At 45.0% G+C, this 323,684-nt stretch carries 332 protein-coding genes, 3 tRNA genes and 27 pseudogenes; 208 read left to right on the forward strand and 154 right to left on the reverse strand.

Features of this window, described 5'->3' with window-relative positions; genetic code table 11:
• Positions 1–97 precede the first annotated feature (97 nt).
• Together ONZ52_RS17710 and ONZ52_RS17715 are read left to right on the forward strand one after the other, a co-directional pair.
• On the forward strand, positions 98–451 hold the full coding sequence (locus tag ONZ52_RS17710) for a DUF805 domain-containing protein (RefSeq protein ID WP_265220010.1): 354 nt from the start codon (positions 98–100) through the stop codon (positions 449–451).
• Between the two features lie 13 nt (positions 452–464).
• Positions 465–1,025 (forward strand): hypothetical protein, encoded by a 561-nt coding sequence (locus ONZ52_RS17715; RefSeq protein ID WP_265220011.1) that lies wholly within the window; start codon positions 465–467, stop codon positions 1,023–1,025.
• Positions 1,026–1,064: 39 nt separating this feature from the next.
• On the opposite strand, the gene ONZ52_RS17720 is transcribed toward ONZ52_RS17715, so the two are convergent.
• Genes ONZ52_RS17720 through ONZ52_RS17730 form a run of 3 tightly spaced genes read right to left on the reverse strand, consistent with a single transcriptional unit; the run spans position 1,065 to position 3,945 of the window.
• On the reverse strand, positions 1,065–2,375 hold the full coding sequence (locus ONZ52_RS17720; RefSeq protein WP_265220012.1) for a putative bifunctional diguanylate cyclase/phosphodiesterase: 1,311 nt from the start codon (positions 2,373–2,375) through the stop codon (positions 1,065–1,067).
• On the reverse strand, positions 2,330–3,007 hold the full coding sequence (locus ONZ52_RS17725; RefSeq protein WP_265220013.1) for a GAF domain-containing protein: 678 nt from the start codon (positions 3,005–3,007) through the stop codon (positions 2,330–2,332). Before ONZ52_RS17725 ends, ONZ52_RS17720 begins: the two co-directional genes overlap by 46 nt.
• A complete protein-coding gene (locus ONZ52_RS17730; protein WP_265220014.1) occupies positions 2,977–3,945 on the reverse strand; it encodes a phytochrome family protein in 969 nt (322 codons plus the stop codon). The genes ONZ52_RS17725 and ONZ52_RS17730 overlap by 31 nt, the downstream gene beginning before the upstream one ends.
• A gap of 471 nt (positions 3,946–4,416) precedes the next feature.
• Between ONZ52_RS17730 and ONZ52_RS17735 the strand changes: the two genes are divergently transcribed.
• The 5 genes from ONZ52_RS17735 (at position 4,417) to ONZ52_RS17750 (ending at position 6,800) form a co-directional block, all read left to right on the forward strand.
• A complete protein-coding gene (locus ONZ52_RS17735; RefSeq protein ID WP_265220015.1) occupies positions 4,417–4,812 on the forward strand; it encodes a VOC family protein in 396 nt (131 codons plus the stop codon).
• Between the two features lie 42 nt (positions 4,813–4,854).
• Positions 4,855–5,007 carry a hypothetical protein gene (locus ONZ52_RS25075; RefSeq protein ID WP_346433245.1) on the forward strand — a complete coding sequence of 51 codons (153 nt, stop codon included), beginning with the start codon at positions 4,855–4,857 and terminating at the stop codon, positions 5,005–5,007.
• A 44-nt stretch (positions 5,008–5,051) separates the two neighbouring features.
• Complete coding sequence (locus ONZ52_RS25080) at positions 5,052–5,333, forward strand: GNAT family N-acetyltransferase (protein WP_346433246.1); 282 nt, start codon at positions 5,052–5,054, stop codon at positions 5,331–5,333.
• Between the two features lie 33 nt (positions 5,334–5,366).
• Positions 5,367–5,903: a hypothetical protein gene (locus ONZ52_RS17745; protein WP_265220016.1), complete on the forward strand. Its 537-nt coding sequence runs from the start codon at positions 5,367–5,369 to the stop codon at positions 5,901–5,903.
• A gap of 282 nt (positions 5,904–6,185) precedes the next feature.
• The gene (locus ONZ52_RS17750; RefSeq protein WP_265220017.1) at positions 6,186–6,800 is read left to right on the forward strand and encodes a hypothetical protein; all 615 of its coding nucleotides are present in this window, start codon (positions 6,186–6,188) and stop codon (positions 6,798–6,800) included.
• 114 nt (positions 6,801–6,914) lie between these two features.
• On the opposite strand, the gene ONZ52_RS17755 is transcribed toward ONZ52_RS17750, so the two are convergent.
• The 3 genes from ONZ52_RS17755 to ONZ52_RS17765 are packed head-to-tail and all read right to left on the reverse strand — an operon-like array spanning position 6,915 to position 8,775.
• Positions 6,915–7,643 (reverse strand): amino acid ABC transporter ATP-binding protein, encoded by a 729-nt coding sequence (locus ONZ52_RS17755; protein ID WP_111609155.1) that lies wholly within the window; start codon positions 7,641–7,643, stop codon positions 6,915–6,917.
• Positions 7,630–8,280 (reverse strand): amino acid ABC transporter permease, encoded by a 651-nt coding sequence (locus ONZ52_RS17760; RefSeq protein WP_265220018.1) that lies wholly within the window; start codon positions 8,278–8,280, stop codon positions 7,630–7,632. Before ONZ52_RS17760 ends, ONZ52_RS17755 begins: the two co-directional genes overlap by 14 nt.
• A gap of 33 nt (positions 8,281–8,313) precedes the next feature.
• Positions 8,314–8,775, reverse strand: coding sequence for an amino acid ABC transporter permease (locus ONZ52_RS17765; RefSeq protein ID WP_265220019.1), 462 nt, complete (start codon positions 8,773–8,775; stop codon positions 8,314–8,316).
• A gap of 19 nt (positions 8,776–8,794) precedes the next feature.
• Between ONZ52_RS17765 and ONZ52_RS17770 the strand changes: the two genes are divergently transcribed.
• Positions 8,795–8,935, forward strand: a complete 141-nt coding sequence (locus ONZ52_RS17770) for a hypothetical protein (protein ID WP_265220020.1) — start codon at positions 8,795–8,797, stop codon at positions 8,933–8,935.
• 53 nt (positions 8,936–8,988) lie between these two features.
• On the opposite strand, the gene ONZ52_RS17775 is transcribed toward ONZ52_RS17770, so the two are convergent.
• Positions 8,989–9,780, reverse strand: coding sequence for a transporter substrate-binding domain-containing protein (locus ONZ52_RS17775; protein ID WP_265220021.1), 792 nt, complete (start codon positions 9,778–9,780; stop codon positions 8,989–8,991).
• 322 nt (positions 9,781–10,102) lie between these two features.
• Here ONZ52_RS17775 and ONZ52_RS17780 point away from each other — a divergent pair, with 322 nt between their 5' ends.
• The 5 genes from ONZ52_RS17780 (at position 10,103) to ONZ52_RS17800 (ending at position 17,262) form a co-directional block, all read left to right on the forward strand.
• On the forward strand, positions 10,103–10,921 hold the full coding sequence (locus ONZ52_RS17780; protein ID WP_265220022.1) for a MurR/RpiR family transcriptional regulator: 819 nt from the start codon (positions 10,103–10,105) through the stop codon (positions 10,919–10,921).
• A gap of 176 nt (positions 10,922–11,097) precedes the next feature.
• A complete protein-coding gene (locus tag ONZ52_RS17785; RefSeq protein WP_265220023.1) occupies positions 11,098–12,270 on the forward strand; it encodes an amidase in 1,173 nt (390 codons plus the stop codon).
• 29 nt (positions 12,271–12,299) lie between these two features.
• The gene (locus tag ONZ52_RS17790; protein ID WP_265220024.1) at positions 12,300–13,895 is read left to right on the forward strand and encodes a gamma-glutamyltransferase family protein; all 1,596 of its coding nucleotides are present in this window, start codon (positions 12,300–12,302) and stop codon (positions 13,893–13,895) included.
• 61 nt (positions 13,896–13,956) lie between these two features.
• The gene (locus tag ONZ52_RS17795; protein ID WP_265220025.1) at positions 13,957–14,775 is read left to right on the forward strand and encodes a sulfite exporter TauE/SafE family protein; all 819 of its coding nucleotides are present in this window, start codon (positions 13,957–13,959) and stop codon (positions 14,773–14,775) included.
• 87 nt (positions 14,776–14,862) lie between these two features.
• Complete coding sequence (locus tag ONZ52_RS17800; protein ID WP_265220026.1) at positions 14,863–17,262, forward strand: allantoate amidohydrolase; 2,400 nt, start codon at positions 14,863–14,865, stop codon at positions 17,260–17,262.
• Positions 17,263–17,329: 67 nt separating this feature from the next.
• Here ONZ52_RS17800 and ONZ52_RS17805 read toward each other — a convergent pair whose 3' ends face one another.
• The gene (locus ONZ52_RS17805) at positions 17,330–17,497 is read right to left on the reverse strand and encodes a hypothetical protein (protein ID WP_265220027.1); all 168 of its coding nucleotides are present in this window, start codon (positions 17,495–17,497) and stop codon (positions 17,330–17,332) included.
• A 214-nt stretch (positions 17,498–17,711) separates the two neighbouring features.
• Here ONZ52_RS17805 and ONZ52_RS17810 point away from each other — a divergent pair, with 214 nt between their 5' ends.
• Complete coding sequence (locus ONZ52_RS17810) at positions 17,712–18,077, forward strand: cupin domain-containing protein (RefSeq protein ID WP_265220028.1); 366 nt, start codon at positions 17,712–17,714, stop codon at positions 18,075–18,077.
• Positions 18,078–18,132: 55 nt separating this feature from the next.
• Here ONZ52_RS17810 and ONZ52_RS17815 read toward each other — a convergent pair whose 3' ends face one another.
• From ONZ52_RS17815 to ONZ52_RS17835, 5 genes are all read right to left on the reverse strand, one after another.
• Positions 18,133–19,212: a methyl-accepting chemotaxis protein gene (locus tag ONZ52_RS17815; RefSeq protein ID WP_321160362.1), complete on the reverse strand. Its 1,080-nt coding sequence runs from the start codon at positions 19,210–19,212 to the stop codon at positions 18,133–18,135.
• A 148-nt stretch (positions 19,213–19,360) separates the two neighbouring features.
• Positions 19,361–20,761, reverse strand: coding sequence for an APC family permease (locus ONZ52_RS17820; RefSeq protein ID WP_265220029.1), 1,401 nt, complete (start codon positions 20,759–20,761; stop codon positions 19,361–19,363).
• Between the two features lie 41 nt (positions 20,762–20,802).
• Positions 20,803–22,095, reverse strand: a complete 1,293-nt coding sequence (locus ONZ52_RS17825; protein ID WP_265220030.1) for an NAD(P)/FAD-dependent oxidoreductase — start codon at positions 22,093–22,095, stop codon at positions 20,803–20,805.
• A gap of 34 nt (positions 22,096–22,129) precedes the next feature.
• On the reverse strand, positions 22,130–22,552 hold the full coding sequence (locus ONZ52_RS17830; RefSeq protein ID WP_265220031.1) for a Rid family hydrolase: 423 nt from the start codon (positions 22,550–22,552) through the stop codon (positions 22,130–22,132).
• Positions 22,553–22,598: 46 nt separating this feature from the next.
• The gene (locus ONZ52_RS17835; RefSeq protein WP_265220033.1) at positions 22,599–23,738 is read right to left on the reverse strand and encodes an ornithine cyclodeaminase family protein; all 1,140 of its coding nucleotides are present in this window, start codon (positions 23,736–23,738) and stop codon (positions 22,599–22,601) included.
• Between the two features lie 147 nt (positions 23,739–23,885).
• On the opposite strand from ONZ52_RS17835, the gene ONZ52_RS17840 reads away from it, so the two are divergent.
• The 7 genes from ONZ52_RS17840 (at position 23,886) to ONZ52_RS17870 (ending at position 29,892) form a co-directional block, all read left to right on the forward strand.
• Positions 23,886–24,833, forward strand: a complete 948-nt coding sequence (locus ONZ52_RS17840) for a helix-turn-helix domain-containing protein (protein WP_265220034.1) — start codon at positions 23,886–23,888, stop codon at positions 24,831–24,833.
• Positions 24,834–25,094: 261 nt separating this feature from the next.
• Positions 25,095–26,066 (forward strand): ABC transporter substrate-binding protein, encoded by a 972-nt coding sequence (locus ONZ52_RS17845; protein ID WP_265220035.1) that lies wholly within the window; start codon positions 25,095–25,097, stop codon positions 26,064–26,066.
• A 7-nt stretch (positions 26,067–26,073) separates the two neighbouring features.
• The gene (locus tag ONZ52_RS17850) at positions 26,074–27,084 is read left to right on the forward strand and encodes a FecCD family ABC transporter permease (RefSeq protein ID WP_265220036.1); all 1,011 of its coding nucleotides are present in this window, start codon (positions 26,074–26,076) and stop codon (positions 27,082–27,084) included.
• Positions 27,077–28,108, forward strand: a complete 1,032-nt coding sequence (locus tag ONZ52_RS17855) for a FecCD family ABC transporter permease (RefSeq protein ID WP_265220037.1) — start codon at positions 27,077–27,079, stop codon at positions 28,106–28,108. The genes ONZ52_RS17850 and ONZ52_RS17855 overlap by 8 nt, the downstream gene beginning before the upstream one ends.
• Positions 28,109–28,138: 30 nt before the next feature.
• Positions 28,139–28,999, forward strand: coding sequence for an ABC transporter ATP-binding protein (locus ONZ52_RS17860; RefSeq protein ID WP_265220038.1), 861 nt, complete (start codon positions 28,139–28,141; stop codon positions 28,997–28,999).
• Positions 28,992–29,177 carry a hypothetical protein gene (locus ONZ52_RS17865; protein ID WP_265220039.1) on the forward strand — a complete coding sequence of 62 codons (186 nt, stop codon included), beginning with the start codon at positions 28,992–28,994 and terminating at the stop codon, positions 29,175–29,177. Before ONZ52_RS17860 ends, ONZ52_RS17865 begins: the two co-directional genes overlap by 8 nt.
• Before the next feature lies 1 nt (position 29,178).
• Positions 29,179–29,892 carry an IucA/IucC family C-terminal-domain containing protein gene (locus ONZ52_RS17870; protein ID WP_265220040.1) on the forward strand — a complete coding sequence of 238 codons (714 nt, stop codon included), beginning with the start codon at positions 29,179–29,181 and terminating at the stop codon, positions 29,890–29,892.
• Here the strand turns inward: ONZ52_RS17870 and ONZ52_RS17875 are convergent.
• The 6 genes from ONZ52_RS17875 to ONZ52_RS17900 all read right to left on the reverse strand — a co-directional run bounded on the left by ONZ52_RS17875 (position 29,843) and on the right by ONZ52_RS17900 (position 36,416).
• Entirely contained in the window at positions 29,843–32,269 is a 2,427-nt protein-coding gene (locus ONZ52_RS17875; protein WP_265220041.1) for a TonB-dependent receptor, read from the reverse strand. The genes ONZ52_RS17870 and ONZ52_RS17875 overlap by 50 nt on opposite strands.
• Before the next feature lie 127 nt (positions 32,270–32,396).
• Entirely contained in the window at positions 32,397–33,356 is a 960-nt protein-coding gene (locus ONZ52_RS17880) for a FecR domain-containing protein (protein WP_265220042.1), read from the reverse strand.
• On the reverse strand, positions 33,349–33,876 hold the full coding sequence (locus tag ONZ52_RS17885) for a sigma-70 family RNA polymerase sigma factor (RefSeq protein WP_265220043.1): 528 nt from the start codon (positions 33,874–33,876) through the stop codon (positions 33,349–33,351). The genes ONZ52_RS17880 and ONZ52_RS17885 overlap by 8 nt, the downstream gene beginning before the upstream one ends.
• Positions 33,877–34,048: 172 nt before the next feature.
• Positions 34,049–34,972, reverse strand: coding sequence for an allantoinase PuuE (gene puuE, locus ONZ52_RS17890; protein WP_265220044.1), 924 nt, complete (start codon positions 34,970–34,972; stop codon positions 34,049–34,051).
• A gap of 39 nt (positions 34,973–35,011) precedes the next feature.
• Positions 35,012–35,743: an aspartate/glutamate racemase family protein gene (locus ONZ52_RS17895; protein WP_265220045.1), complete on the reverse strand. Its 732-nt coding sequence runs from the start codon at positions 35,741–35,743 to the stop codon at positions 35,012–35,014.
• 7 nt (positions 35,744–35,750) lie between these two features.
• A complete protein-coding gene (locus ONZ52_RS17900) occupies positions 35,751–36,416 on the reverse strand; it encodes a GntR family transcriptional regulator (protein ID WP_265220046.1) in 666 nt (221 codons plus the stop codon).
• Between the two features lie 267 nt (positions 36,417–36,683).
• On the opposite strand from ONZ52_RS17900, the gene ONZ52_RS17905 reads away from it, so the two are divergent.
• Positions 36,684–38,120, forward strand: coding sequence for an NCS1 family nucleobase:cation symporter-1 (locus ONZ52_RS17905; RefSeq protein WP_265220047.1), 1,437 nt, complete (start codon positions 36,684–36,686; stop codon positions 38,118–38,120).
• A gap of 80 nt (positions 38,121–38,200) precedes the next feature.
• Here the strand turns inward: ONZ52_RS17905 and eat are convergent, their stop codons facing one another.
• The 4 genes and pseudogenes from eat to ONZ52_RS17920 all read right to left on the reverse strand — a co-directional run bounded on the left by eat (position 38,201) and on the right by ONZ52_RS17920 (position 42,096).
• Positions 38,201–39,607, reverse strand: coding sequence for an ethanolamine permease (eat, locus tag ONZ52_RS17910; protein WP_265220048.1), 1,407 nt, complete (start codon positions 39,605–39,607; stop codon positions 38,201–38,203).
• Between the two features lie 155 nt (positions 39,608–39,762).
• Positions 39,763–40,371: pseudogene (gene eutC, locus ONZ52_RS17915) on the reverse strand (ethanolamine ammonia-lyase subunit EutC).
• Entirely contained in the window at positions 40,257–40,664 is a 408-nt protein-coding gene (locus tag ONZ52_RS24855; RefSeq protein ID WP_321160363.1) for an ethanolamine ammonia-lyase light chain EutC, read from the reverse strand. The pseudogene eutC and the gene ONZ52_RS24855 overlap by 115 nt, the downstream one beginning before the upstream one ends.
• Positions 40,661–42,096, reverse strand: a pseudogene (locus ONZ52_RS17920) (ethanolamine ammonia-lyase subunit EutB). The gene ONZ52_RS24855 and the pseudogene ONZ52_RS17920 overlap by 4 nt, the downstream one beginning before the upstream one ends.
• A 253-nt stretch (positions 42,097–42,349) precedes the next feature.
• On the opposite strand from ONZ52_RS17920, the gene ONZ52_RS24860 reads away from it, so the two are divergent.
• Together ONZ52_RS24860 and ONZ52_RS24865 are read left to right on the forward strand one after the other, a co-directional pair.
• On the forward strand, positions 42,350–42,826 hold the full coding sequence (locus ONZ52_RS24860; protein ID WP_321160364.1) for an AraC family transcriptional regulator: 477 nt from the start codon (positions 42,350–42,352) through the stop codon (positions 42,824–42,826).
• A 22-nt stretch (positions 42,827–42,848) separates the two neighbouring features.
• Positions 42,849–43,313 (forward strand): helix-turn-helix domain-containing protein, encoded by a 465-nt coding sequence (locus ONZ52_RS24865; RefSeq protein WP_321160365.1) that lies wholly within the window; start codon positions 42,849–42,851, stop codon positions 43,311–43,313.
• 407 nt (positions 43,314–43,720) lie between these two features.
• On the opposite strand, the pseudogene ONZ52_RS17930 reads toward ONZ52_RS24865, so the two are convergent.
• A pseudogene (locus ONZ52_RS17930) lies at positions 43,721–44,318 on the reverse strand (IS5 family transposase); the annotation flags it as partial.
• 139 nt (positions 44,319–44,457) lie between these two features.
• Here ONZ52_RS17930 and ONZ52_RS17935 point away from each other — a divergent pair.
• Together ONZ52_RS17935 and ONZ52_RS17940 are read left to right on the forward strand one after the other, a co-directional pair.
• Positions 44,458–45,813 (forward strand): IS5 family transposase, encoded by a 1,356-nt coding sequence (locus tag ONZ52_RS17935; protein ID WP_265220049.1) that lies wholly within the window; start codon positions 44,458–44,460, stop codon positions 45,811–45,813.
• A 106-nt stretch (positions 45,814–45,919) separates the two neighbouring features.
• Positions 45,920–46,024: pseudogene (locus tag ONZ52_RS17940) on the forward strand (VOC family protein); the annotation flags it as partial.
• Positions 46,025–46,137: 113 nt separating this feature from the next.
• Here ONZ52_RS17940 and ONZ52_RS17945 read toward each other — a convergent pair.
• Genes ONZ52_RS17945 through ONZ52_RS17960 form a run of 4 tightly spaced genes read right to left on the reverse strand, consistent with a single transcriptional unit; the run spans position 46,138 to position 50,578 of the window.
• On the reverse strand, positions 46,138–47,481 hold the full coding sequence (locus ONZ52_RS17945) for a class-II fumarase/aspartase family protein (RefSeq protein WP_265220050.1): 1,344 nt from the start codon (positions 47,479–47,481) through the stop codon (positions 46,138–46,140).
• Positions 47,482–47,483: 2 nt separating this feature from the next.
• Complete coding sequence (locus ONZ52_RS17950; protein ID WP_265220051.1) at positions 47,484–48,929, reverse strand: TRAP transporter permease; 1,446 nt, start codon at positions 48,927–48,929, stop codon at positions 47,484–47,486.
• Complete coding sequence (locus tag ONZ52_RS17955) at positions 48,862–49,584, reverse strand: hypothetical protein (RefSeq protein ID WP_265220052.1); 723 nt, start codon at positions 49,582–49,584, stop codon at positions 48,862–48,864. Before ONZ52_RS17955 ends, ONZ52_RS17950 begins: the two co-directional genes overlap by 68 nt.
• 13 nt (positions 49,585–49,597) lie before the next feature.
• Positions 49,598–50,578, reverse strand: a complete 981-nt coding sequence (locus tag ONZ52_RS17960; RefSeq protein WP_265220053.1) for a TAXI family TRAP transporter solute-binding subunit — start codon at positions 50,576–50,578, stop codon at positions 49,598–49,600.
• A 345-nt stretch (positions 50,579–50,923) separates the two neighbouring features.
• Between ONZ52_RS17960 and ONZ52_RS17965 the strand changes: the two genes are divergently transcribed.
• From ONZ52_RS17965 to ONZ52_RS18015, 11 genes are all read left to right on the forward strand, one after another.
• Positions 50,924–51,487: a GntR family transcriptional regulator gene (locus ONZ52_RS17965; protein ID WP_321160366.1), complete on the forward strand. Its 564-nt coding sequence runs from the start codon at positions 50,924–50,926 to the stop codon at positions 51,485–51,487.
• A gap of 193 nt (positions 51,488–51,680) precedes the next feature.
• A complete protein-coding gene (locus ONZ52_RS17970; protein WP_265220054.1) occupies positions 51,681–52,553 on the forward strand; it encodes a DUF4394 domain-containing protein in 873 nt (290 codons plus the stop codon).
• Positions 52,554–52,767: 214 nt separating this feature from the next.
• Complete coding sequence (gene zigA / locus ONZ52_RS17975; RefSeq protein ID WP_265220055.1) at positions 52,768–53,985, forward strand: zinc metallochaperone GTPase ZigA; 1,218 nt, start codon at positions 52,768–52,770, stop codon at positions 53,983–53,985.
• A gap of 126 nt (positions 53,986–54,111) precedes the next feature.
• Entirely contained in the window at positions 54,112–54,885 is a 774-nt protein-coding gene (locus ONZ52_RS17980; RefSeq protein ID WP_265220056.1) for a polysaccharide lyase family 20 protein, read from the forward strand.
• Positions 54,886–54,907: 22 nt separating this feature from the next.
• The gene (locus tag ONZ52_RS17985; protein WP_265220057.1) at positions 54,908–55,414 is read left to right on the forward strand and encodes a GNAT family N-acetyltransferase; all 507 of its coding nucleotides are present in this window, start codon (positions 54,908–54,910) and stop codon (positions 55,412–55,414) included.
• A 99-nt stretch (positions 55,415–55,513) separates the two neighbouring features.
• Complete coding sequence (locus tag ONZ52_RS17990; RefSeq protein WP_265220058.1) at positions 55,514–56,137, forward strand: arylamine N-acetyltransferase family protein; 624 nt, start codon at positions 55,514–55,516, stop codon at positions 56,135–56,137.
• A gap of 2 nt (positions 56,138–56,139) precedes the next feature.
• Positions 56,140–56,358, forward strand: a complete 219-nt coding sequence (locus ONZ52_RS17995) for a hypothetical protein (protein WP_265220059.1) — start codon at positions 56,140–56,142, stop codon at positions 56,356–56,358.
• On the forward strand, positions 56,355–57,344 hold the full coding sequence (locus tag ONZ52_RS18000; RefSeq protein ID WP_265220060.1) for a DMT family transporter: 990 nt from the start codon (positions 56,355–56,357) through the stop codon (positions 57,342–57,344). Before ONZ52_RS17995 ends, ONZ52_RS18000 begins: the two co-directional genes overlap by 4 nt.
• Entirely contained in the window at positions 57,319–57,681 is a 363-nt protein-coding gene (locus ONZ52_RS18005) for a Crp/Fnr family transcriptional regulator (protein WP_265220061.1), read from the forward strand. Before ONZ52_RS18000 ends, ONZ52_RS18005 begins: the two co-directional genes overlap by 26 nt.
• A complete protein-coding gene (locus ONZ52_RS18010; protein ID WP_265220062.1) occupies positions 57,632–57,913 on the forward strand; it encodes a Crp/Fnr family transcriptional regulator in 282 nt (93 codons plus the stop codon). The genes ONZ52_RS18005 and ONZ52_RS18010 overlap by 50 nt, the downstream gene beginning before the upstream one ends.
• A 333-nt stretch (positions 57,914–58,246) precedes the next feature.
• A complete protein-coding gene (locus ONZ52_RS18015; protein ID WP_265220063.1) occupies positions 58,247–59,014 on the forward strand; it encodes a coniferyl-alcohol dehydrogenase in 768 nt (255 codons plus the stop codon).
• Between the two features lie 88 nt (positions 59,015–59,102).
• Here the strand turns inward: ONZ52_RS18015 and ONZ52_RS18020 are convergent, their stop codons facing one another.
• Entirely contained in the window at positions 59,103–60,875 is a 1,773-nt protein-coding gene (locus tag ONZ52_RS18020; protein ID WP_265220064.1) for a sigma-54-dependent Fis family transcriptional regulator, read from the reverse strand.
• 309 nt (positions 60,876–61,184) lie between these two features.
• Between ONZ52_RS18020 and ONZ52_RS18025 the strand changes: the two genes are divergently transcribed.
• Positions 61,185–62,645, forward strand: coding sequence for a benzaldehyde dehydrogenase (locus ONZ52_RS18025; protein WP_265220065.1), 1,461 nt, complete (start codon positions 61,185–61,187; stop codon positions 62,643–62,645).
• A gap of 28 nt (positions 62,646–62,673) precedes the next feature.
• On the opposite strand, the gene ONZ52_RS18030 is transcribed toward ONZ52_RS18025, so the two are convergent.
• On the reverse strand, positions 62,674–63,747 hold the full coding sequence (locus ONZ52_RS18030) for a LysR family transcriptional regulator (protein WP_265220066.1): 1,074 nt from the start codon (positions 63,745–63,747) through the stop codon (positions 62,674–62,676).
• 350 nt (positions 63,748–64,097) lie between these two features.
• Between ONZ52_RS18030 and ligA the strand changes: the two genes are divergently transcribed.
• The 8 genes from ligA to ONZ52_RS18070 all read left to right on the forward strand — a co-directional run bounded on the left by ligA (position 64,098) and on the right by ONZ52_RS18070 (position 69,542).
• Entirely contained in the window at positions 64,098–64,529 is a 432-nt protein-coding gene (gene ligA, locus ONZ52_RS18035) for a protocatechuate 4,5-dioxygenase subunit alpha (protein ID WP_265220067.1), read from the forward strand.
• 5 nt (positions 64,530–64,534) lie between these two features.
• Positions 64,535–65,389 (forward strand): class III extradiol dioxygenase subunit beta, encoded by an 855-nt coding sequence (locus tag ONZ52_RS18040; protein ID WP_265220068.1) that lies wholly within the window; start codon positions 64,535–64,537, stop codon positions 65,387–65,389.
• A 6-nt stretch (positions 65,390–65,395) separates the two neighbouring features.
• Positions 65,396–65,977: an alpha/beta fold hydrolase gene (locus ONZ52_RS18045; RefSeq protein WP_265220069.1), complete on the forward strand. Its 582-nt coding sequence runs from the start codon at positions 65,396–65,398 to the stop codon at positions 65,975–65,977.
• 13 nt (positions 65,978–65,990) lie between these two features.
• Positions 65,991–66,572 (forward strand): nuclear transport factor 2 family protein, encoded by a 582-nt coding sequence (locus ONZ52_RS18050; protein ID WP_265220070.1) that lies wholly within the window; start codon positions 65,991–65,993, stop codon positions 66,570–66,572.
• Between the two features lie 162 nt (positions 66,573–66,734).
• On the forward strand, positions 66,735–67,715 hold the full coding sequence (locus ONZ52_RS18055) for a TRAP transporter substrate-binding protein (protein ID WP_265220071.1): 981 nt from the start codon (positions 66,735–66,737) through the stop codon (positions 67,713–67,715).
• Positions 67,716–67,718: 3 nt separating this feature from the next.
• Positions 67,719–68,240: a TRAP transporter small permease gene (locus tag ONZ52_RS18060; RefSeq protein WP_265220072.1), complete on the forward strand. Its 522-nt coding sequence runs from the start codon at positions 67,719–67,721 to the stop codon at positions 68,238–68,240.
• Positions 68,237–68,977, forward strand: a complete 741-nt coding sequence (locus ONZ52_RS18065) for a TRAP transporter large permease (RefSeq protein WP_265220073.1) — start codon at positions 68,237–68,239, stop codon at positions 68,975–68,977. Before ONZ52_RS18060 ends, ONZ52_RS18065 begins: the two co-directional genes overlap by 4 nt.
• Entirely contained in the window at positions 68,955–69,542 is a 588-nt protein-coding gene (locus ONZ52_RS18070; RefSeq protein ID WP_265220074.1) for a TRAP transporter large permease subunit, read from the forward strand. Before ONZ52_RS18065 ends, ONZ52_RS18070 begins: the two co-directional genes overlap by 23 nt.
• Before the next feature lie 69 nt (positions 69,543–69,611).
• On the opposite strand, the gene ONZ52_RS18075 is transcribed toward ONZ52_RS18070, so the two are convergent.
• The 3 genes from ONZ52_RS18075 to ONZ52_RS18085 form a co-directional block, all read right to left on the reverse strand.
• The gene (locus ONZ52_RS18075) at positions 69,612–70,280 is read right to left on the reverse strand and encodes a DsbA family oxidoreductase (RefSeq protein WP_265220075.1); all 669 of its coding nucleotides are present in this window, start codon (positions 70,278–70,280) and stop codon (positions 69,612–69,614) included.
• A gap of 213 nt (positions 70,281–70,493) precedes the next feature.
• Positions 70,494–71,258: an SDR family NAD(P)-dependent oxidoreductase gene (locus ONZ52_RS18080; RefSeq protein WP_265220076.1), complete on the reverse strand. Its 765-nt coding sequence runs from the start codon at positions 71,256–71,258 to the stop codon at positions 70,494–70,496.
• An 87-nt stretch (positions 71,259–71,345) separates the two neighbouring features.
• A complete protein-coding gene (locus tag ONZ52_RS18085) occupies positions 71,346–72,806 on the reverse strand; it encodes an NAD-dependent succinate-semialdehyde dehydrogenase (RefSeq protein WP_265220077.1) in 1,461 nt (486 codons plus the stop codon).
• Positions 72,807–73,067: 261 nt separating this feature from the next.
• Here ONZ52_RS18085 and ONZ52_RS18090 point away from each other — a divergent pair, with 261 nt between their 5' ends.
• Genes ONZ52_RS18090 through ONZ52_RS18115 form a run of 6 tightly spaced genes read left to right on the forward strand, consistent with a single transcriptional unit; the run spans position 73,068 to position 78,220 of the window.
• Positions 73,068–73,403: a hypothetical protein gene (locus ONZ52_RS18090; protein WP_265220330.1), complete on the forward strand. Its 336-nt coding sequence runs from the start codon at positions 73,068–73,070 to the stop codon at positions 73,401–73,403.
• Positions 73,309–74,790: a dihydroxy-acid dehydratase gene (locus tag ONZ52_RS18095; RefSeq protein ID WP_265220322.1), complete on the forward strand. Its 1,482-nt coding sequence runs from the start codon at positions 73,309–73,311 to the stop codon at positions 74,788–74,790. Before ONZ52_RS18090 ends, ONZ52_RS18095 begins: the two co-directional genes overlap by 95 nt.
• Positions 74,791–75,558: an HpcH/HpaI aldolase family protein gene (locus ONZ52_RS18100; protein WP_265220078.1), complete on the forward strand. Its 768-nt coding sequence runs from the start codon at positions 74,791–74,793 to the stop codon at positions 75,556–75,558.
• Positions 75,559–75,568: 10 nt separating this feature from the next.
• A complete protein-coding gene (locus ONZ52_RS18105; protein WP_265220079.1) occupies positions 75,569–76,117 on the forward strand; it encodes a TRAP transporter small permease in 549 nt (182 codons plus the stop codon).
• A 3-nt stretch (positions 76,118–76,120) separates the two neighbouring features.
• On the forward strand, positions 76,121–77,407 hold the full coding sequence (locus ONZ52_RS18110; RefSeq protein WP_111608301.1) for a TRAP transporter large permease: 1,287 nt from the start codon (positions 76,121–76,123) through the stop codon (positions 77,405–77,407).
• A gap of 60 nt (positions 77,408–77,467) precedes the next feature.
• A complete protein-coding gene (locus tag ONZ52_RS18115) occupies positions 77,468–78,220 on the forward strand; it encodes a TSUP family transporter (protein WP_265220081.1) in 753 nt (250 codons plus the stop codon).
• A 168-nt stretch (positions 78,221–78,388) separates the two neighbouring features.
• Here the strand turns inward: ONZ52_RS18115 and ONZ52_RS18120 are convergent, their stop codons facing one another.
• On the reverse strand, positions 78,389–79,027 hold the full coding sequence (locus tag ONZ52_RS18120; RefSeq protein ID WP_265220082.1) for a GntR family transcriptional regulator: 639 nt from the start codon (positions 79,025–79,027) through the stop codon (positions 78,389–78,391).
• A gap of 240 nt (positions 79,028–79,267) precedes the next feature.
• Between ONZ52_RS18120 and ONZ52_RS18125 the strand changes: the two genes are divergently transcribed.
• On the forward strand, positions 79,268–80,338 hold the full coding sequence (locus ONZ52_RS18125) for a TRAP transporter substrate-binding protein (RefSeq protein WP_265220083.1): 1,071 nt from the start codon (positions 79,268–79,270) through the stop codon (positions 80,336–80,338).
• Positions 80,339–80,460: 122 nt separating this feature from the next.
• Here ONZ52_RS18125 and ONZ52_RS18130 read toward each other — a convergent pair whose 3' ends face one another.
• Entirely contained in the window at positions 80,461–81,351 is an 891-nt protein-coding gene (locus ONZ52_RS18130) for a LysR substrate-binding domain-containing protein (RefSeq protein ID WP_265220084.1), read from the reverse strand.
• Positions 81,352–81,454: 103 nt separating this feature from the next.
• Here ONZ52_RS18130 and ONZ52_RS18135 point away from each other — a divergent pair, with 103 nt between their 5' ends.
• From ONZ52_RS18135 to ONZ52_RS18180, 10 genes and pseudogenes are all read left to right on the forward strand, one after another.
• On the forward strand, positions 81,455–82,666 hold the full coding sequence (locus tag ONZ52_RS18135; RefSeq protein ID WP_265220085.1) for a Gfo/Idh/MocA family protein: 1,212 nt from the start codon (positions 81,455–81,457) through the stop codon (positions 82,664–82,666).
• Between the two features lie 260 nt (positions 82,667–82,926).
• The gene (locus ONZ52_RS18140; RefSeq protein WP_265220086.1) at positions 82,927–83,940 is read left to right on the forward strand and encodes an ABC transporter substrate-binding protein; all 1,014 of its coding nucleotides are present in this window, start codon (positions 82,927–82,929) and stop codon (positions 83,938–83,940) included.
• Between the two features lie 69 nt (positions 83,941–84,009).
• On the forward strand, positions 84,010–84,447 hold the full coding sequence (locus tag ONZ52_RS18145) for a tripartite tricarboxylate transporter TctB family protein (RefSeq protein WP_265220087.1): 438 nt from the start codon (positions 84,010–84,012) through the stop codon (positions 84,445–84,447).
• 108 nt (positions 84,448–84,555) lie between these two features.
• A pseudogene (locus ONZ52_RS18150) lies at positions 84,556–85,967 on the forward strand (tripartite tricarboxylate transporter permease).
• Positions 85,964–87,535 carry a galactarate dehydratase gene (garD, locus tag ONZ52_RS18155; protein ID WP_265220088.1) on the forward strand — a complete coding sequence of 524 codons (1,572 nt, stop codon included), beginning with the start codon at positions 85,964–85,966 and terminating at the stop codon, positions 87,533–87,535. Before ONZ52_RS18150 ends, garD begins: the two are co-directional and overlap by 4 nt.
• Positions 87,536–87,663: 128 nt before the next feature.
• Positions 87,664–88,575, forward strand: a complete 912-nt coding sequence (locus tag ONZ52_RS18160) for a 5-dehydro-4-deoxyglucarate dehydratase (protein WP_265220089.1) — start codon at positions 87,664–87,666, stop codon at positions 88,573–88,575.
• Positions 88,576–88,643: 68 nt separating this feature from the next.
• A complete protein-coding gene (locus tag ONZ52_RS18165; protein ID WP_346433247.1) occupies positions 88,644–89,969 on the forward strand; it encodes an enolase C-terminal domain-like protein in 1,326 nt (441 codons plus the stop codon).
• 68 nt (positions 89,970–90,037) lie between these two features.
• Positions 90,038–90,784 (forward strand): FadR/GntR family transcriptional regulator, encoded by a 747-nt coding sequence (locus ONZ52_RS18170; protein ID WP_265220091.1) that lies wholly within the window; start codon positions 90,038–90,040, stop codon positions 90,782–90,784.
• 57 nt (positions 90,785–90,841) lie between these two features.
• A pseudogene (locus ONZ52_RS18175) lies at positions 90,842–92,429 on the forward strand (aldehyde dehydrogenase (NADP(+))).
• A gap of 76 nt (positions 92,430–92,505) precedes the next feature.
• Entirely contained in the window at positions 92,506–93,444 is a 939-nt protein-coding gene (locus ONZ52_RS18180; protein WP_265220092.1) for an AEC family transporter, read from the forward strand.
• Positions 93,445–93,544: 100 nt separating this feature from the next.
• On the opposite strand, the gene ONZ52_RS18185 is transcribed toward ONZ52_RS18180, so the two are convergent.
• On the reverse strand, positions 93,545–94,390 hold the full coding sequence (locus tag ONZ52_RS18185) for a 2OG-Fe(II) oxygenase family protein (RefSeq protein ID WP_265220093.1): 846 nt from the start codon (positions 94,388–94,390) through the stop codon (positions 93,545–93,547).
• Positions 94,391–94,956: 566 nt separating this feature from the next.
• On the opposite strand from ONZ52_RS18185, the gene ONZ52_RS18190 reads away from it, so the two are divergent.
• The 14 genes and pseudogenes from ONZ52_RS18190 (at position 94,957) to ONZ52_RS18255 (ending at position 105,406) form a co-directional block, all read left to right on the forward strand.
• On the forward strand, positions 94,957–95,529 hold the full coding sequence (locus ONZ52_RS18190; protein ID WP_265220094.1) for a YqgE/AlgH family protein: 573 nt from the start codon (positions 94,957–94,959) through the stop codon (positions 95,527–95,529).
• The gene (ruvX, locus tag ONZ52_RS18195) at positions 95,529–95,987 is read left to right on the forward strand and encodes a Holliday junction resolvase RuvX (RefSeq protein WP_265220095.1); all 459 of its coding nucleotides are present in this window, start codon (positions 95,529–95,531) and stop codon (positions 95,985–95,987) included. Before ONZ52_RS18190 ends, ruvX begins: the two co-directional genes overlap by 1 nt.
• 75 nt (positions 95,988–96,062) lie before the next feature.
• Positions 96,063–96,560, forward strand: a complete 498-nt coding sequence (pyrR, locus tag ONZ52_RS18200) for a bifunctional pyr operon transcriptional regulator/uracil phosphoribosyltransferase PyrR (RefSeq protein ID WP_265220096.1) — start codon at positions 96,063–96,065, stop codon at positions 96,558–96,560.
• Positions 96,561–96,802: 242 nt separating this feature from the next.
• Positions 96,803–97,807: an aspartate carbamoyltransferase catalytic subunit gene (locus tag ONZ52_RS18205; protein ID WP_265220097.1), complete on the forward strand. Its 1,005-nt coding sequence runs from the start codon at positions 96,803–96,805 to the stop codon at positions 97,805–97,807.
• 1 nt (position 97,808) lies between these two features.
• Positions 97,809–98,396: an amidohydrolase family protein gene (locus tag ONZ52_RS24870; RefSeq protein ID WP_321160367.1), complete on the forward strand. Its 588-nt coding sequence runs from the start codon at positions 97,809–97,811 to the stop codon at positions 98,394–98,396.
• The gene (locus tag ONZ52_RS24875) at positions 98,396–99,085 is read left to right on the forward strand and encodes an amidohydrolase family protein (protein ID WP_321160368.1); all 690 of its coding nucleotides are present in this window, start codon (positions 98,396–98,398) and stop codon (positions 99,083–99,085) included. Before ONZ52_RS24870 ends, ONZ52_RS24875 begins: the two co-directional genes overlap by 1 nt.
• A gap of 116 nt (positions 99,086–99,201) precedes the next feature.
• Positions 99,202–99,558: a hypothetical protein gene (locus tag ONZ52_RS18215; protein ID WP_265220098.1), complete on the forward strand. Its 357-nt coding sequence runs from the start codon at positions 99,202–99,204 to the stop codon at positions 99,556–99,558.
• A complete protein-coding gene (locus tag ONZ52_RS18220; protein ID WP_265220099.1) occupies positions 99,533–100,309 on the forward strand; it encodes a GGDEF domain-containing protein in 777 nt (258 codons plus the stop codon). The genes ONZ52_RS18215 and ONZ52_RS18220 overlap by 26 nt, the downstream gene beginning before the upstream one ends.
• A gap of 156 nt (positions 100,310–100,465) precedes the next feature.
• Positions 100,466–101,194 carry a YggS family pyridoxal phosphate-dependent enzyme gene (locus ONZ52_RS18225; RefSeq protein ID WP_321160369.1) on the forward strand — a complete coding sequence of 243 codons (729 nt, stop codon included), beginning with the start codon at positions 100,466–100,468 and terminating at the stop codon, positions 101,192–101,194.
• A 93-nt stretch (positions 101,195–101,287) separates the two neighbouring features.
• Positions 101,288–102,115 carry a pyrroline-5-carboxylate reductase gene (gene proC, locus ONZ52_RS18230; RefSeq protein WP_265220100.1) on the forward strand — a complete coding sequence of 276 codons (828 nt, stop codon included), beginning with the start codon at positions 101,288–101,290 and terminating at the stop codon, positions 102,113–102,115.
• 107 nt (positions 102,116–102,222) lie between these two features.
• The gene (locus ONZ52_RS18240; protein WP_265220101.1) at positions 102,223–102,675 is read left to right on the forward strand and encodes a YggT family protein; all 453 of its coding nucleotides are present in this window, start codon (positions 102,223–102,225) and stop codon (positions 102,673–102,675) included.
• Between the two features lie 170 nt (positions 102,676–102,845).
• Positions 102,846–103,331 (forward strand): annotated as a pseudogene (coaD, locus tag ONZ52_RS18245) (pantetheine-phosphate adenylyltransferase).
• Positions 103,332–103,398: 67 nt separating this feature from the next.
• Positions 103,399–103,650 carry a YfhL family 4Fe-4S dicluster ferredoxin gene (locus ONZ52_RS18250; protein WP_111608331.1) on the forward strand — a complete coding sequence of 84 codons (252 nt, stop codon included), beginning with the start codon at positions 103,399–103,401 and terminating at the stop codon, positions 103,648–103,650.
• Between the two features lie 19 nt (positions 103,651–103,669).
• Positions 103,670–105,406 carry a potassium/proton antiporter gene (locus ONZ52_RS18255; RefSeq protein WP_265220324.1) on the forward strand — a complete coding sequence of 579 codons (1,737 nt, stop codon included), beginning with the start codon at positions 103,670–103,672 and terminating at the stop codon, positions 105,404–105,406.
• Positions 105,407–105,420: 14 nt separating this feature from the next.
• Here ONZ52_RS18255 and ONZ52_RS18260 read toward each other — a convergent pair whose 3' ends face one another.
• Positions 105,421–106,524, reverse strand: coding sequence for an ion channel (locus ONZ52_RS18260; RefSeq protein ID WP_265220102.1), 1,104 nt, complete (start codon positions 106,522–106,524; stop codon positions 105,421–105,423).
• A 12-nt stretch (positions 106,525–106,536) separates the two neighbouring features.
• A complete protein-coding gene (trmL, locus tag ONZ52_RS18265; RefSeq protein ID WP_111608334.1) occupies positions 106,537–107,010 on the reverse strand; it encodes a tRNA (uridine(34)/cytosine(34)/5-carboxymethylaminomethyluridine(34)-2'-O)-methyltransferase TrmL in 474 nt (157 codons plus the stop codon).
• Between the two features lie 118 nt (positions 107,011–107,128).
• On the opposite strand from trmL, the gene ONZ52_RS18270 reads away from it, so the two are divergent.
• From ONZ52_RS18270 to ONZ52_RS18330, 13 genes and pseudogenes are all read left to right on the forward strand, one after another.
• A tRNA-Phe gene (locus ONZ52_RS18270) sits at positions 107,129–107,204 on the forward strand.
• A gap of 85 nt (positions 107,205–107,289) precedes the next feature.
• Positions 107,290–107,365 (forward strand) — tRNA-Phe (locus ONZ52_RS18275).
• 131 nt (positions 107,366–107,496) lie between these two features.
• Positions 107,497–108,771, forward strand: coding sequence for a CHASE domain-containing protein (locus tag ONZ52_RS18280; protein ID WP_265220103.1), 1,275 nt, complete (start codon positions 107,497–107,499; stop codon positions 108,769–108,771).
• On the forward strand, positions 108,758–110,671 hold the full coding sequence (locus ONZ52_RS18285) for an ATP-binding protein (RefSeq protein ID WP_265220104.1): 1,914 nt from the start codon (positions 108,758–108,760) through the stop codon (positions 110,669–110,671). The genes ONZ52_RS18280 and ONZ52_RS18285 overlap by 14 nt, the downstream gene beginning before the upstream one ends.
• A gap of 30 nt (positions 110,672–110,701) precedes the next feature.
• Positions 110,702–111,004 (forward strand): Hpt domain-containing protein, encoded by a 303-nt coding sequence (locus ONZ52_RS18290; protein WP_265220105.1) that lies wholly within the window; start codon positions 110,702–110,704, stop codon positions 111,002–111,004.
• A 223-nt stretch (positions 111,005–111,227) separates the two neighbouring features.
• The gene (gene ugpB, locus ONZ52_RS18295; RefSeq protein ID WP_265220106.1) at positions 111,228–112,529 is read left to right on the forward strand and encodes a sn-glycerol-3-phosphate ABC transporter substrate-binding protein UgpB; all 1,302 of its coding nucleotides are present in this window, start codon (positions 111,228–111,230) and stop codon (positions 112,527–112,529) included.
• A 98-nt stretch (positions 112,530–112,627) separates the two neighbouring features.
• Positions 112,628–113,506, forward strand: coding sequence for a sn-glycerol-3-phosphate ABC transporter permease UgpA (gene ugpA / locus ONZ52_RS18300; protein ID WP_111608340.1), 879 nt, complete (start codon positions 112,628–112,630; stop codon positions 113,504–113,506).
• Positions 113,503–114,351 (forward strand): sn-glycerol-3-phosphate ABC transporter permease UgpE, encoded by an 849-nt coding sequence (gene ugpE, locus ONZ52_RS18305; RefSeq protein ID WP_265220108.1) that lies wholly within the window; start codon positions 113,503–113,505, stop codon positions 114,349–114,351. Before ugpA ends, ugpE begins: the two co-directional genes overlap by 4 nt.
• Positions 114,352–114,353: 2 nt before the next feature.
• Positions 114,354–115,420: pseudogene (gene ugpC, locus ONZ52_RS18310) on the forward strand (sn-glycerol-3-phosphate ABC transporter ATP-binding protein UgpC).
• Positions 115,421–115,427: 7 nt separating this feature from the next.
• Complete coding sequence (locus ONZ52_RS18315; protein WP_265220109.1) at positions 115,428–116,186, forward strand: glycerophosphoryl diester phosphodiesterase; 759 nt, start codon at positions 115,428–115,430, stop codon at positions 116,184–116,186.
• A 28-nt stretch (positions 116,187–116,214) separates the two neighbouring features.
• Positions 116,215–116,433 (forward strand): DeoR family transcriptional regulator, encoded by a 219-nt coding sequence (locus ONZ52_RS18320; protein ID WP_265220110.1) that lies wholly within the window; start codon positions 116,215–116,217, stop codon positions 116,431–116,433.
• The gene (locus tag ONZ52_RS18325; protein ID WP_265220111.1) at positions 116,430–116,972 is read left to right on the forward strand and encodes a DeoR/GlpR family DNA-binding transcription regulator; all 543 of its coding nucleotides are present in this window, start codon (positions 116,430–116,432) and stop codon (positions 116,970–116,972) included. The genes ONZ52_RS18320 and ONZ52_RS18325 overlap by 4 nt, the downstream gene beginning before the upstream one ends.
• A gap of 7 nt (positions 116,973–116,979) precedes the next feature.
• Positions 116,980–117,798 carry an HAD family hydrolase gene (locus ONZ52_RS18330; protein ID WP_265220112.1) on the forward strand — a complete coding sequence of 273 codons (819 nt, stop codon included), beginning with the start codon at positions 116,980–116,982 and terminating at the stop codon, positions 117,796–117,798.
• Between the two features lie 6 nt (positions 117,799–117,804).
• Here the strand turns inward: ONZ52_RS18330 and ONZ52_RS18335 are convergent, their stop codons facing one another.
• Both ONZ52_RS18335 and ONZ52_RS18340 read right to left on the reverse strand, forming a co-directional pair.
• Positions 117,805–118,710, reverse strand: coding sequence for a DUF808 domain-containing protein (locus ONZ52_RS18335; protein ID WP_265220113.1), 906 nt, complete (start codon positions 118,708–118,710; stop codon positions 117,805–117,807).
• 24 nt (positions 118,711–118,734) lie between these two features.
• Positions 118,735–119,502 (reverse strand): IclR family transcriptional regulator, encoded by a 768-nt coding sequence (locus ONZ52_RS18340; protein ID WP_265220114.1) that lies wholly within the window; start codon positions 119,500–119,502, stop codon positions 118,735–118,737.
• Positions 119,503–119,655: 153 nt separating this feature from the next.
• Between ONZ52_RS18340 and ONZ52_RS18345 the strand changes: the two genes are divergently transcribed.
• The 8 genes from ONZ52_RS18345 (at position 119,656) to ONZ52_RS18380 (ending at position 124,562) form a co-directional block, all read left to right on the forward strand.
• Positions 119,656–120,549 (forward strand): GAK system CofD-like protein, encoded by an 894-nt coding sequence (locus ONZ52_RS18345; protein ID WP_265220115.1) that lies wholly within the window; start codon positions 119,656–119,658, stop codon positions 120,547–120,549.
• Positions 120,500–120,838 (forward strand): CofD/YvcK family protein, encoded by a 339-nt coding sequence (locus ONZ52_RS18350; protein ID WP_265220116.1) that lies wholly within the window; start codon positions 120,500–120,502, stop codon positions 120,836–120,838. Before ONZ52_RS18345 ends, ONZ52_RS18350 begins: the two co-directional genes overlap by 50 nt.
• A 163-nt stretch (positions 120,839–121,001) precedes the next feature.
• Positions 121,002–122,021 (forward strand): response regulator, encoded by a 1,020-nt coding sequence (locus ONZ52_RS18355; protein WP_265220117.1) that lies wholly within the window; start codon positions 121,002–121,004, stop codon positions 122,019–122,021.
• A 329-nt stretch (positions 122,022–122,350) separates the two neighbouring features.
• Positions 122,351–122,791: a GGDEF domain-containing protein gene (locus ONZ52_RS18360; RefSeq protein ID WP_265220118.1), complete on the forward strand. Its 441-nt coding sequence runs from the start codon at positions 122,351–122,353 to the stop codon at positions 122,789–122,791.
• Complete coding sequence (locus ONZ52_RS18365) at positions 122,727–122,987, forward strand: GGDEF domain-containing protein (RefSeq protein WP_265220119.1); 261 nt, start codon at positions 122,727–122,729, stop codon at positions 122,985–122,987. The genes ONZ52_RS18360 and ONZ52_RS18365 overlap by 65 nt, the downstream gene beginning before the upstream one ends.
• A gap of 30 nt (positions 122,988–123,017) precedes the next feature.
• Entirely contained in the window at positions 123,018–123,908 is an 891-nt protein-coding gene (locus tag ONZ52_RS18370; protein WP_265220120.1) for a DUF4394 domain-containing protein, read from the forward strand.
• A complete protein-coding gene (locus ONZ52_RS18375; RefSeq protein ID WP_265220121.1) occupies positions 123,898–124,287 on the forward strand; it encodes a hypothetical protein in 390 nt (129 codons plus the stop codon). Before ONZ52_RS18370 ends, ONZ52_RS18375 begins: the two co-directional genes overlap by 11 nt.
• Entirely contained in the window at positions 124,257–124,562 is a 306-nt protein-coding gene (locus tag ONZ52_RS18380; RefSeq protein WP_265220122.1) for a cupredoxin domain-containing protein, read from the forward strand. Before ONZ52_RS18375 ends, ONZ52_RS18380 begins: the two co-directional genes overlap by 31 nt.
• Before the next feature lie 91 nt (positions 124,563–124,653).
• Here ONZ52_RS18380 and ONZ52_RS18385 read toward each other — a convergent pair whose 3' ends face one another.
• Positions 124,654–125,142: an ATP-dependent zinc protease family protein gene (locus ONZ52_RS18385; RefSeq protein WP_265220123.1), complete on the reverse strand. Its 489-nt coding sequence runs from the start codon at positions 125,140–125,142 to the stop codon at positions 124,654–124,656.
• Between the two features lie 206 nt (positions 125,143–125,348).
• Here ONZ52_RS18385 and ONZ52_RS18390 point away from each other — a divergent pair, with 206 nt between their 5' ends.
• Positions 125,349–126,269, forward strand: coding sequence for a D-hexose-6-phosphate mutarotase (locus ONZ52_RS18390; RefSeq protein WP_265220124.1), 921 nt, complete (start codon positions 125,349–125,351; stop codon positions 126,267–126,269).
• Between the two features lie 101 nt (positions 126,270–126,370).
• Here ONZ52_RS18390 and ONZ52_RS18395 read toward each other — a convergent pair whose 3' ends face one another.
• A complete protein-coding gene (locus ONZ52_RS18395; protein ID WP_111608355.1) occupies positions 126,371–127,147 on the reverse strand; it encodes an exodeoxyribonuclease III in 777 nt (258 codons plus the stop codon).
• A gap of 117 nt (positions 127,148–127,264) precedes the next feature.
• Between ONZ52_RS18395 and pyrE the strand changes: the two genes are divergently transcribed.
• On the forward strand, positions 127,265–127,912 hold the full coding sequence (gene pyrE / locus ONZ52_RS18400) for an orotate phosphoribosyltransferase (RefSeq protein WP_265220125.1): 648 nt from the start codon (positions 127,265–127,267) through the stop codon (positions 127,910–127,912).
• Between the two features lie 43 nt (positions 127,913–127,955).
• Here the strand turns inward: pyrE and slmA are convergent, their stop codons facing one another.
• The 3 genes from slmA to dut form a co-directional block, all read right to left on the reverse strand.
• On the reverse strand, positions 127,956–128,549 hold the full coding sequence (gene slmA, locus ONZ52_RS18405) for a nucleoid occlusion factor SlmA (protein WP_265220126.1): 594 nt from the start codon (positions 128,547–128,549) through the stop codon (positions 127,956–127,958).
• Positions 128,550–128,625: 76 nt separating this feature from the next.
• Positions 128,626–129,534 carry an acetylglutamate kinase gene (gene argB / locus ONZ52_RS18410; protein WP_265220127.1) on the reverse strand — a complete coding sequence of 303 codons (909 nt, stop codon included), beginning with the start codon at positions 129,532–129,534 and terminating at the stop codon, positions 128,626–128,628.
• A 320-nt stretch (positions 129,535–129,854) separates the two neighbouring features.
• Positions 129,855–130,310 (reverse strand): dUTP diphosphatase, encoded by a 456-nt coding sequence (gene dut, locus ONZ52_RS18415; RefSeq protein WP_265220128.1) that lies wholly within the window; start codon positions 130,308–130,310, stop codon positions 129,855–129,857.
• 153 nt (positions 130,311–130,463) lie between these two features.
• Here dut and ONZ52_RS18420 point away from each other — a divergent pair, with 153 nt between their 5' ends.
• Genes ONZ52_RS18420 through ONZ52_RS18430 form a run of 4 tightly spaced genes read left to right on the forward strand, consistent with a single transcriptional unit; the run spans position 130,464 to position 131,542 of the window.
• A complete protein-coding gene (locus ONZ52_RS18420; protein ID WP_265220129.1) occupies positions 130,464–131,024 on the forward strand; it encodes a dCTP deaminase in 561 nt (186 codons plus the stop codon).
• Complete coding sequence (locus ONZ52_RS18425; protein WP_265220130.1) at positions 131,024–131,278, forward strand: hypothetical protein; 255 nt, start codon at positions 131,024–131,026, stop codon at positions 131,276–131,278. The genes ONZ52_RS18420 and ONZ52_RS18425 overlap by 1 nt, the downstream gene beginning before the upstream one ends.
• Positions 131,279–131,280: 2 nt before the next feature.
• Entirely contained in the window at positions 131,281–131,472 is a 192-nt protein-coding gene (locus ONZ52_RS25465) for a dCTP deaminase domain-containing protein (RefSeq protein ID WP_428981187.1), read from the forward strand.
• Positions 131,411–131,542: a dCTP deaminase/dUTPase family protein gene (locus ONZ52_RS18430; protein ID WP_265220131.1), complete on the forward strand. Its 132-nt coding sequence runs from the start codon at positions 131,411–131,413 to the stop codon at positions 131,540–131,542. Before ONZ52_RS25465 ends, ONZ52_RS18430 begins: the two co-directional genes overlap by 62 nt.
• Here the strand turns inward: ONZ52_RS18430 and coaBC are convergent.
• Positions 131,532–132,762: pseudogene (gene coaBC, locus ONZ52_RS18435) on the reverse strand (bifunctional phosphopantothenoylcysteine decarboxylase/phosphopantothenate--cysteine ligase CoaBC). The gene ONZ52_RS18430 and the pseudogene coaBC overlap by 11 nt on opposite strands.
• A 103-nt stretch (positions 132,763–132,865) precedes the next feature.
• On the opposite strand from coaBC, the gene radC reads away from it, so the two are divergent.
• From radC to cdd, 10 genes and pseudogenes are all read left to right on the forward strand, one after another.
• Positions 132,866–133,540, forward strand: a complete 675-nt coding sequence (gene radC, locus ONZ52_RS18445) for a RadC family protein (protein ID WP_265220133.1) — start codon at positions 132,866–132,868, stop codon at positions 133,538–133,540.
• A 24-nt stretch (positions 133,541–133,564) separates the two neighbouring features.
• Positions 133,565–134,719: an AAA family ATPase gene (locus ONZ52_RS18450; protein ID WP_137169062.1), complete on the forward strand. Its 1,155-nt coding sequence runs from the start codon at positions 133,565–133,567 to the stop codon at positions 134,717–134,719.
• 228 nt (positions 134,720–134,947) lie between these two features.
• A complete protein-coding gene (rpmB, locus tag ONZ52_RS18455; RefSeq protein WP_063332439.1) occupies positions 134,948–135,184 on the forward strand; it encodes a 50S ribosomal protein L28 in 237 nt (78 codons plus the stop codon).
• An 11-nt stretch (positions 135,185–135,195) separates the two neighbouring features.
• Positions 135,196–135,366, forward strand: a complete 171-nt coding sequence (gene rpmG, locus ONZ52_RS18460) for a 50S ribosomal protein L33 (RefSeq protein WP_011978459.1) — start codon at positions 135,196–135,198, stop codon at positions 135,364–135,366.
• Positions 135,367–135,541: 175 nt separating this feature from the next.
• Positions 135,542–136,361 (forward strand): annotated as a pseudogene (gene mutM, locus ONZ52_RS18465) (bifunctional DNA-formamidopyrimidine glycosylase/DNA-(apurinic or apyrimidinic site) lyase).
• Positions 136,362–136,604: 243 nt separating this feature from the next.
• Positions 136,605–137,495 carry a BMP family ABC transporter substrate-binding protein gene (locus ONZ52_RS18470; RefSeq protein WP_321160371.1) on the forward strand — a complete coding sequence of 297 codons (891 nt, stop codon included), beginning with the start codon at positions 136,605–136,607 and terminating at the stop codon, positions 137,493–137,495.
• Between the two features lie 196 nt (positions 137,496–137,691).
• A pseudogene (locus ONZ52_RS18475) lies at positions 137,692–139,264 on the forward strand (ABC transporter ATP-binding protein).
• Positions 139,261–140,358 carry an ABC transporter permease gene (locus ONZ52_RS18480; protein WP_265220134.1) on the forward strand — a complete coding sequence of 366 codons (1,098 nt, stop codon included), beginning with the start codon at positions 139,261–139,263 and terminating at the stop codon, positions 140,356–140,358. Before ONZ52_RS18475 ends, ONZ52_RS18480 begins: the two are co-directional and overlap by 4 nt.
• A gap of 9 nt (positions 140,359–140,367) precedes the next feature.
• A pseudogene (locus tag ONZ52_RS18485) lies at positions 140,368–141,336 on the forward strand (ABC transporter permease).
• Between the two features lies 1 nt (position 141,337).
• On the forward strand, positions 141,338–141,754 hold the full coding sequence (cdd, locus tag ONZ52_RS18490; RefSeq protein WP_265220135.1) for a cytidine deaminase: 417 nt from the start codon (positions 141,338–141,340) through the stop codon (positions 141,752–141,754).
• Between the two features lie 46 nt (positions 141,755–141,800).
• Here the strand turns inward: cdd and ONZ52_RS25470 are convergent, their stop codons facing one another.
• From ONZ52_RS25470 to ONZ52_RS18500, 3 genes and pseudogenes are all read right to left on the reverse strand, one after another.
• Positions 141,801–141,887, reverse strand: coding sequence for a hypothetical protein (locus ONZ52_RS25470; protein ID WP_428981189.1), 87 nt, complete (start codon positions 141,885–141,887; stop codon positions 141,801–141,803).
• A gap of 121 nt (positions 141,888–142,008) precedes the next feature.
• Positions 142,009–142,455 (reverse strand): annotated as a pseudogene (locus ONZ52_RS18495) (AbrB family transcriptional regulator); the annotation flags it as partial.
• Complete coding sequence (locus ONZ52_RS18500) at positions 142,343–142,882, reverse strand: AbrB family transcriptional regulator (RefSeq protein WP_265220137.1); 540 nt, start codon at positions 142,880–142,882, stop codon at positions 142,343–142,345. The pseudogene ONZ52_RS18495 and the gene ONZ52_RS18500, both read right to left, overlap by 113 nt.
• A gap of 253 nt (positions 142,883–143,135) precedes the next feature.
• Between ONZ52_RS18500 and ONZ52_RS18505 the strand changes: the two genes are divergently transcribed.
• Positions 143,136–143,519, forward strand: coding sequence for a septal ring lytic transglycosylase RlpA family protein (locus ONZ52_RS18505; RefSeq protein WP_265220138.1), 384 nt, complete (start codon positions 143,136–143,138; stop codon positions 143,517–143,519).
• Here the strand turns inward: ONZ52_RS18505 and ONZ52_RS18510 are convergent.
• Genes ONZ52_RS18510 through ONZ52_RS18520 form a run of 3 tightly spaced genes read right to left on the reverse strand, consistent with a single transcriptional unit; the run spans position 143,516 to position 145,911 of the window.
• Positions 143,516–144,169 carry a GNAT family N-acetyltransferase gene (locus tag ONZ52_RS18510; RefSeq protein ID WP_265220139.1) on the reverse strand — a complete coding sequence of 218 codons (654 nt, stop codon included), beginning with the start codon at positions 144,167–144,169 and terminating at the stop codon, positions 143,516–143,518. The genes ONZ52_RS18505 and ONZ52_RS18510 overlap by 4 nt on opposite strands.
• A complete protein-coding gene (locus ONZ52_RS18515; protein WP_265220140.1) occupies positions 144,135–144,935 on the reverse strand; it encodes an acetate--CoA ligase family protein in 801 nt (266 codons plus the stop codon). Before ONZ52_RS18515 ends, ONZ52_RS18510 begins: the two co-directional genes overlap by 35 nt.
• Positions 144,850–145,911 carry a hypothetical protein gene (locus ONZ52_RS18520; protein WP_265220141.1) on the reverse strand — a complete coding sequence of 354 codons (1,062 nt, stop codon included), beginning with the start codon at positions 145,909–145,911 and terminating at the stop codon, positions 144,850–144,852. Before ONZ52_RS18520 ends, ONZ52_RS18515 begins: the two co-directional genes overlap by 86 nt.
• 165 nt (positions 145,912–146,076) lie before the next feature.
• Between ONZ52_RS18520 and ONZ52_RS18525 the strand changes: the two genes are divergently transcribed.
• Complete coding sequence (locus tag ONZ52_RS18525; protein WP_265220142.1) at positions 146,077–147,000, forward strand: histone deacetylase family protein; 924 nt, start codon at positions 146,077–146,079, stop codon at positions 146,998–147,000.
• Here the strand turns inward: ONZ52_RS18525 and hxpB are convergent.
• The 9 genes from hxpB to ONZ52_RS18570 form a co-directional block, all read right to left on the reverse strand.
• The gene (gene hxpB, locus ONZ52_RS18530; RefSeq protein ID WP_265220143.1) at positions 146,997–147,662 is read right to left on the reverse strand and encodes a hexitol phosphatase HxpB; all 666 of its coding nucleotides are present in this window, start codon (positions 147,660–147,662) and stop codon (positions 146,997–146,999) included. The genes ONZ52_RS18525 and hxpB overlap by 4 nt on opposite strands.
• Positions 147,663–147,690: 28 nt before the next feature.
• Entirely contained in the window at positions 147,691–148,812 is a 1,122-nt protein-coding gene (locus ONZ52_RS18535) for a sulfate/molybdate ABC transporter ATP-binding protein (RefSeq protein WP_265220144.1), read from the reverse strand.
• Positions 148,809–149,690: a sulfate ABC transporter permease subunit CysW gene (cysW, locus tag ONZ52_RS18540; RefSeq protein WP_111608541.1), complete on the reverse strand. Its 882-nt coding sequence runs from the start codon at positions 149,688–149,690 to the stop codon at positions 148,809–148,811. The genes ONZ52_RS18535 and cysW overlap by 4 nt, the downstream gene beginning before the upstream one ends.
• Positions 149,691–149,699: 9 nt before the next feature.
• The gene (gene cysT, locus ONZ52_RS18545; RefSeq protein ID WP_265220145.1) at positions 149,700–150,560 is read right to left on the reverse strand and encodes a sulfate/thiosulfate ABC transporter permease CysT; all 861 of its coding nucleotides are present in this window, start codon (positions 150,558–150,560) and stop codon (positions 149,700–149,702) included.
• A 106-nt stretch (positions 150,561–150,666) separates the two neighbouring features.
• Entirely contained in the window at positions 150,667–151,680 is a 1,014-nt protein-coding gene (gene cysP / locus ONZ52_RS18550; RefSeq protein ID WP_265220146.1) for a thiosulfate ABC transporter substrate-binding protein CysP, read from the reverse strand.
• A 114-nt stretch (positions 151,681–151,794) separates the two neighbouring features.
• The gene (locus ONZ52_RS18555; RefSeq protein WP_265220147.1) at positions 151,795–152,106 is read right to left on the reverse strand and encodes a cupin domain-containing protein; all 312 of its coding nucleotides are present in this window, start codon (positions 152,104–152,106) and stop codon (positions 151,795–151,797) included.
• A gap of 616 nt (positions 152,107–152,722) precedes the next feature.
• Positions 152,723–152,905: a hypothetical protein gene (locus ONZ52_RS18560; RefSeq protein WP_265220149.1), complete on the reverse strand. Its 183-nt coding sequence runs from the start codon at positions 152,903–152,905 to the stop codon at positions 152,723–152,725.
• A gap of 1 nt (position 152,906) precedes the next feature.
• Complete coding sequence (gene nadS / locus ONZ52_RS18565) at positions 152,907–153,191, reverse strand: NadS family protein (protein WP_265220151.1); 285 nt, start codon at positions 153,189–153,191, stop codon at positions 152,907–152,909.
• 22 nt (positions 153,192–153,213) lie between these two features.
• A complete protein-coding gene (locus tag ONZ52_RS18570; RefSeq protein ID WP_265220152.1) occupies positions 153,214–153,699 on the reverse strand; it encodes a hypothetical protein in 486 nt (161 codons plus the stop codon).
• 352 nt (positions 153,700–154,051) lie between these two features.
• Here ONZ52_RS18570 and ONZ52_RS18575 point away from each other — a divergent pair, with 352 nt between their 5' ends.
• The 5 genes and pseudogenes from ONZ52_RS18575 (at position 154,052) to ONZ52_RS18595 (ending at position 157,156) form a co-directional block, all read left to right on the forward strand.
• On the forward strand, positions 154,052–154,282 hold the full coding sequence (locus ONZ52_RS18575; RefSeq protein ID WP_111637504.1) for a Trp family transcriptional regulator: 231 nt from the start codon (positions 154,052–154,054) through the stop codon (positions 154,280–154,282).
• Positions 154,279–155,690 (forward strand): annotated as a pseudogene (locus ONZ52_RS18580) (anthranilate synthase component I family protein). The gene ONZ52_RS18575 and the pseudogene ONZ52_RS18580 overlap by 4 nt, the downstream one beginning before the upstream one ends.
• Before the next feature lie 11 nt (positions 155,691–155,701).
• Positions 155,702–156,364, forward strand: a complete 663-nt coding sequence (locus ONZ52_RS18585; protein WP_111608549.1) for an anthranilate synthase component II — start codon at positions 155,702–155,704, stop codon at positions 156,362–156,364.
• Positions 156,365–156,497: 133 nt separating this feature from the next.
• Positions 156,498–156,854, forward strand: coding sequence for a type II toxin-antitoxin system RelE/ParE family toxin (locus ONZ52_RS18590; protein ID WP_265220153.1), 357 nt, complete (start codon positions 156,498–156,500; stop codon positions 156,852–156,854).
• The gene (locus ONZ52_RS18595; RefSeq protein WP_265220154.1) at positions 156,854–157,156 is read left to right on the forward strand and encodes a helix-turn-helix domain-containing protein; all 303 of its coding nucleotides are present in this window, start codon (positions 156,854–156,856) and stop codon (positions 157,154–157,156) included. Before ONZ52_RS18590 ends, ONZ52_RS18595 begins: the two co-directional genes overlap by 1 nt.
• Positions 157,157–157,166: 10 nt before the next feature.
• Here ONZ52_RS18595 and ONZ52_RS18600 read toward each other — a convergent pair whose 3' ends face one another.
• Both ONZ52_RS18600 and ONZ52_RS18605 read right to left on the reverse strand, forming a co-directional pair.
• Complete coding sequence (locus tag ONZ52_RS18600) at positions 157,167–157,361, reverse strand: hypothetical protein (RefSeq protein WP_265220155.1); 195 nt, start codon at positions 157,359–157,361, stop codon at positions 157,167–157,169.
• Positions 157,362–157,364: 3 nt separating this feature from the next.
• The gene (locus ONZ52_RS18605; RefSeq protein WP_265220156.1) at positions 157,365–157,931 is read right to left on the reverse strand and encodes an ElyC/SanA/YdcF family protein; all 567 of its coding nucleotides are present in this window, start codon (positions 157,929–157,931) and stop codon (positions 157,365–157,367) included.
• Positions 157,932–158,252: 321 nt separating this feature from the next.
• On the opposite strand from ONZ52_RS18605, the gene ONZ52_RS18610 reads away from it, so the two are divergent.
• The 9 genes from ONZ52_RS18610 to ONZ52_RS18650 all read left to right on the forward strand — a co-directional run bounded on the left by ONZ52_RS18610 (position 158,253) and on the right by ONZ52_RS18650 (position 166,532).
• Positions 158,253–158,717, forward strand: coding sequence for a GNAT family N-acetyltransferase (locus ONZ52_RS18610; RefSeq protein WP_265220157.1), 465 nt, complete (start codon positions 158,253–158,255; stop codon positions 158,715–158,717).
• Positions 158,717–159,445, forward strand: a complete 729-nt coding sequence (locus ONZ52_RS18615) for a GDSL-type esterase/lipase family protein (protein ID WP_265220325.1) — start codon at positions 158,717–158,719, stop codon at positions 159,443–159,445. Before ONZ52_RS18610 ends, ONZ52_RS18615 begins: the two co-directional genes overlap by 1 nt.
• A gap of 112 nt (positions 159,446–159,557) precedes the next feature.
• Positions 159,558–160,643 (forward strand): TRAP transporter substrate-binding protein, encoded by a 1,086-nt coding sequence (locus tag ONZ52_RS18620; RefSeq protein ID WP_265220158.1) that lies wholly within the window; start codon positions 159,558–159,560, stop codon positions 160,641–160,643.
• 109 nt (positions 160,644–160,752) lie between these two features.
• On the forward strand, positions 160,753–161,175 hold the full coding sequence (locus tag ONZ52_RS18625) for a TRAP transporter small permease subunit (protein ID WP_321160372.1): 423 nt from the start codon (positions 160,753–160,755) through the stop codon (positions 161,173–161,175).
• Between the two features lie 149 nt (positions 161,176–161,324).
• Positions 161,325–162,614, forward strand: coding sequence for a TRAP transporter large permease (locus tag ONZ52_RS18630; protein ID WP_265220159.1), 1,290 nt, complete (start codon positions 161,325–161,327; stop codon positions 162,612–162,614).
• A 103-nt stretch (positions 162,615–162,717) separates the two neighbouring features.
• Entirely contained in the window at positions 162,718–164,073 is a 1,356-nt protein-coding gene (locus ONZ52_RS18635) for a cache domain-containing protein (protein ID WP_265220160.1), read from the forward strand.
• A 23-nt stretch (positions 164,074–164,096) separates the two neighbouring features.
• On the forward strand, positions 164,097–164,729 hold the full coding sequence (locus tag ONZ52_RS18640; RefSeq protein ID WP_265220162.1) for a response regulator transcription factor: 633 nt from the start codon (positions 164,097–164,099) through the stop codon (positions 164,727–164,729).
• 172 nt (positions 164,730–164,901) lie between these two features.
• A complete protein-coding gene (locus ONZ52_RS18645; RefSeq protein ID WP_265220163.1) occupies positions 164,902–165,675 on the forward strand; it encodes an endo alpha-1,4 polygalactosaminidase in 774 nt (257 codons plus the stop codon).
• Positions 165,676–165,698: 23 nt separating this feature from the next.
• The gene (locus ONZ52_RS18650; protein WP_265220164.1) at positions 165,699–166,532 is read left to right on the forward strand and encodes an AraC family transcriptional regulator; all 834 of its coding nucleotides are present in this window, start codon (positions 165,699–165,701) and stop codon (positions 166,530–166,532) included.
• 12 nt (positions 166,533–166,544) lie between these two features.
• On the opposite strand, the gene ONZ52_RS18655 is transcribed toward ONZ52_RS18650, so the two are convergent.
• A complete protein-coding gene (locus tag ONZ52_RS18655) occupies positions 166,545–167,135 on the reverse strand; it encodes a LysE family translocator (protein ID WP_265220165.1) in 591 nt (196 codons plus the stop codon).
• Between the two features lie 167 nt (positions 167,136–167,302).
• Between ONZ52_RS18655 and ONZ52_RS18660 the strand changes: the two genes are divergently transcribed.
• Entirely contained in the window at positions 167,303–167,599 is a 297-nt protein-coding gene (locus ONZ52_RS18660) for a Dabb family protein (protein WP_265220166.1), read from the forward strand.
• 68 nt (positions 167,600–167,667) lie between these two features.
• On the opposite strand, the gene ONZ52_RS18665 is transcribed toward ONZ52_RS18660, so the two are convergent.
• Positions 167,668–168,357 carry a type 1 glutamine amidotransferase domain-containing protein gene (locus tag ONZ52_RS18665; protein ID WP_265220167.1) on the reverse strand — a complete coding sequence of 230 codons (690 nt, stop codon included), beginning with the start codon at positions 168,355–168,357 and terminating at the stop codon, positions 167,668–167,670.
• A 154-nt stretch (positions 168,358–168,511) separates the two neighbouring features.
• Here ONZ52_RS18665 and ONZ52_RS18670 point away from each other — a divergent pair, with 154 nt between their 5' ends.
• The 4 genes from ONZ52_RS18670 to ONZ52_RS18685 all read left to right on the forward strand — a co-directional run bounded on the left by ONZ52_RS18670 (position 168,512) and on the right by ONZ52_RS18685 (position 171,440).
• The gene (locus tag ONZ52_RS18670; RefSeq protein WP_265220168.1) at positions 168,512–168,826 is read left to right on the forward strand and encodes a LysR family transcriptional regulator; all 315 of its coding nucleotides are present in this window, start codon (positions 168,512–168,514) and stop codon (positions 168,824–168,826) included.
• A complete protein-coding gene (locus tag ONZ52_RS18675) occupies positions 168,804–169,406 on the forward strand; it encodes a substrate binding domain-containing protein (protein WP_265220169.1) in 603 nt (200 codons plus the stop codon). The genes ONZ52_RS18670 and ONZ52_RS18675 overlap by 23 nt, the downstream gene beginning before the upstream one ends.
• Positions 169,407–169,576: 170 nt before the next feature.
• Positions 169,577–170,890: a HAMP domain-containing protein gene (locus ONZ52_RS18680; RefSeq protein ID WP_265220170.1), complete on the forward strand. Its 1,314-nt coding sequence runs from the start codon at positions 169,577–169,579 to the stop codon at positions 170,888–170,890.
• Positions 170,891–170,924: 34 nt separating this feature from the next.
• On the forward strand, positions 170,925–171,440 hold the full coding sequence (locus tag ONZ52_RS18685; protein WP_321160378.1) for a methyl-accepting chemotaxis protein: 516 nt from the start codon (positions 170,925–170,927) through the stop codon (positions 171,438–171,440).
• A gap of 105 nt (positions 171,441–171,545) precedes the next feature.
• On the opposite strand, the gene ONZ52_RS18690 is transcribed toward ONZ52_RS18685, so the two are convergent.
• Positions 171,546–173,201 carry a methyl-accepting chemotaxis protein gene (locus ONZ52_RS18690; RefSeq protein ID WP_265220171.1) on the reverse strand — a complete coding sequence of 552 codons (1,656 nt, stop codon included), beginning with the start codon at positions 173,199–173,201 and terminating at the stop codon, positions 171,546–171,548.
• A gap of 214 nt (positions 173,202–173,415) precedes the next feature.
• Between ONZ52_RS18690 and ONZ52_RS18695 the strand changes: the two genes are divergently transcribed.
• Both ONZ52_RS18695 and ONZ52_RS18700 read left to right on the forward strand, forming a co-directional pair.
• On the forward strand, positions 173,416–173,778 hold the full coding sequence (locus ONZ52_RS18695) for a hypothetical protein (RefSeq protein WP_265220172.1): 363 nt from the start codon (positions 173,416–173,418) through the stop codon (positions 173,776–173,778).
• A 24-nt stretch (positions 173,779–173,802) separates the two neighbouring features.
• On the forward strand, positions 173,803–174,357 hold the full coding sequence (locus ONZ52_RS18700; RefSeq protein WP_265220173.1) for a cysteine hydrolase family protein: 555 nt from the start codon (positions 173,803–173,805) through the stop codon (positions 174,355–174,357).
• Positions 174,358–174,403: 46 nt separating this feature from the next.
• Here the strand turns inward: ONZ52_RS18700 and fecE are convergent, their stop codons facing one another.
• The 10 genes and pseudogenes from fecE to ONZ52_RS18750 all read right to left on the reverse strand — a co-directional run bounded on the left by fecE (position 174,404) and on the right by ONZ52_RS18750 (position 182,938).
• The gene (gene fecE / locus ONZ52_RS18705) at positions 174,404–175,171 is read right to left on the reverse strand and encodes a Fe(3+) dicitrate ABC transporter ATP-binding protein FecE (RefSeq protein WP_265220174.1); all 768 of its coding nucleotides are present in this window, start codon (positions 175,169–175,171) and stop codon (positions 174,404–174,406) included.
• Between the two features lie 3 nt (positions 175,172–175,174).
• On the reverse strand, positions 175,175–176,134 hold the full coding sequence (gene fecD / locus ONZ52_RS18710; protein ID WP_265220175.1) for a Fe(3+) dicitrate ABC transporter permease subunit FecD: 960 nt from the start codon (positions 176,132–176,134) through the stop codon (positions 175,175–175,177).
• Positions 176,131–177,131, reverse strand: a pseudogene (locus tag ONZ52_RS18720) (iron chelate uptake ABC transporter family permease subunit). The gene fecD and the pseudogene ONZ52_RS18720 overlap by 4 nt, the downstream one beginning before the upstream one ends.
• Entirely contained in the window at positions 177,128–178,048 is a 921-nt protein-coding gene (locus tag ONZ52_RS18725; protein ID WP_265220178.1) for a Fe(3+) dicitrate ABC transporter substrate-binding protein, read from the reverse strand. Before ONZ52_RS18725 ends, ONZ52_RS18720 begins: the two are co-directional and overlap by 4 nt.
• 149 nt (positions 178,049–178,197) lie before the next feature.
• Entirely contained in the window at positions 178,198–178,977 is a 780-nt protein-coding gene (locus tag ONZ52_RS18730; RefSeq protein WP_346433248.1) for a substrate-binding domain-containing protein, read from the reverse strand.
• A gap of 49 nt (positions 178,978–179,026) precedes the next feature.
• The gene (locus ONZ52_RS25090; RefSeq protein ID WP_346433249.1) at positions 179,027–179,209 is read right to left on the reverse strand and encodes a LacI family DNA-binding transcriptional regulator; all 183 of its coding nucleotides are present in this window, start codon (positions 179,207–179,209) and stop codon (positions 179,027–179,029) included.
• 186 nt (positions 179,210–179,395) lie between these two features.
• Entirely contained in the window at positions 179,396–179,887 is a 492-nt protein-coding gene (locus ONZ52_RS18735) for a gluconokinase (protein WP_265220179.1), read from the reverse strand.
• A gap of 83 nt (positions 179,888–179,970) precedes the next feature.
• Positions 179,971–181,287, reverse strand: a complete 1,317-nt coding sequence (locus ONZ52_RS18740; RefSeq protein WP_265220180.1) for a TRAP transporter large permease — start codon at positions 181,285–181,287, stop codon at positions 179,971–179,973.
• Positions 181,280–181,837 carry a TRAP transporter small permease subunit gene (locus ONZ52_RS18745; protein WP_265220181.1) on the reverse strand — a complete coding sequence of 186 codons (558 nt, stop codon included), beginning with the start codon at positions 181,835–181,837 and terminating at the stop codon, positions 181,280–181,282. Before ONZ52_RS18745 ends, ONZ52_RS18740 begins: the two co-directional genes overlap by 8 nt.
• 84 nt (positions 181,838–181,921) lie before the next feature.
• The gene (locus ONZ52_RS18750; RefSeq protein WP_265220182.1) at positions 181,922–182,938 is read right to left on the reverse strand and encodes a TRAP transporter substrate-binding protein; all 1,017 of its coding nucleotides are present in this window, start codon (positions 182,936–182,938) and stop codon (positions 181,922–181,924) included.
• Between the two features lie 322 nt (positions 182,939–183,260).
• On the opposite strand from ONZ52_RS18750, the gene siaA reads away from it, so the two are divergent.
• From siaA to ONZ52_RS18795, 9 genes and pseudogenes are all read left to right on the forward strand, one after another.
• On the forward strand, positions 183,261–185,261 hold the full coding sequence (gene siaA / locus ONZ52_RS18755; protein ID WP_265220183.1) for a biofilm regulation protein phosphatase SiaA: 2,001 nt from the start codon (positions 183,261–183,263) through the stop codon (positions 185,259–185,261).
• A gap of 11 nt (positions 185,262–185,272) precedes the next feature.
• Positions 185,273–185,809, forward strand: coding sequence for a biofilm regulation protein kinase SiaB (gene siaB / locus ONZ52_RS18760; protein WP_265220184.1), 537 nt, complete (start codon positions 185,273–185,275; stop codon positions 185,807–185,809).
• 10 nt (positions 185,810–185,819) lie between these two features.
• Positions 185,820–186,194 (forward strand): biofilm regulation phosphoprotein SiaC, encoded by a 375-nt coding sequence (gene siaC / locus ONZ52_RS18765; RefSeq protein ID WP_265220185.1) that lies wholly within the window; start codon positions 185,820–185,822, stop codon positions 186,192–186,194.
• Positions 186,195–187,001, forward strand: coding sequence for a GGDEF domain-containing protein (locus ONZ52_RS18770; protein ID WP_265220186.1), 807 nt, complete (start codon positions 186,195–186,197; stop codon positions 186,999–187,001).
• A 140-nt stretch (positions 187,002–187,141) separates the two neighbouring features.
• Entirely contained in the window at positions 187,142–187,621 is a 480-nt protein-coding gene (locus ONZ52_RS18775) for a cyclic nucleotide-binding domain-containing protein (RefSeq protein WP_265220187.1), read from the forward strand.
• Entirely contained in the window at positions 187,618–187,989 is a 372-nt protein-coding gene (locus tag ONZ52_RS18780) for a CBS domain-containing protein (protein WP_265220188.1), read from the forward strand. The genes ONZ52_RS18775 and ONZ52_RS18780 overlap by 4 nt, the downstream gene beginning before the upstream one ends.
• 88 nt (positions 187,990–188,077) lie before the next feature.
• Positions 188,078–188,385, forward strand: a pseudogene (locus tag ONZ52_RS18785) (DUF294 nucleotidyltransferase-like domain-containing protein); the annotation flags it as partial.
• Between the two features lie 201 nt (positions 188,386–188,586).
• On the forward strand, positions 188,587–189,006 hold the full coding sequence (locus tag ONZ52_RS18790) for a putative nucleotidyltransferase substrate binding domain-containing protein (RefSeq protein WP_265220326.1): 420 nt from the start codon (positions 188,587–188,589) through the stop codon (positions 189,004–189,006).
• Positions 189,007–189,669, forward strand: a complete 663-nt coding sequence (locus tag ONZ52_RS18795; RefSeq protein ID WP_265220189.1) for a 3'-5' exonuclease — start codon at positions 189,007–189,009, stop codon at positions 189,667–189,669. It abuts the gene before it with no gap.
• 46 nt (positions 189,670–189,715) lie between these two features.
• Here the strand turns inward: ONZ52_RS18795 and ONZ52_RS18800 are convergent, their stop codons facing one another.
• The 4 genes from ONZ52_RS18800 to ONZ52_RS18815 form a co-directional block, all read right to left on the reverse strand.
• Complete coding sequence (locus tag ONZ52_RS18800; protein WP_265220190.1) at positions 189,716–190,519, reverse strand: UDP-2,3-diacylglucosamine diphosphatase; 804 nt, start codon at positions 190,517–190,519, stop codon at positions 189,716–189,718.
• 81 nt (positions 190,520–190,600) lie between these two features.
• Positions 190,601–192,367, reverse strand: a complete 1,767-nt coding sequence (locus ONZ52_RS18805; protein WP_265220192.1) for a GGDEF domain-containing protein — start codon at positions 192,365–192,367, stop codon at positions 190,601–190,603.
• Positions 192,368–192,652: 285 nt separating this feature from the next.
• Positions 192,653–192,841 (reverse strand): RSP_7527 family protein, encoded by a 189-nt coding sequence (locus tag ONZ52_RS18810; RefSeq protein ID WP_265220193.1) that lies wholly within the window; start codon positions 192,839–192,841, stop codon positions 192,653–192,655.
• 107 nt (positions 192,842–192,948) lie between these two features.
• Entirely contained in the window at positions 192,949–193,842 is an 894-nt protein-coding gene (locus ONZ52_RS18815) for a helix-turn-helix domain-containing protein (protein WP_265220194.1), read from the reverse strand.
• Between the two features lie 255 nt (positions 193,843–194,097).
• Between ONZ52_RS18815 and pobA the strand changes: the two genes are divergently transcribed.
• Positions 194,098–195,300, forward strand: coding sequence for a 4-hydroxybenzoate 3-monooxygenase (pobA, locus tag ONZ52_RS18820; RefSeq protein WP_265220327.1), 1,203 nt, complete (start codon positions 194,098–194,100; stop codon positions 195,298–195,300).
• An 88-nt stretch (positions 195,301–195,388) separates the two neighbouring features.
• On the opposite strand, the gene ONZ52_RS18825 is transcribed toward pobA, so the two are convergent.
• The 11 genes from ONZ52_RS18825 to ONZ52_RS18875 all read right to left on the reverse strand — a co-directional run bounded on the left by ONZ52_RS18825 (position 195,389) and on the right by ONZ52_RS18875 (position 202,753).
• Positions 195,389–195,721: a PBPRA1643 family SWIM/SEC-C metal-binding motif protein gene (locus ONZ52_RS18825; protein ID WP_265220195.1), complete on the reverse strand. Its 333-nt coding sequence runs from the start codon at positions 195,719–195,721 to the stop codon at positions 195,389–195,391.
• Positions 195,722–195,935: 214 nt separating this feature from the next.
• Entirely contained in the window at positions 195,936–196,964 is a 1,029-nt protein-coding gene (locus ONZ52_RS18830) for an LPP20 family lipoprotein (protein ID WP_265220196.1), read from the reverse strand.
• A gap of 2 nt (positions 196,965–196,966) precedes the next feature.
• Positions 196,967–197,593 (reverse strand): penicillin-binding protein activator LpoB, encoded by a 627-nt coding sequence (locus tag ONZ52_RS18835; protein ID WP_265220197.1) that lies wholly within the window; start codon positions 197,591–197,593, stop codon positions 196,967–196,969.
• Positions 197,594–197,743: 150 nt separating this feature from the next.
• A complete protein-coding gene (locus ONZ52_RS18840; protein ID WP_265220198.1) occupies positions 197,744–199,084 on the reverse strand; it encodes a COG3014 family protein in 1,341 nt (446 codons plus the stop codon).
• On the reverse strand, positions 199,023–199,331 hold the full coding sequence (locus ONZ52_RS18845; RefSeq protein WP_265220199.1) for a hypothetical protein: 309 nt from the start codon (positions 199,329–199,331) through the stop codon (positions 199,023–199,025). The genes ONZ52_RS18840 and ONZ52_RS18845 overlap by 62 nt, the downstream gene beginning before the upstream one ends.
• A 230-nt stretch (positions 199,332–199,561) precedes the next feature.
• Entirely contained in the window at positions 199,562–200,035 is a 474-nt protein-coding gene (gene secB, locus ONZ52_RS18850) for a protein-export chaperone SecB (protein WP_111606719.1), read from the reverse strand.
• A gap of 64 nt (positions 200,036–200,099) precedes the next feature.
• Complete coding sequence (gene grxC, locus ONZ52_RS18855) at positions 200,100–200,354, reverse strand: glutaredoxin 3 (RefSeq protein WP_111606720.1); 255 nt, start codon at positions 200,352–200,354, stop codon at positions 200,100–200,102.
• An 11-nt stretch (positions 200,355–200,365) separates the two neighbouring features.
• Positions 200,366–200,785, reverse strand: a complete 420-nt coding sequence (locus ONZ52_RS18860; protein WP_265220200.1) for a rhodanese-like domain-containing protein — start codon at positions 200,783–200,785, stop codon at positions 200,366–200,368.
• A 195-nt stretch (positions 200,786–200,980) separates the two neighbouring features.
• A complete protein-coding gene (locus ONZ52_RS18865; protein WP_265220201.1) occupies positions 200,981–201,385 on the reverse strand; it encodes a 2-oxoadipate dioxygenase/decarboxylase family protein in 405 nt (134 codons plus the stop codon).
• 1 nt (position 201,386) lies between these two features.
• Positions 201,387–201,785: a VOC family protein gene (locus ONZ52_RS18870; RefSeq protein WP_265220202.1), complete on the reverse strand. Its 399-nt coding sequence runs from the start codon at positions 201,783–201,785 to the stop codon at positions 201,387–201,389.
• 98 nt (positions 201,786–201,883) lie between these two features.
• Positions 201,884–202,753, reverse strand: a complete 870-nt coding sequence (locus ONZ52_RS18875) for a LysR family transcriptional regulator (RefSeq protein ID WP_265220203.1) — start codon at positions 202,751–202,753, stop codon at positions 201,884–201,886.
• 192 nt (positions 202,754–202,945) lie between these two features.
• Here ONZ52_RS18875 and amaB point away from each other — a divergent pair, with 192 nt between their 5' ends.
• The 14 genes from amaB to ONZ52_RS18940 all read left to right on the forward strand — a co-directional run bounded on the left by amaB (position 202,946) and on the right by ONZ52_RS18940 (position 217,857).
• A complete protein-coding gene (gene amaB / locus ONZ52_RS18880) occupies positions 202,946–204,490 on the forward strand; it encodes an L-piperidine-6-carboxylate dehydrogenase (protein WP_265220204.1) in 1,545 nt (514 codons plus the stop codon).
• Positions 204,491–204,570: 80 nt separating this feature from the next.
• Complete coding sequence (locus ONZ52_RS18885; protein ID WP_265220205.1) at positions 204,571–205,842, forward strand: NAD(P)/FAD-dependent oxidoreductase; 1,272 nt, start codon at positions 204,571–204,573, stop codon at positions 205,840–205,842.
• A gap of 269 nt (positions 205,843–206,111) precedes the next feature.
• Positions 206,112–207,014 (forward strand): LysR substrate-binding domain-containing protein, encoded by a 903-nt coding sequence (locus ONZ52_RS18890; protein ID WP_265220206.1) that lies wholly within the window; start codon positions 206,112–206,114, stop codon positions 207,012–207,014.
• A gap of 111 nt (positions 207,015–207,125) precedes the next feature.
• The gene (gene gpmI, locus ONZ52_RS18895; protein ID WP_265220207.1) at positions 207,126–208,655 is read left to right on the forward strand and encodes a 2,3-bisphosphoglycerate-independent phosphoglycerate mutase; all 1,530 of its coding nucleotides are present in this window, start codon (positions 207,126–207,128) and stop codon (positions 208,653–208,655) included.
• 7 nt (positions 208,656–208,662) lie between these two features.
• Positions 208,663–209,232: a murein hydrolase activator EnvC family protein gene (locus tag ONZ52_RS18900; protein WP_265220208.1), complete on the forward strand. Its 570-nt coding sequence runs from the start codon at positions 208,663–208,665 to the stop codon at positions 209,230–209,232.
• Complete coding sequence (locus ONZ52_RS18905) at positions 209,174–209,803, forward strand: murein hydrolase activator EnvC family protein (protein WP_265220209.1); 630 nt, start codon at positions 209,174–209,176, stop codon at positions 209,801–209,803. The genes ONZ52_RS18900 and ONZ52_RS18905 overlap by 59 nt, the downstream gene beginning before the upstream one ends.
• 52 nt (positions 209,804–209,855) lie before the next feature.
• Entirely contained in the window at positions 209,856–211,130 is a 1,275-nt protein-coding gene (locus tag ONZ52_RS18910; protein WP_111606728.1) for a S41 family peptidase, read from the forward strand.
• A 66-nt stretch (positions 211,131–211,196) separates the two neighbouring features.
• Positions 211,197–212,372, forward strand: a complete 1,176-nt coding sequence (locus ONZ52_RS18915) for a divergent polysaccharide deacetylase family protein (protein ID WP_265220210.1) — start codon at positions 211,197–211,199, stop codon at positions 212,370–212,372.
• 476 nt (positions 212,373–212,848) lie between these two features.
• Positions 212,849–213,961 carry a branched-chain amino acid ABC transporter substrate-binding protein gene (locus ONZ52_RS18920; RefSeq protein ID WP_265220211.1) on the forward strand — a complete coding sequence of 371 codons (1,113 nt, stop codon included), beginning with the start codon at positions 212,849–212,851 and terminating at the stop codon, positions 213,959–213,961.
• Between the two features lie 110 nt (positions 213,962–214,071).
• Positions 214,072–214,995, forward strand: coding sequence for an ABC transporter permease subunit (locus tag ONZ52_RS18925; RefSeq protein WP_265220212.1), 924 nt, complete (start codon positions 214,072–214,074; stop codon positions 214,993–214,995).
• On the forward strand, positions 214,996–216,270 hold the full coding sequence (gene livM / locus ONZ52_RS18930; RefSeq protein ID WP_265220213.1) for a high-affinity branched-chain amino acid ABC transporter permease LivM: 1,275 nt from the start codon (positions 214,996–214,998) through the stop codon (positions 216,268–216,270).
• Complete coding sequence (locus ONZ52_RS25475; protein WP_418138571.1) at positions 216,267–216,590, forward strand: ATP-binding cassette domain-containing protein; 324 nt, start codon at positions 216,267–216,269, stop codon at positions 216,588–216,590. Before livM ends, ONZ52_RS25475 begins: the two co-directional genes overlap by 4 nt.
• Entirely contained in the window at positions 216,584–217,147 is a 564-nt protein-coding gene (locus tag ONZ52_RS25480) for an ATP-binding cassette domain-containing protein (RefSeq protein WP_418138572.1), read from the forward strand. Before ONZ52_RS25475 ends, ONZ52_RS25480 begins: the two co-directional genes overlap by 7 nt.
• Positions 217,144–217,857: an ABC transporter ATP-binding protein gene (locus ONZ52_RS18940; protein WP_111637561.1), complete on the forward strand. Its 714-nt coding sequence runs from the start codon at positions 217,144–217,146 to the stop codon at positions 217,855–217,857. The genes ONZ52_RS25480 and ONZ52_RS18940 overlap by 4 nt, the downstream gene beginning before the upstream one ends.
• 167 nt (positions 217,858–218,024) lie before the next feature.
• Here ONZ52_RS18940 and tsaC read toward each other — a convergent pair whose 3' ends face one another.
• The 5 genes and pseudogenes from tsaC to glnA form a co-directional block, all read right to left on the reverse strand.
• On the reverse strand, positions 218,025–218,582 hold the full coding sequence (tsaC, locus tag ONZ52_RS18945) for an L-threonylcarbamoyladenylate synthase type 1 TsaC (protein WP_265220214.1): 558 nt from the start codon (positions 218,580–218,582) through the stop codon (positions 218,025–218,027).
• A 200-nt stretch (positions 218,583–218,782) separates the two neighbouring features.
• Positions 218,783–219,163 carry a DUF3461 family protein gene (locus tag ONZ52_RS18950; RefSeq protein WP_111606735.1) on the reverse strand — a complete coding sequence of 127 codons (381 nt, stop codon included), beginning with the start codon at positions 219,161–219,163 and terminating at the stop codon, positions 218,783–218,785.
• A gap of 151 nt (positions 219,164–219,314) precedes the next feature.
• Positions 219,315–220,746: pseudogene (ntrC, locus tag ONZ52_RS18955) on the reverse strand (nitrogen regulation protein NR(I)).
• A 40-nt stretch (positions 220,747–220,786) separates the two neighbouring features.
• Positions 220,787–221,857, reverse strand: a complete 1,071-nt coding sequence (gene glnL / locus ONZ52_RS18960; protein ID WP_321160373.1) for a nitrogen regulation protein NR(II) — start codon at positions 221,855–221,857, stop codon at positions 220,787–220,789.
• A 240-nt stretch (positions 221,858–222,097) separates the two neighbouring features.
• Positions 222,098–223,504: a glutamate--ammonia ligase gene (gene glnA / locus ONZ52_RS18965; RefSeq protein ID WP_265220215.1), complete on the reverse strand. Its 1,407-nt coding sequence runs from the start codon at positions 223,502–223,504 to the stop codon at positions 222,098–222,100.
• Positions 223,505–223,836: 332 nt separating this feature from the next.
• Here glnA and thiI point away from each other — a divergent pair.
• From thiI to dtd, 4 genes and pseudogenes are all read left to right on the forward strand, one after another.
• A pseudogene (thiI, locus tag ONZ52_RS18970) lies at positions 223,837–225,289 on the forward strand (tRNA uracil 4-sulfurtransferase ThiI).
• Between the two features lie 218 nt (positions 225,290–225,507).
• Positions 225,508–227,115: a methyl-accepting chemotaxis protein gene (locus ONZ52_RS18975; protein ID WP_265220216.1), complete on the forward strand. Its 1,608-nt coding sequence runs from the start codon at positions 225,508–225,510 to the stop codon at positions 227,113–227,115.
• Between the two features lie 174 nt (positions 227,116–227,289).
• The gene (gene typA / locus ONZ52_RS18980) at positions 227,290–229,110 is read left to right on the forward strand and encodes a translational GTPase TypA (protein WP_265220217.1); all 1,821 of its coding nucleotides are present in this window, start codon (positions 227,290–227,292) and stop codon (positions 229,108–229,110) included.
• A 178-nt stretch (positions 229,111–229,288) separates the two neighbouring features.
• A complete protein-coding gene (dtd, locus tag ONZ52_RS18985) occupies positions 229,289–229,723 on the forward strand; it encodes a D-aminoacyl-tRNA deacylase (RefSeq protein ID WP_265220218.1) in 435 nt (144 codons plus the stop codon).
• Between the two features lie 18 nt (positions 229,724–229,741).
• Here dtd and lhpI read toward each other — a convergent pair whose 3' ends face one another.
• The 10 genes and pseudogenes from lhpI to ONZ52_RS19035 form a co-directional block, all read right to left on the reverse strand.
• Positions 229,742–230,692: a bifunctional Delta(1)-pyrroline-2-carboxylate/Delta(1)-piperideine-2-carboxylate reductase gene (gene lhpI / locus ONZ52_RS18990; protein WP_265220219.1), complete on the reverse strand. Its 951-nt coding sequence runs from the start codon at positions 230,690–230,692 to the stop codon at positions 229,742–229,744.
• 160 nt (positions 230,693–230,852) lie between these two features.
• Positions 230,853–231,623: a twin-arginine translocase subunit TatC gene (tatC, locus tag ONZ52_RS18995; RefSeq protein ID WP_265220220.1), complete on the reverse strand. Its 771-nt coding sequence runs from the start codon at positions 231,621–231,623 to the stop codon at positions 230,853–230,855.
• A 43-nt stretch (positions 231,624–231,666) separates the two neighbouring features.
• Entirely contained in the window at positions 231,667–232,077 is a 411-nt protein-coding gene (gene tatB, locus ONZ52_RS19000) for a Sec-independent protein translocase protein TatB (RefSeq protein WP_265220221.1), read from the reverse strand.
• A gap of 3 nt (positions 232,078–232,080) precedes the next feature.
• Positions 232,081–232,299: a Sec-independent protein translocase subunit TatA gene (tatA, locus tag ONZ52_RS19005; RefSeq protein ID WP_111606744.1), complete on the reverse strand. Its 219-nt coding sequence runs from the start codon at positions 232,297–232,299 to the stop codon at positions 232,081–232,083.
• A 15-nt stretch (positions 232,300–232,314) separates the two neighbouring features.
• Entirely contained in the window at positions 232,315–232,647 is a 333-nt protein-coding gene (locus ONZ52_RS19010) for a phosphoribosyl-ATP diphosphatase (protein WP_111606745.1), read from the reverse strand.
• A gap of 16 nt (positions 232,648–232,663) precedes the next feature.
• Positions 232,664–234,309: pseudogene (gene ubiB, locus ONZ52_RS19015) on the reverse strand (ubiquinone biosynthesis regulatory protein kinase UbiB).
• A 2-nt stretch (positions 234,310–234,311) separates the two neighbouring features.
• A complete protein-coding gene (gene ubiE, locus ONZ52_RS19020) occupies positions 234,312–235,067 on the reverse strand; it encodes a bifunctional demethylmenaquinone methyltransferase/2-methoxy-6-polyprenyl-1,4-benzoquinol methylase UbiE (RefSeq protein WP_111606747.1) in 756 nt (251 codons plus the stop codon).
• Between the two features lie 98 nt (positions 235,068–235,165).
• On the reverse strand, positions 235,166–236,695 hold the full coding sequence (locus tag ONZ52_RS19025) for a GGDEF domain-containing protein (protein ID WP_265220222.1): 1,530 nt from the start codon (positions 236,693–236,695) through the stop codon (positions 235,166–235,168).
• A gap of 16 nt (positions 236,696–236,711) precedes the next feature.
• Entirely contained in the window at positions 236,712–237,122 is a 411-nt protein-coding gene (locus ONZ52_RS19030) for a thiol:disulfide interchange protein DsbA/DsbL (RefSeq protein WP_265220223.1), read from the reverse strand.
• Positions 237,065–237,331 (reverse strand): thioredoxin domain-containing protein, encoded by a 267-nt coding sequence (locus tag ONZ52_RS19035; RefSeq protein ID WP_265220224.1) that lies wholly within the window; start codon positions 237,329–237,331, stop codon positions 237,065–237,067. Before ONZ52_RS19035 ends, ONZ52_RS19030 begins: the two co-directional genes overlap by 58 nt.
• A gap of 236 nt (positions 237,332–237,567) precedes the next feature.
• On the opposite strand from ONZ52_RS19035, the pseudogene yihA reads away from it, so the two are divergent.
• Positions 237,568–238,213 (forward strand): annotated as a pseudogene (gene yihA, locus ONZ52_RS19040) (ribosome biogenesis GTP-binding protein YihA/YsxC).
• Between the two features lie 80 nt (positions 238,214–238,293).
• Here yihA and gshA read toward each other — a convergent pair.
• The 6 genes and pseudogenes from gshA to ONZ52_RS19065 all read right to left on the reverse strand — a co-directional run bounded on the left by gshA (position 238,294) and on the right by ONZ52_RS19065 (position 245,072).
• Positions 238,294–239,886 carry a glutamate--cysteine ligase gene (gene gshA / locus ONZ52_RS19045; protein WP_265220225.1) on the reverse strand — a complete coding sequence of 531 codons (1,593 nt, stop codon included), beginning with the start codon at positions 239,884–239,886 and terminating at the stop codon, positions 238,294–238,296.
• A 162-nt stretch (positions 239,887–240,048) separates the two neighbouring features.
• Positions 240,049–241,396 (reverse strand): annotated as a pseudogene (astB, locus tag ONZ52_RS19050) (N-succinylarginine dihydrolase).
• 43 nt (positions 241,397–241,439) lie between these two features.
• Positions 241,440–242,911: pseudogene (gene astD, locus ONZ52_RS19055) on the reverse strand (succinylglutamate-semialdehyde dehydrogenase).
• A gap of 26 nt (positions 242,912–242,937) precedes the next feature.
• On the reverse strand, positions 242,938–243,873 hold the full coding sequence (gene astA / locus ONZ52_RS19060) for an arginine N-succinyltransferase (RefSeq protein WP_321160379.1): 936 nt from the start codon (positions 243,871–243,873) through the stop codon (positions 242,938–242,940).
• Positions 243,874–243,878: 5 nt separating this feature from the next.
• Positions 243,879–243,989 (reverse strand): annotated as a pseudogene (locus tag ONZ52_RS24880) (arginine N-succinyltransferase); the annotation flags it as partial.
• Between the two features lie 69 nt (positions 243,990–244,058).
• Positions 244,059–245,072 (reverse strand): arginine N-succinyltransferase, encoded by a 1,014-nt coding sequence (locus tag ONZ52_RS19065; RefSeq protein WP_265220226.1) that lies wholly within the window; start codon positions 245,070–245,072, stop codon positions 244,059–244,061.
• Between the two features lie 182 nt (positions 245,073–245,254).
• Here ONZ52_RS19065 and ONZ52_RS19070 point away from each other — a divergent pair, with 182 nt between their 5' ends.
• Positions 245,255–245,476 (forward strand): DUF1653 domain-containing protein, encoded by a 222-nt coding sequence (locus ONZ52_RS19070; RefSeq protein ID WP_265220227.1) that lies wholly within the window; start codon positions 245,255–245,257, stop codon positions 245,474–245,476.
• Between the two features lie 26 nt (positions 245,477–245,502).
• On the opposite strand, the gene ONZ52_RS19075 is transcribed toward ONZ52_RS19070, so the two are convergent.
• From ONZ52_RS19075 to ONZ52_RS19100, 6 genes and pseudogenes are all read right to left on the reverse strand, one after another.
• On the reverse strand, positions 245,503–245,961 hold the full coding sequence (locus ONZ52_RS19075) for a LysR substrate-binding domain-containing protein (protein WP_265220228.1): 459 nt from the start codon (positions 245,959–245,961) through the stop codon (positions 245,503–245,505).
• A 23-nt stretch (positions 245,962–245,984) separates the two neighbouring features.
• Complete coding sequence (locus ONZ52_RS19080) at positions 245,985–246,341, reverse strand: hypothetical protein (RefSeq protein ID WP_265220230.1); 357 nt, start codon at positions 246,339–246,341, stop codon at positions 245,985–245,987.
• The gene (locus tag ONZ52_RS19085) at positions 246,328–246,540 is read right to left on the reverse strand and encodes a LysR family transcriptional regulator (protein WP_265220231.1); all 213 of its coding nucleotides are present in this window, start codon (positions 246,538–246,540) and stop codon (positions 246,328–246,330) included. Before ONZ52_RS19085 ends, ONZ52_RS19080 begins: the two co-directional genes overlap by 14 nt.
• 26 nt (positions 246,541–246,566) lie before the next feature.
• Positions 246,567–249,655 (reverse strand): annotated as a pseudogene (locus ONZ52_RS19090) (efflux RND transporter permease subunit).
• Positions 249,655–250,770, reverse strand: coding sequence for an efflux RND transporter periplasmic adaptor subunit (locus ONZ52_RS19095; RefSeq protein WP_265220232.1), 1,116 nt, complete (start codon positions 250,768–250,770; stop codon positions 249,655–249,657). The pseudogene ONZ52_RS19090 and the gene ONZ52_RS19095 overlap by 1 nt, the downstream one beginning before the upstream one ends.
• Before the next feature lie 116 nt (positions 250,771–250,886).
• A pseudogene (locus ONZ52_RS19100) lies at positions 250,887–251,805 on the reverse strand (LysR family transcriptional regulator).
• A gap of 186 nt (positions 251,806–251,991) precedes the next feature.
• Between ONZ52_RS19100 and ONZ52_RS19105 the strand changes: the two are divergent.
• From ONZ52_RS19105 to ONZ52_RS19115, 3 genes are all read left to right on the forward strand, one after another.
• Positions 251,992–253,482 carry a CoA-acylating methylmalonate-semialdehyde dehydrogenase gene (locus ONZ52_RS19105; protein ID WP_265220233.1) on the forward strand — a complete coding sequence of 497 codons (1,491 nt, stop codon included), beginning with the start codon at positions 251,992–251,994 and terminating at the stop codon, positions 253,480–253,482.
• A gap of 183 nt (positions 253,483–253,665) precedes the next feature.
• Entirely contained in the window at positions 253,666–254,280 is a 615-nt protein-coding gene (locus tag ONZ52_RS19110) for a COG3904 family protein (protein WP_265220234.1), read from the forward strand.
• 19 nt (positions 254,281–254,299) lie between these two features.
• Positions 254,300–254,575, forward strand: a complete 276-nt coding sequence (locus ONZ52_RS19115; RefSeq protein WP_265220235.1) for a DUF1289 domain-containing protein — start codon at positions 254,300–254,302, stop codon at positions 254,573–254,575.
• A gap of 17 nt (positions 254,576–254,592) precedes the next feature.
• Here ONZ52_RS19115 and radA read toward each other — a convergent pair whose 3' ends face one another.
• The 4 genes from radA to glnK all read right to left on the reverse strand — a co-directional run bounded on the left by radA (position 254,593) and on the right by glnK (position 259,396).
• The gene (radA, locus tag ONZ52_RS19120; RefSeq protein WP_265220236.1) at positions 254,593–255,981 is read right to left on the reverse strand and encodes a DNA repair protein RadA; all 1,389 of its coding nucleotides are present in this window, start codon (positions 255,979–255,981) and stop codon (positions 254,593–254,595) included.
• 63 nt (positions 255,982–256,044) lie between these two features.
• On the reverse strand, positions 256,045–257,577 hold the full coding sequence (locus tag ONZ52_RS19125; RefSeq protein WP_265220237.1) for a carbon-nitrogen hydrolase family protein: 1,533 nt from the start codon (positions 257,575–257,577) through the stop codon (positions 256,045–256,047).
• 176 nt (positions 257,578–257,753) lie between these two features.
• Positions 257,754–259,019, reverse strand: coding sequence for an ammonium transporter (locus tag ONZ52_RS19130; protein ID WP_111606765.1), 1,266 nt, complete (start codon positions 259,017–259,019; stop codon positions 257,754–257,756).
• A gap of 38 nt (positions 259,020–259,057) precedes the next feature.
• Positions 259,058–259,396, reverse strand: coding sequence for a P-II family nitrogen regulator (gene glnK / locus ONZ52_RS19135; protein ID WP_012071322.1), 339 nt, complete (start codon positions 259,394–259,396; stop codon positions 259,058–259,060).
• Between the two features lie 491 nt (positions 259,397–259,887).
• On the opposite strand from glnK, the gene ONZ52_RS19140 reads away from it, so the two are divergent.
• The gene (locus tag ONZ52_RS19140; RefSeq protein ID WP_265220238.1) at positions 259,888–260,133 is read left to right on the forward strand and encodes an accessory factor UbiK family protein; all 246 of its coding nucleotides are present in this window, start codon (positions 259,888–259,890) and stop codon (positions 260,131–260,133) included.
• Between the two features lie 55 nt (positions 260,134–260,188).
• Here ONZ52_RS19140 and ONZ52_RS19145 read toward each other — a convergent pair whose 3' ends face one another.
• Positions 260,189–260,410, reverse strand: coding sequence for a TIGR02450 family Trp-rich protein (locus ONZ52_RS19145; RefSeq protein ID WP_265220239.1), 222 nt, complete (start codon positions 260,408–260,410; stop codon positions 260,189–260,191).
• A 94-nt stretch (positions 260,411–260,504) separates the two neighbouring features.
• Here ONZ52_RS19145 and ONZ52_RS19150 point away from each other — a divergent pair.
• The 3 genes and pseudogenes from ONZ52_RS19150 (at position 260,505) to rep (ending at position 265,367) form a co-directional block, all read left to right on the forward strand.
• Positions 260,505–262,017: pseudogene (locus ONZ52_RS19150) on the forward strand (YifB family Mg chelatase-like AAA ATPase).
• 228 nt (positions 262,018–262,245) lie between these two features.
• Positions 262,246–263,175 (forward strand): bile acid:sodium symporter family protein, encoded by a 930-nt coding sequence (locus ONZ52_RS19155; protein ID WP_265220240.1) that lies wholly within the window; start codon positions 262,246–262,248, stop codon positions 263,173–263,175.
• A gap of 140 nt (positions 263,176–263,315) precedes the next feature.
• A complete protein-coding gene (gene rep / locus ONZ52_RS19160; RefSeq protein WP_265220241.1) occupies positions 263,316–265,367 on the forward strand; it encodes a DNA helicase Rep in 2,052 nt (683 codons plus the stop codon).
• Here the strand turns inward: rep and ONZ52_RS19165 are convergent.
• A complete protein-coding gene (locus ONZ52_RS19165) occupies positions 265,364–265,741 on the reverse strand; it encodes a c-type cytochrome (protein ID WP_265220242.1) in 378 nt (125 codons plus the stop codon). The genes rep and ONZ52_RS19165 overlap by 4 nt on opposite strands.
• Before the next feature lie 257 nt (positions 265,742–265,998).
• On the opposite strand from ONZ52_RS19165, the gene ONZ52_RS19170 reads away from it, so the two are divergent.
• The 4 genes from ONZ52_RS19170 to ONZ52_RS19185 all read left to right on the forward strand — a co-directional run bounded on the left by ONZ52_RS19170 (position 265,999) and on the right by ONZ52_RS19185 (position 267,711).
• Positions 265,999–266,178 carry a putative quinol monooxygenase gene (locus tag ONZ52_RS19170; RefSeq protein ID WP_265220243.1) on the forward strand — a complete coding sequence of 60 codons (180 nt, stop codon included), beginning with the start codon at positions 265,999–266,001 and terminating at the stop codon, positions 266,176–266,178.
• A 203-nt stretch (positions 266,179–266,381) separates the two neighbouring features.
• Positions 266,382–266,458: transfer RNA gene (locus tag ONZ52_RS19175), tRNA-Arg, on the forward strand.
• A 96-nt stretch (positions 266,459–266,554) separates the two neighbouring features.
• Positions 266,555–267,493: a hypothetical protein gene (locus ONZ52_RS19180; RefSeq protein ID WP_265220244.1), complete on the forward strand. Its 939-nt coding sequence runs from the start codon at positions 266,555–266,557 to the stop codon at positions 267,491–267,493.
• On the forward strand, positions 267,490–267,711 hold the full coding sequence (locus tag ONZ52_RS19185; RefSeq protein WP_265220245.1) for a hypothetical protein: 222 nt from the start codon (positions 267,490–267,492) through the stop codon (positions 267,709–267,711). Before ONZ52_RS19180 ends, ONZ52_RS19185 begins: the two co-directional genes overlap by 4 nt.
• Positions 267,712–267,746: 35 nt before the next feature.
• Here the strand turns inward: ONZ52_RS19185 and nhaR are convergent, their stop codons facing one another.
• On the reverse strand, positions 267,747–268,643 hold the full coding sequence (gene nhaR / locus ONZ52_RS19190) for a transcriptional activator NhaR (RefSeq protein ID WP_265220246.1): 897 nt from the start codon (positions 268,641–268,643) through the stop codon (positions 267,747–267,749).
• Between the two features lie 125 nt (positions 268,644–268,768).
• Between nhaR and ONZ52_RS19195 the strand changes: the two genes are divergently transcribed.
• The 4 genes from ONZ52_RS19195 (at position 268,769) to ONZ52_RS19210 (ending at position 270,583) form a co-directional block, all read left to right on the forward strand.
• Positions 268,769–269,182: an HPF/RaiA family ribosome-associated protein gene (locus ONZ52_RS19195; RefSeq protein WP_111607117.1), complete on the forward strand. Its 414-nt coding sequence runs from the start codon at positions 268,769–268,771 to the stop codon at positions 269,180–269,182.
• Between the two features lie 244 nt (positions 269,183–269,426).
• Positions 269,427–269,717, forward strand: a complete 291-nt coding sequence (locus tag ONZ52_RS19200) for a hypothetical protein (RefSeq protein WP_265220247.1) — start codon at positions 269,427–269,429, stop codon at positions 269,715–269,717.
• On the forward strand, positions 269,606–270,364 hold the full coding sequence (locus tag ONZ52_RS19205) for a DUF6933 domain-containing protein (protein WP_265220248.1): 759 nt from the start codon (positions 269,606–269,608) through the stop codon (positions 270,362–270,364). Before ONZ52_RS19200 ends, ONZ52_RS19205 begins: the two co-directional genes overlap by 112 nt.
• A 36-nt stretch (positions 270,365–270,400) precedes the next feature.
• Positions 270,401–270,583: a helix-turn-helix domain-containing protein gene (locus ONZ52_RS19210; RefSeq protein ID WP_265220249.1), complete on the forward strand. Its 183-nt coding sequence runs from the start codon at positions 270,401–270,403 to the stop codon at positions 270,581–270,583.
• A gap of 144 nt (positions 270,584–270,727) precedes the next feature.
• Here ONZ52_RS19210 and ONZ52_RS19215 read toward each other — a convergent pair whose 3' ends face one another.
• The 10 genes and pseudogenes from ONZ52_RS19215 to ONZ52_RS19260 form a co-directional block, all read right to left on the reverse strand.
• Positions 270,728–271,762, reverse strand: a complete 1,035-nt coding sequence (locus tag ONZ52_RS19215) for a LacI family DNA-binding transcriptional regulator (RefSeq protein WP_265220250.1) — start codon at positions 271,760–271,762, stop codon at positions 270,728–270,730.
• Between the two features lie 74 nt (positions 271,763–271,836).
• Entirely contained in the window at positions 271,837–273,246 is a 1,410-nt protein-coding gene (gene melA / locus ONZ52_RS19220) for an alpha-glucosidase/alpha-galactosidase (RefSeq protein WP_265220251.1), read from the reverse strand.
• Positions 273,247–273,307: 61 nt separating this feature from the next.
• Entirely contained in the window at positions 273,308–274,612 is a 1,305-nt protein-coding gene (locus ONZ52_RS19225) for an ABC transporter substrate-binding protein (protein WP_265220252.1), read from the reverse strand.
• Positions 274,613–274,633: 21 nt separating this feature from the next.
• Positions 274,634–274,885 carry an ABC transporter permease family protein gene (locus ONZ52_RS19230; RefSeq protein ID WP_265220253.1) on the reverse strand — a complete coding sequence of 84 codons (252 nt, stop codon included), beginning with the start codon at positions 274,883–274,885 and terminating at the stop codon, positions 274,634–274,636.
• Positions 274,857–275,522 (reverse strand): carbohydrate ABC transporter permease, encoded by a 666-nt coding sequence (locus ONZ52_RS19235; protein WP_265220254.1) that lies wholly within the window; start codon positions 275,520–275,522, stop codon positions 274,857–274,859. Before ONZ52_RS19235 ends, ONZ52_RS19230 begins: the two co-directional genes overlap by 29 nt.
• Positions 275,509–276,393, reverse strand: a complete 885-nt coding sequence (locus ONZ52_RS19240; protein WP_265220255.1) for a carbohydrate ABC transporter permease — start codon at positions 276,391–276,393, stop codon at positions 275,509–275,511. Before ONZ52_RS19240 ends, ONZ52_RS19235 begins: the two co-directional genes overlap by 14 nt.
• Before the next feature lie 127 nt (positions 276,394–276,520).
• Positions 276,521–277,624, reverse strand: a complete 1,104-nt coding sequence (locus tag ONZ52_RS19245) for an ABC transporter ATP-binding protein (protein WP_265220256.1) — start codon at positions 277,622–277,624, stop codon at positions 276,521–276,523.
• 180 nt (positions 277,625–277,804) lie between these two features.
• Positions 277,805–279,040: an organoarsenical effux MFS transporter ArsJ gene (gene arsJ, locus ONZ52_RS19250; RefSeq protein WP_265220257.1), complete on the reverse strand. Its 1,236-nt coding sequence runs from the start codon at positions 279,038–279,040 to the stop codon at positions 277,805–277,807.
• Between the two features lie 6 nt (positions 279,041–279,046).
• A pseudogene (locus ONZ52_RS19255) lies at positions 279,047–280,056 on the reverse strand (ArsJ-associated glyceraldehyde-3-phosphate dehydrogenase).
• Between the two features lie 107 nt (positions 280,057–280,163).
• The gene (locus tag ONZ52_RS19260; RefSeq protein ID WP_265220258.1) at positions 280,164–280,511 is read right to left on the reverse strand and encodes a metalloregulator ArsR/SmtB family transcription factor; all 348 of its coding nucleotides are present in this window, start codon (positions 280,509–280,511) and stop codon (positions 280,164–280,166) included.
• 203 nt (positions 280,512–280,714) lie between these two features.
• On the opposite strand from ONZ52_RS19260, the gene ONZ52_RS19265 reads away from it, so the two are divergent.
• Positions 280,715–281,011, forward strand: a complete 297-nt coding sequence (locus tag ONZ52_RS19265) for a hypothetical protein (RefSeq protein ID WP_265220259.1) — start codon at positions 280,715–280,717, stop codon at positions 281,009–281,011.
• A 134-nt stretch (positions 281,012–281,145) separates the two neighbouring features.
• Here ONZ52_RS19265 and ONZ52_RS19270 read toward each other — a convergent pair whose 3' ends face one another.
• Positions 281,146–281,721, reverse strand: a complete 576-nt coding sequence (locus tag ONZ52_RS19270) for a transposase (RefSeq protein ID WP_265220260.1) — start codon at positions 281,719–281,721, stop codon at positions 281,146–281,148.
• Positions 281,722–281,820: 99 nt separating this feature from the next.
• Positions 281,821–282,168 carry an IS110 family transposase gene (locus ONZ52_RS19275; protein ID WP_265220261.1) on the reverse strand — a complete coding sequence of 116 codons (348 nt, stop codon included), beginning with the start codon at positions 282,166–282,168 and terminating at the stop codon, positions 281,821–281,823.
• Between the two features lie 548 nt (positions 282,169–282,716).
• On the opposite strand from ONZ52_RS19275, the gene glmU reads away from it, so the two are divergent.
• The 4 genes from glmU (at position 282,717) to ONZ52_RS19295 (ending at position 289,660) form a co-directional block, all read left to right on the forward strand.
• Entirely contained in the window at positions 282,717–284,078 is a 1,362-nt protein-coding gene (gene glmU, locus ONZ52_RS19280; protein WP_265220262.1) for a bifunctional UDP-N-acetylglucosamine diphosphorylase/glucosamine-1-phosphate N-acetyltransferase GlmU, read from the forward strand.
• A 114-nt stretch (positions 284,079–284,192) separates the two neighbouring features.
• A complete protein-coding gene (glmS, locus tag ONZ52_RS19285; RefSeq protein ID WP_265220263.1) occupies positions 284,193–286,019 on the forward strand; it encodes a glutamine--fructose-6-phosphate transaminase (isomerizing) in 1,827 nt (608 codons plus the stop codon).
• A gap of 290 nt (positions 286,020–286,309) precedes the next feature.
• Positions 286,310–287,695 carry a diguanylate cyclase domain-containing protein gene (locus ONZ52_RS19290; protein ID WP_265220264.1) on the forward strand — a complete coding sequence of 462 codons (1,386 nt, stop codon included), beginning with the start codon at positions 286,310–286,312 and terminating at the stop codon, positions 287,693–287,695.
• Positions 287,696–288,037: 342 nt separating this feature from the next.
• Entirely contained in the window at positions 288,038–289,660 is a 1,623-nt protein-coding gene (locus ONZ52_RS19295) for a methyl-accepting chemotaxis protein (protein ID WP_265220265.1), read from the forward strand.
• 97 nt (positions 289,661–289,757) lie between these two features.
• On the opposite strand, the gene ONZ52_RS19300 is transcribed toward ONZ52_RS19295, so the two are convergent.
• Together ONZ52_RS19300 and ONZ52_RS19305 are read right to left on the reverse strand one after the other, a co-directional pair.
• The gene (locus ONZ52_RS19300) at positions 289,758–291,623 is read right to left on the reverse strand and encodes a putative bifunctional diguanylate cyclase/phosphodiesterase (RefSeq protein ID WP_265220266.1); all 1,866 of its coding nucleotides are present in this window, start codon (positions 291,621–291,623) and stop codon (positions 289,758–289,760) included.
• Between the two features lie 361 nt (positions 291,624–291,984).
• On the reverse strand, positions 291,985–293,133 hold the full coding sequence (locus ONZ52_RS19305) for an oligogalacturonate lyase family protein (RefSeq protein WP_265220267.1): 1,149 nt from the start codon (positions 293,131–293,133) through the stop codon (positions 291,985–291,987).
• Between the two features lie 246 nt (positions 293,134–293,379).
• On the opposite strand from ONZ52_RS19305, the gene ONZ52_RS19310 reads away from it, so the two are divergent.
• The 11 genes from ONZ52_RS19310 to ONZ52_RS19360 all read left to right on the forward strand — a co-directional run bounded on the left by ONZ52_RS19310 (position 293,380) and on the right by ONZ52_RS19360 (position 303,365).
• Complete coding sequence (locus ONZ52_RS19310) at positions 293,380–294,270, forward strand: carbohydrate ABC transporter permease (protein ID WP_265220268.1); 891 nt, start codon at positions 293,380–293,382, stop codon at positions 294,268–294,270.
• Positions 294,263–295,174 (forward strand): carbohydrate ABC transporter permease, encoded by a 912-nt coding sequence (locus ONZ52_RS19315; RefSeq protein WP_265220269.1) that lies wholly within the window; start codon positions 294,263–294,265, stop codon positions 295,172–295,174. The genes ONZ52_RS19310 and ONZ52_RS19315 overlap by 8 nt, the downstream gene beginning before the upstream one ends.
• Before the next feature lie 9 nt (positions 295,175–295,183).
• Positions 295,184–296,317 carry an ABC transporter ATP-binding protein gene (locus ONZ52_RS19320; protein WP_265220270.1) on the forward strand — a complete coding sequence of 378 codons (1,134 nt, stop codon included), beginning with the start codon at positions 295,184–295,186 and terminating at the stop codon, positions 296,315–296,317.
• An 82-nt stretch (positions 296,318–296,399) separates the two neighbouring features.
• A complete protein-coding gene (locus ONZ52_RS19325) occupies positions 296,400–296,945 on the forward strand; it encodes an ABC transporter substrate-binding protein (RefSeq protein WP_265220271.1) in 546 nt (181 codons plus the stop codon).
• A 26-nt stretch (positions 296,946–296,971) separates the two neighbouring features.
• Positions 296,972–297,685 (forward strand): type 2 periplasmic-binding domain-containing protein, encoded by a 714-nt coding sequence (locus tag ONZ52_RS19330; RefSeq protein ID WP_265220272.1) that lies wholly within the window; start codon positions 296,972–296,974, stop codon positions 297,683–297,685.
• 159 nt (positions 297,686–297,844) lie between these two features.
• The gene (gene kduD / locus ONZ52_RS19335; protein WP_265220273.1) at positions 297,845–298,594 is read left to right on the forward strand and encodes a 2-dehydro-3-deoxy-D-gluconate 5-dehydrogenase KduD; all 750 of its coding nucleotides are present in this window, start codon (positions 297,845–297,847) and stop codon (positions 298,592–298,594) included.
• A gap of 197 nt (positions 298,595–298,791) precedes the next feature.
• Positions 298,792–299,574, forward strand: coding sequence for a DNA-binding transcriptional regulator KdgR (gene kdgR, locus ONZ52_RS19340; RefSeq protein ID WP_265220274.1), 783 nt, complete (start codon positions 298,792–298,794; stop codon positions 299,572–299,574).
• A 207-nt stretch (positions 299,575–299,781) separates the two neighbouring features.
• Positions 299,782–300,102 carry a cupin domain-containing protein gene (locus tag ONZ52_RS19345; RefSeq protein ID WP_265220275.1) on the forward strand — a complete coding sequence of 107 codons (321 nt, stop codon included), beginning with the start codon at positions 299,782–299,784 and terminating at the stop codon, positions 300,100–300,102.
• 47 nt (positions 300,103–300,149) lie between these two features.
• Positions 300,150–300,785, forward strand: coding sequence for an RpiB/LacA/LacB family sugar-phosphate isomerase (locus tag ONZ52_RS19350; protein ID WP_265220276.1), 636 nt, complete (start codon positions 300,150–300,152; stop codon positions 300,783–300,785).
• Positions 300,786–300,932: 147 nt separating this feature from the next.
• Complete coding sequence (locus ONZ52_RS19355) at positions 300,933–302,102, forward strand: IS4 family transposase (protein ID WP_261599300.1); 1,170 nt, start codon at positions 300,933–300,935, stop codon at positions 302,100–302,102.
• Between the two features lie 276 nt (positions 302,103–302,378).
• Entirely contained in the window at positions 302,379–303,365 is a 987-nt protein-coding gene (locus ONZ52_RS19360) for an IS110 family RNA-guided transposase (RefSeq protein WP_100188761.1), read from the forward strand.
• 107 nt (positions 303,366–303,472) lie between these two features.
• Here the strand turns inward: ONZ52_RS19360 and ONZ52_RS19365 are convergent, their stop codons facing one another.
• The 7 genes from ONZ52_RS19365 to ONZ52_RS19390 form a co-directional block, all read right to left on the reverse strand.
• Positions 303,473–303,925 (reverse strand): REP-associated tyrosine transposase, encoded by a 453-nt coding sequence (locus ONZ52_RS19365; protein WP_265220277.1) that lies wholly within the window; start codon positions 303,923–303,925, stop codon positions 303,473–303,475.
• Between the two features lie 81 nt (positions 303,926–304,006).
• Positions 304,007–305,515 carry a YjbH domain-containing protein gene (locus ONZ52_RS19370; protein WP_265220278.1) on the reverse strand — a complete coding sequence of 503 codons (1,509 nt, stop codon included), beginning with the start codon at positions 305,513–305,515 and terminating at the stop codon, positions 304,007–304,009.
• Positions 305,403–306,230: a YjbH domain-containing protein gene (locus ONZ52_RS19375; RefSeq protein WP_265220279.1), complete on the reverse strand. Its 828-nt coding sequence runs from the start codon at positions 306,228–306,230 to the stop codon at positions 305,403–305,405. Before ONZ52_RS19375 ends, ONZ52_RS19370 begins: the two co-directional genes overlap by 113 nt.
• Positions 306,230–306,985 carry a capsule biosynthesis GfcC D2 domain-containing protein gene (locus ONZ52_RS19380; protein WP_265220280.1) on the reverse strand — a complete coding sequence of 252 codons (756 nt, stop codon included), beginning with the start codon at positions 306,983–306,985 and terminating at the stop codon, positions 306,230–306,232. Before ONZ52_RS19380 ends, ONZ52_RS19375 begins: the two co-directional genes overlap by 1 nt.
• Positions 306,982–307,251, reverse strand: coding sequence for a YjbF family lipoprotein (locus ONZ52_RS25485; protein WP_428981188.1), 270 nt, complete (start codon positions 307,249–307,251; stop codon positions 306,982–306,984). The genes ONZ52_RS19380 and ONZ52_RS25485 overlap by 4 nt, the downstream gene beginning before the upstream one ends.
• Positions 307,211–307,795, reverse strand: a complete 585-nt coding sequence (locus tag ONZ52_RS19385; RefSeq protein ID WP_265220281.1) for a YjbF family lipoprotein — start codon at positions 307,793–307,795, stop codon at positions 307,211–307,213. The genes ONZ52_RS25485 and ONZ52_RS19385 overlap by 41 nt, the downstream gene beginning before the upstream one ends.
• 62 nt (positions 307,796–307,857) lie before the next feature.
• The gene (locus ONZ52_RS19390) at positions 307,858–308,250 is read right to left on the reverse strand and encodes a hypothetical protein (protein WP_265220282.1); all 393 of its coding nucleotides are present in this window, start codon (positions 308,248–308,250) and stop codon (positions 307,858–307,860) included.
• A 375-nt stretch (positions 308,251–308,625) separates the two neighbouring features.
• On the opposite strand from ONZ52_RS19390, the gene ONZ52_RS19395 reads away from it, so the two are divergent.
• From ONZ52_RS19395 to ONZ52_RS19415, 5 genes are all read left to right on the forward strand, one after another.
• Complete coding sequence (locus ONZ52_RS19395) at positions 308,626–309,486, forward strand: capsule assembly Wzi family protein (RefSeq protein ID WP_265220283.1); 861 nt, start codon at positions 308,626–308,628, stop codon at positions 309,484–309,486.
• The gene (locus tag ONZ52_RS19400) at positions 309,428–309,994 is read left to right on the forward strand and encodes a hypothetical protein (protein WP_265220284.1); all 567 of its coding nucleotides are present in this window, start codon (positions 309,428–309,430) and stop codon (positions 309,992–309,994) included. Before ONZ52_RS19395 ends, ONZ52_RS19400 begins: the two co-directional genes overlap by 59 nt.
• A gap of 104 nt (positions 309,995–310,098) precedes the next feature.
• Positions 310,099–312,591 carry an SLBB domain-containing protein gene (locus ONZ52_RS19405; RefSeq protein ID WP_265220285.1) on the forward strand — a complete coding sequence of 831 codons (2,493 nt, stop codon included), beginning with the start codon at positions 310,099–310,101 and terminating at the stop codon, positions 312,589–312,591.
• A gap of 253 nt (positions 312,592–312,844) precedes the next feature.
• Positions 312,845–313,375: a Wzz/FepE/Etk N-terminal domain-containing protein gene (locus tag ONZ52_RS19410; RefSeq protein WP_265220286.1), complete on the forward strand. Its 531-nt coding sequence runs from the start codon at positions 312,845–312,847 to the stop codon at positions 313,373–313,375.
• Between the two features lie 32 nt (positions 313,376–313,407).
• The gene (locus ONZ52_RS19415; RefSeq protein WP_265220287.1) at positions 313,408–313,794 is read left to right on the forward strand and encodes a GNVR domain-containing protein; all 387 of its coding nucleotides are present in this window, start codon (positions 313,408–313,410) and stop codon (positions 313,792–313,794) included.
• Between the two features lie 157 nt (positions 313,795–313,951).
• Here ONZ52_RS19415 and ONZ52_RS19420 read toward each other — a convergent pair whose 3' ends face one another.
• Both ONZ52_RS19420 and ONZ52_RS19425 read right to left on the reverse strand, forming a co-directional pair.
• The gene (locus tag ONZ52_RS19420; protein ID WP_265220288.1) at positions 313,952–314,449 is read right to left on the reverse strand and encodes a type II toxin-antitoxin system HicB family antitoxin; all 498 of its coding nucleotides are present in this window, start codon (positions 314,447–314,449) and stop codon (positions 313,952–313,954) included.
• Between the two features lie 91 nt (positions 314,450–314,540).
• Positions 314,541–315,197 carry an MBL fold metallo-hydrolase RNA specificity domain-containing protein gene (locus ONZ52_RS19425; RefSeq protein WP_265220289.1) on the reverse strand — a complete coding sequence of 219 codons (657 nt, stop codon included), beginning with the start codon at positions 315,195–315,197 and terminating at the stop codon, positions 314,541–314,543.
• Between the two features lie 29 nt (positions 315,198–315,226).
• On the opposite strand from ONZ52_RS19425, the gene ONZ52_RS19430 reads away from it, so the two are divergent.
• Both ONZ52_RS19430 and ONZ52_RS19435 read left to right on the forward strand, forming a co-directional pair.
• Complete coding sequence (locus ONZ52_RS19430) at positions 315,227–315,829, forward strand: MBL fold metallo-hydrolase RNA specificity domain-containing protein (protein ID WP_321160374.1); 603 nt, start codon at positions 315,227–315,229, stop codon at positions 315,827–315,829.
• 78 nt (positions 315,830–315,907) lie between these two features.
• The gene (locus tag ONZ52_RS19435; RefSeq protein WP_265220290.1) at positions 315,908–316,309 is read left to right on the forward strand and encodes a type II toxin-antitoxin system HicB family antitoxin; all 402 of its coding nucleotides are present in this window, start codon (positions 315,908–315,910) and stop codon (positions 316,307–316,309) included.
• 252 nt (positions 316,310–316,561) lie between these two features.
• On the opposite strand, the gene ONZ52_RS19440 is transcribed toward ONZ52_RS19435, so the two are convergent.
• From ONZ52_RS19440 to ONZ52_RS19465, 6 genes are all read right to left on the reverse strand, one after another.
• Positions 316,562–316,735, reverse strand: a complete 174-nt coding sequence (locus ONZ52_RS19440; RefSeq protein WP_265220291.1) for a GNVR domain-containing protein — start codon at positions 316,733–316,735, stop codon at positions 316,562–316,564.
• A complete protein-coding gene (locus ONZ52_RS19445; RefSeq protein ID WP_265220292.1) occupies positions 316,701–317,192 on the reverse strand; it encodes a hypothetical protein in 492 nt (163 codons plus the stop codon). The genes ONZ52_RS19440 and ONZ52_RS19445 overlap by 35 nt, the downstream gene beginning before the upstream one ends.
• Positions 317,170–317,511 (reverse strand): Wzz/FepE/Etk N-terminal domain-containing protein, encoded by a 342-nt coding sequence (locus tag ONZ52_RS19450; RefSeq protein ID WP_265220293.1) that lies wholly within the window; start codon positions 317,509–317,511, stop codon positions 317,170–317,172. The genes ONZ52_RS19445 and ONZ52_RS19450 overlap by 23 nt, the downstream gene beginning before the upstream one ends.
• 135 nt (positions 317,512–317,646) lie before the next feature.
• Positions 317,647–318,762, reverse strand: coding sequence for an SLBB domain-containing protein (locus tag ONZ52_RS19455; RefSeq protein ID WP_265220294.1), 1,116 nt, complete (start codon positions 318,760–318,762; stop codon positions 317,647–317,649).
• A complete protein-coding gene (locus ONZ52_RS19460; RefSeq protein ID WP_265220295.1) occupies positions 318,719–320,152 on the reverse strand; it encodes an SLBB domain-containing protein in 1,434 nt (477 codons plus the stop codon). The genes ONZ52_RS19455 and ONZ52_RS19460 overlap by 44 nt, the downstream gene beginning before the upstream one ends.
• Positions 320,153–320,357: 205 nt before the next feature.
• Entirely contained in the window at positions 320,358–321,725 is a 1,368-nt protein-coding gene (locus ONZ52_RS19465; protein WP_265220296.1) for a capsule assembly Wzi family protein, read from the reverse strand.
• Positions 321,726–322,100: 375 nt separating this feature from the next.
• Between ONZ52_RS19465 and ONZ52_RS19470 the strand changes: the two genes are divergently transcribed.
• The 3 genes from ONZ52_RS19470 to ONZ52_RS19480 all read left to right on the forward strand — a co-directional run.
• Complete coding sequence (locus tag ONZ52_RS19470; protein WP_265220282.1) at positions 322,101–322,493, forward strand: hypothetical protein; 393 nt, start codon at positions 322,101–322,103, stop codon at positions 322,491–322,493.
• A 62-nt stretch (positions 322,494–322,555) separates the two neighbouring features.
• On the forward strand, positions 322,556–323,260 hold the full coding sequence (locus ONZ52_RS19475) for a YjbF family lipoprotein (protein ID WP_265220297.1): 705 nt from the start codon (positions 322,556–322,558) through the stop codon (positions 323,258–323,260).
• A gap of 106 nt (positions 323,261–323,366) precedes the next feature.
• Positions 323,367–323,684 (forward strand): capsule biosynthesis GfcC family protein (locus ONZ52_RS19480; RefSeq protein WP_265220298.1); only part of this gene is annotated, 318 nt, incomplete at its 3' end.

Raw genomic sequence — 323,684 nt, forward strand, 5'->3', positions numbered from 1 at the left:
CAAGAACGTCCTCAAACCTGATTTAGGACGCGAATTTTTTATTCGCAACGTACTTTAAGCCTTCAGTATCACTTTGGGTTAATAAAAGGAGAAAAGTATGAACGGGTATCTGGATGCGTGGAAACGTTATGCACAATTTTCAGGAAGAGCATCACTGGAAGCATTTTGGATGTTCTTTTTGGTGAATGGTGTGATCTCGCTAGTGTTTGTCTTGTTGGAAATCTTTTTTCAAGCCACGTGGCAAATAGAAGCGCTTTATAGCGTGTTAGTTTTTTTACCCATGCTGTCTCTGACTGTACGTAGATTACATGACACTAACCGCTCCGCTTGGTGGTTGCTGGTGGTTTTGATTCCCGCGATAGGCATGCTTGTTTTGCTGGTGTTATTGGCTTTACCAAGTGAGCTAGACAGCGATTTTGGACATTATCGACAAAACAATCTGATGCTATAAACAGGAGCCAAACATGAAAGATGTTAATAACTTACCCCACTTATCCACCATGTTATGCTCAATCTTGCTACTTTTATCGGTTTCTGCCTGCAGCCGTGAAGCAAAAAACGTGGATCAGAGTAATTTGACATTTTCAGATGGCAAAAAAGCCGTGGTTTACATTGAGTCGCCGAAAGTTGGTACATTAATGTCACTTCGAGGTATCGCAGGGAAAGGTGAGCTTATTGTGAAAAGAAATACAGCCCAAACAGATAATTACCGCTGTGTTTCTGCTCCGATTCGATTCGCTGCGGGAGACTTCGGGGGCGACAGTATTGGCATTCAATCTATTGAACCCATTCGACTGTTTATTTACTCAGACAAGGTGGTAGAAAAACTGATTGGCGGCGATGAAGTGGTCAGTGAAGACTATGTCATCACTGATCAAAGCGATGCTAAATTGGGGGACATCAAAATTGAATCCGGCTTAACACTCAATTATGGCTTTGTGCTTAATCCTGGGGAGTGGTCTTGGTCGTCTGTATTTGGGTTGGATCATGAAGATATTGGGTGTGAACGATTGAGTTCACTTTAAAAAAGCCTCTGGAAACATGTTGTTTCCAGAGGCACGTCTTTATTTATCCAGGAATGTTTTCTCAAACAGGTCTGCAGGTAGCGGTTTACTGAATAGGTAACCTTGATAAATATTGCAGTCTAAGCCTTTTAAAATATTGAACTCGATACTGTGTTCAACACCTTCCGCGACCACTTCTAAGTTAAGTTTTTTACAGAGGGAGATAACGCTCTCTACCATGGTGAATAAGCTATCGTCTTTACTCATACTAGAAACAAAGGATTTATCTATTTTGACTTCATCAATGGGGAGCTTCCATAGTGAATTGAGAGAGGAAAACCCTGTACCAAAATCATCAAGAGAAATAGTAATACCATGTTCCCTTAAATTGTTTAAAGCAGTAATAGCTGTTTGATAGTTTTTCATGAAAACAGACTCGGTGATTTCTAAACAAATCATTTCTGCCGGAATATTATGTTTTTCTAGGAGATTCAGTAGGTCTTTTTCAAATTTTGGCTCAATTAATTGAATAGGACTGATATTTAAAGACAGTGTCTTGAAATCAACGGATGGTTTTCTTTTAAACCATTTGGCAAGTTGAAAACAAGCTTTGTCTATTATTTGCAAACCAAGTGGATAAATAAGGTTATTTTTTTCCGCGATTTCAATAAAGACGTCTGGACTGACAAAACCAAATTTTTCATGCTTCCAGCGTGCCAATACTTCTACACCAACGACGTGTTGTTGAGCATTCATTTGCGGTTGAAAATGAATGTCTAAACTGTTCTCGGCAATGCAATCACGTAAGTCCATTGTTAAGATGGTTTTTTTATTGAATAGGTCTTGGTCTTTGTGATCGAAAATATGGAAACGATTCTTGCCTTTGTTTTTTGCGGAGTACATCGCAATATCGGCTTGTTTGAGCGTTTCGTTAAAATCAAGCATTTTGACGTCTTCCGATATGATGCCCATGCTCGGTGTAATCACTAAGGTGTGTGCATTATCCAAAATTGGCTCACCAATACGCTGAATAATTTTATCGGCAATCAGTTCGGCTAAGGTTGGGTCTGGCAGTACTTGATGTGTTAGAACCACTACGAATTCATCGCCACCTAAACGTGCCACTAAATCGTTGGCGGTTGCACATTCGTTTAGTCTTTGCGCGATGGTGATGAGTAGCCTGTCTCCTGTTTCATGGCCCATGAAATCATTAACGTCTTTAAAATTATCCAGATCGATAAAAAGAACAGAAACATGAGTAATGTGTTTTTGTTCCTTCAATCCTTCGATAAAAGACCGTAGATGTTCTCGATTTGCCAATCCCGTTAGGGAGTCAAAATAGACACTTTGCTCGAGTTGGTTGATGCGCATTTGACTGTGTTTGGTACTAAAAAATCCTTCCCTGCGTTAAAAATGATTTCTAATAAGTGTCGGTCTTGTTCTTGCCAAGGGGAGCTTTCACCAGCGATATTTTGGCGCCATAACGCAAATGAACTTCTAGGCTCTAAGTGTCTTTCATTGTTTTCGATCACAATGTTGACGGTTTGTGGTGCGCCTCCCCATTGAATGCTCTTAGCGACTTCCTCTTTGCCAATAAAGACATAAAAATCATTGGGCACTTTTGCCCTTATCATGGCAATCCCGACCATGCTATGCAGACCTGGGATTTCGCCTTTTTCTTGATGGAGTTTTTCGGACTGAAAGTAAATGGCATCTTGTGTTGAGAACAGATTTTTTAATGCCTCGATAGTTTGATCGCCAAGACGTAAAAAAGAACTTCCTTCTAGGATATAAGACTGTTCTCTGTAGATAATACCAATAAAATGATAATGAGTGATGGTTTGTATTTTAAGTAAAACAGACTCAAATAGAGCGGCCGAGATATTGGCCATTTTTGCCTGATTGAATGATGCTTCAATATAAGATTGCGCGTTCATTAGGTAGGTCAGGCGTTTGATTTTTTCAGCAGGGATTAGATACGAGGTGATGATTTCACTGAACAATTCCCCTGAAATACGAAGTTGTGACACGACGTCATTGGTTGGCACTTTGGAGCATCATTATGGTGACAAACGACCATGCCCCACAGTGTGTCGCCTTTTTTATCGAAAGCGATAATGAAGCACTTACCTGCATATTTTTGAGATAGTGGCGATGTACCGGTGACATACTTCTCAAAATAGACAAGCTTTGATTGAGAGGTTGCCCATTTGGTAAGAGCGCTGGCTCTAGTGGGCATGGCTTGGCATCTATATCGGCAAAAAGGCGAATAGGGCTGAGTGTATAGAGCCTCCCGTGCTTGTTTGGGTATGTCCTCCGCAGGGAAACGCAGCCCTTTGTATTTTATCTCTTCACGTTCAGAGACCGCTTCGGCGACCACTTCTCCAGACCAATCGGGTAAAAAGCGGTACATCATCACTCGGTCGTATTGTGTATATTTTTGTAATTGACCGACTAATGTTTGGAACAGAGCTGTTTCATCATGGGACGATTTGAGCAAGGCCACCATATTATCAATTTGTGATAATAAGACACGGCTATCGTACTCAGACCCCGTATTGGGTGAAAACTCTAAACTGATCCAACCGTCAGCTCGGTGGGCAAAACAGCCCCAATCGGATGATTTAACAAGGCCTGATTCTTTGATTTCAAGCACCACCGATTTTTTAGACGACAAATGTGCGATAGATTTGATATCGGAGAATTCAACCCATTGAGTAATGTGACTACCGATCAGCTCAGGATAGCGGCTAGCTGACGAAGCCGCTGTTAAAATATCCAAGGTGTTACTGGAATGTTGGACAATCTGTAAAGTGTCCGCATCAAGGACTAACTGAAACCCGTGTGGTTGGATGGAACCTATGATTTGAATCGCTTCCGACGCGCATTGTGCTGCCTCGTCACTCGTAATTTTGCGTGTTTCAATGATCTCTTTTGTCATATTCCATGTCTCGTCCCGTTAAAATGGCCGATGCTAAAAATGATAGCGTATCCTAGTTGAATTAAGAGTGCCGTTACGAAATAAGCACATTTTGACTTGTTTAGACACACTATGACCTTATCTGAAAAGCCTATAAAATTCACTGATAAAATTATGAGAAAGGATTCTGTATTTGTCGTTTCGTGTCAAAATACGAGTCCAGTATGAATAAAAGCAAACGATACTTGTGTCTTTCATCCACTCCAATAAATTTAATTTATACGCTGTCGATTCAAATTAAGATCACTTTTGTGAGCACATCTACAAGGCAGTAAGAGAAAACGCGAAAGATCGACATAAAAGTCTTTTATCCAAATTTCCGAAGTAGGATCTTAGGATATAAAGATTGCTCATTTTAAAGAGCAAATTTAGGATTCGATGGCTGTTATGATTCAATTCCTAGACAGTCTATCTAATGTAAAAAGGAATAACATGTTTTCGCATATTTATTACGGTGTAAGTGATTTCGAACGAGCTTATGGTTTTTACAGTAAGCTAATGGCTTGTTTGGCCATACAAGAGCGTTTTTGTGATCGAGACAAACCTTGGGCTGGTTGGAATAGCGATAGCTCAAACGGTCGACCTTTATTCGTTATCAGCAAACCCTTTAATGGTGAAGCACACGATGCTGGCAATGGACAAATGATTGCCTTCAGTGCGAAAGATAGAGCCACCGTCACGGCAGCCTACGATTTAGCTATTGAAAACGGTGCCACATGTGAAGGCCGTCCCGGACTGCGCAGCGAATACCATGAAAGTTATTTTGGTGCTTATTTTAGAGACTTAGATGGCAATAAGGTTTGTGTTGTTTGTCATGGGGCTGAGTAACAATTTATTTATTCTTGAATCCGATGTTTGAAAAGGAGTTTTATGACAGTGTTAATACGTGACGCCAATCGAGGTGATTCAAGCATCATTCTTAGATTTGTTAAAGAGTTGGCCGCTTATGAAAAAGCGGAACATGAAGTCCTGGCCACCGAGCAGACAATTGCATCTTTTATTTTTCCGAATATTTCACAATAAAAGCCATAATCTGTGAGGAATAAGGGCATCCAATTGGCTTTGCGGTGTATTTTTTCAATTATTCCACATGGATAGGAAAACATGGCCTATATCTTGAAAATTTGTATGTTGCACCGTCGGAGCGAGATAGTGGCGCAGGCAAAGCCTTGCTAAAACATTTGGCAGGAATTGCTATTGTGAATGGCTGCGAAAGGTTTGAATGGAACGTTTTGGATTGCAATAAACCCGCTATCGACTTCTATGAATCACTAGGCGCAAAGCCTAAGAGTGAATGGCTGGGGTATCAGCTAACGGATGAACATCTCACTGTGCTGGCCGCTTTTTAAGCGATAACATATTTATTTTAAAAAGGAATTGATTTGAAAAAGACAATAGCTGTGATGATTTGCCTCCTGCTTTTTGGCTGCTCTCATGTTCCATTAGGAAGCATGCTTAGACTGAGTGCCTTTGATGAAAATAGTTTTTTAAGCTTAAACCCACATGAATTGAGAAGTCGAATTCAGATCGATAAACCGGTTGAAATAGACATATCCAAAACAGCGTTATCATTGAATTTAGAAACATCGACTGGATGGCTAGTTTTTGATTATCCATTGAAGGTTCTCTCTATTAAAAATATTCATAAAGATGACAACAACTGGTTTACATCGGCGACGGAACTTACGGAATATGAGTTTGTTCTATCAGATGAGGCTGTTCATAACTTTCAAGCTTTGCAAGAGAAAATGCAGTTGGAAAAGCCTAAAAGCTACCGTTTGAATATTGATGCCGAACTTGAAAAACTACCTAATGATCAAGACGAGATTACGCTATCTATCTTTGTAAGGCTGTTTGCAGAAAGTGATTATATTACCTTGTTTGATAGAGAATCTTTTGATGTTGACGAGCATAACTAAAGCAAGTGAAAGCCAAGTCATTAATTCTGAGTCAGAGCTGGATACCCTGTTCTCCAAAATTAAAGGACATGCTGCGTAGTTAATAGATTCGTATTAGACATATCAACAGTCACTCAATAGGGTTTGGATCATGCCTGATGGAGGGTATCTAGATGGATATTAGATTTGAGCCTATTGCTATCGATACACACTTTTTTCAATGTGTAGGATGAGATATTTATTAGTTTTAGGTTAAAAAAAGAGAATGCTCATAAAGATATGAATATATTAAAGGAATAGAAGATGGCCGATGCAAGTGTTGCGTTCGATGATGCAATTAAACATATAATGAAAAATTCAGAACAGTATCTTTACCAGTTTAATTTCTCAGCATGCGAGCTTTGGCTATGCAATGAATTATGTAAAATTTTGAATTTCGAAGCTGGCACTGGTGTATTTAGTGAAAAGAATGAGTTTATTTATAACGAAGATAAGAAAAGAGACTTGTCTATTTATCAATGGGATAAGAATGGCACTGAGAAATTGCTTGAGCATATAGAAGTGAAAGTAGTTTATCCTAAATATTTGTTAAGCCATAAAGTAAATTGGCTTGACTTATTAGTGAATAAACTTCATGGATCACAGCTAAATTTCAATGAATATGTTGGTTATCATGGCTGGGTGTTTTTTGTTTGGACATCTGATAGAAAATATTCAAAAAAATACCCCAATCCAACCGATTTTTTTAATAGAGATACTCAAGAGATTAAAACTAAATTGTCTCATTGTTATAATTCAAAAACAGACTTCCAATGTGTTGATATCATTGATGGAAGCTTTTTATGGAGAGGTGTTACTAAACGTATTGTTGTTAAAGGCATGCAATTTACTAAGGCAGCAAAACAGATTTCTGTTTGAATACTAATCTGATCTTCTATTACTAATTTGAACTACCCAAGTGAAAAAGCCAGTTTTTCTCTTACATTAAGAGAAAAAACTGGCTTTTTTGGAATTATGTTAAGAGGTCGAAAACTAAAGCACAGCCCCCATAAACTGTTTCAGTTCGTCGGTCTGTGGGTTGGATAAGACGGTTTTTGGGTCGCCTTGTTCCCAGACTTTGCCTTGGTGCATGAAGACAACTCGGCTGCCGACGTCGCGGGCGAAGTTCATTTCATGAGTAACCAGTACTAAGGTGATGCCTTCTTTTGCTAGTTGCTCGAGTACTTTTAATACTTCACCAACCAATTCAGGATCGAGGGCCGAGGTGATTTCGTCGCACAGCAATACCTTGGGAGACATCGCTAAGGCGCGGGCGATGGCGACACGTTGTTGCTGACCGCCAGAAAGCTTTTCTGGGTAGCTGTCGAATTTCTCTGCCAGTCCTACTTTCTCTAACATGGCGCGAGCGGTGGCTTCGGCTTCGGCTTTGCTTTTCTTCAACACAATCGTCGGTGCAAGCATGACGTTTTCGCCCACCGTCATATGTGGGAATAGGTTGAAGTTTTGGAAAATCATACCCACGCTTAGGGCAAGACGACGCACCTGAATGTCTTCTGTGGTGACTTCTTTGCCATCAACGGTAATACCGCCTTCTTGGTATTGTTCTAAGCCATTAATACAGCGCAATAGAGTGCTTTTGCCAGAGCCACTTTTGCCGATAATAGACACCACTTCGCCAGCTTTGATGACTAGATCGATGCCTTTGAGCACATGGTGATCGCCATAGTATTTATGGACTTGATGTAAGTTAACGAGAGACATTGAATTTTTTCTCCAGATGCTTGCTGTACAAAGACAGTGGATAACAGAGCATGAAATAAATCAGCGCGACCAGTGTGAATATTTTGAATGGCTCAAAAGTTGCGTTGTTTAGCATGGTGCCGACTTTAGTCAGTTCGACAAAACCAATCACCGATGCCAATGCTGTGCCTTTAATGACTTGCACTGAAAAGCCGACCGTTGGTGCTGTCGCCACACGAATCGCTTGTGGCAAGATAATAAAGCGCAAGGTTTGTAAGAAGCTCAAACCCAAACAACGACTGGCTTCCCATTGGCCTTTTGGTAATGTGTCGATACAGCCACGCCAGATTTCCACTAGAAAAGCACTGGTAAAAAACGTCAGCGACAAAATCGCCGCACTCCAAGCGGAAATTTCATAACCCAGCATGGATAAACCAAAGAAGCACAAGAACATCTGCATCAGTAGCGGTGTGCCTTGAAACAGTTCCACATAGATTTTTACAATACGTTGCATAACTGGATTACGCGTCAAACGCATGGCGGTTAATGTCAGTGCGACAGTGGTACCGCCGATAAACGCGGCGAGTGATAATAAAATGGTCCATTGTGTCGCAAAGAGTAGATTGCGCAGAATGTCGTAGTTAGAAAATTCGATCATTGAGTTTCCCTCATTTTACTTATTGAATGCTTGTTAATTTGACGTTCGATAAGCAAATAGGCGTTTTCCTAGTGCGTTGAAAGCAAACCTCAACAGAATAGACAAACCAAGGTACAACAAGGCTGTTACCAAGTAGCTTTCAAATGCGCGGAAGTTACGTGATTGCACCAAGTTGGCAGCGTAGGTTAAGTCTTGCACCGAGATCTGAGAGATCACCGCAGAACCCAGCATAACGATAATGCATTGGCTGGTGAGTGCTGGGTAAATTTTTTCAAATGCCGGAATGAAGATCACTCGAGTCAGGGTTTGGCGAAAGTTCAAACCCAATACCTTTGCGGCTTCCACTTGACCTTTTGAAATGCTGGCAAGGCCTGCGCGGATGATTTCAGTGCTGTACGCGCCAAGGTTAATCGTGAGAGCGATCATGCTGGCTTGCCATGGCGATAACATCATGCCAATGGCGGGAAGGCCGAAAAAGATAAAGAATAATTGCACTATGAACGGCGTGTTACGGATGAGCTCTCACATACACACTGACAACGCGTTGACTGGCTCGGTTGCCGTATTGGCGTACGGTCGCGCAGACCGTACCCAATGCCACTCCCAAGATCGTCGTCAGTACAGTGAGGCTCAACAGTGGTTTTTAAACCACTGAAGAACACGTCGCTGTATTGCAATAGATCAGAGAAATACAACATAACGAAACCCTTATGCGCCGAAGCCTTCAGGTAATGGTGCTTTTAACCATTTCATGGAAATGTTATTAAGTTCACCAGATGCTAACGCCGCTTGAATTAACTCGTTTACTTTGGCCTGTAAAGCCGTTTCACCTTTGGCCATGCCGATGTAGCAAGGCGAGTTTTTCAGCATAAATTTGTTTTCAGGGGCACGTTGTGGCTGACGATTCGCAATCTCAGCTGCCACTAAATTACCCGTAGCGATTAAGTTTACTTGACCAGATAAATAAGCGGTTAGCGTGGTATTGTTGTCTTCAAAGCGACGGATGTTCACCGACTTTGGCGCGTTCTTTTCCAACTCTAAATCTTCCACTGAACCGCGAGTGACGCCCACTGTTTTATCGGCCAGGTCGTCTACTTTGGTGACGGCCACATCTTTAGAACCAAACACGCCTAAAAAGAAAGGCGCATAAGGCGTCGAAAAATCGATGGCTTTTTCGCGCTCTGGGTTTTTACCAAGGCTAGAAATCACCAAATCGACTTTTTGGGTTTGTAGGTAAGGAATACGGTTGGCACTGGTGACGGGAACGATTTCGATTTTTACGCCCATTTCCTTCGCGATGTAATTGGCCATGTCCACATCAATACCTTGCGGTTTTAGGTCTGTACCAATTGAACCAAATGGCGGGAAGTCTTGCGGCACGGCAATACGAATCAAGTTGCGGTCTTTTATATCCTGCAGTACGTCAGCATTGGCACTGAGTGCGCTAAAGCTCGCTGCGATGATTAGGGTTTTGCTGAGTAGTTTGCTCAATCTTTTCATAGAGGGGTTCCTATTTGTGTTTGTGAATGCCTGAAACACAATTTGCAACACCCATGCCAACATGAAACAAAAGTTTCTTAACTATTGATTTATGTAACAAATAACAGCAAATAAGACGGAAAGTGCCTCGTTATCAAGCTCGATTACGACAAGGCTAAGCAATGAAATAGGGCGTTCTGTTTTTATATTGTGCGCCAATATAGGGCGAAGTTGATTTTTTGGTGCAACAATCTCTAAGGCGCCTAAAGTCGATAATCTAAGTTGGCAGAAGAATGATAATCCATTACCGTAGAGCAAAATATTTCCGAATTGAGGTTAATACGTGGCGACAAAGCAGGATGTGCTATCCCTGATCGAGCAGACTTACCCAACACTGTCTCCATCAGCGCGGTCCATAGCAAACTATTTACAACAAAATCCTTTGGCGATTGTGAGTCAAACATCCGCAGAGATTGCGGAAAATACCAATACGTCAAAAGCGACCGTAAGTCGTTTTTTTCGTCAACTGGGTTATGATTCCCAACAAGGTGCGAAGCAGGCGCAATTGGCATTGCGCGAAAGTGGTGTGCCGATTTTTACTCAAGGTTCGTCCTTGGATCAAACGGCGCAAGAGCTTAAAAATTTGTCTTTAACCTTTGAAGGCTTGCGACCAGATACCCTCAATGAGATCAGCGAGCGCTTGGCCAATGCGAAACGCGTCACCTTGATTGGTTTTCGTAATGCGTATCCGTTGGCGTTGCATTTTCGTCAGCAGCTGCAACAAGTGCGTCATTCCGTTCGTTTGCTGCCGCAACCGGGTCAAACATTAGGGGAAGATCTACACGATATTCTCGATGATGAAGTGATTGTCTTATTAGGTTTTAGGCGCCGTACTCGTCAATTCAAAAAAATCGTTGAAGCCTTGCAAGGCCGAACCACGGTGTTGATTACTGATCCAACAGGACAGATTTATAATCAACAAGTCTCTCATGTACTCGTCTGCCATCTTGGTAATGAAAGCCCGTTCGATAGTTATGCCGCGCCAATGAGTCTAATCTCAATGTTGTGCAATCGCGTGTTTGGTTTTCGAGGCGATGCGGCGGGCCGTCAGACGCAGGCGATTTCAGCATTGTATGAAGATTTGGACGAGCTCGAACCTTAATTTCTTAGGGGGAAATCCTCTTCAGCTTACTGCACAAACGTCGCGATGTTTTTTGTAGGGCACCATTCGGAGTGGTTTTGCGACAGGGCGATAGGAAAAATAGATTTATTTTTTTTGTTTCAGTTGACAGATTGGTGAAACGATTGTTTCATATGTATTAATCAAGCGGAGGACATATGAAACATTTCATGGTAGACAATCCTTTTTTGACACTCTCCAACGCCGTCTGGAGTGAGTCTGCGGTCACTGATAATGCTTTATCGTTAAGCGGTTTACGTTTGGCGGTGAAAGACTTGTTTCATATGGCGGGGCTGCCGACTTCTGCGGGAAATCCTACTTGGCTTGCGACTCATCCGATTCCGACAAAAACCGCGTCAAGTGTCACTGCTTTGCTTAATGCTGGGGCCAATTTTTGCGGTAAAACCATGACGGACGAGTTGGCGTACAGCCTCAACGGTCAGAATATTCATTACGGAACACCCTCAAATCCGATGACACCAGATCGTCTCCCAGGTGGCTCGTCATCGGGTTCGGCGGTGGCGGTGGCGTCAGGCCTTGCTGATATTGGTTTAGGAACAGACACCGGTGGTTCGATTCGTGTGCCAGCAAGCTACAACGGATTATTCGGATTGCGTCCGACGCATGGGGTGATTCCATCGGATAACATGGTGGCGCTGGCACCGTCATTTGATACGGTGGGTTGGCTTACCAAGGACTTAACCACGCTGGCCAAAACCGCCAGTATTCTGTTGAAAAGTAAGCCACCAAGAGAATTTACTAACGTCTTGATTGCAAAGAATTTAATGGATCAAGTGGCGCATGTAAAAGAACTAAAAGCTCAGCTGCAAACATGGCGTGAACACGGTTGTTTTCCCAAAGAAGCGTCTATCCTCATTGACACAAAAGCATGGAAAACCAGTGAGACATTCCGCACCTTGCAAGGCGCCGAGATTTGGCACGAACATGGCAAGTGGGTAAATGATGTCTCCGGTTTGGATAAAGATCGCGCGGTTTTTGCCCCTGATATTCAATTACGCTTTGATTGGTGCAAACACCTTTCTGAGGCGGATATTGCGGTAGCGCAACAACAAAGACAGCGTTTCACAGATTGGCTTGAAAGCGAAATAGAAGGGTCGGTGCTTATTATCCCGACCACACCAGGCTTAGCGCCTTTGTTTACAGCCGCTGATGAGGAACTTGCGGCCTATCGTAATCAGTTGATGGACATTACTGCCATTGCTGGGTTAGCGGGTCTTCCACAGTTACATTTACCTGTTTGTACTTTAGATGGTGCGCCCTGTGGCTTGTCTTTAGTGGAGCTCAAAAGGCACAGATTTGGCGCTGATTGAATTCGCAAAAACCTTAATGGAGTAGCGTCATGAAAAAGAACGAGATAGCGTTTACGGCGCCGCACTTTAAAGCTACGGAAGCGGGGCAAAAAATCCTTGAGCAAGGCGGTACCGCGATAGAGGCCATGGTGGCTGCTGCGGCGACGATTGCCGTGGTGTATCCGCATATGAATGGCTTGGGTGGCGACGGTTTTTGGTTGATCAGTGAACCAGGCAAAGCGCCGCTTGGCATAGATGCGTCTGGTAAAGCAGCGGAGTTAGCGACACTGGAATTTTACTGCGGTCACGACAGTATTCCCGCTCGTGGTGGGAAGGCCGCTTTGACTATGGCTGGCGCTGTAGCGGGTTGGCAAGAAGCCTTGGCGGTGAGCCAAGCTTGGCAAGCCGTCTCCAACGCACAAAACATGCCTTTATCGACCTTGCTGGATGATGCCATTCAATTAGCGAAAAACGGCAGTGAGGTGACGAAAACCTACGTTGACGCCAGTAAGAAAACCTTTGCTGATTTGGTCAGTGTGCAGGGTTTTGCTTCGTCGTTTTTGAAAGGCGGCAGCCTTTACCGTGAAGGCGATACATTGACCTTGCCGGTGTTGGCAAACACGCTGGAACAGCTTGCTGAAAAAGGTTTAGACGATTTTTATCATGGCGATATTGCTGCACGTTTGGCAAAAGATTTGGCGACCGCAGGCTCGCCGATTCGTTTGGCGGACTTTCATTCTTATCAGGCAAAACGTGTAGAACCTTTGCAGGTCAAAACCAGCGTTGGCACTCTGTATAACTTGCCTGCACCGACGCAAGGCATCGCGTCGTTATTGATCTTGGCTTTGTATGACAAGCTTTATACACAGGGCAAAACCGCCACAGACATGGCGCATTTGTTGATTGAATGCACCAAGCAAGCCTTTATTGCCCGTAATCAATTTGTCACTGACGAATCGCGTTTAGCAATGGATTTGGCGTCCTTGCTGGATGATGAGCAACTGGAAAAAATGTGTCACGAGATTGCCTTAGAGCGTGCGCAACCTTGGCCGCATCAAGCCAAACAGGGCGACACCATTTGGATGGGCGCCTGTGACAGTGAAGGTCGCATGGTCAGCTACATTCAGAGTTTGTATTGGGAATTCGGCAGTGGCGTGGTGAGTCCTGCCACTGGCATTGTATGGAACAACCGTGGCTCGTCGTTTTCACTGGAAAAAGGCTCATTGCAAGAGCTTGGTCCAAACCTCAAACCTTTTCATACGTTAAATCCGGCGTTTGCCGAGTTAAACGACGGTCGTCGCCTGAGTTACGGCACCATGGGGGGCGAAGGTCAGCCACAGACGCAAGCGGCCCTGTTTAGTCGTTATGTGTATCACAATCTGCCGTTGGATCAAGCCATCAGCGAAGGTCGTTGGTTGCTTGGTCGAACCTGGGGTGATGTCAGTCATAATTTAAAGATCGAACGAGACTTTGCTGATATCGCCGCCGAAGAATTGGTCGCACGTGGACACGATTTGGTGATCGTCGATGCGTGTAATGAATTAATGGGTCACGCCGGTGCGGTTGTGCTGCATCAAGATGGTCATACCGATGCGGCGACAGATCCACGCAGTGATGGTTCTGCCATTAGTGGTGCTTTGCGTTAATAGCACGGTTCGTTAGTCATACTTTTTTACGTAACAATCTCACTTAGGAGCAAACAGAAAGATGTCATTCATAATGGAAAACTATTCCATGATTCTCGCCATGATGGCCACCGGTGTGGTGGGCGGGATTTTAGCCGGTTTGTTAGGCGTTGGCGGTGGTATTGTTATCGTGCCGGTATTGTTTTTCTTGTATCAAGGGTTAGGTGTTAGTGCGGATACGGCTATGTTGGTGGCGACGGCCACGTCATTGGCCACCATAGTTCCCACGTCGATCAGCTCTATTCGTTCGCATAAAGCCAAAGGTAATGTGGATTTCGACTTATTGAAGCGTTGGGGCTTTTTTGTCTTCTTAGGCGTGATGATTGGCAGCTTTGTTGTGACACGCGTTGATGGCGAATGGCTGACGTTACTATTCGGTATTATTGCTACCTTGTCTGCGTTAAATATGCTGTTAGGTAAAAAAGACAGTCTGTTCAAATCCTTACCGGGTAATGCAGGCCAGGGTGTGATGGCCACCTGTGTGGGCTTTTTTAGCTCTATGGTGGGCATTGGTGGTGGTACGTTAACCGTTCCTTTGCTGACTTTCTGTAATTATCCAGCACACCGTGCGGTTGGAACAGCGGCTGCGGTGGGTTTGATCATTTCCTTGCCTGCGGCTTTGACCATGTTGATTTTCGGACAAAGCCCAGAAGATTCTCCTTACGGAACCGTGGGGTTAGTGAATCTTATTGGCGCCGCCTGCATTATTCCGCTGACGGTATTGTTTGCACCAGTTGGCGCGGGATTAGCCCAACGTTTAGACGCCGCTAAATTGAAGAAGGTCTTCGCAGTGGTGTTGATTTTCACTGGCGTAAAAATGCTTTATCAAGTGTTAGGTTAGGAGATTATTCATGCAGCCGCTTTCTTTTCCACCCAGACTATTAATGGGCCAGGCCCGATTAACTGCTATCCACGTGTGTTGTCTGCTATGTCGACTCAGTTGGTAGGGCAATACGATCCCACCATGACCAGTTACATGAATGAAGTCATGGAGTTGTATCGTCGCGTGTTTAATACCAAGAACCAACAAACCTTTTTGATCGATGGTACGTCTCGTGCTGGCATCGAAGCCGCTTTGGTGTCTTGTTTAGAACCGGGCGATAAAGTGTTGATTCCTATTTTTGGTCGCTTTGGTCATTTGTTGGCGGAAATTGCTGAACGCGCCGATGCCGAGGTTCACACCATCGAAGTGCCCTGGGGCGAAGTATTTGATCCGCAGCAAATTGAAGACGCGATCAAAAAAGTACGACCAAAATTGTTGGCGATTGTACAAGGCGATACGTCGACCACCATGTTTCAGCCATTAGAAGAGTTGGGTGATATTTGTCGTGCCCATGACGTGTTGTTTTACACCGATGCCACCGCTTCTATCGGCGGTAATCCATTGGAAGTCGACGCGTGGAAAATCGACGCGGTGACGGTGGGATTGCAAAAATGTCTTGGCGGTCCATCAGGCAGCGCTCCGATTACGCTAAGTGATCGTTTTGTGTCTTGTGTACGCAAACGTGCTCATGTGGAAGCGGGAATTCGTGACGCGCATCACCAAGGTTCGTCTGGTATGCGTATTCGCTCGAACTATTTTGATCTACCCATGATCATGGATTATTGGGGCGAAGAGCGTCTGAACCATCATACTGAAGCTGCGACCATGTTGTTTGGTTCCCGCGAATGTGCCATTCAATTGCTGAGTGAAGGCCAAGACGCGGTCATCCAGCGTCATCGGTTAGCGGGTGAAGCCATGTTAAAAGGCGTGCAGGCGATGGGCTTACAACCATTTGGTAATTTGAAGCATAAAATGAGCAATGTGGTGGGAATTCATATCCCAGCTAATGTTGATGGTGAAAAAATTCGTCATGACTTATTGACCATCTTTAACATCGAAATTGGTACCAGCTTTGGTCCATTAAAAGGCAAGGTTTGGCGTATCGGCACCATGGGCTATAACGCTCGCCAAGATGCGGTATTGCACACCTTGCAGTCGCTTGAAACCGTGCTGCGCCGTGCAGGATTTGCTTTACCAGCAGGTGCTGCTGTGGATGCAGCGATGGCTGTTTACAGTGGAGAAAAAGTGATGAATGGTGGTCTAGGAATTGACAGTCTAAAGATTGATTATAACAATCTCGCTCAGTTGGTCATGGACCGCTGTGACGAACTTGGCAAAATCAGTCAAAGCGATGATTGCCTAGATCGTCGTTATCTCACCAAAGAACACAAACAAGCCAATGGATTGGTAGGCGGCTGGATGCAAGACGCAGGCATGCAAACATGGCAAGACGAAGCGGGGAATCTCTGGGGGCGCTGGCAAGCGGCTAACCTAGACGCGCCGCGTTTTATCATGGGCAGCCATTTGGATACCGTACCAAACGGCGGTCAATATGACGGCATGTTAGGGGTGATTACGCCTGTTACCTTGATTGCAGCGATGAACCAAGCAGGTATTCGTCTGCCTTTTCACCTTGATGTGGTGGGATTTGGTGACGAAGAAGGCACGCGTTTTAGTTCGACCTTGTTAGGCAGTCGTGCGCTGACAGGTCAATGGCCAAGCAGTTGGGCGGATTTAAAAGACAGCGACGGTATTAGTTTAGCACAAGCGCTTAAAGATTTCGGTTCGGACTTTGCGAGCATTCCCAATGCCGCTATTTCAACGGATAACTTGCTTGGATACCTTGAACTGCACATTGAGCAAGGGCCAGTACTAGAAGATTTGGATTTGCCCGTTGGTGTGGTTAGTGCTATCGCAGGGGCAAAACGCTTTGAATTTAATATCACGGGCATGGCAGGCCACGCGGGCACTGTGCCGATGAATCTGCGTCAAGATGCCCTTTGTGCCAGTAGTGAAATGATTCTTGCAGTAGAAAGAGTTGCACAAAATCATGGCATTGTTGCCACTGTGGGACGTATTCAAAATCGACCCAATGGCGTGAATGTGATTTCTGGTAATACTGGATTTTCTCTCGATATTCGTAGTGAATTTGATGACAAACGCGACGTAGCACTAGACGAAATCTTGCTGGAGTTAGACGCTATTGCGGCTCGTCGTAATGTGCGCATTGAGCGTAAAGCGACCCACGCCGCCAACGCCGTGCATTGTGACGCAAAATTGCAAAGCGTGCTACGCAATGCTATCGAAACACAAAATATTCCCGTACATACCTTGTTCTCTGGCGCGGGACATGACGCTATGGCGATGGCCGATATTTGCCCCGTGGCCATGTTGTTTATGCGTTGCGATAAAGGCATTAGTCATCACCCAGCGGAAGCCATTGATACGCCAGATGTGGCGGTAACCTTGGCCGTGTTGAGCCGCACATTACAGAATTTAACCTAAAGGTTTGTTTGTGGCTACTCCGCATAACGCCTCGCTCCCCGAGCAGGCTCGAAGAATCGCTCTGGCGTTATGCTGAATAGCTGGTTGTGTGCGGTGTAACGCCTCGCTCCTGTTGTACTTTACCCAGTATCACGCCTCGCTCCTGTTGTACTTTACCCAGTATCACGCCTCGCTCCCCGAGCAGGCTCGAAGAATCGCTCTGGCGTAATTCTGGGTTAAGTGAGTAGGTTTGCATTCGATGTATACGCGACTAAAAGCTTCCATGCGTTTAATTGGCGTTGACGTGTCGAGGAACGAGACAATACGCAAGCCAATCGAATCGCATGGACGCTTATGATGGCGGTAAACGAGCAGGCTCGTGGCGTTGTCTTCGATAGAAAAAATATGAAAACGCAAGTGAATTAAATTGCGTGGACGCTGATGATTTACGGTAAATAGAGGAATATTCGATGCAATTTACACGCATTTTTAACGACGATCAGGGCAAGAGCCATTTCGGTGATTTGAATGTTGATGTTCGTGATGGTGGCCCAATTGGTTTTTTGTCATCGCGTTTTCCAGTGGGGGAAATGATGTTTCGTGAAACCCCAAGTGACTATGATTTTAAATGGCACCCAGCACCGCAGCGTCAATTATTGTTCATCATCAAAGGTCGTTGTGAATTTACCGTATCGTCTGGTGAAACCCGTCAATTTGGTGCAGGTGACGTTGTCTTGTTGGAGGATACAGAAGGCGAAGGCCATTGCAGTAAAGCTCTGTTTAACGAAGTCAGACACTCGATTTTTGTTACTGTGCCGCAAGATGTGGTGTTTTAAGTGAGGCTCGCTTGTTTACTAGGAATAAAGAGTCAAAGGGCTAAAAGCCCTTTGACTAGAGGTGCGAGAATAGGAATTTTTGAGACTCTTTTAAGCCTTGGTGAATGGCTTTGATGTGTTTGACTACGCAGTTCTCTAATTCGGCTAAGTTATCTATCTTTTCTGTGCTTGTCTGAGTCATCTTTTGGGTGAGTTGATTGATTTGCTCTAACTCGTGACCAATACGAATAAAATCCGGTGTTTTTCTAAAATCGAATTCGTTATCTGTGCCGTTGAAATACCAATCCCCAAAAGCTGTTTCTTTTATGTTGACTGGTTGTGTCTGAATATTGCCTTTTAATGCAGAGATTAGGTAGTTTGACTTCCAACAGTTTAGTTCAAGAAGCGCTGATGATGTGTGTGCAAACGCCATGGATTTATAGCCAACTTCCATTAATGTTTGAGAGCTTTCAGCGGTTTTTTGAAAAGATGTATCTAGGTCGTTACAAGATCGACTGACATCCAATGTAGCGCGGTGTAGTGACTCTATTTGTTGACTGACTTTTAGTGTTCGGTTATCGATACGATGAACAAGGGCAGAAATCTGCTCGCTGGAATCTTTAGCTTTGGTTGCCAAGGTTCTCACTTCGTCTGCGACCACTGCAAAACCACGACCATGCTCACCTGCTCGTGCGGCTTCAATGGCAGCATTTAATGCCAATAGATTAGTTTGTTCAGAGATACTTTGAATCGTATCGGTGAAGCCTTTGATTTCATTGGCTATGTCTTTTAGTCCATTGACATCTTCTAGGCTGAGGTGAGTTTGGGATGCAATCTCAGCGAGTGCTTTGGTTAATTTGTTGATTACTTCTTTGTTTTGCTCAATATCTTGATTGCTGCCTTCTGACGCGCTCATTGGTTCAAACAATAATTCAGATATTTGGTTGAGCGCAGACAAGGCACTTTCAATGATGTCTTGTTGAGGCGCTAAAAATCGCTCATCGATTTTCGTTAGGGGAGTCGATAGCGCTTTTGCCTCGTGTGAGGCAATATCCGTTGTTAATTTGGTGATTTCCTTTTCTAAAACTCGCTTTTCAGCGTGGATTATAGCCAGTTCATTTTCTAGTATTTGAATGCGCTTTTTGCCAAACCACATAGGCACTGTCCTTTATGTGTGAAAACGGTTGGTGTTTGCCAATGGCAGAACATTGTTAAAAAAAGCGCCAGTGTCTTTGTTGGGAGGCGGTGACACTGGCACTTTTAAAGTGGACAAATTAAGCCATGAACAGGAGGACCATTAGAGGTTACTGGTTATCAGGCTCAAACAAGCCTCGTTTCATGAAAAATTTCACCCATATCGCACCGATAATACACAGCACCAGTAATATACCGCCGGTAATGCTGTATACCATCTCGGTCATTTCAGGCGACGGTGAGTTGTTTAAGGCAACATATAACATGGCCGCAATGCCCAATATTTGTGGTAAAGGATAGAAGGGTGTGCGGTATGGGCGAGGGTGATTTGGCATACGTTTACGTAATACGATGACATTGATGTGGGCGACGATGTAAGCCAATAGCCAGCTGGTGGTGGCGGCAATGACTAGGGTGATTAACGAATCAATCCCCAAGGCGAAGTAGGGAATAGTCGTTAAACCTGTGATCATGAGTATGCCAACCCAAGGGGCATCGAAGCGGTTTTTGGCTTTTAACTGGGGGAAAGCTTGGCCCTGTTCGGCCATACCTTGTAGCATTCTTGGCACAGCTGCGAGCACGGTATTCATGGTGCAGCAGGTTGCTGCTAAGCCCATGACCGTCGCAATGATCAGTCCACCTTTGCCAAATACTGCATTGGCGTAATCTAAGAAAGGTAGAGGTGCACCGACGAGTTGATCGACGTTTAAGTAAAGGCTTGCTCCATAGACAAAGACAGTGAAGATGAAGAAAATCATAAATAAAGATAAGTGCATAGCGCGAGGAATACTTTTATGAGGATCTTTGACTTCTTTAATCATAGGGCAAATAAACTCTACCCCGACCATCATCCATAATGCTAAGCCGACCAAGCCGATAAAACTGCCATCCATTACGCCGCCAAATTCCCAGTCTACCGTCGTTCCAGTGAGAACAGGGTGAGGTTCGTTGGAACCCGTTATGGCAACAATGCCAGTAAGAATAAGCGCGCTAACCAAGATAAAAGCGAGGATGTTTTGAATACGTGCAAAAACATCTGTCCCAATTAAGTTAGTCAGGGTGAACACAAATAGGATAACTAAAGGGATTGTATTTTCAGGTAATACGCTTGGTAGAAGCTGACTTAGCATGGCATCGACTAAGAACATTTCTACTGGGATGGCAAGTACAGCCACCACAACATAGCCTGCGAACACAGATACAATAGCGGGAAAGTGGCCTATCGCCTTTTGAGTATAAGTTGCTAAGGTTCCTTCTTGCGGGAACATTAACGAGAGTTCAGAAAAACTCATGGCGTTGAATTGAGCTAGAATGAGCGCTACGACCATCGCGGCAATAAACCCCATACCGCCGATTCCTATGCCTTGTAACGCTGAGATCATTGAACCTTGTACAATGACCAAACCGATACAAATCGCCATCATAGTTGGCAATCTCATTTTTGATTTACTTGGATTTGTCGCTGATAAGTCAGCTGTCATTATCGTTCCTGAACTTGTGATATTGCTCATTTTTTTGTTCCTTTTGTTAATAGGGAACCATCATGTAGACGTTAGAACCGATCAAACCGATAGGGACTTGGGTCAACGATGGGGGGGACATCCGAAACAATATCTGCAGCCAGTTGTCCAGCTGCAGGGCCAGTACCAAAACCATGACCGGAAAAGCCGGTTGCTACCGTCAGCCCAGGCAATGTTTTGATACGGTCAATCATCGGCGTTGAATCCGGTGTAACATCAATTAAGCCTGCCCATGATTCTTCTATTTTTGTATTTTTAAACATGGGCCAAGCACTGATGGTGTTATTCATAGCGTCGTTAAGGAGGCCATGATTAACCTTCGGCTCGCACACGCGAACGTGTTCGAACGGAGTTTTTTGAGATGCGCGCCATGATCTAGGCATGGCTAAATCACGAAAGAAGGTACCGTTAAAGGCAATATTCAGAGAGTCCTTTCCATGCTTGAGTTGGTCTCTGAACTTTACGCCGATTTTTAGATGGTCTAAGGTAATTGGTGCATCCACTTTGCCGCGCTGCATGATGATAAAACCACCATCTTTGTGTTTGCGGAACGAAAAATCTGGACCGCCGACAGCAATCTGCGTAGGACCTTCCATAGGCGTTGTTCTTAATACGGATGCAATGACGGGAAGCGTCGGCAAGGACACACCATGATTACCAAGGAAACGGCGTGACCATGCACCTCCCGCGAGCAAGACTTGTTCACAGCGAATCTCGCCTTTTTCTGTGACCACTCCGCTGATTTTTCCCGCTGTGGTTGATAGCGTTCGCACGGCGCATTGTTGAACGATAATCGCGCCTTTTTTCACGGCAGCTTTGGCCATAGCAGGAACCGCAATAGAGGGTTCCGCACGACCGTCTGACGCTGTGTAGATCCCGCCTTGCCAGTGGCCTTTTCCGCCTGGAACATGCTGGTTAATTTCTCTTAAACTGAGCATTTTCGAGTCCAGCGACAGAGAATCGACGGACTTCAACCATGCTTCATGCATCGCCATTTGATCTTCTGTTTTGGCTAAAAACATAATGCCTGATTGTTTGTAGCCAACGGATTGACCAATACGTTCAGGCATTTCCGCCCACAGTTTATCCGCCGCCAAAGCCAAAGGAACATCTTCAAAATGACGACTGGTTTTACGTATCCAGCCCAAGTTGCGAGATGATTGCTCACCCGCAATGTGGCCTTTTTCGAGCAATACAACGGGAATATTTCGTTCTGCTAGCGTTAATGCGGCCGTCACACCAATAATGCCGCCGCCGATGATTACCACGGTTGTGGACTCGGGTAATTGGTCTGTGGTATGAACTGCATCAAGTGTTTTTGTCATGACTCAAATCCTGAAAATTGGACGCAATATGCTGTTAGGTGGCGGTATTAATGACTTCAACTTCTGCGCTGGCGGCGCCACGGAAAGCCGTTACTTCCAACTCCATTTTGTAGATGGTTGAGCCAAGTGGCGGACAGGTCACTGTGGTCGCGGGATCGACACCGCGGAATTTGTCACCGATTAGCGTCATTACGGCTTGTGTGTCAGCCAGGTTTTGGATAAAAACACGCGACATCACTACGTCCGCAAGGCTGGAACCAACGGCTTTTAGTGCGGCTTCGACATTGCTAAATACCTGGTGTGTTTGTTCTAGTACGTCGTCTGGAATTTCTTTGGTGTCAGGATTTCGACCTGCGGTATTGGACACAAATATCCAATTGTCTACGCACACTAGGCGTGAGTAGCTGCTGAGTTCTTCTAGTTTTGAACCGGTTTTTACTTTTACTATCTTTGTCATGTGAGTCTTCCAAAAAATTAAATAACAGAAATAAAGGACTATGTGGTTATCTCAAAACCGGTGTTTCCCAAAGATTTAATTTCACGCCAATGTTCTGTTTGATGGCGTTGCGATACACCATGGTTGCCCAAGCAACATCTTCTACTGGCATGCCGCCAACGGACATAATGATGATCTCCTCATCGTTATTACGCCCCGGTGCTTCACCCGCGGTAATTTTGCCAATGTCTTCTAGGTCATCTAGGGTGATTTTGCCTTCAGCGATCATGTCCATGAATCGAACGCCTGGCAGCGGGATATGGTTGTGAGCGGGTTTTGGTACTTCTTCGTACCAAGCTTGGTACAAGCCTGTGTTATCAAGTACTTTACGAACGTCGTTTTGTTCCATGCCATCGTCTAGGCTGCAATAGGCTGGCATTACGAGGAAGGCACCTGGTTTTACCCATTCTCGTTTCACGATCGGATACGTTGATGGATCACCAGTCACACCTGAGTTGCAATAGGTGATGATGTCAGAACCGCGTACCACGTCTTCTAAACTATCGACGATGTGAACATGGGTGATTTGCGGGAAGGATTCGTTTACCCATTCGATAAAGACATCGAGACTTTTTTGTCCGCGGCCTTTGATTTTGATGGTATCTATTTCAGGGCATACCGCCATAAAGGCCGCGACTGCTGTTTTGCCCATGACGCCTGGTCCAAGCAAACCAATGACTTTGGAATCTTTACGTGCAAGGTAACGTGCACCGACACCCGGAACAGCGCCTGTGCGGTAAGCAGAAAGTAGGTTGGCTGACATATACGCCATTGGCGCGCCAGTGTCCGTATCGCTTAATGTGAACATCAAGATCGAGCGTGGTAAGCCTTTTTCTCGGTTGGCTATGTTCGACCCATACCATTTTACGCCGGATGTTTGAAAGCTTCCGCCAAGGTAGGCCGGCATCGCCATTAAGCGACGGTCGGCTGTTGGTTTGGGCATGGTTGGAAAGGGCGACTCATCAGGGAAAGTGATCATGGCGCCGTGGGAATCGCTGTTAGGTCCAGCCATTCTGTAGTCGCCTTTGTAGAGCAGGGTAAACATCTCGTCCATAGTGTCTACGCACTGAGGCATATCCATCACACCAGCTTTAATCATGTCTTGTTCTGACAGGTAAATAAAATCGATTTTTGTGTTCTCTGACATAGCGTATTCCTTCATACAGAGGGGAGAAATTATGTGTTTCCGTGTTTAGCTCGTGTCGGTGTTAGTTGCCTAATAGGACGACATTGCTTCTCGATGAAGCGCTTCAGCTCACAGCGGATAATTTCTGATCCTAGACGGTCAGATTTTTTGAGTATTGAACTTTTGCGACATGGCGTAATAGAAATTGATCGCCATAGAGTTGGCATCGGGCTTGCAAAAATGAAAGATCATTTTGGGTATTTTAGTAAGCAGGTGCGAGTCATGTTAAAAGACTCTGTATACGATCGAGTTTCAGGAATTCACTCCAAACAGCCTTGGTTTGTACTGGGTGCGGCTCAGGAGTTTCTACTTTATCATTCTGATATTCCTAGCATTTCTCACTTTTATAGCTTTGAAGCTGACCCTGCCACAGAGCAAGTTTTAGCGATTCCAGATGGTTGTGTGGACATCTTGTTTGATTGTGATGAACAAAGGCCAACGGCAAAAGTATGTGGCACGACGTTAGAAGCGACAAACGCAGAGTTTATTCATAATCATAGATATTTTGGCGTACGGTTTGTTCCTGGTGTTATCCCTGACTTTTTAAAGGCATCCGCGCAAGAATTGATTGAACATCAGCTTAACTTGCTAGATATCATGCCCAATGCGGATCGAGTTTTTGAACAAATTGTCAGTAGCTCAGTGTTTGCGAACCAGGTTGGTTTTTTTGAAAAATTTTATAAAAATCAGCTTTCTAGGAAGCTATCAATATTAACAAAACAGACAATACACGAAGTTTTTATCAAAAAAGGCAATATACAAATACAGGACTTAGAAGCGTCGACGGGCTATTGTACTCGAACGTTACAACGTCAATTTCGTGCCGACATGGGAATGTCCCCGAAGGCGTTTAGCCGCATTATTCGATGTCAGTCTGCCGTTTATGACCTTAATCACAACAAGGGCGTTACTTTCTCTGATTTGGCTTGTGACCTCGGTTTCAGTGATCAATCACACTTTCTCAGGGAATTTAAAAAGCTGGTCAGTGCAACACCTTTGGATTATTTGAACCGAGTTAAACACGAAACCTATGTTGGAAGACTGCGATATTTTTGAGCTAAAACAGCTCGTTTATTAAATCCGTCGCACCAGGTTAGTGCGACGGATTGTGCTTTATGAAGCAAGTATTTCTATTCTTCTCAATCATCTTTTTTTAGAACCCTGACCTTCACTGTTCATTTTTAATTTTCATTGTGAGGTTTTCCCAATACTGTTAATGATTGTGAGGATGATAATTGTTACTATAACGATTTTGGCTGTTCGTATCTTTTAACGCCGTTATTCGTTAGTAAGAACAATAGAAGGAAACACTTCAACATGATGGTAAAGCAAGTAAGAAAACGGGTATTTCTACTGATAGCATTTTTGTTGATGTTAGCGCCTGTTAATCAGGTGATGGCGTCTGACAGTAACACTGTCCATAAAAGCGATGCTTATAAAGAGATTATCCATGCGATGGGCAGTGCTGAGGTTCCTGAAAAAGTCTTACGTGTGGTGACCTTGTTTCAAGGAGCAACCGATTCTGTGGTGGCGCTGGGTGTGACGCCAGTTGGTGTGGTGGATTCGTGGGCGCAGCCGCCAACCTATGAGTATTTGCGAGATGCTTTGAAAGGTGTTGCTCATGTGGGGTTGGAAACTCAACCGAACCTTGAGGCGATTGTGGCGTTAAAGCCAGATTTGATTATTGGCACCAAGTCTCGTCATGAAAAGATCTATGGTCAGCTGTCACAGATCGCGCCCACTGTGATGGCAGAAAATGTCTATGACTTTAAAACCACCTTGGATCTAACCGCTGAAGCATTAGGCAAGCAAGAGGAAGGCCGACAAGTTTGGGGGGCTTTTCAACAACGTATTACCCACTTTCATCATGTTATCAAAAAGCGTGTGCCAAACTGGCCTTTAACGGCGGCAGTATTAAATATTCGTGCCGATCATTTGCGTCTGTACTTGAATCAAAGTTTTTCTGGTGTGGTGTTGAAAGAAATAGGCTTTAAATTTCCATTGCCGAATGAAAATGGTTGGGGCGTTAAACTGAAGACTAAGGAAGCCTTGCCGAGTGTTAACGCGGATGTGTTTTTTATTATTTTGCAGTCTGATGATGCAGCTGTGAAGCAAAATTACGACGCGTGGCGTGCTCATCCGCTATGGAAAATGCTAACGGCGCCTAAAAATCAGCAAGTATTTGAAGTGGATAATGTCGCTTGGTTGTTGTCTGGTGGGATTCTAGGAGCTGAAAAAATCCTCGATCAGTTGTACCAAATCTATCAACTCCCTCAGGCTAATCACTAGAGCATTTATGCACTTATACAGCAGTCGCACTTTTAAATGGAGCCTTCTTGCTCTGTCTATTGTATGCCTGATGCTCTCTTTGTTGGGGAGCATTGCTTATGGGCAATACGTTATTTCAAGCAAATCCGTCTGGACAGCGTTTTGGGCGTTTGATCCCCAGTCTATTGATCACGTTATTATCCGTACCACGCGTTTATCCCGTGCACTTGTTGCTTGTCTAGTTGGTTCGGCGTTGGCGGTTGCTGGTGTTTTGATGCAAGCCTTAACACGGAACCCGCTGGCTTCACCGTCTATCTTTGGTGTTAACGCGGGCGCTCTATTTTCTATCGTTTTATTCTCGACTTTCTTTTCCGTTACTTCCTTGAATACGTTTTTATGGTTGGCTTTTTTGGGCGCGAGCGTCGCTGGTGCGCTGGTTTATGGGCTGGGTAGTTTAGGAAAAGACGGATTGTCTCCAGTACGCATTGTCTTGTCTGGGGCAGCGATTTCGGCGCTATTCATGGCCTTTACTCAAGGCATATTGGTGATTGGTCAAGAAGGCTTAGACAGTGTGTTGTTTTGGGTAGCGGGTTCTGTATCGGGCCGTGATTTGTCTATGGTGATGCCATTAGTGCCCGCTTTTGTTGTTGGCATCGTGTTGGCGATGCTGGCAGCACCACAGATCAATATTTTGTTGTCCGGCGACGACATTGCGAAAGGATTAGGGCAGAACACTGTGCTGATTAAGGTGGTGCTGAGTTTGCTGATTATTGGTTTGGCGGGTGGCTCGGTCGCGCTGGGTGGCAGCATTGGTTTTATCGGTTTGATGGTGCCGCATATGGTGCGTTCCTTGGTGGGTTATGATCATAAGTGGCTAATACCGTTGAGCGCACTGTGGGGGGCAATTTTGTTGTTGTGCGCGGATGTGATCAGTCGTTTTGTGATTATGCCAGAAGAAGTGCCAATTGGTGTGACGACAGCGATTCTAGGGGCGCCTTTCTTTATTTATTTAGCGCGAAAAGGAGGCAAGCGTGAGTAAGTTTTTCAGCGTTCGCCATCGTTTATTTTCTTTTTCGACGCCAGTTCGTTCTTTATGGTCGATGCTCATTCTCTTTGCCTTTTTTCTTTCGATTATTCTATTTTCCCTGTGTTTAGGCGAAGAGTTCATAGCTTTGCCGCAAGTACTTCAGGTGCTGCTTGGCAAAGGGGATCAGGCTTTGCAGTTTGTTGTGGAAACTTTGCGTTTGCCTAGGGTGTTGATGGCGGCCATGGTGGGCGCTGCGTTGGCGTCGTCTGGGTTGGTGTTGCAATCCATGATACGCAATCCGTTAGCGTCTCCGGATATTATTGGCATTACGGGCGGTGCTTCCGCTGCAGCGGTGTGCTTCCTATCATTTTTTGCGACGGCAATGGGAATGATCTGGTTGCCTGTGTTTGCTATTGCAGGCGCTTTGTTAGCGGCTTTGTTGATCTACGCGCTTGCTTGGAACAGTGGCGTGACGCCGATGCGGTTGGTGTTTGTTGGCATTGGTATATCCTCGGCGATGGGCGCGGTGACGACCTTTGTTATTGCAGCGGTTCCACTGTCGACCAGTATTACCGCGTATATCTGGCTAACGGGCAGTGTGTATGGCGCGAGTTGGGTTGAAGTAAAAGCCTTGTTGCCGTGGCTGTTGATTTCTTGGCCCTTGGCGTTTTATTTAGCGCGCCGAGTGAATACCCAAGAATTAGGTGATCAACTGGCAACTGGATTGGGTATATCTGTTCAGCGCTTGCGTTTAGCTCTGTTGTTTTTGAGTGTGATGATGGCAGCCCCCGCGATTGCCTATGCGGGGGCGGTGGGTTTTGTGGGGTTGATCGCGCCCCATATTGCTCGTCGTCTTGTGGTGCGGAGTTTCGCACTTTTATTGCCTACGTCGGCCTTGGTTGGCGCATGTTTAGTGATGTTAGCGGATTTATGCGGTCGTTTGTTATTCCAGCCTTTGGATATTCCGGCTGGTGTTTTTGTATCCGCTATTGGCGCACCATTCTTTATTTATTTACTTTATCGACAGCGTTTCTAAGTCGGTTGGTTATATTGGGATTTTTTAACGATGAGTATGTCCGAACATTCTTTAGCAGACAGTAATATATTCGCTCATAGCCCATTGGAGAGCGTGGCGCTGTCTTTAGGCTACGAGAAAAAGACCATTATCAAATCGTTGGATTTGGCCATTAAACCTAATCAAATTACCGTGCTGGTGGGCGGCAATGGTTGTGGTAAATCTACCTTGTTGAAGTCGTTTGCTCGCTTGTTGAAACCTTCGACTGGTCAGATTCTCCTTAATGGCGCAGATATTCATTCCTTATCTGGTAAAGACGTGGCTCGCAAGTTGGCTATCCTGCCTCAAGGACCTGTTGCACCAGAAGGATTGACGGTTGAGCAGTTGGTTCGCCAAGGTCGTTACCCTCACCAAAATTGGTTACAAAGCTGGACGGAAGACGACGAGCGGTTAGTGCATAAAGCCTTGCAAGACACCAACATGACCGAGTTTGCTAATCGTTCCATTGATGCTTTATCTGGTGGTCAGAGACAGCGAGCTTGGATTGCCATGGCGCTGGCGCAAAATACCAATATTTTGTTATTGGATGAACCGACAACCTATTTGGATTTAACCCATCAAATAGAGATTCTTGATCTGTTGTTCGAGCTCAATGCGACGCAGAAAACGACCATCTTGATGGTGTTGCATGATCTGAATCTTGCCGCCCGTTATGCCCATAACATGATCGCCATTAAAGACGGCTCGGTATTTTGCCAAGGTCCACCAGAAGCGATTTTAGACCATGATATGGTGAAAGCGGTGTTTGATATGGAATGCCATATCAGCGCCGACCCCTTGTTTGGTACGCCAATGTGCATTCCTTATGGAAAAGGTCGTAAGGTCGATTTTCAGGCGGCTAAGCATGTTTGAGCGAGATAACAAGCATGAGCTTCTTGCTGAAGAGTGGGAGGTGTTGGCGGCATTTGGGCTTAAGTCCTATCAACAAGACGAGCCACTTGCTATCGATTCTACCAAACTATTGGATGATGCGTTGTGTTTGGAAACCCTACAAAAAATTCTGCCAGAGACTCGGTGCGCCGAATATTAAAGTGACCGCGTCACTGGTGATAAAACGTGTGGCCTTTCTCACACTTGCCCCTGTTTTATACGCCATGTCGAGTTTTGATAAGGGCCTTGATGGCTCGCTCGAAAATAGCGTCTTTGAATACCCGTTAGATAACAGAATTTGGCAATCCAAGATGCCATTAAAAGACACATCGGTGTCGGTTTGGAATAGTTCGAATAAAGAAAGTCGAGACACTTGGCGAGATGGCATTTTGACGAAGGTGTTTGCTGGGCATCTAACTTTATTGGTCGAACACTTCTATCGTTTAACTAAAGTGTCGCGACGAGTGCTTTGGGAAAATGTGGCTGTAAGAGTATTTAGTATTTACGAACAGCGTATTTTAACGAGTGTTTCAAAAGAAAAGAGAGAAACGGCAGAAGCGGATTACGCATGTTTATTAGATAAAAGTATGTCGAAATTATTCGGTTTAAACGAAAATCCTTTGACGATGTTTTATCGAGACAAGCAGTTAACGGCACTGTCAGAAAATCCTGTTCGGGTTCGACGTACCTGTTGTTTTTACTACCAAGCCACTGAACCGCCAGTGTATTGCGGTTCGTGTCCTTTGCCGTTGAAAAAGAAAACAACCCCCCTTAATCCTCCCCTTGAAGATAAGGGGAGGAGATTGTTCTCGTCGTTTTTGGGGGTTAAAAGTCTAAACCGTAAGCCAATGTCAGAGTACGACCGCGGCCTTTGAAGTAAAAACTGTCATTAGCATAGGCCGCTTGTGAATAGTAAGTGAAATAATCTTCGTTAAATAGGTTGGCCACTGCGACACTCATTTTACCAACTGGCAGCTTATAACCGACAGATGCGTCGACCAGTGTATATCCGTCAAAGTTTAAATCTTCATCATCAAAGCTGCGGCTAAAAGCATGGCTTACTTGCAATAAAGAAGACAGTTTTTCGTCCCAACGAGCATTCCATGATGTTACTAAGCGATTAGGCGGAATATCCGCGCCAGTCAGTTTGGTATCTACTTTACCATCACCATCCGTATCAGACTTGCCTTGGATGTAAGAGTAGCTAGCTTGTAACTTGTGGTCTTTGTTGAGCTGGAACCCTAAAGACGCTTCTGCACCGTGAATTTCTTTCTTTTCACGTTTGACGACGTAAAGTCCATTCTGGTTCTCAATTCGGCTACCTAAATCAGAATTGGATTGGTAGGCACTCAGTTCGAAGTCGAATGCATTGCGATGGATACGAAAGCCCGCCTCATAGTTGTCTGTCAGAATGGGAGACAGATCAATAAGTGTATCAACGTCTTGATCGGCGGTTGATACCCCTCTGAGTATACGCCCGACATCAGGCATACCAAAGCCTTGCGAGTAGTTGGCAAACACACTAATAGAAGGTGTTAGCTTGAACACGGCGCCAGCGTTGTAAACCGTATCGCTAAAGCTTGGTGAGCCTCCATCTACTAAAACCGATGTATTTTTATTCGTTGCGACAGTTCTATAAGTATCTACATCTAATTTAGCGTGTTCATTACGGACTCCTGCTTGCAGAACTAAGCGGTCCGTTGGTTTGTATTCAAATTGAATGAATGGCGCGTAGTTGGTGTATTCCGTCTCAGGAACATAAGTACGATTGGTCAATACTAATGTCTGACTGGTTTTGTCTTGCAGTAAATCTAACCCAGTAGTGATACTTAAATTACTATTTAACAGGTCATCTTTGGTCAGACTGAATTTAGCACCAACTTTCTCAGATTGGTTCTGGCTTTGATCATAGAGCGTACCAACGGGGGCAATACTGACGTCCTGAAAGCTGTTTGAGTTTGACGCGCCATAACGTCCCTCGAAGTCTTGATGGAAAACTTGCGCTTTAAATTCCATACCATCAAGGTCACTGTCGGTATAGAAAAGGCTGGTGGTTTGCACATCGTTGTAAGGTGCTACACCGTTTGGCGGGGTGCCTTTTATGGAGCTGGTTGCGACACCATTTTCTCTGTCACCATCAACGCCAGTAAAATTCATGCGACTTTTTAAGCGGTATTTGTTGGCTTCCAGTTCTAGTCTTTTGTCGTCAGTCAGCCAGTAACCCAGTTTAACAAAGACGTCGTGGCTGTTAGAGTCCATGATGTCACCACGAACCGTTGCTGCGCCAACATAATTGCCGTCAGCATCAAGGTAGATGCCCTGTACTTCGTTGGTTAATCCTACAAGATAATCAAAATCGCCTGCAGAACCCTCTACTTGGTAGCCAATTTTATAGCCTAGAGAATCGCTGCTAATCTCATCTGTTGGTGTTGTGAGTTGCACGTCGACATGTTGCTTCACCTCGTTTGAGCGGTTGGACTTGGTGATGAAGTTTATAATACCACCCGTAGCTCCTAGACCGTGTACGGCGCTGGCGCCATGAATGACTTCGATACGATCAACCATAGCTAGGTCGATTGTATGGGCAGATCGGCTACCCTCTCGAATCGGATTTGATTGCGGTACACCATCCACCATGTACAACACTGAACGGCCACGAAAGGTTTGGCTACTATTATTTAGTTTTTGCGTATTCGGCGAGTAAGCGGGTAAGAGGCTGGCGAGCGCCTGAGAGCTATCGGAGCTGATGGAAAGCTGATCCTCAATTTGCTGTCGAGTGATTACCGTAACGACTTGAGGGCTGTTTTCTTTTTTGGTATTTGATCGACTGGTTTGGATAATCAAGGTATTTAGATTAATCGCTTGATTGTCTGCTGTCAGGTTTTGGGTGCGCTCTGTTAGGCTGTAGGTACCGTCCTGATTAGCGATCACCACCAAATCAGTATTAGAGAGTAATTGCTCAATTAATTCTATCGGACTGCTGTTGCCAGAAATACCCTCACTATTAAGGTGTCGTGTTAATGCTGGGTTAAACGAGAGTGCTATGTTGTGACGAGCGGCAAACTCAGTAAGGACTTTTCCAAGGTTGCCGGCTTCGATGCGCAATGGCTCGCTAATAGTTTGATCCGTGGTATCTTGCGCGACGGTAAATGGGCTAAGACCAGACGCGATGATTAGCCCACTGCACGTTAATGTGGTGCTGATTACCTTCTGAAATTGTGTTTTTAAATGTGTTTTTTTACGGGTAGACACAGCCACCTCCTTCTTTAACATTATGGTACTTATGAGTTGTTTAACTACTAAGCCACCTGAAAAGAAAAAAAGTGTCAGCAGAAATAGGAATTATGTCGTTTTTTTTGATTAAGTGTTTTTACTGTCATTAAACAGCCTCTATCGTGACCCAATAATTCCCTAAATGACTGTTTATTTGGATAGGATAAGTGTGCGACAGCATGCTGAAAATAATGTTGATATCTTTAATAGGAAAAGCCCCCGATATATCAATATTGGCAATCTCAGGGGCAACTCGTAATAAGCCGCTATGATAGCGGGAGACTTCTTGGATAAACTGATTTAATGGCATATTGTGAACGGCAATCATTTTGTCTAGCCAAGACGTCGTGTTGGATTCGAGTGCCTGACGAGATAAAAATGCATGGCTTGATAGCTCGATTTGATAACCGGCTTTAATGATATTGTCTTGTGTATTTTCTGCAAATTTAGGTGACGCTTTCACGCGGCCTTGAATGACTCCTACTCGTGTTAAGTCACTATACTGACGTACGGTGAAGTTCGCCTCCAAGGGCGATAAAATCGCGTCCCGTGTCTTAACGATAAAGGGATTCCGCTTTTGCGAAGGCGTCGATGTAGTATGAACTTGGATTTCTCCCTCTCTCAATGATAATAAGCGCGCCTTGTCATCAAAAGAAATATCAAATGCCGTTGCCGTATTAAGCTTAACCGTGGTTCCGTCTGGTAAAGTGACCTGTTTTTGCTGCCCTTTCGCTGTGCGGTAATCGGCGTTCCATTGTTGATTGTCGACCACTTTGTAGCTTCCCCAGATGAATGGTCCAGAGGCGAGAAGTAATGCTAGTTTGCCAAGATGTAATCGGCGGGTTTCATCATCAGGTCGATTGAGTACAGCATAAGCGATACCTTTTGGCAGCGTGTCGACTTGATTTATAAAATGTTGGGCGCGTTGCCATGCACACTGATTGTCTTTGTTTAACGCTAGCCATTGTTGCAGTTGCTTTTGCTCGTCATCGCTTAGTGGTTGCTCTTGTTGTCTGATCAACCAATCAGCGGCTTCGTGCAGGCTTTTTTTTGATATTTTATTCAAACAAATCGTCTCCCATCAAAATGAAGCACTTTACATAAGCTTGTTTCATGTAGCGCTTCACCGTGGCAAGAGAAAGATGCATTTCATCGGCTATTTGTTGATATTTTTTACCTTCAATTTGCGACAGCAAAAATACCTGTTTTACCTGACTTGGAAGCGCATTCAGCAAAGCATCTATTTCCTCCAAGGTCTGCAAAATAATGAATTCATTTTCAGGTGATATAACGAAGGATTCAGGTTGTTTCGCTAAAAGCTCTAGGTACGCTTGCTCTAAGGATTTCCGTCTATAAAAATGGCACACAAGACCTTTGGCGATGGTTGCTAAATAGGCTTTTGGTTCTTTTATGGTTGTCGCATTTTGCTTTGCGTGAATGCGCAAAAAAGTATCTTGAGTTAAATCAGCGGCATCGTATTGGCTGTCTAAACGTTTACGAATCCATGTGTACAGCCAATTGTGATGATTGACATAGAGCGAGTGCATTACGTCATGTTGCACACTGGGAGTCACATTGTGCGGCATGAAACTGGGCCTTATTTAATATAAATGATAATTACTATCATTAAAAATCTTTATGGTTTCCTTGTCAAGAGAGGGTGCTGGAATGTAGGGGGTTTTTGCTTTGCAAAGACAAAGAAAAGCGCCAGGACAAGACTGACTGGCGCTTCGATTTTTGAGTTAGACCAATGACGTATTATTTTGGCGGATGATTTTCTATCCAATGATCGGCGATGTCCTCGCGGCGGGCAATCCAGACTTGGTCGTGGGATTGTACATAGTCTAGGAATTTCTTTAATGCCATAAAGCGGCTGGGTTTGCCTAGCGTTCGACAATGCATACCGATGGACATCATTTTCGGTGCGGTGGCGCCTTCTTCATACAAACAATCAAAATTGTCTTTCAGGTATTGGAAAAACTCTTCCCCGTGATTAAAGCCGTATGGCGAAGAAAACTTCATGTCGTTGCAGTCAAGCGTGTAAGGCACGATCAGATGCGGTTTGCTGCCACCATCTGGCGTATCGACTTTTACCCAATAGGGTAGGTCGTCGCCGTAGTTGTCTGAGTCGTATTTAAGTTGCGCTTGCTCTGCGACCAAGGCACGAGTGTTTGGTGAGTCGCGTCCGGTGTACCAGCCAACGGGTTTAACCCCAGTGACTTCTTCGATTAGGGCGAGGGCCTGTTGCATGTGCTCGCGCTCTTGCTCAATCGGCATTTCCTGATAATGAATCCATTTTAAACCGTGGCAGACAATCTCGTGTTTGCCTTCCACAAAGGCTTTTGCTACCTCTGGGTTGCGTTGTAATGCGGTGGCAATGGCAAAAACAGTCAGTGGTAAACCGCGTTTTTCGAACTCGTTAAGAATGCGCCAAACACCAGTACGAGAACCGTATTCGTAGAGCGATTCCATGCTCATATGACGATCTTTAAAAGGCTGCGCACCGAATATTTCAGATAGAAAGGTTTCTGCGTGTTCATCGCCATGCAAAACGCAGTTTTCACCGCCTTCTTCGAAGTTCAATACAAACTGTAAGGCGACTCGGGCGTTGTTGGGCCATTTTACGTTTGGCAGCCCTTGGCGGCCATAACCCGCGTAATCTCGTTCTAAATAGTGTTTCATGGTGTGTGTTCCATTCTTTGTTATGCATTGTGGGAACGGTTATAGGCTCCAGTGAGCATAGCGCCCAGTGAAGTTTTTACTAACACGTTGACCGTATTGACCTATTTTGGAAGTCTGTAAGCCAAGTTGATGCAATGATTCTGCCAATTTTACCGCCGCGACGACGCCATCAATGATGGGCACAGGCAGTTCTGCAGACAACTTTTCAACCAAACTCGACATGCCAGCACAGCCCAAGACGATGGCTTCCGCGCCGTCTTGTTCTATGGCAGCAAGGCATTCTTGTTTAAGTAACTGATAGGCCGCAGGATCAATATTTTCCAGAGCCAAAACGGGAATGTCGGTGGCTCTGACGCCGCTGCATTTATGTTGATGACCGTATTTTTGCAGTAAGTGTTCACTCGCTGGTAAGGTTCTAGATAACGTGGTGACGACGCCAAAGCGGTGGGCAATTAAACTGGCCATTTGAAACCCCGCCTCGGCAATGCCAATCACAGGGGCGTCAGCTAATTCACGGGCCGCGTCTAACGCGGGGTCACCAAAACAGGCAATGATGTGGGCGTCGACACCTTGCTGTTTACCTTGTTCGATAAGATCGAGCAGGGCGGCGCTGGCAATGACTTCATCAAAAGCGCATTCGATGCTTTTAGGACCGTGCTCTGGCGTACAGGCGATGATTTGCGTGGTAGAGAGTGCAATAGATTGTGCACTCAGCGCCATGGCATGAGTCATATCGGCGCTGGTGTTTGGGTTAATGAGCTGAATTCGCATGGTGCTCCTAGCGGCCAAAAAGTCGTTGAAAATCGATGTTTTCATCTGCTTTGCTTTCAAGAATAAGTGAAGATTTGATGTGTTTAAGGTGATGAGTCATCCAGTTTTGTGCCTCGTCTGCGTGGCCTTTATCAAACAGCTCAAGCAACTCTGAATGGTCGCCGCATTCGCAACCGACACTGCCGCGTGTGCCGTAGGCAGCGAGAATGAGCGAGGAGCGATAGCAGAGTTGTTGGACAAAACTCGCCAGTACTTTATTGCCTGCCAGCGTGGCCAATTCATAATGGAAACGGGCGGTTAGCTGGATAGAATCGGCTAATTGATTGCTGTCTTCTGCGTGTTTTTCTTCAGTGACCATGATACGAAAACGCTCAGAATGTTCCGCATTCCAATGAGTAAGCAGATCAGGAATGAGTTGCGGCTCAATTAATATACGGCTGTCCAGTACTTCTAATGCTTCCGCTTTGCTTGGATGGTTTACTTGCGCCCCTTTGTTTTTTTCTATCACCACAAAGTGCTCTAGGGCGAGTCGTTGCAAGACTTTGCGTATGCCCGTTCGGCTCACACCAAACGCCTCTGATAAGCGGTCTTCTGGCAGACGCGCTCCGGGCGGTAATTGATGCTCGACAATGGCGTTTAGCATTTGTCGGTAAATGATCTCATCATTCGACATAGGTTGTTCCTAATTATTGTATACGATGTCTTTCTATAATTCGTCAATAAGACAATATAACACGGCCGTTTGTTTCATACATCTTAAACAAAAAAAGTATTTTTTGTGCACAATTTTGGTGAGTTTTTGTATTTATTGAGTAGGTTTGGTGCAGCTTAACCTCATTTTTACGGCTGTTTTTCGGCTTTTACTCTTAAATGTCTAGGGTTGGGTTTCTGGCACATTAATTGTATTAATCATTGTATACAATTAAAAAGGAACGCAATCATGAAACAAGTATTTGAACAAAGCCCTAGGCTGGCAAACAGCGATCTTCTTCCTGAGAAAGATCAAAAATGGGGCTGGTATAGTATTTTCGCGTTTTGGATGTCGGACGTGCACAGTGTGGGTGGCTATGTGTTTGCTGCCAGTTTGTTTGCTCTGGGTCTAAATGGTATTCAGGTCTTTATTAGTCTGTTGTTGGGCATTTCCATTGTGCTAGTTTTTGCCAATTTGATGGGCAAACCAGGACAAAAAGCCGGTGTGCCTTTTCCTGTGGTAGCGCGTATGTCATTTGGTGTATTCGGTGCCAATATCCCGGCTATTATTCGAGGATTGATCGCGGTGGTTTGGTACGGTATTCAAACCTTTCTCGCGTCCAGTTCCTTTATTATTTTGCTGCTGTATTTCTTTCCTGACATGGCGTCTTTGGCGGATAAGTCGTTTATCGGGCTGTCTTACTTAGGTTGGATCGGCTTTACAGCCATGTGGGTGGTACAAGGTGTCGTGTTCATGTTTGGTATGGACATGATTCGCAAAGTCATTGATTGGTCTGGTCCTGCTATCTATGTCGCCATGTTTGCTTTGTGTATCTATATGGTAGATCGTGCTGGCTGGGAAAATATTAGTTTCAGTTTGAGTTCCAACAATCTGACTGGCATGGATGTGTATGTGCAGATGTTCATCGCGATTGCCTTGGTAGCAGGCTATTTTGCTGGACCAACCCTGAACTTTAGTGATTTTTCTCGTTATTGCGGCAGCTATAAAAAACTCAAGCTAGGCAATTTATTGGGCTTACCTGTTAACTTTGTGCTGTTTTCTTTGTTCAGTGTGGTGATTGTATCGGCTTCTATTCCGGTATTTGGTGAGATGATTACCGACCCTGTGGAAACGGTAAAACGTCTGGATTCTGGTTTTATTACCGTGCTTGGCGCTCTGACCTTTATCTTTGCGACCGTAGGCATCAATATTGTGGCGAACTTTGTCGCACCTGCGTTTGATTTCTCTAACGTGTCGCCACAGAAAATCAGCTTTAAGGCAGGTGGTTTTATTGCCGCGTTTGGTTCTGTGTTGCTAACGCCTTGGAATTTATTCAATAACCCAGAAGTGATTCACTACACGGTGGACGTATTGGGGGCGATGATTGGGCCTTTGTATGGCATTCTTATCGTTGATTACTTCTTTATCAAAAAAGGCCACATTGACGTCGCTGCTTTGTATACAGAGTCTCCGAAAGGCGCGTATTGGTATGAGAATGGCGTGAACAAGAAAAGCGTCTATGCTCTTATCATCGCGGGCGTGGTGTCTATTTTGGCGACCTTCGTATTCAATGCCTTGGCAAACTACGCCATCTTTATTGGCGGTATCGTAGCGGCCTTGTCTTATCGTTACATGATGGAGCCAGAGCGTGTGGCGTTGCAAAATATCGTGTTAGCCAAGTCCTAAGAGTGGATCATTAGACACTTAAATAAAGAAGCCCCGCATAGCAATGCGGGGCTTCTTTATTTACTCAGTGAAAAGGCTTGTTAAGCCGTTGCAGCAAGATCGGCTTCCGCTGCCGCCAGCATGTCGAACTCTTCTTCTGGTGTTTTCGCCACAAGGCAGTTTTTGCTATACAAGAAGTAGTAAGCGGCGCCGATGGCGAATAAGACTAGCGTGTAGAAAAACGCACGTGGATCGTAAGCGTAAACGCCAGTCAGCGCTAACAGTGACAAAACAAAGGCGATGGATGAGGTAACGATACCGCCAGGTGTTTTATAAGGACGTTCCATGTTTGGCTGTCTGATGCGAAGCAAAATGTGGCTTAGTGCCATCAAAGCATAAGACACCGTCGCGCCAACCACAGCCATGGCAAGCATAAGATCGCCTTCGCCAGTCAAAGAAGCTAGGAAGCCCAAAATACCCGGTACGATCAAAGCACGTGCAGGGACTTTACGTTTATCGGTAACAGACAAGCTTTGTGGAATGTAACCTGCACGAGACAAGGCAAAGACCAAGCGGCTGTAACCGTAGATGATAGAGAAGAAAGACGCGATCAAACCAGCAAGGCCTAGAACGTTTACTGCCGTTGCTAAAGAGCTGTGTCCTGCAAAGTTTAAGGCATCAACCAAAGGCACCGCGCTCTTACCCATCGCATCTGCACCAGCGGCACCGGCTAATAAAAACACCACCAAAAGTGCCGTGAAAAGTAAAAAGATCATCGCGCCGATAATGCCTTTAGGCACGTCCTTCGCTGGATCTTTGGCTTCTTCTGCTGCCAGAGGTACACCTTCAACCGCCAAGAATAACCACATGCCGAATGGCAACGCTGCCCAAATACCATACCAACCCATTGGCATAAACTCAGACGCGCCAGCCGCATCAGTTACGGCCACATCAAATAAACGGCTACTATCAAAATCGCCAATCAGTGCAACCGCTGTCGCTAGGATCGCAATCACAGCCAAACCACTGATCACCATCATGACTTTGAGCGCTTCGCCCGCACCGGCTAGGTGAATGCCGATAAAGACCAGATAAAACGCGGCGTAGACCCAAGGTCCATTAAAGCCCAACAAGGCTTCTACCGCAGAACCGATAAAAATCACAATGGCGGCAGGCGCCAAAGCGTATTCAATTAACACCGCTAGGCCAGTTAAATAACCGCCCGTTGGTCCCATGGCTTGACGCGCAAAACTATAACCGCCACCCGCCGCAGGGATCGCCGCGGACATTTCTGCCAAGGATAAAACCAAGGTGAAATACATCACCGCCATAAGCGCCGCCGCGATAGCAAAACCGCCCCAGCCCGCTTCGGCAATACCAAAGTTCCAGCCCGCGAAGTCACCGGATATGACATAAGATACGCCCAAGCCCGCGAGTAGAATCCAGCCCGCGGAGCCTCGTTTTAGCTGGCGTTTTGCCAGATATTCTTTGTTAATTTGATCAGACATTTTAGTTTCCTTTTGTTCCAGTTGTGCTCTATAGGTTGAGTTTTTAACCGTCATTTTTTGCCCAGTGGGCTTATAGTTTTCTTGCTTTTCTGTTTGTGCGTCTTCGTGCGTTTTGTTTTTTCACTTATCTTTTTTCACTTATCTTTTTCCTCGTATTAGGAGATGAGGAAGTTTTTTGACTCCTTGGAGGTGTCTACAATTAAATCATCGTCGGATCTGTCTTTGAGTTTGACGCCAGACAGTTTCAGGGTTCGTGCTTCGTTTAATAAATAAAAGGCTTTGCGCGCCGCTTCTTGGTAGACCAAGCCGGCCGGACGCACGTTGGAAATACAGTTGCGATAAGCATCGGTATACCCCACTTTACCGCCCCAAGTCAGATACAAGCCTAAGCTATCGGGGGAGTCTCAACCCGGACGTTCGCCGATTAATACCAAGACGCATTTGGCGTTGAGGCGTTCACACACATCGTCGCCAATGGCAACGCGGCCTTGTTTCACAAAACAGATAGGGGCGAGGTTCCAGCCGTTGATATGGTCAGAAAGCGCTTGTAAAAACGGCAAGGTATTTTGTTCAACTGCCAGCGATGACAAACCATCGACCACCACAATGGCGAGGTCGTAATGTTGTGAAGTGGAATCTCGGTGTTCGTCTAGTTGGTGGGCGGATTCGTCATCCAATCTGCGACCATAATCTGGACGCTGTAAATAGGTTGCGCGGTCCGTCGCGCGACTGTGCAAGAGTAGGGGGCACAGTTTTTTGTCCAATTTTTTGCCCAGTCTTGTTCCATCAGAGCCTTCGACAAAGCATCGGTGTCGAGTTGCGTGTGCACCGCATCAATAGCCTGAGCATGGGCGAGCTGAAATGCGAGTAAATGTTTGGTGGGTACACTGACACCGGCCCGCCCCAAGCCAACGCGCGCGTCCGTAAAGGCATTGAGTTTTCTCCACGCGTTTTCCGTAACGGGTTCTTCCTTTTCCGTTATAAGAGGCGTGTGTGGGTGTGTTGGGAAAGACTTATCAGGTTTAGGTATGTCGGATTTAGGGATGTCTTGGCTCATGAGCGACCTCCAATCATACGATTGAGTGATTTATGGAACGCATCAGGTAGCTTGTGGTTGAGGGTGAATTGCTCGTTATTTTTGAAGATTTCCATCTTCGCAAGCCAAGCATCAAACTCCGGCGCAGGTTTTAACCCTAACACTCTGCGAGCATATAACGCATCGTGAAAAGACGTTGTCTGGTAGTTCAGCATGATGTCGTCGGAACCTGGGATGCCCATCACAAAGGTACAACCCGCGACACCTAACAGTGTCAGTAAATTATCCATGTCGTTCTGGTCTGCTTCGGCGTGATTGGTGTAACAGACGTCGCAGCCCATAGGTAAACCAAGTAGCTTGCCGCAGAAGTGATCTTCCAACCCTGCACGGGTAATTTCTTTGCCATCGTACAAATATTCTGGGCCGATAAAACCGACCACGGTGTTAACCAATAGCGGATTGAATTTACGTGCTACCGCATAAGCGCGTGCCTCGCAGGTTTGCTGGTCTAATCCATGGTTGGCATTCGCCGACAGCGCACTGCCTTGGCCCGTTTCAAAGTACATGACGTTGTTGCCCACTGTGCCACGATTGAGTGACAAAGCGGCCGCTTGGGCTTCGGCCAGTGTGGCGAGGTTAAAACCAAAGCTATCGTTGGTCGCTTGAGTGCCACCAATGGACTGGAACACCAAATCCACGGGTGCGCCTTGTTCAATGCATTCGATGGTGTTGGTCACGTGCGTGAGCACACAAGACTGAGTGGGAATCTCATAATGCTGGATCACTTCGTCCATCATCTTGATCAAGCGTGTGGCTTGCTGCACGTTGTCTGTAGCAGGGTTGATGCCTATAACGGCATCACCGCAAGCGTACAGCAAACCGTCTAATATACTGGCGGCGATACCCGTTAAATCGTCCGTTGGATGATTTGGTTGTAAGCGCGTCGACAAATGCCCCGGCAAGCCAATGGTGTTGCGAAACGCGGTTTTTACATGGCATTTTTTTGCGACCAAGATCAAATCCTGGTTGCGCATAATCTTACTAACCGCCGCCGCCATTTCCGGTGTCACACCTGGGCGAATGGTCGTCAGTACCTCGCTGGTGGCTAAATCGCTCAGTAACCAATCACGAAAGCCCCCACGGTCAGGTGTGAAATCAAAGAAAAGGCGTTTTTGTCATGATCGTCTAATATTAGTCGGGTAATTTCGTCTTCTTCGTAGGGAACGAGAGCTTGTTCAAGGAAAACTTTTAGTGGTACATCGGCCAGTGTCATCTGCGCGATGGCGCGTTCTTCAGCGCTTTCAGCGGCAACGCCTGCTAAGCGATCACCGGAACGAGCCAGGGTGGCTTTGGCCATTAAGTCGGCAAGATCGTCAAAGCCAAAGGTGCGCCCGCCAACTGTGTTTGTAAACTGAAAGTGGCGAGATTGAAAAGCGGAATGTGGATTATTCATTATGTTTGCTCACGCTTTTGGTCCGGTATTGGTTAAAAAGACAGAGTCAGGCTAAAAGGCATACATTTTGCAGTCTTTATCTGAGTCTATGTTTCGAGTCCATGGTTTGATAAATCACATGAGTTAACAGTACGGAAATCCATAAACTGACGTTATCGAATAATGGCAAAAATAATAAATTCTATATTTTTCAATGGTTTGTGTTTTATATCTTGCGTATTTTGTGAGAAAAAAGACAACAGTGGGTGTGAATATGTTGAATTTGGCGATGAATGCACCAAAAAAGAGCAATTCTGTCTGTGTGTCAGAAGCTTATGATGCGGATTTGCATGCCAGCAACCTGACAGGCTGGCAACAAGAGTACGATCAAACTAGCCGAGGTGTTTTTTATGGGCGGATCGTCGAATTGCCGTTTGATGGTTTGCAGGTGTTTTGTGAGCACACTAGCCAAGCCTTGCAACAAAAATGCGTAGTGTGGCCGAACTCGGTCTGGCTCGGTATTCCCCTCGCAGGACAAGAAGAGAGTCGCATTAATGGCTTAACCATTAAAGGCAATACCATCATGTGTCGGCCCGGCAGCTGTGATTTTCAACTTTCTACGCCACAGGATTACGATTTATACGGCTTGGTCGTGGATCGTCTGAAGCTGATCAAAATGGCATCGATTCATGGTGTCGACCTAAATTGGAAAGAGTCTCACCGAATATGGTCGCCTTGGTGTACCCGATAAAACCTTGGAGGAAGTGCGCTTTGTGCTCGCGCGTTTGCTCTCTATGAAAAACAAAACAACACCGCCGCGCTTGCAGCAAGACATCGTGATGATGGCACTGCTGGAAGTACTCAAAGAAGAAACGCCGCAGCCTGCCAAAACACAAAGCTATTATCACCGTAAAAAAGTCGTCGACTGTGCTCGTCAGTTTTTAGACCACCACCTTGATGAACCGGTCACCGTGACACAACTGTGTGAAGTGACCAACGTCAGCCGTCGAACCTTACAATACAGCTTTGAAAGCATCCTCGGAATCAGCCCGATTCAATACCTGCGCATCAGTCGATTAAACGGCGTGCGTCGTTCACTAGTTCAAGCCGAAAAAGGGCAATCGGTCAGCGACATCGCCGCCCAATGGGGATTTTGGCACTTAAGCCAGTTTGCTAAAGACTACAAACAATTGTTTGGTGAAACGCCCTCAAAAACACTCACGGGGTTGAGTGGTTGAGAGAAACAATAAATTTAGTTTTTTAAAAGTGGTATAGGGAGGGCATTCGTAGAAAAATGCTTTTTGAGCGAAGGTTGTTTTTATATGATGAGGATGCTCGTGCGCATTATCAAAATGTTCAGCTACATTTATATCACTGCAAATATAAAGGTGGCGAAATGAATACAAAGCAACTAATCGAAGAGGCAGTATCACTGCCGGTAGAAGAGCGTGCCATTGTTTTGGACTCACTGCTTCGCAGTTTAAATCAGCCAGAGTCAGAGATAGACAAACAATAGGCAAATGAGGCGAAACGTCGTCTTTCTGAACTCAGATTGGGCCAAGTTGAAGAAATTCTAGGAAATGATGTGTTTAGCAAGGTGTGGGATAGGTTAACAATTAGGGGAAGATGAAAATTAAACTTTCTTTTCATCTGGCCCTAATACCTTAAAGCTGTGCACCAGACCGCGTTTCGCGTCCACGCTAATATGTGCTTTGATCCCGAAGAATCGTTGATTGCCTTTCTTAGTCTGATGCATTTCAGGGTCTCGTGACTTGGCTTTATTTTTGGTTGAGGCTCGCGGCTTCGATAATCGTCGCATCAACAATGGTGCCTTCCTTAAAGTAAATCCCTGAGTCAGACAGTCATTTGTTCACTTCTTTAAAGAGCTTGCGCCCAAGCTTGTGCTTCTCAAGCAAATGGCGGAAATTCATTATGGTTGTATGGTCTGGGATCGTGCCGTTTAGAGACAGGCCAGAAAACAATTGCATTGAGGTAATCTCGTAGAATGTATCTTCCATCGCTGGATCACTTGTGCTGTACCAGTTCTGCATAAAATGAATGCGTAGCATGGTAGCGAGAGGGTATGGACGCCGACCATTGCCAGTTTTTGGATAGAACAGTTCAATTTGAGCTTCAAGCTACTGCCATGGGATCAGCTCATTCATCCGACCAAGGAAAAGCTCTTTGCGGGCTTTACTACATTTGCTCGTTAATTTGGTATCGGCGAAGGAAAGCTGGCTCATAAAAGAAGCAAAGTTAGCTTGTCGCCCCTGAAAAACTCTCAACCTATTGAATCTAATAGGTTTTTATAAGATAGTTAATGCTTAAACCTTACGATAAATACGCCTTTAGACCTAAAAAGTTGCAGAATGGGTGAGTTTTATGAAGCCTCGTCAGAGAAAGACCATGCCGCAAAAAGATTTGTTCCAACCTCAGCTCGTAGACATCATTAATCCCAATCATCCTTTAGTTCGACTGGCTAAGATCATTGATTGGAACCTGTTGGATAACGAATTGGGGGCACACTTCTCAACGGTTGGTGCAGCCGCGTTGCCAACGCGCCTTATGACGGGGTTACTGTATTTGCAACACTTGCATAACTTGTCTGACGAAATGGTATTAGAGCAATGGCTTGAATCGCCTTATTACCAATATTTTTGTGGCGAAACCTTTTTCCAACACGACTTCCCGTGCCATCCAACGAGTCTTGTTAAATGGCGAAAACGGTTAGGAGAAGAAGGCTGCGAATGGCTGCTTACCCAGACGATACAAGCAGGGCTAAAACTAAAAGTTATCAAACCAGCGAGCTTAAAACGAGTCGTAGTAGACACCACGGTACAAGAAAAAAACATCACCTTCCCAACAGATGCCAAGCTCTACAACAAGGCTCGACAACAGCTCACGCAGGTAGCCAAAGAACAAAATATCACGTTAAGACAAACCTACGACAAAGTCTGCCATGAGTTAATGCCAAAAATTGGACGCTATGGCCACGCCAAACAATATAAGCGGATGAGAAAAGCGATTAAGCAAGTCAAAGGCTTCTTAGGGCGAGTATTGCGTGACATAGATCGGCAAGTAAAGCGACAAGGATTAACGCTCACCCAAAAACAGGAAGATATACTCAACCAAGCTTATCGATTACTAAAACAAACTCGCCAGAGCAAGAATAAACTGTACAGCCTACATGAACCCAATGTGGACTGTATATCTAAAGGCAAAGCGCATAAACGCTACGAATTTGGCGTAAAAGCCAGTGTAGCCGTTACCGCGAAAGAATCCTTCATCGTGGGCGCAAGAAGCTATCCTGGCAATCCGTATGATGGCCATACGTTAAAAGATCAACTGCAACAAGTAGAAACCCTGACAGGCACGAAACCGGACAGCTGTTTTGTTGACAGAGGGTATAAAGGGTCTGGCGTGGAAGACATTAGCGTCTTGATTGCAGGTCAAAAACGCGGAGTCCCCAAGAAAGAGAAGCGCTGGATGGGAAGACGAAACAGCGTAGAACCCATCATAGGGCATCTCAAATCCGATGGAAAACTCAGACTATGCTTCTTAAAAGGTGTGCTAGGCGATGCGATCAACGTGATCTTAAGTGCCTGTGGTCAGAACCTACGTAAGCTACTGAAGTGGCTTTGTTGTGCCCCATATTTTGGAGCATTTTTAAGACGATTATGGCTGAAAATAACTTTTCCACTTGAAAGACCCAAAAATAGAATGGCGCTTCTTGCTTGAAACGCCATTATTCAGGGACGACTAGCTTGAGTCGGTCAGATTGCCTCTTGCCGATAACTTAATCTCATGCACCTTAGCAGAGTGCTTACAACCATTCGATACGAAATGTATGATCGAGCCTTACATCCGTTTTAAAGGCCAAGTCGGTGAACAAGCGACCATGTTCTTGCTCGACCCATGTGGCAACGCATTAGAGTTCAAAGCCTTTTAAGATATGGGCCAACTGTTTGCTAAGTAAGGTTCTGCCATAAAAAAGCGCAATCTTAGACTGCGCTCAATAAGCCACACTGGCTTCCAGTGTGGCTTTGCTGCTCGATAAGTTGCTTATTTGAAACGGCTTAAGATTTGCTCCACATAGTAGGTGGCTAATCCTAAGTAGTTCTCCGGTTTGAGGGCTTCAATCACAGCGGTTTCTGTTAAATGTTGCGTCACTCTTGGGTCATTAGCTAATACTTGCGCTAAGTCTTGTGACCCTTGTTCTGCAATACGACAGGCATCATAGACAACGTCGTGTGCTTCTTGTCGGCCTAAATATGGAGCCAACGTCATCATGGCGGACTCTGCCATGATTAAGCCATTGGTTGAGTAAAGATTGTCCAGCATTCGCTGAGGGTGAACTTCCAAGCCTTCTAATAGGAACGAGGCTTGCGAGAGCGCGCAGTGTGTTAACACAAATACTTGCGGCAAGGCGATCCATTCAGCATGCCAAGGTCCCGTTGCACGTTCCAAATCAGACTCTTGAGCGCCAAGTAACAAGCTCGTATTTCCCACGATAGCTTTATGACAACCTCGGATGACCTCACAGGAAATAGGGTTGCGTTTCTGTGGCATGGTCGAGGAAGCGCCGCGGTCTTTCACGAATGGTTCACTTACTTCTCCTAACTCAGTCATCGACATGATCATGATATCAAAGGCAACTTTAGCCAAAGAGCCAGACAGTATTGCCAATGTCGTTGCGATTTCAGCAAAGTTATCTCGGGTGGCATGCCAAGGTGCCGTTGGACACTGCAAATCAAGTTCTTTTGCTAATTGCTCGGTCACTTTTTCCGCGCCTTTGCCCATGGATGCTAGTGTGCCCGATGCGCCGCCAAGCTGCGCAACCAACACTCTCGCTTTCATTTCCTGTAAACGAGCTTGGCAGCGTATTAAAGAATCAAGCCAAATGGCTGCTTTATAGCCAAAGGTGATCGGCAGCGCATGTTGCATATGGGTTCGTCCAGCCATCACCGTGTTTTTGTAGGTCTCGGCTAGCTTGCTTAAAGCCTTTAGGGTTCGTGTGAGCTCTTGCTCAATCAGTTGAATACCGTTACGGATTTGCAAAACGGAGCCGGTATCCATGATGTCTTGAGTGGTGGCTCCCCAGTGCACAAAACGCCCAGCGTCACCTGCTGCGCCGCTTAATTGTCTTACCAAACCTAAGATGGGGTAGCCGACATTGCCGGTATCAATGGCAAGTTGCACCATATCTAATGATACGGTCTCAGCTGTACGGTTGATGGCATCTGCGGCGGCTTGGGGAATCATCCCCACGGAAGCCTGTGCCCGAGCGAGGGCGGCTTCCACATCAACATAGCTTTGCACACGCGCTTTATCAGAAAACACGGCGTTCATGGCATCAGACAAGAACAGTGGCGCGAACAGTTTTGAGTCAATAATTGAAGAAGACATTTTTATTGTACCTTTGCTTTAAGCTCGTTTTTACGAGACTGATACTTTTGAAAAAAGATGAGTAGGGTGAAAAGGGCAATCCCCGCTAGGTCTGTTTGCCAGCCACCGGCAATACTGAGTAATGCCGCCAGCATGAGTAGTGCTCTAACAGGCAGCCCCACCTTGCTAATAAACCAGCCTTGCACCGCCGCACTGAGTAGATAAATGCCAAACACAGCGGTTACCGTTGCCATGGCAATTTCAAGGACACTGCCTTGCATCAGAAGCGCTGGGTTAAAGCAGAAAATAAACGGCACAATAAAAGCGGAAATACCGATTTTGAAAGATTGCACGCCCGTCTGCATGGAGTTAGAACCTGCGATCGCGGCACCAGCAAACGCGGCCAAGGCAACCGGAGGGGTAATGGCCGACATCACCGCGAAGAAGAACACAAAGAAATGCGCTACTAACGGCTCAAGCCCCAACTGAACAAGTCCAGGTGCGACCACGGCTGCTGCCACGGCATAAGCCGCCGTAGTGGGCATGCCCATGCCGAGTACCACAGAAATCAACATGGCAAAGATCAATGCCAAAATCGTACTGTTATCGGCTACCGCTAACAAAATAGTAGAGAAGCGTAAGCCCACGCCAGTAAGGCTAATAATGCCAACTATGATGCCGGCGGTTGCACACACGGACAAAAGTGGTATCGCCATTTTGCCAGCCAATGCCAATGCATGAAAAATACGTCCAAGGCCCATTTTATTAGTCCCCAGCCAACTCACAACGATGACGGAGATACCTGAGAGGGTTCCGGCACGTATGACTGAGTAACCCAGTACTAAACAGACGATCAAGATGATAATGGGCGAAAATAAGTAAAGTTGGCGCAGCAGTAGCGCTTTATTGGGGAGTTCATCCTTACTTAAGCCCTTCATGCCTAATTTTGAGGCTTCAAAATCGACCATAAAAAAGACCGATAAGAAATATAGAATGCCAGGGATGGTCGCAGCTAGCACAATGTCGGTATAAGGAATCCCTGTCACATCGGCCATGATAAAAGCACCAGCCCCCATAATAGGAGGAAGAATTTGCCCACCAGAAGACGCCGCCGCTTCGATTGCTCCTGCTACTTTGGGTTGGTAGCCCACTTTTTTCATTAGCGGAATAGTAAAGGCGCCAGTCGAGACAACGTTACCCGCTGAGGAGCCATTGATGGTGCCCATTAAACCTGATGCAATCACCGCTACTTTCGCCGGGCCACCTTTCTTATGGCCGGCTACGGCAAAGGCGAGTTTGACAAAGTAGTCACCGGCCCCAGAGGCTTGCAAAAAGGCGGCAAAAACAATGAAAAGAATCAAATAGGTCGCTGACACACCTAAGGTTGGCCCTAGGATACCGTTATCGGTCATCAAGTAGGTGGTAAGGCGAGCCAAGTCGTAACCATCGTGATGCAATATGCCTGGCATCCAAGGTACCCACGAAGGCATACAAGACAAATACCGCTGCAATAATAACCATCGCCAGACCGGTGGTACGGCGCGTCATTTCAAGTAACAGCGCCATAGCACCGATAGAAATGACCGCATCCGACGTAGTTGGAAAGGCACCAGCTCGGAATTGCAACAGATCCAAGAACTCCACTAAGTAGCTTGCGGTGACACCCGCTAAGACGGCGAAGCTAAAGGCATTGGCAAGGTCTGTGTTGGAATGAGTGCTGCGCCAGCCAGACACCAGCGTGCAGATCAGCGCGGCTAAGTAAAACCCAGTAAATAGGTTCAACTCTGATGCATTAAACAGGTTTCGATCTAAAACGAGGTAGCTGGCCAGTGCGCAGCCAGACAGAGCTAGGCTGAGCAGAGCAAGCCATTTACGTAAACGGCTGGCAGGTGCCTGTGTTTCGCTATGAAATAAAAATGCACCGATACCAAGGCCAGCTAACAGGTGCAGTATTCTTTGGATCCAAGCATCCACAGGATAAAAATTGAGTACCAGTAGCTGAATAAATACATAGCCAGCGCAGGCGGCGATCACCCAAATGGGCGCACTAACGCGCTCATCTGAAGTGCTAGCAGAATCCAGGTTGACAGATTCTGCTGCTTGATTTGAAAGTGGTTGAGACATGATGACTTACTCGCTACTCAACTTCACAACATACATCGACGCCGATTTCTCGGTAGTACTTAGCTGCGCCTGGGTGAATTGGCAGCACGCCGTTAAACAGCATATTTTTAGCCAGTGATTCTGCGGCGGCTCTGTGAACCTGCATCATCTCGTCATTACTTTCTAAAATAGTCTTGGTGATGGCATAAGCTAGGTCATTTGACATCTGCTTGTTGGCCACAACAAAGTTCCACATTGAAACCGTTTGGATATCTTGGCCCTGTCCTTTATAAGTACCGGCTTTGATGGTCATGGGTGATAAGGAAGGAAAGGCGTCCGTAAGTGATTTTACTTGTGCGTCGCTAAAACCTAACGGTGTGATGGCATTTTGAGCTTCAACCTGTGTGAAGGCTGTGACAGGAATACCCGCCGCCAGGCCTAACGAATCAATCATGCCATCTTGAAGTTGCCCAGCCTGATCGCCCGCGCCACCAAAGCGTGGTGTGACGTTAATGCCTACCTCTTGCAAAATGGAGGGTAAGTAGGTGGCAGTGGTGCCTGCTTTGGGTCCAACGCCCATGGTTCGGCCGTTTAGCTGTTCTAAAGTTGATATGCCTGAAGAGGTGAGTGATGCCATTTGAAATGCAGACTGATACATCGGGAAAAGCACCCTTAAGTTGGGAAGCTGACTGCCAGGCATTAGTGGGTTTTTACCTTCAACACTCTGTTGTGCAGGCCCTGTACTAGTGAGTCCTAGGTCTATTTGTCCAGCTTCCACTAGTGCTAGGTTTTGAATGGGGCCACCAGAAACTTCTGCACTGGTAGAAATATTCAGCTTCTCTTGAATGAGCTTGGCAACGCCGCTGCCGTAGATGAAATACGTGCCGCCTTGGGAGGCCGTGCCTAATTTCATGCTGGATGGGAAGTCACTTGCTGTGGCAGATGTTGCTAAAAGAATGCTGGTAAGGGATGCGATAATGCCAATTTTCTTAGTCATACGTAAACGGTCTTTCATGGATAGGCTCCAGTTACATTTATTGTTATTGAAAGAGAGCGACAACACCTATTTGTCCGTACAAATTTGTGTTGTATGGACAATATAGAGTGCTTTTATTGGATTGTCCATACAAATTTCTTTTCGGAATGCAGTGGATCCGCTAGCATTGTTTTGAGAACAGTTGCCAAAGGTGATAAATGAGCAAGATTGCAAGGTACGTCGAAGTAGCCAATATTCTCGAGCAGAGGATTCAGATGGGGCTTTATCAAGTAGGGAATTTATTACCTACGGAAGCTGCTTTAGTGTGAAGAATTTAGTATTAGCCGATTTACGGCGAGAAACGCCCTCAAGCAACTTGAGGAAGTGGGTAAGATTGAGCGCCAACAAGGTAAAGGCAGTGTGGTGTTGGCGGACCGACCGGTAAGATTTAACAGTACCTGGTCTACTATCGATGAGCTGATCGAACATGCGAACCAAGTTCGAGTGAGTTTTACTTCTGTAAAAACAGTGTTTGTAGATGCAGAGTTATCAGCAAAAACGGGTTTTAATGTGGGATCCAAATTAAGTGAATTCAAGGGTGTCCGTTTTGGAAAATCAGCCAATGCCGAGATTCCTCTGTGCTCTATCGTTGTTTGGATCGATGCTAAATACGCCTCAAGCTTAGATCAGCTGGATAACTTGGGGAGCACCATCATTTCTTGGTTGAAAACAACCCATCAACTAGAGCCAGTGGAAGTTCGGCAAAAGATCTCTGCACAGATTATCGGTGATGATCTTGCTAAAGTATTAAAAACAGACTCAGGTATAGCTGGTTTGAATATAAAACGTACATATTTAGACAAAAGAGGTGTTACGATCGAGGCAACTACTACGGTATTTCCATCGTACTTGTTTGAATATGAAACGACAATATCGAGCCGTAATTAACAGAGATTACAAGCAATGTAAGCCGATTCGTTACGAGTGGACGTCGTTAATCCTTGCCTTTCCATCATCCAAAAAATTATTTTTCAAAAAAATATCGTTTATCTGAAACCTTTTTTTACAAGATGAGTATCTCTGTATGAGCCGCCCAATTGGGTGACACCTAGTTTACTAATACAACTCATATAGGATGATTATGATGAAAAAGACGATTATTGCTGCCACGACTGCTTTCGCTGTTTCTGCTTGTTCAACTGGCTTTTACGGAACACCGGACCAAGATAGCCATATTGCTGGATACGCGCTTGCTAACAACGGAACGACCTTGATCACAATGGAATCTATCGCGTCTCCCGCTAAAATGGACTCCTTTATGTTAAGCAATAAGCTGGACGCCGTGGCTTATCGCCCCGTCACTGGTGAGCTGTTGGGCTATTCCAACGGCGCGGTTTATGCTGTGGATACTAAGACGGGCAAGCTAACCGATCTTGGTGCGGCCTTCACAAATGGCGCCATGATATCCAAGAATGCGTCAGCCACCGCGATGGACTTTAATAACGCCATTGATGCTGTTCGTATGGTGGGTTCTGACGGTACAAATTTGGTGTATTTCCCAATCGGTTTTGGTAATGAAGATAAGCGTGCTAATTCCGTATTAAAATTTACCTCCACATTCTATGTACAAGGCGACAGCAACGAAGGCATGACGCCTGAAATTTTTGCGAACGCGTACACTAACGCCATTGTCGGTGCAAAAGCGTCGAGCACTTTTCAGTTTGCGTTAGACAGTAAAACAGACTCATTGGTCAGCCTTGCGAATAATACAGGCGAACTAAAAACCGTGGCTAAGATCAACATCAATGGTAAGGCCGTTGACCTCTCATCCATGGGTGGCTTCGATATTGTTTCTGCCGAAGAAGGTTCTGACGCCGCTTATGCCATATTACAGCTTGAAGGGGCATCAAAAGCTGGGCTTTATGCTATAGATCTGACGACAGGCGCGGCAACCTTAATGGCCGACTTACCAATGGGTGGCTTTAGCGGCTTTGCCGTCTCAGGCGGTCAATAATTGCGAAGGGTGTTTTTACACTCACAGTAAGAAAAAACCAAAGGCAGTCTAGCAATAGATTGCCTTTTTCTTGTGAGCTAGTTTACCAAATTATCGAGATATTTGTTTTAGATTGTATTGTTATGTTATAACATATTTTATCTGTTGTAATGAACGCTTTGAAATAGCGTTAGTGTCAGACCAGTCAACGACTCCTCATCATGTAGGGCATTATATGAATGAACAGCTAATGAATAATCCACCGAGCAAAAAGCTTCCCGTCACTGTGTTATCAGGTTTTCTGGGGGCAGGTAAAACCACCTTGTTAAACCATATTTTGAATAATCGCGAAGGTCGACGTGTTGCGGTGATTGTGAATGATATGAGTGAGGTCAATATCGATGCGGCGTTGATCCGAGAGGGCGGGGCAGAGCTTTCTCGTACGGATGAAAAAATGGTCGAAATGAGCAACGGCTGTATTTGCTGCACGTTACGAGAAGACTTGCTGATTGAAGTGGAACGCTTAGCTAAAGAGAGAAAATTTGATCAGCTAGTGATCGAATCGACAGGTATTTCAGAGCCATTGCCTGTTGCGGAAACCTTTACCTTTGAAGGCGAAGATGGCCGCTGCCTTAATGAAGTGGCGCAACTCGATACCATGGTCACTGTGGTCGACGCGTTTAATTTCTTGCGTGATTACAGTTCGCACGACGATTTGCAAACGCGCGGCGAGTCGTTAGGCGAAGAAGACGACCGCACCGTGGTGGATCTATTGATTGAGCAAATTGAGTTTTGCGATGTGATGGTCATTAACAAAGTGGACTTGGTGACGGAAGAAGATCGAGATCGATTGATTGCCATGCTGCGTAGCTTGAATCCAAGGGCGAAAATTGAGATGGCTCAATTTGGTAAGGTGCCATTAGATCGTGTTTTAAATACAGGTTTGTTTGATTTTGAACAAGCGTCTTTAGCGCCCGCTTGGCTGCAAGAAATTCGCGGAACCCATGTGCCAGAAACCGAGGAATATGGCATCAGTAGTTTTGTCTACAGCGCTCGTAGACCCTTTCATCCGAGTCGTTTTTACCAGCTTGTGAATCAGGATTGGCCCGGTGTGGTGCGTTCCAAAGGCTATTTTTGGTTAGCATGTGATCCCACGAAAGCGGGTAATTGGTCGCAAGCAGGCGCGGCGGCAAGGCACGGCCCTGCCGGATATTGGTGGGTGTCTATTCCCAAAGCCCAGTGGCCACAAGATGAAGAGTCGGTCGAGTGGATCCATGAAAAATGGCATGACAAGGTGGGCGATGCGCGCCAAGAGCTGGTTTTAATCGGTATGGACATGGACGAATCCGCCCTGCGAGCCAACCTAGATGCCTGCTTATTAACTGATGACGAAATGGCACTAGGTGCCAGCGTTTGGAAGACTTGGACAAACCCTTTTCCTGAATGGATTTGATCCTGTTACACGCTTTACTGGTTGTAAGGCGTGTTTTTCGAGGGGATTGATGCAGAGTGCAATAACGCCGAATACATCATTTTGATGTATGATCAGTTGAGTGAAACGTCATAATTGGAGCGAACGGTGACTCGATACTGGGTGTTGTTATTGTCTGCTCTGTTCAGTTTTTGCGTTCAAGCCGATGCTGTACAGAACACAATGGATCATGGGGATTTTGGTCCTTTTATGCGTTCGTTAAATAATACGAGCTATGGTTATCAAGTTATTGAGGACGTTACTCGGACTGCCATCATTAACAGTGCACCAACCAAACTAATCGAGAAATTCGAGGTGCATCCAGGAGACTGCTACTGGAATAAAGGCTGGAACGATTGCGAGCAAGATCGCGAACGCAGTGAGTTATCCGAGCAAAAGAAAACAACACCTGCAGGCAGTGACGCTTGGTACGGTTGGTCGATTTACTTTCCAGAAGACTTTCCTAATGTGTATCCCACCAAAACAGCTTTAGGGCAATTTCATCAAGCCAATTCTCATCCTATCTGGATGTTTCAAAATGGCCGTGGCGGTTATCACCTAGACGATCATATTTCTGGAACTAAGAAAAACTACGAGCTGATTAATGAGGCTGACCTTCGAGGTCGGTGGCATAAAATCGAAGTGCATGCTCGTTGGGAAAAAGACGATTCTGGTGTGTTCCAAGTTTGGGTAAACGGCGAGCAAAAAGTCGACTACCAAGGCCCGACGATGGACGCAGACATTGTGTATTTTAAATACGGTGTGTATCGATCTTTTTTATCACGATATAAACAAGCTAGGCAGTTAAACGCTGTACCACCACAAATTGTCTATTACAGCAATGTGAAGCGTGGTAAAAATAGGGCATCGCTTCAGCCTTAGATTATTGCCATTGGGAGATAAAATGAGCGTTCAAATTCGTCCAGCCGTGATTGGCGACTTACCCGCATTAACGGATCTTTATAACCACTACATAGTAAACACGCCAGCAACGTTTGATATAGAGCCTTACACATTAGAAGGTCGAGCGGTTTGGTTCGCACAATTTGCGACCACAGGCCGACATCGTTTATTGGTAGCGGAACAAGACGGCAACATTCTTGGTTACGCTTGTAGTGGACCGTTCAAACCCAAACGCGCTTATGAAACCTCGGTGGAAGTCAGTATTTATCTAAAACCCGAGACAAAAGGCCGAGGCTTGGGAACCGCCTTGTACCTTGAATTGTTTGAGCAACTGGAAACTGAAGACGTGCACCGCGCCTATGCTGGCATCACCTTACCCAATGAGGCCTCCCGTATTATCTACGAAAAGTTCGGCTTTGAATCCGTCGGTGTTTACCTAGAAGTAGGCCGAAAATTTGGACAATACTGGGATGTGGAATGGTTCGAGAAAGAGGTGGGGAGCGATTAGAAAATAACAATGACTTATTAACCTAGGTTAATTCCTTCTCTTCTGCACTCCTGTAAGCTTAACGGTATTCCGTATTGATTGAGCATTAGGGAGCGCAGTATGTCGTTATCATCCAGTCTACAAAATTATCTATCTGACCTAGGTTTGGTCGTACCTGAGCCATTGAATATTGAGTTTGTTCAGACGTTGCAGTCGGCCCATGTGGCGCGTTATAGCTTTAATAGTTTGGCGGTGGTGTTGGGTGAAGAGATTTCGTTGGAGCTTGAAGCGATCAGTCAGAAAATAGTGACTCGTGGTCTCGGAGGCTATTGCTTTGAGCATAACAAGTTAACGTTTGAGCTTTTAAAAGCCTTGGGTTATGACGTGCAGCTTAAGTTGGCAAGAGTACTGAATAATAACTTCGAGCGTGAAGCGGGCCGAACCCATCGAGTGACTTTGTTAACTTTAGAAGGCGTCAGTTATTTAGTCGATACTGGTTTTGGTGGTAATGGACCGATTGCGCCATTGCGGTTAGATAGCAATACGAAGCAAATGGCTGGTTTAGATGGCTATCGTTTGTTGGCAAAAGGCAAGGGTGAATACGATTTGCAGGTTATGAAAGGGGAAGATTATTTTACCCTTTATCGTTTTGATAATGCGGCTTACACGGATGCGGATTGTGCGCTTGGGCATTTTTATTCTCATAAACATCCGCAGGCGGTGTTTTCAAAAATCTTATGGTGACCTTGAAAAAGAAAGATCAGACGGTTGCCTTGGTGAATGCTGAGTTTACTAGGAGAGACCGACAAGGCGAGCATAAGCAGTTGATTGAAAGCCCTGAATTACTCGGAAATATTTTGAACTCTGAATTTGGTATTGCCCTTGAAGCTGCTGTGGTTGAGCATCTCTTTATCCGTTTTGTGGCGCCTATGTTGACAATGGATGAAGTCGGGGCGAGGTCATGAGTTCGTTTTTTACTTTGTTATTATGGGCTTGGTTGATGGCGTCTTCTTTTATCGTCTCGGGTCATATGGTGGCATACGCTAGCCCGATTGCTACGTCGGCGTTTCGTTTCTTATTGGCGATGCTCATTATGTTGCCAGCGCTATTGTTCAGTTGGCAGCGAGCTAAGCTGAATAAAACCGAGCAGTTTAAGGCGTTATTCGCTTCCCGTCGTCGGCTTTGTCATTATGTGGTGATAAGTGGTGCCCTGGTGGGGTTTTTTATCGGATTGTTTGTCGCCTTGCAGTCGACAACGCCGTTGAATACCTCTGTTTTGTACACCTTGGTTCCCTTAATTGGTGTGATGATAACGAGGGTGTGGCTTAAAGAAGTCGCGCCTTTATGGCGAGTGGTTGGCTTTGTTCTTGGCTCTGTCGGGGCGATGACGGTGCTGTTTTCAACACAAGGCTTTTCTACTCAAGGCTTTTCTACACAAGACTTTCCTATTCAGGGCAACGACGGATTTCAGTGGCATTCGGGGGATTATATTTTTCTTGGATCGTGCTTTTTATTGGCCTTGCACGTGGTGTCGGTACAGAAATGGGGGCGTTCGTTAGGTGCCTTGTCTGGGGCTTTTATGATTATGCTGTTTGGAACACTTTGGCTGCTGCCTATCGCGTTGATTTGGGGAGAGCTGGATCAAGTGCAATGGGCGTTGCAAGGTTTTTGGGTGAATATCTTGTATCTGACGGTATTTACCACCTTATTTACCTTTGTATTGCAGCAACGTTTGGTGATGACGGTGGGGGCAAGTCGCTTGCTGGCGATATCTTATACCATACCGGTTTGGGTTGCGTTATTTACCGGGTTAACGCAATCACGGTTGTTAAGCTTGGTCGATTGGCCTTTTGCTTCTGGCATTGTATTGTTAGGCATCGCATTGTTTCTTATTGATGGTAATGTAAGTAAGGTAAAAATCGTCCATGGATCGAACTCAACTGCAAAATAGTTTCGAAGCGTATTTTAACGAATTTGGCTACGATATTGATTGGCAAAGACTGACGGTGCCAATGGATGTGCATGTGATTCGCAAAGGTGATTACCTTTTTAAACAAGGCGATACCGCAAATCGTTTGTACTTTTTGCATTCTGGACTAGTGCGTTATGTGAGTGTTTCCGATGAGGGGAAGGAGTTCACACAAACTTTTGCGAAGAGTCTCGAGGATCATTGGCTCGACCAAGGCGATGGTGACCGAAACACGTGTTTTGTTTGGTATTCAAGCCTTGGAGGATTGCATGATGTCTTCTTATCCTTGGCAGGCTTTTTATGCCCAAATGCGTCATGATATTGGCTTTTTAGAGTGTTACGCTAAGTTTTTAGAGCGTATTTTTATGACGAAAGAAGAGCGCGAGAATGCTTTTGTAAAGCACTCCGCAGAGCGGCGTTATCTAGATTTTTGTACCGCGTATCCTGAGTTAAAGGATTCTATTCCACAGCAACAGATCGCCTCTTACATTGGTATTACACCGGTGGCGTTGAGCCGGATTCGACAAAAACTGAAGTTAGGTCATCGTTGATTGTTGGTGTCTGAAATAATCAATTCTTAGCCATTATCTATTTCGTCATTTCATCATTTGGTAAAGTGAATACATGTGTTTGTGTATGGCTATACTCCTCCTTATATTTTCTAAAACATAAAAATAATCTATAGATCAATGTCTTGAATATACTTTAACTCTTTATTTTAGTGCTTTTTCATTTTGGGCATGCTCCATGCAATTCTCCTTGTTGTGAGAAATAACCTATTTAGCACACTTTACCTATCTGACTAGGCTCCCCTCCTAGTCAAATAGACGTGGTGTCTACTTAGTGACGGCTTACCGTTTCATAAAAAAATAAGGAGAAACACTATGATGTTAGCGAATAAAACGATCGTCATTACCGGCGTATCATCTGGTATCGGTGCAGACGTTGCGCGTCTTGCACGCTTTCATGGAGCTAAGGTTATTGGCATTGATCGCCATGAATCCAGTATGACGCTGGATGGTTTTGTTCAAATTGATCTTGGTAATCCAACGGCGATTGATGCCGCTTTGGTTGCCTTACCTGAAAAAATCGACGCTTTGTGTAACATTGCCGGTGTGCCTGGCACGGCGGATGTTGAACTGGTCGGGCGGGTAAATTATTTAGGATTGCGCCATTTAACCGAAGCACTAATACCGAGATTCAACACGAATGCTAGCATCGTGAATGTGGCTTCTGTGTTGGGCATTGAATGGCCTCAGCGTTTAGAAAAACACAAAGCACTGGCTGACACTTCGTATTTTGAAGAAGGTGTGGCTTGGTTAAAGAAAAATCCCGTCCCTCAAGAAACCTGTTACCAATATTTCAAAGAAGCCTTGATTGTTTGGTCTACTCAGCAAGCTTTTACCTGGTTCCGTGATCATGGTGTGCGTATGAATTGCGTGGCTCCGGGTCCTGTTTTTACGCCCATTTTAGGCGATTTTGTGTCCATGTTGGGTGAGGAAAGAGTTCAAAAAGACGCCGAGCGTATGCTGCGTCCTGCTTATTCCGATGAGGTGGCAGAAGTCATCGCTTTTCTTTGTTCTGATGCTTCCCGTTGGGTGTGCGGTGTCAATATTCCGGTCGATGGTGGTTTGGCGTCTACCTATCTTTAAAAAGTCAGAATATGGTAGATCGACGAAAGCTAATAAGCCTGTGATTATGCTATATCGCAGGCTTATGTGTTTTTTAAATGATCACTTTTCAGTTTTGTTTATTCTTCTTTAGGCGATAAGCCAATTGTGGTCTGCTTAGGCCAACTCGTCTTGCGGCTTCAGATAAGTTTCCTTGCGCATTGTCTACGGCTTCTTTCAAAAGATTATGTTCTAGCATTTCAATATCGATAGAATCCTTGCCGCCTACGAATTGAGAAATGTGTTCTAGCAACGAGCTTGTAGGCTCTGTCTGTGTCTTTGAATGGCTCAAATTTCCTTGGTTATTGACCGAATAAATAATTTCGTCAGGAATGGGCTTCATTTCTAAACAAATGCGGAAGGTCAATGGGACTTCACCTTCTTCTGATGCGATCACGCCGCGTTCCATTAGGTTTTGTAGCTCACGAATGTTACCTGGAAAACCATAATTTAATAGCGCTCGTCGCGCTGTTTGTGTCATGCCAGATGGCGCTTTTTGATGCAATTGGCAAAAGTGATGATAGAAGTGATTAATGAGCAGTGGGATATCGGCTTTTCGCTCTCTTAATGGTGGTAAATGAATAGGGAATACGTTTAAACGGAAAAACAAGTCTTCACGAAATTCGCCCTTTTCAACGGCTTTGCGCAAGTCCACATTGGTTGCAGCGATGACTCGTACATTGACTTTGATAGGAGTGATGCCTCCGACTCGCTCTACTTCTCTTTCTTGCAAAACGCGCAGTAATTTGCTTTGCCCTGCTAAGTTCAGGTTACCAATTTCATCAAGAAAAAGCGTGCCGCCATTGGCTCGTTCAAAACGTCCCGGACGGCTAATAGTGGCTCCAGTGAAGGCGCCTTTTTCGACGCCAAATAACTCGGATTCCATGAGATTTTCAGGAATGGCGGCACAGTTAAATGCGACAAAAGGACCCGATTGGCGACTGAATTTATGCAGCATACTGGCAAAAAGTTCTTTACCCACACCAGACTCTCCTGTGAATAACACGGTGGCGCTGGTTGGTGCGACTTTCTGTAGAGAATGGTTTGCGGCTGTGAAGGCGGCGGAAACACCAATCATTTTTGGTTGGTCGTCTAGCGGTGCTGGCTCCATTTTATCGAGCTGTGGGTCTGGTCTGACGCTGATGTTGGCATCGTTGGTGGTGACATTGAGAAAACGAATGTCGTCTTCAATATTATCCCAAAGCTCTGACGATTTACCGATGACTCGGCAGATTGAATGCCCCATGGACTGGCATTCCACTTCGCGGAAAATAACCAAAGAACCGACTAAACCCGAGACATAGCCGATGGCGTAGCCTAATTCCATCCAGCAAGCGGGTGAACTGCCAATGCCATAAGCGGCAATATGCTCTTCATCTTCACTGCTGTGATGCCAAAGAAATTCACCATCATACAAGCCTTTTTCGGTATCAAATTCAAAGTGAATAGTTTCCACTTTGACGACGCCTTCTAGCCCATGAAGATGCGTACCAGCAGTGAAAATGGACGCAGGGTCAGAATCTGGCCAACGTTTTTGAATCAGTTCAGCATCTCTTAGACCCGATAAATAACCCGTTCGAGTAAGAATATCGCGCGATTTATCGAGGCCAAGTGAATCAATCATTTCTCGACGTAACAATCCAAATGACGAGCTATGGATCAGCAGCATGCGTTGATCGTCTAACCAAATACGGCCATCGCCGGGCGAGAAAAATAGGCACTCGGTGAGTTCTTCTACGGTGGGCGCGTGCTGACCGTCTAGTTCACGGGAGCTGCCTTTAAGGAGGATTTTTTGGTTGCTCTTGGCCATATCTGCCAATGAGATGCGCTGCAAGTTTGTCATTATTATTTTCCTCTTTCACCTAATTGATGAAATGGTGAACTGCTTTTCCTTTAGTTTTGATTGAATTTAACGATATCGTCAAGTCTATTGATTCAGTTGTATCCTTCAACGTCCTGTAATATTTTTGGTTTATTAGAATTAATTGTTTATATATCAATAGTTTGAGGTTTTTTTATTTTGATAAAAAAATAGACACAATATATCGGCATAGGTATTGCTCTGGTTTTGTTATCTACTAAGTCGTTCTCTTGAACAGGTGGGATGAGTGATTGATGTGGAAACCTAATAAAAATAAACAGGAGAATACACATGACGATATCTGTACTTGAATCCAAAAAATGGTCGGGTAAGTTTTTCACGGGCGACTGGGTTGCTGCTTCAAACAAGCAAGACGTTATGGAGCCAGCAACCGGGAAAGTATTGAGCGAAGTGGGGATTGCTACGGCAGACGACGTGCATTTGGCGTGTCAGCAGGCGACGAAGGCGCAAAAAGAGTGGCTCAATGTCCCTCCTAGAGACAAAGCGGCGTTATTCCACAAAGCCGCGGCTTTCATGCAAGACAATTTTGATGAGTTGGCCCTGTATGTGGCGCGAGAAACGGGCGGGATCATCCCCAAAGGTCAGCACGAAATAAAAGAAGCCATTGTCATTTTGCAATTGGCAGCCAATATGACCTTGGAACCAAATGGTTTAACTTTGCCTTCTGTACCAGAAAGAATGTCTTATGCAACACGCAAACCTATCGGCGTCATTGGTGTTATTTCTCCGTTTAACTTTCCATTAATTCTGTCTATTCGTTCCATTGCCCCCGCGTTGGCGACCGGTAATGCGGTGGTCACCAAACCCGATCCACAAACGCCAGTCACTGGTGGTTTTATTCTTGCTCTGGCGTTAGAAGCCGCAGGCTTTCCAAAAGGCTTATATCAGGTTCTACCGGGTACCGTTGAAGCAGGCGAAGCGCTTTGTAATGCGCCAGAAATTGGTATGGTGGCCTTTACTGGCTCGACAGCAGCGGGTCGAAAGGTGGGCGAGGCTTGCGGACGTAACTTGAAAAAAGTCTCTCTTGAATTAGGTGGTAAGAGTTCGCTGATTGTCTTGGAAGACGCCGATTTAGATGTGGCAGCCAGTAATATCGCGTGGGGCGCGTATTTCCACCAAGGTCAAATTTGCATGGCATCAGGCCGTATTCTCGTTCAAGAAAGTATTGCGGAAGCATTGACGGCAAAAATAGTCGAAAAAGCCCTACACCTACCTGTAGGTGATCCAGTCTCTGGGACAGTAGCCTTGGGGCCGTTGATTAATTCTCGTCAACTTGAAAAAGTGCATTCTATCGTTCAAGACTCTGTAGCGGCTGGCGCTAAGTTAGAAGCGGGTGGGACGTATGAAGGTCCTTTCTATGCTCCAACGGTATTGAGTAATGTCAAACCCGGTATGCGTTCTTTTGATGAAGAGATCTTTGGTCCAGTAGTGAATATTGTCACCTTTGAAAGCGATGCCGAAGCCGTTGAAATGGCGAATAACACCCAATATGGCCTAGCGGGCGCAGTGATCTCGAATGATCTTTCTCGCGCACAAGGCATTGGTGCTCAGCTACATGTTGGCTTATTGCACATCAATGATCAGACCGTGAACGACGAATGCATCAACCCATTTGGTGGTTGTGGCGCTTCGGGCAATGGCAGTGCGGTGTGTGGGTCCGCAGATTGGGATCTATACACCCATTGGCAATGGGTGACAGTAAAGCAATCTGCTACGCCTTATCCTTTTTAATCAAACAAATAGTAAAGCCTCACATTCATCATGCGGGGCTATTTTTTTTACTTGTTAGCTTGTTGTTAATAGTCAGTTGTAATTCTTCAATAAACATTTGAATGAGTGTTGATTGGCGTTCTCTGTGTAGTGTGATGCCTAATGTGCATTCTGGGTTGGGTAAGCGAATGGGGATTTGCTTTAAGCGTGGATTGAGTTGCTTGATGTTCCAGTCATCGTAGAAAAGGAGCGCTATGGCATCGCTGTGAATGACGAGCTCTTCTGATGAGGCAAAGGTGAGCATTTCAAGGGCTTGGATCGGTGGTTTGTTATCGATACTGTAAAATAAGCTTTCGAAATAATCCCGAATTGGGGTGCCATGGCGTGCGACAATCCAGCGTTCGTTGGTTAAATCATTGAGGGTTTTGGCGTAGTCATGTACGGGGTGATCAGCCCGTGCGATTAAGGCATATTGAATGTCTAACAAGGGCAGTTCGATTAATTCTGGATGAATCGGGCCTTTTCTCATGAGACCGAGAAAACAGTCTATTTCTCCTTGACGCAGGGCATTTGCCAGCATGTGATAAGGGCCTTGCATGGCTTGTAAACGAATCCCCGAGTGTTTTTTAAAGATAGCAGCAAACGCGATGGGAACGATATCTTGGCAGGAAAAGGACAGCATGCCGACAGACAACCTTCCTGTCAGTTCGTTGGGTAAGGATTGCAATGTTTGCTGAAAGGATTGGGCGATAGGAGAGATTCTTAGCCATAACGAAGCGAGTTGTTTCGCTGCTGTGTTCGGTATCAGCCCATGGCGTGCACGTGAGAAAAGCGGCTGTTGTACCATGTTTTCGATTTCTTTTAGCGTTTTGCTGACCGCTGGTTGTGTCATGCCCAAGGTTTGCGCGGCCAGCGAGGCACTACCGACTCTCACCACGGTTTCAATCGTCACCAGATGACGCCATTCCACGTAGGCTCTTAGTTTGAGCAATGCTGTGGTATTTTCTTGTAAATGGCGCTCTGTATCGGCAATGGCTTGTAAGAGATTGTTGCACGATGAGATCACTACTTCTCCTTTAGCGGTTGGCTCTGCGCCACTCCAACCACGAGTGAATACACTCATTTGTAAGGCTTGTTCTGCTTGAGACAGAGCCTCGAGACACGCTGGACTGGCTCAGGTTAAGCGAAACGCTAGCGTCTTTTTCTGTGCCTTTTTTCATGATCTCAGTGATTACACGGCATTGTTTGAGCGACAGTGGAAAGCTGGCAATAGGGTTGTTCATTTGGGGCCTTTATATAAGCGTTTTGTCCGTCTTATCAAGATAATGTTTTCAAACTCATAACGTAAGATATAACTAAAATTAAAGCTATGTTTTTAATTGTGCATATGATGGTCGGTTTTTTTCTGTGTATCTTTGAATAAAACACAGTCTACGCAGTTCATTTCACACATTCAGTTTAGGCGAGATGAGAATGAATAATAACAATAAACCTTACAGCAATATTCCCGGTACAACCGTATTTGACGGGGATATGGCCAGAGTCGGTTTTCACCTTAATCAATTTTGTATGTCGCTCATGCAAGCCTCCAACCGTGACGCGTTTAAGCAAAATGAGCGTGCCTATTTAGATCAATGGCCAATGACTCAAGCGCAGAAAAACGCCGTGCTCGCGCGGGATTTCACTCAGTTAATCGCTCTTGGTGGCAATATCTATTACCTCGTTAAACTCAGTTCAAGTGACGGGCTTAGTGTCGCTGCCGCCGTTTCCACTATGACCGACTTATCTCCTGAAGATTACATGGAAATGATGCGTAATGGCGGTCGTTCACCAGAAGGCAATCGCTTTACTCATAATAAAGAGTTTGACGAAAAAGAATCTGACAAAAAATCGTCCAAGGAGTAGCAGTAATGGCCAAAATAATTGCAGGATTGGGGACGTCTCACATTCCCTTGCTTGGACACATTATTGATAAAGGTGAGAGCAGCGCTGAAAAATGGGCACCAATATTCGATGGCTTCCAGTTCACCAAACGTTGGATTAAAGAGCAAAAACCGGACGTGGTGATCTTGGTGTACAACGATCATGCAACAGCGTTTGATATGAAAATTATTCCGACCTTTGCCATTGGTTGTGGAGAAGAATATCGCCCTGCGGATGAGGGTTACGGTGCTCGTCCAGTGCCCATCGTGAAAGGTGCTCCTAAATTAGCATGGCACATTACTGAGTCGCTGATTAAGCAAGGGTTTGACATGACCATCGTGAATGAGATGGACGTGGATCATGGCCTTACGGTGCCACTGTCTATGGTGTTTGGTGAGGTAGAGGAATGGCCTTGCCAAGTGATTCCTTTGGCGGTGAATACCGTCGTGTATCCCGCACCAACGGGAGAGCGTTGCCTTGCTTTAGGGAAAGCGATTCGAGCGGCGGTTGAACAATTTCCAGAAGATCTAAATGTTCAAGTCTGGGGAACGGGCGGCATGAGTCACCAGTTATTGGGCGAACGTGCTGGCCTAATCAATCGGGAATGGGATCTGGCGTTTATGGACGACTTACAGAGCCACTATGAGGCGTTAGCTAAGATCTCTCAAGTGGAATATATCCGCGAGTCCGGTACAGAAGGGAGCGAAATGGTAATGTGGTTGATCATGCGCGGTGCCCTAAATCACGATGTGAGAGAAATTCATCGCCACTACCATGTGCCGGTATCCAACACGGCGTTGGGTCATCTGATATACGAAAATGTTAATGAAAAGGGAGAATAAATCACAATGAATGTGCGCGTAACTAGACCCAAACTGGTTTGTTTAGCTGGTTTGCTATGTGATCAACGGATGTGGGCAAGCATTGCTGCTCAATTAGAAAAAGAGGCCGACGTTAAGGTTGTAAGCTTCGCAGGCTTTGATGATTTGACCGCCATGGCGCAGCATGTGTTGGCCAATGTGGAGGGGAATTTCGCCTTGGCTGGCCACTCTATGGGCGGGCGTGTGGCATTAGAAATTCATCGTCTTGCGCCGCAACGTATCACGCACTTAGCCCTATTGAATACGGGGGTGCACCCAAAGTCAGACAAGGAAATTCCAGGGCGCATGCGCTTGCTTGAAGAGGCAAAAAACCAGGGGATGTCAGCCTTGGCTGAGCAATGGTTGGTTCCCATGATGTCACCTAAAGGGCGTTGTAATGCAGAACTGATGACGACGTTAACGCACATGGTGGAATCCTATTCGCTTGAGGATTTCGAAAAGCAGATTCATGCCTTACTTAATCGACCGAATGCGGAAGAACAGCTTGCGCAGATATCTGTGCCTACTTTGCTTTTGTCTGGTACAGAAGACACGTGGAAGCCCTGTTGAGCAGCATCAAAAAATGCAACAAAAGATCCATGGCAGCGAACTGGTGGTGATTGACGGTGCTGGGCACATGGCCCCAGTGGAAGAGCCGGTAGAAGTTGCTAATGCCTTGAAACATTGGCTACAAAAAAACCGCCAAGCCCGAAGCGATCAAACAATAGAAGACATGCTGATTGAGTGGCAATGTCAAAAACGCGTTACGCATTCGATTAACCTGTTGGATCAAGGGCGTTGGCAAGCGTTAGCCAATTGTTATACCGAGGATGGTGTCTTGTTTCGTCCCAGTGCACCGACTGTCAAAATCGAAGGGCGTGAGGCGATTTTAGCGTCTTTTACATCGCGTCCGGCCAAAGAAACCTGCCATGTTTTGGCCAATCAAGAAACTCAAATTATTAATGCAAAACACGCTGTTGTGACATCGAGAGTGGTGTTGTTTGCCGCGAATAAAAAAGTGGATCACATTGAGAGCATGGTGCAAGCCAATGCGGATGTGTTCATTGGTCGTTTTGTCGATGAACTAAAAATGATTGAAGGTGAATGGCTGATTGCCAAAAGACAAGGTTCGATTGAACTACACTACAAAGGCACTGCATGTTGAATAAGGGGGCATTGAAAGGTTAGGTAATGGGCGGAAAGCTCATGCTTGAGAACAGTGGATACAGCATTTTCTATGGAATCAGGGCGCTCCGTTGATTCGGTCTGTCCGTTACAAAAATAACAAAGCCTTCAGAGGCACTAAAGTAGCATTGGGAGAAACGACATGACATTCAATAAATTGGTTATTGCGGCTTCAGCAGCGATCACGCTATCCAGCCAAGTATTTGCAGAGGAGTTGAAATTTGCCAGCTTTACTCCGCCATTTCATACCATTAATGCGTCCGTCATTGAGAAACTAAATACGGATCTTTCTGCGGCCACAAATGGCAATTTAACCGTGCGTGGTTATCATGGCGGGGAACTCGGAGCCGGCCCTGCGGAACAATACGTTCGTGTGTTACAAGGCGCTGCAGATATGTCTTGGGGCTTACCGGGTTATACCTCGTCACAATTTGGTAAAACCATGATCGCTGAGCTGCCTGGGGCAATTCCTGAAGATATGCCCGGATATGAAGCGTTATGGCGTGCCTACGATAAACACCTAAGCCAAGAGTTTCCAGGTACCAAACCATTGGCACTGTGGACTTCTGAACCCAATATTTTCATCATGCGCAACAAGGTAATTCGCACGCCTGCTGATCTTGCTGGGCTTAAAATTCGTGTAGCGGGAACAACCGCTGCTGAGGTGGCAAAGGCATTAGGCGCAACGCCTGTGCAAATGCCAGCAAGCCAAATATATAACGCCATGCAAACTGGTTTGATTGATGGCGTTATCACGGGCGCGTCGACATTGACAGATTTTAAGCTTGATGAGGTGGCGGATGCGCTAACGCTAGGAGCACCATTAGGTCGTTTGGCTTTTTATACGGTATTAAACCGTAGTGTTTATGATGGGTTAACTAAGGAAGAAAAAGCCGCAGTGGATGCTGCCAGTGGAGCCGGATTATCCAAGAGTGCCGAAGACGCTTGGATGAGTACGGCAAACGCTGCGCTTGAAACGGCGAGAGCGGATGGTGCCAACACCATCACAGAACTAACGGATGCCGAAAAAGTGGCGTTTGCGCAGGCGGTTTCTGGTGTTATTCAGTCCTATGTGAAAAGTGTCGGTGGTGCTGCCACGCTTGACGCCATGCAAGGCAAGTAATTTATGCTGAACGCAACACGTAAACTGGCGGACAGGCTCATTGCCCTGTCCGCTGCAGTGGGGGCTTTAGGGCTGATCGTTGAGGTCATCATCTTGCTAGCCGATGTCATTGGTCGTGCCTTTGGCGCGCCAATCTACGGCTCGCAAGACATGATTACTATGACTATGGTGATCGTTGTTTTTGGCGCAATGGCGTTGTGTGATCGCCAAGGGGGGCATATTTCCGTTGATCTTTTTGAACGCAGTTATCCCGCATGGCTTAATCGTATGATTGATATTTTTTCGGCGCTGTTGGGCGCGGTTATTTTTTTCGGTATTGCTTACGCCGTTAATGAAAGCGCTAAAATCTCAATGATGCTGAATTTATCAACTAACCTTTTGCGTCTGCCTAAAGCGTGGTTTCAAAATGGCTTGTCTATCTTGGCCTTATTGACGGCGGCAGGAATGGCACTACGTGCCATTGAGCTGATCCTCTCAGGTCGTGACATTCGTAAAGTAGACACGGATAAAGGAGGCATGGCATGAGCGCGGCAATGATAGGATTTATTGGCATCTTGGTTATGTTTGCTTTGTTGGTGCTGCGGGTGCCGGTGGCGTTTGCCATGTTTTCGGTGGGTTTTGTCGGCATTACTATATTGGACAGTAGTCGATCTGCACTGAGCTTGTTGGCATCGGAAACCTTTACTTTGGCATCTTCGCCTGAGCTGGTGGTTATTCCGCTGTTTATACTGATGGGGAATGTCGCCTCAGAAACGGGCATGAGTCGAAAACTGTACGATGCGGCTTATGCCATTATTGGTCAATTCCGTGGCGGATTGGCATCGGCGACCGTGATTGGTTGTGGTGGTTTTGCCGCGTTGTCTGGCTCATCTGTGGCATCGGCTTTGACCATGGGGAAAGTAGCGCTAGGGCAGATGGACCGCTTTAAATACAACACGCGCTTATCTACTGGCGTGGTGGCGGCAGGCGGTACTTTGGGCATCTTGATTCCGCCCTCAACCGGCTTCGTTATTTATGCGATTCTCACTGAGCAGAGTATCGGACGCTTGTTTTTGGCGGGTGTTTTGCCGGGCATCATGATGTTGCTTCTCTTTATCTTTGTCATCATGGTGATTTGTTGGTTTCGTCCCGAATTTGGTCCAGCAGGGCCTGCCACGAGCTGGCGCAATAAAGGCAAGGCGCTATTAGGGGCGGGGCCAATTATTGCAGTGATACTACTGACCATCGGTGGCATTTACAGTGGGGCTCTTTTCGCCCGTTGAAGCGTCCGCTGTCGGTGCTGGCGTGGTAATACTGGTGGGCTTATTCACACGCGTTTTATCTCTACAGGCACTGTGGCGGGCCGCTCGCGATGCGGTAGTGACAACAGCGACAGTCATGTTGATCTTGATTGCCGCGCATTTGATCAACCCATTTATGGCGCTCAGTCATATTCCTACTGCGGTCGGAGAGGTATTGTCTGGGTTAGGATTGGGTGTCACGGGAACACTGATTCTGATTCTGGCGATTTATCTAATTTTAGGCTGTTTTTTGGAAGGCTTTGCCATGTTGGTACTGACCTTGCCAATCTTCTTTCCCATTATTATGGCCCTTGGCATTGATCCAATTTGGTTTGGTGTACTGACGGTTCTGACGCTCGAAATGGGGCTAATTTCACCGCCTGTGGGCATCAATGTGTTTATTGTTAAATCGGTCGCACCGAATGTGGAATTAGGTGATATTTTCCGTGGTGTGCTGCCTTTTTGGTTAATGATGATACTGGCGGTTGCCTTGTTGATTCTTTTTCCACAGATTGTACTCTTCCTTCCAAATACCATGTTTGGCTGAGTATTGTGCATAAAAAATGCCCATGTTATGACAACATGGGCATTTTTATTTGAACTGAAACAACCAATGCTAAGCTGGTGCTTGCTCTGTTTTTAGTTTCTCTAGAACTTCTTCAATCGCGCTTTTAAAGACTTCTGCAGGTTGTCCACCTGAAATCGCGTAGGCATTGTTGATGATGACGGTTGGTACCGATGTGATGCCGTTTTGTTGCCAGATCTTTTCTTGTTGGCGCACGTCATCAGCAAAGTGGTTGTTCTCTAAAATGCCTTTTGCCGCAGCAGGGTCTAGGTTCACACTGGCCGCTAAGTTGGCGAGAATGGTGTGATCACTGATGTCTTGATTGTGGGTAAAGTGCGCTTTGAATAACGCGCTTTTGAGTTCCGCCTGCTTGCCTTCTAACTGTGCCCAATGCAACAAACGATGCGCGTCAAATGAATTGCGCATGCGGCTTTCCGTTGTAAAGTTAAAATCAAAGTCGATCTCTTTGCCGCGCGCTTGAATCATGGCGCGGTTTTGTTCAGATTGAGCTTTGTTGATGCCATATTTTTCGGTGATATGTTCGTCTAAATTTTGACCTTCAAGAGGCATCTTGGGGTTCAGTTCAAACGGCTGAAAAGTTACGGTCGCATCGACTGTGTCATTCAGCTGCTCAAGTGCTTTATTGAGATTGCCTAGACCAACCACGCACCAAGGGCACATGACGTCAGAGACAAATTGAATATCCAATGGTTCTTTCATGGCTATGTCCTCGATGTTTAATAATGACTATTCTTATGGGCAGAGTCGGAAATTAAAAGCGTTTGACGAGAGAAAACAAGGCAGATGCTTTTTGTTTACAGAATCTAAGCGATTTATAAGGTATCTAGACAGGGTGTCAAACAATACAAAAGAAAAGCGGCTCATAATGATTTACGTGCCGCTGCTTTGGGGATCGGGAGAATCACCTGTTTGCTAGACAATCCCAGCATCAACGATAAAGTTTTGTCCCGCACAAGCACGGCTGTCCTGAGAAGCAAGGAATAACGCCATGGCGACAATATCGTCCGGTTGAATGCGGAATTTAAGCGACTGCACATCGATAAACTCCTGATCCAATTCAGGGGTTAACCAAAGTGCTTTTTGACGTTCTGTCACCACCGCTCCTGGGACAATCGAATTAACACGAATACCGCGTGGGCCAAGCTCTCGTGCCATGGTTCGCGTCATGGTGTGAATCGCCCCTTTTGATGTGGTGTAACCCACCATACCAGCACGGCCACGCATCCAACTGATCGATCCCATATTGATAATACTGGCGCCTTCTTTCATCCATTTAGCGGCCGCTTGCATGCCAAAGAAATGCGGGCGCATGTTGATGTTTAGGCAGTTATCCCAGTATTCCGGTGTGACGTCTTCGATTTTATGACGGTCGTCTTTGCCCGCGTTATTGATTAAGACATCTAAGCGGCCCAGTTCTTGAGCAGCGTCGTCTATTGCAGATTGTAAGGAGGCAATGTCACGGACGTCGACTTGTCTAAACCAAGGGGTAACGTTGAATTCGTCGCTGAGTTTCTGATTTAAGGCAGCGGAGCTGGCCTCATCGATATCGATGTAAGCAACTCGTGCGCCTTGCTTTATAAAGTGATGAACAAGGTATTCGCCAATCCCTGAGCCACCGCCAGTGATAAACACGACTTTGTCTTTTAAGGAAGGGTATTGGTTGGTTAATGTCGGCATGTATTATTCTCCGATCGACAAACAATGGGTGTGCTCATATCTAAATGAACACACCCTACAAGTTTTGATTTATCCGTTATTTATCTGCTATTTATCTAAACCGGCAACACAAACGTATTTGGTGTTGATGTAGTCTTCAATGCCATATTTAGAACCTTCACGACCCAGACCTGATTCTTTGTAGCCACCAAATGGCGCGACTTCTGTGGCGATGATACCTGCGTTAACACCAACCAAACCTGTTTCTAACGCTTCCGCTACACGGAAAATACGACCGATATCACGGGAGTAAAAGTAAGACGCTAAGCCGTACTCTGTGTCGTTCGCCATCGCGATCACATCGTCCTCTGTTTCGAATTTGAAGATAGGTGCTAAAGGACCAAAGGTTTCTTCTTTGGCAAACAGCATGTCTTGTGTAGCGTTAGCGATAACGGTTGGATGATAGAAGTTGTCGCCCAGTTCATGGCGTTTGCCACCAGTGACGACTTTACCGCCTTTTTTGATGGCGTCTTGTACGTGTTCGTCCACTTTGTCGACGGCGGCGCGGTTAATCAGCGGGCCTTGTTCGACACCGCTTTCAGTACCGTGACCGATTTTCATGGCGGCAACTTGCTCCGCGAATTTTTCAACAAAGGTATCGTATACGCCAGCTTGAACATAGATGCGGTTGGCACAAACACAAGTTTGTCCGGCATTGCGGTATTTTGACATCATGGCACCTTTAACGGCTTCATCGATGTCGGCATCATCAAACACAACAAAAGGCGCGTTGCCACCCAGTTCAAGAGAGACCTTTTTTATGGTGTCGGCACAGTCTTTCATCAGCAATTTGCCAATAGGCGTAGAGCCTGTGAACGTGAGCTTACGAACAACGGAAGAGTCCGTGAGAGTTTTGGCGATTTGGCTCGCTTTACCCACAACAATATTAATCACGCCTGCTGGGATGCCGGCTTCAATGGCAAGAACCCCCATGGCTAAGGCGCTTAATGGTGTTTCGGAAGCAGGCTTGATGATCATGGTACAGCCCGCAGCAAGGGCTGGACCGGCTTTACGAGTGATCATGGCCGCAGGGAAGTTCCACGGCGTAATCGCCGCACACACGCCAACCGGTTCTTTCATCACAAGAATACGACGATCTGGTGCGTAAGTTGGAATCATGTCGCCATAAATGCGTTTGCCTTCCTCGGCGAACCATTCAATAAAAGAGGCGGCATAGCCAATCTCGCCGCGAGATTCTGCTAAGGGTTTGCCTTGTTCAGCGGTCATCAATGTCGCAAGATCTTCTTGGTTGGCCATTAATAGGTCATGCCAGCGACGCAATAATGTCGCGCGCTCTTTGGCGGTTTTCTTTTTCCAAGTTTTTTGCGCGACTTCAGCAGCAGCAATCGCTTGTTGTGTTTCAGCAGGACCAACACTGGCAATGGTTGCGACTAATTCACCCGTTGCTGGGTTGAACACATCCAATGTGTTGCCTTCAGAAGACTCAACCCACTCTCCATTGATTAAACATTTTGTTTGCAGGAGTGATTTGTTCTTTAGTTCAAGCATTGCGGTACCTCTCGTTATTGAATACGTCTTATTTTTAGGTTGTTACGATTTTGTCTGTTTCAAGTGATTATTTTTTTGTCGCTGTTTTTGCTCACTATGTTTCATGGGTAAGGGGATAGTTCTTGACTTTTTTTATGTCCTATATATTCTCTTATGTCTTATATAAGAGTTATATCACAAGTTTTAAGAAGCCGTAAACAAGCTGCAATCGTTAATACGGCAAATGATAAAAATAAACAGAGAAAAGAACAGGACTACATCATGGCAAAACGTATCGAAGACCTGCGCAGTCAGCGTTGGTTTGCGCCTGACAATATGCGCGCGTTTGCGCACAGACAGCGAACCCAGCAAACGGGTTATAAGCGCAGCGATTTCATGAATCGCCCCGTTATTGGCATTATTAATACTTGGAGCGATATCAGTACGTGTCATACCCATCTTAGAGAACGAGTCCCAGTTTGTCAAAGAAGGCATCATTCGCGCTGGCGGTTATCCATTGGAAATGCCAGCTATGTCACTTGGCGAAGTGATGGTGAAGCCAACCACCATGATGTACCGAAATTTCCTTGCGATGGAAACCGAAGAACTGCTTCGTAGTCATCCTATTGACGGTGCGATTTTAATGGGCGGTTGTGACAAAACCACACCGGGCCTATTAATGGGCGCCATCAGTATGAATATTCCTGCTATTTATATTCCAGCAGGTGCGAGCCTAAACGGTAATTTCAAAGGCGAAAAAATTGGTACGGGCACTCATACCCGAAAATATTGGGATGAAAAACGCGCGGGTAATTTGAGTGATGAAGATTGGCTTGAATTGGAAGCCAAAATGACGCGCTCGGTGGGAACGTGCAACACCATGGGCACCGCGTCTTCGTTAACTTCTATGGCGGAAGTCTTGGGCTTTTGTTTACCCGGCTCTGCGACCATTCCGGCGGCCGATTCGGCTCACCAACGTCTTTGCTCTCTTGCGGGCGAACGCATTACCAAAATGGTGTTTGAAGACCTGACACCTAAAACCCTCGCCACCAAAGAAGCTTTTGAAAACGCCATTGTCACTTATGTTGCGCTGGGTGGTTCCACCAACGGCATTATTCATTTGATCGCCATGGCGGGGCGTGCGGGCATTGATTTGCCTATGTCCTTGTTTGATGAATGGGCGCGTAAAGTGCCTGTTATTGCTAATTTAATGCCTGCTGGCGAATACCTAATGGAAGACCTGTTTTACGCGGGTGGATTGCCGGCGTTATTAACGCGTTTAAAAGATTTTCTGCACCTGGATCAAGGCAATGTGAATGGTCGTACCTTGGGTGAGAACTTGGAAGGCGTGGAAATTTACAACGAAGACGTGATTCGTTCTCTAGATAACCCGGTTAATGACCGCGGCACGATTGGCGTGATCACTGGAAACCTCTGTCCAGATGGCGCGGTGTGTAAACCGTCTGCGGCGTCTCCGCATTTATTGAATCATCGTGGCAAAGCTTTGGTGTTTGAAAACCACGCGCAAATGAACGCACAGATCGACGATCCGGATCTGGATGTGGATGAAAACACCGTTTTAGTGCTGAAAAATGCGGGGCCAATTGGTGGTCCGGGCATGCCTGAGTGGGGCGGTTTACCGATTCCGAAAAAGCTTTTGCAAAAAGGTGTGCGTGACATGGTGCGCATTTCGGATGCCCGCATGAGCGGCACCCACTATGGCACCTGTATTTTACACGTCGCGCCTGAATCTTATGTTGGCGGGCCGTTGGCCTTTGTTCAAACCGGCGATTGGATCGTGTTGGATGTAGAAAAACGCACGCTGAATTTAGAGATTAGTGATGAAGAAATGGCCGCAAGAAAAGCGGCTTGGGCACCGCCACCGCCAAAGTTTGCCCGTGGTTATGGCGCTATGTTTTCAACTCATGTCACCCAAGCCAATGAAGGGTGCGATTTTGACTTTTTACAAGGTGACGCTGTCATCGATGAACCGGAGATATTCTAAATGAGCAAGACGATTAACCCATTTAAACAGCGTTTACTGGACGGTCAGAAGTTGATTGGTGGTTGGACGCTGTCTGGTAGTCCGACGGTGGCAGAAGCGATGGCGTTTTTGAATTATGACTACTTGGTGGTGGATTTAGAACACAGCCCAGCCAGTGTACATGACACGACGCCCATTTTACGTGCGATTGAGCAAACACCAACAGCCGCCGTGGTTCGTATGCCCAGCCATGATCCGATTGCCATTAAACAGGTATTAGATCAAGGCGGTATGACCTTGTATTTCCCATTTGTGGAATCGGTGGAAGAGGCGAAGGCCATTGTTCAGGCCAGCATGTATCCGCCATTGGGCAAACGTGGCTTTGCCAAAATGCATCGTGCGGCGCGTTATACCACTCGTGAAGATTACCCTGCGGCAGCCAATGAGCAAGTGTGTTTGATTCCCCAATTGGAAACTGTTGAAGCGTTAGCGTTGGCGGTCGAGATAGGTCAGCTTGATGGCGTCAGTGCGGTATTTATTGGCCCAGGAGATTTGTCGATGACCATGGGGTTGCCAGGACAAGTTAATCATCCTGATGTGCGTGCCAAAATCGTGGCCTGTGTGACCGCCTGTAACCAAGCTGGAATTCCCGTAGGAACCGTGATGCCAACCCCTGACGATGCAAAGTGGGCGTTAGAAATTGGCTTTAGTTTTGTGTCGATTGCCAATGATCTCGCCAATATGTTGGGACAGTGTAAGGCGCATTTAGCGCAAATGAAAAACTCATAAAGGTGTCTCTATGCTTTTATTAATAAGAATAATAACGCTATTAGGGCGGCTGAATTCGGCCTTGATATTTGTATTTAAGTATTTGGCGATCGGTGCCGTGGCCATTATGACAACGACCATTTTAGTACAGGTTTTTTGTCGTTATGTGCTGAATGATTCTTTGCCTTGGTCGGAAGAGCTTGCCCGCTATTTGATGGTGTGGATGACGTTTCTGATGTTGCCTGTGGTGTCCCGTACGAAACAACATGCGGCCCTCGATATTATTTTGGGGTCTTTGCCCAAACGATTGAGCTTGTTACTTGAGCTGGTGTTGTATGTGTTGGTCGGAATCGTTTTGTATTACGCCTTTAATAAAAGCTTAGATTTCGCCCTAAAGGGAACGCGTATGTTAGCCACGGCGCTGCCGATTACCAAAGCTTGGTCTTATATGGCGATGCCGGTTGGTTTTGGCGTCATGATGTTGGTGTATACCGAGCTTTTCTTGATTGGTATTACGCGTCTTTTTAATGAATCTAATGGCGACAAGTTTGTGTTGTCTGATAGCGAAAGCGAGGCATAACCCATGGGCATTTCATTTTTCTGGATTTTGCTTTCTGTCATGTTTTTGGGCATGCCTGTCGCGTTTGCCTTATTGTTTGCGCCGGGTCTGAGTCTATTTCTGGAAGGCAAAGAGATGTTCTATCTCTTGCTCACGCAGCGTTTATATAACGGTATCGATAGCTTTCCTCTAATGGCAATTCCGTTTTTCATGTTGGCGGGTGAGGTGATGAACCGCAGTGGTATTACTTTGTCGCTGGTACAGGTAAGCCAAGCCTTTATCGGTCATTTGCGCGGTGGTCTGGCGCAAATCAATATTTTGTCTTCCATGTTGTTTGCAGGTCTTAGTGGTTCAGCCGTGGCGGATTGTTCGGCTTTAGGGAAAATGCTAATCCCTGCAATGGAAAAAAACGGTTATTCGCGACGTTTTGCGGCGGCCGTAACGGCGGCCTCTTCGGTGATTGGTCCGATTATTCCACCCAGCGGCATCATGATTTTGTACGCCTTTGTGATGAACGTATCGGTGGGTGGTTTGTTTGCGGCAGGCATTATTCCAGGTATTTTGGTTGGCGTAAGCTTAATGATCATGACCTGGTTTTTGGCTCGTCGCCGCGGATACAAAGTGGCCTCTGAAAAAGCCACATGGAAAGAGCGTGGTACGGCGGTTAAGCAGGCTTTTTGGCCTCTGCTGACACCTGTTATCTTGCTCGGTGGGATTTTGTCTGGGGTGTTTACACCAACCGAAGCCGCTGCAGTTGCGGCGGCGTATGCTTTGTTAGTCAGCCTTTTGTCACGAACCATGACAATGAGCAGTTTGCCGAGTTTATTCTATGCAACAGCGAAATCGTCTGCGGTGATCTTGTTCCTAGTCGGCAGTGCTGTGGCATTTTCGGCGGTAATTAGTTTGTCCGGTGCGCCACAGAAAATAGCCAGTATCATGGTGACATTAACGGAAAATCCGTTGTTGCTTCTATTGATTATTAACATTTTGTTGTTATTTGTTGGCATGTTTTTAGATGCAGGCCCAGCGATTCTTATATTGGGGCCGATTCTTGGTCCTATCGTGACACAATTTGGTATTGATCCATTGCACTTTGCCATCGTGATGTGTGTGAACTTAACCATAGGTTTGACGACGCCACCAATGGGCTTGGTGCTGTTTGTCGCGTCCAGTGTGAGTGGTGAGCGAGTTGAGACGATCAGCCGTGAAATGCTGCCGTATTTGGCCGTGCATATTCTGGTTATTCTGCTGATTACGTATATCCCAGCATTGACCATGACCTTGCCTCGTTTGCTTGGCTTTGCCTCCTAATGGGACGTAAGCAATTAGTTCTCGGAGTATTTAAGAAGGTAACAAATGAGGGAGGCTTTTATGCTTATGGATAGTTCGAGCCTGCTTCTATTACTGTTTTTTGCGCTCGGCAGTTACATTCAAGCGACGACTGGTTTTGCCTTTGGGCTGATTGTTGTTAGTAGTGTGTCTGCCTTGGGTTTAGCACCCATTGAAGTGACGGCGTTTGCAGTGAGTGTGTTAAGCCTTATTAATGCTGGCATTGGGCTTTATGGCGGGGGGTGGAAAAAGATAAATCGCCGTGCTTTTTGGGGTTTTATTTTGCCTTGTCTGCCAGCTATTTTTCTTGGCGTATGGTTGCTTGACTATCTTGGTGAAAATGCACTGGGATGGCTGAAATTTAGCTTAGGTTTGTGCATTGTCGTTAGCAGTTTGGTGATGATGCTTCAAGCTCATAAAGTGAGAAAAGCGTCTTCTGCAGGGGCTTTTGCTGTCAGTGGCGTGATAGGTGGTGTGATGGGCGGCATGTTTGCGACTTTTGGCCCGCCAATTACCTTTATGATGTATCGCCAGCCAGACGATCAGGCCAGAATACGTGCGACCTTGTTAGGGATCTTTTGTTGTACGGCGGCATTACGTGTGGGGTCTGTCAGCATGACACAAGGCGTTGATACCGAGACTTGGTTGTTGTGCGCGCTTGGCTTTCCTGTGGTCGTTATAGCGACGTTGGTCGCTAGGACGTTTCCATTACCTATTTCCGGTCGAGCGATGCGTTTTGTGGCGTTTAGCTTGTTGCTGCTGTCTGGTGTTAGCTTGATGTGGCAAGGACTTTAGTAAGCTTAAAAAAGAGCGCTGGCTTTCGGCTCAGCGCGCTCTTTATAGTGTTTTCAGAAGCTGTGTATTAATTCAGTTCAACAAGATAATGCAGATCTTGGCTATTGGCTCGGCTGATTCGGTATTCGACAGTACGTCCGTCTAATGCACGAGCCGTTCGTGTCACTTCTAACAAGGGGCTTCTCCTGCAGCCACGTTTAGGATGCTTTGGTCTTGCTCATCGGCCAACACCGCTTTAAGTCTGTCTGTGGCTTTGTGGACAGTAATATTAAAGTGCTGTTGATAGTAGTGATACAGGGAATGCGGCAGTTTTTCTTCTTTGTCTAAATCCATAAAGTAACGATGTGGCAGATAGATCAGTTCACGAATGGAGGCCGTATTTTTAATGGATCGAACACGATGAATTTCGATGACTTTTTCGTCTGCTGCGATATTAAAAACGCTTCGTAGACTGTCGTCCGGTGTGATCAAGCGTGTTTCGAGCAACTGTGCGTACGGTAATTCGGGAATATCGCCACTATCACTTTTAAAATGAAAAAAGTGGAACATCATTTTTTGTAAGGTGTGTTCCGACACAAAGGTACCAACGCCTTGGCGACGAAATAATACGTTGTCTTCGGTGAGTGCATTGAGTGCCTTTCGAACCGTTCCTTGACTGACACCCAGTAGGTCCGCCAGTTGAAACTCACTGGGTAAAATTTCACCAGGTTTCCAAACGCCTTCAATAATCCTCTCTGTGATCAGCTCTTGGACTTGTTTGTACAGAGGTTTGAAGATAGGTGATGGCTGCGGTGCTTTGTCTGTCATGTTTGGTCCTGCCGTATTTCGAATCAATTTAGAATACCAGACGAGGTAAAAAAACGGTTATTTTCTTGTAATTCATGTCTTATATAAGATATAAAACAAGTTATAACAAGATAAGCGTTCATTTACTATCAATAATCGTATGACAATTCGTTAATAAATGTTCTGTTGGCTTGTTTACCACTTACGTGACTTAAGAATAAAAATACGTGATCCAAGAATAAAAAATACGGAGCCTTCGAAATGAAAAACACCGATTTACTCAAAAAGACCACAGCTGCTTTTGTTCCAACGCTTATGGCGGCGAGTTTGTCTCTTGCTGCTATACCTGCGCTTGCGGCGGATTATGAATTCAATATTGTGCACCTTTCAAATACCAGTGATGAAGATTATGACGGTGCGGTGGTATTGAAAGATTACGTTGAGGCGCAATCTAACGGTCGTATTCAGGTGAATATCTATTCTGGCGGTCAGTTATGTGGTAACCCAACAGAATGTATTGAAGCGCTACAAGCGAACTTAATCCAAGTATTTAATACCACGACTGGTGGTTTGTCTAATGTCTTTCCAGAGATTCAAGCGCTTGATATTCCTTACATATTCCCAACAGATCGTGTTGCGGAATGTGCCTTAAACAATGAAATGCTAGTTGGGCCAATTCGTAAAGAACTATTGGATCGCACTGGTACCATGCGTTTAATGACGATTGGTAATACGGGCGGTTGGCGTAACTTTGCGACAACCAATAAACAGATTAAAACACCAGCTGACGTGAAAGGTTTGAAGATCCGTACGATCAACTCACCAATCCAAATGCAGCTTGTGAAAGCAATGGGTGGCAGCCCAACGGCTGTGCCTTGGCCAGAAGTGTATACCTCATTGGCAACTGGCTTGGTGGAAGGTACGAAAAACGGCATTACCGACATCATGGGCATGAAATTTAACGAACATATTAAATACATGACGCTAGATGGCCATGGTTATATGGCGTCTATGTGGTGGATGAATAATGATTCTTTGAAAGATATGCCTGAAGATCTTCAGCACATCATGATGGACGGCTTTGATGCTTTGCGTGAAGTGACAACCGTCATGCCAAAACGTCGTCAAATAGAAGCGTATAACGAGTTTAAAGCGTCTGGCGGTACCGTTTATGCGCCAACGGCTGAAGAAAAAGCTCAGTTCCAAGAAGCAGCGAAACCAGTTCGTGCTTGGTTCGTTAACGAATATGGCGCTAAGTGGGTAGAAACCACAGAGAATGCGGTTAAATCATGTGAAGCATCTATTGATGAAGCTTACATGGCGCAGAACTAATCTTAATAAATCTTTCTGAACGGTGATTTTCCGTTGGGCCAGTGCTTGCACTGGCTTTTTTTTGTCTTTTTTTGCGTGGATTTGGGTCTGAGTGTTTTTTTTCAGAAATGTGTTGGGCTAGATTAGCTCGGCACTTGCGCTTGAAGATGAGTGATTAATCTTTCCATCAAGGGCGTTAGGCTGTTTTTACGCCATACAAAGTGGATATCGAGTTCTGGTAAAACGCCATCAATCGGGCGGTAGGTTAAGCCTTCTCGTTGATCGAATTGGGTGGATTCAGGCACAAGTGCCACACCGACACCAGCGGCGACTAGCGTACGAGTGGTTTGGGTCAGTCGAGCAATTTGTACAATGTTGGGTTCTACTCCGGCTGCATGAAGAGAGTGCATAATTTGATCGTATAACGATGGGTGAGCTTGTCGAACAAAGGAGATAAACGGCAACTGGTGTAAGTCACTCAGTGGCACACTGTCTTTTTGCGCGAGAGGGTGGTTATCAGGCAAAGCGAGAAGGTGTTTTTGTGTTTCATAGTCTTGGTGTTCTAGGTCGGTGATGTCCATCAAGGGGTTGAGGAAGATCATCGCCAAATCGATTTTTTCTGTTCTTAGCGCATCCAAGGCATGGGTCGTGGTCATTTCTTCTAGATTCAAAGTGACGCCATGATTGTCTTGTTTGAACTGAGCAATGCCTTTGGAAAAATGCGGTGTGCCAGCCGCCCAAACAAACCCAAGCGATAGGTTACCAGCTGTGCCGTTGGCAACACTGCGAACTTGTTCTTGTATCTTTTCCCAGTTCTGCAACAGTGCTCTTGCTTGAGGTAGCAAAGCTTCTCCTGCAGGCGTCAGAGAGACTTTTTGGCTGCTGCGCTCAAACAGTACGGCGCCGAGTTCATCTTCAATGGCTTTGATTTGTTGCGACAGCGGTGGCTGGGCAATATGCAATCGAGCCGCAGCGCGTCCAAAATGCAGCTCTTCCGCCACGGTAATAAAATAATTCAGTTTTCTAAAGCGCATGATATCTTTTTCATATTAAGCATGTGATTAACATATATTAGACATAATGATGTGCTTTTCCTATCTTAGCCTTACAAAATAATTCTAAGTTAGGTGAGACCCCATGAGCAGAGAAAAAATCGACGGACAGCTATTCAGTTACACTGGCCCAGCTTTTCATTACATCAACGAAGAAGAACGTCACTTCTTCGCCAAAGAGCCAGCGCAGTTTCGTGTGAACCTGATTGGTTGCGGCATGATTGGTATGGAACACATGCGTGTGGCGACTCGCGTTGGTCGTTCTGCTATTCATGGTGTGTTCGATCTAAACGAGCGCAGCGTCAAAGTAGCCAAAGAAGAGTTCGCTAAAATCACTGATGAAGATTTCAAAGTCTACGACAGCCTAGAAGCAGCCTGTAATGACCCAGAAGTTGACGGTATTTTAATTTGTACGCCTAATTTTACTCACCTTGATGTTCTAAAAGTAGCGATCAAATCGGGCAAACACATCTTCATGGAAAAGCCGATGGCGACCAAGTTAGAAGATGCCTACGAAATCACCAAAATGGCGAAAGAATACGGCGCTGTTTTGCAGATCGGTTTGCAGTACCGTTATAAATCTATCTATTCCGAAGCCATTCACGAAGTACTAGAGCGCAAAGCTGTGGGTGAAGTGAAGATGATCAACATCATGGAACACCGTATTCCCTTCCTTGATAAAGTAAACCAGTGGAACAAGTTCTCTAAATTCTCTGGTGGTACGCTGGTGGAAAAATGCTGCCACTACTTTGATTTAATGAATTTGTTCGCACAGTCTCGTCCTGTTCGTGTTTATGCCAATGGTTCCCAGTCTACCAACTTCCGTGACTTTGAATTCAAAGGCGAAAAATCCGACATTCTTGATAGCGCGTTTGTTACCGTAGAATATGAAAATGGCGTTCGCGCAGGTTTCAACCTTTGCATGTTTGCCCCTATGTTCCATGAAGAGCTATTGGTGTGCGGTGATGAAGGTCGTGTGAAAGCGGCTGAGATCGAAGACTTCAGTGAAAACGCACGTTTGCGTACCGAAATGGAAGTTTTCTGTGGTCAGAATCGTCCGTCTAAAACATCACAGCCAAGCTACCCTAAATTGATCGAAGCGTCTGGTCATAACGGTGCGACGTGGTTTGAACACATTGCTTTTGCTGATCAAATGGCTGGCAAAAAAACCAACAGCGCGACAGTCGAAGAAGGCTTCTGGTCTGTTGTAGTTGGGTGTGCCGCGGAGGAATCGGTAAAAACAGGCAAGATTATCGATGTGGCTGAACTGCTTAAATCAAAAGGGATTGAGCTGTAATAAATGACATAAGGCCAAAACTAGAGCCTCAAGTTTGTTTAGCAAACTTGAGCTTTTTTTTGCTTTGTGCCAAATGAAACTAAATACTGGATGTTTACAGGAGGACAAAAAAAATCCAATTCTGAGTTGAAATGTTAGTTGTATGATGTATGATGTTTTTTAGCTCCTTTATGGGGTCATAAAAATACGTCCTAACTACAAAAACAACGATAGGAATACGGTTATGAAAAAATTGTTTCAGAGCCTCTAGCCTTGTATTGATGGCAGCTTGTGCCTTAGCTCCTGCAGTAACCTATGCTGCTGAGAACCCAATTCGAGGCAATATTCGTGTGGTGATTGGCTCTACATCCACGGGTGGTGATACTTATCAGGCAGCGGCTATTATTACTGAAGCGTTAGCCAAGAAAATCGATACAAACATTAAGGTCGATGCGGTTGGTTTTTCAGCTGGTTATCAGGCGCTTGAGCGAGTGCCAAGCGGCAATACCTTGATGATTTTTCATGACCAAGCCTATCTTGGTTATTTATATGGACAAAAAGGTTACGAAGATCCGTTTGAAAAGTGGAATATTGGACCGTCTTTTGCCATCAATCCAGGCAACGGTTATTTAGTGTCAAAAAACTCACCCTACAAAAATATGGATGAGATCTTAAACGCAGCGGGCAATGGCAAAACAGTTCGTGTTGCTATTCAGCCTGGTGGTGTGTCCGAAATTGGTTATACCGCGATGAAAAATGCTGTTCGTTTGGCATACCCAGGTCAAGAAGACAATCTAGTGGCATTGAATACGGACTCTCAGTCAGACAAAAACCAAGCGTTGTTTGATGGTTTGGCTGATGTTATCAATGGTAGTGTACAAGCTAACGAGCAATATACACGCTTGCCAGCGGATGATCAGAAGGCAATGAACTTTGTCTGGTTAACGGCAAAAGCGTCGACGATTGGTCAAGCCAATCCTAATGGCATGGGGGAAACTTCTCGTGATCAGTTAATGCAATATGCGTCAGGTCTTGGGGTGAATATTCCCATGGATGCCGATAATGACTTTACTTTCGATAAGGAGTTTTTCTTCTTATATAACAAACGTATGTCGCCTGAAGCTATCAAGTTTTTAGATAATGCCTTGGCTGAAGTGTTTGCCGATGGTGAAGTGCAAGAAACCCTCAAAAAGTCTTTTTTCATCCCAAACTTCCGAACTTCTGCTGAAGCTCAGCAGCACTTAAAAGCGAAAAGTGACAGCTACGCGAAGATTATTAATAGTTTGCACAAATAATCTTCTTAGATTGGCGTCGTAGGTATTGCGTGCCTGCGACGCCATGGTATCTCGCGTGTGAGGGTCAATATGTTTGATTGGTTTATATCGTTGAATTCGGTGACGATCGATTTTGATACGTCTCATCAGTTCTTTCCTCGAATTATCATTACGCTGTTGCTGGTGTTAGGGAGCTTGATTCTTCTTGCTAACATTCGTCCTGTCTGGCGAGCAATGCGTTCTGGCCGTTATCAGTTTTTTGTGCGTAACGCGGATTTCTTCCGCTTGTTGGTAACCCTAGTGCTGATTCCTGTGTATTTCTGGTCGATGGATGCGATAGGTGAAGTGCTGCCCAATATGGGATTGGGCTTTTTGCTGGCGTCGATTCCTTTTGTGTTTCTGATGTCGATGCTTTATTGCCATGAAAGAACTCGCCGGAATGTCACCATCATTACTGCCAATGCTGTGATTGCGCCTACTGTCGTATGGGGCGTGCTTTACCATCTTTTCCTTGTGTCTATGCCTTAGCTATCAGGAGTAAATGTTATGGAGTTTTTAGAATTACTCTCGCCGGCTTTTTTCTTGCTAGCCGCCGCTGGGGCAATTATTGGTATTGTTTTTGGGGCTATCCCTGGAATGACTGCAACAATGGCGGTCGCAGTTTGTTTACCGCTGACCTATACATTGGGTTTGCAAGAAGGCTTAGCTTTATTATTGGGTCTATATGTGGGGGGGATTTCAGGTGGTTTGGTGCCTGCCATATTGCTCAATATCCCAGGAACCCCTTCGTCTATCACGACGACCTTTGATGGCTACCCAATGGCGCAGCGAGGAGAAGCTGAACGCGCCTTAAAAATATGCATTGTGGCGTCTTTGGTTGGCGGTGTTTTTAGTGCCTTGGTGTTGTTTTTCTTTGCGCCAGTGTTGGCGGATTTTGCCATTAAGTTTTCTTATGTTGAAAAATTCTTAATGATTTTCTTTGCTCTGACGGTGATTGCTTCTTTATCGAAGAATATTGTCATGGGGGTGTTTAGTGGTTTATTGGGGGTCTTGCTCAGTTTAATTGGCTCCTACGATGTGTCAGATGGTGGTAATGGTGAGTATCGATTGATGCTGCCGTTTATGGAGCCTTACCTTGCCTTCGGATTTTCCTTGTTGCCTGTCCTGATCGGCTTGTTTGGAATATCGACCATCATAGAAGAAGCAGAAAAGGGGGCAAAAGAGTCGTCCCAGGAAGATAAAGTGAACTTAACAAAAGGTAAGCCATTTCGCTTCTCTGTTTTCAAAGGGCAAGTGGGTAATTTATTGCGCTCCTCTTCGATTGGTACCTTTATTGGGATGTTGCCGGGAATAGGGGGCAGTGCGGCATCGATTTTGGCCTATACCCAACAAAAAACCTTTCCAAACAGCCTCACAAAATGGGCACCGGTGAGCCTGAAGGGTTGGTGGCGTCTGAGTCTGCCAATAACGGTTTGACAGGTGGCGCTTTAATACCGCTATTGTCTCTAGGGATTCCGGGAGACAGTACCACGGCTGTATTGATCGGTGCGTTTACTTTGCAAGGTTTGCAAGTCGGTCCATTGTTTATCGGGGAAAACATCGAGACATGGTATTCCATGATAACGGCCTTGATGTTTGCCAATGTGGTGATGTTTGTGGTGATGTTTTATGCCATTCGCTACATCGCTAAGGTGGTGTTGATCCCTAAGTTTATCCTTTATCCCATTATAGTCATGATGTGTACCGTCGGAGCGTATGCCATTAATTACGGCATTATGTTCGATGTCTGGACCTTGTTTATTTTTGGTGTGGCGGGTTGGATTTTTACCAAGATTGGCATTGAAGTGGCACCGTTGGTGATTGGTTTTATTTTGGGTGGCAGTGCGGAAGTGTACTTTGTGAAGAGTTTAGAGTCCTACGGAGAATACACCGTGTTGTTTACTAAAAGCCCGATTGCCATGGTGCTTTGGGGATTGATTGTCTTGTCTATTGTTGTCTCATTCATGATACATAAAAAAAGCAAGCAGCATTCAGGGGAGAGTAAATGAGTTCATCCTATGTGTTAATCAAAATTCATGATAATGACAATGTTGCGATCATCTTGAATCACGGCGGCGCGCCAGCGGATGCTAAGCTAGATAATGGTTTGGTGCTAAAAGAGGCGGTACCACAAGGTCATAAAGTGTCTTTGCAGCCAATAAAAGCAGGTGAGAAGATCATTCGTTATAACGAAGTGATTGGTTATGCGGATAAAGATCTGGATGCTGGATGTTGGGTCTCTGAGCAAGTGGTGCGGATGCCGACGCCGCCAAATCTTGACGAGTTACCACTGGCGACCCGAGAAAAACCTAAATTTGAACCATTAGAGGGTTATACCTTTGAAGGTTATAAAAATGCTGATGGTTCTGCTGGTACAAAAAACCTTTTGGGTATCAGTACCAGTGTGCAGTGTGTTGCCGGTATCACAGACTATGTAGTTAAGCTGATCAAGCAGACTTTGTTGCCAAAATACCCGAACGTGGATGGTGTGGTGGCACTGAATCATTCCTATGGTTGTGGTGTGGCGATTAACGCACCGAGCGCGATCGTGCCAATACGAACTTTGCAAAATATGGCGAAGAACCCCAATTTTGGTGGTGAAATCATGGTGATTGGTTTGGGTTGTGAAAAACTACAACCTCATCGATTGTTAGAGATCGATGATTCGCAAGCGGTCAATATTTTGCCTAATTCGGCAACGGCGAAACGACTTGAAGACAGCGTGGTGAGTTTGCAAGACGAATCACATCACGGCTTTCAAGATATGGTTGACCATATTATGGTGATGGCCGAAGAACATCTTAAACGCTTAAATTTACGCCGTCGTGAGCCTTGTCCTATTTCTGAACTGGTTGTTGGTATGCAATGTGGTGGCAGTGATGCGTTTTCTGGCATTACTGCAAACCCTGCTGTGGGTTATGCCTCGGATCTGATTGTGCGTGCAGGTGGATCGGTGATGTTTTCAGAAGTCACTGAAGTGCGCGATGCGATTCATTTGTTAACACCAAGAGCTGAAACCGTCGAAGTAGGCAAAGCCTTGCTGCGCGAAATGCAGTGGTACGACGATTATTTAAATCAGGGGCAAGCGGACCGTAGTGCGAACACGACCCCAGGCAATAAAAAAGGCGGGTTGAATAACATTGTAGAGAAGTCATTGGGGTCGATCACCAAGTCTGGTAATAGCCCAATCGTGGATGTGTTAAGTCCAGGGGAGCGCATTCGCAAGCGCGGTTTGAACTTCGCCGCGACCCCTGCCAGTGACTTTATATGCGGTACGCTTCAGTTTGCCTCTGGTATGAATGTGCAAGTTTTTACTACAGGGCGAGGTACGCCTTACGGTTTAGAAGTGGCACCTGTGATTAAAGTGTCGACCAATAGTTCATTAGGAAACCGCTGGCATGATTTAATCGACATGGATGCTGGACGTATGGCAACCAAGGAAATCACGTTAGAAGAAGCGGGTTGGGAGTTGTTCCATCTGATATTAGATGTGGCAAGCGGACGCAAACAGGTGGCAGCAGATCGACTGGGGCTACATAACGACCTAGTGTTGTTTAACCCAGCCCCAGTGACCTGAGTCCAGAGAATGATAAACGTAAATTGGGCTTGTTATTCGTCTGTTTAGTTGTATGATGTATTACATGTTGTGTAGAAAATCTTCCGAACAAGGAAGGTGTTATTAATATAATAAAGAGGAAAAAAAGCATGGCTTTTTCGGTTGAGCAAATGAGATCGGCATTGAGTGATGGACTGTTGTCCTTTCCTGTAACGGATTTTGATGCAAATGGTAAATTTAATGCAGAGACATTCCGTCAGCGTCTTGAGTCTTTTATTGAACATGGTGTTTCTTCTATTTTTGTTGCTGGTGGAACGGGTGAATTTTTCTCCTTAGACGAAGATGATTATCGTCAGATCGTCGAATTATCGGTTGCGACCGTAAAAGGCCGTGTTCCGGTTATTGCCTCGGCGGGTCGCAGTGTTTCTGATGCGAAGAAATTTGTGGCGATTGCCGATGAAGCTGGCTGTGACGGCATTCTTTTGATGCCTCCTTTCCTAACAGAATGTCCTGAAGACGGTATTGTTGAATACGCTAGCCAAATCATGGCCTCTAGTAAGACACATTTTATTTATTACAACCGTGGAAATGGCATTTTGACTGCTGAAAATGTAAAAGCGTTGGCGGTTGCAAATCCAAACATGGTGGCGTTAAAAGACGGCGTTGGTAATATTGCAGCATTGAACGACACAATTAAAACTGTCGGCGATCGTTTGGTGTACATTGGTGGCGTGCCAACGGCGGAAATTTTCGCTGAAGCCTATTTGTCGATAGGCGTGAATACCTACTCTTCTGCTGTATTTAACTTTATGCCGGAAATGGCTAACAAGTTCTACAAAGCATTACGTGCCGGCGATCAAGCGGTTGTCACGGCGATTATCAAAGATTTCTTTATTCCATTCTGTCGTTTGCGCGATCGTAAAAAAGGCTACGCAGTGAGCTTAATTAAAGCTGGCGCTACCTTGATGGGGCACAGTGCTGGTGATGTTCGTGCTCCACTAACGATGCCAACGCCAAGTGAAGTGGCTGAGTTAGACGCTATTATCAAGAAAAATTCTTAATATCGTAGAGAAGGCTGGGCTGGACTGTCCAACCTTCTTGTTCTTTTTACAACGCTGAGATTCGCATTATGTTTACAACAATAAAAAAGATGCAGGTGATACCTGTGGCTGGATACGATAGTTTTTTATTAAATTTAAGCGGTGGACATGCGCCTTGGTTTATTCGCACCGTTGTCGTATTGGAAGATAATGACGGCAATATCGGCTTAGGTGAAGTGCCGGCGACGGATAAAATTATTTCTACACTTGAAGAGTGCCGCGTGCTGGTTGAAGGCAAAAACGTTGGAAAATGGAAAAGTATTGTCAGTGATGTGCGGCAAGCTACATCTGGCAAATCGGATGATGTGCGTGGTAATCAAACATTTGATCTAAGAACAGCGGTTCATGTTATTACCGCGATTGAATCTGCATTATTAGATTTAGCCGGTCAGAATATGGGCTTGCCTGTGGTTGATTTGCTTGGTCAATATGGAAAACAGCGGGATGAAGTCGAAGCATTAGGTTATTTGTTCTTTCTTGGGGACCGCACCAAAACAAATTTGCCTTACCCAACCTATGATAACCCAGTAGATGAGTGGGATCGGGTTCGCGGTCTGGAAGCCGTCACTCCTGAATCCATTGCGACATTAGCGAAAGCGGCTTATGCCCGTTACGGCTTCAAAGATTTCAAATTAAAAGGTGGCGTGTTGGATGGTCATCAAGAGGCGGAGTGTATTGCTGCTTTATACGAGGCTTTTCCTGATGCGCGTTTAACGCTGGATCCAAATGGCGCGTGGACGCTGGATCAAGCGGTTGAATACCTTACGCCAGTGAAGCACATGCTGAGTTACGCAGAAGATCCTTGCGGCCAAGAAGGAGCGTGGTCTGGCCGTGAAACCATGTCCGAATTCAAACGCAGAACCGGCCTAAAAACCGCGACAAATATGATTGCGACGGATTGGAAACAGCTGAAAAACGCCGTGCGTCTTGATTCGGTTGATATTCCGCTCGCCGACTGTCATTTCTGGACCATGCAAGGCGCGGTTGCTGTGGGCGAGCTTTGCAATGAGTGGGGAATGACATGGGACTCTCACAGCAATAACCATTTTGATATTTCGTTAGCGATGATGACGCATGTTGCCGCCGCGTGTCCAGGAGAGGTTACAGCGATAGATACTCATTGGATATGGCAAGATGGGCAACGAGTAACCAAAGCACCCTTAAAAATTCGTGGCGGTAAAATTACAGTGCCAACGAAACCGGGTTTAGGTATTGAACTGGATCGTGAAAAACTAATGGAAGCCCATGCACTGTATAAAACGCTCACCTTAGGTCAGCGTGATGACAGTTTGGCAATGCAGTTTCTTATTCCCGGTTGGACGTTTGATCCTAAGAAACCAGCGCTTGTTAGATAAGTAGCGCTGGGGTAATGTTCAGGGTTTTAGAATATACGGCGCAATCAGATATGGATAGGGTGAAAACAGTGGCAAAATCACTACAAATAGAACGAGTAGGCAAAGGCGATAGCTTGGCAAGCAATGTTGCAAAACAGCTTGAAAAGCAGATTTCGGCTGGGCACATTTCTGTGGGAGATAAATTGCCGACAGAAAATGCGTTATGCGATCTATTTGGCGTGAGTCGAACTGTTATTCGAGAAGCCATCACCCAGTTGAAATCGTTAGGCTTGGTGGAGACAAAACGTGGCGTGGGGACGAGTGTTATTCGTGCTCAATCAAGCGAAACCTTGTTTGCTTATCGAATCGATCCTACGGCGATTGCCGATATTCTACATATCTTAGAAATGCGCTTGAGTGTGGAAACAACGGCTTGTGAATTGGCGGCATTGCGTCGTTCAGACGAAGACGTTGCCATACTTGAGAAGCACTTCAATGAGTTTGACGAGGCATTAAGCCAGGGCGAATTGGCGAGAAAAGAAGATTATGCTTTCCATTTAGCGATTTGCACTGCTACTCGTAACCCTTTCCTTAAACAGTTTTATGAGCAGTTTAATAAGAACGTTATCCCCAGAGCAAAATTAATAAACACAAACTTGAAGCAGGTCGCTACAGACGAATATTTGCGCCGCATTCGATCAGAGCATCTTGAAATACTCAATTGTATCAAAAACCAAGATGCAGAAGGCGCAAAACAGGCCATGCATAATCACTTATATCGTGCCTACCATCTGTATGAACGCTACCAGAGCGATAATAAGTTTGATCTAGAATAACGTAATAAAAGTGAGTTTGGCTCACTTTTATTTTTCGATAAAACTGAGGGGGGAAACATGGATACGAAAGGGCTTCTTAAAGGCACTTTATTGGTAGCCGGTAACGATATTACTGGGACTCAACAAGCTATTCACGCAATCAATCCTGCCACCAACGAAATGCTAGAACCCGCTTATCATGGCGGTACAAAAGCCGATGTCGATCAAGCGGCTAGCGCTGCTTGGCAAGCTTTTGATATGTATCGAGCCATCAGTACAGAAAAACGTGCAGCTTTTCTTGAATGTATTGCCGATGAGATTTTAGCGCTCGGTGATGTGCTATTAGAGCGTGCTATGGCGGAGTCTGGTTTGCCCAAAGCGCGTATAGAAGGTGAACGTGGTCGTACTATGGGGCAGTTACGTTTGTTCGCAGGCGTGGTTCGTTTGGGCAAAGCAACCGATGCGCGTATTGATCCTGCTATGCCAGATCGCGCGCCATTGCCTCGTGCAGACTTACGTTTTCAAAAAGTCGCCCTTGGCCCAGTAGCGGTGTTTGGCGCGAGTAACTTTCCATTAGCCTTCTCTGTTGCGGGTGGGGATACAGCGTCGGCCTTAGCGGCAGGTTGCCCTGTTGTTGTAAAAGCACATTCTGCTCATCCTGGTACGTCTGAGCTGGTGGGGCGTGCGATTACTGCTGCGGTGAAAAAATGCGCTCTTCCTGCTGGCGTATTTTCTCTCTTGTATGGCTCTGGTCGTGAAATCGGTAGTGCTCTGGTGGCACATCCTTCGATTAAAGCCGTTGGTTTTACAGGATCTCGTAGTGGTGGCGTAGCGCTGATGAACATCGCCGCAAATCGTCCTGGTTCCCATTCCTGTTTATGCCGAAATGAGCAGTATTAACCCTGTCTTTATCATGCCGAATAAATTGGCGAATGATGCTCCAACGGTCGCAAAAGGTTTTGTTGGTTCTCTTACCATGGGCGCAGGTCAATTCTGTACAAACCCAGGCATGGTTGTGCTGTTGAAAGGTGAAGCGGCGGATCGCTTTAAAGCGACGGTTGCTAGCGAAGTACAAGCATTGGGTACGCAAACCATGCTAACACCAGGTATTTACCAAGCGTATTGTGAAGGTATTGAGAAGTTGAGCAACAACTCAGCCGCGGCACTTTTGGCGAAAGGCAATGACAGTGATCAACCAAACCAGTGTTGCCCACATGTGTTTGCTACTAGTGCACAAGCGTTCTTAGCGGATGCCTCAATGGAAGATGAAGTGTTTGGTTCAATGTCTTTGATCATCGAATGCGATACCTTGGATGAATACAAAGTAGTCGCTGAGCATTTAGAAGGTCAATTGACCGCGACGGTACAAATGTCTGATGCAGATGTGGACGCTGTTCGAGTCTTGCTACCAACCCTAGAACGTAAAGTCGGTCGCATTCTATGCAACGGCTATCCAACTGGCGTAGAAGTGTGCCATTCCATGGTACATGGCGGTCCTTTCCCTGCGACATCCGATAGTCGCTCAACGTCTGTTGGTAGCGCTGCTATTGATCGCTTCTTGCGACCAGTGTGTTATCAAGATTTTCCTAGCTCATTGATTCCAGACGCCATTCAAGATCAAAATCCCCTAAACATTCCTCAATTGGTGAATGGGAAATTGGTATAAATAAGTCTTTTCAATTGATAAAAAACACTCTATTGGCCAAACTGGCTTGTAGAGTGTTTGTTTTAGGGAGTTCAATTTGCTAGAAACACAAAGCGTGATTTTGGATGTGGCTGCGCCAGTTCTATTAATGATTGCGATGGGCGCTTTGCTGCGACGAATTCAGCTGATCAATGATGGTTTTATTTTGGTGAGTTCGCGTTTCGTTTTTCAAGTCTCGATGCCCGCTTTGTTCTTCTTCGGCATGATGGGTAATAATTTAAGTGGCTTGATAAGTCTTAATTTGGCGGCCTATTTTTTGGCTGCGATAGGACTTACTTTTTTACTGTCTTGGTGGTTAGCGGTCAAGCTTAATGTACCAGAACGGCAGCGTGGAGTGTTTGTTCAGATTGCTTTTCGAGGCAATTGTGGGATTTTCAGTGTTGCGCTAGTGGTCAATATGTTTGGTCAGGAAGGCGTGGCGCTGGGTGGCGTGATGTCTGGCTTGAGTGTGTTGCTGTTTAATATTTTGGCCGAAGTGATATTAACACGTTATAGCCACGGTCAATTGCGTTTGGTTCCAGTGCTGAAAAGCCTTCTGAAGAACCCGCTTATTGTCAGCATAGTGCTTGGTGTCGGGGCCAATATGATAGGACTGACGTTGCCTGCTTTTGTGATGAAAACCGGCTCTTTAATTGGTGGTTTGTCTTTGCCCTTGGCATTGGTTTGTATTGGGGGATCATTAGCGACCAGTGGATTTACCTTGCCAAAACACTTTTCCATGGCGATGTTATGTAAAGTCCTATTGAGTCCTCTTGTGTTTACGGCGATTGGGTATGGATTGGGCTTTAGTCAAAAAGAATTGTTGTTTTTGTTTATCTTTTTAGCGGCTCCTACGGCGGCCTCCGCCTATGTAACGGCGGTGGCGAAAGGCGATGATGGTAAATCAACGGCAAACGCGATTGCCAGTACGACGTTGGTGTCCTCTGTGGTGATTGTGGTGGGTATTCCTTTGATTATTTGGGTAACGGGCAGCTAGCTAAATGTCACAATAAAAAAACGCGCTACACATGGAGACAGTGAAGCGCGTTTTTATGTAGGGCGTTTTCTTAGGCACGGTTATGACCGTGTTTTTTCTACTAGGCTGGCAATACGCCTAGCTCAACAAGGCGTTCATGCAAATAACTTTTTGCCGTGTGGCGTTCTGACAACACCACTTCCGGTTTAGGGTGAAGGAACAGCGGTAGAGAGATGCGCGACTTAGTTTTGTCTGCGCCTTCTGGGTTGATTACACGGTGGGAAGTGGATGGAAAATAACCACCGGATGCTTCTTGTAGCATGTCGCCAATATTGATGATAAGCGTGCCAAAATCACAAGGTACGTCCATCCAGGTGCCGTCTTTGGCTTTAACCTGTAAACCAGGCTCATTGGCGGAAGGCAGGATAGTGAGCAAATTGATGTCTTCATGGGCACCTGCGCGGATCGCCCCTAGCTCTTCATCGCCCTTGAGTGGTGGGTAGTGTAAGACGCGCAGCAAGGTTTGTTGGCTACCATCTACCATGCTGGAGAGCGATTGTGAATAATGTTTTGCTACGTCTGCTGGAGAGTGCTTTTCTACCCAAGCGAGCAACTCTTTTGCCAAAGCAGAGGCTTCGCCATAGTATTGTTCTAACAAGGGCTTTTGTTTTTCAGGGCACTGACCCCAAGGGTAGTAATGAAAGTACTCTTTAATGTCACGTTTGGTATGACCTTTGGCGGTTTCCGCTACCTTAGGTGAAAAATAACCATCTTGTGGACCGACGTTATAGCGGTAGTCGTATTTACTGTCATCCGCGAAGAATTCCTGCCAATCTTGGTAGATAGCGCTAACCAATTCTTTTTTGATGGGATGATTTTTTAGTACACCAAATCCTGTTTCGCGTAGGGACTTAACGAAATCTTCTTGTGCAGTGCTGCTGGTGTAATCAATGGCTTGTAGTTGCATGTTTTTTCCTGTTGCCAGTTATTGGCAGTCTTGTCTTCATCGAATAGTGCAAAAAAATTTTCATATGTTTTCAATCAGTCTCATGGGGCCGGATTCTGAAAACAATGGATTCTTTAGAGCAAGATACGTAAGACTAAGAGGACCAACCGCTGTGGAAAAAATAGCGTAAGTCGACGGTTTCTGCTTGATAATGTTCTAGCCATTGCGCCAGGCTCATCGTGCGAACGCAATCAAATGACTTGGTCTGAACCGAGCTTTGATGAGCGTTGTATGATGAAGTCATGGACATGTTAGCTATCTCAAATGTGAAAACATCGTTAGTTTACTGCTTGAAATGTGTGTTTTGAAGGGATTTAGTAATAATTTGTGTATTAGGGGTGGGTTAATTTTCATCTTCCTCTATACTGCATAAGTCGGTTGTGTAAATTTACCGTCTTCTTTTTGATCTTCTTTACAGCTCTACCGTCTATATCAGCCTTTTGGCATGTTGTTTTTTTAGCTCCAAGTACTTCTTAAGTGTAAATAATCAACGCGCTTACTGCGTTGTCATCAATTAAAGAGGCTTCATGACTATGAATGCATATTTCGATTCGTTTAAAAATCACTTTTTGATTTCTATGCCACATCTAGACGATCCCCACCTTGAACACACGGTTATTTATCTTTGTGAGCACACACCAGAAGGGGCCATGGGGATTGTAATTAATCGTCCCTCTAATATTTATTTCACCGAGTTAGCCGATCACCTCGGCATCCAAATTCACGGTTCGCGTTTAGCGGCTGCCCCTATTTATACTGGTGGGCCGGTGGAGGCAGAACGAGGTTTTATTTTACATACCACGGACAAATCCTGGGATAGAACCTTGCATGTCACTGAGGAAGTGTCGTTATCGGCTTCCCTAGAAGCACTTGAAGACATTGCTCAAGGTAATGGACCACACGCTTTCCGAATTACTCTGGGATGCGCTGGTTGGGATGCGGGGCAGCTTGAAACCGAGATTGCGAATAACGATTGGCTGGTATGTGAAGCGGATTTAGACGTATTATTTCATACACCAAGTGACATGCAGTTCACGGCCGCGACACGAGTGCTGGGAATTGATATGACAAGACTATCACCGGATATAGGACATGGTTAATGACGGCAACATCGTCTTTGAATGCTAACCAAAAACCCAATGCTGCCTGCGCAGTATTGGGTTTTGATTTTGGTACGACACGTATTGGCGTGGCTATTGGGCAAAGTATTACGGGGACGGCGCAGCCGCTCGATCCTCTTAAAGCAAAAGAAGGCATCCCGAATTGGGATGAAATCACGCGTATTGTGGAAGAATGGAAACCGGACGCTTTTGTGGTCGGTTTGCCACTGGATATGGATGGTTCAGAAAATGAGATGTGTCAACGGGCGCGTAAGTTTGCCAAACGACTGCATGGACGTTTCAACCTTCCTTACCATATGATGGACGAGCGACTGTCCTCTTATGAGGCAAAAGGGCAGGTTATTGCACGTGGTGGTAACCGTAACTTTAAAGAGAATTCTGTGGATGGTTTGGCGGCCCAAATGATTGTAGAAACTTGGTTTGCAGAATCTTTCTAGGGACTTTATCGCTAATAGAAGACAGAGATTACGTCCTGTTTTATGATGAATTTAACAACAAGGTATGAGGAAATAATGAAGTTAGATTTAGAGCGCTCGCTGGCGTCTATGAGGGAACAATTAGCGTCTTACTGCGAAAAGAAAAAGATTGAAGATGCCATTGTTGTAGGAATTCATACCGGTGGTGTTTGGGTGGCGGAGCATTTGATGTCTGCTGTGCCAACAAACGAGCCACTCGCCACCTTAGATATTACCTTTTACCGTGATGACTTTACCAAAGCGGGTTTAAACCCTAAGGTAAACCAAACCCTGTTACCAGCGATTGAAGATCGGCACGTTATTTTGGTTGATGATGTATTAATGTCTGGTCGAACGATCCGAGCCGCCATGAACGAAATATTTGATTTTGGCCGACCTGCCAGTATCACCTTAGCGATTCTTTATGATCTTGGGCAACATGAGTTACCGATTGCGGCGGACATTGTTGGTGAGCGGTTGACGCTTAATCCTGACCAAAGAGTTAAGCTGACTGGACCACAACCGCTTGGTTTTTCGGTGATTAATACCGATTAATTATACACAACAAGACTTTATTTTTTCGCGTACACATACGACAATTAACGCATGGATAAAATTGACTCTACAGTGGTGATAAGAACGATATCTTACCGAGGGAATGAGGTGAGACAGCTGTTTACTGTCATGAATGCCCGGTTGCAGTACGCCTGCACCGGGCATTTTCCTATCTAGACGTTTTATTTTTTAAGCAAAAAGAGAAAGACGATACCGTCTTTGCAGTTTGAGGAAAGCAAACCATGATGCGATCCGAACCTCGGGCATTACAGTTAAACGAACACGGGCAGCTTAAACATTTCTTAACGTTGGATGGCTTGGATAAAACCATTTTGACTGAGATTCTTGATCGGGCGGAATCTTTTCTTTCGATGGGAGAGCAATCGGTTAAAAAAGTCCCTTTGCTACGCGGCAAAACCGTGGTGAATTTATTCTTCGAAAATTCCACACGAACTCGCACAACTTTTGAATTGGCTGCGAAGCGTTTATCGGCTGACGTCATCAACCTTAATATCGAAACGTCCGCCACATCCAAAGGTGAATCCTTGCTGGATACCTTAAAAAATTTAGAAGCTATGCAAAGCGATATGTTTATTGTGCGCCATTCAGACAGTGGTGCGGCACATTTTATTGCCGAGCATTGTACGCCTAACGTGGCCATTATTAATGCAGGGGATGGACGTCACGCCCATCCAACGCAAGCCATGCTAGACATGTTGACTATTCGACGTCACAAGGGGGGCTTTGAAGGCTTAAAAATCGCCATTGTGGGCGATATTTTGCACTCTCGTGTGGCGCGTTCGCAATTGCAGGCTCTGACGACATTGGGTGTCAGTGATGTACGTTTGGTCGGACCAAAGACTCTTGTGCCCAGTTTCTTTGCGGAAATGGGCGCTACGATTTGCCATGATTTAGAAGCGGGTCTAAAAGACGTAGATGTCGTGGTGATGTTGCGTCTGCAGAAAGAGCGCATGAAGGGTGGATTGTTGCCCAGTGAAAGTGAATTTTATCGTTTGTACGGCTTAACGGAAGAAACGCTCTCTTGGGCCAAGCCGGATGCTATCGTGATGCACCCAGGCCCAATTAACCGAGGCGTGGAAATTTCCTCTGAAGTTGCTGATGGCAAACATTCGGTTATTTTGAACCAAGTAACTAACGGCATTGCGGTGCGTATGGCGGTGATGTCTATGGCGATGAGTGGGCAGTTGCAAAGTGCCGAATCGTCAGCAGCGGGGGATGATAAATAGCATGAAATTACGTATTCAAAATGGTCGTGTGATCGATCCTAGTCAAGGTCTCGATGCCGTCACAGAATTGTTTATTGATAATCAAAAAATTGTCGCGATTGGCGAGGCGCCTGAAGAGTTTGATGATGCCGAAGTCGTAGATGCATCGGGCCATTGGATATTGCCTGGTTTAGTGGATCTGGCAGTGTCTCTACGTGAGCCTGGATTGACTCAAAAAGGTAACATTGCCACGGAAGGTCGTGCGGCGGTTGCCGGTGGTGTGACTACCTTAGTATGTGCACCAGATACTCGCCCTATTGTGGATACACCGGCGGTAGCGGCTTTGATCCAAGACAAGGCTGACGATGCAGGAATGGCAAACGTATTTCCTCTTGGCGCGTTAACACAGGGGTTAGAAGGTGCTCAACTTAGTAATATGGTGGCGCTGACTGATGCAGGTTGCGTGGCGCTATCGAACCATCGCCATCCTATGGCGAATACTAAGGTATTGGTTCGTGCGCTTGAGTATGCGGCAACGCATGATTTGTTGGTGGTATTTCATCCTGACGAGACCAGTCTTTCGGAAGGGGGTGTGCCCATGAAGGTTTAATGTCGACCATGCATGGCTTGCCAGGTATTCCAGAAGAAGCAGAAACCATTGCATTGATGCGCGACTTATTGCTAGTGCAAAAAACAGGGGTTCGTGCACACTTTGCTCGTTTGTCTTGTGCAAAATCGGTTGAAATGATTGCCGATGCTAAAGCATCAGGTTTGGATGTTACCGCAGACGTGGCAGTACACAATTTGTTGCTTACTGATCAGGTGTTGAATCGTTTTGACGGTCATTATCATGTATTGCCACCACTGCGTAGTGATGAAGATCGATTGACCTTGATCGAGGGTATCAAAGCGGGGGTTATTTCCGCCATTTGTTCTGATCATCAGCCACATGAAAAAATGGCCAAGATCGCACCATTTGCTGCAACTGAACCAGGTATGGCGAACGTAGAAATCTTGTTGCCTTTGGCGATGCAATTGATCGATGAAGGCGACTTAGACTTCTTGACGCTGTTAACTTGCCTAACTTCAGGGCCTGCAGCCTGTTTTGGTCTCGAGGCGGGTTCCTTATCCGTGGGCAGTTTCGCAGATTTTATTTTGTTTGATAGTACGGCGCGTTGGACATGGTCTTCTGAGAACCGCAAGACAAAAGGCCACAATTCTCCTTACCTCGGTGAGGAATTTGTCGGTCGGGTTATGGCGACTTATATCTCAGGCCAGCGTGTTTATCAGGTCGTTTGAGTCAATAAGTAAGGCTAAGTAGGGTTTTTCGCTTACTTGGCCTTACTATTCCTTTACTTTTAATATTAGGCCGTTAATCTAGTTTGTATTACGGATTATTTTGGCTTTAGTATTTTATGTCTATCGATTCTTCAAACTCATTATTCAAGGAACAACAGGCATTACTGTCGCGTGTGGTCTTTCTTGAAAAAGAGCGAGATTTTGTTAAAAAGCTATACGGTGACATGCCTCAGATGTTGCAGCTACTTGCAAAAGGAGCGCTTTTAAGTACTTTACTGAATTGTTCTAAACAGAAGTTGCAATCTCTATTGCCCAATGCATATTGCCTTTTTATTGTTTGTGACAAGGAGTGTTTGCAGTGGCGTATACAGTTCACAGACTCGATCAATGAAGGTCTGCCCAATCGTAATGGCCAGTTGATCAGCGTTCCTCAAGCCTTGGTGACTTTTGCCGCGAGTACCTTCGTGTCCTAAGCGCCATGATGTTGATATTCAAACCATGTCCAGCTGGAAACATTGGCAACCTTTTTTGCATGATCACGAATTTACCCATGTATCCATGGTCAGTGTGTCGGACGACCAAGGTTCTATATATCTCATGTTGGCGTTTCAGCGAGAAAGAAATCGCTTAGAAAATGAGCTGATGATGCTTGCACTCAATGCGTATGAAGCTTGGCTATGTGCTATTTTTGAACGTGAAAAAGCCGATCAATTGTTGCTAGAAGACAGTCATCGAGATCCTTCCACTGGATTATTACGTCGTTACAGTTTTGAAAACAGTTTTGGTATTGTACTAAAAGACTCTCGTCGCCACTTTCAGCGAGCGGCTTTGCTTTCAATTTTGTTGCACTCTAGTTCAAAAGTGAATGATGCTGATCTAAAAGTACTGGCCGACGTCATGAGAGATACTGTTCGGGATAATGATCTTATTGCCCATTACGATGAGCATGAGCTGGTGATGGGAATACGTATTCAACATTTAGAGGATGCAGAAGTGGTAGCGGCAAAATTATTAAAATCGCTCAGTGCTCCCGCATTTTCAAAAAATCGATTAATACGAAGTGGCTTGTCTATCGGTATTGCTTTCTACCCAGAGCATTCATCCTTGGAGTCGCTTTATCAGGCGGCTTCGTTTGCCGCGCACTCGCTGAAAAATGTCACCGGATATCGCCTCGAATTTCATGGAGAATGCTATGAGTCAAGTGCCGGTTTTTATACCTTGTAAAGCTCAATAAGTCGTCACGTCACTTTTATTTGTCCCTTAAAATAATGATATCATGCCTCCTATAAAGGGCTTTTAAGCTTGTTTAGTATATTTGGGCTGATAAATGCAGACAAAAAATGAGCCTATGGTGGGTGAATATAAGGAGCATAATGCGATATGTCGATGAAAATCGAAAGCCTTGAAGTGGCCGATATCAAAGCCAATTTAGCCCAGGTTACAGGGCAGATTGACCAGCTCGTTCAACAATGTCATAGAGCCGCAGGCTGCGTACGTTTATTGGCGGTCAGTAAGACTAAGCCCGTGTCAGCGTTGTGTGCGGCCTATGAAGCAGGGCAAAGAGCGTTCGGTGAAAACTATGTGCAGGAAGCGGTCGATAAATACCACGCTTTAGCGCATTTAACCGACATAGAGTGGCACTTTATTGGCCCTATTCAGTCTAACAAGTCACGCCTGATTGCGGAAACAATGCACTGGGTACATTCGCTTGATCGAGAGAAAATTGCGCGTCGTTTGAGTGAGCAGCGTTTAGAAGGATTACCGCCATTAAATGTCTGTATTCAAGTGAACATTAGTGGTGAAGAGAGCAAAGCGGGTATCGCCTTGTCGGAGTTGGGTTATATGGTGGCTTTGATAAAATCGTTGCCGAATTTACAACTTAGAGGCCTGATGGCTATCCCTGCACCACAGGAAAGCCATGCTGCGCAATGCACCGTTTACGCGCCACTGGTGAAGGCTTTTGTTGATTTATCGACATCCGATAGCATGATAGACACGCTGTCGATTGGCATGTCTGGCGACTTAGCAGCAGCGATTGAATCCGGCAGCACCATGGTGCGAGTCGGAACCGCTATTTTTGGCGAGCGTGATTACTCTGCGAAAGCGTGAGAGAGGCTCAGCGAAAGCGTGAGAGATAACGACAGCGTATTTTAAATAGGTAGACGAATGTCTGCTTAAATAACGAACAGAATAGGGTATAACATGACACCAAATATCGCCTTTATTGGCGTGGGTAATATGGCAAGATCGATTTTTAGTGGCATGCTTGCGAGTGGCTATCCAGCTAAAAACATTATCGGTACTTCTAGAACACCTGAAAAACGTGATTATTATCAGCAGCAGTACGGAATTACCATGCTGGCCGATAATGACTCAGCAGTGAGTCAAGCCGATGTGGTAGTGCTGTGCGTTAAACCGGCACAAATGCAAGACGTAATTGAAGCCTTCTCGGCCTCTGTACGAGAAGATCAGCTGTTCATTTCAGTTGCCGCGGGTGTTGAGCTTGACGCGATGGCCCATTGGTTAGGTAAGCCTGTTGCTTTGGTTCGCAGTATGCCAAACACACCCTCGCAGCTAGGCGTGGGGATGACAGGATTAATTGCTAATCAGTATACCAATGATGAGCAAAAAACATGGGTCAGTGAACTATTCTCTAGTATTGGCCATTCTGTTTGGGTAGACAATGAAGAGTATATGCACACAGTGACTAGCTTGTCTGGCAGTGCGCCAGCGTATTTTTTTCGTTTCCTTGAAGCCATGATTAAACATGCACAGCAACAAGGCATGGATGAAACTACCAGCCGTGAATTGGCCAGTCGAACTATGTTAGGCGCAGCCCGTATGGTAATCGAGCTGGATGAGCCTATTGCCCAATTGCGTAAGAACATCACCTCACCTAAGGGGACAACGGAACAGGCGTTGTTATCTTTGGAGGCATCCGATATTGATAAAATGGTAGCCGATGCAATGACGGCTTGTATCAACCGATCTAAAGAAATGGCGCAAAGCTTTTCTGTGAAAAAACCTTAATTAAGGACTATTGAACATGTACTCGGATCCATTTGTCATGCTAGTAAAGGTTGTTTGTAACCTTTATCTATTTATTGTGTTGTTACGTTTGGTGCTTCAACTGACTCGTGCGGATTTTTACAATCCGATTAGCCAAGGCATCGTTAAAGCAACGAAGCCCGATTGTCTTGCCTTTGCGCAAGGTGATTCCAGCGATTGGTCGTTTGGATACCGCATCCCTAGTGCTAGCATTAGGTGTGCAGTTACTGACGGTCTTCTTGGTGGTATTGATTAATGGCGTGGGGATTTCTCCGGTCAGTTATGCTATTTTTACCGTGGCAGGCACGTTATACCATTTGTTGGATTTGTATTTTTGGGCCATGCTTATTTCGGTCATTCTGAGCTGGGTCGCTCCTACGGCGAGTCACCCAGGTGCCTTGCTAGTAGGGCAAATTACGGCACCTCTATATCGTGCTTGTCAGCGAGTAATTCCGACCTTGGGCGGATTGGACTTATCCCCCATTTTTATCTTTTTGGCGATTTCGTTTTTGAAGCAAGTGTTAGCACCGTATAGTATTTAGTGCAGTTATCTGCATTGTGCATAAGGCAATAAAAATACTGGATATTATTCGGTGAATTGAGAACAGGGGCGTATTCCTATATGATGCGACCCCTAAACGGGAATTTGAGCGGACAAAAAAACGTCAGCTGCCCGCTTCCTTCTCCCTTATTAATTTTTTGGATGAAAGCTATGAGTACGATTGCGGTTTATCCGGGGACATTTGACCCTATTACAAACGGCCATACGGATTTGGTTGAACGCGCATCAAAGCTATTTAACAAGGTTATCGTAGCGGTGGCTGCGAGTACCTAAAAGCGCCCAGCACTGTCCCATGAAATGCGTATTTCATTGGCGAAAAAAGTATTGGGTCATTTGCCTAATGTGGAAGTGGTCGGTTTTGATAACCTATTGACCGAGTTTACTCGTTCCGTCAATGGCAAGGTCGTGATCCGTGGTTTGCGTGCTGTGTCAGATTTTGAATACGAGTTTCAATTAGCCAATATGAATCGTGCGATTGCTCCGGATGTTGAAAGCATATTTTTGACGCCTTCTGAAAAACATTCTTATATTTCGTCGACCTTAGTGCGAGAAATTGCGTCTCTAAACGGCGATTTTGGTCAGTTTGTAAATCCAGAAGTAAAACGTGTTCTACAAGAACACTACCAAACGATTTAATGTCTGTTTTATTTAGTTCTGCTGCTTAGCGCCTGTGCCAATATCGCAGCGGTCTTAGGAGAGAAAAATGTCTCTTATCATTACCGATGAATGCATCAACTGTGATGTATGTGAACCTGAGTGCCCGAACGAAGCGATTTCTCAGGGAGATGAGATTTATGTGATCGACCCATCCAAATGTACAGAGTGCGTAGGTCATTTTGATGAGCCTCAATGCCAGCAAGTGTGTCCTGTTGACTGTATTCCTTTGGATCCGAATCACAAAGAAACGGAAGAGCAGCTAATGGAAAAATACTTAGTGCTCACAGGTCAGCTATAACCAATAGGGTGTTGCCGCTATCGACACAAATAGTTTTATATTTTTAGCCGGAATATTGTTGTTAGTCAGTATTCTGGCTAGCTCTTTTACGGTACGTGTTGGCTTACCTTTGTTACTTGTTTTCCTCGGAATGGGGATGTTGGCAGGTGAAGAGGGAATTGGCCAACTGGATTTTGACAACCCAAGCCTCGCCTTTTTTGTCGGTAACCTCGCTCTCGCCGTTATCCTTCTGGATGGCGGTATGCAAACCAAAACTAGTACTTTCCGTGTGGCTTTATGGCCATCTTTGTCTTTGGCTACGTTGGGTGTGGTTTTTACTACCGGGGCCGTCGGCATGTTTGCGGCTTGGTTGCTCGATGTACAGTTGATCTATGGCTTGCTACTGGGGGCGACGGTCGGTTCAACCGATGCTGCAGCCGTCTTTAGTTTGTTGCGTAACAGTGGCGTAAAGCTTAATGAGCGTGTTGGCGGCACATTGGAAATAGAGTCCGGTGCCAACGATCCTATGGCAATTTTGCTGGTGGCCATGTTAACGGGCTTGCTGCAAAGTGCGGATCATTTGAGTATTTTGTCTTTCTTAGGGCAAATGCTGCAGCAATTTGCTGTGGGCGGTGTGCTTGGTTTGCTAGGTGGTAAACTGCTATTAATGATCCTGCGTCGTGTGCCTTTGATTGAAGGTTTATACGCACTTCTCATTATTTCTTTTGGTCTGGCTATTTTTTCTGGTGTCAATATGATTGGCGGCAGTGGTTTTCTGGCCGTCTACTTAGTGGGTTTGACCGTTGGGAATGGGCGCATTAAACAGCTTGATGCTATCTCCCAGGTGATGGACGGTTTGGCCTGGTTGGCACAAGCTGGCATGTTCTTGTTGCTTGGTCTATTGGTTACGCCATCCAGTTTGTTAACCCATGGTTGGCAGGCGATTGCGATTGCCGCATTTTTGATTTTTGTTGCACGTCCTTTGGCGGTAATGGTCTGTTTGCTGCCATTTGATTTCCGTTGGCCCGAACGCTTTTACATTAGCTGGGTTGGCTTGCGAGGTGCGGTTCCCATTGTATTGGCGCTCTATCCGATTATTGCTGGCCTGTCTAATTCGGAATTATTGTTTGAAATTACCTTTACCGTGGTGCTGATTTCTTTGTTGCTACAAGGGTCGACAGTGCCAGTTGTCGCGCGCTGGTTGAAAGTGGTGGTGCCGCCTGCGCCTGCGCCAACGACGCGCTTTTCTTTGATTGATGATGCCGATTCGCACCACTCATTAGAATTGTATGAGTTTCTTGTACAGACTGAAAAAGTGCGTATTCCCGCTTCGATTGTGCAAAATGTACCCAGTGCAACCGTGTCTACACCGCAGTTGGTATCGCTTGTTCGTGATCAAAAACCCATCGTAGTGAACGCGGATACTGTATTGCAGCTAGGGGATAGAATTTGGATGCTGTTGCACCCGGAGGATGTCAATGATGTCGCGCAGATTTTTTCTCAGCAAGCGTCTGGCTCTTTCCTATTGCAGAATTTCTTTGGTGAATTTGCTATTCGTGGTGATGCGCCTTTGATTGATCTAGCGAAAGTATATGGTGTGCCGCTAGAGGGCATCGCGCCTGAAGACACGGCCGCTGAGCTGCTACAGCGTCAGCTTGGTAAGCACTTGGTGGTAGGGGATCGAGTGCGCTTTGGTAACATTCGCCTAACCATTCGCCAAATGGACGGTAACCAAATTGAGATCATTGGGCTTAAGCTTCAAGACAAACAAGCGTAAGCCCAACCTTTACCTTAAGACGTAAAATACTGGCCTATTTCTTCTAGTGAAGGGATCACCTGATCGTCGTTTATCAGAATGATCAACCCTTCGGCTTCTATGGAAGAGAAGGTTTGTGGGTGGGTGACAATCTCACCATTTTTACGCACATAACCCAACGCGGTGCCAATGTCCTTTTGAATTAGGGTGGTGACCACCTCAGCCCAAGTCACTCCCGTTAAACGCACATTCAAACGAATTGTGTGGTCTCCTTGGTGTCGGAATAAATCTTCTAACACTTGCTCTGTTCCTGGAGCGATTAACGAGCGTACAAGCATTTCTGGATAGGCACGAACGGGTCTGATAATAGCGTTTGCCCCGGCGGCTTTAAATCTCGGGCGATTCGTGTCGTTAATCGCTTCCGCTATAATAAATGCTGGCGATTGTAGTGCGTGAATGCGATGCAGAATATCAAAGGTCAAACTGTCTGAGTGGCTATCTTGTAAGTCTTGGCAAAGCACAATAATGTATTTAGCCTTGTGTGCACCTGCGGATTCGAGCATGCCATCTTCTAAGGCGTCGCCTGTGTGATGTACCACACCATGTGATCTTAAATCCAGAGGTAAACCCTCAGGAAAGGCCGTGGTTAAGATCTGGACCGGGATATCGGTCAACTCTGGTGTGACACTAATTTGATTGATCAGTAAGCGTAAGTAGCGTTCTGCATCGTATTTGGGGGTATTAACAATAAGTATGTGATCTTGCATATCGTCCCACTTCATTCGGCCTTTAATACGCATCTCTTTGCGTATTAGCCTGATTTCGACATAGTCACTGGCGATTTGGGCGAGCAGAGTGATCCCCATTCCATAAATTAACAGAATGGTTGAAAATTGTCCCCAAAAAGTGATGGCTGAGATATCTCCATAACCCGTTGTACTGGCCGATGTCATGGTCAGCCAGAAGGCTTGCCACCAATCCAAATCTTCGAAAAAAACCATCGCCAAGCTGTGCAAGGCGATGACACAAGCAATCAATACGAGGCGCTTTTTTAAATCACTCGTCTCATGCAGGTGAACTTTTTTGCGGAATTGATGACGATTTTTATTTCGCCTTAGCATCATTGCGAGAGAGTTCATTGGACCTCTGTGTTACTCATTATCGATTGGCATGGCGTAATTTAATTGACGCCAAGACTCATATACCATCACCGCGACAGTATTCGATAGATTTAAGCTGCGAGAATTGGCTTGCATGGGCAAACGCAGTCTTTGGGCTGGTGGCAGCGCCTCAATAAACTCAGCAGGCAGGCCGCGTGTCTCAGGGCCAAAAACCAGCACATCGTTTTCAACAAAGCGCGCTTCGCTGTGCGTACGACTGCCTTTAGTGGTTAGAGCGTAAATCGTGGCGATCTCGTTCTGATCAACAAAGGATTGAAAGTCTGGATAGCGTTTTAAACGAGTGAACTCATGATAATCTAAACCTGCCCGACGTAGCTTTTTGTCGTCTAGATCAAAGCCGAGAGGCTCAATCAGATGCAAATGAAAGCCAGTATTGGCGCATAAACGAATAACATTGCCCGTATTGGGTGGAATCTCAGGTTGGTAAAGCACAACATGCAGCATAGGTTTATCTCCTTGATATAGGAAGATAATACCAGAGGAACAGAAGAAACTAAGTTTTTAATTTTTTTCAAAAAAACTGTTGACCAGAAAAAAGGTTTCTCTATAATACGCCCCACTTGCCCAGATAGCTCAGTCGGTAGAGCAGAGGATTGAAAATCCTCGTGTCGGCGGTTCGATTCCGTCTCTGGGCACCATGATTAAGAGAAAGCCTGCTATTTTTAGCAGGCTTTTTTTGGTTAAATCGGTTTTTTATTCAAAATGACCGGTCATGTCTTATTTGCCCAGATAGCTCAGTCGGTAGAGCAGAGGATTGAAAATCCTCGTGTCGGCGGTTCGATTCCGTCTCTGGGCACCATATATTCCTCATCTTTCTCTATAATAAACTCTCCATAAAATAGCTTTTTATTACATAACGTAACCAATATTAAATCTTAAACACTCGTTGTTTTAGTTATGCTTTAACTATCTTTGATGGAGCAAGTGATTATGATGAGAGTGATGACGATAGTCGCCTTAACTGCGTTGGGGTATTTTATCCTTGGCGTTGTGGGGTTGGCTGTTGCGATTTCACCGGGCTATTCGACGATTATTTGGCCAGCTTCTGGTTTGGCGGTGGCGGCGTCTATCTTTTTTCCTAAGCAAGCGCCGTTCGGTATTTTCCTAGGGTCTATGTTGCTAAACATGGGTGCGACTTGGGTTAATCATCATGTTTTTGCTTGGTCTCTTCCTGTTCTTATTGCCCTTGGTTCAACGTTACAATCTTTTGTTGGTGGCTATTTAGTTCGCCGTTTTGTAGGTGTGCCTTTTCAATTTCATCGTACTGGTTTAGTGGTTAGGTTTGTCTTTTTAGCCGGTGTCTTGTCCACCTTGATTAGTGCCAGTGTTGGTTCAACGTCGTTACTTTCTTTTGGAATCATTAATAAGGCGGAGTTTCTAACCAATTGGCTGGTTTGGTGGGGCGGTGACATGATCGGGGTGTTGGTCATGGTGCCTTGGTTGGCAGTGTGTTTCCCTCAGTACTTTGGTAATAAATTCGAACATCCGCTGCGTTTAGTGGGTGGTTTTATATTTGTCTTGGTGCTTACGATTGTTTTGTCTTGGGGAAGCAGTTATTCGGAATGGAATAAACAATCGAAAGAGTTTCGTTCCAACGCCGAATTGCTAGAAGTGCTGCTTAATAATCGTATTAAAAACAGCGTGGATATGTTGCACAGCTTTGTCGGCTTGATAAACGGCAGTGAGCAAATTGAAGCGAATGAGTTTGAGCTTTTTGCAGATAGTGTGATGCGTCGAGATGATTCTATTTTGGGGGTGTCATTAAACTTTGTCGTGGCTGGAAAAGATATTGCTAGCTTTGAACAGATGATTCAAAAAAATTACCCAGACGATATTTTTCGTGTGAAGGAAAGGGACAGCGAGGGCAAACTTAAGACCGTTACGCCAAGAGATAGGCACATTGTGGTGACTTTTATTAGCCCCTTACAGAGCAATAAAGCGGCATTAGGTTACGACGTTTATTCGCAAGCCGATCGACGTTTTGCCTTAGATCAGGCTATTTCGTCACGTCAAGTTTACCCCACGGCTCCACTCAAGCTAGTTCAAAATTCGAATGCTGTATTATTGTTTTTGCCATTTTTTGATCGAGACACCGATGTTTTTTTAGGTGTTGCGACAGCGGTCATCGAGATTGATACGTTAACCGATACCATTGTTAAGCAAGGGCTTCTCCCCAATACTGAGGCTCTACTTGGTCGATACTGATAACGCGACATCCAAGCCGATTATCGTGACAAAAAATACGGCAGCTCATTTGTCTGCAGAAGACTTGGTTACTCGTTACCTGGCCGGTGAATTTCATCATGCGGTTAATTTCGTTATTAATGTGGGTGGCAAAAACTGGCAGTTGTATCAAGTTAGTGACAACTACTTTTTCAAACAGCCTTGGATCGTGAAGTTTGTTCTAGCTTGTGGTTTTTTATTCACTGGTTTATTTGGTTGGTTTTTATTGATTGTGAGTAGCCATACGGCGGAAGTTGAAAATCGAGTGAGATTAAGGACGCGAGATTTGCAGTTGGCAAACGAGCATTTAAAAGCGTCTGAACTGGAACAAAGCAAAGCCAAAGAAGAGGCGCAAGAAGCCAACCGCGCTAAAAGTGAATTCTTGGCAAATATGAGTCACGAAATTCGTACGCCATTAAATGGCGTTATTGGTTGTTTGTCTTTGTTGATGAATACGAAATTGCAGCCTGAACAGTCGAATTTAGCAAAAATGTCTCAGCAGAGTGCGGAATCCTTGTTGGATATTATTAATGATATTTTAGATTTGTCTAAGATTGAGATGGGAACCTTAGCGTTATACAAGCAAGACTTTGAGTTACGGGCGTTAATTGAAGAAGTAACCAATATCTTTGTTTTAAAATCCGAAGAGAAGGGCATCGTACTGAATTCACCAACCACTCCAGTTCCTAATATATTACTCTTTGGCGACAGATTGCGCCTCAAACAAGTGTTGGTTAATTTGATGGGGAATGCGGTTAAATTTACCCAAGAAGGTGAAGTGGCGTTGCGATTTACGCTTGAGCCGCTAGCGGATGACAGTGTTGTTTTGAGTGTTGGTATTAAAGACTCAGGAATTGGTGTGTCTGAAACTAATCAACGGCATTTGTTCCAGCGTTTTAAACAAGCGGATGGGTCGACAACACGCAAATTTGGTGGCACAGGATTGGGTTTGGCAATCAGTAAGGAAATTATCCAAGCCATGGATGGAGAGATCGGTTTAAACTCAGTGGAAGGTCAGGGGTCTGATTTTTGGTTTCGTATACCACTCACTGTGGTTTCAACTGCAGAGCATATCCCCGTGGTGACTGATGGCACAGAACAAGCTATTAGAGTGACGTTAATTTATGCGAATAAAATTGGTCGTGAGTATGTTAGCGCATTGCTGGATTCGTTAGGGGTCATTTGCAATGCTTACGATAGTATTGCCAGCGCGCTTGCTGACAGTGAATGGATCGGAAATTGTATACTACTGGACTCTGATGTCGTTTCGGCTACTTCTGATGTGACTGAGTTGGATTCATTTTGCCGGAAGAATGCGGTTAAGCGAATATTGCTACAAGGACGTTCAAGTATGGATTTTGATAAAGAAGTGTATGTTGCTTCTTTAACGAAACCTGTTTTTCATCAACCATTGGTGGACGTGCTTGAAAATCTAAAACCATTAGTGGGAGGAGAGCCAGTGATGGCGGCGAGCGAAGTAGAGAAAGCCTCTGAGGGTCGGCCAATATTTAAGGCCAAAGTATTGCTAGCAGAAGACAATTTAACCAACCAGATTGTTGCTCGTGGTCTGTTGAATTTATATGGCGTAGAGGTTGTGGTAGCGGAGAACGGTCAAAAAGCGGTCGAGCAAGCCCAATCCACTCAATTCGATCTGATCTTCATGGATTGCCAGATGCCAATCATGGATGGTTATGAAGCGACGCGAACGATTCGTCAGTTTACCGATGGACAAACGCCTTCTGATTTAGTGATTGTTGCACTTAGTGCCAATGCCATGAAAGGTGATGAAGATGAATGTTTTGCGGCAGGGATGAATGACCATATCGCTAAACCAATTTCACAAGATAAATTAGTAGTGATACTCACAAAATGGCTTTCTTAGTGGATAAGATTGAAATGGAGATTCTTTGTCATGCTTGAGCCTAAGGTATTTGATAATACAGCTCTACGAGAGTCTCGTCTGACCTATAACCATGAACTAATGACTTTGGTTGCCAGTGAGTCTATTAAAGAAGCTACTGTCTTTCTAGACATGCTACAAGCTCACATGATGGATGAGGGCTGGGAAAATTTTGCTTTGGTCGCACACCGTTTAAAAGGCGCTGCTTTGGAAGTGTCTGGTTATCGTTTTTGTCAACTAATCACTGAAATGGAACGTGTAGCGATACAAGGTAAGGGCGATCAATTACCTATTCGTTATACTGCTTTGAGATAGGCCTTTGAGGCTTTGAGGCTTGTTTTCAAACAAGAAATTTTGCGTTAAATCTTCTCTAAGAGATCTTTATTTCCTTTCATATCTTGCCCTTTCGACGCAAGGAAGGTTTCATTTGAATTGCAATTGTATTTCAAATGAAACCTAACTATCATCAAAGTGAAACATTTTCTTTCTATAGTGGTTCTTTCTTTTCAAATAAAAACTCATTGTGAGGAACACGGAAATGCATAATTTGAAGTTAGCGTCGGTGGTTGTTGGGTTGGCTATGGCAAGTTCGGGCTTTGCGGCAACACAAATAGAGTGGTGGCACGCTATGGGTGGTGCCAATGGTGAGAAGGTTGATGAAATGGCGAAGGCCTTCAATGATTCTCAGAGTGATTACGAAGTTAAGCCCGTTTATAAAGGCAACTATACGGAAACCATGACGTCGGCGATTGCGGCGTTCCGCGCTAAGCAACAACCAGCTATCGTACAAGTATTTGAAGTGGGTACAGCCAGTATGATGGCGGCCAAAGGCGCGATCTATCCTGTGTATCAGTTGATGAAAGACTCAGGTCAGCCGTTCGATGAAAGTGCGTATTTAAGCGCTGTTACCGGTTATTACTCTAACAGCGAAGGGCATATGCTCTCCATGCCTTTCAATAGTTCAACACCCGTTTTGTATTACAACAAAGATTTGTTCAAAAAAGCGGGCATTGATCAAGCGCCTAAAACCTGGCAAGAAGTCGAAAGTGTGTCTAAAAAGCTGCTAGCGTCTGGCGTGAGCTGTGGCTTTACGACTGCTTGGCAGTCTTGGGTTCAGTTAGAAAACTTAAGTGCTCGCCATAATGTGCCGTTTGCGACGTTGGAAAACGGTTTTGCGGGTGTGAAAACCGAGCTTACATTCAATGGCCCATTGCAAGTGGCTCACATTGAGAAAATGGGCGAATGGCAAAAGAACGGTATTTTTAGTTATTCTGGTCGTACCAACGATGGTGCGGCGAAGTTCTACAGCCAAGAGTGTGCCATGTTTACCGAATCGTCAGCAGGTTACGCTGGTATCAAGCGTAATGCGACTTTTGATTTCGGTGTGTCCGAGTTGCCTTATTGGGAAGGTAAGGTGCAGCAGCCTTCTAACACCATTATCGGTGGTGCGTCTTTGTGGGTATTGCAAGGCCATTCCAAAGAAGAATACAAAGGTGTGGCGTCTTTCTTGAGCTACTTGTCTAAAGCGTCTGTACAAGCGGATTGGCACCAGTTTTCAGGCTACTTGCCAATTACTAAGGCGGCGTATGATTTGACCAAAGAACAAGGTTTCTACGCAGCAAATCCAGGTACAGAAACGGGTGTCATGCAAATGACAACGGGCACGCCTACGGCAAACACTAAGGGGTTGCGTTTGGGTAACTTTGTGCAGATTCGCGGCATCATTGATGAAGCATTAGAGTCTGTATGGAGCGGAGATGTGGATGCTCAAACGGCTCTTAATACGGCGGTTGAGCGTGGTAATGCGCAACTTCGCCGTTTTGAAAAAGCGAATGATTAAATAAAAGCAGTGCCCTCATGTGTCATGCGTGAGGGCACTTTTTATTGCTGCGATGGTGTGTTTTTTTATTTGTCTTTTTCTTTTGTTTGGATTGTCCGATGACAGTTACCTTTCCCCAAAAGGGCTTACCTTGGTTATTGCTTTTGCCCCAGTTGCTGATAACCGCCATTTTCTTTCTTTGGCCTGCTGAGCAAGCCTTAGAGCAAGCGTTTTATCAAGAAGACGCGTTTGGTCTGAGTCGTGAATTTATTGGTTTGGAAAACTTTGCTGATTTATTTTCAAACCCCTTATATTACCAATCTATTTTAACCACCTTGGTGTTTAGTTTTTCTGTGGCCATTGTGGGCATGTCGGTGGCCTTGTTGTTGGCGGTGATGGCGGATCGGGTGATTCGCGGCAAGTTGGCGTATCAAACCTTATTGATTTGGCCGTACGCGGTGGCACCGGCATTAGCGGGTGTGTTGTGGTGGATTTTATTTGATCCGAGCATGGGGCCGATTGCCTTGTGGTTGAAGTCTGCGGGTGTCGATTGGAACCATTATCTTGATGGTAGCCAAGCGATGATATTGGTGGTGATAGCCTCCACTTGGAAGCAAATCAGTTACAACTTCTTATTTTTCCTAGCGGGTTTGCAAGCCGTGCCGCGTTCGCTGATTGAAGCGGCAGCGATTGACGGTGCCAGTCCGTTTAAACGCTTTTGGACCATTGTCTTTCCGTTGTTGTCTCCGACGACGTTTTTCTTGTTGGTTGTTAACCTTGTGTACGCTTTCTTCGAAACCTTCGGGGTGATTGATGCGACCACCAAAGGTGGCCCGGGGCAAAGTACGACGACCTTAGTTTATAAGGTATTTGATGACGGTTTTGTTGGCTTGGATCTTGGTGGATCGGCGGCGCAGTCTGTGGTGTTGATGGGCATTGTTGGCCTGATGACGGTCATTCAGTTTCGCTTTATTGAGCGTAAGGTGCAGTACTCATGATCGAGAATCGACCTTGGTTAACCTTTGTAAGCCACGCGACGTTATTGACGGGGATTGCTTTGGTGGCATTGCCTGTGTGGATGGCCTTGGTGGCCTCGACTCATCCTGCGTCGGCGTTTGGCGTTGGGCATATTCCTCTGTGGTTTGGCAATGCTGGTGCAGAAACATGGGGCGCTGTGCTATTCGACAAAGCCGGTAACGGTGTCGACGTGCCAGTGTGGTTTATGATGCTGAACTCCCTGATTATGGCGTTGGGCATTACCTTTGGCAAAATTGCTATTTCGTTGTTGTCGGCGTACGCCATTGTGTTCTTCCGCTTTCCGTTTCGTAACTTGTGCTTTTGGATCATTTTCATGACCTTGATGTTGCCTGTTGAAGTACGGATTGTGCCCACTTACGAGGTGGTGGCGAATCTGGATCTGCTTAACAGTTACACTGGATTAACCTTGCCTTTAATTGCCAGTGCGACGGCGACTTTCTTGTTTCGTCAGTGTTTCTTGAGTATTCCAGGAGAGTTAGTCGAAGCGGCTCGGATGGATGGCGCCGGGCCATGGCGGTTCTTTTTTGACATATTGTTGCCTTTGTCTCGAACCAATATCGCCGCGTTGTTTGTTATTTTGTTTATTTACGGTTGGAATCAATACCTCTGGCCTTTGTTGATCACCACAGACGATGCCTATTACACCTTGGTAATGAGTATTAAGCGCATGTTGTCAGTAACAGACGGTGATATTGCGTGGAACCAAATTATGGCCACCACCTTATTAGCGATGTTGCCACCGGTTGCAGTAGTGATTGGTATGCAGAAGCTGTTTGTAAAAGGCTTAGTGGATTCGGAGAAGTAGTCATGACGGACGTTATTTTAGAAAAAGTGGGCAAGACCTACCCTAATGGTTATCACGCGATTCCAAGCGTCGATTTATCGATTGAAGAAGGTGAGTTTATTGTGTTGGTTGGCCCTTCTGGCTGTGGTAAATCTACTCTGCTGCGTATGGTGGCGGGTTGGAAAGTATTTCCACAGGCGAGCTGCGCATTCGTGGCGAGCGTATGAATGAAAAAGAGCCTGCGGACCGTGACATTGCGATGGTGTTTCAGAACTATGCCTTATACCCACACATGACGGTCTATGACAACATGGCTTATGGTTTGAAAAATCGAGGCATGGCAAAAGACCTGATTGCGGAAAAAGTCAGTGATGTGGCGGCTATGTTGGGGTTAACGGAGTTGCTGCAGCGTAAACCACGTCAGTTATCCGGCGGTCAACGTCAGCGTGTTGCCATGGGACGTGCCATGGTTCGAGATCCGAAAGTGTTCTTGTTTGATGAGCCTTTGTCTAATCTAGATGCAAAGTTGCGTGTGCAGATGCGTGTTGAGATTCGTCAATTGCAGCGTAAATTAGGCACCACGACCTTGTACGTGACCCACGATCAGGTAGAAGCCATGACCTTGGCGGATCGCTTGGTGGTGTTGAATAAAGGCAAAGCTGAACAGATCGGTACACCAATGGATTTGTACAATAAACCGGCTACGCCATTTGTGGCGGCGTTTATTGGTTCGCCTTCGATGAATTTGCTTGATGCTCATTTGACTGAGCAAGGCATCACGGTATCCGATGAATTAACCTTACCATTGTCTCATCCGCATCGAGGGGCGATTGTCTGGGGGATTCGTCCTGAACATTTAGACGTCAGTGACGAGCATAATGCCGATTTCGCTTTGCGTATTCAGGCAGTAGAATCGTTAGGAGCCGAGACGTTAATTCACGGTAAGGTGGAAACGCCGTCTGGTCAAGGCGATGCTATGGTGGTACGTCTTTCTGGGCCGCATTTACCGGATATTAATAGCCTTATGTGGCTCAAGGCGCCAGCTCAATACTGGCATTTATTCGACGCAGTAACTCAACAGAGATTGTGAGATTGGTATGCAAAATGACACGCTTGTGAAGCAGGATATTTTGAAGACAAAAGTAATGGGTCATCGAGGGGCGGCATTATTGGCGCCAGAAAACACCTTGGCGTCGATTCGTGCCGCGGCCGATGTGGGTGCGACGTGGGTGGAAATTGATGTGTATTTGATCGCCGAAGGTGGGTTAATCATTTTCCACGATGACAGCCTTGATCGTTGCACGAATGGATCGGGTGTGACACGTGAAGCACGTCCAACCGAGGTGGCGGAATTGGATGCAGGATCTTGGTTCTCTGATGCGTTTGCGGGCGAGAAAGTGCCAACCTTGTTGGAAGCATTGGAATGCATTCAGTCGTTGAATCTGGGTTTGAATCTTGAGATTAAACACGACAGCGCCGATGTGGAAAATATCGTACCGGCGGTGATGGCGATGTTGCGTGATCACTGGGAAGACAACAACAAGTTGATGATTTCCAGTTTTAATCTGGCGGCGTTAGAGCTGTGTTACGAGATTGATCCTCAGCGTTATCTTGCGCCCTTGTATGAAGAGATTCCAGACGACTGGCAAGAGCAGCTTGCAGGTATTGAAGCATACAGTCTGAATTGTGATTACTCCCGTTTGACCGAAGCGCAAGCGCGTGCGGTTAAAGCCGCGGGGTATAAATTGCTGTGTTATACCGCTAATGATCCCCAAAAAGTGGAAGCACATTGGGAGTGGGGCATGGATGCCGTTATTACCGACGATCCGACGAAATTCGCGTTCTTGTCGGAATAACCATGCTTTGTGGCATTAAGGTTGTTTTGTGAGTTTAAACGAGCGACAAAATCAGATTTTAAACTGGGTACAGCAGGAAGACGCTTTGCTAGTGGAGGAGATGGTGGCACGTTTCAATGTGTCATCACAAACCATTCGTAAAGACATAAATCAGCTGGCTGAGCGTCATCTAGTTCGTCGTACCCATGGCGGTATTGCCCGGTTTCTAGTACCGAAAATCTGCCGTTTGATCATCGCCAGTTTTTGAACAGTGATGCGAAACAGGCCATTGCGGCGAAAGTAGCGCAGATGATTCCGAGTGGTGCGTCGGTTTTTTTGGGCATTGGTACAACGGTGGAGTACGTGGCAAAAGCCTTGGTTTCTCACCATGATTTGCAGGTGTTCACGAATAATCTGACGGTCGCGAGTATTTTGGGGAATTATCCGCATATTCGTGTGCGGGTATTAGCCGGTAAATTGCGTCATCAACACCATGATTTGGTCGGCGAAGAGACCTTGTATGGGTTGCGTCAATATTATTTTGATTATGGCGTATTGGGCTGTGGTGGCATGGATGAAGAGCAAGGGATATTAGATTTTGACCCAGAAGAGGCGGCGGTAAGTCGCGTTCTGGTGGAGCAAAGTCGCTATAGCTTGTTGGTGGCGGATCAACACAAGTGGGGGCGTAAAGCAATGGCGCGAGTGCAGCCCTTTTCATCGATTGATTGGTTTTTTAGTGATGCACTCACCGAGTCGCAAACCCAATTACTCACCTCTCATGGTGTTCATATTAAACTTTGCTCGTAGGACGAATATGTCGATATCCGCTTTTTCTGCGCAGCCTTTGTCTGCTTTAGAGGACAACGCCTGTCAAAACTTACGATTTATTTTAACGGACTTTGATGACACGCTGACCTGGGAAGGTCAATTGCCTGTCGATACTTTGCAGGCTTTGGCACGGTTACAGGCCAATGGCATTAAGGTGATTCCCGTCACCGGTGGCTGTGCTGGTTGGTCAGACATGATTGCTAGGGCCTTGCCTGTGGATGGCGTGATTACTGAAGGTGGTGCCTGCTTTATTGGTAGAACGGCAGACCGTCACTTGACCTATTCTTTCTGGCGAGAAGAGTCAGCGATGCGAGCGGAACAGGCGCTTTTACTGGCTCAGGTGAATCAGGTGTTAAGGCAGTTTCCGCGTTTGCGTTTGGCGCGAGATCAGGCCTATCGTCTTACCGATGTGGCGATCGATTATGCGCAAGATGTGAAGCCAGCTGCGATAGCAGACAAAGACGCGTGTTTGGCGGCGCTCATTGCTCTGGGTTTAAATGCGAAGGCAAGTTCGATCCATATTAACGTGTGCTCTCAAGGTTACGATAAATTTTCTATGGCGCAGCGTGTGTTAGTCGATGTGTATGGATTAAGTGACGCGCAGCAGCAAGAGCAAGTGCTTTACGTTGGTGATGCACCTAACGATGAAAGCATGTTTGCGCGTTTTCCGCTGAGTGTCGGGGTGGCGAATATTGCCGAGCACTTGTCGATTATGCGTCACCATCCTCGTTATCAGACGACGCAACCCGGCGGCTTGGGTTTTGCCGAACTCGCCGAGTTTATTTTGTCTGCACGACAAGCCTAAGTGTTCTTAGGCTTTCTTTTTATTGAAAAGAGACGCAATAGCAACAGCAACACCACCCAGAATTAAGCCAACTGAGAAGCTAATGCCTGTGTTTATTAAGCTTGTAACAAGTGGAATTTGGGCAATTTCACCAGACACGGCCATATCAGCAAGGTGATGCAAGGTGGGTAAGCCGTGAACAAAAATACCGCCGCCCACTAAAAACATGGCAATGGTACCGACAATGGACAGCAGTCGGATCAACGTGGGAGCGCCTTTTAATATGACTAAACCAAGTTGTTTGATGCATGAGTTTTTTGATTGATGTAGGTGTAAGCCAATATCGTCAAGACGCACGATTAAGCCAACCAATAAATACACACCAACCGTGACAATAAAGGCTATCAGGCTAACGACAATGGCTTGGGTTAATAAGCTTTGTCCCGCTACGGTGCCAAGGGAAATAACGATAATCTCGGCTGACAACACAAAGTCGGTACGAATCGCGCCTTTCACTTTGCTTTTTTCCAATGCAACTATCTCTGCAGCTGAGTTCGCCTGTTTGACGTTTTTTCTTAGGTTTTCTTTTTCTTCATGGTTGTCTTTAAATGTGTGAAGGACTTTTTCCACCCCCTCAAAACACAGATACAGACCACCAGCCATTAATAAGGGCTGGATTAGCCAAGGGATAAAGGCGCTGATGGCTAATGCCAGCGGCACGAGAATCAATTTGTTTAAAAAAGAACCTTTAGCGACGGCCCAGACCACGGGCAATTCACGGTCTGCTTTTACACCAGATACCTGTTCTGCGTTTAACGCAAGGTCGTCTCCCAAGACGCCAGCGGTTTTTTTCGCCGCGACTTTAGAAAAAACCGCTACATCGTCCAGCAGTGTGGTGATGTCATCAAGTAGTGCTAATAGACCGGTGGCCATGGTTTTCTCTCTTGCAATGATAGGTTAATCACACGCCCCAAGGCGTTTTGATATGGTATTGGCAGCGTCTTTTACTTGGATTTTCATGTCCTCATAGACATCATCGCTAGTTCGGAAAGCCGGAGCGGTAACACTGATGGCTGCCACGGCTTCATGGCGTGAGTTGAAAATGGGTGCCGCTGCGCACTTTATGCCCATCTCGTGCTCTTCTAAATCGAGGGAGATTCCCTTTTCTCTAATTTGTGCCAAGTTGGCTTTTAGGGCTTCTGGCGTGGTTAGAGTATGTTCTGTGTGGCGGAAAAAGGCTTGATGATCGATGATGTCTTTTTGTTTATCATCGGGTAAAAACGCCAACATGGCTTTACCAACGCCGGTGCAATAGACAGGGCCTTTTTTTCCCACTGCTGAATAAAGCCGTAAGCTTTTAGGGCTTTCCAGTTTGTCGATATAAATCACGTCTGCGCCATCTAAGACCGCGAGGTGGATGGTTTCTTGTGTGCTTGACCATAACTCTCGCATCGGGGCGGCTGCCACGTCACGAATGTCCAAATTAGCCCAGGTACGGTGAGCGAGAGCCAGTAACCCATAACCCGGATAATAGGCTTGCTTGTGCTCATCAAAGCGTACTAGGCCATGCTCAAGTAATGTGTTTAATTGACGATGAGCGGTGGCTTTGGGCAACTCGGAAAGCTCGACCAGTTCCGCAAACCTTAGTGGTACGGGGGAAGTGCAAACGTGGTTCAGCATATTGAGTGCTTTGCTAAGAGATGACCCAGAATTTTTGGTTTCCATGGCGCTTCCTGAAAGTAATACGTGCTATTGTTTTAATGATTTTTTGCATGGCGAGCATTTTAGCATTGTGTATCATGGGAAGGTAATATTAAGCCAATTTTACGTGTTTCCTAACGCTTCTGGTGGCGATTTTTTTATTTGTATGAGGTTTTTATGACAAGCTCTTTGCGTGTTTGGCGTCGTATGGTCATGCCAGATCCTGTTCGCGTTCATCGTTACCAGAGCTTACCTGAACAAGGGCCAAAAGTGCTGTTTTTTAGCGGTGGTTCGGCGTTAAATAAAGTCAGTCGAGTGTTTAAAGAATACACCCATCACTCTATTCATCTGGTGACACCGTTTGATTCTGGTGGTAGCTCCGCACGGTTACGGGCCGAGTTTGATATTCCGGCCGTGGGCGATTTACGTAGCCGCTTGATGGCGTTGGCGGATGAAACAGTTATGGGGCAGCCGGAGGTGTATAATCTTTTTACTCATCGCCTTCCACAGCAAGCAGAGTTGTCAGTGTTAAGGGCGCAGTTACAACAATTAGTTGCGGGAGAGCATCCACTTATTGCGTGTATTCCTAATCCTATGAAAGCATTAATTCAAATGCATTTGGCCGTGACTCAAGCACGCATTCATGACAATTTTGATTTGCGTGGTGCCAGTATTGGCAATCTGATTATGGCCGGTGGGTATTTGAATAATCAACAACAGTTAGACCCGATTGTTTTTTTATTTTCCCGTTTAGTAAAAGCGTTAGGAGAGGTAAAAACCACACTGGATGCCAGTTTGCATTTGGGGGTTGAACTTGAGAACGGAGAGACTGTCTTAGGACAGCACAACATTACCGGTAAAGAAACTCAGGTGTTGCCGAGTCCGATAAAGCGAATTTGGTTAAATAAGGGCTTGCGTCATATTGTGCCGACGAATTGTTATATTGCCGACGACCGCAAAGATGCCATTGAAGGCGCTGATTTGATTTGCTATCCGCCTGGTAGTTTTTACAGCAGCTTGCTTGCGAATCTTTTGCCAGGGGGTTGGCCGTTCCATTCGTCAGAATGCTAATCCAAAAGTATATTTACCCAATTTGGGGGAGGATCCAGAGCAGCAAGGCTTGTCTTTAATGGAAAGGGTTAAGCGCTTAATAGAGACAGTATGTGCTGATGATAAATCCGTTGAATGTTTCTCTGCTTTGGATTATTTATTGCTTGATGATAAATATGATTATGGTGATATTGATGTTTCTGCGTTGACGGCGCTTAAGGTGACCGTGATTAAAACCCCGTTAATAACCGACAAACAGCACAAGTATGATGAACGTTTAGTGGCTAAAGCATTGTTATCGTTCGTTTAGTTTACGACATTATTTAATACAAAGGCTTGAAGACGAGTAACGCAAGGGGGGTATCTGTATTTATGTTGATTTAGTTACGTGAAATAACATTTTTTTGGTTTTAGAAACGCTGCCTTAAGTGTCATAGTATACACCTGTGGCACTTATCAAAAAGAGAAGGGTAATGAGTACACGAGTACTGATTTGTGATGATTCAAAAATTGCACGTAAGCAATTAACACGAGTGTTACCGGCGGATTGGGATATTGATGTTGAATACGCCGAGCATGGAGAGGAAGCACTAGAGAAATTATCGGCTTCTGCTTTTGATATTTTATTTCTAGATCTCAATATGCCAGTTAAAGACGGCTATGAGACACTTGAAGCGCTTCAATCTTTTGATTTATCTCCGGCTGTTATTGTCGTTTCTGGCGATGTTCAGCCTAAGGCGATACAACGCGTAAAAGAAATGGGTGCCGTGGCTTTCCATAAAAAGCCAGCCTCTGCGGAAGAGTTAAGAAGGTTATTGATATCCTTAGGGCTTTTCTCTGTTCAGGGCACCGAAGATCAGCAGCCTTTTATTATTGAACAAACAACAGCGGCTGAGCAATTTACTCTCAATGAGTGTTTGCAAGAAATTTCTAATATTGCCATGGGGCGTGCTGCTAGCGTTTTAGCGGATATGCTCAATGTGTTTATAAAATTGCCTGTTCCTCGAGTCAATATTTTGGAAGTCAGTGAGCTACAAATGGCGCTTGATTACAGTGTCAAGGATGACAGCTGTTCTGCTGTCTCGCAGGGCTTTGTTGGCTCCGGGATTGCATTTGAGACCTTGCTTATTTTTAGTGATTCGAGCTTTCCGGATATGGCAAAACTGCTCGGTATGACAGAAACTATTGATTCTGTCGTTGAAGTTGAGCTGTTGATGGATGTGTCATCTGTATTGGTTGGTCCATTTATTGATGCGTTTGGTAAGCAATTGAATATCGATTTTAGCCATAGCCACCCTGCATTATTTGCACAACACGCTAAGGTGGCGGACTTAGTAAATATCAAAAAAGCGAAGTGGAAACGTACACTGGTGGTTGAGATTGTTTATGAAGTAGAAAATTATCAAATTAGCTGTGACTTGATGATGCTGTTCACTGAGGATTCTGTATCGGAGCTAGAAAATTTACTGTCCTATTTGGTTGAGGAAGATTAAATAAATGAGCAGCAACCCAGAAGATATCATGGAACTGCATTGGCTATTCGATATGCTTCAGCATATTGATGTAGGTTTAGTGGTTTTAAATGATAAATATGAAGTCAAGCTCTGGAATAGTTTCATAGAAAATCACAGTGGCGTGAGACTCGTCTATTGCTAAAGGGCAGTCTTTATTTAACATTTTCCCGACGATTAATAGTAATTGGCTACAGCAAAAATTAGATAATGTTATTGCATTAAGAACGCCCATTTTTATTTCCTGGGAACAACGCCCACATTTATTTCCTTTTAAAAGCTATCGCCCTATAACGGGGATGGCTGAAAAGATGTACCAGAATGTTGCTTTACGACCCATTACTAATGCTGATGGAACGGTTAAGTATGTTTGTATGGTGGTTTACGATGTGACTGATGTCGCTACCAATAAAGAATCATTGTCTAATGCAAATCGTAAATTGGATTATTTAAGTAAAACTGACCCTCTAACCTCTCTGCATAATCGAGGCAGTTTGGATAAGGTGTTAAATAATGCTTTCGAGGTGTTTAAACAGAGTAATGCTTCGTATTCTTTGGTGATGGCTGACATTGATCACTTTAAACAAGTGAACGATCGATATGGTCATCCTGTAGGTGATCAGGTATTGCAAGCGGTCGCTAAAGTGTTGTCTTCTGGTGCCAGAAAAACGGATTTTGTGGGGCGTTATGGTGGCGAAGAGTTCGTTATTGTTTTGCCCAATACAGACTCGGCTGGTGCGTTTTTTCTGTGAAACAGTACGTAAGAAAATCGCAGAGATCAAAATAAAAGCTGCTGACACTGTCGTTTCCGTGACGATAAGTTTTGGTGTATCAGAAGCCTGTAGTTCAGATGAAGATGTACATGATTGGTTAAGTCGCTCTGATGAGGCTCTATATAAGGCAAAAGAGGGCGGTCGAAATCGATCCGTAGTTGTGAGCGGTGTCTGATTGCTTCAATAAATTAAAAGAGAATACATAATGCGTCAAATTCGTTCCCTATGTTTTGCCATGCTAATGTTGTCCGGTTCTCTGCAGGCACAATCGATACAAGAGATAGCACCTGATGCTGAACTACCAGAAAATATGCTGGCTCTGTTGTCTAATAATCGATTGATCAAATTTAACGTGGCGCATCCAGATTCGATCATCAGTCGCGTAACGTTACAGGGGGTTAAGCAACAAGATGAGCGCATTGTCGGCATTGACTATCGCGTCGCATACGGTGTCTTGTATGCCGTTTCCAATACAGGACAGGTGTACACTGTTAATACAGACTCAGGTCAGATGACTCCGATTGGTGAGCCAACACAGCAAGTTGTCTTAGAGGGCGCTCTTTATGGGGTAGACTTTAATCCAGCTGCCGATCGTATTCGTGTCGTAACTGATGCGGGTGTAAACAGTCGAATGCACCCTGAAATGGGTCTTTATGTGGATAATAACTCAGATTTGGCGGGTGTGCAGCTTGATGGTTCATTGCAGTACAACCTTGATGATGTGTCCCATGGTTTAGCGCCGCACTTGGTCGCTGCCGCTTATACTTATAACGCAAAAAACAGCAAATTGACGACCAATTTTGCCATTGATGCAGTGCAAGGGGCTTTGGTTACTCAAGGGACACGTGAAACAGATAAGGAGCAAGTGTCACCTAATACTGGTCGGCTTTATACGGTTGGTAAATTGGCAACTGGGCCAGTAGCTGATGCGCATTTTGATATTGCTGATGTGACCAATGCGGCTTATGTGGCGCTCAGTGCAGAAAAGAATCAGTCTTATATTCTGTATAAGATCAGCTTGGAAGACGCGCAGCTGATAAAAATTGGTGAGATCGCTTCAGGCCAGCCTATTGTGGGGATTGCAATTGAGCCTTAAGCGTGTTTTTTTATGTTTCTGGGTGACTCTTGGTGGATCGTGGTTGCCCTATGCTGGCGCGCATACGGTATCGGTCACGCTAACATCGCCAGATGGAACGCCGCTGGATTATAGCGCTGTTTTTTTTGAGCCGCTTTCATTTAAGCCAAAAGCGGTGAGCAAAGATTTGCCTGCTGTAGTGATCTCTCAAAAAAAACAAATGTTTTTACCGGCTATTACCATGTTGCAAACCGGGACGCGTGTTGAATTCCCTAATCTTGATACGGTTCGTCATCATGTCTATTCGTTTTCAGAAGCAAAGACATTCGATATCAAGTTGTATCTTGGACGAGGCTTCCTTCCAGTGAATTGTTTGATCAATCTGGTGTGGTGGCACTAGGGTGTAACATTCATGACACTATGATCGCTTGGGTTGTGGTGGTTGATACCCCTTATTTTGCTTTAACCGACAAATTAGGGAATGCCACGGTTGATCTTCCTGCTGGAGACTACCAGCTCAAGGTATGGGATAGAAGGCAAATAGATATTCCTAATGATGGGCAACGCATCGCTGTGACACAAAATCAGTCATTTACTGTGTCCACAGACGTGCTGGATTTTGATCCATATACTGACGTTACAGGTGAGTCTGTCGATCATATACAAACCCCGTAGTGATCGCACTTAGATTCGCCGATGCTCTGCCAAAAAGACATCGGCCTTTCAATGACTCTGAGGTATTAGGGAGCCATTTAATCTCTACCTATCATGATGCTTTTGTTGTGCTATAGAGCGATTGCAACGAGCTTTTTGTTTTATCTCCTAATAAGCACATTTTCTCTGGATCAATTAAGATTCGACCGTTCATTGCTTCTCGTCCCAACAGCATTCTGTAACCCATGCTGTCACGATTGGTTAGTGTAACTTCTGCTTCCCATGTGGTACCGCCAAGAGAAAGAGGGACGCGGATAACAGGGCGTTTTTCCTTATCACCGCTCGAGCTTTTGATGACTCGCTGGTCAATAAGGGGCGCCTCACAATGCACTGTCACCTTACGATTTTTTTGTAATGGATGTACGTCAAATTTCACCCAATGCTCATCATCACGAGTGAAGCGAACAATATTGATTGCGTGCATAGAAGAGGTTTTCGCACCGGAGTCTACTCGTGCTTTGATGGCTGGAATGTCAAGGGAGGGAAATGCGCACCACTCGTCACAACCAATGATCATTTTTGGTTCGTTTTGTTGATTCATAAAGAAGAGAGTACCTTTTAAAATGAAAACAGAAGTCGGTTAACAAAGTGTTCGTTATTGCTGTGTTTTATAACGTAAAACCAAGGTCAGGTTAAGTGTTTATTCGGTTATCTGCTTTGTTGAATTGTCGATATAAACTCAAGCTATTGTAATCATGCTATCTGTAGCTAATATGGGGGGACGAAATTACTTTGACGGAGTTGTAGATGAATGGCCGATTGATGAGAGAGCTTGAAGAGTTGGGGGGAGAAATCCGTCCCGCGAGCTTAAAAAAATGTGATGAAATTATCATTGATCAACCAGGCTTTAGTGCGACGATTGCATTATGGGGTGGGCATTTAGAAAGTTTTGTTCCAGTGGGTCAAGAAGATCTATTGTTTCAGTCTAGCAACCCTGGTGGGGAAGGGCGTTTTGGTCGCCGACATTTTGGCGTGCCGGTATGTTGGCCTTGGTTTGGTGCTCACGAGACGCAAAATGATTATCCTGCTCATGGCTTAGCGCGCTATTTTCGCTGGGAGTTCATTGAGGCGGGTCGTTTCAAAAATGGCGATGTAAAAATTGTGATTCGTTTGGCTTCAGAGGACCACCCTTTAATTGAAGAGATGTGGCCTTTGGCTTTTGAGTTACGTCAGGTCTTTCGTTTTTCGAGTAAAGGCTTTCGGATAAATTTTTCGGCGGCGAATCTATCGGATAAACCCATGCCAGTGAGTGAGGCACTTCATACTTATTTCAATGTATCGGACAACCAAACTGCCGCTGTACAGGGTTTGGACCAGATTAGTTATGTTGATAAGTTTGATAATGGCAGCCGTCAATTACAACAAGGTATAGTATCCCCCTGCGATCATATGGATCGAGTCTATTTATCGGCACCAGATACCTGCGAAATACTAGATGCGGGTTTACGAAGAAAGCTGATTATTCATACCGAAGGCAGTAATAGTACTGTGCTCTGGAACCCAGGTGCTGACATTGCCAAGCAGCGAACAGATATGGAAGATGAGGATTACCGTCGTTTTGTTTGTGTGGAAGCGGCTAATGCGCTCAGTGATGCGTACGAGATTCCACCTGGTGGCATTCATCAATTGAAGCTAAAAGTGAAGCATAAGCCTCTAGTGAACGCATAAGCGTATCCGTTGAGTTGATAGACGTAAATAGTAAAAAGGCCCGCCAGTGATAAAACGAGCGGGCCTTTTAGGTAATGACTTTATGAGAGTCTGGATAACGCTTAGTCGATATTGTATTCCATGATCAAAGGTGCGTGATCAGAGAAGCGCTGTCCTTTATAAATAGTGCCACCTTGGATCAGGTTTTTAATACCAGGTGTGGTAATTTGGTAATCCAAACGACCACCTTCGTCTAATTTCCAAGCGCGCTCATAGTCAGGCCACCAAGTATATTGCTTGTCTTGTTTGTTTACCTGACGGAATGCATCAACGTATTCCATTTCATTGAAAATTTCGTTTATCCATTTGCGCTCTTCTGGCAAAAAGCCAGAGTTGCGTTGATTTACAAACCAGCTGCTCACATCAATAGGAGAGCGTGCCACATTTGCTGTGCCGCAAAAAATAAATTCACGACGCTTACGGCGGGTTTTTATCAAATGGTTTTTAAAGCCTTCCATAAAGCGATATTTGTGCTCTTGTAGTGACTCTTCGTGATTTGAGCCATGAGGTGTTAAAAAAGCACCAATACTGACTTTATCGAAGTCAGCTTGGATGAAGCGTCCTTCGAAGTCACATTCAGGGAACCCCATACCTGTCATAATCGCTTTAGGCATGGTTTTACAATAGATAGCTACGCCTGCTTGTTCAGGATTTTCCATCGAGTCAAAGAAATACGTATTGAACTCTGGAGGAAAAAAAACACTGTCATTTAGACTGCGCTCATCTGCCTGTATATCTTGCAGACATACAACATCTGGGTTCTGACGAACCATCCATTCAAAAAAGCCGCGATCCGCTGCTTGTCTTATACCGTTTACATTAAGGCTGATGACCTTCATTTCTGGTCCCTACAATTCCTAGCCGTGTGTTATATTAGCGCCTATCCAATGTTGGCATGGCTTCGCTCGTTCTTGGCGGCGCTTTGTTGTGTACTATTTTATCTTTCTGGAGTTGGCATGAAACCTTACCAAAGAGACTTTATTGAATTCGCTATTGAACAAAACGTGTTGCGCTTTGGCGAATTTACGCTTAAATCAGGCCGTGTGGCTCCATACTTTTTTAATGCCGGCTTGTTTAGTTCAGGCCAAGCATTAGCGAAGTTAGGGCGCTTTTACGCAACCTCATTAATGGAAGCAAATGTTCCATTTGATGTTCTGTTCGGCCCTGCCTATAAAGGCATTCCATTGGCAACCACTACCGCCGTTGCCCTTTATGATCATCATAATGTAGACACACCATACGTTTTCAACCGTAAAGAAGCAAAAACTCACGGTGAGGGCGGCTCTCTTGTTGGTGCTCCTTTAGCGGGTAACGTCATGATCATTGACGACGTTATTACTGCGGGAACAGCCATTCGAGAGGTGATGGCTATTATTCAGCAAGCCAATGCCCTTCCTGCTGGTGTTCTGATTGCCTTGGATCGTCAGGAACGGGGACAAGGCGCATTATCGGCTATCCAAGAAGTCGAACGTGACTTTGGTATGCCCGTCATAAGTATCGTATCGTTAAATGACATCATGACGTATTTGGCAGAACAGGATTCTCCTGAATTTGCAAAACATCTTGATGCGGTTAAAGCGTATCGTCTTCAGTATGGTATTTAACTCAGTGTTAAAAAAGCTAAGGTTTGAGGGTTAGTCTCAAGCCTTAGCGATTTAACATCAAGTTTTGTGCCAAGATAGTCCATTGTTCTTGCCAAATGTCGATTGGCTTCACTTTAAATTCACTGCGCACATAATGGCGTATTTTGCCTTCGATCACAGCGATCAGGAAATTTGCACAAGGTGCAACGCCCATTGCTGGTCTTAATCCTTGTTTCAAATCGGCTTCACGCATTACTTGTTTCAGTTGGGTTTCAATACGATCAAATACCTGCGCAATACGGACGCGCAATCGTTCGGTCTCACCAGCCAGAGCATCTGCCGTTAATAAACGACACATACCTGGATTTTGCTCGGCAAACCCCAAAACCAATGTCATGATCATTTCGATCCGAGTCACTACATTGCTTTCGTCTTGTACAATACGGTTGATACGTGTGAAAAGCGTTTCTTCTATAAACTCAATCAAGCCTTCGAACATCTTCGCTTTACTGGGAAAATGGCGGTACAAAGCCGCTTCCGATACACCGACTTGCTTCGCTAGAGCGGAAGTTGTGATGCGCGCTCCAGGGCTACTTTCTAGCATTTGAGCCAGTGCCTGCAATATTTCTGTGCGACGGTCGTGTTTCTTGTTGCTCATTTGTCGTACCCAGTTACTAACCAGTATTGTTAATTGCCAGTATCGTTAAGTGATAATATCAATAACAGCGCAGTGTTTATTCGCCCACTTTCGTGTTGGATATGAGTGTGCCTACACCCGTATCGGTAAAGATTTCTAATAAAGTCGCATGCGGTACACGGCCATCGATAATATGCGCGCTTGTTACGCCAGCATTAACGGCAGACAGAGCGCAGCTAATCTTAGGCAACATACCGCCATAAATAGTACCGTCCGCAATTAAGGCATCGACTTGGGCCGTGCTCAATCCAGTTAACACATTGCCTTGCTTATCTTGTACGCCAGAAATATTGGTCAGCAGCATCAATTTTTCTGCGCCAACCGCTTCTGCCACTTTGCCTGCCACAAGGTCGGCATTGATGTTGTAGGAGTTGCCTTCATCGTCTACACCAATTGGTGCAATAACAGGAATCAGATCACTGTTTTCAAAGAACTTTAGGAAGCCGGTGTCGACGCTGGCGACTTCGCCAACGTGGCCAATATCCACTTGTTCTGGTGCTGTCATGCCTTCCGCTTGGTGTTTTACAAATAGCTTCTTCGCTTTAATAAAACGGCTATCCTTGCCTGTGATGCCGATGGCTTTGCCGCCCGCTTCACAAATTAAATTAACGATTTCTTTGTTTACTTGGCCACCGAGTACCATCTCAACCACATCCATGGTTGCAGTGTCAGTGACACGCATACCATTGATGAATTTTGATTCAATGTTCAGTTTAGCTAGCATTTCACCAATTTGTGGGCCACCACCGTGAACAACAATTGGGTTAATACCAATGGCTTTCATTAAAACGATGTCTCTTGCAAAACCCGCTTGTAGAGTTTCATCTGTCATGGCATTGCCGCCGTATTTAATAACCAGCGTTTTACCAGCAAAGCGTTGAATGTAAGGAAGCGATTCGCTTAAAACCTTAGCAACATCTAAAGCAGACTCACGAGAAAAAGCCACGTTTTACGTACTCCTGTAAACAAAAATGGGTCGCATAAAAAAACAGACTGTATAAATAGAAAACACTTCTATTCTTTACTAGATTATCTGGTTGCTGTGGCAAAACGATGACAGTCAAGGCTAACAACGAGTGTAAGCAACCACTTATGGTTAAAATAATAACGTGATCTTTGCGGATTAACTATAGAAATTTGTATGAAAATTACGAAGTTTGTACTTATGAAAGTAAATTTCTGTTTCACGGGAAAAGATGGGTGAGTGAATGTGGTAACGAAGGCTAAAAAGATGAAATATTCTCACCTTTTTAGCCGATTTTCTGCTTATTTGGTGCCTGTATGACCAAAGCCGCCTTCGCCGCGTTCGGTGTTGTTAGAAAACGAATCTACATAATCCAAATCAACTTTTACAATTGGCTGAAACAGTAATTGTGCGATTCTGTCTCCCGGATTTACGGTGAAAGGTTCTTGCCCATCATTGTGTATAAGAATGCCAAGTTCTCCATGATAATCTGAGTCAATGACTCCTGGATGCGCTCTTACGCCATGCTTTAGTGCTAACCCTGATCGAGAGGCGATGATTGCCACAATGTTAGGGTCTTTCATATTAAACGCTAAGCCAGAGGGAAAAAGATGACGTCCACCGCTTGGAATTGTCACTGAATCAGTAATACACGCTCTTAAGTCTAGAGCTGCTGACCCCGATGTTGCGTATTTTGGAAGTTCAATTGAGCTACCTAGTAGCGGATTAACAATTTTGGTTTCGATCTGTCTATGCATTAAAATAGCCTCACTAGCGGTTGTAGCATATCAACGCTTGTAATATATCATGTTTGAACTTAATGGCGCCAAGTCTGTTGTGAGTACCTGACATGAAAGAAGGCCCTACTTTTCATTTGCTTTGAAGGGATTTTTATTTTAAGGAGTGATGTTTTGATTTTGAATAGTAATTTAGGGGCTAGTAAAGTCCGTATAACCCCCCTAGTTGAACAAGGTAAAGAAAAGGTGTCTGTTGACCTTTCTGTTGGTTCTTTATACCGAAGAAGTGAAGACACAGACTGGCTTACAATAAATGGCTCTATTGTTCTGCAGCCGAATAGCTGTGTGATTATCCAGACTAAAGAAACCATTAATATGCCAAATGATGTATTTGGTTTTCTTTCAACTAAAGGCAGTATTGGAGCTAAAGGCATCATTACCGCTAATACTAAGTTAGATCCTCTATTTAACGGAGAACTAAATATCCCTGTCTTCAATGTGAGTGGTCGAAAAGTTGAGTTAAAAAAAGGTCAAGCATTTTGCTCTATGTCATTTTGGCGTACTGAGGCGCCGATTGTTGGTGAGGCTCGGCATGCTATTAACATACAGCCTGTAACAGAGGGGCGAGCCAGTAGCTTTTGGAATAGGTATTCTGTTCAAATAGTAGCTTCTGTCTTGACCTTTGTTGTGTCTGTAGCAGCATCGTTAACTACCTTTTTCATTTTGGGGGAATAATGCTTTTAACAAAAAATGCGTTGCAGACTTTGGTGACAGCGGGTTTAGTCGTTAATAAAAATAATGCTGTGCAAGTTGACGTGTCTTCTATTTGTCTGCGGTTAGACAATCAATTTACCGTGTATGATCCTTACGAAGGAGAACCTTTTACCCCTCCAAAGGCAATGCCCAGCACAATGAAAACCATTGCTCAAAATGATTTTTTTGTCTTACCTCCGGGGGCAGTGTGCTGGCTTGTACTGAGGAGTACATAACGATGCCAAATAATAAGTTTGGTTTAGTTCAAACGAAAGGTTCTATTGCTAGAGGGTTTATCTCGGTCCATATGAGTGATGGGCAAGTGGATCCCGGTTACAAAGGAAAAGTAACGTTAGAAGCTCGTAAACATGAGTTCGTTTTATTACAAACTTGTACCGGGAATGCCAATTGCGTCTTTATTTATCATTAATACTGACGAAAGTGTAGAGCCTTATGATGGTCGTTATCAGTCTTCCAGTGGCCCTACTGCTATGAAATAGAAGTTTGTAGGGCATACTCGTTGATAAATTCAACGAGTTGTCCTGCAAGCGCATTTTTTGTGGTTTTGTCAGGTGACCACGTCTTGTCTTTGGTGATCACGGTGACTTGGTTGTCGTCTTGGTTAAAACCAATATCCGCGCGTGACACGTCGTTCGCGATGATGATGTCCAAGCCTTTTCGTTCAAGTTTGCTTTTTGCGTATTCGATCACGTTTTGCGTTTCTGCCGCAAAGCCAACCAGGGTTTTGGCGCGTTTTTGTTGGGCCAGGGTGGCGATGATATCTGGGTTTTTAACGAGGGTCAGGGTGATCTCATCGGTGTCGGATTGCTTTTTCATTTTTTGATCACAGGCGGCCTTCATTTTGAAGTCGGCCACGGCAGCAGCGCCAATGAATACATCCGCTTGTGTGATCATGCTCTGTTGGCAGGCTGCTAGCATTTCATCAGCGCTTTTTACGGCAATGATTTTCGCGCCAGCCGGTGCGGTGATTTGCACCGGGCCACTAATTAAAGTGACTGTCGCACCACGGGCTATGGCTGCGGTAGCGAGAGCGTAACCCATTTTTCCAGAGCTGTGATTGCTAATAAAACGAACAGGGTCGATGGCTTCCATGGTTGGACCGGCGGTGATGACCCAATGTTGGCCAGTCAAATCTTGTGTAACCTGAGCCTTATCGAAGTGCGTCATTATGGTGTTGAAAATGTCGCTCGGTTCGCTCATGCGCCCAGGACCAATGTCGCCACAGGCCTGAGCGCCATCGGCTGGGCCAATGTTGAGTACACCACGTTCGGTGAGTAGCTTGGCATTGGCTTGTGTAGCGGGGTGTTTCCACATGGCTTGGTTCATTGCAGGAGCAAGTAAAACCTGTGGACTCTGTAGCCAAACACAAGGTGCTTAATAAGTCGTTTGCCATGCCTTGAGCATAACGTGCCATGAAATCCGCTGAGGCGGGCGCGATGACAATCAAATCTGCCCATTTCGCTAATTCTATGTGTCCCATTCCTGCTTCGGCATTCGGGTCTAATAAGGTGCTGCGAACTGGGTGACCAGAAATCGCTTGTAGGGTCATCTCAGTGACAAAGGCTTTTGCACCCTCGGTTAACACGACCTGAACGTCAGCGCCCGCCTTGGTTAACAAACGAATCAGCTCGATGCTTTTATAAGCAGCAATGCCACCAGTAATGCCTAATAGAATGCGTTTTTGAGCGAGATTTGACATAAAAACTTCTCAATTCGTGCTGTGGTCGATAAAGTGAGCAATAGGCAGGACGCCCTTCTCATTGAAATTGAATGCAAGATTAACATGGATCAAGGAGTAGATCATGAGTATTAAACATTGGCCAGAGCAAGAAAGACCTCGAGAAAAACTCATTCATCAGGGGGCGAGTGCACTGAGTGACTCGGAATTATTGGCGATTTTTCTTCGTACTGGTACACAAGGTATCAGTGCCGTTGAGCTGGCTCGACAGGTATTGTCCCAATTCGGCGGTTTGCGTGCGTTAATGTCAGCCAGCCGCGAGGAGTTTTGTCAAGGCTTTGGTCTTGGTGATGCAAAATACACGCAATTACAAGCCGTGTTAGAAATGTCCAAACGACATTTACAAGAACAACTGATGCGCGAAACCGTGTTTACCAGCGCAGAACACGTCCGAACTTACCTTTCTTCCCAATTGCGTCATTCCCAACGAGAAATATTCGCAGTGCTTTTCTTAGACACCCAGCACAGATTAATCCGCTATCAAGAACTTTTTATGGGCACCATCGATGCCGCAGCTGTGTATCCACGTGAAGTCGTTAAAGCGGCCTTGCATTATAATGCCGCCGCGGTGATTCTCGCCCACAACCATCCAAGCGGCGTGGCGGAGCCTAGTCAGGCCGATATCAGCATTACCGAAAGAATTAAGCGGATCTCTGATCTCGTCGATGTGCGATTGCTTGATCACTTTGTGGTCGGCGATGGTTCGCCTGTTTCCTTGGCGGAGAGAGGCTTGGTATAAATACAAATTTTAGATGGATTGTTTATGATTGAAACCATTGCCATTGAAAACTACCGTTCTATTTTGAAGTTGATCATTCCACTTGATCGGCTCAATGTCGTTACTGGTCCCAATGGCAGCGGTAAATCTAATTTATATAAAGCACTGAGTTTGTTGGCAAGAGCTGGGCGAGGGAGTGTTGTAGAGTCCTTGGCTATAGATGGCGGTTTGGATTCGGCGTTTTGGGCGGGACAATCTAAGCCAAATGATAAAATGCCTATTGTCGGTGAACAGAAACCGTCTAATAATCAGCTAAGACTAGGTTTTTCCTCGGACTCTTATAGTTATTCAGTGGCATTTGGGCGGCCAGAATACGAACCCCGCTCTACTTCCATGTTCCTTTTGGATCCAGGTATTGTTAGAGAATCTATTTGGCCAGCAGGCAGCTACCGTCCTCAAAATGCCTTAGTTGAACGTAAAAATAATGTGATTACTCTTCGAGAGGGCAGACATTGGAAAGTTATTTCGAATCATATATCTACATTCGACTCTTTGTTTGAGCAAGTGTCTAATATTGAGTCCGTTCCAGAAATATATTTAATGAAAGAGCGTATGCGCCAGTGGCGGTTTTATGATCATTTCCGTACTGATAGAAATGCACCCGCAAGACAGTCACAGCTAGGTTCTCGTAGCCCTGTACTTTATCATGATGGTCGAAACCTCGCGGCCGCCATTCAAACCATTCTCGAAACAGGTGATCCTGATGCATTAGTTCAAGCGATTGATCATGCTTTCCCTGGCGCTTATCTTACTATTCGGCGTTCGGATGAGGGGATATTCTCGTTAGAGTTCCATCAGAAAGGATTATTAAGGCCCTTATCTGTCGCTGAATTATCGGATGGTACCTTGCGCTATATTCTTTGGGTCGCTGCATTACTTACACCGCGCCCGCCAGAACTGATGGTTTTAAACGAGCCTGAAACTAGCTTGCATCCAGATCTTATACCTTCATTAGCTAGGTTAATTCTGTATGCTGCAGAGCGTAGCCAAGTGTGGGTTGTTTCCCACTCTGATATATTAACCCAATGGCTAGAAGATCATGGGCAATGCAATTCAATTCGTTTGGAAAAGTACCTAGGCCAGACTCAGATACCTTCGTTAGAGCGCTTCGATATTCCTGTGTGGCATTGGCCAAGTTAACGATGTTGTATTGACTATTATGATCGGCTGAATGGCTGCTATTCATCTCTAGTGGCAGTTAGTTGGTCATTTTTTTAACAAAAGAATTGCTCAATGGGTTAGCTTATGGGAAAATGCGCGCCGCTATATCCTCGGTATGGGATTTTTTTGATTCATAAGGAATCATGCTCCGCCTGAGGAAGTGAAACACTTCCAATAATCTTTCTGGATAGCAAAAGGTATTTAATTATGTCTCGCGTATGTCAAGTTACTGGGAAGCGCCCTGTTACAGGTAACAACGTTTCTCACTCAAAACGCCGTACTAAGCGTCGTTTTCTTCCTAACCTTCACTGGCACCGTTTTTGGGTCGAAGGTGAAAACCGCTACATCCGTTTACGTGTGTCTTCTAAAGGTATGCGTATTATCGATAAAAAAGGTATTGAATCAGTTCTTGCTGAAATTCGTGCCAACGGCGAAAAAGTATAAGGATCTGAATCATGGCTTCTAAAGGCGCTCGCGATCTAATTCGCATGGTATCTTCTGCTGGTACTGGTCACTTTTACACAACTGACAAGAACAAGCGAAATACTCCTGACAAACTTGAAATGAAAAAGTTTGATCCAGTTGTACGTAAGCACGTTATGTACAAAGAAGCGAAAATTAAATAATTTTCGATCTTTGTCAAAAGGAACCGACTCATTGAGTCGGTTTTTTTATATCTAGTAAAAGATAGTAATAGAAACATTTTGTTCGTTTGGTCAATATGACTTGTGTGTTTACATGATACAGAACCCCATGAAATGGTGAGGTGATCTTTTTTTTGAGGTTTGCTGGAGAGTATTTATGCCTGAACTACCAGAAGTTGAAACCACGTTGCGTGGTATAGAGCTCCAAGTTAATAGGGCGCACGCTTGCAAAAGTCGATATTCGTCAGCCGAAACTACGCTGGTTGATCACATCTGAACTAAGCTCTGAGATGGTAGGAGAAGAAATCACTCATCTTTCTCGACGTGGTAAATACATTGGTATTCATACCTCAAAAGGTACTTTGATCGTTCATCTTGGTATGTCTGGTAGTTTGTATTTTGTGCCAGCTGAAACGCCGCCATTATTTCACGATCATGTGGACTTTCAGTTTGCTGATGGGGGGCTGTGGCTACGATACACGGATCCGCGTCGATTTGGGGCGATCTTGTGGACAACAGAAGACTGGCAACAACACGAACTAATCAAACATTTAGGTCCAGAGCCGCTATCAGACGCGTTTAATGTTGATATGTTATTTGCTCGGGCAAAGGGCCGAAAGGTGCCGATTAAAACCTTTATTATGGACAGCAAGGTCGTGGTAGGGGTAGGTAATATTTATGCCAATGAGGCGCTTTTTAAAGCGGGTATTCGCCCTGATCGTCTGGCGGGTGGTATCAGTAAAGCACGTTTAGCGCGTTTGGTTGAATGCATCAAAGTGGTGCTGGCGGCTGCCATTAAACAGGGCGGTACCACGTTAAAAGACTTTGTTGGTGGTGATGGCAAACCTGGCTATTTTAAGCAGGAATTGGCCGTTTATGGCCGAGCAGAAAAGCCTTGTTTAGTTTGTGGTATGGCTTTGAAAGAAATTCGCCAAGCGCAACGCAGTACGGTATTTTGTACCAATTGCCAATCTTGACCATTTGTTTATAGTAGCGGCACGAGAATTGCTACAGGCTAGTGTTAAATATATGCCTTTCAAAAACTGACATGATGATGGGCTATATACGTAAAAATGTTGCTTAAATTGTGCAGATTACATTGCGGTATTCTGTTAATCGGTTTATTTTTGACCAGTTAGGCAAGGTTTATATTATCTAGGGTAAATTGCACCTAGGTTAAATTGTGCCTAGATTAAATTACATACATAAGAGGAATTGGAATGAAAGCTGTCTTTCTTGCATCAGTGACGGCGCTAGCCATCTCATCAAGCATGGCTCATGCGGCAACAGAACCTGCGGTGGTTTATGATCAAGCAGGTAAATACGATAAATCTTTTAACGAAGGCGTTTATAACGGCGTTAAAAAATATACAGCCGATACCGGTATTCAAGTGCGAGAATTTGAACCGAAAAACGAAGCTCAAGTAGAGCAAGGTTTGCGTCGTCTTGCCAAGCGTGGTTACTCTCCAATCGTAACGGTTGGTTTTAACATGACGTCTGCGGTTGAGAAAGTAGCGAAAGATTTCCCTGAAATTAATTTTACGATTATCGATGGTGTGATTGATCTGCCAAACGTTCAGTCTGTTGTTTTTAAAGAGCATGAAGGGTCGTTCTTGGTAGGAGCGCTTGCTTCTATGGCGTCTAAAACCAATACGGTAGGCTTTGTTGGTGGTATGGACATTCCTCTAATTCGTAAATTTGGTTGTGGTTATGAGCAAGGTGTTAAGTATGCCTCTCCTAGCGCAACGGTTTTACAGAATATGACAGGCTCAACTGGCGCCGCGTTCAATGACCCAACGAAAGGTTCTGAACTTGCTAAGAGCCAGTTCTCTCAAGGCGCTGATGTTGTGTTTGCAGCAGCTGGTGGTACTGGTATCGGTGTTTACCAAGCCGCGAAAGACGAGGGCAAGTTAGCGATTGGTGTTGACTCAAACCAAAACCACATACAACCTGGTACCATGTTGACTTCCATGGTAAAACGCGTAGATGAAGCCGCGTACAAGACTTATCAAGACGCGGCCGCAGGTACTTGGAAGCCAGGTATGGTGGTATTAGGCTTGGCTGACGGCGGTGTTGACTGGGACTTCAAGATGAAAATAATGCCAGCTTGATCACTGCTGACATGAAAACCAAGATGAATGATATTCGCGCTAAGATTATCAGCGGTGACATTAAGGTTCACGATTACATGTCTGATAATACTTGTAACTACTAAGTTGCATGAAAAAACAGTTGCCTGCTTTGAGTGGGCAACTGTTTTTTTTACCTTAGCATTTTTACTCATAAGCAGATGAATTCCTTTTAGATATGACGAATAAAACCATGCCATACGCAATTGAATTGCGAGACATTAGTAAACGTTTTGGCGCCGTTCAGGCCAATAAAGACATTTGCTTACAAGTTCCAGCAGGCACGATTCACGGCATTATTGGTGAAAACGGTGCTGGTAAATCCACTTTGATGAGTATCATTTATGGCTTTTATGAAGCTGATACGGGTCATATTGAAGTAGATGGCAAGCGTGTTGATATTCGCAGTTCTCAAGATGCCATCAATGCTGGCATAGGTATGGTGCATCAACATTTTATGTTGGTAGAGAACTTTAGTGTTCTTGAGAATGTGATGTTAGGAGCCGAAGGTGGTGCGCTATTAAAAGGCGGCGTAGCGGCAGCAAGAGTCGAGTTGCAACGGCTAGCAAAAGAATACAGTTTGGACATTGATGTTGATGCCATTGTTGAAGAACTGCCTGTTGGTCTTCAGCAGCGAGTTGAAATTTTAAAGGCTCTTTATCGTGGTGCGCGCATTCTTATTTTAGATGAACTCCACAGGGGTGTTAACGCCTCAAGAAGCGGACCATTTGTTCCGTATTCTAAAAGCCCTAAAAGATCAGGGCGTTACCGTATTGTTAATCACCCACAAATTACGTGAAATAATGGCTTCCACCGACAATGTGTCGGTGATGCGCCAAGGTGAAATGGTGGCTCACCGTGAAACGCTTCATACTAGCAAGGAAGAGCTTGCTGAGCTTATGGTCGGTAAAAAAGTACGTTTAACGGTTAATAAAGACGAAGCAAACCCCAGTGATGTTTTGTTGTCCGCTCACCATTTGTCTCAGTTGGACAGTCAGGGCGTGAAGCGTTTAAAAAATGTCAGTTTAGAGCTGCGTGCCGGTGAGATTCTCGGAATTGCTGGTGTGTCGGGAAATGGACAGAGTGAATTGTTAAATGTCCTTTCTGGTATTACGCCTATGGACGAAGGGGAAATTCATTTCGCCGGTCAGGTTATCAGTGCAAAAGCACCTAAAAATGCAGCACAGATGCGTGATTTGAAAATGGCTCATGTTCCTGAAGATCGCCATAAAATGGGCTTGGTGACGGGTTTTGAAGCGTATGAAGCGGCTGTTTTAGGATACCACAATTCGCCTGTGTATAACGGCAAGGTATTGATGAATCGCAAAGCCATGTTAGATGAATGCAATGAGCGCATGGCCGCTTGGGACGTGCGTCCGCCTAACCCGCATTTGAAAACGGCGAATTTTTCGGGGGGGAATCAGCAAAAAATTGTTATCGCTCGAGAAGTTGAGCAAAACCCTGATGTGTTGTTGATTGGTCAGCCGACACGTGGTGTTGACATCGGGGCGATAGAAAATATTCACGAACAAATTGTTAAACTACGTGATGCTGGCAAAGCCATTTTGCTGGTATCTGTTGAATTGGATGAAATTATGGCACTAAGTGATCGCATCATTGTGATGTTTGATGGTGCGGTTGTTGGCGAGCTTGATGCAAAAGACGCCGATGAGCGAACCCTCGGCTTAATGATGGCCAATGCCCACTACAAAGAACAAGACGGTGAAGCGCAAGAAGGGGTGTCCGCATGAGTCAGGCAAAAGTTCCGGCTTGGGTAAATATAGCCCTTATTCCTATCTTAAATATTTTGTTGGCGTTTCTGGTTTCAGGTTTGGTGATTCTCGCCATTGGTGAGAACCCTATCGAAGCCGCAGGCTACCTCATTTATGGTGCGTTGGGTTATAACGAAGGGATTGGCTATACCTTGTACTACGCAACGAATCTTATCTTTACCGGCTTGGCTGTATCGGTGGCTTTTAAAGGTGGATTGTTCAATATCGGTGGGGAAGGTCAAGCTTATATTGGTGGTTTGGGTGTTGGCTTAATTTGTTTGTCGCTGGATCACACCATGCCCTTTTATGTGATTGCCCCTTTGGCTGTTATTGGTGCAGCCGCGTTTGGCGCTGCGTGGGGTTATATTCCAGCTTACTTACAAGCACGTCGCGGTAGTCATATTGTCATCACGACCATTATGTTTAACTTTATTGCGTCTTCTTTGATGGTTTACTTGATTGTCAATTGGCTGAAAGAAGATGGTCGTATGGCTCCCAATAGTAGAACGTTTGAAGAAAGTGCTTGGTTGCCTTACTTGCATGAGGTTTTTTCGCCGTTAGGTATTGATATTGGTGACTCGCCATTGAACCTTGCTTTCATTTGGGCGCTTTTGTGCTGTGTGTTTGTATGGGGATTGATTTGGCATACGCGTTGGGGTTATCAACTGCGTACACTAGGAACGAATCCAACCGCAGCTCGTTATGCGGGTATTGATACGGCAAAAGTCACCATTTGGGCGATGTTGATTTCGGGCGGTTTGGCTGGTTTCGTGGGTCTCAACGAAATTATGGGGGTCAACCATAACCTATTGCTTAATTTTACGGCAGGTTATGGTTTTGCTGGTATCGCAGTGGCCTTGATGGGGCGAAATCATCCAATTGGTATTATCTTGGCAGCGATTCTATTTGGTGCCTTGTATCAAGGTGGTGCTGAGCTTGCTTTTGAAATCCCAACGATCACACCTGAAATCGTTGTGGTGATTCAAGGTTTGGTGATTTTGTTCTCTGGTGCGCTTGAACATATGTTTAAAGATCGTATTGAAGGCTTTTTTATTCGCAGAGCGGTCGCGTAGGGGAAGATTATGTTTGAAACATTGATACTCATGTTAGACGCGACGATGCGTGTCTCTACACCGCTGATTTTGGCAGCGTTAGCGGGATTGTATTCAGAGCGTGCGGGCATTGTAGACATTGGCTTGGAAGGTAAAATTCTTGGCAGTGCGTTTGCTGCCGCTGCAGGCGCTGCGGTGTTTGGCTCTGCATGGATTGGTTTGTGCTTTGGTATATTGGCATCGGTTTCCTTGGCAATGATTCATGGCTTTGCTTGTATTACACATCGTGGTGATCACATTGTGTCGGGTGTGGCAATTAATACCATTGTGGCAGGTCTAACGGTGACCTTGTCTATGTATTGGTTTGGTATGGGGGGCAAACTCCCGCCTTGGCTGGGGATGCGCGTTTCTTGGATATTACTTTCCCATTCGCCGAGGTTTTGCAAGATGTGCCTGTGATTGGGGCGATTTATTCGAATCTGCTCAGTGGTCATAACATCTTAGTTTACTTGGCCTTTGTTATGGTGCCTGTGACTTATTGGGTGATTTATAAGACCCGTTTCGGTTTGAGATTGCGAGCCGTGGGAGAAAACCCACATGCGGTGGATACAGCGGGCATTTCCGTGGCCTTCATTCGCTATCGTGCGTTGATTGTATGCGGCATTTTATGTGGCCTTGCTGGGGCTTATTTGTCGACGGCCCATAACGCAGGTTTCTTGAAAGACATGAGTGCGGGTAAAGGTTATATGGCCTTAGCTGCGCTGATTTTCGGTAAATGGCGTCCCGTCCCAGTATTGCTTGCGTGTTTATTGTTTGGTTTCTTAGACGCGGTTGCTGTGCGTATGCAAGGTGTTGAGATTCCAGGTATTGGTCAAGTGCCAGTCCAAGCCATTGAAGTCTTGCCTTATGTGTTAACTGTCTTGTTGCTTGCTGGTTTCATTGGCAAAGCCATAGAGTCTCAAGGCAATTGGTCGACCTTATGTGAAAGAGCGGGCTTGATATGTCGACTGTAAAATACAACGAAACCTTGTTGGAGTTGGCGAAAAATGCCATGAGTAAGGCGTATGTGCCTTATTCATGCTTTCCAGTTGGTGCGGCGATTTTAACCAAGACAGGTAAGTTTTATTCTGGTTGTAATGTTGAGAATGCGGCTTACCCAGAAGGCACTTGCGCAGAAGCGGGCGCGATTGCGGCCATGGTGCTTGATGGCGAAACACACATTCAAGATATTTACGTCATTGGCAAAGGCGATGGTTTGGTGACTCCCTGTGGTGGCTGTCGCCAAAAGATTCGTGAGTTCTCTTCTGTGGATACTAAAATCCATATTTGTGGTGCAGAAGGCGTGAGGAAATCACTCACTATGAATGAATTATTGCCTTTTTCATTTGGCCCAGAAAATCTGGAACAGGCCAGTTAGTGTTCAATCGTTATTTTAAAAACCACCTGCGGGTGGTTTTTTCGTTTTAGGCGGTTTTATGGCTTGAAAGCCAGCGGGCGAGCATAGGACCAGCAATGAGTACCAATAAAAAACGCGCTACTTGCATGGCCATAACAGAAGAAACATCCGCATTGGTGGAGGCGGCAATAATGGCAACAGAGTCGGCCCCGCACTGGACTGGTGGCTAAAAACGCGGTGAGAGGATCGATATCTGCAAAAGTAATCAACAGCATGGCCAAGCAAGCATTGATCGCAATGAGCGCAATGATGGCGCCTAATACATGTGGAAACACATGCCATGCGTGTTGCAAGGCTTGTCGAGTAAAGCGAAAGCCGATTGACCAGCCTAACACCGCAAAACTGATGGCCAAGCACCAATTAGGCAACACAATGGGCATAATGCCAGTAAACTTAATGACTAAGCCAACCGTTAACGCAATCAACATGGGACCACTGGGTAAGCGTAATATCACACCAGCCATGCAGGCTGCTAGAATAATAGCTAAGGTGGTGCCAAAGGCCGGCCATGATGACACGCCTAGCCAATCTACGGGTTCGATAGCCAAATTATCCACATGAAACACGCTGGCGACGACCGTGGCAGCAATGGCGCAACAGGCCACGCGCAAATACTGCATAAAGGCGACCAGTCGCATATCTGCGCCATAGGATTCCGACATGATGGTCATTGCCGATGCGGCACCAGGAGACGAGCACCCAAATGGCTGTGGTACCAGGCAACAAACCAGTTCTACTCAACAGCCAGCCTAAAAAGCTAGACGCGACAATCGTCGAAACCGTACCGATGAGAAACAGTGGCCATTCTTGAGCAATTTTTGCGAAGACAGTTAATGGTAAACTGTTTGCAATCATCATCCCTAAAACGCCTTGCGCCATTAAAAACATGGGTTTCGGTAGTTTCATCCCTGCACCGCTGGTGGCTAAAATAATGGCGGTAATCATGGGGCCAAGCAGTAATGCAGCCGGTAGCCGAAAGAGTTCGAATATCACCACCAACACAAACGAGGCAACGAGCAATACCGTGAGTCGCCACGGTGTCGTCCAGCGAGAAGGGGTGGTGATAAGTGATAAAAAAGATGAAGCCATGTGTATAAATCAAAAAAATCGTGGTTTTTAATGGCGCAAAGCATACCTTAAATATGCTGGCATTATTGGTATCTCTGGTGATGTTAACCATACTCTGAATTTATGTTGGTGCATCAAAAGGATGAAAAGAAACATAGCGCAAAAATCTGACAAGACGCTGACCAAGGTTTTATCCAGTTTGAGTTTGTTGGGGAGAGCTATCTGTTATCATGGTGTGTAAACATCAAAGTGGCTTAAAGGAAACGATAAAACGATGCGAATAATCAGTACCTTGTGTTGGGTAATCTTGTCTCTTGTGTTGACCGCGTGTGCAAGTGGCCCAATCAGTCGTTCCGATTCAGTAGGATTCGAAGAAAGCGGTAAAGCCAGTTATTACGCTATGAAGTACCAAGGGCGTAAAACCGCAAGCGGAGAGCCATTTGATCAAAAAGCCATGACGGCCGCCCATAAGCGTTTGCCGTTTGGTTCTAAAGTCAAAGTGACGAATGTTGATAATGGTAAAAGTGTTGTGGTGCGAGTCAATGACCGTGGGCCCTTTGTCCGTGGCCGGATTATTGATCTGAGCAAATCGGCTTTTCAGCGTATTGCTAATACGAACCTAGGTGTGATTGAGGTGGAGATTGAAGTATTACCTTAAGACGACGCCTGACATTTTTCTAGTAGGGCGGGCGTCAGTTTAATGCTGGCAATGATTTGACCGAAATCGTCTGGGTCGCGTTGGATTGTAAAGCCTAAGTGCTTGCAAAAGTCGATCATGCGTTTGTTTTCGGCAAGGACGATGCCCTTCATCACTCGAATCCCCTTATCCGCGGCGACTTGCATGAGTCGTCGCATGAGATACGACGCCAAGCCTAAGCCTTGGAATGCGTCCCCTAATACCACTGCAAACTCGCAACTTTGATCATCAAAGTTATCTATATATCGTGCTGTGCCAATGAGTAAATCTTGTCCGTCCCGTTGAATCACTGCGAGCAAAGCCATTTCTCGGTCATAGTCGATGTGGGAAAGGCTGGCGAGCATGCGAGGAGTCAATTCCTCGATGTTGGAGATAAAACGAAAATAGCGTGTTTCATGGGACATGCTGCGGACAAAATCGGCCAAGATACCAGAATCTCTGGGTAAAACTGGCCTAACAGTAGCGATCTCATCGTTTTTCAATACTCGCTCCGATACCCATTGTCTTGGGTAAGGGTGAATCGCAAGATGTTCATATCGACGCCAATTTTTACAAAGACGAAGGTTGGCCGTCACGTCAGCGTAAACACTGCCACTGTCGTGAAGTCGCACATCGGCGAGCCTCTAAGCTTTCGATTTCGGGCAATTCACACACCATGGTGGATAAGTTGCGCAGTAGGCTTTCTAGCTCAAAGGATTCTTCGCCAGGAAAGGCGCGCTGTATTAAGTCTTTTGCCAAAATGGTATTAAGCGGCGGCAAGGCGACAGCTTCGGCTTGTTTGTGTTGTTGGGCGCCTTCTAACGACAAACCAATGGCGGGGCCAAATACGTTATCTTGAAAAACGCGTAAATGAATAGGGGCAGACAACTGATTCGACGCTTGACGACGAGTAATTAGGCGAATATGAAACAGTTCAAAAATGTCTCGTAATGCGTCCGCATGAGGTGTTTTTTCCCCTTTTTTAAACAAGTGGTTGAGAGTTTTTGTTGCCTCGGAGACGTCGATTTTAAAGCGAAACGCATGGCTATCGGGGGACTGTTTTGCGAGCAATTGGTTGCGCTGGAACTGTACTAAGAACTGAAAGCCTTCAATGGCGGTTTCGGGGGTTCTAAACGTTGGAATGCCTGCTTCATTAATGCGTGTGCGCATGTTGGTCATCCCGCCACCGCCAAGCAAACAGACCATGACGAGTTTTTTCTGTGTTCGATGCAATTTAATGATGAGGTCGTAGAGGGAATCAATGTCGATCAGTGCGGTTGGGCTGAGTGTCAGTAATACCGCACCACACTCATCACTTTGTAAGGCATTCGCAGCAAGATCGATAAACAGATCCGTTGCACAACTTGCCCAAACCGTAGTCACCAGGGCCAATGCCACCACGACCCGCCATAGTGGCTTCTAATGTGTCGTGTAGTTCGTCTGCTGGCGTCAGTAGATCAATGCCCAATTCCATTGCTCGTTGGGCGGCAAGTTCACCCGGTCCTGCGCCGTTACCGATAATTAATAGCGAACCTTCTTTGATTCGGCGGGCATTGGTCATCACCGACGCGGCGGCGATTAAATCATTCAAACGTCGACCCCGTACTGCCCCTGTCCGACTGAGCGCGGCGTCGAGTACTCGCTCATCGGCACCGACGGAATGTTCAGTGACAACGGCAACGGGTTTGCTTCGCCCAGTGGCGTGTAAACTACTGAGAAAGCGTGTTGGGCGACCAATTTTTTGCAGATACATCAAGATTGCCTGACTGTCGAAATCGTTGGATAAATAATCCAACACTTGTGATGGCATCACATCAACTGGGGTACCCATGGACACCACTTGGGAAAAGCCAATACCTTGCCACGTGGCCCAATCCACTAAGGCACTGGCAACCGTACCTGATTGTGACATCAGTGCTAACTTGCCGGTGAGGGGTTGTGTTAAGCCAAGCCAAGCGAACACGCCTTGTTTGGGGCGACAAATGCCAAAGCTATTCGGGCCAAGCAAGCGTACATTGTGTTGACGCAACGCGGGTATCAGCTTGTCTGCATTTTCTTCTGTCCAAGACAGCATTAAGAGTGAGTGAATGCCTGCTGCACCGCAATCCGCAATGATATTTTCCATCGCTGTGTTCGGATAAGTGCCTGCTAATACGGCGAGATCTGGACAGGTATTTAATGCGCTAAGCGCCGTAAAATGATCAAAGCTGAATGGGAAGTCTGGCTTGACACCGACTAGGCTAACAGGACAAGTTTTGTGTGTGTTCTCAAGAGATTGTAATAGCGCCAGCATGAGCGGATCGTGTCCATTCTCGCCCGTGAGCACGACCATGGATCTTGGGGCGAGTAGGGATTGCAAAGCATGTTGGCTCACTTGGTCTTCTCCAGAAACTCAATAAACGTATTATGACAGTAGCACAGTCTTCATCTGTATGAATGGTAGACCATGGTAGGATAGACTGTTTTGATGTTTTTGTGGCTTGATATAAGGCACAGTGAGAGCAAATAATCGCAAAAAATAATAATCCAGAGACTTCCAATGACAACGGCTTACATCACACACACTTATTGCGATCGGCACGATATGGGAGAAGATCACCCAGAGTCGCCTCTGCGGCTTGGTGCGATTCAAAATCGCTTGATCATGGGGCAGTTGATGGACTTTATCCGTCGTATAGAAGCGGATCCGGCGACCCGCGATCAACTGATTGCCACGCATGATACTGCGTACGTGGATTCTATTTTTGCGCGCGCGCCAGCAGAAGGCCATGTCGAATTAGAGCCTGAAACCATCATGATGCCTCATACTTTGGATGCGGCCCTGTTTGCGGCAGGGTCTGTTGTGAAAGCGGTTGATTTGGTCATGACTGGAGAAATGGACAATGCGTTTTGTGCCATTCGTCCACCAGGGCACCACGCAGAATACGATAAAGCCATGGGTTTTTGTTTGTTTAACAATATTGCTGTTGGTGCTCGCCATGCCATTAATCGCTATGGTTTGGCGCGTGTGGCGATTATTGATTTTGATGTACATCACGGCAATGGTACAGAGGATATTTTTAAAGCCGATCCGACAGTACTTTATGCGTCCAGCTATCAACACCCGTTTTATCCCTACAGCGATCCGGGGGCTTCTTACGATAATATTCTCCATATGCCTTTGGCGGCTGGGTCTGGTAGTGAGGCTTTTCAAACCATCATTAGTGAGCAATTACTGCCCGCACTTGAAGCATTTAAACCTCAGCTCATTATGATTTCAGCGGGGTTTGACGCTCATAAAGAAGACCCGATGGGACAACTAAGATTAAGCGAGTCAGACTTTACTTGGATTACCGATCGTTTGATGGAAGTAGCAGATCGTCACTGTGGTGGGAAAGTGGTGTCGGTATTAGAAGGCGGTTACAACATAGACGCCCTAGGCCGCGCTGCGTTTTGTCATATAAAAAGCTTAATGAGGCTTTAGGGCTGACTCAAAAGCGCATTGCCTATGTGATGATTGAACTCGGATAAGCTTCTGAGTTTGTGCGGTGCGAGATCAAACTTGTCATGATCAAATTCGTTTGCATGCGGTACGGCAATGGCTTTAATACCAGCGGCCAAGGCGGCTTTTATACCGCCAAGTGAATCCTCAAACGCAATGCACTGATGAGCTTCAGTGCCAAGCTTTTTCAGTGTTAGTTGGTAAACATCAGGAGCAGGTTTGCCTCGATTTACTTTGTCAGCTGAGCTGTAAGCCATAAAATAGTCAGCAATATTAAGACGGTGTAATACGCTAGGAATGATGTCTTTTGGAGAATTGGTGGCAAGGCCAATTTTTACCTTGGCTTGTTGTAGTGAGTTGAGTACATCATGAACGCCCTGCATAGCTTTCCCTTGCGTTTCGATCAAGTATTTGACTCGCTCGACGACACGATTTTCGACGTCCTCAAGAGACGCACCAAGCCAAGGCTGTTTCGCGTACCAAAATTCGGTTACTTCCCTCGTTGTCATGGCCGCTGTCACCTTGGTCAAATCCGTCGTCACTTCAACCCCAACCGACGAAAATACATCGTATTCCGCTTGCTTCCAAAAAGGCTCGGAATCAATCAGTAATCCATCCATGTCAAAAATCACGGCTTGTATCATCGTCTGCTGCTCTTGTGGTTACGGCGAATTAAGCTTTGCTTGCTTCCCAATTCAATAGCACTGGTTGTTGCGCGTCATGGGCGAAAAAGTAAGCGGCTTTTGGGGAGACGTATAAGGTTTGGCCTTTTTCGAAGCAGTTTTTGTCAAACGCTTTGTGAGGTAGGTCGATTTCCCAAACGTCGTTGCTTTGCCAATCAATCGGAGTGAGTTCGAGGCGAACTTCGGCACCAATTGGGTTGATGGCAATCAAGCGTAATGGCAAGTTGGCTTGCGCTGTGGGTTCTTTTGAGACAAAGAACTCATGGGAGCGAATATACAGTTGACCGTCTTTCTGTTCTGCGCTTTCTTGTTCAATAACAGAGTGTGGCAAGACAATACTGGCTTGTTGGTTATGCCATTTGCCGTTTGCGACTTTGCCTTCAAAGACATTGGCGTTACCAAGGAAGTCGAAGACGAATCGGCTGTTTGGTGAGGCGTAGAGGGCGCCCGGTTGGTCGATTTGTTCAATGTGTCCGTTGCTCATCACCACAACGCGGTCTGATAATTCTAACGCTTCCTCTTGGTCATGGGTCACAAATACGCTGGTGAATCCAAGCTCATCATGTAAGCCGCGCAACCAACGACGCAGTTCTTTGCGTACTTTGGCATCTAAGGCACCAAAAGGTTCGTCTAGCAGCAAGACTTCTGGTTGCGTCGCTAAAGCACGTGCCAAGGCAATACGTTGTTTTTGACCACCAGAAAGCTGTGACGGAAAACGGCTTGCAAGGTGCTCAAGCTGAACCATTTCCAACAAATGTTGGACGCGTTTTTGGATTTCAGTTGCACTTGGTCGCTCTTTACGGGGTAAGACTTCTAAGCCAAATGCTACGTTGTCAGCCACTGTCATGTGGCGGAACAAGGCGTAGTTTTGAAACACAAATCCCACACGGCGGTCACGCACGTGCAAGTCGGTCACATCTCGATCACCAAATTGAATGCGACCCGTGTCGGCACCTTCGAGTCCAGCGATAATGCGTAAAAGCGTGGTTTTTCCAGAACCAGATGGCCCTAGCAAACCGATCATTTCACCTTCGTTGATATCCAATGACAAAGGGGACAAGGCTTGAAAGTGGCCAAATTTTTTGGAGATGTTTTCAATAAGGATGCTCATGCTGTTGTCTTTTTCTCTTTATCGGATTCAAGTTTCATACTGCGTTCCAGACGCCATTCGATGAAGGCTTTAAGCAGCAAGGTGAGTAAAGCAAGTAAGGCCAGTAGGGACGCGCTGGCAAAGGCCGCGGCGGCTTGATAGTCCTCGTACTGTGCTTGCACTAATAAAGGTAAGGTATTGGTTTCGCCACGAATATTACCTGATACGACGGATACCGCGCCAAATTCACCCACGGCACGAGCATTGGTCAGGATAACGCCATAAATCAGCGCCCATTTAATATTCGGTAACGTGACGCGGCGGAATAACTGCCAGCCAGAAGCGCCCAGAATCACTGCCGCTTCTTCGTCTTCTCGACCTTGTTGTTGCATTAAAGGGATCAATTCGCGGGCCACAAAAGGACAGGTGACAAAAATAGTCACCATAACAATACCTGGCCACGCAAACATCAGCTGAATATCATGGTCGTAAAGCCAAGAACCAATCCAGCCGTTGTTGCCATACAACAAAAGATAAAGCAGACCCGCGACCACAGGGGACACCGCAAAGGGAATATCCATCAAGGTCATGAGCAGTTTACGACCAGGGAATTCAAAACGGGTCACAGCCCATGCCAGCATGACACCAAAGACTAAGTTAATGGGAACCGTAAGAGCGGCAACCAGTAGTGTTAAACCGATGGCGTGTAAGGTATCGGCTTCAAGCAAGCTGCTAAAATAATGCGCAGCACCTTCCATAAAGGCTTGTTGAAAAATACTGATTAACGGCACCACCAATAATATGGCGGTTAGCAACAGCGTTAAACCAATCAACAACCATTTTACCCAAGGATTATCGCCGACTCTCAGTTGGCTAGAGGTGTTTTTTGTAGATGACATAATTTTTTCCTAACTGCGTCCATGAAGGCGACGTAAATAACGCGCCTGCCAGATATTAATGGCGAACAAGAGAATCAACGACGCCATCAGTACAACAGATGCAATGGCGCTGGCTGCTGGGAAGTCGAACTCTTGTAAACTGACGAAAATCATTAAAGACGTAATTTCACTGACATACGGCATGTTACCAGCAATAAAAATGACCGCACCGAATTCGCCTAAGCTGCGCGTAAAAGACAGGGCGATCCCCGTCATTAAAGCCGGCCATAAAGCAGGGAAAATCACACGACGAAACACCGACCAATCGGACGCGCCTAACGTCATTCCTGCTTCTTCCTCTTCTGGGGATAATTCTTCTAGAACTGGCTGAACGGTTCGAACCACAAAAGGAATACTGGTAAAGGCCATGGCAAGCACAATACCCCAAGGTGTGTAGGCGATCTTGATGCCGATACCTTCAAGTATGTCGCCGTACCAGCCATTTTGAGAGTACAAGGTGGCTAATGTGATACCCGCCACCGCGGTTGGTAACGCAAAAGGTAGGTCAACTAGAGCATCCAAAATACGGCGTCCTGGGAAGTCATAACGGACTAACACCCAAGCGAGTAAGAGGCCAAAAAAACCATTAAAAATAGACGCTAAGGCGGCGGCCCACAGGGTCACTTTATAACTGGCTACCACGCGTTCGTCAGTGATGACTTGCCAATATCGATCCCAGCCCATATCGACAGACTGCATTACAAGCCCTGCCATTGGCAAGAGAAGAATCAAACTAATGAACAGCAGAGAAGTGCCTAAACTTAAACTCAGTCCGGGTAAGACGCGTTTGTGACGAGGTCGCGTGTCGGCCGCGCTTAAATGTGTTGCCATGTCTTATGGTCTCATTAACAATGTGGTAATGAAGGCGCTAGTAGATCCAGAGACAGAAAAGCCGGACACGCGAGCGTATCCGGCTAGTTTGTTATCTCTTCTGATATTAGCGACGCTGAAGTTGGTCTAGTTTACCACCATTTGCAAAGATGTCTTTAGTTGCTTTAGGCCAGCCACCGGCAATATTTTCGACGGTTAGCAAATCCACTTCAGGAAAGGTGTCGGCGAACTCTTTTTTCACGACATCATTGTGTACACGGTAGTTAAAACCCGCTAACAAACGCTGAGATGCTTCGCTGTATAAGTAGCTTAGGTACTCACGAGAAACCTCTTCAGTACCATTCTTTTTCACGTTTTTCTCAACGACCGCTACTGGGAATTCCGCCAAGATAGACGTTTTTGGTACAACCACTTCGTAGTTGTCTGCGCCGTACTGGTTGCGAATATTGTTTACTTCAGATTCGAATGTAATCAACACATCACCAATGCCTCGCTCAACGAAAGTGGTGGTTGCGCCGCGGCCGCCAGTGTCAAACACGGAGACGTTTTTCAGGAAAGTGCTGAGGAAATCGTCTATTTTCGCTTCGTTTTCTTTGCCGAAGGTTTTTTGAGCATAACCCTGAGCCGCTAGAAAGGTATAACGACCATTGCCAGAAGTTTTAGGGTTTGGGAACACTAACGCCACATCTTTTGCCGCTAAATCCCCCCAGTTTTGAATGTTTTTAGGGTTACCTTTGCGCACAAGAAAAGCAATCGTTGAGTAGTAAGGCGAACTTGCGTTAGGGAATTGCTCTTTCCAATCTGCAGGAATCAAGTTTCCTTTGTCATGTAAAATTTGTACATCAGTGACTTGGTTAAAAGTCGCCACATCGGCAGACAAACCGTTCATGATGGCGTTGGCTTGTTTTGAAGAGCCTGCATGAGACTGTTTTATCTCAATCGTTTTACCGGTTTTCTCTAACCAATGTTGCTCAAAGGTTGGGTTGTAAGCAGCGAACAATTCACGAGCGATGTCGTAAGACGTGTTCAGAATGGTCTGATCTGCCGCTGACGCTTGTACGGCGCCACTCAGCAATAATGTACCAATGATAGATTTTAAAAAGCGTGGCTTAGATTTCATAGTGACCTCATCTGGGAAGCTTAATATTTCATTAAGAGTGAGGTTACTTAAAAGATTTAGTTATTACAATGTCTTTAAATAAACTTTTTTGGAATATAGATAAAGCGTTTTTCATTACACACTGCCTTCTTTCTCAATCACCAATATGCGCGCCTCACTAATAGGATGCGCAACGTGTTCTGTGCCAATGGCCGCGTAGAAAATATCACCTACCGTCATCAACTGAATATGTTCTTTGCCATCGACTCGATAATGCATATGCACCTCGCCATCTAATACCACAAACACTTCTTCACCATCATTGATGTGCCATTTATAAGGCTTATCCGTCCAATGCAAACGCGTTGTGACCCCGTTCATATTGGCAATGTCCAACGCGCCCCAAGCACGATCGGCAGTGAAGTCTTTGGCTCTGATGAATGTCATTGTTTTATTCCTGAATGAGAGATACAACACGACGTTAGAATGTCATGGCAATGAAGGCAAGATAGTATTTTCGCTTAGGTTAAAACGGCGGCGATAAAAGTCAAAATGCAGGCTGGATACGGCAAAGTGTTGATTGGAGCACGTTTTAAAACGATCTACTTGCTATTTTTTTGATGCGGAATACTTTTCTAAGATTTCTTATTTCTTTGCTTTTCTTTCTTTGCTTTTCTTTCTGATGCACTGAAAGACAGTAAGGACTTATCGACTGAACAACCCTCTAAACGCATGCTTTCGACAAAGTTATCGCCTTTTTTGCTTGTTTAAGCTTGCTGTTTAGAAGTCAATGATAGCGTTGGTTTGTGTCTCATGTTGATTCTCTTAGCCAGTATGCAGATCCCAAATAACCTAGTTTATTAGAGGCTTCTATTATTAATCTTGGTTAAAAAGGGCGCACATTTTTTGTCATGTTTAGAAGCCTAAACTGCGGAAAAATAATACCGTGAGACCTTTTTAGATCTCATAATGATGCACAGAATATTGCTTGGCGTAATGTTCCATGCAATCTGGGATAAATGCTTTATGCCAGCCTTCTCCTAAGAACTCGATCAGCTTGCCTTTACTCTGCCACACTGGAAATCATTGAGCACTCATTGGGATTTGACTCAACAGGAAAACCAATTTCGATAGACTCACAACCTTCTTGAGTCTCAAGGGCACCGACAGATAAGCTGCGGAATTTAGCTTCAGATTCTTCTCGATATTCAGGATAAATTTCAACGCGGAAAAATTTTGTGATCATTTTAATGAACCGATAGCTCTTTATAAAAATTTGGATTGTCTTGAATGGTTGCTAGCACTTTAGTCACCAAACCTGTTGGGTTACGGCGTCTGCTTTCCCAGCTTTTTATTGTATCCACGCTGGTGCCAAGGGCTTTGGCAAATTCAGCCTGAGATACTTGCAGACTATCACGAATAGACTTTACATCAGCGATCTCAAAGCGAGTAATACGAGAGGCTGCTTTACGGCCTTGGTGGATTTCTACCGCTTCTTCTAGAGAAGATTTGAATTCTTTGAAAAGGGTCATAACCACTATGCAGTAATGATTTTTACTTAGATGTATCGGTTGGTATTATTGTTACATCGAACATTTGTTCTATCACCATTTTGGGTGATGTTGATAAAGACCATACCGCAAAGTAAAGAACTCCCGTTAGCATCACAAACAATAGTGATCCAGAAGCCCCAATTAAAATATCAAGATACCACTTTCTAGGCTGAACGTTTGCAAGTTCAGTATGAACTTTTGCCGAAAAAAGGGCTTCACGCTCCTCAAGGTCTGCTATTAAGACATTCTCAAGAAAGTTTTGTGTTAGGACTGTCGCTTCACTACGATAAAATTCTAGCTGAGCAGTGGAAGTAGATATATTGTTAAATGGTCTGAGATCTTCTTCAGTTGGATCATTGTTGTTATGAGAGCTTTTAAAGTCCCTAATAAACTGAATTTTCTGTCGTTTGTATACCGAATATGCAATTATTCCATGTATATCATCTTCAGTTTCTACAAGCTGGTCGTAAATATAGTTGTAAGCCAAATCCCTATGCCTTTATGTCTCTTGTGCTTGATGATGCAGATTTCCATGCTTCTTTGAGGCTCTGCGCCTGTTTTGTTTAATGCGTGGTTACTAAGCCCATAAAACGAAATAGCTCGGTTGTATGTGCCTCTCTTACTGCTAGTAATCTCTCCTGAGGCTGCCCTCTTTACTGCGAGAGTTGTTATGCTTGAAAAGCGTTTACTCATAAGAATCCCCCAATGACGCTATCTGTCTAACTAAAGAATATACAATTATTTGATGAAAATCGCATGTTTATTTTCTTGCTTCTCTTCTTTGAAATCTATATCGTACTAGTACATGAATACAAACCTTCTTATGAGAGTTGAATCCTATGAAGGACTTAATCCAGTTTTTAACCGAAGTAGACGATGAATTGGTGTTGGAGAAGCGTTTAAAAGTGCTGCTGACACCGAATGAAATCAGTGAAATGGTCAGTCGTTTGAAAATCATTGCCTTGTTAGACGAAGGCGTGCCGCAGCGAGACATTGCGAAACAATTAGGTGTGGGTATTGCCACTGTGACCCGTGGTTCCCGAGCATTGAAGGAATTAAAAGAGATATGAGTTCATACAATAAAAAACCGCAGCGCATCACGCTGCCGCGTAAGCCTAAGTACGTCACTATCAGTTCCGATTGCGATTTTTTTGACTTGTTTAAAAAGGTCGAGAAGCGTTTCGATCACTGTTTTATGTTGGAATCCCTTGGTGAAGAGAGCTTTATTTCCCGCCATTCGATCATTGGTTTTGACCCCGAAAAATTGATCTGGGCCGAAGGCAAGCAGTTGTTTATCCAAGAGCGTGACGGCAGCACTGAGTCTTATGAATCCGACAATCCGTATTATTTGCTGCGTGACATCGTGCCGCAGAATATTTTGTCGCGTGGTTTTGCGGGTGGTTTAACGGGTTATATCGGTTACGACAGCATGAACTATTTTGAGCCAACCTTGGATTTGCAATCGAGCGAGATGTTCGATGCCTTCCGTTTTGGTTTGTACAAAGACGGTCTGATTCTGGACAAGATGACAGGTGAAGTTTTCTACTTCTACTACGACGACAATCGCGTTGATCTGGTACAAGAAATGATGTCTGCGCCAACGCCAGAAAACGGCCCATTTGTGGTCACGCCGACAGGTGAGTCTATGAGCAAGGCGGATCACGCGAATGCCGTGGCTAAGGTGAAGCAAGATATCATTGAAGGTAAGATCTTCCAGTGCGAAGTGGGCTTTAAAAAATGGTTCGATATGGAAGGTGACACCATTAATTTGTATGAGCAGTTGCGTGAAGTGAACCCATCGCCGCAAATGTATTACATCAAGTTTGGTGAGCAAAAGGTGATCGGCGCGAAGCCTCAGAATTGTTGTTCCGAGTGCGCCAAGGGGAAATGGAAACCTTCCCATTAGCAGGGACGGCGAAGCGTGGTAAAGACGCGGTGGAAGACACGGCACTGGCCCGTGCTTTGTTGAACGATCCGAAAGAAATTGCTGAGCACAATATGATTGTCGATCTGCATCGTAACGATATTGGCCGTGTGGCGCGCTTCGGTACAGTAAAAGTACGTAGCTTGATGGACATTAAGCGTTTTAGTCATGTTCAGCACATTTCTAGCGAAATCGTCGGCATTATGGCGGAAGATCACGACATGTTTTCGGCATTGGCGAGTAACTTTCCAGCGGGAACCTTGACTGGCGCACCGAAGATCGAAGCGATGAAGATCATCGATGATTTGGAAAACGATGGCCGTGGCCCTTACGGTGGCGCGGTGGGTCAGTTCTCTTTTAATGGCGATTGTATGTTTGCGATTCCGATTCGTACTGTGTTTGCCAAGGGCAACAAAGCCTATGTGCAAACCTGTGGCGGTAACGTATATGACTCAAACGCCGAAGACGAATACGAAGAGATCCAACGTAAATTTGCTGGCACCAAGCGGGTGTTAGACAGTTTTGCGCCAGCCAACACACAAGACAAAGCGTAAGGGAAGCCGACATGAAAGTGTATATTATCGACAACTACGATTCCTTCACGTACAACCTGTATCAGTTTATTGGTGAAGTATTAGAAACCGAAAAAAGCCGTGGCGAAATCGACGCGTTTGAAGTGATCGTAAAACGTAACGATGAAGTGACATTAGATGACATTCGTGCCGCCGCACCGGATCGCATTATTATCTCCCCAGGGCCAGGTTCCCCAGACGACAAGGCGTACTTTGGCGTGTGTGCAGACGTAATCTTGGAATTTGGCAAAACCATTCCATTGTTGGGTGTTTGCTTGGGAATGCAGGGTATTTGTCACGTATTTGGTGGTAGAGTGGTTAAAGCACCCTTGCCAATGCATGGTAAAACCAGCCCGATCACTCACAATAGCGAAGGTATTTTTCATGACATTCCTGACCAGCTGGAAGTGATGCGCTATCACTCGCTTATTGCCGAAGCAGAAAGCTTCCCTGATGTGCTAGAGGTCACCGCGTCCGTTGGTGAGTTAAAACAAGCTGACTTCAAGGACCTCGCGACGATCCACAAAGGCGGCAAGTTTGAGCTGATGGGCGTGCGTCACAAAGAATACCCGATCCAAGGCATTCAATTTCACCCAGAATCCTTCGCAACAGAAGGCGGAAAAGACCTGATCAAAAACTTCTTATTTCAGGTTTGATGAGTTCGAAAAGACTCGACTCTTGAAGTAATCGAAAAGCAGTGCTCATTGATGGGTGCTGTTTTTTTGAATTGAAAATACAGCTTTAAGGCTATATAGTTTATAAGCTATTATTTTGTATGAAAGGGAATTTATGTGGAGTATAGAAACAACGGATGTGTTTGATGAATGGTTTGAAGCCTTAGATGATATTGATAAAGAAAACGTGTTAGCAACACTACTTTTGCTACAGCAAAAAGGGCCGCAATTATCTAGGCCTTATGCTGATGCCGTGCATGGCTCGAAGTTCAGTAATATGAAAGAGCTAAGAACGCAAAGTAAGGGGAATCCTATTCGCTCGTTCTATGCCTTCAATCCAAGCAGAACGGGTATTTTATTGTGTGCTGGTGAGAAAACAGGGAAAGATAAGCGATTTTATGAGCAGATGATTCCAGTTGCAGATAAAGAATTTGAAAAACATCTACTAGACCTAAAAAGTCGAGGTGAGTAATGGCTAGAACACTTGATAAATTAATTTCAGATCAGAAGCCTGAAATAGTAAAAAATGCCCGTAAAAAAGCAGAGGATATGGTACTTGGCATTCATCTGTCCCAGTTACGTGAACGCATGCAAATCACTCAAGAAGATATGGCAAAAACGCTGGGCGTGAAGCAACCGACGATTGCGGGAATGGAACGCAAAGGCCGAGATGTAAAGCTATCTACTTTAAAGCGTTATGTAGAAGGCGCTGGTGGCAAACTAACCGTGGATGTCGAATTGCCAGATGGCAGCCATTATGGGTTTAATTTATAAGGCAGTGTAACTATAAGTTCTTATTCCTAGCACGAACTTTTGCCTTAAAATCTTCCATCTGAGCATTGGCTTCTTCGTTCGACACAAATACAGCAAGGCCGTTTTCCATACGATCGAAAGCGGTGTTAACTTGTTGTGTTAACCAAGTATCGTGAGATATTGGGTCATCTATTTTATCCGCTTCAAATGTCACTTTAGATGTCATTGCTTACTCCTTAATCCATTGCCAGCCACGTCCAAGCCATTCGTAAAAGGCGCGTTGGCTTTTGTAGGCGGCATTGGCGTCGATTTGCCAGTCACTTTTTTCTGAGCCTAAGTACAGGGCGGGCGCAGGAATGATGTTGATGCCGGCTTTTTCGAAGAAGATAGACGCACGTTTCAGGTGTGACGCTTCGGTAACCAGCGCGGCTTGTTTTCCATCTAGATAGGGTTTCATGCTCTTGGCTTCCTCTTCGGTGTCTTTGGCGAGAGGGAAGGCTTTAATTCGGTTGGGTTGTACGCCTAATTCTATGGCTGCTCGGCGCATGATTTCTGCGTGAGGTTCGGTCATTTCTCCGGAGTAACCAGACACGAATAATTGCGCGTTGGGGTTGGCTTTTAAAATGCGCAGACCTTCTTCGAGGCGAAATAGGGCGCTGTTGCCTAGCTGCATAATTTCAGGCGTGTTGCTGAGGTCTTTATGGCCGCTGCCTAGGACGATAACAACATCCACGGGTTGTTGAATATCAAACACAGGGAAGTCATGTTCTACCGTAGCGATGAGTTTATCCGCCACCGGGCCCAGCTGGTCAAGCCTAATAAAAGTATGGCGCAGAATAGAAGTAGCTTGGCGAACTTCGGGCATTTCTTCATCAAGAAAAACGCTAGTAACATCGCCAGTAAAGTGAGGGGAATAGGCATCAGCATCATGCCGATGATTTTCTTGAGGTAAAAAAGTGCCATGCCCACGGTTTGATATCCCTTAAATCAGGTCATTTTAGCATGCAGGGATCATAAAGGAGTATGCTGCTCGCTTAAAGGATTGTATTAAGCTTTGTTTTCTATTGTGTTTTGTCGGTATTATTTTGCCTATCCAGTTTCAACGTAAGGACACAAGATGTTTACCATTCGCCCTGCCGATTTTCCACAAGACAATGACAATGTATTGGCTATCTTTCGTGAGTATATTACGTCGGCGCCAGTTAGCTTGGACTATCAGCAAAATGAACAAGAGTTTGCTGTTTTAGATGAAAAATACTCACATCCTAAGGGGATGGTTTTACTGATCTGGAAAGATAATGAGGTCGTCGGCTGCGGGGCTTTTCGTCGAGTAGACGAGAAGGTATGTGAAATGAAACGTGTTTATGTTCGTCCTAGCGAGCGCGGCCATCAATTAGGTGAGAGGCTGGTGACTAGGTTAATGGAATGCGCCAAGCAACATGGTTATCAGCGTATGTGTCTTGATGTTTTGGCGGATTTTGACACTGCACGACGTTTGTATGTCCGCTTGGGTTTTGAACCTTGTGATCCGGTGAGTTACAACCCCATTCCAGGAACGCATTTTTTAGGGTGTGATTTGTGATGAAAGCAGCAAAGCAATTACCGACGGAGCCTTTATCTATCAAGGCCATGCCACAAGAAACCCTTTGGTGGTTACCTCGCCATGAGGAAAAGCTCGCAGAAAAAGATGCCATGGAGCGAGTGGATTTAGTGTTCCTTGGGGATTCCATCACGCAAGCTTGGGAGAAAGAAGGGGCGGATGCGTGGGATGTCTATTATCGCCCAAGGAATGCGCTAAATCTGGGTTTTAACGGGGATAAAACAGAGAATGTATTATGGCGACTTGCCCATGGGGAGCTTGATAATATTGCGCCTAAGCTGTTGGTATTGTTGATCGGTACAAACAACTCTGGTCATCGCATGGACAAGGCCGAAGACACGGCGTTAGGTATTAAGCAGATCCTGTCTGTATTGGCAGAAAAGCTACCACAGACTAAAGTATTGCTTTTGGGCATTTTCCCTCGTAGCGCGAAACCAACGCAAAAGCTTCGTAAGTTGAATGACGAAGTGAATCAGATTATTTGCACTTATGCGGATGATAAAAGAGTGTTTTTTCGTGATATAAATTCTGTTTTTTTAGATGAAGACGGTCATCTAATCAGTGATGTAATGAATGACTTTTTGCATCCCAACTCGAGTCAATATCAGGTTTTTGCAGAGGCGATAGAACCTTATGTTGCTCAATTGATGACGTCAGATTTGTCGAATGCTTTAAACCATCTAAGTAGTAATACGGAGTCTTCTACGTAGTTTCCGCTTTCTTATTCGGTATTCTTACGAATTGTTTACACTTTTCATTCGCGTGATTATTTGTCCTGCTCGATCTTAAAAAAAACAATAAGACCACAGGACGATAAAACTGATGAAATCTTTAAAACTCACCACGCTGGTTGCGGCGACGGCCGTAACACTTAGTGCTTTTTCTTTGCCTGCATTGGCAGCGGAAAAAGTATACAAACTGACCATGGCTGAAACTTGGGCCTCTAATTTCCCTATCTTTGGTGATGCACCAAGAAACATGGCGCGTATTGCGGATGAAATGTCTGGCGGCCGTTTAAAAATCACCATTGATTCTGCCAACAAACACAAAGCTCCTTTGGGTGTGTTTGACATGGTGCGTTCTGGTCAGTACGACATGGGCCATTCTGCGTCTTACTATTGGAAAGGCAAGGTGCCAAATACCCTGTATTTTACTACCATGCCATTTGGCATGATCACGCCTGAGCAGTACGGTTGGTTCTATTATGGCGGCGGTATGGATCTGATGCAGAAGGTGTATCAACCGTTTGGCTTGCTGTCTTTCCCTGGTGGTAATACAGGCAACCAAATGGGCGGCTGGTTCCAAAAAGAGATCAACAGCGTTGACGACCTTAAAGGTTTAAAAATGCGTATCCCAGGCTTCGCGGGTGAAGTCATGGCGAAGTTGGGTGCTAGTCCGACCAATATTGCGGTTGGAGAGCTTTATACCGCTTTGGAGCGTCGCACCATCGATGCCCTAGAGTGGGTAGGACCGTCATTGGACATGGATCTTGGCTTCCATAAAATCGCGCCTTATTACTACACTGGTTGGCATGAGCCAGCAACAGAACTGCAATTTTTGGTTAACGAACGTTCTTGGAAAAAATTACCCGACGATCTTCGTGAAATCTTGCGTACTTCTATGAAGCTCGCGTCTTACGACATGTACATTCAGTCTTATCATGAAAGTGCTGAGAACTGGTCTAAGATGTCAACAGAATACCCAGATGTGCAAATCAAAACTTTTCCAAAAGAAGTATTACAGGCAATGAAAAATGCCAACCAAGAGTTGCTTGAAGAAGCGGCAGCTAAAGACCCGTTGGCTAAGGAAATTTTGGATTCTCAAGCGGCTTATCTTAAAAAGGTTCGCGTTTGGACCAATATCTCTGACCGTGCCTACCTAGACAGTATTGACAGTTTAGCGGACTAAAACCTCCCAGCATGGCGAATAAGAACCCTTCGCCATGCTTTTTTCTAGAAGCAACTTTTGCAACATGCCACAAGCATACACATTCTGCAGAACTTGCTAGGAGTTTGTTATGTTTTTGATCGGTCTAGAACGAGGCATTACTCGTTTCTCTAACTTCCTTGGCGTGCTATCAACCCTGTTGTTTATCGCCTTACTTTTTAATGTTTTTTATGACGTTTTGATGCGCTATGCCTTCAATAATGTATCGATCGGGATGCAAGAGTTGGAGTGGCATTTGTATGCAGCGATTTTTTTGTTGGGTATTCCCTATGGAATTCAGCATGGCGGCCATGTTCGTGTGGATTTGATTTATGAAAACTTGTCAATCCGTGGCAAAGCATGGATTGATTTATTTGGTTGTGTGTTTTTTCTTATCCCTTTTGCGTTGCTGGTTGGTTATTACGGCGTAGGCTTTGCTCATGAAGCTTATGCGCTTGGTGAAACCAGTGGTGATCCGGTGGGTTACCTTATCGCTGGATTATTAAAGCGGTGATTCCGTTTGCCTTTTTTTCTATGGCGATCAGTGGTTTGGGGATGATTATTCGCTGCATTAATGTGCTGCGTGGCGTCAGTGAAGAAGGCTTTTCACATCCGCCGATTCAACATTGATTCTTGTCACCATTTTAAGCTTGTAGGTTATTTATGATTGGAATAATCATGTTTTTTGTTGCCCTAGTCATGCTGTTACTAGGCTTTCCTGTCGCCTTTACCTTTGGTGGTATCGCTTTAATCTTCGGTGTTTTTGCGGAAGGTTTTGATATGTTTGCCTTTATGCCGTTTCGCATTCAGAGCTACATGGAAAATACCGTAATGATGGCGGTGCCTTTGTTTGTTTTCATGGGCATCGTGCTGCAAAAAACCAAATTGGCAGAACAGCTGCTAGAAGCCATGGGCAAACTGTTTGGTGGCGTTCGTGGTGGTTTGGCGATATCTACCGTGTTAGTGGGGGCTTTGTTAGCGGCGTCTACCGGTGTGGTGGGGGCCAGTGTGGTGGCCATGGGATTGATCTCTCTACCTGTGATGCTGAAGTATAACTACAGTAAATCTTTAGCATGTGGGACGATTTGCGCATCAGGGACGCTGGGGCAAATTATTCCTCCTTCGATTATTTTGATCATCCTAGGCGATGTTATTCGTATTCCAGTAGGGGATTTGTTTCAAGCGGCGTTGCTGCCAGGTATGGTGCTGATCGGCTGCTATATTGTGTACATTTTGATTTTGACTTTTTTGAAGCCTGAATTAGCGCCTGCTATGCCACAAGAGCTAGATGGTGAGACTCGCGCCCAACAAATTCGCAGTGCTTTAAAAGCGATTATTCCGCCATTGGCTTTGGTATTAATCGTTTTGGGATCTATTTTTACGGGTATTGCGACGCCAACAGAGTCATCTGCGTTGGGGGGAGTGGGTGCTATTATTTTGGCGCTTTTTTACCGTCAATTTAGCTGGAAAATGCTTTATGACAGTGGTTTAGAAACGGTCAAAGTAACGGCCATGGTGTTCGCTATCCTGATGGGGGCAACGGCCTTCTCGATGGCCTTCAGTTATACCGGTGGTGATGCAATAGTTGAAGAAGTGTTGCTTAATCTACCCGGCGAAAAATGGGGCTTTATTATCTTAGCGATGGTTGCCATTTTAGTGTTGGGTTTTTTTATCGACTTTGTTGAGATTGCCTTCATTATTGTGCCAATCTTGGTGCCTGTGGCGGAAGCATTAGGGATTAACATGGTGTGGTTCGCGATCTTGATTGCGATGAATTTGCAGACCTCTTTTTTAACGCCTCCTTTCGGGTTCAGCTTATTTTATTTAAAAGGCGTCGCTCCTAAGTCGGTGCGTACAATGCATATTTATAAAGGCGTAACGCCGTTTATTTTGATCCAGATCTTAGTTTTAGTCAGTATTATGATCTTTCCTGAATGGTATGGGATGCACTAATTCTGTTTTTATTATGTAATAGAGAAAAGCGGACAAGAGTCCGCTTTTCTCGTATGCGCCGTTTTATTCGGTGACCTTATAATAATAAAAAAGGTCTTTCTCCATGAGATTAAAAAGTAAGATTATCTTGCTTGCTGTCGCGCCATTAATTGTCGCCACGACAATTATTACCTATTTGGGCTTTCAGTCCGCCCGTGATTTGGCTGAGCAAGAGCTGGCTATTTACGAGTTCAATTTAGTCGATGCTAAAAAACAAGCCTTAAAAAATCATGTCAATATTGCTATGTCGGCCATTCGTCCCATCTTAGAAGACGATCAATTAGAGGATGCGGAAGCGCAATATCAGGTAAAAAAAATTCTGGCCGGATTAAGTTATGAGGACGATGGTTATTTTTTTGCTTATGAAATGTCCGGCGTGAATCTAGTCCACCCAACACAGCCAGATTTTGTGGGCAAAAACCTATGGAACTTTCAGGATCGCACCGAGAATTATTTGATTCAGGGCTTAATTCGTGCGGCTCAAGCGGGTGGTGGATATCACCGATATATCTGGGAGAAGCCGCCACTAATGAAACAAGAAGACAAATTAGGTTATGTGGTCGCCATTGATCGTTGGGATTGGATGATGGGCACAGGCTTGTATTTAGATGATATTTACGCCGAGCTTGCTAAAACAAAAAGCATTATGAATGACAATATTCAGCGCAGCTTTTTTGCCGTGATTGAAGTGGTTGTTGTTACGGTTGTGCTGGTCATATTGCTGGGTCTTGCGATTAATCTTCATGAACATAAATTAGCCGATTCTAGATTAAAAGAGTTAGCGCAGCGCTTTATGCGTTTGCAAGTCAATGAAAGGCGAGGTTTTTCTCGAGAGTTGCATGACGGTATTAATCAGCTATTGGTAAGTTGTAAGTTTCGTATTGAATTAGCAGAAAATAAATTAAAACGTGATCATGAAAAAGAAGTGATTCATCAGGAACTGGCCAAAGCGGGGGATTTGATTAATCAAACCATCAGCGAAGTGCGTCAAATTTCGCATAATTTACGACCGACTCTATTAGATGATCTAGGCTTAGATACAGCCCTGAGAACCCTAGTTGATCAATTTATGGAGCGTACCAGAATAAAAGTAGCTTATCGTTTTGAGGTGGTATCAAACATACCGGATGAAATTGAAATTACTATCTATCGTTTGACCCAAGAAGCGTTAACTAATATTGAAAAACATGCCCAAGCCAAAAATATTACCTTACATGTCTGGCAGTCTTATCGACACATTGGGTTCGAGTGCTTGGATGATGGCTGCGGTTTTTCTCAGAAGAGTGTGTTGTCTTCCGGTATTGGCTTGATCAATATGCGAGAACGGCTCGAACTAATTGGCGGCGATTTTACATTAGAGTCCCAGCGTGGCAAAGGCACAAAGGTGCAGGCATTATTACCCTTGGAGCAAGGATTTTAACCGCCTAGAGAAGAGTGATAATAATGATAAAAAAGATTCGAGTGCTGTTGGTAGATGATCATATGTTGGTGTTGGATGGTCTTCAAGCGCGTTTGGAGTTAGAAGGCAATATTGACATCATTGCGACGGCGTCAAATGGTTTGGAAGCGCTTGAAAAAGCCAAAGACACAGAGCCAGATTTGGTTTTAATGGATGTTTCTATGCCTGTTTTAAATGGTTTAGAGGCCACTAAGCGTTTTAAAGCAGAACAACCCCATGTCAAAATACTGATGCTCAGTATGCACAATGATAAAGAATATATTTTGTCTTTAATTCAGTCTGGTGCGAATGGGTATGTGTTAAAAGATGTGTCTTCGGAAGAGCTAGTACAAGCGATTAATACTGTGTATCAGGGAGGAACGTATTTTAGTTCTGGTGCGTCTGATTCTCTTTTTTCTCAGGTAGTTCCTAACTTATCTTGTGAAGAATTGAGTAAACGGGAAATGGCAGTTTTAAAAGCACTTGCGATGGGTTTGTCTAATAAAGAAATTGCCTTATCGTTAAACATCAGTGTGAGGACCGTTGAAACCCATCGGCAAAATCTTAAAAACAAACTGAATATTCACACGTCCGCTGGTTTGGTGAAATATGCACTCGCTCACCAGTTAATTGATTAACGGTGCTTGCCTTGTAAGCAAGAGCAAATGGAATGTTTTCTTAGATTGTAAGCCTTTCTTTGCATAACAAGGTAGAGTAGGACTACGGCAACCGTGTCGTGGGCTTTTTAGTAAGCTTTTTCTGACAAATGGAGTCCACTATGCGTGTTTTACTTTTTCCATTCATTGTAATGTGTTTGCTTTTTTCGTCTTTTTTTCGACTGTGTACGCCGCTGATGATTGGTATCGTCCGCCTGTTGGTGTAACTTGGCAATGGCAATTAGATGGTGTCGTTAATGAAGATTACGATGTGGATTTATATGACATCGATTTATTTGATTCGTCTGTTGAACTGATTCAACGTCTACAAGCATCCGGTAAAAAAGTCATTTGTTATTTTTCCGCGGACTCATACGAAGATTGGCGACCGGATGCCGCAGATTTTTCCGCGCAAGACTTAGGCAAAACTTTGAAAGGTTGGGACGATGAGCGCTGGTTAGATATTCGCTCCAGTCAAGTGCGTGATGTGATGGTTCGCCGGCTTCGTTTGGCTACTGAAAAAGGGTGTGATGGTGTGGTGCCCGACAACGTGGACAGTTACCGCACTAATACAGGTTTTTCTTTTCGAGCTAATGATCAGCTGGATTATAATCGATTTTTGGCGACGCAAGCCCATCAATTAGGCTTAGGGATTGGTTTGAAGAACAATCCAGACCAGGCCCGAACCTTGAGTAGTGACTTTGATTTTGCCGTGACAGAGCAATGTTTTGAATATTCTGAGTGTCGTTCTTACTTGGGCTTTATTCAAGCTGGGAAGCCAGTTTTAAACGCTGAATATCGTAGAATTTATGTGGACGATGAGTCAGAGCGTAACAGTATGTGTCAGCAATCTCAGCGCTTAGCGTTCAGCACTTTGGTTTTGCCCAAAATGTTAGATGATCAATTTCGCCTAAGCTGTGTGCCGTAATTTTATATTGATAGGATGACGAAATGACGCCTTCTACACATCCGCTTTTCTGGCGAGATCCAGCTTTGCCTTTTGTGGAGCTTCGCCAAGTATTAGATGGCCGAAAAGTGAGCTACGCACCGCATTCCCACCAAGAATGGTCTATTGGTGCTATTCTGAAAGGTCAAAGTGAATTTCTGTGTGCAGATCGATTGTACAGCGTTGAGCGTGGTGCTTTGGTGATGATGAATCCAGATGTGGTGCATGCGTGTAATCCTCGCCAAGATTCCCCTTGGGCCTATTACATGATGCATCTTGATAAAAACTGGTTGGCTTCTTTGTTATTTTTTCATGGTATCAGGAAAACGCAATGTTGGCAGAATAGCGTCGCCGATACCTTGTTATCCGCTCAGATATATCAAAGTTTTGTGGCAGTGTGTGAATGTTTAATGGCAACGGATCTTGCCTCTGCTGAAAAGAGGCAAAGGTTGGAAGCCGTGCTGGTGGATGTATTTACTCAGTTAGCATCTGACAATAGCGAATCGGCTACCACTTTGCCGGCCAATAACTTGTATCAAGTCGCACATTATTTGCATCAACACTGTCTACAAGATACCTCTATTGAGCAGATAAGTGCCGAATTTGGTTTCAGCACTGGCTACTTGGTGCGTGCATTTAAGCGTCATTTTAATATGACGCCTCATGCTTATCGTTTGAATCGTCGTATTCAACTTGGTCAGCAAGCGTTGAAGCAAGGGCAAGCCATCGCAGACGTGGCTCAGGCTATTGGCTTTAGCGATCAAGCCCATTTTCAGCGTGTGTTTAAACAGCGAGTAGCCGCTACCCCTGATCAATATCGTCGTTCGCTTTCTTCTTAGAGCTATTACCTCTTAGATCAGTATTAGCGCACAACTTCCTGCCAGTAATATTGCTAAGGTTTTATTTAGCAAGCGCATCTTGGCTGGGCTTTGGAAATACTGCCCGAGTATTTTTCCTACCCACACCCAAACGCCTAAAGACAGCCAACAGATAGGTAGATATAAGCTCGCAAAAATCATCACTTGCGTTGTTTCGGCGTTGGGAATATACGCGGCAATGCCAGACAGTGATGCCAGCCAAGCTTTTGGATTGAGCCATTGCATAATGGCACCTGTCATAAAGTTGGGGATTTTGTTGTGTTTGTCTGAATTGAGTTCACCGTGATCGGTGAAGAGTTGAAAACTGAGATACACCAGAAAGGCAATACCTAGCCATTGCAGTACTTTGGTAATCCAACTTAATTGGTCAATTAGATAATGCAGACCAAAGCCAATCAGCAAAAACAGCACAATAAAACCGAGTGTCGCCCCTGTGACAAAAACAAGCCCAGTTTTGATGCCGTAACGAGCACTGCTGCTCAGTGAAAGCAGGTTAACCGGTCCAGGTGATAAAGACGCTGCTAAAGCAAATAAAGACATGGAAGCAAGAAGTGAAAGAGTCATTAGGTGTTCCTAAAAAGATAATAAACAGGTGTTTACTATCGTTTTTTTAGAAGTCTTGCGTATTGAACAAAATTGACCTTTTAAGGATTGTTTCGCATATGGCATATTTTTAGCGACAAAGGCGGAGTATGATTTTGCGAAATCATCTTATTTCATCAGGAGTTCTCATGATTCGTCATGTACTGTTTATAAAGTTCAAGGCAGATGCGACCGCAGAAGCCATCTCAAGGTGTTTCAATCATTTTGATTCGATTAAAAGCAAGATTGCCGGTATTGAAGCGGTTGAATGGGGCGTAAACATGAGTAAAGAGGGGCTTAATAAAGACTACTCCCACTGCGTATTTATGACCTTTGTTGATGATGCGGCTCTGGATCATTATATCCCGCATCCAGATCACGACGCTTTAAAAGCACAGCTTGTGCCGATTTTAGAAGACATTATCGTCTTCGATTACGCCTTATAAGAATAAAGCCCGCCTTAAGTTTCCTTGAGGCGGGCTTTTTATCGCTTATCTTAATTGACTAAGGAGGTTTATTTAGCCAGTTGAGCCAATAGTTTCTCAGCGACTAGTTCAGAACTTGCAGGATTTTGACCTGTGATCATCAAGCCATCTTGGACCGCGAAAGGTGTCCAATCTGCTGTGTTTTTGTAATCCGCGCCACGTTTCTTCATTTCATCTTCTAACAAGAAAGGCACAACCTCTGTTAATTGCACAGCCGCTTCTTCGCTGTTAGTAAAACCTGTCACGGTTTTACCCTTGATGAAGTACTCGCCGTCAGCGTCTTTGATGTTTAAGAAAGCGCTTGGTGCGTGACACACAGAAGAGATTGGCTTGTTCGCTGCGATGAAGCTTTCGATCAAGGCAATGGATTCTTCGTTTTCAGTCAAATCCCAAAGTGGGCCATGGCCGCCTGGATAGAAGATGGCATCGAAGTCTTCTTGTTTCATATCGCTAAGTTTTACCGTGTTAGCGATCACGTCTTGCGCGGCCTGGTCTTTGTAAAAGCGTTCCGTTGCTTTGGTTTGCGCATCTGGCGCTGTGCTGTTTGGGTCAATAGGTGCTTGGCCGCCTTTTGGCGTAGCAACCGTGACTTCTGCGCCAGCATCAAGAAACGCATAATAAGGAGCGGCAAACTCTTCTACCCAAAAGCCTGTCTTGTGACCTGTATCACCCAAATCTGAATGTGATGTTAGAACGACTAGAATTTTCTTCGTACTCATATTTACCTCCTGAATGCGTCAGTGGTTGATTAATTAACTTGCGATTAGTCTATCTAATTTATCTAATGGATATAATGGGAGGATTTTTGACTTAATTGGTTTAATAATTGATACAATTAAACGTATTCCTTAGTGACAAATAAGAGGCATTACTATGGATGTGTCCTTTGAACAGTTAAAAAGCATGGTGGTGTTTGCCCAAGTGGTGGAGCAAGGCAGTTTAACCGCGGCGGCCAAGTTTATGGGGATTTCCCGAGGTGTGGTGAGCTATCACCTGAAAAAATTAGAAGAACAACTGGGTGTCAAACTGCTGAATCGTACCACTCGCTCTTTATCATTGACTGAAACGGGCGAGGCTTATTATCAGCGTTGCCGTGCGATTGCGTTTCAGGCCCATGAAGCGAATTTACAGATAGAGAAAGCCAAACAAGAGGTCCGAAGGCAAATTGAAAATTACTTGTCCGGTTAATTTAGGATTGCAGGTGATTGTGCCAGCGCTGAATAAATTTCGAAGGCTTTACCCTTTAATCGAATTGAATGTTTCCTTAAGTGATGAAGTGGTCAATATCATTAAAGATGGTGTCGATCTGGCAATTCGCGGTGCACCGTTACTAGACTCGGGGCTGCAAGCCAGCAAATTAAAAACTTTTGAAACTTGTCTGTGTGGTTCGCCAGAGTATTTTCGACGTCGTGGTCGTCCAATACAGCCTGAAGAGCTTTATGACCATGATTGGGTGGTTTATACACCAGCGGCGAATACAGTACACCTTAGCCAAGGGAATAAATCGTTCAGCTTGTCTGTCCATGGTGCCGTCAGCACGAACAATGCGGCAGCGAGAACCATCTTTTTGGAAGGCGGTAATGGCATAGGGCGCATTCCCATGTACGACGCGCTACCGCGTATCGCTAATGGCAGTTTAGAGCGAATTTTGCCCGATTATAAATGTACGGGAATTGATGTCTATGCGGTTTTTCCACCAGGAACCGCAGAGTCTAAAAAACTTCGCTTGCTGTTAGATTTTATGAAAACGTCGTTTGCTCGGTTTTGATCGAAGAATGTGTTTTGTAATAAGTTTCGCAAAGCATTGTTACAAGCTGTGATGTTTTTTAGGGAATTGTGTGTGAACAGGATCTTCTGTTTTATTTTGATTATCATGGTACGACTACGGATGAAATTTTATATGAGAAGGAATGATTATTTAAATGATAGGAACCTCTTGTGCTGATTAAACACAAATTAATTTTGAATACGGCCTTGCTGATTGTTGCACTGGTTGCCATGTTAGGACTTTTTTACAACACCCAGAGCAATCTTGAAAAACTAACATATGCCAAGAGCTTAGTCTTGCAGCAGAAAGTGGATATGTTGACGTTGCGTCGTAATGAAAAAGATTTCCTTGCCCGTCTTGATCTTTCCTACGAGACAAAATTCAACGAGACTATGACGTCTCTTCTTGAAGATCAGTCCTTACTTGAAAGTATGATGAATGAGTTTTCCATCGAGACAAATAGTTTAAAGGAACTCATGGTGTATTTTAAAGAATATCAAACGAGTTTTACGTCGGTCGTGACGGCTTCTGAAACGCTAGGCTTAACACCAGAGACAGGCTTGCAAGGACAATTACGCAGAGCGGTACACAATATAGAAAGTGAATTGTCTGCGCTAAACCAGGATGCGTTATTAGTAACCATGTTACAGCTGCGTCGCCATGAAAAGGATTTTATGTTGCGCCAAGATCCTAAGTACATAGCTTCTTTTAATCAAACCTTAGACCGATTAGAAAGTAACGTGCAAACAGCTTCATTGCCTGAGGACAAAGTGTCGTTACTGGTTTCCCTTGCTGAACAATATAGTCAGAGTTTTAATCAATACGCAGATGGGAAAAAAGCATTAGGTTTGAATAGCCAAGAAGGTAAGCTATTAGCGATGCGCGAGTCTATTCATAGAACGGAGACTGCGCTCGATAGTTTAGAGTCACAATTAAACGCAGTTATTCAGGCAAAAGCCTCTTTTGCTATGATGATCACGACCATTCTGTGCGGTGTTATTATTGTGCTTGGGGTGTTTGTGGCTTGGATAATAAATCGTACGATCAGTTCAGCCTTGAATACAATTCAAACGACGATGCGAGACATTCAAACTACGCATAATCTGCGTCTGCGTGTTGATCTGCCTGCAAAAGATGAGATTGGTTTTGTTGCGGCTAGTATTAATGAAATGCTGGTGGACTTTAGTCGTGTTATAGCAAACGCCGATCAAACGGTTAAAAATATGAATACGACTACTATTGAGTTGTCAAAAAATGCCGCGCGTACGTCGGACGATGCCCAGAAACAAAGAGCGGAAACTGATATGGTTGCTGTGTCGGTCACGGAAATGGTCGGCACTGTGGAGGATATATCTCGAAATATGGAAATGGCCGCGTCGAAAGCCTTATCCACTCAAGAAAACGCTCGTGAAGGTCAGTTGAAAGTGAGGCTCAGCCATTGGTCGTATACGCCAGCTTTCGGAACGATTAGAAGGTTCTGTTGAAACGGTCAGCGAATTAGCTAAAGAAAGTGAGAGCATTGGCACGGTATTAAATGTGATTCAGGGCATTGCTGAGCAGACTAATTTGTTGGCATTAAATGCGGCAATCGAAGCGGCGAGAGCCGGTGAACAGGGGCGTGGCTTTGCGGTGGTCGCTGATGAGGTACGTGCGTTAGCCAGCCGCACACATTCTGCAACAGAAGAAATTTCTGATATCATTCTTACTTTGCAAGAGCGCACAAAAAGCATTGTCGTGTTAATGGAAGATTGCCGCCAAGATGGTGTCTTAAGCCGTGATGAAGCCGCCATTACAGGCGTGGTGCTTGATCAGATCGTGTTGGATGTAGAGGAAATCTCGACCATGGCAGGGGCGGTATCAACAGCCATTGAACAGCAGACCATTGCCGCCAACGAAATTAGTAAAAACGTCGATACTATTCGTGAAATTACGGAAGATACCACTGAGTCTGTGGCCCTAAATTCGAAAGCAAGCCAAGCGATTGCCGCTCAGGCGGACTCTTTGAATCGCAGTATTTCAATTTTTAAAGTGTGAAAACTTCCAGTGTATTAGTGTACGAGCCTCTAGTGTAAAACTTGGAGCTTCTGGAGTCAGCTAGCCTACGGATGATAGATGACTCGCTGTCTGATAAGCTGTGAATTAAATCGAAAACCGTTGCACGCTTATTATTAAGCTTTGAGCGATGTCTTTGAGATGATGGGCGGCGTTAGACACTTCATGAACGGCCTCGCTGTTCGACCTGTTGAGTTGAGCGCTCTCTTCGACGCTTTGTGCGACATCATTACTCGCCTTACTTTGCTCGGCTAGAATCAGTGTAATCTGATCCAGTGAGGTTAGGACTTGTCTGGTGCTGTCTTCTATTTCACGCATAGCAACGCCTGTTGCGTCAACACCGTCTATAACGGGCTGCATTTGACTGGCACTGCTTTCCATTACGGCTATCGCTAGCTTAGTGTCTCTTTGAATCGTGTTGATGGTATTGGATATTTCTGCGGTTGATTGGCCTGTTTTTTCAGCAAGAGTGCGAACTTCATCGGCCACCACAGCGAACCCTCTTCCAGTCTCTCCCGCTCTGGCGGCTTCTATTGCGGCATTGAGTGCCAATAAATTGGTTTGGTCTGCAATTTCTTGGATGACGCCAATCACGCTGTATATTTTTTCAGATTGAGACCCTAATTTATGAATAGATTGAGTTGCTTCTTGAATTGATTTGGCAATTTTTTTGATATCGATAATGTTTTGTTGCAGCTGTTTTGCGCCATTAGAGGAGGCATCACGAGCATTACTGGAGAGCTGATGAGCCTCATCTGCACTACCTGATACTTGGCTAATGCCATAGGTTAGTTCTTCTACAGAGGCTGAAATAGTGGTTGAGGTATCGCTTTGTTGAGTACTACTGACTGCGACTTGATGCGATGAGGCAGCCAATTGTTGAGAAGACGTCACTAGGGAGTGGCTGGCATCGCGAATTTGCTCTATGACTTGTCGAAGTGCGACCTGCATTTTATACATCTGGGCGAGCAAGCTGGTCTGATCGTCGGATTTTAGCTGTATAGCTGTGGTTAAGTTTCCCTCTGAAATACTTTTGACAATGTTTGCCGCATAGGCAGGATCGCCGCCAAGCTGGCTCATGACATGACGATTGATCCAAAGTGCTAAAATAACAATCAGCAATACAATGACAGAGCAGATGAGGATAGATCGGTTTAAAGCCGTATGGCTGGTCTCATCCAGAAAGCTTAATTGTTCTGTAATCAAGGTGCTGTATTGTTTTTCTGAGGTTTCGACGAGCGTATCCATGGCGGCTAAGGCTGGACGATCTATGCCTTTAACCATTTTATCTATTTTTTGTCCTGCGGCACTGTCTTTGGGATCAAAGGTGTCTAATGCTATTTGATACTGGTCACTGAGTTGTGTGTGCAATACCGCTAATTCATCTAGATTTCTGGTATTGACATTTAGTGTTTGCATAAGCGTTTTGGCGACGACAAAGTCATGAATAACGTCAGCTCGATGCTGTTTGAATTCCGCTTTGTATTTTTCATAGCTTTGAGGGTCATTGCCTCGGATTAAAGTGTCCTTAAAGGCTTTTACTTGCAGGAGTAAATTCATTTTTGCGTTTTCAATGGCGAGAAGGGTGTTGCTTTGTCGTTGGATGGTTTCGAGATTATTGTGAGTCGTTTGACCGCTGGAAGAAATAGTGAATACACCGCTTATTCCAATTAAGGCTGAACCTAGGATAGCGATAACGGCAAATAACCAAAGTCTGGTCGCAGTTGTAAAGTTTACTATCATGACAAACATCCTTATATCTCGTGGGTGGGATTTTTTATTTAGATAAGGTAAAAGTGTAGTTCAAGGATTTATTTTGTTTTGTCATTTGCTTGGTTGGAAATAGATATTTTATTTATGACAGTGGGCAGCATTAGACTAAAAAAGCAGATAAAGTGCGTATATCAAATGGTTTGTTGATGATTGAAATTTGTATGGGTGATACTGAGGAGGTGTTATGTTGTATCGATTAGTGCTGTGTGTGTTTCTTAGCTTTTTGGCCTCGTTTTCGATGGCTGAGCAAATGTCAGCAGAGGATGAGAAAAAACTCGCAAAAACCGTTGTTGAATTAGAGCGCAGCGTGGCCGTTTTGCAGTTATCCACTGCCTCTTTGGGAGATTACCAGTCTCTTGCTACTAAGATTGCTCACGTTAACGCATTGGAATACCGAGTGAATTTTCTTGGTAACCTGACGTTCTTATTGTTCATGAGTTTAGTGGTTTTCTTTTTTAAATTGCGTCATCAGCAAAAACGACTATTAGCACTTGAACAACGAGAGATTGAAAAGAGCAACCAACAAGAAAGCAAAGACGTGAAATAAGCGTGTTTTTACAAGGATTGAACCATGTCTAACCCCATTGTGTTGATTATTATAGATATGCAGCAAGGCATGTCTTGGCCACAAGCGGGTGAGCGAAATAACCCTGATGCTGAGCATCAAATAGCGGAACTGCTTGCTCACTGGCGCGCCAGTCATGCACCGATTGTCCATGTTCGACATTTATCTACAGAACCTGAGTCGTTGTTTTGGCCTGAGCAAGAAGGAGTCTTGTTTCAGGATGCTTTTCAGCCGTTAGCCTATGAAAAAGTCATTGATAAATCGGTCCCCGATGCTTTTACCTATTCTGATTTGAATATGTGGCTACGCGAGCAAGAAGCGCAAGCTTTGGTGGTAGTCGGTGTTAGTACGAATAATTCAGTGGAATCGACCGTGCGAAGTGCTGGCAATTTAGGTTTTAAGACGTATGTGGTTGGTAGTGCCTGTTTTGCTTTTGAAAAAGATGACTTTTTTGGTCAATTCCGTAGTGCCGATGAGGTTCATGCTATGTCATTGGCAAATTTGCATGGCGAATACGCTACCGTCATTGGCCAAGATGAAGCCTTTGCATTACTGCATTAAATAGCGGCCCAAAGAATCGACATCGCTTGTCAATTAGGCTGGTGAATTACTCCACGACACACATAGGCGTTTTGGCAATTGGGTCTTGATGGATTTGGGCATTCAATGAAAAAACGTCTTTCAGCAGTGTTTGTGTGAGAACCGATTCAGGTGAGCCTTGGGTGATGATGCTGCCTTGTTTCATCACGATGAGGTGGTCACAGTATCGAGCGGCTTGGTTAATATCATGCAGTACAGTAATGATGGTTTTGCCCTGCCTATTGAGCTTACGCAATAAGTGCATCAATTCGACTTGATGACTTAAATCCATGTATGTGGTGGGCTCATCGAGCAGTAAGTAGGGCGTATCCTGAGCCAACGTCATCGCTAACCAAACGCGTTGGCGCTGACCACCAGAGAGTTCGCTGACCAATTGATCTGCAAGCTCGGTAATGCCTGTTTCATGCATGACGCTATCTATTATTAGCTGATCTTGCTTGTTAAGTCGTCCCCAAAAACCGGTATATGGACTACGCCCATAGGCGACCAAATCTTTTACTTTTATCCCTTCCGGAATAGGTTGAGTTTGCGGCAATAATGCCAATTGCTGAGCCAATTTTTTGGACGCTATGCTATGAAGATTTTTCCCCTGCCACTGAACGTACCCTTCCATCGGGGAAAGAATGCGCGCCATGGCTTTTAGCAAGGTGGATTTCCCGCAGCCATTTGGACCAAGCAGAGCGATGATTTTCCCTTCAGGAATACTCAAATTAACCTGCTTTACGATGGCTTTATCATGGTAGCCAATGGATAAATTGTGAGTGCTAATAGACATCAATTATTTTGTCCTAAAGAGTAACCAAAGAAAATACGGTGCGCCGATAATGGCGGTCATAATACCAGCGGGTAATTCAATCGGTGGATCAATGGTACGAGCCGCGAGATCGGCCAGCAGCAGCAAAATGGCGCCAACCAACATGGTGGAAGGTAAGAGCAATTGATGGCGTCCACCAACCAGTTTACGAGTTAAATGAGGGGCTACTAAGCCTAGGAAGCCGATTGGACCACAAATCGCGACACATGAGGCAGTGAGTCCAACGGCAATAGCTAGCGAGACTAAGCGCAACGTGCTTGCTTTAACGCCAAGACTAATAGCGCTGTCGTCGCCAAGATGAATAAGATTGAGTGGCTTAGCGAGCCAAAGCGCACAAGGAATAAGCAGTAGCCAAGGCAATAACATAGCAAGTTGATTCCAACCGCGTCCCCATAAACTCCCAGTCAGCCATAATAATGCGTTGTTTATTTCTAAGGGTTTAACCAGCATCAAAAAATCGACACAGCTGGCGTAGAGCGCGGCTAATGCGACACCGGTGATGGCCAGTTTAATCGTGCTACTGTGTCGACCGCATAGCCACCAGAGCATCAGCGCGGCAATCAAGCTGCCGATTAACGCGACAGCAGGCAACCAACCGATATCTGCACTGGGAAAAAACGTCATATAAAAGACAGCGGCTAGCCCCGCCCCATGACTGACACCAAGCACATCCGGTGATGCCAAGGGATTACGAATCACCCCTTGAACCAAGGCGCCAGCAAGGGCCATCATGGCGCCCACTAACATAGCCAAAATAGTACGAGGAAAACGGTATTCATGAACGGTAAAGTAGTTCGCGTTACCGACTTGAAATCCTTCTATAATATGTTTAAAGGGAAGTGATACCGCACCAAACATTAGGTTTGCGAGCAGCAAGCCTAACAAGATAAGCAACAATAGTGGCAGTGAGCGCGAGCCTATCATAAGGTCCTCTTGCGGACGAGATAGATGAAAAACGGTGCGCCGATGAGCGCCAAAATTGCCCCAGCGGGCGTTTCTGCGGGATAAATAATGGCACGACTGACGGTATCCGATAAAACCACTAGGCAAGCACCGAGTATCATGGCAATGGGCAAAAATTTGCGATGGTCTTGCCCCGCCAGCATTCTAGCCATATGAGGAATAAGTAGCCCAACAAAGCCAATGGCGCCTACGCTGCTGATGGCGCTGCCCACTAGCAGCAAGACCAGAAAGCTACTGCCCAATTTCACCCACATAAGCGATACGCCAAGGTTGCGAGCATTATCGTCGCCAAGCTGTAATAGATTGAGCGAGGGGCAATAAAAAGAGCGCCTAATAATCCGATAATACAGACAGGCCATAAGGCGTCAAAGGTGTGCCATCGGGCATCGGTCAAGCTACCTGCAAGCCAAGTCAGCACCCCAGCGGCTTGGTCCTCTGCGATAATTATCACCGCTTTGGTTAAAGCCGCACACAATGCGGAGATAGCGACACCTGCTAGCACCAATCGGCCATGTTCATTGCCACCACGCCACGCGCTACCCAGTAGCATAACAAAAGCCCATGCAATACCTCCGCCAATGATGGCAGCGGCTGACGTGCCGAGTAAACCAAACCAAGGAGCAATGGTAGAAACCGTTGCCATGCCCAGTGCTGCGCCAGCATTGATGCCCAAAACAGAAGGAGAGGCGAGAGGGTTTTGTGTTAAACCTTGCATAATCACGCCCGCTGCTGCGAGATTGGCTCCCACCATAATACCGATAAGGACTCTGGGCAGTCTTAAATCGTGGACGATATGCTGAGCGATGCTTTCTGCGTTCATATCGTATAAAGCGTGCAGAGCATCCATCGGCGTAATAGTTATTACCGACCAGCTAAATAAGCTGATCCATGAACAAATTAATAAAAGCAGCAACAATGCTAGGCATTGGCCGACAAAAGGCAGGCGTATTGAGATCATTTATTCGTGTTAAAGACCTTAATAAGATCTTGCCCCATGGTTTCGGCTGAAATAATGCCGCGACAACGAGACCAAGTATTAGGGTTAACAGAATAAATATGCTTGTTTTTGGTCGCTTTTAACACAGACCACAGTGGTTCATTTTTCCATTTATCGATGATGCTTGGAGTGACATAATTGCCGACGATAAAGTAGTCAGGATTTACTGCAAGGAATTGCTCTAGGCTGGTTTGGCGATAAGCGTCGTCGCTTCTGCCTGTGTTGGCATTTTTTAAGCCTAAGGCTCGAATCACACCGCCAGCGTAAGAATCGGCGGTATGCAAAAACAGTGCGTCATCACGCGCTACTCCAAATTGCACTTCTTTTCCTTCTGGTAATTGTTTTGCAAAATCGGCCATTCTTTGAGCATGCAGCTTTAAGCGCGCTTGCATTTCGTTGTCTTTGCCAATGGCTTTGCCGATGATAGCGGTGGCGTGAAGGTTCTCTTCATAGTTAGCTCGACGTGACGGCAAAATTAAGGTCGGTGCTATTTTCTGCAGATCCGCATACACCCCTTCATGGCGAGAAATGTCTGCAATGATGAGGTCCGGTTTAAGCGATGCGATGGTTTCAAGGCTGGGCTGAGAGCGTGTACCGACGGATGTCCAATCGCCAATTACATCACGAATTTCTTTTAAAATACGCTCAGGATCTTTGTCGTCGGCAATGCCCACAGGACTGACACCAACAGCCGCCAATGCGTCTACAAAGGAAAGCTCTAATACGACAATGCGTTTTGGAATGTAATCTAGGCTAAATGTGCCCTTACTGTCTTCTACACTATTGTGAATACCGTTTTGTGTAGAAGCAAAGGCGGGGACAGAGAAAGAGAGACACAGTATAAGGGTAGAGAGGGTAATAGCGAAAAAACGCTTCATGAGATAGCCTTTGAGTATGAAGAAAAAACACAATAATGATAACACTTATCAATTATATTTGAAGTGTTTTTCGCGCCAGTCTGGGAGGCTCGTTTTCACTGTTAGATCTGTGTTTAAACATATGCTGTAGCCTAGCAATGAACATGGCATCATATGCTCTCGCCGGCTTCTATTTGGAAGGGCAAATCAATAATGCGTTGTGAAACGGGGTTTCCTTGTAAGCGCGACAGTAAGTGCTCGGCGGCAAGGCGTCCCATTTCTTCGCGGGGTGTGATAACGGTCGCGAGTAAAGGTACCATAGCACGGGAAATATCATGACCATGAAAGCCTGCGATGCCAATGTCTTGTGGCACGTTAATTCCCGCTTTTTGACAAGCATAGAGTGCGCCGATAGCCAAATCGTCATTGGTACAAAAAATACCATCAGTATCAGGTTGTTGCTGTAGGGCATCTTTTAAAAACTTCGCCCCTAATGTGAAGGAGGAAGCGCTGTTGGTTTTTAAGCACAAAGGCACTAAGCCGTTGTCGTGCATGGCGGTTTCATAGCCTTTAATTTTAAATAAGGTGCGTTGGTCCATGCGGGCCGCAAAATAAACAATTTTTTGTCGTCCTTTTTGAATCATGAACTCCGTCATAGCGTAAGCGGCGGCTTGATTATCTATGCCGATGGCTTGTTCTATAGGAGGGGAAACCGAATCCATGATTTCAATCACTGGAATACCAGCGACAGAAAGCATTTTTCTAACACGTTCAGTATGGTAACTTTCAGAAATAATCAGGCCATCGACACCATAGGAGAGCAGGGTAGCGATACGGGATTCCTCTGCTTCTTTGCTATAACCATAGTGAGCCAACATCGTCTGATAGCCAGCAGGTTCAAGTATCGATTCAATTCCACGGATAACTTCAGCGAAAACCTGGTTTGTCAAAGAGGGCAGTAACACACCAATCGCGTGACTTTTTGATTTGGATAAAATATCAGGAGCCTCGGTTTGGTATGTAGCCTAAGTCTTCTAATGCTTCCGCTATTTTGGTTTGTAATGGTACAGAGACTTGCTCTGGGTTTCTAAGAAAACGACTCACGGTCATCTTAGTGACACCAACCAAATCAGCCACGTCTTGTAAAGTAGGGCGCTTATTTTTTGTATTTGAGATTTTCATACCAGTGACGTATCCATGTTTTGTTACACGTAACATTATCATAAGCCATTCATGGCTAGAAACAAAAAATAGCCGTTATTGAGTTGTTTTTTTAATAAAAATAAGATTCATATCGAGAGTAAGTGTTTACTTATTTTATGAAAAGAAGCACAACATATGATTGTGCCTCTTGTTTTAAGGGATCTCTTATTTTTTCGCCAAAAGTGTTAGCGCTTCATTTAACACCACGTCTGCTTCTTGAGAAATGTCGATTACGAAGGCTTCGTCTTCAGTTGGCTCGATCAGGGTGGCGAACTGGCTTTCAAGCATGTTGCGGCCATTAAAATAGTGACCATCACGTTTTTGATGGCGTTGCCAAATGGTATCTATATCACCTTTTAGGTAGATCATGGTGACGTCGTCTAAGCCATTTCGCAGCATGGCGCGATATTCTGGTTTTAATCCAGAGCAGGCGATTACCGCTGTAGGGTTGTCGATCAAGATGGTGTTGAGTGTTGCCAACCAATCCTTGCGATCTTCATCAGTGAGCGGCGTGCCTTGGCGCATTTTGTCTACATTGGCTTGGCTGTGAAAGTCGTCGCCATCAAAAAATGGATAGCCAAGTTTGTCAGCGATGCTTTTGCCTATCAAAGATTTTCCTGAGCCTGATACGCCTAGCACTACAATTCTTTTTGTCATTTTCTGGTTTCCTCATCACCTTGCTGTTACCAGCAAGGTTGTGTCGTTCAAAAAGCCGTATTGAACGGCATGGTCGCAATGGGTTATTTCCACCAAAGGGCCAGCTCAGGGAAGAATATGACCAAGGCGAGTACAAAAACTTGCAGGCCAATAAACGGCAGCAGGGAGCTGAAAATTTCGCCAAGACTAATATCTTTTGGTGCCACAGACTTAAGATAAAACGCTGCAGGACCAAAAGGTGGTGATAGGAAAGATACCTGCATGTTCAAACAGAACACCACACCAAACCAAATAGGGTCTAAGCCAAGTCCGGTGATGATTGGGACAAAGATCGGCATGGTTAATAGTGCAACACCGACCCAATCTAGGAACATACCTAGAACAAACAAGATCAGCATCATGATCATGACAGTGCCCATGACGCTGCCACCACTTAATGACAGGATGATTTCTTCAACGAAATCGATACCGCCCATGAGGTTATAAACACCAACCAGCGCCGTGGCACCAATACCGATCCAGATGATCATGCCGCAAGTACTCATGGTCGCTTTGGCGCTGTCTTTTAGCATGGCAAAATTCAATTCGCCGCGAATCGCCGCGCTAATGAGGATACCAACAACGCCCAGGGCAGAGGCTTCAGTGACCGATGCGATACCTGTATAAATACTGCCCAATACCATCATCACGGTAAGCAATGGAAACAGTAGCGCTTTGAAATAATTAATATCTTCGTCTGCTGCGAGTTCTTCTGCACTAGGAAGTGGTGCGTATTCTGGATGAATACGACACAAGATCAGTACATAAGCCATGTAGGCAAATGCTAGAATAAAAGCAGGCAAAAAGGCGGCTTTAAACAAATCGCCAATGGAAACGCTGGCTGTCAAACCGTAAATAATCAAAACGATACTAGGCGGTAACATGGTGCCCAGTGCGCCACCGGCGCAGGTCGTACCAATTGCCAATTTACGGTTATAACCAAGGCGTAGCATCTGCGGTAACGCCAAAATACCTAGCAGGACGGTTTCACCACCAATCACGCCAGACATTGACGCCAAAACAACGGCAACCAATAAAGTTTGTATTGCTACGCCACCGCGGAGTTTACGACCAAACACTTTCATGGCGTCGAATAAGTCGCGAGCAATGCCTGATCGGTCTAATAACGCGGCCATTAATACAAACATGGGCACGGCAAGGAAAACATAGTCACCAACAAAACTGTATAGACGGCTGGTGATCAAAGGTAAGGCGCCAACACCAAACCAACCAATCGCAAAAATAAGGGCAACCAAAGCGGTAACAAAGGCCAATTGCATGCCAGTTAGCAACAATAAAATCATCGAACCAAGCATGAGTAGGCTGCCGTAGCCTATTCCAATCGCGGACAAATCAAACATCTTTACGTTTCCTTAAGCCATTTAATTCTTGTATTAAGTGCAAGGAAAACTGCACAAACATGATGCACAAAGTGGCAAACACCATACCTTTTACCAAGGCAGGGAACATCGGATCCCAAGCTGACCCAGACGTTTCTAAACGCAAATCTCCTAATGGTGTAAACCAAGAGTCTTGTACCATTTGATAGGCCGCCCAACTAAGCAGACCAGAAAATAATAGCCCCATAATGTGATGAAAAACATTCAGCCAACGGCGTGTTGTATCAGAAACGAGGTCGTATATGAGTACGACGCGAACATGTTTATTAATAGATAGGGCGTAAATACCGCCATAAATAAATAACATACCGCCAAGAAAAGAAGCTGTTTCATGTACCCACATGGTGGGAGCATTAAACACATAGCGCATCAATACTTCATAAAAAGAAATGGCTACGGTAAAAAGAAACAATAGACTGATGGTGTTGCCAAAAGTATAAATCACCTTATCTAACGCATTTCTAGGGCGCTCTGAACTATCAGGCGTCTCTGGATGAATTTCGTTTTTCATGATCATAATCCAATGAAAATCAGGCGCCGATGCAATGTGTCATTGCAGGACGCCTGTTTGCAGGTTTAAAAGGTTTGTCTCAGATTAGAGGAGATCGTTTTCTTCTAGGTATTTGGTAATTGAGTCATACACTTTTTGTGCGTTAGCCGAACCTTTGGCGAATTCAGCCCATTGAGTGCGAGCAATTTCACGGAACTTCTTACGTTCTTCAGCAGACCAATCATGGATAGTGATGTTTGGGTCCGCTTTGGCTGCTTTTACCGCGGCTTGGTCAGCAATACGTAATTGCGTTGTCATGTCTTCGGAGAAGTCACGTACTGAAACCGTTAAGATTGCTTGAATATCGGCTGGTAATGCGTCCCACTTTTTCTTATTCATTGATATATCGATCAATGGTAAAGAGTGGAAACCAGGCTGAACAGGGTGTGTTGCAATGTCGTTCATGCCCGCTTTTTGATTGGTTGAGAAAACCGTGTAGTCAGCGGCGTCGATAACGCCTTTGCTTAGGCCTGTGAATACTTCAGAACCTGGCAGGTTTACTGGAGCGGCACCCGCAGCAGCGAATACACGTTGAACAAGTCCTTCAGGCGCACGCAGTTTTAGGCCTTTTAAGTCCGCGACACTGTCTAGCGGAACACGAGACACTAAAGATTCAACTCCAGTTGTAGAGCCACCGATGAATTTCACACCATAAGGCGCATAAAGTTCATTCATTAGCTCGTAACCACCACCGTAGTTAACGTACTGAAGTAGTTGCTGGGTGTTTGACCATGCGCCCACTGTGTTACCAATTAGGCCAAAGGCTGGATCTTTACCAGAGAAGAATTCAGTAGCCGTAATATGGCCATCTAAAATGCCCATTTTAATACCGTCTAAGGTTTCTGTGTGCTTAAAAATACTGCCTACTGGAAGTAAATCAATTTGTACACGTCCCCCTGTCATCTCCTCGACACGTTGTGTCCATTCTTTTTGAACTTGGAAATTTTTATCACCCGCTGGGTCAGAGGACTGAAATTTAAACTTGTAATCCGCTGCAATCGCTGAGGTAGAAAGGATGCCAGCCATAGTCGCTGTTAGTAAGGTGGTGCTGAATTTATTCATGGTGTTGCTTCCTATTGTTTTTTTTCTATGAACCGTTTGTAGGAAAGTGCCTGATTTTGCGGTATATGTTACCGGTAACTAAGATACGATGTTACCGATAACATTTCTATGTCGTCAAGTGTTTGTGCAGGTAATTTTGTTCTTAATTTTTAGATTATTGATTTTGAAAGATATTTTTCATCATGTTGAAAGTGATGAATAGAGCATGTGTTTTGAATGCACGATAAAACCTAGTGTCGATTTACAAAATATTACGCCTTTTTTGTCGAGATCAGGTTAATGTTGGGAGTATTTTTATTTAGTAAATGAAGGATGTTTTGGAATGGCCCGTTGGGGATTGCGTGGTAAGTCGTTGTTTGCTTTGGCGAGTACGTGTCTTTTTGCATTATTAATAATTACGGTTATTGGTTGGTCTTTTGTGCAAAAAGGGCAAGAGTTGTCGGCAGCAAATTATGCCAACAGTTTTACGCAATTAAACTACCAGCGAATATTGACGCCTGTATCAAGAGAAGTGGCATTAGCAGAACGCTTTGCCAATTCAATGGTGGTAAAGGCGTGGTTGAAGCGCCCTGATGATCCAGTATTGGCAAATGCTTGGTTGGAAGAGACTCAAGGCTATCTAGATGCGTTTCAAAATCATGCCATGTTTATCGTGAATGATGCGACAGAGCAATACTACTTTGCCGATCAAGATAACCGCTTATCTCTTACGCCAACGTATAGACTAAATGCTCAAAAGACGGCAGACACTTGGTATTTTTCTGCGCGCCAAGCCAAGGCACCTTTTGATATTAATGTGAACTACGATGAAGTATTAAAGGTTATGAAAGTGTGGATCAACGTTCCTGTTCGTGAGCAAGAGCAATTTATTGGCTTGGCAGGAACAGGATTCTCACTGGACCTTTTTGTCGCACAATTTTTGGAAAACCAAGCACAAGGTGTAACGCCTTTTATCATCAACGCTAATGGTGATATCGAAATTCATCCTAATGAAAAGCTCACTTCTTATAACGTGCGCAGAGATCGATCTATGGAAGGCTCTGTTTATGGCCTGTTAGATGATGTGCCATCCCAACATAGGGTGAAAGCGGCCTTAGCAAGCGCACGTAATATCGATGGCAATGTGGTGACAGTGAGAGTGCAGCAAGATGGGCATAAGCAACTCATGTCTTTTGTGTATTTTCCATTACTGGATTGGTTTGTGGTAACCAATGTGGATTTGGAGAATGTGAGCATTTTTGATTCCAGTCTCGTGTTACCTGCGGTGAGCGTGTTTGTATTGCTGTTAATCTTGTTGTTGATCGTGTTTGGTTTTGCGGTAGAGCGTTTGTTAATTATGCCTATTCGTCAATTACAACAATCAGCAAAAACCATTGCTAATGGCTCTTATGACGTGTCTTTTCATGTGGGTGGTAATGATGAAATAGGTGATTTGAGTCAAACCTTTAATAAAATGGCTCAACAAGTTAGAAATCACACAAAGGAATTAGAAGAACGCGTCCAAGAAAGAACCGCTAAGCTAGAAGAAAGCCACGAAAAAATACTGGAAGCCCAGCGTAAAATCGGTGCATCGATTGACTATGCAAGCTTGATTCAGAAATCCATTTTGCCAGACCGTCAGATGCGTCATTTCTTAGGGGATGATCACAGTGTTATTTGGCGGCCTAGAGATGTAGTAGGCGGTGATTTTTATGTTTTTCACTCTACCGATGATGGGTTTTTATTAGGCATAGTGGACTGTGCGGGTCATGGTGTCCCTGGCGCTTTGATGACCATGTTAGTCAGAGCCGCGATAGATTACTCTATTGTCCGAATAGGAATTTCAGACCCCGCCGCTTTACTGAAGCTTATTGATGAAACCTTGCGCTCCATGTTGAATGAAGAGGTCAGTGCCAACAAAGTGGCGACTAATGCCGATGTTGGTTTGGTCTTTGTTCCTAAAAGCGGTAACCTAATGCGTTTTTCAGGCGCTAAAATTGCTTTGTATGGCAGTAACGGTGAGGACTTTGTGAAGTATCATGCTGGCCGCCGTGCTCTTGGAGATCGTCGTCTAGGTGAATACGATAACACTGATTTGCCAATGTCTGGTTGGACTTACTATATGGCAACAGATGGTTTTTTGGATCAATCAGGCGGAGAGAAAAATTTTGGTTTTGGTAATCAACGCTTTGAAACCTTGATTAAAGATAATGCGGCTTTGTCGTTAAAAGAACAAGCTGAGTCTTTTGAGTCTGCTCTAGACCAATACATGGGAGGGCAGCCACAACGAGACGATATCACGTTGTTGTTATTTCGATTTGACGTTAACAATACGCACTTATAAGGGGAGGTGAAATGAGTTCGCCGGATTTATACGGGTTAAGAGAGCGTTTCGAAAAAGACAATATTTTATTGTGTTTCAATGGACCCATTTCTCGAAGTTTGATAGAAGAAATAGGCAATGCGCTAAAGAATTACTTGAAGTCTGAGCAATTGTCGCCAGCGTCTGCATTAGATGTGTTTGCAGCGTATATCGAGCTGACGCAGAATATTCGTCATTATGCAGTGTCATCGCAATTACCTGGCGCGGATACCGCGACGGTGATTGTCAGTCATTATGAGGGATGTTACCGAGTTGCTGCTGGAAACATTGTTCGTGCACAGGATGGTTACGCATTAGTGGAACGAATTGAATCTCTTGCTAAAATGGATAAGTCAGAGTTGAAAGCGGCTTATAAGACCCAGCTTCGTCAGCCTCGCGATGAAGCGGCTGTGACTGGCGCTGGATTGGGGTTGATTGATATGGCGCGAAAATCATCAAAGCCTATGGAAGCATCACTGAAAAATATAGACGATGAAACAGCGTATTTTAGTCTAAGTATACAAATTTGAGACAATCACAATGAATGATTTAGTTATAGAAGGAACCGTGTCTTCTCCAAGCATAAAAGGCGATTGGCAAAACGGCATACTTTACATGGAAGGAGACTCTTACCCAGAGAATTCTTATGAGCTATACAGCTCTATGATGGCTTGGGTGATGAGCTATTTAAAAGAAACCTCTGCACCGTTGACTCTAGAGTTGACCTTACTCTATCTCAACACAAGCAGTATTAAAGTGATGATGGATATATTTGATGAAATGGAAGAGGCCTTTCAGGAAGGTCGTCAAGTGGCGGTTAATTGGTATTTTGATGCAGAAAACGAACGTGTTGCTGAGTTGGCTGAAGAGTTCAAAGAAGACTGTACTTTTCCTTTTAATATCATAGGCAAATAAATGAAAACCGATTTCACTGAGCTTGAAAAAACCATTCATGGCATCTTATCTGTGCCTGAATATCAGGATCACCCTGCTAGTAAAGCGTTAAAACAGTTATGGGAAATCAATCAAGACCAATGGGATCGTATGGAGCGTTTAACTCGGTTGTCTGATTCGTATCAAGATATGATGATTCAACGGGAAAGAAGTCTCAGTGAGCGTTTTGATAAACACTTACGTCAATTGGAAAAAATGACCCGAATATCGGATCGTTATCAACGCAGTTTAAGACAGCTTAATATTGAATTAGAAAAAACCTCACTGATTGACCCGCTAACTGAATTGCCGAATCGACGAATGATGATGAAGCGTTTATCTCAAGCCTTTGATGACCAGCTGGAAGACGAATCGCAACAAGGTGTGTGCATTGAGAATCTGACGGTGGCGATGATTGATATTGATTATTTTAAAAAGGTTAACGACGAATTTGGCCATCAAGTAGGGGATGATGTGCTGATCGCTCTAGGTAAGCTAATGGAAAAATCGGTGGATGGTCATGGTATTATTGGGCGTTGGGGAGGCGAAGAATTTTTAGTGATTTTACCCTGCCATAACATCAAGGACGCCTCTATTCTAATGGAGTCTCTGCGTGCCAAAGTGAATGCCTATTCTTTTAAGGCGGACGATAAAACTGTCTTAACCAGTGTCAGTATTGGCATCGCGAGTTATCAAGACAAAGACACCATGGATGCATTATTATCGAGAGCAGACAACGCGTTATATTTGGCCAAATCACATGGCCGCAACAGTGTGATACTTGGTTAGCTCATAATCGTCCACCTTCATTCATTGCTTGCCTAGGGCAAGTTCTTATTCGTCTTTCTAGACATTGGTCTAAGAAGGGTTTTGTTGTCTATGATAAAAGCGCACACTCTTTTATATGTCGATAAAACGAGAATAATAAAATGGCTGCTATAGACATCCCTGAAGTACATAAATTTATCGAATCCATACCACCTTTCTCAAGTCTAACCTTGCTCGAACGTAAGCACTTACTGACGGGGGTGACAATGTTATATGTGCGTCAGGGGCAGACGCTTACCTTAAAAGGTGATGCGGCAACCGTGCATTTGATTCGTCGTGGCGCGTGTGAAATCCGTACCCCAAAAGGCGGGTTGGTGGATCAAATAGCCGATGGTGAATGCTTTGGTGTGTCCAGTGTGATGGCACAAAACCCTGATGGTTTACAAGTGGTCGCCATGGAAGATAGCCTCGTTTATCGTTTCGACAAAGCGCACTTTATGGAGACGCTGGAGAAGAGTGACGCCTTTGGGCTTTTTTTGAGCACACGCGGCATAACCGGCTACGCAAACTTTCCCGCAGTCAACGTAACGAACTGGCGTCGCCCGCATTACAGTTATCTACCCCAGTTACCCACATTATGACCCGCCAGCTGATTTTAGCTACGCCAGAAGAGACGGTGCAAACCATTGCCATGCGTATGACCGACGCTCGGGTTAGTTCGATTTTAGTGGTTGAAGAGGAACGCTTGCTGGGCATAGTGACAGATCGAGATTTGCGTTCACGTATTTTGGCATTAGGCGGCTCTTCAGATACCTTGGTCAGAGATATTATGACCCTAAATCCCGTTAGTTTGACGCCAGATGCTTTAGTGATGCAGGCGCAGACTCTGATGAGTGAGAGTAATATACATCACCTGCCCATTGTCGATGAACAACAAAGAGCGGTGGGAATGCTCACCGCGGCAGACTTACTGCGGCATCAAGAGGCTCAGTCCATTGCTATTGATTAACCAAATTCATCGTCAACATGCTTTAGACAGCCTTGCCAATGTTTGCAAACAATGGCCGACCTTGATCATTAACCTGATTGTGACCGATATGAAACCGGCCGACGTAGGGAAGGTCATAGCGACGGTCAGTGATAACTTGACGCGTCGAGTGATTGAACTGGCGCTGGAAAAATTTGGTCCGGCGCCCATGGCGTTCCAGTTTTTAGTCTTTGGTTCACAAGCACGCCGTGACCAGTCATTGGGGAGCGATCAAGATAATGGCTTAATGTTAGAGCGTGAACCAACGGCAGCAGAAAGTCAGTACTTTGCTGATTTAGCGGAGTTTATCTGCCAAGGGCTTGCCTTGTGTGGCATTCGCTTGTGTCCGGCAATATCATGGCCAGTAACCCTGAGTGGCGCAAGACAGAAGCTGGTTGGCGGCAGGTGTTTTCGGCTTGGATTAAAAGTGGTGCCCCAAGTGCTTTGCTTCATGCCAGCATCTTTTTTGATATTCGTTGTGTCTATGGAAGTGAAGCGCCTGTTGACGCGCTTATCGCATCGATGCAACGGGACATTCAGAAAAATAGTGTTTTCCTGGCGACCCTAACACGCACCGCGTTGGCGACTAAGCCTCCATTAGGTTTTTTCCGACATTTTTTGCTGGAATCGTCTGGTGAACACAAGCATCAATTGGATCTGAAACACCAAGGTTTAGCACTGATTAATGATTTAGCTCGTTTGTATGGTTTATCTTGTCAAACATACCGAGCGGCGACATTAGATCGTATCGAACAGGCGATTCGAGAAAAATTGATCAGCACCGATACGGCCCGTAATTTGATCGACGCGTGGGATAAACTAAACGGTTTGCGCTTGGAGGTACAAAGCCAACACTGGCAATCGACCGGTAAAGCCAGCGCTTATTTGGATCCGAAAAATCTCAGCTCCTTGGAGCGTAAGCACCTGAAAACCACATTCGGTATCATCAGTGATGTGCAAGATGTGGCTCAACAACGCTTTCTAAGAGGCTACAGTTAGATGCTATTACGCTGCCTACAAAAAGTAAAAGCGTGGCACATATCGCGTCAAGCGATGCAGCGTGCTTGGACTGAGTGGAATTATTTAGTGTTGGATATTGAAACCTCTGGCTTGGATCCAAAAAACGATCATATTGTTAGCTTTGGCTGGGTGTGCATCTATAAGGGGGTAATCGAATTAGATACGGCGCGACATATTGTGTTGGATAGCGCGCCAATTGGTGACAGCGTTGGCATTCATATGATCACCGATTCGGACGTGCAGCAACAGGGGAAACGCCAAGAAAGTGTGCTGCGTTATCTAAGGCATCTACTGCGCGAGCGCGTTTTGGTTATGCACCACGCCCCTATGGAACTGGGCTTTTTAAAGCACGCATGGCAAACCGAAGCCTTACCAGCATTTTCAGTGAGCTGGCTAGACACTTTAGCCATAGAAAGGGCAAAGGCACACAGATCCCAGCAACCGATACAAGATGGTGGCTTTCGCCTCGGCGCCTGCCGTGAACGTTACGGCTTGCCTGAATATCAAGGTCATGATGCGCTTACCGATGCCTTAGCCACCGCTGAATTACTACTCGCACAAATCGCCTACCAAGGCAAAGACTGTCGATTGCACGACCTAAACCAAATGGGCGGCGGGCGTGTGAAGTTTACGACGCGTTAGTTGTTTGCAGAATAAAAGTGACTGATATTTTCGATGTCCTGCGTCACTAACTCCGAGTAGGCATTGGCGACAATCCCCAATTCTCTTCTTTGGGTTCCGTGGCTAAGATTTTTGGGTTTTCTGACCAGTGTATTAGGCTCATTTCCCCTGCGGCAGATTCTGTTAGCGCTGTGCAATGTTCGACCCAGTCTCCATCGTTGCAATAAAGAATGTCGTCTTTGATACGAAAGGAAGCAAAGTGAATATGACCACATATGTAGCCGTCGACTTTGTGGTTCTTGGCCGATTTTAACGCGGCGGTTTCAAAGCGTTCGATAAACTCTTTTGCTTTGCTAATGTGGCTTTTTACATAGCCAGCCAAAGACCAATAAGGCAGGCCAAGGAAGCGTCTGACGCCGTTTATCCATTGATTTAGTGACAACATTAGTCCGTGGGCTTTGTCGCCAATGGCGAGCATCAGTGGGCTAATTTTAACCATTTGATCGAATTCGTCACCATGACTGACATAAAAGGTGCGGCCATTGACAGTTTTGTGGCGAGCGTTGAGTTTTATCTCAACTCCAGAAAGCGTCTGACCGGCAAATTGACGAAAAAACGCATCATGATTACCTGGAATATAAATGACCTTGGTGCCTGATTTTGCCATAGCAAGAATACGTTCGACTACTTGATGATGTGTGTCGATAAAGTAGGCTTTATGACGCATTTCCTGTAGATCGATAATGTCACCGACCAAATACAAGGTGTCAGTCTTGATGCTTTGCAAAAAATCCAATAAATGTGCGGCTTGGCAGGCTTTGGTACCTAAATGCACATCAGAAATAAACACGGATCGAAATGTGGTCTGCATAAACGCCTCCTCTATGGTCTACCCCAAGACTAAAGTGCTTTTGTGACAGAGTTATGAGGTCTTTGTGACAGTTAGGTCACATTATCCTGTTGCGGTTATTTGTGTGAGATAAGGCTGTAGGTAAATGTGATTGCCACCTTGTTGTTTGGCCGATTTTTTGGCTTGTGCTGCCAGTTCTGCTACCTGATGATGGTTACTGCATTGTTGTGGGTCTGGGTGCACAACGCCTATGGCTAAGCTTAAAATAGGGTGGAAAAGCACTTCGCCATGACGGTTTTTTGTCCAAACTCCCCCTTCTTGGAGCGTATCAGCAGAATAAAATTCACGTACTTTTTGATCAAAAGCAAGGAGAATCGCTTCACACTGAGGGCGCCAATCGTGATCACCAAAAATCACCACAAAATCGTCACCACCAATATGGCCGATAAAATTGTTGTCTGGGGTAACCCACTCTTTAATCAACGAACCGACCAATTGGATGACCGCGTCGCCTTTTGAGTAACCAAAGAAGTCATTAAAAGGTTTGAAATCGTTCAGGTCAAAATACGCCACATAAAAGTTTTCATTCGCAGCCAAGCGTCGACTCACTTCTCTGTGTATGGGAACGTTGCCAGGTAATAACGTGAGCGGATTCGAGTACGTGGCGTTTTGGATTTTTAATTCGGTAATGCGTTTAAGCAAGTCTCTCAGGTGTCCTGTGCCAATAAACTTACCTTCTTTAACGACGATGATCTCGTTGTTGAGTCGGTCGGCTTCTTGGTCCGTTATTAAGGCTGACACACTCGACAAACTGACGTTGCTTTCTACGATAAGCGCATCGTTACTGAGTAAATTGGTGACGGATTTATGTTCATATAGAGCGCGTCCGTAGGGCGTGGAAAACAGTTCATGCAATTGATTGCGGTGTACGACACCAAGCGGTTCTTGTTTATCGTTTAAAATAGGGATAGCTACAAGATCTGGTTGTTTTTTAAAGCATTGTGACGCGTCATCTAAGAGGCAATCTTCGTGCAAGGTTGGTGTTGGTCGACATAAGGTTTGTACCGTCTCAGTATGATCAATGTGGAATTGAGAGCGTCTTTGGGCTTGTTTCACTAAATACGGATGTGTTGAAAAAGCGGGGTTTTCTGTAGGTCGGCCGAGAAAATAGCCTTGTCCTAGTGTGACGCCAATTTCAATCAGTTGATCGAGTTCCTGTTGGTTTTCTATGCCTTCAGCGATGAGGATACAGTTTAGTCGTTGAGCGATCGTCAGTATGGACCGCACAAATTCGCGTTTGATCTCGTCTTTGTCGATGCCTTTAATAAAATGTTTATCGACTTTGACGATATCTGGTTGCAATTCAGACCAAAGTTGTAGACCTGAATAGCCAACGCCTAGGTCATCAATTGCAACTTGGAAGCCCATTTCACGATAATGGTCAACGCTGCTGCGTGGTAACCCATTATGATCGTATGGGTGTTGTTCGGATAACTCAATAACGATGTCTTTTTGATCCAAACCTAAGTCTTTTAAAATGGCTAAGGTCATGCCTGACTGATGATTAGGTGAAGCCAGTAGGGAGGCGCTGACATTCAAAAACAGACGTCCTTTTAGGGCTAATTTCGCGAATTTTGAGAGCGCTTTTTCACGACAAAGTAACTCTAATTTATGCAGTTTTCCTTGCTGCTGAGCCAAGGTAAATAAGGGGTCTGGGGAGAACAGTGTAGAATTCATTGGCCCACGAGAAAGGGCTTCATGACCATATATCTCACCATTTGTTAAATCGTAAATAGGCTGGAAGTATGGCGTGATTAATCCATTTGAAAGGATTTTCTCAAGTAGAGCATGGTCGTCAATTTGGCTCATTTCGTCTCAAAACTATCTTAGTGAAAGAAGTATCTAGAAAAGAATTTTATGTCATATTTATGACGTTTTGATGACTGAAAAAATAGGCTCTGGAGGGACTTTAAGGAAAAGGTTGTAAAGTGAGAGCCCTGTTACCGGATCGATTTTTTATTCTTGCCGTTCGATCATCGGAAACATGGGGTACTGTCTGTCACTCGGCTATTTGTTTCGGCAGCGGCTGTTGACTGTTTATTTTAGTGCAATTAACAACGGCGATGAAAAAGCAAATAACGTTGACGTAGCGAGTTAGTGCTGTGGTTGTGCGGAGGTTTTTACTGAGCGATTTGCCGTCATTTTAACAAACAATGCTTTGATACTAGCGCTGGCTTTTTTGATGGCTGCTGCATAGTAAGCACGACGTAATTCATAGGCTTTTTCTACATAGTAATCTGTATCAAGGTTGCCGAATGTGTCGAATTTCATATCGTTTTTCATGGTCATTCTCCTAAAAAAATGCAGTTATATTTGACACTTGTTATTTTAGGTTTTGACCAATCATTCAGCAAACGATCAATTTTCAGCTAATAGGTTAGAAAAATTCATCATATCGATGGTTGGTTACTTAATGTTCTGAATTTCCCAGGGGGAAGGCCGGTCGAGCGTTTAAAAAAACGTGAAAAGTAGCCTGGGTCTTTAAAACCCAAGTCGTAGCTTATTTCTTCCACCGAACGTACGGTATAAATCAGACTGCGCTTGGCCTCTACCAGAATGCGGTCATGAATCAGGTCTAGAACACTTTGATTAAAAGTAGTTTTGCAGAGTCTATTTAAACGGCTGGTGGAGGTGCCTAAAGCTTGGGCATATTGATCACTGGTCCAGTGTTCGCGATAGTGTTTTTCGATTAATTCTTTTAACCATTGTGCATGACTACTTTCGGTTTTATTTGCACTTCCAACCTTGCCGTTGGCATGTTGACGATAGAGTAACAGTAAGATGGCTTTAATGAGGTATTCGCTCATCAAACCTCTCCCTTCGCGAATGAGCGCTGATTCATTTTCGAGTTGCTGAATCAGTGGCCAAAGCTCAGAAAAGACATTGCGATGATCATTAAAGTCAATGTAACACGCTTGGCTGAGCAGCGGTTGGATAAATTTGGCCGCTTTCTCTTTGTAAGCGTCTTCAAGTAAAGGTTCCGCGATGCTAATTACCCGTCCATCGGTGTCGGGGGCGAAACGAAAACCGTGCACTACCCCAGCAGGTACAATAATAGCCCATGCTCCTTGTAGTTTGTATTGCTGCTCGTCTAGCTGAACTTTGGCTTCACCGGATTTCAAAATAAGAATCTGGAAAAGCTGTGCGTGTCGATGTGGATTTATTTTCCAGCCAAGGTGACTACTGCGCGACTCTATGTCCTCAATGTGAAAAAACTCCGGATCATTAATCCAGCTGGATTCACCATAAAGTCCAAAGTGTGGGATGTTGGAGGCGCGTGACATGATGGAATAATCTCTTTCTAATGGTGTAAAAAAACACAAAATAATTGGATATATAGCGACTTTTATAAGCCAAAATCATGATGAAGTCATTTTTTATTGAAACATAAGTGCTGCGTTTAAAAATGAAAAATGATCAAAAAGTACAATTTTTTGATCATAAATCACCTAACGAAATCGCGCTGAATCTTTCATGATGGATAGCACTAGATAAGGACTAATCCCTTGTCGAAAAATAACAATAAATTGGAGAGCATGATGAAAACACAAGTGGCGATTATTGGCGCAGGTCCATCGGGGTTGTTGCTAGGTCAATTGTTAGCAAAACAAGGCATTGATAACGTTATTATTGAGCGCGTTTCCGGAGAGTACATTTTGGGACGAATCCGTGCTGGTGTGCTTGAGCAGGGTATGACGGACTTACTTCGTGAAGCTGGTGTCGGTGAGCGAATGGATCGGGAAGGTCAAATTCATACTGGTGTTGAGTTAGCGTTTAATAATAAACGCGTACAGATTGAGTTAGAAAAACTCACCGGCGGCAGTACTGTCATGGTTTATGGTCAAACGGAAGTGACTCGTGATTTGATGGATGCGCGTCAGAAAGCTGGCCTCACGACCTACTATGAATCCAGCAATGTGGTGTTACACGATGTAAAAACCGATACTCCTTATGTGACGTTTGAGCAAAATGGTGAACAACATAGACTCGACTGTGACTATATAGCGGGTTGTGATGGCTTCCATGGTGTCTCACGTCAAACCATCCCTGAGTCGTCTCGTAAAGAGTTTGAGCGTGTTTATCCATTTGGTTGGCTGGGCGTACTTTCCGATACGCCTCCTGTTAATCATGAATTGATTTACTGTAAAACAGACCGTGGTTTTGCCATGACCAGCATGCGTTCGGCAACGCGCTCGCGTTATTACCTTCAAGTCCCTCTTACAGACAAAGTGGAAGATTGGAGCGATGATGATTTCTGGACAGAGCTAAAACGTCGTCTTCCTGATGACGTGGCCGCGAAGCTAGTAACGAGTCCAAGTATCGAGAAAAGTATTGCCCCATTGCGTTCTTTTGTTTGCGAACCAATGCAATACGGAAATTTGTTTTTGGTCGGTGACGCGGCCCACATCGTGCCACCAACCGGCGCTAAAGGGCTGAACTTAGCGGCATCCGACGTAGCGACATTGAATAAAGTGATGAAGCGAGTGTACAAAGACGGTGACAAAGATTGTATCTCTCAATACTCAGACATATGTTTGCGTCGTGTTTGGCACGGAGAACGTTTCTCTTGGTGGATGACGAGCATGTTGCATGATTTTGGTCAGGGTGATGTGCATGACACGGATGCGGCTACCTATGAGAAGTTTATGAGTTCTGAGTTGAACTTTTACACGGACACAGAAGCGGGCCGCCGTATTATTGCGATGCAATATGTTGGTTTGCCTTATGAAGACTTGTCCTGAGCGTTAATATTGACAGATAGCTAAAATTTAGCGGCCCTATAATAGCTATAGCGGTCGCTAATTTTTATAAGAAAATTGTTTCGTGTGTTTAACCACAGCATTTTTTGTATTTTTTGCTACTCCCACATGGGCATGGGTCGTTGCGCTGAGGCGTTTTCTCAACAATTTGAGGGGCGGGTTTGTTAAGCGCTACATCTAAAGCTGTAATGTCCTCTGCGGCTTCACTGTCGATGCGAATCTCTGCAAATAAATGGTTAGCGATCAGTATGGCGCTTATTTCTTGTTCACGCTCGGCGCTTTGCACTTGTAAAACCAGCGGATTTTCTTCGCTACCATATTTTACTTTCGGCTTAGGTTGATAATTGCCTAAATTATGTTTTCCCATAATATCGGGTTTGCCGCGATAAAAGAATTTTGACACTGGTGTTCCTAATGATGTGTAAAGCCACTCACAGTGAGCAACTAAAGGCCACGCAGTTTAACAGAGTTTAGAGTGCTTAGCGCGTATTCGATGTGGCTTTGCATAAAGGAGACTCGGCTGTTATCCACTAGGGCAGAAATGTCTAGCATGCCGATGATCAACAACATACAAGATAGTAGGTATTGTGCTGGGCTGTTCTGTTTAAATCAGTCAATTAATTCAAGCGTGTCAACCAAGTAAACATGGCTTCTATGGCTTGATTTGACCAAGCTATGGTGGCTTGCTCTTGAGCTTTGTCTAGATTCTTAGCAATGCCTCTTGCACTTACTGTCCAAGATGCTAGTCGTGTGCCAGCAGGATCTATTAGCTCCAATGTGCCATCTTCAAACACATAAAAACGTCCATCTTGTTCTTCGTGATGCTGCGCTGTTCGACTATTAAGTTGGAACAAAGAGCCGCTTTTTGGCGTTAGTCCAAATTTGGAAAGTGCACTGGCAAGATGATCGGCTTGTTTTGTGGTGGATACATCAAAACCATAATGGGTCAGTGCTTGGTTGAGTCGTTGTTCTATGTCTTGTATCTCTGTATCGGCTTTGCCAGATGGAAGCCGCTCGGTTGAATACAGACTGAGTTCATCTTTATAGAATTTGCGCTGGGCAAAGTAGGGAATGAGCTGCATAAAGGTTTGCCAGTCCTGCGGTGCAGGATATTGGTCTTCTGTTTGCGTCAATGACGTCGCCAGTTTGCGAATCATGTCGTCTGTGTCGTTAATGGCGATTTTTAGCTTGGCAACAATACGGCTACGATCAATCGATTGTAGTGCGTATACATAGTTCTTATCAGCAAAACGTTGCTCATTAACCGTTTGCTCTAGCTCTATGGGGGAAGTGGTGATTTGCGTGTAGGCCGTTTGAGTTTTTGAAACCTGCTCAACACCTTGTCCGGATCTAACTTGGGTATCTTGTGTATTTACTTGGCTGACTTGAGTACGAAGTTGCTGTGCAATCTGTAAGTTACCATTTTGCTCGGCTTGAGTGAAAGCCAAGGCTATATTCTCAATGCGCGTTGCGCTGCCGACGCCATACAAATGTGTGCTGTTTTGAGGAGGAGACATGACCCAGCTGGGTAGACTATCCTCATTTTGAGCCGATTGTGTATTGAAGCTCGAACAGCCTGTTAAGCAGAGCACTAGCCCTGCTAATAACAGGCAGTATCGTTGAGTAGGAAGCGCAACGCGTTGCATAATTAGAAAAAGCCTTTATCTGCCAATTTTTTGATCTTTTTCTGACCGTTCCAGACTTCACGGTTGGTGGTCATATCAATCAATTTCAAATCGACTTGATAGAAACTAACACGCTGATCGCCATTGGAATCAACAATTGAGTTGATGGTGCCGGATAATGCGAACCCTGCGCCTTGCTCAAGGCCAAACTTCGCGACAGTATCCGGTGCGGCATTAAGTTCTTGCTCTTCACGTTCCGCGCGAATGTCATCTCGCTCTGCGCCAGACACAACAAAGTCGACTTTGCCGGCACGCAATAAACTGCGTTTGATGTCGTTAATAAAGGTCTCGACAGGAATATGCTCAGAGGTTTTATTACGAATGCTTTGTACTATGACTGTTGGATTCCCTTTATTACTAAAATTGTAATCACGGAACCATGGGAAAGTGAGCATGTCGCCCATCATTTCTTCTGCTACAAGACGGGAATCTGTGTCATTCCAGCGATCCGATAGCATAACGTCTTCGTTCGTATCCAGACGTTTAACACTACCAGAGCAGGCGGTTAACAACATTGCCATAAAGAGAGTAAATAGACCCTTGAATGACAGGACTGTCCATTTGGAATGTCTGTGTGTCGCGATGAACATGAGTATTTTCCTTACGTGCGTTTTGGCTTGTGGTTATGAGTGTAACCAATAACCTCTGAGTTTAACGAATTTAGTTAGGGTTGCGTAGATTCCACACTTTAATTTTGTTTGCTTCTAGTTGTACCTTACCAAGAGAAAAGGTCTTCTGATTTACCTGATAATCTGGGGTGTATTCACCGGAGGTAATGGTGCTCTTGTTAATCTAACTTGCGCGGGTAACGTCAACCAATTTCTAGTGTCCGCAGCGGAAGACGCAAAGACAGCGACTTGTCCAATCAGATTTAAAATCAACGCTGCATTTTGATCCTGCACATTGGATGATACCTGATACGCTAACCAGCTGCGCAATAGTTCTCTCACTAAGCCCTCATAAATGTCTCGTTGTGCTTGTGCCAACTGCTCTTGAAAGGCGATGTCCGCAAGAGAGGTCATGCGGATACTGTTTTTAAAGGGGGCGACCGTTTCTGTGCTCACTTGCAATGTGGGTTGGTGTTGATCCAATGTGAAACGACCATAATAAGGCACAGTAACACGTATGGTTTGTTCGGTAAGTAGTTTATCGACATGGGTGGCGCTGAGTTGCTGCCAAACAGGTTGACCAAGAATCACACGCTTAGTAAAGATACCTGAAAAGGTTCCCCAAGCGCCACCAGCTTTGTAATTCGCAATGAGATTAAGCGGGTTTATGTCTGCATAGACCATGGTAAACCAACGGAACGAATCATTCGCTTGAGTGCTTCCACCGCCATGTAGCGGTTCTAAAACCAAAGAGTAAGCGCGAGGATCGGCATACAATAATAAGGTCATTTCGCTTTTGTCTGGGACAAATCCCTGATGTTCTAAAATCACCAGCTCAGACGCTCCATCATGGTACTGTTTGAGTGTTTCCTGCATGGCTGGAGAGAGCTTACTGTTAATTTGCTGTTGGATCTCATCTTGGCTGTAACCGCCTTTCTGCATCATACGAATCGTATCCAGCCAAGCGCGTTCCGCTGTTATAACGGGTAAATCGTATTGTTTTGCGTAGCCATCTTGGTAGAGGTTGGCGGCTTTTTGATAGCTAATTCGAGCGTCGTCGTATTCACCGCTTATTTCATACTGTAAACCTTCCATGTAGCGCGCCCAAGCATCATCACGATAGATAAATTTATCCGTATCGCGTCCGCCGGTGTAAAAGTTGCCTAACCAGCTAAGTGCTTTCATATAAAAGGCTTGGTTTTCTTTCGCGTTAAGATCTTGGTAGCTTGGATTTTGTGCGCGAATTTCATTCAGTTTGATGTCGATGCGACGTACTTCAACCAAAGCCGCATCCTGCAGCTGACGTTTCTGACGTGTGTCTGTTTCTTGTTCCGCTAGCGCAAGGTAATTGAGGGATTTAAGGTAGCTAATGTAAACACCTTCTATGCCACTGCCACGATAATCACTTTGTCTAGGGTTGGTTAATAGAATCCCAAGAGCGGTTGGAAAAATTTTCTGGGAAAAACGTGTCACTTAATTTTTCAGCCTGTTCTAACAAGGTATTACTACGCTCAAAATCGCCTTGGTTTTGGGCAAGAGCGCCAGCTTCCATATAGTACAGCAGTTTATCTTGTGGGTTATTTAATACGCCTTCAAGTTTATTCTCTGCGGCTTTCCATTCGCCTTCTTTGGCTAAGCTTAGACCCGCATCGATATCTTGTTTGTAGGTGGCGCAGCCAGCTAAAAAGCAAACGCTTGCCCAAAGGAATAGCCACTTCACGTCACATTCCTTTTTCTAAGAATTGATTGGCAAAAAGAAGGGTAAGCAAGGCAAAACACCCCAAATAGAGTATAAGCCAGCGGAGTCTTAGACAATTCGGACAAGGTTTTTTTCTTTTTCATCACAGCTTCCGTTGTGTTGGATGATCTCAAGATACTTATTATGCAACAAAAAAAAGAGGCTGTAGCCTCTTTTTCTTAACGTCTATTTGCTTTCGCCATTCAATTGTATTATTGCTTGGTTTCCGCTTGTTGCTTTTGTAGGCTTTCGATATAGAGCGCATCAAAATTGATAGGCGCAAGCATAATCGCAGGGAAACTGCCTTTTACCACAACAGCATCAATGTTTTCACGCGCATAAGGGAACAGTGTCGCAGGGCAGAATGCCCCCAAAGCGTGATGTAATTGTTGGTCGTTAAGTCCAGAAATAACGAACAGACCGCCTTGTTGAACTTGTACCAAATAACCTGTATTGCCATTATTTTTTACAGTGACGGTAATTTCTAGAACGATTTCGTAGACGCTTTCACCTACTTGACGGCTTTTTGTGTTCAACTCTAAGCCGACTTCTGGTTTCCATTCTTCTTGGAAAATCATGGGTGAACGAGGAGATTCAAAAGAAATGTCTTTTAAAAACACGCGCTGCATGGAAAGTTGTGGCGTTTGCGCTTCTTGTGCTTCTGGTGTTTCAGCTGTATCGGACATCTTAGTTCCTTTTTGTTAATGGTTTCGTTTTATTATTGGGTGAATGAAGTCATATTTTCAGGCATTACTGTGCTAGTAAAGCGTCGAGTTTTTGCTCACGCTCAAGGGCATAAAGATCATCACAGCCGCCGACATGTCGTTCACCGATCCAAATTTGTGGAACAGTATGGCGACCGCTTTTTTCCATCATTTCTTGTCGTAATTCACGTTCTCCGTCTACACGGATTTCATTAAAGGCAACATTTTTGGCCGTTAATAATTGCTTAGCTCTGACGCAAAACGGACAGTAATCGCTCGAATAGATAGTGACAGTGGCCATAATATTCTCTCTTATCCTTTCACTAGTGGTAGGTTAGATGATTGCCATTCTACAATACCACCTTGAAGTTTGTATATTTTGCTAAAGCCCGCTTTTTTGAGGTCTTTTGCGCTGGCGCCAGACGTGATGCCCGACTTACAAACGATAATGATTGGAGTGTCTTTGTGTTTTTCAAGACGCTTTAAGTTGTCCTGCATTTTAGTGGCAGGAATATTCAGCGCACCCGTAATGTGACCGGTGTTGAACTCTTTTTCTGGACGAATATCAACAACAACGGCGTCTTCATTATTCATCAGATTGGTTGCTGCCGAAGGGGTTAGTCCCTGCGCACCGCCTTTGCTCTCAACAAACAGTAATGTAGCAAGGATCGCTAAAAAGACAGCGACCATTTCCCAGTGGTTGATAGAAAATTCAATAAGTTGGTTCATCATAATCGTAAGGCCCATATTTAAACTGCGAGCATTATACACGGACAGCCGAATCGGTACAGACTCTCAGGCGACTACTTTTTCACGTCGCATCACAAAGCATTTTTATCGCAGGAAGGTGACAAAGATAGGATGGGACTAGGCTGAAAAGCAAAAACGAGCCACTTGGAACCGTTTAAATTCCAATTTTCTGACTTGTTATTTAGTGCTGGTTGAATCAAAAATTTTATCGGCGTTGCCTTCGATGAAGCTGTCGAACAGTTTGCCATTAGGCATAACATGACGACGGGCAAATTCATAAAAACAGCTTGGAATGGTTTTTTGTTTGCCATCGGCAAAAGTGAAATCGATTTTGTCAGCCATGGTGGACGACTGCTCAAGAAAGAGTTCAGGCGACCCTTTTACCAAACCGCCGACTTGGTTGAGTGCGTAGCCTTCGCTTTGAACGAGTGTATTCACATCCTCAATGGTTGGGAATGTCTTCAAATGGTTAATGCTGACGGTGAAATGGTTGGCTTGCAATCCCATTGTAGACAACCAAGCGGCGTATTCACTGTGCTCGGCAAGTGTTAGGTATTCGGCCTCTGTGGGTGTTTGCCACAATTTACCCGCCCAAAAAATAGCCGGTGTCTGTACGGCATCGGCCGGGATTTGTGCGATGAACTGACCAATAATCTCTTGGCAGTTCGCTGGCAGCTCTTCTACTAAGAAGCTCAGACAAAAAAATCTTGGGTGAATCCACATCCGTTTGGTGTTGGTAACAACGGGCTTTCAGGTGTTTGTTTTCGAAACGAAACGCCCCATAAGCTTTATAACCAATGGCTTCTAGCTGAGGTTCTAATTTTTCTAACGAGATCGGTGAGTTATTAAACGTCCGAAAGGCCACGTGATCGTTTAGTACGTTTTCACCATGGCTTTTGAATAATGCTTGGATGCGTTGAGCCTGTGGGGTAACAGCTGTGTAATGATCCCACAAGGATGCGAAAAAATCGGTTGGAGTCATAAGGTTTCCTGCCATAAATGTTAAATCGATTCAGCTACTTTAGTGTAATGGTCAGGGGTAATGCAAAAGGTAAAAACGCACCTTGTGATGCGTAAAAGTTATGCGAGCCGAATATCAGTCGGATTTTTATTGATTAATAATTGCTGCTTGGCGGTCAAAATCGTGTTGATTAGGTGTGCCGGAAAGCTGCGTTCTTTTTTGTGCGCTAGGCCCACCACACGCTTTAATTTCACATCGTTCAGCGGTCGTAAGCACAGGTCGTTGCGGCCTCGTGAGGAGTGTTCTGGGATTAACGATATACCCAGTCCCGCCGCGACCAAATCTAGCGCGTATTCTTCTGTTTTTACTTGAGCACGAACATCTGTAGTGAGTTCTTGTTTTTGCATCAAGTAGTTCCATGATTCCAAAATATCGCACGGTGTGCGTGAAATAAAAGGCTGTTTATCGATTTGTTTAATGGATAGCGAAGGGAAGTCTGCTAGCCAATGATCCAGCGGCATGGCGATAACATAGTCGTCTTCCCATAACGGATAAAACACGTCTTCTTCGCTGGTATAGCGTTGGCAGGTAAAACGCAAGTCGGCACTTTCCGATTCATCGACAAGCTTTAAGGTCAGCCCATGGACTTCATCCAGCATGGTTTTGATGACTTGGCTGATCAGCACACCCGATAAAAAGGGCGTTAATGAAATAGACAGAGCCAACGGTGTGGGTGTTTCGATAAATAGGCTGCGCATGGCGCTAAGGTCACTGACCATCTTGCAAGCATGGGGATAAAGTTGTGAACCGCTGTCAGTGGGCGATACGCCTTTGGAATGGCGAACAAAAAGCTTGGTGCCTAGATCATCTTCTAATTGGGCCACCGTGGTGGAAATCGACGGTTGCGCAACGAAGCAACGTTTGGCGGCGGCGCTTAAACTGCGCTCTTCGTAAACAGCAATAAAGTAACGTAATGATCGAATGTCCATTTGTGTACTCTTTATGAAGGTGGTTCTTGCAAAAATAGCGTTCTAGACCTTTCTAATATACCTATAGGGAAATTGTCTGGCTATAGGTAAAAACTAGACCACTAGCAGGAAAACGGTATTTCTCATTCTGCTCTAGGCTGGTTAAGGTGGAGGAAGTTGAGTTCTTTTTATACATAAATCTTAGAGGTTCCTATGTCACTTACTTGCTTAGAAACGTTGGGCGTCAATAGCCTGAAACAAGGCGATACTTTTTACAGTGTATTAACGGGTAATTCGGTTGCTTTGGGTGAAGGCAGCACTTTTTCCGCTCACAGTCCAATCGATGGTAAAGTATTGTCTACCTTTAACAACGCGACACCGGCACAACTAGACAAGGTAAATGCTGAACTAAAAGACGCCTTTAAAGCACTACGTGTGATTCCAGCGCCACGTCGAGGCGAATTAGTCCGCCGTATTGGCGAAGAAGCGCGTAAGTACAAAACCGAATTGGCGCAAGTCATCTCCTTAGAAGCGGGCAAAATTGCTCCTGAAGCCTTGGGTGAAGTACAAGAGTGGATCGACGTGTGTGACTTTGCTGTTGGTCAATCTCGGATGTTGCATGGTTTGTCTATCGTATCTGAACGTCCAGGCCATCGTATGATGGAGCAATGGCATCCACTGGGTCCTGTTGCGGTGATCACAGCGTTTAACTTCCCAATGGCGGTCTGGGCTTGGAATGCGATGTTGGGTCTTGTCTGTGGTGATCCAATCTTGCTAAAACCTTCTGAAAAAGCCCCCTTGTGTGCTTTGGCGATGTACCAAATCGCGCAGAATGTCATTGCTGATATGCCTGATATTCCAAAAGCGGCGGTGTCTGTGATGATTGGTGGTCGTGATTTGGGTGAAGCGATTGCGGCAAGCGAGATCTTCCCTCTTGTTTCCGCGACAGGTTCGACGGCAATGGGCCGTGCGGTGGCAAAAACCGTTGCAGGTCGCTTAGGTCGTTCTTTGTTAGAGCTTGGTGGTAACAACGCGATGATTGTGTCTGATACCGCGGATTTGGATCTTGCGCTGCGTGCGATTGTTTTCTCGGCGGCTGGTACGGCTGGTCAGCGTTGCACAACATTGCGTCGTCTGATCACCCATGAATCTATTGTGGATGGTTTGGTTGAGCGTTTGGTGAAATCTTATGGTTCGCTTCGTGTTGGTAGCCCAATCGTTGAAGGCAATTTGGTTGGGCCACTAATTGACGAAGGCAGCTTTAATCGTATGCAAGCGGCCCTAGAAACTGCGAAACAACAAGGCGGCGACATTGTCTGCGGTGGCGAACGTGTTACTGAAGGCGTTCCGGCTGGTGGTTTCTACGTGCGTCCAGCGATTGTTCGTATTGCTCATGATGCGCCAATTGTTCACGAAGAAACTTTTGCGCCTATTCTGTATGTATTGACGTATAACACCTTTGAAGAGGCCATCGAGATTCAAAACGAAGTACCACAAGGTTTATCGTCTGCTGTCTTCACTGAAAGCATGCGTGAAGCCGAAATGTTCATGTCTCCAGCAGGGTCTGACTGTGGTATTGCCAACGTTAACATTGGTACGTCTGGTGCCGAGATTGGCGGTGCGTTTGGTGGCGAAAAAGAAACCGGTGGTGGTCGTGAATCGGGTTCTGATGCGTGGAGAAACTACATGCGTCGTACCACGAATACCGTCAACTACGGTGGTGATTTGCCGTTAGCTCAGGGAATCATTTTTGAGTAATACACAGTATTAGGTAACTCAATAGGCGAGATGTTTCTCGCCTATTTACGTTCTGGCCAATGTCCTGATGAGGTCATTTTATGTCTGATAAAATCTGCAATTCTTTGTGGCGCGCTAGTTCTCCAGCGGCGCCTGTGTTGGCGCCTCTTGAAGGGCGTGTTGAGGTCGAAGTAGTGATCGTCGGCGCGGGTTTTACGGGGCTGTCAGCTGCTTTACATCTAGCTAAATTTGGTGTCTCTGTTGCGGTTGTAGAAGCGCAAGAAGTGGGTTTTGGTGGTTCTGGACGCAATGTTGGTTTGGCGAATGCAGGTGTTTGGCTAGAACCCGACCAGTTAGATAAAGCCATTGGTGCTGAAGCGGGCAGTGTCATGTACAAGGCTTTGGCGGCAGCGCCTGATTTTGTTTATAGTTTAATTAAAGAATACGACATTCAGTGCGAGCCAGTGCGTAATGGCACCTTGCATGCTGGGGTTGGCAAAACAGGCTTAGCGCAATTGCTGCGCCGTTATGAGCAAATGAAAAAACGCGGTGCACCTGTTCAATTACTAGATGCTGCAGAAGCGCAAGCGCGTATTGGCTCTAATAAGTTCAACTCTGCCTTGTTTGATCCAAGAGCGGGTACTATTCAGCCTTTGGCTTATGCTCGTGGATTGGCTCACGCAGCGCTAAAAGAAGGTGCTAAACTTTTTGATCAGTCACCAGTGAGTAAAATAGAGCCAGCCGATAACGGTTGGGTTTTATACACCGAAAAGGGGCAGGTGCACGCTGAAAAAGTGATTCTTGCGACCAATGCCTACAGTGGATTTGGGCTAAAAGAGCAGGCGCGTAAGTTTGTACCAATTTTTTATTCTCAATTGGCGACCAAACCGTTAAGCGATGTGCAGCTTGCCAGCGTTTTGCCAAACAAAGAAGGCGTTTGGGATACTTGTACCGTGATGAGTTCTTTTCGCTTGGATCAACAAGGTCGCTTAGTCTTTGGCGGCATGGGCGGCGAGGGCAGTGTGTTATCAAATTGGGCAACTCAGCGCGTCACCGAATTGTTTCCGATCCTAAGTAAAGTAGAGTGGGATTATTGCTGGACTGGCAAAATTGCCTACAGTGAGGATCATTTGCCCCATTGCCAGCAGCTAGAAAAAGGTCTATTCAGTGTCGCCGGCTACAGCGGTCGCGGTATTGGACCAGGAACTGTGGTTGGTGCCGAGTTGGCGCAATGGTTATCAGGTCAAAGAGAAAGCTTATCCATACCGACCACGATACTCAGAGATATTTCGTTTCGAGAGTTAAAGCGTTTGTTTTATGAAGTAGGGGCGCATACTTACCATTTGGGACAGCAGGCGCACGCTTTGGATTAGAATAATTACAGAGCCTCGCCAATACTCTGTTAAAAACAGATTCGTCTTGGTTTCGCTCGCTTCATCATGCAAAGTGTCGATTAGTTTGACCATCACATAAGCTTACAGCGAATAATGCTGACAATAAAACGCATCTTTATGGTGCGTTTTTTTATTTTGCTGGTTGGGAATAAATCTGATATAGGGTAGAGTTATTGTCTTCTTGTGTTTACTTTCGTTTTTGTCTTTTTATTTATGTCTTTTTATTTATGTGAATGAGTAACGCCTACATGCGCCGTTATATCCCATCGTCAACTGCACTAAAATGTTTTGAAGCGTCTGTACGACATTTAAGTTTTACTAAAGCCGCGGAAGAGTTACATCTCACTCAAAGTGCCGTCAGCCGTCAAATTCGTAACCTTGAAGAATTCTTGTCACGAGATTTGTTTATTCGTCTTAATAAACGCTTGGTGTTAACTGGAACGGGAGCGGCTTATTACAAAGAAGTGGTGCCTTTATTAGATGGGATGGAAAATGCGTGTTTGCGGATGTTACACCGCGAAGATGAAAAAACTACCTTGACGATATCTGCATTACCTACCTTGGCATCGTATTGGTTGATGCCTTTGTTGGCTGAGTTCCAACTAGACCATCCGCAGTTTCAAATCAAAGTGCGTTCGTTAGACGATGCAGCCAAGATAGACCCAGAAAGCATCGATATTATTTTGCATTATGGTGGAGATCATTGGCCTCGCGCGATTTCTCATCAATTGATGAAAGAAAAAGTGGTCGCGGTGGTAGCACCTGAATTATTGAAACGGGTTGCCGATAAATTAGCCACTGAGTGGCGAGCCGAAGACGTTACTTTATTTCCTTTCCTGCATTTATCATCACGTATTAATGCGTGGCCCGATTGGATGGTTGCACAAGGGCTAGAGAGTGGCTCTTTTGCAGGGGCGTCTTTCGCGCATTTTCATATGTTGCTAGAAGCCGCTAAAAACAGTATGGGAATTGCCATTATGCCGACCATACTAGCCGAACGGAGTCTGCATAATGGTGAGTTGGTGGCGCCTTTTGGTAAAGCGGTGTCGACACCACATGAGTACCTTTTGTCTTATCCGGCCGATAAAGCCGATCTTGAGCAAGTGGTGATTTTTCGAGACTGGCTATTGTCAAAGCGAAATGAGTCATAGCCTGTTATTAGTGAAATTAATAGTCCGAATAGGCACGCTAGTCTGTAACTAAATTACAGGCCTGTGATAGTATCAAGCCATACTCATGATCAATTTACGGGATAGATTAACATGAACAAAAAAACCACAGCTCTCTTCATCCTTGATGGATGGGGGTACAGTGAAACCTCTACTTCTAATGCCATTGCCGCCGCAAATACGCCGAACTGGGACGCGTTGTGGAATGGTCATCCGCATACACTCATCAAAACGTCTGGCTTAGCGGTCGGTTTACCAGAAGGCCAAATGGGTAATTCCGAAGTGGGGCACATGAACTTAGGTGCGGGTCGAGTGGTTTATCAAAACTTTACTCGCATTGGCAAAGCCATTGAAGACGGTTCGTTCTTTGAAAACGAAGCCCTTGTTAATGCGGTTGATAAAGCCGTCGGCGCTAACAAAGCGGTGCATATTTTGGGATTGTTGTCTGATGGTGGTGTTCATAGTCATCATGAGCAAATTATGGCAATGTGCGAATTAGCAGCAAAGCGTGGTGCCAAAGCTGTGTATGTGCATGGTTTCACTGATGGTCGTGATACGCCACCTCGCTCTGCTAAAACGCCTGTGGCTGAATTAGAGTCCAAACTTGCGGAACTCGGTGTAGGCAAAATCGCTACTCTGACTGGTCGTTATTATGCAATGGACCGTGATAATCGTTGGGATCGTGTTCAAACTGCTTACGATGCGATTGTGTTAGGTAAAGGTGAGTTCCAAGCGGATACCGCTGAAGGTGCAATTCAAGCGGCTTATGATCGTGACGAAAATGATGAATTTGTTAAAGCCACTATCGTTGGTGAATCGGCACCTGTTCAAGATGGTGATGCGATTATTTTTGCTAACTTCCGTCCGGATCGTGCGCGTCAATTAACGCGTGCTTTTACCGATGCCGACTTTGATGGCTTCACTCGTGCCGTTTATCCAAAACTGGCAGCGTTTGTGACTTTTACTGAGTTTTCATCTGATATTCAAGTGGATGTGGCGTTTCCTCCAGTGGCGTTAACCAATACCTTGGGTGAAGTGCTAGCCAAGCATGGCAAAAAACAATTACGTATTGCCGAAACCGAAAAATACGCTCATGTGACGTTCTTTTTTAATGGTGGTGAAGAGGCCCTGTTTGATGGTGAAGAACGTGAGTTGATCCCCTCACCTAATGTGGCGACTTACGACCTGAAGCCTGAAATGAGTGCACCAGAAGTGACAGACAAACTGGTTGAAGTCATCAAAGCGGGCAAATATGACACTATTATTTGTAACTTTGCTAACGGTGACATGGTTGGACACAGTGGTATTTTTGAAGCCGCCGTTAAAGCCGTAGAAGCGGTAGATGCTTGCTTGGGTCGGATCATTGAGGCGTTGAAAGTGAATGGTGGTCAATGTTTGATTACTGCCGATCACGGTAACGTAGAGCAAATGTTAAGTGATGATGGTTCTCAGCCGTTGACGTCTCATACGATTGGTCCTGTGCCTCTTGTTCTGTTTTCTCCTACACAAGGTTTGGGTATAAAAGAAGGCGCATTGTGTGACCTTGCTCCGACGTTACTCGATATGATGGGAATGGACAAGCCAGCAGAAATGACAGGTGTGAGCTTGCTCACACGGGCATGAGGCGGTAATGGTCTTACTATTTCGTAGTTTGCTTTTGTGTTTGTGCTTGCTGCCTAGTTTAGGTTGGACAGCAGGTGAACCGCAAACGCCTGAAGAAGCTAAGCAACAAATTCAAGCATTGCAAAAGGATTTGCAAAAGCTTAATAGTTGGTTAAAGGACTTGAAGTCTGAGCGATCGGATGTAGAGAAGCAACTTGAAGGCAAAGAAAAAGACATTCAGGCATTGCTTAAGAAGATCCAAGAAATTCAGGAAAGCTTAAAAAAAGGTGACGAGCAGCTGGGCGAATTGAGAGTTCAGCAGCGTTCTCTTCAGCTTAGTATCCAACAGCAAAATGAACAAATAGCCGCCCAATTAAGGGCGGTTTATCGTTCCGGTAATGAAGAAAGCATTAAGTTATTGTTAAATGGTAATACCTCAGAAGAAGCGCAGCGTTTAGTGCAATATAATCGCTACTTTTCTACGGCAAGGCAGTCCTTGATCAACGGTTTTGTGAATGAAGTGAATGATCTGAGTTTGGTTGAAAACAGCATTCGCAGTCATCGAGTCTCAACAAGCCAAAGAAGAAATTCAGCTTAAAGAAGAACGCAGTCGTCTGTTAAGTCAACAAGCTGAACGTCGTAATTTATTGGTAAAACTTGATCAGGATCTAGCACAAGGTGATAAACGTTCTAAGCAATTATTGCAGGATCAACAAAATTTACAGGATATGTTGCAACGCCTAGAAGAAGCCTTGGCTGATGTGAAAATCCCAGATCAAGATGTCCCTTTTTCATCCCAACGAGGCAAGTTAGTGAGGCCGTTAAAGACATTGGCGACGCTGCCTGCAACGGGCAGTATAAATTTGGGTGGGGTGACGCTTAGAGCCAAAGAAGGCGAGTCCGTTCACGCTATATTTTCAGGGCGTGTCGTATTTTCTGACTGGATGCGTGGTTTCGGCTTTTTACTTATCTTAGATCATGGTGACGGCTACATGTCACTGTATGGGTATAACCAAAGTTTATTGAAAGAAGTGGGAGAATGGGTGAGGGCCAATGATACTGTCGCAATGGCTGGTAGTACTGGTGGTCGTCCTGATGCTGCTTTATTTTTTGCAATTCGCCATAATGGTACGCCATTAAAACCACTTTCTTGGATAGATGCTGGGTAACGTTCATGACAGTCCCAGTACCGCTGCTAGTAAAAAAGTCATAGGAAGAAATATGATCAATATTTTGCGTCAACGAATCCCCGTTTTGTTTATGGTGCTATTGGTTCAGCCGGCTTTTTCTGCGGATACTAAACAAGCATCTAAATTGCCTACTGCCGAGATTCAATCGTTTGTTGAAACCTTCGAAACTATTCGTGAGGGTTACGTTGAAACACTGTCTGATGAAGACATTCTTCATAAAGCACTAAAAGGTATGGTTTCTGGACTCGATCCGCATTCTGAGTATTTTACGAAAACAGAATTAGCTGATTTTAATGAGCTGACCTCTGGTAATTATGCGGGCATTGGTGTTGAAGTCGAGATGAAAGACAAGCGATTGACCATAGTCACGCCTGTGGATGGCTCCGCTGCTGCCGAGGCAGGGATTTTGCCTGGTGATGTTATTATCAAAATTGATAATACGTTAATTACTGACTTGGGTATGCAAGATATTGTGACGCTCATGCGTGGTGAAGTGGGTTCTACCGTCTCGCTGGATATCGAGCGAGACGGTGAAATTAAACATTACGAGTTAACACGTCGATTGGTTGAAGACGCCAGTGTTACCGCGAAATGGCTGGATACAGGAATCGCTTATTTTCGCATCAGTCAATTTCAAGGTGATAGCGACATAGAGTTTTATGAAGCCATCGATAAACTCGCTGCACAAAGTAAAATTCAAGGGGTTGTCTTAGATTTGCGTAATAATCCCGGTGGTGTTTTGCAAAGTGCTGTTGGGGTGGTAGACGCTTTTATTGATAAAGGTATGATCGTTTATACCAGTGGGCGTCATGAGATGTCGAAAAGTCAGTTTAAGGCCACTGCGAAAAATACAAAATTTAAGCAAATTCCTGTTGTTGTTATGGTAAACGATGGCTCTGCGTCGGCGTCAGAAATTGTTGCTGGCGCGTTACAGGATCATCAGCGTGCGGTGGTGTTAGGCACGGAAACGTTTGGTAAAGGCTCTGTTCAAACAGTGGTTCCCTTATCCAATGGTGATGCGGTAAAATTAACCACCGCCTTATATTACACGCCAAATGGTCGTTCTATCCAAGCTCAGGGTATTACGCCCGATCTGATTGTGCCACAAGCGACATTAACCTTTGATAAAGACCCGTTTTTGGTTAAAGAGTCTGAACTAAAAGGGCATTTAGGAAATGGTACGGGCGGTAAAGAACGAACCAGTGCGGATGTTTTGTCCGATATTGGTGAATTGGCAAAAACAGATTTTCAATTGTTTCAAGCGGTTACGATTCTGAAAACCTTGCCTAAATTAGTGCAGAAATAGCGATCTGTTTTTCACAAATGTATTGTTGGGGTAACTGCTCCTTTGTTTTATTTTAAGAAAGTGTGTTTGCTTGTAGGGTTTTTGCTCGCTTTGCCAGGGGGGAACGCATCGGATGCAGGTTCTGAATATTTGGATGACTCTTTGGCGGGCGAGTTGGTTGTCGAGCAACATGCTATGGCATCGTCGGATGACGTGAGTGCGTCAGAAGAGGGCATGATGGCGTCACAGGAAGGTGTCATGGTGGCGTCAGACAAGACGCCTTCCGAGAAAGAGCCGATCATTTTGCCAGAGCATTTGGGGCCGGTGTTGTTAGAACCAGAAAACACAACTGAGACTCGTCTGCCATCTGATTCTTACCCTTCCATTTTACAAGATCCGCAAGAGGCGCCATGGAAACCTTCTATTGCGCCTTTGTTAGATGTCCCCGTTCTGCTGGATGTCGTGCCTAATGAGAGCCTGCTTTCAGTCCCTAAGCCTGCTTCCACTGATTCTCCGAAAAAAATAGTCACGCCGGCAAAAATATTAGCGGTTGACGTGCACCCAAAAATGCCACAAATAGCGATTTTGATTGATGATCTTGGTTACAGTCGAGATGGCATGGAATCGTCTTTATTGCTGCCTACGGAGGTGGCATTGGCGATTTTGCCAAGTACGCCTTTTGCTTTGCAAACCGCTCTAACCTCCCAAAAGCAGAGTCGTATTACGCTTTTGCATGCGCCTATGGAAAATCAGCGAGAGCTAAAACTTGGTCCTGGTGGTTTGTATGCGAGCATGACGGAACAGGAATTAAAAAGCACGTTAAGCAAGGATTTGGATAGTTTGCCTGGTATTCAAGGGGTAAATAATCATATGGGCAGTTTGTTAACCACTAAGGTTCATTCGATGGAATGGGTCATGGAAACGTTAAAAGACCGATCCTTGTTTTTTATTGATAGTTTAACCAGTGCTCAAAGTGTGGCCAAAAAAACCGCACAAGAATATGGTTTAAAAACGGTAGGAAGAGACGTGTTTTTAGACAATATCCGCACGGAAGAGGCGATAGACAAGCAATTTTCTCGTTTAGTAAAACTAGCTAAACGTCATGGAAGTGCTTTGGCCATAGGACATCCTTATCCAGAAACCACGGCATATCTTAAAAAGCGTTTGAAGAATTTAGAGCAAGATGGTGTTCGTTTAGTGAGGATCTCTGAATTGCTGATCGCTTCTCCTCCTTCTAAACCGACCATGTCTGAAACAAAATAGACGTAAAACTCCGGTATTTAATTAAATCGGAGTTTTTTGATAAAAAAACCGAGCTTTTATCAATTTCTTATTGGTTTTTTATACTAAATTATAAGAAGTACGGTTTTTTTCAGAATCGCACTAGTGATACCTCTATATGCCCCTTTATTTTTGCCAGCCCTTATTTCGCTCTTGTTTAGTGCACATCCTTTCGTCTGTAAGTTGAAAAAACCATAAACTCAAATAATTCTAGTGATTTATTTTGTGTTTTTTTTGTATCACAGGATTTCTCTTAGGTTATTTGCAATATTTATCTGCACTACTATTGACCAAACTTTAGACTGATATTAATGTGTAGCTTCATTCCAGTGCACATTTTTTGGATAGTTGCTGTGAAAGTTCCATTTTTTATGCTTTTTCTTTGGGCTTAAACTATTGGAACGCTTCTTGCTTTTGAATAATAACGATAAAACACAAAACGAATAGAGGCTTTTCTTATGTCAAATGCGGTTGTTAGAAAAACATTAATTTCTCTTGCTGTTGCTGGTGCGGCGACACTGGCTCAAGCAGACGTCGTGATCGGTGTGGCAGGTCCTCATACTGGTGCTTATGCGGCTTTTGGTGAGCAGTTATGGAAAGGGGCTGAAAAAGCCGCTCAAGATATCAATGCCGCAGGTGGCATCAATGGTGAAATGATAACATTGGTGAAAGCGGACGATGCCTGTGAGCCAAAACAAGCGGTGTCTGTGGCTAACCGTCTGGTTGACTCTGACGGTGCTTTAGCTGTAGTGGGGCATTTCTGTTCCTCTTCTTCTATTCCAGCGTCTAAAATTTATGAAGAAGCAGGCGTTATCATGGTAACACCTGCGTCAACGAACCCAACATTAACAGACCAAGGTTTACCAAACGTTTTCCGTGTGTGTGGTCGTGATGATCAGCAAGGGGATGTGGCTGCTAGCTATATCGTCGATAAGCTAGGCGCTAAACGCGTGGCTGTCATCCATGATAAAGATACTTACGGTAAAGGCTTGGCGGATGCCATGAAGTCCACTCTGAATGCTTATGGCGTAAACGAAGTCATGTACGAAGGTTTGACTCGTGGTGAAAAAGACTTTAACGCCTTGATTACTAAGATTCGTTCAGTTGATGCAGATGTTGTGTATTTTGGTGGGCTTCACTCTGAAGCTGGCCCATTGGTTCGTCAGTTACGTGAGCAAGGCTCTAAAGCCATTTTCATTTCAGGTGATGGTATCGTATCCGATGAGTTTGTATCTGTTGCCGGTTCTCCTGAATATGTCGATGGTGTATTAATGACATTTGGTGCGCCACCAACGTCTTACCCTTCTGGTGCTAAAGTAATCAAAGAGTTTCGCGATGCGGGTTATGAGCCAGAGGGTTACACTCTTTACTCTTACACCGCTATGCAAGTCGCTGTTGCCGCATTGGCCAATAATAATCTAGATCCTATTAAAGGTGCTGAGTGGTTGAAATCTCACTCTGTGGATACCGTAATGGGTAAAAAAGACTTTGATGAAAAAGGCGATTTGACCGTTTCCGACTACGTTATGTACGAGTGGGATGCTCAAGGTAAATATAGCGTAGTAGATTGATTTTTACGTTAGTTGTTATTTTTTAGGCATAACTAATACATGTTTACTGACACAAGGATTGTGTTGGTAAACATGTTCTTCCTGTTCAAAAATCCCCACGAGGTCTTACGATGGATATCGTTCTCCAGCAGTTGGTAAACGGTCTTACCCTTGGCTCTGTTTATGGACTCATTGCGATCGGTTACACCATGGTGTATGGCATTATCGGCATGATTAACTTCGCCCATGGCGATGTCTACATGGTGTCTTCTTATATTACTGCGATCGCTATTGCACTGATTAGTGCCTTGTTAACCTTTTTAGGTTTTGAATCTTTTCTTATTGTCATAATCGGCACGCTCTTTCTAACGATTGTGGTAACGGGTGCTTATGGATGGGTGATTGAACGAGTGGCTTATCGTCCATTGCGTAATTCCAGTCGTCTAGCAGTATTAATTTCGGCGATCGGTATGTCGCTGATTTTGCAAAACTATGTACAGCTAAGCCAAGGTGCAAATCAACAGGGTGTCCCAACCATGTTGACTGGCGCATTGCGTTTTCACGTCGGTGACGGCTTTGTACAAATTACCTACATGAAAGTCTTTATTCTTATTGCCGCTTTTGCTGGCATGGGGATTTTGACTTACGTTATTCAAAAAACAAAATTAGGTCGCATGTGTCGTGCGACTCAACAAGATCGAAAAATGGCGTCTATCTTAGGTATAGACACCGATAAAATTATTTCAACTGTGTTCGTTATTGGCGCGACAATGGCGGCGTTAGCGGGTGTTTTGATTACGTTAGATTATGGCGCGTTCGATTTTTATATTGGTTTCATTATCGGCATTAAGGCCTTTACCGCGGCGGTTTTGGGTGGCATAGGTTCTTTGCCTGGCGCCATGTTAGGCGGTCTGATTTTAGGTCTATCTGAAGCCTTGTTTGCTGGATTAATTAGTTCTGATTACAAAGATGTTTTCTCGTTTTCTTTGTTAGTTCTCATTTTGATTATTCGCCCAAGTGGCCTTCTCGGCAAACCTGAAGTGGAGAAAGTATAAATGAGCCAATCTGTCGGAATTAATTTTAAAAAAAGCAGTATCGATGCCTTAATCGCTGGTTTTATGGCCTTGATTTTATTCGGTCCGATTGTCGGTGTGGTGTTGGATGGCTATAGCTTCAATGCTGAGTTCGGCAAAGTAGCTTGGATGGTGTTGGTTGTTATTATTGGGCGCTTTGCCATGTCTAGCTTTTTTCAAACAGAAAAAGGCATCGCCATGGCTTTTCGTTATGCCAATAGCAATGATGGCGCGACTGTGTTGCCACCAGGGCATAAATCCAAAATGGTGTGGATTATTCCTTTGGTGATAGCGATTGGTTTGCTTGTGCCATTCATCGCTTCAAAATATGTTTTAACGGTCGTTATTCTAGGTTTGATTTATGTTTTGCTTGGCTTGGGTCTAAACATAGTCGTTGGGCTTGCTGGCTTATTGGACCTAGGTTTTGTGGGCTTTTATGCTATCGGCGCTTATGGTCTGGCATTGGGCTATGAAAATCTAGGGCTGGGTTTTTGGTCTATGTTGCCAATAGCCGCCCTGATGGCGGCAGTTGCAGGCGCGATATTGGGTTTCCCTGTGTTGCGTATGCACGGCGATTATTTGGCGATTGTGACTTTGGGTTTTGGTGAAATTATTCGCTTGGTGTTAACAAACTGGGCTTCATTTACCCACGGTCCAAATGGTGTATCTGCACCGATGCCAACTTTTTTTGGGCTAGAGTTTACGCGCCGATCACGAGATGGCAGTACGTTTCATGAGTTCTTTAATATCCCCTATGATTCTGCGTATCGATATATGTTTATTTATATCGTCTTGTTTGCCGTCGTATGGGCTGTGCTCTTCATCAAACACCGCCTGGTGAAAATGCCAATAGGCCGTGCGTGGGAAGCGCTTCGCGAAGACGAAATAGCATGTCGTTCACTAGGGTTGAACCATGTATTAGTGAAACTTTCTGCTTTTATGCTAGGCGCTTCCACAGGTGGCTTAGCGGGTGTGTTCTTTGCAACTTATCAAGGTTTCGTTAACCCTTCTTCTTTTACTTTTTTCGAATCGGCACTTATTTTGGCGATTGTCGTGTTAGGGGGAATGGGACCGACATTGGGTGTGGTCATTGCCGCCTTTTGTTTGACTGTATTGCCTGAGATGTTGAGGGAATTCGCAGAATACCGTGTCTTAATGTTTGGTATTTTGATGGTAGTCATGATGATTTGGAAACCTCGAGGTATTGTTCGTGTCACGCGAACTGGTTTTGCAGCGAGAAAAGGGGTAGTGAAATGAGCCAAGAAAATATTTTAGCCGTTGAAAACTTGGTGATGCATTTTGGTGGTATTAAGGCGCTGAATGATGTGACTTTTGACATTAAGCGTGGATCGGTTTCAGCTCTTATTGGTCCGAATGGTGCAGGCAAAACTACTGTGTTTAACTGTCTGACCGGCTTCTACAAAGCAACGGGTGGCAAGATCATTTTGTCTGCGGGTGGTAAAGAGACCAGTATTATTAAAGTGCTGGGCGAGCCTTTCCAACTGACAGATTTTTTTCTCCGGTTGCCTTTTTTTCTCGTCTTAAATACAAGATGTTTGGCGGCTCGCATTTGGTAAACCGTGCTGGACTGTCGCGGACTTTTCAAAACATTCGTTTGTTTAAAGAAATGTCGGTGGTTGAGAACTTGCTGGTTGCTCAGCATATGCGCGTCAATCGAAGCTTGATTGCGGGTATTCTGAATACGAAAGGCTACCGGAAATCTGAAGAAGAAGCGCTTGAGCGTGCTTTTTATTGGCTGGGTGTGGTTGATTTAGTGGGGGCTGCTAATCGTTTGGCGGGAGAGCTTTCCTATGGTCAACAGCGTCGTTTAGAGATTGCCCGTGCTATGTGTACGAACCCCGAGATTGTTTGTTTAGATGAACCCGCAGCAGGTCTGAACCCGTCTGAAACCGAAGCTTTGACAAAAATGATTCGTGTATTACGTGATCAACACAACACGACGGTACTGCTTATAGAGCATGATATGGGCATGGTAATGGATATTTCTGATTATATTGTTGTATTGGATCATGGTGAAGTGATTGCCAAAGGGGGTCCTGACGATATCAAAAATAACCCGAAAGTGATTGCGGCGTATCTTGGTGCAGAAGAAGGTGAAGAGGTGACACTATGACTACTTTAATGCAGTTTAAAGATGTCGATGTGCATTATGGTCCAATTCAAGCACTAAAGAAGGTGTCTTTGACGATCGATGAAGGTGAAATAGTCACCTTGATTGGGGCAAACGGTGCTGGTAAATCGACACTTTTGATGTCTATTTTTGGGCAACCGCGTATTTCTTCTGGTGAAATTATTTATCGTGGTGAGGATATTTCGCAAAAATCGGCTCACTATGTTGCGTCCAATGGTTTGGCTCAGTCTCCTGAAGGACGTCGTATTTTTCCTAGTATGTCGGTAGAAGAAAACTTGTTGATGGGAACCATACCGATAGGTATGGAGCATGCGGAAAAAGACATGCAGCGTATGTTTGAGATGTTTCCACGTTTGTTGGAGCGTCGTAATCAGAGAGCCTCGACCATGTCGGGTGGCGAGCAGCAAATGCTGGCAATCGCTCGTGCATTAATGAGCCGACCTAAATTACTGCTATTGGATGAGCCTAGTTTAGGACTCGCACCGATTATCGTGAAGCAGATTTTTCAGATTCTGAAAGACGTGGCCAGTACTGGTATGACGATCTTTTTGGTTGAACAAAATGCGAACCATGCCCTAAAACTGGCCAATCGTGGTTACGTTATGGTGAATGGTGAAATTAAGCTAACAGGCACAGGGGCCGAGCTTTTGGTGAACCCTGAAGTGCGAGAAGCGTATCTGGGTGGTCACTAGACTATCATGAAAGCCTAGGAGCTTAGTTTGAGTAAATGCAAAGCCACACAACATTTCATAAAAAATGTTGTGTGGCTTTTTTGTTGGTTGATATGAGTTGTGGATAAAAAGACGCTTTTACACAGAAACTGTCATTATACGTCACCGCAAGTGGGCTTTTTAAATGGCTAAACGCGAAACAGTTTGTCTGTTAGAATATCTCTCACTTGAGAGGGCTTTGATGCGCCGCCTAAAGGGGCATGATAAATGGCGTCTATTTTGTCCCCAAAATAGGCGTGTACTTCTTCCGCGCTAAGAGCTGGTTCTAGCCCGGCAGGGTTCGCTGAAGTCGACACTATTACCCCTTGAAAAGCCTGACAAAGACGCTGCACTGGTAGGTGTTGAGAAAGACGAATAGCAACGCTCTGATGCTCTCCTCTTACCCAGCTGGGTGTGATATGTGTATCAGGCACAACCCAAGATGTTGGCGTGTCGTTCACACTGATAAGGCGCTGTGCGGCATGAGTGTCTAGGGTCTCGAGCCAAGGTCTTAAATCTTCCTGTGCACCAGCAATCAAGATTAGCCCTTTTTCTTCAGGGCGCGATTTTAACGTGAGAATACGTCTTACCGCTGCTTCGTTAAAAGGATCGCAACCCAATCCCCAGACAGCTTCTGTTGGGTAAGCAATGACACCGCCATTGCGGATGATGTCAGCAAGCTCAGTGGTAGAGGTAACAAGATGCATAAATTCAGACTCAAATAACTTATATAAGGGATTTTTAGGGGGACTAAAATACGCGAAATATCACACAATGATCTTTTGCAGAACGTAGGATTGTAGCGGGATTTTTATTGTCAAGTTAGCAAGCACTTTTCTCTTAACGCTGGATTGAGTAAGTAATCCAGCGTTAAGAGAAAGTGCTTGCCGCAGACGTTAGCAGGACATTATTCCATAGCTTGTATTTTTGTCTTTATTTCTTCTATCTTGCTGTTCACCACTTTTTCTAAATGTTCCAATTCTTTGATCAAATCTTCTTTAGTGGCTTTGCTTTCATGTTGTTTGCCAACAATTTTTTCTAGCTCTTCCATCGCACGTAAAACAATGAGCGACGGTTCTTGTACTTGTCGATAAGTTTGTTGACCGCCATCTGCTAGAACGGTTTTGGTTGAGCGACCAAATTTAAACTTTTTGCTCTTAGGTAATAGAGATCCTTTTTCACGACGGTAATAAATTTTCAGTACGTCGTGCCCGCCTTCGTAACGCAAAGTAAATTTTTCAATGTCCTGTATGCTGGTGATACCCATGGACTGAAGTGTTGGATACATAACCATTTTCCCGTTTATTAGTGATCATTTAATAGTCTTTAATTAGTAGGGGATTGTGTCAGTAAAAGCAAGTCCAAAATAGTGGAAAACTGAGATAATGCAGGCAATTTATGAATAGATTGACCTGCATTACTTTTTTCACAGCGATGTTTTAATCTTCGTCGTGTTCAGCGTGATCAATGTTTAGCTCCTTAATTTTTCGAGTCAAGGTGTTGCGTCCCCAACCCAATAAAAGCGAGGCGTCTCGTCTACGTCCACCAGTATGGGCAAGAGCGGTTTCGATCATAATTCGTTCAAACTTAGGTACAGCTTGATCTAGAATGCCTTTTTGTCCTGTGGCTAGGGTGTTGTCTACCCAGTTTTTAAGCGCTTCTTCCCATGAAGCAAAAGGTTGTTCATGAGGAACGGCGGCAAGTAGTTCAGGGGGTAAATCTTCTACCAAAACTTCACGGCCAGACGCCATAACGATTAACCAGCGGCAGGTGTTTTCTAATTGACGAACGTTACCAGGCCAATCAAGTTGGGTCAGATAGTTTTCTGTTTCTTTGGTCAGTTGCTTTGGTTCAACGGCTAACTCTTCTGCGGCTCGACTTAAAAAATGACGGGCTAATTTGGGAATATCCTCGCGTCTTTCTGCGAGTTTAGGCAAATGAATACGAATAACATTCAAGCGGTGAAACAAATCTTCACGGAACGATCCTTTTTGTACTAGATTCTCTAGGTTTTGATGCGTGGCGGCGATAATCCGAACGTCTACTTTAACGGGAGTGTGACCACCTACTCGATAAAATTCACCGTCAGCGAGAACACGTAATAGGCGTGTTTGTGTCTCTGCTGGCATGTCACCAATTTCATCCAAAAAGAGAGTGCCACCGTTGGCTTGTTCGAAACGACCGCGTCGTTGTGTATTGGCCTAGTAAAGGCGCCCTTTTCATGGCCAAACAATTCCGATTCAATTAAGTCGTGCGGAATGGCCGCCATATTAAGGGCGATAAAAGGGTTGGCAGAGCGAGGACTGTGAGTATGCAAAGCCTGTGCGACGAGCTCTTACCTGTTCCTGATTCACCGTTAATTAATACGGTAATATTCGATTTTGCGAGTCGGCCGATAGCTCGAAACACTTCCTGCATAGCGGGAGCTTCACCGATAATTTCTTTGTCTACCTGCGGCTCAGCTTCGATTTCCATATTGTCCGTGCTAGGTCTGGCATTACGGTGGTGCAGCATGGCGCGTTTCACCAAACTGACCGCTTCCTCAACATCAAAAGGCTTTGGCAAGTATTCAAATGCGCCACCTTGATAGGAGGCGACAGCACTTTCGAGGTCAGAGTGTGCTGTCATGATAATAACCGGCAAGTAGGGATGATCTTTTTGCAGTTTTTCTAATAGTTTTAAACCATCCATGCCCGGCATACGGATGTCACTAATAATGGCGCTTGGCTGTTCCTTATCAATCATATTGACAAGATTCTCAGCTGAATCAAACAGGCGACATTGAATCCCTTCTTGTTCTAACGTTTTCTCTAGTACCCAGCGAATAGAGCGATCGTCGTCAACAATCCATACGGTTTCTTCTGGTGTCATGAGTGTTTCTCCTGGTCTTGGACTGTCATCTCAATGGGAATTAATATATTAAATTCGGTTTTTTCGGGTAACTGTTGCATTCAATAATGCCATGGTGCTGATGAATAACGGATTGCGCGATAGACAGCCCTAAGCCTGTTCCATCGGCTCGTCCGCTGACCATGGGATAAAAGAGGGTTTTGAGAATGGCTTCAGGAATACCTGGGCCATTATCAATAATGCTGATTTTGCATACCAAACGATGACGTTTAGAGCCGATGGTGAATTGGCGTAATGCACGTGTCACCATATGAATGGTTTTATGGCGATTATCAGCATCATCCATTAGTGCCTGCATGGCGTTTCTGGTGATGTTGAGCAAAGCTTGTATAAGTTGAGACTCATCACCAATTAAGTCTGGAATACTAGGGTCATAATCTCGAATCAATTCAACCTGGTTGTCGGTTTCAACTGAAATGAGTTGTCTTACGCGTTCAATAACTTTGTGAATATTGAGAGGTTTGTTTTTTGGCAGTTGTCTCGGCCCCAGGAGTCGGTCAACAAGGTCACGTAAACGATCTGATTCTTCAATGATGACCTGTGTGTAATCGTTCAATGCTTCGTCAGTGAAAGCACGGCTGATTAACTGTGCCGCCCCGCGGATGCCGCCAAGTGGGTTTTTGATCTCATGAGCGAGTCCACGGACCAGTTCTTTACTGGTTTCATGGTTGGCAATGATTTCGTCTTCCTGCGAAATACGTTTCATCCTGTCCCTCGGATACAGTTCTATGATGATACTTTCTGTATCGTTAGAGGTCCCCATAATCGGTGTGACGGTGTAGTCACAAAAAAGCTTTTTATTGTTATTACACTCTATTTCCGCTTCACGTTTTGTGAATGGATGACCTGACTTGATGGCAGCATACAGTGCTTGAATACTGTCCTCGTCTTCCCGAAAAGCGGCACCCAGATCATGGCCATAAATTCGACGTCGACTGACGGCGAGCAACATTTCGGCAGCAGGGTTTAAATACTCGATCTCTAGTTTGTCACTCAGCTGAATAACGGCGGTAGATAAATGGTCGATTAATAAGCTATACACAGTATGTGCCTCATCTGTTGACTCCTGCATTTTTGTTGCTATTTAAAGTCTGCTCTTCTCTATATGCTAGATTAATTGCAAAAAACGAACCAACATTGGGCATGGTGAAGTGGCTTGTTTAGTAAGGTTTTTGTGTAAAGAAAAAAATCTATTGCACTATTATAGTGCGAATGAGCGACTGTGTTTATTTTGGGGCAAAAAAAGCTGAGATGTGCTCAAAAAAAGCCTCGAACAAGGTCGAGGCTTTTTGGTATTTAGTTGCTTTTGAGCTTATGCGCTGTAGTACAGTTCAAACTCAAGTGGGTGAGTTGTCATAGACACACGGCGAGCTTCTGCTGATTTCATAGCAATGTAAGCATCAATCATGTCATCAGAGAATACACCACCTTGTGTTAGGAATGCGCGGTCTTCATCTAGACATTTTAGCGCTTCTTCCAAGCTGCTAGCCACAGTAGGGATAGCCAATGCTTCTTCTGCTGGTAGGTCATACAAGTCTTTGTCTGCTGCATCGCCAGGGTGAATCTTGTTTTTGATACCATCAATACCCGCCATCAACATAGCAGAGAATGCTAGGTATGGGTTAGCGGTTGGATCAGGGAAACGCGCTTCGATACGTTTGCCTTTAGGGCTTGAAACGTATGGGATACGAATAGACGCTGAACGGTTACGAGCTGAATAAGCTAGCATAACAGGTGCTTCGAAGTGAGGCACAAGACGCTTGTAAGAGTTCGTTGAAGCGTTAGTGAACGCGTTCAATGCTTTAGCGTGCTTGATGATACCGCCGATGTAATAAAGCGCCATTTCAGATAGACCAGCGTATTGATCGCCAGCAAATTGGTTTTGGCCATCTTTCCAGAAAGATTGGTGAACGTGCATACCAGAACCGTTGTCGCCAACGATTGGTTTTGGCATGAAAGTCGCTGTTTTGCCGTACGCATGAGCAACGTTGTGCACACAGTACTTAAGAATTTGAACTTCATCTGCTTTCTTAACGAGAGTGTTAAATTTAACACCGATTTCGTTCTGGCCAGCTGTTGCTACTTCGTGGTGGTGAACTTCAATAACTAAGCCCATGGTTTCCATAGCGCCACACATAGCGCCACGAAGGTCGTGGTGAGAGTCAACTGGTGGCACTGGGAAATAGCCGCCTTTTACGAAAGGACGGTGACCCATGTTGCCGCCTTCAAACTTCTTGTTAGAAGACCAAGCTGCTTCTTCAGAGTTGATCTCTACAGAACAACCTGACATGTCAGTTTTCCACTTAACATCATCAAAAATAAAGAATTCTGGTTCTGGACCAAAGAATGCTGTATCGCCAAGACCAGTTGATTTAAGGAATTCTTCGGCACGTAGCGCAACAGAGCGTGGGTCGCGGTCATAGCCTTGCATTGTAGAAGGCTCAATGACGTTACAACGAACAATTACTGTAGACTCTTCGGTGAAAGGATCGATAATCGCAGTATCATCCTGTGGCATCATGATCATGTCGGATTCGTTAATGCCTTTCCAGCCAGTAATGGAAGAACCATCAAACATCTGACCGTTTTCAAAAAACTCTTCATCTACCGTAATAGCTGGAATAGTTACGTGTTGTTCTTTACCTTTAAAATCGGTAAAGCGAAGGTCAACCCACTTCGCGTCATGCTCAGCAATCAAGGCAAGGGTCTTGTTTGACATAGTTGTTCTCCAGTCGTAGTGAAAGCGAAATTACTTTTCGTTTATAGAGTGCTTCAATATAAAGCGCCATTTGTCGAATATAAAGCATAACTTGTGCCAGAATTTTGTGCGGTCTAATAAAGTCTTATATTACAATAAGATAGAATTTTTTAATTTTACAGTGCACTTATTGGTTGCCAAAAAAGGTCTATAAAAAAGTCTTAATGATTCATTTTGGTGCGCAATGTTGTGCTTTTGTTCTTTTTTGGTGCAGTTTTGGTGTTTTCGTATTGAGACGCTTTTCTTTATAATATTTGTCTTCTTTTTAATCTCCGGAATGAATCGCATCTCCTATGAAGTTTATTGTTAAGTTCTTTGCAGAAATCACTATTAAAAGTCGTCCAGTACGAAAAGCGTTTATTAAGCAGCTTAAGCACAACATTAAGTTGGTGCTTAAAAAATATGACTCTGATGTGATTGTTTCGGGTAATTGGGATTTCATTGAGGTGTTTTCAGATAGGGATGAGCGACGAGAGGATTTCATACAGGCTCTTTCCAATATAGCTGGCATCGCGCATTTTCAGTATGTTCGCGAATTCCCGCTGACAGGCTTGGATGATATTGTCGAGCAAGCGGCAGCTTCTTATGGGGATGTCATTAAAGGGGCTGTGTTTGCGGTTCGAGTAAAGCGTGTTGGTCAACATGATTTTACTTCCATTGATGCAGAACGATACATTGGCGGCTGTTTAAGAGCCCCGTTGTGGTGCTTTGGCTGTACGCTTGAAAGACCCCGAAGTGTTAGTGCCTATTGATATTCGAGACAATCGAGTTTGGATGATTGAGCAACGAGTTAAAGGTCTCGGAGGATACCCACTTGGGTCCCAAGACCCTGTGTTGTCATTGATGTCAGGTGGTTATGACTCAACCGTTAGTTCTTATTTGACCATGAGCCGTGGTTTGAAGACGCATTTTTGTTTTTTTAATCTCGGTGGTGATGCTCATGAAATAGGTGTTAAGCAAGTATCCAACTTTATTTGGGAAAAATACGGTTCGGCATTAAATGTGAAATTCATTACCGTGCCTTTTGAAGCGGTTGTTGGTGAAATTTTAACCAAAGTCGACAATTCCGAAATGGGCGTTATTTTAAAACGCATGATGTTGCGTGCTGCTTCTCAGCTAATGAAAGAGGTGGGTGCGAAAGCCCTAGTCACGGGGGAAAGTGTGGCTCAGGTATCTAGCCAAACGTTAATGAACTTAAAAGTGATTGATCAAGTGACGGAAGAACTGGTGTTACGTCCTTTGATTACCACGAATAAGCAGGAAATAATTGATAAAGCGATTGAGATTGGTACGGCCCCTTTTGCGGCCAGTATGCCTGAATTTTGTGGTGTTATTTCTGTGAAACCAACAACACGAGCAAAAATGCATCGTGTTGAAAAGCAAGAAGCCAATTTTAACTTTGAGGTTTTGGAACAGGCCATAGCGAATGCAAGCATTGTATCCATCCAGAATGTAATGGACGATGTGGCAAAACAATATCAAGGTGATGTGCCTGTGGTCCGCATGCCGGTTGGTGACGAAGTTATTATTGATATTCGCCACCCAGACGAAGTAAGTAATCGTCCACTAAAAGTCAGTGGTCGGCCTGTTAAAGCCATCCCCTTCTTTGCTTTAGAGTCCAGCTGGAGCGATTTAGAGCGAGAGGTGACGCATTTATTGTATTGTGGCAAAGGTGTTATGAGTCGAATGCAAGCGTCTTATTTATTAGGCAAAGGGCACGAAAATGTAGGAGTCTATTTGCCCTAAAAACACACAACATATTAAATTGTCATTCTAATTTCTTGGCTGCATTTTAATGTACTTTTAAACACTTACATTAGGTAACAGTCGTTATTTTTTGGTTTACAAACTATTACTTAATACAGAAAGGCTCTTGATTCATATCAAGAGCCTTTTTTTTATGCTGCCTATGCTTGTTGCCCTTTAAGTCTATTGGTTTTTGTTCATTTTAAAGAGGGCGAGGAATGCCACATACAGCGATTAGAAAAGAGCGTGTTGTGAATCTTGATGCGAATATTTTGTCGATCACCGATCTCAATAGTGCCATAAAGTACGTGAATCCTGAGTTTGAAAAGGTGAGTGGTTATCAGTCAGATGAGTTAATTGGGCAGCCTCATAATATTATACGTCACTCAGATATGCCCGCATTAGCCTTTAAAGATCTTTGGGGGCATTTACAGTGTGGACAATCTTGGATGGGGATTGTAAAAAATCAGTGTAAAAATGGCGATTATTATTGGGTTGACGCCTATGTTAGCCCCATTTGCTGTAATGGGGTGATTACAGAATATCAATCTGTTCGACGCAGCCCTGAAAAAAATGTTCGCGACAGAGCGGAACAGCTCTACCAGAACAGCTTATTAGATGAAAAAAAGGCTTTTAGAAAATTACGAAGGCCGAAGTTGTCATTGTTCCAGAAATTGCCACTAATTATTTCGTTGTGTTTTGGCTTGTCTTTTGTTGGTGCTGCTTTTCAATTAATTTGGTTAAAAAGTGTATTTGAATGGGGGGCTTTGTTTGCCTGTTTAATCAGTGTAGAGAGAGTGTTAAGACCACTTAAAAGCGTTCTTGAAGAAGCAAAAATCATCTCAGATTCATCGTTGGCTATGTATCTTTACACTGGCCGGACGGATGAAGTAGGTCAGCTGCGCCTTGCCATGATCCGGTTACGTGGTGAGACCGCAGCGATTATGGGGCGCATAAGTGATTTTGCTAAAAATGTGAGGGCAAGGCAGTCAACAATATGTGCCAGTATTGATAGTAAGCAGAGAGCTTTTAATACTTTATCGGATGATTTTTGCCTAATTGAGCAGTCGTCACAAAATATGGTCTTGGTAACGGAAGCGGCGTCTTTGTCCGTTCAGAAAAGTGAGGCTAATGCTAACATGGCAAAAAGTTACATGGCGGAAGGACGAGAGGGAATGCAGTCCTCTCGATCGGCAATGAATCGTGTCTGTCAGCAGGTTGAAGAAGCACGTGACGGGTTATTGAATTTAAACGCCGATAGTAACGCAATTTCTTCTGTTGTGGCTGTTATTCGAGAGGTTGCTGAGCAAACAAACTTATTGGCGCTTAATGCCGCAATTGAAGCCGCAAGAGCGGGTGATCAAGGACGAGGTTTTGCCGTTGTGGCCGATGAGGTCAGAGGGCTGGCAAATCGTACATATCATTCAACCGAAGATATTGTTGCTGTTATGGAGCGTCTGCAAAAAGGGTCTATGTTAGCATTATCTAAAATGGAGCAAGCCTATCTTGTTGCTCAAGAAAGCCAAGTGAGAGTGAATGCAGCAGAACTTAAATTGATTGAAGCTCAGGCAGAAATCGAATCGGTGCATCAACAAATGCAAGAAACGGCGAATGCGATGCTAAAACAAAATGTCTGCGCAGGTGACATCAGTAATCGAATGGTTAATGCGGTAAAAGTAGTCAATGGATTGGTTTTACACGGTGAGCAAGACGCAAAAGAGTGTGATAAGGTAAATGTGCAGGTTCAACAGATGGAAGAGCTTGCCGCGCAATTTTGGTCACAAACACTAGACCAGCCTGTTCGTGAAAAAGGCATCAAAAAATGAATATTTGAATATTTTATTGACTTTTTTAGCCACTTTAATGGGATATTCACAAATATCAGGGTACAATTGCGCGAATTTTACCCCGCACCAAGATTCGAGACGCTTGAAGAGCATACTTGTTCGTATCAAGCGGCGTTACATCTTTTTGCTCACGCTAAACGCAGAGAACTATAAATGTCTAATGATATCAATAAGTTACGTAACGTAGCTATTATTGCCCACGTTGACCACGGTAAAACAACCTTGGTTGATCAGCTATTAAGCCAATCTGGCACATTGGATCGTAAAGATCAAGGTTCTGAACGAATCATGGATTCTAACGACCAAGAAAAAGAACGTGGCATCACGATTTTGGCGAAAAACACGTCAATCATGTGGAACGACTACCGTATTAATATCGTGGATACACCTGGACACGCCGATTTTGGTGGTGAGGTTGAGCGTGTATTGTCTATGGTTGATTCTGTACTTTTGTTGGTTGACGCTGTGGATGGTCCAATGCCGCAAACGCGTTTTGTAACCTCAAAAGCATTTGAGCGTGGCCTACGTCCTATCGTTGTTATCAACAAAATTGACCGTCCAGGTGCTCGTCCTGATTGGGTTATGGATCAAGTGTTTGATTTGTTCGACAGTCTTGGTGCAACAGAAGAGCAGTTAGATTTCCCTGTTATTTACGCGTCTGCTATCAACGGTATTTCTGGTAATGATCCAGAGAACATGGCGGAAGACATGACGCCGCTGTACCAAATGATTGTAGACAGTGTGCCAGTGCCAGATGTTGACCCAGATGGCATGTTCCAAATGCAGATTTCTGCATTGGATTATGATGCTTATGTCGGTGTTATCGGTATCGGCCGTATCACACGCGGTAGTTTGTCTCCAAACCAGCAGGTTGTTGTTAAGTCTGCTGATGGCAAAGAGCGTAAAGGTAAAGTGTTAAACGTGAAGGGCTATCATGGTCTGGCGCGTGTTGATACCGATAAAGCCGGTGCTGGTGATATCGTGTGCATTACGGGTATTGATGGCTTGAGTATCTCTGATACCTTATGTAATCCTGATTGTGTTGAAGCATTGCCAGCATTGTCAGTGGATGAGCCGACGGTAAGTATGACCTTTATGGTCAACGATTCTCCTTTTGCCGGTAAAGAAGGTAAATTTATTACCACTCGTAATATTTCAGACCGTCTTGATCGAGAGCTTATCCATAACGTGGCATTGCGTGTTCGCCAAGGTGAAACACCGGATAAATTTATTGTATCTGGCCGTGGTGAGCTACATCTTTCTGTATTGATTGAAAACATGCGCCGCGAAGGCTTTGAGATGGGGGTTTCCCGTCCTGAAGTGGTCCAAAAAGAAGTCGATGGCAAAATCCACGAACCTTTTGAGCGTGTCGTTATCGACGTTGAAGAGCAACATCAAGGTTCTATCATGGAAGAGCTTGGTTTGCGTAAAGCGGAATTGACCAACATGGAACCCGATGGAAAAGGTCGTGTGCGTCTTGAATTCATGGCGCCTTCTCGTGGTCTAATCGGTTTCCGTGGTTTGTTCCTAACGCTCACTTCTGGCTCTGGTATTATGACCAGCGTATTTGATCATTACGGTCCTGTAAAAGACGGTGATGTAGGTGGTCGTCAGAACGGTGTGTTGGTCAGCATGGTGACAGGTAAAACAGCGGCGTTTGCTTTGTTTAACCTACAAAGCCGTGGTCGTTTGTTCTTGGGTCACGCGGTTGAAGTATATGAAGGTCAGGTCATCGGTCTTCATTCACGCGATAATGACTTAACGGTTAACCCAGTTAAAGGTAAGCAGTTAACGAACATGCGAGCCTCTGGTACGGATGAAGCTTTGACCTTGACGCCACCGATTCGTCACACGCTTGAACAAGCACTTGAGTTTATCGAAGACGACGAGTTGGTAGAAGTGACGCCAGTCAGTATTCGTATTCGTAAAAAACTATTGACTGAAAACGAGCGTAAACGCGCTGGTCGTAAGTAATAGCGATTTTTGAAAAGGTATGAAAGTACCCTTTACAAAGAGCAGCAGCAAATGAATTCATGCAAATGAATTCGTGAGCGACAGAAGCGCCTTCGGGCGCTTTTGTTTTTTCTAAACTTTGTTAAAGTCAGGTGTTTTATTTAGCTGAGTGAGTATTGGTAAGTAAAAGGAGATAGGGATGAAAGTCTTGGTGCAGCGAGCGTTAAATGCGAGCGTTGTTGTTGATGGTGACATCATCGGCGCAATTGATCATGGTCAGCTAGTATTGGTCGGTATTGAGAAAGGTGATACCGAGACGGACACTCAAAGGCTGGCTGATAAATTGTTGAAGTACCGTATGTTTAGTGATGAAGAGGGCAAAATGAACTTAAATGTTCAGCAGGTTTCTGGTGGTGTCTTATTGGTGTCGCAATTTACCTTGGCTGCTGAAACTAAGAAAGGTTTGCGTCCTGGCTTTTCTACAGCCGCAATTCCAGAAGAGGGAGAGCGTCTGTTTAATGACTTTGTGAATAAAGTGCGTGCTCAATACAGTAAGGTTGAAACAGGGCGTTTTGGAGCCGACATGAAAGTCTCTTTTACCAATGATGGCCCTGTTACCTTTATGCTTGATTAAGTCTTATATTTGGTTGATTTACGGACGGTTCAGCAATTGGTAAACATGATAGGCACTGGCTACATCGGCAAGAGCAGTGCCAACCGATTTAAATAAAGTGGTTTGGCTGTTGTTGAGTCGACCTTTTATTGTCCCATTACACAGCTGCGCAAGTTCACCTTGTAGGTGATCCTCCTTGATGCAGGCCTCCTCCAGTGGGATTAAAATATCGCCCGCTTCGTTTAATACATTCAAGAGGCTATCGACAATGACATGCGACATTTTAACGGTAGCGGAGTCGCATTCTCGACAGTGTCTGTGGTGATTACCCACCAGATCTATATGAGTGCCAGCAGCAAGAGAGGCGCTTTTAAATAAGGGGGTTGGGCTGCCAGTGGCGCAACTGATGATATCGACGCCAGTAATCACTTCTTCATAATGTGCACATACCTCTACGTTAAGGTCGGGGCGAATATGTTTGATTTTTTGTTGTACCTTGCGCATTTTTTCTTCTGAGCGACCATGAACATAAATGGTATGAAGTGGTCTAACGCTGGCGTGGGCGAGTGCCATATAAGGCGCTAATTCCCCTGTGCCAAACAAGAGAAGTGTGCAGGCATCTTCCTTTGCCATATAGTTAGCAGCCAGAGCTGATACAGCTGCGGTTCGCCAATACGTTAGACTGGTGCCATCGACCAGAGCGAGCGGCGCGCCAGTTGGTCGAGAAAAAAGTAACACTTGGGCGGCGACAGTGAGGCGTCCTTTTTCTGGGTTTTCCGGATAATGAGTGAAGGATTTCACGCCTAATACTTCTTCTGTCCATGCGGGAAGAACCGCAAACGTATCATGCTTATCCAACGAGCCGCTGGGTAAAGGGTATATTTGTCTTTGTGGCATTCCAAAACTCTGTTGGAACGTTTTCTCAATCGCTGGAATCAGTGTTTCAAAGCTCAATACTTGGTTGACAGCATTCGCATTTATTATCTGCATAGCGGGAAAGCCTCTCAATATACGTTAGGTTGTTCAGCACAATAGCACTCTGGCATAAATCGATGAAGAGTCGTTTTGTTGAGAGAGGGCGGTGATATAAAAAAAAAAGCACTTGAATTAGGTTCAAGTGCTCTAAAAAATGATGGTTAAGTTTGAGGTTTTACTGAGCCGACTGAGTGCTTTCACTCCGCTCTTCGCTACCATCGACAACCACTTTAACAGTGCGTCCCGCCAAAAGGCCCAATTCAAACAGCAACCACATAGGTATGGCTAGCAAAGTTTGCGAGAAAATATCAGGCGGTGTGATCAACATGCCAACGACAAAGCAACCTAGAAAAATATAAGGGCGCTTTTTTGCTAAAGCCGCAACGGTTGTCACACCGGCTTTGATCAGCAAGTAGGTAGCGACAGGAATTTCAAAGGTGACGCCAAACGCAAAGAAGAGTTTGAGTACAAAGTTTAAATAATTATTAATATCAGTCATGACCGTGACTTCGCCAGGTCCTACTGTCGTGAAAAAGCCAAAAATCAATGGCAGAACAATGTAATAGGCAAACAAGATGCCAGCATAAAAAAGGAAAATACTGGACACCAATAAGGGTATCGCAATTTGTTTTTCATTTTTGTACAAGGCTGGGGCAATGAAGGACCATGCTTGATACAGGGTATAAGGAACAGAGATTAAAACAGAAACAAAAAATGTCAGCTTTAGGGGGGCTAAAAAAGGCGAAGCGACTTCTGTTGCTATTAATGAGCTGCCAGGAGGTAGCAAAAGTCGTAATGGTTCAGACACAATAAGGTATAAGTCGTTGGCAAACGCATATAGGCCAACAAATAAAATCAGTATCGCTAAAACCGACTTTAGTAAACGATTTCTAAGCTCGAGAAGATGAGCAACCAATGGTGCTTGATTTGAAGAATCTGTACTCATAATGCGTCACATGTCCGCGTATAGTTTGTCAAAGTTCGTTCCGTTAAGGACGAGATGTGGCTTCAGGCGTTTTCTCTGTATGGTTTGCCGGTTGGTCGATCTCTATCGCTGTGTCTGCTTTTAGTTTATCGGATAACGGTGCTTGTTCTGCTTCAATGTTCGCTTGAGCGTCTTTATGCTCAGCAACTGGTTCTTGAGTTGCCACGGGTAAAATCGTGTTTTGAATAGCACGTTCCTCTTTTAAAAGGCGTTGATTCGTTTCACTGATTTTTTGCTGAAGTTCCTCTTGATCAAGCTGAGCATTAATTTCTCTTTGTACGGAATTAATACTGCGTTTTATTTTACGCACCCACAACCCAGCCATTTTAGCAGCATGAGGCAAACGTTCAGGGCCGAGCACTAACAGGCCAACAACGAAAACAACAAGCAGTTCAGAAAAGCCAATATCGAACACAGCTTAGGCGCTCTTATCGTCTTTTTTGACATCAGCATCAATCACTTTGTGCTGGGCGACTTTGTCATCTTCTGCTTTGTCGTCTTTATCAACGGCTTCTTTAAAGCCTTTTACGGCTCCGCCTAGGTCCGACCCGAGATTTTTAAGTTTTTTGGTGCCAAAGATAAGAATTAGGATGGCTAATACGATCAAAAGTTGCCAAATACTGATTCCACCGAACATATTTTTCTCCCATTTTTATTTGTTACGATTGGCTTTTTCGTCTAAGCCAGACAAGTTGAATCGACGTGCTAATTCATCCAATATCGCCTCTGGGCCAATATCTAAATGAGATAACATGACAAGTGTGTGAAACCAGAGATCTGCTGTTTCATAAATCAAATCAGACTTATCGCCAGAGATGACAGCATCTTTCGCAGCAATGATGGTTTCAATGCTTTCTTCGCCTACTTTCTCTAGGATCTTATTTAATCCCTTTGCGTGTAGACTAGCAACATAAGAAGAATCAGCGGCGGCGGTTTTACGTTGTTCTAGAGTGGCTGCTAACTCAGCCAATACATCGGATCTCATTATAATCTCTCGAATGTTACGGTTTTAAGACAAGTAGGTAAAGGCCCACAAGAAATAAGCCTAGGCTAGCTATATCAGCGGTTTGTAAGTGTTCTAGTGACTCAGGGTCTGTCACCATCCAAGCGCTTGCCAAACTCAATATGCCCAACAAACGAAAGGGGGTGTTTTTACGTCCTTTTTGTAATTCCTTACTAAGTTGCTCAATGGCTTGGGTTTGTGCTTGCATACGTTCTTCTTGATGGGACATTTGAGACAATGCCGTATAAATCAAGTTAGGAATTTGTGGTAATTGGCCAGCCCACTGTGGTGCTTGTTTGCGCACTTCTTCCATGACACGTTTTGGTCCCATTTGTTCACTCATCCATTTTTCTAAGAAGGGCTTTGCCGTTACCCATAGATCCAAATCTGGATACAGTTGACGTCCTAACCCCTCAATGTTCAATAATGTTTTTTCCAATAAAACCAACTGGGGTTGTACTTCCATGTTAAAGCGACGTGCCGTTTGGAATAATCCAATGAGTACTTGACCAAAAGAAATGTCTTTCAGTGGTTTTGCAAACATGGGTTCGCAGACACTGCGGATAGCCGATTCAAAAGCGTGTACAGGAGTGCCTTTTGGTACCCAGCCACTTTCCACATGCAGTTCGGCGACTAAACGGTAATCGCGTTGAAAAAATGCCAGAAGATTTCGAGCTAAGTAGCTCTTATCAGCATCGTCTAAGCTGCCCATGATCGCGCAATCAATGGCAATATATTTAGGTTTTTTGGGGTTACTTACATCAACAAAAATGTTGCCTGGGTGCATATCCGCATGGAAGAAACTATGTGAGAAAACTTGAGTGAAGAAAATTTCAACACCACGTTCTGCCAAGCATTTCATGTCCACGTTAGCTTTGTTCAGGGCTGCAATATCGGCAACAGGAATACCTGAAATACGTTCCATCACCATGACATTGCGATGACTGAAATCCCAGTACACTTGCGGTACATAAAGCAGATCAGAGTGAGTAAAGTTGCGCTGCAATAAACCGGTATTGCCAGCTTCTTTGGCAAGGTCTAGTTCATCTAAAATAGTGTATTCGTAGTCGGTTACTACCTCTACTGGTCTTAAACGACGACCATCGGCGCTCATATTCGCAACAAGATGGGCCAAGGTGTAAAGCAAGCTGATGTCTTTGCTGATGGTTTTTTCTATATGAGGGCGGATCACTTTCACTACTACTTCTTCGCCAGAGTGCAGTGTTGCAGTGTGAACTTGGGCAATGGAGGCGGAAGCTAATGGAGTAGCTGAAAATTTAGCAAAGAGCCTCGGAAACTGGGGCTTTTAAATCTCTTTCAATAATAGCTTGAGCGACATGGCCTGGAAATGCCGGCACCTTGTCCTGAAGCTTTGCTAGCTCATCAGCAATGTCATCATCCAGTAAATCGCGCCTCGTGGATAATATTTGTCCAAATTTAACAAAAATAGAGTTCCAAAGACTCTAGTGCTAGCCTCAGTCGCTCGCCTCTATTTTGTTGTGCACGTTTACGCCCAATAGCGCACACAGCGCCAAGCGTATAACGAATGTACCAAGGCAGTAGACCAAAAGGAATAAAGACATCAAGGCGAAATCGAACGACGGTAAATACAATACGCAATAAGCGAAAAACACTGGTTAGCATAACTAGAATTTAAACCCTTTATGAAGCGCAACAATGCCGCCGGTTAAGTTTTGGTAACTGGTACGCTCAAATCCAACATCATCCATCATGCTTTTTAGTGTTTCTTGGTCTGGATGCATGCGAATGGACTCAGCAAGATAGCGGTAACTGTCGGCGTCATTAGCGATCAACTTGCCCATGGCTGGTAGTAAACGGAAAGAATATTGATCGTAGACTTGTGATAAGAGTTCGGACTCAGGCTTAGAAAATTCAAGCACCAATAAACGTCCACCTGGTTTTAATACACGGTACATAGAGGCGAGTGCTTTGGATTTATCCGTCACATTGCGCAAACCAAAAGCAATGGTAATGCAGTCAAACGTATCGTCGGGAAATGGCAGTGCTTCTGCATTGGCTTGGACAAATTTAACATTACCGACCACACCTTGGTTAGCAAGCTTATCACGACCGACTTTTAGCATAGAATCGTTAATGTCAGCGAGAATAACCTGACCTTGTGTACCTACAAGACGAGAAAATTTAAGGGTTAAATCTCCTGTGCCACCAGCGATATCAAGAACGCAATGCCCAGCGCGGACACCAGATTGACTAATAGTATGACGTTTCCAAAGGCGATGGATACCACCGGACATCAGGTCATTCATGATGTCGTATTTTGCGGCTACGGAGTGAAAAACTTGTGCGACCGCTTTTACTTTTTCGTCGGTTGGGATTTCTTTAAAGCCAAAGTCAGTGGTTTTTTTCTGATCGTCTTGCATAAACTACTTCATCCTACTGGCGGTATCATGCGCCATATTCTTTATTTAAGCGGTTATTGTAACCGTGTCGGCAAGGCACGGGTACTGCTTTATCAGTACTATTTGTGTGCCATGACCTTATTTCGTCCTGCTTCTTTCGCTAAATAGAGCTGCTTGTCGGCGCGAGAGAACAAGGATTCCGGTTCTTCTTGAGTATGCAATTCCGCGACTCCCATTGAGACGGAGATAGAAACGGGTTCGCCTTGCATATTAAAAGGGGTTTTGATAACAGCAAGGCGAATGGCCTCTGCACGTTCTATGGCCTGAGCGAGCGTGGTGTTGGGGAAAATAATGACGAACTCTTCACCGCCATATCGGAAAATCAGATCCGTTTTATCCAGAACACTACGAATTTGTTTTGGCACCAGTCTAAGGACCTTATCGCCAGCCAGATGCCCCCATGTGTCATTAACTTTTTTAAAATGGTCTATGTCGCAAACGGCTAAGCAAAGTGATTTTTGGTTTTTCTGTGTGACTTTACACAAGGGCAAAATGGTGTCTTGATAGGCTGTACGGTTAGGCAAATCTGTTAGCGTATCTGTCATTGCTTGGGCAAGTTTCTCTTGTAATAACGAGCGCAAGGATACCGTATCTTTTTCCATTCGAGTGACCTTGTTTTTTAGCAAGGTAATGGACTGTGTAGCATGCTTTTCTTGTTCGACCATTTTGGTCTTGTATTCTGTCATGGTAGTGGAAATAGTCGACAACCTATCGTTGATAATGGCTTTAAGGCTGTCTAGGTCATCGGCGCTGTTAACGGCTTTTGAGGTATCACTCACTTGTTTTTGTAGTTTTGTATTAAATCCTTCGCGGCTTTCAGATAAAGATTTTTGTGAAAAGTAGCTGCTGGAAATAGATTCGTTGATGCTGGCCAGTTGCTTATTTAGTTGATTGAGATAATTGGTCAGGCTTTCTTGATTTTTGCCGATCGCAATCATAATCAAGCTGATAACTTCATCCAGCAAACTGGGCAGTTGCTGTAAATTATTATTGCCGAGTAGTGCTTTCTTTAAGTCAACAACGTCTTCGTCGTAATGACTAGGCAAGGACAAATTATTCATGAGGCCTGCCAGAGTATGGCTAATTTGCATCATGATGTCTTGATCATTTCTTTGTGAATCGCTTGTGCTACGGTTTCGATTGAATAAGCGTTTAAAAAACGAACTGCGTGCGGGATCGACTTCTGCTTGGCTGAGAGTGTTTTCTGCCAGCGTTAGAAAGCCTTTTAACAGTTGAGGCCATTGTGAGGCAGACTGCCAGTGTAAGCGTATTTGTGCTTCAAGTTGTTTCTTTTCGTTTTGAGGGACACGTTTACTTTCTTGCTTTTCAAGAAGGTTGATAAGCTCTTCTAAAACGCTTCGAACTTGCCTAGCTCGGCTTGCTTGTGCCTCGTCGCTTTGAATTAATAGAGGTTCCGCATTGTTAAGAACCTCTTGTATTTCTTCAGCATTGGCACCTTTGGTAATGGCTTGCCGTATTTGGCGTACGACGGAATCAAGTTTTGGGTCGTTTCCTTCAGCCAGCATGCTGGTTCTAGAAACCGCTTTACGTAACACTTCAATCAGTTTGTCACTGGATGATTCCGTCATATTTCACTAAGTCCTACTATTTTTGACGTTCTTTCTCGATTAAGAAGTCAACCACTTTAAAAATGTTTTCATTGCCATTGGCGCTTTCCGCACTGACTAAATACTTACCATTGACAATAATGCCAGGAACGCCACGTGCACCGTAGGCACGTATTTTTGCATCGGCTTGGCTTAGGCGACTGTTGACGGCAAAAGAATCATACTGTTTACGGAAGTCATCTTCGTTAACACCGTAGTCGGCAAAAAAGCGTGCCAACGCATCTTCTGAGTTTAGATTACGGCGCTCAACATGGATAGCATTAAACAGATCAGCACGAATTTTATCTTCCATACCAAGGAGATCAGCGACATAAAAGGCTTTTGCATGCGCTAACCAGCCACGTCCAAATACAGCTGGCAAGAATTTGAAGTCAACATCACTCGGCAAGTCTTTTTCCATGCTTGGACAAGAGGTTCTAGGCTGTAGCAATGTGGGCAACCATACCAAAAGATTTCGGTGACTTCGATTTTATTTGGATCACTGGTTCTCACAGGGGTTTTGATTGTCGTATAACCATTACCATCACTGTATTCCGCGGCAACCGCAGAGAGAGGAATCAGTAAAGAAAAGATCAGTGCTGACAAAAACTTTATCATGGAGTGCTCCTAGTTATATCTGTTTATAAGGTATTCATACATGATGCACAGAATTTCAGTAGAATACGATTCTATCAGAGCTCTAGCGCGCTGATTTTCCAGTAAGTTTACATGAAATTTACACGCATCTCCTTTTGCTGTGAACAACATGGCATATCATCGAGTTTGCTGGCATTATATACAGCAAATGAAATAAACCTAAATGCCAATTCGAATCTACTGATGAATACCAACTTATGACCCCTTTTGACTCTACTTTCCAATCTGCACATTTTATCAAAAGTGCCGAAAAACTTTCTCAATGTCCTTTAGACCAAGGTGTCGAAGTGGCATTCGCAGGACGCTCGAATGCGGGTAAGTCTACCGCCTTAAATACCTTGACGAATCAACGTAAGTTGGCACGTACGTCTAAGACACCAGGTCGAACACAGTTGATTAACTGTTTTGGGACTCAATGTCGATGATCGTCGTCTTATTGACCTTCCTGGTTATGGTTTTGCGAAAGTGCCGATCGCCATGAAAAAAGTGTGGCAAGCGCACATGCAAGACTACTTGATGAATCGCCGTTCATTAGCGGGCGTGGTTCTCGTGATGGATATTCGTCATCCATTGAAAGAGTTTGATGAAATGATGCTCGACTGGGCGAAATCTAACCGCATGAAAGTGCATGTGTTATTAACTAAGTCTGATAAGTTAAAACGTGGGCCAGCTAAATCGACCATGTTGGCTGTACAGCGTGTGATTAAAACATTGGGTGTTGATGGTTCAGTACAGACTTTTTCTTCTTTAAGTGGTGATGGTGTCGATGAGTTGCGCACGAAACTGGCAGAATGGTTAGTGCTTGATAATCTTGAAGATATTCCAGTATCACCAAACGCTTAATCATTTTGTAGGTCGTGTCTTTATCCTTAAAAAGGGATGTCGACAAAAATGTCGGACTAAAGCCACGACCTACAATACATTCATTGTGGTGTTAAATATGCCGCTAGGAAAGTATCAAAGTCCACTTCATCAGCGGCTTCAATGGCTGCTTGGTCTTGTAAAGAGCGTTCTGCTTTGTCCATAAACTCACGAGTCAGTTCCTGAGTTAATGGGCAAGCCATCCATTGAGCTTGTTGTTCTTTTGACAACGCTAACATGGCACTTTGATAGCCTTGTTGTGCTTTGCAACGCGCTAACAACTGTGCAGAAGGCAGCAGAGTTTCGTCAGCCAGTTTCTCTTTTTGGATTGCTACTGCTTGCTGATAGGCTGCATTCCCTGTTTTTTGCGACAAAAAATTAGCAACTTGGGTTAACTCATCAAGCATCTGCTCGGCTTTGTGGCGCAATTTAATTGGGCCTTTGCCAAAATCAAAGTCCATCTCCAAGTCACGACCATGGGAAGCAATTTCTTGCTGCATTTTACGCAGTTGTTTGCATTCTTCACTGCCAAGATGCTCGTCGCCACGCAACATGCAGTAAAGCAAAAACACATCAATAAAATACAAGGTAGACGATTGCATACCGATAGAAGAACTTGGATCTAAGTCCATAATGCGTACTTCAATGTATTCAACCCCTCTCGCATGCAAGGCAGCGCTTGGGTGTTCGCCTGGCTGCGTGACACGTTTTGGACGAATATCACTGTAATATTCGTTTTCAATCTGCAACAGATTGCTATTAAGCTGACGATATTGCCCGTCCACTTTTACGCCGATGTCTTGGTAACGTTGATAGGGTGTGCGTAATGCATTTTTGATGGTGCTGATATAAGTATCGACTTCGTTATAACAGACGTACAGATCGGCTTGGGCTTTATTTTGATAGCCAAGATCGCTCATACGAAGTGACGTTGCTTTCGGGCCGAACCAAGTATGCTTTTCAAGTGTTGTTAAGCTGTCTGGCTTTTTGGGTAAAAAACTGTCGTCGATGGCTGGAGAAGCCCCAAACAGTAATGAAAGCATCCAAGAGCTGCGGCGAAAGTTGCGAATCAAAGCGAAATAACTATCAGACTGGAAGGTTTGTTTTTCGCTGGCAGATAACGCCGTTTTGCCTTTGTATTGCTCCAAAAATGTCCAGAAGTCTTTATCAAAGGAAAAGTTATAGTGCATACCTGCAATACATTGCATGATGCGACCATAACGATTGGACAAACCTTCACGGTAAACGCGTTTTAGTTTGCCAGTATTGGATTCGCCATAATAGGCAATCGGTACATCATCATTACCAGCAAGGTAACAAGGCATACTCGCGGGCCACAAACATTCGTCTTGATTAAATAGCTCATGGTTAACCAAGTTATGAATGTCTTCTAGCTCCTTGATTACCCCTTCCACGCTTGGATGAACACCCGTGATAAATTCCATGAGAGATTCAGAATAATCCGTGGTAATAGAACTATGAGTCAGTGCTGAGCCTAATGTTTTTGGGTGGGGCTTATGGGAAATGCGGCCCTCAGTGCGATCAACTCGTAACGCTTCACGTTCCACACCGCGGTGGAATGTGAGTGCTGATGTTGTCGCGGCTTGTTGGCAGTGGGCTGCCAACGCTTGCAAAGCATCGGATAAGGTGGTCAAGAAGTCTTCCTTCTATTGAATAAGGCCAAATTTAATTTGCAAGGATTGTACTCGGCAGAGCTTATTCGCAGCAAGCAAGAGATACTCTGTGCGCATTAATTACAGAATTCATGGCCTGTGTTTCTCTTAAGCCTGTTCTAGATCCATTTAACGAAGAATAAATTAGGTCTGAAATTCATAAACGTTACCTAAATTCAATATTTTGGTGAGTTCATCCAACGCAGTACGGCTTTCTATTAGCAGTTGAGGGTCCGCCAAATCTTGTTCGTGTAGCTCGTCTCGATAGTGTTTATCTATCCAGACATTTAAACGTTCAAACAAAGTATTATTCATTATAGTGGATGGATTAATCGCCGCTTGTTCAGCTTGCGTTAAAGCAACGCGAAGTCTTAGACAAGCTGGACCACCGCCGTTGCTCATGCTTTGTTTGAGGTCGAAGACTTTGATCTCATTGATTGGTGATTGACCAGCCACTAGGCTATTTAAATATGCCCAAACCGCTGGATTATTTTCACATTCTCCCGGTACAACCAGCACCATGTCATCGTCACCACGGCTTAATAATTGGCTGTTAAACAGGTAAGACTGAATACAATCTTGCACCGATACAGCGTTGCTTGGTACTTCAATCAGGTGAAACTGAGATGCTCTGTCGCCCCAAGCTGTGAGCAAGTCTTGCTTCATTTTAGCCGTGTCCAAGAAGGCTTCTTGGTGATAGAAGTGCGCATTGCGATTACCCACGGCGATGACATCATTGTGGAAGACACCAGCGTCGATGACGTCTGGATTTTGCTGAGCATAAACCACTTGATTGGCTGATAATCCATGACGACGAGCCACCGCTTGAGAGGCTTCTAAGGTATGGCGAGCCGGGAATTTAGCCGGTTTAGGGGCGTTGCTGTTGAAGGCTTCCATGCCGTAGACAAAGAATTCGATGCCTTGTTCGCCATAGCTATGGCAAAAACGTGTATGGTTCGCTGCACCTTCGTCACCAAAGTGGTCGACGCTGGGCAAAGCGGGATGATGGGCGAAGTGTTTTTCGTCGTTGAAGGTGGCTTGCAAAATTGCGCCAGTGGTTTCGTGCTCTATGGAGCGGTGGAATTTATTCACTAAGTTGGCTGGCGTGAAATGCACGCGTTTGTCATGGGTGTCGCCACTTGGCGAGACGGTTGCGGCATTGGCGGTCCACATACAGGACGCGGAACTAACCGCAGCAAGCAGCTTGGGGGCTTGTCTGGCAGCTTGTTCCAATATGCTGGCGTCTGTTCCTGAAAAGCCTAAACGACGCAGTGTTGGGATATGTGGTCGTTCGTGTGGGGCAAGTACGCCTTGTACAAACCCCATATCTGCTAAGGCTTTCATTTTGACCAAGCCTTGTTTGGCTGCCGCTTTTGGATTAGATGGACGTGCGGAGTTATTTAATGAAGCGACGTTACCAAAAGATAGGCCGCTGTAGTTGTGGGTTAGGTACCACTAAGCCGTCAAAATTGGCTTCTGTCGCTGTATTCATCATTACCTCTAAATATCGTTAGTTTGGTTTTGTATTGAGGCTGCTATAGCGTCAAACCATGTGCAAGCTTTTCGGGCATGGTTAGGCTATCAGCTTCAATACTGGCAACGGGGTACGCGCAATAATCTGCAGCATAGTAAGCACTGGCTCTGTGGTTGCCGCTGGCGCCCGTACCGCCAAATGGTGCATTACTTGATGCGCCAGTAGTTTGGCGGTTCCAGTTGATGATGCCTGCTCGGCTGTGTTGTAGGAACCATTCGTACTCTGCAGCGTCGTCGGACAAAATACCGGCCGATAAGCCAAATCTTGTGTTATTAGCGATGCTCATGGCTTGATCCAAGGAATCATAGCGAATCACGGTAAGCAGTGGGCCGAAGTATTCTTGGTCTGGCAGTTCGTCTAGCATGTCGGTGGCATCGATAATGCCCGGTGTCACGAAACCTGTTTGGCTATCGCCGCGGGTCATTTCTAAGATAGGAGATGCCCCTAGCTTAATCAGTTTTTGGTAGGCTTGCAGTAAACCGTCAGCCGCTTGCGCTGATACAACAGGCCCCATAAAAGGCTGTTCGTCAGCGTCAAAGCGATCAATCTTGAGCGCTTTGGTTGCCGTTACTAAAGCGTGCAAAATGGCATCGCCTAGCTTGCCTTTGGGCAATAATAGACGACGGGCGCAAGTACAACGTTGCCCCGCAGAAATAAACGCCGACTGAATAATTTCATGTACCGCCGCACGTTGATCCGCGATTTTTTCAGATACCAATAATGGGTTATTGCCACCCATTTCTAGCGCTAAAATTTTGCCCGGATGGCCAGCAAAGTCTTTATGTAAAATGTGACCAACTTGAGGGCTGCCGGTGAAGAATAATCCGTCGATTTCTTGATGATTTGCTAGGGCGACGCCTGTCTCACGCTCCCCTTGAATCAAGTTAAGTACGCCAGCTGGCAAGCCTGCTTTTTCCCATAATTGAACGATTAGGTCAGAGGTCGCGGGTGCTTGTTCGCTTGGTTTAAAAACGACGGTGTTGCCAGCAATCAGCGCTGGCACTATGTGCCCGTTAGGTAAATGCCCCGGGAAGTTATAGGGACCAAATACGGCAACGACACCATGTGGACGATGACGCAGACGCGCAGTGGCTCCAGGCATTGGCGTGGTTTTTTCCCCGTTCGTTCGTGGTAAGCCTGTATAGATATGGCTACTTTTCCGACCATGGCGGCGGCTTCGGTGCGCGTTTCCCAGATTGGCTTACCTGTTTCACGGCTGATAACGGTCGCTATGTCTTCGCTGTGTTCTTTAACTAGAGCTGCGAAGGCTTCAATAACACTTAAACGCTCTTCTAAAGGACGGTTTGCCCAACTAGGAAAGGCAGTACGAGCGGCTTTGATAGCAGCGTCGACTTGTTCAGCTGTGGCGGTATGAGCTTGCCATACTAAACTGGCGTCCGCTGGGTCGATAGAGCGTAGTAACTGGCCTTCGCCTGCTAACCATTGGCCATTAATATAATGTGCTTGTTTCATGATAGCTCCTGTTAATTCGTGCGCATTTATCTTGAATAGGGGGATAATTCCACGATTCGAACGGGTTCTTTATTTGTTATGCAAAGGCTGTCTGCTTCTTCTTGAGTGAGAGTCATCGCACTTCCCGGAGGTATGGATCGCTGAATTAAAATGCAGCGGAAATCAGCTACTTTGGCATTCGACACAAGGTAGAAACAGCCTTCATTTGGCGAATTGCACAACCCTTTGGGTTGGCCGATGTTAGCCAGACAAAGACGACTATCACGAACGGCACGGATATCTTGAACTCTGGCTTCTAAACTTGGACCACCATCAAAAATATCCACATAGTTTTCGTAGCGAAAGCCTTCTTGCTCTAATAAGCGACGAGCTGGTACGGTATTTTGATGAACCTGTCCAAGTACGTCTCGAGCCGCCTGCGGTAGTAGGTTCACATAAACAGGATTATTGGGCATAAGCTCAGCGATAAATTGTTTATTACCTTGGGCGGTTAATTCATCCGCTTCCTTGAAATCGATGGAAAAAAAGTGACGACCAAGGCTTTCCCAAAAGGGCGATACACCGTTTTCATCACTGACACCACGCATTTCCGCGAAGACTTTTTCCGTAAAACGTTCAGGAAATTGCGCCATGAACATAAAGCGCGCTTTTGACAGTAACTGGCCGTTTTTAGAATGGCGGTAGTTTTCTTCTAAAAATAAGGTGCAAATTTCGCTGCAGCCGGTGAAATCGTTGTTGAGTATCAGCGTCGGGATAGCATTATGAACGCCTAATTCTCTTGAGGCATGGGTGATGGTGCCGAGATGATAGCTGTAAAAGGGTTCGTCTAAACCAACCGTGGCCAATATGCCACAGGTGCCGACAATATCTCCGGTGGTGCTGTCTTCGAGCACCATAAGATAGTCTTCGTTGTTTGGTGATACGACATTTTCTTTGGCAAAAGAGCGTATGGCTCCGTCAATTTTTTTTGCAGTACCGCTTCGTCGGTTACCAAGGAGGTAAAGCCAATGCCAGTCTTTTCTGCAAGTCGATAAAGTGACTTTAGGTCATTTTGACAGATAGGGCGTATGACCATCATGATGAGTATCCTTTTTTATAATTAAGCGCTGTGAGCGGCGCAAAAATTTTTTATATATGATTATTAATATTATAGAGCGACCCATTGGATTCGGCTTCCAGAGGAGATGCCCAATTTGTCTTGAGTGGCTTTTTCGAGTGCTAATCCCGCGACTTGTGGCTCAGCGGAAGCGGCTGTGACTCGAAAGGTTTCCAGATGTCCTGCTGAAATAAGATGCATCGGTACCTTACTGCTTTCGGTCAGTGTTAACGCTTTGCCCATTTTTTGCTCAGCAATAGTGTGAAGGCTTTCTGTACGTGCCTCTATGGTGGGTCCAGCATCAAAAATATCCACGTAACCGCGGAACTCGAAGCCTTCGTTTAGAAGAATGTCAGCACTTTGACTGGACTCTTCATGGACGACACCTATGACGTCTTGTGCGGCCTCAGGCAAGGTTGGGACATAAATCGGATAGCGCGGCATTAATTCGGCGATAAAGTGTTTGTTACTGACCCCTGAAAGATAGTCTGCTTTTTTAAAGTCCATGGTAAAAAAATGTTTGCCAAGCGCATCCCAAAATGCAGATTGACCCTGTTGGTCATTTTCACCACGTAATTCGGCAAATAAACGTTTGGTAAAGCGCTCTGGATAGCGAGCAATGAACAGCAATCGTGCTTTGGACAACAGTGACATGGCGGTCGGATTCTGGTGAGCTTTATCGACCACCAGTGCGATGAGCCTGCTTGTTCCGCTATAGTCATGGCATAAAAAAAGGGCAGGAATGCGATTATGAATTTGCAGCTGTGGTGAGGCATGTACGACTTCGTCTATGCGATAGCTGTAAAACGGGGTATCAACGCCCACCATGGCATCAATGCCACAACAACCGACGATTTCACTGTTATTGGTATTCACTAGCACAAACAAGTAGGATTCGTTTCCTGGCTGTATCACGTCGGTTTGCAAAGAGCGGCGTGAAGAGGCAATTTTGTCGTTCAAGCGTTCTCTATTAGCAGGGAAGTTGGTAATACCAATGCCAGCTTGTTGAGCAAGACGCTCCAAAGCAGGTAAATCGGCAAAGTCTGCTGGACGTACAAGGTACATAGGGTCATCCTATTATTCATTGTGGACACTGAATGAGAGTTCTTTAGTGTCTTCTTCTAGATGCTGAGTATTATTGCTGAGTTCGAGATGAGCTGTAAGATGGAGACTTGTGTATTTGCGACAGGTTTTTCTGCTTATTGGCTTGAATTGGTCGATTTTTTTAAAGTATGGCGGTTTTGATTATGAGACAAGGTGTTTATCAACATTATAAAGGGGCTCTATATTGGGTAGAGCGTGTGGTTAAACACAGCGAAACGGAAGAAGAATTAGTAGTCTATCAAGCTATGTATGGTGAGTTTGGCTGGTGGGCAAGACCACTGAGCATGTTTCAAGAAACAGTATGCATTAATGGCGAAAATATCCCGCGTTTTGATTTTCTTCGTTCGCAGCGCGACGCGGGATAATGGCTATTTTGATCTGAGTCGTTTATTTAGATTGGCGGATGCATCCAAGGGGATTCACGCATAAAGTAAATAATCTGCTCTCTCAACCAGCGATGCGCAAGATCATTGTTAAAGCGTTCATGCCAAAAAATATGAATAGGATGACGCCCATCGTATTCGTCTAGATCTAATACTTCTTTTGGGATAGGCAACAACTTGACTGGATAAAAATGGGCTTTTTCACACATCACTTGCAGGAACAAATCACCGATAGAGCGTGAGGTGACCAAAGCCATACCGCGCTTTACCGCTTGCATGGCGACCATTAAGCTATCTGTCTCTAAGCTGGGCAGTATAACGTGGCCTTGTTGCTTAAGTTTTTGTTCGGTTTTTGAGAAAGAGCTATGACGGTGGCTGCGTAAATGGTGGGTGACGACCTTATGACGCAGCAATTCCTCTAATGTCACCTCGTCTTTGTGAAAGAGTGGGTGAGCTTCACTGAGCACGATACAGGCTTCCATGTAGCCGATTAGCTTGCTGCGAACATTTCCGGTGTATCACTGACGCGCATAATCCCCAGATCGACATTGCCTGAAACCAGCTCATCCAGCTGTGAGTCTCCCCAAGAGCTGATGGATAAGCGTAAATTAGGTGCCTGATATTGCAAAGATGCCAGCAGAGGATCAATAAAGTTTTCCAAATCGCCTTCGTCAGCACGCAATTTGAAGCGTCTATCTAGGGTTTTTAAATCCAGAGAGTTAGGGTTCATGAGTTCTGACAAAGAACTTAAAATGGGCTGAATCAAATCTTGCAGCTCGGATGCTCTTGCCGTGGGCGTTAATCCATAAGCCTGACGCGTGAAGAGTGAGTCTTTAAAGAGACTCACGAAGTCTTTGTAGGCTCTTACTGAGAGCAGGCTGAGTCACATTCAGTCTTTCTGCTGCCCGTGACACACTGCCTTCTTCCATGATGGTTACGAAAGCAACGAGTAGTTTTATGTCCAGCTTTAAAATGTCGTCTAGGTGCATAATCTTCTCGATAAGATAGCGTAGTTGTAAATCAAGAGCCTTAATGCCTAGGGACACTAAGGCTCTACCAAAGTAGCTAGCGATTAGTCGAATTCGCTATGGTGACGATATTTGACACGGAATAGTAAGGTGTAAAACACGGGTACCGCGATAAGCGTCAAAATGGTCGCAAAGCCTAGGCCAAACGAAATAACCACTGCCATGCCTTCAAAGAAACCATCAAATAGCAATGGAATCATCCCCAGAATCGTCGTGACGGCTGCCATGCAGACAGGTCGAACACGGCTTACTGCCGAGTTGAAGATGGCTTCGTATTTTTCGGTGCCTTGATCAAGTTCATAATTGATTTGATCAGCAAGTACGATACCGTTCTTCACCGTCATGCCCGATAAACTCAAGAATCCGAGTAGCGCCATAAAGCTGAAAGCGGAGTTCATCACCAATAAGCCAGTAGAAACACCGATCAAGGCTAAAGGTACACAGAACCAAATCGTCAGCGGTACACGAATTGAGTTAAACAACAATATCGTGATAATAAACATGAACAAGTAACCCAATGGTAAAGCCTTAAATATGTTGGCTTGGGCGTCAGTACTGCTCTCGTATTCGCCCCCCATTCGAGTGTATAACCCGGTGGCAACTTGATCGCTTCAATCGCCCCACGAGTGCGAGTGAAGATCGACATGGCCGTTTCATCGCCTAAGATTTTAGGGTCAGCCATGACAGTGATTGTTCGTTTACGATCTCGACGTTCGATAATTGGATCTTCCCAGACCGTTTCAAAACCGGACACTAGAGTCGACAATGTCACATAGGAGCCAGATGCCGGACTGTAAATTTGCAAGTCACGGATTTGGTCAATGGACACACGCTCATTGGCTGGCGCTTTGCGAACGATGGGGAGAAGATCGGTGCCTTCACGATATAAGCCAATTTGAGAACCGGTAAAGTTCGTTAACAGTACATCGTCTAGCTCGGTTTTACTGATGCCTAAACGTCGTGCTTGAGCATCATTAAAAATAGGGCGAAGTACTTTAACAGGCTGGCGCCAATCGTCTTTAATATTTTCTAGTCCGCCATCTGCGCGATAAATCTCCTGAACCTGTGCGCTTAGTTGACGCAGAACTTTCGGATCTGGTCCGCTAATACGGGTTTCAAGCTTGGCACCAGTAGAGGGGCCTAACTGTAAGCGCTGCAATTTGACTTCCAGTTCAGGATACTCTTCTTGCATTTTGTAATGAAGGTCTTTAAACAAGTTTGGTATCGATTCTTCCGTTTTGGTTCGAACAATAAATTGCGCATAGCTGGCGTTTTCTTGCTTGGCATCATAGGTCAGCATGAAGCGTAACGCGCCTTGTCCTGTTGTAGAAGTGACGTTCTCAATACGCTCATCTTTCAACAAGTCTTGTTCAATATCTTGTACTTTTTTATAGGTGTCTTCTATGTGGGTGCCTTCAGGCATTTGAATGTCCATATAGAACATCGGCGTGGTTGAAGGTGGAAAGAACGCTTGTTTAACAAACTGGAATGCCCATCCCGATGCCACCAAACAACCAACCAAGAGAATGACCGTCATCCAACGGTAGTGCATGGCTTTGTCTAACAACCATTTATAACCGGTAAATATAAAACCTTGGTATGGGTCTACTTTTGTATCTTCTCCTGTTGCGTCACTATTTCTGTTTGCGATGCTTTCTTTAAAGAATAAATCACAGAAAAACGGCGTCAGTGTGATGGCGGTAATCCAGCTTAAAAACAGGGAAATTAATAATACATAGAACAACGAACCAACAAACTCGCCCACGGCATCAGGAGACAAGCCAATTGGTGCAAAGGCGGTGATGGCGATCACAGTGGCACCAAGCAATGGCCATTTAGTTTGCTTAACAACAGCGCTGGCGGCTTGCAGCTTGGTCATGCCTCTTTGTAGACCAATCAGTACTCCTTCGGTGACCACGATGGCGTTATCGACCAGCATCCCCAAGGCGATAATAAGTCCACCTAAGGAGATTCGTTGTAGGTTGATTTTGAAATAGTCCATGACAATAAAAGTGCCAAGGATGGTCAATAAAAGAATAATACCGATCAAGATGCCTGAGCGAATGCCCATGAAAACCAATAGTACCAGAATAACGATACCAACGGCTTCGACTAGGTTAAGTAAAAAGTTAGAGACAGAGCGATCTACTTCTTTAGATTGGAAGTAAATAGGGTCCATGCTGAGTCCAATCGGCTGCTGGTATTTTAACTCAGCAATTCGTTCTTCTAAGGCTTTACCGACCTCTACCACGTTCACATTGGCAGAAAAAGACACGCCTAACAGCAAAGATTTTGCGCCATCAAAATTGACTATGTGTGTTTTGGGATCGGCGTATTCGCGCTTAATGGTCGCGATATCACTCAAGCGTATAAGGTTGCCGTCAATGGGGGTGCCAACAATAAGATTTTCTAATTCGGAAATATCTTGAAATTCCCCAGTAGGGCTAATACGAATGTATTCGCTGCCGACTCTCACTTTGCCAGCGTTGGACACATTATTTTGATTTTTCAGCAGATCTTCTAATTGGCTGGGTGAAATCCCCATGTTAGCCAGTTTGGAGCGTGAAATTTCAATGGTAACCTGTTCGTCCTGCTCGCCTGCTACGGTGACTTTGGCAACGCCATCAACAAGAACCAATTCTCGTTTGACGTAATCTACGTAGTTTTCTAAATCCTTGTAGGGATAGCCTTCTCCATGAACAGCCAGCATGACACCATATACATCGCCAAAATCATCGACAACAATAGGTGTGCCAACGCCTGTCGGGAAGTTACCAGATATATCACGAATCTTTTTACGCACTTCGTCCCAAATTTGTTTTAGTTCTTGGGCGCGATAAGTGTCTTTAATCGTCAACTGAACTTTAGAATAACCTGCTTTTGACGTAGACGTGATTTTATCCACATAGGGCAAGTTTTGTAATTCACGCTCAATTGGATAAGTGACTTCTTCTTCGACCTGTTCTGGAGACGCGCCAGGATAATACGTGATGACCAATGAGTCCTTAATGGTAAACTCTGGGTCTTCAAGCTGTCCTAAGTTGGTAAACGCAATGATACCGCCGACTAGCAGAATCAGCGTAACCATCCAACTGGTGACTTTACGATTTATAAAATAGGCTGCAATATCCATTATAGGCCTCGCTCACGTGTCCAAGGACGAACTTGCATGGTCTCTGTTAAGCTGTAAACACCCGCCGCAACGATTTGTTCGCCAGCGTTTAATCCAGAGATAATTTCCACATGGTTACCTTGTAAAGAACCGAGCGTGACCGTTCTAGCTTCCAACGTATTATTATCACTATTGAATACCCAAACCGTGCTACTGGATTGCCCCGTACTCGTGTCTTCATGGCGCAGTACTGCTTCGACCGGTACTGTAATGTGTTTCTTTGTTCCTAGAATAGTGCTGAGGTCAAGATCGACGTTCGCTGTCATACCTGGTAGTAGAGTGTTTGTTGCCTTGCTTTGTCTGATTAGGCTTAAGGTAACGTCATAAGCCATTGTGGTATCATCGGGTGTGGTATTGTGTTCTTTATAAGCACCGTAAAGCTCTTCTTCTGGTGCCACATCAACCACTACTTTTGCCTTGTAATTTGAATGAGTGCTTTTAATGCTCACCACTAGGCTTTCAGGTACTTGGAACTCAACATCAAGGTTGTCGATGTTTTGAATGTGCATTAAGGTCTGCGTGGCACTCACGTATTGGAAATTTTCGGTGCTAACAGAAGAGATAACCCCATCAAATGGTGCAAAGACTTGTGTGTACTGCATTTGATTTTTTGCCGATTGTAAGGCGTTATTGGCTTGGTCCAATGAGGCTTTAGCCGAATCGTATTCTGATCTTGTGGTGGCATTTTGCTTGAAAATAGTTTGAATGCGTTTGAACTGTGCGTCAGCTAAATACTGATTCGCTTGAGCAAGCTCAACCTCTAGCCTGAAATCAGTGGGATCAAGAGAAGCCAATAGCTCGCCTTTTTTCACTCTTTGACCTGATACAACGTTCAGCTGCATCAATTGGCCACCAACACGAAACGCCAGATCGGCTTCTTCGCTTGCCTTTAGTTCAGCGGGAAAGCGTCGAATGTTAATCGCGTCGGTTGACTCAATGGTGATCAGTTTAACAGGGCGGACAATGTCTTTTTCGACAACCACGTCATCGTTTTGATCGGATGAGCAGGCCGATAAAAATAGTGAGGCCGCAAAGGTGATCCCCATTATTAAATTGCTTCGCTTTACGCACTTCATGCATGACTCCATATATTAGAAGATCTGGATACGATAATGAATCCATTTTATATCTCTTGTATAAGGATATGAATTTTTAAATATATATTAAAGATATGCTATAAATGAATATCTGGTTATGTTTTTTCTAACTCTTTTAAAAAGGTTTCCAATATCAGATTAGCACGTGCGCCTTTTCGTGTAATCGCGGAGAATTGTGTAATGTAATGACATTGTTCTGGCAAAATGGCTCGCATTCTTCCATCGCGTATCCAGCGCTCAGCGACATGATCAGGTAAAAAACCGATATAACGGCCAGTTAAAATAAGGAAAGCAATGCCTTCTCTGTCCGTGGCCGTCGCGCTTGCCGTAAGCGGCTGGTGTTGGGCTTTTATTTCTGGGGTTTGAGCATAGGCGGGCAATACGGCGTCAAACTCCTTGAGTTTGGCTTTTGAAAAGGTTTGATCCGCCATAGTGAATAACGGATGAGTATCGCTACAATAAAGCTTAGAGGTTTCTTCATAAAGTGGGTGGTAATCCAAACCACTGAGGATTTTTAAATCTGGTACGATACCAACATGCAAACGACCATCTAATACGCCACGCTCTATGTCTGTGGGTGGGATCATGCGAATATTGATTGTAACGTGCGGTCCCTTATCTTTTAGACTGGCCAGAGTACGGGTAATTCGAGTATGAGGAAGCGTCACAAGATTGTCTGTGATGCCAATATTGAGCCTCGCCTTTTAAGTGTTGGTGGAGAGCATTGATGTTGGTTCTGAAGTCTTCTATCGAAGATAACAGCTGTAAAGTGTAGTCGTATACCTGACTGCCTTCGTTTGTCAAAGAGAAACCGGATCGTCCACGTTGGCAAAGGCGAAAGCCTAAGCGAGTTTCCAAATCGGATATGGCAATACTGATTGCGGCACGACTGATGTTTAGCTCAACCTCCGCAGCGGAAAAACCGCCGCATTCGACCACAGTACGGAATATACGCAATATGCGCAGGTCCGCGTCGCTTATTTGGCTATGAAATTGGTTCACCTTCTTCCCCATTGTGCCCACTGCTAATGCGGCATCATTGATTCGTTTTATAGTTAAGTAATTCATTAACTAAGCGTTAATAAATTCAACTTTTTATAATCTATTACCATAGGCATAGTAGTGTCAACAGACAGTGTTTTTCTCTTTATCGTGTGGAGTTAAACCATGAAAACGAATTTTTTAGAGTAGGGAGTAACCATGGAAATCATTGGGCATTTGATAAACGGTAAGTACTCAGAACAAGCTGAACGTACTCAAGATGTATTTAACCCAGCTACTGGAGCGGTGGCGAAAAAAGTGGCCATTGCTTCCCGAGAAACCGTTGAAGAGGCGATTACAGCGGCTCAAGCCGCTTACCCAGAATGGCGCAATACTCCGCCCTTAAAACGTGCTCGTATCATGTTTAACTACAAAGCGTTATTAGAAAAACATGCGGATAAAATTTGTCAACTGATTGGCGCTGAGCATGGCAAAATTTGTCATGACGCCGCGGGTGAGTTGCAACGCGGTATTGAAAATGTCGAATACGCCTGCGGTGCGCCAGAATTATTGAAAGGTGAGTACAGCAAAAATGTCGGCCCAAACATCGATTCTTGGAGCGAATTCCAGCCATTAGGTGTGGTCGCGGGCATTACGCCTTTTAATTTCCCTGCTATGGTACCTTTATGGATGTTTCCAATGGCCATTGTGTGCGGTAATACCTTTGTTTTGAAACCCTCGGAGCGCGATCCAAGCACGGCGTTATTTATTGCTGAGTTACTACACGAAGCTGGCTTACCAGCTGGTGTCTTTAACGTGGTCAATGGCGATAAAGTGGCGGTTGATACCTTATTGGAAGACAAGCGAGTAAAAGCTGTGAGCTTTGTCGGTTCGACACCGATTGCCGAATACATTTACAGCAAAGCCAGCGCCAATGGCAAACGCTGCCAAGCATTGGGCGGAGCGAAAAACCACGCCATTGTGATGCCAGATGCCGACATGGATAACGTCGTTAGTCAGCTCCTTGGTGCGGCGTTTGGTTCATCTGGTGAGCGCTGTATGGCCTTGTCTGTCGCCGTCGCGGTGGGTAAAGCGGCAGGCGATGCCTTGGTGAGTAAAATGGCCGCCGCCATGAAACCGCTCAAAGTCGGCGAATGTTCAGACAAAACCAATGACTTTGGTCCTGTTATTACCAAAGAACACAAAGATAAGGTGGTGGGGTTTATTGACAGCGCGGAATTGCAAGGTGCCACCGTGGTAGTAGACGGACGTCATCCTCAGGTTGCAGGTTACGAAAAAGGCTTTTTTGTGGGGGCGACATTGATTGACGGCGTGACCAAAGATATGGACAGCTATCAGCAAGAGATCTTTGGCCCCGTATTACAAGTGGTTCGAGTGGATACCATGGAAGAGGCCATGACATTAATTAATGACCATGAATATGGTAATGGTACTTGTATCTTTACCCGTGATGGAGAGGCCGCGCGTTATTTCTCTGACCATATTGAAGTGGGCATGGTCGGTATTAACGTACCGTTACCAGTGCCTGTGGCATACCATAGTTTCGGGGGTTGGAAACGCTCTTTGTTTGGGGATCTTCATGCTTATGGTCCTGATGCCGTGCGTTTTTATACTAAGCGCAAAACCATTACTCAGCGTTGGCCATCTGCTGGCGTTCGTGAAGGCAAGAGCTTTTCTTTTCCTTCTTAAATAAATGGCTTATCTCAGGCATTTTTTATGAGAAATGCTTTTTAATAGCTGCCCTTTTTATAAGGGGTGGCTATTTTTTTGGGGCTTTACATTTGTTCTATCCATTAATGTTTGATATCGGTATGAATAGAGGGTTTTTATGGTCTACTATTGTGTAGAAACCTTTAAATCACAGGATGGTGTATGACAAATAAGGCTTTTTTAATAAATCGAATAGCATCATGGTTACCGCTGCTGGCCGTGGTGATATTGGTGGGTTGTGCGGCACCAGTCGAGAAGCGTTTAGAGCCACAAGTTGGCAATGTACTAAGTATCGAAGTGGAAGGTAATTCAGCTTATCTATCGGGTGTTTTGGGCCATGATTTGGTGCAACAGTTGAGTGCTCTGGTGCGTGAAAACCCGAATGTGACGGATATCGTATTAGTGGATGTGTCAGGCTCGGTTGATCAGCAAGCGACAATGCAAGGTGCGCGCTTGATTCGGCATCTCGGTTTAAACACCCATATTGCACCAACTGGGTATGTTCTTTCCGGTGGCGTGGATTTATTTTTAGGCGGTGTGGAGAGAAGTATCGGTGCGGGAGCGGGTGTTGGGGTACATGCTTGGTCTGATGGCACAAAAATCGCCGCGACGACACTCAATGTAACGGATCCTATACATGCTACCTATGTGAATTTTTATTTAGAAATGGGCGTACCAGAGCGATTTTATTGGTTTTCATTAGATGCCGCCCCTGCTGACAGAGTGTATTTTTTGTCACCAGAAGAGGTGTATGATTTCCAGCTAGTAACAAAATAGCGTTTGAAGCGAGAGGGTTATGGAGCAAATAGAGTTATTTACCATAGAAAGCCCTTGTCGTGGAGTGTGTGAAAACAGTAAAACGGGCTTTTGTAAAGGTTGTTTGCGCAGCCGAGAAGAGCGCTTTCACTGGTTTTCGTTGACCAATGAAGCACGCCATCATGTACTTGATCTATGCAAACAACGTCGAGCACGTTTAATCAAAGCCCGCCAAGATAGATTGGAAGCTGACACTGCTAAGGCATTACCTTATGGCATGGAAGACGACCCCATCGTCGATCTTTTTGACTCTTAAATGGGGTGCTTCAAGGATTAATTCTCGAAAATCGCATCAAGCGCTTCCGATAAGCGTTCTACGCCAATGACTTTCATGCCTTCAATGGGCTTTTTCGGGCAGTTGGCTTTGGGAACGATGGCTCGTGTGAAACCGTGTTTGGCTGCTTCACTAATACGTTCTTGTCCTGAGGGAACAGGGCGAATCTCCCCCGATAAACCGACTTCCCCAAGTACCACTAAGTCATGGGGTAATACTCTGTCACGGAAGCTAGAGACCACAGCAGCAATAGCCGCGAGATCCGCGCTGGTCTCCAAAACTTTAACACCACCCACTACGTTCAAATACACATCCTGATCGGATGTTAGTAGGCCGCCATGCTTGTGCAATACCGCTAGCAGCATAGCAAGACGATTGTGATCGAATCCCACGGTAACGCGTCTTGGGTTGCCTAGAGCTGAATCATCGACCAGGGCTTGCAGTTCCACCAAAAGAGGCCGAGTGCCTTCCCAAACCACCATCACTAGGCTGCCGGCAGCGGGATGTTTACTGCGGTTCAAGAAAATAGAACTTGGGTTTTTGACTTCTTTTAAGCCATTTTCGAGCATGGCAAACACGCCTAATTCATTCACTGCACCAAAGCGGTTTTTCATACCACGAAGGGTTCGAAAGCGTGAATCTTCTGAGCCTTCTAGCAATACAGAACAATCTACCATGTGTTCAAGAACTTTTGGCCCAGCCAAAGAGCCGTCTTTCGTAACATGACCCACCAGTAATACCGCTGTCTGGGTTTGCTTGGCAAAGCGTGTTAATACCGCCGCGCTTTCACGTACTTGAGAGACACTCCCCGGAGCGGATTCCACGCCATCCAAATGCATGACCTGAATCGAGTCGATTACCATGACTTTGGGTTTGACTTGTTGAGCGATGTTTAAAATCGCTTCAACATTGGTTTCCGACAGCATTTTTAGGTTTTGTGTTGGTAAACCAAGGCGTTGCGCCCGCATGGCGACTTGCTGAAGGGATTCTTCTCCCGTTACATAAAGCGCACTTTGCTGTTGTGCTAGCCAACACATAGTTTGCAGTAATAAGGTACTTTTGCCGGCACCCGGATGTCCCCCAATCAGTACCACACCACCAGGAACCAAGCCACCACCCAATACGCGATCAAACTCATTGGCGCCTGAACTAAAGCGTGGCACATCGCCTAAATCCACGTCAGATAAATTCTGAATACCTGTCACCGCACCAGCGTAACCCTGATAACGTGGATCTTGACTGGCGGAGACGCGGGCAGAGGTCTTACCTGATGTTAAACGGATTTCAGATAGGGAATTCCACGCGCCGCAGGCTTGGCATTGCCCTTGCCATTTTGCGTAGTCGGCGCCGCATTCATTACATACAAAGGCAGTTTTTGCTTTGGCCATGAGAGTCTCTAATACAGTGGAGTGTAGTGATAACGTCCATATTATCACAGGCAAACACGACTTTTATGATTTCGACTGATTCCATATAACCGAATAAAGATCGGTACGACGGTCTTTTAGGTTGTTCACCGAGCCTTCACTGCGTGTCAGTTTCAGTTTGTCCAAATCTAAATCAGAAAACATGATCATTTCGGTATTTGGCGTGGTTTCCGCCATCACCGCATCGTGTGGATAAGAAAAGTCAGACGGTGAGAAAACCGAGCTTTGGGCGTACTGAATATCCAGGTTTTCGACCTGTGGGAGGTTGCCACAGCTACCGCAAATGACCACATAACACTCGTTTTCAATGGCGCGAGCCTGAGCACAACGACGCACACGCAAGTAACCGTTTTTAGTATCGGTCCAGAAGGGAACAAATAAAATGTCCATGTCTTGTGCAGCGAGTAAGCGGCCAAGTTCAGGAAATTCCACATCGTAGCAAATCAAAATACCGACGCGGCCCGCATCAGTGTTGAAAACGCGTAAATCGTTACCGCCTTCGATGACCCAATCACGACGTTCATGGGGGGTAATGTGGATTTTTTTCTGCTCTTCCACGGTACCATCACGACGGCATAGGTAGCTGACGTTATAGACGATTTCGTCTTCGATGACAGGCATAGAACCCGTAATAACGTTGATGTTATAGCTGACCGCAAATTGTGACATTTCATTGATAAAGCGTTCAGTGAAACTGGCTAAAAAGCGAATCGCTTCGGTTTGGTTACCTTGGTCTGGACTCAATCCAATTAAGGGCGCATTGAAAAACTCAGGGAATAAAACAAAGTCACTTTTGTAATCCGATACCGCATCGATAAAGTATTCGACTTGCTTCAATAGCTCATCAACGCTTTCCACTTCACGCATTTGCCATTGAATCGCGCCGATACGAACTTGGGTTTTACGTGAGCGAATGACGTTGGTATCTGGCTCGAAGAAGATGTTTTTCCATTCCAATAAGGTGGCGTAGCCTTGAGACTTTTCATCTTCTGGCATGTAGCGCTTCAATAAACGTGTGACTTGGAAGTCGTTAGACAATTGGAAGGTTAAAATAGGATCGTAAATTTTACGCTCACGAACCGCTTCTAGGTATTCCGCAGCACTCATCTCGTGGGCGTGTTCGTGATAATTGGGAATACGACCGCCCGCTAAGATAGCGCGCAAATTATGCTGACGACACAGTTCTTTTCTGGCTTCGTACAAACGACGGCCAAGACGGTAGCCTCGGTACTCTGGTGCGATTAGGGCGTCTAAGCCATACATGGCATCGCCCATAGGGTCATTTAAAATATTTTCTTTTTGATCAACCAGATCGTCATAGGTATGAGGGTTGCTGAATCGTTGGTAACTAACCTGAACGGACAAAGCAAGACCGACAATTTTGCCATGATCTTCTAAACAAATTTGTCCTTCCGGAAAAACACTGATGAGTTGGTGGATAGTGTGTTTAGGCCAAGCACCGCCAATGTCATGATAGACCTTATCCATCAGTACTTTAATTTCGTCGTAATCATCATTAGTCAGGTTACGAATGGTTAAATGTAAATCGTCGTGCATTGTCGTTCCTTTGGATTTTCATTAACTGTATGACGCTATGATAACGCGTATCGGCGTGAGTAAGTAGTTTTGTAGTCTGTATGAGAAGGGGAAACGTGATTCTAGTTGGCAATAAAAGAGAAAACCCCCGCCAAGGCGAGGGTTTTAATAATACGATTACAGGGGTAGAGAAGAGATTATTTCTTGCTGAATTCAGGGTACGCTTCCATACCACATTCAGAAAGGTCAACACCTTCGTACTCTTCTTCTTCAGTAACGCGAACACCCATGATGGCTTTGATGACCAACCAAACCACTAAGCTTGTTACGAATACCCATACAAAGATGGTTAGTGCACCAGCGATTTGTCCGCCGAATGTGGTTCCATCGTTAGTGAGTGGTACCGCTAGTAAGCCCCAAAGACCCACCACACCGTGAACAGAGATCGCGCCCACTGGATCATCAATTTTAAGCTTGTCTAGGGTCAGGATAGACACAACCACAATCAAGCCACCCACAAGACCGATTAGCGTCGCACCCAATGCAGATGGAGTATCTGGACCTGCAGTGATAGCAACCAAACCTGCCAACGCGCCGTTTAGAAGCATGGTTAGATCGGCTTTACCAAACAGAATACGAGCGAGAATAAGCGCGCCAATTGCACCACCTGCCGCTGCTGCGTTTGTGTTCAAGAACACCATAGCAACCGCGTTTGCGTTAGCGATGTCACCAAGTTTCAGAACAGAACCACCGTTGAAACCGAACCAACCCATCCAAAGGATGAACGTACCTAGCGTTGCTAGTGGTAGGTTAGCACCAGGAATGGCACGAACTTCACCGTTAGGACCATATTTGCCTTTACGAGCACCCAGCACCAATACACCAGCGAGAGCCGCAGAGGCACCAGCCATGTGAACGATACCAGAACCTGCAAAGTCAGTGAAACCTAGGTCGCCAAGGCTGAACATACCGAATACAGAACCGCCGCCCCATGTCCAGTTACCTTCCATTGGGTAGATGAAACCTGTCATCACAACCGCAAAAACTAGGAAGGCCCAAAGCTTCATACGTTCAGCAACGGCACCTGATACGATAGACATGGCTGTTGCAACGAACACCACTTGGAAGAAGAAGTCAGAAGCGCCAGAGTAAATGGAGCCACCTTCAAATCCACCTTCACGGCCTGCGAAGTCTGTTAGCGTTGAAGCAACATCAACGTCTTGAATACCTGTTAGGAACCAGTTGCCACCGTACATGATGGAGTAGCCGCACACTAGGTACATGATGCAAGAAATGGCAAACAGGGCCACGTTCTTAGTAAGAATTTCCGTGGTGTTTTTAGCGCGTACTAAACCCGCTTCCAACATGGCAAATCCGGCTGCCATCCACATAACCAGCGCGCCACACACCAAGAAATAGAAGGTATCCATGGCATATTGTAAGTGAAAAATTTGGTCTTGCATGTTTCGCCCCCCTAAAGGCTTGTATAATTCGAGCAGTCTTAAACTGCTTCTACACCAGTCTCGCCGGTACGAATACGAACCGCTTGTTCAAGGTTAACGATAAAGATCTTACCGTCGCCGATTTTGCCTGTGTTGGCCGCGCCAGTAATGGCTTCAACCACTTGGTCTGTCATTTCGTCTGCAATGGCCAATTCGATTTTTACTTTCGGTAAAAAATCGACGACATATTCAGCGCCGCGGTATAGTTCTGTGTGGCCTTTTTGACGTCCGAAACCTTTCACTTCTGTCACGGTGATACCTTGAACACCGATTTCAGAAAGCGCTTCTCGAACATCATCGAGTTTAAATGGCTTGATGATGGCAGTTATAAGCTTCATACCCACTGTCTCCTTAAAAAGTCAGTTTTATTGTCGTATCGCAGGTATTTAGCTTTATTCAATATGCGTGCCATATATAGACATTCCCATGTAATAAGGGCTTTGTAAGGATTTTGTCGATTTTTTGAAATTAAAAAGAGCACAGTATGACTTGAAATTGTGCGGCATAATGGGGTGTGTTCATCAAATACTGCATTTTATTGGTGCAAATTTTGTCTGATAGCAAGGGGGATTTCATAAGTGACTCTCTATCTTGTTGCTTCTGTTAAAGAAAGAATATTTTGAAAGAGTCCCAATTTTGTGCCTTATTTAGAGGATTCTTGCTCATGGTAAGGCGGTATTTTTTGATTTTATGCACAAAAAAGAGGCAATTAATGGGGGGAGTAAACTGACTCAGTCGATTTAAGGAGAAGCCTTGGTAGATAACTTGTTTGCACCTTACTTTGGCTTCTATACTATTGAGCATTATGAAGATGAAAAATGAGAATGACATGATTGATCAATTTATAAAGCAGCTTGGTACCGGTCTGGGGCAAGCCGCTGAGACGTTAGGCAAACTGCCAAAAGAAGAGATTCAAGCACAGTTGCATGAAGTGGCTCGCAATACGTTAAGCAAAATGGACCTTGTTACCCGAGAAGAATTTGAAGTACAGGCTGCGATGCTTGCAAAATACCGTGAGAAACTGGCGGTGCTTGAAGCGCGTTTAAATGAGTTGGAACAGTCGAGTAAAAAATAAAAAAAGGCGCTCATAAGGGTGAGCGCCTTTGTTAAAGCTGAAAGCGAGTAGCTGATCACTTCCAGCCTTGTTGCCAATGGTCCGCTGACGTTAGGTCACGCCAAGGGTGAACGTACTGTTGTTTGTTTATCACCGCCTCAAGCACGCATTCTGTCACAGTCTCTTCGTCGTCTCTTATTAATTGAGTGACGATGAAATGCTTTTCTTTCTGCTGTGGCGACGTGGAGGTCCACTTGGACAAAAGCAGCTTGTTGGGGTTTATTGGGTTTTTTGCCATTAGATCCACTCATTAACCATGTAAAACTTTATACGACATTTGTGATGCGCTGGATTGCTTTTCACAAAAAAAATAATGATATCAAGGAGAGATTATGAGTTTAGCCACTATCTACAGCCGTGCCCGTGTGGGCGTGTCTTCCCCTTTGGTCACCGTGGAAACGCATATTTCCAACGGTCTTCCTGCACTGAATATTGTCGGTTTACCTGAAGCGGCGGTGCGAGAAGCAAAAGACCGTGTGCGCAGCGCCATTATCAATAGCCATTTTGAATGGCCGACGCGCCGCGTCACGATAAACTTAGCGCCCGCGGATTTGCCCAAAGAAGGTGGTCGTTATGATTTGGCCATTGCTATTAGTGTATTGGCCGCATCGGGTCAGCTGGGTGACATAAGCTTACGAGATACTGAGTTTATTGGTGAGTTAGCCCTATCAGGAGAGATTCGCGGGGTCTCTGGTCTCTTGCCATCCGCTATCGCCTGTCACCATGCCAATCGACAATTGATCCTGCCTGACGATAATCAGCAAGAAGCGGCGTTGGTGGAAGGGAATGCTGTGTTTGCTAAACACCTTACTCAAGTAACAGCGCATCTATTAAAACAAACTCAGTTGCCAATTTGCGTATCGAAACCCGCTGAGCCTTTGCCTTTAGATCATAAAGATATGCGTGATGTAAAAGGCCAATACCAAGCAAGACGAGTACCTAGAAGTGGCCGCTGCGGGCGGTCATAACCTATTATTTATTGAGTTCGCAGGCACTGGCAAAACCATGTTAGCGTCACGCTTGCCCAGTATTATGCCAGCCATGACAGAAGCTGAGGCACTTGCTGTGGCGTCTGTCCAGTCGGTAGCGGGACGAAAAATGGGGCTGGATTGGCACTGGTCTGAACGGCCATTCCGCTCGCCGCACCATTCTTGTTCGGCCGCCGCCTTGGTGGGTGGCGGCTCGATTCCTAAGCCGGGTGAAGCCTCCCTAGCCCATTGTGGCGTACTCTTTCTTGATGAGCTGCCCGAATTTGACCGCAAAGTATTGGAAGTGTTGCGAGAGCCATTAGAAAACGGCGAGGTGCATATCTCCCGTGCGCGTGGGCAGATGTCTTTTCCTGCGCGCTTTCAACTGGTGGCCGCAATGAACGCCAGTAACGAAGCTTATAATGGTGGGCAGGACTATTACCAATCCAGCGCCAGCCAAAAATACCTCAAAAAGCTCTCTGCACCGTTTTTGGATCGTATCGACTTACATGTGGAAGTGCCACCTTTACCGTCTGATGTCTTGGTCAATGCCCAAGAAGAAGGCGAGTCTAGTGCCAGTGTACGTGAACGAGTGGAAAGAGCGGTGGCTAGGCAAAGAGTTCGACAAGGCGTACAAAATGCTTTACTGAGTGGGCGTCAACTCGAAGCCATTTGTGCATTAAGCGATGACGATAAGCAATTTATGCAGCACGCCCTAGAAAAACTCAAACTGTCTGCACGGGCCTATCATCGTGTATTAAAAGTGGCTTTGACCTTGGCTGACTTAAATGACTCGCCCGTGACCAGAGCGCATTTAATGGAGTCGTTGAGTTACCGCAAAATGGAAAAAACCTTATCCATGGTTATCTCTTCTTAAATCTTATGACTATTTGAACAGGCAGGACATGACGTTATGCCTTAATTCAGCATGCTGCTGACGGGTTTAGATTCTTTTAGGTGGGCGATAAAAGCTGTTTTAACCTAGGTCATTTGGTTACAATCCTCCTCCCGTTTTGGGACGCATAATAATTAAATAGTGGTTGCGTATTCGTGTTTGCTGAGTTCTTGGCGGCAAGGGCGAATGGCATACGTGGAGTTTTGTATTATGGTAATTCAGCTTTTCCCCCTTTGGGCGTTGTTGCTTTCCGGCGTCGCCTTTTTACAGCCAAGTTTGTTTACTGGCTTGAGTTCTCAGATTGTTCCTTTGTTAACCATCATTATGTTGGCAATGGGTTTGACCTTAAGCCCTGCGGATTTCAAACAAGTATTGAAAAACGGTAAAGCCGTCGGTGTAGGTGTGTTATTGCAATTCTTGGTGATGCCCATTGCGGCGTTTTGTGTAGCCTTTGCTTTTGGCTTTGATACCGAATTGACCGTGGGCATGTTGCTGGTTGGTAGCGTGGCGGGTGGTACGTCATCGAACGTTATGTGTTATCTGGCAAAAGGCGATACCGCCTTGTCGATTTCTATGACGGCGATTTCGACGCTGCTTGGCGTGGTGTTAACGCCATTCCTAGTCTCGCTGATGATAGGGCAAAGTGTCGACGTGCCGGTTGCGTCAATGCTAATGAGCTTGTTCAAAATCGTACTCTTGCCCGTTGCTGGTGGCGTACTGATTAATACCTTCTTCTCGAAGTTTGTCCGCAAAGCCGAACCGATTTTTCCTTATATCTCCATGTTTGCCATCGTGTTGATTATTGCCATTGTCGTGGCTTTGAGTGCTTCGAAGATCGTTCAAGTCGGTATGATCGTCGCCGCTGCGGTGATTTTACATAATGCCATTGGTTTGATCTTAGGCTATTGGGTGACATACTTGCTGGGATTTGATGCGCGTATTTGTCGAACCATCGCTTTCGAAGTAGGCTTGCAAAACTCTGGTTTAGCGGCAGCGCTTGCCGTGAAATTTTTCACACCAATGGCGGCTTTACCTGGCACCATTTTCAGCGTTTGGCACAATATTTCAGGGTCTTTGTTGGCGAGCTATTGGAGCCGTCGACCTGTTGTGGACAATCACCACACAGAGACGTCTAAATAAAATACCTAATTGGTGTTAATGAAAGGGATGCCACTTGAGCGTCCCTTTTTTCACCCGTTGGTTTTTTTCTCTCAGTGCGAGACGGGCGATTGTCGGGTACACTTACGGCTGATTTTTAATAGCCAGAGCCTGAGTTTTCCATGAGCGAACCATTACTCTCCATAGCCCAACGTCTGCGTAATCTCAACGAACGTCAATTGGATGCCGTCAAACAAATTGATGGCCCTTTGCTGGTATTGGCAGGCGCTGGCTCCGGAAAAACCAGTGTAATTACGACGAAAATCGCCTATTTGATCCAAACTTGTGGCTTTAAAGCCAATAGCATCATTGCGGTAACCTTTACCAACAAAGCCGCACGTGAAATGAAAGAGCGTGTGGTTGGCATGTTATCAAAGCAAGAAAGCCGAGGTTTGAGTATTTCGACTTTCCATAATTTAGGGTTACGGATTCTTCGCAAAGAATATCGTCGTGCTGGCCTAAAAGAAGGGTTTACCCTATTTGACTCCCAAGACTCGCTCAGTTTGGTCAAAGAGATTCTGGATAAAGAATTCAATGGTCAAATGGACGCAGCGGCGTATTGTCAGAACACCATTTCCAATTGGAAAAACGATTTAACAACACCGCAAGAAGCCATCACCAATGCGGACACAGAAGAGTTTTTGCTTGCCGCACAAGTGTATGTGCAATACCAACGTTATTTACGTGCTTACAATGCGGTGGACTTTGACGATTTAATCTTGTTGCCTGTCAGTCTGTTAATGGCTGACGAGGAGTTGCGAGAGCGTTGGCAGAAAAAGGTACGCTACCTGCTGGTGGATGAGTGCCAAGACACCAACGCCAGTCAGTATGAATTGATTCGCTTATTAGCGGGTTTTCGTCGCTGCTTTACCCTAGTGGGAGATGACGATCAATCCATTTACGCCTGGCGCGGGGCACGCCCAGAAAACTTGGAACGTTTGTCGGTGGATTATCCCAATTTAAAATTGGTCAAACTGGAGCAAAACTATCGTTCCACCAAACGTATCCTCAAAGCCGCCAATACCTTGATTGCCAACAATCCACACATTTACGACAAAGCCTTGTGGAGTGATCACGAAGAGGGCGACCCGATCCGTATCATGGTAACGCGTAACGAAGACGCTGAGTCCGAACGTGTCGCGGCTGAAATACAATCTCGGCACCTACGTCATGATATTCCCTATCGAGATTTTGCCATCCTATACCGTGGTAACCACCAAGCTCGACTATTGGAAATCAAACTGCAAGCTTATCGCATCCCTTATAAGATGAACGGCGGCACGTCTTTTTTCTCCCGCGCCGAAATCAAAGACTTAATGGGCTATTTACGTCTTTTGGTCAACCCATTAGACGACAACGCATTTTTACGCATTGTTAATTTACCGCGTCGAGAAATTGGCCCAGCCACGTTAGAAAAAGTCGGCAACCTTGCCACCGAGCGCGGTATCAGCCTGTTCGAAGCGTCGGGCTATAAAGAGCTAGAAGACAGCATTACTGGGCGCTCATTAAAAAGCTTACAAGATTTTGAACGTTGGCTCTCTACATTGCGTAAGCGTTTAGAAGGCGGTGCGTCGCCTGTGCCTGTGATCGAGCAAATGATCCATGATATGGATTACTACAGTTGGATTCAGGAACAAACCTCATCGACAAAAGCGGCGGAACGCCGTATTGAAAACGTGCGTTTCCTGCTGGACTCTATCCAGCGCATGATGGAATCCGCATGGGAAGAGGACGAAAGCGCAGGCTTGGATCAAGCCATCAGTAAACTGTTATTAATCGACATGTTAGAACGCCAAGAAGAAGAGGAAGACGAAGACAAGGTTCAGCTGTTAACACTGCATGCTTCTAAAGGTCTTGAGTACCCTCACGTTTTCTTAATTGGCTGCGAAGAAGAACTGTTACCGCACAGAAACAGCATTGAAAACGACGACATTGAAGAAGAGCGCCGTTTGGCTTACGTCGGGATCACTCGAGCGAAGAAAACCTTATGCATTACCTTAGCCGCCAAACGCCGTCAATATGGCGAAGAAATCGACTGCATGCCGAGCCGATTCTTAGACGAACTGCCAGAAGAAGATCTTGTTTGGGAAGGGCGCGGTGACGAAGGCGAAAGCGCGAAAAAAGAACGAGGCCTCGCGTCTTTATCGGCCTTAAAAGCCATGCTAAATAGCTAATTGCTTGGGCTATTGTCGATCATGTATTGAATCGCACCACGCAGCTCATCTTCACTGCAATCAAAGCACAAACCTTTTGGTGGCATGGCTTTAAAGCCATTGGTCGCATTTTTTAGTAAAGTATCTATACCTTTTTCAATGCGTGGTTGCCACTCTTCGGCATGACCTATACGTGGCGCCCCTGCAACGCCATTGACATGGCAAGCAATACAATAAGTGTTATAAATCTGCGTCACTGGACGACCAGAATAGGGTTGTGCTGTGGTGTTTGTTTCCTCAGAAGCTTGACCATGTGCGGGCAAGAGCGCGAGTAAACAAACGCCAAACGACAGAGCAAGAGGCCGATAAGAACGCAACAGACGGATAAAAAACACGGTACTTCCTTCTTTCGATTAAGGACTTAACAGTCAAATCATTATACGATAAAACCGTACTGACAGATGACTATTCGGTCATGGTTAGGCAATGACAATACACACGTTGTAAAACAGTCAGGTACTGTAATGGAGAATGACAATGGAAAATGTGCTCACTTTAGTGGCCACCATCACTGCGAAAACAGGTAAAGCGGAGTCCCTTAAAAAGTGCTTTATTAAACTTGGTCGCGCCAACTCGAGCTGAAGCCGGGTGTTTGCAATACGATCTACATCAAGATAACCAAGATCCAAATGTCTTTGTGTTTTTAGAGCGTTGGACAGGTTACGACGTCTGGCATGACCACATGGAAAGTGCGCACATCAAAGCCTACATTGCCCTAGCGGATGACTTAGTAAACGAATTTGTCGTCAAAGAAATGCACGCCATTGGCTAATCATGACGAAAACACCATCGGGCAGCGACCACAGACCCGTTCGTCGTCCGAAATCTTAGTGCAAAAGCAGAATATCAACACTTTGGGCTAACATTATTGTATTAAGCACTGGAATCCTGAGGGATTTCCTTTAGAATACGCACTCAAATTTGTTCTGGCCTACTTTGCTCCATGCAAAGATATCCCCGTCAGACAACCCTAATGCGCCCGTAGCTCAGCTGGATAGAGCGTCGCCCTCCGGAGGCGAAGGTCGGAGGTTCAAATCCTCTCGGGCGTACCATTTTTGACCAGTCCTGTGACATTCATTGCTATCTTTTGTCGCTCTTTTCATGTCTAAACTGCTATAAAGACACATCCAAAGGAAGAGGGCAAACAAGTGCTTAAGCAACTCGGTAAAATAAACGGTTATTACCTTGCCATTGTGTTGGCGATTGTTTTTTCGTGGTGGGGCTTGCTTGACAGTAAAGCATCTGACTATGTCTCTTCTTCCTTAGTGCAGGCGTTAAGTGCGTTTGGTTTGGCTAAGTTGTTTAACGCGACGGTATCGGTGTTACAAAGCATCCAAATCAGTGTGTTTGTCAGCTCTGTAACCATTGGTGAGTTATTAGACCCATTTAACGACATGATCGAAGATTTTTCCGGTGTCATGAAGGTCGCAGTGTCGTCGCTTATCTTTCAAAGTATTTTGCTTAAAATCATCTCCACCGTGTATTTTAAAGTCTTTGTGACGTTTTCTGGTTTGCTGTTTGGCTACTTATATTGGTGCAAAAGTCGTTTTGCTGAAGTGGCGTATAAAGTCTTTGTTACTGCCGTGGGGGCGAAGTTTTTATTGGTACTGGTGGTGTTACTGTCAGCGCTGGTTGATGCATCGTTTTTAAGTGATGAAAAGACGCAAACCATGGATAAAATTCAAGTGTATTCGGCTGATATGAATGATGTCACGACGGGGCTAGGGGTTGCATTCGATCTAAAACAATCTTTGGAGAAAGACAAACAAAGTGTGCAAACCAAGCTCAACGAGCAAGAAAAAATGCTGTCCGAGCACAATGGACGATTAGCGGATTTAACGGCCCAAAATGCGTCTCTGAATCGTCAGATATCGGCTCGCAAAGAGACCTTATCTACGTTAGACATTGTCTTTAATAACGACAAAATATTAGCGGATTTACGAGCAGAGCAGAGTCTTTTAGCGAATGAGCGCCATAGCCTTCAGCAGACGATACAAGCCAGCCAAATTAAGATTAGTATGCTACAAGCGTCCATTGATGATTTAGAGAATCTGGATTCAGAAGAGCAAAGTTTTTTGCTTCTATGAAGCAAAGTGCTTTTGGCCTGAATCATTTTAAAGACAAGGTCAGTGAGTACGTGGGCACGCTCAATGGTCTCGTCAACGATTTCCTTACCTTATTGGCACTGTTTGCGTTTAATACGGTCTTGATTCCTATTTTGTTCCTGTATTTGGGGGCAAAAGGCTTCAAGCTGGTTTGGCAAATGAAACCGTCTGACCTAGTAGAACGAACTAAAAAAGCGTAAAAGATAGCCTATAAAGTGCGGCTATCTTTGCGTTGTTACTTATGTTTTAACCAGCCTTTTGCCGCGTCTGTGATGGCAACCAGCGCTGGGTTGGAAAGGCGTTGTTCGGTGGCAATGGCGAAGAACTGCTCGCGTATTTCTTCGGTGCTGCCGATGGCTTCCACATGAAACTGCTTAGCCACTTCGTTCGCAATAGCCGATGGCACGATAAACACCCCCGCACCTGCCTGACCAAAGGTTTTCATCAGGACTCGGTCATCAAATTCCCCCATGATTTTCGGATGAATATGGTGTTTTTCCAGCCATTGTAAGAGTTGAATTTGTATTAACGATTGATCACTGGGAATCAAAAAAGGCGCACCTATTAGGTTCTTTGGAAAATCCGCTTTATCTTGTTCTATTAGGTTTGGTGCCGCCATAAAAGACGTACCACATTCGCCCAAAAAGTGGTTATAGCCACGCACGCCCAAGTGGGGTGGAATGGGACCATCGGCAATAATCAGATCCAGCTTATGCAACGCCAATTCCCCTAATAAACTTTCGAGACTGTTTTCCTTGCAGATAAAGCGTATTGGATCTTCGAGTGCCATAGCGGGTGCCAACAAACGATAAGCGATGGATTTAGGAATAGAATCAGCGATCCCGACCCTGAGTAATTGCGTTCTATCGGTGGATGCGATGCGTACTGATTGCTCCAGCTCACTGCCTAAGGAAAATATCTCATCCGCATAGCTCATCACCATATGACCCGTATCGGTCAACGCGAGGTTGCGGCCTACCTTGCTAAACAGTTCTTTACCCAGTTGCTCTTCTAGTAAGCCGATCTGTCCACTGATGGTTTGCGGGGTAATGTGCAAATGCTCGCTGGCTTTTGTAATGCTGCCTTGTTTTGCCACCATCCAGAAATAGTGCAAATGTTTGAAATTGATCATGTTTCACCAATACTTCGAGAAAAGCTGATTGTTTACATAAATAATTCGATTATATCTTATGAGTTTTTGTGAGTAACGTGAAACTTCCAACATAACTTACTCATTCATGAGTGAAGGAGAACAAGATGAGAATCAAAGTCCAAGCACGTCGTCTAGCGCTGACCAAAAGTTTAAAAGCGTATGTGAAACGTCGTCTTAATTTTGCCTTGAATTCCCGTTATGACAATATTCAACGAGTGACCGTGACGCTTACCGATGTCAACGGTCCGAAAGGTGGTGAAGACAAGCACTGCCAAGTTCTGGTCAAACTCAATGGCCAAAAAGAAGTGGTAATAAGCGAGCAACAAGCCGATTTGTATTCGGCCATAGACAGCGCTGCTAGCCGTACAAGCCGAACGGTGACACGACGCATTGAACGACTACAACACAAAGCCACGCGATTAAAAGCCGCTTTTCATAAGATGAGACCGCAGAAGAAAATGCCGCGAGACATTTATGAAGAATACGAAAATGAATACGGTTACTACCAACATGCTTGAGTAACAATCTCGATTCCCTGAACTGATAAGTAACAACCGCTTTAGGCGAACCAATTAATCGGTTCGCCTTTTTTTATTCTCCAGAGCAGGGCATTCCATTAGGCTCACAGCATGACTAAGGAGACATACCGACAAAAAACGCTGTTTTTAACGAAAGTCCAATGAGCTTTTGTCCTTATGTGGCAAAATAACAGGTAGTTGATAAGAATGTATTCCCTACCAATCGCATGACCGGAGGCCTCTAATGTGGGTATTTAACTGTACGAAAGCCGCGATGGAGTGTTTTACTACCACGGTAAAAGGCGAAAAGCGCACCTGTGTCGCAACGCCACCGCACAAGACCATTGCTGAATCCATCGAACAGGCCAGAGATGGTGTGGTGTTTCCTGATCGGTTAGGGCTAACCAAGGCATACGACACAGAGTGGCATTGGTTAGTACACTGTATATCGGTGAAACGGCAAAAATACTTGCTGGTGATGGACTACAACACACGTTATTGCATGACTATGTTAGCGCCCAAAAAGGGGACGTAGCCAGTTTTTTAAACGATTTTGAAGGGCATTTGTACCTGAATATTATGGGCATTACCGCCCCCCATAATATGAACGTAGAAGAGATTGCTGAATCCTTAGAAGCGTGCCATCAAAGAGGTAACAATGCGCTATTTTATCAACGCAACGATCGCAGCGCGCAAGCTCATATGAATGATGTGTCCTGGTATTTGCAGCGTCATTGTTACGAAGACTTCATGCTCGAAGAGGAAGAGGACTTACTTGACTTCAACCTTTATACCGGTGAAATACCCCGTCATGCGAAAGGCCAAAAAGGTCACTTCTATCCTGTTCAAGCTTTTTTACTGCAATGGCTCAATGCCTATTCTTCTGATCCAGAAAAAACCATCACACCGAACTTGTTGGAAGTGAAAAATTACGTTCAACACTTCTCATTAGGCAATATGGTAGAAGACTTGGATGACAACGCCGCCGACGCCGCCCTTGCTGAATTACTCAAGTCCTTGCCAGTTGGTGTTGCTCATCTGGGGGAAGGCGAACGGAATCAAAAGAATGCCAAGCCTACAAACACCAACTCTAAAAACGCCAAATCCAGCTCTGAGAAGATCAAAGACGTTAAACACAAAGACAATGTCATCGACTTCTCTGTGTATCAGAAGAAGCATTAAATCGGCTAATGTGTTTGTTATATAGCAACTTTTTATATGTCAGTAGCGGTTTTGGATGGCAGAATGGCCGATCGAGAAGAAATCGGCGAGAAAATTTGTGCCGCACGCAAAGCGATGAAGAAAACGCAAAAGCAGATCGCAGGGCAGGCAGGTATTCATAAATCGACCTTGTCATTGATCGAAAATGGCCACTTCACCAGGTCGTTAGATATTCAGTAACGTTACCCAGATGCGGTCGGTTTAACTCTAGGTTTAACACTATATGTGGCGCCTAAAAACATCGATTACCCCAATGGGATGAGATAGAAACCCTATTTGCGGAGGATGATTGATGTCTGCTGAAACGTCTTTTTATTCTGCTTTTTATGTTGTTAGCTTCGAACCACAAGAGTCTCTCACAATCAACTGAGATTCAATTCTATGATGCTTTGCCGATGTGCTACCGTTTAACTGCTCTATCAACATGGCCACCGATTTCTGACCATGTTCTTCTGGGAAGGTTTTTATGGTGGTGAGAGCAACCGGGGCGAAGTTGGCCAATGGAATGTCATCATAGCCAACAATGGCGATGTCTTCTGGGACTCTTAAGCCATTATCGAATAAAGCCTTCATGACACCAAATGCAACGGTGTCATTACCAACAAAAATCGCGCTGAAGGGGATGTTTTTTTGCAGTAAACGCAAGCAGGCTTGGTATCCACTGTCGGCACTTAAGTTGGCAAATTCTTTGACAGCGTATTGTTCCAGACCGGCTTCTTCTAGAGCACTTAACCAACCTCTTTCTCGAGAATGCACACTGGCAAAAGCAGAGGATGCGAAGCCAATATGAGCAATTTTTTTATGACCGAGTTGGATAAGATGGTTAACGGCTAGTTTTGCATTGACAAAGTTATTACTGCCGGTTGTACTGAATTCGTATCCCGTTGCAATGCTACGTGATGGGCTGCCAAAGGCAACAAGAGGCATGAATAAACGATTGATCTCAGAGAGCTCTCTATAATCGCCTTCTCTAGGGTTCACGACAATCAAGCCATCCACTCGACCACTTTTTGCCAATCTTCGATAGTTTTGTGACGCTTCGCCATCGGTAGATTCGATTAATAATTTCATGTTTTGCGCGCGAGATTCTTCCGCTACAGAAGCGACAACACGAGCCAAGAAGGCATCCACATAAAGATGTTGAATATCGGGTAGCACGAGTCCTATGGTGGCTGACGAGCCAGAAGCAAGAGATTGGGCTGCCGCATTAGGTTCATAACCCAGTTCTGCTGCCGCATTGAGTACTTTGGTGCGAGTTGCTTCGCTGATGCCAGACTTTTTAACATTGTTCAATACAAAGGATACGGTGGTTCGAGAGACGCCGGCAAGTCTAGCCACCTCGATACTGGTTGGTTTCATATCGGTATCCTAAATAAGCGCCACTCGATGCTTATTATTTTTGAGTAAAGAGTAGCGCAAAAGTTACAGTTAGGTTAATGGTAAAAGTAGTCGGGTAGGTAGTCCCGATGTGCTTCCATTAATTCATCCACCATAGCACGTATTTGTTTTATATCGAGCACGGAACTGGTGTGAGGATCTAACATGGCAGCATGATAAATATGATCTCTATTCTGCTCTAAAACGGCGTTTACCACCATTTCTTGTACACCCACATTGGTTCGCATTAGGGCGGCAAGTTGAACAGGTAAATGGCCAACACGCGTTGGAGTCACGCCATTATGATCGACTAAGCAAGCGAGTTCAACGGCACAACCCTCAGGTAGGTTCTCAATGAGTTTATCATTGATAACGTTGCCGTAAATTACGCTTGGCTCTCCCGTCACCATGGAATTGATAATGGTACTACCGTATTCAACGGAGCGTTTGATTTCTGATAGGCCAGAAAGCATGTGCGCTGCATTATCAATTTCTCGTGACATCACCTTGATATTTTTTGCTTTCAGCTGATCTTTCAGCATCGCTGTGGATTGTGATCCTGGGTGACGTAATTCTTCTTCGATAAAAGGCCACGCTACCTCATAGACTTGGCATCGGCCTGGGTATTCGTCGAGTGGAATATGGAAGTCAGTAAGCAAATCTTCACGTCCAGGTTTAATAAACCATGGCACATATTCGGCAAAGTGTTCACTGGATTCTGTGGGGAAATAGCCGAATTGTTGCATTACCTCATAGCGAACACGGTTCCAATCTGGCATTGTATTTTGCTTGGCCAGCTCTTTTAATTTGGGGTATAGATCTTCACCCTTGTGCTCTAATTTTGTATAGAACGCCATATGGTTAATGCCAGCACACTGAAACGCTATGTCATTCACTGGAATGCCAAGATCTTGAGACAGTTCATATGCTGTGTGCTGTACGCTGTGACATAAGCCAACGGTTTTGACTTTGTCGCTTGCTTTGTTTAAAGCCCAAGTAATCATTGCCATTGGGTTTACATAGTTGAGATGGATGACCTTATCACTACTGACTTCTTCCATATCTTTTATCATCTCTAACATGACTGGGATCGTGCGCAGTCCTCGCATGATGCCTCCGATGCCTAGTGTATCGCCAATCGTCTGTTCAAGACCGTATTTTTTGGGGATATCAAAGTCGCGCACTGTCGCTGGTTTGTAGCCACCCACTTGAATGGTGCTAAGGACAAAATCGGCGTCTTTTAAGGCAATGCGACGATTTTTTTCGGTACTAACGTCGGGTTTAATATCAAGCATATCAGCCAATCTATGTGCTACGGCTAAAGAGAGATCCAAGCGATGCTCGTCAATGTCATGCAACACAATTTTGGCATGTTTAAGGGCTGGCAAAGACCAGATGTCGCCCAATAGGTTTCGAGTAAAAACGGTACTACCCGCTCCAATAAGTACAATTTTAGGAGAAAGCATTATGTCTATCCTTTAGTCAGTGGCCATTCACGTAAAAAGAGTCTGGCCAGATTAATTGTTGTTATTTGCTGTAACGGAGAACTTTTTTGTTGGCATCTGAAAGGGCTTTTTGTGCACTTTCTTTGCCGAGTAAAATTGATTGAATGGCGCTTTCCATCGTGCTATCGATACGTGCACCATTTTTCGCAATCGGAGGAAGATAGGTTTCAGATTGCGACATGGTCAGAAAGGCAGACGAGTCGATATTGCGTTGCATTTGGGCACCAACAGCTTTTTCCGCCATGCCTTTAATGGCAGGGAAGACCACACCTTTTGACGCAACGACGCTTTGGCATTCAGCGGATCCCAAATATTTCACCCATTGCCATGCTTCTTCTTTGTGCTGAGAGCCGCTCCAAATAGAATCGGCAAGGCCGTTAAACATGGTGGCGCGTTTACCTGATGGGCCTTTAGGCAGAGGAACCCAGTGATACTTACTTTTCACATTGTTATCGAAGTAAGTAATCATCCATGAACCTTGAGGAATAATGGCGGCTTTGCCTGCGACAAACATAGAGTCTGAACCAAGAGACTGAGTGTTTTTAAAATCGGCAGAAAGGCCTTTTTTAGACAGTCCAGCAAGATAATCCAAGGTGTCAACAAGGGATTTGTCATCGTAATAAAATTGGCTTCCCCAAGGTTTGTCTTGGAATTTAAAGCCATTTGAAACAGCAAAATAACTCCATTCTGTTTGTCCTAACATGCCGCCAGCACCAGGGTTTTGGTAGCCATAAACCGCCACATTATTGGGGTCAAATTTATCTGAGGTTGCATTGTTGCCATTTTTATCCAGTGTCAGTTTGCGAACAATTTGTTCGAAACTGCCACCGTCTTGCGGGTTCCATGTCATCAAATTTAGCTCATCTAAGGTCACCCCCGCTTTTTCGGCCATGTCCATATTGACGATCATGGCAATGGTGTCCCAGTCTTTGGGTAAGCCAAATTGTTTGCCGTCTTTGCCCCACACCTCGTAAAGGCCGTCTGTGTAGATACTGGGGTCCAGTTTGTCACGCTCGATATAGCTAGATAGGTCCACAAGTTGGTTGTTTTTCACAAACTCAGGGTACTTTGCCAAATGATCTGTGAACACATCGGGCGCAGTACCAGAAACAAAGCCAGTAGAGAGTGCCGTCCAATAATCATCCCAACCCGATTGGGTGATTTTGACACTGATGTTCGGATGCTTCGCGCTAAAATCCGTAGCGCACTGTTGGTAAGCTGGGAGCTGGTTAGAATCCCAAAGTACATATTTTATTTCCACCGCTTGGGCAGCACTTGCACTGACCGCTATGGCAAGAGAAGTGAATGCAAGACGTTGTATTTTCATGGTATATCTCCTTTGTTATTTTTATTTACCGCCAGTAAACTGGACAGATTCGACGATACGACGACCAAAAAAGAACAACATGATGATGGTCGGAATAGTGGCAATGACGGTGGCTGCCATTAAACCGCCCCAATCAGGTTGACCTTGAGGGGTTTGGGATTTGAATGACTGCAGGGCAACGGGTAAGGTCTTCATGCTGTCATCGGTCGCAATGAGAAAAGGCCAGAGAAACTCATTCCACATATTAATGGTGGTTAAAGTGGCCACCGTCATTAATGAAATTCCAACTGAGTGGCAGGGCAATTTTGAAAAAAATCATGAACGAGTTTGCGCCATCAAGTTGCGCGGCTTCTTCGATATCTTTGGGTAAAGAAATAAAGAACTGTCGTAAAAAGAATACGGCGAAACCGTGCATTAAGAAGAAGGGTGCCACCATACCAAGCATGGAATTCAGTAACCCTAAATCTCTCATTAAGACGAAATTTGGGATCAAGGTAACCACACTGGGGATCATCATAGAGGCAACAAAAGCACCAAAGAGTAGCCTGCTGCCATAAAAGGGAATTCGGGCAAAAGCGTAAGCGGCCAACGCGCAATTAAAGGTTTGCACAATGACAATAATACCCGTAAAAATGACCGAGTTAATCATTGACGTTGTGATGTTTATATTCGCACCAGAACCGCCAGCGGCGATGGATTCCTCAGTACTCAATAGGCCAAAAATCTTTTTATAATTAGACGTCGTTGGATTGTCAGGCAAGAGCTGTGTCGATGTTGTATACAGCTCTTCCGCTGGCACAAAGGATGTCTTTGCCACAAACAGTAATGGAAAGATGGTCACCACCAACATGGTGATTAAGATCAACCAAGCGACGCAACGTGCAGGGGTAATTTTTTTAATTAAGATCACTTTCGGAAGCCCTCATAATGTGCATTTGAAGAAGAGTGTAAGCCAGCATAATCATGCATAAGGTGACTGACATCGCAGAGGCATAGCCCATTTTGTAAAAGCTAAAAGCGTTTTGAACTATGTAGTAGACAATGACTCTGGTTGAGTCGAGAGGGCCTCCTGCCGTGGTAACCGCAATGGTATCGAAGATCTGGAATGATCCTGTGACACTGGTGACTAAGACAAATACCATCACAGGCCTTAACAGCGGCAAGGTGATTTTGCGGAACATTTGAAATTCCGTGACCCCTTCCAAAGATGCCGATTCATAGAGGTATTTCGGAATCGTCTGTAGGCCAGCTAAAAAGAGCATGGCGCACAATCCCATATGACGCCAAATGTTAATGGCGGCGACCGATATAAGAGCTTGATCTGGATCACCAAGATAGGCTTGAGGTGCTAAACCAAAGAAAGAAATTAGACTGTTCACAATCCCTAGAATCGGATCTAACATCCACAGCCAGACTAATGCCACTAAAACATTGGAGAGTAAATACGGCAGTAAGATAGCGGCTTTGACAAAAAGAGATTTGGTCAAACGATCCATGGCGACCGCTAAAAACAATCCCAGCATAATTTGCAAAGGAATATTGAGCAGCACGTAGTAAGCGGAGAGTTTTAAACCATTCCAAAACTGATCGTCCTCGAGCATGTCGACATAGTTGTCGGTTCCAACATAATATGGCTCACTCAGTAAATTCCAGTCGGTTAGACTTATGCCTACAGCCCGACCAGCAGGCCATGCATAAAAAAGCAAAAAGCCAATCAAAGCAGGAAAAATAAACAGGTACCCAAAAAGCGAATTTTTCATTTTGCGCGACATAAATGGCATGGTGATTCCTTCTTATTTTTATTGAACTAACGCGCGTTAGTTTTTTTGGTTAAAAAAATTTCGACCCATTAATTCTCTAATAAATACTAAACTAACGCGCGTTAGTAAAGGGTTATTTTTTATACAGCTATCGATTTGGTAGAACGCGTTCAATCAATGCTTTGCCTGCATGGTCGAATAAGTAGCAGTCGCTCTGTTTGATTCCAACATTTAATACTTCACCGGATATGATTAGATTTTCACCAGACACTTCAACTATTACATGGTGGTTTTCAAAGTGACTATAAAGGTAACTGATGCCACCTAGATGTTCTGCTACGTCAACACTGATATCAAAATGAAAGCCGCTTTCTTGCAGCTCTAGATTTATATGTTCTGGACGAAATCCCAGTGTCACTTTGTCTCCTACAGCGAGTTGATCCGATTGGGATTTAAAGGGTATTTTTTGCCCATTAAAATCAATCACAACTTGGTTATCCGCTTCAATATTACTAATAACTGCGGGTAAAAAGTTCATTTTGGGAGAGCCGATAAAGCCTGCAACGAATGTATTGTTGGGATTGTGATATAGCGCCATAGGGGAACCGATTTGTTCAATGTAGCCAGCTCGTAGGACAACGATTTTATCCGCCAAAGTCATGGCTTCCACCTGATCGTGAGTGACATAAATCATAGTAGATTTGAGTTTTTTATGGAGTTGGGCTATCTGTATGCGCATGTCAACACGTAGCTCAGCGTCTAAGTTGGAAAGCGGCTCATCGAATAAAAAGACATCAGGTTCACGTACAATAGCTCGACCAATTGCCACACGCTGTCGTTGACCACCAGAGAGTTGTCTTGGTTTGCGATCAAGCAGCTCATCAAGTTGCAGAATGTGACTGGCTTTGGTGATTCGTGTGTGAATGTTTTCTTTTGATTCGCCTCGCATTTCCATGCCAAAACTCATATTCTCTCTGACGCTCATATGTGGATAGAGGGCATAAGATTGAAAAACCATGGCGACGCCTCGATTAGCTGGCGCGATGTTATTCATGTTTTTATCGCCGATTTCAATAACGCCTTCTGTTATCTCCTCAAGGCCAGCAATTAAGCGTAGTAAGGTAGATTTACCGCAGCCAGAAGGGCCGACAAAAACCACAAACTCTCCGTCACACAGTTCAAGATTGACACTGTGTATCGTCTCTAGCTTATCAAAACGCTTGGTCACGTTTTTTAGGGTTATATTTGCCATATTTTGCTATTTCCTATCTTGTTTTTATAATGGAACATGGTTCCATTATTTTATCCAATTGTGAGTAAGTCAAGTATGGTTTTGTATTCCGTCGACTATTAATATTGAATAGATAGGTTAAATATGGCTTTATTCGCGAAGAAGTCATTGATCTCAATAAGATAAATAAATAACACAGCACTAAGGCAAAATAGGCTTAGCTGCTCTGCTATGTTTGGGCAATCCTAATGAAATGAGCGCCGTTAGGCCGATAAATCCTGTGGAAAACCAAAGACAGGTTGCCAGTCCGTAGTCTTGGTAAAGCCATCCTGAGAGCACGGTGCCAATGAGTCGGCCCATGGCGTTTGCCATGTAGTAGAAACCCACGTCGAGAGAAACGCCATCTTCCCCTGCATAACTGACAATCAAATAGCTATGCAAAGATGAGTTCACCGCAAAGATGGCACCAAAGGCGAGCAATCCGGCAATAACCGCGAATTCCACCTGCCAGTTATAATCCAAAGCAAGCGCGATAAAAATGGGCGTTATCCCCAGTGCCAGTGCCCAGCCAAAGGCGTGTCGTCCATCGGGTGTTTTGCCGTCTGCTTTGCCGGTGAGTCTTGGTGCAAGACTTTGCACAATGCCGTAAGCAATGACCCACAGGGCTAGAAATCCCCCTACATACCAATGATCCCAACCAAAGGTACTGGCCAGAAACACCGGCAGCGCTACCACAAACCACACATCTCGCGCACCAAACAAAAACAGCCGCGCAGCGGATAAATAGTTAACCGCTTTGCTTTTCGAGAAAATGTCAGTGAATTTAGGTTTGTTTTTCGCCTTGCCAAGGTCTTTTTTTAGGCTAATCAAACTGGCGATCCACACCAACGTCAGCATAGCTGCCATGAGCAAAATAGCGCCTTGGAATCCTAATAGACTAAGCAGTGCGCCACCCAAAAAGAAGCCAACGCCTTTTAAGGCATTTTTAGACCCAGTGAGAATGGCGACCCATTTGTACAGCTGTCCCTGAGCGTCATTGGGCACCAGCAATTTGATCGAGCTTTTGGCGCTCATTTTATTCAAATCTTTTGCAATGCCCGATAACGCTTGTGCCCCCATAACCCAAGGCACGGTGAGTAAACTGGACGGAACCAGCAACATGGCGAGGGCGATGATTTGCATAAACAGCCCCACATTCATGGTGCGATTTAAGCCAAGCCGGGCGCCAAGCCAACCTCCGACAAGATTGGTAACAACCCCAAAGATTTCATAAAAGACAAACAACATAGCAATGTCAAATGGGCTGTAACCTAGCCCATAGAAATACAACACCACCAACATGCGCAAGGCGCCATCGGTTAGGGTAAAAGCCCAGTAATTACCTGTAACGACCAGGTATTGACGAATGTCTGGAGAAAGCTGCGCAAGGCTTAACATGTTGGATTATTCCTGATCAGCAAGGCCAACCATACGCATCAATTCCGCGGTGCGATTGGCGTAGCCCCATTCATTGTCGTACCAAGCATACAGCTTTACCTGAGTGCCATTGATTACCATGGTGGACAAGGCATCGATAATGCTGGAGCGGGGGTCGGTTTTATAATCCACGGACACCAGCGGACGTTCTTCGTACCCCAAAATGTCTTTTAACTCGGTTTCCGATGCGGTTTTTAACAGCTGATTGACTTCTTCTACCGTGGTCTCACGTTCCACTTCAAACACACAGTCGGTTAACGACGCATTGGCCAAAGGAATGCGCACTGCATGACCGTTTAATTTGCCTGTTAGCTCAGGGAAAATATGTGTAATAGCCGTTGCAGAGCCGTCGTGGTTGGAATCAAACTCATGCCACAGGCTCTGGCACGGCGCAAATCTTTATGGGGCGCATCAAGAATGGTTTGCGTATTGGTAATATCGTGGATGGTGGTCATGGAGCCATGTTTGATGCCCAATTTTTCATGAATCACTTTCACCACAGGCGCCAAACAGTTTGTGGTGCAAGACGCCGCCGTCACAATGGTATGTTGAGCTTTATCGTACAAATGCTGGTTAACCCCCATGACCACATTCAGCACACCGTCTTCTTTTACTGGTGCGGTCACCACAACACGTTTCACACCTTGGTCAAGGTAAGCTTGCAGTAGGGCTTTGCTTTTCATTTTGCCACTGGCTTCGATCACCACATCACAGCCAGACCAGTCGGTTTCTGCGATGGTTTTGTTTTGTGTGCAGACGAGGCGTTGGCCATTCACTATCATCACATTGTCTTGCGCTTGAGCCTGATGATGCCAGCGCCCATGAACTGAGTCGAAAGTGATCAGATGCGCCAATGTGGCGGCATCGCCAGCGGGATCATTGATTTGTACAAACTCCACGTCATCCCAATCGAATGCCGCTCTAAAAGACAAACGCCCCATCCGACCAAAACCGTTAATACCGACCTTAATTGTCATACTTACCTCAAATAGAATACAGTAACCAATGAAAAGAGTGAGCCATCAAACATGACAGGCACTCCCATTTACACGCCCACTTTTAACTTCCTTATGTTGTTTAAATACTATGCGCAGCAAGCGACGGCACGTTCTGGTCTATCCCCCATGCATTGCAATTGTTGTTGATTGATAACAAGAAAATCTTCGTTCTGAGTGGCGGTTTCGGATAGAACAGACAAGGCCCACTCAGGCAATGTTTTATTGATACTATAAAACACCCATTGACCCTGACGACGGTCTGTTAATAAACCACACTGGCGTAATTGAGCCAGATGACGAGAAATTTTAGGCTGACTTTCGTCAAGGGCCTGCATCAACTCACAGACGCATAATTCCTTTTCTAAATGAATAAGTAACATGCAGCGTAAGCGCGTTTCGTCAGCGAGACACTTATAAAATTGTATAGGGTTCAAAGGATGCTCCTGATGCTACTGAGCCATAAGTCGGCCTAAGCCTTATGGTATTGGCAATGTTAATATATGTGTTTTTTAAAATATATGAAAATTAATATATATGGAAAAAAATATAATATCTGTTTTATGTCATCTTTCTGTCATGTACATCTTTCATTATGGGTTTATTCAATTTTAAACAATCCATTTGAGAGGGTACTACTATGAACAAAAGCAAACTTCTTATTGCCATCTTGCTAGGCGCTTCTTTGACCGCTTGTGCCACTACGGCGACAGAGTCGTCTATGGCTTCAAAATACGATATTGATGGCTTCAAAACAGAAGTTGAAGACGGCCGTCTTTGGGTATTTAAAGCAGGCTCTGAAGATCTAGCATTCTTTAAAGAGCATGGCGAGCCAGCAAAACAATTTACCAGCATTGGTTCAGGCCCAAACGGCATGACAGTGAAAGCCGCTAGCCAAGAAACGTTAGATAAATACCTATCTAGCTACAAAAAATAGGCAAATATCGGCCGTTTGTGAAAAGCCTATAGCCGCTATTGAATACAAACGCCTCAGCAGAACAAGGGAGTTCTGCTGAGGCGTTTTTTGTTTCTGAATGTCTCGCCGTTGACGATGGTTTTTGTAAAGGCGCGTCAAGGGTTTATGTAGATACTCTGTTTAAGCGCAAGCTTTTTATGCTCATCACTGAATAATTTTGAGGAGTCATAGGGTGTGTTTAATTTTAAACACGCCCATATCCCTGTTAACATTTTACGCATAACTGCGCACATGGCTTGTATCTTTTTCTTACCTCGTGCGACTAATGCCTCGTAAAACGCTTTTACATTTGGGTCATGACGTACAGCCGACATGGCAGGCATAAAGAGCGCGCTACGCAAATAAGCATTTCCAGCCTTACTGAGTCTACCTGGACGGTTGAGACTGCTACCAGATTGGTTAAGTCGGACATCCAAACCTGCATAGCGACTAACCTGATTGGCCTTAAGTGTTTCAGGTAAAATAATCAGCTCTCCTAGCATCGCAATAGCAGAGACTTCTCCAATGCCCTTAGCCGCTAGAATATTATTAAATTGCTGTGCTATTTCAGTATCGCTTTTAATCATTTCTAGGGCTGCCATTCGCAAGCGTTGAATACGACTTTCTAGGTACGCAATGCCATCTTGCTCATCATGGATGACTAGATCAGAGGTGTCTTCATAAGATTTCATAGCATGTAAGCGGTTCTTCGCTTTGGTGCAATCATCTGTTAAACGATTGATCTGCCTTGATATATCTCGTATTTTTAATTTATTTTTCTGGGGAGGCGTTCACTTTTCAGGTGCCATTCGTTGTGCATATTCAGCCAGTAAGCCAGCATCAATATTATCAGTTTTGCTGTGTTCTAGTTTTATTTGAGCGAAGTGGTTAAAGCTTTTAGGGTTAATCACACTGATAGGTATGTCGGCATCATGAAGCGCGACAGCTAAATCCAAATAATAGATTCCAGTGGCTTCCATAACGACAGATTGCGGCGCATGTTGTTGCAGGAGAGTAAGTATTTCTGTTCGCCCATTTGGCGTCTGCTCAAAGGTTTTTACTAGACTATTTTTATTGTCATGGCGTATGACAAGGTCAACGGTTTTTGCTGCGATATCAATACCTACAAATGTGCTCATAATTTGCGTACTCGCTAATTTGGTTGGATAATAATTATCGGTTCCCGACCTCGCACTTTTTTACCGCTCAACCTTGTAACGCGAAGTCACTTAAGTGTGCTTCTTGATACTCTTCGAGATGAGTAAATGAGGCGGGAGCCACTCTACACGCGAGGTCAGTACACTGCCTCAAGGTCGCCGCGGCCTCCCGATAATGGTTAAATAATACACCTCAATAACCATTAAATTCATCATACAAGGTCGTGCTTTAGCGCGACAAGGGCCTTTGTAATTTTTGACGGCCTAAAGGCGCGACTAACAAGGTCGATAGACACCATGGAGTGGCAATCTTAATAGGCCTGAGTTTATGTTGTTTTTGGTTAATTTTTTCATGACAATCTTTGTTTTAAATGCCTCTGAAATACCAATAAATCATCGACTTACCGTGTTTGGTGAAAAAATGTCATTTTTTTGTGACAATTTGGGTTGTGACGTTTTTTGCAACAGGGTCTAATAGCGTCCATAGATAATTTATTCATTATTTCAAGACGCCAATACAAGGACGCTTCATGACTCAGGACATCGTAATTCTGGCTGCCGGAAAGGGCAGCCGAATGAAATCCACTTTTTCTAAGGTACTGCATAAAGTTGGCGGTATCGCCATGGTAAGACGGGTGTTAATGACCGCCAGCACCCTGCCAGAAGCCAAATTGCATCTTGTTGTCGGCCATCAAGGTGAGCAGGTCGAAGCCAATTGTCAGGATTTTTCGGCCAATATTGTTTGGCAGCATGATCCACAAGGTACGGGCGATGCTTTGCGCCGTGTTGCTCCTTTTTTACAAGCCGACGGTGCCACATTAACCTTATACGGTGATGTTCCTCTGATTCGAGCTTCAACATTGGAAAAAATGACGGCTTTATCAACACCAAATACCTTGGTTTTACTGACTATATCTCTCGATAATCCAACAGGTTACGGCCGTATCGTACGGGATGCTCAGGGTAAAGTGACTGCCATTGTTGAGCAAAAAGACGCCTCACCAAGTCAGCTTGCTATCACAGAAGTGAACACGGGGATTTTATTGGCGCCCAATAACCATCTGCAGACTTGGCTTGCGGCGCTAACCAATAACAACGCCCAAGGTGAGTATTACCTGACCGATGTGATTGCCATGGCCGCTCGTGATGGTGTGGATATCGTCACAGTGAATCCTGAAAACGCAGCGGAAGTGGCGGGCGTCAACGACCGAGTACAATTAGCCGCATTAGAAAGAGAGCTGCAACATCAGCAGGCCATCCATCTGATGCAAAACGGTGCCACCTTATTGGACCCATCTCGCATTGATGTGCGCGGTGAATTGACCACAGGCCATGACGTTGTGATAGACGTAAACTGTGTGTTCGAAGGCAAAGTGGTATTGGGCAATGGCGTTGAAATTGGCCCTAACTGCCACCTAAAAGACTGCATCATTGGCGATAACACCGTCATTAAAAGCCATACTTTAATAGACGATAGCCAAGTGGGTGAGTCTTGTGACATTGGGCCTTTTGCGCGTTTGCGTCCTGGCACACAGTTATCGAACAATGCCAAAATCGGCAATTTTGTTGAAACCAAAAAAGCGCGAATTGGCGAAGGCAGTAAGGTCAATCATTTGAGTTACATTGGCGATACCGACATGGGTGCCAATGTAAACGTAGGTGCCGGAACGATTACGTGCAATTACGACGGCGTGAATAAACATCTCACACAGGTCGCCGATAACGTATTTATTGGCTCTAATACTTCGCTTGTTGCTCCGGTACAAATTGCCGAAGGGGCGACGATCGCAGCGGGTTCGACCATCACTAAACAAGTCGGTGAGAAGCAACTTGCGTTTGCCAGAGCGAGGCAAACTAACAAAGACAATTGGCCTAGACCTGTTAAAAAGTAACGGCTCTCTAAGTGAAAAGGGGCAGGTCCCCTAAACGAAACGATTTCTCGAACTAAATGACACTGTATTTTTAAGGGATCTGATCCTTTAGCAGACTTAAAAAAGGACTCTCACATGTGCGGAATAGTTGGCGCCATTGCACGCCGTAATGTATCAAAAATTCTTATCGAAGGGCTTAGCCGCTTAGAATACCGTGGTTATGATTCTTCTGGTGTGGCAATTAACAACGAAGAAGGTGTGTATTCACACCGTGCCGTAGGCAAAGTGCAAGCACTGAAAGACAAGTTTGAAGCGCAACCCCTCGATGGCAAAATGGGCATCGCGCATACTCGTTGGGCCACCCATGGCAAACCGACAGAAGCTAATGCTCACCCGCATTTTTCCGGTGATGATCTTGCTTTGGTGCACAACGGTATTATTGAAAATCACGAACCCTTGCGCCGCGAATTGAAAGAAAAAGGCTATGAATTCAGATCCGAGACCGATACCGAAGTTATTGTTCACCTCATTCACGATGCGATGAAAACGCAGCCGGATTTATTAAAAGCCGTGCAAACCACATTAACCAAATTACACGGCGCCTTTGCGATTGGCGTGGTACAAAAAGACGACAATGAACGTTTCATTGCGGCTCGTAAAGGCAGTCCGTTGGTGGTTGGTGTGGGGATAGAAGAAAACTTCGTCGCTTCCGATCAATTGGCCTTATTGCACGTGACTGACCAGTTTATCTTCCTAGAAGAAGGTGATGTGGTTGAAGTCAGCCGCGATAGTGTGTCTATTTATGACTCAAACGGTGACTTGCAAAAACGTCCAATCAGTGTGTTTAACCACAACATTGATGCCACGGACAAAGGCGAATTTCGCCACTACATGATAAAAGAAATCTACGAACAGCCGAAAGTCATTAGCGCTTGTTTGGAAGGCCGCATCAGTGAAAGCAAAGTGCTAACGAGCTGTTTTGGCGCCGACTCTGCTTTCTTAAAAGAAGTCGAAAATGTTCACATCGTTGCATGTGGTACCAGTTATCACGCTGGTATGGTGGCAAAATATTGGATCGAAGACCTCGCGGGCATACCGTGCAGTGTCGAAGTCGCCAGTGAATACCGTTATCGCAAAGTGGCCGTGCCAAAGAACACCTTATTTTTGACCCTGTCACAATCTGGCGAGACCGCCGATACTTTAGCGGCGTTGCGCATGGCAAAAGAACTGGGCTATTTAACGACATTGGCGATCTGTAACGTGCCATCCAGTACCTTGGTGCGCGAATCTGCCTTGACTCTTCTTACCAATGCTGGCCCAGAAATCGGGGTGGCATCTACCAAAGCCTTTACCACTCAACTAACAGCGTTGTTGATCACCAGCGTTGCCATTGCCGTGGAAAATGGGTTGTCTGCTGAAAAAGAGAAAGAGCTAGTGCAAGCCTTACGCTCATTGCCAGCTCACGTGAACGCAGCACTATTACAAGATGCCCATATTAAGGAAGTGGCTGATCGTTTTGCTAACAAGCACAATGCTTTGTTCTTAGGTCGCGGCACCATGTACCCTATCGCGTTGGAAGGCTCATTGAAACTCAAAGAGATTTCCTACATTCACGCTGAAGCTTACCCAGCGGGTGAACTCAAGCACGGCCCATTGGCTTTAGTTGATGAAGACATGCCAATTATTGCCCTCGTTCCTCACAACGACATGCTGGACAAACTCAAGTCTAACTTGCAAGAAGTAGCAGCCCGCGGTGGTGAATTGTATGTCTTTGCAGACAAGGACACAGACCTACATAACGAAGACAACATCATCTTCACTGAAGTGCCAAAAGTAGACAGTATTTTAGAACCGATTGTTCACACCATTCCATTACAGCTATTGTCCTACCATGTCGCTGTGGTCAAAGGTACAGACGTAGACCAACCACGTAACCTAGCGAAATCCGTTACGGTGGAATAAGGCGTTAAATCAAGGATGTAATAGAGTAGAAACGTAAGTTAAAGACGGTCGTGAGTTGGTGCTATAACAACATTTATCGCTAAAATTTTATAAAACAGAAGACACCATAACGGATTACTGACCATTATGGTGTCTTTTTTTGGTGATTATTTAGAAAAAAGTAGACGAAAAGGTATCCATTCTTATTTATTTTATCTGATAGGTAACAGCATGTAAGACACCATAGTTTTATTGCAATGCTTCCTCTATACTCCGCGAATCTCCCATCCTCATAATAGGAATGGCTTCAAATGCAACACTCAACAAGTACCGAAAATGAAGTCACACGACTCAGAGCCTTACAAGAATTGGGACTTCTTGATTTACCTGATGATGATCGTTTTGACCGTATCACCCGCCTTGCCAAAACCCTATTTGATACACCTATTGTATTTATCAGTTTTGTGGGGAAGGAACAGCAGTTTTTGAAATCCAGTATTGGCACAGACATTACCTGTATACCTAAAAACCTTTCTTTCTGTCGCTATGCTATTGAACAAAATCGGTTAATGATTGTAGAAGACGCCTTATTAGATGAGCGCTTTAAAACCAATCCATTGGTCACAGGTGAACCTTACATTCGTTTTTATGCTGGTGCCGTGCTTAGGTCCTATGATCAATACGCAATCGGTACTCTGTGCATTGTTGACACTAAGCCACGTGTGTTAACCGAGCACGAGCAGACCTTGTTGTTAGACTTGGCACAAGGTGCTCAAAATGAACTTCATCTCCATTACATGAACGCCTTGCAGCAAGAAAATAAGCGTTTATCTTGGATCAGTGGACAAATATCCAATGGTGTCTTGTACACAGACGTCAATAAAAGAGTGGTGTGGTGTAACGAAGGATTCAGTCGTTTATCTGGCTACCATATTGATGAGCTAAGAGGCAAAAAACCGAGCGAAGTACTTCAGGGACCTGAAACCTCCAATAAGACCATTCAAAAATTAAGACGACAGATAGACAAAGGTTGGCCTTTCGAAGCCGACATTCTTAATTACAACAAAAGTGGTAAAGCCTATTGGGTACATTTATATGGTGTACCACTACGAGGAGATAATGGAGAAATTTTTGGCTATATCGCTATACAGCATGATGTGACTGCAAAAATGAATCGCTACCTTGAGTTAAAAAAATTGGCTTATATCGACGAATTAACCGGCTTAGCGAATCGAAGATACTTAGACGAGCGTCTAGATCAACTCATAACGCCCGTTTCGCTTAATAACCAGCTAGCGCTTTTTATAATTGATCTCAATGGTTTTAAACGCATCAACGACACGTTTGGTCACCCAGCGGGAGACGAAGTCTTGGCAGAGGTTGCGTCTCGGTTAATCAACGTGACCAAGCAAGAAGATATTACGGCAAGATTGGGAGGTGACGAATTTGCCATAGTGATCAGTGATATCACTCAATACCAAGTGACACAACTTTGTGAACGCTTGCTCAAATTATGTTTAGAGCCTGTGTTATTAGAAACAGGCGATGAAGTGTCGTTTGGTATGAGCATTGGAGTCGCACGTTATCCTGAGGATGCCACCACGGCAAAAGCCTTGTTTCATCTAGCCGACCAAGCCATGTTTCAAGCGAAAAAGAATGAAACTGGAGCGTCTATTCATACGGAGCTGAATGAATAGAGTAAGTCGGATCAATCAGTATGTCTTACGGATATTCTTCGAAGAATACTTTTTTGATGGTGATTCATATTAATTTGCTGTTCTTTTGTATGGTTTTTTTAAAGGCAGATGTGATTTTAATTTCTAAGATATATCGATAAAATATATAACTATGGTGTAAAACACTAAATCCTTGTTGAGGTTTGTTTTTAATGACAGGTATTTAATTTAAAAGATATTGCGTATTTATTTCGTCTTCTTAAAAGGGTCTATTAAGAAGACGAAATGAGATTGCTTAATGATAAGTCGTTCTTAGGTGAGCTAGAAAAATAATACTAACGACTAAATGAGTACAGGTGAATTATGATTAGAAATATGAGAATAGGGGTACGCTCAGCACTCGCCTTTGGAGTGTTAGGTGTGATTACTTTTTTACTAGGTATGTTTTCTATTGTGCAGCTAGCAAAAATAAATGACATAACTGATGTGCTTAGTTTGCATCGAATACCCGCATTATCGACTGCGACGGAATTAAGACGCGACATATTGCGCAGTCAAATACTCATTACCGAATTATCCGATGCACAAAATCAGCAAGAACGTGATGATGTAAAAAGACAGATGGCTGCGATAACCACAGAGTATGATGAATCAGAAAAAGTCATGTACTCGTTGGCTCGTAGCACAGAAGCAAAAGAGATTGTTAGTAGCGTTGCCAGTTTGCATGACGCATTTGCGGCAACACTACCTCAGTTATACAAGCTGTCAGATGAGCAAAATATCGCTGAGGCATTAGCTTATCGACGTAACATCGTCATGCCTGCCGCTGAATTGTTATCGGCAGAAGTGGATAAATTGGGTGAATTTCAGCTACTACGTGCAAATCAAATTAATGATCAAGCAACATTGACTTATACCAATTCCAGAAGTGCAGTTATTTCTGGCATTGTTGTTACCCTAATCGTGCTGAGTGCCCTTGCGTTTTTCTATAGTCGCAGTGTAACGCAGCCTTTGAGTTATGCCGTGGCGGTTGCTAAACGCGTCGCTAATGGAGATCTTACAGAGGATATCTCGGATCATCATAATGATGAAGCTGCGGATATGTTAAGAGCATTGGCCGCAATGCAGGGTCAATTAAGACAAACCCTGACATTGATTAGCGACTCCTCTCAGCAGCTAGCGGCGACGTCCGAAGAATTAAGTGTGGTGACCAATCAGTCTTCACAAACTATGTCTCAACAGAGTAATCAGTTAGAACAAGCCGCTGCTGCGGTGAATCAATTGACCGCGGCGATCGAAGAAGTGGCGCGCAGTGCCAGCTCGACCAGTGATAATGCCGAAGTGGCTGATGAAAAAGCACAATTAGGCCAAGCGAAAATTAATGAAACTATAAAAATCATTGAACAGCTCACGACTGACATACAACATTCGGCAAATGGTGTGACCACCTTGGCCGGTAATGTGAAAAACATCGGCTCGGTATTGGATGTGATTCGTGCTATCGCAGATCAAACGAACTTATTAGCGCTCAACGCGGCCATTGAGGCTGCTCGTGCAGGTGAAAGTGGTAGGGGCTTTGCAGTTGTTGCAGATGAAGTGAGAGCGCTGGCGCATCGAACACAAGAGTCTACGAAAGAAATAGAAAAAATGATCCAGCTCGTGCAGTCTGAAACCGATCGAGCGGTTACTAATATGAACAACAGTAACCAGCGTGCTGAATCTACTTTACTAATGGCGAATGATGCAGGACAAGCATTCAATGAAATCACCCGTTTGATTGGTCAAATTAGCGACCAAAACGTCACTGTCGCCAGTGCGGCAGAAGAACAAACCAGCGTAGCAAGAGAAGTGGATAAAAACTTGACGTATATTCTTGATCTATCGGCTCAAACAGCAGAAGGCGCCAATCAAACCAGCGCTTCCAGCTTAGATCTTTCTCGACTTGCAGAACAGCTCAATAACTTAGTGTTGAAATTTAAAATTTAATACTTTAACTAAAAAACGAAAGCAACGGCACGAATAAACTGGGTGTTATGCGTGCCGTTTTTATTGTTATTGTCGGTTTATTCGTGTTACCCGAATGTTAATGATTTTCTACTTCATGCTGTTTAAACTTGATTAGCAACTCTTCAAAATTAATGGGTTTCGATAGAAGATATCCCTGTACTGATTCACATTTCATTGCTCTAAGAATATTGAGGGTGTATTGATCTTCTACCCCTTCAGCAATCGTAGTTAGTCCTAATGTTTTGGCTAGCACGATAACGCCTTTCACCAAGCTATAGTTTTTTAAACTGTAGTTGTCTGATGACTCATTTAATTGTCGGACAAAAGACTGGTCAATTTTTAGCGTAGCTGCTTTAAATCGACTCAGATAATGCAAATTAGAGTAACCGGTACCAAAATCATCAATAGCAAAGCTAATGCCCTTATCATTGATCCTAGATATTTGTGAATCAATGCCTTGTTGATCTTGCATTAATAATGACTCGGTAATCTCGAGTTCTAAATAATGAGGAGCCAGTCCCGAATCTGCCAAAATACTAAACACATGTTCTGGCAACATACCACTGCTCAATTGTGCCGCTGACAAGTTAACGGATACCGGAATATCGTAGCCCAGTTCCAACCATTTTTTGCAGTCATGGCAGGCTTGTCTTAAAACAAACAAACCAATGTTGTCAATTAACCCAGTTTCTTCCGCTAGAGGGATAAAAACCGCTGGGCTGACAAAGCCAAACTCTTTTGATTGCCAACGAGCGAGCGCTTCTACCCCATTGATGGTCAAGGATGCCAGATCATATTTGGGTTGATACACCAAAAAAATTTCATTGTGAGCAATCGCGAGACGTAAGGCTTGAATCATTTCTAGTTTCTTACGATGTTCATCTTGCCATTCAGGTTGATAAAGCAGTGCCGCGTTTCTGCCGGAGAGTTTAGAGCGATACATCGCTTGGTCAGCAAGCCGACATAGTTCATTAAAGTTTGTGCCATGCTCAGGAAAATGAGCGACACCAATTGAAGCGGAAATTCGAAAATCACGAAGTTCAACTTCCATATCCTCGGCGATTGTCTCTAACAAGGCTTGATAGCGTAATGTAGAGTGGTGAGCATTGGCGTATTTGAATACCAAGACAAATTCGTCACCGCCAAATCGACAAATGATCTCACCAGGTTCTAGGCACTTACGCAATCGTTCCGCCAGAATCTTTAGCGCAATATCACCATAGTGATGACCATAGGCATCATTGATCGGCTTGAAGTTGTCCAGATCAATAAACACCACAGATAACTTCTCTTCGACCAACGTGAGTTTACTAAAAGCTTGTTCCGCACTGACTCTATTGGAAAGGCCCGTCAACGGATCGAGGGTCGCGATACGACGGATTTCTTTTTGGGACTTTCTTGAGGCTTGGTTTTCGCTCCATAAATCATAAAGCAATGAACGAAAGTCTTTGGCAATAAGCCACGCGCTAAAACTGGCAATAAGGAGGAACAAATTCGTGGCGACAATGGACGCTTTGTTAACCTTTGGAGAGGGAGGAGACCAGTGTCCCAAGAGAATAAAAAGCAATAGCAACGAGCAGTACAGAATAATAAATATGGCCAAACTTAGGAAAGTAGACGTTGAACAAAAAAGCGCGGCATACACTAAAACAATCGCATAACACATGACAACAGGGCTGTACACGGCATTATTATTCATTATTAGAGCGCTTATTTGCAGCGTGATTAACCACAGAAAGCCAGCCACAGCGATCTTGTTGTTAGGACGCACAATCATAAGCCAATAAATAGCGCACATCCCAACCGCTGAGCAAAGTAGGATGGTTTGTGCTACGGGGCCAGCAAAAGTCGATCCAATAATAGAAGCGACGAAAAACACCGAGATCACTTTTAGAAAGTGTTGCCGTTGTCTTTGAGCAAGTTCTGCTGGTTTATAAAGCATGGTTACTCCTGTGCAAATGGTTTTTTTTATTAAACAACTGAGTACGAAGTATTGTAAGTAACCAGAACACCAGTGCCAATAGACAATAACTTGCAGGAGCTTCTGAACGTAATAGAATATCGCTTAGCCATCATACAGGTGACCACTACAGTGATACGACCTTTTACCTGTAGATGAGGGCGATAGCAAGGGGATGGAGCTAAGTAGTGAGACTTAGCTCCATTAAATCGACACAGAGGTCATATCGTTATGTTGATAAAAGTCACGCGCTAACCATTTAATGGTCGATTACGGTCGCGCCTACCTTGATCCGGCATGTGGCGCGATCATAGAAAACAATGGTCAAGCAATAGTCCCGCTTTTATAGGCTCGCCAAATAAACAGCCGGTGTGCCGTTAACGTCTGAGCTGTATAGCACCGACTTATTATCTGGTGTAAAAGAAGGATGAGGATGGTTGATCTGACGATCACCATTTAATACGGTCCAGCTGGTGTTGTGTTCGGCAATGGCTCGAATACTGCCTTTATTTAGATCAAGCAGATACAGGTTGGGATCGTTTTTTATCTTGTGCCCATCATGATCAGAGACATCAACGGGGGTGCCTGAGCCGTCTCCCACAACCAAACTACCATCATTATTACTCATCAAATGACTGCAGGCGGGCATCTCCGCCTCGACTTTAAAGGCAAGCGTTTGTGCATCGACAGAGCAAAGTTGGCGTTTATCCGTATGTGGTCGATAAGACACAAACATCATTTTAGAGCCATCTGGCACGAAAAACTCATGGGTACAGGATTCGTCTTCATCTTGCTCATGGACTTTACGCATGTTGTCGCCATTTTCATCAATCATCCACATGCGTGTTGCCACCAAATCGTGGGGACCCTCATGGCAGAACGCAATGGTGTTATCGTCATTTGGACGATAAAGCGGATGCCCAAGCCAAATATTGTCCTCGAAAACCGTCGTGCGCTGACCGGTTTTAAGGTCAATTGAAATTAAACGACAGCGTGGTTTCTGATGATAAAACTGGGCGAATTTTTCCCAACTGTTTAGGCTCATATAATCAGTATCTTTGATTTCAATACCCACCACTTTCGTACACTCTGAATTGGGTACCCAAGTGCCATAACCTACCCAGCCTTTTGCTACTTCATACAACACGCTGTGCTTTTGAGTTTTTATATCCACATGAATCAGTTGTTGATTATTTTTAACAAAGATCAGTGCGTCATCGTGTGTGGTTAGAAAGCCACCAAACACGTTATCGCCTTTGCCTTGCGTTAACTGTATAGCGGTTTCGTTTTCTAGATCCAGTAAATGGTAATTACGATGAGTGTCAAAATTGGCCGAAATAAGCAGCTGATTGCCCGCATTGTTGAAGCACTTTTGGTAAAAATAGTTGCGGTGGCAGATGCTACCGTTAGGGGTTAATTGAGTAATACTGGTGCCTGTGATGGCATCGACAGTGCGCTGAAATGTTAAAGATGTTATCTGTCCAAGTGACATAGTTTCCTCTCTTATTTTTGTTCGTACGGTATGGTCTATGAATGGCCTGTGAGTGTTGTCATCCTTTCTGTGTTGCTTCACGCCTGTCACATCATCGGTATCGACAAGATTAGCATCAAAAAAACTACTCATCAATAAAAGTGAAAAGATGTTTCATAAAAATAAATTAATCGTTGTTATTTTTTTATTGTTCTTCTAGTATGTTTTTACAACGTCAAATAAAAACAACATTCAGAGTTGAACGCTATGTATGAAAATCACCGCTTAGGGTTGCTGTACATCAGTCCCTACATTATAGGGTTACTTATATTTACTGCTTTTCCCTTTTTGTCATCCTTGATCATTAGTTTTACCGACTATGATCTGATTAATCCGCCGGAATACATTGGTTTAGATAATTATCGTTATATGCTGGACGACGATACTTTTTATCAGTCTATGGGCGTGACCTTTGCCTACGTATTTCTGACCATTCCGCTGAAACTTGCCTTCGCACTCTTTATTGCTTTCGTACTGAACTTTAAGTTGCGTGGTATTAAGTTCTTCCGTACTGCTTATTACATTCCTTCTATTTTGGGCAGCAGCGTGGCCATTGCTGTGTTATGGCGAGCGATATTCTCTCTTGATGGTCTACTGAATAGCTTTTTAGGCCTCTTTGGAGTCGAGGCGATTTCTTGGTTGGGGGAACCGGTGTTTGCCATGTTTTCCGTAACCCTATTGCGGGTATGGCAATTTGGTTCAGCCATGGTGATATTTTTGGCGGCGCTACAGAGCGTGCCACAATCTCAATATGAAGCCGCGATGATTGACGGTGCGTCTAAATGGCAAATGTTCACCAAGATTACTGTACCACTGATTACTCCGGTTATTTTCTTTAACTTCATCATGCAAACCACCCAAGCATTTCAAGAGTTTACCGCGCCTTACGTTATTACCGGTGGTGGCCCTGCAAAATCGACCTACTTGTTCTCGCTTTATATCTACGAAACGGCTTTTAAATACTTTGATCTTGGCTATGGCAGTGCCTTGGCTTGGGTGTTGTTTCTGGCTGTGGCGATCTTTACCGCCATCTCATTTAAATCATCGAAGTACTGGGTGTTTTACTCAGGTGATAAGGGGGTAAATAACAATGAATAAAGCATTCCCTAATAGGGCCGTGTTGTCCGCAGACCTAAAAAATAATCCAATGCTAAGGGCTGAGATTCGTAAGCAACGAGTAGGCGCGTCTATTCGCTACATTATCTTGTTGTTCTTCGGATTGGTGATGCTGTATCCGCTGCTTTGGATGTTCTCGGCCGCTTTTAAACCAAACCATGAAATCTTTAGTTCATTGAGCCTTTGGCCTGAGCATTTTTCATTAGATGGTTTTATTAATGGTTGGAATACTGGTACGGAATACACCTTTGGCCGATTCTTTTTAAATACTCTGTATTACGTAGTGCCAAAAGTAATTTTAACGGTGATCTCATCGGTGATTGTTGCCTATGGTTTTGCTCGCTTTGAGATTCCCTTTAAGAAATTTTGGTTTGTCACCTTGGTAGCGACCATTTTACTACCAACCTCTGTGCTGTTGATTCCGCAATACTTGATGTTCCGCGAAATGGGGATGTTGGACAGCTACTTGCCTTTGTATTTGCCGATGGCCTTTGCCACACAAGGCTTCTTTGTCTTTATGTTGATTCAGTTCCTACGTGGTTTGCCAACGGACATGGAGGAAGCAGCACAAATCGATGGTTGCAACTCTTATCAGCTGCTTTGGTACATCGTAGTGCCTATGTTGAAGCCTGCGATTATCTCGGTCGCGCTGTTTCAGTTTATGTGGTCAGTAAACGATTTCTTGGGGCCACTTATTTATATTTCCAGCGTGGAAAAATACCCCATCGCTTTGGCACTCAAATTATCCATTGATGTCACCGAAGGCACTCAATGGAATGAAATCTTAGCTATGGCATCCATTGCCATTGTTCCGTCCATTGTTGTTTTCCTAATCGCACAGAATTACTTCGTAGAAGGCATTTCGTCTGGTGGCGTGAAAGGATAGGTGAATAGTATGTCTAAAGTTGTGTTTGAAAATCTGACCAAGGTGTATTCGAACGGCTTCAAAGCGGTTCATGGTATTAACCTAGAAATTGAAGACGGCGAGTTCTTAGTAGTGATCGGGCCTTCTGGCTGTGCGAAATCCACTACCTTACGTATGTTGGCCGGTTTAGAGTCCATTACCGGTGGCTCGATCAGTATTGGCGGAAAGGTAGTAAATGGTTTGCCGCCCAAAGATCGTGGCATCGCCATGGTATTTCAAAACTACGCACTTTATCCCCATATGAGCGTACGTGAAAATCTAGGCTTTGGTTTAAAACTAGCAAAAGTCAGCAAAGAAGACATCGAAAAACAAGTCAACGAAGCCGCCGAACTGTTGGAGTTAACCGACCTACTAGATCGCTTGCCGCGTCAGCTCTCAGGTGGTCAGGCGCAACGGGTTGCCGTTGGTCGAGCGATTGTGAAACGCCCTCAGGTATTCTTGTTTGATGAGCCTTTATCTAACTTGGATGCCAAGTTACGTGCGTCTATGCGGGTGCGCATTTCGGATTTGCATAAAACCTTAAAGAAAACCAACCGCTCGGCCACCAGTGTATATGTAACGCACGATCAGACTGAAGCCATGACCATGGGGGACCGTATTTGTGTGATGAAAGACGGTCACATCATGCAGGTGGATACTCCCGCCAACCTTTATAAATACCCGAAAAACTTGTTCGTAGCAGGATTTATCGGTGCGCCAGAAATGAACATGGTGGAAACACGTTTAGATCGCACGGGGGAGGGGAAGTGTCATTTAGCCTTGTCGTCTCAAATGTTGGGTTTGCCAGATGAAAAGCTACAAAAAGTCTTAACCAATTTTACCGAAGACGTGGTGTTTGGCATCCGCCCAGAATTCATCAAATTAGCCGATGACAATTCACCACGGGATGAACTTATCAAAGGAACCATAGTACGAATGGAAAACATGGGCGCAGAGTTTTACGTCCACTTTACGGTAGAAGATAGAGAACTTTGTACTCGCGTTCCTTCTGATGTGGTGGAAGCTAAATTATCGGATTCAATCGGAAAACAACAGTGGTTCCATTTTGAAATGAGCAATGCGCATATTTTTGATAAAAAAACTGAGATGAACATCTCTTTATAAGCCCTTTGCACTACAGCTAAGCCACATAAGGCAAAGGTGAGGGTTGTGCAAAAATTGAATAATTACTAACGAGGAAAAGCACATGAAAATAAAAACAATAGCTCTGTTAGTCGGATTAGCATCTGCTGGTTCTATGGTGAGTATGAATGCAAGTGCAGAAGATTTGCGTATGTCATGGTGGGGAGGGAACTCTCGACACGCCGCCACGATTGAGGCTTTAAAAGAATTTGAAAAAACGCACCCAGGGATATCCGTAAAATCAGAATACACAGGTTGGGGTGGTCACCTAGAGCGTCTCACTACACAAATTGCTGGTAATACCGAACCGGATATCATGCAAACCAACTGGAATTGGATGCCGATTTTCTCCGCGCGAGGGGATGGTTTTAAGGACTTGCGTGAATACAGCGATGTGTTGGACTTATCGCAATTTGATCAATCTGCTCTTGATGCGGGTACCAATAATGGCAAGTTAAACGGCATTCCTGTTTCCATGGCAGCACGCGTTTTTTATTACAACAAAGACACCTGGGCGAAAGCAGGCTTGGCCTATCCTGTTACTTGGGATGACTTCATGAAAGCGGGCCTGTTTTCAAAGAAAAGCTGGGCGACGAATATTTTCCACTGATATTAGAAGGCCGTGACATCATCGCCATGAACCGCTCCTTTATGGTGCAAAAATACGGTATCCCCATGATCGATGAGGCAAATAAAAAATTTGCTTATAGCGACGCACAAATGCTTGAGTTTTTCAAAATGTACGAAGACATGGTGAATAATCATGTCACACCAAGCAGCAAATATGTGGCGGGTTTTGGCAAAGCGAATTTTTATGAGCACAAACCATGGATTAATGGTGAATGGGCCGGTGTTTACATGTGGAACTCTGCCATTAACAAATACAACGACAACTTAAGACCGCCTCAATCAATGGAATTGGGCTTTTATCCAATGATCAAAGGCGCGGATGACGCGGGTCTATTCTACAAACCCGCATTGATGCTCTCTATCGGCAAAAACAGCCAACACCCAGAAGATGCCGCGAAGTTAATTAATTTTCTATTAAACGAGCCGGCAGGCTACAACGCAATGGGCTTGGCTCGTGGTGTGCCATTGAGTCTGGCTGCCCGTCGTGCCTTATCTCTGGATGGCACCATCAAAGACGATGACCTATCGGTCGCTGGTTTGGCACAAATCGATGATTTGCCGAAGAAACTCCTAACATCGCCGCATTTTGAGAATCCGAAATTACTGGGGTTGTTTGAAGAAATGATCGAGAAAATGGACCAAGGCACCATGACAGTTGAGCAAGCCGCAAAAGAGTTCATGTCTCAAGGGAATCGCATTTTGCGTAGAGCGGTTAAATAAGCATAGCGCTGTAAACCCTAAAAAAGAGGCGTGACACACAATTGACTTTTGTAGGTCTCGGCTTTAGCCCGACAAGACGTAATTTGTCGTAGTGAGTTTTTTGTCGGCCTAAAGGCACGACCTACATTGTCCAAAATTTAATAAAGATGAGGAAACACTATGTTCGACCTGACAGGAAAAGTAGCCATCGTTACAGGATGCAGCACTGGCCTTGGGCAAGGAATGGCATTAGCATTGGCCAACGCAGGGGCTGATGTGGTGGGCGTTAACCGGGATGATCCAGCTGAAACAATCGCCTTGATGAAAAAAACAGGCCGTCAATTTCACAGCGTCATTGCCGATATGAGCAAAATAGCCAGCGTGAGTTATGTCATCAAAGAAGCCGTATCTGCATTTGGACACGTTGACATTCTCGTTAACAACGCTGGCATCATTCGTCGCAATGACGCATTAGATTTCACCGAAAAGGATTGGGATGACGTCATGGATTTGAACATCAAAGCCGTGTTTTTTATGTCTCAAAGCTTTGCTAAACAAGTCATTGCACAGGGAACCGCAGGTAATATCATCAACATTGCTTCTATGTTGTCTTACCAAGGTGGCATTCGTGTACCCTCTTATACCGCATCAAAAAGTGGCGTGATGGGCGTCACTCGGCTACTTGCCAATGAATGGGCCAAGCACGGCATCAATGTCAATGCCATTGCGCCTGGTTACATGGCCACTGATAATACCGCTGCCTTGCGAGCAGATGAAGATCGCTCTAGTGAAATTTTAAGTCGTATTCCAGCAGGCCGCTGGGGGACACCAAGTGACATGGCAGGACCGATTGTCTTCTTAGCGTCTGACGCATCGCGTTACGTAAATGGCTATACTGTCGCGGTAGATGGCGGTTGGCTAGCGCGATAACCTACTTATTTTCGAAGCATGTAGGCAGTTTGCGGACAATAGATTCGCCTGTAATCGATGTCCGCGCTCGTCATGTTGGACGATTTATTGGGAGGGGTTAGGGTGACTATTTCAGTTTCATTTTGTAATCTTGGCTGTCAAGAATGAAAAATTGCATTACAATTGCAAAATCCTATTTCAAAAAAAATGAAACCAATATGACAAACGAAGAGAACAACCAGCAAATCGAACCCGTATCCTCGGTCATGAAAGTATTTGCGATATTAAACGCAATGGCAGAACACAAATCTGTTGGCGTAACAGAGTTATCGCAAACCGTCATGACGTCAAAAAGTACTGTCTATCGCTTTTTACAAACCATGAAAATGCTCGGTTTCGTCTCTCAAGAAGGCGACGATGACCGTTATTCTCTGACATTAAAACTGTTTGAAGTTAGCTCAAAAGCACTTGAACACGTGGATCTTGTGTCGCTCACCGAGCCTTACATGGCGAGCATAGCAGAGCAAACCAAAGAAGCATTGCACCTTGGTATTCGTGACGGTGATGGCATTATCTATATCTACAAAGTAGATGCACAATACAATCTGCGCATGCAGTCTCGTATTGGTGGACGTAACCCACTTTACTCCACTGCGATTGGTAAAGTATTACTAGCTGAACGTCCAGAAAGTTACATCCGTGACGTCTTTAAAGACACGCAGTTTGTACCTTCTACCGCAAAAACACATCGCACCATAGACGCCTTGTTAGAAGAGCTTAAGCAAGTCAAGGCGCAAGGTTATGGCGTCGATAATGAAGAACAAGAAGAAGGCCTACGCTGTATAGGTAGCCCTATTTATGATCGTTTAGGCAATGTTATTGCTGGGTTAAGTCTGTCTTTCCCCACCCTACGTTACACGCCAGAGAAGTTTGAAAAGTACGTAAGCCTATTGCAAGAAGCGACGGCCAAAATATCGGAAAAACTCGGTTATACTAAATAAACTTATCCGTCCCTCTTCAAAAGCTGGCCTTGTCATAACGCCAGCTTTTTTATTGCCTTTAACTTGGCTGTTTATCGCAGGCAGATGATTTTTCAAATAATCATATTTTTTATAAAATAAATGAAACGGCTTTTCATAAAATATTGAATAATGTTTTATCGCTGCTATAGTAGAGGTGTCTAAAACAAGAATACAAAGAGTTGTCCTATGTTTGTTTACAATAACGAAGTCCCTCTGGAAGATCTTGGTGCGGGTGTATCGCGCAAAATCATGGCCTATTCAGATAACATCATGACAGTGGAAGTGCATTTTGAAAAAGGCGCTATTGGTCCACTGCACAACCATCCTCATGAACAATTGACCTATGTATTGTCTGGTAAATTTGAGTTCACCATCGGCGACGAAACCAAAATCGTTGGGCCAGGCGACGCTCTGTATAAAAAACCAAATGTCATGCATGGTTGCCGCTGCTTAGAGCCAGGTGTACTGCTAGACAACTTCACCCCAGTCCGAAAAGACTTCTTATAAACAAACGTCTTATCAAACGACACAACAGAATCACTCAGGAGAAAATAATGAAAATTGCACTGATGATGGAAAATAGCCAAGCAGGTAAGAACGCCACTATTCTAGAACAACTTAATGCCGTGGCAGGCCCATTGAAACATGATGTATTCAACGTGGGCATGTGCGATGAAAACGATCACCACCTAACCTACATTCACCTAGGCATCATGGCGAGTCTTTTATTGAACTCAAAAGCCGTTGATTTCGTTGTCTCTGGCTGTGGCACAGGGCAGGGCGCCATGATGTCGTTAAACGCTCACCCAGGCGTGATATGCGGCTATTGCTTAGAACCCTCAGACGCTTTCCTGTTTAACCAAATCAACAACGGCAACGCCATCGCCATGGCCTTTGCCAAAGGCTTCGGCTGGGCCGCCGAACTCAACGCACGTTACATCTTCGAAAAAGCCTTCACAGGCCCCCGTGGCGAAGGTTACCCAGTTGAGCGTCGAGAACCACAAGTTAAAAACGCTGGTATCTTGAACCTAGTGAAAGCGGCAACCATGAAAGACAACTACTTGGATGGTTTAAAAGCCATGGACCAAGCACTGGTGAAAACCGCGGTATCTGGTGAACGCTTCCAGCAATGCTTCTTTGATAATTGCCAGAACCCTGAGATCGAAGCGTACGTGCGTTCGTTATTGTAAAAACCTCGACACACAAACACGACCTACAGAAAACCAACCACCTGTAGGTTGGCCTTCAGGCTTAAGGATCCCCACAAATATAGAGTGATGCCCACTTGTTGGTTAAACTATTTTCGCCAAAAAATAAGCCAGACAAGGGGCATCACATTGTTATTATCGAGTTTACTTCCTGACAATTCAATCTCCATTGATAAGCGAACCTATACAGCTTTATCAGATGCAGTATCCTCCGTTAAAGAAGGCGCCAGATTAAGCCTAACGGCAATTGGTAGAAAACTAGGAGAAGACGCTAACGTCATTGAAAAATATTGCATTAAACGAGTTGATCGACTGTTAGGAAACATCCAATTACACCAATGCCGAAATCAATTTTATAAGACCCTTGCCTCTCACTTTTCTTCACAAGAGTTCTTGCCCATCATTGTTGATTGGTCAAGTGTTTATGATTTTAGCTTTGTTTTACTGCGCGCCTCAGTGGCCTTTCAGGGAAGAGCTTTCACCTTATATGAAGAAGTACACCCTGAAGGAGCTATGAATAATCATAAAAGACATGTCGACTTCTTAAATAATTTAAAGCAAATACTTCCCTCTGACTGTACCCCTATTATCTGCACGGACGCAGGATTTAAGGTTCCGTGGTTCAAAGCAATAGAGCAATTAGATTGGTATTGGCTTGCACGTACACGTGGAACGGTAAAATGCCAAACGGATAAACGACCACAATGGACTCTCGTTGACGGTTATCATCATCAAGCCACCACAAAACCAATGGAGTTGTCCGGCTTGCGTCTATCAAAACAACAACAATGGCCTTGTCGTGGTGTTTTGTATAAAAGTCCACGCCCTACAAAGAAAAAAAGCAAACCCGTTAAAAGACCAAACTGTAACAATTATAAGAAGTGCTCTAAAGCAAACAGAGAGCCTTGGTTTCTAGTCAGTAACTTGCCAAAAGGCGAGTTTCCTCCTCTTGCTCTAGTCAATATTTATAAGCGCAGAATGACCATCGAAGAAGCATTCCGAGACACGAAGAACGAATATTATGGGCTAGGACTAAAACGTAGCCGAAGCCAATCTATTGAGCGATTACAAACCCTTCTGTTAATTGCCTTACTTGCTCAATGGTGCCTTTACGTCATTGGGAAAGCGGCAGAGATGCAAGGTTATCATCGTCATTTCCAATCAAATACGATAACAACGAGGCGAGTATTGTCTTATTGCTATTTAGCCAAAAGGATCCTGAAAACCTCCCGTTATGAAATAACAGAAAAAATGTTATTTGAGGCGTTAGACCTCCTTCTATTGGAAACCAAGTGCTAAAAATAAATGTGGGGATCCTTAAGCCTTCAGGCCGACAAAAAGCCGATCGAATCAAACCAGCCTCTTGTCGCGCTAAAGCACGACCTTGTATCTCTTCTTGATGAGTGTTTAGCTAGCACTTATCGCATCGGGAAATCGGTGAGCTCGTGCGCGACCTGAGCACAAAGATGCTGTTTTGTAGATTGAGGCTCTGATTTCCTAACCTCCATTAAACTGAATGGTATCCTAGCACCCCAAGTAAGGGTGATGCTGCATGTACAAGGGGAGTAAATAGAGATGAAGGCTTTTATTGGCATTGATGTTGGTAAAGAAAAGTTAGATGTTAGTTGGTTACGCGACGTGGTCAAAAATAAGCAGAAAACCAAGGTCTTAAAGAACACAAAACAAGGCTATCAAGAATTAGTTGATTGGGTACTAAAGAATACAGGGTTAGAAGCTCAGAATATTGTTATTACGACAGAGCCTACTGGTATTTATAGCGAACCGTTGATGTATTTTTTATATGCCCAAGGATTTACTCTTTTACATGTAAACCCTGGAAAAGCAAAACAATATGCAAAATCATTAGGGCTAGTTCATAAGACTGATAAATCAGACGCCACAATGCTAGCTCGCTATGGTCATGACCAACAACATTCACTTTCAAGCTGGCAGCCAGAGCCGGTAGAAGCAAGAGAACTAAAGGCAATGATGCGTAGACTTGAAGCGCTAGAGCAAGATTTACAGCGTGAAGAAAACCGTTATGAAGCGGTAGGATTTTCAGGCGCATCCGCTCGGGTCGCTCAATCTCTCAAAGATATGATAGCAGTGTTAAAGGCTGAAATTGATAAACTCAAAAATGAAATCGATGAGCATATTGACAGGCATCCTCAATTGAAGAAGAACCGCCAATTACTTGAAAGCATAAATGGTGTTGGTGAAGTAACATCCCGAATAATGGTTTGTTTGCTGGCGTGTAAGCGGTTTAAGAGCGCAAAACAGCTGGCTTCTTATTTAGGCTTGATCCCCAAGCACAACGAATCTGGTAAACGGGCAGGAAAAACAACCTTGAGTAAGGAAGGGCCAGGCTATATCAGAGCGAAATTGTATATGGCCGCAATCGTAGCTGGTCAACACAATACCGATATAAAAGCGCAGAAGACGAGACTACTAAAGCAAGGCAAAACAAAAATGCAGGCGCTAGGTGCAGCGATGAGAAAGCTGTCACAAATATGTTTTGGCGTTGTTAAGAATCAAACAGAATATCAGCCTCAAGTTAGTTAAATAAAAACTTGAGGCTGGTCAGGAGAGATGGTATCTACAAAGAGATTGCCGCGCCTTCAGGCCGACAAAAAGTTGATCGCATCAAATCAAATATTTTTAAAGGAAAGCTATAAATACATTGAATTCCAAAAAGGGTAGTCTTTCACACTTTTAACTAATCCTTTTCGCAATGGGTTTGCGACAATGTATCTGGCAATATTTAGACGGTTTTCGTCGGCTCGTAATGCGCGGTCATAAAAGGAAGATTGCCATAAGTTGCCACTTTTCTGTCGATGTTTATTGATTTTAAACGCGCTGCTGCCTTTTAAGTTACCAACGATGGTTGATAATGTGGAGCTGTGATCATCAAGTTTTACTAAACCGTGGAAGTGATCTGGCATTAGAACCCATGTTAACCATGTGCATTTATGATGTTGTTGATTTGTATCTATCTGCTGGCAAAACAACTGAGCAAGAAAGAAGTCATCAAAGTACGGAACTCTATTAAGTGTATTAAAAGTAATGAAATATTCGCGGTTGGATTCTGAGAGCCTTCCTTTCCTTAGGTCATTCCATGACATAACGTCTCCTTTTAAACGTAATTTCTTGTCGCGCTAAAGCACGACCTACAAAGAGATTGTCGCGCTAAAGCACGACCTGCCTTAGTTTTGCGCAGGTCGTTGATACCAAGGGGATACCATGTCGGTTATGACAAATAAGCTATTGCGTTTGCTTAGCATTTGGCCGCCGTCGCGGGTAATAGGCTGCCAGTTTAGGCTGCCTCGGCTGTTGGTGGGTTTAAGTGAGACGGTGTCGAATGGTATAGACAAATAAAACCCTTTGGTAAAGCTACCTTCGCCGAAGTCTTCTGCGGACATGTTGGTTCGGCTGGCGTAGGCTCCGATAATCATGCCGCTGTCAAATTGCTTAGAAAAGTCAAAACGGGCGCCAACATCTGCGGCTAAGAATTTGCCCACATCCAAACGAAATAGGGTGTCTTCTAAGAATGACCATTCGGGTTGATAATACAAAGACAAATGCCCTGTGGTGCCTCTGGCAAGTACCTTGGTATTGTTACCGTAGGCGTTTTCATCAGAGAAAATACCAAAAACCGAGCTAGGGTCACGCTGAGAGACCGCGTTGATGTCCGCACCAATGGCCCAATTTGAGTTAGGCTGACGATACAATACTTCCGTGCCAACCCCAGCAAACATGGTTTCTAAATAACCAGCGTAGACTTGCTGATACCAATTGCTTGCGTAGCGATCAAACCAGGTTAGTTGCAGGTTATTTAAACTGACGTCGTTATCACTTACATAGGCCCGCACTAGAGTACGAACACGGTAATTAGATGTACCATCATCAGGGGTAGCGAAATTAAGCTTATCGTAGTTATCTAATAGATTAATAGACACAGAGCTTGATAGTTCCAAATGTCGGTTAAGCCAGTAAGATGCACCACCTTTCATGGTGAGGCTGTATATATAAAAGCTTTCTGGGCCGCCGAAGGATTGGCTTAAGTGCGGAGCAAAACCGTAACTGAAGCGTTCAACATTTTCGTACAAAGGATCATCATCAATGTCTTCTGGTGGCAGTTCAATAATGGCGTCTTTAATGGTTGGATTAATATAATCTACCGCCGCGATTTTACGATAAGCACGCGCTGATACCTTAGTCGACTTCACGGGAATATTGTTTGACTCTTCAATGATCTTGTAAGCGCTCACGTTGGTTGGCAAGTGGTTTGCCATGACGGCCGCGGCTCTTTCGGTGGCGACATCACGATCACGGTATTTTGTTTGTTGCGTGACAAAGGTTACCGCGTCGTTTTGTTGATACACTCTGCTGGTTTTATAGCCAGCCACGTCTTCTAATTCATGATCCAGAGCAGGCCAATCCACGTCATTCAGTGTGGCGGGTTGATCAGTGCCCATAGCGGGTAGCTCGTTGTCTATCCATGTGCCTTTCATGGAATTAAAGTTGGTGGACAGCGTAAAACCAAGCGCCACAGTGGTGCCGCGTTCATAACTTAAACGCAGATCAAAGCCATCGCTTACCTCATAAACCGCACCAAAGTTCCAAGGTGTTTTCGGGGTCATGTCTACACCGCCACGAGTAACCGGAACGTCTTGGCTGTAGTCGTTGCCGTCGTATTCTAATTTTAAGCGCAAGGGTACTGTAGGGCGTTTGATATTCGATACCGCCAAACAAAGAGGCACTGCCAGTAAACCAGCGTTGGTAGTCAATGGAACCACCATTATCTTGAGTATCTGAAATACGATCACAGAAGCGGTCGGCTGCATTACACAGTGGGTTACTAATATTGCCCTGGGTACCAAAATATCCCCAGCCTAGTCCTAGAGTAACGTCGAATTCGCCATAATGATCGGTTGAAAAGCGTTTGGTGGCAGCGAGAAATTCGCCATCAAACAACCCTGTACCACCAAGGTCGCGCAAACCAACGGATACTTCCGGTCGCCATTGGCTTTCTTTAAACAGCCTCAATTTAGCATCAATGCCTTTATCCGCGTACTTGGTGTCACCACTGAAGCTTTCACTGTCGCTGTACAGCAGATCTTCCACTTGAGTGTAACGAATGGTGGTTTCTAACCAAGGCATCAGCTGCAAAGATAAGGTATAAAACTTGTATTCACTGTTATCGTTGTAACCAAAACTGAACGCACCTTCGTCGGCCATGCGGCCAGACGGCATTTGGATTAAACCGACGCCGCCTAGATCCATTTGTGACGGTGTCAGTTGTGGTCCTTGAAACGGCAAAGCAAAATAGGCATCGTCCTCCGCCTGACTTTCAGCATACAGAGCGCCACTCAACAAAAAACCATAGCAGGCAAGAAAGGGTGTCACAGGGAAACGTTTAAATGACATTATAGCTCCAAGCGAAAAGCAAACAGTTGGGCGACATTGGCATTCAAATCGCGGTAGTCATCAGGCAAGTTTGCTAGCCCAATAAACACCATAGCGCCAGGGCTGAGAAAATATAAGGTGTTTTTCCATTGCAGGTCTTTAACTTGGTAAATGCTCCGGTCGGCCTGAATAACCCAAACCGAATCATAGGGCTGTTGAGATTTGCTAACGCCAGCGAATTGTGCCAAGTAGTCGTGAAGCTCACCATTTTTATTTAAGGGAATAGTCTTAATCTGGTTTTGTCTCGCGTCAAACACAGTAATGTGGGTTGGGCGCTTTGGCAGTGACAGTGAGTACTCACCTTTTATCGTGGGGTTAAGCTTGGGATTCATGCGAACCTTGGTAAGGTCGAAGACCATATCCTCGTGGTAAACCAAATTTAACCGATTGAGATGGTTTATGATGTGTTTTGCAGCAGGTGTGTTTATGGCAGCCAGTTGACGCAAAACAGTACTTTTTTGGTTGGTAACTATGGATTGTTTATTTGGATTGATCAATGCACTACCAAGTGGGTATATCAGGTAGTTGGTATGAGAATAAGCATCCTGCAAAAGTTGTGAAAAACGCACTTCTTGCGGATAAGACAGGGTGATTTGATTGTGTTGAAGCGTAATGATAGCGTTATCTGCTTTGGCATTCTGTGACAAAGTCACGAGACACAGCAAACCAGTCAGTAATAGCCCACGTAATCGAGGTGTCGTGCAAAGTAGCATCATGACGGTGAATCCTCATTGTCGGTTTGGGGTGTTATTACTGTGGTATTGTTAAGTGGCTCAATAAAGGGTTTCACCATGAGCATTTCGACTTTGTCCATGTTGGGTCCTAAATATTGGATACTTTTAACCACAAAGGGTCGAACGGTCGGCGCGTCGGGCGTAAGCCAAAAAAGATTGGTAAAGTGTGCATCTAGGTCGTTAAAGGTGACGGTTTCAGCGATCTGTTCAGCGTTTTGTTGCCACCGCTCGGTTATTACCGTGTCCATACCAAGAGAACGGGATGTGACTTGAGCGGTGAAGCCATATCGGTAACCGGGACCAATCGTACCTAGCGATCCATTGTGCTGTGCTACCTGGCTTAGGAATCATGCTGCCAAAATGATCTGTCACCATGCTATTGATATCAAAGCTTTCATTGTCAAAATGACTTGCCATGTTATTAGCAATGGGGGCGCTAGTAGATGCTAGCGTCTCTAAATTATCGCTGGTAAAGCCTACAGTGTGAATAATACGACCGTTTTCCGTGACAATGCTGCCAGAATCTTGACTGACCCAAGTAAGCCTATAAGCCTGAGTGGTCGTGTTGTAATCTACCGCGGCTAAAATCAAAAGCAAAGGTCGATAACTATTGATCGTGACGAGAGTGCTGGCATAAGGCAGGGAAGCAATGTACTCAGGAGTGATCGCGTTGTTTAAGCCAATTACTGCTTTTGCCGAGTCCAAGCTGCTTTTGAAGTTGGTTGAACAACCTGCCAAAGCCAATACTAGAATAAAAAAAGGAAGGTAAAGGTTATAAAAAAAAGAGCGCATGTCATGACCAATGAAAATGTAAAAAAACCACCCAATGAAAGCATTAGGTGGTTTAGAGGGGATTAGTTGGTATTAGTAGTCGTATTATTCCCCGTAGTACTTTGCGGCGAACTGGTTGTCGTTGACGCAACTGCTGCACTCACTGCCACTGCTGCCGCTGCCGCCGCTGCCGCTGCCAAACCACCTACTGCTGCTGCCGTCGCTGCACCAACACCGGCGGCTGCTACGCCAGCACCCGCTGCTGCTGCACCCGCACCCGCTGCGCCTGCAGCACCAGCTGCACCCGCACCCGCTGCGCTCGCACCAGCACCTGCGCCTGCTGCACCAGCACTAGCTCCTGCACCACCAGCTCCTGCACCACCAGCTGAAAAACTACCAGCACCAGTAGCCGCTTCACCATAAGCTTGGCTAGCTAGGCCAAGTGCTACAATTGTAGCTATTGTTACAAGTTTCATAATATTTCCTTATCATTTAAACATCGATGTTTGAAGATTAGACTTCCAGACCGATTTTAGATCATGTATTGTGACAATGTAAGTTATAGGAGTGATGTTTGTTAATTTTTTAATCACTTTTTCGGCATTTTTTAGCCTCTAGGGAGGGTGGTAATACAAAAACACGCCTTATTTAATAATTCATCCATATTTGGCATGAAAAACCAATCGTAAAAAAGTGTGCATAAAATGCCTTGCTTTGTGAAAGCATTGCGTAAGCCGCCTTTATTTTTGCCACGAATTACGACATTATAGGCGGCATCTTAATAATAGTCTGATACGAAGCATGCTCATGAAAGCGTTAACTCGATCAATACAAGGAAATGTGAGCTATTAATGTCCTCGCTTAACGTCAACAATATTCTGTCCCTGAGCACCACCAAATCGTACGTTTTAAAACATGGTTATGTTCGTCGTTGTCACGTTAATGACGCGGTTAGCAAGATATTACTGGTCCCTTTGGCAATGAGTGTGTCTGTGGCTAGCATGGCATCGCCATGGTTGGAAGCCAACGACCCGTTTTTGCGCTCTTCTTTAGTACTGTTGTCTGACGCCGGTCAGATGTCGTCGCCAGTCAACCATTATCCCATGCGTTGGTCCTTGTTTGGCGATGATCTAACCTATTTAAACCATGGTAGTGATGTTGTCGTCGTCGCCAATCAACAGCTACTTTATACGCTAAACACCGCCAAATTGAATCGTGGTAATCGCTTATTCAAAGTCGTCAATGGATCTAACTCCTCGTTACCATTGGGCTTTGGTCAGTTTAATGAAGACGAAAAAGGCGTATATACCAGTGTGGAAAGCCTAGGGAACGTGTTTTCTTATCGCCTAACGGCGGGTTACAGTGAGTATCAAGACGACACAAGCTTAAACCTAGACGACAGCTACTTTGCCTACAGCACGGGGGCTTGGCTCTGGTCTATTGGCAATGTGGATCGTTGGTGGGGACAAGGCTGGCAGCATAATCTTATTCTCGCTTCATACGCGAAAGCGGCTCCCGACGTTAGCGTCAGCTACATAGGCAAAAATTCTGTGTTGGGGGTGTGGAGTATCGAAAGCGTAGTGGCACAACCAGCCCACTCTGACTACGACTATCACAGTGCAACCCGTTTGGTATCAAAGCCGCTTTCGCGGTTTGAATACGGTATCACGTATCAAACTTGGTTTTTCAGGTATCAACTCTATTCAAGATGAAAAGCAGCTCGCAGTTGATGCGAAGCTGACCTTACCTAGCATTGCCAGTTTTTATCACAGTGTCTACGCCGAAGCGGCTTCAACATCCAATGAGTCTGAGCTGGGGGCTTGGTTATTTGGTTGGACAGGCAGCTTCCCACTTGGGGAAAATGTCGCTCGTATTGTGTTAGAATCTCAACAGACTAGCGATGCCCATGATACCACCCCGTGGTTGTCAGGCAGCTACCCATCAGTCACTGACAAGGTTGCCAACACAACCTATGAGCTAGACGACAGTGTCTCAGTTGCCCTGTATTTACAGCTTAAAAACGATCATCAAATAGGCATGAGTTACCAGAACGCCACCCTAGATAATGAAAGCATAAGAAGCACACAGTTTACCTATAATTTGCCTGCACTCGCCGGAATGGTGCGAATGGGAACGAGCTATCAACAGAGAAAAAACAACACAAATCAGAGCGATACGGATCAGCGTAACTTATGGGTTGGCTATGAATTTCGTTTTTAAATACATTGTTCCTAAACAAAAAGCATAAAAAAACAAAAAGCATAAAAAACAAATTCACACGAGCTAAGATCACACTTTAATTGAACCTAAATAGACCAGATAGCATGCGACTTAAAAAACGACTTTTACCGATACTAATGATGACGCTAGCGGGAAATCTGCTTGCTTTCACACCGACCGCAGAGCAGATTAGCCAGTTTCAGAGTTTGCCTCAAGCGCAACAAGAGGCGCTAGCCCGTCAATATGGTGTGGATCTTGGTTCTTTGACCGGAGGCGCGACCAATATAGGGTCAGCACCCGTGCAGCAAGCGCCAGTACTGGAGCCTGTCGTTAGCGAGGCGACATCGGCGCCTGTTGCTCAAGCGGCCGCAGATGACAGTGATGGTGTGCCGCTGTTTGGCTATGATGTGCTTGGTAACAATAGCTTAGGCCTAACCGTGGTAGACAACCTGCCTGTACCGTTAGATTATCAAATGGTACTCGGTGATGTGATCAGTGTACAGATTTTTGGTAAAAGTAATCAGAATCTATCTTTAGCGATAGACAGAGATGGCTCGATTAATCTCCCGGATATTGGCCCCGTGGCTGTAGCGGGTCAAACATTCGCGCAGTTACGTCAACAGCTCAATGATGTGATTAAAAACAAAACCATCGGGGTGGATGTGTCCGTCACCATGGGCGCGATGCGTACGATGCAAGTTTATATAGTCGGTGAAGCGATACAGCCTGGTGCTTACAATGTAAACGGTTTAACCACCATCACCCAAGCTTTGATCGCCAGCGGCGGCGTGAAAAAATCTGGCAGCTTGCGTCATATTAAATTAATGCGTAAAGGCCAAGTGATATCAGACTTTGATCTGTATGACCTATTGCTCAAAGGTGATACGTCAAAAGATTTGCGTTTATCATCGGGTGACACACTGTTTATTCCACTGCGTGACAACAGCATCACGATAGAGGGTCAAGTGGCTCGTCCTGCCGTGTATGAAACCAAGGGGGATACCACACTGGGACAATTATTGTCGTTAGCTGGTGGAGCAAAGCCCCAGGCGTATTTATCGCGAGTCAGTGTACGCCGAGCCAGTTCAAATGGGCTGCAGTTATTTACCTTAGACCTTGCTACTACAGCAGGCCAGAGATTTAAGCTAAAAAATGGCGATGACGTGAACTTGTCCGCAGCGGCCTCGTCGCTACGAAATGCCGTTGCTGTTCGTGGTGAAGTTGTTCGACAAGGTGCACTCAATTTTACGCCAGGTATGAAAGTCAGTGACGCCATAGGCTCTATGGATGATGGTCTAAAGCAAACCGCCGATCTTAACTACGCTTTATTGGTGCGAGAAGTGAATGCCAATCAAGCCATTGAAATCTACCAATTCAGCTTATTAGATGCCTTGACCAAACCGAACTCTGAGGCCAACTTATTACTGCAAGAAAAAGATCAAATTTTTGTATTTGATAACGGTTTGGAGCAAGACTATTGGTTTGGTTCCTATGCAAACAGCAAAGCAAAGCCTTCTGGGATAGATAAAGCGCGTGAAACCGTGGACGCAGAAACCGGTGCGGTCGTTGAGCAAAATGAAAGTTCGACACTGAACATTGCCGGGACGGAAGTAGCGTCCAACGCCGCAGAGCTGCGTAAAGCCAGTCGAGAAGCCTTGCTTAGACCCATTATGGATCGATTAAAAGAGCAAGCCAGTTACGGTAATCCAGCAAAACTGATCGAAGTGTCCGGGGCGGTCAAATTTCCGGGATTGTATCCTTTGGCTAAAAACGCCAATGTGGCGTCTTTACTTGCAGCGGCAGGCGGCTTGACACAAGAGGCCTACTTGGCGTCAGCTGAGCTAACACGTCGTAAAACCGAAGGCGATAGATCGGCGATAGATCGCATTAACTTTTCGTTAAAAGACGCCATTAGTGGTAAATACCCAATCGCCTTGAACGCACAGGATCATTTAATCATCAAATCTCAGCCAGGCTGGCAAGAAGGCATGGTGGTTGAGTTACAAGGGGAATTTGTTTTCCCTGGTACCTACACCTTTAGACGCGGTGAAACCCTAAAAGACGTAGTAGAGCGGGCCGGTGGTTTTACCGAGTTTGCGTATCCTTCTGGGGCGGTATTTAGTCGTGACAGCTTGAAGCGTCAAGAAGCAGAAAGACTGAAATTTATAAACGCGCAACTCAAACAAGAAATCAGCGCCATGTCTTTGCGTCGCCAAGGATCAACGTCGGTAGCTGACCCAGCGCAGGCCATCGCGGTGGTCGATCAGTTGGATAATGTGGTGCCAGTAGGGCGTTTGGTTATAGACCTAAACAAAGCGATGAAAGGTAATAATCTAGCGAACTTGATGTTAGAAAAAGGTGACAAGCTGTTTGTGCCTGCTCTTAACCCAGTGGTCAGCATCGTTGGCGAAGTGCAATTTGCTTCCAACCATACCTACAACCTGGTGTTGACAGTAGAGGATTACATTGCTTCGGCAGGGGGCACAAAACGTCAAGCAGACACAGACCGTATTTACATCGTCAAAGCAAATGGTTCGGTTGAATTACCAAACAACTCTTTCTGGTTTAGTCGTAATTCTGCACCATTAGAGCACTGAGTGATACCATCATAGTGCCGATCAACACAGATTACCTAGATGGCTTGAGTACCTTGTCGACAGCGACTCAGATACTGTACCAGATTGGTGTCGCATGGAGTGCGATCAAGGATTGATCTGATAAATCGCCATAAGGTGTAAAAAAGGGCGCGCCCAAATGCCAGTTGGCTTATTTAACTGACTGGCATCATTTGTTCCCTATAAACCAGCCCTTTTTCTATGCAGTGCACACTATATAAAGTGAAGAATGACAATGAACGATAATTACAACTTTCCTTCCCAGCCGTATCCGCACCATGATGACGAGATAGACCTGAAAGAACTGTTTCTCGCCCTATGGCGAGGCAAATGGATCATTATACTCATCACCTTTGTGTTTGCCGTCGGTGGCGTGTTATACGCGTTATCCCAACCCAATACCTACAAAGCGGAAGCGGTATTGGCTTCAGCAAATGATAACCAATCGGGTGGTTTGGCTGGTATGGCGGCGCAATTTGGCGGTCTCGCTTCTCTCGCGGGCATCAACCTAGGCGGTGGTGGTACAGACAGCAAAGCCATGGCGCTCGCGGTATTGCAGTCGCGTCAATTCATTAACGCTTTTATCAACAAATACGACTTACTTGTACCGCTCATGGCCGGTGAAAAATGGAGTGAGTCTACTGATACTCTGGTACTGGACCCTGAAATATACGACCCTGAAACGAAAACTTGGCTGCGTGAAGTTGAGCCTGGAAAATCGCCAATACCAACCGATTGGGAAGCTTACAAAGAGTTCAAAAACTGATCGCCGTATCCGAAAGCAAAGACAACGGCCTAGTGACCCTGTCTATCACGCACTTGTCCCCCACCATAGCCAAACAATGGGTAGACTGGCTAGTGACAGATCTAAACGCACGGGTGAAAAAAGAATCGCTAGACGAAACCCGTCGCAATATTGGCTACCTAGAAGAGCAAATTAAAAAAACCAGCATATCAGACATGCAATCTGTCTTTTATCAACTGATAGAAGAGCAAACCAAAAACCTCATCGTTGGCACAAGTACAAGACGAAGATTCGCCTTTAAAACCATAGACCCAGCCGTTGTCCCTGAAGAAAAAGCCGGCCCCAAACGCGCCCTCATCTGCGTACTCGCCGTATTACTCGGCGGCATGCTCGGCATGGCAATCGTACTCATACGCTACGCCTTCGCCAAAAAAGACTAATTTTTATGTAGGTCGGCCTTTAGGCCGACCAAAAAAGATCACATCGAACCAACGCTCTTGTCGCGCTAAAGCACGACCTACAAAAAACAACACCATCGTCACAATCCAACACCGGATAACGGTCGAGCCTCCCTCATCCGGTCTACGCTTGCATTCGTTACTTCATCTGCATATAACGATCGGCGGCTTTTGCTAAAAAATCAGACCGGTGTTTAAATGCATGATGAAAGCCGACATAGGCATCAACTCGTGCTAAAAGTGGTTCAGATAAGGTGATGTTGACGCGTTTTTGTTTACCTTTTAAACCTTCGACAGGCACTTCAATGGCTAACCATTCGGTCAACGCAGGGTGCTTAGCACGATAATCAGCAAACCCGGTATTTAATGTTGATAGCATATGTCCATTAGCGATGACCTCTTCGGCCATTAAAAGAATCACTTCTTTGGCACGATACAACACTTCGCCTTGCTCATCGGCGGCAGAAACGCAACCATATCCTAATTCTTCAAACACCGGAACAATAATACCCCACGCCGTGTTGTTGTCCTGTGGGCGTTCTATACCAACCATAAATAACATAATCACCTCGTTTACCTTGCCTGACAAACACACATCCATTGTCTTTGAGCTGTTTAAAAGATCCTTTGAGTTCATGTTTACATCCTTATGCCGAACTGGTTTCCTTGGATCAGGATAAACTATACACGCGTAAGTATGATTCGAGTTTTTCTACGGCACGATGACGTCACATGTCGGAGTGTGCCTGTTCAATCAGGCCTTTCAATGTCTGCTTGGCGCGATCGTCACCATGCACCAAATGCACTTTTCGGGTCGACACTCGCATGCCTTTTATAAAATTTAATAAATCCCCTTGCCCCGCGTGGGCGGAATAACCGCTGATTTGTTGTACCTTGGCTTTGATGGGATATCGCTCGCCATCGAACATCACATAGCCATTGGGTTGATCGTGATAACGCAAAATATCTCGTCCTGGTGTGCCCGCAGCCTGATAACCCACAAACAGCACGTCGTTACGTTCATCGCCTAATAACGCCTTCAAATAATTCACGATACGTCCACCGGCGCACATGCCCGATGCGGCAATCACAATGGCAGGACGGGTTTGACGTTGCAGGTAAGACACGGTTTGCAGATGAGTGTCATGATCGTCTATCGTCGTCACTTGTTCAAAACTCAACGGATGCCGCCCCGCCTTCCCCCGGCGTTTCGCTTCGGCATCCCAGTAGGGTTCAAGGGATCGATAAACACGGGTAAAACGGCTAGCAAGCAGGGAGTCGATAATAATATCCATGTCTTTCCAACGAAGAGGCACACCAGAACGCGTTTGGCTCACGGCTTTTTGCTTGTTCTGATGAATAATATGCTCTAACTCATAAAGCAATTCACGGGTGCGGCCAAACGCGTTCTGGTGTGCCTCTTCGTTGGGAAGACATGGATATTATTATCGACTCCCCGCTTGCTAGCCGTTTTACCCGTGTTTATCGATCCCTTGAACCCTACTGGGATGCCGAAGCGAAACGCCGTGTGAAGGCGGGGCGGCATCCGTTGAGTTTTGAACAAGTGACGACGATAGACGATCATGACACTCATCTGCAAACCGTGTCTTACCTGCAACGTCAAACCCGTCCTGCCATTGTGATTGCCGCATCGGGCATGTGCGCCGGTGGACGTATCGTGAATTATTTGAAGGCGTTATTAGGCGATGAACGTAACGACGTGCTGTTTGTGGGTTATCAGGCTGCGGGCACACCAGGACGAGATATTTTGCGTTATCACGATCAACCCAATGGCTATGTGATGTTCGATGGCGAGCGATATCCCATCAAAGCCAAGGTACAACAAATCAGCGGTTATTCCGCCCACGCGGGGCAAGGGGATTTATTAAATTTTATAAAAGGCATGCGAGTGCGACCCGGAAAAGTGCATTTGGTGCATGGTGACGATCGCGCCAAGCAGACATTGAAAGGCCTGATTGAACAGGCACACCCGACATGTGACGTCATCGTGCCGTAGAAAAACTCGAATCATACTTACGCGTGTGTATAGTTTATCCTGATCCAAGGAAAACCAGTTCGGTATAAGGATGTAAACATGAACTCAAAGGATCTTTTAAACAGCTCAAAGACAATGGATGTGTGTTTGTCAGGCACGGTAAACGAGGTGATTATGTTATTTATGGTTGGTATAGAACGCCCACAGGACAACAACACGGCGTGGGGTATTATTGTTCCGGTGTTTGAAGAATTAGGATATGGTTGCGTTTCTGCCGCCGATGAGCAAGGCGAAGTGTTGTATCGTGCCAAAGAAGTGATTCTTTTAATGGCCGAAGAGGTCATCGCTAATGGACATATGCTATCAACATTAAATACTGGGTTTGTTGATTATCGTGCTGAGTACCCTGCGTTTACCGAATGGTTAGCCATTGAAGTGCCTGTCGAAGGTTTAAAAGGTAAACAAAACGTGTCAACATCACCTTATCTGAACCACTTTTAGCACGAGTTGATGCCTATGTCGGCTTTCATCATGATTTAAAGACCGGTCTGATTTTTTAGCAAAAGCCGCCGATCGTTATATGCAGATGAAGTAACGTGTGTTTTCGTAGACCGGATGAGGGAGGCTCGACCGTTATCCGGTGTTGGATTGTGACGATGGTGCTATGTTTTTTGTAGGTCGTGCTTTAGCGCGACAAGAGCGTTGGTTCGATGTGATCCTTTTTGTCGGCCTAAAGGCCGACCTACATAAAAATTAGTCTTTTTTGGCGAAGGCGTAGCGTATGAGTACGATTGCCATGCCGAGCATGCCGCCGAGTAATACGGCGAGTACGCAGATGAGGGCGCGTTTGGGGCCGGCTTTTTCTTCAGGGACAACGGCTGGGTCTATGGTTTTAAAGGCGAATTCGTCTTGTACTTGTGCCAACATAACGGTTTTTGGTTTGCTCTTCTATCAGTTGATAAAAGACAGATTGCATGTCTGATATGCTGGTTTTTTTAATTTGCTCTTCTAGGTAGCCAATATTGCGACGGGTTTCGTCTAGCGATTCTTTTTTCACCCAGGCGTTTAGATCTGTCACTAGCCAGTCTACCCATTGTTTGGCTATGGTGGGGGACAAGTGCGTGATAGACAGGGTCACTAGGCCGTTGTCTTTGCTTTCGGATACGGCGATCAGTTTTTTGAACTCTTTGTAAGCTTCCCAATCGGTTGGTATTGGCGATTTTCCAGGCTCAACTTCACGCAGCCAAGTTTTCGTTTCAGGGTCGTATATTTCAGGGTCCAGTACCAGAGTATCAGTAGACTCACTCCATTTTTCACCGGCCATGAGCGGTACAAGTAAGTCGTATTTGTTGATAAAAGCGTTAATGAATTGACGCGACTGCAATACGCGCGAGCGCCATGGCTTTGCTGTCTGTACCACCACCGCCTAGGTTGATGCCCGCGAGAGAAGCGAGACCGCCAAATTGCGCCGCCATACCAGCCAAACCACCCGATTGGTTATCATTTGCTGAAGCCAATACCGCTTCCGCTTTGTAGGTATTGGGTTGGGATAACGCGTATAACACGCCACCGACGGCAAACACAAAGGTGATGAGTATAATGATCCATTTGCCTCGCCATAGGGCGAGAAACAGTTCTTTCAGGTCTATCTCGTCATCATGGTGCGGATACGGCTGGGAAGGAAAGTTGTAATTATCGTTCATTGTCATTCTTCACTTTATATAGTGTGCACTGCATAGAAAAAGGGCTGGTTTATAGGAACAAATGATGCCAGTCAGTTAAATAAGCCAACTGGCATTTGGGCGCGCCCTTTTTACACCTTATGGCGATTTATCAGATCAATCCTTGATCGCACTCCATGCGACACCAATCTGGTACAGTATCTGAGTCGCTGTCGACAAGGTACTCAAGCCATCTAGGTAATCTGTGTTGATCGGCACTATGATGGTATCACCAGGCTCTAATGGTGCAGAATTACGACTAAACCAGAAAGAGTTGTTTGGTAATTCAACCGAACCATTTGCTTTGACGATGTAAATACGGTCTGTGTCTGCTTGACGTTTTGTGCCCCCTGCCGAAGCAATGTAATCCTCTACTGTCAACACCGGGTTGTAGGTATGGTTGGAAGCAAATTGCACTTCGCCAACGATGCTGACCACTGGGTTAAGAGCAGGCACAAACAGCTTGTCACCTTTTTCTAACATCAAGTTCGCTAGATTATTACCTTTCATCGCTTTGTTTAGGTCTATAACCAAACGCCCTACTGGCACCACATTATCCAACTGATCGACCACCGCGATGGCCTGCGCTGGGTCAGCTACCGACGTTGATCCTTGGCGACGCAAAGACATGGCGCTGATTTCTTGTTTGAGTTGCGCGTTTATAAATTTCAGTCTTTCTGCTTCTTGACGCTTCAAGCTGTCACGACTAAATACCGCCCCAGAAGGATACGCAAACTCGGTAAAACCACCGGCCCGCTCTACTACGTCTTTTAGGGTTTCACCGCGTCTAAAGGTGTAGGTACCAGGGAAAACAAATTCCCCTTGTAACTCAACCACCATGCCTTCTTGCCAGCCTGGCTGAGATTTGATGATTAAATGATCCTGTGCGTTCAAGGCGATTGGGTATTTACCACTAATGGCGTCTTTTAACGAAAAGTTAATGCGATCTATCGCCGATCTATCGCCTTCGGTTTTACGACGTGTTAGCTCAGCTGACGCCAAGTAGGCCTCTTGTGTCAAGCCGCCTGCCGCTGCAAGTAAAGACGCCACATTGGCGTTTTTAGCCAAAGGATACAATCCTGGAAATTTGACCGCCCCGGACACTTCGATCAGTTTTGCTGGATTACCGTAACTGGCTTGCTCTTTTAATCGATCCATAATGGGTCTAAGCAAGGCTTCTCGACTGGCTTTACGCAGCTCTGCGGCGTTGGACGCTACTTCCGTCCCAGGCAATGTTCAGTGTCGAACTTTCATTTTGCTCAACGACCGCACCGGTTTCTGCGTCCACGGTTTCACGCGCTTTATCTATCCCAGAAGGCTTTGCTTTGCTGTTTGCATAGGAACCAAACCAATAGTCTTGCTCCAAACCGTTATCAAATACAAAAATTTGATCTTTTTCTTGCAGTAATAAGTTGGCCTCAGAGTTCGGTTTGGTCAAGGCATCTAATAAGCTGAATTGGTAGATTTCAATGGCTTGATTGGCATTCACTTCTCGCACCAATAAAGCGTAGTTAAGATCGGCGGTTTGCTTTAGACCATCATCCATAGAGCCTATGGCGTCACTGACTTTCATACCCGGCGTAAAATTGAGTGCACCTTGTCGAACAACTTCACCACGAACAGCAACGGCATTTCGTAGCGACGAGGCCGCTGCGGACAAGTTCACGTCATCGCCATTTTTTAGCTTAAATCTCTGGCCTGCTGTAGTAGCAAGGTCTAAGGTAAATAACTGCAGCCCATTTGAACTGGCTCGGCGTACACTGACTCGCGATAAATACGCCTGGGGCTTTGCTCCACCAGCTAACGACAATAATTGTCCCAGTGTGGTATCCCCCTTGGTTTCATACACGGCAGGACGAGCCACTTGACCCTCTATCGTGATGCTGTTGTCACGCAGTGGAATAAACAGTGTGTCACCCGATGATAAACGCAAATCTTTTGACGTATCACCTTTGAGCAATAGGTCATACAGATCAAAGTCTGATATCACTTGGCCTTTACGCATTAATTTAATATGACGCAAGCTGCCAGATTTTTTCACGCCGCCGCTGGCGATCAAAGCTTGGGTGATGGTGGTTAAACCGTTTACATTGTAAGCACCAGGCTGTATCGCTTCACCGACTATATAAACTTGCATCGTACGCATCGCGCCCATGGTGACGGACACATCCACCCCGATGGTTTTGTTTTTAATCACATCATTGAGCTGTTGACGTAACTGCGCGAATGTTTGACCCGCTACAGCCACGGGGCCAATATCCGGGAGATTAATCGAGCCATCTCTGTCTATCGCTAAAGATAGATTCTGATTACTTTTACCAAAAATCTGTACACTGATCACATCACCAGGTACCATTTGATAATCTAACGGTACAGGCAGGTTGTCTACCACGGTTAGGCCTAAGCTATTGTTACCAAGCACATCATAGCCAAACAGCGGCACACCATCACTGTCATCTGCGGCCGCTTGAGCAACAGGCGCCGATGTCGCCTCGCTAACGACAGGCTCCAGTACTGGCGCTTGCTGCACGGGTGCTGACCCTATATTGGTCGCGCCTCCGGTCAAAGAACCAAGATCCACACCATATTGACGGGCTAGCGCCTCTTGTTGCGCTTGAGGCAAACTCTGAAACTGGCTAATCTGCTCTGCGGTCGGTGTGAAAGCAAGCAGATTTCCGCTAGCGTCATCATTAGTATCGGTAAAAGTCGTTTTTTAAGTCGCATGCTATCTGGTCTATTTAGGTTCAATTAAAGTGTGATCTTAGCTCGTGTGAATTTGTTTTTTATGCTTTTTGTTTTTTTATGCTTTTTGTTTAGGAACAATGTATTTAAAAACGAAATTCATAGCCAACCCATAAGTTACGCTGATCCGTATCGCTCTGATTTGTGTTGTTTTTTCTCTGTTGATAGCTCGTTCCCATTCGCACCATTCCGGCGAGTGCAGGCAAATTATAGGTAAACTGTGTGCTTCTTATGCTTTCATTATCTAGGGTGGCGTTCTGGTAACTCATGCCTATTTGATGATCGTTTTTAAGCTGTAAATACAGGGCAACTGAGACACTGTCGTCTAGCTCATAGGTTGTGTTGGCAACCTTGTCAGTGACTGATGGGTAGCTGCCTGACAACCACGGGGTGGTATCATGGGCATCGCTAGTCTGTTGAGATTCTAACACAATACGAGCGACATTTTCCCCAAGTGGGAAGCTGCCTGTCCAACCAAATAACCAAGCCCCCAGCTCAGACTCATTGGATGTTGAAGCCGCTTCGGCGTAGACACTGTGATAAAAACTGGCAATGCTAGGTAAGGTCAGCTTCGCATCAACTGCGAGCTGCTTTTCATCTTGAATAGAGTTGATACCTGAAAACCAAGTTTGATACGTGATACCGTATTCAAACCGCGAAAGCGGCTTTGATACCAAACGGGTTGCACTGTGATAGTCGTAGTCAGAGTGGGCTGGTTGTGCCACTACGCTTTCGATACTCCACACCCCCAACACAGAATTTTTGCCTATGTAGCTGACGCTAACGTCGGGAGCCGCTTTCGCGTATGAAGCGAGAATAAGATTATGCTGCCAGCCTTGTCCCCACCAACGATCCACATTGCCAATAGACCAGAGCCAAGCCCCCGTGCTGTAGGCAAAGTAGCTGTCGTCTAGGTTTAAGCTTGTGTCGTCTTGATACTCACTGTAACCCGCCGTTAGGCGATAAGAAAACACGTTCCCTAGGCTTTCCACACTGGTATATACGCCTTTTTCGTCTTCATTAAACTGACCAAAGCCCAATGGTAACGAGGAGTTAGATCCATTGACGACTTTGAATAAGCGATTACCACGATTCAATTTGGCGGTGTTTAGCGTATAAAGTAGCTGTTGATTGGCGACGACGACAACATCACTACCATGGTTTAAATAGGTTAGATCATCGCCAAACAAGGACCAACGCATGGGATAATGGTTGACTGGCGACGACATCTGACCGGCGTCAGACAACAGTACTAAAGAAGAGCGCAAAAACGGGTCGTTGGCTTCCAACCATGGCGATGCCATGCTAGCCACAGACACACTCATTGCCAAAGGGACCAGTAATATCTTGCTAACCGCGTCATTAACGTGACAACGACGAACATAACCATGTTTTAAAACGTACGATTTGGTGGTGCTCAGGGACAGAATATTGTTGACGTTAAGCGAGGACATTAATAGCTCACATTTCCTTGTATTGATCGAGTTAACGCTTTCATGAGCATGCTTCGTATCAGACTATTATTAAGATGCCGCCTATAATGTCGTAATTCGTGGCAAAAATAAAGGCGGCTTACGCAATGCTTTCACAAAGCAAGGCATTTTATGCACACTTTTTTACGATTGGTTTTTCATGCCAAATATGGATGAATTATTAAATAAGGCGTGTTTTTGTATTACCACCCTCCCTAGAGGCTAAAAAATGCCGAAAAAGTGATTAAAAAATTAACAAACATCACTCCTATAACTTACATTGTCACAATACATGATCTAAAATCGGTCTGGAAGTCTAATCTTCAAACATCGATGTTTAAATGATAAGGAAATATTATGAAACTTGTAACAATAGCTACAATTGTAGCACTTGGCCTAGCTAGCCAAGCTTATGGTGAAGCGGCTACTGGTGCTGGTAGTTTTTCAGCTGGTGGTGCAGGAGCTGGTGGTGCAGGAGCTAGTGCTGGTGCAGCAGGCGCAGGTGCTGGTGCGAGCGCAGCGGGTGCGGGTGCAGCTGGTGCTGCAGGCGCAGCGGGTGCGGGTGCAGCAGCAGCGGGTGCTGGCGTAGCAGCCGCCGGTGTTGGTGCAGCGACGGCAGCAGCAGTAGGTGGTTTGGCAGCGGCAGCGGCGGCAGCGGCAGCAGTGGCAGTGAGTGCAGCAGTTGCGTCAACGACAACCAGTTCGCCGCAAAGTACTACGGGGAATAATACGACTACTAATACCAACTAATCCCCTCTAAACCACCTAATGCTTTCATTGGGTGGTTTTTTTACATTTTCATTGGTCATGACATGCGCTCTTTTTTTTATAACCTTTACCTTCCTTTTTTTATTCTAGTATTGGCTTTGGCAGGTTGTTCAACCAACTTCAAAAGCAGCTTGGACTCGGCAAAAGCAGTAATTGGCTTAAACAACGCGATCACTCCTGAGTACATTGCTTCCCTGCCTTATGCCAGCACTCTCGTCACGATCAATAGTTATCGACCTTTGCTTTTGATTTTAGCCGCGGTAGATTACAACACGACCACTCAGGCTTATAGGCTTACTTGGGTCAGTCAAGATTCTGGCAGCATTGTCACGGAAAACGGTCGTATTATTCACACTGTAGGCTTTACCAGCGATAATTTAGAGACGCTAGCATCTACTAGCGCCCCCATTGCTAATAACATGGCAAGTCATTTTGACAATGAAAGCTTTGATATCAATAGCATGGTGACAGATCATTTTGGCAGCATGATTCCTAAGCCAGGTAGCACAGCACAATGGATCGCTAGGTACGATTGGTCCCCTGGTTACCGATATGGCTTCACCGCTCAAGTCACATCCCGTTCTCTTGGTATGGACACGGTAATAACCGAGCGGTGGCAACAAAACGCTGAACAGATCGCTGAAACCGTCACCTTTAACGACCTAGATGCACACTTTACCAATCTTTTTGGCTTACGCCCGACGCGCCGACCGTTCGACCCTTTGTGGTTAAAAGTATCCAATATTTAGGACCCAACATGGACAAAGTCGAAATGCTCATGGTGAAACCCTTTATTGAGCCACTTAACAATACCACAGTAATAACACCCCAAACCGACAATGAGGATTCACCGTCATGATGCTACTTTGCACGACACCTCGATTACGTGGGCTATTACTGACTGGTTTGCTGTGTCTCGTGACTTTGTCACAGAATGCCAAAGCAGATAACGCTATCATTACGCTTCAACACAATCAAATCACCCTGTCTTATCCGCAAGAAGTGCGTTTTTCACAACTTTTGCAGGATGCTTATTCTCATACCAACTACCTGATATACCCACTTGGTAGTGCATTGATCAATCCAAATAAACAATCCATAGTTACCAACCAAAAAAGTACTGTTTTGCGTCAACTGGCTGCCATAAACACACCTGCTGCAAAACACATCATA

It is taken from the genome of Marinomonas rhodophyticola (assembly GCF_026113935.1).
GTDB classification, from domain to species: Bacteria; Pseudomonadota; Gammaproteobacteria; order Pseudomonadales; family Marinomonadaceae; genus Marinomonas; species Marinomonas rhodophyticola.

Bases quoted from the DNA above. Each gene is read 5' to 3' on its own strand.
- ONZ52_RS17710 (WP_265220010.1), top strand. From the start codon at position 98: ATGAACGGGTATCTGGATGCGTGGAAACGTTATGCACAATTTTCAGGA.
- ONZ52_RS17715 (WP_265220011.1), top strand. From the start codon at position 465: ATGAAAGATGTTAATAACTTACCCCACTTATCCACCATGTTATGCTCA.
- ONZ52_RS17720 (WP_265220012.1), bottom strand. From the start codon at position 2,375: ATGCGCATCAACCAACTCGAGCAAAGTGTCTATTTTGACTCCCTAACG.
- ONZ52_RS17730 (WP_265220014.1), bottom strand. From the start codon at position 3,945: ATGACAAAAGAGATCATTGAAACACGCAAAATTACGAGTGACGAGGCA.
- ONZ52_RS17735 (WP_265220015.1), top strand. From the start codon at position 4,417: ATGTTTTCGCATATTTATTACGGTGTAAGTGATTTCGAACGAGCTTAT.
- ONZ52_RS25075 (WP_346433245.1), top strand. From the start codon at position 4,855: ATGACAGTGTTAATACGTGACGCCAATCGAGGTGATTCAAGCATCATT.
- ONZ52_RS17750 (WP_265220017.1), top strand. From the start codon at position 6,186: ATGGCCGATGCAAGTGTTGCGTTCGATGATGCAATTAAACATATAATG.
- ONZ52_RS17755 (WP_111609155.1), bottom strand. From the start codon at position 7,643: ATGTCTCTCGTTAACTTACATCAAGTCCATAAATACTATGGCGATCAC.
- ONZ52_RS17760 (WP_265220018.1), bottom strand. From the start codon at position 8,280: ATGATCGAATTTTCTAACTACGACATTCTGCGCAATCTACTCTTTGCG.
- ONZ52_RS17770 (WP_265220020.1), top strand. From the start codon at position 8,795: ATGAGCTCTCACATACACACTGACAACGCGTTGACTGGCTCGGTTGCC.
- ONZ52_RS17775 (WP_265220021.1), bottom strand. From the start codon at position 9,780: ATGAAAAGATTGAGCAAACTACTCAGCAAAACCCTAATCATCGCAGCG.
- ONZ52_RS17785 (WP_265220023.1), top strand. From the start codon at position 11,098: ATGAAACATTTCATGGTAGACAATCCTTTTTTGACACTCTCCAACGCC.
- ONZ52_RS17790 (WP_265220024.1), top strand. From the start codon at position 12,300: ATGAAAAAGAACGAGATAGCGTTTACGGCGCCGCACTTTAAAGCTACG.
- ONZ52_RS17795 (WP_265220025.1), top strand. From the start codon at position 13,957: ATGTCATTCATAATGGAAAACTATTCCATGATTCTCGCCATGATGGCC.
- ONZ52_RS17800 (WP_265220026.1), top strand. From the start codon at position 14,863: ATGTCGACTCAGTTGGTAGGGCAATACGATCCCACCATGACCAGTTAC.
- ONZ52_RS17805 (WP_265220027.1), bottom strand. From the start codon at position 17,497: ATGCAAACCTACTCACTTAACCCAGAATTACGCCAGAGCGATTCTTCG.
- ONZ52_RS17810 (WP_265220028.1), top strand. From the start codon at position 17,712: ATGCAATTTACACGCATTTTTAACGACGATCAGGGCAAGAGCCATTTC.
- ONZ52_RS17815 (WP_321160362.1), bottom strand. From the start codon at position 19,212: ATGTGGTTTGGCAAAAAGCGCATTCAAATACTAGAAAATGAACTGGCT.
- ONZ52_RS17820 (WP_265220029.1), bottom strand. From the start codon at position 20,761: ATGAGCAATATCACAAGTTCAGGAACGATAATGACAGCTGACTTATCA.
- ONZ52_RS17825 (WP_265220030.1), bottom strand. From the start codon at position 22,095: ATGACAAAAACACTTGATGCAGTTCATACCACAGACCAATTACCCGAG.
- ONZ52_RS17830 (WP_265220031.1), bottom strand. From the start codon at position 22,552: ATGACAAAGATAGTAAAAGTAAAAACCGGTTCAAAACTAGAAGAACTC.
- ONZ52_RS17835 (WP_265220033.1), bottom strand. From the start codon at position 23,738: ATGTCAGAGAACACAAAAATCGATTTTATTTACCTGTCAGAACAAGAC.
- ONZ52_RS17845 (WP_265220035.1), top strand. From the start codon at position 25,095: ATGATGGTAAAGCAAGTAAGAAAACGGGTATTTCTACTGATAGCATTT.
- ONZ52_RS17850 (WP_265220036.1), top strand. From the start codon at position 26,074: ATGCACTTATACAGCAGTCGCACTTTTAAATGGAGCCTTCTTGCTCTG.
- ONZ52_RS17860 (WP_265220038.1), top strand. From the start codon at position 28,139: ATGAGTATGTCCGAACATTCTTTAGCAGACAGTAATATATTCGCTCAT.
- ONZ52_RS17865 (WP_265220039.1), top strand. From the start codon at position 28,992: ATGTTTGAGCGAGATAACAAGCATGAGCTTCTTGCTGAAGAGTGGGAG.
- ONZ52_RS17885 (WP_265220043.1), bottom strand. From the start codon at position 33,876: ATGCCGCACAATGTGACTCCCAGTGTGCAACATGACGTAATGCACTCG.
- puuE (WP_265220044.1), bottom strand. From the start codon at position 34,972: ATGAAACACTATTTAGAACGAGATTACGCGGGTTATGGCCGCCAAGGG.
- ONZ52_RS17895 (WP_265220045.1), bottom strand. From the start codon at position 35,743: ATGCGAATTCAGCTCATTAACCCAAACACCAGCGCCGATATGACTCAT.
- ONZ52_RS17900 (WP_265220046.1), bottom strand. From the start codon at position 36,416: ATGTCGAATGATGAGATCATTTACCGACAAATGCTAAACGCCATTGTC.
- ONZ52_RS17905 (WP_265220047.1), top strand. From the start codon at position 36,684: ATGAAACAAGTATTTGAACAAAGCCCTAGGCTGGCAAACAGCGATCTT.
- eat (WP_265220048.1), bottom strand. From the start codon at position 39,607: ATGTCTGATCAAATTAACAAAGAATATCTGGCAAAACGCCAGCTAAAA.
- ONZ52_RS24855 (WP_321160363.1), bottom strand. From the start codon at position 40,664: ATGAGCCAAGACATCCCTAAATCCGACATACCTAAACCTGATAAGTCT.
- ONZ52_RS24860 (WP_321160364.1), top strand. From the start codon at position 42,350: ATGTTGAATTTGGCGATGAATGCACCAAAAAAGAGCAATTCTGTCTGT.
- ONZ52_RS17935 (WP_265220049.1), top strand. From the start codon at position 44,458: ATGAAGCCTCGTCAGAGAAAGACCATGCCGCAAAAAGATTTGTTCCAA.
- ONZ52_RS17945 (WP_265220050.1), bottom strand. From the start codon at position 47,481: ATGTCTTCTTCAATTATTGACTCAAAACTGTTCGCGCCACTGTTCTTG.
- ONZ52_RS17950 (WP_265220051.1), bottom strand. From the start codon at position 48,929: ATGCCAGGCATATTGCATCACGATGGTTACGACTTGGCTCGCCTTACC.
- ONZ52_RS17955 (WP_265220052.1), bottom strand. From the start codon at position 49,584: ATGTCTCAACCACTTTCAAATCAAGCAGCAGAATCTGTCAACCTGGAT.
- ONZ52_RS17960 (WP_265220053.1), bottom strand. From the start codon at position 50,578: ATGAAAGACCGTTTACGTATGACTAAGAAAATTGGCATTATCGCATCC.
- ONZ52_RS17970 (WP_265220054.1), top strand. From the start codon at position 51,681: ATGATGAAAAAGACGATTATTGCTGCCACGACTGCTTTCGCTGTTTCT.
- zigA (WP_265220055.1), top strand. From the start codon at position 52,768: ATGAATGAACAGCTAATGAATAATCCACCGAGCAAAAAGCTTCCCGTC.
- ONZ52_RS17985 (WP_265220057.1), top strand. From the start codon at position 54,908: ATGAGCGTTCAAATTCGTCCAGCCGTGATTGGCGACTTACCCGCATTA.
- ONZ52_RS17990 (WP_265220058.1), top strand. From the start codon at position 55,514: ATGTCGTTATCATCCAGTCTACAAAATTATCTATCTGACCTAGGTTTG.
- ONZ52_RS18000 (WP_265220060.1), top strand. From the start codon at position 56,355: ATGAGTTCGTTTTTTACTTTGTTATTATGGGCTTGGTTGATGGCGTCT.
- ONZ52_RS18005 (WP_265220061.1), top strand. From the start codon at position 57,319: ATGGATCGAACTCAACTGCAAAATAGTTTCGAAGCGTATTTTAACGAA.
- ONZ52_RS18010 (WP_265220062.1), top strand. From the start codon at position 57,632: ATGATGTCTTCTTATCCTTGGCAGGCTTTTTATGCCCAAATGCGTCAT.
- ONZ52_RS18015 (WP_265220063.1), top strand. From the start codon at position 58,247: ATGATGTTAGCGAATAAAACGATCGTCATTACCGGCGTATCATCTGGT.
- ONZ52_RS18020 (WP_265220064.1), bottom strand. From the start codon at position 60,875: ATGACAAACTTGCAGCGCATCTCATTGGCAGATATGGCCAAGAGCAAC.
- ONZ52_RS18025 (WP_265220065.1), top strand. From the start codon at position 61,185: ATGACGATATCTGTACTTGAATCCAAAAAATGGTCGGGTAAGTTTTTC.
- ONZ52_RS18030 (WP_265220066.1), bottom strand. From the start codon at position 63,747: ATGAGTGTATTCACTCGTGGTTGGAGTGGCGCAGAGCCAACCGCTAAA.
- ligA (WP_265220067.1), top strand. From the start codon at position 64,098: ATGAATAATAACAATAAACCTTACAGCAATATTCCCGGTACAACCGTA.
- ONZ52_RS18040 (WP_265220068.1), top strand. From the start codon at position 64,535: ATGGCCAAAATAATTGCAGGATTGGGGACGTCTCACATTCCCTTGCTT.
- ONZ52_RS18045 (WP_265220069.1), top strand. From the start codon at position 65,396: ATGAATGTGCGCGTAACTAGACCCAAACTGGTTTGTTTAGCTGGTTTG.
- ONZ52_RS18050 (WP_265220070.1), top strand. From the start codon at position 65,991: ATGCAACAAAAGATCCATGGCAGCGAACTGGTGGTGATTGACGGTGCT.
- ONZ52_RS18055 (WP_265220071.1), top strand. From the start codon at position 66,735: ATGACATTCAATAAATTGGTTATTGCGGCTTCAGCAGCGATCACGCTA.
- ONZ52_RS18060 (WP_265220072.1), top strand. From the start codon at position 67,719: ATGCTGAACGCAACACGTAAACTGGCGGACAGGCTCATTGCCCTGTCC.
- ONZ52_RS18065 (WP_265220073.1), top strand. From the start codon at position 68,237: ATGAGCGCGGCAATGATAGGATTTATTGGCATCTTGGTTATGTTTGCT.
- ONZ52_RS18075 (WP_265220075.1), bottom strand. From the start codon at position 70,280: ATGAAAGAACCATTGGATATTCAATTTGTCTCTGACGTCATGTGCCCT.
- ONZ52_RS18080 (WP_265220076.1), bottom strand. From the start codon at position 71,258: ATGCCGACATTAACCAACCAATACCCTTCCTTAAAAGACAAAGTCGTG.
- ONZ52_RS18085 (WP_265220077.1), bottom strand. From the start codon at position 72,806: ATGCTTGAACTAAAGAACAAATCACTCCTGCAAACAAAATGTTTAATC.
- ONZ52_RS18090 (WP_265220330.1), top strand. From the start codon at position 73,068: ATGGCAAAACGTATCGAAGACCTGCGCAGTCAGCGTTGGTTTGCGCCT.
- ONZ52_RS18095 (WP_265220322.1), top strand. From the start codon at position 73,309: ATGCCAGCTATGTCACTTGGCGAAGTGATGGTGAAGCCAACCACCATG.
- ONZ52_RS18100 (WP_265220078.1), top strand. From the start codon at position 74,791: ATGAGCAAGACGATTAACCCATTTAAACAGCGTTTACTGGACGGTCAG.
- ONZ52_RS18105 (WP_265220079.1), top strand. From the start codon at position 75,569: ATGCTTTTATTAATAAGAATAATAACGCTATTAGGGCGGCTGAATTCG.
- ONZ52_RS18110 (WP_111608301.1), top strand. From the start codon at position 76,121: ATGGGCATTTCATTTTTCTGGATTTTGCTTTCTGTCATGTTTTTGGGC.
- ONZ52_RS18115 (WP_265220081.1), top strand. From the start codon at position 77,468: ATGCTTATGGATAGTTCGAGCCTGCTTCTATTACTGTTTTTTGCGCTC.
- ONZ52_RS18120 (WP_265220082.1), bottom strand. From the start codon at position 79,027: ATGACAGACAAAGCACCGCAGCCATCACCTATCTTCAAACCTCTGTAC.
- ONZ52_RS18125 (WP_265220083.1), top strand. From the start codon at position 79,268: ATGAAAAACACCGATTTACTCAAAAAGACCACAGCTGCTTTTGTTCCA.
- ONZ52_RS18130 (WP_265220084.1), bottom strand. From the start codon at position 81,351: ATGCGCTTTAGAAAACTGAATTATTTTATTACCGTGGCGGAAGAGCTG.
- ONZ52_RS18135 (WP_265220085.1), top strand. From the start codon at position 81,455: ATGAGCAGAGAAAAAATCGACGGACAGCTATTCAGTTACACTGGCCCA.
- ONZ52_RS18140 (WP_265220086.1), top strand. From the start codon at position 82,927: ATGGCAGCTTGTGCCTTAGCTCCTGCAGTAACCTATGCTGCTGAGAAC.
- ONZ52_RS18145 (WP_265220087.1), top strand. From the start codon at position 84,010: ATGTTTGATTGGTTTATATCGTTGAATTCGGTGACGATCGATTTTGAT.
- garD (WP_265220088.1), top strand. From the start codon at position 85,964: ATGAGTTCATCCTATGTGTTAATCAAAATTCATGATAATGACAATGTT.
- ONZ52_RS18160 (WP_265220089.1), top strand. From the start codon at position 87,664: ATGGCTTTTTCGGTTGAGCAAATGAGATCGGCATTGAGTGATGGACTG.
- ONZ52_RS18165 (WP_346433247.1), top strand. From the start codon at position 88,644: ATGTTTACAACAATAAAAAAGATGCAGGTGATACCTGTGGCTGGATAC.
- ONZ52_RS18185 (WP_265220093.1), bottom strand. From the start codon at position 94,390: ATGCAACTACAAGCCATTGATTACACCAGCAGCACTGCACAAGAAGAT.
- ONZ52_RS18190 (WP_265220094.1), top strand. From the start codon at position 94,957: ATGACTATGAATGCATATTTCGATTCGTTTAAAAATCACTTTTTGATT.
- ruvX (WP_265220095.1), top strand. From the start codon at position 95,529: ATGACGGCAACATCGTCTTTGAATGCTAACCAAAAACCCAATGCTGCC.
- pyrR (WP_265220096.1), top strand. From the start codon at position 96,063: ATGAAGTTAGATTTAGAGCGCTCGCTGGCGTCTATGAGGGAACAATTA.
- ONZ52_RS18205 (WP_265220097.1), top strand. From the start codon at position 96,803: ATGATGCGATCCGAACCTCGGGCATTACAGTTAAACGAACACGGGCAG.
- ONZ52_RS24870 (WP_321160367.1), top strand. From the start codon at position 97,809: ATGAAATTACGTATTCAAAATGGTCGTGTGATCGATCCTAGTCAAGGT.
- ONZ52_RS24875 (WP_321160368.1), top strand. From the start codon at position 98,396: ATGTCGACCATGCATGGCTTGCCAGGTATTCCAGAAGAAGCAGAAACC.
- ONZ52_RS18215 (WP_265220098.1), top strand. From the start codon at position 99,202: ATGTCTATCGATTCTTCAAACTCATTATTCAAGGAACAACAGGCATTA.
- ONZ52_RS18225 (WP_321160369.1), top strand. From the start codon at position 100,466: ATGTCGATGAAAATCGAAAGCCTTGAAGTGGCCGATATCAAAGCCAAT.
- proC (WP_265220100.1), top strand. From the start codon at position 101,288: ATGACACCAAATATCGCCTTTATTGGCGTGGGTAATATGGCAAGATCG.
- ONZ52_RS18250 (WP_111608331.1), top strand. From the start codon at position 103,399: ATGTCTCTTATCATTACCGATGAATGCATCAACTGTGATGTATGTGAA.
- ONZ52_RS18260 (WP_265220102.1), bottom strand. From the start codon at position 106,524: ATGAACTCTCTCGCAATGATGCTAAGGCGAAATAAAAATCGTCATCAA.
- trmL (WP_111608334.1), bottom strand. From the start codon at position 107,010: ATGCTGCATGTTGTGCTTTACCAACCTGAGATTCCACCCAATACGGGC.
- ONZ52_RS18280 (WP_265220103.1), top strand. From the start codon at position 107,497: ATGATGAGAGTGATGACGATAGTCGCCTTAACTGCGTTGGGGTATTTT.
- ONZ52_RS18290 (WP_265220105.1), top strand. From the start codon at position 110,702: ATGCTTGAGCCTAAGGTATTTGATAATACAGCTCTACGAGAGTCTCGT.
- ugpB (WP_265220106.1), top strand. From the start codon at position 111,228: ATGCATAATTTGAAGTTAGCGTCGGTGGTTGTTGGGTTGGCTATGGCA.
- ugpA (WP_111608340.1), top strand. From the start codon at position 112,628: ATGACAGTTACCTTTCCCCAAAAGGGCTTACCTTGGTTATTGCTTTTG.
- ugpE (WP_265220108.1), top strand. From the start codon at position 113,503: ATGATCGAGAATCGACCTTGGTTAACCTTTGTAAGCCACGCGACGTTA.
- ONZ52_RS18315 (WP_265220109.1), top strand. From the start codon at position 115,428: ATGCAAAATGACACGCTTGTGAAGCAGGATATTTTGAAGACAAAAGTA.
- ONZ52_RS18330 (WP_265220112.1), top strand. From the start codon at position 116,980: ATGTCGATATCCGCTTTTTCTGCGCAGCCTTTGTCTGCTTTAGAGGAC.
- ONZ52_RS18335 (WP_265220113.1), bottom strand. From the start codon at position 118,710: ATGGCCACCGGTCTATTAGCACTACTTGATGACATCACCACACTGCTG.
- ONZ52_RS18340 (WP_265220114.1), bottom strand. From the start codon at position 119,502: ATGGAAACCAAAAATTCTGGGTCATCTCTTAGCAAAGCACTCAATATG.
- ONZ52_RS18345 (WP_265220115.1), top strand. From the start codon at position 119,656: ATGACAAGCTCTTTGCGTGTTTGGCGTCGTATGGTCATGCCAGATCCT.
- ONZ52_RS18355 (WP_265220117.1), top strand. From the start codon at position 121,002: ATGAGTACACGAGTACTGATTTGTGATGATTCAAAAATTGCACGTAAG.
- ONZ52_RS18360 (WP_265220118.1), top strand. From the start codon at position 122,351: ATGTACCAGAATGTTGCTTTACGACCCATTACTAATGCTGATGGAACG.
- ONZ52_RS18365 (WP_265220119.1), top strand. From the start codon at position 122,727: ATGGTGGCGAAGAGTTCGTTATTGTTTTGCCCAATACAGACTCGGCTG.
- ONZ52_RS18370 (WP_265220120.1), top strand. From the start codon at position 123,018: ATGCGTCAAATTCGTTCCCTATGTTTTGCCATGCTAATGTTGTCCGGT.
- ONZ52_RS18385 (WP_265220123.1), bottom strand. From the start codon at position 125,142: ATGAATCAACAAAACGAACCAAAAATGATCATTGGTTGTGACGAGTGG.
- ONZ52_RS18390 (WP_265220124.1), top strand. From the start codon at position 125,349: ATGAATGGCCGATTGATGAGAGAGCTTGAAGAGTTGGGGGGAGAAATC.
- ONZ52_RS18395 (WP_111608355.1), bottom strand. From the start codon at position 127,147: ATGAAGGTCATCAGCCTTAATGTAAACGGTATAAGACAAGCAGCGGAT.
- pyrE (WP_265220125.1), top strand. From the start codon at position 127,265: ATGAAACCTTACCAAAGAGACTTTATTGAATTCGCTATTGAACAAAAC.
- slmA (WP_265220126.1), bottom strand. From the start codon at position 128,549: ATGAGCAACAAGAAACACGACCGTCGCACAGAAATATTGCAGGCACTG.
- dut (WP_265220128.1), bottom strand. From the start codon at position 130,310: ATGCATAGACAGATCGAAACCAAAATTGTTAATCCGCTACTAGGTAGC.
- ONZ52_RS18425 (WP_265220130.1), top strand. From the start codon at position 131,024: ATGCTTTTAACAAAAAATGCGTTGCAGACTTTGGTGACAGCGGGTTTA.
- ONZ52_RS25465 (WP_428981187.1), top strand. From the start codon at position 131,281: ATGCCAAATAATAAGTTTGGTTTAGTTCAAACGAAAGGTTCTATTGCT.
- ONZ52_RS18430 (WP_265220131.1), top strand. From the start codon at position 131,411: ATGAGTTCGTTTTATTACAAACTTGTACCGGGAATGCCAATTGCGTCT.
- radC (WP_265220133.1), top strand. From the start codon at position 132,866: ATGAGTATTAAACATTGGCCAGAGCAAGAAAGACCTCGAGAAAAACTC.
- ONZ52_RS18450 (WP_137169062.1), top strand. From the start codon at position 133,565: ATGATTGAAACCATTGCCATTGAAAACTACCGTTCTATTTTGAAGTTG.
- rpmB (WP_063332439.1), top strand. From the start codon at position 134,948: ATGTCTCGCGTATGTCAAGTTACTGGGAAGCGCCCTGTTACAGGTAAC.
- rpmG (WP_011978459.1), top strand. From the start codon at position 135,196: ATGGCTTCTAAAGGCGCTCGCGATCTAATTCGCATGGTATCTTCTGCT.
- ONZ52_RS18470 (WP_321160371.1), top strand. From the start codon at position 136,605: ATGAAAGCTGTCTTTCTTGCATCAGTGACGGCGCTAGCCATCTCATCA.
- ONZ52_RS18480 (WP_265220134.1), top strand. From the start codon at position 139,261: ATGAGTCAGGCAAAAGTTCCGGCTTGGGTAAATATAGCCCTTATTCCT.
- cdd (WP_265220135.1), top strand. From the start codon at position 141,338: ATGTCGACTGTAAAATACAACGAAACCTTGTTGGAGTTGGCGAAAAAT.
- ONZ52_RS25470 (WP_428981189.1), bottom strand. From the start codon at position 141,887: ATGGCCATGCAAGTAGCGCGTTTTTTATTGGTACTCATTGCTGGTCCT.
- ONZ52_RS18500 (WP_265220137.1), bottom strand. From the start codon at position 142,882: ATGGCTTCATCTTTTTTATCACTTATCACCACCCCTTCTCGCTGGACG.
- ONZ52_RS18505 (WP_265220138.1), top strand. From the start codon at position 143,136: ATGCGAATAATCAGTACCTTGTGTTGGGTAATCTTGTCTCTTGTGTTG.
- ONZ52_RS18525 (WP_265220142.1), top strand. From the start codon at position 146,077: ATGACAACGGCTTACATCACACACACTTATTGCGATCGGCACGATATG.
- hxpB (WP_265220143.1), bottom strand. From the start codon at position 147,662: ATGATACAAGCCGTGATTTTTGACATGGATGGATTACTGATTGATTCC.
- ONZ52_RS18535 (WP_265220144.1), bottom strand. From the start codon at position 148,812: ATGAGCATCCTTATTGAAAACATCTCCAAAAAATTTGGCCACTTTCAA.
- cysW (WP_111608541.1), bottom strand. From the start codon at position 149,690: ATGTCATCTACAAAAAACACCTCTAGCCAACTGAGAGTCGGCGATAAT.
- cysT (WP_265220145.1), bottom strand. From the start codon at position 150,560: ATGGCAACACATTTAAGCGCGGCCGACACGCGACCTCGTCACAAACGC.
- cysP (WP_265220146.1), bottom strand. From the start codon at position 151,680: ATGAAATCTAAGCCACGCTTTTTAAAATCTATCATTGGTACATTATTG.
- ONZ52_RS18555 (WP_265220147.1), bottom strand. From the start codon at position 152,106: ATGACATTCATCAGAGCCAAAGACTTCACTGCCGATCGTGCTTGGGGC.
- ONZ52_RS18560 (WP_265220149.1), bottom strand. From the start codon at position 152,905: ATGATCACAAAATTTTTCCGCGTTGAAATTTATCCTGAATATCGAGAA.
- nadS (WP_265220151.1), bottom strand. From the start codon at position 153,191: ATGACCCTTTTCAAAGAATTCAAATCTTCTCTAGAAGAAGCGGTAGAA.
- ONZ52_RS18575 (WP_111637504.1), top strand. From the start codon at position 154,052: ATGAAGGACTTAATCCAGTTTTTAACCGAAGTAGACGATGAATTGGTG.
- ONZ52_RS18585 (WP_111608549.1), top strand. From the start codon at position 155,702: ATGAAAGTGTATATTATCGACAACTACGATTCCTTCACGTACAACCTG.
- ONZ52_RS18590 (WP_265220153.1), top strand. From the start codon at position 156,498: ATGTGGAGTATAGAAACAACGGATGTGTTTGATGAATGGTTTGAAGCC.
- ONZ52_RS18595 (WP_265220154.1), top strand. From the start codon at position 156,854: ATGGCTAGAACACTTGATAAATTAATTTCAGATCAGAAGCCTGAAATA.
- ONZ52_RS18600 (WP_265220155.1), bottom strand. From the start codon at position 157,361: ATGACATCTAAAGTGACATTTGAAGCGGATAAAATAGATGACCCAATA.
- ONZ52_RS18610 (WP_265220157.1), top strand. From the start codon at position 158,253: ATGTTTACCATTCGCCCTGCCGATTTTCCACAAGACAATGACAATGTA.
- ONZ52_RS18615 (WP_265220325.1), top strand. From the start codon at position 158,717: ATGAAAGCAGCAAAGCAATTACCGACGGAGCCTTTATCTATCAAGGCC.
- ONZ52_RS18620 (WP_265220158.1), top strand. From the start codon at position 159,558: ATGAAATCTTTAAAACTCACCACGCTGGTTGCGGCGACGGCCGTAACA.
- ONZ52_RS18625 (WP_321160372.1), top strand. From the start codon at position 160,753: ATGTTTTTGATCGGTCTAGAACGAGGCATTACTCGTTTCTCTAACTTC.
- ONZ52_RS18630 (WP_265220159.1), top strand. From the start codon at position 161,325: ATGATTGGAATAATCATGTTTTTTGTTGCCCTAGTCATGCTGTTACTA.
- ONZ52_RS18635 (WP_265220160.1), top strand. From the start codon at position 162,718: ATGAGATTAAAAAGTAAGATTATCTTGCTTGCTGTCGCGCCATTAATT.
- ONZ52_RS18640 (WP_265220162.1), top strand. From the start codon at position 164,097: ATGATAAAAAAGATTCGAGTGCTGTTGGTAGATGATCATATGTTGGTG.
- ONZ52_RS18650 (WP_265220164.1), top strand. From the start codon at position 165,699: ATGACGCCTTCTACACATCCGCTTTTCTGGCGAGATCCAGCTTTGCCT.
- ONZ52_RS18655 (WP_265220165.1), bottom strand. From the start codon at position 167,135: ATGACTCTTTCACTTCTTGCTTCCATGTCTTTATTTGCTTTAGCAGCG.
- ONZ52_RS18660 (WP_265220166.1), top strand. From the start codon at position 167,303: ATGATTCGTCATGTACTGTTTATAAAGTTCAAGGCAGATGCGACCGCA.
- ONZ52_RS18665 (WP_265220167.1), bottom strand. From the start codon at position 168,357: ATGAGTACGAAGAAAATTCTAGTCGTTCTAACATCACATTCAGATTTG.
- ONZ52_RS18670 (WP_265220168.1), top strand. From the start codon at position 168,512: ATGGATGTGTCCTTTGAACAGTTAAAAAGCATGGTGGTGTTTGCCCAA.
- ONZ52_RS18690 (WP_265220171.1), bottom strand. From the start codon at position 173,201: ATGATAGTAAACTTTACAACTGCGACCAGACTTTGGTTATTTGCCGTT.
- ONZ52_RS18695 (WP_265220172.1), top strand. From the start codon at position 173,416: ATGTTGTATCGATTAGTGCTGTGTGTGTTTCTTAGCTTTTTGGCCTCG.
- ONZ52_RS18700 (WP_265220173.1), top strand. From the start codon at position 173,803: ATGTCTAACCCCATTGTGTTGATTATTATAGATATGCAGCAAGGCATG.
- fecE (WP_265220174.1), bottom strand. From the start codon at position 175,171: ATGTCTATTAGCACTCACAATTTATCCATTGGCTACCATGATAAAGCC.
- fecD (WP_265220175.1), bottom strand. From the start codon at position 176,134: ATGATAGGCTCGCGCTCACTGCCACTATTGTTGCTTATCTTGTTAGGC.
- ONZ52_RS18725 (WP_265220178.1), bottom strand. From the start codon at position 178,048: ATGAAGCGTTTTTTCGCTATTACCCTCTCTACCCTTATACTGTGTCTC.
- ONZ52_RS25090 (WP_346433249.1), bottom strand. From the start codon at position 179,209: ATGAAAATCTCAAATACAAAAAATAAGCGCCCTACTTTACAAGACGTG.
- ONZ52_RS18735 (WP_265220179.1), bottom strand. From the start codon at position 179,887: ATGACAAAAAGAATTGTAGTGCTAGGCGTATCAGGCTCAGGAAAATCT.
- ONZ52_RS18740 (WP_265220180.1), bottom strand. From the start codon at position 181,287: ATGTTTGATTTGTCCGCGATTGGAATAGGCTACGGCAGCCTACTCATG.
- ONZ52_RS18745 (WP_265220181.1), bottom strand. From the start codon at position 181,837: ATGAAAAACGAAATTCATCCAGAGACGCCTGATAGTTCAGAGCGCCCT.
- ONZ52_RS18750 (WP_265220182.1), bottom strand. From the start codon at position 182,938: ATGAATAAATTCAGCACCACCTTACTAACAGCGACTATGGCTGGCATC.
- siaA (WP_265220183.1), top strand. From the start codon at position 183,261: ATGGCCCGTTGGGGATTGCGTGGTAAGTCGTTGTTTGCTTTGGCGAGT.
- siaB (WP_265220184.1), top strand. From the start codon at position 185,273: ATGAGTTCGCCGGATTTATACGGGTTAAGAGAGCGTTTCGAAAAAGAC.
- siaC (WP_265220185.1), top strand. From the start codon at position 185,820: ATGAATGATTTAGTTATAGAAGGAACCGTGTCTTCTCCAAGCATAAAA.
- ONZ52_RS18770 (WP_265220186.1), top strand. From the start codon at position 186,195: ATGAAAACCGATTTCACTGAGCTTGAAAAAACCATTCATGGCATCTTA.
- ONZ52_RS18775 (WP_265220187.1), top strand. From the start codon at position 187,142: ATGGCTGCTATAGACATCCCTGAAGTACATAAATTTATCGAATCCATA.
- ONZ52_RS18780 (WP_265220188.1), top strand. From the start codon at position 187,618: ATGACCCGCCAGCTGATTTTAGCTACGCCAGAAGAGACGGTGCAAACC.
- ONZ52_RS18795 (WP_265220189.1), top strand. From the start codon at position 189,007: ATGCTATTACGCTGCCTACAAAAAGTAAAAGCGTGGCACATATCGCGT.
- ONZ52_RS18800 (WP_265220190.1), bottom strand. From the start codon at position 190,519: ATGCAGACCACATTTCGATCCGTGTTTATTTCTGATGTGCATTTAGGT.
- ONZ52_RS18805 (WP_265220192.1), bottom strand. From the start codon at position 192,367: ATGAGCCAAATTGACGACCATGCTCTACTTGAGAAAATCCTTTCAAAT.
- ONZ52_RS18810 (WP_265220193.1), bottom strand. From the start codon at position 192,841: ATGAAAAACGATATGAAATTCGACACATTCGGCAACCTTGATACAGAT.
- ONZ52_RS18815 (WP_265220194.1), bottom strand. From the start codon at position 193,842: ATGTCACGCGCCTCCAACATCCCACACTTTGGACTTTATGGTGAATCC.
- pobA (WP_265220327.1), top strand. From the start codon at position 194,098: ATGAAAACACAAGTGGCGATTATTGGCGCAGGTCCATCGGGGTTGTTG.
- ONZ52_RS18830 (WP_265220196.1), bottom strand. From the start codon at position 196,964: ATGCAACGCGTTGCGCTTCCTACTCAACGATACTGCCTGTTATTAGCA.
- ONZ52_RS18835 (WP_265220197.1), bottom strand. From the start codon at position 197,593: ATGTTCATCGCGACACACAGACATTCCAAATGGACAGTCCTGTCATTC.
- secB (WP_111606719.1), bottom strand. From the start codon at position 200,035: ATGTCCGATACAGCTGAAACACCAGAAGCACAAGAAGCGCAAACGCCA.
- grxC (WP_111606720.1), bottom strand. From the start codon at position 200,354: ATGGCCACTGTCACTATCTATTCGAGCGATTACTGTCCGTTTTGCGTC.
- ONZ52_RS18860 (WP_265220200.1), bottom strand. From the start codon at position 200,785: ATGATGAACCAACTTATTGAATTTTCTATCAACCACTGGGAAATGGTC.
- ONZ52_RS18870 (WP_265220202.1), bottom strand. From the start codon at position 201,785: ATGACTCCAACCGATTTTTTCGCATCCTTGTGGGATCATTACACAGCT.
- ONZ52_RS18875 (WP_265220203.1), bottom strand. From the start codon at position 202,753: ATGGACATTCGATCATTACGTTACTTTATTGCTGTTTACGAAGAGCGC.
- amaB (WP_265220204.1), top strand. From the start codon at position 202,946: ATGTCACTTACTTGCTTAGAAACGTTGGGCGTCAATAGCCTGAAACAA.
- ONZ52_RS18885 (WP_265220205.1), top strand. From the start codon at position 204,571: ATGTCTGATAAAATCTGCAATTCTTTGTGGCGCGCTAGTTCTCCAGCG.
- ONZ52_RS18890 (WP_265220206.1), top strand. From the start codon at position 206,112: ATGCGCCGTTATATCCCATCGTCAACTGCACTAAAATGTTTTGAAGCG.
- gpmI (WP_265220207.1), top strand. From the start codon at position 207,126: ATGAACAAAAAAACCACAGCTCTCTTCATCCTTGATGGATGGGGGTAC.
- ONZ52_RS18900 (WP_265220208.1), top strand. From the start codon at position 208,663: ATGGTCTTACTATTTCGTAGTTTGCTTTTGTGTTTGTGCTTGCTGCCT.
- ONZ52_RS18910 (WP_111606728.1), top strand. From the start codon at position 209,856: ATGATCAATATTTTGCGTCAACGAATCCCCGTTTTGTTTATGGTGCTA.
- ONZ52_RS18920 (WP_265220211.1), top strand. From the start codon at position 212,849: ATGTCAAATGCGGTTGTTAGAAAAACATTAATTTCTCTTGCTGTTGCT.
- ONZ52_RS18925 (WP_265220212.1), top strand. From the start codon at position 214,072: ATGGATATCGTTCTCCAGCAGTTGGTAAACGGTCTTACCCTTGGCTCT.
- livM (WP_265220213.1), top strand. From the start codon at position 214,996: ATGAGCCAATCTGTCGGAATTAATTTTAAAAAAAGCAGTATCGATGCC.
- ONZ52_RS25475 (WP_418138571.1), top strand. From the start codon at position 216,267: ATGAGCCAAGAAAATATTTTAGCCGTTGAAAACTTGGTGATGCATTTT.
- ONZ52_RS18940 (WP_111637561.1), top strand. From the start codon at position 217,144: ATGACTACTTTAATGCAGTTTAAAGATGTCGATGTGCATTATGGTCCA.
- tsaC (WP_265220214.1), bottom strand. From the start codon at position 218,582: ATGCATCTTGTTACCTCTACCACTGAGCTTGCTGACATCATCCGCAAT.
- ONZ52_RS18950 (WP_111606735.1), bottom strand. From the start codon at position 219,163: ATGTATCCAACACTTCAGTCCATGGGTATCACCAGCATACAGGACATT.
- glnL (WP_321160373.1), bottom strand. From the start codon at position 221,857: ATGCAGGAGTCAACAGATGAGGCACATACTGTGTATAGCTTATTAATC.
- glnA (WP_265220215.1), bottom strand. From the start codon at position 223,504: ATGTCAAACAAGACCCTTGCCTTGATTGCTGAGCATGACGCGAAGTGG.
- ONZ52_RS18975 (WP_265220216.1), top strand. From the start codon at position 225,508: ATGCCACATACAGCGATTAGAAAAGAGCGTGTTGTGAATCTTGATGCG.
- typA (WP_265220217.1), top strand. From the start codon at position 227,290: ATGTCTAATGATATCAATAAGTTACGTAACGTAGCTATTATTGCCCAC.
- dtd (WP_265220218.1), top strand. From the start codon at position 229,289: ATGAAAGTCTTGGTGCAGCGAGCGTTAAATGCGAGCGTTGTTGTTGAT.
- lhpI (WP_265220219.1), bottom strand. From the start codon at position 230,692: ATGCAGATAATAAATGCGAATGCTGTCAACCAAGTATTGAGCTTTGAA.
- tatC (WP_265220220.1), bottom strand. From the start codon at position 231,623: ATGAGTACAGATTCTTCAAATCAAGCACCATTGGTTGCTCATCTTCTC.
- tatA (WP_111606744.1), bottom strand. From the start codon at position 232,299: ATGTTCGGTGGAATCAGTATTTGGCAACTTTTGATCGTATTAGCCATC.
- ONZ52_RS19010 (WP_111606745.1), bottom strand. From the start codon at position 232,647: ATGAGATCCGATGTATTGGCTGAGTTAGCAGCCACTCTAGAACAACGT.
- ubiE (WP_111606747.1), bottom strand. From the start codon at position 235,067: ATGCAAGACGATCAGAAAAAAACCACTGACTTTGGCTTTAAAGAAATC.
- ONZ52_RS19025 (WP_265220222.1), bottom strand. From the start codon at position 236,695: ATGACGGAATCATCCAGTGACAAACTGATTGAAGTGTTACGTAAAGCG.
- ONZ52_RS19035 (WP_265220224.1), bottom strand. From the start codon at position 237,331: ATGATAAAGTTTTTGTCAGCACTGATCTTTTCTTTACTGATTCCTCTC.
- ONZ52_RS19065 (WP_265220226.1), bottom strand. From the start codon at position 245,072: ATGTACCTTGTACGTCCAGCAGACTTTGCCGATTTACCTGCTTTGGAG.
- ONZ52_RS19070 (WP_265220227.1), top strand. From the start codon at position 245,255: ATGAGACAAGGTGTTTATCAACATTATAAAGGGGCTCTATATTGGGTA.
- ONZ52_RS19095 (WP_265220232.1), bottom strand. From the start codon at position 250,770: ATGAAGTGCGTAAAGCGAAGCAATTTAATAATGGGGATCACCTTTGCG.
- ONZ52_RS19105 (WP_265220233.1), top strand. From the start codon at position 251,992: ATGGAAATCATTGGGCATTTGATAAACGGTAAGTACTCAGAACAAGCT.
- ONZ52_RS19110 (WP_265220234.1), top strand. From the start codon at position 253,666: ATGACAAATAAGGCTTTTTTAATAAATCGAATAGCATCATGGTTACCG.
- ONZ52_RS19115 (WP_265220235.1), top strand. From the start codon at position 254,300: ATGGAGCAAATAGAGTTATTTACCATAGAAAGCCCTTGTCGTGGAGTG.
- radA (WP_265220236.1), bottom strand. From the start codon at position 255,981: ATGGCCAAAGCAAAAACTGCCTTTGTATGTAATGAATGCGGCGCCGAC.
- ONZ52_RS19125 (WP_265220237.1), bottom strand. From the start codon at position 257,577: ATGCACGACGATTTACATTTAACCATTCGTAACCTGACTAATGATGAT.
- ONZ52_RS19130 (WP_111606765.1), bottom strand. From the start codon at position 259,019: ATGCAAGACCAAATTTTTCACTTACAATATGCCATGGATACCTTCTAT.
- glnK (WP_012071322.1), bottom strand. From the start codon at position 259,396: ATGAAGCTTATAACTGCCATCATCAAGCCATTTAAACTCGATGATGTT.
- ONZ52_RS19140 (WP_265220238.1), top strand. From the start codon at position 259,888: ATGATTGATCAATTTATAAAGCAGCTTGGTACCGGTCTGGGGCAAGCC.
- ONZ52_RS19145 (WP_265220239.1), bottom strand. From the start codon at position 260,410: ATGGCAAAAAACCCAATAAACCCCAACAAGCTGCTTTTGTCCAAGTGG.
- ONZ52_RS19155 (WP_265220240.1), top strand. From the start codon at position 262,246: ATGGTAATTCAGCTTTTCCCCCTTTGGGCGTTGTTGCTTTCCGGCGTC.
- rep (WP_265220241.1), top strand. From the start codon at position 263,316: ATGAGCGAACCATTACTCTCCATAGCCCAACGTCTGCGTAATCTCAAC.
- ONZ52_RS19185 (WP_265220245.1), top strand. From the start codon at position 267,490: ATGAAGCAAAGTGCTTTTGGCCTGAATCATTTTAAAGACAAGGTCAGT.
- nhaR (WP_265220246.1), bottom strand. From the start codon at position 268,643: ATGATCAATTTCAAACATTTGCACTATTTCTGGATGGTGGCAAAACAA.
- ONZ52_RS19195 (WP_111607117.1), top strand. From the start codon at position 268,769: ATGAGAATCAAAGTCCAAGCACGTCGTCTAGCGCTGACCAAAAGTTTA.
- ONZ52_RS19200 (WP_265220247.1), top strand. From the start codon at position 269,427: ATGTGGGTATTTAACTGTACGAAAGCCGCGATGGAGTGTTTTACTACC.
- ONZ52_RS19210 (WP_265220249.1), top strand. From the start codon at position 270,401: ATGTCAGTAGCGGTTTTGGATGGCAGAATGGCCGATCGAGAAGAAATC.
- ONZ52_RS19215 (WP_265220250.1), bottom strand. From the start codon at position 271,762: ATGAAACCAACCAGTATCGAGGTGGCTAGACTTGCCGGCGTCTCTCGA.
- melA (WP_265220251.1), bottom strand. From the start codon at position 273,246: ATGCTTTCTCCTAAAATTGTACTTATTGGAGCGGGTAGTACCGTTTTT.
- ONZ52_RS19225 (WP_265220252.1), bottom strand. From the start codon at position 274,612: ATGAAAATACAACGTCTTGCATTCACTTCTCTTGCCATAGCGGTCAGT.
- ONZ52_RS19230 (WP_265220253.1), bottom strand. From the start codon at position 274,885: ATGACGGTGGCCACTTTAACCACCATTAATATGTGGAATGAGTTTCTC.
- ONZ52_RS19240 (WP_265220255.1), bottom strand. From the start codon at position 276,393: ATGCCATTTATGTCGCGCAAAATGAAAAATTCGCTTTTTGGGTACCTG.
- ONZ52_RS19245 (WP_265220256.1), bottom strand. From the start codon at position 277,624: ATGGCAAATATAACCCTAAAAAACGTGACCAAGCGTTTTGATAAGCTA.
- arsJ (WP_265220257.1), bottom strand. From the start codon at position 279,040: ATGTTAAGCCTTGCGCAGCTTTCTCCAGACATTCGTCAATACCTGGTC.
- ONZ52_RS19265 (WP_265220259.1), top strand. From the start codon at position 280,715: ATGAACAAAAGCAAACTTCTTATTGCCATCTTGCTAGGCGCTTCTTTG.
- ONZ52_RS19270 (WP_265220260.1), bottom strand. From the start codon at position 281,721: ATGAAATCTTATGAAGACACCTCTGATCTAGTCATCCATGATGAGCAA.
- ONZ52_RS19275 (WP_265220261.1), bottom strand. From the start codon at position 282,168: ATGAGCACATTTGTAGGTATTGATATCGCAGCAAAAACCGTTGACCTT.
- glmU (WP_265220262.1), top strand. From the start codon at position 282,717: ATGACTCAGGACATCGTAATTCTGGCTGCCGGAAAGGGCAGCCGAATG.
- glmS (WP_265220263.1), top strand. From the start codon at position 284,193: ATGTGCGGAATAGTTGGCGCCATTGCACGCCGTAATGTATCAAAAATT.
- ONZ52_RS19290 (WP_265220264.1), top strand. From the start codon at position 286,310: ATGCAACACTCAACAAGTACCGAAAATGAAGTCACACGACTCAGAGCC.
- ONZ52_RS19295 (WP_265220265.1), top strand. From the start codon at position 288,038: ATGATTAGAAATATGAGAATAGGGGTACGCTCAGCACTCGCCTTTGGA.
- ONZ52_RS19300 (WP_265220266.1), bottom strand. From the start codon at position 291,623: ATGCTTTATAAACCAGCAGAACTTGCTCAAAGACAACGGCAACACTTT.
- ONZ52_RS19305 (WP_265220267.1), bottom strand. From the start codon at position 293,133: ATGTCACTTGGACAGATAACATCTTTAACATTTCAGCGCACTGTCGAT.
- ONZ52_RS19310 (WP_265220268.1), top strand. From the start codon at position 293,380: ATGTATGAAAATCACCGCTTAGGGTTGCTGTACATCAGTCCCTACATT.
- ONZ52_RS19315 (WP_265220269.1), top strand. From the start codon at position 294,263: ATGAATAAAGCATTCCCTAATAGGGCCGTGTTGTCCGCAGACCTAAAA.
- ONZ52_RS19320 (WP_265220270.1), top strand. From the start codon at position 295,184: ATGTCTAAAGTTGTGTTTGAAAATCTGACCAAGGTGTATTCGAACGGC.
- ONZ52_RS19325 (WP_265220271.1), top strand. From the start codon at position 296,400: ATGAAAATAAAAACAATAGCTCTGTTAGTCGGATTAGCATCTGCTGGT.
- ONZ52_RS19330 (WP_265220272.1), top strand. From the start codon at position 296,972: ATGAACCGCTCCTTTATGGTGCAAAAATACGGTATCCCCATGATCGAT.
- kduD (WP_265220273.1), top strand. From the start codon at position 297,845: ATGTTCGACCTGACAGGAAAAGTAGCCATCGTTACAGGATGCAGCACT.
- kdgR (WP_265220274.1), top strand. From the start codon at position 298,792: ATGACAAACGAAGAGAACAACCAGCAAATCGAACCCGTATCCTCGGTC.
- ONZ52_RS19345 (WP_265220275.1), top strand. From the start codon at position 299,782: ATGTTTGTTTACAATAACGAAGTCCCTCTGGAAGATCTTGGTGCGGGT.
- ONZ52_RS19350 (WP_265220276.1), top strand. From the start codon at position 300,150: ATGAAAATTGCACTGATGATGGAAAATAGCCAAGCAGGTAAGAACGCC.
- ONZ52_RS19360 (WP_100188761.1), top strand. From the start codon at position 302,379: ATGAAGGCTTTTATTGGCATTGATGTTGGTAAAGAAAAGTTAGATGTT.
- ONZ52_RS19365 (WP_265220277.1), bottom strand. From the start codon at position 303,925: ATGTCATGGAATGACCTAAGGAAAGGAAGGCTCTCAGAATCCAACCGC.
- ONZ52_RS19375 (WP_265220279.1), bottom strand. From the start codon at position 306,230: ATGTCATTTAAACGTTTCCCTGTGACACCCTTTCTTGCCTGCTATGGT.
- ONZ52_RS19380 (WP_265220280.1), bottom strand. From the start codon at position 306,985: ATGATGCTACTTTGCACGACACCTCGATTACGTGGGCTATTACTGACT.
- ONZ52_RS25485 (WP_428981188.1), bottom strand. From the start codon at position 307,251: ATGGACACGGTAATAACCGAGCGGTGGCAACAAAACGCTGAACAGATC.
- ONZ52_RS19385 (WP_265220281.1), bottom strand. From the start codon at position 307,795: ATGCGCTCTTTTTTTTATAACCTTTACCTTCCTTTTTTTATTCTAGTA.
- ONZ52_RS19390 (WP_265220282.1), bottom strand. From the start codon at position 308,250: ATGAAACTTGTAACAATAGCTACAATTGTAGCACTTGGCCTAGCTAGC.
- ONZ52_RS19395 (WP_265220283.1), top strand. From the start codon at position 308,626: ATGTCCTCGCTTAACGTCAACAATATTCTGTCCCTGAGCACCACCAAA.
- ONZ52_RS19405 (WP_265220285.1), top strand. From the start codon at position 310,099: ATGCGACTTAAAAAACGACTTTTACCGATACTAATGATGACGCTAGCG.
- ONZ52_RS19410 (WP_265220286.1), top strand. From the start codon at position 312,845: ATGAACGATAATTACAACTTTCCTTCCCAGCCGTATCCGCACCATGAT.
- ONZ52_RS19420 (WP_265220288.1), bottom strand. From the start codon at position 314,449: ATGAACTCAAAGGATCTTTTAAACAGCTCAAAGACAATGGATGTGTGT.
- ONZ52_RS19435 (WP_265220290.1), top strand. From the start codon at position 315,908: ATGAACTCAAAGGATCTTTTAAACAGCTCAAAGACAATGGATGTGTGT.
- ONZ52_RS19440 (WP_265220291.1), bottom strand. From the start codon at position 316,735: ATGTTGGCACAAGTACAAGACGAATTCGCCTTTAAAACCATAGACCCA.
- ONZ52_RS19450 (WP_265220293.1), bottom strand. From the start codon at position 317,511: ATGAACGATAATTACAACTTTCCTTCCCAGCCGTATCCGCACCATGAT.
- ONZ52_RS19465 (WP_265220296.1), bottom strand. From the start codon at position 321,725: ATGTCCTCGCTTAACGTCAACAATATTCTGTCCCTGAGCACCACCAAA.
- ONZ52_RS19470 (WP_265220282.1), top strand. From the start codon at position 322,101: ATGAAACTTGTAACAATAGCTACAATTGTAGCACTTGGCCTAGCTAGC.
- ONZ52_RS19475 (WP_265220297.1), top strand. From the start codon at position 322,556: ATGCGCTCTTTTTTTTATAACCTTTACCTTCCTTTTTTTATTCTAGTA.